Annotated in this window: 401 protein-coding genes and 17 tRNA genes (1 of these 418 only partly in view); 234 read left to right on the top strand and 184 right to left on the bottom strand. The window is 63.9% G+C overall.

Annotated elements, in window-relative coordinates:
• Both O3300_RS14915 and lysA read right to left on the bottom strand, forming a co-directional pair.
• Nucleotides 1-1,272, bottom strand: partial view of a phospholipase D family protein gene (locus O3300_RS14915; RefSeq protein ID WP_305053390.1) — the 5' portion only. The gene continues 294 nt to the left of window position 1, outside the view; 1,272 of the gene's 1,566 nt are visible here — the first part of the coding sequence; the start codon lies at nt 1,270-1,272; the stop codon falls past the left edge of the window.
• A 62-nt stretch (nt 1,273-1,334) separates the two neighbouring features.
• Nucleotides 1,335-2,573 carry a diaminopimelate decarboxylase gene (lysA, locus tag O3300_RS14910; protein ID WP_305053389.1) on the bottom strand — a complete coding sequence of 413 codons (1,239 nt, stop codon included), beginning with the start codon at nt 2,571-2,573 and terminating at the stop codon, nt 1,335-1,337.
• A 101-nt stretch (nt 2,574-2,674) separates the two neighbouring features.
• On the opposite strand from lysA, the gene O3300_RS14905 reads away from it, so the two are divergent.
• The 18 genes from O3300_RS14905 to aqpZ all read left to right on the top strand — a co-directional run bounded on the left by O3300_RS14905 (nt 2,675) and on the right by aqpZ (nt 13,547).
• Nucleotides 2,675-3,586, top strand: a complete 912-nt coding sequence (locus tag O3300_RS14905; protein WP_099668160.1) for a LysR family transcriptional regulator — start codon at nt 2,675-2,677, stop codon at nt 3,584-3,586.
• Nucleotides 3,587-3,656: 70 nt separating this feature from the next.
• On the top strand, nt 3,657-5,063 hold the full coding sequence (gene gltX / locus O3300_RS14900; protein ID WP_305053388.1) for a glutamate--tRNA ligase: 1,407 nt from the start codon (nt 3,657-3,659) through the stop codon (nt 5,061-5,063).
• Nucleotides 5,064-5,187: 124 nt separating this feature from the next.
• A tRNA-Ala gene (locus O3300_RS14895) sits at nt 5,188-5,263 on the top strand.
• Nucleotides 5,264-5,330: 67 nt separating this feature from the next.
• A tRNA-Glu gene (locus O3300_RS14890) sits at nt 5,331-5,406 on the top strand.
• 134 nt (nt 5,407-5,540) lie between these two features.
• Nucleotides 5,541-5,616, top strand: a tRNA-Ala gene (locus O3300_RS14885).
• A 38-nt stretch (nt 5,617-5,654) separates the two neighbouring features.
• Nucleotides 5,655-5,730 (top strand) — tRNA-Glu (locus O3300_RS14880).
• Nucleotides 5,731-5,780: 50 nt separating this feature from the next.
• Nucleotides 5,781-5,856, top strand: a tRNA-Ala gene (locus tag O3300_RS14875).
• 378 nt (nt 5,857-6,234) lie between these two features.
• Complete coding sequence (locus O3300_RS14870; RefSeq protein WP_305053387.1) at nt 6,235-7,272, top strand: DUF5694 domain-containing protein; 1,038 nt, start codon at nt 6,235-6,237, stop codon at nt 7,270-7,272.
• A gap of 241 nt (nt 7,273-7,513) precedes the next feature.
• Nucleotides 7,514-7,589 (top strand) — tRNA-Glu (locus O3300_RS14865).
• Nucleotides 7,590-7,712: 123 nt separating this feature from the next.
• Nucleotides 7,713-7,788 (top strand) — tRNA-Glu (locus O3300_RS14860).
• 57 nt (nt 7,789-7,845) lie between these two features.
• Nucleotides 7,846-7,921 (top strand) — tRNA-Glu (locus O3300_RS14855).
• A 95-nt stretch (nt 7,922-8,016) separates the two neighbouring features.
• Entirely contained in the window at nt 8,017-9,186 is a 1,170-nt protein-coding gene (gene earP, locus O3300_RS14850) for an elongation factor P maturation arginine rhamnosyltransferase EarP (RefSeq protein WP_305053386.1), read from the top strand.
• A gap of 135 nt (nt 9,187-9,321) precedes the next feature.
• Entirely contained in the window at nt 9,322-9,897 is a 576-nt protein-coding gene (locus O3300_RS14845) for an elongation factor P (protein WP_034758247.1), read from the top strand.
• Between the two features lie 207 nt (nt 9,898-10,104).
• Nucleotides 10,105-11,253, top strand: coding sequence for an amidase family protein (locus O3300_RS14840; RefSeq protein WP_305053385.1), 1,149 nt, complete (start codon nt 10,105-10,107; stop codon nt 11,251-11,253).
• A 29-nt stretch (nt 11,254-11,282) separates the two neighbouring features.
• Nucleotides 11,283-11,693 carry a hypothetical protein gene (locus tag O3300_RS14835; RefSeq protein ID WP_143451341.1) on the top strand — a complete coding sequence of 137 codons (411 nt, stop codon included), beginning with the start codon at nt 11,283-11,285 and terminating at the stop codon, nt 11,691-11,693.
• 65 nt (nt 11,694-11,758) lie between these two features.
• Nucleotides 11,759-12,217 (top strand): Ivy family c-type lysozyme inhibitor, encoded by a 459-nt coding sequence (locus tag O3300_RS14830; protein ID WP_180278591.1) that lies wholly within the window; start codon nt 11,759-11,761, stop codon nt 12,215-12,217.
• The gene (locus tag O3300_RS14825; protein ID WP_251351827.1) at nt 12,217-12,627 is read left to right on the top strand and encodes a GNAT family N-acetyltransferase; all 411 of its coding nucleotides are present in this window, start codon (nt 12,217-12,219) and stop codon (nt 12,625-12,627) included. Before O3300_RS14830 ends, O3300_RS14825 begins: the two co-directional genes overlap by 1 nt.
• 224 nt (nt 12,628-12,851) lie before the next feature.
• Complete coding sequence (aqpZ, locus tag O3300_RS14820) at nt 12,852-13,547, top strand: aquaporin Z (RefSeq protein WP_305053384.1); 696 nt, start codon at nt 12,852-12,854, stop codon at nt 13,545-13,547.
• Between the two features lie 38 nt (nt 13,548-13,585).
• On the opposite strand, the gene O3300_RS14815 is transcribed toward aqpZ, so the two are convergent.
• On the bottom strand, nt 13,586-14,416 hold the full coding sequence (locus tag O3300_RS14815) for a helix-turn-helix domain-containing protein (RefSeq protein ID WP_099664735.1): 831 nt from the start codon (nt 14,414-14,416) through the stop codon (nt 13,586-13,588).
• 127 nt (nt 14,417-14,543) lie between these two features.
• Here O3300_RS14815 and O3300_RS14810 point away from each other — a divergent pair, with 127 nt between their 5' ends.
• The 4 genes from O3300_RS14810 to O3300_RS14795 all read left to right on the top strand — a co-directional run bounded on the left by O3300_RS14810 (nt 14,544) and on the right by O3300_RS14795 (nt 18,552).
• Nucleotides 14,544-15,785 (top strand): MFS transporter, encoded by a 1,242-nt coding sequence (locus O3300_RS14810; protein ID WP_369812290.1) that lies wholly within the window; start codon nt 14,544-14,546, stop codon nt 15,783-15,785.
• A gap of 240 nt (nt 15,786-16,025) precedes the next feature.
• Complete coding sequence (gene cysS, locus O3300_RS14805) at nt 16,026-17,402, top strand: cysteine--tRNA ligase (RefSeq protein ID WP_305053383.1); 1,377 nt, start codon at nt 16,026-16,028, stop codon at nt 17,400-17,402.
• 81 nt (nt 17,403-17,483) lie between these two features.
• Nucleotides 17,484-18,017 carry a hypothetical protein gene (locus tag O3300_RS14800; RefSeq protein WP_305053382.1) on the top strand — a complete coding sequence of 178 codons (534 nt, stop codon included), beginning with the start codon at nt 17,484-17,486 and terminating at the stop codon, nt 18,015-18,017.
• A complete protein-coding gene (locus O3300_RS14795) occupies nt 18,010-18,552 on the top strand; it encodes a hypothetical protein (protein ID WP_305053381.1) in 543 nt (180 codons plus the stop codon). The genes O3300_RS14800 and O3300_RS14795 overlap by 8 nt, the downstream gene beginning before the upstream one ends.
• Here O3300_RS14795 and dbpA read toward each other — a convergent pair.
• The 6 genes from dbpA to O3300_RS14765 form a co-directional block, all read right to left on the bottom strand.
• Entirely contained in the window at nt 18,539-19,966 is a 1,428-nt protein-coding gene (dbpA, locus tag O3300_RS14790; RefSeq protein WP_099664730.1) for an ATP-dependent RNA helicase DbpA, read from the bottom strand. The two genes, O3300_RS14795 and dbpA, sit on opposite strands and share 14 nt — an antisense overlap.
• A 111-nt stretch (nt 19,967-20,077) precedes the next feature.
• Nucleotides 20,078-20,314, bottom strand: coding sequence for a hypothetical protein (locus O3300_RS14785; protein ID WP_077402076.1), 237 nt, complete (start codon nt 20,312-20,314; stop codon nt 20,078-20,080).
• A 205-nt stretch (nt 20,315-20,519) separates the two neighbouring features.
• Complete coding sequence (locus O3300_RS14780) at nt 20,520-22,211, bottom strand: acid phosphatase (RefSeq protein WP_257218671.1); 1,692 nt, start codon at nt 22,209-22,211, stop codon at nt 20,520-20,522.
• A gap of 75 nt (nt 22,212-22,286) precedes the next feature.
• Complete coding sequence (locus tag O3300_RS14775; RefSeq protein WP_305053380.1) at nt 22,287-24,782, bottom strand: TonB-dependent receptor; 2,496 nt, start codon at nt 24,780-24,782, stop codon at nt 22,287-22,289.
• Nucleotides 24,783-24,883: 101 nt separating this feature from the next.
• On the bottom strand, nt 24,884-25,891 hold the full coding sequence (locus O3300_RS14770; RefSeq protein WP_305053379.1) for a FecR domain-containing protein: 1,008 nt from the start codon (nt 25,889-25,891) through the stop codon (nt 24,884-24,886).
• A gap of 1 nt (nt 25,892) precedes the next feature.
• Nucleotides 25,893-26,411, bottom strand: a complete 519-nt coding sequence (locus O3300_RS14765) for a sigma-70 family RNA polymerase sigma factor (protein ID WP_305053378.1) — start codon at nt 26,409-26,411, stop codon at nt 25,893-25,895.
• 319 nt (nt 26,412-26,730) lie between these two features.
• On the opposite strand from O3300_RS14765, the gene O3300_RS14760 reads away from it, so the two are divergent.
• On the top strand, nt 26,731-27,297 hold the full coding sequence (locus O3300_RS14760; protein ID WP_305053377.1) for a hypothetical protein: 567 nt from the start codon (nt 26,731-26,733) through the stop codon (nt 27,295-27,297).
• A gap of 64 nt (nt 27,298-27,361) precedes the next feature.
• On the opposite strand, the gene O3300_RS14755 is transcribed toward O3300_RS14760, so the two are convergent.
• The 5 genes from O3300_RS14755 to O3300_RS14735 all read right to left on the bottom strand — a co-directional run bounded on the left by O3300_RS14755 (nt 27,362) and on the right by O3300_RS14735 (nt 30,091).
• Nucleotides 27,362-27,438 (bottom strand) — tRNA-Met (locus O3300_RS14755).
• A 143-nt stretch (nt 27,439-27,581) separates the two neighbouring features.
• Nucleotides 27,582-27,658: transfer RNA gene (locus tag O3300_RS14750), tRNA-Met, on the bottom strand.
• Nucleotides 27,659-27,714: 56 nt separating this feature from the next.
• Nucleotides 27,715-28,893 (bottom strand): class I SAM-dependent methyltransferase, encoded by a 1,179-nt coding sequence (locus O3300_RS14745; protein ID WP_305053376.1) that lies wholly within the window; start codon nt 28,891-28,893, stop codon nt 27,715-27,717.
• Between the two features lie 58 nt (nt 28,894-28,951).
• Entirely contained in the window at nt 28,952-29,821 is an 870-nt protein-coding gene (locus O3300_RS14740; protein WP_305053375.1) for a hypothetical protein, read from the bottom strand.
• Between the two features lie 60 nt (nt 29,822-29,881).
• The gene (locus O3300_RS14735; protein ID WP_034755039.1) at nt 29,882-30,091 is read right to left on the bottom strand and encodes a hypothetical protein; all 210 of its coding nucleotides are present in this window, start codon (nt 30,089-30,091) and stop codon (nt 29,882-29,884) included.
• Nucleotides 30,092-30,269: 178 nt separating this feature from the next.
• On the opposite strand from O3300_RS14735, the gene O3300_RS14730 reads away from it, so the two are divergent.
• Nucleotides 30,270-30,437, top strand: coding sequence for a hypothetical protein (locus O3300_RS14730; protein ID WP_305053374.1), 168 nt, complete (start codon nt 30,270-30,272; stop codon nt 30,435-30,437).
• A gap of 177 nt (nt 30,438-30,614) precedes the next feature.
• Here the strand turns inward: O3300_RS14730 and O3300_RS14725 are convergent, their stop codons facing one another.
• From O3300_RS14725 to O3300_RS14715, 3 genes are all read right to left on the bottom strand, one after another.
• A complete protein-coding gene (locus tag O3300_RS14725) occupies nt 30,615-34,373 on the bottom strand; it encodes an AAA family ATPase (protein WP_305053373.1) in 3,759 nt (1,252 codons plus the stop codon).
• A gap of 16 nt (nt 34,374-34,389) precedes the next feature.
• On the bottom strand, nt 34,390-35,616 hold the full coding sequence (locus O3300_RS14720) for an exonuclease SbcCD subunit D C-terminal domain-containing protein (protein WP_305053372.1): 1,227 nt from the start codon (nt 35,614-35,616) through the stop codon (nt 34,390-34,392).
• Nucleotides 35,617-35,698: 82 nt separating this feature from the next.
• Nucleotides 35,699-38,719 carry a PAS domain-containing protein gene (locus O3300_RS14715; RefSeq protein WP_305053371.1) on the bottom strand — a complete coding sequence of 1,007 codons (3,021 nt, stop codon included), beginning with the start codon at nt 38,717-38,719 and terminating at the stop codon, nt 35,699-35,701.
• Nucleotides 38,720-39,001: 282 nt separating this feature from the next.
• On the opposite strand from O3300_RS14715, the gene O3300_RS14710 reads away from it, so the two are divergent.
• Nucleotides 39,002-39,373: a YajD family HNH nuclease gene (locus O3300_RS14710; protein ID WP_034755042.1), complete on the top strand. Its 372-nt coding sequence runs from the start codon at nt 39,002-39,004 to the stop codon at nt 39,371-39,373.
• Nucleotides 39,374-39,396: 23 nt separating this feature from the next.
• Nucleotides 39,397-40,065, top strand: coding sequence for a response regulator (locus O3300_RS14705; RefSeq protein ID WP_099664720.1), 669 nt, complete (start codon nt 39,397-39,399; stop codon nt 40,063-40,065).
• Nucleotides 40,066-40,126: 61 nt separating this feature from the next.
• On the opposite strand, the gene O3300_RS14700 is transcribed toward O3300_RS14705, so the two are convergent.
• Nucleotides 40,127-42,271, bottom strand: coding sequence for a TonB-dependent receptor domain-containing protein (locus O3300_RS14700; protein ID WP_305053370.1), 2,145 nt, complete (start codon nt 42,269-42,271; stop codon nt 40,127-40,129).
• A 165-nt stretch (nt 42,272-42,436) separates the two neighbouring features.
• Between O3300_RS14700 and O3300_RS14695 the strand changes: the two genes are divergently transcribed.
• The 9 genes from O3300_RS14695 to O3300_RS14655 all read left to right on the top strand — a co-directional run bounded on the left by O3300_RS14695 (nt 42,437) and on the right by O3300_RS14655 (nt 56,900).
• A complete protein-coding gene (locus O3300_RS14695; protein WP_305053369.1) occupies nt 42,437-43,789 on the top strand; it encodes an ATP-binding protein in 1,353 nt (450 codons plus the stop codon).
• Between the two features lie 62 nt (nt 43,790-43,851).
• Nucleotides 43,852-45,135 carry a winged helix-turn-helix domain-containing protein gene (locus O3300_RS14690; protein ID WP_305053368.1) on the top strand — a complete coding sequence of 428 codons (1,284 nt, stop codon included), beginning with the start codon at nt 43,852-43,854 and terminating at the stop codon, nt 45,133-45,135.
• Nucleotides 45,132-46,124, top strand: a complete 993-nt coding sequence (locus tag O3300_RS14685) for a DUF2804 domain-containing protein (protein WP_305053367.1) — start codon at nt 45,132-45,134, stop codon at nt 46,122-46,124. Before O3300_RS14690 ends, O3300_RS14685 begins: the two co-directional genes overlap by 4 nt.
• Nucleotides 46,125-46,242: 118 nt before the next feature.
• Nucleotides 46,243-48,909 (top strand): bifunctional acetate--CoA ligase family protein/GNAT family N-acetyltransferase, encoded by a 2,667-nt coding sequence (locus O3300_RS14680; protein WP_305053366.1) that lies wholly within the window; start codon nt 46,243-46,245, stop codon nt 48,907-48,909.
• Nucleotides 48,910-49,025: 116 nt separating this feature from the next.
• Nucleotides 49,026-49,682 carry a hypothetical protein gene (locus O3300_RS14675; protein ID WP_251351804.1) on the top strand — a complete coding sequence of 219 codons (657 nt, stop codon included), beginning with the start codon at nt 49,026-49,028 and terminating at the stop codon, nt 49,680-49,682.
• Between the two features lie 171 nt (nt 49,683-49,853).
• A complete protein-coding gene (locus O3300_RS14670; protein WP_305053365.1) occupies nt 49,854-52,466 on the top strand; it encodes a DUF349 domain-containing protein in 2,613 nt (870 codons plus the stop codon).
• Nucleotides 52,463-52,936 (top strand): molybdopterin synthase catalytic subunit MoaE, encoded by a 474-nt coding sequence (moaE, locus tag O3300_RS14665; protein WP_251351802.1) that lies wholly within the window; start codon nt 52,463-52,465, stop codon nt 52,934-52,936. Before O3300_RS14670 ends, moaE begins: the two co-directional genes overlap by 4 nt.
• 121 nt (nt 52,937-53,057) lie before the next feature.
• Nucleotides 53,058-55,664 (top strand): ATP-dependent chaperone ClpB, encoded by a 2,607-nt coding sequence (gene clpB, locus O3300_RS14660; protein ID WP_251351801.1) that lies wholly within the window; start codon nt 53,058-53,060, stop codon nt 55,662-55,664.
• 114 nt (nt 55,665-55,778) lie between these two features.
• Nucleotides 55,779-56,900 carry a polyamine ABC transporter substrate-binding protein gene (locus O3300_RS14655; RefSeq protein WP_305053364.1) on the top strand — a complete coding sequence of 374 codons (1,122 nt, stop codon included), beginning with the start codon at nt 55,779-55,781 and terminating at the stop codon, nt 56,898-56,900.
• A 207-nt stretch (nt 56,901-57,107) separates the two neighbouring features.
• Here the strand turns inward: O3300_RS14655 and O3300_RS14650 are convergent, their stop codons facing one another.
• The 3 genes from O3300_RS14650 to ppk1 all read right to left on the bottom strand — a co-directional run bounded on the left by O3300_RS14650 (nt 57,108) and on the right by ppk1 (nt 60,123).
• Entirely contained in the window at nt 57,108-57,233 is a 126-nt protein-coding gene (locus O3300_RS14650; RefSeq protein ID WP_257218666.1) for a hypothetical protein, read from the bottom strand.
• A 312-nt stretch (nt 57,234-57,545) separates the two neighbouring features.
• Nucleotides 57,546-58,004, bottom strand: a complete 459-nt coding sequence (gene sixA, locus O3300_RS14645) for a phosphohistidine phosphatase SixA (protein WP_305053363.1) — start codon at nt 58,002-58,004, stop codon at nt 57,546-57,548.
• Nucleotides 58,005-58,029: 25 nt separating this feature from the next.
• The gene (gene ppk1 / locus O3300_RS14640; RefSeq protein WP_099664711.1) at nt 58,030-60,123 is read right to left on the bottom strand and encodes a polyphosphate kinase 1; all 2,094 of its coding nucleotides are present in this window, start codon (nt 60,121-60,123) and stop codon (nt 58,030-58,032) included.
• A gap of 271 nt (nt 60,124-60,394) precedes the next feature.
• Here ppk1 and pstS point away from each other — a divergent pair, with 271 nt between their 5' ends.
• From pstS to O3300_RS14570, 14 genes are all read left to right on the top strand, one after another.
• The gene (gene pstS / locus O3300_RS14635) at nt 60,395-61,444 is read left to right on the top strand and encodes a phosphate ABC transporter substrate-binding protein PstS (RefSeq protein WP_099664710.1); all 1,050 of its coding nucleotides are present in this window, start codon (nt 60,395-60,397) and stop codon (nt 61,442-61,444) included.
• Between the two features lie 228 nt (nt 61,445-61,672).
• Complete coding sequence (pstC, locus tag O3300_RS14630) at nt 61,673-62,644, top strand: phosphate ABC transporter permease subunit PstC (protein WP_099664709.1); 972 nt, start codon at nt 61,673-61,675, stop codon at nt 62,642-62,644.
• Entirely contained in the window at nt 62,641-63,528 is an 888-nt protein-coding gene (pstA, locus tag O3300_RS14625; protein ID WP_077402151.1) for a phosphate ABC transporter permease PstA, read from the top strand. Before pstC ends, pstA begins: the two co-directional genes overlap by 4 nt.
• A 38-nt stretch (nt 63,529-63,566) precedes the next feature.
• Nucleotides 63,567-64,349, top strand: a complete 783-nt coding sequence (gene pstB, locus O3300_RS14620; protein ID WP_010396817.1) for a phosphate ABC transporter ATP-binding protein PstB — start codon at nt 63,567-63,569, stop codon at nt 64,347-64,349.
• Between the two features lie 42 nt (nt 64,350-64,391).
• Entirely contained in the window at nt 64,392-65,102 is a 711-nt protein-coding gene (gene phoU / locus O3300_RS14615; RefSeq protein ID WP_034778131.1) for a phosphate signaling complex protein PhoU, read from the top strand.
• A gap of 5 nt (nt 65,103-65,107) precedes the next feature.
• Nucleotides 65,108-65,797 (top strand): response regulator, encoded by a 690-nt coding sequence (locus O3300_RS14610; RefSeq protein WP_034755074.1) that lies wholly within the window; start codon nt 65,108-65,110, stop codon nt 65,795-65,797.
• A gap of 11 nt (nt 65,798-65,808) precedes the next feature.
• On the top strand, nt 65,809-67,125 hold the full coding sequence (gene phoR, locus O3300_RS14605; protein WP_034778134.1) for a phosphate regulon sensor histidine kinase PhoR: 1,317 nt from the start codon (nt 65,809-65,811) through the stop codon (nt 67,123-67,125).
• A gap of 71 nt (nt 67,126-67,196) precedes the next feature.
• A complete protein-coding gene (senA, locus tag O3300_RS14600; protein WP_305053362.1) occupies nt 67,197-68,393 on the top strand; it encodes a selenoneine synthase SenA in 1,197 nt (398 codons plus the stop codon).
• Nucleotides 68,394-68,428: 35 nt separating this feature from the next.
• The gene (locus O3300_RS14595) at nt 68,429-70,375 is read left to right on the top strand and encodes a UvrD-helicase domain-containing protein (protein WP_305053361.1); all 1,947 of its coding nucleotides are present in this window, start codon (nt 68,429-68,431) and stop codon (nt 70,373-70,375) included.
• A 94-nt stretch (nt 70,376-70,469) separates the two neighbouring features.
• Nucleotides 70,470-71,384, top strand: coding sequence for an NAD-dependent epimerase/dehydratase family protein (locus O3300_RS14590; protein ID WP_305053360.1), 915 nt, complete (start codon nt 70,470-70,472; stop codon nt 71,382-71,384).
• Between the two features lie 382 nt (nt 71,385-71,766).
• Entirely contained in the window at nt 71,767-72,150 is a 384-nt protein-coding gene (locus tag O3300_RS14585; RefSeq protein WP_099668154.1) for a LiaI-LiaF-like domain-containing protein, read from the top strand.
• A complete protein-coding gene (locus O3300_RS14580; protein ID WP_251351797.1) occupies nt 72,140-72,955 on the top strand; it encodes a LiaI-LiaF-like domain-containing protein in 816 nt (271 codons plus the stop codon). Before O3300_RS14585 ends, O3300_RS14580 begins: the two co-directional genes overlap by 11 nt.
• A 6-nt stretch (nt 72,956-72,961) precedes the next feature.
• Nucleotides 72,962-74,038 carry a sensor histidine kinase gene (locus O3300_RS14575; RefSeq protein WP_305053359.1) on the top strand — a complete coding sequence of 359 codons (1,077 nt, stop codon included), beginning with the start codon at nt 72,962-72,964 and terminating at the stop codon, nt 74,036-74,038.
• Between the two features lie 11 nt (nt 74,039-74,049).
• A complete protein-coding gene (locus O3300_RS14570) occupies nt 74,050-74,778 on the top strand; it encodes a LytTR family DNA-binding domain-containing protein (protein WP_305053592.1) in 729 nt (242 codons plus the stop codon).
• On the opposite strand, the gene O3300_RS14565 is transcribed toward O3300_RS14570, so the two are convergent.
• From O3300_RS14565 to O3300_RS14555, 3 genes are all read right to left on the bottom strand, one after another.
• A complete protein-coding gene (locus tag O3300_RS14565) occupies nt 74,764-77,028 on the bottom strand; it encodes an ATP-dependent DNA helicase (protein WP_305053358.1) in 2,265 nt (754 codons plus the stop codon). The genes O3300_RS14570 and O3300_RS14565 overlap by 15 nt on opposite strands.
• Nucleotides 77,025-78,677, bottom strand: a complete 1,653-nt coding sequence (locus tag O3300_RS14560) for a VRR-NUC domain-containing protein (RefSeq protein ID WP_305053357.1) — start codon at nt 78,675-78,677, stop codon at nt 77,025-77,027. The genes O3300_RS14565 and O3300_RS14560 overlap by 4 nt, the downstream gene beginning before the upstream one ends.
• Nucleotides 78,678-78,762: 85 nt before the next feature.
• On the bottom strand, nt 78,763-79,467 hold the full coding sequence (locus O3300_RS14555) for an SMI1/KNR4 family protein (protein ID WP_305053356.1): 705 nt from the start codon (nt 79,465-79,467) through the stop codon (nt 78,763-78,765).
• A 160-nt stretch (nt 79,468-79,627) separates the two neighbouring features.
• Here O3300_RS14555 and O3300_RS14550 point away from each other — a divergent pair, with 160 nt between their 5' ends.
• On the top strand, nt 79,628-80,845 hold the full coding sequence (locus tag O3300_RS14550) for an MFS transporter (RefSeq protein WP_305053355.1): 1,218 nt from the start codon (nt 79,628-79,630) through the stop codon (nt 80,843-80,845).
• Nucleotides 80,842-81,468 carry a metalloregulator ArsR/SmtB family transcription factor gene (locus tag O3300_RS14545; protein ID WP_305053354.1) on the top strand — a complete coding sequence of 209 codons (627 nt, stop codon included), beginning with the start codon at nt 80,842-80,844 and terminating at the stop codon, nt 81,466-81,468. The genes O3300_RS14550 and O3300_RS14545 overlap by 4 nt, the downstream gene beginning before the upstream one ends.
• Nucleotides 81,469-81,509: 41 nt before the next feature.
• Here O3300_RS14545 and phaP (O3300_RS14540) read toward each other — a convergent pair whose 3' ends face one another.
• The 4 genes from phaP (O3300_RS14540) to O3300_RS14525 form a co-directional block, all read right to left on the bottom strand.
• Nucleotides 81,510-82,121 carry a TIGR01841 family phasin gene (gene phaP / locus O3300_RS14540; protein ID WP_077402186.1) on the bottom strand — a complete coding sequence of 204 codons (612 nt, stop codon included), beginning with the start codon at nt 82,119-82,121 and terminating at the stop codon, nt 81,510-81,512.
• Between the two features lie 107 nt (nt 82,122-82,228).
• A complete protein-coding gene (locus tag O3300_RS14535) occupies nt 82,229-82,423 on the bottom strand; it encodes a hypothetical protein (protein WP_099664698.1) in 195 nt (64 codons plus the stop codon).
• A gap of 47 nt (nt 82,424-82,470) precedes the next feature.
• Nucleotides 82,471-84,711: an ATP-binding protein gene (locus O3300_RS14530; RefSeq protein WP_305053353.1), complete on the bottom strand. Its 2,241-nt coding sequence runs from the start codon at nt 84,709-84,711 to the stop codon at nt 82,471-82,473.
• 102 nt (nt 84,712-84,813) lie between these two features.
• Complete coding sequence (locus O3300_RS14525) at nt 84,814-85,242, bottom strand: helix-turn-helix domain-containing protein (RefSeq protein ID WP_305053352.1); 429 nt, start codon at nt 85,240-85,242, stop codon at nt 84,814-84,816.
• Nucleotides 85,243-85,357: 115 nt separating this feature from the next.
• On the opposite strand from O3300_RS14525, the gene O3300_RS14520 reads away from it, so the two are divergent.
• Nucleotides 85,358-86,209, top strand: a complete 852-nt coding sequence (locus tag O3300_RS14520; protein WP_289906639.1) for an SDR family oxidoreductase — start codon at nt 85,358-85,360, stop codon at nt 86,207-86,209.
• Between the two features lie 98 nt (nt 86,210-86,307).
• Here O3300_RS14520 and O3300_RS14515 read toward each other — a convergent pair.
• From O3300_RS14515 to O3300_RS14500, 4 genes are all read right to left on the bottom strand, one after another.
• Nucleotides 86,308-86,392, bottom strand: a tRNA-Leu gene (locus O3300_RS14515).
• A 67-nt stretch (nt 86,393-86,459) separates the two neighbouring features.
• Nucleotides 86,460-86,544, bottom strand: a tRNA-Leu gene (locus O3300_RS14510).
• 67 nt (nt 86,545-86,611) lie between these two features.
• Nucleotides 86,612-86,696: transfer RNA gene (locus O3300_RS14505), tRNA-Leu, on the bottom strand.
• 331 nt (nt 86,697-87,027) lie between these two features.
• Nucleotides 87,028-87,112: transfer RNA gene (locus O3300_RS14500), tRNA-Leu, on the bottom strand.
• Between the two features lie 409 nt (nt 87,113-87,521).
• Between O3300_RS14500 and rnr the strand changes: the two genes are divergently transcribed.
• From rnr to O3300_RS14480, 4 genes are all read left to right on the top strand, one after another.
• The gene (gene rnr, locus O3300_RS14495) at nt 87,522-90,092 is read left to right on the top strand and encodes a ribonuclease R (protein WP_305053351.1); all 2,571 of its coding nucleotides are present in this window, start codon (nt 87,522-87,524) and stop codon (nt 90,090-90,092) included.
• Between the two features lie 3 nt (nt 90,093-90,095).
• On the top strand, nt 90,096-90,839 hold the full coding sequence (gene rlmB / locus O3300_RS14490; protein WP_034784003.1) for a 23S rRNA (guanosine(2251)-2'-O)-methyltransferase RlmB: 744 nt from the start codon (nt 90,096-90,098) through the stop codon (nt 90,837-90,839).
• Between the two features lie 191 nt (nt 90,840-91,030).
• Nucleotides 91,031-91,780 (top strand): serine O-acetyltransferase, encoded by a 750-nt coding sequence (cysE, locus tag O3300_RS14485; RefSeq protein WP_099664693.1) that lies wholly within the window; start codon nt 91,031-91,033, stop codon nt 91,778-91,780.
• A 10-nt stretch (nt 91,781-91,790) separates the two neighbouring features.
• The gene (locus O3300_RS14480) at nt 91,791-92,489 is read left to right on the top strand and encodes a YceH family protein (protein ID WP_070260269.1); all 699 of its coding nucleotides are present in this window, start codon (nt 91,791-91,793) and stop codon (nt 92,487-92,489) included.
• A gap of 16 nt (nt 92,490-92,505) precedes the next feature.
• Here the strand turns inward: O3300_RS14480 and O3300_RS14475 are convergent, their stop codons facing one another.
• Both O3300_RS14475 and O3300_RS14470 read right to left on the bottom strand, forming a co-directional pair.
• Nucleotides 92,506-92,874: a tetratricopeptide repeat protein gene (locus O3300_RS14475; RefSeq protein ID WP_305053350.1), complete on the bottom strand. Its 369-nt coding sequence runs from the start codon at nt 92,872-92,874 to the stop codon at nt 92,506-92,508.
• Between the two features lie 7 nt (nt 92,875-92,881).
• Entirely contained in the window at nt 92,882-93,331 is a 450-nt protein-coding gene (locus tag O3300_RS14470; protein WP_305053349.1) for a DUF4240 domain-containing protein, read from the bottom strand.
• Between the two features lie 192 nt (nt 93,332-93,523).
• Here O3300_RS14470 and O3300_RS14465 point away from each other — a divergent pair, with 192 nt between their 5' ends.
• Entirely contained in the window at nt 93,524-94,027 is a 504-nt protein-coding gene (locus O3300_RS14465) for a DUF2199 domain-containing protein (protein WP_305053348.1), read from the top strand.
• Nucleotides 94,028-94,086: 59 nt separating this feature from the next.
• Entirely contained in the window at nt 94,087-94,731 is a 645-nt protein-coding gene (gene udk, locus O3300_RS14460) for a uridine kinase (RefSeq protein ID WP_099668153.1), read from the top strand.
• Nucleotides 94,732-94,758: 27 nt separating this feature from the next.
• Here udk and O3300_RS14455 read toward each other — a convergent pair whose 3' ends face one another.
• The 7 genes from O3300_RS14455 to O3300_RS14425 form a co-directional block, all read right to left on the bottom strand.
• A complete protein-coding gene (locus O3300_RS14455; RefSeq protein WP_099664688.1) occupies nt 94,759-95,928 on the bottom strand; it encodes an HlyD family type I secretion periplasmic adaptor subunit in 1,170 nt (389 codons plus the stop codon).
• A complete protein-coding gene (locus O3300_RS14450; RefSeq protein WP_305053347.1) occupies nt 95,925-98,072 on the bottom strand; it encodes an ATP-binding cassette domain-containing protein in 2,148 nt (715 codons plus the stop codon). Before O3300_RS14450 ends, O3300_RS14455 begins: the two co-directional genes overlap by 4 nt.
• A 28-nt stretch (nt 98,073-98,100) precedes the next feature.
• A complete protein-coding gene (locus tag O3300_RS14445; protein WP_305053346.1) occupies nt 98,101-99,369 on the bottom strand; it encodes a TolC family protein in 1,269 nt (422 codons plus the stop codon).
• A gap of 122 nt (nt 99,370-99,491) precedes the next feature.
• Nucleotides 99,492-106,508: a hypothetical protein gene (locus O3300_RS14440; protein ID WP_305053345.1), complete on the bottom strand. Its 7,017-nt coding sequence runs from the start codon at nt 106,506-106,508 to the stop codon at nt 99,492-99,494.
• A gap of 761 nt (nt 106,509-107,269) precedes the next feature.
• Nucleotides 107,270-108,271 carry a hypothetical protein gene (locus tag O3300_RS14435; protein ID WP_251351931.1) on the bottom strand — a complete coding sequence of 334 codons (1,002 nt, stop codon included), beginning with the start codon at nt 108,269-108,271 and terminating at the stop codon, nt 107,270-107,272.
• The gene (locus O3300_RS14430) at nt 108,268-109,140 is read right to left on the bottom strand and encodes an ABC transporter ATP-binding protein (protein WP_289906649.1); all 873 of its coding nucleotides are present in this window, start codon (nt 109,138-109,140) and stop codon (nt 108,268-108,270) included. Before O3300_RS14430 ends, O3300_RS14435 begins: the two co-directional genes overlap by 4 nt.
• Nucleotides 109,137-109,517, bottom strand: coding sequence for a GntR family transcriptional regulator (locus O3300_RS14425; RefSeq protein ID WP_077402228.1), 381 nt, complete (start codon nt 109,515-109,517; stop codon nt 109,137-109,139). Before O3300_RS14425 ends, O3300_RS14430 begins: the two co-directional genes overlap by 4 nt.
• Nucleotides 109,518-109,683: 166 nt before the next feature.
• Between O3300_RS14425 and O3300_RS14420 the strand changes: the two genes are divergently transcribed.
• Entirely contained in the window at nt 109,684-111,999 is a 2,316-nt protein-coding gene (locus O3300_RS14420) for a hypothetical protein (RefSeq protein WP_305053344.1), read from the top strand.
• Here O3300_RS14420 and O3300_RS14415 read toward each other — a convergent pair.
• The 4 genes from O3300_RS14415 to O3300_RS14400 all read right to left on the bottom strand — a co-directional run bounded on the left by O3300_RS14415 (nt 111,996) and on the right by O3300_RS14400 (nt 114,845).
• Nucleotides 111,996-112,739: a DUF72 domain-containing protein gene (locus O3300_RS14415; RefSeq protein WP_305053343.1), complete on the bottom strand. Its 744-nt coding sequence runs from the start codon at nt 112,737-112,739 to the stop codon at nt 111,996-111,998. The genes O3300_RS14420 and O3300_RS14415 overlap by 4 nt on opposite strands.
• A 69-nt stretch (nt 112,740-112,808) precedes the next feature.
• Nucleotides 112,809-113,564: a UDP-2,3-diacylglucosamine diphosphatase gene (locus O3300_RS14410; RefSeq protein WP_077402238.1), complete on the bottom strand. Its 756-nt coding sequence runs from the start codon at nt 113,562-113,564 to the stop codon at nt 112,809-112,811.
• Between the two features lie 86 nt (nt 113,565-113,650).
• On the bottom strand, nt 113,651-114,142 hold the full coding sequence (locus O3300_RS14405; protein WP_070221314.1) for a peptidylprolyl isomerase: 492 nt from the start codon (nt 114,140-114,142) through the stop codon (nt 113,651-113,653).
• Nucleotides 114,143-114,215: 73 nt separating this feature from the next.
• A complete protein-coding gene (locus tag O3300_RS14400) occupies nt 114,216-114,845 on the bottom strand; it encodes a peptidylprolyl isomerase (RefSeq protein ID WP_099664682.1) in 630 nt (209 codons plus the stop codon).
• Between the two features lie 279 nt (nt 114,846-115,124).
• Here O3300_RS14400 and cysS (O3300_RS14395) point away from each other — a divergent pair, with 279 nt between their 5' ends.
• From cysS (O3300_RS14395) to O3300_RS14345, 11 genes are all read left to right on the top strand, one after another.
• A complete protein-coding gene (gene cysS / locus O3300_RS14395) occupies nt 115,125-116,522 on the top strand; it encodes a cysteine--tRNA ligase (RefSeq protein ID WP_305053342.1) in 1,398 nt (465 codons plus the stop codon).
• On the top strand, nt 116,519-117,232 hold the full coding sequence (locus O3300_RS14390) for a DNA-3-methyladenine glycosylase (protein ID WP_369811602.1): 714 nt from the start codon (nt 116,519-116,521) through the stop codon (nt 117,230-117,232). Before cysS (O3300_RS14395) ends, O3300_RS14390 begins: the two co-directional genes overlap by 4 nt.
• Before the next feature lie 54 nt (nt 117,233-117,286).
• Entirely contained in the window at nt 117,287-118,261 is a 975-nt protein-coding gene (locus tag O3300_RS14385; RefSeq protein ID WP_034756951.1) for an acetyl-CoA carboxylase carboxyltransferase subunit alpha, read from the top strand.
• 100 nt (nt 118,262-118,361) lie between these two features.
• Nucleotides 118,362-119,780, top strand: a complete 1,419-nt coding sequence (gene tilS, locus O3300_RS14380) for a tRNA lysidine(34) synthetase TilS (RefSeq protein WP_305053341.1) — start codon at nt 118,362-118,364, stop codon at nt 119,778-119,780.
• Nucleotides 119,781-119,976: 196 nt separating this feature from the next.
• Nucleotides 119,977-121,224 carry an aspartate kinase gene (locus tag O3300_RS14375; protein ID WP_099664679.1) on the top strand — a complete coding sequence of 416 codons (1,248 nt, stop codon included), beginning with the start codon at nt 119,977-119,979 and terminating at the stop codon, nt 121,222-121,224.
• 110 nt (nt 121,225-121,334) lie between these two features.
• Nucleotides 121,335-121,427 (top strand) — tRNA-Ser (locus O3300_RS14370).
• Between the two features lie 340 nt (nt 121,428-121,767).
• Nucleotides 121,768-123,813 (top strand): multicopper oxidase family protein, encoded by a 2,046-nt coding sequence (locus O3300_RS14365; protein ID WP_305053340.1) that lies wholly within the window; start codon nt 121,768-121,770, stop codon nt 123,811-123,813.
• Nucleotides 123,814-123,880: 67 nt separating this feature from the next.
• Nucleotides 123,881-125,584 (top strand): tyrosinase family protein, encoded by a 1,704-nt coding sequence (locus O3300_RS14360; RefSeq protein ID WP_305053339.1) that lies wholly within the window; start codon nt 123,881-123,883, stop codon nt 125,582-125,584.
• The gene (locus tag O3300_RS14355; protein WP_289906656.1) at nt 125,581-125,940 is read left to right on the top strand and encodes a hypothetical protein; all 360 of its coding nucleotides are present in this window, start codon (nt 125,581-125,583) and stop codon (nt 125,938-125,940) included. Before O3300_RS14360 ends, O3300_RS14355 begins: the two co-directional genes overlap by 4 nt.
• A 47-nt stretch (nt 125,941-125,987) precedes the next feature.
• Complete coding sequence (locus tag O3300_RS14350; RefSeq protein ID WP_305053338.1) at nt 125,988-128,150, top strand: LodA/GoxA family CTQ-dependent oxidase; 2,163 nt, start codon at nt 125,988-125,990, stop codon at nt 128,148-128,150.
• Nucleotides 128,150-129,301 carry an FAD-dependent oxidoreductase gene (locus tag O3300_RS14345; RefSeq protein ID WP_305053337.1) on the top strand — a complete coding sequence of 384 codons (1,152 nt, stop codon included), beginning with the start codon at nt 128,150-128,152 and terminating at the stop codon, nt 129,299-129,301. The genes O3300_RS14350 and O3300_RS14345 overlap by 1 nt, the downstream gene beginning before the upstream one ends.
• Here O3300_RS14345 and O3300_RS14340 read toward each other — a convergent pair.
• Genes O3300_RS14340 through tssK form a run of 4 tightly spaced genes read right to left on the bottom strand, consistent with a single transcriptional unit; the run spans nt 129,298 to nt 135,754 of the window.
• Nucleotides 129,298-129,753 (bottom strand): hypothetical protein, encoded by a 456-nt coding sequence (locus tag O3300_RS14340; protein WP_099664668.1) that lies wholly within the window; start codon nt 129,751-129,753, stop codon nt 129,298-129,300. The two genes, O3300_RS14345 and O3300_RS14340, sit on opposite strands and share 4 nt — an antisense overlap.
• Before the next feature lie 41 nt (nt 129,754-129,794).
• Nucleotides 129,795-133,616 (bottom strand): type VI secretion system Vgr family protein, encoded by a 3,822-nt coding sequence (tssI, locus tag O3300_RS14335; RefSeq protein WP_305053336.1) that lies wholly within the window; start codon nt 133,614-133,616, stop codon nt 129,795-129,797.
• Nucleotides 133,616-134,398: a type IVB secretion system protein IcmH/DotU gene (gene icmH / locus O3300_RS14330; RefSeq protein WP_099664666.1), complete on the bottom strand. Its 783-nt coding sequence runs from the start codon at nt 134,396-134,398 to the stop codon at nt 133,616-133,618. Before icmH ends, tssI begins: the two co-directional genes overlap by 1 nt.
• Before the next feature lie 9 nt (nt 134,399-134,407).
• Nucleotides 134,408-135,754: a type VI secretion system baseplate subunit TssK gene (tssK, locus tag O3300_RS14325; RefSeq protein ID WP_305053335.1), complete on the bottom strand. Its 1,347-nt coding sequence runs from the start codon at nt 135,752-135,754 to the stop codon at nt 134,408-134,410.
• 289 nt (nt 135,755-136,043) lie between these two features.
• Here tssK and O3300_RS14320 point away from each other — a divergent pair, with 289 nt between their 5' ends.
• The 8 genes from O3300_RS14320 to tssH all read left to right on the top strand — a co-directional run bounded on the left by O3300_RS14320 (nt 136,044) and on the right by tssH (nt 145,404).
• Entirely contained in the window at nt 136,044-136,616 is a 573-nt protein-coding gene (locus tag O3300_RS14320; RefSeq protein WP_305053334.1) for a hypothetical protein, read from the top strand.
• Between the two features lie 73 nt (nt 136,617-136,689).
• Nucleotides 136,690-137,199, top strand: a complete 510-nt coding sequence (gene tssB / locus O3300_RS14315) for a type VI secretion system contractile sheath small subunit (RefSeq protein WP_077402277.1) — start codon at nt 136,690-136,692, stop codon at nt 137,197-137,199.
• A 1-nt stretch (nt 137,200) separates the two neighbouring features.
• Nucleotides 137,201-138,685 carry a type VI secretion system contractile sheath large subunit gene (gene tssC, locus O3300_RS14310; protein WP_099664664.1) on the top strand — a complete coding sequence of 495 codons (1,485 nt, stop codon included), beginning with the start codon at nt 137,201-137,203 and terminating at the stop codon, nt 138,683-138,685.
• A gap of 33 nt (nt 138,686-138,718) precedes the next feature.
• Nucleotides 138,719-139,210 (top strand): type VI secretion system tube protein Hcp, encoded by a 492-nt coding sequence (locus O3300_RS14305; protein WP_035817450.1) that lies wholly within the window; start codon nt 138,719-138,721, stop codon nt 139,208-139,210.
• 95 nt (nt 139,211-139,305) lie between these two features.
• On the top strand, nt 139,306-139,797 hold the full coding sequence (tssE, locus tag O3300_RS14300) for a type VI secretion system baseplate subunit TssE (protein WP_035817453.1): 492 nt from the start codon (nt 139,306-139,308) through the stop codon (nt 139,795-139,797).
• A gap of 2 nt (nt 139,798-139,799) precedes the next feature.
• Complete coding sequence (gene tssF / locus O3300_RS14295; RefSeq protein ID WP_305053333.1) at nt 139,800-141,644, top strand: type VI secretion system baseplate subunit TssF; 1,845 nt, start codon at nt 139,800-139,802, stop codon at nt 141,642-141,644.
• Entirely contained in the window at nt 141,608-142,693 is a 1,086-nt protein-coding gene (gene tssG / locus O3300_RS14290) for a type VI secretion system baseplate subunit TssG (protein WP_099664661.1), read from the top strand. The genes tssF (O3300_RS14295) and tssG (O3300_RS14290) overlap by 37 nt, the downstream gene beginning before the upstream one ends.
• Before the next feature lie 53 nt (nt 142,694-142,746).
• Nucleotides 142,747-145,404 carry a type VI secretion system ATPase TssH gene (gene tssH / locus O3300_RS14285; protein WP_305053332.1) on the top strand — a complete coding sequence of 886 codons (2,658 nt, stop codon included), beginning with the start codon at nt 142,747-142,749 and terminating at the stop codon, nt 145,402-145,404.
• A 13-nt stretch (nt 145,405-145,417) separates the two neighbouring features.
• Here the strand turns inward: tssH and tssA are convergent, their stop codons facing one another.
• The 7 genes from tssA to O3300_RS14250 are packed head-to-tail and all read right to left on the bottom strand — an operon-like array spanning nt 145,418 to nt 154,708.
• Complete coding sequence (gene tssA / locus O3300_RS14280) at nt 145,418-146,455, bottom strand: type VI secretion system protein TssA (protein ID WP_305053331.1); 1,038 nt, start codon at nt 146,453-146,455, stop codon at nt 145,418-145,420.
• Nucleotides 146,456-146,503: 48 nt separating this feature from the next.
• Entirely contained in the window at nt 146,504-147,316 is an 813-nt protein-coding gene (locus O3300_RS14275; protein WP_305053330.1) for an OmpA family protein, read from the bottom strand.
• A gap of 2 nt (nt 147,317-147,318) precedes the next feature.
• A complete protein-coding gene (tagF, locus tag O3300_RS14270; RefSeq protein WP_305053329.1) occupies nt 147,319-148,302 on the bottom strand; it encodes a type VI secretion system-associated protein TagF in 984 nt (327 codons plus the stop codon).
• On the bottom strand, nt 148,299-152,063 hold the full coding sequence (gene tssM, locus O3300_RS14265) for a type VI secretion system membrane subunit TssM (RefSeq protein ID WP_305053591.1): 3,765 nt from the start codon (nt 152,061-152,063) through the stop codon (nt 148,299-148,301). The genes tagF and tssM overlap by 4 nt, the downstream gene beginning before the upstream one ends.
• Nucleotides 152,064-152,116: 53 nt before the next feature.
• Complete coding sequence (locus tag O3300_RS14260; protein WP_305053328.1) at nt 152,117-153,553, bottom strand: hypothetical protein; 1,437 nt, start codon at nt 153,551-153,553, stop codon at nt 152,117-152,119.
• A gap of 31 nt (nt 153,554-153,584) precedes the next feature.
• Complete coding sequence (locus tag O3300_RS14255) at nt 153,585-153,854, bottom strand: PAAR domain-containing protein (RefSeq protein ID WP_077402302.1); 270 nt, start codon at nt 153,852-153,854, stop codon at nt 153,585-153,587.
• A gap of 11 nt (nt 153,855-153,865) precedes the next feature.
• Nucleotides 153,866-154,708 (bottom strand): M15 family metallopeptidase, encoded by an 843-nt coding sequence (locus tag O3300_RS14250; RefSeq protein ID WP_305053327.1) that lies wholly within the window; start codon nt 154,706-154,708, stop codon nt 153,866-153,868.
• A 220-nt stretch (nt 154,709-154,928) separates the two neighbouring features.
• On the opposite strand from O3300_RS14250, the gene O3300_RS14245 reads away from it, so the two are divergent.
• Genes O3300_RS14245 through O3300_RS14225 form a run of 5 tightly spaced genes read left to right on the top strand, consistent with a single transcriptional unit; the run spans nt 154,929 to nt 161,851 of the window.
• Nucleotides 154,929-155,723, top strand: coding sequence for a hypothetical protein (locus O3300_RS14245; RefSeq protein ID WP_305053326.1), 795 nt, complete (start codon nt 154,929-154,931; stop codon nt 155,721-155,723).
• On the top strand, nt 155,720-158,605 hold the full coding sequence (locus O3300_RS14240) for a type VI secretion system Vgr family protein (protein WP_305053325.1): 2,886 nt from the start codon (nt 155,720-155,722) through the stop codon (nt 158,603-158,605). Before O3300_RS14245 ends, O3300_RS14240 begins: the two co-directional genes overlap by 4 nt.
• A 2-nt stretch (nt 158,606-158,607) precedes the next feature.
• A complete protein-coding gene (locus O3300_RS14235; RefSeq protein ID WP_305053324.1) occupies nt 158,608-159,528 on the top strand; it encodes a DUF4123 domain-containing protein in 921 nt (306 codons plus the stop codon).
• Nucleotides 159,529-159,541: 13 nt separating this feature from the next.
• On the top strand, nt 159,542-160,204 hold the full coding sequence (locus tag O3300_RS14230; RefSeq protein WP_305053323.1) for a hypothetical protein: 663 nt from the start codon (nt 159,542-159,544) through the stop codon (nt 160,202-160,204).
• Between the two features lie 3 nt (nt 160,205-160,207).
• Nucleotides 160,208-161,851, top strand: a complete 1,644-nt coding sequence (locus O3300_RS14225; RefSeq protein WP_305053322.1) for a DUF2235 domain-containing protein — start codon at nt 160,208-160,210, stop codon at nt 161,849-161,851.
• A gap of 18 nt (nt 161,852-161,869) precedes the next feature.
• On the opposite strand, the gene O3300_RS14220 is transcribed toward O3300_RS14225, so the two are convergent.
• The 11 genes from O3300_RS14220 to O3300_RS14170 form a co-directional block, all read right to left on the bottom strand.
• On the bottom strand, nt 161,870-162,973 hold the full coding sequence (locus tag O3300_RS14220; protein WP_305053321.1) for a hypothetical protein: 1,104 nt from the start codon (nt 162,971-162,973) through the stop codon (nt 161,870-161,872).
• Nucleotides 162,970-163,806, bottom strand: coding sequence for a PoNe immunity protein domain-containing protein (locus tag O3300_RS14215; protein WP_305053320.1), 837 nt, complete (start codon nt 163,804-163,806; stop codon nt 162,970-162,972). The genes O3300_RS14220 and O3300_RS14215 overlap by 4 nt, the downstream gene beginning before the upstream one ends.
• A 2-nt stretch (nt 163,807-163,808) precedes the next feature.
• The gene (locus tag O3300_RS14210; RefSeq protein WP_305053319.1) at nt 163,809-164,726 is read right to left on the bottom strand and encodes a PoNe immunity protein domain-containing protein; all 918 of its coding nucleotides are present in this window, start codon (nt 164,724-164,726) and stop codon (nt 163,809-163,811) included.
• Nucleotide 164,727: 1 nt separating this feature from the next.
• Complete coding sequence (locus O3300_RS14205) at nt 164,728-165,609, bottom strand: PoNe immunity protein domain-containing protein (RefSeq protein ID WP_305053318.1); 882 nt, start codon at nt 165,607-165,609, stop codon at nt 164,728-164,730.
• The gene (locus tag O3300_RS14200; RefSeq protein WP_305053317.1) at nt 165,606-166,394 is read right to left on the bottom strand and encodes a type VI immunity family protein; all 789 of its coding nucleotides are present in this window, start codon (nt 166,392-166,394) and stop codon (nt 165,606-165,608) included. Before O3300_RS14200 ends, O3300_RS14205 begins: the two co-directional genes overlap by 4 nt.
• Complete coding sequence (locus O3300_RS14195; RefSeq protein ID WP_305053316.1) at nt 166,324-166,683, bottom strand: hypothetical protein; 360 nt, start codon at nt 166,681-166,683, stop codon at nt 166,324-166,326. The genes O3300_RS14200 and O3300_RS14195 overlap by 71 nt, the downstream gene beginning before the upstream one ends.
• A 233-nt stretch (nt 166,684-166,916) precedes the next feature.
• Nucleotides 166,917-168,023 carry a PoNe immunity protein domain-containing protein gene (locus tag O3300_RS14190; protein WP_305053315.1) on the bottom strand — a complete coding sequence of 369 codons (1,107 nt, stop codon included), beginning with the start codon at nt 168,021-168,023 and terminating at the stop codon, nt 166,917-166,919.
• Nucleotides 168,024-168,050: 27 nt separating this feature from the next.
• Nucleotides 168,051-169,076 (bottom strand): PoNe immunity protein domain-containing protein, encoded by a 1,026-nt coding sequence (locus O3300_RS14185; RefSeq protein WP_305053314.1) that lies wholly within the window; start codon nt 169,074-169,076, stop codon nt 168,051-168,053.
• Between the two features lie 342 nt (nt 169,077-169,418).
• Nucleotides 169,419-170,444 (bottom strand): PoNe immunity protein domain-containing protein, encoded by a 1,026-nt coding sequence (locus O3300_RS14180; protein ID WP_099664642.1) that lies wholly within the window; start codon nt 170,442-170,444, stop codon nt 169,419-169,421.
• A gap of 2 nt (nt 170,445-170,446) precedes the next feature.
• A complete protein-coding gene (locus tag O3300_RS14175; RefSeq protein ID WP_099664641.1) occupies nt 170,447-172,207 on the bottom strand; it encodes a hypothetical protein in 1,761 nt (586 codons plus the stop codon).
• Nucleotides 172,204-175,368, bottom strand: a complete 3,165-nt coding sequence (locus O3300_RS14170) for a type VI secretion system Vgr family protein (RefSeq protein WP_305053313.1) — start codon at nt 175,366-175,368, stop codon at nt 172,204-172,206. Before O3300_RS14170 ends, O3300_RS14175 begins: the two co-directional genes overlap by 4 nt.
• Before the next feature lie 285 nt (nt 175,369-175,653).
• Here O3300_RS14170 and O3300_RS14165 point away from each other — a divergent pair, with 285 nt between their 5' ends.
• The 7 genes from O3300_RS14165 to O3300_RS14135 all read left to right on the top strand — a co-directional run bounded on the left by O3300_RS14165 (nt 175,654) and on the right by O3300_RS14135 (nt 180,889).
• Complete coding sequence (locus tag O3300_RS14165; protein ID WP_305053312.1) at nt 175,654-176,259, top strand: hypothetical protein; 606 nt, start codon at nt 175,654-175,656, stop codon at nt 176,257-176,259.
• A gap of 133 nt (nt 176,260-176,392) precedes the next feature.
• Complete coding sequence (locus O3300_RS14160; protein ID WP_369812299.1) at nt 176,393-177,091, top strand: DUF2325 domain-containing protein; 699 nt, start codon at nt 176,393-176,395, stop codon at nt 177,089-177,091.
• Between the two features lie 59 nt (nt 177,092-177,150).
• The gene (locus tag O3300_RS14155; RefSeq protein WP_305053310.1) at nt 177,151-177,987 is read left to right on the top strand and encodes a TlpA disulfide reductase family protein; all 837 of its coding nucleotides are present in this window, start codon (nt 177,151-177,153) and stop codon (nt 177,985-177,987) included.
• Between the two features lie 121 nt (nt 177,988-178,108).
• Nucleotides 178,109-178,384 carry a metal/formaldehyde-sensitive transcriptional repressor gene (locus tag O3300_RS14150; protein ID WP_099664637.1) on the top strand — a complete coding sequence of 92 codons (276 nt, stop codon included), beginning with the start codon at nt 178,109-178,111 and terminating at the stop codon, nt 178,382-178,384.
• Between the two features lie 10 nt (nt 178,385-178,394).
• On the top strand, nt 178,395-179,360 hold the full coding sequence (gene dmeF / locus O3300_RS14145) for a CDF family Co(II)/Ni(II) efflux transporter DmeF (protein WP_305053309.1): 966 nt from the start codon (nt 178,395-178,397) through the stop codon (nt 179,358-179,360).
• Between the two features lie 91 nt (nt 179,361-179,451).
• On the top strand, nt 179,452-179,793 hold the full coding sequence (locus tag O3300_RS14140; RefSeq protein WP_034784061.1) for a zinc ribbon domain-containing protein YjdM: 342 nt from the start codon (nt 179,452-179,454) through the stop codon (nt 179,791-179,793).
• A 67-nt stretch (nt 179,794-179,860) separates the two neighbouring features.
• Nucleotides 179,861-180,889, top strand: coding sequence for an RNA methyltransferase (locus tag O3300_RS14135; protein WP_305053308.1), 1,029 nt, complete (start codon nt 179,861-179,863; stop codon nt 180,887-180,889).
• Here the strand turns inward: O3300_RS14135 and O3300_RS14130 are convergent.
• Complete coding sequence (locus O3300_RS14130; RefSeq protein WP_305053307.1) at nt 180,886-181,290, bottom strand: hypothetical protein; 405 nt, start codon at nt 181,288-181,290, stop codon at nt 180,886-180,888. The genes O3300_RS14135 and O3300_RS14130 overlap by 4 nt on opposite strands.
• Nucleotides 181,291-181,352: 62 nt before the next feature.
• Nucleotides 181,353-181,580 carry a protein L gene (locus O3300_RS14125; protein ID WP_099664633.1) on the bottom strand — a complete coding sequence of 76 codons (228 nt, stop codon included), beginning with the start codon at nt 181,578-181,580 and terminating at the stop codon, nt 181,353-181,355.
• Between the two features lie 125 nt (nt 181,581-181,705).
• Between O3300_RS14125 and O3300_RS14120 the strand changes: the two genes are divergently transcribed.
• Nucleotides 181,706-182,383 carry a phosphoribosylanthranilate isomerase gene (locus O3300_RS14120; protein ID WP_305053306.1) on the top strand — a complete coding sequence of 226 codons (678 nt, stop codon included), beginning with the start codon at nt 181,706-181,708 and terminating at the stop codon, nt 182,381-182,383.
• Here O3300_RS14120 and O3300_RS14115 read toward each other — a convergent pair.
• The 7 genes from O3300_RS14115 to O3300_RS14085 form a co-directional block, all read right to left on the bottom strand.
• The gene (locus tag O3300_RS14115; RefSeq protein ID WP_305053305.1) at nt 182,380-183,285 is read right to left on the bottom strand and encodes a LysR family transcriptional regulator; all 906 of its coding nucleotides are present in this window, start codon (nt 183,283-183,285) and stop codon (nt 182,380-182,382) included. The two genes, O3300_RS14120 and O3300_RS14115, sit on opposite strands and share 4 nt — an antisense overlap.
• Nucleotides 183,286-183,483: 198 nt before the next feature.
• Nucleotides 183,484-183,999 (bottom strand): 4'-phosphopantetheinyl transferase superfamily protein, encoded by a 516-nt coding sequence (locus tag O3300_RS14110; protein WP_305053304.1) that lies wholly within the window; start codon nt 183,997-183,999, stop codon nt 183,484-183,486.
• A gap of 21 nt (nt 184,000-184,020) precedes the next feature.
• Nucleotides 184,021-188,076 (bottom strand): Pls/PosA family non-ribosomal peptide synthetase, encoded by a 4,056-nt coding sequence (locus O3300_RS14105; protein WP_305053303.1) that lies wholly within the window; start codon nt 188,074-188,076, stop codon nt 184,021-184,023.
• Between the two features lie 148 nt (nt 188,077-188,224).
• Complete coding sequence (locus tag O3300_RS14100) at nt 188,225-188,932, bottom strand: anaerobic ribonucleoside-triphosphate reductase activating protein (protein ID WP_305053302.1); 708 nt, start codon at nt 188,930-188,932, stop codon at nt 188,225-188,227.
• Nucleotides 188,922-189,122 (bottom strand): anaerobic ribonucleoside-triphosphate reductase, encoded by a 201-nt coding sequence (gene nrdD / locus O3300_RS14095; RefSeq protein WP_092712624.1) that lies wholly within the window; start codon nt 189,120-189,122, stop codon nt 188,922-188,924. The genes O3300_RS14100 and nrdD overlap by 11 nt, the downstream gene beginning before the upstream one ends.
• Nucleotides 189,119-190,867 carry a ribonucleoside triphosphate reductase gene (locus tag O3300_RS14090; protein WP_305053301.1) on the bottom strand — a complete coding sequence of 583 codons (1,749 nt, stop codon included), beginning with the start codon at nt 190,865-190,867 and terminating at the stop codon, nt 189,119-189,121. The genes nrdD and O3300_RS14090 overlap by 4 nt, the downstream gene beginning before the upstream one ends.
• 123 nt (nt 190,868-190,990) lie before the next feature.
• The gene (locus O3300_RS14085; protein ID WP_305053300.1) at nt 190,991-191,401 is read right to left on the bottom strand and encodes a hypothetical protein; all 411 of its coding nucleotides are present in this window, start codon (nt 191,399-191,401) and stop codon (nt 190,991-190,993) included.
• Nucleotides 191,402-191,565: 164 nt separating this feature from the next.
• Here O3300_RS14085 and O3300_RS14080 point away from each other — a divergent pair, with 164 nt between their 5' ends.
• The 3 genes from O3300_RS14080 to O3300_RS14070 are packed head-to-tail and all read left to right on the top strand — an operon-like array spanning nt 191,566 to nt 194,066.
• Entirely contained in the window at nt 191,566-192,600 is a 1,035-nt protein-coding gene (locus tag O3300_RS14080) for a peptidase U32 family protein (RefSeq protein ID WP_289906743.1), read from the top strand.
• Between the two features lie 9 nt (nt 192,601-192,609).
• On the top strand, nt 192,610-193,506 hold the full coding sequence (locus tag O3300_RS14075; protein ID WP_034783050.1) for a U32 family peptidase: 897 nt from the start codon (nt 192,610-192,612) through the stop codon (nt 193,504-193,506).
• Nucleotides 193,507-193,526: 20 nt separating this feature from the next.
• Entirely contained in the window at nt 193,527-194,066 is a 540-nt protein-coding gene (locus O3300_RS14070; RefSeq protein WP_289899053.1) for an SCP2 domain-containing protein, read from the top strand.
• A gap of 23 nt (nt 194,067-194,089) precedes the next feature.
• Here the strand turns inward: O3300_RS14070 and O3300_RS14065 are convergent, their stop codons facing one another.
• On the bottom strand, nt 194,090-194,353 hold the full coding sequence (locus tag O3300_RS14065; protein WP_077402408.1) for a heavy-metal-associated domain-containing protein: 264 nt from the start codon (nt 194,351-194,353) through the stop codon (nt 194,090-194,092).
• A gap of 248 nt (nt 194,354-194,601) precedes the next feature.
• Here O3300_RS14065 and O3300_RS14060 point away from each other — a divergent pair, with 248 nt between their 5' ends.
• The 17 genes from O3300_RS14060 to O3300_RS13980 all read left to right on the top strand — a co-directional run bounded on the left by O3300_RS14060 (nt 194,602) and on the right by O3300_RS13980 (nt 214,331).
• Nucleotides 194,602-195,468: an ABC transporter substrate-binding protein gene (locus O3300_RS14060; RefSeq protein WP_305053299.1), complete on the top strand. Its 867-nt coding sequence runs from the start codon at nt 194,602-194,604 to the stop codon at nt 195,466-195,468.
• 261 nt (nt 195,469-195,729) lie between these two features.
• The gene (gene aspT, locus O3300_RS14055; RefSeq protein WP_305053298.1) at nt 195,730-197,412 is read left to right on the top strand and encodes an aspartate-alanine antiporter; all 1,683 of its coding nucleotides are present in this window, start codon (nt 195,730-195,732) and stop codon (nt 197,410-197,412) included.
• A 56-nt stretch (nt 197,413-197,468) separates the two neighbouring features.
• Complete coding sequence (aspT, locus tag O3300_RS14050) at nt 197,469-199,157, top strand: aspartate-alanine antiporter (RefSeq protein WP_305053297.1); 1,689 nt, start codon at nt 197,469-197,471, stop codon at nt 199,155-199,157.
• Nucleotides 199,158-199,233: 76 nt separating this feature from the next.
• Nucleotides 199,234-200,844, top strand: coding sequence for a bifunctional aspartate transaminase/aspartate 4-decarboxylase (locus O3300_RS14045; protein ID WP_099664621.1), 1,611 nt, complete (start codon nt 199,234-199,236; stop codon nt 200,842-200,844).
• Between the two features lie 177 nt (nt 200,845-201,021).
• Nucleotides 201,022-202,446 (top strand): TolC family protein, encoded by a 1,425-nt coding sequence (locus O3300_RS14040; RefSeq protein WP_257218662.1) that lies wholly within the window; start codon nt 201,022-201,024, stop codon nt 202,444-202,446.
• A gap of 2 nt (nt 202,447-202,448) precedes the next feature.
• Nucleotides 202,449-203,423 carry an HlyD family secretion protein gene (locus tag O3300_RS14035; RefSeq protein ID WP_289899049.1) on the top strand — a complete coding sequence of 325 codons (975 nt, stop codon included), beginning with the start codon at nt 202,449-202,451 and terminating at the stop codon, nt 203,421-203,423.
• A gap of 6 nt (nt 203,424-203,429) precedes the next feature.
• Complete coding sequence (locus O3300_RS14030) at nt 203,430-204,611, top strand: ABC transporter permease (RefSeq protein ID WP_305053296.1); 1,182 nt, start codon at nt 203,430-203,432, stop codon at nt 204,609-204,611.
• Nucleotides 204,608-205,756, top strand: a complete 1,149-nt coding sequence (locus tag O3300_RS14025; RefSeq protein WP_305053295.1) for an ABC transporter permease — start codon at nt 204,608-204,610, stop codon at nt 205,754-205,756. The genes O3300_RS14030 and O3300_RS14025 overlap by 4 nt, the downstream gene beginning before the upstream one ends.
• Before the next feature lie 2 nt (nt 205,757-205,758).
• Nucleotides 205,759-206,277: a hypothetical protein gene (locus tag O3300_RS14020; protein WP_305053294.1), complete on the top strand. Its 519-nt coding sequence runs from the start codon at nt 205,759-205,761 to the stop codon at nt 206,275-206,277.
• Between the two features lie 14 nt (nt 206,278-206,291).
• Nucleotides 206,292-206,414 carry a hypothetical protein gene (locus O3300_RS14015; RefSeq protein WP_305053293.1) on the top strand — a complete coding sequence of 41 codons (123 nt, stop codon included), beginning with the start codon at nt 206,292-206,294 and terminating at the stop codon, nt 206,412-206,414.
• Between the two features lie 75 nt (nt 206,415-206,489).
• Nucleotides 206,490-208,070 carry an AAA family ATPase gene (locus tag O3300_RS14010; RefSeq protein WP_305053292.1) on the top strand — a complete coding sequence of 527 codons (1,581 nt, stop codon included), beginning with the start codon at nt 206,490-206,492 and terminating at the stop codon, nt 208,068-208,070.
• The gene (locus O3300_RS14005; protein WP_305053291.1) at nt 208,067-208,552 is read left to right on the top strand and encodes a hypothetical protein; all 486 of its coding nucleotides are present in this window, start codon (nt 208,067-208,069) and stop codon (nt 208,550-208,552) included. The genes O3300_RS14010 and O3300_RS14005 overlap by 4 nt, the downstream gene beginning before the upstream one ends.
• 9 nt (nt 208,553-208,561) lie before the next feature.
• A complete protein-coding gene (locus O3300_RS14000; RefSeq protein WP_305053290.1) occupies nt 208,562-209,539 on the top strand; it encodes a hypothetical protein in 978 nt (325 codons plus the stop codon).
• Nucleotides 209,536-211,320, top strand: a complete 1,785-nt coding sequence (locus O3300_RS13995; protein ID WP_305053289.1) for a VWA domain-containing protein — start codon at nt 209,536-209,538, stop codon at nt 211,318-211,320. Before O3300_RS14000 ends, O3300_RS13995 begins: the two co-directional genes overlap by 4 nt.
• Before the next feature lies 1 nt (nt 211,321).
• The gene (locus O3300_RS13990) at nt 211,322-211,915 is read left to right on the top strand and encodes a hypothetical protein (RefSeq protein ID WP_305053288.1); all 594 of its coding nucleotides are present in this window, start codon (nt 211,322-211,324) and stop codon (nt 211,913-211,915) included.
• Nucleotides 211,912-213,291 (top strand): capsule biosynthesis protein CapK, encoded by a 1,380-nt coding sequence (locus O3300_RS13985; RefSeq protein ID WP_305053287.1) that lies wholly within the window; start codon nt 211,912-211,914, stop codon nt 213,289-213,291. The genes O3300_RS13990 and O3300_RS13985 overlap by 4 nt, the downstream gene beginning before the upstream one ends.
• Complete coding sequence (locus tag O3300_RS13980) at nt 213,288-214,331, top strand: AAA family ATPase (RefSeq protein ID WP_305053286.1); 1,044 nt, start codon at nt 213,288-213,290, stop codon at nt 214,329-214,331. Before O3300_RS13985 ends, O3300_RS13980 begins: the two co-directional genes overlap by 4 nt.
• Here the strand turns inward: O3300_RS13980 and O3300_RS13975 are convergent.
• The gene (locus O3300_RS13975) at nt 214,288-214,866 is read right to left on the bottom strand and encodes a TetR/AcrR family transcriptional regulator (protein WP_305053285.1); all 579 of its coding nucleotides are present in this window, start codon (nt 214,864-214,866) and stop codon (nt 214,288-214,290) included. The two genes, O3300_RS13980 and O3300_RS13975, sit on opposite strands and share 44 nt — an antisense overlap.
• A gap of 179 nt (nt 214,867-215,045) precedes the next feature.
• Between O3300_RS13975 and O3300_RS13970 the strand changes: the two genes are divergently transcribed.
• Nucleotides 215,046-215,849 carry an SDR family oxidoreductase gene (locus O3300_RS13970; RefSeq protein ID WP_289915901.1) on the top strand — a complete coding sequence of 268 codons (804 nt, stop codon included), beginning with the start codon at nt 215,046-215,048 and terminating at the stop codon, nt 215,847-215,849.
• Between the two features lie 18 nt (nt 215,850-215,867).
• Here O3300_RS13970 and O3300_RS13965 read toward each other — a convergent pair whose 3' ends face one another.
• From O3300_RS13965 to O3300_RS13910, 12 genes are all read right to left on the bottom strand, one after another.
• A complete protein-coding gene (locus tag O3300_RS13965) occupies nt 215,868-216,860 on the bottom strand; it encodes a GyrI-like domain-containing protein (protein ID WP_305053284.1) in 993 nt (330 codons plus the stop codon).
• A 49-nt stretch (nt 216,861-216,909) separates the two neighbouring features.
• Nucleotides 216,910-218,196 (bottom strand): O-acetylhomoserine aminocarboxypropyltransferase/cysteine synthase family protein, encoded by a 1,287-nt coding sequence (locus O3300_RS13960; RefSeq protein WP_251351131.1) that lies wholly within the window; start codon nt 218,194-218,196, stop codon nt 216,910-216,912.
• A 94-nt stretch (nt 218,197-218,290) separates the two neighbouring features.
• Entirely contained in the window at nt 218,291-219,202 is a 912-nt protein-coding gene (locus tag O3300_RS13955) for a carbohydrate kinase family protein (RefSeq protein WP_305053283.1), read from the bottom strand.
• Nucleotides 219,199-220,845, bottom strand: a complete 1,647-nt coding sequence (locus tag O3300_RS13950; protein WP_305053282.1) for an alpha-amylase family glycosyl hydrolase — start codon at nt 220,843-220,845, stop codon at nt 219,199-219,201. The genes O3300_RS13955 and O3300_RS13950 overlap by 4 nt, the downstream gene beginning before the upstream one ends.
• Before the next feature lie 2 nt (nt 220,846-220,847).
• On the bottom strand, nt 220,848-221,738 hold the full coding sequence (gene malG, locus O3300_RS13945) for a maltose ABC transporter permease MalG (protein ID WP_077402472.1): 891 nt from the start codon (nt 221,736-221,738) through the stop codon (nt 220,848-220,850).
• Between the two features lie 10 nt (nt 221,739-221,748).
• Nucleotides 221,749-223,260 carry a maltose ABC transporter permease MalF gene (malF, locus tag O3300_RS13940; protein ID WP_289906717.1) on the bottom strand — a complete coding sequence of 504 codons (1,512 nt, stop codon included), beginning with the start codon at nt 223,258-223,260 and terminating at the stop codon, nt 221,749-221,751.
• A gap of 97 nt (nt 223,261-223,357) precedes the next feature.
• Nucleotides 223,358-224,578, bottom strand: a complete 1,221-nt coding sequence (gene malE, locus O3300_RS13935) for a maltose/maltodextrin ABC transporter substrate-binding protein MalE (protein ID WP_305053281.1) — start codon at nt 224,576-224,578, stop codon at nt 223,358-223,360.
• Between the two features lie 97 nt (nt 224,579-224,675).
• Complete coding sequence (locus tag O3300_RS13930; protein WP_251351135.1) at nt 224,676-225,761, bottom strand: ABC transporter ATP-binding protein; 1,086 nt, start codon at nt 225,759-225,761, stop codon at nt 224,676-224,678.
• Between the two features lie 221 nt (nt 225,762-225,982).
• The gene (locus O3300_RS13925) at nt 225,983-227,620 is read right to left on the bottom strand and encodes an alpha-amylase family glycosyl hydrolase (RefSeq protein WP_305053280.1); all 1,638 of its coding nucleotides are present in this window, start codon (nt 227,618-227,620) and stop codon (nt 225,983-225,985) included.
• A gap of 273 nt (nt 227,621-227,893) precedes the next feature.
• A complete protein-coding gene (locus O3300_RS13920; protein ID WP_305053279.1) occupies nt 227,894-228,904 on the bottom strand; it encodes a substrate-binding domain-containing protein in 1,011 nt (336 codons plus the stop codon).
• Nucleotides 228,905-229,213: 309 nt separating this feature from the next.
• Nucleotides 229,214-230,434, bottom strand: coding sequence for a carbohydrate porin (locus O3300_RS13915; protein WP_099664596.1), 1,221 nt, complete (start codon nt 230,432-230,434; stop codon nt 229,214-229,216).
• A gap of 238 nt (nt 230,435-230,672) precedes the next feature.
• Nucleotides 230,673-232,241, bottom strand: a complete 1,569-nt coding sequence (locus O3300_RS13910) for an MFS transporter (RefSeq protein ID WP_305053278.1) — start codon at nt 232,239-232,241, stop codon at nt 230,673-230,675.
• A 115-nt stretch (nt 232,242-232,356) separates the two neighbouring features.
• Here O3300_RS13910 and O3300_RS13905 point away from each other — a divergent pair, with 115 nt between their 5' ends.
• The 3 genes from O3300_RS13905 (at nt 232,357) to O3300_RS13895 (ending at nt 236,445) form a co-directional block, all read left to right on the top strand.
• Nucleotides 232,357-233,283 (top strand): LysR family transcriptional regulator, encoded by a 927-nt coding sequence (locus tag O3300_RS13905; RefSeq protein WP_305053277.1) that lies wholly within the window; start codon nt 232,357-232,359, stop codon nt 233,281-233,283.
• A gap of 313 nt (nt 233,284-233,596) precedes the next feature.
• Nucleotides 233,597-234,718, top strand: a complete 1,122-nt coding sequence (locus O3300_RS13900) for a patatin-like phospholipase family protein (RefSeq protein WP_305053276.1) — start codon at nt 233,597-233,599, stop codon at nt 234,716-234,718.
• Between the two features lie 80 nt (nt 234,719-234,798).
• On the top strand, nt 234,799-236,445 hold the full coding sequence (locus tag O3300_RS13895; protein ID WP_099664592.1) for a methyl-accepting chemotaxis protein: 1,647 nt from the start codon (nt 234,799-234,801) through the stop codon (nt 236,443-236,445).
• A 205-nt stretch (nt 236,446-236,650) separates the two neighbouring features.
• Here the strand turns inward: O3300_RS13895 and O3300_RS13890 are convergent, their stop codons facing one another.
• From O3300_RS13890 to O3300_RS13870, 5 genes are all read right to left on the bottom strand, one after another.
• Nucleotides 236,651-237,286 carry a HEAT repeat domain-containing protein gene (locus O3300_RS13890; protein ID WP_305053275.1) on the bottom strand — a complete coding sequence of 212 codons (636 nt, stop codon included), beginning with the start codon at nt 237,284-237,286 and terminating at the stop codon, nt 236,651-236,653.
• A 133-nt stretch (nt 237,287-237,419) separates the two neighbouring features.
• The gene (locus tag O3300_RS13885) at nt 237,420-238,619 is read right to left on the bottom strand and encodes an alpha/beta hydrolase-fold protein (RefSeq protein ID WP_305053274.1); all 1,200 of its coding nucleotides are present in this window, start codon (nt 238,617-238,619) and stop codon (nt 237,420-237,422) included.
• 350 nt (nt 238,620-238,969) lie between these two features.
• A complete protein-coding gene (locus tag O3300_RS13880) occupies nt 238,970-241,309 on the bottom strand; it encodes an SMP-30/gluconolactonase/LRE family protein (RefSeq protein ID WP_305053273.1) in 2,340 nt (779 codons plus the stop codon).
• Nucleotides 241,310-242,365: 1,056 nt separating this feature from the next.
• Nucleotides 242,366-242,662 (bottom strand): hypothetical protein, encoded by a 297-nt coding sequence (locus O3300_RS13875; protein ID WP_305053272.1) that lies wholly within the window; start codon nt 242,660-242,662, stop codon nt 242,366-242,368.
• Between the two features lie 50 nt (nt 242,663-242,712).
• The gene (locus O3300_RS13870) at nt 242,713-243,132 is read right to left on the bottom strand and encodes a hypothetical protein (RefSeq protein ID WP_305053271.1); all 420 of its coding nucleotides are present in this window, start codon (nt 243,130-243,132) and stop codon (nt 242,713-242,715) included.
• A 369-nt stretch (nt 243,133-243,501) separates the two neighbouring features.
• Between O3300_RS13870 and O3300_RS13865 the strand changes: the two genes are divergently transcribed.
• From O3300_RS13865 to phaP (O3300_RS13840), 6 genes are all read left to right on the top strand, one after another.
• Nucleotides 243,502-243,966 carry an SRPBCC family protein gene (locus tag O3300_RS13865; RefSeq protein WP_251351143.1) on the top strand — a complete coding sequence of 155 codons (465 nt, stop codon included), beginning with the start codon at nt 243,502-243,504 and terminating at the stop codon, nt 243,964-243,966.
• Between the two features lie 276 nt (nt 243,967-244,242).
• Nucleotides 244,243-245,013 (top strand): creatininase family protein, encoded by a 771-nt coding sequence (locus O3300_RS13860; RefSeq protein ID WP_305053270.1) that lies wholly within the window; start codon nt 244,243-244,245, stop codon nt 245,011-245,013.
• A 54-nt stretch (nt 245,014-245,067) separates the two neighbouring features.
• A complete protein-coding gene (locus O3300_RS13855; RefSeq protein WP_251351144.1) occupies nt 245,068-246,339 on the top strand; it encodes a YncE family protein in 1,272 nt (423 codons plus the stop codon).
• A 116-nt stretch (nt 246,340-246,455) separates the two neighbouring features.
• Entirely contained in the window at nt 246,456-246,827 is a 372-nt protein-coding gene (locus tag O3300_RS13850) for a VOC family protein (RefSeq protein WP_305053269.1), read from the top strand.
• A gap of 27 nt (nt 246,828-246,854) precedes the next feature.
• Nucleotides 246,855-247,175 (top strand): hypothetical protein, encoded by a 321-nt coding sequence (locus O3300_RS13845; RefSeq protein WP_289899024.1) that lies wholly within the window; start codon nt 246,855-246,857, stop codon nt 247,173-247,175.
• A 280-nt stretch (nt 247,176-247,455) separates the two neighbouring features.
• Nucleotides 247,456-248,094 (top strand): phasin family protein, encoded by a 639-nt coding sequence (gene phaP / locus O3300_RS13840; protein WP_251351145.1) that lies wholly within the window; start codon nt 247,456-247,458, stop codon nt 248,092-248,094.
• Nucleotides 248,095-248,201: 107 nt separating this feature from the next.
• Here phaP (O3300_RS13840) and O3300_RS13835 read toward each other — a convergent pair whose 3' ends face one another.
• On the bottom strand, nt 248,202-249,218 hold the full coding sequence (locus O3300_RS13835) for an alpha/beta hydrolase (RefSeq protein WP_305053268.1): 1,017 nt from the start codon (nt 249,216-249,218) through the stop codon (nt 248,202-248,204).
• Between the two features lie 105 nt (nt 249,219-249,323).
• Nucleotides 249,324-250,214: a LysR family transcriptional regulator ArgP gene (locus tag O3300_RS13830; protein WP_034785706.1), complete on the bottom strand. Its 891-nt coding sequence runs from the start codon at nt 250,212-250,214 to the stop codon at nt 249,324-249,326.
• 202 nt (nt 250,215-250,416) lie between these two features.
• Here O3300_RS13830 and O3300_RS13825 point away from each other — a divergent pair, with 202 nt between their 5' ends.
• Nucleotides 250,417-251,022: a LysE/ArgO family amino acid transporter gene (locus O3300_RS13825; protein ID WP_034785705.1), complete on the top strand. Its 606-nt coding sequence runs from the start codon at nt 250,417-250,419 to the stop codon at nt 251,020-251,022.
• Here the strand turns inward: O3300_RS13825 and O3300_RS13820 are convergent, their stop codons facing one another.
• Nucleotides 251,023-252,450 (bottom strand): coniferyl aldehyde dehydrogenase, encoded by a 1,428-nt coding sequence (locus tag O3300_RS13820; RefSeq protein ID WP_305053267.1) that lies wholly within the window; start codon nt 252,448-252,450, stop codon nt 251,023-251,025.
• A gap of 159 nt (nt 252,451-252,609) precedes the next feature.
• On the opposite strand from O3300_RS13820, the gene trxC reads away from it, so the two are divergent.
• From trxC to O3300_RS13795, 5 genes are all read left to right on the top strand, one after another.
• On the top strand, nt 252,610-253,062 hold the full coding sequence (gene trxC / locus O3300_RS13815) for a thioredoxin TrxC (protein WP_099664582.1): 453 nt from the start codon (nt 252,610-252,612) through the stop codon (nt 253,060-253,062).
• Nucleotides 253,063-253,132: 70 nt separating this feature from the next.
• A complete protein-coding gene (locus O3300_RS13810) occupies nt 253,133-253,654 on the top strand; it encodes a MarR family winged helix-turn-helix transcriptional regulator (protein WP_305053590.1) in 522 nt (173 codons plus the stop codon).
• Nucleotides 253,651-254,397, top strand: a complete 747-nt coding sequence (locus O3300_RS13805; RefSeq protein ID WP_305053266.1) for a DNA alkylation repair protein — start codon at nt 253,651-253,653, stop codon at nt 254,395-254,397. Before O3300_RS13810 ends, O3300_RS13805 begins: the two co-directional genes overlap by 4 nt.
• 24 nt (nt 254,398-254,421) lie before the next feature.
• The gene (locus tag O3300_RS13800) at nt 254,422-254,757 is read left to right on the top strand and encodes a DUF6616 family protein (RefSeq protein ID WP_305053265.1); all 336 of its coding nucleotides are present in this window, start codon (nt 254,422-254,424) and stop codon (nt 254,755-254,757) included.
• 62 nt (nt 254,758-254,819) lie between these two features.
• A complete protein-coding gene (locus O3300_RS13795; RefSeq protein WP_305053264.1) occupies nt 254,820-255,410 on the top strand; it encodes a DUF1287 domain-containing protein in 591 nt (196 codons plus the stop codon).
• On the opposite strand, the gene O3300_RS13790 is transcribed toward O3300_RS13795, so the two are convergent.
• A complete protein-coding gene (locus O3300_RS13790; protein WP_305053263.1) occupies nt 255,379-256,851 on the bottom strand; it encodes a PLP-dependent aminotransferase family protein in 1,473 nt (490 codons plus the stop codon). The genes O3300_RS13795 and O3300_RS13790 overlap by 32 nt on opposite strands.
• Before the next feature lie 104 nt (nt 256,852-256,955).
• Here O3300_RS13790 and O3300_RS13785 point away from each other — a divergent pair, with 104 nt between their 5' ends.
• Nucleotides 256,956-257,396 (top strand): carboxymuconolactone decarboxylase family protein, encoded by a 441-nt coding sequence (locus tag O3300_RS13785; protein WP_035817618.1) that lies wholly within the window; start codon nt 256,956-256,958, stop codon nt 257,394-257,396.
• Nucleotides 257,397-257,476: 80 nt separating this feature from the next.
• Complete coding sequence (locus O3300_RS13780; RefSeq protein ID WP_305053262.1) at nt 257,477-257,773, top strand: hypothetical protein; 297 nt, start codon at nt 257,477-257,479, stop codon at nt 257,771-257,773.
• Between the two features lie 127 nt (nt 257,774-257,900).
• On the opposite strand, the gene O3300_RS13775 is transcribed toward O3300_RS13780, so the two are convergent.
• On the bottom strand, nt 257,901-259,088 hold the full coding sequence (locus O3300_RS13775) for a multidrug effflux MFS transporter (RefSeq protein ID WP_099664575.1): 1,188 nt from the start codon (nt 259,086-259,088) through the stop codon (nt 257,901-257,903).
• 189 nt (nt 259,089-259,277) lie between these two features.
• Between O3300_RS13775 and epsC the strand changes: the two genes are divergently transcribed.
• Complete coding sequence (gene epsC, locus O3300_RS13770) at nt 259,278-260,216, top strand: serine O-acetyltransferase EpsC (protein ID WP_077402556.1); 939 nt, start codon at nt 259,278-259,280, stop codon at nt 260,214-260,216.
• A 100-nt stretch (nt 260,217-260,316) separates the two neighbouring features.
• Here epsC and O3300_RS13765 read toward each other — a convergent pair whose 3' ends face one another.
• The 9 genes from O3300_RS13765 to O3300_RS13725 form a co-directional block, all read right to left on the bottom strand.
• Nucleotides 260,317-260,796 (bottom strand): META domain-containing protein, encoded by a 480-nt coding sequence (locus O3300_RS13765; RefSeq protein ID WP_305053261.1) that lies wholly within the window; start codon nt 260,794-260,796, stop codon nt 260,317-260,319.
• A gap of 85 nt (nt 260,797-260,881) precedes the next feature.
• Complete coding sequence (bla, locus tag O3300_RS13760) at nt 260,882-261,787, bottom strand: subclass B3 metallo-beta-lactamase (protein WP_305053260.1); 906 nt, start codon at nt 261,785-261,787, stop codon at nt 260,882-260,884.
• Between the two features lie 64 nt (nt 261,788-261,851).
• The gene (locus O3300_RS13755; protein ID WP_305053259.1) at nt 261,852-262,628 is read right to left on the bottom strand and encodes a hypothetical protein; all 777 of its coding nucleotides are present in this window, start codon (nt 262,626-262,628) and stop codon (nt 261,852-261,854) included.
• 76 nt (nt 262,629-262,704) lie between these two features.
• Entirely contained in the window at nt 262,705-263,439 is a 735-nt protein-coding gene (locus tag O3300_RS13750; RefSeq protein ID WP_305053258.1) for an ABC transporter ATP-binding protein, read from the bottom strand.
• Nucleotides 263,440-263,454: 15 nt separating this feature from the next.
• Nucleotides 263,455-264,285 (bottom strand): ABC transporter permease, encoded by an 831-nt coding sequence (locus O3300_RS13745; protein ID WP_305053257.1) that lies wholly within the window; start codon nt 264,283-264,285, stop codon nt 263,455-263,457.
• A gap of 6 nt (nt 264,286-264,291) precedes the next feature.
• Complete coding sequence (locus tag O3300_RS13740) at nt 264,292-265,281, bottom strand: aliphatic sulfonate ABC transporter substrate-binding protein (RefSeq protein ID WP_305053256.1); 990 nt, start codon at nt 265,279-265,281, stop codon at nt 264,292-264,294.
• 28 nt (nt 265,282-265,309) lie between these two features.
• Complete coding sequence (locus tag O3300_RS13735; RefSeq protein ID WP_251351162.1) at nt 265,310-266,701, bottom strand: LLM class flavin-dependent oxidoreductase; 1,392 nt, start codon at nt 266,699-266,701, stop codon at nt 265,310-265,312.
• A gap of 3 nt (nt 266,702-266,704) precedes the next feature.
• Nucleotides 266,705-267,532, bottom strand: a complete 828-nt coding sequence (locus O3300_RS13730; RefSeq protein WP_289911636.1) for a MetQ/NlpA family ABC transporter substrate-binding protein — start codon at nt 267,530-267,532, stop codon at nt 266,705-266,707.
• Nucleotides 267,533-267,553: 21 nt separating this feature from the next.
• Complete coding sequence (locus O3300_RS13725) at nt 267,554-268,768, bottom strand: acyl-CoA dehydrogenase family protein (RefSeq protein ID WP_305053255.1); 1,215 nt, start codon at nt 268,766-268,768, stop codon at nt 267,554-267,556.
• Nucleotides 268,769-269,021: 253 nt separating this feature from the next.
• On the opposite strand from O3300_RS13725, the gene ssuE reads away from it, so the two are divergent.
• From ssuE to O3300_RS13700, 5 genes are read left to right on the top strand one after another with little or no spacing between them, the layout of a single operon-like run.
• Nucleotides 269,022-269,642 carry an NADPH-dependent FMN reductase gene (gene ssuE, locus O3300_RS13720; RefSeq protein ID WP_305053254.1) on the top strand — a complete coding sequence of 207 codons (621 nt, stop codon included), beginning with the start codon at nt 269,022-269,024 and terminating at the stop codon, nt 269,640-269,642.
• Between the two features lie 24 nt (nt 269,643-269,666).
• Nucleotides 269,667-270,683 (top strand): sulfonate ABC transporter substrate-binding protein, encoded by a 1,017-nt coding sequence (locus O3300_RS13715; RefSeq protein WP_305053253.1) that lies wholly within the window; start codon nt 269,667-269,669, stop codon nt 270,681-270,683.
• A 16-nt stretch (nt 270,684-270,699) separates the two neighbouring features.
• Complete coding sequence (gene ssuD, locus O3300_RS13710) at nt 270,700-271,860, top strand: FMNH2-dependent alkanesulfonate monooxygenase (protein ID WP_071078015.1); 1,161 nt, start codon at nt 270,700-270,702, stop codon at nt 271,858-271,860.
• Nucleotide 271,861: 1 nt separating this feature from the next.
• Nucleotides 271,862-272,662 (top strand): aliphatic sulfonate ABC transporter permease SsuC, encoded by an 801-nt coding sequence (ssuC, locus tag O3300_RS13705; RefSeq protein WP_305053252.1) that lies wholly within the window; start codon nt 271,862-271,864, stop codon nt 272,660-272,662.
• A gap of 17 nt (nt 272,663-272,679) precedes the next feature.
• Nucleotides 272,680-273,522, top strand: a complete 843-nt coding sequence (locus O3300_RS13700; protein WP_305053251.1) for an ATP-binding cassette domain-containing protein — start codon at nt 272,680-272,682, stop codon at nt 273,520-273,522.
• Here O3300_RS13700 and O3300_RS13695 read toward each other — a convergent pair.
• Together O3300_RS13695 and O3300_RS13690 are read right to left on the bottom strand one after the other, a co-directional pair.
• Nucleotides 273,467-274,189, bottom strand: coding sequence for an HAD-IA family hydrolase (locus O3300_RS13695; RefSeq protein WP_305053250.1), 723 nt, complete (start codon nt 274,187-274,189; stop codon nt 273,467-273,469). The genes O3300_RS13700 and O3300_RS13695 overlap by 56 nt on opposite strands.
• Nucleotides 274,190-274,244: 55 nt before the next feature.
• Complete coding sequence (locus tag O3300_RS13690; protein ID WP_305053249.1) at nt 274,245-274,700, bottom strand: META domain-containing protein; 456 nt, start codon at nt 274,698-274,700, stop codon at nt 274,245-274,247.
• Nucleotides 274,701-274,850: 150 nt separating this feature from the next.
• On the opposite strand from O3300_RS13690, the gene O3300_RS13685 reads away from it, so the two are divergent.
• The 5 genes from O3300_RS13685 to O3300_RS13665 all read left to right on the top strand — a co-directional run bounded on the left by O3300_RS13685 (nt 274,851) and on the right by O3300_RS13665 (nt 279,996).
• Nucleotides 274,851-275,801: a hypothetical protein gene (locus O3300_RS13685; protein WP_305053248.1), complete on the top strand. Its 951-nt coding sequence runs from the start codon at nt 274,851-274,853 to the stop codon at nt 275,799-275,801.
• Complete coding sequence (locus O3300_RS13680) at nt 275,798-277,273, top strand: PLP-dependent aminotransferase family protein (protein ID WP_305053247.1); 1,476 nt, start codon at nt 275,798-275,800, stop codon at nt 277,271-277,273. The genes O3300_RS13685 and O3300_RS13680 overlap by 4 nt, the downstream gene beginning before the upstream one ends.
• A gap of 177 nt (nt 277,274-277,450) precedes the next feature.
• Nucleotides 277,451-278,587, top strand: coding sequence for a benzoate/H(+) symporter BenE family transporter (locus tag O3300_RS13675; protein ID WP_251351275.1), 1,137 nt, complete (start codon nt 277,451-277,453; stop codon nt 278,585-278,587).
• A gap of 99 nt (nt 278,588-278,686) precedes the next feature.
• The gene (locus O3300_RS13670) at nt 278,687-279,418 is read left to right on the top strand and encodes a CPBP family intramembrane glutamic endopeptidase (protein WP_305053246.1); all 732 of its coding nucleotides are present in this window, start codon (nt 278,687-278,689) and stop codon (nt 279,416-279,418) included.
• Between the two features lie 35 nt (nt 279,419-279,453).
• Nucleotides 279,454-279,996, top strand: a complete 543-nt coding sequence (locus O3300_RS13665; protein WP_305053245.1) for a gamma carbonic anhydrase family protein — start codon at nt 279,454-279,456, stop codon at nt 279,994-279,996.
• A 4-nt stretch (nt 279,997-280,000) separates the two neighbouring features.
• Here the strand turns inward: O3300_RS13665 and O3300_RS13660 are convergent, their stop codons facing one another.
• The 9 genes from O3300_RS13660 to O3300_RS13620 form a co-directional block, all read right to left on the bottom strand.
• Entirely contained in the window at nt 280,001-280,360 is a 360-nt protein-coding gene (locus O3300_RS13660) for a hypothetical protein (RefSeq protein WP_251351174.1), read from the bottom strand.
• Nucleotides 280,342-280,737 (bottom strand): helix-turn-helix domain-containing protein, encoded by a 396-nt coding sequence (locus O3300_RS13655; RefSeq protein WP_289911621.1) that lies wholly within the window; start codon nt 280,735-280,737, stop codon nt 280,342-280,344. The genes O3300_RS13660 and O3300_RS13655 overlap by 19 nt, the downstream gene beginning before the upstream one ends.
• 75 nt (nt 280,738-280,812) lie before the next feature.
• Nucleotides 280,813-281,733 (bottom strand): fatty acid desaturase, encoded by a 921-nt coding sequence (locus O3300_RS13650; RefSeq protein ID WP_305053244.1) that lies wholly within the window; start codon nt 281,731-281,733, stop codon nt 280,813-280,815.
• On the bottom strand, nt 281,733-282,050 hold the full coding sequence (locus tag O3300_RS13645) for a DUF3144 domain-containing protein (protein WP_092712778.1): 318 nt from the start codon (nt 282,048-282,050) through the stop codon (nt 281,733-281,735). Before O3300_RS13645 ends, O3300_RS13650 begins: the two co-directional genes overlap by 1 nt.
• Before the next feature lie 71 nt (nt 282,051-282,121).
• Nucleotides 282,122-282,592: a gluconokinase gene (locus O3300_RS13640; protein WP_305053589.1), complete on the bottom strand. Its 471-nt coding sequence runs from the start codon at nt 282,590-282,592 to the stop codon at nt 282,122-282,124.
• A 38-nt stretch (nt 282,593-282,630) separates the two neighbouring features.
• The gene (locus tag O3300_RS13635; RefSeq protein WP_099664550.1) at nt 282,631-283,134 is read right to left on the bottom strand and encodes an OmpA family protein; all 504 of its coding nucleotides are present in this window, start codon (nt 283,132-283,134) and stop codon (nt 282,631-282,633) included.
• Nucleotides 283,135-283,150: 16 nt separating this feature from the next.
• Nucleotides 283,151-284,410, bottom strand: coding sequence for a diguanylate cyclase domain-containing protein (locus O3300_RS13630; protein WP_289898997.1), 1,260 nt, complete (start codon nt 284,408-284,410; stop codon nt 283,151-283,153).
• A gap of 8 nt (nt 284,411-284,418) precedes the next feature.
• A complete protein-coding gene (locus tag O3300_RS13625) occupies nt 284,419-285,000 on the bottom strand; it encodes a YfiR family protein (protein WP_289898996.1) in 582 nt (193 codons plus the stop codon).
• A 195-nt stretch (nt 285,001-285,195) separates the two neighbouring features.
• Nucleotides 285,196-286,848 carry a Na+/H+ antiporter gene (locus O3300_RS13620; protein ID WP_077402630.1) on the bottom strand — a complete coding sequence of 551 codons (1,653 nt, stop codon included), beginning with the start codon at nt 286,846-286,848 and terminating at the stop codon, nt 285,196-285,198.
• A gap of 194 nt (nt 286,849-287,042) precedes the next feature.
• On the opposite strand from O3300_RS13620, the gene O3300_RS13615 reads away from it, so the two are divergent.
• The 4 genes from O3300_RS13615 (at nt 287,043) to O3300_RS13600 (ending at nt 291,979) form a co-directional block, all read left to right on the top strand.
• On the top strand, nt 287,043-288,341 hold the full coding sequence (locus tag O3300_RS13615; RefSeq protein ID WP_305053243.1) for a cytochrome c: 1,299 nt from the start codon (nt 287,043-287,045) through the stop codon (nt 288,339-288,341).
• 16 nt (nt 288,342-288,357) lie between these two features.
• Entirely contained in the window at nt 288,358-288,825 is a 468-nt protein-coding gene (locus O3300_RS13610) for a (2Fe-2S)-binding protein (protein WP_034782880.1), read from the top strand.
• Nucleotides 288,818-291,136, top strand: coding sequence for a xanthine dehydrogenase family protein molybdopterin-binding subunit (locus O3300_RS13605; RefSeq protein ID WP_305053242.1), 2,319 nt, complete (start codon nt 288,818-288,820; stop codon nt 291,134-291,136). Before O3300_RS13610 ends, O3300_RS13605 begins: the two co-directional genes overlap by 8 nt.
• Before the next feature lie 177 nt (nt 291,137-291,313).
• Entirely contained in the window at nt 291,314-291,979 is a 666-nt protein-coding gene (locus O3300_RS13600) for a dienelactone hydrolase family protein (protein ID WP_077402643.1), read from the top strand.
• Nucleotides 291,980-291,988: 9 nt separating this feature from the next.
• Here O3300_RS13600 and fghA read toward each other — a convergent pair whose 3' ends face one another.
• From fghA to O3300_RS13560, 8 genes are all read right to left on the bottom strand, one after another.
• Entirely contained in the window at nt 291,989-292,855 is an 867-nt protein-coding gene (gene fghA / locus O3300_RS13595) for an S-formylglutathione hydrolase (protein WP_305053241.1), read from the bottom strand.
• A gap of 72 nt (nt 292,856-292,927) precedes the next feature.
• A complete protein-coding gene (locus O3300_RS13590) occupies nt 292,928-293,467 on the bottom strand; it encodes a hypothetical protein (RefSeq protein WP_305053240.1) in 540 nt (179 codons plus the stop codon).
• The gene (locus O3300_RS13585; RefSeq protein WP_305053239.1) at nt 293,467-294,330 is read right to left on the bottom strand and encodes an NAD-dependent protein deacetylase; all 864 of its coding nucleotides are present in this window, start codon (nt 294,328-294,330) and stop codon (nt 293,467-293,469) included. Before O3300_RS13585 ends, O3300_RS13590 begins: the two co-directional genes overlap by 1 nt.
• 48 nt (nt 294,331-294,378) lie before the next feature.
• Nucleotides 294,379-295,050 (bottom strand): signal peptidase I, encoded by a 672-nt coding sequence (gene lepB, locus O3300_RS13580; RefSeq protein WP_305053238.1) that lies wholly within the window; start codon nt 295,048-295,050, stop codon nt 294,379-294,381.
• A gap of 156 nt (nt 295,051-295,206) precedes the next feature.
• Nucleotides 295,207-295,452: a hypothetical protein gene (locus O3300_RS13575; protein ID WP_305053237.1), complete on the bottom strand. Its 246-nt coding sequence runs from the start codon at nt 295,450-295,452 to the stop codon at nt 295,207-295,209.
• Nucleotides 295,449-295,700, bottom strand: coding sequence for a hypothetical protein (locus O3300_RS13570; RefSeq protein ID WP_305053236.1), 252 nt, complete (start codon nt 295,698-295,700; stop codon nt 295,449-295,451). The genes O3300_RS13575 and O3300_RS13570 overlap by 4 nt, the downstream gene beginning before the upstream one ends.
• Nucleotides 295,701-295,826: 126 nt before the next feature.
• On the bottom strand, nt 295,827-297,425 hold the full coding sequence (locus O3300_RS13565; protein ID WP_305053235.1) for an oleate hydratase: 1,599 nt from the start codon (nt 297,423-297,425) through the stop codon (nt 295,827-295,829).
• A 109-nt stretch (nt 297,426-297,534) separates the two neighbouring features.
• The gene (locus tag O3300_RS13560; protein ID WP_305053234.1) at nt 297,535-298,074 is read right to left on the bottom strand and encodes a GNAT family N-acetyltransferase; all 540 of its coding nucleotides are present in this window, start codon (nt 298,072-298,074) and stop codon (nt 297,535-297,537) included.
• A gap of 81 nt (nt 298,075-298,155) precedes the next feature.
• Here O3300_RS13560 and O3300_RS13555 point away from each other — a divergent pair, with 81 nt between their 5' ends.
• A complete protein-coding gene (locus O3300_RS13555; RefSeq protein ID WP_305053233.1) occupies nt 298,156-298,548 on the top strand; it encodes a VOC family protein in 393 nt (130 codons plus the stop codon).
• Between the two features lie 415 nt (nt 298,549-298,963).
• On the top strand, nt 298,964-299,566 hold the full coding sequence (locus O3300_RS13550) for a DUF5710 domain-containing protein (RefSeq protein ID WP_305053232.1): 603 nt from the start codon (nt 298,964-298,966) through the stop codon (nt 299,564-299,566).
• Nucleotides 299,567-299,781: 215 nt separating this feature from the next.
• Here O3300_RS13550 and O3300_RS13545 read toward each other — a convergent pair whose 3' ends face one another.
• Together O3300_RS13545 and O3300_RS13540 are read right to left on the bottom strand one after the other, a co-directional pair.
• The gene (locus O3300_RS13545; RefSeq protein WP_305053231.1) at nt 299,782-300,366 is read right to left on the bottom strand and encodes a DinB family protein; all 585 of its coding nucleotides are present in this window, start codon (nt 300,364-300,366) and stop codon (nt 299,782-299,784) included.
• 3 nt (nt 300,367-300,369) lie between these two features.
• Complete coding sequence (locus tag O3300_RS13540) at nt 300,370-300,570, bottom strand: hypothetical protein (protein WP_305053230.1); 201 nt, start codon at nt 300,568-300,570, stop codon at nt 300,370-300,372.
• Between the two features lie 34 nt (nt 300,571-300,604).
• On the opposite strand from O3300_RS13540, the gene O3300_RS13535 reads away from it, so the two are divergent.
• Both O3300_RS13535 and O3300_RS13530 read left to right on the top strand, forming a co-directional pair.
• Complete coding sequence (locus tag O3300_RS13535; RefSeq protein WP_305053229.1) at nt 300,605-301,534, top strand: HDOD domain-containing protein; 930 nt, start codon at nt 300,605-300,607, stop codon at nt 301,532-301,534.
• A 144-nt stretch (nt 301,535-301,678) separates the two neighbouring features.
• The gene (locus O3300_RS13530) at nt 301,679-303,103 is read left to right on the top strand and encodes an alpha/beta hydrolase (RefSeq protein ID WP_305053228.1); all 1,425 of its coding nucleotides are present in this window, start codon (nt 301,679-301,681) and stop codon (nt 303,101-303,103) included.
• On the opposite strand, the gene O3300_RS13525 is transcribed toward O3300_RS13530, so the two are convergent.
• The 8 genes from O3300_RS13525 to O3300_RS13490 all read right to left on the bottom strand — a co-directional run bounded on the left by O3300_RS13525 (nt 303,100) and on the right by O3300_RS13490 (nt 311,232).
• Nucleotides 303,100-303,801, bottom strand: a complete 702-nt coding sequence (locus O3300_RS13525; protein WP_289898982.1) for an ABC transporter ATP-binding protein — start codon at nt 303,799-303,801, stop codon at nt 303,100-303,102. The genes O3300_RS13530 and O3300_RS13525 overlap by 4 nt on opposite strands.
• Nucleotides 303,794-304,507 (bottom strand): ABC transporter ATP-binding protein, encoded by a 714-nt coding sequence (locus O3300_RS13520; RefSeq protein ID WP_289898981.1) that lies wholly within the window; start codon nt 304,505-304,507, stop codon nt 303,794-303,796. Before O3300_RS13520 ends, O3300_RS13525 begins: the two co-directional genes overlap by 8 nt.
• Nucleotides 304,500-305,462 (bottom strand): branched-chain amino acid ABC transporter permease, encoded by a 963-nt coding sequence (locus O3300_RS13515; protein WP_305053227.1) that lies wholly within the window; start codon nt 305,460-305,462, stop codon nt 304,500-304,502. Before O3300_RS13515 ends, O3300_RS13520 begins: the two co-directional genes overlap by 8 nt.
• A complete protein-coding gene (locus tag O3300_RS13510; RefSeq protein WP_035817692.1) occupies nt 305,459-306,331 on the bottom strand; it encodes a branched-chain amino acid ABC transporter permease in 873 nt (290 codons plus the stop codon). The genes O3300_RS13515 and O3300_RS13510 overlap by 4 nt, the downstream gene beginning before the upstream one ends.
• Nucleotides 306,332-306,436: 105 nt before the next feature.
• Complete coding sequence (locus O3300_RS13505; protein WP_305053226.1) at nt 306,437-307,603, bottom strand: ABC transporter substrate-binding protein; 1,167 nt, start codon at nt 307,601-307,603, stop codon at nt 306,437-306,439.
• A gap of 60 nt (nt 307,604-307,663) precedes the next feature.
• On the bottom strand, nt 307,664-309,202 hold the full coding sequence (locus O3300_RS13500) for a class I adenylate-forming enzyme family protein (RefSeq protein WP_305053225.1): 1,539 nt from the start codon (nt 309,200-309,202) through the stop codon (nt 307,664-307,666).
• An 11-nt stretch (nt 309,203-309,213) separates the two neighbouring features.
• Nucleotides 309,214-310,368 carry an acyl-CoA dehydrogenase family protein gene (locus O3300_RS13495; protein ID WP_305053224.1) on the bottom strand — a complete coding sequence of 385 codons (1,155 nt, stop codon included), beginning with the start codon at nt 310,366-310,368 and terminating at the stop codon, nt 309,214-309,216.
• Nucleotides 310,369-310,407: 39 nt separating this feature from the next.
• Nucleotides 310,408-311,232 carry an IclR family transcriptional regulator gene (locus tag O3300_RS13490; RefSeq protein ID WP_305053223.1) on the bottom strand — a complete coding sequence of 275 codons (825 nt, stop codon included), beginning with the start codon at nt 311,230-311,232 and terminating at the stop codon, nt 310,408-310,410.
• 277 nt (nt 311,233-311,509) lie between these two features.
• Between O3300_RS13490 and O3300_RS13485 the strand changes: the two genes are divergently transcribed.
• Together O3300_RS13485 and O3300_RS13480 are read left to right on the top strand one after the other, a co-directional pair.
• Nucleotides 311,510-313,516 carry a TonB-dependent siderophore receptor gene (locus O3300_RS13485; RefSeq protein ID WP_305053222.1) on the top strand — a complete coding sequence of 669 codons (2,007 nt, stop codon included), beginning with the start codon at nt 311,510-311,512 and terminating at the stop codon, nt 313,514-313,516.
• Nucleotides 313,517-313,546: 30 nt separating this feature from the next.
• A complete protein-coding gene (locus O3300_RS13480; protein WP_305053221.1) occupies nt 313,547-314,083 on the top strand; it encodes a molybdopterin-dependent oxidoreductase in 537 nt (178 codons plus the stop codon).
• 51 nt (nt 314,084-314,134) lie between these two features.
• On the opposite strand, the gene O3300_RS13475 is transcribed toward O3300_RS13480, so the two are convergent.
• The 3 genes from O3300_RS13475 to O3300_RS13465 are packed head-to-tail and all read right to left on the bottom strand — an operon-like array spanning nt 314,135 to nt 317,024.
• Nucleotides 314,135-315,064: an alpha/beta hydrolase gene (locus O3300_RS13475; protein WP_305053220.1), complete on the bottom strand. Its 930-nt coding sequence runs from the start codon at nt 315,062-315,064 to the stop codon at nt 314,135-314,137.
• The gene (locus O3300_RS13470; protein WP_099664527.1) at nt 315,061-315,927 is read right to left on the bottom strand and encodes an alpha/beta fold hydrolase; all 867 of its coding nucleotides are present in this window, start codon (nt 315,925-315,927) and stop codon (nt 315,061-315,063) included. The genes O3300_RS13475 and O3300_RS13470 overlap by 4 nt, the downstream gene beginning before the upstream one ends.
• A gap of 35 nt (nt 315,928-315,962) precedes the next feature.
• Entirely contained in the window at nt 315,963-317,024 is a 1,062-nt protein-coding gene (locus O3300_RS13465; RefSeq protein ID WP_099664526.1) for a sugar phosphate isomerase/epimerase, read from the bottom strand.
• Nucleotides 317,025-317,163: 139 nt separating this feature from the next.
• Here O3300_RS13465 and O3300_RS13460 point away from each other — a divergent pair, with 139 nt between their 5' ends.
• Nucleotides 317,164-317,763, top strand: a complete 600-nt coding sequence (locus O3300_RS13460) for a TetR/AcrR family transcriptional regulator (RefSeq protein ID WP_099668135.1) — start codon at nt 317,164-317,166, stop codon at nt 317,761-317,763.
• Between the two features lie 37 nt (nt 317,764-317,800).
• Here the strand turns inward: O3300_RS13460 and O3300_RS13455 are convergent, their stop codons facing one another.
• A complete protein-coding gene (locus O3300_RS13455; protein WP_099664525.1) occupies nt 317,801-318,172 on the bottom strand; it encodes a flagellar basal body protein in 372 nt (123 codons plus the stop codon).
• A gap of 207 nt (nt 318,173-318,379) precedes the next feature.
• On the opposite strand from O3300_RS13455, the gene O3300_RS13450 reads away from it, so the two are divergent.
• From O3300_RS13450 to O3300_RS13430, 5 genes are all read left to right on the top strand, one after another.
• Nucleotides 318,380-319,528 carry a dienelactone hydrolase family protein gene (locus tag O3300_RS13450; RefSeq protein ID WP_305053219.1) on the top strand — a complete coding sequence of 383 codons (1,149 nt, stop codon included), beginning with the start codon at nt 318,380-318,382 and terminating at the stop codon, nt 319,526-319,528.
• Nucleotides 319,529-319,639: 111 nt separating this feature from the next.
• On the top strand, nt 319,640-321,145 hold the full coding sequence (locus O3300_RS13445) for an NYN domain-containing protein (protein ID WP_305053218.1): 1,506 nt from the start codon (nt 319,640-319,642) through the stop codon (nt 321,143-321,145).
• Nucleotides 321,146-321,281: 136 nt separating this feature from the next.
• Nucleotides 321,282-321,899: a hemolysin III family protein gene (locus O3300_RS13440; protein WP_152282767.1), complete on the top strand. Its 618-nt coding sequence runs from the start codon at nt 321,282-321,284 to the stop codon at nt 321,897-321,899.
• A gap of 91 nt (nt 321,900-321,990) precedes the next feature.
• Nucleotides 321,991-322,872, top strand: a complete 882-nt coding sequence (locus tag O3300_RS13435) for a LysR family transcriptional regulator (RefSeq protein WP_099664521.1) — start codon at nt 321,991-321,993, stop codon at nt 322,870-322,872.
• A 9-nt stretch (nt 322,873-322,881) separates the two neighbouring features.
• The gene (locus O3300_RS13430) at nt 322,882-323,130 is read left to right on the top strand and encodes a hypothetical protein (protein WP_099664520.1); all 249 of its coding nucleotides are present in this window, start codon (nt 322,882-322,884) and stop codon (nt 323,128-323,130) included.
• Here the strand turns inward: O3300_RS13430 and O3300_RS13425 are convergent.
• Together O3300_RS13425 and O3300_RS13420 are read right to left on the bottom strand one after the other, a co-directional pair.
• A complete protein-coding gene (locus O3300_RS13425) occupies nt 323,120-325,999 on the bottom strand; it encodes an EAL domain-containing protein (RefSeq protein WP_305053217.1) in 2,880 nt (959 codons plus the stop codon). The two genes, O3300_RS13430 and O3300_RS13425, sit on opposite strands and share 11 nt — an antisense overlap.
• 154 nt (nt 326,000-326,153) lie before the next feature.
• Complete coding sequence (locus O3300_RS13420; protein WP_289905503.1) at nt 326,154-326,924, bottom strand: transferase spermidine synthase; 771 nt, start codon at nt 326,922-326,924, stop codon at nt 326,154-326,156.
• 154 nt (nt 326,925-327,078) lie between these two features.
• Here O3300_RS13420 and O3300_RS13415 point away from each other — a divergent pair, with 154 nt between their 5' ends.
• Nucleotides 327,079-327,354 (top strand): hypothetical protein, encoded by a 276-nt coding sequence (locus O3300_RS13415; RefSeq protein WP_034757372.1) that lies wholly within the window; start codon nt 327,079-327,081, stop codon nt 327,352-327,354.
• Between the two features lie 37 nt (nt 327,355-327,391).
• Nucleotides 327,392-328,543, top strand: coding sequence for a diguanylate cyclase (locus O3300_RS13410; RefSeq protein WP_305053216.1), 1,152 nt, complete (start codon nt 327,392-327,394; stop codon nt 328,541-328,543).
• A 6-nt stretch (nt 328,544-328,549) separates the two neighbouring features.
• Here O3300_RS13410 and O3300_RS13405 read toward each other — a convergent pair whose 3' ends face one another.
• Nucleotides 328,550-328,879, bottom strand: a complete 330-nt coding sequence (locus O3300_RS13405) for a hypothetical protein (RefSeq protein WP_251351213.1) — start codon at nt 328,877-328,879, stop codon at nt 328,550-328,552.
• A 295-nt stretch (nt 328,880-329,174) separates the two neighbouring features.
• Here O3300_RS13405 and O3300_RS13400 point away from each other — a divergent pair, with 295 nt between their 5' ends.
• From O3300_RS13400 to fdhD, 4 genes are all read left to right on the top strand, one after another.
• Nucleotides 329,175-330,257 (top strand): calcium:proton antiporter, encoded by a 1,083-nt coding sequence (locus O3300_RS13400; RefSeq protein ID WP_099664517.1) that lies wholly within the window; start codon nt 329,175-329,177, stop codon nt 330,255-330,257.
• Between the two features lie 164 nt (nt 330,258-330,421).
• The gene (locus O3300_RS13395; RefSeq protein ID WP_099664516.1) at nt 330,422-331,879 is read left to right on the top strand and encodes a Ppx/GppA phosphatase family protein; all 1,458 of its coding nucleotides are present in this window, start codon (nt 330,422-330,424) and stop codon (nt 331,877-331,879) included.
• Between the two features lie 93 nt (nt 331,880-331,972).
• The gene (locus tag O3300_RS13390) at nt 331,973-332,680 is read left to right on the top strand and encodes a hypothetical protein (RefSeq protein ID WP_305053215.1); all 708 of its coding nucleotides are present in this window, start codon (nt 331,973-331,975) and stop codon (nt 332,678-332,680) included.
• A 67-nt stretch (nt 332,681-332,747) separates the two neighbouring features.
• On the top strand, nt 332,748-333,575 hold the full coding sequence (gene fdhD, locus O3300_RS13385) for a formate dehydrogenase accessory sulfurtransferase FdhD (RefSeq protein WP_289905498.1): 828 nt from the start codon (nt 332,748-332,750) through the stop codon (nt 333,573-333,575).
• Here fdhD and O3300_RS13380 read toward each other — a convergent pair.
• On the bottom strand, nt 333,551-335,875 hold the full coding sequence (locus tag O3300_RS13380) for an FdhF/YdeP family oxidoreductase (RefSeq protein ID WP_305053214.1): 2,325 nt from the start codon (nt 335,873-335,875) through the stop codon (nt 333,551-333,553). The genes fdhD and O3300_RS13380 overlap by 25 nt on opposite strands.
• A gap of 145 nt (nt 335,876-336,020) precedes the next feature.
• Between O3300_RS13380 and O3300_RS13375 the strand changes: the two genes are divergently transcribed.
• Nucleotides 336,021-336,782 carry a GNAT family N-acetyltransferase gene (locus O3300_RS13375; protein ID WP_099664512.1) on the top strand — a complete coding sequence of 254 codons (762 nt, stop codon included), beginning with the start codon at nt 336,021-336,023 and terminating at the stop codon, nt 336,780-336,782.
• Here the strand turns inward: O3300_RS13375 and O3300_RS13370 are convergent.
• From O3300_RS13370 to O3300_RS13360, 3 genes are all read right to left on the bottom strand, one after another.
• On the bottom strand, nt 336,715-342,192 hold the full coding sequence (locus tag O3300_RS13370; protein ID WP_305053213.1) for a CHAT domain-containing protein: 5,478 nt from the start codon (nt 342,190-342,192) through the stop codon (nt 336,715-336,717). The two genes, O3300_RS13375 and O3300_RS13370, sit on opposite strands and share 68 nt — an antisense overlap.
• Nucleotides 342,193-342,453: 261 nt before the next feature.
• A complete protein-coding gene (locus tag O3300_RS13365; RefSeq protein ID WP_034786045.1) occupies nt 342,454-342,741 on the bottom strand; it encodes a hypothetical protein in 288 nt (95 codons plus the stop codon).
• 181 nt (nt 342,742-342,922) lie between these two features.
• Entirely contained in the window at nt 342,923-343,615 is a 693-nt protein-coding gene (locus O3300_RS13360) for an ABC transporter ATP-binding protein (RefSeq protein ID WP_289905495.1), read from the bottom strand.
• 322 nt (nt 343,616-343,937) lie between these two features.
• On the opposite strand from O3300_RS13360, the gene egtD reads away from it, so the two are divergent.
• Nucleotides 343,938-344,930: an L-histidine N(alpha)-methyltransferase gene (egtD, locus tag O3300_RS13355; RefSeq protein ID WP_305053212.1), complete on the top strand. Its 993-nt coding sequence runs from the start codon at nt 343,938-343,940 to the stop codon at nt 344,928-344,930.
• A 9-nt stretch (nt 344,931-344,939) separates the two neighbouring features.
• Complete coding sequence (egtB, locus tag O3300_RS13350; protein WP_305053211.1) at nt 344,940-346,181, top strand: ergothioneine biosynthesis protein EgtB; 1,242 nt, start codon at nt 344,940-344,942, stop codon at nt 346,179-346,181.
• 5 nt (nt 346,182-346,186) lie between these two features.
• Here egtB and O3300_RS13345 read toward each other — a convergent pair whose 3' ends face one another.
• Both O3300_RS13345 and leuA read right to left on the bottom strand, forming a co-directional pair.
• Nucleotides 346,187-347,788 carry a methyl-accepting chemotaxis protein gene (locus O3300_RS13345; RefSeq protein ID WP_305053210.1) on the bottom strand — a complete coding sequence of 534 codons (1,602 nt, stop codon included), beginning with the start codon at nt 347,786-347,788 and terminating at the stop codon, nt 346,187-346,189.
• A 167-nt stretch (nt 347,789-347,955) separates the two neighbouring features.
• Nucleotides 347,956-349,662, bottom strand: coding sequence for a 2-isopropylmalate synthase (leuA, locus tag O3300_RS13340; RefSeq protein WP_099664506.1), 1,707 nt, complete (start codon nt 349,660-349,662; stop codon nt 347,956-347,958).
• A gap of 492 nt (nt 349,663-350,154) precedes the next feature.
• Here leuA and tssF (O3300_RS13335) point away from each other — a divergent pair, with 492 nt between their 5' ends.
• The 4 genes from tssF (O3300_RS13335) to O3300_RS13320 all read left to right on the top strand — a co-directional run bounded on the left by tssF (O3300_RS13335) (nt 350,155) and on the right by O3300_RS13320 (nt 358,072).
• A complete protein-coding gene (gene tssF / locus O3300_RS13335; RefSeq protein WP_305053209.1) occupies nt 350,155-351,987 on the top strand; it encodes a type VI secretion system baseplate subunit TssF in 1,833 nt (610 codons plus the stop codon).
• Nucleotides 351,951-352,976 carry a type VI secretion system baseplate subunit TssG gene (gene tssG / locus O3300_RS13330; RefSeq protein ID WP_305053208.1) on the top strand — a complete coding sequence of 342 codons (1,026 nt, stop codon included), beginning with the start codon at nt 351,951-351,953 and terminating at the stop codon, nt 352,974-352,976. Before tssF (O3300_RS13335) ends, tssG (O3300_RS13330) begins: the two co-directional genes overlap by 37 nt.
• Before the next feature lie 79 nt (nt 352,977-353,055).
• Nucleotides 353,056-355,809, top strand: coding sequence for a type VI secretion system Vgr family protein (locus O3300_RS13325; protein ID WP_305053207.1), 2,754 nt, complete (start codon nt 353,056-353,058; stop codon nt 355,807-355,809).
• Nucleotides 355,810-355,849: 40 nt separating this feature from the next.
• Complete coding sequence (locus tag O3300_RS13320; protein WP_305053206.1) at nt 355,850-358,072, top strand: DUF3274 domain-containing protein; 2,223 nt, start codon at nt 355,850-355,852, stop codon at nt 358,070-358,072.
• Between the two features lie 323 nt (nt 358,073-358,395).
• Here O3300_RS13320 and O3300_RS13315 read toward each other — a convergent pair whose 3' ends face one another.
• Nucleotides 358,396-358,716 carry a hypothetical protein gene (locus tag O3300_RS13315; RefSeq protein WP_305053205.1) on the bottom strand — a complete coding sequence of 107 codons (321 nt, stop codon included), beginning with the start codon at nt 358,714-358,716 and terminating at the stop codon, nt 358,396-358,398.
• Here O3300_RS13315 and O3300_RS13310 point away from each other — a divergent pair.
• The gene (locus O3300_RS13310) at nt 358,696-359,442 is read left to right on the top strand and encodes a hypothetical protein (protein WP_305053204.1); all 747 of its coding nucleotides are present in this window, start codon (nt 358,696-358,698) and stop codon (nt 359,440-359,442) included. The genes O3300_RS13315 and O3300_RS13310 overlap by 21 nt on opposite strands.
• A 15-nt stretch (nt 359,443-359,457) precedes the next feature.
• Here the strand turns inward: O3300_RS13310 and O3300_RS13305 are convergent, their stop codons facing one another.
• From O3300_RS13305 to O3300_RS13295, 3 genes are all read right to left on the bottom strand, one after another.
• Nucleotides 359,458-359,727, bottom strand: a complete 270-nt coding sequence (locus O3300_RS13305; protein WP_305053203.1) for a barstar family protein — start codon at nt 359,725-359,727, stop codon at nt 359,458-359,460.
• Nucleotides 359,728-359,741: 14 nt separating this feature from the next.
• A complete protein-coding gene (locus tag O3300_RS13300) occupies nt 359,742-360,404 on the bottom strand; it encodes a hypothetical protein (protein WP_305053202.1) in 663 nt (220 codons plus the stop codon).
• A 133-nt stretch (nt 360,405-360,537) separates the two neighbouring features.
• Complete coding sequence (locus tag O3300_RS13295; protein WP_289911560.1) at nt 360,538-360,981, bottom strand: hypothetical protein; 444 nt, start codon at nt 360,979-360,981, stop codon at nt 360,538-360,540.
• A 238-nt stretch (nt 360,982-361,219) separates the two neighbouring features.
• Here O3300_RS13295 and O3300_RS13290 point away from each other — a divergent pair, with 238 nt between their 5' ends.
• The 6 genes from O3300_RS13290 (at nt 361,220) to O3300_RS13265 (ending at nt 368,379) form a co-directional block, all read left to right on the top strand.
• Nucleotides 361,220-362,131 carry a patatin-like phospholipase family protein gene (locus O3300_RS13290; protein ID WP_251351223.1) on the top strand — a complete coding sequence of 304 codons (912 nt, stop codon included), beginning with the start codon at nt 361,220-361,222 and terminating at the stop codon, nt 362,129-362,131.
• A gap of 60 nt (nt 362,132-362,191) precedes the next feature.
• Nucleotides 362,192-362,599 carry a heme-binding protein gene (locus O3300_RS13285; RefSeq protein WP_034786036.1) on the top strand — a complete coding sequence of 136 codons (408 nt, stop codon included), beginning with the start codon at nt 362,192-362,194 and terminating at the stop codon, nt 362,597-362,599.
• 295 nt (nt 362,600-362,894) lie between these two features.
• Nucleotides 362,895-364,073, top strand: coding sequence for a glutamine-hydrolyzing carbamoyl-phosphate synthase small subunit (carA, locus tag O3300_RS13280; protein WP_099664495.1), 1,179 nt, complete (start codon nt 362,895-362,897; stop codon nt 364,071-364,073).
• On the top strand, nt 364,066-367,296 hold the full coding sequence (gene carB / locus O3300_RS13275) for a carbamoyl-phosphate synthase large subunit (protein WP_099664494.1): 3,231 nt from the start codon (nt 364,066-364,068) through the stop codon (nt 367,294-367,296). The genes carA and carB overlap by 8 nt, the downstream gene beginning before the upstream one ends.
• Nucleotides 367,297-367,459: 163 nt before the next feature.
• Nucleotides 367,460-367,936 (top strand): transcription elongation factor GreA, encoded by a 477-nt coding sequence (greA, locus tag O3300_RS13270; RefSeq protein WP_034757428.1) that lies wholly within the window; start codon nt 367,460-367,462, stop codon nt 367,934-367,936.
• Complete coding sequence (locus O3300_RS13265; RefSeq protein WP_305053201.1) at nt 367,936-368,379, top strand: DUF4149 domain-containing protein; 444 nt, start codon at nt 367,936-367,938, stop codon at nt 368,377-368,379. Before greA ends, O3300_RS13265 begins: the two co-directional genes overlap by 1 nt.
• 98 nt (nt 368,380-368,477) lie before the next feature.
• On the opposite strand, the gene O3300_RS13260 is transcribed toward O3300_RS13265, so the two are convergent.
• On the bottom strand, nt 368,478-368,948 hold the full coding sequence (locus O3300_RS13260; protein ID WP_010397237.1) for a YhbY family RNA-binding protein: 471 nt from the start codon (nt 368,946-368,948) through the stop codon (nt 368,478-368,480).
• Nucleotides 368,949-368,990: 42 nt separating this feature from the next.
• Between O3300_RS13260 and O3300_RS13255 the strand changes: the two genes are divergently transcribed.
• The 6 genes from O3300_RS13255 (at nt 368,991) to O3300_RS13230 (ending at nt 374,401) form a co-directional block, all read left to right on the top strand.
• Complete coding sequence (locus O3300_RS13255; RefSeq protein WP_034757436.1) at nt 368,991-369,674, top strand: RlmE family RNA methyltransferase; 684 nt, start codon at nt 368,991-368,993, stop codon at nt 369,672-369,674.
• Between the two features lie 202 nt (nt 369,675-369,876).
• Nucleotides 369,877-371,757 carry an ATP-dependent zinc metalloprotease FtsH gene (ftsH, locus tag O3300_RS13250; protein ID WP_035817778.1) on the top strand — a complete coding sequence of 627 codons (1,881 nt, stop codon included), beginning with the start codon at nt 369,877-369,879 and terminating at the stop codon, nt 371,755-371,757.
• A 105-nt stretch (nt 371,758-371,862) separates the two neighbouring features.
• A complete protein-coding gene (gene folP / locus O3300_RS13245; protein WP_289898951.1) occupies nt 371,863-372,696 on the top strand; it encodes a dihydropteroate synthase in 834 nt (277 codons plus the stop codon).
• A 40-nt stretch (nt 372,697-372,736) separates the two neighbouring features.
• Nucleotides 372,737-374,074 carry a phosphoglucosamine mutase gene (glmM, locus tag O3300_RS13240; RefSeq protein WP_305053200.1) on the top strand — a complete coding sequence of 446 codons (1,338 nt, stop codon included), beginning with the start codon at nt 372,737-372,739 and terminating at the stop codon, nt 374,072-374,074.
• Nucleotides 374,075-374,155: 81 nt separating this feature from the next.
• A tRNA-Pro gene (locus O3300_RS13235) sits at nt 374,156-374,232 on the top strand.
• A 94-nt stretch (nt 374,233-374,326) separates the two neighbouring features.
• Nucleotides 374,327-374,401, top strand: a tRNA-Arg gene (locus tag O3300_RS13230).
• 85 nt (nt 374,402-374,486) lie between these two features.
• Here O3300_RS13230 and O3300_RS13225 read toward each other — a convergent pair.
• The 3 genes from O3300_RS13225 to O3300_RS13215 form a co-directional block, all read right to left on the bottom strand.
• A complete protein-coding gene (locus tag O3300_RS13225; protein WP_251351227.1) occupies nt 374,487-374,666 on the bottom strand; it encodes a hypothetical protein in 180 nt (59 codons plus the stop codon).
• Between the two features lie 145 nt (nt 374,667-374,811).
• Entirely contained in the window at nt 374,812-375,378 is a 567-nt protein-coding gene (locus O3300_RS13220; protein ID WP_099664489.1) for a PEP-CTERM sorting domain-containing protein, read from the bottom strand.
• A gap of 286 nt (nt 375,379-375,664) precedes the next feature.
• Entirely contained in the window at nt 375,665-376,216 is a 552-nt protein-coding gene (locus tag O3300_RS13215; RefSeq protein WP_175560510.1) for a GbsR/MarR family transcriptional regulator, read from the bottom strand.
• Nucleotides 376,217-376,354: 138 nt separating this feature from the next.
• Between O3300_RS13215 and cydD the strand changes: the two genes are divergently transcribed.
• The 5 genes from cydD (at nt 376,355) to cydX (ending at nt 382,730) form a co-directional block, all read left to right on the top strand.
• Nucleotides 376,355-378,043 (top strand): thiol reductant ABC exporter subunit CydD, encoded by a 1,689-nt coding sequence (gene cydD, locus O3300_RS13210; protein ID WP_305053199.1) that lies wholly within the window; start codon nt 376,355-376,357, stop codon nt 378,041-378,043.
• Entirely contained in the window at nt 378,040-379,722 is a 1,683-nt protein-coding gene (locus O3300_RS13205) for an amino acid ABC transporter ATP-binding/permease protein (protein ID WP_305053198.1), read from the top strand. Before cydD ends, O3300_RS13205 begins: the two co-directional genes overlap by 4 nt.
• Nucleotides 379,723-379,836: 114 nt before the next feature.
• Complete coding sequence (locus tag O3300_RS13200) at nt 379,837-381,414, top strand: cytochrome ubiquinol oxidase subunit I (RefSeq protein ID WP_305053197.1); 1,578 nt, start codon at nt 379,837-379,839, stop codon at nt 381,412-381,414.
• Nucleotides 381,415-381,427: 13 nt separating this feature from the next.
• Nucleotides 381,428-382,582 carry a cytochrome d ubiquinol oxidase subunit II gene (gene cydB / locus O3300_RS13195; protein ID WP_305053196.1) on the top strand — a complete coding sequence of 385 codons (1,155 nt, stop codon included), beginning with the start codon at nt 381,428-381,430 and terminating at the stop codon, nt 382,580-382,582.
• A gap of 22 nt (nt 382,583-382,604) precedes the next feature.
• Complete coding sequence (gene cydX, locus O3300_RS13190) at nt 382,605-382,730, top strand: cytochrome bd-I oxidase subunit CydX (RefSeq protein ID WP_077402854.1); 126 nt, start codon at nt 382,605-382,607, stop codon at nt 382,728-382,730.
• Nucleotides 382,731-382,793: 63 nt separating this feature from the next.
• Here cydX and O3300_RS13185 read toward each other — a convergent pair whose 3' ends face one another.
• Nucleotides 382,794-383,006 carry a hypothetical protein gene (locus tag O3300_RS13185; protein ID WP_099664484.1) on the bottom strand — a complete coding sequence of 71 codons (213 nt, stop codon included), beginning with the start codon at nt 383,004-383,006 and terminating at the stop codon, nt 382,794-382,796.
• A gap of 124 nt (nt 383,007-383,130) precedes the next feature.
• Nucleotides 383,131-383,310, bottom strand: coding sequence for a hypothetical protein (locus tag O3300_RS13180; RefSeq protein ID WP_251351231.1), 180 nt, complete (start codon nt 383,308-383,310; stop codon nt 383,131-383,133).
• Nucleotides 383,311-383,468: 158 nt separating this feature from the next.
• Here O3300_RS13180 and O3300_RS13175 point away from each other — a divergent pair, with 158 nt between their 5' ends.
• The gene (locus O3300_RS13175; RefSeq protein ID WP_305053195.1) at nt 383,469-384,188 is read left to right on the top strand and encodes a hypothetical protein; all 720 of its coding nucleotides are present in this window, start codon (nt 383,469-383,471) and stop codon (nt 384,186-384,188) included.
• Nucleotides 384,189-384,269: 81 nt separating this feature from the next.
• Here the strand turns inward: O3300_RS13175 and O3300_RS13170 are convergent, their stop codons facing one another.
• The 3 genes from O3300_RS13170 to O3300_RS13160 all read right to left on the bottom strand — a co-directional run bounded on the left by O3300_RS13170 (nt 384,270) and on the right by O3300_RS13160 (nt 385,783).
• On the bottom strand, nt 384,270-384,659 hold the full coding sequence (locus tag O3300_RS13170) for a hypothetical protein (RefSeq protein ID WP_289905478.1): 390 nt from the start codon (nt 384,657-384,659) through the stop codon (nt 384,270-384,272).
• A gap of 124 nt (nt 384,660-384,783) precedes the next feature.
• Nucleotides 384,784-385,158, bottom strand: coding sequence for a DUF1294 domain-containing protein (locus O3300_RS13165; protein WP_305053194.1), 375 nt, complete (start codon nt 385,156-385,158; stop codon nt 384,784-384,786).
• Between the two features lie 58 nt (nt 385,159-385,216).
• A complete protein-coding gene (locus O3300_RS13160; protein ID WP_305053193.1) occupies nt 385,217-385,783 on the bottom strand; it encodes a methylated-DNA--[protein]-cysteine S-methyltransferase in 567 nt (188 codons plus the stop codon).
• A gap of 94 nt (nt 385,784-385,877) precedes the next feature.
• Between O3300_RS13160 and O3300_RS13155 the strand changes: the two genes are divergently transcribed.
• Complete coding sequence (locus O3300_RS13155) at nt 385,878-386,639, top strand: nucleotidyltransferase domain-containing protein (RefSeq protein WP_305053192.1); 762 nt, start codon at nt 385,878-385,880, stop codon at nt 386,637-386,639.
• Between the two features lie 15 nt (nt 386,640-386,654).
• Here the strand turns inward: O3300_RS13155 and O3300_RS13150 are convergent, their stop codons facing one another.
• Complete coding sequence (locus O3300_RS13150; RefSeq protein WP_305053191.1) at nt 386,655-388,889, bottom strand: TonB-dependent siderophore receptor; 2,235 nt, start codon at nt 388,887-388,889, stop codon at nt 386,655-386,657.
• 324 nt (nt 388,890-389,213) lie between these two features.
• On the opposite strand from O3300_RS13150, the gene O3300_RS13145 reads away from it, so the two are divergent.
• Nucleotides 389,214-390,077: a hypothetical protein gene (locus O3300_RS13145; RefSeq protein WP_305053190.1), complete on the top strand. Its 864-nt coding sequence runs from the start codon at nt 389,214-389,216 to the stop codon at nt 390,075-390,077.
• A gap of 3 nt (nt 390,078-390,080) precedes the next feature.
• On the opposite strand, the gene O3300_RS13140 is transcribed toward O3300_RS13145, so the two are convergent.
• The 4 genes from O3300_RS13140 to O3300_RS13125 form a co-directional block, all read right to left on the bottom strand.
• The gene (locus O3300_RS13140; RefSeq protein ID WP_305053189.1) at nt 390,081-390,479 is read right to left on the bottom strand and encodes a bacteriohemerythrin; all 399 of its coding nucleotides are present in this window, start codon (nt 390,477-390,479) and stop codon (nt 390,081-390,083) included.
• A gap of 298 nt (nt 390,480-390,777) precedes the next feature.
• Entirely contained in the window at nt 390,778-390,933 is a 156-nt protein-coding gene (locus tag O3300_RS13135) for a hypothetical protein (protein ID WP_180278567.1), read from the bottom strand.
• Between the two features lie 151 nt (nt 390,934-391,084).
• On the bottom strand, nt 391,085-391,270 hold the full coding sequence (locus O3300_RS13130) for a hypothetical protein (protein ID WP_099402374.1): 186 nt from the start codon (nt 391,268-391,270) through the stop codon (nt 391,085-391,087).
• A gap of 137 nt (nt 391,271-391,407) precedes the next feature.
• Nucleotides 391,408-393,954: a sulfite reductase flavoprotein subunit alpha gene (locus O3300_RS13125; protein ID WP_305053188.1), complete on the bottom strand. Its 2,547-nt coding sequence runs from the start codon at nt 393,952-393,954 to the stop codon at nt 391,408-391,410.
• Nucleotides 393,955-394,216: 262 nt separating this feature from the next.
• On the opposite strand from O3300_RS13125, the gene O3300_RS13120 reads away from it, so the two are divergent.
• The 8 genes from O3300_RS13120 to O3300_RS13085 all read left to right on the top strand — a co-directional run bounded on the left by O3300_RS13120 (nt 394,217) and on the right by O3300_RS13085 (nt 404,960).
• Nucleotides 394,217-394,729 (top strand): sigma-70 family RNA polymerase sigma factor, encoded by a 513-nt coding sequence (locus O3300_RS13120; protein WP_369812298.1) that lies wholly within the window; start codon nt 394,217-394,219, stop codon nt 394,727-394,729.
• A complete protein-coding gene (locus O3300_RS13115) occupies nt 394,716-395,732 on the top strand; it encodes a FecR domain-containing protein (RefSeq protein WP_305053187.1) in 1,017 nt (338 codons plus the stop codon). The genes O3300_RS13120 and O3300_RS13115 overlap by 14 nt, the downstream gene beginning before the upstream one ends.
• Nucleotides 395,733-395,823: 91 nt before the next feature.
• A complete protein-coding gene (locus O3300_RS13110) occupies nt 395,824-398,229 on the top strand; it encodes a TonB-dependent siderophore receptor (protein ID WP_305053186.1) in 2,406 nt (801 codons plus the stop codon).
• A gap of 93 nt (nt 398,230-398,322) precedes the next feature.
• On the top strand, nt 398,323-400,671 hold the full coding sequence (locus O3300_RS13105) for a TonB-dependent siderophore receptor (RefSeq protein WP_305053185.1): 2,349 nt from the start codon (nt 398,323-398,325) through the stop codon (nt 400,669-400,671).
• 133 nt (nt 400,672-400,804) lie between these two features.
• The gene (locus O3300_RS13100) at nt 400,805-401,302 is read left to right on the top strand and encodes a Fur family transcriptional regulator (protein ID WP_180278566.1); all 498 of its coding nucleotides are present in this window, start codon (nt 400,805-400,807) and stop codon (nt 401,300-401,302) included.
• Nucleotides 401,303-401,419: 117 nt separating this feature from the next.
• On the top strand, nt 401,420-402,520 hold the full coding sequence (locus tag O3300_RS13095) for a branched-chain amino acid aminotransferase (RefSeq protein WP_289898931.1): 1,101 nt from the start codon (nt 401,420-401,422) through the stop codon (nt 402,518-402,520).
• A gap of 70 nt (nt 402,521-402,590) precedes the next feature.
• On the top strand, nt 402,591-403,307 hold the full coding sequence (locus O3300_RS13090) for a hypothetical protein (protein ID WP_305053184.1): 717 nt from the start codon (nt 402,591-402,593) through the stop codon (nt 403,305-403,307).
• Nucleotides 403,308-403,544: 237 nt separating this feature from the next.
• Nucleotides 403,545-404,960, top strand: a complete 1,416-nt coding sequence (locus O3300_RS13085; protein WP_305053183.1) for an MFS transporter — start codon at nt 403,545-403,547, stop codon at nt 404,958-404,960.
• Between the two features lie 2 nt (nt 404,961-404,962).
• Here the strand turns inward: O3300_RS13085 and O3300_RS13080 are convergent, their stop codons facing one another.
• Entirely contained in the window at nt 404,963-406,597 is a 1,635-nt protein-coding gene (locus tag O3300_RS13080) for an acyl-CoA synthetase (RefSeq protein WP_099664468.1), read from the bottom strand.
• 113 nt (nt 406,598-406,710) lie between these two features.
• Between O3300_RS13080 and O3300_RS13075 the strand changes: the two genes are divergently transcribed.
• The 12 genes from O3300_RS13075 (at nt 406,711) to bla (O3300_RS13020) (ending at nt 417,929) form a co-directional block, all read left to right on the top strand.
• The gene (locus O3300_RS13075; protein WP_251351247.1) at nt 406,711-407,412 is read left to right on the top strand and encodes a Crp/Fnr family transcriptional regulator; all 702 of its coding nucleotides are present in this window, start codon (nt 406,711-406,713) and stop codon (nt 407,410-407,412) included.
• Between the two features lie 62 nt (nt 407,413-407,474).
• Entirely contained in the window at nt 407,475-408,068 is a 594-nt protein-coding gene (locus O3300_RS13070) for a hypothetical protein (RefSeq protein WP_305053182.1), read from the top strand.
• Nucleotides 408,069-408,125: 57 nt separating this feature from the next.
• A complete protein-coding gene (locus tag O3300_RS13065; protein ID WP_305053181.1) occupies nt 408,126-408,491 on the top strand; it encodes a DUF2946 domain-containing protein in 366 nt (121 codons plus the stop codon).
• 62 nt (nt 408,492-408,553) lie between these two features.
• The gene (locus tag O3300_RS13060) at nt 408,554-409,150 is read left to right on the top strand and encodes an SCO family protein (RefSeq protein WP_251351250.1); all 597 of its coding nucleotides are present in this window, start codon (nt 408,554-408,556) and stop codon (nt 409,148-409,150) included.
• 20 nt (nt 409,151-409,170) lie between these two features.
• Nucleotides 409,171-409,641 (top strand): copper chaperone PCu(A)C, encoded by a 471-nt coding sequence (locus O3300_RS13055; RefSeq protein WP_251351251.1) that lies wholly within the window; start codon nt 409,171-409,173, stop codon nt 409,639-409,641.
• Nucleotides 409,642-409,763: 122 nt separating this feature from the next.
• Complete coding sequence (locus tag O3300_RS13050) at nt 409,764-410,438, top strand: CerR family C-terminal domain-containing protein (RefSeq protein WP_305053180.1); 675 nt, start codon at nt 409,764-409,766, stop codon at nt 410,436-410,438.
• Nucleotides 410,435-411,643 carry a multidrug effflux MFS transporter gene (locus tag O3300_RS13045; RefSeq protein WP_305053179.1) on the top strand — a complete coding sequence of 403 codons (1,209 nt, stop codon included), beginning with the start codon at nt 410,435-410,437 and terminating at the stop codon, nt 411,641-411,643. The genes O3300_RS13050 and O3300_RS13045 overlap by 4 nt, the downstream gene beginning before the upstream one ends.
• A 99-nt stretch (nt 411,644-411,742) precedes the next feature.
• Nucleotides 411,743-413,089 (top strand): DUF3422 family protein, encoded by a 1,347-nt coding sequence (locus tag O3300_RS13040; protein ID WP_099664461.1) that lies wholly within the window; start codon nt 411,743-411,745, stop codon nt 413,087-413,089.
• Between the two features lie 74 nt (nt 413,090-413,163).
• Nucleotides 413,164-414,693, top strand: a complete 1,530-nt coding sequence (locus O3300_RS13035) for a hypothetical protein (RefSeq protein WP_305053178.1) — start codon at nt 413,164-413,166, stop codon at nt 414,691-414,693.
• Nucleotides 414,694-414,756: 63 nt separating this feature from the next.
• Nucleotides 414,757-415,149, top strand: a complete 393-nt coding sequence (locus O3300_RS13030) for a BlaI/MecI/CopY family transcriptional regulator (RefSeq protein ID WP_305053177.1) — start codon at nt 414,757-414,759, stop codon at nt 415,147-415,149.
• On the top strand, nt 415,146-416,909 hold the full coding sequence (locus O3300_RS13025) for a M56 family metallopeptidase (protein ID WP_305053176.1): 1,764 nt from the start codon (nt 415,146-415,148) through the stop codon (nt 416,907-416,909). The genes O3300_RS13030 and O3300_RS13025 overlap by 4 nt, the downstream gene beginning before the upstream one ends.
• Before the next feature lie 57 nt (nt 416,910-416,966).
• Complete coding sequence (gene bla, locus O3300_RS13020) at nt 416,967-417,929, top strand: subclass B3 metallo-beta-lactamase (RefSeq protein WP_289898919.1); 963 nt, start codon at nt 416,967-416,969, stop codon at nt 417,927-417,929.
• A 7-nt stretch (nt 417,930-417,936) separates the two neighbouring features.
• Here bla (O3300_RS13020) and O3300_RS13015 read toward each other — a convergent pair whose 3' ends face one another.
• Nucleotides 417,937-418,257, bottom strand: coding sequence for a tetratricopeptide repeat protein (locus tag O3300_RS13015; protein ID WP_305053175.1), 321 nt, complete (start codon nt 418,255-418,257; stop codon nt 417,937-417,939).
• A gap of 271 nt (nt 418,258-418,528) precedes the next feature.
• Here O3300_RS13015 and O3300_RS13010 point away from each other — a divergent pair, with 271 nt between their 5' ends.
• Together O3300_RS13010 and O3300_RS13005 are read left to right on the top strand one after the other, a co-directional pair.
• On the top strand, nt 418,529-420,631 hold the full coding sequence (locus O3300_RS13010) for a TonB-dependent siderophore receptor (protein WP_305053174.1): 2,103 nt from the start codon (nt 418,529-418,531) through the stop codon (nt 420,629-420,631).
• Between the two features lie 9 nt (nt 420,632-420,640).
• Entirely contained in the window at nt 420,641-421,798 is a 1,158-nt protein-coding gene (locus tag O3300_RS13005; protein WP_305053173.1) for a DUF1624 domain-containing protein, read from the top strand.
• Nucleotides 421,799-421,805: 7 nt separating this feature from the next.
• Here O3300_RS13005 and O3300_RS13000 read toward each other — a convergent pair whose 3' ends face one another.
• The 3 genes from O3300_RS13000 to O3300_RS12990 form a co-directional block, all read right to left on the bottom strand.
• Nucleotides 421,806-423,677, bottom strand: a complete 1,872-nt coding sequence (locus O3300_RS13000) for a hypothetical protein (RefSeq protein WP_305053172.1) — start codon at nt 423,675-423,677, stop codon at nt 421,806-421,808.
• A 107-nt stretch (nt 423,678-423,784) separates the two neighbouring features.
• Entirely contained in the window at nt 423,785-424,315 is a 531-nt protein-coding gene (locus tag O3300_RS12995; RefSeq protein ID WP_289898915.1) for an isochorismatase family protein, read from the bottom strand.
• A gap of 43 nt (nt 424,316-424,358) precedes the next feature.
• Nucleotides 424,359-425,276 carry a LysR family transcriptional regulator gene (locus O3300_RS12990; RefSeq protein WP_251351263.1) on the bottom strand — a complete coding sequence of 306 codons (918 nt, stop codon included), beginning with the start codon at nt 425,274-425,276 and terminating at the stop codon, nt 424,359-424,361.
• 121 nt (nt 425,277-425,397) lie between these two features.
• Here O3300_RS12990 and O3300_RS12985 point away from each other — a divergent pair, with 121 nt between their 5' ends.
• Genes O3300_RS12985 through mmsB form a run of 3 tightly spaced genes read left to right on the top strand, consistent with a single transcriptional unit; the run spans nt 425,398 to nt 429,072 of the window.
• Nucleotides 425,398-426,615, top strand: coding sequence for an ABC transporter substrate-binding protein (locus O3300_RS12985; protein ID WP_305053171.1), 1,218 nt, complete (start codon nt 425,398-425,400; stop codon nt 426,613-426,615).
• A 26-nt stretch (nt 426,616-426,641) separates the two neighbouring features.
• Nucleotides 426,642-428,156, top strand: coding sequence for a CoA-acylating methylmalonate-semialdehyde dehydrogenase (locus tag O3300_RS12980; RefSeq protein WP_305053170.1), 1,515 nt, complete (start codon nt 426,642-426,644; stop codon nt 428,154-428,156).
• A 10-nt stretch (nt 428,157-428,166) separates the two neighbouring features.
• The gene (gene mmsB, locus O3300_RS12975) at nt 428,167-429,072 is read left to right on the top strand and encodes a 3-hydroxyisobutyrate dehydrogenase (protein WP_305053169.1); all 906 of its coding nucleotides are present in this window, start codon (nt 428,167-428,169) and stop codon (nt 429,070-429,072) included.
• Here mmsB and O3300_RS12970 read toward each other — a convergent pair.
• The gene (locus O3300_RS12970; protein ID WP_180278561.1) at nt 429,069-429,458 is read right to left on the bottom strand and encodes a DUF1090 family protein; all 390 of its coding nucleotides are present in this window, start codon (nt 429,456-429,458) and stop codon (nt 429,069-429,071) included. The two genes, mmsB and O3300_RS12970, sit on opposite strands and share 4 nt — an antisense overlap.
• A 134-nt stretch (nt 429,459-429,592) precedes the next feature.
• On the opposite strand from O3300_RS12970, the gene O3300_RS12965 reads away from it, so the two are divergent.
• From O3300_RS12965 to O3300_RS12950, 4 genes are all read left to right on the top strand, one after another.
• Nucleotides 429,593-430,435, top strand: a complete 843-nt coding sequence (locus O3300_RS12965) for a tetratricopeptide repeat protein (RefSeq protein WP_305053168.1) — start codon at nt 429,593-429,595, stop codon at nt 430,433-430,435.
• Entirely contained in the window at nt 430,432-431,418 is a 987-nt protein-coding gene (locus O3300_RS12960; RefSeq protein WP_305053167.1) for a tetratricopeptide repeat protein, read from the top strand. Before O3300_RS12965 ends, O3300_RS12960 begins: the two co-directional genes overlap by 4 nt.
• Nucleotides 431,419-431,486: 68 nt before the next feature.
• Nucleotides 431,487-432,701 (top strand): AGE family epimerase/isomerase, encoded by a 1,215-nt coding sequence (locus tag O3300_RS12955; RefSeq protein WP_305053166.1) that lies wholly within the window; start codon nt 431,487-431,489, stop codon nt 432,699-432,701.
• On the top strand, nt 432,698-433,621 hold the full coding sequence (locus tag O3300_RS12950; RefSeq protein WP_305053165.1) for a carbohydrate kinase: 924 nt from the start codon (nt 432,698-432,700) through the stop codon (nt 433,619-433,621). Before O3300_RS12955 ends, O3300_RS12950 begins: the two co-directional genes overlap by 4 nt.
• Before the next feature lie 28 nt (nt 433,622-433,649).
• Here O3300_RS12950 and O3300_RS12945 read toward each other — a convergent pair whose 3' ends face one another.
• Both O3300_RS12945 and O3300_RS12940 read right to left on the bottom strand, forming a co-directional pair.
• Complete coding sequence (locus O3300_RS12945) at nt 433,650-434,744, bottom strand: LacI family DNA-binding transcriptional regulator (RefSeq protein ID WP_305053164.1); 1,095 nt, start codon at nt 434,742-434,744, stop codon at nt 433,650-433,652.
• A complete protein-coding gene (locus O3300_RS12940; protein ID WP_099380657.1) occupies nt 434,728-436,641 on the bottom strand; it encodes a glucokinase in 1,914 nt (637 codons plus the stop codon). Before O3300_RS12940 ends, O3300_RS12945 begins: the two co-directional genes overlap by 17 nt.
• Nucleotides 436,642-436,987: 346 nt before the next feature.
• Here O3300_RS12940 and O3300_RS12935 point away from each other — a divergent pair, with 346 nt between their 5' ends.
• From O3300_RS12935 to O3300_RS12915, 5 genes are all read left to right on the top strand, one after another.
• Nucleotides 436,988-438,301, top strand: coding sequence for a carbohydrate porin (locus O3300_RS12935; RefSeq protein WP_099664440.1), 1,314 nt, complete (start codon nt 436,988-436,990; stop codon nt 438,299-438,301).
• 357 nt (nt 438,302-438,658) lie between these two features.
• Nucleotides 438,659-439,912 (top strand): ABC transporter substrate-binding protein, encoded by a 1,254-nt coding sequence (locus O3300_RS12930; protein ID WP_099664439.1) that lies wholly within the window; start codon nt 438,659-438,661, stop codon nt 439,910-439,912.
• 115 nt (nt 439,913-440,027) lie between these two features.
• On the top strand, nt 440,028-440,912 hold the full coding sequence (locus tag O3300_RS12925; protein WP_010397323.1) for a carbohydrate ABC transporter permease: 885 nt from the start codon (nt 440,028-440,030) through the stop codon (nt 440,910-440,912).
• Nucleotides 440,909-441,778 (top strand): carbohydrate ABC transporter permease, encoded by an 870-nt coding sequence (locus tag O3300_RS12920; protein WP_034777933.1) that lies wholly within the window; start codon nt 440,909-440,911, stop codon nt 441,776-441,778. The genes O3300_RS12925 and O3300_RS12920 overlap by 4 nt, the downstream gene beginning before the upstream one ends.
• Before the next feature lie 9 nt (nt 441,779-441,787).
• A complete protein-coding gene (locus tag O3300_RS12915) occupies nt 441,788-442,897 on the top strand; it encodes an ABC transporter ATP-binding protein (RefSeq protein ID WP_099380230.1) in 1,110 nt (369 codons plus the stop codon).
• Nucleotides 442,898-442,964: 67 nt separating this feature from the next.
• Here the strand turns inward: O3300_RS12915 and O3300_RS12910 are convergent, their stop codons facing one another.
• The 3 genes from O3300_RS12910 to O3300_RS12900 form a co-directional block, all read right to left on the bottom strand.
• A complete protein-coding gene (locus O3300_RS12910) occupies nt 442,965-444,620 on the bottom strand; it encodes a ParB-like protein (RefSeq protein ID WP_305053163.1) in 1,656 nt (551 codons plus the stop codon).
• A gap of 77 nt (nt 444,621-444,697) precedes the next feature.
• The gene (locus O3300_RS12905; protein WP_305053162.1) at nt 444,698-445,738 is read right to left on the bottom strand and encodes a ParB/Srx family N-terminal domain-containing protein; all 1,041 of its coding nucleotides are present in this window, start codon (nt 445,736-445,738) and stop codon (nt 444,698-444,700) included.
• A gap of 88 nt (nt 445,739-445,826) precedes the next feature.
• Nucleotides 445,827-446,372 (bottom strand): TetR/AcrR family transcriptional regulator, encoded by a 546-nt coding sequence (locus O3300_RS12900; protein WP_305053588.1) that lies wholly within the window; start codon nt 446,370-446,372, stop codon nt 445,827-445,829.
• A 229-nt stretch (nt 446,373-446,601) separates the two neighbouring features.
• Here O3300_RS12900 and O3300_RS12895 point away from each other — a divergent pair, with 229 nt between their 5' ends.
• Nucleotides 446,602-447,981, top strand: a complete 1,380-nt coding sequence (locus O3300_RS12895; protein WP_305053587.1) for an MFS transporter — start codon at nt 446,602-446,604, stop codon at nt 447,979-447,981.
• 3 nt (nt 447,982-447,984) lie between these two features.
• Here O3300_RS12895 and O3300_RS12890 read toward each other — a convergent pair whose 3' ends face one another.
• On the bottom strand, nt 447,985-449,202 hold the full coding sequence (locus O3300_RS12890) for a hypothetical protein (RefSeq protein WP_305053161.1): 1,218 nt from the start codon (nt 449,200-449,202) through the stop codon (nt 447,985-447,987).
• A gap of 240 nt (nt 449,203-449,442) precedes the next feature.
• Here O3300_RS12890 and O3300_RS12885 point away from each other — a divergent pair, with 240 nt between their 5' ends.
• Both O3300_RS12885 and O3300_RS12880 read left to right on the top strand, forming a co-directional pair.
• Nucleotides 449,443-449,817, top strand: coding sequence for a type II toxin-antitoxin system RelE/ParE family toxin (locus tag O3300_RS12885; RefSeq protein WP_289916161.1), 375 nt, complete (start codon nt 449,443-449,445; stop codon nt 449,815-449,817).
• Nucleotides 449,774-450,112 carry a DNA-binding protein gene (locus O3300_RS12880; protein ID WP_099664432.1) on the top strand — a complete coding sequence of 113 codons (339 nt, stop codon included), beginning with the start codon at nt 449,774-449,776 and terminating at the stop codon, nt 450,110-450,112. Before O3300_RS12885 ends, O3300_RS12880 begins: the two co-directional genes overlap by 44 nt.
• A 13-nt stretch (nt 450,113-450,125) precedes the next feature.
• On the opposite strand, the gene O3300_RS12875 is transcribed toward O3300_RS12880, so the two are convergent.
• From O3300_RS12875 to O3300_RS12865, 3 genes are read right to left on the bottom strand one after another with little or no spacing between them, the layout of a single operon-like run.
• Entirely contained in the window at nt 450,126-451,148 is a 1,023-nt protein-coding gene (locus O3300_RS12875; protein ID WP_305053160.1) for a Gfo/Idh/MocA family oxidoreductase, read from the bottom strand.
• A 34-nt stretch (nt 451,149-451,182) separates the two neighbouring features.
• Nucleotides 451,183-452,175, bottom strand: coding sequence for an inositol 2-dehydrogenase (gene iolG, locus O3300_RS12870; RefSeq protein ID WP_305053586.1), 993 nt, complete (start codon nt 452,173-452,175; stop codon nt 451,183-451,185).
• Nucleotides 452,168-453,034 (bottom strand): MurR/RpiR family transcriptional regulator, encoded by an 867-nt coding sequence (locus tag O3300_RS12865; protein WP_034757651.1) that lies wholly within the window; start codon nt 453,032-453,034, stop codon nt 452,168-452,170. Before O3300_RS12865 ends, iolG begins: the two co-directional genes overlap by 8 nt.
• A gap of 251 nt (nt 453,035-453,285) precedes the next feature.
• On the opposite strand from O3300_RS12865, the gene O3300_RS12860 reads away from it, so the two are divergent.
• The 7 genes from O3300_RS12860 to O3300_RS12830 form a co-directional block, all read left to right on the top strand.
• Nucleotides 453,286-454,332 carry a sugar ABC transporter substrate-binding protein gene (locus O3300_RS12860; protein ID WP_251351991.1) on the top strand — a complete coding sequence of 349 codons (1,047 nt, stop codon included), beginning with the start codon at nt 453,286-453,288 and terminating at the stop codon, nt 454,330-454,332.
• A gap of 171 nt (nt 454,333-454,503) precedes the next feature.
• The gene (locus tag O3300_RS12855; protein WP_305053585.1) at nt 454,504-455,625 is read left to right on the top strand and encodes an ABC transporter permease; all 1,122 of its coding nucleotides are present in this window, start codon (nt 454,504-454,506) and stop codon (nt 455,623-455,625) included.
• A 3-nt stretch (nt 455,626-455,628) separates the two neighbouring features.
• Complete coding sequence (locus O3300_RS12850; RefSeq protein WP_251351989.1) at nt 455,629-456,414, top strand: ATP-binding cassette domain-containing protein; 786 nt, start codon at nt 455,629-455,631, stop codon at nt 456,412-456,414.
• 8 nt (nt 456,415-456,422) lie between these two features.
• Complete coding sequence (gene iolC, locus O3300_RS12845; RefSeq protein WP_305053159.1) at nt 456,423-458,369, top strand: 5-dehydro-2-deoxygluconokinase; 1,947 nt, start codon at nt 456,423-456,425, stop codon at nt 458,367-458,369.
• Nucleotides 458,366-460,207 carry a 3D-(3,5/4)-trihydroxycyclohexane-1,2-dione acylhydrolase (decyclizing) gene (gene iolD, locus O3300_RS12840; protein WP_305053158.1) on the top strand — a complete coding sequence of 614 codons (1,842 nt, stop codon included), beginning with the start codon at nt 458,366-458,368 and terminating at the stop codon, nt 460,205-460,207. Before iolC ends, iolD begins: the two co-directional genes overlap by 4 nt.
• Complete coding sequence (gene iolE / locus O3300_RS12835; protein WP_305053157.1) at nt 460,204-461,118, top strand: myo-inosose-2 dehydratase; 915 nt, start codon at nt 460,204-460,206, stop codon at nt 461,116-461,118. Before iolD ends, iolE begins: the two co-directional genes overlap by 4 nt.
• The coding region (locus O3300_RS12830; RefSeq protein WP_305053156.1) for a 5-deoxy-glucuronate isomerase at nt 461,115-461,373 on the top strand (259 nt) is incomplete at its 3' end. The genes iolE and O3300_RS12830, both read left to right, overlap by 4 nt.

Raw genomic sequence — 461,373 nt, 5'->3', positions numbered from 1 at the left:
GTCGTCGACGGCAAAGGTCTTCGCGTGCAGGCTCGATGCGGAGCTGCCGAAGCGGCCCGGCTGTTCGCGCGCATCGCCCCGTTCCCACGAGCGGCGCGACTCGTACAGCAGCACGCCCGCTTGCAGCAGCGGCTTTCTCCACTTCGCATAGCCGGCATGCACGGCCGCCACGTCGGTCGCTTCCAGCGCATTCGTCAGGATGCGCACGCCCACGCCTTTTCCTGCCAGGTCGGCAAAGGCCTGGGTGCCGGCTTTGCCGGGCACGAAATACGGCGACACCAGGTCCACTTCCTTTTCCGGCACGCCCAGCAGGTTTTGCAGGTTGTCCGCCACGCCCGTGCCTGGCCTGGCCTTGTCCAGCACCTTGGCCGGGTCGTCGCTGACCATGCGCGTCCTGGCCCATTCGAAGGGCAGGGTGCGCTCCATCATTTGTCTGACGAAGGGTGAGGTGCGCAGCGCCTGCACGTATTCCTCGGCTGCCTTGGTATCGTCGATGCGGTCCGCTTCGGCGGCGATGGTGGCCGCGTCGCCCTCGACAGGGCTGGTCAGCAGCAGCTTGGCCGGGTAGGCCGAGGCGCTGTTCCAGTAGCGGTCGAAATCGCGCGAAACGTCGTCGACGACGGGGCCGACGGCCAGCACGTCCAGGTCGGCAAACAGCACGTCGCCGGCCGCGCCAAAATATTCGTCGCCCACATTGCGCCCGCCGACGATGGTGGCCTGGTTATCGGCCGTGAACGATTTGTTGTGCATGCGCCGGTTGAGGCGGGAAAAATCCGTGGCAAAGGCCAGCGCGCGCGGCGCGCGGGGCACGAAGGGATTGAACAGGCGGATTTCCAGGTTGTGCTGTTTGCCCAGCATCGCCAGGGTCTGGTCCAGGCCCGCCGTGTTGTTATCGTCGAGCAGCAGGCGCACGCGCACGCCCCGCTCGGCCGCCTGGCGCAGGGCGTCGAACAGCAGGGTGCCCGTGATGTCCTTGTGCCAGATGTAGTACTGCACGTCCAGGCTGCGCTGGGCGGCGGCGGCCAGCAGGGCGCGCGCGGCAAAGGCGTCGCGTCCGTCGGCGAGCGGGTAAATGCCGGAAACGCCGGGATGCTGCGCCACCATGGGCGCAATGGCCGTGGCCAGCTGGGTGTGCTTTGTGTCGGCGATGACGCTGGATGCCACGCGGCCTTCCAGCGAAGGCAACGAGGCGCAGCCGGCGAGGACGGCGGACAGCAGCAGTGGCAGCAGCAGCCGGGTGGCGCTGCGGAAGGGAAGTGCTTGGGCGGGCATGGCGGGCTTTCATCGGGTTGCCCCGATGTTAGCAGATGCGCATGCCCGCACGGGGCGAGGTGTTACAACTGTTCCAGCGCGATCAGTTCGGCCACCGTCTGGCGGCGGCGGATCAGGCGGGATTGTTCTCCGTCGACCAGGTATTCGGCCGCATGGGGACGGCTGTTGTAGTTCGACGACATCGATGCGCCATACGCGCCGGCGCCTTCGAAGACGACGTAATCGCCCACCTGCGCGGCCGGCAGGAGGCGTGTTTCGACCACGCCGCCGTCGCGCTGGGTGAAGACGTCGCCCGATTCGCACAGGGGGCCGCCGACGACGGTAGCGCGCTGCGTGTCCAGTGCGCGGCCGTCATGCGCGATGACCGACATTTCATGGTAGCTGCCGTACATGGCAGGGCGCATCAGTTCATTGAAGCCCGTATCGAGCAAGGTGAAGTGGTTGCCGCCCATTTGCTTGGTGGCGCGCACTTCGGCCACCAGCAAGCCCGCGTCGGCCACGAGGAAGCGGCCCGGTTCGATTTCCAGGTGCACGCGATGGCCCAGGTGCGCCTCGATCTGCTTGCGCGCCGCATCCCATAGCTGGAAGTAGTGGTCCGTGTCGACCGGCTGCTCGCCTTCGCGATAGGGTACGGACAGGCCGCCGCCCGTGGAAATGGCTTCGATGTCGTGGCCCATGTTTTTCACCAGGTCGACCATGGTGCCGCAGACGGTTTCCAGGTGGCTGTAGTCGACGCCCGAGCCGATGTGCATGTGCAGGCCCACCAGGTGCAAGCCATGTGCGCGGATGACGGCCAGTGCCTCCGGCAGCTCTTCGTGCCAGATGCCATGTTTGCTGTTTTCGCCGCCCGTATTGGTCTTGTTGCTGTGGCCATGGCCATAGCCGGGATTGATGCGCAGCCAGACGCGGTGGCCGGGCGACACTGGGCCCAGCTGGCGCAGCATGTCGACGGAGCCGCAATTGACTTCGATCTTTGCCGCCGCCACGCGCGCCAGGGTGGCGCGGTCGAACAGGTCGCAGGTGAAGACCACGCCGGCGGCGCCATTCGTTTGCGCCGGCGCAAAGCCTGCCTGCAGCGCGCGCTCGATCTCGCCCAGCGAGACGGCGTCCACGTGCACGCCCGCTTCGCGCATCAGGGTGAGCAGGTGGATGTTCGAATTGGCCTTTTGCGCGAAGCGCACCGTGTCGAACTGCGCCAGCTGCGCGATGCGCGCGCGGATGGTGGCCGCGTCATACACCCACAGGGGCGTGCCGTGTTCCTGGGCGAGTTGGGCGAGGGTCTGGTCGGTGACGGGCTTCATCGTGTGCTTTCGGTGGAATGAGGAGATAGCGCATGATGGCCGATTGTGCTTTGACTATAAAATATCTATTTGAGGCTACCTTATTCATTTATGATATGGCCATGACTATCTCCCTACGCCATATCGAGGTCTTCCGCGCCATCATGACGACGGGCAGCGTGACGGCCGCCGCCGCCATGCTGCATACGTCGCAGCCCACCGTCAGCCGCGAGCTGGCGCGCCTCGAGCATTTGACGGGCTTGACCCTGTTCGAGCGCGAGCGGGGGCGGCTGCGTCCCACGGCCCAGGCGCTGCAGCTGTTCGAGGAAGTGCAGCGCGCGTATTTCGGCCTGGAGCGCATCGTCAGCACGGCGGCGGCCTTGCGCCAGTTCGACCAGGGGCAGCTGTCGATCGCCTGTCTGCCCGTGTTTTCCCAGTCGCTGCTGCCGCAGGCGTGCAAGCGTTTCGTCGCCGATTTTCCCAAGGTGAGCATCAGCATCACGCCGCAGGAGTCGCCGCTGCTGGAAGAGTGGCTGTCGGCGCAGCGCCACGATATCGGCCTGACGGAAGTGGGCAATGCGCCGCCGGGCACCGCGCTCGATACATTGATGTCCGTCGATGAAGTGTGCGTGCTGCCCGACGGCCATGCGCTCGCCGGCAAGGCCGTGTTGCAGCCGGCGGACTTCGCAGGCCAGCCTTTCATCAGCCTGGCCGCCGTCGACCCCTACCGCCAGCAGATCGACGCCATCTTCGCGCAGGCGGGCGTGGAGCGGCGCATGGCGCTCGACACGCACAGCGCCGCCTCCGTGTGCGCGATGGTGCGCGAAGGCGTGGGCCTGGCCATCGTCAATCCGCTCACGGCGCTGGACTACGCGGGGCAGGGCTTGCAGATCCGCCGCTTCGGCGTTTCCCTGCCGTTCACGGTGAATCTCGTGAAGCCTTTGCACCGGCCCCTGTCGCAACTCGTTGCCCTGTTCGAGCAGGCGCTGCATGCGCAGGCGGCGGAGGTGAAAAGGCGCTTGCTGCAGCTGTGACGGTGCTTGTGGAGCGGCGGCGGTCAACAGAGTAAAATGGCGTTTTACTTATTCAAGCCTGACTACTTCGATGACCACAACCGCTACTCCCGTCCGTACCCGTTTCGCTCCCAGCCCGACCGGCTATCTGCACCTGGGCGGCGCCCGCACCGCTTTGTACAGCTGGGCGTATGCCCGCCACTTCGGCGGCACCTTCGTGCTGCGCATCGAAGACACGGACGTGGAGCGTTCCACGCCGGAAGCCGTGCAAGCCATCATCGAAGGCATGAAGTGGCTGGGCCTGGACCACGACGAAGGCCCGTTCTACCAGATGCAGCGCATGGACCGCTACCGCGAAGTGGTGGCGCAGATGCTGCTTGAGGGCACGGCATATCACTGCTACTCGTCGCCGGAAGAAGTCGAAGCGATGCGCGAGCGCATGCGCGCCGCCGGTGAAAAGCCGCGCTACGACGGCACCTGGCGTCCGGAGCCTGGCAAGACCCTGCCGGCCGTACCGGCCGACCGCAAGCCCGTCGTGCGTTTCAAGAACCCGCTCGACGGCGACGTGACGTGGGACGATGTGGTCAAGGGCACGATCACGATTTCCAACCGCGAGCTGGACGACCTGGTGATCGCCCGCCCGGACGGCACGCCGACATACAACTTCTGCGTGGCCGTCGATGACTGGGACATGCAGATCACGCACGTGATCCGCGGCGACGACCATGTCAACAACACCCCGCGCCAGATCAACATCCTGCGCGCCATCGGCGCACCGCTGCCGCTGTACGGCCACCTGCCGATGATCCTGGGCGCGGACGGCGAAAAGCTGTCGAAGCGCCATGGCGCCGTCAGCGTGATGGATTACCCGGCGCAGGGCTTCCTGCCGGAAGCGATGCTGAACTACCTGGCGCGCCTGGGCTGGAGCCATGGCGACGATGAAGTGTTCTCGACCGAGCAGTTCTGCGAGTGGTTCAACCTGAACCACCTGTCGAAATCGGCGGCCCAGTTCAACAATGAAAAACTGGCTTGGCTGAACAATCACTATATCAAGCAGGCCGACAATACCCGCCTGGCCGGCCTGGCGCGTCCGCAAATGGTCGCCGCAGGCGCCGTCTTCGAAGGCGCGCCGGACCTGGCGCAAGTGCTGGGCATGATGAAAGAGCGCGCCAACACCGTCAATGAGCTGGCTGCCGCCTCGATGCTGTTCTTCCGCGAACCGCAGCCGGAAGCGGAACTGGTCACGCAGCACATCACTGATGCCATCAAGCCCGTGCTGGCGCAGTTTGCCGAGCGTATCGCCACGGTGGAGTGGAGCAAGGAAGCCGTCGCCGCCATGATCAAGGAAGTGCTGGCCGCGAACACCATCAAGATGCCGCTGCTGGCCATGCCCTTGCGTTTGATCTTGACGGGCCAGCTGCAGACGCCTGCCATCGACCAGGTGGTGGTGATGTTCGGCCGCGAGAACGTGCTGGCGCGCCTGGCAAAGTGGCTGTAATCGCCGCGCCGAATTGAGCGTGTAAATACGGTGCGGAAACCTCCCCTATGAAAAGTTGCTCATAGACGAAAAAGGGTATTTGCAGAGTGAAACTTCTTTGCTATACTCTTGTTTCTGCACCAACGGGGGTATAGCTCAGCTGGGAGAGCGCTTGCATGGCATGCAAGAGGTCAGCGGTTCGATCCCGCTTACCTCCACCAGCAGCAAAACCGCAGTCAGGTTTTGTTAGTCGTTGAAGTGGTGCAGATGTTGTTTGGAAGTTCCGCGGTCCCCATCGTCTAGAGGCCTAGGACATCACCCTTTCACGGTGAGTACAGGGGTTCGAATCCCCTTGGGGACGCCAGGTAGTTGTGGTATAGTAGTGGCAGTTGTTTGTACTGATTGTTGTAAGTTCAGGCCCGTAAAAAGCGGAATCTGGATGGAAAGCAAGTAGTGGAACAAAGTCGCCAAGTGCGGCTTTTATTATTTCTGCGCCCGGGGGGTATAGCTCAGCTGGGAGAGCGCTTGCATGGCATGCAAGAGGTCAGCGGTTCGATCCCGCTTACCTCCACCAACAGCGCAGAAGTAAGGTGGTAAAACTGTAGTACCGAGGTCCCCATCGTCTAGAGGCCTAGGACATCACCCTTTCACGGTGAGTACAGGGGTTCGAATCCCCTTGGGGACGCCAGTTCAGTCTGGTGTTGTGGTTGTAAAGAAGTAGCAGTGTTTCTGCGCCCGGGGGGTATAGCTCAGCTGGGAGAGCGCTTGCATGGCATGCAAGAGGTCAGCGGTTCGATCCCGCTTACCTCCACCAACAGCGCAGAAACAGGTGGTAAATGGTAATGAATAAATCAAAGTCGCCTCGAGCGGCTTTTTTTATTTCTGAAGCATTTGTTGTTATGCCTTTCAGGGAAGTATGGTTTAACTGTTGGGATGTTTGTATGGCAGGCAAGAGGCGAGTGTTTGATCCCGCTTGCGTTTGCCAATGGGGTGGAAATGGAAATACATCAAAGTCGCCTCGGGCGGCTTTTTTTGTGCCTATTGGTTGCATGGATATAACTGACAGTGATTTGCGGAGTGGTTACATTTGGCAGGCGGCTTGATTTCATCATGCCCGCGGATAAAAAATGGCCCATTACACTGAGGAGGCAGGATGCACCGCGTATTTGCCAGTTTTTTTCTTGCTGCCGTTATGCACGTTCCCGCGCACGCGGAGGCGCCGCCTGCGGCGAAATTCGATCCTGGTGCGCTGAAGTTGCAAAAGGGGCCGTTCAATGACGTGCTGGTGCTCGGTTCGCCCCATTTGGCGCAATTGCCAACATCGTTTGATCCGTCTCAATTGAGCTTGCTCAACGAGCGCCTGGCGGGCTGGCGGCCGGATGCGATCGCGATCGAGGCGCTTTCCGGCTTGCAATGCGCTTACCTGCGCGCCTATCCGCAGCGCTATGACGATACGGTGAAAACCTATTGCTATGACACTTCCGCCGCGCGGGCCGCCACGGGGCTCGATGTGGTGGCGGCCACGGCGCAGGCCGAACGTTTGCTGGCCGCCTGGCCGGCGGCGCCGTCCGCCGCCCAGCGGCGCGCATTGGCTTCCCTGTTCCTGGCCGGTGGCGAGCGTGCATCGGCGCTGGTGCAATGGCTGCGCTTGCCCGCGGATGAGCGGCGCGCCGGTGACGGCGTGAGCGAGCCCCTGGCCGCGAACCTCAATTCCTTGCTGGGGCAGCGCAACGAGAGTTATCAGATCGCTGCCGTGCTGGCGGCGAAAGGCGGGCACGAGCGGGTGCATGCCATGGATGACCATACGTCCGATATGCCTGTCGACGATGAAAAGGCGTATGCCAAGGCGATCAGGGCGGCCTGGAATAATTCCTCTTCGGCCGAGCGCAAGCGCATCCATGCCGGGTTTGAGGAGCAATGGAATACGCCCGCCGGTGTGCTGGCGATCTACCGCGCGTATAACGGACGCGCAGAGGCGGACCTGGCCTTCCGCGGCGATTTTGGCGCGGCGCTGGAAGAGCCGTCGCCGCAGCGTTATGGCCGCAACTACGTAGCCTCCTGGGAGGTGCGCAACTTGCGCATGGCGTCAAATATCCGCGAAATCATGGCGGCGCGCCCGGGCATGCGCGTGCTGGTCATCGTCGGCGCATCCCACAAGGGCTACCTGGAGGCGTATCTGGGCCAGATGCATGACGTGCGCATCGCCAATGCGGGCGATATCTTGCGTTAAGGAATGCTTTTGCCGCGCCAGACGGTTGGCGCGGTTTTCCCTGCGTGCCTGGCGTGCCGCCGCTTCCATATCTTCCTGCCATCATCCTGTCCCCATAGGGAGCGTTGATACAAATAAGGTGGAAAAAAGAAGGCCGGCAGTTGATTTCGTGAATCGCTTCGTGTTAAACTTCGCGCACGCTTTTTTGAGGGGCTAAGCAAAGCCTTCAACGAAGAGTCCGCTGAGAGTAAAGCCAGCACAGGTCCCCATCGTCTAGAGGCCTAGGACATCACCCTTTCACGGTGAGTACAGGGGTTCGAATCCCCTTGGGGACGCCAGGATTTAGTTGTAAAGTAAGAGTGCAGTGCTGAATGGGCCTGACAAGTCAGGCTTTTTTTGTTTCTGCAATATTGCTGCAGTACCGGGTCAGGATGCAAATAGTGCATTCAGGACAGATTTCTGTCCCCATCGTCTAGAGGCCTAGGACATCACCCTTTCACGGTGAGTACAGGGGTTCGAATCCCCTTGGGGACGCCAGATTCGCAAGCAGTAACAGGTCGGGATGCGGAATAGTGCATTCAGGACAGATTTTCTGTCCCCATCGTCTAGAGGCCTAGGACATCACCCTTTCACGGTGAGTACAGGGGTTCGAATCCCCTTGGGGACGCCAGACCGGCTGAATCAGCCAACAAAAAAGCCGCCTGGTAACAGTGCGGCTTTTTTGTTATGGGCTGCCATGCCACATTTTTCTCTTCCCCTTTGAATATGCCATTAGCTACCGATCGCGCGCCAACCTTGGCCATCTTCTGCAAAGTCGTCGACAACTACGGCGATATCGGCATTTGCTGGCGCCTGGCGCGGCAGTTGAACGGCGAGCATGGCGTGGCCGTGACCCTGTGGGTCGACGATTTGCCGAGTTTCCGGCGCATTTGCCCCGCTATCAATGTGGCGGCGGAGCTGCAGCAGGCGTCCGGCGTCACGGTGCGCCACTGGCGCGACCAGGATGGCGCATTCGCGCCGGCCGACATCGCCGACATCGTCATCGAATTCTTTGCCTGCGACATTCCGCCCGGCTATATCGCCGCCATGGCGCAGTGCGCGCCGCATCCCGTGTGGCTGAACCTGGAAGGCTTGACGGCGGAAGAGTGGGTCGAGGGCTGCCACGCGCTGACGTCGCCGCGCCACGGCATGATCAAGCATTTCTTCTTTCCCGGCTTCACGAGAAAGACGGGCGGCTTGCTGCGCGAAGCGGCGCTGGACGAGAAAAGGCTGGCGTTCCAGGCCGATGCGGGCGCCATGGCGGCATTCCTCGGGCAATTCGGCGTGACGGCGGCGGAAATGTCCGCCTTGAAAATATCGCTGTTCTGCTACCCGTCCGCCCCGGTCGCCGAGCTGTTTGCGGCCTGGCAGGCGGGCAGCGAGCCCGTGACGTGTCTGGTGCCGGAAGGCGTCGCGTTCGATGCCGTTCAGGCGTTTATCGGCGACGATGCGGCGCTGGCCGGTGCGGCGCGCACGCGCGGCGCGCTCACCGTACGGGTGCTGCCGTTCGTGCCGCAAGACGATTACGACCGCCTGCTGTGGGCTTGCGACGTCAATTTCGTACGCGGCGAGGATTCCTTCGTGCGCGCCCAATGGGCTGGCCAGCCGTTTCTCTGGCATATCTATCTGCAGGATGAAAACTTGCATCACGTGAAATTGCGCGCCTTCCTGCAGCGCTATGCGGCCGATGCGGACGGCGCCATCGACAGCCTGGTGCAGGCGGCGTTGGCCTGGAATGGCGCCAGCGCGGATGCCTTGCCATGGGCGCAGCTGTGGCCCGCTCTGCAAGCCGACCTGCCGCGCATCCGGGCGCGCGCGCAGGCCTGGCAGCGGCAGATGCAGGCCAATGGCGATCTGGCAAGTAACCTGCTGGCGTTCGCTGGCGCGACGAGATAGGCGCTTGCCAAAAATTAAGGTAAAATGCCCGGTTATTTCTAACGTATTTTTAACCGATCAAACGCAAGCTTGCGGCGCCGATGGCGCACAGGCGGCAGATGGTCTTCATGCAACCCACTTTTTACGTACATTCCTATGAAACCCGCAAAAGAAATTCGTGTTGGCAATATCATCATGGTCGACAGCAAGCCAATGATCGTGTTGCGTTCTGATGTCAACGGTTCGAGCCGCACGGGCTTCACCTACAAATGGAAGATGAAAAATCTTCTGACGAACACCCCGATGGAAAACGTGTTCCGCGGCGACGACAAGTTTGACGTTGTTGTTCTGGATAAAAAGCCAGTGACGTATTCGTACTTCGCCGATCCGCTGTTCGTGTTCATGGACACCGAGTACAACCAGTATGAAATCGAAGAAGAAAACCTGGGCGAAGCGCTGAACTACCTGAAAGATGGCATGGAATGCGAAGCCATTTTCTACGACGGCAAAGCTATCTCCGTTGAACTGCCTACGACCATCGCCCGTCAAGTGGTGTACTCGGAGCCAGCGGTCAAGGGTAATACTTCGGGCAACGTCCTGAAAGAAGCCAAGATCGAAAACGCCATCGACGCACACCGCCACACCGTGCAAGTGCCGCTGTTCGTGGCACAGGACGACGTCATCGAAATCGACACCCGTACCAACGAATACAAGCGTGTCGTACGCAACTGATAGATTCTTGCACTGCGCTGCGCGCATGGCCCGGCAGATGCCGGTCTGGTTTGCCTCAGTGCTGGATCACCAAGAAACGCTGCCTTCGGGCGGCGTTTTTTTTTGCTTAAAAAATAATTCCCTTCAACAACAATTGTGTTGCAAGGACTGCTATGCTATGGCTACAACATTATTGCGGTAGAAACATTGAAGTTTCCTGGAGATAGCATGCAGCGCAGTCAGATGTTACGCAGTGGCGCGTCCCGGGGCGTGGCGCGTCCCGTATTGGCCCGTGCCACGGCGCCCGCCAGCCCCATGGCCCATCTGCTCGATGCGGGCGTGTTGCCGCAACAGCAGATGATGCAGGCAGGCAAACTCAGTTCCCATGCGCTGACGTCGCAGTACCTGGGACGCATCCGTTCCCTGTGCAGCATCGGCGCGCGCGCCTATCCCGGCATTGAAATCAATCCCGATGCGCTGAAAATCGCCCTGGAAATGGACCGCGAACGGCAGGTGCACAAGGTGCGCGGCCCCTTGCACGGCATTCCCGTCGTCTTGCGCGACAATATCGCCACGGGCGACCGCATGAAGACGCGCACGCAGGCGCCCCTGGCCACGCATGCCAGCTGCGATTCCTTTGTGGCGGCGCGTTTGCGCGCAGCCGGCGCCGTCATCATCGGCAAAAGCAATTTGCGCCAATGGGCTGCCGTCAGCGTGCCGCATGCGAGTGCCAGCTGGGCCGGGCTGACCATCCTCGCCGTCGACAGCGCGGCGGACGGTTCCATCGTCGCGCCGGCTTCAAATTGCGGCCTGGTCGCCATCAAGCCCACGGGCAGGACTGCAGCGGGGCAGGGCGGCGAGCCGGCCACGGCCGGACCGATGGCGCCCAGCGTGCGCGAGGCGGCCTGGCTGCTCGCGGCCTTGAGCGGCGAGCGCCTGGCCGATGGCGTGGTGTTGGATGCCGCCGGCTTGCATGGGCGCCGCATCGGCGTGGCGCGCAGCCTGTTCGGCCTGTGCGCCGGGACCGATGCCGTGATCGGGCAGGCGCTGCTGGCGTTGCGCGAGCAGGGGGCGGAATTGATCGAGATGCCGCCCGCGCCTGGGCCCGGCGGCATCGAAGCGCTGCTGGGCTCGCACAGCCTCGATGCGCTGGTGGGACCCACCTGCCATGGCGTAGCGCAGGCGCCGTCGGCCTTGCCGCATATTACGGTGCCGGCCGGCGTGGCCGGGGGCTTGCCGGTCGGCTTGTCCTTCATCGGCCCTGCGCACGGCGACATGCAACTCATCGCGATGGCGTATGCCTATGAGCAGGCGACTTTGCACCGGCGCACGCCCGCGCTGCCGTCGAGCATTACCCTGGCGTTGCGCCTGCCATGATGATTTTTTTCGTTTTCTTTCGATAAACTATGCTTGCAACCTTGCTGCTGACTGCGGCCGTGACGGCCATTCCGACTCCTTTTGATGCCGCGCAATTGTCTGGCAGCTGGTCCGACAGCGTCAATACGAATAGCGTTTGCGAAGAAGCGCGGCACTTTACGCGCATGCAGCTGTCTGACGATCATCGGCGGCTGGCGATCTTCAGCGACCGGACGTGGAAAAGCAAGCTGGGGGAAACCAACCGCTTTGCCGCGACGGTGGTGGCGGAAACGGAGCACAGCCTGACTTTGCGCTATGACAATGAAACCCGCCTCAATGCCGCTGGCAAGCTGGTGGAGTGGCAGTTGATCATCGTCGCGCCCGGCGTGTACCGCTGGCGCGAGACGGGATGGGCGGAAGGCAAGGTCAACGGGGTCGTCGGTATCCGCTGTTCTCCCTGAGGCGGGCGCGCAAGCATGCCATTCTGCTATGCTGCCCGCATTATTGAATGCTTTTAGGAGATTGCATGTCCGCACGTTTGTTCCTGCCCCTGTTCCTGGGCGCCGCCGTGGCGCTGGCCACCCTGCCGGCGCACGCGCGTACGCCGCAACTGTCGCTGATCGAGCAGGCGCAAAGCTGCGACGGCGGCCACACCTGCCCGTACTTCCCCGACGTCTACAAGGCGGACTACGCCTTTCGCAAGGCCTTCAATATCGGCCTGAAGAAGGCTGGCCTGAAGCGGCAGCGCTGGGTGCCGAATGGTGTGGCGAGCCCGCTCAAGCCCGTCGAGATCGACGGCAAGGCGCGTCTGCTGAGCAGTGTCTGCGAACCGCACAATTGCGGCCACCGCTACTCCATCCTGTACGACCCGGCCGAGCGCAGCATGACGGGCGTGTATATCGGCAGCGATGGCAAGGGCGGCTCGCGCACCGTCTACTTCGGCGAACCCAGCATCGCCGAAGCCGACATGTTGTTCAAGAACTGATGCACGCGCCACTGCGCATTTCCAGCGAACGCGGCGAGCTGGACGTGGCCATGATCCACCGCTACCTGAGCGAGCAGTCGTACTGGAAGCGCGGCGTGGCGCTGGAAACGGTGCGCAAGGGCATCGCCAACGCGCTGTGTTTCGGCGGTTATGTTGATGGCCAGCAAGTGGCGTTCGCCCGGGTCATCACCGATTACACGGATTTTGCCTACCTGCGCGACGTGTTTGTGCTGCCGCAATACCAGGGGCGCGGCTATGGCAAGCAGATCGTGGCCGCCGCGCTCGACGATGCGCGTGTGCGCGATGTCGTCTGGATGCTGGGCACCGATGACGCGCATGGCCTGTATGCAAGCTTTGGTTTTGCGCCACTGGAGGCGCCACACAAGTACATGCGCCGTCCTGCGGCGTGAGAATTATCAAAACAACCTTTAGGTGTCAAGAGAACTATTAACATTATTGTACGCAATAATGTTGCATTGATAATGGCATCATGTCATTATGCGCGCTCTGCAGCTTACGCAGCGGTGCGTTGCTGGTGCTGTGCTTTGCCGTCGCTATCTGGCGGGGCAAAGGTGGTGAGCGGTCCGATTGGTCGTCCCTGGCACGTTTTCTCGTCACTTTAAAGGAATACATCATGAAACAATATGGCGCCGAATTTCTCGGCACGTTCTGGCTGGTCTTCGGCGGTTGCGGCAGCGCCGTGCTGGCCGCCGCCTTTCCCGGCCTTGGCATCGGCTTTGCCGGCGTAGCGCTGGCCTTTGGCCTGACGGTGCTGACCATGGCTTACGCCATCGGCCACATCTCGGGCTGCCACCTGAATCCTGCCGTCTCGATCGGCCTGTGGGCCGGCGGCCGCTTCCCCGCCAATCAACTGTTGCCATACATCATTGCGCAAGTGCTGGGCGCCATCGTGGCCGGCGGCGTGCTGTACGTGATCGCCAGCGGCCAGGCCGGTTTCGATGTCAGCAAGGGCTTTGCCTCGAACGGCTTCGGCGCCCATTCGCCGGGCGGCTATTCGATGCTGTCGGCGCTGGTCATTGAAATCGTGCTGACGATGTTCTTCCTGATCGTCATCCTGGGCGCCACCGACAAGCGCGCGCCGGCCGGCTTCGCCCCGCTGCCGATCGGCCTGGCGCTGACCCTGATCCACCTGATCAGCATTCCCGTCACGAATACCTCCGTCAACCCGGCCCGCAGCACGGGCGTGGCCCTGTACGTGGGCGACTGGGCCACCAGCCAGCTGTGGCTGTTCTGGCTGGCACCCATCCTCGGCGCCTTGCTGGGCGCGCTGGCCTACCGCTTGATTGCCGGCGAAAAAGAATCAGCTTGAACATGTAAAAAAAAGCAGCCCGCGGGCTGCTTTTTCATTTAGTCGGCGGCGCGCCACTCGCTCAGGTAATGCTGCGGCGTGCGGCCCAGGATGCGGCGGAACATGGCGCTGAAGGCGCTGGGGCTGGCGTAGCCCAGCGCATAGGCGATGGCCGCCACGCCTTCGCCCCGGTCCAGGCGGCAGAAGGCCTCGGCCAGGTGGACTTGCTGCAGCCATTGGCGGTAGTGTAAGCCCGTTTCCTTGGGGAATAAGCGGATCAGGGTGCGCGCGCTGGCGCCCGCATCCTGCGCCCAGTCCTCGATGCTGCGCCGGCTGCCGGGCGCGCTCATGATGGCCGAGCAGACGGCCACCAGGCGGCGGTCGCGCGGCCAGGGGATGGCGATGGGCACGGTATCGGCCGCCGTCAGCTCCGACAGGATCAAATGCGCCAGCCAGTCGCCGCGGCCCGCCAGCGCATATTCGATCGGCTCGGCCAGCAAGGCCAGGATCAGCTCGCGCAACAGCCGGCTCACTTCCAGCACCTTGCAATCGGCGCCATACGGGGCGGCCACCTGCGCATCGATGTACACGGTGCGCATGCTCAGTTCGCTCAAGATGTGGACTTCATGCACCACGCCCACGGGGATCAGCAGGGCGCGCCGGGGCGGCAATATCCACACGCCGTGCTCGGTGGAGACGCGCATCACGCCTTCCGTCGCATACAGCAGCTGCGCCCGCACGTGGCTGTGCGGCGCCGTATAGTCGCCCGCCGCATATTGCCTGGACATGGCCGTCACGGGGCGCGGCACGTGCTGGTAGTCGTGTGAGCTGGTGCTGCGGCTGAACGGCACGCCATCGGGATGGGTCTGGGCGGGTTGCTGGGTGTACATGTGGGGTGCGGGCTTGTCTCTTGGTTGTCACTTGGGCGACGATTATTGGAAGTTATCAGTTCAGTGACCATACTATACTGGCTTCTTTGCCGGGCCGCCCGCCGTGCCCGATTATTGCGGATGACACATGCACACAACCACACCTGCCCCAGCATTGGCCACGCCCGTGCCGGCGGCGCCCACACTTCATAGTTCCCAACAACAATCCGGTCTGGCCATGCACATCCTGGGCGCCGTTGCCTTCGTGCATTTGCTCAATGACTTGATCCAGGCATTATTGCCGTCGATTTATCCGATGCTGAAAGCCGAGTTTTCACTCAGCTTTACCCAGGTCGGCCTTATAACCCTGACGTTCCAGTGCACGGCATCGTTGCTGCAGCCCTGGATCGGCTTGTACACGGACCGCCGTCCGCTGCCGTTCCTGTTGCCGGTTGGCATGTGCTTTACCCTGGCCGGCGTGCTGATGCTGTCCATCGTCTCGACCTTCCCGACCCTGTTGATCGCATCGGGCCTGATCGGCGTCGGTTCGTCGACTTTCCACCCGGAAGCGTCGCGCGTGGCCCGCATGGCGTCGGGCGGACGCTATGGCTTTGCCCAGTCGCTGTTCCAGGTGGGCGGCAACGTCGGTTCCGCGCTGGGTCCGCTGCTGGCGGCTGCCGTCATCGTGAATCGCGGGCAGGGCAATATCGCCTGGTTCAGCTTGCTTGCCGTGCTGGCCATCGGCGTGCTGTACAAGGTCAGCCACTGGTATAGCGGCCACCTGGCCAGCTTCAAGCCGAAGGCGGGCGGCCATGGACCGAACTTGTCGCGCAACAAGGTGATGGGTGCCTTGGGCGTGCTGGCCTTGCTGGTGTTCTCGAAATACATCTACATGGCCAGCCTGTCGAGCTATTACACGTTTTATTTGATCGACAAGTTTCACCTGTCGATCGGCGCGGCGCAACTGTACCTGTTCCTCTTCCTCGCCGCTGTGGCGGCCGGCACCTTCATGGGCGGTCCCATCGGCGACCGCATCGGCCGCAAGCGCGTGATCTGGATTTCCATCCTGGGCGCCGCGCCATTTACCCTGCTGCTGCCGTATGTCGACCTGTTCTGGACGGCTGTATTGACGGTGATCATCGGTTTCGTCATTTCTTCCGCGTTTTCCGCCATCGTTGTGTTTGCGCAAGAATTGGTGCCGGGCAAGGTGGGCATGATCGCGGGGATCTTCTTTGGCCTGATGTTCGGCGTGTCCGGCATCGCCGCCGCCGCCATGGGCCACCTGGCCGACGTGTCGGGCATCGCCTATGTGTATAAAATCTGCTCCTACCTGCCGCTGCTGGGCATCCTGACGGTGCTGCTGCCGCATATCGAGCAGGCGAAAAAATAAGCGCGCATTGCGGGAGGGCTTGACGGCCCGCCCGCGTGCATGCGATATTCTCATCATGATTTCCTCCATCTTCCCTCCAGTCCTTGCATACCGCCGCGCCACCGCTGCGCTGTGTCCGTGTACCTGGCTTCGTGAGGATGCGGCCCGGCGCCGTTAAACTTTTACTCCTCATTCCGATGGCCACAGTGTTGAAAAACCTGTGGCCATTTTCTTTTTCCGCAACGCGCATGAAAGCCCCGCATGACACTTCATTTGTACGATACGTATAGCCGCAGCCTGCGCCCCTTCGACCCTCTCGCCCCGGGCCAGGCGGGCCTGTATGCCTGCGGTCCCACCGTCTATGACTACGCGCACATCGGCAACCTGCGCACCTATCTGTTTGTCGACGGCTTGCGCCGTGCGCTCGAATTCAACGGTTTGCAGGTGCGCCACGTGATGAACATCACGGACGTGGGCCATCTGACGTCGGATGCGGACAGCGGCGACGACAAGGTCGAGGCCCGCAGCGCCCGCAGCGGCAAGTCCGCCTGGGATATCGCCGCCGAATTCACCCGCGCGTTCGAGGGGGATCTGCGCCAGCTCAATATCCTGCCGCCCACCGTCTGGTGCCGCGCCACCGACCATATCGCGGAGCAGATCGATTTCATCCGCGACCTGGAAGCGAAGGGCTATACCTATCGCACGGACGACGGCATCTATTTCGATACGACGCGCCAGGACAGCTATGGGAAACTGGCACGCCTGAATCGCGACGGCCTGCAGGCAGGGAAGAGGGTAGACCTGGGCGAGAAGCGCGATATCTGCGACTTCGCCCTGTGGAAGTTCAGCGGCGTGCCGGGCCAGCGGCAGATGGAGTGGGACAGTCCCTGGGGCCTGGGTTTCCCTGGCTGGCATATCGAATGCTCGGCCATGGCGGAAAAACACCTGGGCGCGTATTTCGACATCCATTGCGGCGGCGAAGACCACGTGGCCGTGCACCACAGCAACGAGATCGCGCAAACGGAAGCGCGCCATGGCACGCGCCTGGCCAACTTCTGGCTGCATGGTGCCTTCCTGAAAACGCAGGACGCGAAGATGTCGAAGTCGTCGGGTGACTTTTTACGTTTGCACAGCCTGGTGGAGCAGGGCGTCGATCCGCTGGCCTACCGCTACCTGTGCCTGGGCGCCCATTACCGCAGCAGCCTCAATTTCACGGACGACGCCTTGCGCGCTGCTGCCAGCGGCCTGGCGCGCTTGCGCGTGGCCGTGCATGGCCTGGGTGCTGCGGACGGCGAAGCCGATCCTGCATGGCATGAGCGCTTCATGAGCTGCATCAACGATGACCTGAACTACCCGCGCGCGCTGGCCGTGGCCTGGGAGCTGCTGAAAAGCGGGCTGCCCGACGGCGTGAAAAAGGCCACGATGGCCCGTTTCGATACGGCCCTGGGACTCGACCTGCTGGCCTGGCAGCCGGCGCAGGTGGAAGTGCCGCAGCAGGTGCAGGCGTGGATGGCGGAACGGGCTGCCGCCCGCCTGGAGCGCCAGTGGGTCGAGGCGGACCGCTTGCGCGCACTGGCGCGCGCGGCCGGCTATGAGATCGACGATACGCCGCAGGGGCAACAGGCGCGGCCTTTGTGAAGATGTCCTGCATAATGGCCGCCTGATGAAACTGGAGATGCCGTGAAGCGTCGTTTGCTGCTATTGAGTTGTTGCCTTGCCTTGTCTAACTCCGTCCAGGCGGCCAGCGCCTGCCCCGGTTTTCCCGCGCTGGCTACATCGAGCGAGGCGCTGCTGGCGCAAGTGCGCGCACTGCCGCCCGTCGGCGTCGACCGCGAACGGCAGGCGTGTGCGCCTGCGACCGTCATCGATTTCGCCTACAGCGGCGGAGTGCTGTGCAGTTTTGGTGGTGAGGTCGAGGCGGCGACGGCCGCCGTCACGCGCCTGGCGGACGGCGGCGAACTGGTCGAGTACCTGTATCTGTTCCCGTATGCGCCGGCCTCGCACGCGCGCTTGCTGGCGCTGCTGGCCGCGCGTTTTAATCAAGTCGACAAGGCGGCCTGGCCGGCCTTCCTGCAGGGGGCCAGGCCAGGCAAGGAAACCACGGCCCTGTTCACCTACGGCGGCTTTTATATCTCGTTGGGCAAGCCCACCGAAGGCGATCCGGCCGAATGGTATTCGAATGTGATCTTTGAAAAGGTGGATAAACCTGCGCTGGGCGTGCGCAAAGTGTGCCAGGAGGAGCGCGATGCTTGAAGCAGGCGCCTTTCCGGCGGCATTGGCCGGCACTGTGGCGCAGCTGCTGCCCGCGCTGGGGAGTAGCCAGGCACACCCGCCATTTGCCGTATGCCAGGATGGCGAGACCTTGCTGATCCCGACGCGCACGTATTACGACCGCCAGCGATTGCTGGCCTGTACGCAGCTGCCCGGCGACGCGGGCGTGATCGCCCTGTGCCTGGGCACGCGCCACCACGATGGCCATCTGCGCGAAGCGTGTTTAAAACAGCTGTTGCTGCAGGAGCGGGCGTGGACGGTGCCGTTCGTCGTGCACCTGTGCGGTGAATATGTGCTGGAGATCGTCGAGAGAATCGGGGCGGCGCTGCCGGCCTGGAATGCGCAGGCGCTGGCGCGCTACCTGCGGGAGAACCCCGCGTATGTGGATACGCTGGAGCGGCGCGCCGTCAGTTACTGGAGCTGCTACTACCGCCATCAATATCCCGTGTGGGACGGTTATCCGGGACGCAGGGCCATGGCGGCCCTGCGGGCATTACAGCGGCTTACGCCTCGATAAAGCGCATCTTGAAGCTGCGGCCCTTGATGTTGCCGAAGTCGCGGCCCAGCGTATTGCCCGCGTTCAGGCGCTTGAAGGCCGCTTCGGCCACCTTGCGGTCGAGCGCCACGTAGGTCATGAACTCGAACACGTTGATCTTGCCCACTTGCTCCTTGGTGAGGCCCGCGTCGCCCGTCAGCGCGCCCAGCAGGTCGCCCGGGCGCAGCTTGTCCTTCTTGCCGCCCATGATGCACAGGGTGACCATCGGCGCCGGCAGCGCCTCCATCCCGTCATCTTCCGCCAGTTCCTTCAGGTCGTGCCATTCGGCGGCGCTGTTCTGGTATTGCTCGATCAGCTTGACCCATTTTTTCTCGTTCGGCGCGCACAGCGACAGGGCCAGGCCCTTCTTGCTGCCGCGGCCCGTGCGGCCGATGCGGTGGATGTGCACTTCCGTGTCCTTCGACACGTCGACGTTGATCACGGCGCCCAGGTCGGAAATATCGAGGCCGCGCGCGGCGACGTCGGTGGCGACCAGCACGGAGCAGCTGCGGTTGGCGAACAACACCAGGATTTCATCGCGTTCGCGCTGTTCCAGCTCGCCGTACAGTGCCAGCGCGGAAAAGCCCTGCTGGCGCAGTTCTTCGGCCAGTTCGCGGCAATGCACCTTGGTGTTGCAGAAGGCCAGGGTCGATTCCGGCTTGAAGTGCTTCAACAGCTTGCCGACGGCGCTGTTGCGCTCGTCGAAGCCGATTTCATAGAAGCGTTGCTCGATCTTGTCGTTGTCGTGCTGCGCTTCGACCGTCACTTCCAGCGGATTGACGAGGAAAGAGGCCGTGGCGCGGCGGATGTCTTCCGGATACGTGGCCGAGAACAGCAAGGTCTGGCGGCGCGCCGGGCAGGCGCTGACGATGCCGGCGATTTCCTCGTAAAAGCCCATGTCCGTCATGCGGTCCGCTTCATCGAGCACCAGCGTCTGCACGTGATTCAGGTTGATGGTGCCGCGGCCCAGGTGGTCGCGCAGGCGGCCCGGCGTGCCGACGACGATGTGGGCGCCGTGTTCCAGCGAAGCGATTTGCGGGCGCATCGGCGCGCCGCCCGTCAGGGTCAGGATCTTGATGTTGCCGGCCGCGCGGGCCAGGCGCCGCAATTCATTGGCCACCTGGTCGGCCAGTTCGCGCGTCGGGCACAGCACCAGGCCTTGCACGGCAAACCAGGCTGGATTGAGCTTGTGCAGGATGCCGATGCCGAAGGCGGCCGTCTTGCCGCTGCCCGTTTTCGCCTGGGCGATCAGGTCGCGGCCATCGAGCACCGCCGGCAGGCTTTGCGCCTGGATGGTGGTCATCTCGTGGTAGCCGAGCGAGTCCAGGTTGGCCAAAAAGGCGGGCGTCAGCGGCAGGCTGGAAAAGGAAGTGGTGGTGTCAGTGGTGGTGTTCATAGGGGCGGAGCCGGTAAAAAGCGGGTGGATGGGCACAGTCTACAGGCGTTCTACGCCCTTGTGCGGATGGTGGTGTGGAAGCCGGCGGCAAACGGCCGCCGGCATGGGGTGTTAATTGTCGGGTGCCCAGATGGGCAAGCCGGTCAGATCGAGGCCGGCGTCGCGCGTCCACACGGGCAGGCCCGTGGCATCGGTCGGCTCCAGCAATTCGAGCTGCACCTGCTTCAAGGCCACCTTGCGCGCGCGCGCGCGGCGCTGCGGTTCCGGCGCCGGCTCTGGCGCCTCGGGCGCTGGCGGCGGGCCGAAGCCGGGCAAGTCGATGGTGGCGTTGTCTTTTTTATCTCTCATTTGCTAACCTCTGTCCCTGGCTTGCGATGGCCAGGGGGCGGGCAAGGTGCTGCCCGCCTATGTCTATACGCTTTAACTTCATCCACAAAACAAAAGCCCGGCTACTGGAGTCGGGCTCATTGTTGGGATAACCTGCAGGAAAACTTGTCCTGCGGATTTAAGTGCGGCACGCAGTGTATCACAGGCGTGCCGCACTGTGTGGGGCTTAGCGGAAGCTCAGCGCACCCGTCAGGTCGCCCGGCGGCAGCGCGCCGCGTGACGCGAATGCGTCGTTGCGCACTTTCAGGCCTTCGAGCAGCGGCAAGTCGTGCAGGCGCGTGATCAGGCGCAGGATCGACGTCGTGTCATAAAAACTGTGGTCGACGGCGCCTTTCTTCGCGTACGGCGAGACGACGATGGCGGGAATGCGCGTGCCCGGCCCCCAGCGGTCGCCCTTCGGCGGCGCCACGTGGTCCCACCAGCCGCCGTTTTCATCGAACGTGATCACCACGATCATGTCTTTCCACTGCGGCGATTCCTTCAGATGCTGGATGACGTTGGCCACGTGCTGGTCGCCCGACTCGATGTCCGAATAACCGGCATGCAGGTTCAGATTGCCCTGCGGCTTGTAGAAGGTCACGGCCGGCAGCTTGCCCGCCACGGCCGCGGCGAGGAATTTGTTCGAGATCGGGCTGTCGCCCGTGCCGCCGTCGCGCAGGTGTTCGGCGCGCGCGGCCGTGCCGGGGGCGAACTGCTTGAAGTAGTTCAGCGGCTGGTGGTGGAACTGGAAGTTCGGCTTGCTGCCGCCGCCCTTGTGGTCGAGCGCCGCTTGCCAGCCGCCGCCATACCACGCCCAGCTGACGCCCTTGCGCGACAGCAGGTCGCCGATGGTGTCGTAGGTTTGCGGCGGCAGGGTATTCGCGTCGGCCGGGTCGGCATGCAGCGGGTCGCCGTCGAAGGCCGGGCGGATGTAGCTCGGTTGATATGGCGGCGCCATGGTGTTGACGGCATAGCCGTCCGGCGTGAGGGCGCCGTCGTTCACGTATTTCGGCTTGCCGTCCAGCGCGGAGGCGGGGCAGTCGGGCGAGATCGCCAGGCGCACGCCTTGCGGGCCGTCGGACAGCACGGCGATCTTTTTCTTCGCCGCCGTCTCGGAAGCATTGAAATATTCGTTGGCGCGGCCCGTGACGAGGAACTGGTGGTTCATGTAGGAGCCGCCGAAGGCCGCCATGAAGAAGTTGTCGCACAAGGTGTACTGTTCGGCGATCTGCCACAGGTTCAGGTTTTTCGACGTTTCGCCGTAATGGCCCATCACCAGGCCGCCGCTGTCGGCCCACGCGGCAAAGCCGTCGTTCTTGCCGCCGTTGATCTGCATCTGATTGTTATAGAAACGGTGCACGAGGTCGCGCGTGATGATGCTCTCGGGCAGGGGCTTGCCGGCCGCGTCGCTCAATTTGTAGGGCGCGTTGGGCAGGCCGGAAATCTGGTCTTCCTTGATCAGGTAATCGATGCCGCCAATATTCTGCTGGTTCGGCACCAGGCCGCCCCAGATCTTCGGCAGGGTGGCCAGCGGCTTGCCGTCGCGGTCCAGCTGCTGCGCCTGTTCCGCCGTGACGGCGGACAGGGGCGCGCTGGTGCCGGGGAAGTTGGCGAACAGGTTGTTGAAACTGCGGTTTTCCAGGTAGATCACGACCACGTTCTTGACGTGCGCCTTGAGTTTCGCGTCGAGCGAACCCTTGGCGATGGTCTTCCTGGCTGGCGCGGCATCGGCCAGCGCGGGCAGGCTGGCGGCCAGGCCGACTGCGGAAGCGGCCTGGAAAATGCGCCGGCGCGAGGGATTGGCGGGTTGGTCGGCCGGATCGGCTGGCAGGGCGGGGGCGAGGTCCTTCACACATTCTCCTTGGGTGGCACGGGCCATGGTCTGTGCCCGTGAAGCGGAAAATTGTATCACCGGCCCCTCGATAGTGTGAAATATTCGCCCCCCTTCAGCGCATCAGAACTGGTAGCGCACGGTCAACGCCACCTTGCGCGCCGGACCATGCATGCCCGACAACCACCAGTCCGACACGGAAGCCGTGTACTGCTTGTCGAACAGGTTGGCCACGTTGACGGTGGCCGACAGCTTGTCGCTGACGTCGTAGCGCGCCATCAGGCTGGCCACCGAGTACGCCTTCTGTTCCCAATGCAGGGTGCGCTCGACCTGCCACGCATCGATGTCGGAATACACGCGGCTTTGCCAGTTCATGCCGCCGCCCACCGTCAGGCGCTTGAATTCGCCGGGCAGGCGGTAAGTGGTCCACAGTTTCACCAGGTGGCGCGGGAAGGTGGTCAGGATGCTCTTGCCCGTATTGTCTTCCGTCTGGCTGTACGACCACGAGGCCGAGATGTTCCAGTCCGGCGTCAGGGCGCCCGTCGCTTCCAGATCCACGCCCTGGGTCCTGGCGCCCTTGATGGCGCGGTTGGCGGAAATCTTTGTGCCAGGCACGTAATAACCCGGATCCGATTCGGCCAGGTTGTCCTGGCGGATCTGGTACAGCGCGGCAGCCGTGTTCAGGCGGCCATCGAGCCAGCCGCTCTTGACGCCCGCTTCCAGGGTCTTGCCTTCGCGCGGCGCCAGCAGCTTGCCGTAGCGGTCTTGCGATGCTTGCGGCTGATAGATGGTGGAATAACTGGCGTAGGCGCTGTGCGTGCCGTCGATGTCGAACACCAGGCCGCCATATGGCGTGAAGACGCGGCTCTCCGAGGCTGGCGATGTACTGTAAAACTGGTCGGAAGGCACGCCAAAAATGTAATTCTCGCTGTAGCGCAGCACCTTGGCGCCAGCGATCAGTTTCAGGCGCTCGGAGAGATGGAGGCGCGTGGCGGCATACGCGCTGGCCTGGCGGCGCGTGCTGTCGTAGGGAGTGCTGGTGCTGCCAAACACGGGCGTCGCCGTGCGATTCCAGCGGTACAGGTTGACAGGCGTGCGCTCGATGCCATTGTCGAAACGTGCATCCGTCGTGCTTTGAAATTCGTTGTAGTCCATGCCCAGCACCAGTTCGTGCTGGCGGCCGAATGCGCTGAACAGGCCGCGCACGTTGACGTCCACGCTGTTGACCTGGAGCTGGTAGTCGCGGTAGTCGGCGTTCAGGCGCAGGCCATCGCCCGTGGTCTGGTCGGGCAAGCCGCCGCTGACGTTCAGGTAGACGGAGCGCTCTTCCTGCGACGACTGCACGCGGTTGGCCGAGATTTTCAGCTTCCAGTCGTTCGCCAGCGTGTGTTCCACAGTGGCGAAGACGTCGGTCGAATTGGTGTCGAAGCGATTCGACGTGGCCGCCGGGCTGAAGGAGCGGGGCAGGTTCGTCATGCTGCCATTGCTGTAGAACAGGGGAAAGCCCAGGTAGGACAGGGATCCGTTCGAGCGCTTGCGCTGGTGCGTGACGCCGGCCGTCAGTTTCGTGTCGGCGGACAGGTCCGCCTCGAGCACGCCGTAGACCACTTTCTTGTCGCGGCTGTAGCCGTCGACGATGCTGTCGCCTTCCTCGTACACTGTCACCAGGCGGCCGCGCACCGTGCCCGCGTCGTTGAGCGGGCCGGCAACGTCGGCCATGGCGCGCCGCTCATCGTGGGAACCCAGCTCGCCCTCGACGGAGGCCTGGAATTGCGCCGTCGGCTTCTTGCGCACCATGTTGATGGCGCCCGAGGCATCGCCCGCGCCCGTCATCAGGCCCGAGGCGCCGCGCAGCACTTCGATGCGGTCGTACAGCGCCATGTCGGCCAGGCTTTGCGACGGTATTGCATCGAGGCCCAGGTTTTCCGAATGCGTGCTGACGCCATCGAGCTGGTAATTGGTGATCGAATAGCCGCGCGAAGTAAAGCCCGTGCGTTCGCTGCCCAGCGAATACAGCGTGATGCCCGGCGTTTGCGCCATCACTTGCGCAATCGTGCTCAAGCCCTGGTCCTGCATGCGCTGCTGCGTGATGACGCTGACCGACTGCGGCGTTTCCCGGATCGACAGGCCCAGTGGCGTGGCCGTGGCGATCGGCAGGGTGGAGACATACGCGCCCGAGCCTTCGGTGGCATCCTGCTGCGCCTTGACCGACACTTCCGGCATCATCGACAGCGCTTCGCCACCCGCCGCGGTATCGGTCGGGCGCAGCACATAGCTGCCGTTGGCGCTGCGCTCGGCCTTCAGGCCCGTGCCGCGCAGCACGCCGTTCAGGGCGGCCAGCACGTCGTGGCGGCCGCTCAAGCCGGCCGACGTCTTGCCGCGCGTCTGCTCCGGCGTGAAGCTGAGGATGACCCGCGACTGGCTGGCGACCTGGCGCAGCGCCGTCGCCAGGTCGCCGGCCGGCACCTGGAAGTCGAGGCTGGCCGCTGGCGCTGCTGCGCTTTCCTGCGCCAGGGCTGGCGCCTGGGCGTTCAGCAGCAGGGCCGAACCGATGAAGACGAGTTGGATGGCATACGCCATGCGCTTGATGCGCGGCTTGGAGTGAATGGCAAGAGACATGGTTACCTTGTGGTGTAGTCGTCAAAAAGGACGTTGCCTACACAGGTCACGCGAGAAACGGAAACGGGTACCTTTTTTTGCGTCGGCCTCAAAATAAATGGTCAGCGCTGCTGGCGCGCTTCCACCTGCACCCAGTAGCGCGTGCGCAGGCGCACGTCGACGGGCAGGGAGTCGGGCAGCGACAGCAGCACGGCGTCCAGGTCGGCCAGCGGGAAGACGCCGGAAATGCGCAGGCCGGCGACGGCGTTGTCGCAGCCCAGCAAGCCGTGGCGGTAGCGGCTCAGTTCATGCAGGAAGTCGCGCAGCGGCATGGCGTCGGCCAGCAGCAAGCCCTGGCGCCAGGCCCAGATGTCGGGCGAAACGGCGTGCGCGGGCAAGACCTGCTGCGCCGTCATGCCGCCGCCCTGGCCAGCGCGGAGGAGCAGATTGCCATCGCCCTGGCGCGGCAGCAGCCGGACGGCGCCTTCTTCGACGGCGACCTCGGTGCTGCCGTCCGCCTGGCGCACCGAGTAGCGCGTGCCCAGCGCCTGCGCGCGGCCGTGCGCGGTTTCGACGAGGAAGGGGCGGTAGGGCATGCCCGTTTCGCGGGCGGTGGCGATGAAGACTTCGCCCTGCACCAGCTGCAGCAGGCGCTGCGTGCCCGTGTAGCGGATGTTGACGGCGCTGCCGCTGTTCAGGTGCAAGCGGGTGCCGTCGGGCAGGGTCAGCTCGCGGCGTTCGCCCACGCCGGTGGACAGGTCGGCCAGCGCGGCGCGGGTAAAGTCGGGCGCGTATTCCGAGCGCGCGCCGAACCAGCCCGTGAGGCCGATGGTCGATGCCCACGCCAGCAACCGCAGGCTGCTGCGCCGCGAGACCGGGAGCGCGGCGGGACGTTGCAGCAGCGCCTTGCGGCTGGCCTGCGCATCGAGTTCCCGCAAGCCGCCGCTGACGCTTTCGATGTGCTGCCACGCGCGCTCATGGTCGGGGTGCGCCTGGCGCCACTGCTGCCAGGCCGTTTTTTCCGCCGGCGTGGTGGCACCGCTCATCAGGGTGGCCAGCCATTCGGCCGCCTGCATGGCGATGGCCAGGTCGATGGGCTGGCCCTGGGCGTAGACGGTGGCGCCGCGCATCTCAGGGCGCGACAAAATCGGGCACGGCAAAAAAGCACAGCAGGTTGGCCTTGCTCAGGTATTTTTTGACGGAATGCGTGGTGGTATCCAGTTCGGCGGCGATCTCGGCATAGGTCATGCCGTCCAGGTGGGCCAGCAGGAAGGCGGCCCTGGCCTTGGCGGAAAGCTGGTCCAGCGCGCGGTCGACCAGTTGCAGCGATTCGAGCAGGAGGGACATCGCTTCCGGCGACGGCGTGCAGGCATGCGGCTGGTGCAGCAGGGCGTCGAGGTAGGCCCGTTCGAGCGCTTCGCGCCGGCAGTGGTTGGCCAGCAGGCGTTTGGCGATGGTAGCCAGGAAAGGGCGCGGCTGCGCGATCCCGGCACTGCTGCGCGCAACGAAGATCTTCAGGAAGGTATCCTGCGCCAGGTCGCCCGCCAGCCCCGCATCGTGCAGGCGGCGCTTCAGCCAATGCAGCAGCCAGGAGTGGTGCTCGGCATACAGCGACTGGAAATCGGACGGCGGGGAAGGGGCGGACAGCATGCGTACGGGATGGCTTAATCTAAATGAGAATTGTTCTCATAATAACGTAGCGGCGCCCGTCAGGCAATCGGGAAAACGCGGCGTTGCTGAAATGCGACTGCGCGCCAAGTCGTGTGCGGCGGCGGATTTGCGCCCGCGCACGGCAGATGTAAAAGTTTCCTTGGCGCAAGCTTTCATGTGAGAAAATGCGGGCTGTCGATGTGGTGCGGAGCGAAAAATGATGTGGATGGTTGGCGGTGCCCTGGTTCTCCTGGTCGCCCGATTCTTATGGTTGGCCTTTTTCCACCGGGTCAACGCGATGTCGCGCCAGGCGGAACTGATGAACTGGCTCGACATCGGCCGGGTGTCGAATGCCGATGGCGGCAAGGATATTCTGTTGGCGAGAAATGAGCGCGGCGCCCGGATCGACTGGCGCACGGGCGAGGTCTGGCTGATGAATCCCAAGGTGGCCGAGCCATTTGCCGATTTCCTCGCCGTCGAACGCTGGCTGACCCTGCGCGACATGCCGCCGGCGGACAAGCCGGCCGCGGCCGCGCCTGCGCCAGCGGAGCCGGAACCCGACGCGGCGCCGGACGCCGGCCCCGTGCGCGATACCTTGCCGGCCTTCCAGCAAAAGGTCGATGCGTGCCTGGCCAAGGCGGAAGGCGGCCAGGAATTGCTGGAAACGAAGCAGGCGTTCGAGGCGGGCAGCGAGCCTTACCTCGAAGCGTCGACGGAATTGAGCAAGACCGCGCTGGAACTGGAAGTGTCGCCGGCGATGGTGGCCACGTTTCATATCAGCGCCTTTGCCGCGCTGGCCGAAACGGCGGGAGCCGACAAACTGGAGCGGGTGGCGGCCAGCCTGCATGCGGCGGCCAGGCAGATCAGGGCCAGCGTCGCCGCGTGAGCGGGCCAGGCCTGGAATGAAAAAACCGCTGAATCCCTTGCAGGAGTCAGCGGTTTTTATGTATTGGTTGCGGGGACAGGATTTGAACCTGTGACCTTCGGGTTATGAGCCCGACGAGCTGCCAGACTGCTCCACCCCGCAGGCGAATTATAACCGAGTTTGTTGCATTGCGAAAGAGCGGATCGCAACCGGGGGCATTTGGCTTGCATGAGGGGCATTGGCATACCGCGCCGCCATGGAAAAAGCCGCCGATCCCTTTGCAAGAATCAGCGGCTTTCAAATATTGGTTGCGGGGACAGGATTTGAACCTGTGACCTTCGGGTTATGAGCCCGACGAGCTGCCAGACTGCTCCACCCCGCAGGCGAATTATAGCGGGGTTTGCTGCAATGCGCAATGGCCGGGTTTCAGACCCTCGATTATGCCGCCGCCAGGCGCCACAGCGACGTGACTTCCTTCGAGCGGGCCGCGTGCAGGCTGTCCGTCGCATCCTGCGCGCGCGGGTGCGTGGGTTTCACGTCCAGGCGGTCGACGACTTTCAAGCCCGCTTGCGCTATCCATTCGAGCAATTGCGCGCGCGGGCGCAGGCCCAGGTGCTCGGCCAGGTCGGACAAAATCAGCCAGCCTTCGCCGCTGGGCTCCAGGTGGTCGGCCAGGCCGGCGAGGAAACCGCGCAGCATGCGGCTGTCCGGATCGTAGACGGCGTATTCGATCGGCGAGCTGGGACGGGCCGGCAGCCAGGGCGGATTGCACACGACCAGCGGCGCGCGGCCGGCGGGGAACAGGTCGGCCTGCACGACGTCGACCTTGCCCTGCAAATCGAGGCGGGCCAGGTTCTCGCGCGCGCAGGACAGGGCGCGCGGGTCCTGGTCGGTGGCGACGATGCGTTCGATGCCGCGCTGCGCCAGCACGGCGGCCAGCACGCCCGTGCCCGTGCCGATATCGAAGGCCAGCTTGGCGCGCGCGGGCAGCGGTGCATCGGCCACCAGGCCCACGTACTCGCCGCGGATGGGCGCGAACACGCCGTAATGCGGATGGATGCGCTGGCCCAGGGCCGGCAGTTCCACGCCCGTGCGGCGCCATTCGTGCGCGCCGATCAGGCCCAGCAGCTCGCGCAAGGAGGCGACGAACGGCTCCTCGCCGCGGCCATACGCTTCATTGCAAGCCAGTTTCACGTCCGGCGCGCGGCGCAGCGGAATCGTGTAGTCGGCGTCGAAAGGCAGCAGCAGCATGGCCAGGGTGCGGGCGCGCTGCGACTGGGCCTGGCGGTGCAAATGGAAGGCTTCCGTGGCAGTCGGTTCGGGTTTCGCCAGCTTGGCGGCCTTGGCCTTCTTGCTTGGCTTGTCGTTTTTGTGGTCGGCGCGCCGCGCCAGCGCCTGCAGCAGCTGGCGCGCGTTCTGGAAGTCGCCGCGCCACAGCATGGCCGTGCCTTCGCAGGCCAGGCGGTAAGCCTGGTCGGCCGTCGTGCGGTCGTCGGCGATGACGACGCGCTTGGGCGGCGGCATGCCGCTTTCCGAGCGCCAGCGGGCCGAATGCTCGGCGCCGTTTTCGCTCCAGTGGATCTGCGGGTGGACGGTAGGTGAAGAAGTGTCGGACATGGGATTCAATCGATAGAAGGGGGCGCGCGGCATGGTCGCCTGCGCAGGCCGTCTTCCATTATACGTCGCCGGCCGTGCTGTTTGCCGTGTCCGTGCCATAGGCGAGTGCCAGCGCACGGGCGCGCGCCTGCTCTTCCGGCGTGGTTTCCACGGCTTGCCTGCCGACTTTGGCGGTCTCGGTGGCATGGTCCGGCTGCACCAGCTTGAGCAAACGCAAGCTCAGGCTGCCCGCCAGGTCGCCATCCTTGCCGCTGGCGCCATCGGATGTGCCCTGATGGAGATTGCTTTGCAATTGCTGGCCCAGCAGCTTGAACAGGTCGTGCAGATTGCCGCCGAAGTGCGTGGCGGGCAACTCCCTGGCGGGCAGGCTGGCGTCGTCGGCGGAGCTGGCTTTTTCGTCGGCTTCTTCGTCTGTTTCTTGCGTTTGCTCAAGGACGCCCGCGCTGATGTTCGATTGATATTGCACTTCCACTTCGAAGTCGAAGGTCTGGCCATCGGCCGTCGTGATCTTGCCCTTGCCGATGAAATGCGCGTTTTCATCGAGGCTGAAGGCGGCCGCGCGGCTGCTGCCGTTGGCGCCCGAGACGCTGGCGTTGCCACTGCTGAAGCTGGAACCGGCCTGCAGGTCGACGGAATCGAAGGCAACCGTGGCGCCGTCGCCGAACAGCTGGCGCGTCATGGTGGAGAGAAAATCCTGCGCCACGTCGACGGTGGCGTTGCCCAGCGCATCGGTCCGTTGCGACAATCCCTTGGCCGACAGGTCCAGGCCATTTTTCGACAGCGCCACCACGTCTTGCGCCGTGCGCTGCATCAGGGGCGAAGCGGCCAGGCCGGACGCGCCGGCGCCCGCTTTTGGCGGCGCCTGTCCTGCCAGGGGATTGGCGGCGGGCTGGCGCGAGCCGGAAAGGAGGGCGGGGAGCTGGGACATGGTCGGTTCAAATGGGGAAGATAGGCGAATTAACGGCAATATCGCCCCATTCTTTAACCATTAGTGGTGGTGCGACCAGCTACCGTCTGCCGATTCCAGGTAGGACTTGACGGCATCGGCCTGGCCCGTGGCGTGACGCTTGAGTTCGCCGCATGCGCAAATACCCTGATACGGCTGGATATGCGAGCAGGCGGAGACTTTTTGCAGGTAAACCTGCATGGATTTGTGACATTTTACGCACTTGAAGGTGAGGCTGCGGGCGGCTTTCATGGGGTTCCTTGAACTGTTGCGGGGCGTAGAGTTCGTCTACGCGAAGGCGGCGATTTTAACGCACTCCGGCCACCGTTACACGTTGTTGCATCTGCGCCACGCGTACGTCAACTGAATCCGCGCCGTGACGTTGAACGTATATAGGAGGTCGTCTGACCGCCATTGAAGAGGTAGCACCATGGACAAGCGTGACAAGGAAAAGCCTGTACAGCCCGCCAAGGAGCTGGTGAGAAAATGGTTGAAAGCGGAGCTGGAACAGCGCCGGCCCCCGCCCGACCCCGAGCAGATCCGCCGCGAACTGGGCTGGGATCTGCTCAGGCTGGGACGCGAACCGCTACCTCGATGACGCCTTTGCCACGCCCTTAGAGCCTATCCCGGTAGATGAATACATCCCCTGCTGGCGCCCCTCAGAAGCGGGGACTGCGTTGCTCGTCGTCGCGTGGCTCGCCACGCGTCCTCCTCACGCCTTGTCCGCGCTCCTGATGCGCTGCCAGCAGAAGACGCTCCCTACCGGGATAAGCTCTTAGCGCACCGTCACCACGCTCTTGCCGCCGGACCCAGGCTGCACGAGGATGCGGGTGGCGATGCGCTCCGTCATTTCCTGCACGTGCGAGATGACGCCCACCTTGCGTCCCATCGCTTGCAAGCCGTCGAGCGCATCCATGGCCACGCGCAGGGTTTCCGTGTCCAGGCTGCCGAAGCCCTCGTCGATGAACAGCGATTCCACGCGCACCCGGTTCGAGGATAGCGAGGCCAGGCCCAGCGCCAGGGCCAGCGAAACGAGGAACGATTCGCCGCCCGACAGCGAGTGCACGGAGCGCAGCTCACCGCCCATGTCCTGGTCGCGCACCATCAGGCCCAGCGACGGGTTGTTCGGGTTGTCGATGCGTTCCAGCTGGTAGCGGCGCGCCAGGTGGTTCAGGTGCGCGTTGGCATAGCCGAGCAGCACTTCCAGCGTGAATTGCTGCGCGTAGTTGCGGAATTTCTTGCCGTCGGCCGAGCCGATCAATTCATTCAGGCTGGCCCAGCGCCGTTCGATCACGGCTTGCGCCTCGATCTGCGCCAGCATCGCTTGCGCGCTGTGGCGCCTGGCGTCGTCCTGCGCGATGGCCAGGCGCAGTCGCGTCGCTTCCTGGTTGGCCGCCTGGCGTTCGGCGCCCAGCGCGTCCAGCGCCGCCTGCAGTACGGCCTCGTCCATTTCCAGCGCTTCCGGCGGCTGCTGCACGTGCGCGGCCAGTTGCTGCCGGCGCTCGGCCAGCACGGAAACGGCCGCCGTGTGGCGGTCGGCGATTACTTGCAGGGCGTCGCGCTCGGCGCGCATGGCGTCCATGGAGATGGCCAAGCGCGCGCGCAGCTCGTCGAGCGTGTCGGGCGCGTGGCCGGAGTGACGCTGCCGGAATTGCTGCAGCCAGTCGTGCAGGGCGACGGTGGCGCCGTGCTCCTGTTCGCGCAGGGCGGCCAGGCGCTGCGCCAGCTGCGCGCACGCTTCGTCGAGGCGCGTGCGCTGCGCGCTGGCCGCGTGGGCCGCCGCCTGCTGCTGCGCCAGCTGGTCTTTGGCCTGCGCGATGGCCGCCGCCAGGCTGCGTTCCACCTCGCCCACGCTCTGGCCCTGCCACAGCGCGTTGCGCTCCGTTTGCAGTGCCGTGCGCTGTTTGTCGGCGGCGGCAAAGGCGGCGTGGGATTCCTGCGCCGTTTGCCGTGCCTTGCCGGCGGCCAGCTGCGCCGCTTCCAGCTGCGCGGCCAGGGTCGCCAGCGCGTGGCCGCGCTGGTCCTGGTCCGCCTGCTGTTTCAGCCACTGCCGGCTTTCCGTTTCGCGCGCCGCGCGGAAGGCGGCGGGGCCGGCGCGCCAGCTGTCTTTCCAGCCTTCGGCGCCTTCCACGTCGGCAAACGCGGCATCGAGCTGCGCCAGCAAGCCGTCAAGCGCGCCGCGCGACGTTTCCGCCTTGTCCAGACTGGCCGCCTGCTGTGCCTGCAATTGCGCCAGACGCGTCTGCGTTTCGGCGACGGCGCTTGTGCAGCGCGCATGTTCGGCGCCGGCCAGTTCGTGCGCCGCCTGCGCTTGCTCACGCCGCGCGCCGGCCTGGCGCAGCGCCGCCTCCTGCTGCGCCAGCGCTTGCAGGGCTGCCGCATTGGCCGCCAGCTGCTGCGCGAACCAGTCCGCGCGCTGGTTTGCCGGCGGCAGGTGCAGGGTGTCCGCATGCGGCTGCCATTGCGTGTTCAAGCTATCGATGGCGGGCGGCAGGATGGCCAGTTCCGCATCCGTCTGCGCCTGTTCGCGCGCGGTCGCGGCCAGCGCCGCCTTGTGCGTGGCCAGCTGCTCCAGATTGCTGCGCACCTGCGTGCGGCAGGCCAGCACTTCGTCCTGCAAGCTGGCCAGCATTGCCTGCAAAGCGTCGTCGGCGTGGGTGTACGGGTGTTCCAGCGCGCCGCACACGGGGCAGGGCTGGTCGTCCTGCAAGGTGGCGCGCAGTTGCTCCACGCTGGCCGCGCATGCCGCTTCCGCCCTTTTCAAGGATTTTTCCGCCTGCGCCAGGCCCGCTTCCAGCAGCGCCGTTTGTGCCGCCTGTGCCGCCAGGGCCGTCGTTTCCGTTTGCGCGGCTTGCGCCAGTTGCGCCGCCCTCGCTTGTCCGTGCGCCAGCTCCTGCTGCTTGCGCGCCAGTTCCGTCCACGTCTTTTCCGCCGCATTCAACTGGCGCGCATGGTCTTCCAGCTGGCCGCGCTGTTGCTGCAGCAGCTGACCATCGATGGCTTGCACGGCGCACTGCGCCTCGCGCCGCTGCGCATCGTGTGCGGCGAGCGTGGCGGCGGCCGCCGTCAACGCGGCCTGTGCCTCCTGGCCCGCGACGCCTGCCGCGCGTACCAGCTGCGCTGCGTCGGCCGCCCTGGCGTCGGCCGCATCGGCTTGCGCGGCCGCCTGGCCGGCCTGGGCGAACAGCTGGTCCGACAATTGCCATGACGCGGCCAGCGCTTGCCAGTGCTGGTGCGACGCCAGCCACAGGCGGCCCGTTTCCTGCTCCGCCTGCATGGCGTGCTGGTGCTGCTGCAGCTCGTGTAAGGTGGCGCGCGCCGTCTCGTTGGCCCGGTCGGCCGCCAGCGCACCCTCCCTGGCCTGCTGGTGCGCGGGCAAGTGTGCCGCAATGCCGGCATCGAGCGCCTTGGCTTGATCGAGCCGGGGCGCCGCGTCGCGTTGCGCCGTTTCCCTGGCTTGCAAGGCTGCCGCCGCCAGTTGCACGCTGGCGGTCAGCTGCGTTTCGCTGGTCACGGCTTGCGCCGCCTGCGCGCGCGACGCTTCCAGCGCGGCACCGGTGCCGGCGATGTCGTTCGCCAGGCGCGCCACGTCGTCGATGAGGGGCCGCGCCGGCTGCAGCAATTCCCACTGCGCCAGCGCCGCGCGGCGTCCTTCGGACGCGGTGCGTTCGGTGTCCGCGCTATCGAGCGTCTCTTGCGCCGCCGTTATCTGGCTTTGCAGCTTGTGCGTCTCCTGGTGCCAGCGCTGCTGCAGCTCCAGCACCGCCTTGCGCAAGTCGATGGTTTGCAGGGCGGTGTCGGCCGCGCCGCACAGCGCCTCGGTCTCGGCCCGTTCTTCCGGCGACAGGGGCCGCTGGTCGGCCAGTTTTTCGCCCAGGCGTTCGAGGACCTGCTTTTCCTTTTTTGCCCGCTCGAAGGCGCGCATGGAAATGTCGGTGTAGATGCTGCTGCCCGTCAGGGTTTCCAGCAATTCTCCCCGTTCATTGTCTTCCGTCTTGAGGAAGGTGGAAAACTCGTTCTGCGCCAGCAGCACGGCGCGCGTAAACTGGTCGAACGACAGGCCGATGCGCTTTTCGATCTCTTCCTTGACTTCCGTCTTGGTGCCGCCGATGGGCTGCAGCGCTGGCAGCTGGTGCAAGCTCATGGCGGTCGCCTGCAGCGCCCCTTCGGCCCGGGTGCGCGAGCGGCGCACGCTCCAGCGCGCGCGATAGCTGGCACCGTCGTTGCCGACGAAGTCCACTTGCGCGTAACCGTCCGGCGTGCCACGGCGCAGCAGGGTGCGCGTATCCTGGGCGTTGACGGTTTCCTTGCCCACGTCGGGCAGGGCGCTGCCCCGGCCCAGCACCTTCAGCAGGCGCGGCGTGGCGTCGTACAGGGCCAGGCACAGGGCGTCGAGCAGGGTGCTCTTGCCCGCGCCCGTGGGGCCGCTGATGGCAAACAGGCCGGCGGACGCCAGCGGTTCCTGCTGGAAGTCGACTTCAAATTCGCCGGCCAGCGAGGCCAGGTTCTTGCCGCTGATTTTCAGTATTTTCATGGTTCTTCAGGTACAGTCAGGCGCCGGGCAGCAGCAGTTCGGCCAGGGCCGACAGTTGTTCGGGCGGCGCGGGCCGGCCGTATTTTTGCAGGTACAGGCGGCGGAAGATGTCGTCGGGCTGCAGCTGGCTCAATTGGTCCAGCGTCATGTTCTCGGGCGCGCTGCTGCGCGCGGCGCTCGACGTTTCGATCTTCGCCAGGCGCACGTGCTTGCCGTCGAGCGCCGTTTCGATGCGCGTGCGCAGGCCCGGTTCCGGCGCATCGAGGCGCACGCGCACTTCCAGGAAGGGCTGCGCTTCCGGTGCGGCGGCGGGCACGTCGAGGGCGGCCAGCTGCGCCAGCACCTCGTCTATCGGCGCCGGCGTGGCGGGCACGCGCAAGAGGGGCACGGCGCGCGGCACCTCGATGGTGCGCACGTCCTTCAACTGTTCGCCGTCGATGTCGAGACACAGCACCTGATGGCGATAATTGACTTCGGCGAACGACAGGGGAATCGGGCTGCCGCAATAGCGGATATGCTCCTGGCCGCCCACGGCCTGCGCCTTGTGCAGATGGCCCAGCGCCGCATAGGCGATGGCCGTATCGAAAATCCCCGAGGGCAGCATTTCCGTGCCGCCGATGACGATGCGGCGCTCGGAATCGTTCGACATTTCGCCGCCCACCATGTGGCAATGGCCCATGGCTAGGATGGCTTGCCCGGGCTGGCGGCGCGCCAGCGCCAGGTCTGTCAATTGCCGGTACAGCAGGGCGATGCCGCCCAGGTAGGCGTCCTGGGTATCGCCGGCCGGCAGTTTCGGCACGTCGCCGGGACGCAGGAAGGGCACGGCCAGGCACCAGGCTTGCACTTGCCCATCGGCGCCCGTCAAAGGCAACAGCAGGCGCTCCAGGTCGATCTGGCCATCTTCGTCGCGCAGCAGATGGCCGATCACGTGCGTGCCGTGTGCGGCCAGCAGGGGGCCGGGCGCTTCGAGCCGGCCGGCCGAATCGTGGTTGCCGGCGACGACGACCAGCTGCAGCGCGGGCAGGCGCGCGCGCGCCTGCTGCAGGAAGACGTACAGCTGCTTTTGCGAGGCGGCCGACGGGTTGGCGTTGTCGAACACGTCGCCGGCCACTAGCAGCACGTCGACCTTTTCGGCCACGAGCGTGTCGAGCAGCCAGTCGAGGAAGCGCTGGTGTTCGTAGCCCCGCTCGTAATTGTGCAGGGTCTGGCCCAGATGCCAGTCGGAAGTGTGCAGCAGGCGCATGGTGGGCCAAGGGTAGGGAAGACAGGCGCCAATATAGCAGGAATGATAGGGGTCAGACCCGCGCCATGCGCCAGCGGCTAAATCAAGTCGTCAGCATCCCGGCGCGATAGGTATTCCGGCCATCCTGTTTGGCCTTGTACAGCAGCACGTCGGCCCGCTGCAGCAGCACGGCGGGGGAAATGTCTTCGTCGCGGTAGAAAGCCAGGCCGATGCTGGCGGAAATGCGCACGGTGATGCCATCGAGTTCGAACGGCTGCTGCATGGCGGCGACGATTTTTTCCGCCAGCACGGCCGCGTCCTCGGGCCGGGTGATCTGTTCCATGATGATGGTGAATTCGTCGCCGCCCAGGCGAGCGACGATGTCGGTGACGCGCATGGTCTGCGTCAGGCGCTGGGCGAAGGCGCGCAGCAGCGCGTCGCCGGTGCCATGGCCGTGCGTGTCGTTGACGGGCTTGAAACGGTCGATATCCATGTACATGACGGCCATCAGGTGCTGATGCTGGCGGCTTGCGTGCATGGCGTCGCTGAGTTTTTGCTGGAATCCGGCGCGGTTCGACAAACCCGTCAGCGCATCGACCTGGGCCAGTTTCAGCAGGCGCTGTTTTTCGCGCTTTTGCACGGTGATATCCTGGCGCATCACGTGAAAGCCCACCACCTGCAGCTTGTCTTCGCCGATCTGCGGGATGTAGATCACTTCCAGGCAGCGCTCGATGCCTTCCTTGTCGTCTTCTTCCTCGAAGCTCAGGGTTTCGCCCGCCAGCACTCTTTCGATGTACGGCGCCACCGTGCGGTAGCGCGCCTCGCCCACCGTGTCGCGCACGCTCTTGCCCAGCGCTTGCCGGCCCGTCAGGCCGAATTCGCGTTCATAGGCGATGTTCAGGAAGCGGTAGACCTGGTCGGCGTCGATGTAGGCGATCATGGCCGGCAGGGTGTCGGCGATGGTGCGCAGGCGCGCTTCGCTTTCCAGCAGCGCCACTTCCGATTCGCGCAGGATGGTGATGTCGTCCAGGCTGCCCACGTAGCCTTCGATCCGGCCGTCGATGAGGATGGGGGCAATTTTGACGGAGACCCAGACCAGCCTGCCGTCGCGGTGCAGGCAGCGCAGGGTGGACTGGAATGGCGCATGGCTGCGCGTGAGCTGTTCCAGCGCCACGTGCATCAGCGGATAGTCGTCCGGGTGCAGGGCGCTGGTCCAGCCGGCGCCCAGGGCGGCCGCGCGCGGCAAGCCCGTGATCGATTCGAAGGTGCGGTTGACGTAGGTGCAGCGGCGCTGGCGGTCCAGGCGCACCAGGCCGAGCGGGGAAGCGTCGTTGACGGCGGCCAGTTCGGCCTGTTTCTGGCGCAGTTCCAGTTCCTGCTGGCGGCGCTGCGAGATATCCTCGGCGATGCACAGGATATGTTCGATCTGCTGGCGCTCGTCGAACACGGGCACGGAGACGGCGCGCAGGTAGCGCAGGCTGCCATCGAACAGGCGCAACGGCTTTTCCGTATGGTCGATGACGCCCCGCTCGGCCAGGATGGCGCGGTCGTCCTCGGCGTCGTGCAGGCCGAAGTCGGGCGGGAAGGCCTGGCAATCGGTCTTGCCGATGACGTCGGCGGCCAGGTGGCCGGTGATGTCCTCGGCCGCCTTGTTCCACACTTCCATCTGGCCGAAATTTTCCGGGCGCGCGCTTTTTACGTAGACCAGCACGGGCAAATGGTCGATCAGCGACTGCAGGAAGCTGCGGTTGTCCTGCAGCGCCAGTTCGTCGTGTTTGCGCGCGCTGATGTCGCGCGAGGTGACGGCCACGCCGTCGGCGATCGGCACGACCTGGTGGCGCAGCCAGCGCGTGCCGCCCGAGGCCAGCGGCAGTTCGAATTCATCTTCCAGCGGCTGGCCCGTTTCCATCACCAGCACGAAGCGCTTGAAGAAACGCTCGCCGCGCAGCAGCGGCATCTGCTGCAGCACGCGCTGGCCCAGCAGTTCGGAGCGCGGCTTGCCCAGCATGTCGGCGGCGCGCTCGTTGATGTCGGCAAAGGTGAAGTCTTCCACCGGCTTGCCCGGCGCGGCACGCCAGGCTTTCAGCAGCAGCACGGCATCGAGGCTGCCCTGGTGCGCCGCGCGCAGCAAGGCTTGCGTTTCCGTGGCCTGGCGGATGCTGCGGCGCAGGCGCGCGCTCTGGCGCATCAGCAGGGTTGTAAAGCCGGCAATGAGCACGCTGGCGGCGAGCAGCGCGCCGACATATATCAGGCGGCGGTGTTCGAAGCGCGTCAGGGCGACGGCGCGGCTCACGCCCACCACGGCCAGCAACGGGTAGCGCGGCAGCTCGTGGTAGCTGTAGATGCGGGATGTCGCGTCGACGGGCGGCTCGATCAGCAGTTCTTCGGCGGCGTGCTGCGGCGGTCCCGGCATGCGGAAGTCGATGCGGTCGCTGAGGATCAGTTGTTCGCCGATGCGCCCCGCCGTCAAGCCGCTGTCGCGCGCCACCAGCATCAGCGCGCCCTGTTCATCGAGGTTCAGGCGGTCGTAGTCGTCGACAAAATACGTGGGGTCGACGAGGATGACGATGGCGCCGGCAAAGCGGCCTTGCGCATCGTTCAGGCGGCGCGCCAGGCGGATGGTCCAGTGCTTGCCGCCCGCGTCGAGCATGGGCGTGTCGACCAGGACCGTGTCGGACGCATTCGCGGCCAGCGCCCTGAAAAATGCCTGGCCGGCCAGGTTTTCCGGCAAATAGGCGTTGGCGCTGTCGAGCACATTGCCGTGCGCATCGACGAGGGCGATCGGCAATGCCAGCTTCGACGGCAGCACGCTGTCGAGCAAGCCCTGGCGGCGCGTGAATTCATTCAGGCGCAGGCCGCCGTCCGTTTCCTCGTATTTGAGCTTGAACAATTGCGTGGCGTGATCCGTCTGGCGCAGGGTGAAACTGGTATGGTCGGCCAGGGTGCGCGCCAGCGACTGGCTGACGGCCACGGCGTCGCGCACGGCGCTGGCCCGTTCCTGGCCCACCTGATAAAAGACGGCCGCCCACAGCGCCAGCAGCAGGATGAGCGCGAACAGGGGCACCAGGCTGAGACGGTACAGGCGGCGGGCAAGGCGTTGCAGGGGTCTTGTTATCGCTATCACGGGCGCTTGCAGGCTATATTCATGGAAAAGGGGAGGGGCGGCGTGGCGCGCATGATAGCCGAAATCGGCCGCCTTGCGCGTCAGCGTGTTGCCGCCGCTGCCATCGTCTGTTCGCGGTCTGTCGCTGGCCTTATTTTGCTTTAAATCAAGTAGCCGTGGTGCCGCGCACGCTAAAAAAAGCACGCCGGCGGCGACACGGGCTGGCGCCGTGGCAGAAAAAGTACAATTGCGCCCCCATCCTCATTAAAATGGATGCTTCTTCCTCCCATATCGAAAGTTGTCATGCAGAGTAAAAAGCCCGACGCGGCAAGACTGGACAAGATCGTGGCTGAAGCGCGCCGCGCCGCCGACCAGCGCGAGAGCGGCTACCGCGAGCGTTCGCTGAAGATGTACCCGTGGGTCTGCGGCCGCTGCATGCGCGAATTTACGCGCGCCAACGTGCAGCAGCTGACGGTGCACCACCGCGACCACAACCACGACAACAATCCGCCCGATGGCAGCAACTGGGAACTGTTGTGCCTGTATTGCCACGACAATGAGCACTCGCGCTACCTGGAAGCGGACCGTGGCGCCGGCCTGCTGTCGGCCGAGGTGGCGCCCGCCACGCACAATCCGTTCGCCGCGCTCGCTGGCCTGATCAAGAAAAAGGACTGAGCGGCCCGTCCGCTTCCCACCCCATGCGCATCTTGCTGACCGAAGACGACCCGCAACTGGGCCGCGCCACGCAGATCGGCCTGGAACAGGCCGGCCATGCCGTCGACTGGGTCACGAGCGCCGAACACGCGCACACGGCCGTGCGCCTGCACGACTATGGCTGCATTTTGCTCGACCTGGGCTTGCCGGGACAGGATGGCATGCAGGCGCTGGGCGTGCTGCGCGACAATGGCTACAGCGGCGCCGTGCTGGTCGTCACGGCGCGCGACCAGGTGGGCGAGCGCATCGCCGGGCTCGACGCGGGCGCCGACGACTTCATCGTGAAACCGTTCGACCTCGACGAGCTGGCCGCGCGCATCCGCAGCGCCTGCCGGCGCGCCGCGGGCCGCCTGCGCGAGCACCTCGTGCATGGCGACCTGGTGCTCGATATCGCGGACCGGCAGGTGACGCAAGGGGGATTGCCCGTGATGCTCACGATGAAGGAGTTTCGCATCCTGCAATTGTTGCTGGAACACGGCGGCCGGGTGCTGAGCCGGGAACAGCTGGAGAAAAACCTGTACAGCTGGGGCGATGAAGTGGAAAGCAATGCCGTGCAAGTGCATATCCACCACCTGCGCAAGAAGCTGGGGCGGGACTTGATACGCACCGTGCATGCGATCGGCTATTGCATTGATAAAGCGCAAGCGGCCTGATGAAAAAACGGGCTACCCTGAGGCAGCCCGTTGGCATCGATGATGCGGATGGATTAGCGCATCAGAAATCGACGGTGGCCGACAGCCACAGACGGCGGCCGTCCAGGCTGTTGACATAGCGGTTGGCGTAGGTCAACGTTGGCGCGCGGTAAGGCTGGTAGTCGACGAAGTCCTTGTTGAGCAGGTTGTACACGGCCGCGTTCAGGGTGACGCGCTTGTTCAGCTGGTAGCTGCTGCCCAGGTGCAACATGGTGTAGCCCTTGTAGTCGCCCAGCGCGGCCTTGGCGGCGCGCGTGGAAGCGGAGGTGCCCGGATCGCGGAAGCGCTCGCTGCGGTACTCTGCGCGCAGCCAGCCGTTCCATTCGCGCGAGATATCCCAGCTCAGGCGCGCGTTGACGGCGTGCTTGGGCGTGTCGCTCAGGGGCTTGCCCGCGTTGCTGCCACTCTTCTGTTCGCTTTCCGTGTACGTGTAGTTGGCGCTGGCCGACAAGGTCTTGCCCAGCGGGAAGCGCGTATTCAGCTCGACGCCGCGCGTGACGGCCTCATCCACGTTGACCGACTGGCCAAACGCATCGACGTTGGGCCAGTTGCCGAAGCTGACGCAGCCGGGACGGTTTGGCGACGGACGGTAATCGCAGTTGACGAGGCCCGTGCCCGTCGTGATCTTGTCCTTGAATTGATTGTTGAACAGGGAGCCGCTGGCGGTCCAGCCGGCCAGGTTGTCGAAATACGCGCCGATTTCCGTCGTCGTGCTCGTTTCCGGCTTCAGGTTCGGGCTGCCGACGAGGGGGATCGTGCCCTGGCCGCCGAAACCGTTGATGCCTGGCGACAATTGTTCCACGCGCGGCGTCTTGTAACCCTTGCTGACGCCGCCCTTGACGGTCCAGCTTGGCGTCGCGTTCCACACGGCATACGCGCGGGGGCTGGTCTGGCCGCCGAAGATGCTGTGATCGTCATAACGGGCGCCGAAGGTCAGCGCGATATTCTCCAGCACCTGCCATTCGTCTTCCACGAACAGGGCTTTTTGCGTGAATTCGAATTTCTTTGGCGCCACGCCATCCGTCATTTCCGCTTTCCACCATTGCGCGCCGACGGTGGCCATGTGTTTGCCCAACGGCATGACCAATTTGGTGTCGAACACCTGGCTTTCCACTTCCAGGGTGCGCGCGCTGCCGGCGACGGCGCCTGGCGTGCCTGGCGGAATCGTGCGGCCCAGGGTTTCCGTCTTGTTCACCATGTAGCTGCTGTCCAGGGTGCCGAAGCCGAAGCGGCCCGTATGCGACAGGGTCCACTGGTCGCGGTTGTATTTCTGCTCGGGACCGTAGCCGCCCTGCAAGCCCAAGGTACCCAGTTGTTTCTTCGAATTGTCGTAGGTCTGGCGGCCCGCATCCGCGTCGAGGATGACGGTATGGAAACGGTTGGGCGTGAACGCCAGGCGCGCGCCAAAGTTTTCGATGTCCGCGCGCACGGGGTTGGCGCCCATGTTCGGCACATTTTCCGCACCGGCCGCGTCGTTGTAGCGGATGTGGGCTGCATCGCGGCGTTGCTTGCTGCCGCGCAGGGACAGGCCCAGCAGGTCGGTGGCGATGGGGCCGCTCAGGTAGAAGCGGCCGCTTTTCACGTCGCCGAAATCGGACTCTTCCTGCAAGGTGTAGTCGGCCGAGATGGAACCCATCCACTGCTTGCCCACCTTGCGCGTGATGATGTTGATCACGCCGCCCATGGCGTCCGAGCCGTACAGGGTCGACATGGGGCCGCGGATGATCTCGATGCGCTCGATGGCAGCCAGCGGCGGCATGAAGCTCGTCTGCGTGCCGCCGAAGCCGTTCGGCGTGACATTGCCGGCCGCGTTCTGGCGGCGTCCGTCGATCAGCACCAGGGTGTAGTCGCTGGGCATGCCGCGGATGCTGATGTTCATGCCGCCCGTCTTGTCGCCCGCCGCGCCCACGTCGATGCCTTCCACGCTTTCCAGCGCCTGCGTCAGGTTGCCGAAGCGTTCCTTCGACAGTTCTTCACGCGTCAGCACGGTGATCGAGGCGGGCGCCTGCTTGATATCCTGCTCGAAACCGGAGGCGGAAACCACCACTTCGGGCATGCTGGCAGGCGTGCCCGTCTGGGCGTGGGCCGGCAGGCAGGACAGGGCGGCCAAGGCCAGGGCCAGAGTGGTGGGACGCGGCAGGTGCGCGCGGCGGGGGCTGTTGGACATGCAAACTCCTGAGGGTGAATGAATTATTGGTCTGTATTGTTTAGGTAATGGGAATCATGAAAGCAATAAGAATCATTTACAATTGCAGGCATGGCTTCCCAAAAAATATTTCGCTCCGGATCTTGCGCAGAAGTTCTTAAGAGATTCTTAACGGCTGGCGGCGGCGTGAAAAGCTGGTCGCTGCGGCGCACCCTGCTGGCCGTGCTGCTGGGCCTGACCCTGGCCCTGTGGGTGGGCAGCGCCGCCATCGTGTACGTGGAAGCGCGCCGCGAAAGCCAGGAATTGTTCGACCAGTCGCTGATCGAGACGGGGCATTTGCTGCTGTCGCTGGTGGAAAAGGATGCGCGCGAGCATGGCTTGACGGGGCCCATCGACCTGCCGCTGCGCGGCCATCCGAATCCCCACCAGTATTTGCTGTTCAAGGTGCGCGACGCGCAGCAGCGCGTCCTGTACCGCAACGACGCGGCGTCCGACATCGCCCTGTCGCGCAGCGCGCCGGACGGCCTGTCGTGGACCAGCATCGGCGGCCAGCGCTGGCGTCTGTTTTCGCTGTGGGACCCGCAGCGCAGCCTGCAGCTGCTGGTGGCCGAACCGACCAGCCACCGCGACGACATCAGCCGCGGTTTCTTTTACCGCATCGCGCTGTTCGGCCTGCTGCTCGTGGCGCTGGCCACCATCGCCATCTGGTGGAGCATCCACCGCGTGTTTCGCGTGCTGCAGGCGTCCGCCGACGAAGTGTCGGCACGCACGCCCGATGAACTGACGGACGTGCATGTGCACGGCGCGCCTTCGGAGCTGCATCCGCTGCTGCTGGAAATCAACCGCCTGTTCGGCAGGGTGCGGCACAGCCGCGACAACGAACAGCGCTTCACGGCCGATGCGGCGCACGAGCTGCGCACGCCGCTGGCCGCCATCAAGACCAATCTGCAAGTGCTGCAGCGGGCCCGCTGCGCGGACGAACGCGAGGAATTCATCGCTGCCCTGGGCGCCAGCGTGGAGCGCGCCACGCGCCTCGTCAACCAGTTGCTGGCGCTGGCGCAGCTCGATCCGCAGTCGCAGGCAGAGACGGCGCTGGCGCCGGGCGACCTGGCGCAGCTGCTGGCAGCGCAGGGGGCGCAGTGGCAGGCGCTGGCCGCTCCGTACCCGTTGTCGCTGGCGGTCAACGTGGCGCCGGCGCCTTGCGCGCTGCATGCGGACAGCCTGCAGGTATTGCTGCGTAACCTGGTCGACAATGCGCTGCGCTATACCCCGGCGCCGGGCGCCATCGAGATCAGCTGCGGCGTGGAGGCGGGGCGCAGCTACCTGCGCGTGGCCGATACGGGGCCGGGCATCGCCGAGCAATGGCACGCGCGCGTGTTCGAACGCTTCGTGCGCCTGGGGGGCAGCCAGGTTCCCGGCAGCGGGCTGGGCCTGTCCATCGTGCGCCGCATCGCCGAGCGGCATGGCGCGCAGATCATCCTCGGCGCCGGACTGCAGGGCCGGGGGCTGGCGGTGACGGTCGTGTTTCCCGCAACGTAGCGGGCGCGATCCGATAGCGATAAAACGCACAAGGTGTGTGCAGAATGCGGTATCTTTCTGTTATGCACAGCCCACACCAGCCCATTCTTTTCGATCCCCCCGCTTTATCGCTGGCCGCCGCGCGCGCGCTGCACCTGGCCGCGCAGGGCTTGCTGCAGGCGCGGCGCAAGAAAGCCGTGAAGGCGGACGTGCTGGCCGCCGTGCGGCAGATGGGCGTGCTGCAGATCGACACCATCCACGTGGTGGCGCGCAGCCCCTACCTGGTGCTGTGGAGCCGCCTGGGCGACTATCCGCAGCCGTGGCTGGAGCAGCTGCTGGCCGAGGGCGCGCTGTTCGAGTACTGGGCGCACGAGGCTTGCTTCGTGCCCATCGAAGACTATGGCCTGTACCGCCACCGCATGCTGGATCCGGCCGCCATGGGCTGGAAATATTCCGTCAAATGGATGGCCGAGCAGGGAGAGGCCGTCGCTTCGGTGCTGGAACATATCCGCGCCAACGGCGCCGCGCGTTCGGCCGACTTCGAGCGCACGGATGGCCAGGCGGGCGGCTGGTGGAGCTGGAAGCCGGAAAAGCGCTCGCTCGAAGTCCTGTTTACGTCGGGCGTGCTGATGATCGCCAAACGCCACAATTTCCAGCGCTATTACGACCTGGCCGAACGCGTGCTGCCGGGCTGGCACGACGGCTTGCTGCCGTCCGAGGAGCAGGTGCGCCGCCGGCTGCTGCTGGCCAGCGTGAAGGCGCTGGGGCTGGCGCGGGCCAGCTGGATCAGCGACTACTTCCGCACCAGGCAATCGCGTGTCAGCCTGGCGCGCGATCTGCAGGCGCTGGTGGACGAGGGCGCGCTGCTGCGCTGCACGGTCGATGGCTGGAGTGATGCCGTGTACGTGCATGCCGAGCATGGGGACTTGTTGCGCGACGCGGCGGCCGGCAAGCTGGCGCCCACCCTGACGACGATCCTGTCGCCGTTCGATCCCGTCGTCTGGGACCGGCGCCGCGCCCTGGAATTGTTCGGCTTTGACTACCGGCTCGAATGCTACACGCCGGCCGAAAAGCGCCGCTATGGCTATTTCACCTTGCCGATCTTGCGCCGCGGCGCGCTGGTGGGGCGCCTGGACGCCAAGGCGCACCGCGCGCAGGGGCGCTTCGAGATCAAGTCGCTGGCGCTGGAAGACGGCGTGCGCCTCAGTACCCGCCTGGTGCAGGACGTGGCCGGCGCCGTGCAGCGCCTGGCGCTCTGGCATGCCTGCCCGGATATTGATATTGCGCAGACGCAGCCGGCAGCCTTCGGCGCGCTGCTGGCCCAGGCCCTGCACGACGGCGGCGCTGCCGCAAGGCGGGCCGCATGATGCTGCCGCCGGCTCCTCCCCAGCTGCTCGACGCCGATGGCGTCCCCTGCTTTGGCCGCTACACGGGCCAATTGAACGCCTTCGACTGGGCCGCGCTGGCGCCGCCTCACGCGCGCGGCGCCCTCTGGCGCCTGTTCCACCACAAGCGCTGGCATTACGTGGCCCTGTCCACACCCACGCTGTTCTGCGGCGTGGCCATCGTCGACCTGGGCTGGACCAGCACGGCCTTCGCCTATGCCTTCGACCGCCACAAGGGCAAGATCGTGGCCAGTTTTTCGCAGGATGGCGTGCCGGGCTTGAGCGCCACGGTGGCGCCGCATGCGGGCGCCAGCAGCCGTTTCCGCTTCCTCTCGCAAGTGATCTCCATCGAGGCCCAGCCCCAGCAGCGCTATCGATTGCTGCTCGATTGCGGCCATTTCGGCATCGACGCGGAATTCGGCCCGCCCGTGGCGCCCACCTTGCTGGCCGTGGGACCCGTGGGCGAGGGCGGCAGCGTGCATGCGACGCAAAAGTCGGGCGGCTTGCCCTTGTGGGGCAGCGTGCGCTGCGGCGCCATGGGCTACAGCTTGGACGACGGCGTGGCCAGCTTCGATTATTCGAATGGCTTGCTGGCGCGCGAAACGGAATGGCGCTGGGCCTCGGCGCACAGCCTGGACCTGGGTTTCAACCTGCAGGCCGGCTATTTCGGCGCGCATGAAAACGCGCTGTGGCTCGATGGCCAGCTGTATCCGCTGGGCCGCGCGCATTTCGACTTCAATCCCGACAACCCGCTGGCGCCGTGGCATGTGTGGACGGACGACGATTTGCTGGACCTGCACTTCAAGCCGGAAGGCGCGCGCCGCGAGGATAAGAATCTGTGGATCGCCGCCAGCCGCTACATCCAGCCCATCGGCACCTTCAGCGGCTGGGTGCGTACCAGCGCGGACTCTCCCAAGCGCATCGTGGCGCAGCTGGCCGGGGTGACGGAAAGCCACCGCTCGCGCTGGTAGGGGTGCGCGGATTTTTCGTGAAATGCAGCGCAAGGTCAAATTTTTTTGGCAACGCATCCCTTACACTGGCGCGTAGTCGCTCCGGCAATCCCGCTCCGGCAATCCATGAGGCCAGAACATGAGTATCCGTAATCTCGACAAGCTGTTCAAGCCGGCCTCGGTGGCCCTGATCGGCGCCACGGCGCGCGAACGCAAGCTGGGCGCCATCGCCCTGTACAACCTGCTCGGTGGCGGCTACCAGGGAGACATTTGGCCCGTCAACCCCAAGTACGACGAGCTGATGGGCCTGAAATGCTACCGCAAGCTGGCGCACTTGCCCAAGGCGCCGGACCTGGCCATCATCTGCACGCCGCCCGCCACCATCACGGCCCTGATCCGCGAACTGGGTGCGTTGGGCACGCGCGCGGTCATCGTCATGACGTCCGGCCTCGACCCCGTGCGCGAGCAGTCGCTGCGCCTGGCCATGCTGAAGGCGGCCAAACCGCATCTGCTGCGCATCCTCGGCCCCAACAGCATGGGCTTGCTGGTGCCGAAACTGGGCTTGAACGCCAGCTTCGCCCATGTAGGCGCGACGAGCGGCAAGATCGCCTTCGTGTCGCAGTCGGGCGCGCTGGTGTCGGGCGTGCTCGACTGGGCCAACGCGCATGGCGTGGGCTTTTCCAAGTTCATTTCGCTGGGCGCCAGCTACGATATCGATTTCGGCGACTTGCTCGACTACCTGGCCGGCGACGTCGACACGGCCGCCATCCTGCTGTACATGGAAGACATCCAGGCGGCGCGCAAATTCATGTCGGCGGCGCGGGCGGCCGCGCGCAGCAAGCCCGTCATCGTCCTGAAGGCGGGGCGCGAGGCGGAAGGCGCGGCCATGGCGGCCTGGCACACGGGCGCGCTGGCCGGTTCCGACGCCGTGTACGACGCGGCCATCCGCCGCGCCGGCATGCTGCGCGTGTATTCGGCCGAGGAATTGTTCGACGCCGTGGAAACCCTCACGCATATCCGTTCGCAGCGCGGCGAGCGCCTGGCGATCCTGTGCAACGGCGGCGGCCTGGGCGTGATGGCCACCGACGCCCTGGTGGGCAGCGGCGGCAAGCTGGCCGAGCTGTCGCCGGACACCGTCATCGCGCTGGAAAAGGCGCTGCCACGGGGCTGGTCGCACGACAACCCCGTGGGCTTGCCCGGCGACGCGGCCGTGCAGCGCTATGCCGACGCCATCAAGCCGCTGCTCGACGAGCCGCAGGCGGACGCCTTGTTGCTGCTGCACGCACCCACGGCCATGGTGTCGTCGATCGACATCGCCGAAGCCGTCACGCCGCTGATCAAGGCCACCTCGCGCACGGTGCTGTCGTGCCTGCTGGGCGGCACCACCGTGGCGCCTGCGCGCCAGGTCTTCAACCGGGCCGGCATTCCCACCTACGACACGCCGGAAAAGGCCGTGCATGGCTTCATGCAGATCGTGCAGTACCGGCGCAACCAGGAAACCCTGATGCAGGTGCCGGCGCAGCTGCCCATGTCGGCCACGCCGCGCCGCGCGCGCGTGCGCGAAATCGTCGCCGCCGCGCTGGCGGCCGGCCAGACGGTGCTGGGCGAATGCCGCTCGAAAGAGATTTTGGCCGCCTACGGCATTCCCGTCGCCACCACGCGCATGGCGGCCGACGTGGAAGAGGCGCTGGCCGTGGCGGCCGACATCGGCTATCCCGTCGCGCTGAAAATCCACTCGCCCGACATCGCGCACAAGTCCGACGTGGGCGGCGTGGCGCTCGACCTGGACACGCCCGACATCCTGCGCACGGCCGCCGCCGCCATGCTCAAGCGCGTGCGCCGCATGCGTCCCGACGCGCTGATCGACGGTTTTACCGTGCAGCAGATGGCGCGCCGGCCGCAATCGCATGAATTGATCGTCGGCGTGACGACGGACGCCGCCTTCGGCCCCGTCATCCTCGTGGGGCAGGGCGGCATCGCCGTGGAAGTGACGGCCGATCACGCCATCGGCTTGCCGCCGCTGAACATGGTGCTGGCGCGCGACATGCTGGCGCGCACGCGCGTGTCGAAGCTGCTGGCCGGCTACCGCAACCAGCCGCCGGCCGACATCGACGCCATCTGCTACACCCTGATCCAGGTGGCCGAACTGGTGGCCGACATCGGCGAGCTGGCCGAACTCGACATCAACCCCCTGGTGGCCGATGCGGATGGCGTGATCGCCCTCGACGCGCGCATCCGCCTGCAGCCGGGCCAGAAACGCGACCGCCTGGCCATCCGCCCGTATCCGCAGGAGCTGGAAGAGCAGGTGACGTGGATGGACCAATCCATCCTGCTGCGCCCCATCCGCCCCGAGGACGCGCCGCAGCACATGGACCTGTTCCACGCGCTGGACCCGGACGACGTGCGCCTGCGCTTCTTCACGTCCATGCGCGAGCTGCCCGTGTCGCAGCTGGCGCGCCTGACGCAGATCGATTATGACCGCGCCATGGCCTTCATCGCCACGCACACGGGCCCGGACGGCAAGCCGGAAACCCTGGGCGTGGTGCGCGCCGTGGCCGATCCGGACAATATCCACGCCGATTTCGCCATCGCCGTGCGCTCGGCCCTGAAAGGCAAGGGACTGGGACACATCCTGTTCGAGAAGCTGGTCGACTATTTCCGCAGCCGGGGCACGGAAGCGCTGGTGGGCGAGGCGATGGCGCGCAACAAGGGCATGCAGCGGCTGGTGAAAAGCTTTGGCGGCGAAGTCACGCCGTCGGAAGAGCCGGGCGTCGTCAACCTGCATATCGGCCTGCGCGCGCCGTAAAAGAAAGCGCGGCTGGCCAGCCGCGGGTTTGTGCAGGATCAAACTGGCCCCTGTCGGTAGTCTTTACACTTTCACTTCCAGGATGACATATCCAGCGCGTTTTCGGGAGTGAGTGCATGCTTACTGCAACATATATATTGGTTTCCCTGTCGGTGGAACAGGCCAGCATCCGCATGAGCTTGTTAGCTTTTCAGAAATACATGCAGGTGCAACTGCGCCAGCAAAGCAGGCTCAGTTTGGCGCAACTGCAGTACACGGGCGACTGGCTGAACCGGCTGTACCAGGGGAGCTATTGGCGCAAGGTGGAGATGTACCTGATTCCCGCCATCCGCCAGGCCGCGCCCCATGTGGACGGCTTGCTGGACGAGTTGAACGGCTTGAACCACGCGGCGCTGGAAAGCATCAATGTCGTGCAGCAGCGCGCGGGTGCCGCCATCGACCATTCCGAATTACAAGCCGAGCAGCTGTGCGCCGCCATCGACGCCTTTTGCGCGGCCTTGCTGCAGCGCCTGGAAAAGGAAGAGCGCGAGCTGTTCGCGCTGGCGCGCAAGGTCATCGTCGGCGAAGCGTGGTTTGCCATCGCCTACCAGTTCCTCGCCCACGATGCGCGCGCGCAGGAAGCGCGCCGTGGCAAGGCGCAAGTGCTGCCCTTTGTTTTGCCAGCGCCTTTGCCGGCGCCCTTGCCGGCAAGCAGCGGCAGCGCTGAAACGCTGGCGGATGGCGCCGCATCCGCGCCGCCCGCGCCGGCACAGCCGCTGCGTGCGCAGGCTTGAACGGGTAGCGAGCGCACACCCCGCCAGGCGGTGTCTGCCGGAGGCGTTTTCGCGAGGGCAGCCGACGCGCCGTCATAGGGCAAAAATCCAGGGAAAAGATTCGGGAAAGATTCGCTTTATTCATTTGATAACTTGTTCAGTCCTGTCCGATGCAATACCCCGGGCTTTGTTATGATGGTGGTTTTGATCCACGCGAAACCCGTCATGTTCGAATTTCTCTTCAAGCGTTCTGCCAGCAAGACTGCCGTACCCGACCCTGTCGTGGCAGAACAGGCCGCCGCCTCGGCGCAGAGCGCATCGCGCCGCGCCGAACAGGTGGCGCGTGCCCATGCCGTGGCTGGCGACGAGGCTGCCGCCTTTGAATTCATCGTGTCCAGCGAATTTGCCGATGCCCGTCTGATCGCGGCCGAACACGTCCACGCCTTGCCCCTGCTGGAAAAAGTCCACCACGCCATGCGCAACACGGACCGCCGCGTGGCCAAGCTGATGCAGGGCCGCATCGACCTGATCCGTCATCAGGCTGCCGAGACGCAACGCGCCCAGGCCAGCATCGACACGGCCCAGCGCCTGTTGAACGATGAAAAGCTCAGCCCCAACCAGGTAGCCGAGCTGGACCGCCAATGGCAAGTCATCAAGGCCACGCCTGAACTGGCGACCGCCTTTGCTGCCGCGCGCGCCGCGCTGGCCGCCCGCCTGGAAGCGCAAGTGGTGTTGCAGCGCGCCGTGATCGACGCCGTCGCCGCTGCGCGCGCGCTGGCCAGCAATGGCCAGTCCGCCGGCGAGCTGGCGCAGGCGCTGGCCCGCCTGGATGCGGAACATGCGCAGCATGCGCAATCGCCCGAGCGCGCTTCCTTGCCGAAACACCTGGAAAACGATTTCAGCCAGGCGCGCGAGCAGGCGCAATCCGCCTTGCAAGCCCTGCAGCAACACCAGGCCGTGTTCGACGCGCGCCAGGCCGCGCTGGCCGAATGGCAGGCGCAGGACGCCGCCACGCTCGACGTGGATACCCTGAAGCGCGCATGGCAAGCCCTGCCGCGCCTGCCCGAGTCGCCCTTGTCCGACAGCTTGCAGCAGCAATTTGCGGCCGTGCTGGCCAGCGCGCCGGCGCCCGTGCAGGCGGCAACGCCAGAGGCCGCACCAGCCCATGCGGACCCGGCGCCGCGCAAGCCGCGCGTGGAACACGCACCCGTGTCGAAAGAAGCGACGGAACAGTTCTTCAAGGTGCTCGACGCCATGGAGGCGGCCCTGCAGGATGGCTTGCTGCACGTGGCTTCCGAGCATGACAAGACCTTGCGCGATAGCAAGCACGGCCGTTTGACGCCTGCGCAAGCGGACCGCCTGGCCCATGTGCGGGGAGAATTCAAGCGCCTGGCCGACTGGGCGCGCTGGGGCGGCAACGTGTCGCGCGAGGAATTGGTCAAGGCGGGCGAGGAATTGCCGGCACAGGAACTTCCAATGGCCGAGCTGGCCAAGAAAGTGGGCAGCCTGCGCGAGCGCTGGAAGTCGCTCGATACCTTGTCCGGCCCGGCGCCGAAATCCCTGTGGGAACGTTTCGACGCCGCCTGCAGCCTCGCGTATGCGCCGGCGGCCCAGCATTTCAAGCAATTGGCCGAAGAGCGCCACGGCAACGCGGCCAAGGCCCAGGAACTGATCGCGGAAACGGCGGCCCTGGCGGCCGAAGAAAGCACCGACTGGAAACATGTCGCCTCCGCCTCGCAGCGCCTGCGCCAGGCCTGGACGCGCCTGGGCACCATCGACCGCAAGGAAAAGAAACGCCTGGATACGGAATTCGGTGCCGCGCTGGACGCCCTGTCGAAGCCGCTGGACACGCAGCGCCAGATCGAGACGGCGCGGCGCGAACAATTGATCGTCGAAGTGGGTCTGCTCAAGCCATCGGAGCGCAACACGGTCGACATGCTGAAAGCCTTGCAGGATAAATGGCAGGAACTGGCGAAAGCCCTGCCGCTGGAACGCCGCGCGGAACAGGCGCTGTGGCAGCGTTTCCGCGCCGCCTGCGACGATATCTTTGCCAAGCGCAAGGAAACGGCCCACGCGGCCGACCACGAGCGCCGCGAACACCTGCATGCGCGCGAAGCGCTGTGCGCCACGCTGGAAACGGCCGTCGTGCCCGAGGGCGACGACAAGTCCCGCACGGCCTTCATCCATCACTTGCTGCGCGACACGCGCGCCGCCTGGAACGCCACGGGCCCCGTGCCGCGCGCCAGCGAAGCGAAGATCGAGCAGCGCTACCACGCGGCCGTCGCCGGCGTGCAAGCGCAAGCGGACGCCATCGCCGAGCGCGCCGGTGCGGCCCAGGCCAACGCCTTGCGCGACAAGCTGCGCCTGGTGCAATCGCTGGAAGCGTCGCTGGCCGAGGGCGGCGCCGATGCCGACGCGCCAGCGTGGAGCGAACGCTGGAGCGCCTTGCCGCCGCTCGACACGCAATACGAACGCAGCCTGCAGCAGCGCTTTGCCGCCGCCCAGGCCGCGCTGGGCGAGGGCGCTGACGCCTACGTGCAGCAATTGCAGGCCAACGAGGCCCGCTTGCTCGAGGAAGTCTTGCGCCTGGAAATCGTCGCCGGCGTCGACAGCGGCGCCGAATTCGCCCGCGACCGCCTGAAAATGCAGGTGGAAGTGCTGCAATCGTCGCTGAAATCGGGCCAGAAGCCGCTCACGCAAGTGTCGCAGCTGATGCAGCTGTGCGCGATTCCCGCCGCCACCGATGCGCGCACGGCCAGCCGCATCGAAACCCTGCTGCGCCGTATCGGAGGGCATGCCAAATGAGTACCAGCGTCCGCGTCCAGCAAGCTGATTTTGACTTGAGTCAAGAAATCGCACAATTGCGTGCAGGCAACCCCAAGGTGGGCGCCGTCGTCGGCTTCGTCGGCACGGTGCGCGACATGAACGAGGGGCTGGACGTGGCCGCCATGGAGCTCGAGCATTATCCGGGCATGACGGAAAAGTCCATTGTAGCCATCGTCGAGCAGGCGCGCGCGCGCTGGCCCCTGTCGGGCGCGCTGGTGATCCACCGCGTGGGGCCGCTGTTGCCGCAGGAGCAGATCGTGCTGGTGGCGGTCTCGTCCGCCCACCGGGGCGAGGCGTTCGCCGCTTGCGAGTTCATCATCGACTACCTGAAGACGGAAGCGCCGTTCTGGAAGAAGGAAGATACGCCGGAAGGGGCGCGCTGGGTCGATGCGCGCGACAGCGACGAGACGGCGCTGGACAAATGGGCGACAAAAGCAAGCACCATTTGAATCGTATCTGCCGCGCACGCTAGCATTTGCCCAAATGCAGCGGTTTTCTGCTTTGTGTATGCTTGAAAAGTACTGCCTCACCCCAATTTGGTTAACAACTAATTAACCGGGAGCGCTTTTCATGCGACAAGACAAACTCACTACCAAATTACAGGAAGCCCTGGCCGATGCGCAAAGCTTGGCCGTGGGCAACGACAATCCCTATATCGAACCAGTCCACCTGCTGACGGCCCTGTTGAACCAGGACGACGGCGGCGCCCGTTCGCTCTTGCAGCGGGCCGGCGTCAACGTGGGCGGCCTGTCCAAGGCCCTGGGCGCGTCCATCGAACGCTTGCCGAAGGTGTCGGGCACGGGCGGCGACGTGCAGGTCAGCCGCGAATTCGTGGCCCTCTTGAACCTGGCCGACAAGGAATCGCAAAAGGCTGGCGACCAGTTCGTGTCCAGCGAAATGGTCTTGCTGGCCATGACGGACGACAAATCCGACTGCGGCAAGCTGGCGCGCGAAAACGGCCTGACCCGCAAGGCGCTGGAAGCGGCCATCGAGGCTGTGCGCGGCGGCAACAAGGTCGATTCGCAAGAAGCCGAAGGCCAGCGCGAAGCCTTGAAAAAATACACGCTGGACCTGACGGAGCGGGCACGCAAGGGCAAGCTCGACCCTGTGATCGGCCGCGACGATGAAATCCGCCGCACCATCCAGATCCTGCAGCGCCGCAGCAAGAACAACCCCGTGCTGATAGGCGAACCGGGCGTGGGCAAGACGGCCATCGTCGAAGGCCTGGCGCAGCGCATCGTCAACGGCGAGGTGCCGGAATCGCTGAAAGGCAAGCGCGTACTGTCGCTGGACATGGCCGCCTTGCTGGCTGGCGCGAAATTCCGCGGCGAATTCGAGGAGCGCCTGAAATCCGTGCTGAAGGAACTGGCCATGGATGAAGGGCAAACCATCGTCTTCATCGATGAAATGCACACCATGGTGGGCGCGGGCAAGGCCGAAGGCGCGATGGATGCCGGCAATATGCTGAAACCGGCGCTGGCGCGCGGCGAACTGCACTGCGTGGGCGCGACCACCCTGGACGAGTACCGCAAGTACATCGAGAAGGATGCCGCGCTGGAACGCCGCTTCCAGAAAGTGCTCGTCGACGAACCGACCGTGGAGGCGACGATCGCCATCCTGCGCGGCTTGCAGGATAAATATGCGCTGCACCACAAGGTGGAAATCACGGACGCGGCCATCATCGCTGCCGCCGAGCTGTCGCACCGCTACATCACGGACCGCTTTTTGCCCGACAAGGCCATCGACCTGATCGATGAAGCGGCGGCGAAGATCAAGATCGAGATCGATTCGAAGCCGGAAGTGATGGACAAGCTGGAGCGCCGTTTGATACAGCTCAAGATCGAGCGCGAAGCCGTCAAGAAGGAAAAGGACGAAGCGTCGTTGCGCCGCCTGGCCTTGATCGAGGAAGAGATCGTCAAGCTGCAGCGCGAATACAATGACTTCGAGGAAATCCTGAAGGCGGAAAAGGCCGTGGTGCAGGGCAGCACGCACATCAAGGAAGAGATCGAGCAAGTCAAGCTGCAGATGGAGCAGGCCACGCGCGAGAGCAACTGGCAGAAAGTGTCGGAATTGCAGTATGGCAAGCTGCCGCAGCTGGAAGCCCAGCTCAAGCAGGCTGACAGCGGCATCCCGAAACTCGACCCTGACCAGCCGAAACTGCTGCGCACGGAAGTGGGCGCCGAGGAAATCGCCGAAGTGGTGTCGCGTGCGACGGGCATACCCGTATCGCGCATGATGCAGGGCGAGCGCGACAAGCTGCTGCACATCGAAGAGAAGCTGCACGAGCGCGTCGTGGGCCAGGATGAAGCGATCACGGCCGTGGCTGACGCCATCCGCCGCTCGCGCGCCGGCCTCTCCGACCCGAACCGTCCATATGGTTCCTTCATGTTCCTGGGACCGACGGGCGTCGGCAAGACCGAGCTGAGCAAGGCGCTGGCCACCTTCCTGTTCGATACGGAAGAATCGATGATCCGCATCGACATGAGCGAGTTCATGGAGAAGCATTCCGTGGCCCGCTTGATCGGCGCGCCACCGGGCTACGTGGGCTACGACGAGGGCGGCTACCTGACGGAAGCCGTGCGCCGCAAGCCGTACAGCGTGATCCTGCTCGACGAAGTGGAAAAGGCGCATGCCGACGTCTTCAACGTGCTGCTGCAAGTGCTCGACGATGGACGCATGACGGATGGCCAGGGCCGCACGGTGGACTTCAAGAATACCGTCATCATCATGACCTCGAACCTGGGTTCGCATAAGATCCAGGCCATGGAAAGCGATGATCCCGGTGTCGTGAAGCTGGCAGTGATGGCCGAGGTACGTTCGCACTTCCGTCCCGAGTTCGTCAACCGTATCGACGAAATCGTCGTGTTCCACGGCCTCGACGAGAAAAACATCGGCGCGATCGCGAAGATCCAGCTGAAGATCCTCGAAGAGCGCCTGGCGCGCATGGACATGGCGCTGAGCTTGACGGACGCGGCACTGCAGCAAATCGCCGAAGCGGGCTACGACCCGGTGTATGGCGCCCGTCCGCTGAAGCGGGCGATTCAGCAGCAGATCGAAAATCCGCTGTCGAAGCTGATTCTGGAAGGCAAGTTCGGCCCGAAAGACGAAATCCGCATCGACGCCCAGAACGGCAACCTCGTATTTACGGGGGCGCAAGTGGGGCTGGACAAGGTGTAATGTTGCTTGGGGTTTGACCCCGGCAGTGAAAGCAGGGCGGTATCAGGCTAGACCTGATGCCGCCCTTCTTGTTATGATCGGCACTATTTTCTGACTAATTCCGGAGGCGGTACGATGGCAAACACATGGCAAGCAGGGCGGCGCATTGGAGTGGGATTGGCCTTGGCGGCGGCCGTACTGGCCTTGCCTGGCCAAGCGCAGGCTCAGGAAGAAAAGGTTCTGAACATCTATAACTGGTCGGACTATATCGGTGACGATACGATCAAGAATTTTGAGAAGGAAACGGGCATCAAGGTACGCTACGACGTTTTCGACAATAACGAAATCCTCAATGCGAAACTGGTGGCGGGCAAGTCCGGCTACGACATCGTCGTGCCGACGGCCCAGTGGGCGCGCCTGCAGATCGATGCGGGCCTGTTGCGCAAGCTCGACAAGAGCAAGCTGACGAATTTGGGCAACCTGGACCCGAACCTGCAGGCCAAGCTGTCGAAGATCGACCCGAACAACGATTACCTGGTCGACTGGCTGTGGGGCTACACGACGGTGGGCATCAACGTCAACAAGGTCAAGGCCGCGCTGGGCGGCATGCCCATGCCTGACAACGCCTGGGACCTGATCTTCGACCCGAAATACGCGACGAAGCTGAAATCGTGCGGCGTGTCCTTCCTCGATTCGCCGTCGGAAGTGCTGCCGGCCGCGTTGCAATACCTGGGCAAGCCCGCGTACTCGAAAGCGGCCGCCGATTACCAGGAAGCGGGCAAGGTGCTGCAGGCGATCCGTCCCTACGTGACCCTGTTCAGCTCATCCGGCTACATCAACGACATGGCCAACGGTTCCGTCTGCGTCGCGCTGGGCTGGTCGGGCGACATCAATATCGCGCGCCAGCGCGCCATCGATGCGAAAAACGGCAATGTGATCCAGGTGCTGGTGCCGAAGACGGCCGCCCTGATGTTCGACACCATGGCCATCCCCGCCGACGCGCCCCATCCGACCAATGCCCACCTGTTCATCAACTACATTTTGCGCCCGCAAGTGCATGCCAGCCTGAGTAACAAGGTGTTTTACGCGAATCCGAATCCGGCCAGCATCAAGTATGTACGCAAGGACATCGGTGAAAACAAGGCCATCTTCCTGTCGGACGCCGACAAGCAGCGCATGGCCGCACCGGAAGCGACCACGGCCGACATCCGCCGCTTGATGACGCGTATCTATACGAAGTTCAAGACGGGAGTGTAAAGTACGAGCTCCCTACAAAACTGTAGCGAGCGGAAGGGAGTTGTGATCGAGAAGCGGAACTGTGCTGTGCACGGGGCCGCCGAGGCAGTGAGCATCGCAGATTGCAAATCGCGACGCGCAGTAAGTTTTGTGGGGAGATACAAGGATGGCGCGAGGGACGGGCCTGTAGGCCGTCGCTGGCGCCATGCGATATTGCCGAGGCGAACACTACTCGTGGTAGCGATCCATCAGCTTGTGGTGACTGCCGCGCATTTCTTCGATCAGTTCAAAGGCGACGAAGCCGATGATGGCGGCGAAGATGGCGATGAAGAGAAAAACGACGAAGGTTAACATGGTCTTTCAGCCGCCGTTGGACGGCTGTCCGCTGGGTTGCTCAATGTGCCAGAGCAGCGCTCCAACACGTAGTTGATGCAATTAAACTCTAGCAGATCAGCAGCGCTTTACAAGGCCGCCGAGTTGTAATTCCTGCTAGTATTTGTCCCAGCGCACTTTTTGCGCATTTTCTCTATTTCACCACCCTTATTTCACCACCAGGTCATGCGCCATCACGGCCTTCAGATACACACTGATGGGGGCGCCTGGTGCGCGCTGCGAGAACCTGTCCATCCTTGCGCTGGCCTTGCGCAGTTCCCTGCTCGAGCACCTTTATTTCACTACCAGATCGTGCGCCATCACGGCTTTCAAATAAACACTGATCGGGTCGCCTGGTTCGCGCTGGGAGAACCACCACGCGCTGGCCTTGCGCAGTTCCCATTCCTGCTCTTCTCCCGTCAATAGCAGGGCGGCGGCCTGGCCCAGGGTGGGCTGGTGGCCGACGATGAGCACGGTTTCCTTGCCGGCGGGCCAGTTGGCCGCTTTCAGGATATCCTCCGCCTCGGCGCCGGGCGCCAGTTCCGGCATCAGCTTGAACTTGCGCCCCAGCGCTTCCGCCGTTTGCAGGGTGCGCAGGGCGGGGCTGACGAGGATACGGCAATTTTCCGGTAGTTGCGAGGCCAGCCATTCCCCCATGCGGCGCGCCTGTTTCTGGCCTTTGATGGTCAGGGCGCGTTCGAGGTCGGGGACGCCCGGCTCGGCTTCTGCGTGTCGCCACAAGATGAGATCCATGCTGTGCTCCTCTGTGTAGAATTGCCTATTCGCCGACCTCCGCGCCCGGCGTGCCCAGTGAGTGCATCAAATACTGCTGGGCACTGAACGGCGTTTGCTTGCCGCGTGGCTTGCGGCGTGCGTAATGGCCCGTCGGCTCCAGTTCCCATGCATTGGTATTATCCTTCAAATACGGATTCAGGCCCTCGGCGATCACGCGCCGCTTCAGCGCCCGGTCCAGCACGGGGAAGGCCACTTCCACCCTGCGGAACAGGTTGCGGCTCATCCAGTCGGCGCTGGCCAGGTAGACATCGTGCGCCAGGTCGTTGCGGAAATAATAGATGCGGCTATGTTCGAGGAAGCGGCCGATCACGGAGCGCACCTTGATGTTTTCCGACAGGCCAGGCACGCCCGGCTTCAGGGTGCAGGCGCCGCGCACGATCAGATCGATCTTCACGCCATCGGTCGAGGCCGCATACAGGGCGCGGATCACGGATTCATCCACCAGCGCGTTGACTTTCACGATGATGCGCCCGCGCCGGCCCGAACGGGCGATCTTCGCCTCGTTGCGGATGGCCTTGATGATCTCGCTTTGCAGGCCGAACGGGGCCAGCCACAAATGGTTCAGGTTGTGCGGCTTGGTCAGGCTGGTCAGGTGGATGAAGACTTCATTGACTTCCACGGCCAGGTCCTGGTTGGCCGTCAGCAAGCCGAAGTCCGTGTACAGCTTGGTTGTCGTGGGATGGTAGTTGCCGGTACCCAAGTGGGCGTAGAAGCGCAAGGAGCCTTCTTCGCGGCGGATGACGAGCGCCACCTTGGCATGGGTTTTCAGGCCCACGACGCCGTACACGACTTGCGCGCCGGCTTGCTCGAGCTTGTCGGCCCAGTTGATATTGGCTTCTTCGTCGAAACGCGCCATCAATTCCACGATGACGGTCACTTCCTTGCCCATCTTCGCCGCCGTAATGAGCGACTCCATCAGGTCCGAGTTCATGCCCGTGCGGTAAATCGTCTGCTTGATGGCGACGACGGACGGATCGTAGGCGGCGCTGCGGATGAAGTCGATGACCGTCTGGAACGACTGGTAGGGGTGGTGCAGCAGGATGTCGTGCTTGGTCAGGGCGGCAAAGATGTCGTTGCCGATGGCTTTGTGCGCGAGGCCGGGGAAGAACGGCGGGAAGCGCAGCTCGGGCTGCTTGACGTGGTCGATCATTTCCGACAGGCGCACGAGATTCACGGGGCCGTTGACGCGGTACAAACGGCTTTGATCCAGATTAAACTGGTCGAGCAGGAACTGCGACAATTCTGGCGGGCAATTGCGTGCCACTTCCAGCCGCACGGAGGTGCCGAACTGGCGACCGACCAGCTCGCCTTTCAGGGCCTGGCGCAAATTCTTGACTTCATCCTCGTCCACCCACAGGTCGCTGTCGCGCGTGACCCGGAATTGCGAATAGGCAATCACTTCGCGTCCGGCGAACAAGTCCGAGATATGCGCATGGATGACGGAGGATAATAAACAGAAGGACACGCCGTCGCCGGAAATCTCGTCCGGCAGCTTGATGACGCGTGGCAAGACGCGGGGCGCCTTGACGATGGCGATCGCCGTGCCGCGGCCGAACGCATCCTTGCCGCTCAGCGAGACGATGAAATTGAGACTCTTGTTGACGACCTGCGGGAACGGGTGGGCCGGGTCGAGGCCGATCGGCGTCAGCAGGGGACGCACTTCGCGGTCGAAATATTCCTTGACCCACGCGCGCTGTGCCTCGTTGCGGTCGCTGTCGCGCAGCAAATGCACGCCCGCTTCGCGCAGGGCCGGCAAGACGTCGTTATTTAATATCTCGTACTGGCGTTCCACCAGCGCATGGCATTCCTTGCCGATGCGCTCCAGGTTGGCCGCCAGGGCAGGGTGGCCGGCCAGCGAACCGCCGATGCTGCCGGCCGCCAGCAGGCTGGCCACGCGCACCTCGAAGAACTCATCCATATTACTGCTGACGATGCACAGGTAGCGCAGGCGCTCGAGCAGCGGAATGTTCGGGTCTTCCGCCTGGGCCATCACGCGCCGGTTGAAAGTCAGTTGCGACAGCTCGCGGTCAAGCAGGATGCCCGATTTGGTCACTTCCGTGTGCAGTTCAGGTTTCATATTCTTTTGTCTTTGCAGATAGTTAATTCTAGCCGTATTTCATCATGTATGACGCGCTGTGAGTGTAATCATGAAATATGACGTAAGCGTGACATAAGCTGTCATAAAGCGTCGCCCGCCCTGTCATTTTTCACGTCGAAAACGGGTATTCCCGGGGCGTAGGCAATTATTTCAGGATTTTTTACCCATGTCATAAAGCTGTCATATTCGCTTGCTAGACTGCGCAGCATTCAACCGGGACTTTGAGCCCTAACAACCCTGAGGACTTGATATGCAAATGAAGCAAATGTTCAAATTTATCGTCGTGGGTGCTTCGGCAGCGATGGCATTTTCTTCCGCTTCCGTCATGGCGGCAGATATGACAGGTGCTGGCGCAACCTTCCCGTACCCTATCTACGCCAAATGGGCTGAGACGTACAAAGCCAATACCGGCAACGGCCTGAACTACCAGTCCGTCGGTTCCGGCGCTGGCATCAAGCAAATCAAGGCCAAGACTGTTGAATTCGGCGCCTCGGACATGCCTTTGAAGGCAGAAGAGCTGGAAGAAGCGGGCCTGATGCAGTTCCCGGCCATCATGGGCGGCGTGGTCACCATCGTCAATCTGGACGGCGTAACCCCAGGCCAGCTGAAAATGACGGGTAAAGTCGTTGGCGACATCTACCTGGGCAAGATCACCAAGTGGAGCGCGCCGGAAATCGCCGCACTGAACACGGGCGTCAAGCTGCCGGACACGGAAATTACCGTGGTACACCGCGCCGACGGTTCGGGCACGTCCTTCCTGTTCACCGACTTCCTGTCGAAAACCAACCCGGAATTCAAATCGAAAATCGGTGCTGGCTCGGCTGTGAAATGGGCCGTGGGCGTGGGCGGCAAGGGTAACGAAGGCGTCGCCGCCAACGTGCAGCGTATCAAGGGTTCGATCGGCTACGTCGAGTGGGCTTACGCCAAGAAAAACAAGATGTCGCACACCCAGCTGCAAAACAAGGATGGCAACTACCTGCAACCTGACGACGAAAACTTCAAGGCAGCAGCCGCTTCCGCACCTTGGACGCAAACCCCAGGCTTCGGCGTGGTTCTGACCGACCAGGCTGGCAAGAACAGCTGGCCGATCACCGGCGTGTCGTTCATCCTGATGCACAAAGTCCAGGCTGACGCAGCCAAGGCCAAGGAAGTCCTGAAATTCTTCGACTGGGCCTACAAAAACGGCGGCCCAGCTGCCGTCGAACTGGACTACGTGCCAATGCCGGCATCGGTCGTGAAACTGGTGCAAGAGTCGTGGAAAGCCAACCTGAAAGACGCATCGGGCAAGTCGATCTACTGATCCGATAGTCTGCATGCCTGACTAAGTACCCATCCTTGCCCCCGCCAGCAGCACGGCGGCGGGGCAGGGAGTTAGCCAGGACCGCCCGCAAGCCCTTGCAGACGGTCCTGGCTAAAAAAGCAAGATAAAACAAGAGTTCAAAATAGCGACACCGGCAGTACCACCCACATCTGGCACAATATGAGCGCACAATCTACCTCCTCCACGATCCCCATGCCAGGCGGCACCATGACCGATTCCATCAGTCACGCGCAAATGCTTTCCACCATGCGCAAGCAGCGCATCCAGGATTTTCTGTTCCACAAGGTGACGATGCTGTTCGCCCTGTCGGTGCTGATCGTCCTGGTCGGCATCATCATTTCGCTGATCATGGAATCGATACCGGCCTTCCAGACCTTCGGCCTGCATTTCATCGTGTCCGCGGAATGGGATCCCGTCAATGATCAGTACGGCGCCCTGATCCCCATCATCGGCACCCTGGTGACGTCCGTCATCGCCTTGCTGATCGCCTTCCCCGTCAGCTTCGGCATCGCCCTGTTCCTCACGGAAATTTGCCCGGCCTGGCTGCGCCGCCCGCTGGGCACGGCTGTCGAGCTGCTGGCCGGCGTGCCATCGATCATCTACGGCATCTGGGGCCTGTTCGTCTTCGCCCCCCTGTTCGCCGACCACGTCCAGCCTTTGCTGAAAGCCACCCTGGGCAACGTCCCCGTCATCGGCCAGCTGTTCAGCGGCCCCATGATGGGCATCGGCTTGCTGACGGCCGGCCTGGTGCTGGCCATCATGATCATCCCCTTCATCGCTTCCGTGATGCGCGACGTGTTCGAGATCGTCCCTGCCGTGCTGAAGGAATCCGCCTACGGCCTGGGTTGCACGCGCTGGGAAGTGGTGCGCAAGATTGTCTTGCCTTACACCAAGACCGGCGTCGTCGGCGGCGTCATGCTGGGCCTGGGCCGCGCGCTGGGCGAGACCATGGCCGTGACCTTCGTCATCGGCAACGCGAACAAGCTGTCGTGGTCGCTGTTTGCCGCCGGTAACAGCATCACCTCGCTGCTGGCGAACGAATTCGGCGAAGCGCAATCGGCGCTGCACGTGTCCTCGCTGTTCTCGCTGGCACTGATCCTGTTTGTCATCACCTTTATCGTCTTATCCGCCGCCAAGCTGATGCTGGCTGGCATGTCCCGCAAGGAAGGCACGAAATGAGCCAAGTAAGCACTCTCGACGTTCCGGCCAAGCCGGCCATGAACCCCGTCTACCGCAAGCGCCTGCTGATGCACCGCGTCGGCATCGCCCTGTCGGTGGCCGCCATGGCCCTGGGCCTGGCCGTGCTCGTGTGGATCCTGTTCACCCTGGTGATCAAGGGTTTCGGCGCCTTGTCCGTCGACCTGTTCACGCAAACGACGCCGGCTCCCGGCAGCGAAGGTGGCGGTCTGATCAATGCCATCGTCGGCAGCGCCCTGATGGTGGGCCTGGCAACCGTCGTCAGCACCCCGATCGGCATCCTGGCCGGCATCTACCTGGCCGAATACGGCGAAGAAAACAAGCTGGCGCAAGTGACGCGCTTCGTCACGGACATCATGCTGTCGGCCCCATCGATCGTCATCGGCCTGTTCGTGTATGCGCTGTACGTGGCCCACGTGAAGCACTTCTCCGGTTACGCCGGCGCCATCGCCCTGTCGCTGATCGCCGTGCCGGTGGTGGTGCGCACGACGGACAATATGCTGCGTCTGGTACCGAACAGCCTGCTGGAAGCCGCGTTTGCCCTGGGCGCGCCGCGCTGGAAGGTCGCCACCCTGGTGCGCTTGCGCGCCGTCAAGGCCGGCGTCATCACCGGCGTACTGCTGGCATTGGCCCGCATCGCCGGCGAAACGGCACCGCTGCTGTTCACGGCCCTGAATAACCAGTTCCAAAGCTTCAACATGAATGCGCCGATGGCCAACTTGCCGTCCGTCATCGCATCGTTTGCGATGAGCCCGTACGACAACTGGCGCTCGCTGGCCTGGGGCGGCGCACTGCTGATCACCTTCAGCGTGCTGGCCCTGAATATCCTGTCGCGCACCGTGTTCAGCCAAAAAGTCCCTAATTAAACAGATACCGAGCGAAGCGAACCCATATGAATACGCAAATGAATCCAGCACAAGACCTGGCACCAAAGAAAAAAACCATCGAAATTTCGGGCCTGAACTTTTTTTACGGCAAAACGCAAAGCTTGCATAACGTCAACCTGGACATCCACGAAAAGAAGGTTACCGCTTTCATCGGCCCGTCCGGTTGCGGTAAATCAACCCTGCTGCGCACCCTGAACCGCATGTACGACCTGTACCCGGGTCAGCGCGCGGAAGGCTCGATCCTGTACCGCGGCCGCAACGTGCTCGACGCCGACCAGGACGTCAACATGCTGCGCGCCAAGGTCGGCATGGTGTTCCAGAAGCCGACGCCGTTCCCCATGTCCGTGTACGACAACATCGCTTTCGGCGTGCGCCTGTATGAAGATCTGTCGAAGGGCGAGATGGACGAGCGCGTCGAGTGGGCCCTGAAAAAGGCCGCGCTGTGGGGCGAAGTCAAGGATAAGCTGAGCAAGAGCGGCCTGTCGCTGTCGGGCGGCCAGCAGCAGCGTTTGTGCATCGCGCGCGGCGTGGCCGTGAAGCCGGACGTCTTGCTGCTCGACGAGCCGACCTCGGCGCTGGACCCGATCTCGACCTCGAAAGTGGAAGAGCTGATCAGCGAATTGAAACAGGATTACACGATCGCCATCGTGACGCACAATATGCAGCAGGCGGCGCGCTGCTCCGACTACACGGCCTATATGTACCTGGGCGAGCTGGTGGAATTCGGCGAAACGGACCAGATCTTCATGAATCCGGCCCGCAAGGAAACGCAGGATTACATCACGGGCCGCTTCGGCTGATCCGCCCCGCGCATACACAACAACTGAATACGGAGAGACAGCATGATAGGCGAACATTCATCCAAGCAATACGACAACGAACTCGAAGCGATCCGCTCGAAAGTGCTCCTGATGGGCGGCATCGTTGAAACCCAGTTCCTCGACGCGATGACGTGCTTCCGCATCGGCAATCCGGAACGCGCCGACCGCGTGATGCGCGAAGACGACGTCGTCAACCAGCTGGAAGTGTCGCTGGACGACGCCTGCAGCCATCTGATCGTGCGCCGCCAGCCGGCCGCCAACGACTTGCGCACCATCATGGCCACCATCAAGGTGATTACCGACCTCGAGCGCGTAGGCGACGAGGCGACGAAAATCGCCCGCGTGGCGAAGAATCTGCACAAGCGCGGCAACGGCGTCGTCAACCACTACGAGATGGTGCGCGGCATTGCCAATACGGCCACCGACATGCTGCACGATGCGCTGGACGCATTCGCGCGCAACGATGGCAAGCAGGCCTTACAATTAATTGCACAAGATGCCATCATCGACCATGAGTTTCGGTCTATCATGCGCAACTTGATAACCTTTATGATGGAAGACCCGCGCACGATTTCGGCGGCGCTCGATACCCTGTGGGTGGCCAAAGCCATCGAACGGATCGGCGACCATGCGAAAAACATCGCCGAATACGTGATTTACGTGGTTGAAGGCAAGGACATCCGCCACACCAAGGTGGCTGCTCCCGCCATTTCCGAGGAGCTCCCTGAGTAAGCTTTATGGCATCTGATAAAACCACGGTATTGATTGTTGAAGATGAGCCGGCCATCGTTGAACTGGTGACCTATTCGCTGCGCGAATCCGGCTGGAATTGCTGTTCTGTACAAAACGTCGCCGATGCCTGGGAATTCATCCAGCATCGCACGCCGCACCTGATCCTGCTGGACTGGATGCTGCCGGACCAGACGGGCTTGCGCCTGCTGTCGCGCATCCGCGCCGACCGCAATTTCGCCGCCATCCCCGTCATCATGCTCACCGCCAAGAGCATGGAAGAAGACAAGCTGGCCGGCTTGAACAGCGGGGCCGACGATTACGTCACCAAGCCGTTCTCGCCGCGCGAGCTGTTGGCCCGCGCCAAGGCCTTGCTGCGACGTAAGAGTCCGGAACACGCGCAGGCGCCCATGCGCGCCGGCAACGTGGCCCTGGACCCCGTCAGCTGCACCGTGATGATGGATGAACAGAAGATCGATATCGGCCATGCCGAATACAAGCTGCTGAAATTCCTGCTGGCCCATCCGGAACGCGTGTTTTCGCGCAGCCAGCTGCTCGACAAGGTGTGGGGCGACCATGTGGTGATCGAGGAACGCACGGTCGATGTCCACGTATTGCGCTTGCGCAAAGCCTTGAAAGAGGCGGAAAGCCTGATCAAGACGGTGCGCAGCGTCGGCTACATGTTGTCTGAAAAGTAAAGTTTGACTCTATGAATCCGAAATTGCTGTTCTGGGTACCGGCCGCCCTGCGCATGGTGCTGGCGCTGCTGGGCGTGGCCGTCGTCTGGTATCTGTTTGGCGCCACGTATGCGCTGGGCATCGCCTTCGTGCTGATGGCCATGATGGTGTTCGTGCAGCTGTCGTATCTGTTCCAGCTGAGTAACTGGCTGGATAATCCGCAAAGCGCCAAGCTGCCCGACGGCTGGGGCGCCTGGACCAGCATTTTCGCGCGCCTGTACCGCATGCGCCGCGACGACGAGAAAAACCAGGCAGAGCTGACGGAATGGCTGGCGCGTTTCCGCCAGGCCATGCACCTGCTGCCCGACGGCGTCGTCATCATGGATGACGTGCTGTTCCTCGAATGGTGCAATCCTGCCGCCGAGAAACATTTGGGTCTCACGCACGAGCGCGACAAGGGCATGCGCGTGACGAACCTGATCCGCAGCCCCGAGTTCATGGATTACATCATCCTGGGCCGCTATGACCAGCCGCTGACGATCACCTTCCGCAACCGCAAGCTGATCGTGCAGATCATTCCATTTGAAAACCGCCGCCAGATTCTCGTCACGCACGATGTGACGGAGACGGAACGCATCGAAATGATGCGCCGCGACTTCATCGCCAACGCCTCGCATGAGCTGCGCACGCCGCTGACGGTCATCGTGGGCTTCCTGGAAATCGCTTCTGCCGAGCTGGACCTGGACGCCGCCACGCGCGCCGCTCACCTCAAGCTGATGACGGAGCAGGGCCACCGCATGCAGCATCTGATCGAGGACATGCTGACCCTGTCGCGCCTGGAATCGGTCGACTATCCGCTGCGTCCCGAACCGGTGGATATCAAGAAACTCATGCAGCAAGTCTTGCGCGACGCCAAAGGTTTGTCTGCTGGCAAGCATGAAGTGACCATGGAATGCAACGGTCCCGACGTGCTGGGCAGCTACGACGAGCTGTATAGCGCGTTTGGCAACCTGGCGTCGAACGCCGTGCGCTACACGCCGGCCGGCGGCACCATCACCCTGCGCTGGCAGGATGGCCCGGCCGGTCCGCAATTCATCGCGCAAGATACGGGCATCGGCATCAGCCAGGAGCATATTTCGCGCCTGACGGAACGTTTTTACCGCGTCGACAAGAGCCGTTCGCGCGAAACCCAGGGCACGGGCCTGGGTCTGGCCATCGTCAAGCACGTGCTGCTGCGCCACGGCGGTACCCTGGCCATCCAGTCCGTGGCCGACAAGGGCAGCAGTTTTATTGTCAGCATGCCAAAATCGGTCGTTACGCCGCTGCAGGGCGAGCTGCTGGTCAAGTAGGGCGGGGCATGGCCCCCCCATGTTTCCTGCGCGACTAGTGCAAGGTTGGCATAAGTCGTTACAATCAGGCCATGACTTTAATCAACGCCTCTTTTCGCCACGCCGGCGCGCAGCAACTGGCCCAGTCGCTGCAGGCCGCGCGCCAGGATACGCTTTCCCTGTTCGACTGTTATGTTACTGCCGGCCTGGACGTGGTGGCCGGCATGCCGCGCCATTCGCGGCTCACGCCGCCCTTGTGGCAACTTGCGCAGATCGCCTGGTTTGCCGAGTGGTTCATCCTGCGCGAAGCCGCTACCAGCCATCCGGCCGACGCCATTTATAACTCCCTGCTGACGCGCGGCGACGACTTGTTCGACGCCAACATGGTGGAGCACCGCGCGCGCTGGAAGCTGGAACTGCCCAGTCCGGGCGCCGTGAAGATGTATTGCCGCGAAGTACTCGACCGGGTGCTGGACAAACTCTCGCGCGAAGCCAATGTCGACAGCGCCCTGGCGCCGTACCGGCTGGCTCTGGCGCATGAAGACTTGTGCGGCGAAGAAATGCTGGCAGGTTTGCAATGGCTGGGCCTGGAAGCACCGGAGTCCCTGTCGGCCAGCCCGGCCTTGCCGCCGGGCGCGGGCGAGATCGCGTTTCCTGGGGGCACCATCGAACTGGGCTCGCCGCGCGGGACCGGTTTTGCCTTCGACAATGAATCGCCGCCCTACAGTTGCTACGTGGCGCCGTTTTCCATCGATGCCTGCGCCGTATCCAACGCCCAGTATGCCGATTTTGTCGCGGACGGCGGCTACCAGAACCGCCAGTTCTGGAGCGCTGCCGGCAGCGCCTGGCTGATGCAGCAGGAGCGCTCGTCGCCCCTGTACTGGCTGCGCGAAGCGACACAGTGGCGCACCATGCGTTTCGGCCAGCGCACGACCTTGCCGCCGAACGAAGCCGTGCGCCACATCAACCTGTTTGAAGCGCAGGCGTACTGCGCCTGGGCGGGGCGCCGCCTGGCGACCGAGGCGGAATGGGAGTATGCTGCGTTGTCCGGCCATCCGCGCTTTCACTGGGGCCAGGTGTGGGAGTGGACGGCGACGCCGTTCGAGCCGTATCCGGGCTTTGCGGTGGACGCCTGGCGCGAATATTCCGCGCCGTATTTCATGCAGCACCAGGTGCTGCGCGGCGCCGCCTTCGCCACGCCGCCGCGCCTGCATTCGGCCCGCATGCGCGCCTTCCACGCGCCCGAGCGGGGCGACGTCTTTGCCGGCCTGCGCACCTGCGCCTGGTAAGCACGCAAAGAGTAGTAACCATTTCAGGAATACTTTTGAGTACAGATAACGCCCCGCAGTTCATTCCCAAACGCATCACGCCCACGCCGGAGCAGGTCGCCATCCAGACGGCGCAAAAGAAGGTCGTGCTGATCGACGCCAATGCCGGCGCGGCCAAGACGACGACCCTGGCCCTGCGCCTGGCCGAAGCGCTGCACCGGGGCCGCGCGCCCGAGCGCATGCTGGCCCTCGTATTCACCGAGGCGGCACGCGTGGCCCTGCGCCAGCGCCTGCTGGAAGTGGGCGTGCCGCTGGGCGTCGTCAAGCGCCTGACCATCGACACTTTCGACGCCTTTGCCGCCAAGGTGCTGTTGCAGCTGGAAAACATGCAGGTGGCAGCCATGCGCAGCGATGAAGAGTTGCGCCCGGTTGCCTGGGAAGCACTGGAAGTCGTGTCGGAAAAGTATGCTCACCGTTATCCGCTGGAAATCAATACGACCAACGGGGCGATCGCCGAGTTTTTGAAACTGCAATTGCGCACCAAGGCGCGCCTGGATTTCCAGAATCCCGACTTCGAGAGCAATTCCCTGGATGACAACCTGGAGCTGCTGGGCATGTCGCGCACGCATTATCTGTGGCTGCGCGAATACGAAGGCTTGCGCGGCGCCGACACGGGCGATATCCAGTTCCGCGCCCCGTTCGACGCCACCTACGACCTGGTGCGCATGCTCGACGGCGACGAGCCGCTGCGCCAGCAATTGCCCGCCTTCCAGATCATCGTCGCCGATGAATTGCACGATTTGAACGAAGCGTCGTTCCGGCTGCTGACCATGCTGATACGCCGCGGCAACGCGTTTTTCTGCGGCGCGGGCGACAAGGACCAGGTCATCTACACATGGTCGGGCGCCGACCACCGCTTCCTGCGCCAGCGCTTCGAACAGGAATTCCCCGCCTTGCAGCGCTTGCCGCTGACGGCCTCCTACCGCTACGGCCCGCAGCTGGCGCACGCCGTGGGCGTGCTGAAAAACAAGGCCAGCGTCTCGGCCCTGTCGCGCGCCACCCACATCGAGCTGCTCGAGTACGACCATGCGCAGCCGCAAGCGTGCAGCGCCCAGCTGATCGCCGCGCTCGAGCACGCGCATGCGGGCACGACGGCCATCTTGCTGCGCGACCGCGACCAGGCGATCCGCGTGGAAACGGCGCTGTTCCAGAGCGGCATCGCGTATGGCCTGGTGGACATGAACAGCTATCTGCTGAGCCTGGAGGTGCTGATGCTGCGCGGCATGGTCGCCATCGCCCGCAAGGACTTGCACGCGATCAAGAGCGGCCCCCGCCGCGGCGAAATCCTCGAAGCCCTCGTGGCCTTCGCGGAAATCCCGTTTACGCGCACGGAATTGCAGCAAGCCAAGGCCGACGTGGCCAACTATCCCGACTTGTTGGAAGGTTTCCTGACGAACCAGCTGGCCAAGTCGCAGAACCAGGACAAGGCGGCGCTGACCCTGGCCGCCGTCGACTACCTGCGCGCACTGCCTCCCGACGCCCTGGCGGGCGATGCCTTGCAGCACATTTTTGACTTGATGCAGCTGGAACAGACGGCGCGCCGCATCTATGTCGACCCGGCGCAGGCGCGGGTCGTCGCCCGTTCCCTGCACGGTTTCATTGCCGTGTGCCGCGAAGCGGGCGTGGCGCTGGGCGGCTTTGCCGGCTGGCTGGGCGAGATGGAAGACGCCGTGACGGTTTCGACCGGCAAGGCCAAACTCGTCATCGCCTGCATCGACCAGATCAAGGGTCTCGAATACCACCACGTGATTTTGCCTTACCTGGCCGTCGACGAGTTCCCGCGCAGCAAGACCGACCCGCTGGAAGAGGAAAACCGTTTCTATGTGGCCGCCACCCGCGCGCGCGACAGGCTCACCTTGCTGACGCCGCAAGACCCCGCCTACCAGAGCCGCTACATCGCCGCCCTGCAGCTCAAACAGAATATTGTTGCGCTCAAATCATAGATCTTTTGCTGAATGCCTGCTTTTTGCGAAAGACGAAAGCGGGCATACTGGACTGGTGTGATTGACAGCAATCTAACCAGACAGGGAGCAAGATATGAAAGTGTTTTTGACAGGCGCAGCAGGTTTCATCGGCAGTTCCATCGCGGCGGGCCTCGTGCGCGCCGGCCATCAGGTCACGGGCCTCGTGCGCAAACCGGAACAGGTGGCCGAACTGGCCAAGATCGGCGTGTTGGGCGTGCAGGGCGAGTTGAATGACCGCGCATTGCTCATCGAGCAGGCGAGGGCGGCGGACGCCGTCATCAACGCGGCCAGCAGCGACCACCGGGGCGCCGTCGAGGCGATCCTCGACGCTCTGACTGGCAGCAACAAGCCTTTCCTCCATACCAGCGGTTCGTCCATCGTGGGCGACGCCTCGGGCGGCGAGGGCACGCAGCAGATCTATTATGAAGACAAGTTGCCGGCGCCCACTGCCGACAAGGCGGCCCGCGTCGCCATCGACGACCTGGTGCTGGCCAGCGCAGGCAAGGGCGTGCGCGCCAGTGTGCTGTGCAACACCCTGATCTACGGCCATGGCGCCTTGCCGCGCGACAGCGTGCAACTGCCCCGTCTGCTCAAGCAGGCACGCAAGAGCGGCATCGTGCGCCACGTGGGACCGGGCCGCAACATCTGGTCGAACGTGCATATCGACGACGTCGTCAGCCTGTATTTGCTGGCCTTGGAAAAGTCGCCTGCCGGCACGTTTTACTTTGTCGAATCGGGCGAAGCGGCCTTCCGCGACATGACGGCCGCCATCGCCACGGCACTGGACCTGGGGCCCGCGCAGGATTGGCCGCTGCCCGAGGCGATAGCCGAATGGGGCTACGAGATGGCTTCCTACGGCCTCGGTTCCAACAGCAGCGTGCGCGGCGAGCGGGCGCGCACGCTGCTGGGCTGGCAGCCGCAGGGACCGTCCGTGCTGGCATGGATCAAGAACGACATGCTGCACCCGCCGCATGCCAGCACCGTTTGATGCAGCTCAGCAAAACCTCATCAGTGTGCGCTAGCGAACGGTGCTTTGTGGCGATCGGGAGTATGATGGCTTTGCTTGGTTGAGACGCACTGCCGTGAAGTTGGCGGCATGTTCGATCTTCCAGCAGGTCAGCCGGTCGCCTCAAGGATCGGCACCAGATTTCCGTCGCCGGCGCGCGTGCGCCATGCGGCTGTGCACTGCAACTCCAGGTCGCGGTGTGGACTGCGAACCCCTTCAAGGCCGGCTCTAGCCGGTCTTTTTTTTGCCCGTTGTTTCCATCGCCGCGCCATTCACCGCTGTCTTTCCGCCATTCGCCGAAGCGGTGTTTTCCCATCCCCGAATTGCGCGTATCTTTACGATCAACCAACTTCAAGGGGTGACCGTGAAACCTGAACCAGCTTATTGCCGCCGTACCCAGTTGCTGTGGGGCGTGCTGCTGATCGCCACCGGCGCCATCATCCTGCTGGACCGGCTCGATATGATCTATCTCCACGATTACTATTCACTATGGCATTATTGGCCGGTGATACTGGTCGTTTTCGGCTTGAACAAGCTGCTCACGCCAGTGTCCGCCAAGCAGGTATTGAGCGGCCTGTGGCTGATCTTCTTCGCCGCCTGGTGGTATGTATCGTATGAAGAACTGTGGAACTTGAGTTTTTATAACAGCTGGCCCGCCTTGCTGATCGCCTGGGGCGTGGGTCTCGTGCTGGAGCCGCTGTTGAACAAACATTTTATTGCCTACCGGGAGTCCGAGCATGAAAAATAAACCGCCGCTGCACTCGCCATCGCAGATCGTGCTGGGCGTCATCGTCATCGGCCTGGGACTGCTGTTCCTGCTCGATAACCTCGGTTTCATCGATGTGCGCTACACCTTCCGTTTCTGGCCCACGGCGCTGATCGTGTTTGGCCTGCTGAAACTGTCGCAAAGCCGCAGCGCGAATGGTTATTTATTGGGTGGCATGCTGGTGCTGCTGGGCGTGGCCTGGACCCTCAAGCACATGGGCATCTTCTACATGAACTGGGACTTGCTGTGGCCCCTGCTGATCATCGGCCTGGGCGTGGCCGTGGTGTCGAAGTCCCTGCCCGGCGCGCAGCAGCGCCAGCGCCGCCGGCGCTTTGCCGCGCAACAAGATGGAAGCGCTGCGCCCGACTCGTTCGGCCAGGCCAGGAATGGCGCCGTGTCGCTGGACAAGGATGCCGCCGATGCCACTGCGGCGCCCGGCGCCGGCGGCCAGGCGGACGATGACAGCATCATCGAGGTGACGGCCATCCTTGGCGGCTATGTGCGGCGCGTGTCGTCGCAGCGCTTCAAGGGCGGCGATATCAATGTCATCATGGCCGGCTGCGAAATCGACTTGCGCCAGGCGTCGATCGAAGGCGAAGCCGTGCTCAACGTATTTGCCCTGTGCGGCGGCGTCACCATCAAGATTCCGCCCGACTGGAGCGTCGTGCTGCAGGGCACGCCCATCCTCGGCGGCTTCGAAGAAAAGACCATCGTGCCGCCGAACCAGAACAAGCGTCTGTATGTGACGGGCTACGCCATCATGGGCGGCCTGGAAATCCGCAACTAGGCGCGCATGTCGGGGGCCTTGTCGAAGCGGCGCGGCGCCGTGGTGGTGTTTTTGGTCTGCATCGCGCTGGGCCTGGCCCTGGCCTTTATTCTGGCCAGGGTGGCGCACGCGCCCTGGCTCAATGCCGTCGTGCTGGTGGTGCCTGCCACGCTCGTGTATGCGATCGGTTCGGGGTTTTCCGCGTTTTACCTATGCCGCGCCTATCCCTTGCACGTACGCCATCCGCTCGCCATCGCCGGCGTGGTGGGCGTGGCGGCCCTGTTCGCGGGCTTGCTGTGGGCCACCCTGCTGCAATTTCTGAATAGCGTCAGCCTGTTGCTGGAGCTGCGCTGGCTGGGCGTGAACCTGACGCAATCGCTGCTGGCCCTGTTCTTCGGCCTGGGCGTGCTGCTGTATTGCCTCGCTGCCGCAGTGCATTATCTGTTGCTGGAATTCGTGCGCGCCAGGATGGCCGAGCAGCGGGGGCTGGAAGCGCAGCTGACGGCGCAGGAAGCGCAATTGCGCATGCTGCGCACGCAAATCGATCCGCATTTCCTGTTCAACAGCTTGAACTCCATCAGCGCCTTGACGTCTATCGATGTGGCGGGTGCGCGCCAGATGACGGTGCAACTGGCCAGTTTCTTTCGCCAGAGCCTGAGCCTGGAAGCGCACAAGCACATCACCGTGGAACAGGAACTGGTGCTGATCCGCCATTTTCTTGCCATCGAGCATGTGCGTTTTGGCGAACGCCTGCAAGTGGCGGAAAGCATCGACACTGCCGCGCTGGCGTGTTTGCTGCCGCCCATGCTGATACAGCCGCTGGTGGAAAATGCCGTCAAGCATGGTATCTGCGGCTTGACGGAGGGCGGCCTGATCGCCATCGAGGCCCGGCGCGCAGGCAGCCTGCTGCAGATCGCCGTGCGCAATCCGGTTGATGCAGATCAAGGGCCTGTTCGCGGCAATGGCGTGGGCCTGGAGAATGTGCGCCAGCGCCTGGCCGGCGCGTATGGCCACGAAGCCAGCGTGCACTGGGGCCGGCGCGACGGCCAGTTCGAAGTGATGATTTCCATGCCGGCGCAGACCGGCGACACGGAGGGAGCATGATGCAGGCAAGAATGCGGGTCGCCATCGTTGACGATGAGCTGCTGGCGCGCAGCGTGTTGCGCGAATACCTGGCGCGCCACGACGATATCGACATCGTGGCCGAGTGCGCCAACGGCTTCGAGGCTGTCAAGGCCATCGCGGAGCTGGAACCGGAACTGGTGTTTCTCGACATCCAGATGCCGCGCCTGGACGGTTTTGAAGTGGCGGAACTGATCGGCGCAAAGACGCGCTTGATCTTTGTCACGGCCTACGACCAGTACGCCTTGAAGGCATTCGAATGCCATGCCCTGGATTACCTGCTGAAACCGTTCAGCGAACAGCGCTTCGACCAGGCGCTGGCCCATGCGCGCGCCAGCCGCAGCACGCCCGAGACGGTGCTGACGGTGGCGCGCGAAGCGGCCACGCGCGCAGCGCCACTGGACCGCGTGCTGATACGCGACGGCGCCAAGGTCCATGTCATCGCCAGCGCGCGCATCGATTACATCGAGGCGCAGGATGACTACATCAGCATCCGTTCCGAGGGCAAGTCCTACCTGAAAAGCCAGCGCCTGAGCGAGCTGGAAACCCAGCTCGACCCCGCCAAGTTCCTGCGCGTGCACCGGTCATACCTGCTCAATATCGACGGCATCCGCCGCATCGAGGCGGCAACGAAAGACAGCCACGTGGCCATCCTGCGCGATGACACGAGGATACCCGTGAGCAAGGCGGGGTATCAGAAGCTGAGGTTAATGGTTGGCTAGCTGCACATCCCACCACGTGGGCAGTAGCTGGCGGATTTCCGGGCGGGAAAAGCGGTCGTCGATCAGGTAGACGACGCCCTTGTCCGATTGCGTGCGGATGACCCTGCCTGCCGCCTGCACCACCTTTTGCATGCCCGGATACAGATACGTGTAGTCGTAGCCGGCGCCGAAGATGTCGCCCATGCGCTGGCGAATTTGCTCGTTGACGGGATTGATCTGCGGCAAACCCAGGGTGGCGATGAAGGCGCCGATCAGGCGCGCGCCGGGCAAGTCGATGCCTTCGCCGAACGCGCCGCCGAGCACGGCAAAGCCGATGCCGCGCGTGTCCAGGCCGAAACGGCCCAAAAATTGCGAGCGGGCAGCGTCGTCCATGCGGCGCGGCTGTTGCCAGAGTGGCACGTCCGGGTAATGCTGGGCGAACAAGTGGGCCGTCTTTTCCATGTAGTCGAAGCTGCTGAAGAAGGCCAGGTAGTTGCCCGGCGTTTCTGCGTATTGCTTCGCCATCAGCTGGGCGATGGGCAGCAGCGAGGCGGCGCGGTGCTGGTAGCGCGTGGAAATGCTGTCGGCCACGCGCACGGACAATTGCTCCGCCTGGAAAGGCGATTCCACGTCGACCCAGGCCGTGTCGGCCGGCATGCCCAGAGTGTCGCTGTAGTAATTCCACGGACTCAGGGTGGCGGAAAACAGGGCCGTGCTGTGGCTGGCCGCGAAGCGCTCCTTGAGAAACGGTGCCGGGACGATGTTGCGGAGGCAGACGGTGGAACCGGTATCCGTCTTGCTGACGTCGAACAGCGAATGCTCGCCAAAGCTTTCCGCCAGGCGGTTGATCAGCAGCACGTCAAAGTAAAAGCGCTGCAAGTCCTCGTCCAGCGTGGCGGCATGTTCGGCCAGGTAGTCGCCGATGGCCGTGGCCACCCCTTGCAGGGCGCCAAAGAATTTGTCCGGCAACGCCGCATGCACGTGGTAATCGCCATCCTGTTCTTTCAACAAGGCCGTCCACTGGCGCGAGAGGCGGTCCAGCGGCTTTTTCAAGCCCTCCGGCGCGAACTTGCGCAGCATTTTCAGGTCGATCTGCGCCAGCTCGGCCGAATACATGCTGCGCGCGCGCGACACCATATTGTGCGCTTCGTCGACCAGCACATTGACTTTCCAGTCGTGGGCCAGGGTCATGCTGTACAGCATCGCGCTGAGGTCGAAGTAATAATTGTAGTCGCCGATGACGACGTCGCTCCAGCGGGCCAGCTCCATGCCCAGGTAATACGGGCAAATACCTTGCTGCAAGGCGATGGCGCGCACGGCTTCCTTGTCCAGGATCAAACCGCTGGCCAGCGCCACCTCGCGCGCCAGCGGCAAGCGGTCGTAAAAACCCTTTGCCAGCGGACACGACTGGCCATGACAGGCTTTGTCAGGATGTTCGCAGGCGCTGCTCTTGGCGCTCAGTTCCAGCACGCGCAGGGGCAGCAGGGGCGCGCTCTCCTTGAGGATGGCGCAGGCGTCGAGCGCCATCTGGCGTCCCGGCACCTTGGCGGCGAGGAAAAACAGTTTATCCAGGCCATGCGCGGCCGTCGCCTTCAACATGGGAAACAGGCTGCCCACCGTCTTGCCGATGCCCGTCGGCGCCTGCGCCAGCAAGCCGCAGCCACGGCTGCTGGCCTTGTACATGGCTTCGGCCAGCTGGCGCTGCCCCGGGCGGAAGTCGGCATGGGGAAACGCCATGCTGGTCAGCTGTGCATCGCGGCTGGCGCGGTGCGCCAGTTCCTGTTCGGCCCAGTCGAGGAATAGCGCGCAATGCTGTTCGAAGAAAAGGCGCAGCGCCTCGGCCGTGCATTCCTCGTGCATGACCGTTTCCTTCTGGCTTGCGATATCGAAATACACGAGCGCCACGCGCAGCATGGGCAGGTTCAGCTGCTGGCACAGCAAATGGCCATAGATGCGCGCCTGCGCCCAGTGCAACTGGCGGTGGTTGGCGGGCATCGTGTCCAGTTCGCCCCGGTAAGTCTTGATCTCTTCCAGCTGGCGCCGCGCCGGGTCGTAGCCGTCGGCGCGGCCCCGCACGTGCAGGGGGCCGAAGTCGCCGGACAGGCTGATTTCTCGCTGGTAATCGTCGTCGCGCCGGCCAGTGACGGTGGCGTGCCCGGCCATGCCTTCCTGCGCCGTGGGGGACGGGGTGAAGCGCAAGTCCAGGTCGCCTGCCTTGGCCGTGAATTCGCACAGGGCGCGCACGGCGATCGTGTACCGCTTGACGCTCATGCGGCCGCCTCCCACTGCAGGTAGCAAACGCTGACGGGCATGGCGTGCTCGGCGCAATACGCGATCCAGCGCAGCTGGTTGTCTTGCAGGCGGTCGCCCGGCCCCTTGACTTCGATCATGCGGTAGCGCCGTTCGGCCGGCCAGAACTGGATTAAATCGGGAAAGCCGCTGCGGTTGCTTTTGATGTCGAGCAAGATGCGCTCGAACGCCTTCTTCAGATGAAAGGCCGGGATGCAGGTCAGCGCCAGGTCCAGCAAGCCGTCGTCCAGCACGTCCCAGCTGACGAAGGGCGAGACGATGCCGTGCTTGGCGGCAAGCGTGGCGCGGATGGTGGCCTGGTAACTGCCGTCGTCCAGCTGCGCCAGGCAAGCGGCAAAGTCCAGGCTGCGGCGCAGGTAAAAATCGGCGCTGTGCAAGTCGGCCGGGCCACGGTGAAATGGGTGGAAGAAGGCGCCCGGCATGGCCTTGAAGATGGCGGGCCAGCACAGCAGGCCGAACAGTGAGTTGATCAGGGTGTTTTCCACGTAATACACGGGCGCGTCATCCTGCATCAGGTGTTGCTGCACCACGCCTTCCACGTAGCACGCTTGCTCAGGGCAGGGCAGCCGCAGGTCGATGCGCTCCACGGCTGCTGCTGCGTTGGCCGCCTGCTTCGCATGGCCCAGCTTGCGCCGCAAACGGGGGGCCATGCGCAGCAGCAATTGCTGTTCCGCTTCGCTTTCCGGCGCGGCCAGGGCGATCAGCAGGCGTTCGTAGGCCGCTTGCGGCTGTTCATCTTTTTCCAGCACGCGGATGGCGCGGCCACGCGCGCCCGGATAGCGGCAATCGGCATAGGCGCGGTAGGCGGCCGGCCAGTCCTGGCATTTCTCCAGGTGCTGGGCGATCTGGAAGCGCAGCTTGTCGCGCCGGCTGGCCAGCCAGGTATTGTCCTGCGACAAGGGCAGCGCCGCCAGTTCCTGCAGCACCTCGGCGGCTGGCGCGCTGTCGTTGTAGCGTTCGCGGCACTGGTGCAGCACTTCATAGTGCTCGATATCCTGGCGCGTGCGAAAACCGCGCGAAGCGGGCGAGAATTCCACTTTTTCATACTGGTACACGCCCAGGTCGGACAGCACGAATTCCGACCAATCCTGGTGATAGTTGCCAAAGTAAATCAGGCGCAAACGGTCGCACAGGGCTTGCAGGCCGAGGCGGTACAGCACGTCGCCGGAAGCGGGATACCACGCGGAAAACGCCTTCTCACTCACATGCTGTTCGCGCAAGGTGTCCAATTGTTCCGCTTTGCGCGCCGCCTTCAGGGGCGCGGCGAGGTCGAAGGCCTGGGCGATTTCCGCTTTCAGCAGCAGCTCGAACAGCTCGTCTAGAGAAATGACCGGATCGGCCACCACCCAGCCCGATGCCAGCAAGGGCAGGGCGGCCGCGCGCGTGTCGCCGATTTCCGGATAATTGAGCTTGCTGGCGCGAAACAAGCAACCCTTGCGCATGACGAGGCGCACGAACAGGGCGCGCGACGGCAGCGGCAGTGCGCCGAAGTCGGCGATGAACTGCGTTTCCTCAATACTCAGCAGATCGGCGTAACGCGCGCTGATCCAGCTCAGCACACCCTGGAAATTATCCAGATAGTACAGGGGATTTTCCAGGACTCTCAACATGGGGGCAATAGGGCAAGGTGATCGGTTTTACTGTGTTTATATACAGTTTAAACCTTCAGCCGCCGCTTGCCCAGCGATTTTATGTTCAGCCAGCCGTGCTGTAGGCAAAACAGCTGTCGAACTTTTCGTAGGGAATCAGTTCCGCGCGCAGGCCAGCCAGTTCGATATCGCTCAACAAGCCCCGGTGCGCTTCCTTGCGCCCCTTCGGCAACAGCACGTCGTAATCGATGATGTCCCTGGCCAGCAAGGATTGCAGCACTTCGGCCTGGCGCGCCGTCAGGTAGCGCGCATGCGTGCCCAGGGTGTTTGCCAGTTGTTCCTTGAATTCATCATCGCTGACGTCGTTGTACGTATCCTGGTCGGCCATGCTGTTCAACAACATGTGAAACAGGAAATCCTGCAGGTTCTTTGCCAGATATTGGGCTTCATCCTGGTCATGCCACAGCAGCACGACGGGCATGTCGCCGTCTTGCTGGCCAGACGCGAAAAAGCAGTAGTGATCGCCCGCGCCCGTTTGCGCGAACGGGATGAAGCGGAAGGCGGGATCGATCTGCCGGTAATCGTCGGGATCGGCCAGTTCTTCCATGGCTGCCGCTGCGGCTTTGACGCTCAGCAACTCGAAATCGTCCGCATGCAGCAGCAGGGTGGGCCGCTCTGTCAAGGTGGGATAGACCAGCTTGTACCAGTCGGGGCCGTATTCGCCCACGGCCAGCATGCCGTCGCGGTCCAGCTGCCGGTACAGCGCAGGATAAGTGAAGCCGTGTTGCTGTTCAATTTCTGCCAGTGTCATGTTTGCCCTGTTCAACGTGAGTCATGCTGCAATGATAGCCGAGGCGATGGCGCGCACGGCTGGCCCCACGGCGACAATGATGCGCATAATTAATAAACATTTTAGTTTACTTATATGGCGTGCTCACGTAGTCTGGCCAGACCATCTCCATCGAGCCCGCATGAAAAACATCATCCTGATTTCCGCCGCCTGTTTGCTGGCATTGCTGTCGACCATCGGCGCCTCCCTGCCGTACCCGATCCTGCCGCCCCTGTTCGCGGCCGAGGCGCCGAATGCCTTCAACAATTTCCTCGGCTTGCCATCGAAACTGCTGTTCGGCCTGGCGCTGACCATCAACCCGCTGGGCTTGCTGATCGGCTCGGCCTTGCTGGGGCCGCTGTCGGACCGCTATGGCCGCCGCCCCTTGCTGATGCGCACGGCCGTGGGCGCCGCCATCGGCCACGCCGTCACGGCCTGGGCGCTGGTGATCCAGTCCTATCCCCTGTTCATCGTCGCCCGTTTCATCACCGGTTTGCTGGAGGGGAACGGCGCCGTGGCGCGCGCCATGCTGGCCGACCAGCTGACGGGACCGCTGCGCCTGCGCGCCATGTCCTGGCTGAATGGCGCGTTTTACCTGGGCTGGCTGGTGGGGCCGATCCTGGCGGGCGCCACCCTGCATTGGGGCGTGACGGTGCCGTTCTGGATCGCCGCCGCCGCCCTGATGCTGGTCGCCGTGCTGGTGGCCGTGGGCTTGCCGCGCGAAACGCCGTCCCTGCTGACGACGTCGTGGTGGCAAGTGGCGCGCGACCGCCATTCGCTCAATTTGCTGCGCCATGACGAGCTGCGCACCCTGTTCATCGTGCAACTGGCGCTGACTTGCGGCGTGGCCAGCTTTTACGAGTTCTATCCGCTGTGGCTGGTCGAGACGGCCAATTACCATGCGCAAGAGATTGCCTGGGTGAATGTGGGCCTGTGCGGCACGATGACCATCACTTCACTGCTGGCGGGCGGTCCCAGCCGCCATGCGCCGCTGCTGCGCGCCAGCTGGTATGCGTGCGGCGTGGCGCTGGCCGTGGGAATCTTGGCGCTTGGCAATATCTGGGTGGGCATCGCCGCCATCGTGCTGTTCGGTATTCCGAATGCGCTGTACAACACGGTGATCCAGGGCTGGTGCGCCGAGCGCTTCAGCGCGCACGGCCAGGGCGCCGTGATGGGCTTGCTGGCCACCACCTTTTGCATCGCCAACATCGTCGTCGCCCTCAGCGGCTCCGTGCTGACCCTGATCGATACGCGGCTGATCCTCGTCGCGGGCGCCTGTTCTGCCGCCTGGGCCGCGTGGCGCATGGCCGCCTGGCGCCGCCAGCTGGCCGGTGCAGTCGATGCCGAGGCCGTGGCATGAATACGTCTGAGCAGACGCTGTTCCTGCTGAAGATGCGCGGGCCGCAGACGGCGCAGCAGCTGGCGGCCTTGCTCGATATCACCTCCATGGGCGCGCGGCGCCAGCTGGAAGCGGCGCAGGACAAGGGTCTGGTGGCTTGCGGGGACGTGGCCGACAAGGTGGGGCGCCCGTCGCGGCGCTGGCAGCTGACGCCAGCGGGCCACGCGCGCTTTCCCGACCGCCATGCCGACCTGACCCTGGAATTGATCGCGCAAGTAAAAACCCTGTTCGGCGACGAGGGGCTGGATAGACTGATCGGCGCGCGCGAGCGCAGCAGCGAAGCCGCCTACGGCAAGCTGGTCGACCCGGGGCTTGATCTGGCGCAACGGGTGGATAGCCTGGCGCGGGCGCGCGATGGCGAAGGTTATATGGCCCATGCGGAACCGCAGGACGATGGCAGTGTCTTGCTGGTGGAAAACCATTGCCCGATCTGTGCGGCCGCCAAGGCGTGCCAGAATTTCTGCCGCGCCGAACTGGCCATCTTTCAGCGGGTATTGGGGGACGATTGCACGGTGGAACGCAGCGAATATCTGCTGGAGGGGGGGCGGCGCTGCGTGTACCGGATCATGCCTATCGGGACCTGAGGAATCAGGCCCCGATAGGTGTGTACGGACTTCTTGTCAAATTACTTCTTGGCAGCCTTCGGCTTGGCGGCAGGCGCCGCCTTTTCAGCCGCGGCGGTGGCGCCGCCCGTCGCCTTTTCCGTGGCCTGCGCCACTTGCGCGCTGGCCTTGGCGATCTGCTCTTCCACCGTTTTCACGGCCTGTTTCGTGGCCTTGGTCACTTGTTCGTAGCCGAGGAAGGCGTTGTCGATGGCGGCCTTGACGATGGCGACGGCGTTTTCCGAGCCTGGCGGCACGTTTTTCGTCACGTCGTAGATCAGGGCGCTCAAATTGCTTTTCGCTTCGGCCACATGGGCTTCGGCGGCCGTCGTGAATTCCGTGTGGATTTCCTTGATGATGTCGTCGAGTTGCTGTTTATACGCTTTCGCGCCGGCCACGCCCGGTTGCAGCTGGGCGGCGGCGGCGGCCATGGCGGCCTTCGGATCCTTGGCCTGGCTGATTTCCTTGCTGGCGGCTAGGCCATCCTCGATGCCGGACTTGGCGGTGGCCATGTTCAGCGCCAAGACCTGTTCCACGCCTTGCACGGCCTTGGAGGTGAGGGTGTTGAAGGTCATCAGCTGGAATTCAAACAGGGCCTTGGTGGCCGTTGCGAATTGTTCGGGATTCGTAAACATGTGGTCTCCTCGGTTTGAATAGATACGTTCTTATCGTTCCATACTCTTTCGACGCCGCATTGCCATCGCTTGCTCTCAAGCCGGTGCCCCGTGTGGTCATGGCCCCATTATTTAACAAGCGCCGGTTTTTCGCAACGGCTATCTTTGTACGGTCCCGAGGCCAGTTCCCAGCCAAATCCCAGGGTCGATTGGGCGCACGACAGGGTGCCGTCGATCTTGCTGCGCCATTTGTACCAGGGGGCAGGTCCGGCCATTGCGCCAGCGCAAACTGCCAGCAGGGCAGTGGCGATAAGGTATTTCATGGGTGCTCCGAAAGAAATGCTTGCTGGCATTGTAGCGCGCTTGCCCGTCAGGGGGCGGGCGCTTGCGGCGCGGCGGCGGGCAGCTGCAGGGTGAACGTGGTGCCGCTGCCGTCGCCGGTGCTGCTGGCAACATGGATATGGCCGCCCAGCACGCCCGTGACGATGTTGTGCGCCACATGCAGGCCCAGGCCCGACCCGCCGGAACCGAGCTTGGTCGTGAAGAAGGGGTCGTAGACATGCACGAGGTCATCGGCGGCGATGCCCACGCCCGTGTCGGCGATGGACAGGGTGATCGTCTGCCCGTCGTCGCTGCCGCGCGCGGTGATGGCGATGGTGCCGCCGCTGCGGCCCTCGAAGGCGTGGCGCAGGCAGTTTTCCAGCAGGTTGCTCAGGACCTGGCCCAGCGGACCCGGATAGCTGTCCATGGCCAGGCCTTCGGGCACGTCCTGCGTCAGGCTCAGGCCGGCGGCCTTGAGCGGCGTCGACATGGGCAGCATCAGTTCGGCGATGAACTGGCGCAGCAGGAAGTGGCGGCGCTGCGAGCTGGCGCGGTCGACGGCGATCTGCTTGAAGCTCGACACCAGGTCGGCGGCGCGCTGCAGGTTGCGCAGCATGATGGCGTCCGCCTCGCTGGCCTGGGTCAGGTAGGCGCCCAGTTCGGAGCGGCGCAAGCCGTCGAGGAAGCTGGCCTGGATTTCGCGCGTGCGCTCGGCCATCGTGGTGGCCACCACCAGGCCGTTGCCGATCGGCGTATTGAGTTCGTGCGCGATGCCGGCCACCAGCGCGCCCAGCGCGGCCAGCTTGTCGCGGCGCACCAGTTCTTCTTGCGTGATGGACAGGTTTTCCAGCGCGGCGGCCAATTCGAGGTTCATCTGCTCCGAGTGTTCCTTGGCCTGGGTCAGCGCCGCCGTGCGTTCGGCCACCAGCTCTTCCAGGTGGGCGCGGTGGCGCTGCAGCTCGCGTTCGTGGCGCATGCGGCCAATCGCGATGCCGGCCAGGTCGGTGGCCGTGTCGATCAGCTCCAGGTCGCGCGCGTCGGGCTGGCGCACTTCGCGGTAGTACATGGCGAAGGAACCGAGCACGGTGCCATCCTGGCCGAAGATGGGGCGCGACCAGCAGGCGCGCAAGCCGAATGGCGCCGCCAGCTCGCGGTAGGGCGCCCACAGCGGATCGCGCATGATGTCGGTGACGACCACCGGTTCGCGCAGGAACATGGCCGTGCCGCAGGAGCCCACGCCGGGGCCGATGGCCACGCCTTCGAGCAGGGCCATGTATTCGGCCGGCAGGCTGGGGCCGGCCGCGCTATGCATGTGGATGCCGTCGTCGTCGAGCAGCATGATGGAGCAGAGCACGCCGCGCGACTGGCCTTCGATCAGCAGCAGCAAGTGGTTCAGGGTGGGGATCAGCGGCGCGCCCTTGGCGACCATTTCCAGCAGGGCGCTCTGGCCCGAGCGCATCGCTTCGGCGAGGTTGCGTTCGGTCAAGTCGATGATGCGCGCATGCACCAGCTGGCGGCCGGGCACGGACAGGCGCATCAGGCGGATTTCGCAGGCGATCGGGTGGCTGTCGCGGTGGCAGCAACTGGCGCGGAAGACGACGATCTTGCCTTGCAAGGTATCGCGGATCTTTTCTTCCAGCAGTTGCGGCGAGGCGCGGCCATCGCTCTGGTGCCTGGGGAACAGCGGCTCCATGCCGCCTTGCAGCAGCTCGGCCAGCGGCATGCCGAACAATTCTTCGGCCAGGTGGTTGGCGTCGATCAGCAGGCGGTTGTCGATATCGAACAGCAGCACGGCGTCGGGCGAACCGGCCAGGATGGAGTGGTAATTGACTTCCAGCGTTTGCGGATGCAGGGGGCGCGGCGGCGTGGCAGCGCGCGGCGCGGGCGCCTCGGCCTTGTGCAGCGCCAGTTCCATGAGGATTTTTTCCGCCACGTCGCGCGCATTGAAGGGCATCTTGATGTAGTCGGAAGCGCCGGCGCCCACGCTGCGGCCTTGCTCTTCGGCGCTGGGGGTGGCCGACATCAGCAGCAGGGGTACGCCGTGGCGTCCGCCCGCATTGCGCAAGCGCATGCAGGTGGCGCCGATATTCGTGCCCGCCAGGGCCGCGTCGAGCAGGATCAGGTCCGTGCCGCCGGCCGCCAGTTCCACGCCCTCGTCGATATCGCCCGCCAGTCCCGTGCCCAGGTTATGCCGGTCCAGCACATACAGCAGTTCGCGCACATCGTTCGGCGAATTGCTGACCAGCAGCACATTGGCCCGGTCAGTGATGGAAGAAATCAACTGGTTCATGGTGTCGCGCCCTTACGCGTTTCATGGGCCTAGTATTACATCAAGGCAAGTAGGAGTAAACGATAATTCTTGATGACTAAAAGCAATGCGGATGGCCCTCGTTCACGCGGCGTTTTGCACGGCAGGCGCCGTGGCCAGGTCGGTGCGCGCCCGTTCGATGCGCGGGTAATTATCCTCGATCCAGTCGACCAGCACGGCCAGGCGTTCGGCCGCCTCGCGTCCCAGCGGCGTAAGGCTGTACTCCACCTTGGGCGGGATCACCAGGTACGCCTGGCGCAGCACGAAGCCGTCGCCCGCCAGCGCTTCCAGGGTTTGCGCCAGCATTTTTTCGCTGACGCCGCCCACTTCGCGGCGCAGTTCGCTGAAGCGCCGCGTGCCGCTCAGCAGCAGTACCAGCACCAGCACGGCCCAGCGGCTGGTCAGGTGGCTGAGCACGGCGCGCGACGGGCAGGCGGCCGCCAGCAGGTGCGCGCCCTGGTTTTGGCGGGCGAGGGCGGCGCGCAGGCTGGCGCCGGGAGTGTCTGTGGACATGATAGTTGGCCTCGTTAATGAGATTTTATTTATACTTACCAAAAGGTACGTACTTACAATAAGTAAGTAATAGTCCTATTATAGGGTTTTACCACCCACGTACCAAGGAGAAATCATGATCGTCATCACCGGCGCCACAGGCAACCTGGGCCAGCACGTCATTGCCAGCCTGCTCAAATCCGTCCCTGCAGCCAACATCATCGCCGCCGTGCGCAACCCGGCCAAGGCCGCCAGCCTGGCCGCACTGGGCGTGCAAGTGCGCCAGGCCGATTACAACGATGGCGCCAGCCTCGATGCGGCGTTCAAGGGTGCAACGAAAATCCTGCTGATCTCGTCGAGCGAAGTGGGCCAGCGCGCGCAGCAGCACCAGAACGTCATCGATGCGGCCAAGCGCGCCGGCGTAGCCCTGCTGGCCTATACCAGCGTCTTGCGCGCCGACACGTCGCCGCTGGGCCTGGCCTCCGAGCACGTCGTCACGGAAGCGGCCATCCGCGCATCCGGCCTGCCATACACTTTCCTGCGCAACGGCTGGTACCTGGAAAACCATACGGAACACCTGGCGCCCGTGCTCGAGCATGGCGTCGTGCTGGGCGCGGCGCAAAACGGGCGTTTCTCGTCGGCCGCGCGTCTCGACTACGCGGCGGCCGCCGCTGCCGTGCTGACGGCGACCCAGCCGCAAGCCATCTATGAACTGGCAGGCGACCAGGGCTTTACCCTGGCGGAATATGCGGCCGAAGTGGCGCGCCAGTCGGGCAAGGCGATCGCGTACAAGGATATGCCGCAGGCGGACTTCAAGGCGGCGCTGGTGGGCGTGGGCGTGCCGGAAGGCTTTGCCGACTTGCTGGCCGATTCCGATGCGGGCGCGGCCAAGGGCGGCCTGGAAGACCATGGCAAGCAATTGAGCGCGCTGATTGGCCGTCCGACGACGAGTCTGCATGACGCCGTGAAGGCGGCGCTGGCCAAATAAGGGGAGGGTGCCGCAGGGATGCGGCATTCTGGAATCATTCTGGAATGAAAAAAGCCGCAAACTCGTGAAAGTTTGCGGCTTTTTTGCGAATTAGGTAATGGTGCCCACGAAGGGACTCGAACCCCTACACCCGAAGGCACATGGACCTGAACCATGCGCGTCTACCAATTCCGCCACGTGGGCACTGATGCTGCTACTGCTATATCTCACTACTGTACTGCGGACTACAACGAAAACGACTCGTTGCTGGTGGTGCCCACGAAGGGACTCGAACCCCTACACCCGAAGGCACATGGACCTGAACCATGCGCGTCTACCAATTCCGCCACGTGGGCATTGTGCTGCTTTTACTGCTATCGACTACTTTACTGCGGATCACAACAATGAACAACTTGTTGCTGGTGGTGCCCACGAAGGGACTCGAACCCCTACACCCGAAGGCACATGGACCTGAACCATGCGCGTCTACCAATTCCGCCACGTGGGCATTGTTACTGCTTGCTGCTTGTCGCTGCATGTTCTGCAGCGAGGACAAAATCATAAGGGCTGGCGCGCATTCGGTCAATCAACATTTTGCACTTTTCTGCAAGAAACATGTTTTTTCGCCTGAAAAGGGCTTTTCCCTATGAAAAAAGGCTGAATCTGCCTATTTTTTCAGCGTTTTTGATGACGGATGGCGTTCGCTGGAGTGCGGGGAGTGAATGTCATCGCCTGGCAGGTGCGTGGCGATTGCGGGGAGGGGGAAATGGGTTTTCGTCTCGGAAATGAAAAAAGCCGCAAACTCGTGAAAGTTTGCGGCTTTTTTGCGAATTAGGTAATGGTGCCCACGAAGGGACTCGAACCCCTACACCCGAAGGCACATGGACCTGAACCATGCGCGTCTACCAATTCCGCCACGTGGGCACTGATGCTGCTGTGACTTATTACTTTTACTGCTCGAGTACTTGTTGAAAAATAACTTCACAACAATTCTGCTATTATAGCGACTTGAAGAGTTTTGCGCCAGATGAGCTTTCGCTCCATACTGCACATCAACCCTGTACCGCTTTCCTGCAACTGCATCCCCGTGAAGGTTTGTCGCTGCAAGAGACCGAGATTATAGAGCAATATTTGCCGAAGTCAAATGCATTGCGCAGCTTTTCTCCTTTTTTTCATCGGCGGGGCACTTGTTCGGTTTCCGCTACGCTGTCCGTTAGGCAAACCAAGGCGTCCTCCGGTACACTACCGGACATCACCGTGTCAATATTGACGGTGATGTCATCGGTCTTTGTCTTCCGTTTGATCACTGTCAATAACAACTATAGAAATACTTTTGAGCCAAAATACCCACACCATCCCCAGCCGGGAGGACATTCTCGGCATATTCCGCAGCGTCAGCGCGCCTCTCGACCCGCAGTCTCTCGGGAAAACGCTGCAAGTGCATGCCGATTCCATGGATGTCCTGGTCCGTCGCCTGAAGGCGATGGAGCGCGACGGCCAGCTCAAGTCTGACGCCAGCGGTGTTTTCAGCCTGGCCGACCAGAGCGCGCTTGTCGCCGGTCGCGTCACCAGCCACCGCGACGGCTTCGGCTTTGTCATTCCCGACGACGCCAGCGCCGACCTGTTCCTGCCTGAGAAAGAAATGCAGAAAGTACTGCATGGCGACAAGGTCATGGCCCGCATCGTCGGCACGGACCGCCGCGGCCGTCCGGAAGGAACGATCGTCGAAGTCACCTACCGCGCCAATACCCACGTCATCGGCCGCCTGATCCAGGAAAACGGTACCTGGGTCGTGGCGCCGGAAGACCAGCGCATCGGCCAGGACATTTTGGTCACCGGTTCGGTGGGCAAGGCGAAGGCCGGCCAGATCGTCAGCGTCGAGCTGACGGAGCAACCGATGCGCTTCAAGCAGCCGGTCGGCAAGATCGTCGAAGTGCTCGGTGCGCTCGACGATCCCGGCATGGAAATCGAGATTGCCGTACGTAAATTCAACGTGCCGCACGTCTTTTCCGCCGCCGCCCTCAAACAAGCTGAAAAGCTGCCATTCGAAGTGCGCGCCGCCGACCTGAAAGACCGTGTCGACCTGCGCGACGTGCCATTGGTCACCATTGATGGCGAGGACGCGCGCGATTTCGACGATGCCGTGTATTGCGAACCCGTCAAGATCGGCCGCGCCAACTGCTTCCGCCTGATCGTGGCGATTGCCGACGTCAGCCATTACGTGAAACCGAACGACGCGCTCGATGTCGATGCGCTCGAGCGCAGCACGTCCGTCTACTTCCCGCGCCGCGTCATCCCGATGCTGCCGGAAAAGCTGTCGAATGGCCTGTGCTCGCTGAACCCGGCCGTCGACCGCCTGACCCTCGTCTGCGACGCCGTCGTCAGCGACAAGGGCGAGTTGAAGGCTTACCAGTTCTACCCGGCCGTCATCCATTCGGCCGCGCGCTTGACCTACGACGAAGTCGCTGCCGTGCTGGGCAATACCAAGGGACCCGAAGCGGCGCGCCGCGCGGACATCCTGCCGCACCTGCAGAACCTGGAAGCCGTCTACCGCGCCTTGCTGAAAGCACGCACGGAGCGGGGCGCCATCGATTTCGAGACGACGGAAACGTATATCGTCTGCAATAGCGCCGGCAAGATCGAAAAGATCATCCCCCGCACGCGCAACGAAGCGCACAAGATCATCGAAGAGTGCATGCTGGCGGCCAACGTTTGCGCGGCGGATTTGTTGCTGCGCAACAAGCACCCCGGCACCTACCGCATCCATGCCAGCCCGACCAAGGAAAAGCTCACGCAAGTGCGCACCTTCCTCAAGCAGGTGGGCCTGAACCTGACGGGCGGCGACACGCCATCGGCATCCGATTACCAGACCCTGATGCAGCAGATCAAGGCGCGTCCCGACGCGGCCCTGCTGCAAACGATGCTGCTGCGCTCGATGCAGCAAGCCGTCTACAGCCCGGACAATATCGGCCACTTCGGTCTGGCCTACGAGGCGTATGCCCACTTCACCAGCCCGATCCGCCGCTATCCCGACCTGCTGACGCACCGCGCCATCAAGGCCATTCTGCAAGGCAAGAAATACGAGCCGAAGCTGTCCGAAAAGACCGTGCTGAACACGAACGTGTCGAACGCCACGCGCAAGCAGCAGGCGAAGGACAAGGCCGACGGCAAGCCGAAGAAGACGGATTTGACCATCTGGGACGCGCTGGGCGTGCATTGCTCGGCCAACGAGCGCCGCGCCGACGAAGCGTCGCGCGACGTGGAAGCCTGGCTGAAGTGCTACTTCATGCAAGACAAGCTGGGCGAAGAGTTTACCGGCACCATCACGGGCGTGACCACGTTTGGCGTGTTCGTGCAACTCGATACCCTGTTTGTCGAAGGCCTGGTGCACGTCACCGAGCTGGGCACCGATTACTTCCAGTACGACGACGCGCGCCATGAATTGCGCGGCGAACGCACGGGCAAGCGTTATCAATTGACCGACCGTCTGACGGTGCAAGTGGCGCGTGTCGACCTGGAAACGCGCAAGATCGACCTGCGCCTGGTCACCGATGCGGAACTGGCGGGCGAAGAAGCGCCAGCCAAGCCGAACGGCAGCGGCAAGCGCAAGGGCGAAAAGAAATCGATGGTCAAGCCCGGTCCAGCGACCGAGCAGCGCCATGAGATCAAAACCAGCGTCAACAACGGTGGCAAACCCGGCAATGGTTCCGGCGGCCGTGCCAACGGCGCCAAGGCGCAAGCCAAGCCTGCAGCCAAGGCCGCGCTGAAGGAAACCCCGAAGGCGGCGGCGCCCAAGGCCGCCGCGCCGAAACGCAGCAAGAAACCAGCCGCGGCACCCGCTGCGGCGGCACCACGAGCAGCAAAAACTGTATCTGTATCAAAAACAAGCAAGAAGAAACGATAAATAATGAAGAATAAAATGATTTTCGGCTTCCACGCCGTCACCTCGCGTCTGCGTCATGAAGCGTCGTCCGTGGAAGAAATTTTTGTCGATGCCAGCCGCGTCGACGGCCGCATGAAGGATATGATCGCCGCCGCCAAGGCTGCCAACGTGCGCGTCATGCCTGTCGACTCATCGCGTCTGGACAAGATCGTCGGCACGCGCCGCCACCAGGGCGTGATCGCGTTTGCCTCGCAACTGTCGCTGGCGCGCAATCTCGATGAGTTGCTGGACGCTATCGACGGCCCGCCGCTGCTGTTGATTCTCGACGGCATCACCGACCCGCACAACCTGGGCGCCTGCCTGCGCGTGGCCGACGGCGTTGGCGCACATGCCGTCATCGTGCCGAAGGACCGCGCCGTGGGCCTGAACGCCACGGCCGCCAAGGTCGCCAGCGGCGCCGCCGAAACCGTTCCGTACATCACCGTGACGAATCTGGCGCGTACCATGCGTGAACTCAAGGAACGCGGCATCTGGCTGATCGGTACGTCGGACGACGGCGAAAAAGGCTTGTACGAAGCCGATTTCACGGGCCCGACGGCCCTCGTCATGGGTTCCGAAGGCGAAGGCATGCGCCGTTTGACGCGCGACACCTGCGATATCCTCGTCAGCATCCCGATGTTCGGCTCCGTCGAGAGCTTGAACGTGTCGGTCGCTTCCGGCGTTTGTCTGTACGAAGCCCGCCGCCAGCGGATTGCGAAAGAAGGCTAAAAAACGTCCAGGGCGGCGTTGCATTGCCTCGCCGTACTTGCGTACTGTCTTCGGCAATGCGCCTTGCCCTGAACGTTTTGTAGCGCTTCTTTATATGCCGCCGCCCTTGAGGCGGCGGTTGTTTATCTGCCTCCCCGGCAGCACGCCGCCGAATACGCTACCATTTGCGTTCCACCTTATTCATTGTCATTATGTTCCACCACCTGCGCGAAGATATCAACAGCATCATTGAACGTGACCCCGCCGCCCGCAATGGCTGGGAGGTGCTGACCTGTTATCCGGGCTTGCACGCCATCGTCATGCACGGCTGGGCGCACTGGTGCTGGACGCGGCACATGAAGTGGGTAGGGCGCTTCATTTCGTATATCGGCCGCATCATCACGGGCATCGAGATCCATCCGGGCGCCGTCATCGGCCGGCGCGTCTTCATCGACCATGGTTTCGGCGTGGTGATCGGCGAGACGGCCGTCGTCGGCGACGACTGCACCATCTACCAGGGAGTCACTTTGGGCGGCACCTCGCTGCACAGCGGCAGCAAACGCCATCCGACCCTGGAACGGGGCGTCATCGTCGGTGCCGGCGCGCAAGTGCTGGGCAGCTTCACGGTGGGCGAGTACGCCAAGGTAGGCTCGAACGCCGTGCTGCTGAAACCCGTGCCGTCCGGCGCCACGGCCGTCGGCAACCCCGCGCACATCGTGCAAAAGGATGTCAGCGCCCTGCGCGAGGGCAGCACGGCCCATTTGTTCGCCGCGTATGGCGTCACGCCCAACGGCGACGATCCCCTGTCGAAAGCCCTGCAAGGCTTGATCACGCACGCCGTGGCGCAGGAACAGCGCATCGAGACCATCCTCGCCACCCTGAAGGCGGCAGGCATCTGCTGCCAGGGCGTGCCCGAGTGTGATAAATTTGATTCCGAGCAAATGAACAAGCTGGTTGATTAAGGATACAGGCATGACTACAGACGCAAACGCAGCAGAGAAAAGCAGCGACAATCCGAATCTGCTCGACCCCTTCGAGATCCGCGTGCTGGCCGTGCTGGCCGAAAAGGAAGCGCTGACGCCGGACAGCTATCCGCTGTCGCTGAACGCGCTGACGAACGGCTGCAACCAGCTGTCCAGCCGCGACCCCGTCATGGCCCTGTCCGAAGAAACCGTCTACGACGTGTTGCAGCGTTTGATGCAGCGCAAATTCGTCAACGGCATCACGCAGGCGGGTGCGCGTGTCGCCAAGTACGAACACCGCATGCGCATCAAGTGGTCGCTGGAACAGGACAAGCTGGCCATCCTGACGATCTTGATGCTGCGCGGCTTGCAGACGGCAGGCGAGATCCGCAGCCGCAGCGGCAGGGTGCATGAATTCAAGTCCGTGGCGGAAGTGGAAGCCGGCCTGCAATTCTTGATCGACAAATACCCGCCGCTGGTGGCCAAGCTGGCCGTCGCTCCCGGTGCCAAGGAACCGCGCTACGGCCATCTGCTGGGCGGCGAAGAGGCGCTGGCGCAGATCGAGACGGCGGCCGGTTTTGCTGGCGCCGTCAGCGCGCCGCAGCAGGGCAGCAGGGTCGCCCAGCTGGAACAGGAAGTGCTGCAATTGCGCAGCGATTTCGATGGCCTGGCGGCGCAGTTCGAGGCGTTCCGCAAGCAGTTCGAATAGTTTTCAGGGCACGCGCCTATTGGGCCTGCGGGTCGAAATAGGCGGTCCAGGTCAGGCTGGAAGCGGCAAGACCCTGCGCCTTGCCAAATTGCGCGATGGCCTTGCGCGGCTTTGCCAGTCCCGCCAAGGCCACCCCCAGGTTGTAATGGGTATGGCTGTCCGTCGAGCCCAGCTTGAGCGCTGTTTCCAGTACGTTGACGGCGTCCCTGTACTTGCCCTGGTCGCACAGCACGGCGCCCAGGCAAGTGATCAGGGCCGTGTCTTGCCGAGCCGCTTGCAAGGCGCTGCGCAACACGGCTTCAGCCGCCGCCATGTGCGTCTCCCAGTGCCCGGCATCGCCATCGGCCTGCTGGATATGCGCCCTGCTTGCGGCGATGGCGTCCATTGCCGTCTTAGCCAGGCCAGGCGGCGGAATTGCTTCCGGTTTCATAGGCGACGCTGGCGGTAAAATCCCAGTCATCGGTGTCGCGCCCTGTCTTCTCGGACCAGGCCTCGGGAGCGACGCTCAACAGTTCTTCCAGCCACGCGTCCGTTTGATCGGGCATCAGTGTGGGGTCGGCCAGAACGCTGTCGTACGTGGCCTTGCCCGAGCCGACGACGAAACAGCGCGCATACAGGAAACTGTCATCCGACTTCCCTGAATCACCGGCCTGCTCCGCAAACACCTTGCCATCGAGCTGGTACAGTGCCTGCGCCAGGCACTCCTCGAAGCCCTTGATGTCCTTGACCGGCAACTCGGCGAGGGCTTCGGTCAATGGTTCCACCGCAGCATCGGCGTCGCCGTCTTGCAGGGCTTCACGGTCGATTTGCTCTATCAGCTGCCAAAATTTTTCTTCGTTCATTGTTCATTCCAGGTAAATAGTCGATCGATACTGAAAGAGTCCAGGCATGCAATGCCCGTGGCGCGATGCGTCCCGTCTGTGCATCTTGGGCTTGTTTAGAATATCATCTTGCCCGAATGCCAAGCGCACGGTTTCCCCACGTAACTCTTTGCATGCAACACCACAAACAATTCGACCAAGCGTACCTCCCACATGACTTTTTCCTTCCTGTGCCGCTCCTGCGGCGAGACCCACACGGGCATGCCCAGCTTTGGCGCCGATGCGCCGTGGCTGTACGAGCAGATGGCGCCCGCCGAACGGACCGCGCGCTGCCAGCTCGACAGCGACGCCTGCATCGTCGACGAAGCGCACTGCTTCGTGCGCGCCACCATCGACATTCCCGTGCACGGCGCGGACGAGCCGTTCAGCTGGGGCGTGTGGGTATCGCTGAGCGGCGACAGCTTCGATGCCTGGGACGCCTGCTTCAACGATGCCAAACGGGCGCACATCGGCCCCTTCTTCGGCTGGCTCAGCACGCAGCTTCCCGTGTATCCGGACACCCTGAACCTGAAAACCCGCGTGCACCTGCGCGACGATGGCCTGCGCCCGGCCATCGAGCTGGAACCGACGGATCATCCGCTGGCGGTGGAGCAGCGCGACGGCATCACGGCAGAGCGGGTGGCCGAGCTGTATGCACGACTGATGCATGGCGCGTGACGGGCCCGGCGTTGCAGCCGCTCCCTGTCGGACCGCTCATGTTTCCGGTATCATTCGGCATGAATACTATTTCCTTCCAACCGTTTGTTATTGGTGTCGCTGGCGGAAGCGGCAGTGGCAAGTCCACCGTATCCCAACAAGTGCTGGCGTCGTTCGGCGCCGACATGGTCTCGGTCGTGATGCAGGACGACTACTACTGCGACCAAACCCATCTCTCCCCTGAAGTGCGCCGGCAGCAGAATTACGACCATCCGCAGGCGTTCGAGTGGCCATTGCTGGTGCAGCACATCCAGGCCTTGCGCAATGGCGAATCGATCGAGATGCCCGAGTACGACTTCACGCTGCACAACCGCTCCGACAGGACCATCTTGGTCAAGCCGGCGCCGGTGATCGTCATCGAGGGCCTGTTTGCCCTGTATGACGAAGACTTGCGCAACATGATGTCGCTGAAGATCTTCGTCGACACGGCCTCCGACGTGCGCTTCATCCGCCGCATGCAACGCGATATCACGGAACGTGGCCGTTCGGTGGAAAGCGTCATCGAGCAATACCTGGAAACCGTGCGCCCGATGCACAAGCAATTCATCGAACCGACCAAGCGCAATGCCGACGTCATCTTGCCGCACGGCGCCAATGGCCCCGCGGTCGACATGATCACGGCCAAGGTGGCCAGCGTCATCGGTCGATTGAAACCGGCCGTTTGAAGCCTGCCGGTGACGCAGCCCGCTGCGTCACCGCTCTCCCATCGACTCCGAGAACGTCTTGGTGATCGGTTTCGTCAGGTAGCGCAAGACCGTCTTGCGGCCCGTGTTGATTTCCACGGTGGCCGTCATGCCGGGCTGGATCAGAATCGGCTCGCCATTCTTGCCCATCAGGTTGCGCCCGCTGGTCTTGATCTGCACGCGGTAGTACGGCTGCTCGTTGCCCTTGTTGTCTTCGCTTAAAGTGTCCGCGCTGATGTAGCTGACGGTGCCGCGCAGGCGGCCGTAGATGCCGTAGTCATAGGCGTCCAGTTTCACGGCCGTGGGCAGGCCGGGCTTGATGAAGGCGATGTCGGCCGGTTTGACCTTCGCTTCGATGATCAGGTCATCGTCCGTGGGCACGATCTGCAGGATTTCCTCGCCCGGCTTGGCCACGCCGCCCAGAGTGGTGAGGCGCACGTTGCGCACGATGCCGTCGGTGGGCGCGTAAATGTCCGTCGAACCCAGCTGCTCCTTGCGCTGGGTCACCGTCTGCAGCACGCCGGCCAGGTCTTCCTGGGCTTTCACCAGATCCGTTTGGCTGTCTTGCAGGTATTTGTTGCGGCGGTTGGTGATCTGCGCCTGGATGTCGACCACCTGCCGCCGCAGTTTCAGCACTTCGGCGCGGCTGACGTCACCCGTTTCCAGCAGCGGCAGATTCATTTCCAGCTCTTCCTTGATCAGTTTCATGGCGCTTTCCAGGGAGCTCACTTCCGCCTGCACGGCGCCCTGGCGCTTGCTGAACAGGGCCAGCTGGTTGGCGCGAAATTCCGGAAACGCCTGCAGTTCGGGCGGGAACTTCGGCGCGCCGCCAAACACTTCCGCCTGCAGGCGCGCCACGGCCGCCTTCAGCCCGGCCGCCTTGGCCGTGCTTTCCAGGTAGCTCGTCTCGGCCCGCGTGCGGTCGAAACGGGCCAGCAATTCGCCTTTCTTCACGATGCTGCCTTCATGCACGCGCAGTTCGGCCAGCACGCCCCCATCGGCCACCTGGATGATCTGGTTGCGCGAGCTGGCGATCACCTGGCCGTTGGCGCGCGTGACCTGGTCCAGCTCCGCCCACGAAGCCCAGGCGATGACGCCCGCCAGCGCCGCCGTGCAGCTCCAGATCAGCACCCGGCCCCGTTTCGCTTCTTCCCTCGTTTCGACCTTGGCCAGTTTCATGCGACGGCTCCTTGCGCTGCCGCAGCCTGGACCACCGACGCGGGCGCGGAAGCGGGAACGGCTTGCGGTTTGCCCGACAGCTTGGCCAGCACGGCATCGCGCGGGCCGTCCAGCAGCACCCGTCCCGCCTGCAGCACCACCAGGCGGTCGAGCAGGGGCAGGAGGGCGTTCTTGTGCGTGGTGGCGACCATGGTCACGCCTTCGGCCGCCAGCTCGCCCAATAGCCCGACGATGCGCGCTTCCGTCTTCGCATCCATGGCGCCCGTCGGCTCGTCGAGCAGCCAGATGCGCGGCTTGGCCAGCAGCAGGCGCGTGACGGCGATCAACTGGCGCTGGCCGCCCGACACGCCCCGTCCGCCTTCGGTGATGCCGAGTGCCAGTCCCCGTGGCTGGCCCAGTATCAGCTCGATCAAGCCCGTGCGTTTGGCGGCGGCCAGGATGGCTTCCTCGCCCGGGTCGGCCAGTCCCAATAACAGGTTGTCGCGCAGGGTGCCGCTGAACAGCCGCGTTTCCTGCGGCAGGTAGCCGACCATTTCGCGCACCACGGCCGGCGCCAGCAGGGCCATGTCGACGTCGCCCAGGTAGGCTTTTCCCTCGGCCGGTAGGTACAGGCCCGAGGCCAGTTTCAGCAGGGTGCTCTTGCCCGAGCCGATGGCGCCCACCAGGCCGACGCGCTCGCCGGGGCGGATGGCGAGGTTTTCCACTTCCAGCGCCACCTTTTGCGCGCCGCCATACGTAAAGCGGATGCGTTCGAAGCGCAAGCCCGTGTCGAGGCTGCGCGGCGTCAGCGCGAACTGCGCATTGTCGGCTTCGTTGGGCAGGCTGATGACCTGTTCCAGGCCGTCGATCGAAGCGCGCGCATGCGCCCATTGCACCATCACGGCGGGCAGCTGCACGATGGGCATCAGGGCGCGGTTGCTGATGATGGTGCAGGCCATCAGAGCGCCCATGGTCATCTGGTTTTCGGCCACGAACCAGGCGCCCATGGAGATCAGCGCCACATTGGTCAGCTGCTGGAAGGCGGCCGTGATGTTCTGCGACAGGGCCGCATAGTCGCGGATATTCTGCTCGGCGTGGCTGCTCTCGGCCACCAGTTCGGCCCAGCGCGCCTGCATCATCCATTCGGCGCTGCTGCCCTTGAGCGTTTCGACGCCGTCGACGGCTTCCACCAGCAAGCCGGCCTTGCGGTTGCTGGCGTTGAGGTTCTTGCGCGTATGGCTTTCGATGGCGCGCTGGAACATCAGCCCGCACGCGAGGGCCAGCGGCAGGGCCACCAGCGGCACCACCACCAGCCAGCCGCCGATGATGGTGATCATGGCGAGAAAAATCACGGCGAAGGGCACGTCCGTCAGTACGAACAGGGATGTCGACGTGAGCACGCCGCGCACCATTTCAAAGCCTTTCACCTGCGCCGCCAGGGTACCGACGGACGCGGGGCGCGCCTCCATGCGGATGCCCAGCATGCGCTGGAAAAACCACTCGGACAGTTCATGGTCGACGTCATTGCACGAGTGGTCGACGATGCGGCTGCGCACCTGCTTGAGGATGAATTCCAGGCCGATCGACAGGGCCACGCCCACCACCAGTACCCACAGGGTGCTGAAGCTCTGGTTCGGGATCACGCGGTCGTACACCTGCATGGAAAACAGCGAGGTGGCCATGGTCAGCAGGGTCACCAGCGCCGTGGCCAGCACGGCGTCGACAAATACGCTTTTCTTCAGCCACAGGGCGTTGCGCACCAGGGCCAGGGCGCCGGGCCGGGCGCCGCTTTTTTCGCTGCGGCGCGGCAGGCCCACGCAAGCCAGGCCGGTCAGCGAGGCCAGTTGCAAGGCGCGCCCGTCGATGCCTTCGCCGCGCCAGGCGCCGTCGGCACCGCGCGACTGCAGCAAGCCCCAGCCCGTGCTGGCGCTGTAGACGGCGAACGGCAGCTCGCCCGGCGTCGGCTCGTGCAGCGCGCGCGCCGCGCCTTCCAGCCCGGCCGCCTGCCAGATGGCGGTCAACACCACGCCGGGGGCGCCGTTGTCGTCGACGTCATCGAGCTGGCGCTGCAGGTCGGCCAGGCGGGCGGCGGGCACGTGCTGTCCCGTCAGGCGGGCGGCCCGCTCGATGAGTGTCAGCAAGCCATGTTTGATGGAGGTATCCACGCTGTCTCCTGTTCGTGTTCTGTGGCGGTCAATTGGCGCGCACCGACGCGGCCGGCGCCGTGCGCCCGGCCAGGGTGCCCGTTTGCGCGGCCAGGCGCAGGCTGGCGGCGATCGCCTGCGCGCGCGTGTCTTCCAGCGAAAATTGCGCCTGTGTCGCTTCGCGCACGGCGTTGAGCACGTCGTTCCAGCTCTTGCGGCCGATCACGTACTGGCGCGCATACGATTCGAATACCTGCGTCGAGGTGGTGCTGGCCTCGCCCGCGTTGCCCAGGCGCTGGCGGCTCGCCTCGGCCTCGTTCCAGTCCAGCGTGAAACGCTCGCGCACCTCGCGTTCGGCCACGTCGTGCGCGGCGCGCGCGCCTTCGCGGCGGGCCACGGCGGCATCCACGCCAGCCTTGGCCGACAGGCCGGCGCCCGGCTGCGCCTGCAGCACCAGCATGGCGCGCGTGCGGTTGTCGGCATTGATGCCGCCCGTCGGCTTTTCCATGCGCAGCACGACTTTCGGCATGTAGGCCGAGCGCTGCATGGCGATTTCGGAATCGGCGGCCTGCGCCTCGAAATCGAGGCGATGCAGGGTGGGGGAATAGTCGATGGCCTGGCGCATGACCCGTTCCAGGCTGGCGTCGGGCAGCGGTTCGCCCACGCCGATGCCGGTGGTGCTGACGAGGCGCACGGGCTTGCCCGCCAGTTGCGACAGCTGCGCCAGCGCGTTGTCCAGCGCCTGGCGCGCATTCGACACGTCGTTGGCCGCCTGGTAGGCGCGCGACTCGGCCAGGCGCTGGTCCGTCTGCGAGCTGACCGACTGCACCACGCGGCGCTTGATCATGTCCAGCAGGCGCTGGTGCTCGGCCAGGCCCGCCTCGGCCGAACGCACGCGCGCCGTCTGGCGCAGCGCCTCGGTGTAGGCGGCGATCACGCGCAGGGACAGGGTCAGGCGTTCTTCCTCGATGGCGGCACCGGCCGCGTCGACCCGGCTGCTGGCGGCATCGATGCCGGCGTCGATGCGCCCGCCGCTCCACAGCGGCTGCTCGATGCGCACCACGCCGCCCGTTTCCTGCGAACCGGTGGGGACTTCCGCCGACAGGCTGGGAAAGCGCTGCCATTGCGCGCCATCGAGGTCGGCCCGCGCGGCTGCCTGCGCCGAGCGCCTGCCCTGCACGGCGGGATGGCTTTGCAGCGCCTGCTGCAAGACCTGGTCGAAGCTCCAGGCGGTGGCGCCCTGGGCATGGGCGAAAGACGCCATGGATGCCATGGCCGCGGCCATCAGCAGGGCCGCGATGCGTGGCAGTGAGGACAATGCTGGGGAACCGCTTGATCTCATCCCGTATTTTTCCGGCCCGAGGCCTGACGCATTTCAAGGTGGGGCGGGAGCGCGCCGCTGTGCGCTCCCGCTGCCGTGCCTGGCGTGGGTGCCCTGCTTCAGACGATGAAGTTGGCCGCCGTCAGCTGCGTGATGTTCACCCCGCTCAGCAGCACCAGCGCCGTGTCGATGGCGTTGGCGTTGCTCAGGTCACTCGAGTGGTACACCGTCACGGCGCCGCTGTTCTGCGCATCGGCGATGACGATGTAGCCCTGGCCCGACAGGACGCTGTTGTCGGCCGCGATGGCGCTGGCCGCCGCGCCGATCGACACGGACGTGCCATCGAAGATGAACAGGTTGTCGTTGCCAAAGTCCGTGCTCAGGTTGACGCCCACCGCCACCGCTGCCGTCAGGTGGGCGATGGCCGACATGTCGATCACGTCGCCGCCGGCGGCTGGCAGGCCGGTGCTGAAGTCGCTCACCGTCAGCGGGTTGTGCAGGGCGTTCTGGCTCAGCACGAACAACTGGCTCGCATCCGTCAGGTCGGCGTGGGCCTGGGCTGCCGCTGCCGCTGCGGCTGCGGCATTTGCCGATACTGTCAGCGAGTTTGCATCCGTCAGGTCCGCCTGCGCCTGCGCCTGCAGGGCGGCGGCGGCGGCCGCATCGGCTGCCAGGTGCAGGGCGGTGGCGTCCGTCAGGTTGGCCGTCTGCGCCGCGGCCAGGGCGGCTGCCGCAGCCGCATCGGCGGCCTGGGTGAGCGCCACGGCATCGGTCTGGTCGGCCAGCGCTTGCACGGCGGCGGCGTGGGCGGCGTCCGCCGCCGACACCACGGCCAGGGCGCTGGCGTCCGTTTGCGCGGCCAGGGCGTTCGCTTGCACCAGGGCCGCATCGGCTGCCTGCGCGTCGGCGTTGGCCTGGGCCGCTGCCGCATCGTCCGTGTAGGCCGCATTGGCATTGGCATGCGCCTGGGCCGCTGCTGCCGCCGCGTTGGCGGCGGCGGCATCGTCCGCTTGCGCGGCCTGGAAGGCCAGCAGCGATGCGGCGGCCTGGGCCTGGGCCAGCGGCGCGGCCGCATCGGCGGCATGGGCGGCCAGCGCGGCTGCGGCCGCATTGTTGGCGTTGACGGTGGCCGCTGCCGCTGCCGCATCGTCGGCCTGTGCCTGCTGCGTGATGGCCAGCGAAATGGCGGCCTGGGCTGCTGCGGCTGCCGCGGCGTCATCGTCGTTCTGCGCCGCGGTGGCGGCGGCCAGGGCGGTGGCTGCCGTTGCCGCCGTGCTGATGGCCAGGGCATCGGCGGCGATCGCTGCCGTGTGCGCGGCGGTGGCGGCGGCGGCATTTGCCGCAGCCTGGTTGGCGGCCGTGTCGTCGGCTTGTGCTGCCTGGGCGGCGAGCAGTGCCGCTGCTGCCGCCGCGGCGCTGGCGGTGGCGGCAGTATCGGCGGCGGCTGCGGCAGTCGCTGCTGCTTGTGCGAGGGAGGCGGCGGCTGCGGCGTCCGCTGCGGCCTGGTCGTCGGCGACGGCGGCGTTGTGCGCTGCCTGGGCGTTGGCGGCGTTGGCCGCGGCCAGGGCGGCCGCCGCATCATCGGCCTGTGCCGCTTGTGTGGCTGCCAGGGTAATGGCGGCCGCGACGGCGGCTGCCGCGGCGGCGGCATCGGCATCGTGCGCGTTTTGCGCCGCCAACTGGGCGGCGGCGGCTGCAGCTGCGGTGGCGGCGACGTTGGCGTCAGCGGCGAGGGCCGCGTTCAATGCCAGTTGCGCATTCGCGGCGGCCGTGGCGGCCGCTGCTGCCGTGGCGTCATCCGCCTGGGCATTGAGCGTGGCGGCCAGCGAGATGGCTGCCTGCGCCGCTGCCGCTGCCGCGACGGCATCGGCGTTCTGCGCCGCGACGGCCGCCGCATGCGCGGCTGCCGCATTGTTGGCGGCCGTGACGGCCGCTGCATCGTCGGCCTGGGCCGACGCCAGCGCCGCATGGGCGGCTGCCGCATTCGCGTCGGCCTGGGCTGCTGCATCGGACGCATTTTGCGCGGAGATGAGCAGGTTCAGCTTGAGCGTCTTGTCATTGTCGGCGTCCAGGGCGTTGGTATCGGCCGTTACCGCCGCGTTCAGGTTGGCGATGGCCGCGTTGAGCGCCGCATGGGCGTTGAGAGCGGCCGTGTCGGCCAGTTGCGCCGCCAGCGTGGCGGCTGCCGACAGGGCTGCCGTGTGCGCGGCACTGGCGGCCGCATCGTCGGCGGCCAGCGCGGCGCTGGCCGCGGCCAGTGCATTGTTGGCCGCCGTGGCGAGGGCCGCCAGGCCGGCGTCGGCCTGCAGCGCGGCGTCGGCAATGATCTGCGCGGCCGCTGCGGCGGCTGCCGTGCTTGCCGCCGTGGCGTCGGCGCCCAGGGCGGCATTGGTGGCGGCGAGCGAGGCGCTGGCCGTCAGGATTGCCGCGTTGAGCGCCGTCGTGGCCGCATTCAGGGCCGCTTGCGCATTGTTGGCCGCCGTGGCCGCTGCTGCGGCGACGCTGTCGTCGTTCAGGGCCTGGTTCAGGGCGGCCAGTGCGGCTGCTGCCGCCGCCGCCGTCGTGCCGACGGCCAGGTCGGCCGCCTGCGCGGCCTGTGTGGCGGCCAGCGAGATGGCCGCCGTGAGGGCGGCTGCCGCTGCTGCGGCATCGTCCGCCTGCGCATGCTGCGTGGCAGCGGCCGAGATGGCGGCGACGGCGGCGGCAGCGGCGGCCGCCGTATCGGCGGCGGTAGCGGCCGCAGCGGCGGCCGTGGCGTTGGTGGAGTTGAGGACGGCGGCTGCGGCGGCCGCATCGTCAGCCAGTGCCTGGTTCAGCGCGGCCAATGCATTGGCGGCGATGGTGGCGGCGCTGGCGGCCGCATTGTCGGCCAGTTGTGCCGCTTGCGCGGCCGCTTGCGAGGCATTGGCGACGGTGGCGGCCGTGGCGGCGGCCAGATCGTCGGCGACGGCGGCGGCCGTGGCTGCATTGGCCGTGACGGCAGCCGCGGCGGTAGCTGCCGCATTCGCGTCGGCGGCCAGGGCCGCATTCAGGGCGGCCAGGGCATTGGCTGCCGTCGCTGCCGTCGCGGCGGCGGCGGCATCGGCCGCTTGCGCCGCCTGCGCCGCTGCCAGCGAAGTGGCGGCCACGCCGGCGGCGGTCGCCGCGAGAGTGTCGTCCAGCTGCGCCGCCGTGGCGGCAGCCTGCGAGGTCAGGGCCAGCGTGGCGGCGGCGGTGGCGGCATTGTCGGCGGCAATCGCATTGTTCAGCGTGACCAGCGAGGCGGCAGCCGTGGCGGCCGTCGAGGCGGCAGCCGCATCGTCGGCTTGCGCCGCCAGCGCCGCCGTGTGCGACAGGCCGGCCGTGGTGGCGGCCACGGTGGCGGCCAGCGCGGCCACCAGGTCGAGTGGATGGGCGGCCGAATAGGCGGCAGCCGCAGCGGCGCTGGCGGCATCGTTGTTGGCGATGGTGGTCAGCGCGGCCGCGTCCGTCAGCGCCGCCTTGGTGGCGGCCACGGTGGCGGCCGTGACGTCGAGCGTATGCTGGGTGCCCAGCACGACGGCGTCGGTCAGGCCGGCGACGGTGGCGGCGGTCGCGGCGGCCGTGGCATTCACGGTCGCCACCAGGCCCAGGGCGACGGCGTCCGTCAGGCTGGCCGTCGTTTGCGCGGCGGTGGCGGCGGCGGCATCGACGGTGGCCGTCAGCCCCAGGGCGACGGCATCGGTCAGCGCGGCGGTGGCGGCGGCCGTGCTGGCGGCTGCCGTGGCGGCCGTCGAGACGGTGCCCAGGGCAACGGCGTCCGTCAGGTTGGCCGCCGTGGCAGCCAAGCTGGCGGCCGTGTTGGCGGCCGTCGAGACGAGGCCCAGCGCCACGGCATCGGTGAGGTTGGCCGTCGTTTGCGCCGTGGCGGCGAGTGCCGCGTCGGCCGTGGCGACGAGGCCCAGGGCCGTGGCGTCCGTCAACGAGGCGGTGGCGGCGGCCGTATTGGCGGCCGTGGTGGCGGCGGCCGAGAGCGTGCCCAGTGCCACCGCATCGGTCAGGTTGGCAACATTCGTCGCCGTATTGGCGGCGGCGGCGGCCGCCGCGGCGGCCAGGCTCAGGGCGGCAGCGTCCGTCAAGTTGGCCGTTGTCAGCAGGGTGGCGGCCAAGGTGGCATCGGTGGTCGAGATTACGCCCAGCGCCGTGGCATCCGTCAGCGCCGCCAGGCTGGCGGCCGAGGCGGCAGCCAGGCCATCGGCGTTGGAAATGAGGCTTAGCGCGATGGCGTCCGTCTGGCCCGCCGTCGTGACGGCTGCGGCGGCGGCCGCATCGGCGGTCGACGACGCCACGGCCAGGGCCGCGGCATCGGTCTGGCCGGCCACGAGCTGTGCCGCGGTCAGGGCGTTTTGCGCCAGCGTATTGGCGGCCGTCAGTGTGCTGACGGCGGCCTGGGCGGCAAGTTCGGCGGCGGCATCGGCGGTGGAGACAAGGCCCAGTGCGCCGGCATCGGTCAGCGCGGCGGTGGCCGCTGCTGCCGTGGCGGCAGCTTGGGCCGCCGCCGCGGCGCTGACGGCCGAGATGTCGATCCCGCCCAGCAGGGCAGCCGTTTCCGCCGCCGCAACGGCCGCGGCGGCGGTGTTGGCGAGCGCCACGGCGTCGGTCAGGTTGGCAGTGGTCAGCGCAGTCGCGGCCGCCAGCGCATCGGCGGCGGAGACGCCGGCGAGGAAGAGGGCGTCCGTCAGGCTGGCATCGGCATCGGCGCCATCGGCGTCGAGCTGCAAGGCGTTGACGGTGGCCGTCAGGTCGACGACGCTGGTCTGCCCGGCCGTGACATTGGCGGCCAGGGCGGCGAGGTTGGCCAGGTTGAAGGCATTCAGGGCGACGTTGACATCCAGCAGGCTCGCTTGCGAGTGGGCGGCGGCGGCATCCGCGTCCGCCTGGTCGGCAGCTTGCTGCAGAGCAACCACATCGGTCTGACCGGCCACGGCCTGGGCATTCGCGGCATCGCTGGCCGCCGCCGCATCGGCAGCGGCCAGGGCGGCAGCGTCCGTCTGGTCGGCGGTAGTTTGCGCTGCCAGCGCGGCGGCAGCGTCATTATCGGAGACGATTTGCAGCGCGGCCGCATCGGTCAGCGCCGCTTGCGCGGCGGCGGCGGTCGCGGTGTTGGCGGCGGCATCGGCCGTGATCTGCAGGGCGGCTGCGTCGCTCAGGTTGGCTGTCACCACGGCGTTGGCGGCGGCAGTGGCGGCAGCGGCGGCAGCGATGTCGAGCGCGGCGGCATCCGTGTTGCCGGCCAGAGTGGCCGCTGTCGCCGCTGCGGCGGCATCGGCGCTGGAAATCAGGGCCAGCGCTGCCGCGTCGGTCAGGTCGGCCTGCGCCTGCGCCGCATCTGACGCCAGGGTCGCGGCATCGGCGATCAGCCCCAGGGTGGGCGCGTCCGTCATGTTCGCTTGTGTCTGCGCATTTGCGGCGTTCGTGGCGGCCGCATCGGCGGCGGCCTGCAGGGCCACCGCATCGGTGGCGTTGGCGATCGAGGCATCCCAGGCGGCTGCGCCGGCGGCGGCGTCCGCTGCCATGGTCAGCGTCACGGCGTCGGTGAGTCCTGCTTGCGTGCTGGCCGACGTAGCGGCATTCGCTGCCGCCGTGGCGGCGACGCCCAGTGCCGCGGCGTCGCTGGCATTGGCGTTGATTGCCGCATTCGCTGCCGCGGTAGCGGCCGCATTCGAGGCGGCGGTCAGGGCGACGGCATCGGTGGCGGCGGCCACGCTGGCGGCCGCGGCGGCGGTGGCCGCATCGGCATCGGAGATGACTGTCAGAGCGGCGGCGTCCGTCAGGCTGGCCTGTATGCCGGCCGTGACGGCGGCATTGGCGGCGGCCGTGGCCGCCAGGTCCAGCGCGGCGGCGTCCGTGGCATTGGCCAGCGCCGTGGCGGCGGCAGCGGCGGCGGCATCATTGGCCGAGATGACGCCCAGCGTCGCCGCATCGGTCAGCGCTGCCTGGGTATTGGCGGCGGTGGAGACGACATCGGCCGCATCGGCGATCAATTGCAGTGCGGGGGCGTTGGTCTGGTCCGCTTGCGTCTGTGCCGCATCGGCAGCGGCGTGCGCGGCGGCGGCGTTGGCGGCGGCCGTGACGGCAGCCGCATCGGCATTTTGTGCCGACGTGGTGGCGGCCAGCGAAATGGCGGCGGTCGCGGCCGCGGCCGCGGCCGCGTTGTCGTCGGTCGTGGCAGCCGTGGCAGCGGCTTGCGCACCGGGCACGGCGGCTGCCGTGCTGGCGGCCAGCACATCGTCACTGGTGGCGTTATTGGCTGCGAGCAAGGCTGCTGCCGCTGCAGCTGCAGCGGCAGCAGCCTGCTGGTCGGCGAGCGTGGCCGCATTCGCCGCTGCCAGCGCAGCTGCTGCCGTGGCGGCGGCTGCTGCTGCGGCGGCATCATCGGCCAGGGCATTGCTGGCCGCCGCGACCGCTGCTGCTGCAGCCAGCACGGCCGCGTCGGTAATGGTCGTCGTCGTGGATTGATTTCCCGTGCTACCGCCGGTCGAGCCGCCCGTGCCGCCAGTTCCTCCCGTGCCACCGGTTCCTCCCGTGCCCGTGCCGCCAGTGCCCGTGCCACCGGTGCCAGAACCGCCAGCCGCGGCACCGCCACCGCCACCGCCTGCTGCGGCGGCTACCAAGCCAAGGCCGCCGAGCGCGCCCAGCACGCCAAGTCCGCCCAGGCCGCCTGCAGCGCCGGCGCCGGCGCCTGCACCCGCTCCAGCTGATGCTCCTGCGACATCCACGACGCTGCCGCTGGGGATGCCGGCGGCGCCCGCGCCGGTGCCTGCCGCGCCCGCGGCGCCGCCGTTGTTGTCGCTTTGCGACGTGCCGGGATCGGCACTGCCATTGCCGGCCTGGCCTGCGGCCGCACCGCCGCCACCGGCTGCCAAGGCGGCTGCCGCCACCGCTGCGGCCGTGCCCAGGGCAGCGGCATTGCCACTATCGGCGCTTCCCGTGACTTCCACGACATTTTCAGGCGGCATGGTCGAGCTGGCATCGGCCCCTTTTATCAGCTCGTCTTCGTCATATTGCTTGCGGTCGCCGTTTTTCGGATTGACCGCTTTTTTAGCGGGCGTAGCGACCTTGACGCCAGCGCCTTCGGCATTGACGGGAACTTGTGCTGGATTTTGGGTGGTGGCCATTTGAAAATCTCCGGAAGAAGGTTATATGTTCGTTCAATTTTTTAAGATATTAAAAAATCAATAATGTGTTTCGTTTCCTTGCTTACTCCGGCGTGGCTTGGGCCGTGGTTGAAATTGGGTATTGCCGATGCAGATGGTGAAAGTAAAACATAACTGGCAAAAAAACGCTGGCGTAATGGAACGTCGGCTCTGAAATATTTAAAATGCCATTTTTGCATTTGTTTTGCATGGCGTTATTTTCTTGCATCCTGTTTTTCCGATAACTGGCTTGCCAGCCGATACACCTAGAAAGATAGCGGTATTTGCATGCAGGCCGCACCAGCTCTCACTCTGATGGTAGTTTCAATTTTGAAACTTTCAATTCAATTTTTATCATTTTTCATGACTCTATTCTGTCAAGCTTTGCGCAAGTGAATAATCACGGATTGTCACGGATTGGGACTTTCAGGCTGAATCCGCTATCCGGTTGCAGTGTTTCTGCGCCTTTCATCGAAAAAACCCTATCGCTATCGAATTGCTAGTTGTTGCTTTTTTGTATGGTGATTATCAAATTTGATTGGTAATAAAATACGATAGAAATAATTATTTGTAATTTTTATATCGAACTGATGCTATCGAATGAATAGTCGTTATTCAGGGAGGGAATTTTTTAATAATCACTATCAGAAAGGTAGTTATTATTTTCAGATGTTTTGCCAGCGCAGAAATAGAAAACGCCCCGACGGGCGGGGCGTTTTTGACGGGGAAGAGCTAGTGCGCTGTCAGCCTTCCTCGCGCCAGCTGCGCAGGCGGATGGCGGCGTAAATCAGCGCCGCGCCTGCCGCCGCGCCGAGCCAGACGGCCGGCAAGGCGAGGCTGGACCAGGAATTGCTGAACACATCGATGCGTGTCATGTGTGATCCCCCCTCTGCCAGGGCGTGCATGCGCGGCAGCAGTTCCGGTTCGAACAGATACCAGCTGCCGGGGAGGGTGCCCAGCAGGGCACGTCCGATGACATTCATCTGTATCCAGCTGACATCGCTTTCCGTCTGCGTCAGCTTGCCGGCCCAGACTGTCAGGATGAGCAGCAGCAATGGCACGCCGACGGCCCACAGGAAGACTTTCGACTTGGCCCAGCTCGATACCATCAGCAGCCAGCCGACAGTCGGCAAGGCCCACAGGCAATACACGGGCAGCAAGCCAAACACGCGCAGCGGTCCCAGGTACAGGCCGGAAGAGCCCAGCAGTTCGGCAAACACGTGGATGCCGTTGGCCGCCAGCACGCCGCTGAGGATCAGGATCAGGGCCAGCGACGTCAGGCTGGCGGCAGCGGCCACGATCAGCGGCGCGACCAGCAGGGCGATGGCCGCTTTCGACAGCACCGTCTGCGCATCCGAGATGGGCAGCGATTTCCAGAACAGCACGCTGCGGTCGCGGCGATCGTCATGCAGGGCGCTGAGGCAATAGAAAAATACGAGGAAGCCCAGCGCCAGGAACAGCGGTGCGGCCGCGTACGTATAGTTGTTGGCGACGGCGTCGATGATTTCCGTGCGGCGCGGGCCAAAGGTGCGCGTATTGAAGACGGTGCTCCAGGAAATTTCCTCGCCATTGACGATGAGCGCCGTGTGCATTTTGGTCTTTGCGACGGTCGCGGCCGCCATCAGGGCGCCCAGCACCGTCATGACGACGCCGATCAGGGCAGGCGTCCACACCAGCATGCCCTTGTGTTCCCACAACTCGCGCCGGAGCAGCCATTGCATCTTGTTTACAGGGGAAATGCTCATTGGTACGATCCTTTCATGGTCGCGACAAACAGGTCAGCCAGGCTGGGCGTGCGTACTTCGCCGAGGGCAGCCAGCTGGGTGCGGGCGACGCCATCGAACAGCATCACGGACTTGCCGAACACGCTGCGTTCGCTGATCGGCTGCAGGGCGCGTGCCGGATTGACGTGCTGCGGGCCCACCATCACCTCGATATAGCGCTCGCCCACCTCTTCCATGCTCGAGGCCAGCACGATCTTGCCGTCGCGAATGAACATCAGGTCGCTGAGGATGTGTTCCACTTCCTCGATCTGGTGCGTGGTGATGACGATGGTCTTGTTTTCATCGAAGTAGTCTTCCAGCAAGTTCTGGTAGAACTGCTTGCGGTACAGGATATCCAGGCCCAGGGTCGGCTCGTCGAGCACCAGCAGTTTGGCGTCGATGGCCATCACCAGCGCCAGGTGCAGCTGCACCACCATGCCCTTCGACATGGCCTTGACCTTCATCTTCGGCGACAGCTTGGTGTGGGCCAGGTAGCGTTCGGCCTTGCTGCGGTCGAAGCGTGGATGCACGCCGGCAACGAAATCGATGGCGTCGGCCACGCGCAGCCAGCCCGGCAGGATGGCCACGTCGGCAATGAAGCACACGTCGTCCATCAGCGCGTCGCGCTGCACGCGGGGATCGCGCCCCAGCACGGACAAGTCGCCATCGAAGCCCGTCAGGCCCAGGATGGCTTTCAGGGTGGTGGTCTTGCCGGAACCGTTAGGCCCGATCAAGCCGACGATGCGCCCCGGCGCGATATCGAAGCTGATGTTGTCGATGGCCACCTGCTTGCCATACTGCTTGCGCAGGCCGCGCGCGCTGATGACGCTGTCCTTGTTCAATGCATTCATGCGTTCTCTCCGTGTGCGCCGCCGTCGCGGCTCGCTTGCAGCAGTTGATCGAGATCAAGGCCCAGGCGGGTGATGTGTTCCAGCAAGGCTGGCCATTCTTCGCGCAGGAAGCGTTCGCGTTCGCTGGCCAGCAATTTGTCGCGGGCGCCTTCCAAGACATACATACCGAGTCCTCTGCGTTTTTCCACCAGGGCATCGTCGACCAGTTCCTGGTAGGCGCGCGAGACCGTGATGGGATTCAATTGATAATCGGCCGCCACCTGGCGCACCGACGGCAAGGCGTCGCCGGACTGCAGCACGCCATCGAGCATCATGCCCACCACCCTGGCCTTGAGCTGGCGGTAGATGGGGCTATTGTCGTTCCATTCCGCGCTCATGGGATGCGCTCCGACAAGGGCGGGGCGGCGCGGCGCGTAAAAAGTGCTGTAGGCATCGAAGCTCCGTGGTGTATTGGGTTGGTGTTGTAGTGAACTATAACAGTGAAAATGCAAATGTCAACAGTTCGATGATTTCTAACCATGTGGAAACTATAATGTTGCGTGTTTGAAAAAATTATTTGATAGCTTCTGGCGAATATCGTCGCCACTTACCATGAAAGCAGCAATGATCAATCGATATGACGAGTTGCAAAACCTGTTCAGACGCGCCAGCTGTGGCATCGCCCTGCTGGCCGGACTGAGCGCTTGCGGCGGCGGTTCCAGCGGTGGCACGGCCATGCCCGTAGCACCTGTCGAAACGCCACGATACCTGCTGGGAGGCACGGTCAGCGGCTTGCTGCCAGGCGCCAGCGTCGTGCTGGCAAACGGCGCGGATAAAGTAACCGTTACGGCCAACGGTGCGTTCAGTTTTGCCGGCAAGCTGGCGGCGGGCGCCAGTTATGAAGGCAAGGTCGACAGCGCCTCCGAGGGGCTGGGCTGCAGCATCGCGCAAGGCGCGGCGACCATGGGCAACGCGGATGTCAATACCCTGGCCGTGCGTTGCCTGCCGGTCGTGCTGGCAGGGGTGCAGGAGAAAATCCAAAAGATGGCAGGGATGGTCCGCGATGCCGCTGGTAACTACTATATCGCCGATGCGGGCAATCAGGTCATCCATAAAATGGGAATTGACGGCAGCTTGAGCGTGTATGCGGGCGTGATGGGCAAGCGCGGCGTGGATGACGGCCCGGTGTCGAGCGCCACGTTTTCCTTCATCGAGGGTTCCCGTCTGGCAATTGATCGCCAGGCGAATCTCTATGTGAGTGACTACTGTCACGCCGTGCTGCGCAAGATCACGCCGGCCGGCGTGGTTAGTACGGTTGCTGGCCAGCGGCGCAGCAGTTGTGAGGTTGATGATCTTGAGCCGGCGTCTGCGTATGTAGATGGGCAGAAAGAGCAAGCCCGCTTTGGCTTGCCTGGCAGTCTGGCCATCGATGTGAATGGCGATGTGCTGCTGGTCGATATGCATAAAAACGCCATACGCCGCGTCGCTGCGAACGGCATTGTCAGCACCCTGGCGTGGACATTTGCTCCCATGCCTGAAGTCAGCAGCGACTTTCAACGAGTGGGCCGACTTGCGCTTGATTCCGCTGGCAGCGTTTATTTTGCGGATGCCACGGGTTCTTATCTATTCCGCATCCAGAATGGCATGGCGGTCAAGGTGGCGGGGAACCGCTCGCAGAATTCTTCTGTCGACGGTATCGGTGGCGCTGCCAGCTTTTTCCGCATTCGCGGCATGCAGTTCAACCGCGATGGCGAGTTATTGCTGGCCGACGGCGGCAGCATCCGGAAAGTGCAGGCAGACGGCAAGGTGACGACCTTGCTCGGTGCTGCCATGCCTGATGCGAACGGTCAGGCACCAGGCTTCAAACAGCTCACTGAAATGGTGCTGGAGCCTTCCGGTGCCATGGTCGTGTATGACCTGGGCCGGCATATGCTGCGCAGGCTGGATCAGGATGGAAAGCTGTCGACCCTGCCGGCCTTGCCGGGACATATCGGCCTCGTCGATGGTAGTGGCGCTGCCACCCGCTTGACGTTGGGCTACGCGAGAGCCGTCGTGGCCGATAGCGCGGGGAATGTCTACCTGGCCGATGATGTCAACAAGGTCATCCGTCGCGTGACGCCCGATGGTCAGGTCAGTACCTTTGCGGGTATTGCGGGAAAAGACGGCGGGGTCGATGGCGGGCGTGGCACCGCGACCCTGGAGGGGCCGGTGGCCATGGCGTTCGACAAGGAAGGCAACCTGTATTTTGCTGACCAGTTCCATGGGCAGCCTCGGCTCGTGTTGCGCAAGATTAACAAGCAGGGCGAGGTATCCAGTATTGATTATTTGCCAATTTCGCATGGCACGCGCTTCGCGCTGGCGATCGACCAGCAAAACAATATTTATTGGGTGCACAATGCTGGCAATGGTATCTACCGGCGCCCTCCGGGCGGCGAGTTTGCGCTGTTTATGCCGTACGAGAATGCCATGAAGGCACTGAATGGAAAGACCGGCACGCGCGACTATATTTCAGCCGCCAGTCTGGCCGTCGACCGCCGCGGAGCGCTCTACTTTGAAGATGTCCAGCATCATGTGATCTTCAAGGTGGCCCAGAATGGGGATGTCAGCCATTTTGCCGGCACTTCCTTGCGGAGCGATGGAAAGGATGGTCCGCCGGGAACCGGAAGTCTGATGGCTAGTGACTATTTTCCATTGGCAATAGATGCCAACGACAGTCTGTACACGGGGAGCCAGGACGCGCTACGCAGAATTGACACCGCCGGTGTAATTTCTACGCCGCAACTAGGCTGGGGTTCTCCCGTACTGAGCACTTTCGCCATTGGCAATGGCGTGCTGTATGGTTTTACCGCGCAGGCTGTGATCCAGGCACCCTTGCCCTAGGGAAGCAATTGCGCGGCTGCTGCATCCATCAGCCGCGCCTGCAATTCCAGCGCATTGAACAGGGCGGCTCCGGCCGCCGTGTTGTCGAAGATGCACCAGTTGTCCGCCTGTGTTTGTGCGTGCAATTCAACGGCCAGCGCCGCCAGGTAGTCGGCCGGGTAGTCGGAATAGTATATTTTCGGGCTGCCATGCAGGCGCAGGTAGGCTACTTCCGTCGTCGGCACGTGTGGCCCCGGCTGGCCGGCGGGCGGATCGGCGCGCACGCGCGTGATGCGCTGCGTGGTCAACAGTTCGGTGGCTTCCGCCGCGAACCAGCCTGGGTGGCGCGCCTCGCAAGCGAGCATGCCGCCGAAGCGCTGGCGCAGCGCCTGAAAAAACTGCGCGGCCACGTCCGCCTCGAAATGCAGGCTGGGCGGCAGCTGCACCAGCACGCAGCCCAATTTATTTCCCAGTTGCGTGACTTCTCCCGCAAAGCGATCCAGTTCGGCCGCACAGTTGCGCAAGCGCCGTTCGTGCGTGATGCTGCGCGGCAATTTCACGCTGAAGCGGAAGTGCTCGGGTGTGCTGGCGGCCCAACGCGCGTAAGTGGCGCTCTGGTGCGAGCGGTAGAAAGAGCTGTTGATTTCCGCGCAGGGCAAGACCTGGGCATAGCGCTGCAGGTGGCTGCCATCGAGGGGGAAGTGGCTGGCGGCGGCGCTGGACAGGCTCCAGCCGGCCGTGCCGACGTAATGAGTATGCATGCTGCCATTACAGCAAGGTCGGTCGGGTTCGGCTATCGGACAAACGCCCGTGACGTGGTCGGCGCCAGCCTAGTCGATGATGTCGCCGTTCAAGTCATGGCGCGTGATGTTGCCGCGCGCATCGATGGCGATCCAGCCGCCGCGCGGCTGTTGTGGCGGCGTCACGTCGCATTCCCAGTCGGGCAAGACATAGCGCAAGGTTTCGTCAACTTTATGCAGGGCGGGGCGGTGCGTATGGCCGTGGATCATGACGGTGCTTGCGTGTTCGGCAAATACTTGTGCCACGGCATCGGGCGTGACATCCATGATGTCCATGGATTTTTCGCCATTGTGCTCGCGGCTGCTTTTGCGCAAGCCGTCGATGATCGCCTTGCGCTGCGCCAGCGGCATGGATAAAAACTGTTTTTGCCAGGCAGGCTGGCGCACCATGGCGCGAAACTCCATGTATTGGACGTCTTTCGTGCATTCGGCGTCGCCATGCAGCAAGACGATGCGCCGGCCGGCAAGCGTTGCCACGTGCGGTTCGCTGAGCAGGGTGGCGCCGGCGGCGGCGGCAAAGCCGGAGCCGACGAGAAAGTCGCGGTTGCCGGCGATCCAGTAGACGTGCACGCCCGCATCGCTGACGGCGCGGATGGCGGCCGTCATGCGCGCATTGAACGGGTCTTCCAGGTCATCGTCGCCGGCCCAGTATTCGAACAGGTCGCCTAATAGATACAGCGCTTGCGCATATTGCGCATGGTGTTCCAGGAAAGAAAGAAACGCCGCGCTGGTGCGCGGGTGCGAGCTCTGCAGATGCAGGTCGGAAATAAAGAGTGCGGCAGGCATTGTCATCGTTCAACGCTCCCAAAAAGTGATGTACATGGAGAGGCGCAAACGCTGCAATGCCTGTTAGTCATGGTGCAGTGGCCGAATTAAACTGCTTCGACTTTTTCGATGATGACATCGGTGACTGGCACATCGGCGAACATGCCGGCGCGCGAGGTTTTCACGGCGCGGATGGCGTCGACGACTTCCTTGCCGTCGGTGACTTTACCGAACACGGCGTAGCCCCAGCCGTCCTGGCCCGGGTAGTCGAGGAAGCTGTTGTTCTTGATGTTGATGAAGAACTGGGCCGATGCCGAGTGCGGGTCCGACGTGCGGGCCATGGCCAGGGTGTAGGTATCGTTTTTCAGGCCGTTCTTGGCTTCGTTTTCCACGGTGGTGTCGGCTGGCTTTTGTTTCATGCCTGGCTCGAAACCGCCGCCCTGGATCATGAAGCCGTCGATGACGCGGTGGAAAATCGTGTTGTCGTAGTGGCCGGCTTGCATGTAGGCCAGGAAGTTGGCAACCGTTTTCGGCGCTTTTTCGGCGTCCAGTTCAGCGGTGATCTTGCCCAGATTGGTGGTGATGATGACGGAGGTCATGATGATCCTTAATAAATTGGATGAATAATTGATTCAGCGGCGCCAGGCAGGCGGGCACCGCAAAAACGCTATTTTACAGTTTTGCGGGCGCTGTCTTGAGTAAAGTCGCCGATTCGATCACCACGGGGGTGACGGGCACGTTCTGGTGCGGCCCCTTGTCCGCCACGGGTACGGCCTTGATCTTGTCGACCACGTCCATGCCGCTGACGACTTTGCCGAACACCGTGTAGCCGAAACCGTCGCGGCCAGGGTAGTCGAGCGGGCCGTTGTCGTTGACGTTGATAAAGAATTGCGCGGTGGCCGAATGCGGGTCGCCCGTGCGCGCCATGGCGATGCTGTAGGTCACGTTCTGCAAGCCGTTTTGCGCTTCGTTCTTGATCGGCGCTTTCGTCGGTTTCTGCTTCATGTTCTTGTCGAAGCCGCCGCCCTGTATCATGAAGCCATCGATGACGCGGTGAAATACGGTGCCCTTGTAGTAACCGCTGTTGACGTACTGCAGGAAATTGGCCACGCTTTTCGGTGCTTTTTCCTGGTCCAGTTCCAGCACGATCTCGCCCATGCTGGTTTTCAGGGCCACGTGCGGCGTTGGGTCGACGGCGGTCGCCGGAGCGGCTGCCACGACGGCACTGCCCAGGGTCAGGCCGGCAAACAGGGTGCAAAAGCGGGCCAGGAAAGACAGGCGTTTCGATTTGATTTCTTGCATGAAGGCGTCCTTGATCGTTATTTTTCTTTAAACTTGCTTTAATTGTAAAGAAGTGAAAATTCGGTTGAACATCGTAAAAACCTGATTCATATCGGGCCAGTATGGTTTTTATCAATGTTATACTTGACCGCTAACGCCCTAATTCTAACAAACAAGAACAACAATATAGCGGGTCGTACAGTCTTCGGCGCACACGGCAGTTCTGTGGCGCGGCACCCCCGGTGTCCGCGCCTGTCTGTCGTTTTGCCAGGCTGGCGACCGCTCCACTTGCAAAGCACGATGAGCAATCTAAAGATTTACAACACCCTGGCTCGCGAGAAGCAGGTATTCGTCCCGATGGAAGCGGGCAAGGTTCGCATGTACGTGTGCGGCATGACCATCTACGATTATTGCCATATCGGCCATGCGCGCATGATGATGGCGTTCGACGTCATTTACCGCTGGCTGAAGGCGTCCGGCTTCGACGTCACCTATGTGCGCAACATTACGGACATCGACGACAAGATCATCCGCCGCGCCGTGGAAAACGGCGAGACGATTTCCCAGCTGACGACGCGTTTCACCCAGTACATGGATGAAGACACGGCCGCGCTGGGCATCCTGACGCCCGACCACACGCCGCGCGCCACGGAATACGTGCCGCAGATGCTGCGCCTGATCGAACAGCTGGAAGCCAAAGATTTGGCTTACCAGGGCGCGGATGGCGATGTGAACTATGCCGTGCGCAATTTCCCCCACTACGGCAAGCTGTCGGGCAAGTCGCTCGACGACCTGCGCGCGGGCGAGCGTGTCGACGTCAACACGGGCAAGCGCGATCCGCTCGACTTCGTGCTGTGGAAGTCGTCGAAAGAGTCGGAGCCGGAAGAAGTCAAATGGGATTCGAAGTGGGGCAAGGGCCGCCCGGGCTGGCATATCGAGTGCTCGGCCATGTCGTGCGCCTTGCTCGGTGAACAATTCGACATCCATGGCGGCGGCGCGGACTTGCAATTCCCGCACCACGAAAACGAGATCGCCCAATCCGAAGGCGCGTTCGGCCATACCAGCGTCAATTACTGGATACATAACGGTTTCGTGCGGCTGGACAATGAAAAAATGTCCAAATCGCTGGGCAACTTCTTCACCATTCGCGAAGTGCTGCAAAAGTTCGATGCCGAAGTGATCCGCTTCTTCATCCTGCGCGCGCACTACCGCAGCCCCCTGAATTACTCGGACGTGCACCTCGATGACGCGCGCCTGTCCTTGACCCGGTTGTACACGGCGCTGGCCGACGTGGTGGTGGAAGAGGGCGCCATCGACTGGAGCGAAGCCCATGCCGTGCGCGTGCGCGAAGCGATGGATGACGATTTCAACACGCCGCTGGCCGTGGCCGCCCTGTTCGACCTGGCAACGGAAGTCAACAAGAGCAAGTCGCCCGCCCTGGCCCGTCAATTGAAGGGTCTGGCAAGCGTGTTCGGCCTGCTCGAGCGCACGCCGCAACAATTCCTGCAAGCAACCGTCGGCGCCGCTGACGGTGGCCAGGATGAGGCGGCCGGCATCGAAGCGGCCATCGCGGCGCGCAGCGCGGCGAAAAAGGCGCGCGACTTTGCCCAGTCCGACAAGATCCGCGCCGAATTGTTGGCTGCCGGCATCATTCTTGAAGACAAGCCTGACGGCTCGACCAACTGGCGCCGCGCATGATGCCAACGTCCAGGGAAAACGGGGAAGCCCCGGTGGCGGCGCAGGTGATCCAGGTGCCGCATTACTGGGAAGAGGCGAAGATCGAGCTGATGAAGCGCGACCGCATCATGAAAAAGCTTATCCCGCAATTTGGCGACCTGCACCTGGTCGGCCATAGCGACCCGTTTACCACCCTGGCCCGTTCGCTGGTGGGGCAGCAGATCACGCCCAAGGCGGCGGATGCTGCCTGGAAAAAGCTGCTGCTGGCTTGCCCGAAATGCACGCCTTCGCAAGTATTGAAGGCAGGCGCCGAGCAGTTGTCCGCCTGCGGTTTGTCCAAACGCAAGACCGAATACATTCTCGACCTGGCCGACCATTTCAAGGCCAAGCGCGTGCACGCGAGTCAGTGGGACCAGATGGATGACGAAGCCGTCATCGCCGAACTGGTGCAGATCCGCGGCATCGGCCGCTGGACAGCCGAGATGTTTCTGATATTTAATCTGCTCCGGCCGAATGTCTTGCCGCTCGACGACCCCGGTTTGATCCAGGGCATCAGCGTCAATTATTTCTCCGGCGAACCAGTTTCCCGCAGCGATGCGCGCGAAGTTTCCGCCAATTGGGAACCGTGGCGCACCGTGGCGACGTGGTATTTGTGGCGCAGTCTCGACCCTGCAGCCGCCCCTGCCGCATCCGATACAGCCCCCGGCGCACCAGCCGGTACGGTAAAATAAACATAGATGACGCCGCGCGCCCTGGCGCCGTGGCCGGTAAAACCTGGAGGTACAATGACTAAAACGACTTTCCTCAATTTTGAACAGCCGATCGCGGAACTCGATTCCAAGATCGAAGAGTTGCGCTTCGTGCAAGACGATTCGGCCGTCGACATCTCGGAAGAGATCGACCGCCTGGCCAAGAAGAGCCAGCAACTGACCAAGGATATCTACGCCAAGCTGACCCCTTGGCAAGTGGCGCAGATCGCGCGCCACCCGCAGCGCCCCTACACCATGGATTACGTGAATGAAATCTTTACCGATTTCCACGAATTGCATGGCGACCGCAGCTACGCGGACGACCTGTCCGTCGTCGGCGGCCTGGCCCGCTTCAACGGCCAGCCGTGCATGGTCATCGGCCATCAAAAGGGCCGCGACACGAAAGAGCGCGCCATGCGCAATTTCGGCATGCCGAAGCCGGAAGGCTACCGCAAGGCCATGCGCCTGATGAAAGTGGCTGAAAAGTTCAACTTGCCTATCTTTACCTTCGTCGACACGCCAGGCGCCTTCCCCGGCATCGATGCGGAAGAGCGCGGCCAGTCGGAAGCGATCGGTCACAACCTGTACGTGATGGCGGAACTCAAGGTGCCGCTGATCGCCACCATCATCGGTGAAGGCGGTTCCGGCGGCGCGCTGGCCATCGCCGTGGGCGATGCCGTGCTGATGCTGCAATACTCGACCTATGCCGTGATCTCGCCGGAAGGCTGCGCCTCGATCCTGTGGAAGAGCGCCGAGCGCGCCTCCGACGCGGCCGAAGCGCTGGGTCTGACGGCGCACCGCCTGAAAGCCATGGGCCTGATCGACAAGATCATCAACGAACCGCTGGGCGGCGCCCACCGCGATCCGAAACAGATGGCGACCTTGCTGAAACGCGCACTGGCCGACACCCTGCGCCAGTTCCACGGCATGAAAACCAAGGACTTGCTGGCCGCGCGCCATGAAAAACTGCTGAGCTACGGCAAGTTCAAGGAAACCACGCCGAGCGAGTAAACCATCGCCGGCGCAGGCCGGCAGCAAGAACACCAGGGACAGGCAGCCAAGCGATATCACTCGTTTGGCCACCTGTCCCTCTTTGCATTCCAGGAGTCTTATGAAAAAGCAACAAAACGCCACCGTCGCCGACATCTTCGCCAGCGCGCTGGCAACTTGCGGACCGCAAGCCGGCGAAGCGGTCGGCATCGCCCTCAGCGGCGGCCTCGATTCCTCGGCCCTGCTGCACCTGGCGCATGCCTGGGCGCAAGAGCACGGCGTGGCCCTGCACGCGTTCCACGTGCACCATGGCCTCAGCCCGAACGCGGATGCGTGGTTGGCGCACTGCGCGCAGTTGTGCGCCGGCATGGGCATCGCCTTCGAGGCACGCAAGGTCACGCTGGAAAAGAATGCGAAGACGGGCACGGAAGAGGCGGCCCGAAAGCGCCGTTACGCGGCCCTGGGCGAGCTGTGCGCCGCGCACGGCGTGCGCCTGCTGCTGACGGCGCACCACCAGGATGACCAGGCTGAAACGGTGCTGCTGCAATTGCTGCGCGGCTCCGGCACGGCGGGCTTGTCCGGCATGGATGGCGCCAACAGCGCGCCCGAGCTGCTGGGCAACCCGGACTTGGTGATGGCGCGTCCGCTGCTGCCCGTGTCGCGCCGGCAACTGGAGGCGTACGTGGCGAAACATGCGATCGCGCACATCCACGACGAATCGAACGACGATCCCCGCTTCGCCCGCAATGCATTGCGGCACCAGGTGATGCCCGTGCTGGCGCAGGCGTTTCCCGGTTTCCAGGAGCGCTTCGCCCGCAGCGCCCAGCACGCGCAATCGGCGCAGCGCCTGTTGACGGAACTGGCGACGCAGGATTTGGCGAACTGTCTCGATGGCGAGTGCATCGAACTGGCGAAATTGCGCGCGCTGAGCGTGGACCGCTGCTACAACCTGCTGCGCCACTGGTTCGGCACGCGCGGCTTGCGCATGCCGTCGACGGCGTGGCTGGCGGAAATGCTGGCGCAGCTGCTGGAGGCGCGGCCCGATGCGCAATTGCTGGTCACGCATCCCGAATGCCACGTGCGGCGCCACCGCGACCGTCTGTACCTGACGCCGAAGCTCGATGACCTGGCCGGCATGCGCGAGCGTGACGACGCGGGCATTCCCGGCCTGGAAAAAGCCAGCCAGGAGTTTGCATGGAAAGGCGAGGCCAGCCTGGCCTTTCCCGCGTATGGCGGCGTGCTGCATTTCGATGCGGTGGACGAGGGCGGGCAGGGCATCGATATTGCCTGGTTGCAATCTCAAACCTTGACGATCGATTTCCGCCAGGGTGGCGAGCGCCTGAAGCTGGCCTTGAACCGTCCCACCAAGAGCTTGAAATACCATTACCAGGCGTTTGACGTGCCCGCCTGGGAGCGCGAACGCCTGCCCCTTGTCTGTGCGGCGCAACAATTGTTGTTCGCGGCGGGGATCGGCCTCGATTGCCATTGTCTGAGTCTGCTGGACCGTCCCCGCGTGGCCTTGCGCTGGGTCTCCTGCTGAGCGTAAGGGCAGCCGCCACGGCCACTCCCGGGGTGGCTGCCAAGCGGCTGCTCAAGCCAGCTGGACTGCATGGATTGGTTATTTCCATATACGCAATCGGTATGAGCTAATGCGCTTTTTAGCTTGTTATTTTGCATTGCGGCATGTAGAGTAAAGCCCTCCTTTTTTATTCTTCTTGAGCGGAAACTTCACTCTTATGGCTTTAATCGTCCACAAATATGGCGGTACGTCGATGGGCTCGACTGACCGTATCAAGAATGTCGCCAAGCGCGTTGCCAAGTGGCACGACGCCGGGCATCAAATCGTGGTGGTGCCATCCGCCATGTCGGGCGAAACCAACCGCCTGATTGGACTGGCCAAGGAAATCATGGATCAACCCGATCCCCGTGAACTTGACATGATCGCCTCGACAGGCGAACAAGTGTCCGTCGGCCTATTGTCGATGGCACTGCTGGCGATCGGCAAACAAGCCGTATCCTATGCTGGCTGGCAAGTCGCGATCAAGACCGATTCCGCCTTTACCAAGGCACGCATCCAGTCGATCGATGACGAAAAAGTCAAACGCGACCTCGATGCAGGCAAGATTGTCATCATTACCGGTTTCCAGGGCGTCGACGAACACGACAACATCGCGACCCTGGGCCGCGGCGGTTCGGACACCTCGGCCGTGGCGATCGCCGCCGCCATGCAGGCGGCCGAATGCCTGATCTTCACGGACGTCGACGGCGTCTACACGACCGACCCGCGCGTGGTCTCCGAGGCGCGCCGCCTGAAGACCATCACCTTTGAAGAAATGCTGGAACTGGCTTCGCTGGGTTCCAAAGTGCTGCAGACGCGCTCGGTGGAATTTGCCGGCAACTACCGCGTTCCCACGCGCGTGCTGTCGTCGCTGACCGACCCGATGTTGCCGCTGGAAATAGAAGCCAATTCAGGCACCCTGATTTCGTTTGAGGAAGATACAAACATGGAACAAGCAGTCATCTCCGGCATCGCCTTCAACCGCGATGAAGCCAAAATCACCGTGCTCGGCGTGCCCGACCGCCCAGGCGTGGCGTACCACATCCTGGGACCGGTGGCGGACGCGAACATCGAAGTCGACATGATCATACAGAATCAGTCGGTAGACGGTAAAACGGACTTCACCTTCACCGTCTCGCGCGGCGAATACACGCGCGCGCTGGCCGTGCTGGAAGCGAACCGCGAATCGCTGGGCGCGGCCAGCATCACGGGCGACGCGAAAGTGTCGAAACTGTCCGTCGTCGGCGTGGGCATGCGCAGCCATGTCGGCGTCGCATCGCAAATGTTCCGCACCTTGTCGGAAGAGGGCATCAACATCATGATGATCTCCACTTCCGAGATCAAGATCTCCGTGCTGATCGATGAAAAGTACATGGAACTGGCCGTGCGCGCGCTGCATAAAGCGTTCGAGCTGGAAAAAGCTTAAATATCCAAAAATATTGCCCCACGCCCTTGACCAAAGGGGGGGCAATCGATATTATGACGTTCGTCGCTGCAGCGCAGTTAGCTACAGAGACATAGTTGAGTAATCAGCTAGGAGACGTGGCCGAGTGGCCGAAGGCACATCCCTGCTAAGGATGCATACGGCTTATACCTGTATCGTGGGTTCGAATCCCACCGTCTCCGCCAGAATCAAATAAAAAAGCCTCCCCTGCGGGAGGCTTTTTTATTTGTCTGGACGGAACTGTGGGATTCGGAGAGGGCGGGGCCGTGCCGGCCCAGCCCTCTCCGAATGGCCCAACCACCGCGCTCCGCGCGGGCCGTTGGCCGCGCAGCGGCCAACGCCGTCCCCCCATCTCAGGCTCCAGCAGCCAGCTCGCCCGTCGGCCCCAGTTACCTCAGCAATAAATACAACAAGTGACTTAGTGTGAGTATTGACTCTTTGTCATTATGGATAATGGCAATGTTATTAATAAAAATACGCATGCCCCGCCATGCTTCCATTGTCCAGTCCAATCGAGGAGTTGTCATGTCCCACCGCCTTCCCCGCAGGTATGTGTCGCTGTGCCTGGCCGCCATGCCGTTCGCTTGCAGTGCCGCCTTCGCCGCGGAAAGCACGGTCAATCTGAATGTCGACCTGAACCTGCAGTCCGTGCCCAAACTCGAGCTGCGCCTGCTGCAGGAGCCGCCGAAGCTGAAGGCGCGCGCCAGGCCCGCCACGCGCGCGGCGAGCAAGCGCGACGAGTACGAGAAAGCGTACGACCTGTACATCCGCTATGCCAACGGCAGCATCTATAACCCGACCACGGCCAAGCATGACAAGGTGCGCCTGCGCTCCTACCAGCAGACGGACGGCCTGGCGCTCGATGGACGCGACGAGAATGCGGCCACCTTCATGGCGCCCACCGTGGTGATGGCGCCGGGGCAAACCGTGCGCTTCAAGCTGCATAACCAGTTGCCGGCGCTGCCGGACGAGCAGTGCGCGACGAGCGATATCAATGCAGCGCGTCCCATTGGCTGCTTCAACGATACCAATCTGCACTCGCATGGTCTGTGGGTCTCGCCCTCGGGCAATAGCGACAACGTGTTGATATCGATCAAGCCTGGCGTGGATTTCGAGTACGAATACAATATTCCCATCGACCATCCGGCCGGCACGTTCTGGTATCACCCGCACCAGCATGGCGCGACGGCGATGCAGGTCGCCAGCGGCATGGCCGGCGCGCTGGTGGTCGAAGGCGACCGTTATCCGAGCGCCACGGCGAATGGCGACCTCGATGTGATACTGAAGCCATTCCAGCCCGACGACGGCAGCGGCAGCGCCGGCGAGGTGATGCTGCTGCAGCAAATTCCCTATGACTGCCCCAGCAACAGCCTGACGCCGACGACGCCGTGCGCCACGGACGGGGTAGGCGTGCTGGAGGATTTCGGTCAGGTCAACGATCCGAATGCCTGGCTGAAGTCGGGCCGCTATACCTCCGTCAACGGCAAGGTGCAGCCGGTGCTGAAGATGAAGACGCAGCGCCTGTACCGCTGGCGCATGATCGACACGGGTTTCCAGGCAACCGTGGTGCTGCGCATCCGCCGCGCGAACGATCCGCAAAAGCTGTTCAAGGCGCTCAGCGTGGCCAACCAGGACAAGGACGTGATGGAGCTATGCGATGGCGAGGACGTCACGCAGTTCGAGGTGGCCAGCGACGGCTTGACGCACGACAGGATCATCCCCAAGACCTTGAACTACCTGCAGCCGGGCTACCGCAGCGATATCCTGTTCTCGCTGCCGAAAGCCGGCGCCTATTGCGTATATGCGGAAACCAACGTCAACAACATGACGACGATGCATGACGTCAACAACACGCGCCTGATCGGCGTGATCGCCGCCAAGACCAACACCAAGGCATCCGCACGCGTCAGGTCGGGCGAGTCGCCGCGCGATTTCCTGCTGGCCGAGTTGCGCAATGCCGTCCAGAGCCTGCCCGGCGCCCAGTTGCCCGATAGCGTCAAGAGCACGATCCTTGGCGACCTGGAGAATGGTCTCAAGCTCGGCAAGTTCGTCCCGCATGCGGGCTTCAGCGCGGCGGCAAAGGACGCGATGCGCGGCAAGAAGAAGGAGTATGTGACCTTCAATATCGCCAAGTTGGGCGGCAAGGCCCGCTTCATGGTGGAAGGCAAGCCGGAAGACTCGCCGATACCCGAGCTGAAGTATGTCTATGACCCGCACCGCGTCGACCACATGCTGGTGCTGGGCACCGAGCAGATATGGGAGCTCGCTTCGAAGAATGGCAGCCACCCCTTCCATATCCACGTCAACCCCTTCCAGATCATCGGCATTAGCCGCACCGACGGCGGCGCGGTCGATGCGCAATACAAGGACCTGATCGGCACGTGGAAAGACACCTTGCTGGTGATCGAAAAGCACAAGATCGAGATCGCCACGCGTTACCAGCGCTACATCGGCGAATACGTGCTGCATTGCCACATCCTCGAACATGAAGACCAGGGCATGATGCAAAACGTCAAGGTGGTACTGCCGGATGGCAAGGGCGGCGGCGACGCGGGCGGACACGGACACTGACCGTTCCTGGCGGCAGCGCGTCCGGCGCGCGTCCGCCTTTCCCAACCTGTCTTTGGAGCAACTGCCCATGTTACGCATGAAAACTTCCATCCTTCCCCTCCTGGCCGGCTTGCTGTGCGCGGGTGTCTGCACCGCGGTACAGGCGCAGGCTGGCGTATCTTGCCGCCCGGAATTGCAGGCCCAGGCGGAGCCGGGTGGCGCGCGCGTCGTGCGCTACCGCAAGAATATCGATGAACTGACCCCGGCCGAGCTCGACGCCTTCAAGCATGCGGTGAGCGAGATGAAACGCAAGAGCCAGGAAAACGTGTATGACCGGCGCGGCTTCCTGTGGCAAGCCTGGGTGCATAACTGCACCTCCGTCGACGTCTTCAATGACCGCCAGGCGGCCTTGCCCGGCGACAGGCTGAAGCAGTTGCTGGGCGATCCGACGCGCAACAGCTGCGACATTGCTTATTTCATCGACAAGGTGGCGACCGAGGACAATGCCCACGAGGAATTCCCGGGCGAGTGCGAGCACCAGAAGAACACCTTTTTGCAATGGCACCGGGCGCAGCTGTACTTTTATGAGCAAGCCCTGCAGGCGGCCGACCCGAACGGCGAACGGGGGCCCAGCACGCGCAACGTTGCGCTGCCGTACTGGAACTTCACCCGCAAGCCTTCCGGCGTGCGCTATCCGAAAGCCTTCGAGGATGTCGATTCGCCGCTGTACGATGCCACGCGCAAGAGGGAGGGGCTCGACAGCTCGCTGGCCACGGCTTCCCCCAATTTGCTGGCCTACCAGATCTACTACATGGATTGGGCCGATTTTGGCGGCGACGAATACGGCAGCCTGGGCGGTGGCAACCTGGAGACGAAGATCCACAATCACATGCACGCCACCTACATGGGCGGCAATATGGGCGACAACGTCACGGCCGGCCTCGATCCGTTGTTCTATGCCTTCCATAATTTCCTCGATTACAGTTTCGAGAAGTGGCTGGACGAGCATGGCGACGCCGGCATACGCGGCAGCGGGCGCACGGCGTTCATGCGCAGCGAACAGGACGCCAGCTTGCCACGGCCCATCGGCTGGAGCGCCGGCAGCGGCGATGCCCAGCGCAGCGATTCGGGCGACTATACGGCCAACATGGGCCAGGCGGTGCTGTACTTCGACACCCTCCGGCAAGGCTATGGCTTCCAGCCGCGCTATGGTGGCGAGTTTGCCGGCAAGAAGGATATCCAGGCCTTGATCGACCGGCACCAGCAGGCGGGGTTTGTATTCGGCGACAACCAGAAAAGCCTGTTCGCCGCCTTGCTCAGCGACGATGCGGCCGATGGCGCGGTCGCTAGGCCCGACCTCACCGTCACCGGCGCCTACACGATCCCGGCGCGGCGGGTGGCCGGCGACAAGCGGGCGAACATGGTGCTGGACCGCGCGCATGCGGACGAGGACTACAGTTTTCAGGCCGATATCTACCTGTATCCCGCCAAGGTGACTGCGCGCATCGGCGACAAGGCGTTCCGCGACCGCTACCTGGTCACCAGCACCAGCCACTGGGCCTTGTCCGGCGCCCACCAGCATGATAAATATGTCATCGAAACGGATATCACCGGCATCGTCGACAGCCTGGTTCCCAAGAAGCGCAGGCAGGCCTGGCGCATCACGGCGGCCATCACCACGAATGACAAGGGCCGCGGCCTGATACGGCAAGGCGATTTTTCCACGCCCGTGATCCAGGTCGTCGACCGCCGCAAACCTGCCGAAGCCACGTATGAGGAGAGCAAGCCATGAGCGAACGGACCAGCTTCAAGCGCGATGTGCAGGGCCTGTTTTCCCGCTACGTGGCCGACATGAACAAGATCAAGCTGTCGAACCCCGAGTCGACGGGCGTGCAGCGGCTGTACCTGAATGACTATGCGAGCGTGAAGGCGTTTGCCTGGCAAATCCAGGTGGCCATCCACGGTTACGACTATGACAGCCGCAACGCAAAATGGCGGGTGGATGCCGGGCACCGCCTGCGCGCGCCGGGAGGGCGGGAAGGCGAGTATGTCATGTCCGCGCCGCACCCGATGCCGCCCGACGGCCCGATGCCGCAGGAAGGCATCGATATCTTCGACCAGTGGGTCAGGGACGGCATGCAGCCGTGACTCTCAGGCCAACCGGCACAGACACCCTTGATGATCAGGAGTTCAGCATGGCATACACAGGTTTGAGAATTCACCCGGCCATCGGCATCGCCCGCGTCGGCAACAGCGAAGAATACTATCTGGGCCCGGAAAGCCTGGCCGGCATGCCGCTCGATGGCCAGGATGGCACGGGAGGCTTGCCGATCCGGCCCGGCACGGAAGACACGACCATCGCCAGCACCGAGTTGCGCGACGCCGGCGGAAAGCTCAAGCGGCAGGCGGCCCGCTTCCGGATTTACCAATATGCGTTCGAGGCGGCGGACGGCGTGGAAAGCTACCCGCTGGGCCGGCGGGGCGCGGCGGCCGAAGTGGCCATCGGCAGCATGGTCGATGGCAAGATCGTCAAGGACATCGTCTGGACTGTGCACCTGGCCAACAAGAAAGCCAATAGCTGGGAGGGTGGGGACGGCGTGGCGCCGTTTGAAAACCAGCGCGCGCCAGCCCTGCGCAATCCGGCCTTCGGCACGCCGGCCGACCCGCTGCGCCTGAAGCTGCTGGTCATCGATCCCGGACCGCGCAGCGTGCAGGCTTCGCGCCAGGGCGTGCAGCAGTTCGACACATCGACGCCGCCGTCGTGCGCGGATGCGGCCAGCGGCGCCGTGCGCAGCCTGCCCGACTATCCCGTGTCGTTCCCGCGCGGCGGGCAGCCTGGCGCGCCGGCGCAGGGCCCTGGCGCCATCATCGCGTCGCTGGGCGCCATCACGACGGAAAAGAATGGACGATTGCTGGTGCTGGGCGGCTATGGCAAGGCCTGCGGCTTCGACGCGCAAGGCAATTATTCGGCCGCCGCCGTCCTGCACGACAATGTCAACAACGACAACTGGTTCGATGACGTGGCCGATGGCCCCGTCACGGCCATGCTGCTTTTTGCCGACGGCACGGCGCGCAGCGTCGAGGGCAGCGCCTGGGTGATCTCGAGCGACCCGTCGTACGCGCCGCAAACGGCGAACGTCGTATCGCTGTGGGACGACCTGTATTGCACCTGGCTGGAAAAGATGGCGCTGCGGCCGGCCGTCCATGCGGACGGCAGCTACCAGGCGGGCTACCGGAGCAATTTCAGCACCGATGTCCAGCCCATCCTGCGCGCGGCGTCGCTGCAGCGCTGGACGACCAGCTTGCCGGCCAGGGCGATCAAGGAGCACGACTTGCTGGGCAAGATGAAGGCGGAAGGCCTGACCTACCCGATCATGAATTTCATCCGCCATCCTGACCAGACGGGGGCGCCGTCGCTGAAGCCGCAAATGCCGCTGTCGCTGGGCGATGCGGGCAGCAGCCTGCTGACCCTGACCCGGGCCCAGTATTTTTTCATGGACCAGTGGGCGCATGGCCAGTATGTGGCCGACAGCGGTGATTTCCTGCTGGGCGCGGGCGAAGCGCTCGACCGTACGGTCCTGTTCAACTGCCTGGGCGGCCGCTACAGCCCCGGCATCGAGATGGGTTTTATCGTACGCGACCCCGGCCTGTACCGGCAGGCGTGGCGGCGCCATGATGCCGGCGGCCCGTTCCGCCTCAATGCCCAGCATCTCGATTACGCGGCCGCCGTCAGGGACCAGCCTTTCCTCGGCGCCGGCTACATGCCGCTGCGCGGCGGCGAGGTGCAGCCCGGCGACGTGTCGAAGTTCATGGCCTTGCCGTGGCATACCGATTACAACTCGTGCGCCACGCATTTGCCCGATCCGAATCCCGGCGGCACGGTACTGAATAACCAGCAGGCGATCGATGCGGCCACGGCGCTCAATGGCAATGGCTACAATACCTTGCTGTATTCCTCCTGGCCGGCGCAGCGGCCCGTGGCCGTGTACACGTATGACGACGTCGTCGCCAATGGCGGCGAATTGGCGACGCCGCGCTATTCCGTGCGCGGCAAGGGCACGCGGGCCGGTGGGGTGCCGTCGACCACCCCGGAAAATGCGGAAATCGACCGGCCCGCCATGCATGTGGGCCGCTACCAGGACCGCGCGCAGTTCCTGCTGAACTGGCACCGCATCGGCGTGGTCGTGCAAAGCACGGCGATTGCGCGCAAGGCGGGCGAAAAGGCCATCTGCAAGGATTACTACCTGGAAGTCGAAAGCCTGTTCGACAGCGATGAAAGCAACCTGGTCGAGTATTGGCGTAACACGGCCATCGACAAGGTGTACCGGCCGAAGCCGCAGCCGAAACCGAAGCCCTGATGGCGGCGGTTGCAGACAGTCCCGGCGCGGCAGGGCCGTCGCGGCAGCGCTACCGGGTCGCCATCATCGGCGGCGGCCCGGCGGGCTGCGCCTGCGCGCTGGCGCTGGCGCAGCATGGCGTGCACGACGTGCTCGTGATCGAGGCGGGCGACTACGCTCAATTTCGCATCGGCGAAAGCATTCCGCCCGAAGCCAACCGCCTATTCCACGCGCTGGGCATTGCGCAGGATTTTTTCGCCGAGGCGCACGCGCCTTGCCATGGCAGCTGTTCCTGGTGGGGTAGCGACAAGCGCGGCTACAACGACGCGCTGCTGCATCCGCTGGGCCATGGCTGGCACCTGGAGCGATCCCGTTTCAATGGCTTCCTGGCGCGCCAGGCGCGCTTGCGCGGGGCGGAAGTGCTGCTGCGCGCCAGCCTGGCCGCGTCGGCCCCGGCGCAAGGCGGCGGTTTTACCCTGGAATTGGTGCTGGGCGATCCGGCGCACCCGCGACCGGCCAGCATCCATGCCGATGTGGTGGTCGACGCCAGCGGCACGCGCGCCGTCTTCGCGCGCCAGCGCGGCAGCCGCAAGGTCGAAACGCTGCCGCTGGTCTGCCTGGCCATGCGCTTCGCCGCGCCCGATGGCCCCCGTTCCGGCCTGACGCACCTGGAAGCGGTTGAACATGGCTGGTGGTATGGCGCCCATCTGCCCGACGCCACCATGCTGCTGGCGTTCTACAGCGACGCGGCCACCGTCAAGGCGCGGCGCCTGCAGCATGCCGCGCACTGGCTGGAAGGGCTGGCGGCCGCGCCCAATACGGCTGCGCTGGCCCGCAGCGCGGTGCCGCTGGCAGGCGGCGTGCAGAGTTTTCCTGCGCCGTCCTACTGCCTCGAGCAACTGTATGGCGACGGCTGGCTGGCCATCGGCGACGCCGCCTCGGCCTACGATCCCGTCACCTCGCAAGGCATCGTCAAGGCGCTGGCCAACGGCATGGCGGCCGCTGGCGCCATCGCCGGCCACGCCACCCTGGACGCGGTGGCGCAGACGGTGGCGCAGCGCTACGCCGATTACCTGGCGCAGCGCCAGCAGTACTACGGCTGGGAGCAGCGCTGGCCCGCCGCGCCGTTCTGGCGCCAGCTGCATGCGGGTGCGGGTGCTCTAGCGGATTAACGGCGCTGCGCTTCGCGTTCGAGCGTATCCCTGCCGATGATCTTCAGGCTGGCGCCGCCCTTGAAGGGCAGCGCTTCCTCGCTGCCCGCCGTCTGGATGCCGGCCGAGACGCCGATTTCTGCCGTCACGTCGACGAATTCCGTACGGAACATGCGCAGCTCGGTGTGCTTGATGACGCTTTGCAGCGCAATCGACTGACCCGGCGCGATGGGGGTGAAGGCGCGCTTGAGCGCGTGATTGGCCAGGCCCGTCTTCAATACCTGGCTTTGTTCGCTCGCGTTGTCGATCAGGCGCATATTGGGCCCCCGCGCTTGCATGTACTGGAGCGGATAGCCGACTTCCCCATTGCCGATATTCTTGATGACCACCTCGATGCGCATGTCGCTGCCCGTGAAAATGCAGGCTGGATTATCGATGCAGTGGGCGCTGATGGAGAGGATGTCGTTCGGCATGGCGTTTCCTGGGAGTTGTAGGGACACTGCGAGCAGTGCGATTAGGAGCCGTTCAGGATGATATCGCATTTGATCTGCCGTCCTATTTTCGTCCGTAGCAAGTCCTGCACTTCGATGGCGATCTGCCAGGCATGCCGGTCACGGATGACGATGGAGCCGGCCGAGTTCATGATGTTGGCAGCGGCCGGTTCCGGTTCCTCATCGTCCGAGAGCGAAGGCACGGGCGCATCCCAGCTGCCGTCCGGCTTCTTGTATTTGACGGTCTCGTCGTCTCCTTCCACATACGAGTATTCATCCGGCAAGCCATAGCAGTGACCGAATTCATGGGCGTGTGTCTGACCATCGGTCGAGGCGGACACGTCGATGATGGTACCCGTCACGCTTTCGCGGTCGTAGCGTTTGTGGATCTGCATGACGTAATGCTCGTTGCTCTCCACATAAACGACGCGGTAGATGATGGGCAGGGTGCGCGTGCCGCATTCCGGATCGCTGATTTTCATCTGGAATTTATTGTTCCAGTGGCTTTCCAGCCCCGTGGTGGCGATGCCCTTGACGTACTTGATGACGGCGGCGCGCTGCTTGGCCCGCGTGGCGGCCTGCGGGGTGCCCTTCTCGCGCTCTTCCAGCGCCTGGTCGGCCGGCTCGAGCACCGTGATCACCTTGACGCGCAATTCGGCGATGATGCCGGTATTCGACTTGACGGGCACGTAGATCTTGTAGCGCACGGTGTCGAAATAGTTATGCGGCGCGCCAGTGGCGCCGAAGGTGTTGTTGTAGCGCGGCACGCTGGAGACGCTAATCTCCTTTTCATAGTCGGCGATCCAGCAGGCGGGGCGCTTGATCAGCACTTCCTTGCGCTGCTTGTTGTCGACGGGGCTGGTGCTGGACGTGCCCGTTGCCTTGAATTTCGGTTCGGGGTTGGGCGGCGCCTTGGCCGTCGTGCCGGGCGCGGGCGACTTGGCGCGCGTGTCCGGCCTGGGCGCAGGAGCCGGGTCAGGGCTGTTCTCCGTCTCGGGCAACTGGCCCGGCGACTTGAGCAGTTCGATCACCAGCGCCTCGACGGCGGCAGCGGCCACGATGTGGGTCAGGCCCCTGGCGTCCGTCATGCCCGTTTCGATACTGCCGTCGGCGCGCTTGACGCGATACGGCTGGCGCGCCATCAGTTCGCCCGTGTCGCGGTCTTTCAGCACGAAGCCTTCGTCGAACAGTTTCAAGCGGCTGTCCGGCAACGGCGGCAGGCCGGCCGCGGCGCTGGCGCCGCCATTGAAGACATGCTGCCCGCCCTTGACCGTAAAATGGCCGGGGCAGCGGAAGGTGATGTCGCCGCCTTCGAGCGTGATCGAGGATTGTCCCGCCTGCAGGACGATTTTCTGGTTGGCCTTGATGTCGATGCTGTCGCTCACGGAGATCACCGTGACGGCTTGATCGGCGAGGATTTCCAGCTGGTCGGTATGTGCTTCGAGCGAGACGGGGCCGTTACCAGCGACGGCCTTGATGCCGCCTTCCTGGCTGAACAGCGTGGCCGCGTTGGCCGCCACCGAGGCGACCGTCTGGCCGGCCGTCATGTGCAGGTCGGCCTGCGCCGTCCAGTGCAGCTGCTGGCCCGCGAACAGCACGGTCGACGCGGGCGTGGCCCAGTTGATGCTGCTGGGCGACTCCATCAGCACGAGCGGCTGGGCGTAGCGTTCCACGGGCTGCGCCGTATCGGGCGCGCGCGTGCCGCTGCCCGCCTTGCTGGCTTCCTGGCCGCCGACGCTGGCCTGGTACTTGCCATCCTGCTGCGGGTCGATCTGCTTCGCCATGTCCAGCTGCGCCTGGTTCGCATCCTTGCTGACGATGGCTTTTTGCTGGCTTGCCGACGTCGCCACCGCCTTGCTCAGTTCACAGGCGCCGCGCAGCAGGGCCAGCGCCTCCTTGGTGTCGAGCTGGCTCGACGCCACGCCGGCGCCCTGGCGCGCGCGCGCCGTAGTCGAGAGCAGCACGCCTTCGCCGGCGCGCAACATGGCCCAGGCATCGGTGCGCAACTCAAAGCCGCTGCCGCGGTAGCTGCCCCGTTGCGCCGAAATGGCGCCTTGCTGCACCAGGTAACCCAGATTGAGCTCGGTGGCGGCGCTGCTCGACGCAAGCCGGGTGCGCAGCTGGCCCTGGGTATCGTCCAGCACCCACTGGTTGTAGCCGGCGCCATCGAAATTGTGGCTGTGCATGCCCGACAGGACGCCCGCGTGGTTGACGCCAGAATCCTCTCCGGCCGCATACGGCGGCGTGTCGCTGCCCGTGTAGAGCTGGGCGACGACCAGCGGGCGGTCCATGTCGCCTTCGATGAAGTCGACCAGCACTTCGGTGCCGAGGCGCGGCGTGAATTGCGAGCCCCAGTTCGGGCCGGCCAGCGCTTCGGCCACGCGCACCCAGGCGCCGGACGCCTCGTTGCCGGGCGCGTTGCCCTGCTGGTCGGTGTTGTGCGCCAGGCCGCCGGGATTGGCGGCGCTGCCGCGCTGCCAGGCAAACTGGATGCGCACCTGGTGGTCGCGGCCCGTGGTGGCCACGCTGTCGGCCAGGCCCACCACCAGCGCCGTCTGCGGACCCAGCGCCACGGCCGGTGCACGCGCGGCCGTGGCGCGCGGCACGATGGCCACGCTGGCGCGCACGCAGCCGAAGCGGTTGCGGTAGGTGCCCGGCTCGATCTGGCCGGCGATCCAGTCGGCCACGCCGCCCAGGCCGGCCGTCCTGGCCAGCTTCGACAGCATGTCGCCCAGGCTGGCGCCGGCCGGTCCCGTATTGTTGCGCGCCTGGTGCTCGGCCCACAGCACGGTGAAGGCGTTGGCGCCATCGGCATGCTGTTCGTGCTGCAGCAGGCGCATGGCGTGGCCGGCGGCCAGGCGGCGCACGGCGCCGGCGCCGTCGAACTGCTTGTTGTCCAGCTCCAGGGCTTGCAGCATGCGCTCGCTGTGCGGCCCGGCCGCCGCGCGGTCGGCGTGCAGGCGCTCGCCGGCACCGTCATACACGGCCAGCTGCGGCAATTGCCCGGCCTCCAGGCTGGAGACTTGCTCGGCGGCGGGCGCCGTCACCTGCGCCGGGTCCCAGCTGCTGATGCTGACGGCGTTCGACTGCACCTGGCGGCGCGCGCCGAAGCGGTCGATGGCGTCGTCCGTATCGGTGGCGCGCACGCCGTGAAAGCGCATGTCGGCGCCGCCCGGCGTCTGCGGCGCGGTGGCCTTGCTGTCGAAGATCACCAGTTTGTGCCTGGCCTGCGCCTGGCCATCGCCGCTGTCCTGCGCGCCGCCGGGCTGGTCGTGCTCGAAGCGCCAGCTCAGGCCTTCGGCAGCGAGCAGGCGCGCGAAGAAATCGAAGTCGCTTTCGCGGTACTGGGTACAGATGGCGCGCGTGGCCAGCGCCTGGCTGACGTCGAATGCGAAGCGCAGCTGCGGGTAGTCGGCCAGCAGCTCGGTGACGATGTCGCGCGCATTCTTGTCCTGGAAAATGTAACTGTCGCGGCGCAGCTGCAGCAGGGCCAGGGCCGGCTCGAGGCGCAGCCGGTAGCGCGCCACGCCGCCGTCGGCGCCCAGCCAGGCGCAATCGGTGCAGATGCCGTGCCAGGCGCGCTGGCTGCCGTCGGGCTGCAGCAGGCACAGCGTCATTTCCTCGCCGATGAAGGAGGCCAGGTCCAGGCTGGCCGCGGTGCTCAGGGCGTCGACCTCGAAGCGGAACAGTTCATTGACGGCCTCGCGGCCTTCGAACTGTTCCGCCATCAGCGATTCCGGCTGCCCGGATTGCTGGGCCGTGGCCAGGCTGATGAGCCGTGCATGCTGGCTCAGGCCCGTGCCGAACTGGCCCGTTGCCGCGGGGGTTTGTTGTGCGTCGCCCATCACGGCAGGGTAATGCTCAGGTTAGCCACGCGCGGCGCCAGCTTGACGATGTCGTTATAGGCATTGATCTGCGCTTGCGTCTGTTTGGCCAGCATGGTGCGCAGCCCCAGGTAGCCCAGTGCGCAGATCAGGGCGAACACCGAGCACAGCACCCATGGCGGCACGTTGTTGCGCAGTTTGTGGATGATCTGGTCGGGCCGCTCCGCATGCGGGGCGAAGCCGGTTTTCTTTCCCTTCATCTGGGCGATTTCGTCGCCCAGGCGCGCCGTCAGGTAATTGAGTTTTTCCGGGCCTTCGAGGATGTAGCGGCCCTGGAAACCCAGCAGCAGGCACATGTGGAAGACCTCGAGCGCCTGCAGGTGCGCGCTGCCGCGCGCGCGCAGCGCTTCGAGACGGATGAAGAAGTTTTCGCCGGCCAGCTGGTCGCCGAACAGCACCAGCTGCAACGGCCGCCGCGCCCATTCGTCGCGGATGCTGTAGGGCGAACGCAGGATGATTTCATCGACGGCCGCGCAGAACGCATATTTGGCGGCGTCGATGTCGTCCGCCGACGCACCCTGTTTTTTCGCGCCGCGGCTGAACTCATCGAGGAAGTGCGTCATCTTGCTGATGAAATCGGCATTGTCTTGCGGTCCGCTGCCGTTCTTCAGCATGAACAGGGCGTAAAAACCGTCGTACATCAAGTCCATCAAGGTGTGTTCGGTGCCGGGACCGGCAGCCATGCTGGCGGCATAGGCGGCCTGGCTGCCGGACATCAGGGAAGGGGGAGCGCTGGAGTGCATCGTTGGACCTCAGGAAGTGACGGCGACAAGTTCGAGTTTCAGTTCACGCATGCCGGAAGGGACATACACCAGCAGCGACTGCGCCTGCAGCATGCGTTCGTACATCTGGCCCTTGGCCTCGATGGTGAAGTAAAACATGTCGGGACGTACCGGCACGGCGGCCGGCACCTGCGGGGCATGCTGCAGGCGCACCCCGGGCAGGGCGGACAGGACGAATTTTTCCACGTCGTCCGGCGCGCCCACCTTGAAGCGCAGCGGCACCACGTCGACCAGTTCCACGCCGGCCATGTCGGCGGACACGCCCAGGTAGAACGCCGTCTTGGCATCGATCTTTTCCGAGTCCAGCTTGCCGTGATGGTAGGACGGCTTGGTTTCCGTCAGCGCGATGGCGAAGTATTTCGACGAGATCACGGTGTCGAGCAATTCGCGGATCATGGCGTGCAGCTGGGCGAACGAGGGTCCGGGATCGGCATGCCGGTACGGCGGCAGGTCGGCCAGCGCATGGCTGCGTGAAAAGGTCATCAAGCCGCCGGCCAGGGCCAGCAGCTGTTCGTACAGGCGCTCCGGATGCAGCGCCGGATGATGGAAGTAATGGCTGAGCGAGGCGTAGGCCGCGCTGGCCGTATGCAGCAGCCAGAACGAGGACATGTCGCCGGATCGAAATTCGATCACACTCTTGCTCGGCTCGCGGTGATGGCCATACAGCGCGTTGACCTTGGCCTGCAGCGCGTCGATCAGGCGGCGCAGCTGCAGGAACAGCAGGGGCGCGCTGCGGATGGACAGGCTGGGGGGCACGAAGGCCGGATCCTGCTCGAAGCCGCCCGTCGACAGGCGCCGCAGGCGCAGCAGGGGGAAGCTGACGTAGGAATCGCGCGGTTCGGTATCGGCGACGAGGCGCAGGGTTTTTTTCAGGTAGGTCAGTTCGGCCTGCGCGGCCTGGGTGTACAGGTCCGGCGTGCTGAGATTGGCCTGGGCGTAGCGCGCCGCGTTGTTGGGCTGGCCGCTGGCGGCGAAGTTGCCGCCGAATGGCTTGAAAGCCGGCAAGGCGGCGTGGAAGGTCACCGATTGCAGCGACGACGGCAAGTTGCCCAGGTCGAGCGCGTCGGGCAGGTCATCGCTTCCGGCGGCGTTGTAGATTTCGCCGTCCTGGAAGACCAGCGACAGTTCCAGCAGGCGCAAGCTGTTGTTGGCCAGCGCATCGCGGTCGATCTGCAACTGGTTCACGCCCCACGCGTACGGGTGCAGCGCCTTGACGCTCTCGTGCAGGCGCTGTTCGTGGTACTGGTCTTGCTGCTGGAAATGCTGAGGGCGCAGGAACAGCCCTTCGCCCCATAACAACTTGTTTGCCATGCTCATGGATTGCCCTCTATGCCAGACACAGTGAGGCGCGCGGCAGCGACTGAAAATCATGCTTCGCATCGCGCAACTTGGTGCTTTTTTCGCAACTGCAAGAACCTTAACATTATCTTGAAGAATGGTGCGTACGGTACGTTTTTAGCGTGAGTAGTGTGAGTTTTCGCGTATTTTCTATCGAACGCAGTGAATTTTGAAATCATGCTACGCTCCGAAAAATAAATAATTAGCAACTATAAAAAGCAACTTTTCAATCGCCAAAACCGTCTTCTTTTTTGAAGGAAAGCTCAACATGACACGCCCGGTTTCGCTACGCACGCTTGCAGTTATCGCCTGTGCTTTTACCCTCAGCGCCTGCAGTACGGCGCCGGTGGCCAAGCCGCCGCCCGTCGTGGCGCCGACGCTGGAAGAGCTGATGGCCAAGGCCACGCAGGCGGTGGACACGGGCAACAAGGCGGCGGCGCTGGCGCTGTGGCAGGAGGCGGCCGCCGCGGCGCCCGCCGACAAGCAGCCCTGGGTGCGCATGGCGCAAAGCCGCTACGATGCGGGCCAGTATGGTGAAGCCATCCTCAATGCCCAGGAAGTGCTGGTGCGCGATCCTGCCGACAAGCTGGCCAACAGCGTGATCGCCATCAGCGGACTGCGCCTGTCGACGCGGGCGCTGGCCGACCTGAGCCGCCAGAACAACCTGTCCGGTCCGCTGCGCGCGGAATCGCAGGACCTGGCCAAGCTGCTGCGCGAGAGCCTGGGCGAAACCGTGCTGGTGCCGCCGCCGGACAAGCCGCCCGTGCGCGCGTCGCGCAAGCAGCCAAGCAAGCGCACTGCCGATGAGGGCAGCGCCAATCCATTCAACGCCCTGAAGTAGCCAGCCAGGCACAGGTACGCCGCAGTTCAACAGGCGCATCGCCGATGCCGCCAATATTTGGGAAGGGGATGTCATGTCGAAAAAAGATAGTGTGCAGAAGCGCTTGCAAAAGGTACGCCCGCCACGCGTGCAGATGACCTATGACGTCGAGATCGGCGACGCCATCGAAAACAAGGAGCTGCCCTTCGTGGTGGGCGTGGTGGGCGATTTCGGCGGCAATTCCGAACTCGAGCAGAAGCGCCTGAAGGACCGCAAGTTCGTCGATATCGACCGCGACAATTTCGATGAAGTGATGAAGGGCATCGAGCCGCGCGCCACCTTCCGCGTGCCGAATGAACTGGGCGCCGCTGGCGGCCAGTTCGGCGTCGAGCTGAAATTTCGCGCGATCGCCGATTTCCGCCCGGAAGCGGTGGTCGAGCAGGTCGAGCCGCTGCGCAAGCTGCTCGAGGCGCGCACCAAGCTGGCCGACCTGCGCAACAAGCTGGCCGGCAACGACAAACTGGAAGACATCCTGAATGACGTGCTCAACAGCACGGAAAAACTGGCCCAGCTGGAACAACATTCCCACGTCAGGAAAGATTGATATGTCCGCACAACTGACCCCCGCATTGAGCGCTGCCGGCGCCGCCGAAATCGACTTGCTCGACCAGATCGTCGAGCAGAGCAAGGTGGCCAAGTCCAGCGTCGAACACGCCCGCGCCAAGGATCTGATTTCCGAACTGGTCAGCCAGGTCATGGATGGCACGGTGGTGGTATCGAACAACCTGGCCGCCACCATCGATGCCCGCGTGGCCGAACTGGACCAGCTTATTTCCGCGCAGCTCAGCGCCATCATGCACGCGCCCGAATTCCAGAAGCTGGAAAGCAGCTGGACGGGCCTGCACTACCTGGTGAAGAACACGGCTACCGGCACGAATCTGAAAATCAAGATGATGAACGCGACCAAGCGCGAGCTGGTCAAGGATTTCCAGAGCGCGCTGGAGTTCGACCAGTCGACCATGTTCAAGAAGGTCTACGAAGAGGAATTCGGCACCTTTGGCGGCGCGCCGTTCGGTACCTTGCTGGGCGACTTCGAATTCAGCCGCCAGCCGGAAGACATGTATTTCATCGAGCAGATGTCGCATGTGGCCGCCGCCGCGCACGCACCGTTCATCTCGTCCGCGTCGCCGGAACTGTTTGGCCTGGAAAGCTACAGCGACCTGGGCAAGCCGCGCGACCTGGCCAAGGTCTTCGATACGGTCGAGTATGCGAAGTGGAAATCCTTGCGCGAATCGGAAGATTCGCGCTACGTGGGCCTGACCTTGCCCCGCTTCCTGGGCCGGCTGCCGTTCAATCCGCTCGATGGCGCCACCGTCGACGGCTTCAATTTCGTCGAGGACGTCGACGGCACCGACCATCAGAAATACCTGTGGTGCAACGCCGCCTACGCGTTCGGCACCAAGCTGACGGCCGCCTTCGAGGATTACGGCTGGTGCGCGGCGATCCGCGGTGTGGAGGGGGGCGGCCTGGTGGAAGACTTGCCGACACATACCTTCAAGACGGACGAAGGCGAGGTGGCGCTGAAATGCCCGACCGAGATCGCCATCACGGACCGCCGCGAAAAGGAATTGAGCGACCTGGGCTTCATCTCCCTCGTGCACTGCAAGAACACGGACTATGCCGCGTTTTTCGGCGCCCAGTCGGCGCAGAAGGCGAAAAAATACAATACCGACGCCGCCAACGCGAACGCCGTGCTGTCGGCGCAGCTGCAATACATCTTCGCCGTGTCGCGCATCGCCCACTACATGAAGGCCATGATGCGCGACAAGATCGGCAGCTTTGCCGCCGCTTCCAACGTGGAAGATTTCCTCAACCGCTGGCTGACGCAGTACGTGCTGCTCGACGATAACGCCAGCCAGGAACAGAAGGCCCAGTTTCCGCTGCGCGAAGCCTCGGTGCAGGTGGCGGAAGTGCCGGGCCGGCCAGGCGTGTACCGCGCCGTGTCCTTCCTGCGTCCGCATTTCCAGCTCGACGAATTGTCCGTTTCACTCCGTTTGGTCGCGGAGCTTCCGCAGTCGACCAAATCGTAATGTATTTTTCTTCACACCCTTGAAAGGAATAACATGGCAATCGACGTATACTTGCAAATTGATGGCATCAAAGGCGAATCCACGGATAACAGCCACAAAGATTGGATCGAATGCAAGTCGGTCCAGTGGCAGGTGTTGCAACCCAAATCGGCGACCGCCTCGACGGGCGGCGGCCATACCGCCGAACGTACCGAGCACAAGGATATCGTCATCGCCAAGATGGCCGATCTCGCCAGCCCCCTGCTGCTGCAAACTTGCTCTTCTGGTAAGACTATCCCGAAAGCCAAGCTCGAGTTCCTGCGCGCCGATGGCCAGGGCGAGCGCATCAAGTACTTCGAGATCGAACTGGAGAATGTGATGATCAGCAGCGTGGCGCCATCGGTGGCCGCGGGCGACATTCTCGGCGAAGACCTGGCACTCAAGTATTCGAAGGTCAAGTGGAAGTACACGCAGCAAAAAGTGGGTGGCGGCTCGGGCGGCAACACCTCCGGCGGCTGGGACCTGTCGGCCAATAAGACAGCCTGACCGCATCTGACCGCGTACGCCAGCGGCGCGCTGCCGCCGCTGGCTTTCCTGGCCGCCGGCAGCGGCGTCCACGCCACCCATGAAACGGGAAGCCCATGAAAGGTTTTACGCCGGGCCTGTTCGACCGCCTGATGGATACGCCCGTGCACGGCGCCTCCAGCGGCACCGTCTCGCGCCTCTCGCTCGAGGACTTGAAAGACACCGTGGCGCGCGATCTCGAAGCGCTGCTCAACACGCGCGCCGTGCTGCCCGAGGCGCTGCTCAAACCCTTTCCCGAGTGCGGCAAGTCGATCATCACGTACGGCTTGAACGATTTCGCCGGGCTTAGCCTGTCGAGCACGGACGACCGCGCCTATATCTGCCAGTGCTTGGAAAAGGCCATCGCCCGCCACGAGCCGCGCTTGCGCCAGGTGCGCGCATCGCTGGAAATCGAGGAAGGCTCGATCAACCGCCTCAATTTCGCCATCAGCGCGCTGCTGGTCGTGCATGCGGCGCACGAGCCGGTCAGCTTCGACGCCATCCTGCAGCCTTCCAGCCTGCATTACACGATCAGCAAGGGGCGCCGCGCCGCGTCCACGGGAGCCTGACCTTGGACGAATTGCTGCCCTATTACGAGCGCGAACTGGGTTTCCTGCGCCGTTATTCGCGCGAGTTTTCCGAGCGCTACCCGAAGATCGCCGGCCGCCTGCTGATGGGCGGCGAGGTGTGCGAAGACCCGCACATCGAGCGCATGATCCAGTCGTTCGCGCTGCTCAATTCGCGCATCTCGAAGCGCATCGACGACGATTATCCCGAATTTACCGAAGCGCTGTTCGAAGTGCTGTATCCGCATTACCTGCGGCCGTTTCCCTCGTGCTCGATCGCGCGCATGGATTACGGCGCCGCGGCGGCGCAGCTGACGGCGCCTGCGGAAATCGCCCGCGGCACGGAGCTGACGACGCGCCCCGTGAAAGGCGTGGCCTGCACCTTCCGTACCGCCTATCCCGTGACGGTGGCGCCGCTGGCGCTTACGCATGCGGCTTTTTCCGCCATCATCGAGGCGCCGGAACAGGTGCTGCTGCCGGCGAATGCCACCTCGGGCGTGCGCATCACCATCGAGTCGAGCGCCGCGCAGCTGTCGCTGGGCCAGCTGGGACTGGCGTCGCTGCGCGTGTTCATCGATGGCCAGCCCTCGTTTTGCGCGGCGCTGCGCGACGCCCTGTTCATGCGCACCGTGAAGGCCTACGCCGAGGCGGACGGCAGCGGCAGCTGGGTCGCGCTCGACGGCACTCCCGTGCGCAGCGCCGGTTTTGCCGAGGACGATGCACTGATCCCGTTTTCCGCCCGCTCGCATCCGGCCTACCGGCTGCTGACCGAGTATTTCTGCTTTCCCGAAAAATTCAATTTCTTCGACATCGACCTGGGTGCGCTGTGCGCCGCGCTGCCGTCCGGCAGCCGCCGCATCACCTTGCACCTGGCGCTGAGCGGCTTGCGCACCGATTCGAACACGGCACGCCTGCTGGGGACGATGAACACGCACAACCTGCTGCTGGGCTGTACGCCGGTAGTCAACCTGTTCCGCCAGCGCGGCGAGCCCATCCGCCTCACGCACACGGCCGCCAGCTACCCCGTGCTGGCCGATGCGCGCCGCGCGTATGCGTTCGAGGTGCAGGCCATCGACTCGGTCAAGCTGGTGCGGCAGACGCCGCAGGGCGAATCCGTGGTGGAATTCCGCCCATTCTATTCGCTGCGCCATGGCGAGACGCCGGCCAGGGATGGTCACTACTGGGTCATGCGGCGCGACGAGATCATCGCCAGCAAGAGTCCCGGCTACGAAATGCAGATCTCGATCGTCGACATCGATTTCGATCCGGCCGAGGTGGAAACGGACACGCTCAGCCTGGAGCTGAGCTGCACCAACCGCGACTTGCCGGCGCAGCTGACCTACGGCCTGCACGGCGGCGACCTGTTCCTCGAAGGCGGCTCCAGCGTGCGCAGCATCAGCCTGCTGCGCAAACCCAGCGAGTCGCACCGTTTCGAACGGGGCAGGGGCGCCCACTGGCGGTTGATTTCGCATCTGTCGCTGAATCACCTGTCGCTGGCCGGCAGCGGCCTGGAAGCGTTCCAGGAAATGCTGGCCCTGTACGACTTGCCGCGCTCGGCCACGTCGCAGCGGCAAATCCGAGGCATCACGGCCATCGCCCACCAGGCCGTCAATGCCTGGCTGCCAGGCAATCCCTTCGCCTGCCTGGTGCGCGGCGTCGAAGTGCGGCTGACGATAGATGAAGAGGCCTTCGTCGGCAGCGGCATCCACGCCTTTGCGCATGTGATCGAGTGCTTCCTGGGCTTGTATGTGCATGCGAACAGCTTCACGCAGCTGGTGGTGCTGGCAAAAAAATCAGGAGAGGAGCTGTGGCGATGCAAACCACGCAGCGGCGATTCGAGCCTAGTGTAATCGAGCGCCTGTTTGCCCAGCCTTGCCGCTTCCAGTACTTCCAGGCGGTACGCATGCTGGAGCTTTGGCTCAGGCGCAATGGCTTGCCGCACGACGATGCGGTGGCCAGTTTCCTGCGCTTCCAGAATTCCGTCTCGCTCGACTTCGCCCCCAGCCAGATCGAAACGCTGGCGCCCGAGCCGCGCGAACTGGCCACGGACGTCAACGCCCTGGGCGCTGCGCTGCGCAGCGCCCAGCTGAAATACGTGCGCGTCACGCCGGCCTTCATGGGTTTTCTCGGCGTCGCCGGCGCGCTGCCGCTGCACTATACGGAACGCATCGCCACGCACCAGCTGTATGAAAAGGACGAGGGGCCGCGCGCCTTCCTCGACACGTTCTCGAACCGCGCCCTGGCTTTGTTCTATGAAGCCTGGCGCAAGTACCGGCTGGAGCTCAAGTATCAGCTCGACGGCAAGGACCAGTTCCTGCCGCTGCTGCTGTCGTTGGCAGGGCTGGGCAACGCCTCGCTGCGCCAGCGCCTGGCGGGGGACGGTACGGGCGTGCTCGACGAATCGGTGGGCTACTTTGCCGCCGCCATGCGCCACCGGCCGCCGTCGGCCGTGATGATAGGCCAGGTGCTGTCCGAGTATTTCGGGCAGCGCGTCGCCGTCAGCCAGTTTGTCGGCTGCTGGTACGACGTGCCGCGCGAGCAGCAAAGTACGCTGGGCGGCAGCAACGCCGTGCTGGGCGCCACCGCCATGGTCGGTGCGCGCGTCTGGCAGCGCGACTTGCGCCTGCGGCTGACCATCGGCCCCCTGGCCCGCCGCCACTTCGACGCTTTCCTGCCCGGCGGCGCGGCCGCTCTCGCGCTCGAGAAAATGCTCGCCATGTTCACCGGCCTGTGCCTGGAATACGAAGTGCAGCTGGTGCTGCGCGCCGCCGACGTGCAGGGCACGGCGCTGGCAGTGCCGCGCAGCGGCGGGCGGCTGGGCTGGGACAGTTTCCTGATCACCGGCGGCGAGGCGTGCGACCGCGCCGATGTCCGCTATGAACTGCATGCGCCGGCTTGAGCGCGCCACTCCACCGATTTCGCCAACCATCACCCGACAAGGACCGCCGCCCCATGAGCATCAACCTGAAAACCCTGATCAGCAAGTTGAACGACACCTGCCGCACGGCCGCCACGCGCGCGGCCAGTCTGTGCGTCGGCCTGGGGCAGTATGAAGTCGACCTGGAGCATGTCTTTCTCGCCTTGCTGGAGCAGCCGCGCAGCGATTTCGTGCTGATTGCCCGCAGGAGCGGCGTCAGCGTGAGCATGCTGGAAGCGGATTTGCGCGCCGAAGTGGCGCGCCTGCAGACGGGTAACGCGCGCACGCCCGTGTTTTCCGTGCGCCTGCCGAAACTGTTCGAGCATGCCTGGCTGATCGCTTCGCTCGATTTGCGGGCCGGGCGGCAGGTGAGCATCCGCAGCGGTCACCTGCTGCAGGCGCTGCTGACCGAGCCGGAACTGGCGCAACTGGCCTACCGGGGCTCGGCGCTGTTCCACGAATTCAAGCTCGACGAGATCAAGCACGGGCTCGACAAGCTGACCGAGGGTTCGCAGGAAGCCGGCGAGGCGGCTGCAGGGCAGGAAGAGGCGGGCGACGCCGGCGGCGATCCCGTGGGGGAATTGGCCGGCGCGGCGGCGTCGAAAACGCCGGCGCTGGACCAGTTCACCGTCAACCTGACGGCGCGCGCGCGCGCCGGCAAGGTCGATCCCGTGATCGGGCGCGACATGGAAATCCGCCAGGCGATCGATATCCTGATGCGGCGGCGCCAGAACAACCCCATCCTGACGGGCGAGGCCGGGGTCGGCAAGACGGCCGTGGTGGAGGGCCTGGCGCTACGCATCGTGCAGGGCGACGTGCCCGACATCCTGCAGGGCGTGGAAATCCACACGCTGGACATGGGCCTGCTGCAGGCGGGCGCCAGCGTCAAGGGCGAATTCGAGAACCGCCTGAAAAACGTCATCGCCGAAGTGGGCAAGAGCGCGCACGCCATCATCCTCTTCATCGACGAGGCGCACACGATGATCGGCGCCGGCGGCAGCGCTGGCCAGAACGATGCTGCTAATCTGCTGAAACCGGCACTGGCGCGCGGCGAGCTGCGCACCATCGCCGCCACCACCTGGGGCGAATACAAAAAATATTTTGAAAAGGATGCCGCGCTGGCGCGCCGCTTCCAGGTCGTCAAGATCGAGGAACCGAGCGAAGAGCTGGCGTGCGCCATGTTGCGCGGCATGGCGCCGCTGATGGAACAGCATTTCAAGGTGCGCATCTTCGACGAGGCGATCACCGAAGCCGTGCGCCTGTCGCACCGCTACATCGCGGGCCGCCAGCTGCCGGACAAGGCCATCAGCGTGCTCGATACAGCCTGCGCCAGGGTGGCGCTGGGGCAGAGCGCCACGCCGGCCCTGCTCGACAGCGTGACGCGCCGGCGCGAGCGCATCGATGCGGAAGCCTCGGCCCTGGCACGCGAGGAGAGCGGCGGCGCGCGCCATGGCGCGCGGCTGCAGCAACTCGACGCCGAACGCGGTGCCGCCACGCAGGAACACGCGCAGCTGGCCGCGCGCTGGGATGGCGAAAAGGCGCTGTCGGAACAGATCCAGGCGATCCGCCGGCAGCTCGAGGAGGGCAAGCCGGCCGACGCGGGTCAGGGGCGCGAGTTGCTGGCGCTGCAGGCCGAGCTGGCGTCGCTGCAGGGCGAGACGCCGCTGGTGCCGGTGCAGGTCGACGGCCACGTGGTGGCGGAAATCGTCGCCGGCTGGACCGGCATCCCGCTGGGCAAGATGGTCAAGGATGAACTCAAGACGGTGCTGCGGCTGAAGGATTTGCTGCAGGAGCGCGTGCTGGGCCAGCCCCACGCGATCGAGGCGGTGGCGCAGCGCGTGCGCACGGCGCGCGCCAACCTGGACGACCCGGACAAGCCGAAGGGCGTGTTCCTGTTCGTCGGCCCGTCCGGCATCGGCAAGACGGAAACGGCGCTGGCGCTGGCCGACGTGCTGTACGGCGGCGAACGCAAGCTCATTTCCATCAACATGAGCGAATACCAGGAAGCTCACAGCGTCTCGGGTCTGAAGGGTTCGCCGCCTGGCTATGTCGGCTATGGCGAAGGCGGCGTGCTGACCGAGGCGGTGCGCCGCAATCCCTACAGCGTGCTGCTGCTCGACGAGGTGGAAAAGGCGCATCCCGATGTCATGGAGCTGTTCTTCCAGGTCTTCGACAAGGGCGTGATGGACGATGCCGAGGGACGCGAGATCGATTTCAAGAACACCATCATCATCCTGACCTCGAACGTGGCGTCGGCCGCCATGATGCAGGCGTGCCTGAACCTGCCGCAAGAGCAGTTGCCGACGCCGGAGCAGCTGGAGCTGGCCATCCGTCCGCAGCTGCTGAAGGTTTTCAAGCCCGCGTTCCTGGGGCGCCTGAAGGTGATTCCCTATTATCCGCTCGGCGACGATGTGCTGGCCCGTATCATCGGCCTGAAGCTGGGCCGCATCGCGGCCCGCATCGCCGCCAATCACCAGGCCGAGTTCCTCTACGACGAGGCGCTGGTCGAGGCGGTGCTGGCGCGCTGCACCGAAGTCGATTCGGGCGCGCGCAATGTCGACAATATCCTGAATGGCAGCCTGCTGCCGGAAATCGCCGAAGCCGTGCTGGCGCGCATGGCGGAAGGGCAGGGCATCAGCCGCATCAAGGCCAGCGCCGGCAAGCAGGGGCAGTTCCGGTACACGATCAAATAGGCGTCAAGCCGGCTCAGTGTCCGCTGCCGGGCGCGATGCCCAGCAGCTCCTCGATGTGGGCCAGCGAGGCGCCGTCCTTGACCACGCCGCGCAGCCATTCGTGCAGGTTCTGCTCGCCGGCGTTGGCGGCCTTGTCGGCGAAGTAGGAGACGGGGCTGTGCGGTTCCGTCTGGCGGAAGTACTGCGCCACCTGACGCAGCTGCGCCAGCGCCTGGGCGCGGCTTTGCAGCTCGCCGGGCGCCGCCGGCAGCGGCGCCGGCACGCCGGCCACCGCCGCCTGGCCGCCAGCCGGCATCGGCGCGGCGGCGACGCTGGAGGCAGGAAGGGCCGTGGCGGCGGCAGGCAGGGCGAGCTGTATCGCCTGCAGGGCCTCGCGCGCCATGGAAAAGCCCGGGCTATCCCTGCCCAGGCGGGTGTCGGCCGCCTGTTCCAGCTCGGCCAGCGCGTCCAGGCAGAACTGGGCGTCGGCGGCAAAGGCGGCGCGGAACTGCGCCGACGTGCCGCGCCGCGCCGCCTCCATGTCCACCAGCTTGGTGCCGTTGACGCCGTCCTGGTTGCTGGCGGCCCGCTTGCGCGCCGTCTCGAAGTCGACCGTCGACCAGCCGCCCGACTGCTTGTCCGTCAGCGCCATCGCGCGCACGAGGGACGGTGTGTGCGCCAGGATCCAGCTCAGGTTGCCGATGCGCTGCTCGTGGTCGTCGCCATCGGGCTGCGGGTACAGGCCCAGGTCCCAGTACTGGCGCAGCAGGCCCGCCAGCAGGCGATAGCCTTCGCCCAGGCCGCGCAAATGGTCTTGCCTGGCGCAAGCTTCGGCCAGCCAGGCGGCGAGCCGCAAGTCCTTGCTCTTTTCGCCCAGCAGGGTGGCGCAGCGTTGCAGTACGAAGGCCCAGTCGGCTTCCTTCAGGTCGGTGACCCACTCGCCCTGGTCGAGCGTGGGGTCGTCGAACTTGCGCGCCTGGCCGATGGCGTCGAAGTCGGTGGAGAAGGACAGGTCGACGCCGCATGGCTGTTCGGCGCTGATGGGAAGCAGGAGCTGGTCGGCTGAAATCATGTGTGTTCTCGGCAGTGGGGCGGATAGCTTGCGGGAGGCGTGGCGGTCTTACTGGACCATGCGAAATTCGATGCGGCGGTTGCGCGCGCGGCCATCGGCGCTGTCATTGCTGGCGATGGGACGGTCCGGGCCCTGTCCGGAAGCGCTGAGCAGGTCGCTGTCGATGCCCTTGCCGGCCAGGTAGGTCTTGACCGCCTCGGCGCGTGCCTGGCTCAGGTTCTGGTTGCTGGCGCGCAGTCCCAGGTTGTCGGTGTGGCCGATGATGTCCACCTTGCGGCCCGCCAGCTTGTGCAGCGCCGCGCTCATTTCGTCGAGGATGGCGCGGCCAGACGGCGTCAGCGTGGTCTTGCCGCTCTCGAATTCGATGGTGCGGTTGGCCAGCGTGCCATCGAGGATGTTCTGGTCGGAGGCGGACACGCGCAAGCCGTTGTTGACGGTGTACGTGGGATTGAGGCTGGTGGCGAAGTCGCTGGCGATCTTTTGCCGCTGCGCTTCGTTGGCCACTTCGCCGCGCACGCTGACCACGCTGCCTTCGATCTTCAGCTGGCCGCGGCGGATCTGTTTGAGATCCGCCGTCAGCAGTTTTTGCACATAGGCGTTCCAGTTGGCCGGCTGCGCGACCTGGCCGACGGCGATCTGGTCGACCACCTTGTCGGCGCCATACAATTCGCGCAGGCGCACCAGCACCGCCGCCTTGGCCGCTTCGTCCGGCACCGTGCCGCTGGCCAGGACCTGGCCCGGTTGCGGCGTGGCGGCGGCGGGCGCCGAGACAGCGGCCGCCGGCACGGCGGCGCTTTGCGCGCCGGCGCCGGCCGGGGCGAATACCAGGCTGAGAAGGATGGCAAGGCGGAGGTGGCGCATGATCAGGTCCCGATGAAGGCGGCACGAAACGTGTCGTGCGCCGATTTAAGTGACAGGTTGGGCTGCGCGAGGTAGCTCGAGGCTTTCTTGATGGCGTAGTCGCTGTTGGCGTGTTCCTCGACCCAGGCCAGGTCGTCGAAACCGATGTGGTGTTCCAGCGCCGCCTGCGGTTCCATGATGGCGTGCAGGGTCTGCGCCGAGGCGCCGCAAAAGCCCAGCACCAGCGCATGGCGGCCGCGGATGCGGGTGATGAACAGCGCCAGTTCGAAGTCGGCGCGCGCCAGGAAGGGGGCGATCAGGTGCATCCAGAAGGCCGCCACCAGGTTGCGGTACAGCGGGTCGGCCGGCAGCGGCAGTTCCAGGCTTTTTTCCAGCCGGCTGGAACTGCTGGCCATGACGGGCTGCAGCAGCATGCCCAGGGCCAGCAGCACCTGGCGCACGGAACCGCCAAAACCCGTGGGCGCCAGCAGGGCGTCGAGCGCGCCCACAGTCTGCAAGCCGAGGAAATCGTCGAAGGCGGCATCGTAGGCGCTGCCGCGCAAGTCCAGTTCGATGCTGGCGCCTGCGGCGGCTGCCGGCAGCGCGGCGCCGGCCGCCGCGCCGCACATCTCGGCGCTCAGTGCATCGAGGCGGTTCCACAGGCGCGACAGCACAAGCGGACTGGTCGGCACGAAGCCGGCTGGCTGCGCCACTTCCATGGCGCCCATCATCAGGAAGGGAAAGCGGCGCGACGAGGCATCGCTGCTGGCGGAGATATGCCCGGCGATGGCGCGGCCGCGGCGCGGGCCGATGAAGGCGAAATGCAGCGGCGGCAGCACGTCGTAGGTCAGCTTCCAGCGCGCATCGGCCGTCATCAGTTCCATGGCGTTGGCCAGCCACTCATCGAGCATCTTCAGCAGGGCCGGGTTGTCGCCGTGCTTGATGAAGTCGCCGCGGCTGGGGATCTTGCCGAAATAGCCGATCTGGGTAACGGTAGGGCGGCTCATGGCGTGTTCCCGGCGATGGCGGTGGCCGTTTCCGGCGCGCCGATGACGACCGATTCCGGCAGTTTCAGGCCGCGGAAACCCTGGTTGCCGGCGGAGGTGGCGGCCGGCGCGGTCGCGGCCACGATCTTCAGGTTGGCCATCACGGTGACGCCGCCGTTCTCCCAGCTCAGTTCGAATACGCCGCCCTCCTTGCGCGTGCGCCTGGCCGAGTCGATCATCTTCTTCAGGCCGAAATGACCCGGTTCGTTCAGCAGTACCACGGTGCGCCCTTCCGGCGTGATGGCGCTGATGCGCGAGCCGGGCACGCCCTGCGGGTTGGGCCAGACCATGTGCACCCAGGGCTGCGGCTGGCCGCGCCAGCGCAGCGCCTGGCCATCGATCTCGATCGTATATTCGGTGGCGCCGGGCGCGCTCAAAGCCTGCAGGTCGAAGCGCGTCTGCGCTTCGGCGGCGCCGGCCGCCGTGGCCACACCGTTGGCGCTGAGCGGGGCGACCCAGCCGGGCAGGCTGGCCACCACCGGCGGCGCCAGGGTGATGCCCATCGCGGCCCAGGTCCTGGCGCTGATGGCGTCGCCGCGCCGCACGACCAGCGGGCCGATGGTGGTGTTGAAGAACTTGGCGATGGCGCCTTCCGGGCCGAATACCTGGCCGATGTCGGCATTGCTCGCCTCGATGCGCGAGTCGGGCGCGAACGGATATTTCGGCGCCAGGGTTTTCTGGAACGGTTCGAGCACCTGCGCCAGCCATACCTTGTTGATCTCCGTCTCGGTGGGCTTGACGATGACGGCGAAGGTCTGCATCAGCGGGCGCACCAGCAGCGGGCGGATGGCCTGCTTTTGCGGGTCGCTCATGCCGGTCAGCATCTGCTCGTCCACGTATTTCAGCGCGTCGGCCAGCTCCGAGCCGCTGCCATCGAGCGTCTGCTGCATCAGCTGCTTGGCGCCGGGGCCCGTGTCGCCCTGGTTCTTGATCTGGTTGAAGCGCACGCGCAGCTTCGACAGGGCCGCCAGGTACCCGCGCATGGGCGAGGCTTCCTTGTCGCGCGCCACCACCAGGCGCGCCACGCCGGAAAATTCGCGGCCGACTGGCCCCATCGGCATGGCGCTGCCGGCCTGGCCCGCCGCGGCGGCGGCAGGCTTCTGGCGCAGCACCGTTTCGCGGAACCAGTCCATCGCCCCGCGCTGGGCGCGCTGCAAGCCCTGGCCCAGCAGGGAAGGGTTGTCCCACGAGGTTTCCTGGTACACCGTCTCGATCAGCTTGTTGAGGGGCGAGGCTTGCGGATCGCCGAGGCGGTTCATCGCCTGCGCCGCATTGTCGAAACCGTTCAATTCGCGGATGCTGACGCCCTGGATGAATTTCTGCCACTCCCGCGCGTAATCGGTCTTGTACAGTTCCACCAGCGCTTTCTGGATCTGTTCCGGGCTGCCTTCCAGGGTCAGGTCGTCCTTCGACGCCGTTTTCAATACCCAGTCGGCGCTTTGCAATTCGCGGTTGGCCGCTTCCTGGAACGCCTGCTGGATGTATTTGTCCCACGCGTCGCGCGTGAAGGTGCCGGGGATGGCGTAGCTGCCCAGTACCAGTTCCTTGTCCTGCTCGCCAACGATGCGCGCCACCGTCATCGACGGGAAGCGCGTGGCGGCGCGCGCCTTCACGTCCGCATACACGCGGTCGCGCGCCGGCATGCCGCGCACCACGCGCCGCAGGCTGTCGCGCGACTGGTCGGCCAGGGCCAGCTTGTTCTCGATCTGCGGCCAGGACGGGTCGTCGATCTGCGTCAGATAGAACGAGATCAGGCGTTCGGCGCTGCGGATCATCTGTTCGCGCGGCATGTTGCCCCGGTTGGCGTCGAGCCAGCCGCGCCAGTAGCGGGTCAGCTGGTCGTTCAGGTGGCCGGCCTCGGCGCGCGACTTGTCGCCCAGCATCAAGTAGGTTTTCAGGGCATTGTAGGCATCCTCCACATTCGTCGGCGCGGCATCCTTGAAGGGCTGGCCTGTCGTACCGACCGCCGTAGCGGTTGCCGTGCCGACCGTGGCGGCGGCCGTCGTGCCGGCCGGCGCCGGCGTCAGCGGCTGCAGCCGGTCGGCGCCCGCGTTCACTTCCGCGAGGAAGGACTCCAGCGATTGCGCCACCGGCGCGAGCATGACTTCCTTGAGGCCGGAAAAATACTCCTCGCGCAGTTTGCGCTCCAGCAAATCCCCCTGGTACAGGCCCAGGCTGAGCGCCAGCGGCCGCTTGCTGCGGTACGCTTCCAGCTGCTCGATGCGGTCCTGCATGATTTCCAGGGCCTGGAAGCGCGACTGCAGGTCCAGGCGCTGGTCCTGCACCTTGATGGCTTGCTCCAGGTCGGCCTGCACGTTGGCCGCCAGCTGGCGGTTGGCCAGGTAGGACCAGCTCCAGCCGCCCAGCGCCAGGCCGGCCAGCGCGATGGCGGTGAAAAACGTGGCATAGCGCAAGCGTGTCTTGCGTGGGCTGGCGTATTGCGCCACCAGTTCCCTGTCGGCGAAGATCACCTTGCGAAACAGGTTCAGCAGGAAATAGCCGTGCTGATCCTGGGCCTGGACCGTCTTGTGTTCCTGCTGCTGCGGCTTGAGGTCGAAGCGCTGGGCCACCCGTTCCGACGAGGCGGAGACGGAGGCGCCTTCTTGCAGCGCGCTGGTGAAATAGAAACCGCGGAAGACGGGCTTGAACTGGAAGGGATTTTCTTCGAACAGGGTGGCGATGAAAGCGCGCAGCGATCCCTTCACGGAACTGAATTCCAGCGGGAAGGTGAACACGCCGGGCGGCATGCGCTCGCGTCCCAGCAGCGACATATTGGCCAGGCTGAGGTCCTTCAAGCCATCGTACAGCTCATCGAAGCGCTGGTCGAACTGTTCCAGCACATCCTGTTTCGAGCTGTTGACGCTGTAGGGCAGGGTGGCGCCCCAGACCTTGTCGCGTTCGGCGCGTTCGGCATCCTGGAAAAATTCGCTGAAGCCGGTGATCAGGTCGGCCTTGGTGAAGACCACGTACACGGGCGCATGGACTTCCAGCTTCTCCGTCAGTTCCTGCACGCGCTGGCGCAGGTTCTTGGCCAGTTCGATGGCGAATTCGGGCTTGCTGCCGGTCAGCTCGGCAATACTGACGGCGATGATGATGCCGTTGATCGGCGCGCGCTTGCGGTGCTTTTTCAGCAGGCCGAGAAAGCCGAACCATTCGGCGCGGTCTTCATCGTTGATGGCGTAGCGCCCGGCCGTGTCGAGCAGGATGCCGTCGGTGGTGAAAAACCAGTCGCAGTTGCGGGTACCGCCCATGCCTTGCACGATCTTGCTGTCGACAAAAGGAAACTGCAGGCCGGAATTGGCGATCGCCGTGCTCTTGCCGGCGGCGGGGTTGCCGATGATCATGTACCACGGCAATTCATACAGCGCGGCATCGCCCGACAGCTGGCCCAGCCGCGATGTCTTGATGGTATTGATCGCTTCCAGCATGCGCTTGCGGATGGCTTCGGTTTCCTCGCGCTGCACCGGACCTGCCTTGGGCGCGGCGCCCGCCGCCTGCTGCTCCAGCATGCTGTTGAAGCTGGCGCCCTCGCGCCGGCGCCGGCGGCGGCGCAGCCACCACACGATGGCGCCCAGCAGCGCCGCCGCGGCCAGCAAGGGCAGCAGCCGCATGGCCGGCCAGTCGAAAATGACGGCGCAGGCGAACAGCAGCAGGATGGCGGCCGCGATGCCGAGGATGAGCAGGCTGGTGCGTGAAGTCAGGGAGTGCCAGAATCGTTGCATCATAGTTTTATAGTGTGCAAACCGTTAAGGTGTGTGAATGGGACGTCGCTGTATCAGGTGGTGCCGTGACTGTTTTTCGCGCGCGGACCAATGACGAGGGCGCCGCGCTGCAGTGGATCGAGGTTGCTGAGACATAAAACGTGTGCGCCATCGTCGGCCGCCGCCTGCCGCGCCATGGCCAGTGCGGCCAGCGTCGTGACGGCGCCGCACTGGCCGCATGCGGTGCCGACGCCCAGCACCTGCTCGCCCAGGTCCAGCTGGGGCAAGATGGCGCCGGCGCACTGCATCAGTTCGAGCATGCGGTTGGCGCGCTGGTCGGTATCGGCGCTGACCAGCGCGATGCCGGCCGCCGCATCCTCGCCGGCTGCCGCCAGCGCCTGCCGGCTCAGTTCCGCCAGCATGCTCTTGTCGGCCGGGCCGCGCTGGCTGGCGCCTTGGGGCAGTTCGCCCGTGGCGGCGCGGTGCAGCAGGACAGGCGCCGGCTCGTCCGGTGACGCCGTCGCGCCAGGAATGGCCAGCAGCAGGCCGGCCGCGCCTTCGCCGGGAATCTGTCCGTTCGCCTGGCTGGCGCTGAACAGCTGGCCCTGGCTCGCCAGGACATGCACGCGCAGCTCGCCCAGGTGCGAATCGCAGGCCAGCACGATGGACAGGCCGGGCGGCTGCGGTGGCGCGGCATGGCCGGCAAGCTGGTTCAACAGGGCAAACGGCGCCGGTGGCCGGTTGGCGGATTCGGCGGGCGGCGGCAATGTCTGCGCTGGCCAGCCCTGCTCGCGCGCCAGGTGGCGCAGCCAGGCGTCGCCGGCCTGGCGCTGGGCGGCGCTCCACGAGGCCGGCATCAGCAGGTGCAGCCGCAGCATGGGCGGCGCGCTGGCCGGCGAGGCCCGTGCGCCGGCGGACAGCGCATGCTGCAAGGCTTCGTCCACCAGTTCGGCCAGCACCTCGGCGCCCAGGGCCAGCGCGCGCACGTCTTCCGGATTGAAGGGAAACGGTTCGCTGGCCAGGCCGGCCTGCGGATGCTCGCGCAGCCAGGCGGCCAGCACTTGCTGCTGCTCTTCTTCGTCGATGCCGTCCACCCTGCCGCACAGCAGGGGATAGCCGTCTTCATCGAGCAGCTGGCCGTCGAGCGCGGGTCGCGCCTGGCGGGAGCGCATGGCGGCCAGCAATTCTGACGGCGTGGCGCCGCCCGGCATGCGCAGGGTGGCCGCCACGATATGCAGCGGCAGCGGTGCCACGGGAGGTGTCGCCGCCTCGGCCTCGAGTGGCGCGGCCAGACCCGGCGCCGCCAGGGCTGGCCCGGCCAAGAGCCTGGCCAGCAGTTTTTTACCCAGCCACAGCATCAATAGCAGGGCCAGCGGTAGCGCCAGCATGGCGCCGGCCAGTTCGCCCGGCGTCGGCATGCGCGTGCTGTCGCGCCAATAGGCGATGGCGCCCGTCCAGCTCAGCGCAAAGACGGACACGGTCAGCAGGCCGCGTCGCAACCAGGGGCGCATCAGCGGGCTCCTCCGCGTATGGGCAGGGCCGTCATGCCTGGTCGATGGTGGCTTGCTGGCTGGCGATCAGCAGCGCCCCGCAGCTGGTCTTGTCGCCGTGGCGCGCCACGGGCTTGCCATCGACGATGAAGCTGGAGTCGCCGCTGACGATGGGGCAAACGCCATGGCCGGGCAGGGGACAGGCGACCTTGTCGCCGACCCGCGCCATGCCGATGCCGCCGCTGTCGCTCACCGCCGATGCTTCCAGCACGGTGCCGCCATGCGATGTCTTGTCGCCCAATCTGATTACCGGACCCGCCATACGCGCTCCCCTCAGTGTTTTTTCATTACGCCGGGCAGGCGCAGTTCGGTATGCCCGAAATCCATCATTTTCCAGCGTCCGCCCCAGGTCATGCCGACCGATTCGGCCACTTCGCCATACAGCTGGTAGCCGCGCATGGCCCACGGGTCCTTCTCGGAAATGACCAGCTTGCCATTGCGCAGGAAGGCGCAGTCGGCCGCCAGGCCGTACTGGTGCCAGCTTTGAAAGGCGGCCGCGTTGCTGACGTTGGGACCCATGCCCGCCAACATGTCTTGCCGCTCGGGACTGCGGTAGCCTTCCAGCAGCGCCATCTCGTAGCCATGTTTTTCCTTCATGATCTTGAAGACCAGCAGCAAGCGCTGGGCGTATTCCACATTCAGCAAGGTCCAGTTGCGGCTGGCCGATACCAGCAGCGGGCGCTCCTGGCGCACTTCTTCCGTGGCAAACACGAGCGGCGGCAGGTCGACGGGCGGCACCAGCTGTTCGCCCTGCAGCAGGCTGGCGACCTGCATATTCATTTCCCGCGTCGATACATCGTAGGCGCCCAGCATGGATTTGCTGTCGGCCATCAGGGCCAGCAGGGTCGGCAGGCTGAGCGTAGCCACGCCCGCGAGACACAGCAGGTAATGACGGCGCAGCAGGTCGGCAGTGCGGGTCCACAGCGCGCTGCTGCGCTGTCCCAGGCTGGCCATGCCCGTCTGCCTGCGCCTGGCCACGCGCTGCAGGCAGGCGGCGAGGCGCTGCTCCGCGCCATCGACGGCGTGCAGCACGAAATCGCGCCCGGCCGGGAACAGGATCAGCCAGCTGATCAGGCATGCCAGGATGAAATACAGCGCTACCGCGAGTAGGAACACGCTAACCTCAATCAAGAAATGTTTGGCTGCGGGGAACGGTGCTGTCCATCGGGAAAAACAGGGCTGCGATGGATATTGCCTGGAAGTATATCTTACAAAACTGATAATTAAGGGCGGCTTTTTTCAATTGTGCGGAGGGTGCGCACTGTTGATTTTATGGCACGCGTCATGATTTTGTTGAATAGCGTAAAGTCTTGCAAATATTACAGGAGCGCACATTTTGCGAACTCATGACGATAGCCCCCGGCTCCCGGCCCGGCCCAGCCTGTTGACGCAGGCGCAGCAGGCGGAGGCCGACCGTAACCGCATCCTGAGCACGCTCGAGGGTGGCCACGCCGGCGCGTCTGCGAAGGCCAGGCGCGGCAGCCTGGCCCTGCGCGGAGGCGTGGGCGCGCTGCTGCTGTTATTGGCAGCGGGCGTCTGGCTGGGGCAGCGCGGAGAACGGGTTGGCGACGACGATGCGCCGGCGGCGCCGGTTTCCCCGCCCGTCGCCACCGCCGCCGTGGAAGCGCCGCCGGTCGTCGCCAGCATCCGTGACGAGGCGCCGCCCGGCGCCGCCGCACCGCAGCAGAGCCTGAGCGAGATGCTCGATGCCGGCGCGGCCGCCACAGCCGCCACAGGCGCTGCCCGGAATGCGGGTGCTGCGCACCCCGGCGATGTCCTGAGCAAGGCGCTGGAAACGCCGTCGCCCCCAGCCGCCGCCTCGCAACCCGTCACGAAACAGGTGGCCAAGGCACCCCGTCCGGCAGCCAAAAAACCGCCGGCGAAAGGGCCTGCGGCTACGCCCGCCCGCCGCGCGGAAGACAGCGATATCGCCCTGCTGTCGGCCCTGCTGGCCCACGCGCAGGCCGCGCCGGCGCCGAAGAAAACCGTTCCCAATCTGCGGACCCAGTTGCAGCAATGCGCGGCGCTCAAGCGCGACGCCGCCGCCGCGTGCCGCGCGCGCGCCTGCCAGGGCCATGCCGAGTATGTGCAATGCAAGGCCGGGCAAGTTGCCGTGAAAGGCGAAAAATGAGCGCCGCCAGCGCCGCTCAGGTCAACGCTTCCCTCGCGGGTTTCAGCAGCGTGACGCGATTGTATGAGCTGTCGCTGGACGGCGGCGACGGCGGGACGGCGCAGTGGCTGGTGGAAGCGTTTGTCGCCGACGAGCAGTTGCAGGCCGTGGGCGTGCGCGACGTCATCGTGCTGTCCACGCAGGCGAATGTGGCGCTGGCGCCCCTGCTGGGCAAGCGGGCCGCGCTGCACGTCAGCCTGGCCGACGGCAGCCGTGCTGTCTTCAGCGGCTATGTCAGCGCAGCGGCGATGCTGGGCAGCGACGGCGGACTGGCCCGTTTCCGGCTGCGCCTGACGCCGTGGCTATGGCTGTTGAGCCAGGTACGCAACAGCCGCGTCTGGCAAGACAAGAGCGTCATCGAAATCGTCGACAGCGTGTTTCAGGCTTACGCGCCGCAAGCCGACTGGCGCTGGAGCGGCGACACGGGGCCGTTCATGGCCGAGGCGCAGCCGCGCAGCTATTGCTGCCAGTACCGCGAGTCGGACCTGGCCTTCGTCACGCGTCTGCTGGGCGAAGAAGGCCTGGCCTGGCGTTTCGAAGAACACGAGGGTGGCCATTGCCTGGTACTGTTCGCCGACAGCAGCGCCTTGAGCGCGGTGCCGGAAGACGCCAGCAGCGCGCAAGGCGGCGGCATCCGTTTTCATGGCGCGCGGGCCATGGAGCAGGCCGACGCCATCCAGGCGCTCTGCCGGGCACGCGCCTTGCGCACGGCGGTGGCGACCGTGCTCAGCTATGATTACAAGGCCAAGAAAGCCGTCAGCGCCAGCGTGCCGACGCGGCTGGCGCCGGGCGGGAAAAACGCGCCCGCGCTGGAAAGCTATGACACGCCAGGCCAGTATTTCTATGCCAATGCGGCCCAGGCCGAACGCTATGCCTTGCTGCGGATGCAGGCGCTCGAAGCGCGCGGCGAACGCTGGCAGGCGCGTTCGACCGTGCGCACCTTGCGTGCCGGTACGCGCTTTACCCTGACGCAGGGACCGTTGCAGCAGGACGGCGCCGACGCGCCGGCGCTGGTCGTGTTGCGCGTGTACAGCGTGGGCGTGAATAACTTGCCGGCGCCTGCCAGGCAGGGCCTGGCTGAGCTGTTCGGCCCCATACCCGAATTGCTGCAGGAAGGCCTGGCTGGCCAGGCGCTGGCGCCGCGCGATATCGCGCATGTCCAGCAAGTGATCGCCCAGGCGGTCGAGAGTGGCTATGCCAACCATATTGAGGCGATCGCGGCTGATACGCCATGGCGCCCGGCACCAGAGGGCGGCGATGCGCGCCACCATCCGGCACCGACGGCCCGCGGCAGCCAGAGCGCCATCGTCGTCGGCGCCGACGGCAGCGCCAGCGCCAGCGGCGGCAGCGAGATCCATTGCGACAAGCTGGGCCGGGTGCGCATCCGTTTCCACTGGCAGCAGGAAGGCGGCGCCACCTGCTGGGTACGCGTGGCGCAGCGCTCGGCAGGCGGCGGCATGGGCAGCCAGTTCCTGCCGCGCATCGGCCAGGAAGTGCTGGTGCAATTCCTGGAAAACGATATCGACCGTCCCATCATCGTCGGCGCCCTGTACAACGGGCAGGGCGAGGGCGGCGTCGCGCCCTCGCCGGGCGGCATCACGGACAAGCCCGCGGATGCCAGCGTATTCGAGCCGGCGCGCGACCATGCGCCGTCGGCGCAGGGCAACGTGGCCGGCGGCAACAGCCCGGTCTGGCATGGCGCGGCCGGCGGCAGCGCCGGCCACCGCAACGGCGCGGCGCAATGGGGTATCCGCAGCAAGGAATTCGGCGCCGCCGGCTACAACCAGTTGCTGTTCGACGATACCGACCAGCAGGGGCGCATCCAGCTCAAGAGCAGCCATGCGGCAAGCGAGCTCAATCTTGGCCACCTGATCCATGCGGCCGACAATTACCGGGGCAGCCTGCGCGGCACGGGCGCCGAGCTGCGCACCGACGCTTACGGCGCCGTGCGGGCCGGCGCCGGGCTCCTGATTTCCAGCTACCTCGTCAACCACGACGCGCAGGCGCGCGATCCGGCCGGCGACAATGCACCGGGCATGGTCTTGCTCAAACAGGCGGCCAAGCTGGGTGCAACCTTCAGCGCCGCCGCCGTCACGCACAAGACGGTCGCGTATGCCAGCCACCTGGGGCCGGCCAAGGCGAATGCCAGCGTGCTCGACGAAAAGGCGGCGCCCTTGCCGGCGTTTTTGACCAGCGTCTCCGGCATGCTGAGCCAGGACGATACGGCCGCCGCCAGGCGCGACGCGGCGGGCAAGCCGACCAGCCCCGGCGATGACAAGTTGCCGCACAGCAGCGACGCCATCATCGCCATCGCTGCCCGCGCCGGCCTGGGCGTGCTGGCGGGCCAGGATATCCAGCTGGCAAATGGCGAAACCACCTCCTTGATGAGCGGCCTGGACACCCAGTTCGTCGGCGGCGGCCAGTTGCGCGTGCACAGCGGCCAGGCCATCGGCGCCCTGGCCGGCGTGGTCAAGGCGGGCGAGAACAATATGGGCCTGCAATTGATTGCCGCCAAGCAAGCCATCGACCTGCAGGCGCAGGCCGACGTGCTCAACGTGCAGGCGCGCGAGGAAGTCAACATCGTCAGCGCCGCCGCGCATATCGACTGGGCGGCGGCGAAAAGCATCCGCCTGTCGACGGCGGGCGGGGCGAACATCACGATCGAGGGCGGCAACATCACCGTGCAATGTCCGGGCAAGATCACGGTGCATGCCGGCAAGAAGAGTTTTACGGGGCCATCCCGTGCAAGCTACCCGCTGCCGGTCATGCCTCGCAGTATTTGCAAGGAATGTCTGTTAAATGCGGCCAGGAGCGGCTCGCCCTTTGCCGCGAAGGGGGAGTAAGCATGCGCGACGACGATGGCGGGGCCCCCGCCTGCGGCTTGCAGCTGCTTGCGCTGCTCGATAGCCATCCTGCCGACCAGGGCGTGACCCTGTACAGCTTGATTGATGGCGCCAAGTTTGATGGTTTGGCCCGTATCCGCTTGCCAAGCGATCACAGCGTCGAGTTGTATTCCTTGTTAGGTGAATTGGCCGAGCCAGACGCCTTGTACGCCGGCCCGATATTGTTGCGGCATATTAAGCGGGAGCAATGTCCCTTGCTCGCCCAATTGCTTTGCACTGCCGGCAGCGCCCATTTCATGTCGCTGATTGTTTCTGACCGGCCCCAGCCCCAATTGCTGGAACGGCTGACGTGGCTGACCGAGGTGGAGCACGATGACGGTACGGAGTGGATCATGCGCTACTACGATCCGCTTATCCTGCCGCACTGGCTGGACGTATTGGAAACGGCGCAGCGCAAGGCTGCACTCGCGGAAATCACGGGCTGGTTGTACATGGACGTGCGTGGGGTGCCACAAATTGTACCTGGCGAGAAGGATGAGGAGTCTGTGCCCCTTGGAAGTGAACGAATGCTTTTGACACAACATCAATATGTCGAGCTGATGAATAGAACAGCGCCGTACATGCTGATGAAGCAAATGGAGAGCGATGATCCGCAGGCGCTCGACGGTTTGCCTCCGGATCAGCGCTATGACTTTTTCTTTCAACAGCTGGGCAGGGCGCAGGCATATGGACTCAGTTCGCCCACAGACTTGAAAAGTTACTGCATGTTGTCGCTCATGCTGGGCGCCGATTTTCATCTGTCCCCGCTCGCCGCCATCGCATTGCAGGCGACGGGAACGGCGCAGTCATTCAGCGACCGGATATTGGCCTGGACTCCCCAGCAATGGGCTGCACTCGAAGAAATTTCCGCTTCCAGCATATGAATGCGATCCCGACATGAAAAAACTGACCTCTATCGTATTGTGCCTGTTTATTTTGGCCGCTTGCAATTCCAAGGAAAAGGAAAATCGCTTGCAACAGGAATTAAGCGAGAAAACCTTCACTACCACCTCATATAACTACACGCCGTACGATATTTACTCCATCACCTTCAAGGGTATTTCAATGCCATTCAAGATCGATGAAGCTCCCAGCGGAGGTTCCATTTTTTTTCGCGACGCCAGCGAGGCGGAAATGGACAATGGTGAAAAAGTCCGTTTCAGCAGCGGAAATTGCTGTTTTATCTGGGATAGTCCCGTGGATAAACCGCTGAGAGTGCGCGTGGTCTGGAGCGTGGTGTTCGATACTGCCTATCACAATGGAAAATCGAGTGTTGACTATGACGAACGCACTTCCAGGCAGAGTTCTCCCGGAAGCCGCTGGTGTCAGGCCACTGTGGATATCCTGCCCGCCAAAGGGCCAGATCGTCCAACCACCGTGCTCTTGCACTTTCTTGCCGATGGAACAGTTCAGGCACATCTGGGAACCTTCAAGACGCAGGCGCCACTTGCTGCCGAGCAAGTGAAACTGCATGCCACGCGCCTTCCCCAAGGCCAGTTCTGCAAGCAGGAAATCGAGAATCCTTTTTATGGCATACCTCGCACACCGCATAGGGAATAGACCATGAGTAAACCAACGATACGCCGGCTTAGCGACGTCACGAAGAGTGAAAGACTTGCCCGAGGAATTTATCGCAAGGAATTGGAGAAATGTGCGAAGGAGTCGGATTGCCGAAAGCCCGTCTGGATCAGTTGTTTTTTTGATGGAACTGGAAATAATTTCAAAAAAGATGGAAATGGTTCGCTGGCTTCGTCGAATGTAAAGTACAGCAATATTGCGAAACTGGGAAAGTTTGCGCATACGGCCGAAGATGAAAAAAACAAGACCTACGCGATATATACGCCAGGCGTCGGCACGCCGTTTCCGGAAATTCAAGACAGCGGTGATGGAATCGATGGGGCACTCGGCATGGCATCGGCTGCAAAAGGTCAGGCCCGGATCAGCTGGATGCTGAAGGAGTTGAAGGTGCGGGTGGACAAGCACATGCCGCATGTAAATCAAATCAATGTTGCCGTGTTTGGTTTCAGTCGGGGGGCGGCCCAGGCGCGGGCCTTTGTGCGTCAGTTGGCTGGACAGTGTTATCAGCAGGGAGATGGATTGATCTGGATCAAAAGTGGCGGATTTATTCAGCCGCGTCTGGTGATTTACTTCCTCGGCATTTTTGATACCGTGGCCTCGGTAGGGTTTGGCGGTAGCCGCCTTGAGTCGAATCTCAAATATCACCTGGGACCTGTCTGGGGTGGCGTGATGTATCTGGCAGACGAGGGCGGCCATGCGGAATGGGCCTCCGATCTGCGTATTCCACCGTATGTGCGCTTTTGCGAGCATTATGTCGCAGCGCATGAAGTGCGCGAGAAATTTCCATCAGACTCTATCCGAATCGACCAATCCACTGACTCGAACTGTCGGGAAACCCTTTATCCCGGGGCGCACTCCGACGTGGGCGGCGGTTATGACGACATGAATCAGGAGGGACGGTCAAATGAACTGGCGCGCATTCCGCTGTGCAATATGTATCTGTCGGCATATGCCGCCGGGGTGCCGTTCAAGTCACCCGAAGAGGTTCTTCAGGATTATGGCTCGCTGTTTAACATCAGCAGCGAATTGGAGGCATGCTTCGACGCTTACATGAAGCACGTCAGCGCGGACAAGCGGCTCGAGACGCAAGTCATCAGCCACATGAACAATTACTATCATTGGCGCTGGGGACGCACGGAACGCCAGCGCGCGGCGCGCAAAGAACGCGAAGCCATCATCGCAAAGGGGCAGTCCGTCATGTATGCCACGCCTGATAAGTACATGACCACGACGGACAGCGAATGGGAACGCGACGTTCAGAATATTGCAGAAAAGAAAACAGGATTTTTTCGCAGTGCCACGGAACCGCTGGAGGACGCGATCTACGATGCCTGGAAAGGCAAGCTCCGAAAGTCGATGTCGGTTGCGGAGCGGACTTTATTTGACAAATTCTTCGATCGCTATGTGCATGATTCTGTTGCGGGATTCAAGAACCAGATGAGTGACGCCAGTATCGGCTTTGTTGAAGCCAGTCGCTGGTCCCGAAACCGGCAGTATTTCATGGGAAAACGAGGCAAGAAATATCTGTATTGGCGATATGAGGGGTCAAAACCGGCCTTGGGCGGCGTAAAAGAGGCGATGCTGGTGCCGAAAGAAGCGTCGACAGGTGGCGACACGGCGATAGCCTAGCGGAAACGGGCCTAACCGCTATCTGGCGCGGGCCGCCGCCCTGGCTTGCTTGTCGCACTCGCGCACGGCCGCTTTGCACGCGGAAAACGCTTCCAGATACGTCACGGCGGCCTGCCGCTCTTCGACCAGTTCCGCCACCCGCTGCGTGAGCTGCAACGGTGTGGTCGGCGGCAGTTTTTCCAGTTTCTTGCTGATGTCTTTGAGAGAACGTTGCTGACGCGCCAGTTCCGCGGCCAGCACGGCCTTGCGCTCGGCAGCGGGCAGGGCCGGATACAGCCTGCCGTTGCCGGCCTTGACGCTGCCATCCGCCGTCATCGACTGCGATTCGTGCGGGTCGCGAAATTCCAGTGCCAGCTTGCCATCGGCTTGCACGACGACCAGTAGTTCCTCGGTGATATTGCCGGCAGGCAACGGCAGCGTGCGCGTTTCCGGCTTGCCGTCAGGCAACCAGCGGTACTCGATGGTCAGCTGTACCGGTTTGTGCGGCGTGGCCGGCAGGTAGAAACAGCAATGGGCGGCGCTGCTCATGTAAGGGTTCAGGGGATCGGTATCGACGGCATTGGCCGGATTGCCGGCATCGCTGACGCCGACCTGGATGGGACGGGCGCTGTAGCTCAGGGTGCTGACCGCTATCTTCGCTTCATCGGCCCGGGGCCGGTAATCGTGCTGGCCGCGCTCGCTGCGTTCGGCATGGCCTGCCAGCAGCGGCCGGCGCTGCATGGACTTGATGCCGATGGCAAAGATATGACTCAGGTAGCCGGTATCCGAACGGCCGTCGCGCGAATAGCTGTCGCCGGGCGTGCGGTAGAGGTAGCCGATGTCTGCGATGGCCAGGGTGCGCACCTTGCTGTCCTGCGGAAATAGTGCATCCTCCAGATAGCGGTCCCTGGCGCCCATCACCTTTCCAGAGAGCACGCCAGCCCACGCCCGTTCCCCTGCGAAGCGGGGAAAGACGTTGAATGCGCCGTTGATGAACGGTTCGATTTTCAGCACATCCTGCGTTATGCCCGTGACGGGATCGATGACGGAATAAATCCCCGGAAAGGGCGAGTCTGCGGCGTGCGCCTGCGCGGGCATGGCGAAGATGAGGCAGGCTGCGATCACGGCGGGGTTGTGGCTCATGCCGGCTCCGATCGCATACAGGCTGGCTGACGGTGGAATGCCACCAGGTCGGCGGGATAGAATTTGGCATCGCGGTAGCTGCTGTCGTCGATATCGAGCAGGCAGGTGATGGCCGCCGCTTCCCATGACCAGTAGCCTGAAAAGGAGGTGTCGCGCGCGTGGCTGTCATAGTAGGGTTCGCGGCGGCTGGCGTCATACCATTGCCTCAGGTAATCCTTTATCAGCGCCGGGCGCTGGTTTTTTTCTGCCGCGAATATCTTGAGCGTCTTGATGTAGGGCAGGTGGCGGGTACATTCCGGCCAGGCGGTATCCCTGTTATCGATGGAAAATGCCAGCAGGCGTTCGACCAGCCCATCTTTTTCGTGGTTGTTGAAATCGATGACTGGCGCCAGGCGGGGCAGCAAATTGCCCCAACCCAGGAGAATGCCAAGGCAGATCATGCGGTTGACCTGCTCGTAGCCATCACCGGGCAGGGCGAAGTGGGGAAATCCCTGTTCCGCAGCGCAGGCCTGCACGTCAAAAGCCCTGTCATAGTTGGCAAACTCTTCCCAGTATTCGAGTATCGTGGGGTACAGCGCGCGCAGATCGGCTATCGTATGGCCGGCGCTGTAGGCCAGGCTGAGCAGGTCTATGCCATCCCAGGCCCGCTGGCGCGTGGCCGTCATGAAATTTTCTGGCGGGATATTTTGCAGTACTTCGGCAGGCTGTTGCAAGCCTGCCTCCACCATGTCGAAGCACTCGTCGTGGCTGTCTTTGCTTTCAAGGTAAATCGCGTAGGACAGCAGCGGTTCCCTGCGCCAGGCCAAAAAAGTGTGTTCGTCCAGAGTCTGCATTCTTACTCCCGAAAATCCGTGTCACGGCAGGGCTGTTTGCCTTCGACATGCCCGCCATCGCTTGCCTCGTTCCTCTCTATGCTGGTATAGCGAGCTTCTTTCGATAACTGTCGCGCATAGTCAACGAGGTCTTTGGGATAGACCAAATGGTCTATGTCGCTGTCATCAAGGTCAAAAACAAAAACCATTGCAGCTGCTTCAAATGCCCAATAACCATAATATGGCGCGTAGCCTTCATCGCTGATTCTGAGATGGCCGTTGTACCAGCGTGGATGGTCCTTCATCGCCGGGTACCATTGTTTCAAATATTTCTTGAGTAAATTTCGTGCCGAATTTTCATCATCTTCATACACTGTCTGCAGCAAGACATCGTACGGTTTGCCCAGTAAGCAAGTGTCGATCATGATCGCATCCTCCACATAGGCGCTAATCAGTTCCTCGAACAAGCCATCCTGTCCACGGTGGCTGCTAAGTATGCGTATGATGCGACTGACCGAACGCTGGTCACGCAATAATATGGCGATACTCAGTAATTGCAGAGTATCTTCATAATCGCCAAGGTCGCCAAAATTTGGTGCTGCCCGATATCTATATGGGCCATATTCAGGGTATTTCGATAATATTTCCTTCTGATGAATTTGATCGACTTCATTCCACTCCGCAAACTTGTCCACGATGCCAGACAGGCGTGGTGCGAGGTCCTCCATGGGCATGCCCGCAGTGTAATCGAGTAGCCAAATCCAGAAATTTTCAAGATACAGAAAATTGTAAGCCAGACTGAGATCTGCCGCAGATTCAGCCGATTCCTTATTCTTCTGTTGGACTTGTATCAGGGTAAGCGAATTTTCCAGGGTTTTTTCATACAGTTCCTGGTAAATGAATTGCTGGCGGCGGCGATCATCAAATGGTGGATTTTTCATTCTATTCGCCGGGTTCTTGTTCGGCTGATGGTTTCATCTCCAGGCTGGTGTGGCGGCCTTCTTTCCATAACTGTCGCGCATAATCGACCAGGTCCTTGGGGTAAACGAGATGGTCGATCTGGCTGTCGTCCAGGTCGAGCATAAAGACGGTCGCTCCGGCTTCAAAGGCCCAGTAACCGTAATAGGGAGCGTATCCTTCGTCCCTGATTCTCAGATGCCCGTCGTACCAGCGGGGATGACCTTTCATGGCTGGATACCACTGTTTCAGGTATTTCTGGACCAGTTTGAGTATCTCTCTCTCATTGTTTTCATAGAAAACCTGAAGCAAAGTACCATAGGGCTTTTCGAGAATGCACGAATCAAGATCTTGCTTATCCTCGACATATGCGCCAATCAATTGCTCAAATAATCCATCCTGGCCACGGTGGCTGCGTAACACATGGATGATGCGCAAGACCGAATGTTGATCGCGCAGTAATAGTGCAATACTGAGTAGTTGTAGCGTGTTCTCATAATGTGCAAGCGTGGAAAAGTCTGGTGCTCCCTTGTATTCGTACGGCCCATAATCCGGAAACTCAAGCGCCGCTTCCTGTTGACAGAATTGATCGACCTCATTCCACTCTTCAAACTTATCCACGATGCCGGCGATACGCGGCGCCAGTGCATCGATCGGTTCACCCGCTGTGTAATCCAGCATCCAGATCCAGAACGCTTCCAAATACAGAAACTGATGTACCACAGAGTTTTCCAGCGTTGATTCCACTATTTTTTTATTTGCAAGTCGGACTGCAATTAATGCGAGCAGATTTTCCCGCGTTTTATGATAAAGATCTTCGTAGAGAAATTTCTGCCGGCACCGCATGTCGAACGGGGCGGCTATCATTGTTTGTCCGTCGTTTTTGCTTCTCGCTGGCGCAACTCGGCGCTGGGCCAGTCGCTGTCGGCGTCGAAGCGCCGCATCCAGCGTAGCGAGTCGGCGTCATTGAAGCGTTCGTTAGGGTCGCCGTCCCATTGGCCAAAGCCCAGCAGCGCCATGTGGTCGTTGCGGATCGGCTTGAGTAGTTTGTTGAGCAGCGCCGGCAATTCCGGCACGCCGTCCTCCACCGGGTAGAGGGCCGGTTCCTCGCCCAGTTCGATCCATAGGCCTGCGCCGAGCTCGTCGATCCGGATGTGCGGATGTTGCAGGCTGAGTTTTATCTGGTCGCGGCTGAGATTCAATTTTTCGCGCCACATATCCGACAGCAGGAAGCCCCAGGTTGGCGGGCGAATGCCGTCTGCCAGCGAGCCGCTCATGGAAAAAGGATAATCAATGTCCAAACCAAAAAATCGAGGTGCCAGAGAGCGTTCCCACACGGTCACTGCCGAGCGGGTGCCGAAAGCAATCGGATTGGCCATCGAAAAGCCGCTATAAACCTGATCAGGTTTTAGTTTTTCCATGGTTTCCAGAACAAACCGCCGCCATGCATTCTTGTTATCCTTCCACCATGACCAGCGATAGTAGAATTGAATGAATGAGTAATCCCTGTTTGACGGTTCTGAATTATCGTTCATATGATCCCGCATTTTCCAGAAATATCCAGCAGTGGAAGGCGAGGAGTTATGTTTTTTCTGATCGGTAAAATTGAAAATGAAAATAGTCTTCTTTTTTTGTTTTTCTTGCAAACTCACGCAGATCAGGTAAACGTTTCGATCCGTAAGGGTGCGGTCTCTCAGAACTCGGATGCGTTGCGATAATATATGGATTTTCTGTGATTTTATAAAATTCTTCATGGATATCAATCATGAGATTGGATATGTCAAGATGGCGTTTAGTATCATACAAGAAGTAAAATGTTATGAAAGGAGACACCCCCAGATCTTGATTACCATCGTCACAGGACATGTTTGGCCATTCTTTGAGGTCAGCAACCATTCCCTCTACATCTTCGGCAGTAAAAAAACGTTCCGTTGTGCTCATCTTTTCTCCTCTCACTGCATTGTTTCTTTACGCCTTCATAAAACGCCACACCGTCAAGCCATAGGCAGAATCCAGATTGCTCATGATCTCGCCCTGTTCAAATCGCCGGGTTGACGGAGGAACGTCCAGCGCTTGCCACTGGCCGGCCTGCGGGCAGACCTAGCCGGCTTCAGCGCGCAATTCCAAAGGCCCCTGCACTGGACCAGCCGCTGACTGTGCGAGATGGAATTTGGCTATTGTTCTTCACTCCAATGCCAGATGGTTTCACCGTATGCCGCATCGTCAAAAACAGGCATCACTTGGCCTTGCGCGAAGTGGCTACGGCTGTGTAACCTTGTTGGGGCTTCCCAGAAGCCAGTTTGGGGGCAGGGGTGACCACCCTCAACACGACCGGCCTTATTTATTAAGTCAGTATCCATGCTTGTGTAACGGTGTTCCGCGCGTAACTTGCGGCCATAATTGACCAAGTCTTTAGGGTAGACCAGATGATCGATAGCGCTGTCGTCCAGATCGAGAATAAAGACTGCAGCTCCGGCTTCAAATGCCCAATAGCCATAATAGCCGGCATAGCCCTCTTCGCTGATCCTAAGGTGCTCGTCGTGCCAGCGTGGATGATCCTTCATTGCCGGATACCACTGTTGTAAATATTGCTTGAGCAAGCTGAGTGTGGCAGTCTCATTTTCTTCATAAAAGACACCTAGCAAGGTGTCATAAGGAGCGCCAAGCACGCAGGTATCGCGCTCGACGACGTTGTCGACATAAGCACTGATCAATTGCTCGAACAGGCCATCTTGACCGCGATGGCTACGTAGTACGTGGATGATGCGTTGGACCGAACGCTGATCGCGTAGCAAGATGGCAATGCTCAGCAGTTGCAGTGTGTCTTCATAGTCGGAAAGTGTCGAGAAATCGGGCGCCCCCGAATATTTATATGGACCATATTCAGGCAGCTTCAGTGCACACTCCTGTTGATATTTTTGATCCACTTCGTTCCACTCTTCAAATTTGTCCACGATATCGGCGATTTGAGGCGCCAGTTGATCGAGGGCTATGCCAGCCGTGTAGTCAAGCATCCATATCCAGAGTAATTCCAGATACAGGAAATGATGAACGGAGGAGCTTTCGCCTATCGAATATGCATCCTTTTTGTTTTCTTCTCCTCCGCGGATCAAGGAAAGTTGATTTATCCGTGTTTTTTTATAAAATTCTTCATAAAGAAATTGTTGCCGACGCCGTTCGTGAAAGACGTTATTTTTCATGGTGAAGTACCATTTTTCTTGTTTGGTGCAGATTTCTTCAAGATGTTGTCGGACATTACTTTCAACGTAAATGCCTAACATACTTGGCTGTGTGAGATGAAATATTGACTATTGTCCTTCACTCCAATGCCAGATTGTTTCGCCGTATGCCGCATCGTCAAAAACAGGCATCACCTGGCCTTGCGCGAAGTGGCTGCGGCTGTGTAACCTTGCTGAGGTTTCCCAGAAACCACTTTGGGGACACGGATTTCCCCCTTCAACACGGCGGACATTGTGCTGTTGTTTCGTATACAAACTGGTGTAACGGTTTTCTTCGCGTAATTTTCGCCCGTAGTCTACAAGGTCTTTTGGATAGACCAGGTGATTGATGCCGCTGTCATCGAGATCGAGTAGATAGACTGTTGCGCCTGCTTCGAATGCCCAGTAACCATAATAACCGGAATAACCTTCCTCGTTGATATGCAAGTGTTCGTCATACCAGCGTGGATGATCCTTCATGGCTGGGTACCATAATTTCAAATACTTTTTCACAAGATTGAGCGTCGCACTTTCGTCTTCTTCATAAAATACCTGCAGCAGCGTGTCATAGGGTTTTTCAAGAATGCAACTGTCTAGATTTATTTCTTCTTCGACATATCCTCCAATTAATTGTTCGAATAAGCCATCTTGACCACGGTGACTACGTAGCACATTAATGATGCGCATGACCGATTGCTGGTCGCGCAGTAAAATGGCAATACTAATTAATTGAAGGGTATTTTCGTATTCAAAAAGATTGGAAAATTGCGGGGCGCCGACATATTCGTAGGGGCCAAATTCTGGAAATTCAAGTGCCGCATCCTGTTGAAGCAATTGATATACATCATTCCATTTTTCAAATGCATCGATAATGGCGACAAGGCGCGAGGCAAGTTCATGGATGGGGACGCCTGCGGTGTAGTCCAACATCCAGAGCCAAAATAGTTCAAGATGCAAGAACTGATAAATCGAATTTTCACTTTGCGTTGTACTGGCTACATTTTCATTATCATGTCCTACTTCAATGAGAAGAAGTTGATTTTCCCGTGTTCTATTGTAAAGTTCTTCATGGAGAAATTGCTGTCTGCGTCGGTGATGAAAGGGTAAATCTTCCATGGCTACTTGCTTTTTTCTTGGGTAAATTGTATTCGTGTCAAAGAAGGTACGCGCATGCTGAAACCGCAATGCATGATTGCCTTTTTCAGTCGAGCATCAGCTCGATGGTTTCGAACATCAGTACCGTCGCTGTTTTTTATGCGTTCAGGAAGCGCCACACCGTCAAGCCATAGGCGCAATCCAGATTGCGCATGATCTCGCCTTATTCAAATCGCCGGGTTTGCGGCGGAATGTCCAGCGCTTGCCACTGTCCGGTCTGCGGGCAGGCCTCGGCGGCGTAGGCGTGCAATTCCAAAGCCTCCTGCGCTGGGCCAGTCGCTGGCTGTGCGAGATGGAATTTGGCTATTGTTCTTCACTCCAATACCAGATGGTTTCACCGTATGCCGCATCGTCAAAAACAGGCATTATTTGGCCTTGCGCGAAGTGGCTGCGGCTGTGTAATTTTGCTGGGGTTTCCCAGAAGCCAGTTTGAGGGCAGGGCTGGCCGCCCTCGACGCGTCCCTTGCGCATCAGTGGTTCTGTTTCCTGACTGGTAAAGCGGCCTACTTCCCATAACTGTCGTGCATAATCGACCAGGTCTTTGGGGTAGACCAGATGGTCGATCTGGCTGTCGTCCAGGTCGAGTATAAAGACGGTCGCCCCTGCTTCGAATGCCCAGTAGCCGTAATAGGCGGCATAGCCTTCCTCGTTGATGTTGAGATGCTCATCGTACCAGCGCGGATGATTTCTCATAGCTGGGTACCACTGTTTCAGGTATTTTTGCAGCAGGACTAAGCTAGCTTTTTCATCTTCCTCATAGAATACTTGCAACAGGGTGTCGTAGGGTTTGCTGATAATGCAGGTGTCGAGGTCTTGACTGTCCTCGACATATGCGCCAATTAATTGCTCGAACAGCCCATCGTGGCCACGGTGGCTACGCAGTACGTGGATGATGCGTCGCACCGAACGCTGATCGCGTAGCAGGATGGCGATGCTGAGTAGTTGAAGCGTATCTTCATAATCGGAAAGGATAGAAAACTGTGGCGCTCCCTCGTATTCGTATGGCCCGTATTCTGGAAAGTCAAGCGCCGCTTCCTGTTGATAAAGTTGATCGACTTCATTCCATTCTTCAAATTTATCCACGATGCCTGCAATGCGCGGCGCCAGTGCATCGATCGGCTCACCTGCCGTATAGTCGAGTATCCAGATCCATAGCGCTTCCAAATACAAAAACTGGTAAATGACAGTTTGACTTTGTGTTGATTCGGCCACTTTTTTGTTGGCAAGTTGACCTTTAATTAGTGAAAGTTGATTTTCTCGAGTTTTAGTGTAAAGCTCCTCATAAAGGAATTGTTGGCGACGGCGTTCATGGAATTCTGGGTTCTTCATTGTTATTTTCTCCGCTTTCTCTTTCCTGAAACTGCTTTGCTTGATTTATTCTTGTTCTCTTGCTGTTCTTGTTGATCGACTGGTTTTTTAGACGTTGCTTTTTCGAGGCTTCTACGTCCTTTGTCTATGCGATCAATTTCCATATAGTTGAATGTGTCGCTTATGCCATGAGTTTCTTTGTGTTTGTCATGTATTTTTATATTGTAATGATCACCTGACGCGAGTAATTCCAATGTCGCTGCAAGATGGTCGACAACTCCAGGTGCTGCTGCTAACTTGAGCTTGCCATGCGGGTGTGCCGCCGTCACAAACGGATTAGAGAGTGCGGTGCTTCCCAGTATTAGATATGTCCAGCGATTTTTTAAATTTTCAACGGATTGCATGGCACCGTTTTTGGTGCTGTTGGTAAGCCATTTTTTCCCCATCTGCGTGCCCTTTATACGTTCACCGAGCAAAGTCCATAACATCAGCTCTCTGTCGTTGAGGGATGCCGGGGGGCGTGGGATATTGCCACGTTCCACTTCCTTTTGCAGCCGCTGGAACAGTGTGTAGGCACTGCTACTGAATTTTGCTTCGATGAAATGGAAAGTGTCGCTATTTGTCTGCCAGATGGTATCCACACCATTTTGTAGCATTTTTTTTAAGTCTTCGGGTACAAGCTCTGTCGGGCGTTTGTGTGCGTTATCGGGACCGACAACGCGCGGGTAGTCAAAGCGCCATTTTCCATTGACGTTACCGTGCGGCCAGGCGGTGGCTTTTTTAAGCACGTGTTCCATATGATAATAATCTGCCATATGCTCGCCGATGAGTCCCTTTGGCCCGAATGGCACTTTGGACAGCAATTCGCGAATCGGCCGCGACGTATTCTTCACCGGTGCGGTGCCGCCGTCGCTGCTCTGGCGGTGCGAGTCGTCCACGGGTTTGTGTTCCTTGCCCTTGCCCGGCGAGTCCCGTTCTTTGGTTTTTGCTTTGGCATCCACGCCCTTGGTTTTTTTATCGGTGCTGATCGTGGGCGACTTGAACTGGGCGTTGGCGCTGTGCGGATGTGTGTTGCCGGGCTTGTGATTGTGCCTGGCTGCCGTATTGGCGCCGGTGCCGGCGGCGACGGCGATTTTTTTTGCCGCCCATAACGCGTCTTCGCCCAGCATGTCCTCGATCAAGTCCTGCAACGCCTTGGCGCCTTGCGCAATGCCGGCCTTGAGGGGGCCGCGCACCGCTTCGACTTGCGGCTTCATGTCGCGTGCCAAATGCTGCAAGTCCGACGGCAGCCACCAATGGCTGGTCGACAGGTAGCCGAGCAATTGCACGCAGTTGTCCAGCGCGCTCATGGCCGTGCTGATTGCCAGCTGGGTGTTTTGCGCCCACTGGAAGGTTTTCAGGAATTTGATCGCGGCGCCCTTGCTCTTGCCCAGCATGGCTTCGATCATGACATTGCCGCCAGCGGCCGCCGCGCCAACCTCCTTGCGGTACTTGCGCAAAGGCTTGATGATGGTCTTGAACAGGCTGCCGACTTCTGGAATGCAGCCGAACGCCGCCAGCGCCATGTCGACCCAGTCATCGCGGGTCGCGCGCGACACGCCTTTCCTGCCGACCCGGTAGATCATGCCCGAGACATCGCGCACATCCATCACTTGGTCAACCACGGGGATCAGGGAAATGGCGCCGCCGACGATCATGGCGGCCTTGCCCTGGTCATCCTCGAAGTCGCCCAGGATCAGGTCCTTGAAAAATTCTACAATCTCATCGACAAAGTTCTGGCTCATGGTTGGGGATCCGGTTTACTGCTTTTCCTGGCCGCTTCCAGCAATGCGGAAGCCTGTTTCAGCTGCTGCCTCGCTTGCTGCAGACGGGGTTCCGCTACCAATGGCGGCGCTACCCAGTCGCGCTGGTCCTCGCCATATTCAATGTGATATGCGCCGGGAGGAATGTTTTCGAGGCGGGCATGGCCCTTGTCGTTGAGCAATCCACTGAGTGAAGTACCATTGGCGAACGTGATTTTGTAGGGGGAGTTAATGACAGGTTCGAGATCGCCATAATGCAGGTTCAGTTCGACTGCCCGGCCCAGGTCGGCCGCATTCGGCATCGCCGGCAAGGTGGGCTGGCTGCTCGCCGGCCCCGTCAATTCCTTCATGCTGGCGTTGAAATCGATCTTGCCCGGTCCATGCAGCATGATGTTGCCGCCTTCGAGGCGGATATACGCGCCCTGGGCAGTCATCAGGATGTGCTGCTTGGCCGCCGCCGTGACGCTCTTGGCGGTGCTGCTGACGGTGATGGCCTTGTCGGCCGTCAGCCGTGTCGCATCGGACTGGCTTTGGCTGCTGACCTTGCCGCTGGCCGCATGCAGGCGGATGCCGGTTTCCTGGTTGGGCTTATCCTTGCTGCTGGCCTTGCCATAGGTAAACAGGCTGATGCCCTTGCCCAGCGCGTACAGGCTGTTGCCCTGCGCGGCAAAGTTGAGATCCGCGCCCGCTGTCAGACTGCCATTGCCGCCGGCGACCAGCACGGCGTTGGCCGGTGTGGTGGCGGCGATGCCGGACGGACTGGATAATTGCAGCTGCGGGTCGCCATACGCGCTGGCCTGGCCTTCGCCGCCCGCCGCCTGCTGGCCCTGGCCCGCAGCGGCGGCGCCCTCGGCCGTCGCGCCCAGGACCTCGATGCTGTGCTGCATCTGGGCGAGGGCGGGGAGCTGCGCGGCTGGCGCAGGCGTCTCCGCCTGGTCCGGCGTGGCAGCGGAAGCTGGCGCGGCCGCACCGGCTGTGGCCGGGCTGGGCATTTCGAGCGCGAAATGTTTTTGCGCCTGCTCGGCCAGCGAGGTCTGCAGTTGCAAGCTTTGCCTGAGCTGTTCCAGCGCTTCCTGCGCATCCATCTGGCTGCCGCCGGCATCGCGGCCATGCGCCGACAGCAGCATGCCCGCTCCCGCGCGCAGGGCAGCGCCGTGTTCTGTTTTCAGCTCGGCGCCAAAGCCGGACGGCGCCAGCCGCTGGTTGTCGCTCTGGTGGCGCAAATGGCCCAGGTTCAGTTCGGCCGTTCCCTGGTGAGGGCCGGCGTGGCGCTGCAAGGCGACGCGGCCCTGGCCCGGGCTGTCGTCGAATACCAGCTGGCTGTAGGCGCCGCCGCCGCCCTGGCTGGCTTGCATGGCTTGCGTCTTGATGCCGGACAAGGCCGCCGGGTGGGCGTGGGCGCCGGCCTGGCCGGGAAACCAGGCCGGCGCGTTGCCCGTCGCCGCGCCCGTGCCCTGGCTGACCTGGTTGTTTTGCGCGTCGGCCTGGCCGCGGCCGTTGTACAGCGTGCCGATGACGACGGGGCGGTCGATATTGCCTTCCAGGAAATCGACGAGCACTTCCTGGCCCACGCGGGGCAGGGCGTTGCTGCCCCAGTTGGCGCCGGCGACGGGGGCCAGCGGCGTGGCGACCCTGACCCAGGTGCCGGCGCTATCGTCGCCGGGGGCGCCCGTGTGGCCGTCGGCGGCCGGATGCGCCAGCCGGCTATGGCTTTGCGTCCCCCGCTGCCAGTGGAATTGCACCTTGACGCGGTGGTCGCGGTCCGTATGCAGCTGGACGCCGGCCGGGCCGACGACGATGGCGGTCTGCTGGCCCATGATGCTGGGGCGCGGATGCAGCAGCTGGCCGTGGTCATCGGCATAGCTGCTGCGGTAGGGGATATTGCTGCGGATGGCGTCGATGCGGTTGCGGTAGGGCGGGCGTTCGCCGATGGTGTCGCCGACGGCATGCAGGCTGCCGGCCGCTTCGTCGCCGATCAGCGCGTCGAGCAAGCCCTGGCCGAAGCGCTGCAGCAGTCCGCCGCCGAGTTCCGCATTGAGGTTGTTATGCATCAGGTGCACCGTGCGGGTGACGAGGAAAGTCGCCGCGTCGCCATCGCCCGCCGCGTCCGTTTGCGCCTGGCCGCTCAGGGTGAACGTGGTGCCGGGCGCCAGGGTGCGCACGGTGCCGGCGCCGGTAAACACTTCCCTGGCCGCCGTCAGCGCCTGCAATTGGCGCTCGGCAAGCCGTTGTCCGTGCTCGCGCGACGGGTAGGCATAGGCGCCGGGAGCGTCGCGGCTGAGCAGCGCCATCGTCCCGTCCCTGGCGCCAGCGGCGCTGATGGGGCGCTGGCCCAGCGCGCGGTAATCCCAGCTGGACAGTTCGATGCCGTTGGTTTGCTGGCGCAGCTGCATGCGCCAGCGGTCCATCGTGTCTTGCGGCATGACGGCGCCTGGCTGGCTGTAGGCGATGCTGGCCTGGGCGTTGGGCTTGAAGCTGCCGTTGTGGTCGGCGATGACGAGGGTATGGCTGCCCAGGCTGGCGCTGCCCGCATCGCCCGTGTGTTCCGCATAATAAAACAGCCCTTCCTCGCTCATCAGCCGTTCCGCAAAGGCCCAGTCGCTTTCCTGATACTGGCTGCAGATGCTGCGTTTCGGATAGGCCGCGCGGTCGAGCAGGTCGAAGCGCCAGGCGGGCGCCAGCATGCCCTGGCCCTGGTAGCGGGCGAAGACGACTTCGAGGATGTCCGGTACCGCCAGGTCCTGGAAGACGCGGCTGTCGCGGCCGTGCGCCAGGAAGGCCGTCCACGGCTGCATGGTCAGGTTGTAGCGGGCAAAGCCGCCGTTCGCGCCCGCCAGTTCGACGGCGGTGATGTGGCCGTGGAACGGGCGCCAGTCCTCGGTGCCGGCGGCCGTGCGCAATTCCAGCAGGATGGGCTGGCCGATCAGCGACTTGAGGGGAATGGCTGCGTCGAGCGACAGGGCGGCGATGTTGAAGACATAGCCCAGTCCCAGGCCTTCCTCGCCGCGCACGCATTCGGCCAGCAGCTTGTCCGGGCCCAGGGGCGTGCTCAGCTTCAGCAGGCGCGTGGCCTGGCTGAAGCCGTTGGCGACGGGTGACGTAGCAGGTGACGGCGACGCGCTTGCTTGGACCGGTTCGGACATTGATTGGAACTCCGTGTGGAGAAATGAGCGTACTTGCAATTAATTCAATGACTTGCTTATAAGATTACACCTTAGAAATAGTGATTTAACAAGCGCGATTCAATTGAATCGTGCGGCAGGCCGGGTCGTGCGCGGGCCGTGCGGGCCGTTTTTGCCCCTTCTGCTAGAGTGCGGATCTTGCCAATTCCACCATTGCAAAAAATACTGCGAAATATTGCTTAAAAGCAATAATGTGGCGTGCTGTGCCTGTTTTTCGGCAGCCGTCCCCCGTGAACCGGAGCAAGAATGAATACAATGAAATACGCGGCTGCCGCCGTGCTGTGTGCCAGCCTGTCGCCCCCCATGGCGACGGCATCCCCCGTCGAACCACCGTTTCTCGATGTGCTCGTCCATCAGTACGCCAGTTGCGTCCAACCCGCCTATCACCAGGCCGAGCTGCGGGTACAGGACGGGACGGGGCGCTACCAGATCGACGTCAAGGGCGAGGCTTACACGGTCGAATTGCAGGAGCGCATGGGCTTTTCGCTGCAGGCGGGCATTGACGGTCCCGTGGCAGCCGTCGTCAAGCTGGACCGGCCGCCAACGGGGCAGTTCGGGGAGCAGGCGCGCTGGCGCGAACGCTGGCTGCGCGATGTGGCCGAGCGCAGCGGCGTGGCGCTGGAAGAGCGGGCGCTGGCCGGTGGCGCGCGCCTGCTGATCGTGAACAAGGGCGAGATCAAGGGCAATTATGTGGGCCAGTCCCTGCTGATCGATCCGGCGCGGCTGTTGTTCATCGATGTGGCGTGGCCGAACACGCTGGGGATCTATCGTGGCCCCGACGGCTTGCGGCATGTGCGGCAGGTGCAGGACGACGTATGGCAACGCCTGCTGTCTTGCCCGCCGGCTGCGTGACGCTGGCGGCCGCCGCATACCCCTACTGCGCGCACGCGCATAGACAAATAATAATGATTCTCATTTATAATTAGAATCCATGGGGGTGCGATGGGCTGGCGCCATGGCGCCACGGTCGGTGAAGGAGGGCATGATGGGCAGTGTGTATGGCAACGAAGACATGATCGCGCACGAGCATCGCGTGCTGATGGGGGAATATGGCCGCGCGCAGGCGCGCTGCAGTGCGCAACTGGCTGCGCAGGCGGCCCGCATCGTGCAGCTGGAGTCGGAATTGATGCGCGCGCGGGCGCAGGTCGTGATCCGCGATACCCGGCTGGCGCTGGCGCGCGATGAACTGGCCGAACTGGCGGCCAGCGTGCCGGGCTTGCCGACGCGCGCCCGGCTGGCCCGCCGGGTCGAGTGGCTCGGCGAACGGGTGCAGGACCTGATGCGCGAATTGCTGCGCCTGCAGTGGCTGCCCGCGCCTTCCGCCGTGCCCGTGCCTGCCTTGCAGGCCGACGTGCGCGAAAAAGCCGTGCTATATGTAAGCAACTATTCAAGCCTGGAGCTTGGCCAGGACGCGGGTGGCGCCAACGTGGCGCAGCAAGCCATCGAGCAGGCCGGCGGGCGCTTCCTGCACCATGCCGGTGGCGACGATGGCGCCGACGATGCGGCGGCGCTGGAGGCGGGCCTGGTGGCGGCCGACCTGGTGATTTGCCAGACGGGCTGCGTCAGCCACGACGCCTACTGGCGCGTGCACGACCACTGCAAGCGCACGGGCAAGCAGTGCGTGCTGGTGGACCAGCCGCAAGCCATGCATTTCGTGCGCAAGGAAGCGCTGGCCGCTTCTTAACGCCCGCTTAATCCGCATCGGGCAGAATGGCCGTCCATTCGACGTTATAAAGAGCGCCCATGCTGTCCCTGCAAATCGGCCCCCTGGCCCTGCCTACGGGCCTGGTCCTGCTGATCGTTTCCCTGTGCGTCGCCTACGGCGCGGCGTGGTCGCTACGGCGCTATCGCCAACTGCCGGACGCCGGTCCCCTCGTTTCCGACATGCTGATTGCCGGCCTGCTGGCGGCGCGACTGGCATTCGTCTTGCGCTGGCACGAACAGTATTTCAGCTCCCCCTTGGCGGTGCCCTGGTCCATCCTCAACATCCGCGATGGCGGCTTCATGGCGCCGGCCGGCATCGCCGCCGCGCTGGCCATCGCCGCGTGGCGCTGCCGGCGTCCCGCCATGGCGGCCATGCGCTGGCCTCTCGCCATCAGTGTGGCGTCGGGTGCGCTGGCATGGGGCGTGCTGAGTGCGGGGATATCGCTGGCCTACGACAAGCCGGCGGCCTTGCCGGCCATGGCGCTGCAGGCGCTCGATGGCGCGCCGGTGACCCTGGCGGCGCTGGCCGGCGGCAAGCCGCTGGTGGTCAATCTGTGGGCCAGCTGGTGCCCGCCGTGCCGGCGCGAGATGCCCGTGCTGGCTGCCGCGCAGCAGGCGCGCACCGATATCGTCTTCGTGTATGCGAACCAGCGCGAGAATGCGGCTGCGGCCAGCGCTTTCCTGGACAGGAGCGGCGTGACCCTGCGCAATGTGCTGCTCGACAGCGAGGCGGCGCTGGGCAAGGCGGCCGGTTCCTCGGCCCTGCCCACCACCCTGTTCTATGACGCGCAGGGGCGCCTGGTCGATACGCACCTGGGCGAATTGTCCGACGCTTCGCTGGCCAGCAAGCTGCAAAAGATCGCGCCGGCGCCATAGCGCCCGTTCCTGCCTGAATAAGCCGCCCATCCGCGAGGATGCGCGGCTTTTTTAACGCCTTGCCGCATGCGGCGCGCTTTCTGATAGTATACCCCCCTATAGTATTTATCGGAGTGGAACCATGGGACACACGGCGCACAACAAGACCAAGCTGCTGAACAGGATCAAACGCATCAAGGGGCAGGTGGAAGGGCTGGAACGGGGCCTGGAAGAGGGGCGCGACTGCGGCGAAGTGCTGCAGTTGATCGCGGCCGTGCGCGGCGCCGTGAATGGCCTGATGGCTGAAGTCATCGAAGAACACCTGCGCGAGCACGTGGCCAGTCCCGATATCTCCGGCGACGAGCGGGCCAGGGGCGCCGACGACATCGCGGGCATCCTGCGCACCTACCTCAAATAAGGAGCACGTCATGCAAACGCCATCCATCAAGGAAGACCTGTCCGCCTGGCAGCATGAACACGTGTTTGGCGCCGCCAGCGACAAGGCGGAACGCCGCGCGCGCATCGTCATGTGGATCACCCTGGCCACCATGGTGCTGGAAATCGTCGCCGGCTGGTGGTACAACTCCATGGCCCTGCTGGCCGACGGCTGGCATATGAGTTCGCACGCGCTGGCCATCGGCCTGGCCGCGTTTGCGTATGCGGCCGCGCGCCGCTATGCGCGCGACCCGCGCTTTGCCTTCGGCACGTGGAAGATCGAAGTGCTGGCCGGCTACACGAGCGCCATCCTGCTGCTGGGCGTGGCCGTGCTGATGGTGGCCGCTTCCGTCGAGCGCCTGTTCTCGCCGCAGCCCATCCACTATCCGCAGGCGATGGCGGTGGCGGCTTTCGGCCTGGCTGTCAACCTCGTGTGCGCGCTGATCCTCGGCGGGCACCACGACCATGGCCACGAGCACGGGCATCATGACCATCACGGTCACCATGAGCACCATGGCCACGGCGAAGACTTGAACATGAAGGCCGCGTACATCCACGTGCTGGCCGACGCCGCCACATCCGTCCTGGCCATCCTTGCGCTGGCCGGCGCGTGGGCTTACGGCTGGAGCTGGCTCGATCCCGTGATGGGCATCGCGGGCGCCGCGCTGGTGGCGCTGTGGGCGAAAAAACTGATGCAGGAGACGGGCAAGGTCTTGCTGGACCGAGAAATGGACCATCCGGTGGTGGATGAAATCCGCGAGGCGGTGGAAGTGGAAAGCGCCGGCGACACGCCGCGCATCGTCGACCTGCATGTGTGGCGAGTCGGCAAGCAGCTGTATTCGTGCGCCTTGTCCGTCGTCAGCCGCGACCCCTCGCTGACAGGTGCCGAGCTGCGCGCGCGCATCGGCATCCACGAGGAAATTGTCCACAGCACCATCGAGATTATTCGCCGTCCTTGACAATGATGGCGAAAAAAGCGCGCTGATGCGGGGCGTAGGCACTATACTGTCGGCTTTTACAGCACGCGCTGTTCACCAGACAGAGAATAAAATGAGCACATTACCACCATGCCCGCAATGCAAGTCCGAATTCACGTACGAAGATGGCAGCCAGTTGATCTGCCCTGAATGCGCGCATGAATGGTCGGCCACGGCTGGCGAAGCGGCGGAAGAGGGCGCTCGCGTGTATCGCGATGCGGCCGGCAATATCCTGCAGGACGGCGACACGGTCAGCGTCATCAAGGACTTGAAACTGAAGGGCGGCGGCGGTGTCGTCAAGATGGGCACCAAGGTCAAGAACATCCGCCTGGTCGACAGCGACCACGATATCGACTGCAAGATCGACGGCTTCGGTTCCATGAGCCTGAAAACCGAGTTCGTGAAAAAGGTCTAAGCCTTTTCCTTGCCATTCGCGGCGCGCCTCGCATTCCTGCCGGCGCGCCGTTTTTTATTCAGAATCCATGCAAATCGATCATCTCCGCCAGCGCCTGCGCGCCCTGGGCGCCAAGCCCCTGCACGAACAGCGCGTGCTGCGCGACTGGATACAGGCGCAGCCGCACGATCAGGGCCGGCGCCGCGCCGAGGATTTTTTGCCGCTGCCCGTGCGCGAGGCCTTGCCCGCGCTCGACCTGGAATTGCAGGGCATGCTGAAATTGCTCAGCACCCACCCGGGCGCCGACGGTTCCGCGCGCCTGCTGGTGGGGTTGCACGATGGCCAGACGGTGGAGAGCGTGCTGCTGCCGCGCGATGGCTTGTGCGTGTCCAGCCAGGTCGGTTGCGCCGTCGGCTGCCAGTTCTGCATGACGGGCCGCGACGGCTTGATCCGGCAGGTGACCAGTGGAGAAATTGTCGCGCAGGTGGTGCTGGCGCGTACCTTGCGCCCGGTGAAAAAAGTCGTCTTCATGGGCATGGGCGAACCGGCGCATAACCTGAACAACGTGATGGAAGCGATCGACCTGCTGGGCACCGAGGGCAATATCGGCCACAAGAACCTCGTGTTTTCCACCGTGGGCGACCCGCGCGCCTTCGAGCGCCTGCCGCAAGGTCGCGTCAAGCCGGCGCTGGCCCTGTCCCTGCATACGACGAAGCGAGAGCTGCGCGAACAGCTGCTGCCGCGCGCGCCCAGGCTCACCCCGCAGGAACTGGTGGACTTTGGCGAGTCGTATGCGCGCCTGACGGGCTACCCGGTGCAGTACCAGTGGACCCTGATGGAAGGCGTCAACGATGGCGAAGACGAGATGGATGGCATCGTTGAACTCTTGAAGGGGAAATATGCGGTGCTGAACATGATCCCGTATAACACCATAGCCGACTTGCCGTTCCAGCGCCCCAGCTGGGAAAAGGCACGGGCGATCGCCGCCGCCCTGCACGCGCGCGGCGTACTGACCAAATTGCGCGATTCGGCCGGGCAGGACGTGGAGGGCGGCTGCGGACAGTTGCGGGCGCGCGAAGCGAAGGGCCGGGTCATTCCCATCCGCGCCGGCGTCTAGACACCACCCAGCAAGTCGTTTTCATTCAGGATTGCAAACGCGATTTCGGGATGCGCGGCCAGGCAGCGGCGTACGGCGGCCGGAATGGCGGCGCGCGTCTTGCGGCACAGGCCGGGCCGCTCCAGCAGACGGATCTGGAAACCGCGCACGGTGCGCACTTCGCCGCTGCCCGGTGTAATCTGCAATTCCACGCCCAGGTTGTCGCGCAAGCGCTGCTGCAGATTCCGCAACTGCGCATGGGTGGCGATGCCCTCGATATGCGCCAGCAGGCGCTTTTCTTCCGTCAGGTTCAGGCGCAGGATGGCAAGGTCCGCCTGCGGATCGTCGAGCAGGCGCTCGCGTTCGCAGTCGCACAACTGCGGCGGGCACTCCTTGCGGATTTCAAAGTCGACGATGCGCATACGCGGCTTCCAATGGCGATCCCGGATAAATCAAGTATCGTCCGCCACCTGGCGCCTGTCAATCAGCGCGGGCTGACGATCAGGCGCCAGCGGATCGGCCCCTGCTCGCTGTTGTGCTGATGGTGATTTTGCGGCGGCATGACGTGGCCTTCCGTCGAGACGATTTCGTGCGCGCAGCCGTCGCAGCGGTAGATGCCCGAATACGGCACGGCGTCGCCCGGTGACGTCAGTTCATCGAAACGCGGGTGCATGGAGCGGGCCACATAGCTGGGGTTCTTGTAGTCGGCCATGGATTCCTCGGGAAGTGGGCAGGCCCCATTCTGGCACACAATCGCGCGCGGGCTTGACCGCGTATCTTGGCGCGCGCGCCGCCCTGTGTTGTAATGTTGATCATCCCGATTGAACACGCCAGGCCATGAGAACCCGCATCAAGATTTGCTGTATCGCTTCCATCGACGAAGCGCAACTGGCCATTGCCGCCGGCGCCGACGCGCTGGGCCTGGTGGCGGCCATGCCGTCTGGCCCTGGCCCGATTCCCGATGCGCGCATCGCGCAAATCGCCGCCTGGACGCCGCCGCCCGTGGCCACGTTCCTGCTGACGTCCGAGACGACGGCGCCATCCATCGCCGAGCACGTGCGCGCCACGCAGCCGTCCACCGTGCAGATCGTCGGGCATATCGACCCGGACGAGGTGGCTGAACTGGCGCGCTTGCTGCCGCACGTGCGGCGCGTGCAGGTGATCCACGTGGAGGGGCCCGAGGCTTTGGCGCTGATCCCCGCCTATGCGCCCCACGTCCATGCGTTTTTGCTCGACTCGGGCCGTCCCGGCGCTGCCGTGCCTGAACTGGGCGGCACGGGCCGTACGCACGACTGGAGCATCAGCGCGCGCTTCGTGCGCGCCAGCCCCCGTCCCGTCTTCCTGGCCGGCGGGCTGGACGCCACCAACGTAGCCGATGCGCTGCGCCAGGTACGCCCCTACGGCATCGACCTGTGCTCGCGCGTACGCACGGATGGCAAGCTCGATGTCATGAAGCTGGCCTTGCTGATGGCGGCCGTGCGCGACGCGGATGCGGCGCTGTATGCGGAAGGCTAATCGGCCGGCAGCTTGGCCATCTCGTGCACGAATGCTTCCGTGAACGCGGCCACCATGTCGCCAGCGGCGCGCGGCGAGATCAATCCCACGACGGAATGCGATTCCTCGTCCGGCAAGGGAATAAAACGCACGCCGGGAGGTGCCACCAGGCGCATGCTGTCCGGGACGATGGCGATGCCCATGTTCGCTTCGATCAGGTTCAGCTGCGAAGTCTTGCGCGACAGGGCGCGCGCCGCCTTCGGGAAGAATCCCTGCGCTAGGCACAGGCCCGCCACCAGGTAGCTGAGGCCTCCCCGGTCCTTGTGCGGGATCGAGACGAAGGCTTCGTCGCGCAGGGCGGTGATCGTCGTGCGTTCCAGCGCGGCCAATGGCGACATCGCTGACACGGCCACCACCAGCTTTTCCGCGTACAGTTCGCGTACGACGATGTTGGCATGCTTGCGCAAGGTGGGCAGGCGCACGAGGCCCAGGTCGGCGCGGCCTTCCTCGATGTCTGCCGCCTGGTTTTCCGACGATCCCTTGGAGATATCCAGCGAAACGCCGGGGAACTGCGCCAGCAGGCGGTTCAGTACGGCGCCGATGGCGGGCGTGAGGGTGACGGAACTCGAATGCAGCAGGCGGATGATGCCTTGCGCCCCTTGCCCCACGTGGCGGGTCTGGCGCACGGTTTCGTCGATATCTTCGAGGATGCGTTTGGCCCGCTCATAAAAGACCTGTCCCGCAGGCGTCAGTTCGATATGGCGCGCGTCGCGCGTCAGCAGCAGCGCCTGCACCTCGCCCTCCAGCTCCTTGATCTGCCGGCTCAGGGCCGATTGCGCGATATATAATTTTTCCGCCGCGCGCGAGTAGCTGCCCGCATCGACGACTTCGACAAAATAGCGGAACTGTCTGATGGAAATCAATCGTATGCCTTTTCGAGATCGGTGACTGCCTGATTTGATATTAGCCTGGCCCCGGGGTTCGCGTTACAGTGGCCTGGTCTGCTGTCACTGCAAAGGAATGGCCATGCTGGAATTGATCGGGGTGCTGGGACTGCTCGTCAGTATTATTGTAAAACTGATTTTCGTCCAGATCGGCGCGGCGGCCGAGGGCAAGGAAGACTAGTATGCCAGGGTCGCCACATACGGAGCCGCCAAGCTCAAAGGCTGCAGGCGGCAAGCTGGCGCGGCTCCGTCCCATTCCGCCAGCGGCAAGCCCGCGCACTTGAGCGCCGCCTCGCGCGCCGTCCACGCTTGCGCCAGGGCCAAGGGGCGTTGAGCATCGGGCAATGAAGCCAGCTCCTGTGTCACCTGCGGCCCCAGGTAATCGCGCGCCAGATTGCACCAGTCGGCAATAGCCTGCACCCGCATCACGTCAAGGCCGACAGGGCCGTGCAGATGGACGGCGGCCAGTGAGATGCCCTCGTCATGGGTCAATGACAAACCCGCTGGGCGGCCGGCCAGCAGCAGGCGCGGGGCCTGGCCAGGCGTCGACTCCACCGAAATCGCCTCGATGTCCAGCTTCAGCCACTGGGCTAGCGCCTCGCGCACGGCGGCGCGGATGCGCAAGCGGGCTTCGGCGCGCGGCAGCACGGCGCCGATGCCGATCACCAGCACGCCGTTTCCAGACCAGAGCACCGTACGATTCATCGACTGCGATCAGCTGCGCAGCGGCGCGGCCGGGCAGCCCGCCCAGTTGCTGCCGGCGGGGATGTGCTCGCCCTTCATTACCAGGGTCAACGGTCCCAGGCGCGCATTGTCGCCCACCTTGGCGCTGTACAGCACGGAGCTGCGCGGACCCATGTAGACGCGCTGGCCGATTTCCACGTGGTCGATCTTCATCACGCGGTCTTCGAACAGATGCGTTTGCGGGCAGGTGAGGGCGTTCAATTCGCTGTAGTCGCCGATGTGCACGCAGTCAAATTCCGTGATGTCCGTCGTGTCCATGTAGACGCCGCGGCCGATCTTGCAGCCGAACAGGCGGAAGGCGAGAGGCAGCCACGGCGTGCCGCGCAAGTAGCGCATGAAGTTGGGCACGGCGATGCCTTCGTACAGATTCGTCACGCCTTCCGAAATCCACACGAACGGCGTCCACATGGGCGCCGCGTGCTTGCGGTAGCGTCCCAGCAGCAGCCACTTGAACAGCACCACCACCAAAAAATTGCCGATGCCGTAGGCCAGGCCGGCGATGGCCAGGTCGCCCACCACCTCGCCCCAGCGCCCGGCGCCCGCGATCGGCATCACGTCCAGCACCAGGGTATAGCCGACGGCGATCACCACCGCGTGCGGCGCGACGATGCGGAACGCTTCGATCAGGCTGCGGCCCAGGCGGCGCAACAGCGATGGCTTGAACGTCAGGTGCTCGGCAAAGCCGCTGACCTGTTCGCGCGCGGGCAGGTGCATGGGCGGGGAGCCCAGCCAAGTGTCGCCGCTATGCATCTGCTCATTGCGCGGCGCATGCGTGTGCACGCCGATCAGCACGTGTTCGGGCAGCGTGGTGCCGTCCGGGATGTAGCTGCCGTTGCCGACAAAGCTGCGGTGCGAGATGACGGTGGGACGCATGGTCATCCAGCCGCCGTCGATCTGTTCGTCGCCCAGCATGACGGCGTCGGCGATGAAGGTGTCGTCGCCCAGGGTCAGCATGTCGGGCACCACGCCCAGCGCCGTGGAAATCTCGGCGCCCTTGCCCACCTTGGCGCCCAGCAGGCGGTACCAGTAGGGCGCGTAGACGGTGGCGTAAATCCCGTGCAGGACGTTCAGGCTCGATTCCTGGATATGGCTGACCAGCCACTTGGCGCAATAGATATTGCTGTGCACGGGCGAACTGCCCGGCTTCAAGCGGGGCAGCGCGCCCCAGCGGATGGCGGCCGACAGCAGTGCCGTCAGCACGATCAGCACGGCGCTGGCGGGGAAGGCCAGCAGGAAGTAGCGGGCCAGCTGGGTCGTCACGTCGCGTCCCTGCAGCCACGGCATCATTTCGCGCTCGTCGAACCAGTCGATCAGCACGAAGCTGGGGAAGACGGGCATGAAGAACAGCACGGCGATGAGGACCATGCCAAAGCAGAAGAACAGGGTTTCGCCCGTCAGGCGCAGGCGCGAGACGGCGGGGCGCGGCGGCTGGCTAGCCACGTCAAACGGGCCGATATCGCGCGCGGGCGAGCCAGTCCAGACTCTGCCGGCCGGCACCGAGGCGCCATCGGCGAGCGCCGATTGTCCCTCCAGGTGGCCAAACGCGCCCACGCTGGTATTGCCTTCCAGGATAGCGTAAGAGCTGATGCAGGCATCGTCGCCGATGCGGATCTGGCCCAGCAACAGGCGGCCCCGCTCGACCCTGGCGTTTTCAAAGTTGACGGCATTACCCACGCTGACGTTGTCGCCGATGGCCAGCAGGTCAGGCGCGCGCAGGGTCATCGAGCCGATGACGACTTCCTTGCCCACCTTGGCGCCCAGCGCACGCAGCCACCAGCTGTTCAGGGACGAGCCGCTGAGCAGGTAGGCGGGCGCCGATTCGACCAGGCGGTCTGCCAGCCACCAGCGGTAGTAGGTGACGCCCCACAGCGGATAGCTGCCCGGCTTCAGGCGCCCGGCGATCAGCCACTTGCCGGCAATCGCAATGGCAAATTCGGCCAGCGTCGCCAGCAGGAATACGCCGATCGAGGCAGCGATGGCGCGCGGCACCGTATCGCCCGTGTCGCCCGTGAAGAAGTGGTAAGTGAAGAAGGGCGCCATCCACTGCGCCATGCGCAGGGTGACGAGGCCAGGCACGGCCGCCGCCTGCGCGGCGCCGCACAGCCAGCGCTTCCAGGTCGATGGCGGCGTCCATTCCGCTTCCGGGGTGGCCAGCGCAGGCGCTTCACCCAGCACGGCGGCGATCTTGCCGATCTGCCGGTTCTGGTAAATGTCGCGCACCGTCATGTGGGCGTAGGCCGGATCGGCGCGCAGGGCGGATGCGAGGCGCGCAGCCAGGAAGGAATGGCCACCGAGGTCGCTGAAAAAATCCAGCTGGCGCAAGATCGCCTGGCCAGGAAACAGCTTGGCCAGCGCCGCGAACAGGGCCGCTTCGGCCGGCGTTTCCGGCACGTCCGATTCGCCCGCCTCGCCTGCGGGCGGCGTGGCCAATGGCATGGCCTTTAATGCTTTCCGGTCGATCTTGCCGGAAGTGAGGCGCGGCATCAGCGGCAGCAATTCAAAGCGGCCCGGCACCATATACGGCGGCAAATGCAGGTTCAGGGCAGTGCGCAGGGTTTTCGCCGCCAGGGCGTCCTCGGGCGCCTCGTCGCTGCCGACGATATACGCCACCAGCTGGTCGATGCCGTCGTCCTTGCGCAGCAATACTGCCACCGTGCCCACGCCCGCCTGCTGCGCCAGCACGGCTTCGATCTCGCCCAGCTCCACGCGGAAGCCGCGAATTTTCACCTGGTCGTCGGCGCGGCCCAGGCACAGCACCTGGCCGTCCGCATCGATGCGCGCCAGGTCACCCGTGCGGTACAGGCGCGCGTCATCGTCGCTGGTCGCCCAGGGATTGGGCAGGAATTTTTCCACCGTCAGGTCGGGCCGGCCCAGGTAACCCTCGGCCAGGCCGGGGCCGATGATGCACAATTCTCCCGTCTCGCCGCGAGGCAGCAGGGCCAGGGGACGGTTTTCTCCCGCTTCGGCCACCTGCAGCACCAGCAAGCCATAGTTGGGCAGCGGCGTGCCGATGGTGACCGGTTCGCCGGGCCGCAGGCGCGCCAGGCTGCACGAGACGGTGGCCTCCGTAGGGCCATAGGTGTTGAACATGGCGCGGCCCGGACGCGACCAGCGTTCGACCAGCGACTCCGGGCACATCTCGCCGCCCAGGTTGATCAGGCGCAGGCTCGGTACTTCCTCGGCGAACAGGGCCAGCAGGGTCGGCACCGCGTGCAGAACGGTGACCTTGTTCTCTGTCAGGGCGCGCGGCAAGGCTTCCGGGTCGCCCGAGATATCCTTGGGGCCCAGCCACAGGGTGGCGCCCACCAGGTAGGCGATCCAGATTTCCTCGAACGACATGTCGAAGGCGACGGAAAAGCCCTGGTAGACGGTATCGTCCTGCGTCACTTCCAGCACGGCGTTTTCGCTGCGCAGGAAGTGGCAGATGCTGCGTTGATTGATCAGGATACCCTTCGGTTTTCCCGTGGAGCCGGACGTATAGATGACGTACGCCGGGTGTTCGGGCAGCACGGCGCCGCGCGCGGGCAGCACTTCGCCCGGCGCGGCGGGCGCCAGCAGGCTTTCCGCCGTCCACACGGGGCGGCCCACGCTGGCCTCCGCCAGGCGTGGCGCGAAATGCGCGCAGCTGACGACGCCGGCGCCATTGGCGTCATCGAGGCACACTTGCAGGCGCTCGACGGGCGTGTCTTCATCGACGGGCAGCCAGGCGGCACCCGCCTTGGCGATGGCCGCCTGCATCAGCAGCAAATGGGCGCCGCGCGGCAGCCACAGGCCCACGATGTCGCCCGGCTTCACGCCGGCCGCCACCAGGCGCGACGCGGCCAGGCCCGCCTGGGCATCGAGTTGCGCATACGTGATGCGGCGCGCGCCATCGATCAGGGCGATTTGCTGCGGGCAGCGGCGGGCCGTCGCTTCCAGCAGGTCGGCCAGCACTTCCTCGCGCAGCAAATCCGGTCGCGGCGGGCCGTACAGGATGTCGGCATGGGTGGAAGGGGTGCCTGGGCTGGCTGCGGTGAAATCGTTCATGGATGACGCTTATCTGTAATGCGGTGTGAGGAATCTGACGGGCTGCGCGTGGTGCGCAGCACAGTTGATACATTACAGCACGCAAGACATTTCAGCGTTGCAGAACGGGGAATTTTGCGGGGCTTTCCGAAATAATCTGCTTGTCGGCTCAACTGCCATGGTTACGGAATGTAAAACGGGGAAACATGGCGCCGATTTGCGCCACCGTGCGCGCCGCCGGATAGCCGTGCAGGGGGCGCCCGGACAGTGCCGCATCCGCGCAGCCTTCGGCGCGGAATTGCTGCAGCACGTAGTTATCGACGCCTTTGGCGGCCAGAGTGGAGGCCAGGGCCAGCAGCTGGTCGTCCGGCAGCAGGTCCGGATGGGTGGTGGTGCGGCATTCGTAGGCCACGCCGCTGGCGAGGATGGCGTCCAGGCAGGCGCGCGCCGGGTCGCCGCTGCCGGCCACGCGGGTCACATGTCGATAGTCGGCAAACGGCGCCTTGATGTCGAAGCCCACCCAGTCGACCAGGGGCAGCACTTCCTGCAGGCGCTGCGGATAGATGCAGGCCGTGTGCAGGCCGATGCCGAAACCCAGTTCCCTGACGTCCTGCATGGCGCGGCCCAGCGCCGGATCCATGCACGCTTCGCCGCCGCTGAAGACGACGGCGTCGACCAGGCCCGTTCTGCGGCGCAGCCAGGTCAGGACGTCCTGCCACGGCATGGCGCCTTCCGGCGTGCGCGCCTGCAGGTGCGGATTGTGGCAATAGCCGCAACGCCAGGGGCAGCCCTGCACGAACACCACCGCCGCCAGTTTTCCTGGATAGTCGGTGGCGGAAAAGGGCGTCAGGCCGCCCACCTTCAATTCAGCCGCCATGGCAGGCGGGCTGGCCAACCCGGGCGCTCGCTTCCGTAAAATACTGGCGCTCGTGGAATTCGCCCTGCTTGCCGATGTTGAACGAGGCGACGGGGCGGTGGTAGCCCATCACGCGCGTCCAGATTTCGCAGCGCTGGCGTTCCGTATCGAGCAGGGTGATGGCGGGAGTGAAGTCGGGACGTGCATTCATGGCGTTTCCTCAAGTGATGGAGCAGGTTGGGCTTGCTTGCGGGCAATGAGCTCCGCATCGCAGGTGGGACAGAATTCATGCTTGCCGGCCAGGTAGCCGTGGCGCGGGCAGATGGAAAACGTGGGCGTGACCGTGATGTAGGGCAGCGAAAAGCGGCTCAGCGCGCGTTTCACCAGTTCGCGGCAGGCGTTCGCGTCGGACAGTGCTTCCGTCATGTACAGGTGCAGCACCGTGCCGCCCGTGTATTTGCGCTGCAGCACATCCTGTAATTCCAGCGCCTCGAACGGGTCGTCCGTGTGGCCCACGGGCAGTTGGGACGAATTCGTGTAGTACGGGTTGTCGACGGTGCCCGCCTGCAGGATGGCGGGATAGCGCTTGCGGTCTTCGCGGGCGAAACGGTAGGTCGTGCCTTCGGCCGGCGTCGCTTCCAGGTTGTACATATGGCCCGTCTCTTCCTGGAAGGCCACCATGCGGGCGCGCACGTGGTCGAGCAGGCGCACGGCCAGCGCGTGGCCTTCTGGCGTCGTGATGTCCCAGGCGTCGCCGCTGAAATTGCGGATCATCTCGTTGATGCCGTTCACGCCCAGGGTGGAAAAGTGGTTGCGCAGGGTGCCCAGATAGCGTTTCGTGTACGGGAACAGGCCTTGCTGCATCAATTCCTCGATGGTGCGGCGCTTGATTTCCAGGCTGGTCTTGCCCAGTTCCAGCAGGCGGTCCAGGTCGGCCATCAAGGCTGGCTCGTCGCCGCGCCACAGGTGGCCCAGGCGCGCGCAGTTGATCGTCACCACGCCCAGGGAACCCGTCTGCTCGGCGGAACCGAACAGGCCATTGCCCCGTTTCAGCAGTTCGCGCAAGTCCAGCTGCAAGCGGCAGCACATGGAGCGGATCATGTTCGGCTTGAGTTCCGAATTGATGAAATTCTGGAAGTAGGGCAGGCCGTAGCGGGCCGTCATTTCGAACAGGCGTTCGGCGTTTTCGCTATGCCAGTCGAAATCCTCGGTGATGTTGTAGGTGGGGATGGGGAAGGTAAACACGCGTCCCTTGGCGTCGCCCGCCATCATGATCTCGATGTAGGCGCGGTTGATCATGTCCATTTCCGCCTGCAGTTCGCCATAGCTGAAGTCCATCTCCTGGCCGGCGATGACGGGAATCTGCTCGCGCAGGTCGTCCGGGCAGACCCAGTCGAAGGTGAGGTTGGTGAACGGCGTCTGCGTGCCCCAGCGCGATGGCACGTTGAGGTTGAAGATCAGTTCCTGCATGTACTGGCGCACGTCTTCGTAGCGCAGGCTGTCCTTGCGGATGTAGGGCGCCATATAGGTGTCGAAGGAGCTGAACGCCTGCGCGCCGGCCCACTCGTTTTGCAGCGTGCCGAGAAAATTGACGATCTGGCCGATGGCGCTCGACATATGTTTCGGCGGACCGGACTCGATCTTGCCCGGCACGCCATTCAAGCCTTCATGCAGCAGGGTGCGCAGCGACCAGCCGGCGCAATAGCCGGCCAGCATGTCGAGGTCGTGGATGTGCAGCGCCGCTTCGCGGTGCGCCGCGCCCACTTCCGGCGGATAGACCTGGTCCAGCCAGTAGTTGGCGATGACCTTGCCCGACACGTTGAGTATCAGGCCGCCCAGCGAGTAACCCTGGTTGGCGTTGGCGTTGACACGCCAGTCGCGCCGGTCCAGGTATTCATTGATGGACGCGGCGACATCGACCTGGCCGCGTGTGGGGGAAACTGCATTTGTCGTCATGAAACCTCCAATAAACACAACATGTGGTGTTTTTATGGAGATTAATCACTAAATATAGTGGCGTCAAAGGGCGCGTGCAGTGGCATGACGAATCCTTGATGCAGGTGAAAAAAGCGCCCCCGTTTACTTTTTCAGGCGGCCCTGGCGCAGGATGAAGGCGCTCGCGGCGAAGTAGGCGGCGCCGCAGACGGCGATGCTGAGGATGGAGGCGGGCAGCACGTGCGCCCAGATTTCCCGCGCCGAGAAGGTGCTCCAGCTGGCCACGCGCGCGTCGAACGTGACGTAATTGGCCAGCAGCCAGTAGAGGGCCAGCAGTCCCGTGCAGATGGCGGCCTGGCGCGTCACGGGCATGGCGCGGCGCGCGAAGACGGCTTGCAGGAACAGCAGCAGCACGCCCGGATACGCGCCCAGTACTTCGGGCGACAGCACGGAGAGCGCCTCGGCGTCGTAGCCTTCCGTGGGGGAGGCCCACTGCACCTGCAGCACGGTGAGGAACAGGGTGAGCAGAAAGATCAGCAGCGGTTTGCGGGGCATGGCGGGCAATCGAAGAGGGAGAAAAGGGGGCATTTTACAGCCAGGTCAAGCAAGTTGAACGCGCACCAGCCATGCATGCATTCCTTCACCTGCGTCAAGGACTGGGCAGCCTGGGCGGGGCTATAGTCTGCACCCTGAGCCGATACAGGACTGTGAACACCATGATGCTTGAATCAACCACCGCCACCCGCGTGGCCGGACCGCTGGAACTGGTCTGCCCCGCCGGCAGCCTGCCTGCCTTGAAAGCGGCCATCGACAATGGCGCCGACACCGTTTACCTGGGTTTTCGCGACGCCACCAATGCGCGCAATTTCGCCGGCCTCAATTTCGACGAGAAGGCCATCGCCGAGGGCGTGCGCTACGCCCACCAATATGGGCGCAAGGTGCTGCTGGCGCTGAACACCTATCCGCAGCCGCACAACTGGGCCGTGTGGCGCAGCGCCATCGACCGCGCCGCCGATGCCGGCATCGACGCCATGATCGTGGCCGATCCGGGCTTGATGGCGTATGCGGCCCAGCACCACCCGCAGCTGCGCCTGCACTTGTCCGTGCAAGGTTCGGCCACCAACTACGAAGCCATCAATTTTTACCATGAACACTTCGGCATCGCCCGCGCCGTGCTGCCGCGCGTGCTGTCGATGGCGCAGGTGGAGCAACTGATCGCCAAGACGGAAGTCGAGATCGAAGTGTTCGGCTTCGGCAGCCTGTGCGTGATGGTCGAAGGACGCTGCGCGCTGTCGTCGTATGCGACGGGCGAGGCGCCGAACACCCACGGCGTGTGCTCGCCGGCGAAATCCGTGCGCTGGCTGGAAACGCCGAACGGCCTCGAGTCGCGCCTGAACGGCGTGCTGATCGACCGCTATGCGCCCGGCGAAAACGCCAGCTATCCCACCCTGTGCAAGGGGCGTTTCGAAGTCAATGACGAAGAGTATTACGCCATCGAGGAACCGGCCAGCCTGAATACCCTGGCGCTGCTGCCGCAGCTGATCGCCATGGGCGTGCGCGCCGTGAAGATCGAAGGGCGCCAGCGCAGCCCCGCGTACGTGGCGCAGGTCACGCGCGTGTGGCGCGAAGCGATCGACGCCTGCCGCGAAGGCAATGCGCGCTATGCCGTCAAGCCGGGCTGGATGGCGGCCATGGACAAGCTGGCCGAAGGCCAGCAGCACACCTTGGGCGCTTACCACAGATCTTGGAAATAGAGGATGAACATGCTGAAGCTTTCACTGGGCCCTTTGCTGTACTACTGGCCGCGCGCCACCGTCTTCGAGTTTTACCAGCAGATCGCCGGTACCGCCGTCGATATCGTCTACCTGGGCGAAACCGTCTGCTCGCGCCGGCATGAGGTGCGCCTGGCCGACTGGCTCGATATCGCGGACATGCTGGCCGCCGCCGGCAAGGAAGTGGTGCTGTCGACGCAGGCGCTGATCGAGGCGGGCGCCGAACTGGCGACCCTGCGCCGCATCACGGGCAATGGCCGCTACGGCGTCGAGGCCAACGACATGGGCGCCGTGCACTGCATGGAAAAGGGCACGTCCTTCGTCGCCGGTCCCCATCTGAACCTGTTCAATGGCCCCAGCCTGCAATTGCTGGCGCGCCTGGGCGCGCGGCGCTGGGTGATGCCGCTGGAAATGGGGCAGACGGCGCTGGCCGAGATGCAGCGCCAGAAGCCGGAAGGGCTGGAGACGGAAGTCTTCGCCTACGGGCGCATGCCGCTGGCGTTTTCCGCGCGCTGCTTCACGGCGCGCAACCGCAACCTGCCGAAGGACGATTGCGGCTACAGCTGCCTGGAAGAGCCGGACGGCCTGCTGCTGCGCACGCGCGACGAAGTGCCCTTCCTCGTACTGAATGGCACGCAGACGCAGTCGGCGCTCGTCTACAACCTGGTGCGCGAACTCGACGCCATGCGCGACATGGGCGTGGCGGTGGCGCGCATCAGCCCGCAGGCCATGCATACGGAACAGGTCATCGCCATCTTCGACCGCGCCCGCCGCGGCCAGGTCAGCGGCATCGGCGCCCAGGCTCAGCTGGCGGCCTGCCAGCCGGCCGGCGCCTGCGACGGCTACTGGCACGGCCAGCCCGGCATGGAACAGCACGCCGCCCATTGAACGCCTCGAAAGGAAGCACCATGCAAGATCAACTGGAAAGATTGCCCGTCCCGGCGCCGGTCCCCGCCCGTCCCGGCATGAGCAAGCCCGCAGTGTCGTACCGGCTGCCGGAACCGCTGGCCGAATTGCTGTCCAAACTGCCCCCGTATCCCGCCTCCTGGCTGTTCGTGCAGGGCTTGAACCGCCTGCTGGCGCCGCAATTGCCCGACGACGTGCGGCGCAGCCTGGAAGGGCGCAGCTTGCGCTTGCGGCTGCTGGACGCGGGCATCGCCTTCGACTTCGAGTGGCAGGGCACGGTGTTCGTGGCGGAGCGCTATGCGGACGTGCCGGACCTGTGCATCGCCGCCAGCGTGCATGATTTGATGCTGCTGGCGCGGCGCCAGGAAGATCCGGACACGCTGTTCTTCAGCCGCCGTTTGAGCCTGGAAGGCGACACGGAACTGGGCTTGCTGTTCAAGAATACGCTCGATGCCATCGAGTTGCCGCCATTCGACCTGCAGGCGCTGGGGCCGCGCCGCGTGCTGGCGCATCTGCGCGACCGGGGCGCGCGCGAAGGCTGAGCGGAAAAAGGGAGGGCGGGCGCTCAGTGGCGGCAGTGGCCGCAGGCGCCGCTGCACGAGGCCAGCTGTTCTTCATCCGTCGCCTCGCCCATGAAGCCGGCGTCATTGACGGCGGCCAGCAGGCGTTCCTGCGTGGCCAGCCGTTCGTCGAACTGCACCGTGGCGCCGTGGCGCGCCAGCGAGACGCACACGGTGGCCACGCCCGTGACGGCTTCGAGCGCGCCCGTCAGCCTGTCGGCGCAGCCTTCATGATCCATTCCGATAATATTCAAGCGTGCTGTCTGCATGGGTTCCTCTTGTTTTTCAGATAAAAAAACAGCGTAGGCGAGCCATGCGCATGCCGTCCAGAGCAGCACGCAAGATTTATTTTGTATTTGCGGTTTTATTGATCTGGATTAATCCCCAGCCCTGCGGGTCACCTTGAAAGTGCTGTTGTTTTGTACACAGTTGCCGTATTCCAGTCGACAAGCGTGCCCTGCTGCGCGATACTGTCATTCTGATAAGAACGCTATGACAGCGCTGGAAAGGAGGGGCCATGCAGCGCCGCCCCCTGCTCAAGCTTGCCGCCCTGTGGCCGTTGGGTGCGGCCGCCGGCGCGGTGCCGCCGCTGCCGCTCGTGTATCCGCGCCACCAGGCGCTCGATGATCCGCAGCAAGGTTATGTGACGGCCTTGCTGCAACAGGCGCTGGCCAGGTCGGGTCAGGCGTATGCCTTGCGCCGCTCCGAACTGCGCATGGTGCAGACGCGCGCGATGCAGGAAATCGCCACTGCGTCGGGCGGTGTCGACGTCGTCTGGGCCATGACGAGCCGCGCGCGCGAAACGCAATTGTTGCCGGTGCGCATCCCCATCGACCGCGGCCTGATCGGCTGGCGCGTGGCCCTGATCCAGGCCCGCCAGCCGCAACTGCTGCGCGGCGTGCGCAGCATCGCCGCCCTGGCGCGGCTGTCGGCCGGCCAGATGCGCGACTGGCCCGACTCCGCCATCCTGCAGGCGAATGGCTTGCGCCTCGATACCTCGAGTACCTACGAAGGCCTGTTCCAGCAACTGGCGGCAGGGCGCATCGATTACTTTCCCCGTTCCGTAATCGAGGCGCAAAGCGAACTGGCCAGCCATGCGCACTTGCCGCTGGCGCTCGACGCCCACCTGGTCATCCGCTACCCGGCCGCGCTGTACTTCTTTGTCGGCAAGCACAGGCCGGAACTGGCACGCCACATTGCAAGGGGATTGGAAAGCATGCTCGCCGATGGCAGTTTCGCGCAGCTGTTCCAGCGCCATTTCGGCCGCCTCGCGGACGGCCTGCAGCTGTCCCGGCGCCACGTGCTGGAGCTGGCCAATCCCGACTTGCCGGAGGAGACGCCGCTGGCGCGCAAGGCACTTTGGTATCGTCCAAAACATTACTAATAGTTTTGTTGATCAGTGTCAAACAGTGGCTTCAATCGTGCGCCCGATGTTTGATGAAACGCAAGGCGAGTTCAACAGAACACCTGTTGACACTTGTAAAATTTTCACCGAACATAATTCCTCGTAACAACATTTCTCCGGCGCAAGCGTTTATCGCAGGTGCCGTGCAGGAGTCGTGCGCCCGTTCCACAGCCAGCTGCCGCCAGCCGCCGAACGCGCTGTCCCCTTGTCACCATCCGTTATCTTTTCGAAGGTTCGTCCATGCTCGATTCGATCACGTCCGTATTGCACCAGGTGCCGGAACTGGCCCTGTTCCTGGCGCTGGCGCTCGGCTACGCGGCAGGGCAGATACGCTTCGGCCCCATCCAGCTGGGCGGCGTGTGCGGCACCCTGGTCGCCGCGCTGCTGATCGGCCAGCTGGGCATCACCCTGGACGCCAGCGTCAAGAATGTCTTCTTCATGCTGTTCATCTTTGCCCTCGGCTATGCGGGCGGTCCCCAGTTCTTTGCCAACCTGAATGCCAAGGGCTTGCGCCTGGGCCTGCTGTGCCTGATCGAAGTGGTGGTGGTGCTGGCGCTGGTGCTGCTGGCCACGCGCTTCCTGGGCCTGGACCAGGGCACGGCGGCCGGCATGATGGCGGGCGCGGCGACGGAGTCGGCCGTCGTCGGCACGGCCACGGACGCCATTTCGAAGCTGGCGCTGCCGGCCGCCCGCATCGCCGAGCTGCAGGCCAACGTCGTCACCGCGTATTCCATCACGTACATTTTCGGCCTGATCGCCATCGTCATCGTCACCAGCCAGATTTTTCCGCTGTTGCTGCGTGTCAACCTGCGCGAGGAAGCCGATAAGTTGTGGGAAAAGATGGGCGGCGCGCAGACCGACGGCGACGGCGTGCAGGCCACGCCGGAGATGGTGGGGCGCGCCTACCGCATCAGCCGCGGCGCGGGACGCCGCCTCGACGCCTTGCAGCATATCTTTGCGGGCCGCGCCAGCATCACGCGCGTGCGCCGGTATGGCAAGGTCTTGCCCTTGGAACCGGCATTGCGCCTGCGCAATAACGACGAAGTGCTGGTGATCGGCCACCGTCCCGCGCTGGTGGCGGCCGAAGCCATCCTGGGCGAGGAATTTGCCGATACGACGGGCTTGAACATGGCCGTCTCCGCCGTCGAAGTGGTGCTGCAGCAAGCCGCGCTGGTGGGCCAGCCCTTGCGCCAGTTGGCCTTGCCCTCCGGCGTGCACGTGGCGGCCGTCGTGCGTGGCGAGCACAGCATGCCGCCCTTGCCCGACCTGGCCCTGCAGCGCGACGACGTGCTGCGCCTGTACGGCACGACGGAAGGGCGCGAGCTGAACACGGCGCTGGCCGCCATCGGCAAGCGCGTGCCCACGGGCGACCGCAGCAATATCGTCTACGCCAGCATCGGCATCGTGCTGGGCGTGTATATCGGCGGCTTTTCCGCCAAGCTGGGCGGCATCCCGTTTTCGCTGGGCACGGGCGGCGGCGCCTTGCTGACGGGCCTCGTGTTCGGCTGGTACCAGGCGCGCAAGCCGGGCATGCAGGGCATCCCCTCCAGCGCGCTCGACATGATGAAGGATATCGGCCTGGCCACCTTCATCGCCTGCGTGGGCCTGGCGTCGGGGCCGCAGGCGATCGATCTGATCCGCCAGTACGGCCTGTCCTTGCCGCTGATGGGGGTATTGATCGCCGTCATCCCCGCCTCGCTGTCGCTGCTGGTGGGACACTTTTTCCTCAAGCTGGAAGCGCCCGTGCTGCTGGGCGCCATCGCCGGCCAGCAGTGCAGCACGCCGGCCCTGTCGGCCGTGCAGAATGCGGCCGGCAATTCCACGCCCTTGCTGGGCTACACGATCACCTATGCCATCTCGAACGTGGTGCTGCCCCTGCTGGGGCCGCTGATCGTGGCCCTGGCAGGGTCGGTGCACGCATGAGCAGCCAGCAAGGGCAAACGCAGTAAAGAATTCCTTCAACACGAAAGGCGGTCCGCATGGAATGGTTGCATGAGTTATTCAAGAAGTCGCCTGAAATTGCCTTGTTTCTCTCCCTGGCAGTGGGTTACTACATCGGCAAGATCAAGTTCGGCTCGTTTCAGTTGGGCGGGGTCGCCGGTTCACTCCTGGTGGCGGTGCTCGTCAGCCAAGTGGGCGTCGCCATCGATCCCGGCGTGAAATCGGTGCTGTTCGCGCTGTTCATCTACGCCGTCGGCTATGAAAGCGGGCCGCAATTCTTCAATTCCCTGGGCCGCCAGTCGGTGCGCGAAATCATCCTGGCCGTCGTGCTGGCCGTGACGGCGCTGCTGACGGTGGTCATCCTGGCCAGGGTCTTTGGCCTGGACAAGGGCTTGGCGGCCGGCGTGGCGGCGGGCGGCTTGACGCAGTCGGCCATCATCGGCACGGCCGGCGACGCGATCACCAAGCTGGGTCTGGCGGCCGACGAAGTGGCGCGCCTGCAGGGCAACGTGGCCGTCGGCTATGCCGTGACGTATGTGTTCGGCTCGTTTGGCGCCATCATTGTCTGCGTCAATATCTTGCCCAAGCTCATGGGACGCACCATCCGCGAAGATGCGATCAAGGCGGAAACGGCGCTGCAGGCGGGCGTGCAAGTGCTGGGGCCGGGCCAGACGCCGGCCGCGCCCGACCTCATCGGCCGCATCTACGACGTGGGTCCGGGCGCCGGGCGCTCCGTGGCGGACATCGAAAGCGCCCATCCGAGCACGGCCATCACCATCGAACGCGTGAAACGCAATGGCCAGATCATCGACGTCAGCCCGGACCTGGTGCTGGCGGCCGACGATAGCGTGCTGCTGGTGGGCCGCCGCGAAGCCATGCTCAGCGTGTCTTCCCAGCTGGGCAAGGAATTGCTGGCAGTCGAAGGCATGGAACTGGTGATGCAGCGCCGCGACATGGTGCTGACCAACAAGGCTTACCACAACAAGACGGTGGGCGAAATCCGCAGCGCGACGGCGCCGGGCGTGCGCCACGGCATCTTTGTCGTGCAACTGAGCCGCATGGGCAAGATTCTGCCCATGCAAGCGGAAACCGTCGTGCAGACGGGCGATGTGGTGACCATCTATGGCGCCGAGCAGGACGTCAAGCGCGTGGCGGCCGAAGTGGGCTACATGATCGTGCCGAGCGCCAAGACGGACTTCGTCTACATGGGCGCCGGCCTCGTCGTCGGGCTGCTCGTGGGCTTGCTGGTGGCGCGCATCGGCTCGATTCCGCTGACCCTGGGCAGCGGCGGCGGCGTGCTGCTGTCGGGCCTGGTATTCGGCTGGTTCCGCGCGAAGCGCCAGACGTTTGGCTACATGCCCAGCGGCGCCGTGCAAATCCTGAAAGACCTGGGCCTGGCCGGCTTCGTTGCCGTCGTCGGCCTCACGTCCGGCCTGCAAGCCGTGCAAACCGTGCGCGAACATGGCCTGACCCTGTTCGGCGTGGGCGTGGTGGTGACCATCTTGCCGATGATCTTGACTATGCTGATCGGCCGCTACATCTTGCGTTATGACAACGTCGCCATCTTCGCGGGCGCCTTGTCCGGCTCGCGCAGCGCCAATCCCGCGTTCGGCGAAGTGCTGAACGCGGCGCAAAACTCGATTCCCACCGTACCGTTTGCCATCACGTATGCCCTGGCCAACGTTTTCCTGACCTTGCTGGGGCCGCTGATTGTGGCCTTTGTCTGAGTCGGGCGTATTTGCAGGACCTAAGCCGCCTGTGCGGGGCTTTTCTCATATTGTCAGTTGATAAGGAGTCGTTGAAATGGATTTCAGTAACCCAAGCAAACTCGCGCTGTTGAGCCCCTTCGAATTGAAGGATGCGCTGATCCAGACGGCCAAGCAAAGCAACCGTCTGATGCTCAATGCGGGCCGCGGCAACCCGAATTTCCTGGCCACCACGCCGCGCCACGGCTTCTTCCAGTTCGGCCAGTTCGCCATGACGGAAGCGGAACGTTCCTATGTGTACATGGATGACGTGGGCGGCTTCCCCACGCGCGACGGCATCGAGGCGCGCTTCGAAATCTTCGTGCGCAAGCATGAAGGCAACCCCGGCGTGCATTTCATCGAGGCAGCCATGTCGTATGTGCGCGACCAGCTGGGCCTGGATGCGGGCGACTTCATCTATGAGATGTGCGAAGCCATTCTCGGCTGCAACTATCCCGTGCCGGACCGCATGCTGCGCCTGTCCGAGAAAATCGTCGGCCAGTATATCCACCGCGAAATGATCGGTGACCATCCGTTCGTCGGCAACTTCGACATGTACGCCGTTGAAGGCGGCACGGCGGCCATGACGTATCTGTTCGCCAGCCTGAAATCGAACCACATCATCCAGGAAGGCGACACGATTGCTCTGGGCATGCCGATCTTCACGCCGTACATCGAGATTCCCCAGCTCAATGATTACAAGCTGAACACCGTGCATATTGATGCGCCGCAATCGAACAATTGGCAATTCACAAAGAAAGAGCTGGACAAGCTGCTGGACCCGAAAGTCAAGGCATTCTTCCTCGTCAACCCCAGCAATCCGCCATCCGTCAAGATCGACGATGACACCCTGGAATACATCGCCAAGATCATCAAGAAGCGCCCGGACCTGATCATCCTGACCGATGACGTGTACGGCACGTTTGCCGACAATTTCGTTTCGCTGTTCGCCATGTGCCCGTACAACACCATCCTCGTGTATTCGTTCTCGAAATACTTCGGCGCGACGGGCTGGCGCATGGGCGTGGTGGCCACGCATGAAAAAAATGTACTCGACGACAAGATTGCCAAGTTGCCGGAAACCATCAAGAAGCAGCTGGACGCGCGCTATCACTCGATCACGACGGAGCCGCGCGAGCTGAAATTCATCGACCGCCTGGTGGCCGACAGCCGCACGGTGGCGTTGAACCATACGGCCGGCCTGTCCACGCCCGTGCAGGCGCAGATGACCTTGTTCTCCCTGTTCTCGCTGATGGATGAAGAGCAAAAGTACAAGCAGTCGATGAAGCGTATCGTGCTGCGCCGCAAGGAAGCGCTGTACCGAGAACTGGGCTTGCCGATGGTGCACGACGCCAATTCCGTGCGCTACTACCACCTGCTGGACATGGAATCGCTGGCCGCGCAGATGCACGGCGTGGAGTTTTCGCAGTGGCTGCTGAAAAAGCTCAAACCGAACGAAGCGCTGTTCCGCCTGGCCGAGGAAACGGGCGTCATCCTGTTGCCTGGCCGCGGCTTCGGCACCACGCACCCGTCGGGCCGCGTGTCGCTGGCCAACCTGAACGAATACGACTACGCCAACATCGGCCGCGCCATCCGCAACATGGCGTCCGAGTTCTTTGCCGTGTTTGAAAAGGAAAAGGAGAAGGGCGGCAAGAAGGCGAAGAAGTAATTCGCCGGGTAGCTGCTTGAGCTCAACGGGCGTCCCGCAAGAGGCGCCCGTTTTTGCGTATCCGCCGCAGTAGGCAATAGTGCAGGCCGGAATAGACATCCGTAGATATAATTGCTATTGTGAAAGTATAAACATGGCAACCCCGTGCTTTCCCCTCATTCATTGACTGGACGCTACATGGGCAGATTGCAAGGACACTTATCATTATTGCTGGCGGGCGCGCTGGGCGCGGCCATGCCCGCCCTGGCGCAGTTGCCGGCCGGCGCGCCGCTGACATTCAACGAAGCGCTGCAGCAAGCGGCCAAGGCTTCAGGCGCCGTGCAGGGCGCCGCGCTCGACGTGCGCGCGAAAACACTGAAGGCGGAAGCCTTGTCGAATATCGATGGCCCTTCCGTGGACTTGACGGCGTTTCGCGGCCGTTTGTCGACGGATTTGAGCATCGACACGAGCGGCTTGTCCGGCGTGGTGGGCGGCATCGAATCCGTGCTGCCGCCCATTCCCGGCTTGCCCACGCCGCACATTCCCAATTCCCTTAACCGCGAAGTGGTGACGGATCTGACCTCGTTCGGCTTGCTGGGCATGTGGCCCATCTACACGGGCGGGCGCCTGGACGCCGTCAAGGGGCTCGCATCGAGCCTGACCCTGGCCGCGCAGGCCGAGCGCACGGAAGCGGAAGAGCAACTGGCCACCCTGGTGGCGCAGCGCTATTTTCAGTTGCTGCTGGCCAAGAGAGTGGTGGCCGTGCGGGCCGAAGTGACGGCCGGCGTGACGCAGCACCAGCGCGATGCGGCCAAGCTGGAAAAGGGCGGCCTGATTTCGCGCGCGGAACGCTTGCGCGCCGACGTGGCCCTGGACAGCGCCCGCAGCGACGAAGCGCAGGCGCGCAGCGACGAGGAAATCGCCCAGGTGGCGCTTGATCGTTTGCTCGCCGTCAATACGCAAGTGCGCCCCAGCACGCCGCTGTTCGTCAATAGCTTGCCGGTTGGCACCTTGCAATCGTTCATCAGCACGGGCATGCGCGAAAATGCGAACTGGAAAAAGATCGACAGCAAGCGCGTGCAGGCCGAGCAAGCCTTGAAGCTGCATGGCAAGGAATATGCGCCCACCGTGTTTGCCATCGGTAACTACAATTTGAACCGCGGCAACGAAAAGCTCGTGCGCTCGAACTGGGCCGTCGGCCTGGTCGTGTCCGTGCCCCTCGTGCACCGCATCAATACGGGCAAGATGATTGCCGCCGCCAAGCTGGACCAGGAGCGGGTGGAAGTGGTGGCGCGCCAGGCCGAGCGCGACATTCCCACCCTGATCGAAAAGAATTGGCGCGCGCTGGAAAACGCCCGTATCCAGTACCTGTCCACGGCCTCGTCGGTGGAGCTGGCCCGAGAAAATATCCGCCTGCAAACCGTGGCTTTCCAGCAAGGGCAAGTGACGTCGCTGGAAGTGGTCGACGCGCGGCTGAACCTGGCGAAGGTGGAAACCCAGCGCGCGCAGACGGCCTATAACTATGTGATGGGGCTGGCGCAATTGCTGGAAGCGACGGGCGAGACCCAGCGCCTGGGCAGCCTGGCCGCCGCGGCCGATATCCAATTACCTGTGGACAAATAATAATGAGCACCTCCAAAAAACCCTTGGCCATAGTCGCCGCCGTCATTGTCCTGGCCTTCGTGGGCTGGGGCTTGTACCAGGCCTTCCAGCCGCAACGCCTGCCCTTGCAAGGACAGATGGATGCGCAGGAAGTCAATGTCTCGTCGAAAGTGCCGGGCCGGGTAGGCGAGCTGTACGTCAAGCTGGGCCAGACGGTGCCGAAAGGTGAGCTGCTGTTCCAGCTGACGAGTCCGGAAGTGGATGCGAAGATCGCGCAAGCGACGGCCGCCACGCAAGCGGCCGAAGCCGTGGCGCACAAGGCGCAAGCGGGAGCGCGTCCGGAAGAAATTGCGGCTGCGAAAGCGAACTGGGAGCGGGCGCAAACGGGGGCCAGCATCGCCAAGACCACGTATACCCGCGTCAACAATATGTTCGAGCAAGGCGTGATTGCCCAGCAGAAACGTGATGAGGCGCAAGCGCAATGGCGCGCGGCCGACCAGCTGGCCCAAGCGGCCCGCGCCCAGTTTGACATGGCGCAAAAGGGCGCCCGTCCCGAAGACAAGACGGCCGCCGCCGCCCAGGCGCGCCAGGTGGGCGCCGTGCTGACGGAAGCGCAGATCGCGCTGGCCGAGACGAAGATCGCCGCGCCGGTGGCCGGTCAGGTCAGCAAGATCCAGATCCAGCCTGGCGAACTGGCGCCGCAAGGTTTCCCCGTGATTACCCTGGTGAACCTCGATGACGCCTGGGCCGTGCTGCAAGTGCGCGAAGATGAAATGGCGGCGTTTTCCATGGGCAGCACGCACACGGCGAACGTGCCGGCCTTGAAACAGCAACTGAGCTTCAAGGTCAGCTCGGTCGCCGTGCTGCCGGACTTCGCCACGTGGCGCGCGGCCCGTCCGGGCGGCACGGATTTGCGCACGTTTGAAATCCGTTTGCGTCCCGCCATCAAGGTCGAAGGCTTGCGTCCGGGCATGTCGGTCGTGTTCCCGCCGCTCTGATAGCCGATGAGCGAGATTGACAAAGAGCAGCCGGCGGCGCTGGCACGCGAGTGGCGGCGGCTGCGCGGCGACTTCTGGGACTTCGGCATGCTCAGCTGGATTCCTGTCGTGCTGTGCGGCATGCTGTGGCTGGTGTTTTCCGCCGGCATCGCGCGCGACTTGCCCATCGTCGTCATCGATAACGACAATTCCACCCTGTCGCGCCAGCTCACGCGCTGGCTCGACGCTTCGCCCGGCATCCAGGTGGCGGCGAAAGTGGCGTCCAGCGACGAAGCCCTGCATCGCTTGCGCGAGCGCACGGCGTTCGGCTATCTGCTGATCCCGAACGATTTCGAGCAGAAACTGCTGGGCGGCCGGCAAGCCACCGTGCAATGGCTGTACAACGCGCAGTTTTCCTCGCACGCGGGCGCCTTGCTGCGCGACGTGCGCACGGTCAGCACGACCTTGTCGGCCGGCATCGAGATGACGGCGCGGGTGAAAAAGGGTATGTCGGGCGTGCAGGCGGCGGCCCAGTTCGAACCGATACGCACGACCCTGAACAGTTTGTATAACGAAAACATCAGCTATGAAGCATTTTTAACGTTGGCCCTGATCCCGGCCATGCTGCAGATTTTCATCGTCGTCGCCGTCGTCACCAGTATTGGACGCGAGTTGCGCGACGGCACGGTGCCGCAATGGCTGGCCTCGGCCCATGGCAGCTGGCTGCGCGCCGTGGGCGCCAAGCTGCTGTTTCCCCTCGTCGCCTATTGCGCGCTGGCGCTGCTGTACTTGCTGTTCTTCAGCCTGGCGCGGGATTGGGCCGTGGCGGGCAGCTTGCCGGCATTACTGCTGAGCATGCTGTTGCTGGTGCTCGCGTATTGCGGCCTGGCCACCTTGCTGATCGCCGCCACCCTGTCCCTGCGCCTGGCGCTGTCGGGCGCGGCCTTCATCACGGCGCCCGCGTTCGCGTTTGCGGGCCAGGCTTTTCCCTTGATGGCCATGCCGGCGCCAGCGCGCGCCTGGGCGGAAGCCTTGCCGCTTACGCATTATCTGCAGCTGCAAACGAAATACTGGCTGGCCGGCGCGCCATGGCGCTATGGCGTGCAGGAAATGCTGATACTGGCCGGTATTGCCATCGGCTGCGGCGCCGTGGGCGTGTTCCTGCTGGCGCGCCGCGCGAATGCGCCTGCCGCCTGGGGGCGCACATGATCTGGCCGGCCTTTGTCGCCACCTGGCGCGCCATGCTGACGGACAAGGGCGCGCTGACCTTGCTGTTTATCGGCGGTATCATCTATTCATTCTTCTATCCGCTGCCGTATTCGACGGAAATCGTCCAGCGCGTGCCCGTGGCCGTCGTCGACCAGGACCGTAGCGCCATGTCGCGCCAGCTGACGCGCTTCGCCATGGCCCACCCGTCGCTGGACGTGGTCGCCGTCACGCCGGACCTGCCCGTCGCACAGGATTTATTATGGCGCGACCAGATCATGGGCGTATTGATCATTCCCGATGGTTTGCAGACGGACGTGCTGGCCGGCCGCACCGCCCACGCGCAAGTGGCGGGCAATGGCTTGTATTTGATGCTGAACAAGGTGGCCCTGAACGGGCTGGCCGAAGTGGTGGGCACGGTGTCGGCCGGTATTGAGCTCAAGCGTTTGGGCGCGGGCACGCCGTCCACCATCCAGGCCAGCCAGCAGCGCTCGCCCATTGCCTTCGACGCCGTGCCCCTGTTTAACGTCAAGGAAGGCTATGGCGCCTATGTCGTGCCGGGAGTGGCTACTCTCATTGTGCAGCAGACTTTGCTGATCGGCATGACCATGCTGTTCGGCACCTGGTACCAGCGCAAGGCCTTCCCCGTGGCGGGCAGGCGCACGGCGGGTGGGTATATGGGCATGCTGCTGGCGTTTGCCTGCGTGGCGTTTTTGAACTGCTGCTATTTCTTCGGCTTTGTCTTCTGGTTCCAGGATTACCCCCGTGGCGGCAACTTTGGCGGCATGCTCTTGCTGCTGGTGCTGTTCTCGCTGTGTGAGGCGGCCTTCGGCATGCTGCTGGGCATGCTGTTCCGCACGCGCGAGCGGGGCACGCAGCTGATGATCGCCACCTCGATGCCGGTGCTGTTCCTCGCGGGCCTGACCTGGCCCGTGTCGTCCATGCCCGTCGTGCTGCAATGGCTGCGCTGGCTGCTGCCGTCCACGGCCGGTATTCAGGGCTTTGTTGCGCTTAATCAAATGGGCGCCTCGCTGTATGAAATCCGCCATGAAGTGGCCGGGCTGCTGGCCTTGCTGCTGGCCTGCGTGGCGCTGGGCTGGTGGCGCTGGCGCGCCGAGGCGCCGGCACCCGTCATCAAACAAGGATGAGCATGAAATCAGAGCAAGCGCTGGAGCCCCCACTGGCTGTGGCGGAAGAAAGGTATGCCACGATTTTGGCATCGATACTGGCTTATACGCAGTTCTGTGACACACATGGCGACGACGACAACGCCGAATACGACAGACTCGCGGATCAATTGCAGGCACTAAGCGGAAAAGATATTTCCCGCTTCAATTTGCGCGAGTGGTGGGAAGAGGAGGGGGCGGAAGTGCTGGCGTTCAGGATCGCCTTGCCCGATCCCGTGAAACTCGACGGCGTCAGCAGGATGGACATCGCGCACATCGTTGCCAGGTTAGGCACCTTCGAGTTGCCCGAAAAAGACGCCAGCGAACCACGCTTCCAGCAGATATTCAGCGCTTTTCTTGATGACTACTACCACGCCTGGCTGAAGCTGCACTGCAAGACCTACAACTACCAGAAAATATTCGGTGTGCACAAGGATAAGGACGGAAAGCGCTGGTGGCTGAGCGACGACGAGAAGGTTGACCTGCTCTGGCCGCATCGCTAGCGACGGGATCCATCATGCGTTTTGCTCAGCAGATGGTGCCCGACGTGATGGCGGCCAGCGATTATCTGGCCGTGGCCGCGCTGACGGCGCTGGCCGAGCGGCAGCCGGTGTTTTTGGCCACACCGATGGCGTGCTGAGCTGCTTTTCATCCGAACCGGTGCTTGCAGGTGGCTTGTGCAATAATTTCATTTCCTTAATGGAAGAATATTGCCATGCCGTCTTTTAATCTGTTCCAGCGCCTGTCCCAGGCCCCCACCAAACCCAAGGCGGCGCCTGCCGCGCGGCAGTTCGACGTGGCGGACCTGTACCAGGGCCCCATCGCACTGGGAGCGGAAGGCGAGGCGCAAGCCCGGCCTTTCGATGAAAAGCTGCGCCAGGCATACTTTTGGATCGTCAACCACGCCATCATCAGTCCCCATTACGACATCGAGTACAACGACGGCCCGTCGCAGACGTATGCCGTGGGCGACAGCCGCCGCACCCTGAATTTGCCGTCGGCGCAAAGCTATTCCAGCTTCATTTTGCTGCCCCTGCTGACGTTCGCCACGCGCCGCAAATGCCTGTTCGTCGGCGGGCCGGGGCGTGGCAAGACGGCCAGCGCCCTGTTGATGGGCGTGCTGGCCGGTTCCACCGTCAAGGAAGTCAAGCGCGCCATGCAGCATGGCCACCCGCAGATGACGGTGGCCGACTTGCTGGGCAATCCGCTGCCGGCGGACCTGGTGAACGCGCAAAGCATGGACGACATCCGCATCGCCTGGCGCGCCTGGCTGGGCATGCGCGTGAAGATCGTCGATGAATACAACCGCATTCCCACGCGCACGCAAAGCGCGCTGCTCACCGTCATGGGCGACAATTACGCGGAAGTGCTGAACCATATTTACGAATGTCCGGAAGCGGCCTGGTATCTGACGGCCAACGATGACCAGGGCGGCGGTACCTACCAGGTGATCGAAGCGCTGCGCGACCGGGTGGACGTGACGGTGCAGGCGCTGGCCTTCAATCCGCGCTTCCTGAATGAGCTGCTGCTGCGTGTGGAAGAAAACGTGCGGCCAGAAGAACTGGTGCCGCCCGATATCATCTTCACGGAAGCGGAGGTCGATCAAATTGGCGAATCCATCCGCCAGGTGGGCGTGCCCGAAGCCGTGCGGCGCCGCCTGGAATTCTTCGCCAGCCAGTTCGAGCTGTTCGAGACGGCGGGCGGCCAGTTCGAATACATGACCAAGGATACGGCCCGCCTGGCCGGCGCCGACCGGGGCGCCGCGCAGGCGGCCGACAATGGGCGCGACCGTTTGAAGGATCTCGGTTGCCAGACCTTGAATGGCATTTCCGTGCGTACCCTGATGGCGCTGTTGATCTATGCCAAGGCCATGGCGTATTTCCGCGGCAATGGCGAGGTGGAGCTGGAAGACTTGCGCCAGGTGCTGCCATTCGTCCTGCATAACAAGCTGCAGCCGGACCCGGATGCGCCATTTTTCGCGCTGCCGGAAAACGCCGCCTACCGCAGCGACAGGCTGGGCTGGCTGCGCCGCCTGTTCGATTTGTCGAACGATGAATTCAACCGCTTGGACCTGGACCGCGACGACCCTGTCGGCGTGCTGTCGGCCGAATTTGACCTGGGCCTCGATGGCGTGAGCGAGCGCGAGACCCTGGCGCGGTTGAACCGCATCGAAAAGCTGATCGGCGAGCGTACAAAAGGGAGAAAACTGTACGGCCCCCTGTATGATGACCTGCTGAAGCTCAAATATCTGCACCAGCGCTATACGAATTACCGCAGCTGGCTGCGTTCGCAATGAATGACGCACTGAATATCGACCATTGCCGCGGTTTTCTCGACGCGCTGGCCATGTTGAACAGCGAGGCCAGCGACCTGTGCGCAAGCTACGAGCTGCAGCGCCTGCCCGACGCGCCGGATCTGCTCACGGCGCTGGGCTTGCGGGTGGAGGACTACGCCCTGAATGTGAGCGCCCCGGCGCGCGCGCTGCCGGCGCCGTTGTGGCAGATCACAATGGCGCCGTGCGGGCGCGCGCACCTGGAGCAGGTGTGCCAGCGCTGGTTCTTTTCGTCGGACCACATGCGGATGGCGCCGCCGGACCGTTTCCGCGCCTGCCTCGTCAACGCCTTCCTCGAAGCGCTGGACATGTCGCTGGCCGGATTCACTGTGCATATCGTGACGATGACGCCGCCGCCTGGTGTCTGGTACGCGATCCACTGGGACGAGATCGCGTTCGAATCGGGGAGCGAACGCTATCTGCTGCATTTTTCGCATAGTGATTGAGGAGGAACAATGATTTCTCCTGCCTTCGCAACTATCCTTGCCAGTGGCCGCGCCCAGTTCAACGGCCGCGCGGCGGAAGCGCGCCGGCGCTTTCCCGCGCTCGACATGGCCGCCTTTGGCGCCTTCTTGCACGATGGCGTCGATCCGCTGGTGGTGGCCGTGGCCGCCGCAGCACCCGAGCGGGCGGGCGGCGCGACCCTGGCCGCCTACGACATGGCCCTGGAGCTGGTGGGCCATGGCCTGGCCGGTCCGGCCGCGAAAAATCCCTTCCTCAATACCGTCTGGCGCGAACTGGCGCCATCGTTTGCGCCGCTGCTGGCGATGGCCCCCGTCGACGTGCTGGGCATGCTGAGCAACGCCGCCATCCACATTTCCTCCGTGGCGGGCGCGCGGCCCGCGCAATGGCAGGCCGGGATGGCTGCCGTCGCGCCGCAAGTCGGCAGCGTCGCACAGCTGCGCGCCGTGGGCCAGGTGCTGGCCTGGCGCGCCGGCGTCGCGCATTTCCGCCAGGGCGCGCTGGCCGCCGCCGACACCTTGCCGCATGCGCTGGCGTTGGCCGCCTTTGGCGAACCGGGCGCGCACTGGCCGCAGGTGCATGCGCAGCTCATGGCCAATCCGTGGCGCGGCAATGCCGAAGGCAGGGAGTTCGGCAGCTTCAGTGGCCTGGGTGGCGATTTCGCCACGCCGCCGCAAGTGCGCGCCACGCCGGACGGCTTTGGCTTCGCTGTGCGCAGCGCGGAGCGCCATTATTTGCTGGTGGCCGATGCCTATGGCGCCGTGCTGCACAGCGCCACGGCGCAGGAGTTTGAGTTGGCGCAAACCGCCGTGCCGGCGTCCGTGCGCCTCGATGGGGCCACCGTTCACGTCGGCGCGCGCAGCATCGCGCTCGACCTGCCGGCAGGTGACATCGCGCTTGCCGCGAATGCGCACACGCTGGCCATCACGTCGCCGTGGACGCACGCGATCCGTTTGCTGCCGCTCGCATGAAGAACGATGCCGACTTGATCGACCGCTGGCGCGCCGCCTGGCCCGAGGCCCTGGCCGCGTGGAGCAAATTTACGCGCCTGCGCGACCCGAACCTGTGCGCCAGCCGCGTCGAGGCCAGCAGGCAGGGCTTGTCCGGCAGCTTCGCCATGATCCGCTTGCTGGACCAGAGCGTGGTGGTGGACTTGCCGCTGGTGACGGAGCTGGGCCTGGACGACTATGCGCTGGAAGTGCTTGCCCATGAAATCGGCCACCACATTCTCGCGCCGGGCAGCGCCAGCGACCAGTTCCGCCTGCTGGCGCGCATGCGCCGCGCCTTGCCGACCCTGGAGCAGCATGCGCCCATGGTGGCCAACCTGTACACGGACCTGTTCATCAACGACCGTTTGCAGCGCCAGGCGAATTTGCGCATGGCCGATATCTACCGCAAACTGCAGCATGGGCGCTCTGCGGAGGCGAATGCCAAAGGCAGCGGCGGCGTGTGGACCCTGTACATGCGCATCTATGAAAATCTGTGGCAGTTGCAAAAGGGCGAACTCGGAGGCGGTAGTGCAGACGAACGCCTGGACACGGATGCCTGGCTTGGCGCGCGCCTGATCCGTGTTTACGCGAACGACTGGATGCTGGCGGCGGGCCGCTTCGCCACCTTGCTGCTGCCCTACCTGGTGGAAGATACGGATGCCCTGGGTGACATTGACCCCAGCCGCTATCTGCAGGACACGCGCGACGCGGCACGCGGCTGCCAGACGTATGGCGCGCAGCAGATCGAGGATGACGAAGAGGACGGCGCCATCCATCCCGTGCACGACAAGCGCATCTCGGGCCTCGATGGCGAGGAACCTGCCGCCGAACCTGCGGCCGAGGCGCCAGTCAGGTCGGGCGGCGGCCAGCTGCGCGAACCGTTCGAGCTGGGCGACATTCTGAAGGCGTCGGGCGTGGACTTGAGCGACCATGAAATCGCCATCCGCTACTACCGCGAGCGGGCTTTGCCGCACCTGGTGGCGTTTCCCAGCCGCCCGGCGCCCGAATCGCAGGAGCCGCAGATGGAAGGGCTGGAGCCATGGGAAATTGGCGACCCGCTGGAAGACATCGACTGGCTGCAGTCCGTGATGCAGTCGCCGCGCCCCGTGCCGGGCGTGACCACCGTGCGCCGCGTGTATGGCCGCGAACCGGCGCGCGCCACCGACGCCGTGCCCGTCGACCTGGACATGTACGTGGACAGTTCCGGCTCCATGCCGAACCCGCAGGCGCATACCTCGTTCCTGACCCTGGCCGGCGCCGTCATCGCCTTGTCCGCCCTGCGCGCGGGCGCGAAAGTGCAGGTGACCCTGTGGAGCGGCAAGAACGAAGTGATGCTAACGCCAGGTTTCGTGCGCGATGAAGACATGATCCTCGGCGTGCTGACGGAATTTTTTGGCGGCGGCACCTGTTTCCCCATTCACCGCCTGCGTCAGACCTATGCGGCCAAGCGCGAACGGCCCGCGCACATCTTGATGATTTCCGACGATGGCATCACCACCATGTTCGACCAGGATGAACTGGGCAACAGCGGCTGGGATATTTCGGCGAAAGCACTGGCCCAGGGCGGTGCGGGCGGCACCATGGCCCTGAACCTGGCGCGCGACTGGGATGGCGCGGCCAGCCACCAGTGGCTGCAGCAGACCTATGACGACTTGAAACGCGCGCGCCGCGAGCAGGGCTGGGATATTCACGCCGTTGAGCGCTACGAGGACTTGCTGGACTTTGCGCGGGCGTTCAGCCAGCGCCACTATATACAATCATGACATGCAGATTCCCGGACCCCACCTCGAAAGATTAACCCACCGCCTGGCCGACACGCCCGTCGAATTCCTCGCCGAGCCCCGCATCGCCGGCGTCGCCAATGCGCAGGCAGTGGCGGTGGCGGCGCTGGTCAACGACGTTTTGCTGCTGCATGGCGCGCGCGCGCCGGCCGCGTCCCTGCAGGGGTTCATCGGCGCGCAAGTGAAGGCGGACCGCAACCGGCTGGCGCTGGCCATGATCCTGTGCTGGCTGCTGGCCGACGAGTGGTTCACCGCGCAGAAGTTGCCGCAGCCAGCCTTGCTGCAGGTACTGGGCGAGGCGGCGCGCGAACTGGCCGCCGCCACGCCGGCCCACCAGTTCACGCAAGACCCCGAGCGGCGCGAGGAACTTGCGCGCATCGTGCTGGCGCGCCTGGATTTTCGGCCCCTCGACGAAAGCGTGGCGCAGGCCACGGACAGATTGTCCGCCATCAGCGGCACGGAGCGGCGCCGCCTGCTTGAAGCGAGCCGCCTGGCCGAACAGCGCGCGCGGGAGATCCGCGAGGCGCTGGCGAAGAAGGCGGCCGAGGAATCGGCCGACAAGTGGTCGCGCGAATGACGCTCGCTGGCAAAGCTGATGTCAATCTGCCTGGCGGCGCCTGGGAATCGGATCGCGACTACTGTCCCACCCTGACGCAGGAGGGCGCGCGCATGCTGGAAAAACTGCGCAGCCACCCGGCGGCGCCCCGCTACCGCAACCGCAGCGGCAACAAGCTGCTGGCCGGGGAGGTCGAAGCGCTGCGCGCCTACGAGCAGGAAGTCATGCAGGCGGAGATCAGCTGGAGCAAAGACGCGCCGCCGCCCTGGCTGGCGGATTTCCTCAGGACGGCCTACGCCACGGTACCGCATTACCGCGCCTGCGGCTCGCCGCCCGCGCGCCTGGCGGACGTGGCACCCATCAGCCGCGCCGAGCTGGCGCATGACATTGCCGCCTTCGTGCCCGACGATGCGGACCTGGCGCGCATGATCAACTTCCAGACGACGGGCACCACGGGCCACCCGCTGCTGATCGCTTCGCACCCGCTGGTGGCGGGGCGCTATCTGGCCTACCACAAGCGCGCGCTGCGCCGCTTCGGCGTGACCCTGCGCCATGGCGCAGGGCAGGTGGGCGTGATGCTGCTGGGGCACCAGCGCCGCTGCTTCACCTATGTCTCCGTCACGCCGACGATGAACGAGTCCGGCCTGGCGAAGATCAACCTGCACCCGGACGATTGGCACCACCCGGACGACCGCGCGCGCTACCTGGACGCCATGGCGCCCGAGCTGATCGCGGGCGACCCCATCTCGTTTGCCGAACTCCTGACCTTGCCCATGGCGCACAAGCCGGCCGCGCTGATGTCTGTCTCGATGATGCTGTTGCCCGGCATGCGCGCGCGCCTGGAAGCGCGTTTCGGCTGTCCCGTGCTGGACATCTATTCGCTCAATGAAGTGGGGCCGGTTGCCGTCTACGACGAACGGGCGGGCGGCCACGTGCTGCTGCAGCACCGGCTGTACGTGGAAATCCTCGATAGTGCGGGCCAGCCCGTGCCGGATGGCGCGCGCGGCGAAATCACGGTGACGGGCGGCTTCAATTTCTGCCTGCCGCTCGTGCGCTACCGCACGGGCGATTACGCCTCGCTGGCGCATGGCCCGCATGGCCCCGTGCTGGTGGGGCTGGCCGGCCGCAGCCCCCTGCGCTACAGGACGATGACGGGCGAGTGGATCAATAATATCGACATCACGCACGCTTTGAAACCGCTGGCCATCGCCTTGTTCGGCGTGCACCAGCATGGCGACGGCGCCATCGCGCTGCGCCTGGCGCCGAGCGCCATGCCGCAGGCTGACCGGGCGCGCGCCTTGCTCGCGCCTTTTTTCGGCGTTATCACGGTCGAGACCCTGCTGGCGGAAGACAAGATCATTCAATACACCTCGGATTTGCAGGAAGCAGTGGCATGAACCTTTATAAACGCGGCCTCGTGGTCGGCAAATTTTGCCCACTGCACCAGGGCCACGAACTGTTGATCAAGCGTGCGCAAGACGCCTGCGAAGAACTGCTGGTGGTCAGCTACACCAGGCCCGAATTTCCCGGCTATGAGCCGGCGCGCCGGGAACGGTGGCTGCGGGCGCAATTCCCGCAAGCGCACATCGTGGTGCTGGACGATGCGCGCCTGGCGGCCCTGTGCACCGCGCGCGGCGTGCCTGCCCGCCATCTGCCGCACAACGACGACGATGGCGAGCTGCATCGCCACTTCATGGGCTGGCTGTGCTGGACGGTGCTGGCGCTGCCCGTCGATGCCGTGTTCACCAGCGAAGACTATGGCCCCGGCTTTGCCCAGGTGCTGGAACGGCATTATGCCGGCCGGCCGGTGGCGCACGTGAGCGTGGACCAGGCGAGGACCCTGGTGCCCGTGTCCGGCACCAGGGTGCGGCAAGACCCGCATGCGCACAGCGCCTTCCTGTCACCGATTGTGCGCGCCGATTTTATCACGCGCGTGTGCGTGCTCGGCGGCGAATCGAGCGGCAAGACCACCTTGGCGCAGGCGCTGGCGGCGCATTTCGAGACGGCCTGGGTGGCCGAATATGGCCGCGAATTGTGGGAAAGCCAGGATGGCATATTGAACTATGACGATTTGCTGAAAATCGGCCGGGAACAGCTGCACCGCGAAGCGCAGGCGCGCCTGGCTGCGCGGCGCTGGCTGTTTTGCGATACCTCGCCCATGACGACGTATTTCTACTGCGTCGAGATGTTCGGCAAGGCCGAGCAGGAACTGGCGTTGCTGGCCGAGCACGGCTACGACCTGGTGCTGCTGTGCGCCCCTGATTTTCCCTTCATCCAGGACGGCACGCGCCGCGACGAGGATTTCCGCGCGCGCCAGCATGCGTGGTATCAGGCCGAACTGGCGCGGCGGGGGATCGCCTTTGTCGATGTAGCAGGTTCGGTGGACGACAGGGTCAGGCAGGTGGCGCAAGTGCTGGCGGCGCGCATGCCGTGCTGACCGCCGCCAGTATCTCGTCCGAAAACGCGGCATCGTCGACGGCGCGCGCCAGCGCCACGGCGCCCACCATGGCCGACAGCATGACGATGGCTTCCTGCCGGGGGTTGCGTTTTTTCTGCCACGGAAAATGCGTGGTCAGCTTGCCGATGATGGATTTCAGGTGGAAGGTGAAGGCGGGCAGCACTGCCGGCTGCTTGCGCGCGTCGCCGGCCAGCGCCGCCAGCAAGCACCCGTTGCCCGGCGCATCGCGGTGGGCCGCACTCACATAATCGCGCACATACTGGCGCATGGCTTCCGGACTGATGGTTGCCGCATCGAGCGCCGCGCGCGAGTGCTCCGAGCCGTGCAGCGTGCTTTCCGCCATCAGCGCTTCCTTCGAGGCAAAGTGGTTGTAGAAGGGGCCATGCGTGAGTCCTGTCGCCTTCATGATCTGTCCCACGCTGACGCCGTCAAAGCCCTGTTCACGGAACAGCCGCGCCGCTTCCTGCAGGATGCGCTGGTGTTTTTCTGCCGTCTCGGCCGCTGGGTATCGCATGGTGTTCTCCCGATCATCAAATAATTTCTGTTGACATCATACATTACGTACGTCATGCTTGCGACACTAAGCATGATGATCATCATGTTTGGCGTCGCATTAAAACATGATGGCTGTCATGTTTGATCCGTCCTGCTGAAAGCCATTCATTCGAATTTACCAATTGCAAAGGAATCATCATGAGTACAGTCAATACACCGGGCACGGCCCTCGTCACCGGCGCGTCGTCGGGCCTGGGCGCCGTGTATGCGGATCGCCTGGCCAGCCGCGGCTTCGATCTGATCCTGGTGGCGCGCCGGGTTGAACGCCTGGATGTGCTGGCCAGGTCGCTGGCGGAAAAGTATGGCGTGTCCGTGCGCGCCATGGCGGCGGACTTGTCCGCACCGGCCGACCTGCAGCGCGTGGCCGATGAACTGGCCAGCAATCCGGCCATCACCATGCTGGTCAATAATGCGGGCGCGTCGACCCTGGCGCCCGTCGTCGATACGCCGAAAGCGGGCATCGCCACCATGGACAAGGTCAACGTGACGGCCGTGGCGGAGCTGAGCTACGCCGTGCTGCCGCAGTTCAAGCAGCGCAACAGCGGCACCATCATCAATATCGGCTCCGTGCTGTCCTTCCACATCTTGCCCGTCAGCACGATCTACAGCGCCACCAAGGGCTATGTGATGAATTTCACGCGCGGCTTGCAGCAGGAGCTGGCCGGCACGGGCATCGTGGTGCAGCTGGTGCTGCCCGCATCGACGGCGACGGAAATCTGGGAATTGAGCGGCGTGCCGCTGGCGCAGCTGGACCAGGCCACCATCATGCGCGCCGAAGACTGTGTCGACGCTGCCCTGGCTGGCCTGGACCAGGGCGAACTGGTGACCTTGCCTTCCGTCGAAGACCAGGCCTTGTGGGAGCAGTTTGACTCTGCCCGCCTGGCCCTGTTCGCAGGCGCGATGCGCGGCAAGCCGGCATCGCGCTATGGTATCGCGGGCTGATACACGCGAAAGAGGAAGCTACAGCGGCCGTACGGGGATGCAGATGTCGCAAGAGAATTCGCCGGTGGCCGGGTCCAGCGCCGTGGCCGCGGAAAAGCGCTCGAAGCACGGGCGCTCATCCCACTGCAGGCCGCTGGCCGGCAGCCATTCGCGCGTCATGCGCGTCCACGTTTCGGCAATGGCGCTGGACGGCCCCTTGAATTGCGCCACCGCATAGCGCCCGCCCGGCAGGGTGGTGATGCTGGCCCGGCCGCCCGACTGGAATGCATCGGGCACGGCGACGCAGGCGTCGTAGCGGCATTTGTCTGGCGGCGTGATGCTGGGATCGTCATGGCCGATGCCGTAGCACGTCGCGTCGTCCAGGCCGTGCGATTGCATCCATGGCGCGACAGTGTCGCGCCAGAAGGCGCCGATGGCGGGGCCGTAAGGGCCGATATGGCGTTGGCACGCCACGGTGGCGGGCGGCAGGTCGAGGATGGTGACTTGCATGGGACTCTCTCTATGAAGTGGATTGGAGTGCCCATGGTGCTGGAAATTCGGCCCGTTTTCCTGACCGGGATTGCGCATGGCCTGATCCGGATTGCTATCTTGCCGGCGCAGGCGCATGGCTGCGAGCATGGCAGCGTTTTTTGCGGCGACGCCGGCGCGCCAGGCCGTCGGCGTGCAGCCGAATTTCAGCTTGAAGGCGCGCGCGAACGCTTCGCCGGAGCCGAAGCCCGTCGCCAGCGCGATGTCCAGTATCGCTTCGCCGGGGCGGCAGGCCAGCCGCAGGGCGGCCGTTTCCAGGCGCCGGCGGCGCGCATAGTCGCCCAGCGTCTCGCCCATCCAGGCGGCGAACACGCGGTGAAAGTGGAAGCGTGAAAAATGCGCGACGTCGGCCAGCTGCGCCAGCTCCAGCGGCGTGTCGAGGTGGCGGTCGATATGGTCAAGCACGGCATTCATGCGCCGCGCGTATTCGGCGCGGAAATGGCCGGATGTCGGTTGCTCAGGGGGAGTAGGAGGGGAAGACATGCCGCCGATTATGGCATGAAGTCCCCTCCGGGCGGCGTGGAAAAGAGGCTTACGCCGCGTTCAATGCCTGCTCCAGGTCTTCGCGCAAGTCGTCGATATGCTCGATGCCCACGGACAGGCGCAGCATGTCTTCGGACACGCCCGCCTTGGCCAGTTCTTCGGGATTGAGCTGGCGATGCGTGGTGGAGGCCGGGTGGGTGGCCAGCGACTTGGCGTCGCCGATGTTGACCAGGCGCGTGAACAGTTGCAGGGCGTCGAGCACGCGGGCGCCGGCCGCGCGCGGGTCTTCGCCTGCGGCCAGCTTCAGGCCGAAGGACAGGATGCCCGAGGCGCGGCCGTGCATGTATTTTTTCACCAGCGCGTGGTCCGGGTGGTCTTCCAGGCCCGCGTAATTGACCCACGCGACTTTCGGATGGTTTTTCAAGTGTTTGGCCAGGGCCAGCGTGTTGTCGCAGATGCGGTCCATGCGCAGGGCCAGGGTCTCGATGCCCTGGATCAGCTGGAAGGCGCTCAAGGGCGAGATGGCCGCGCCCATGTTGCGCAGCGGGACGACGCGCGCGCGGCCGATGAAGGCGGCGGGGCCGAACGCTTCCGTGTAGACGACGCCGTGATACGACACGTCCGGTTCGTTCAGGCGCTTGAAGCGCTCCTTGTGTTCGGCCCATGGAAATTTGCCGCTGTCGACGATGGCGCCGCCCACGGTGGTGCCGTGGCCGCCCAGGTATTTGGTCAGCGAGTGCACGACGATGTCGGCGCCATGCTCGATGGGGCGGAACAGGTAGGGGCTGGGTACCGTGTTATCGACGATCAGCGGGATGCCGTGAGCGTGCGCGATTTCGGCCAGCTTGGCCACGTCCGTCACATTGCCCAGCGGGTTGCCGATCGATTCGCAGAAGATGGCCTTGGTGCGCGCATCGATCAGCGCGGCGAAGGTCTCGGGCTGGCGCGCGTCGGCGAAGCGCACTTCGATGCCGATTTGCGGCAGGGTGTGGGCAAACAGGTTGTAGGTGCCGCCATACAGCTGGCTGGCGGAGATGAAATTGTCGCCCGCTTCCGCGATGGTCTGGATCGCGTAGGTGATGGCCGCCATGCCCGACGCCACGGCCAGCGCGGCCACGCCGCCTTCCAGCGCCGCGACCCGCTTTTCCAGCACGTCCTGCGTGGGGTTCATGATGCGCGTGTAGATATTCCCGGCGACCTTCAGGTCGAACAGGTCGGCACCATGCTGGGCATTGTCGAAGGCGTAGGCCACCGTCTGGTAGATGGGGACGGCGGCAGCCTTGGTGGTCGGGTCGGGGGTGTAGCCGGCGTGCACGGCCAGGGTTTCAATTCTCATGTGATCTCCGGTTCGAATGGTCTGCAATGGTGAAATCCGCAGCCATTGTGCCATGCGCCCGTTACCAAGTTATCACGCTTGATAGAATTTTAAGTCATAAGCTAGTGCTGTCTTGATATAAGTCATTCAGCTCTGCCTTGCCGATAAACCGTTCATGCGTGCCATGCTGGGCGCAGGCAAACGCGCCGCCGATGGCGCCGCGGCGCATGGCGTCGTCCAGGCCCGCGCCGCCCAGCCAGGCGTGCAGGAAGGCGGCCACGAACGAGTCGCCTGCGCCATTCGTGTCCACCACGGGCAGCTTCAAGCCAGCCGCCGGAGTGTGGCGCACGGTCTCGCTGCCCCGTTCCAGCAGGTAGGCGCCGTGCGCGCCCGCCATGGCGATCACGGCCTGCGCGCGGCCTTCCGCGACAATCGCGCGCATGACGGACTCCGTGCGCTCGCCCAGCGCCGCCGTGCTGAGGAAGACCAGGTCGGCGCGCAGCGCAAAGACCTTGTGGTGCGGATTGACGCCATCCCAGTCGTGCAAATCGGTCGACACGGTGGTGCCGCACGTTTGCGCATCGTCAAACAGCGCGGCCACCCAGCCCATGATGGAAAAGTGCGCGTGGCGCGCCGGGCCCAGGTAGGGCAGATAGAAGGCGGCGGGCATGCGCACTTCTTCCGGGTGGCGGCCGTCGTACAGCGACATCCTGCGCCCTTGCGGGTCGACCAGGTTGACGCTGCGCCGCGTGCCCGACGGTTCGACGATGTGCGAGAAATCGAGTCTGGCATCCTTATAGCGCTGCAGGATGGCCGCGCCTTGCGCATCGTCGCCGATGAAGTCGATGAACTTGCAGCGCAGTCCCAGCGCGTGGCAACCGAGCGCCACGCCATTGCCCGTGTGCGCCACGTAGTCGCGGATGGGCGGCACGTGCAGCGAATCGGTGACGGGCAATTGCAGGTCGGGGACGCGCACGATGGTGTCGATGCCGGCGCCGCCGACTACTAAGATGTCATAGCTACTCATGGTGCTGCCTTTTCTAACAGGACGGTGCCGGCCGCATTCACGGCGACGGCGCCGTCTTTGACGGTGTAAGTGTGATTGGTGTAGGCGTCGCGCAGCGGGGTGCCATCGGCGAAGACGCCGTGTACCTTCAGTTCGAGTGCGCCTTGCGCTTCGGGCACGGCGATGATGGCGTCGCCATCCATCACGCGGGCAAACGCGTACGGCTTGTCGTCGATGAATCGGTGTTCGCCGCGCGCCAGGGCAGGGTGGCGCAGGCGGAACTGGCCCAACTTGCGCGCATGCGCGAGGGTGACCGCATCCATCGAGCTCCAGTTCATGTCGGAGCGGGTGGCCTGCTGTTCGTCGCCGACGGGCGCCGCGCCAGGCTGGCGCGCGCTTTCATCGCCATAGAACAGCTGCACGCCACCGGGCGCCAGCAGCAGGGCGGACAAGCCATGCCGCAATTGCCCGCGCGGGAACAGGCTGGTGTCGTGCGAGGAGATGTACGACAGGATGTCGTAGCGGGGTGCATTGCCGATGCGCTTGCCCAGCAACGTCGCGTACTGGCGGTACACGCCATCGATGCTTTTCCAGTCGCCGCCCGCGCGATTCTGGAAATCGAAATTGATCATCGAGTCGAAGCCCGCGTCATGCCAGCTGCTGCGCTCGGGGCCATGGCCCCACGCTTCGCCCGTCATCCAGAACGGTGCGTCGTCGATCTTTTGCTGCGGGTGGCGGGTTTTCCAATCCTTGAGGGCATCGGTGGCTGCCGCGCGCAGGGCCAGCCAGCTGGCCGGCTCCACGTGCTTGACGGTGTCGGCCCTGAAACCGTCGACGCCGAATTCGCGCACCCAGTCGGCCAGCCAGTGGACAAGGTAAGTGCGGACAGTCGCATCGGGCAGGGCCACGGCGCGCGTATCGCTTTTACGCTGCAGGATGGGCGGCAAGCCCACGGCCTTGCTGCTTTCCGTGCGGAAGTCGGGCAGATAGGCCAGCTGCATGGTGAAATCGTCCTTGCCGCCGTCGGGATAGCCTGGCAGGCCGGCGCGCACCCAGTCCGGACCCCACCATTGTGCGAAATCAAAGTTGTTGTAGTCAATGTAGCTATGATAGTCGCGCAGGGTGGCTTTTTCATGGCTGGGCCACAGCACGGGCACCTTATATTCGGACAGGGTGCGCAAGTCCGCGTAACCCGGGTGGTTCAGCACCACGTCGAACAGCACGCGGATGCCTTGCGCGTGGGCAATATCGATCATCTCGCGCAACTCCTCGCGCGTGCCCATGTTGGCGTCCATGGTCGTGTAGTCGAGCGCCCAGTAGCCGTGGTAGGCGTAATGCTGGAATTGCTGCTTGCCGCCCACCACCCAGCCGTGGATCTGCTCGTACGGCGCCGTGATCCACAGGGCGTTGACGCCCAGTTCCTTGAAGTAGCCAGCTTTGAGCTGCTGCGTGAGGCCGGCGATGTCGCCGCCGTGAAAGCTGCCGACGTCGCCGCCTTGCGGGTCGGCGGCGCGGCCATAACTGTGGTCGTTGCCGGGATTGCCGTTGGCGAAACGGTCCGTCACGGCGAAGTAGACGATGGGGTTGTCAGCGAAGCTGACGCTCCCTGCCTGCGCCGAAGCGCTGAGTAACAGGGCGGCCAGCGCAGTCAGGGAGCGTCGCATGGTCAGCCTTTCACGCCGCCAGCCGTCAGGCCGGAGATCATCCATTTTTGTGCCAGCAGGAACACGGCCGTGATGGGCAAGCCGGACAAAATGGCGGCCGCGGCGAAGTCGCCCCACAGGTATTTTTGTTCGTACAGGAACAGTTTCGAGCCGACGGCCAGGGTCAGGTTGTTCTGTTCATGCAGCAGCACGGAAGCGATCGGGTATTCGATGATGGCGCCGATGAACGACAACAGGAACACCACCATCAGGATGGGCACCGTCATCGGCAGCAGCACGTAGACAAACGCTTGCCACTGCGTAGCGCCGTCGACCTTGGCCGCTTCCTCGATTTCGATGGGGATGGTTTGATAGTAGCCCTTGATGGTCCAGATATGCAGGGCGATGCCGCCCGTATAGGCCAGCACCAGGCTGCCGTGGTGGTCGATGCCCAGCCACGGCACGTAGCTGCCCAGCACATCGAAGATGGCGTAGATGGCCACCAGGGCCAGCACGGCGGGGAACATCTGCAGCAGCATCAGCGCGGACAGGGTTTGCGACTTGAAGCGGAACTGCATGCGCGCGAATGCGTACGCGCAGGTGGTCGACAGCAGCACGGTGACGGTGGCGCTCATGCTGGCCACCTTGATGGAATTCCATAGCCACAGCAGTACGGGGAAGTCCGGCTCGACCAGGGTGCCGTTGGGCGCCTGGTAAGACATGCCCAGCGCCAGGCGCCAGTGTTCGAAGCTGATCTCGGGCGGTATCAAACTGCCCGAGGCGAAATTGCCAGGGCGCAAAGAGATCGACAAGATCATCAGGAAGGGAAACATCACCAGCGCGATCAGCGCGATCACGGCGACGTGGGCCGCCAGGATGCGCCAGCGGTTGGAACGGTCGACAACGATAGCCATGGTCGGTCCTTTATGCTTTGTTCATGCGCGTCAGGCGCATGTTGACCAGCGAAATCGCGGCCACGAGGAAGAAGATCAGCGTCGAGATGGCGGCGGCCAGGCCAAAGTTCTGGCCGGAATCCTCGAACGCGATGCGGTAGGTGTAGGACACGAGCAAGTCCGTCGTGCCGGCCGGTAACGTCGTATCGAGGAAATCGGGACGTCCGCCCGTCAGCAAGCTGATCAGCACGAAATTGTTGAAATTGAAACCCAGGCTGGCCACCATCAGTGGCGTCAGTGGTTTGATGATCAGGGGTAACGTTATTTTGAAGAAATTCGTCAGCGGTCCCGCGCCGGCCAGGGCCGACGCTTCGTACAGGTCCGACGGGATCGCCTTGATCAAGCCCATGCACACCACCATCATGTAGGGGTAGCCGAGCCAGGTGTTGACGATCAAAATCATGGCCTTGGCCAGGGTGGTGTCGGAGAACCAGGCGGGCTTGATACCGAACAAGGCGTCGAGCACGAGGTTGATTTCGCCGAAGTTATTGTTAAACAAACCTTTGAAGACCAGGATGGAAATGAAGCCCGGTACGGCGTATGGCAGGAACAGCAGGGTACGGTACAGGCCGCGGAAGCGCAGCGCATCCCAGTTCAAGAGCACGGCCAGCACCATGCCCAGGCCCGTCGTGGTGGCCACGCTGATCAGGGCAAAAACGATGGTCCACACGAAAATGCGCAGGAAGGGGCCGCGGAACGCTTCGTCGGAGAAGATCTTCACGAAATTGGCGAAACCGACGTTGACCTTGAAGCCCGGTTCCAGCTTCGTGCCGTCCGGCATTTCATAAAAGCCCGTCTTGAAGTTCGGCTTGACCAGTTCGCCCGTGGCGATTTTCTTGAGCGTTTTGTCCGGCAACTGCTTGTAGACGTGCGCGACGGGGCCGAATTCGCGCAAGCCCACCATGCGCAGCTCGATCCTGTTCGGCAAGATCAAGGTGAGCAACTTCAGATCCTTTTGCAGGGCGATGATGTCCTTGATGGGCAGCGGCGGGGCCAGCACGGGCGTCTGCACGGGGTCGAGCGGCGTCACTTCCACGTTCAGGGGCACGGCGCGCTTGAGGGCCAGCGGCTGCGTCAGCAGCACTTCGCCCGTGTCCGGGCTTTCCAGGCGCAAGCGGTATTCCTTGTTGTCGGCATGCACGGTCATGGCATAGCCGGCGCTTTCCACGCGCTGCGTCTCGTCCAGCAGGTATTGCGTGGCGCGCTCATAGGTGAGCAGGTTGCGCGAACTGAAATTGGTAAAGCCGATCGACACCGTGTACACCATCGGCAGCAGCACGAAGACGATCACCGCCGTAATGCCGGGAAACAGATAGCGGTAGGCATAGGCGCGCGGCGACGTGAAGACAAACGTCGTCAGGGTCAGCAAGCCGAGGAAAACGGCGGCCAGCATGGTCTGGCCGGAAATGTACAACATGAAGAGCAGATACAGACCCAGCGCCATGCTGATGGTCAATACCGTAGGGCCGATAAACTTGCGCACGATGGGATACCTGTGAAGATGGAATGATACGAGATGGCGCAGGTCGGATCAGGCCCGAAGGCCCGTGATCCGGCCTGCGCCAGGCAGTACGATATGCTTAATTCGCCGTCGTAATCCGCTTCGCCGCCGTATCCAGGCCATCCTTGGTCGTCTGGCGGCCTTGCGTGATGTTTTCCAGCGCCGATTGCATCGACGACCAGAAGCGGCCCATTTCCGGGTTGTTCGGCATCGGACGGCCCGCTTGCGCGCTTTCCATCGTTGCCTGGATGTTCGGATTGGCTTTCAATTCCGCGAACAGCACCTTGTTGGCTGGCGTGCCCAGCGGGACGTCGGCGTTGATGGTTTTCAGTCCATTGATCTGCAGCATCTGGTTTTCCAGGAATTCCGTGGCCAGGTCCTTGTTCGGGCTGGCTTTCGAAATCATCGCGCCCAGCACGCCCACGAATGGGGTGGCCGTCTTGCCGGCGACGGTAGGGATCGTTGCCACGCCGAAATTGATCTTCGACTTGCGCGCATTGTCCCACGACCATGGGCCGTTGATCATCATGGCGATCTTGCCCTGGTTGAAACCGGCTTCCATCTCGGCATAGCCCGCGCCCTTCGGCATGGCGCCGCTGTTGATCAGGGTCATCAGCGCATTCACGCCAGCTTGCGAACCGGCATTGTTCACGCCCGTTTTCGCTGCATCGTAGCGGCCGTCGGACTTGACTTCAAACGGGAAGCCGCCGCCCGCGCCCAGCAAAGGCCACGTGAAATAGGTATTCGTGTAATCCCACAGGATGGCTTTCTTGCCTTGCGCGGACAATTTCTTGTCCAGTGCGGCGATTTCTTCGAAGGTTTTCGGCGGGGTCGGCACCAGGTCCTTGTTGTAGACGAGGGCGACGGCTTCGATGGAGATCGGGTAGCCCCAGGTCTTGCCGCCCACGGTAAAGGCGTTCCAGGCCAGCGGCAGGATGGCGGCGCGCGCTTCCTTGCTTGGCGTCAATGGTTGCAGCAAGCCGGCGTCGATCCAGGTGCCGATGCGGTCATGCGGCCAGATCCAGATGTCCGGGCCCTTGCCGGCGGCGGCCGCTTGCTGGAATTTGTTCGGCGCATCTTCCGGGTGCTCGACGACGACCTTGATGCCCGTCTTCTTGGTGAATTCCTCGCCGACCTTGGCCAGGCCCTTGTAGCCTTTGTCGCCGTTGATCCAGATCAAGAGGGTGCCTGCTTCGGCCGCGTTCGCCATGCTGACGGCGGCCAGGTTGCCGATGCCGGCCAGGGCGGCGGCGATCAGGGTGGTTTTGATGAAGCTGCGTTTCGGGTGCGTGAAGGACATGTCAATCTCCAGTGTCTTTTTTTATGTGAAGTATCAAGGCTGAAACGATGCAACCAGGCCAGGCGGCGCCTGTAGCGCCTGGCCCTTAAATCCGAAATCAGGTACGCGTCTGTCCATGCTCGTCGAACACATGGACGCGGGCGGGCGCCACCTGCAGCGCCACGGATTGGCCAATGGCCCAGTCCGTTTCCGCATCGGCGCGCACCACCAGCGGCTCGTCGCCGCCCGGTACCTGCACATACAGATAGCTGATGTCGCCCAGTTTTTCCACTGCTTGCACGGTGGCCGTGAGGGCGGCAGTGGCGCCGGGTGCGCACGCCTGCACGTGTTCGGGACGCGCGCCGACGGTGACGGGGGTGCCGCTGGCCAGCGGCTGCGTCAACACGGCTTGCAGCATGCCGCCCGCGTTGGTGGCGATGGTGGCCACGCCGTCCGCGTAGCTGTGGATCTTGCCTTTGAGGAAATTCATGCGGGGCGAACCGAGGAAGCCGGCCACGAACAGGTTGGCGGGGTGGTGGTACAGCTCCAGCGGGGCGCCCACTTGCTCGATGCGGCCCGCGTTGAGCACGACGATGCGGTCGGCCAGGGTCATCGCCTCGACCTGGTCATGCGTGACGTAAATCATGGTCGAGCGCAATTCGCGGTGCAGATTCGCCAGTTCGATGCGCATCTGCACGCGCAGCGAGGCGTCCAGGTTGGACAGCGGTTCGTCGAACAGGAAGACGTCGGGCTTGCGCACGATGGCGCGGCCGATGGCCACGCGCTGGCGCTGGCCGCCCGACAAGTCTTTTGGTTTGCGTTCCAGCAAAGGTTCGATGCGCAGGATTTGCGCGGCGCGCTGCACGGCGTCGGCGATCTGCACCTTGTTCATGCCGGCCAGTTTCAGGCCGAAGGCCATGTTTTGCGCCACGCTCATGTGCGGGTACAGGGCGTAGCTCTGGAATACCATGGCGATGCCGCGCTTGGCGGGCGGCACGTCGTTCATGCGGGTCTTGCCAATATACAAGTCGCCGCCGCTGATTTCTTCCAGGCCGCAGATGCTGCGCAGCAAGGTGGATTTGCCGCAACCCGACGGGCCCACGAAGACCATGAATTCGCCGTCGGCGATCTCCAGGTCGATGCCGTGCAGGGTTTGCACGTCGCCATATGCCTTTTTCAGGCCTGTTAACTTCAGTCCAGCCATGTCTGTCGTCCTCAATCTCACTGAATGTGCCTGGCCAAATCTACTGCGCGTCGAACTTGCGGCTGGCGATGCTCACTGTGCATTCGCACAGCTGCGCTTCTCAGCCACAACTTTCATCCGCTCGCTACGATTTTGCCAAGCACTGATACTCTGTTGTTCGGCCCCGCTGATGCGCGGGGCTCGTTATTGTAATTGGCGGCATGGCCGCCAAAGCCTGCGATTTACGCCAGGGTGCCGAACCAGCCGCCATGCGGGGGCAGGGTGAGCTGTTGGCCATCCTTGCTGCCTGGCAAGCCATGACCGGCCAGGTCGGCCGCCGGCGCCGCGTCAGGCCAGGCAAACGTGACGGCTTGCGTGCCCAGGTTGAAGGCGGCCAGCACGGGCGCTTGGCCTGGCAAGTCGCGGCGCAGGGCCAGCACGGGTTCCGGCGCATCGAAGAAGACTATGTCGCCGCGCAACAATTGCGGCAGGGTGCGGCGCCAGGCGAGGATGTTTTGCGCAAACTGCAATGGTGAAGCGGCATCGTTTTCTTCGACATCAACGGCGCGCGCCAGGTGTTCAGGCGGTACGGGCAGCCAGGGTTTTGCCGTGCTGAAACCGCCGTGCGGCGCCTTGGCCACCCAAGGCATCGGCGTGCGGCAGCCGTCGCGGCCCTTGAACTGGGGCCAGAACGGGATGCCGTACGGGTCTTGCAGCGCTTCGAAAGGAATATCCGCTTCCGTCAGGGCCAGCTCGTCGCCCTGGTACAGGCACGGCGTGCCTTTCAGCGCCGCCTGCACGGCCAGCACCACCTTGGCCAGCGATGGTGACGGGTTTTCGCCGCCCCAGCGCGTCATGACGCGCACGCTGTCGTGGTTGCCCACGGACCAGGACGCCCAGCCGTCGGCCACTTGCGCCTCGAATTCTTCCACTTGGGTGCGGATGTGCGCGGCCGAAAACTCCGCCGTCAGCAAATTGAAGCTGTAAGCCATGTGCAGCTTGTCGGCGCCCGTGTAGGCAGCCATGGTGGCCAGCGCATTGTCGTCGCCCACTTCGCCGATGGAAATGGCTTGATATTCGTCAAGTATGGCGCGCACGCGCTGCAAATAAGCGATGTTTTCCGGCTGCGTCTTGTCGTACACGTGCGCCTGCATGCCGTACGGGTTGATGGCCGACACGCTGCTCGCATCGCGCTGGGCGGCGGGCGGATTGTCGCGCAGCAATTGGTCGTGATACGGGAAGTTGCAGGAATCGAAGCGGAAGCCATCGACGCCGCGTTCCAGCCAGAAACGCAGGTTGTCCAGCTGCGCCTGCTGCACGGCCGGGTTATGGAAGTTCAGGTCGGGCTGGCTGGCGAGGAAATCGTGCAGGTAATACTGGCCGCGGCGCGGCTCCCATTGCCAGGCGGAACCGCCGAACACGGACAGCCAGTTATTCGGCGCCGTGCCATCCGGTTTCTGGTCGGCCCACACATACCAGTCGGCCTTGGCATTGTCGCGGCTGGAGCGGCTTTCCACGAACCACGGGTGGTTGTCGGACGAGTGCGACAACACCTGGTCGATCATCACTTTCAAGCCCAGCTCATGGGCACGCGCCACCAGACGGTCGAAGTCGGCCAGGGTGCCAAACATGGGGTCGACGTCGCAGAAGTCGGCCACGTCGTAGCCGAAGTCCTTCATCGGCGACGTGAAGAAGGGGGAAATCCACACGATGTCGGCGCCCAGGGCGGCGATGTAATCGAGCTTGGAGGTGATGCCAGGCAAGTCGCCGATGCCGTCGCCATTGCTGTCGAGGAAGCTGCGTGGATAAACCTGGTAGATGACGGCGCTGCGCCACCAGTCGGCGGGCAGATGGGCGAGATTGTTCTGGATGGTCGGCATGAATGATTTCTTAAAAGTTGCCTGTAGCCTTGGCTATCAGGGCGGCGCTGCTGGTTGGTAGGCGAACGTCTTATTTTAAAATTCAAAGCGCTTTGGGTATGAAATGAGTATAGTTCAAAGCGCTTTGAAAAGTAAAGCGATACACGCGCCAGACATACGATTTTTTTATGAGGGTGATTCAGGAGGGCGAGGCGCGAGCGCCGGCCAGGCGGCCGGCGGCATGGGGACAGCGGAAAACGTCTAAGTAATCCTCAGGAAATTATTGTGAATTACTTAGTGCGGCACGGGGCCGGCGGACTCGCCCGGCAACAGTTCGCACGGCCACAGTTCCTGCAAGTCGGTGACGGGCGTGCCATCCATCAGGGCCAGCAGCATGTGGATCATCTTCGCGCCGGCGCCGCGCGGGTCGGGCTGGACGACGGTGGTGACGTTGTGGCCGGCCAGGGAATCCTCCATCACGCCCCAGACGATCAGCGACATGTCGCGGCCGATGGCGATGCCCGCGTCGAGCAGGGCGCGCACGGCGCCCACGCCCGACATGTGGTTGTCGACGATGACGGCCGTGGGGCGGGGCGAGCGGGCCAGCAGGCGCTGCATGGCCTGGTAGCCGGCGCGGCGGTCGTGCGCGTTGTCGACCAGGTTGTCCGGGTCGACGGGCAGGCCGCCCGCCTGCATGGCGTGCTGGAAACTCTCGACGCGCTGGCGCACGAAGTTCAGGTCCGGCGTGGCGCTGATCAGGCCGATGCGCTGGTGGCCCAGCTGCGCCAGGCGCTCGACGGCCAGGCGCATGCCGGCCTCGTTGTCGTAGTCGAACCACGCGTGCGGCTGGTTCAGCTGGGTGCGGCCATGCGCGACGAACGGCATGCCCTGCTGCGCCAGGTAGGCGATGCGCTCGTCGAACGGTTTCGTGCGGCCGACGATCAGGCCATCGATGCGGCGGCCCTTGACCATGCGTTCATAGGTGTGGAATTCGTTGGTGGCCGAGGCGGGCGCGATCATCATGTCCATCTGCTGCGCTTCCAGCGCTTCCGACATGCCGCCCACGATGTCGATGAACATGGGGTCGGCCAGGTCGTTCGGCATCAGCGGGTAGATGATGCCGACGATATTCGTGCGTCCCACGGCCAGGCTGCGCGCCATGGGATTGGGACGGTAGCCGGCCGCCTGCGCGGCGGCCAGCACCCGCTCGCGCGTGCGTTCGCTCACTTCCGGATAGCCATTCAAGGCGCGGCTGACGGTGGTTTCGGATATTCCTAGCGTTTTGGCGAGATTTTTGAGGTTCATGGATGCTGCGGTTGGGGTCTATCCAGGGTGGGTCGGGAACGGTGCCGTGCGATGACGGGTAGTTTATCTGATAAATGCCGGATTGATCAGGGTCATGACAAGCGGCGGCGCCCAAAAAAATACGCGGGCAAACCCAGGGGCGCCCGCGCTAAAAGAGGATACTGCTGAATCACTACATTGAAGCTGCCGGCCATCGCGTGCAGCGGCGAAATGGTGGGTCCGGGTACTGCTTGCCCCTGGATGAGCGGGCGGTGTTGCTGCCACCGGCAAGCGTCCGGGGACGCTTGCCAACGTTCTAGCGGCCTGCGATTACCACCAGCTTTCCACTTGGAAACCGACGGAGCTGCCGTTGGTCTTGCCACCGAACACGCCCGTCGACGACAGCGCCGATTCCGCGGCGGCGGCCGACTGGGCTGCCTTGTTCCATTTGGCGTAGGTGTAGAAAGCGCGCAGCACGGGACGGGACCAGAAGCTGTTGCCGGCCGACAGTTGCGGCGCGAAGGTCAGCTTGGTCAGGTTGCGGCTTTCGCCGCCTTCCGGCTTGACGATGTCGTGGCCCAGTTCCACGGCCAGGCTGTAGTTGTCCGTGAAGTGGTAGACGGGACGCGCGCCGATCGACGTCCACTTGCTGCTCACGCCTGCCGATTCCTTGTCTTCGTAGACGAAGGTGCCCATGCCCGACCAGGCGCCTTTGGGCTGGATCATGATCTGTTCCGTCAGGCGCACGACCTTGTCATCCTTGTTGGCGCCCAGGCTGAAGCCGCCCGTGTTGGCGGCGCTGCCCTTGCCGTACTGCAATGCCACCTTGTTGAAGCCGCCCAGCAGATTGCCCTGCGTATGCATGATGGTCAGCAAGTGGCCGCTGGCGATGGGGGCCGCGCCTTGCGCATTGCGTTTCTGGTTGAATTGCAGGCCCAGGGTCAGTTCGCCATCCGGGTTGACCTTGATGCCGGAGAAACGCAAGTCGTGGGACAGGCCCATGCGCTTGCTGTCGCCGTCGTCGGCCGTGCGCACGACGGCGTAGGCCAGCTTGGCGGCGCCCAGGTCGATGTTTTCCAGGCCGGCGCCCGGGCCGCTGTTATTCCAGAAGTAGTAATCGGTGATGTGCACGTCCTGGCGGTCGTAGTAGCGCTTGCCGACCCAGGCGCGCGCTTCGGCGAAGGCGCCCGTGCCGATCTTGTCGGCGACGACGTTCATTTCGCGCCACGACGGGTCCGATTGCTCCCAGTCCTGGTTCTGGTTGACGGAGAACGCCACCAGGGTATTGATGCGGAAGGTGGTGCCGTTGGCTGCCTTGAAGGCTTCGCCGCCGAATTTCAGCTCGCCGTAGGTTTCGCACTCATTGCCCAGACGATACTTGGACGAGGCGCCGGCCAGGCCGAAACACGCTTCCTTGCCGCCTTCGCTGCTGGTGCCGAAGCCCGAGCGGATGTAGCCGCCGAAATCGATCGGCAGGGCGGCCTGGGCGGCCGAAGCGCTCAAGGCCAACGCCACGGCGGCAGGCAAAGTTTTCAAGAAATGTTTGTTCATTGCGTCTCCAGTGTTTTTATAGGTGTGGGATCGGTGCGCATAACTTCGCACAACCAAAGCGCTTTAGTTATGTTTCAAAGCGCTTTGAGTATAGTTCAAAGCGCTTTGATGAGTAAACTAGTTTTATCTTTGAAAACTTTTGAGGTGTTGCGGAGAAGCATCAAAGGCGGGCGGCGGCGCGTGGGCGCCGCCGGGTATGGCGGGGAGGGGGATGGTTGTCGTGCGAAAGCCGGGCCGCTTAGTTTGGCGTCTTGCAGGCGGGCAGGGCGGCCGTGTCCCGTGCGGCGTCGGCTGCATTCGCCGGATGGCGCAGGAAGGCGAGGATCAGCAGGGCCGACGCCGTGGTGATGCTGGCCAGAACATACAGCAAGTGGCGGAAGGCGGCGCCATAGGCTTGCGCCAGTTCGGCGGCGCCGGCCTGGGGCAACAACGCGTCCGCATGGCGCAGCTCGCCCAGCGCCAGGAAGGGCGCCGCCAGCGCCGCCTGCTCCGCACCGATGCCGGCAAGGCCGGCGCCGCCCAGCGCCGCCATGGTGAAGGTGCCCAGCAGCGCGCTGACGATGGCCAGCGCCAGCCCTTCGCCCGCCACGCGCGTCGTATTGAAGATGCCGGCCGCCATGCCGGCCCGTTCGACGGGCACGACGCTGATGGCCAGGCCATCCATCAAGCCCCAGGGCAGGCTGATGCCGCAGCCGATCAGCAGTAGCGGCCCCAGCAAGGTGGCGGGCGCCTGGCCCGGCGCGCAGGTGGAGAGCCACAGCAAGCCACCCGCCGCCAGCAGTAATCCGCTGGCGCAGATGTGCGCGGCGGCGAGGCGCTGCGCCGCCATGCCGGCCAGGATCGGCAGCACCAGCATGGGCGCCGACAGGGCGATCATCATGCGTCCCGCTTCCAGCGCGCTGTAGCCTTCGATGCCGATGAAGCGGGCCGGCAGCAGCACCAGCAGCACGACGAAGGAAAACGCGGGCGCGGCCGCCAGCAGTTGCACACCGGCAAAGGCGGGCAGGCGGAACAGGGATAAATCCAGCATGGGCCGCGCCGCGCGCCGTTCCACGCGGATGAAGATAGCCAGCAGCAAGGCCGCGGCACCGAACAAACCCAGGCTGGCGGCGCTGTTCCAGCCACTGTCGGGCGCCTGCAGCAAACCATACGTAAACAGGGACAAGGCGCCCGTAAACGTCAGGGCGCCGGGCCAATCGACGCCCTGCGCCTGCGGGTCGCGCGATTCGCGCATGGCGCGCGCGGCGGCCAGCAGGGCGGCCAGGCCGGCCGCGGCCGTGGCGACAAAAATGGCGCGCCAGCCCGTGTGCGTGATCAAGGTACCGGCCAGGAAGGGACCGAAGGCGAGGCCCACGCCGAAGGCCGTGCCGATCAGGCTGAAGGCGCGCGCGCGGGCGGAACCGTCGAATTCCTGCGCCAGGGCCGCCAGTCCGCTCGACAGGGCCATGGCGCAGCCCAGGCCCTGCACGGCGCGCAGCACGTCGAGCCACAGGATGCCGGGCGCGGCCGACAGGGCCAGCGCGGCGGCGGAAAACACGCCCATGCCCAGCACGAACACGCGCTTGCGGCCATAGCGGTCGGCCAGCGCGCCGGCCACCATCAGGCAGCCGCCAAAGCTGAGCATGAAGGCATTCGTGATCCACGCCAGCGCGAGCGGCGTGCCGTGCAGGTCGGCGGCGATGGCGGGAATGGCGATGGCCGGCCCCGTAAAACTGAGCGGCATGCATAGCGCGGCCAGGCAGACGGCCGCCAGCACGAAGGCGCGCCGGGCCGGGGAGGCCGGCTTCATACGTTGATTGGTATCCATGGGAATGATTCCAGAAAGAGGGAATCCGATGATAATATGGACGTAATCAATGAAAAAGTGGTTGAAAATCCACTCATAACGGACAAATATTCCCCAATCAACATGGCGAGATGACATGGATAATCTGAACGGCATTGCCGCCTTCGTGCGCGCGGCGGAAACGTCCAGTTATGTGGCGGCCGGGCGGCTGCTCGGGGTGTCGGCCTCGGCCGTGGGCAAGAGCGTGGCGCGGCTGGAAGAAAAGCTGGGCGTGCGCCTGCTCAACCGCAGCACGCGGCGCATCAGCCTGAGCAACGAGGGGGCGCTGTTTTACGAGCGCTGCCAGCGCATCCTGGCCGATCTCGGTGATGCCGAGGCGGAACTGTCGCACCTGGCCGAGGCGCCGCGCGGCAAGCTCAAGGTCAGCCTGCCCGTGATCGGCTACCGCATCATCCTGCCCCTGCTGGCCGACTTTACGCGCCAGTATCCGGAAATCGAGCTCGACCTCGATTTCAACGACCGCCTCGTCGACGTGGTGGCCGAAGGCGTCGACGTGGCCGTGCGCAGCGGCACCTTGACGGATTCGCGGCTGATGGCGCGCGAGCTGGGGCCGTTTGCCTTCGCCATCGTCGGCTCGCCCGCGTATTTCGCCCGCCATGGCGTGCCGGCCACGCCGCGCGCGCTGGAAGGGCACGCTTGCGTGCGCTATAAATTCCCCACTACGGGAAAACTGCAGGAATGGGCGCTGCAGCGGGCCGGGGGCGACAGCGGCGGCGAGTTGCGCTTGCCGACGGCCTTGACCTGCAACAATATCGAAGCCTTGATCGGCGCCGCCACGCAGGGCGTGGGCCTCGCTTACCTGCCTGACTTTATCGTGCGCGACGCCATCGCGCGCGGCGAATTGCAAGCCGTGCTGGCCGGCTACCTGCTGCACTCAAGCAAGTTCTGGGTGCTGTGGCCATCGAGCCGCCACCTGTCGCCCAAAATTCGCGTCTTTGTTGACCATTTGTGTACCCACCTGCATTTTTCCGCGCCCCCTGCCGACCCTGCATCCTTCCTGTGATGCCCCTGGCCGCCGCACCGGCGGCTGGTTGGGGAATATTCCTACCCCAAAGAGATTATTCCTAACACCGCTGAATTTATATTTGCTGCACCGCATCAGGCAATGCCGCACGGCATCAGCTTATACCCTTCCTGAATACCCGTCATTCGTTATGGAAATTGCCATAAGGAATTTATTTATGTTAATTTCATATCTGTTTCTGCAACATTGCATCGGCTGGTCGCTTGCGGGAACATGTGCAGGATTAGGCGCCATAAGCGTGTAGTAACCAACAATTAAGGGATGGTAACCCCGTTCCGTTCAGGGAGTGTGCATGAAGACAGTCACTACGACACCGCCGGATCTGGCGCCATCCGCGCCAGCGAAACCGGCCCGTAAAACGGGTCTGCTGCTTGGTGGCGGCGCACCAAATTCCACCTTGATCGCCGGCGCCCTGGCCGCTTTCCTCGACGAAGGCATCGAGTTCGACGTCATTTCCGCCTCGGGCGCCGGTGTGTTGATGGGTTTGCTTTACACGACGCCGCACGAGGCGACGCCGCGCCAGGCCTTGCAAAGCTGGGCCGACACGGGCGTGGCCGACAGCATCTACAAGATGATCCCGATCAACTACAAGGTGTTCCAGAAGCCGGGCATGCACGCGAGCACTTTCCGCGACGCCTTCCAGCCGCCGGCCAACAATCCTTTTTTTCAGGCGTTCCAGCAAACGTTTGCGGGCGTGCCCACGGCCTGGTCGGACTGGGGCAAGCTGATGGTGTCGTCGCTGTCGCCGTCGGACCTGTCGGCGAAAAGCCTCGGCCTGTGCGCGCACTTGCCCTTCCTGGAAAAGGCCGTGGATTTCTCGGGCGTGGCCCGCATGCGTCCCGATTTCTACATCAATGCCTACAATCTCAGCGAACACCGCATGCAAATCTGGGGCAAGCACGAAATCGAAGCCATCCACGTGCGCGCCGCGTTGTCGTTCCCGTTTCTGTATGCGCCCACGACCATCGCGGGCGACGATTACATCGAAGGCGCGGCGCTCGACACGCTCAATTTCGACCCGTTCATCGAAGGCAAGGGGGAACATGCTGACGCCGACACCCTGGTCATCCTCGATATCCTCGGTGACGAGCGCTTGCTGCGCAAACCGCGCAACCTGTACGACGCCTGGGTGCGCTCCATCATCACGCCGCTGGTGAAGATTTCCAAGAGCGAGCTGCGCCTGTTCGAGCTCGAGCACAACACGGACGCGCGCACGGGCCAGCCCAAGCGGCGCTTGCTCAAGCTCGACCTGATGGGCGGCATCCCGGAGCAGCACTGGCCCGACACCCTGGACTGGTCCAGTTCGAACATGCAACTGCTGTTCGACGTGGGCCACAAGGCGGGTCTGGCGTTTTGCCGCCAGCATGGCGACTTGCTGCGCCGCACGCCGGACGCTTCCCCGCTGGCGGCCTAGCCACCGATCCCCGGCCACCTGATCGGCAGCTATTTATCCTGCCTGGCCTTGCCAGGCCACTCTTTTTACTGTGAAACACCATGAATATCACCAAGCAATTAATTCTGACTCTCACCATCGCCTTGCTGGCCCTGCTATTGCTGGGCGCCGGCGGCGCCATCCAGCTGCAGCGCGCCCAGGAGCGTTTTGACACGGTGCAAAACCGCATCATTCCCAGCATCCAGGGCTTGAATGCGGCCAAGGGTTTCCTGGCCGATTCGCGTCTGGCCGGCTACCGCCTGTCCGTGTTCTCGAATTTGGCCGACAAGACGGCGCTGGACAAGGCCGTGGCCGATGCCAACACGAATTTCGACAAGGTCATCACCACCTACCGCGCCGAGCGCCTGTACGACGCGACGGACAGCAAGATGCTCGATGCCGACCAGGCCGCCATGGAAGCCTACCGCCGCGCGCTGGTGCCATTCTTTGCCGCCGCCTACGCAGGCGACATGGATGGCGTGCGTGCCACCTTGCTGGCCGGCACGCCGCTGGCCATCACTGCCGCGGCCGCCAAGAAAAGCATGGATGACCATATCGCCTACAACAACAAGCTGGTCGATGATGTGAAGGCGGAAAGCCTGGCAGCCTACGATACGGCGTTCAACACCATGCTGGCCGTGCTGGGCGTGGCCGTGCTGCTGACGGGCGCGCTGGCCTGGCATATCTACCGCACCATCAGCGGCGGCCTGGGCGATATCGAACACACGCTGGAGCGTGTCAGCGCTTCGCTGGACCTGTCCGCCGCCATGCCCGTCGAGCGCATGGATGAAGTGGGCCGCACGGCCACCGCCTTCAACAAATTCCTCGAGCGCATCGTCGGTGTGATCGCCACCGTGCGTACGTCGGCCGATACGGTCAGCGTGGCGGCCGCGCAGATTTCCGCCGGCAACGCGGACTTGTCCGTGCGCACGGAGCAGCAGGCGTCTTCCCTGGAAGAAACTGCATCCAGCCTGGAAGAGCTGACCTCGGCCGTGCGCCAGAATACGGACAATGCACGCCAGGCGAACTCGCTGGCCGTGTCCGCTTCGGACGTGGCCCGCAAGGGTGGCGCCGTGGTGGCGCAAGTGGTGGGCACGATGGGCTCGATCAACGAATCGGCGAAGAAGATCGCCGACATTATCGGCGTGATCGACGGCATTGCCTTCCAAACCAACATTTTGGCGTTGAATGCGGCCGTCGAAGCGGCCCGCGCGGGCGAACAAGGCCGCGGCTTCGCCGTGGTGGCCACGGAAGTGCGCAACCTGGCGCAGCGCTCGGCGGCTGCCGCCAAGGAAATCAAGGGCTTGATCGAGGATTCCGTCGACAAGGTCAACACGGGCAGCGCGCTGGTCGACCAGGCGGGTGCGACGATGGAAGAAATCGTCGCCAGCATCCGCCGCGTTACGGACATCATGGGCGACATCGCCAACGCCAGCCACGAGCAAAGCGCCGGCATCGAGCAAGTGAACCAGGCCATCTCGCAAATGGACCAGGTCACCCAGCAGAACGCGGCCCTGGTGGAAGAGGCTGCCGCCGCCGCCTCCTCGCTGCAAGACCGCGCCGTCGAGCTGGTCGACGTGGTGGCCGTGTTCCGCCTGCGTGGCGACGCCCAGGCAAAACCGTTGAAAGTGGCAGGCGGCTTGCCGGCCCCGGCTTCCGCCTCAGCCAGCCGGCGCCTGGCGCTGCCAGGCCGCAGCGCCCGCGCTTAAGCTTGGAAATTACCCCGGTACGCCGGGGTTTTTCTTAGGTGACGGTGCTGTTCCATGGGGGAATGTTGATGTTGGGATGGCAAGGGCAGGGCGCCGCCTGGTTCCGCGGCAGTCTGGGAGTATGCTTGCCTTTTACGAGTGTGAGTCTGCTTTCGCCCCATTGCGGTCGTTCAGCTTGAAGCAAAACCAACGGGCTAGGTATGCATTAGGACGCAACAGTACCTTGGGCGATCTCGGCGGCGTTACTGACAACATAATTTCGGCCATCTTCCTTTGCGTAAGAAAGATATCTTGCCAATTTGGGTGACTTGATATCCTTGAGCACCCAAAGTGCCATGATTCTTTGATACTCATGGCCGGATTCCCAAGCACGCTCGCATAGGTCTTCCGCATGGCTGGATCCAATCTGACCCAACGCCCGTAGAGCCATGCGGCTGACGTATTCCTTATCGTCCTCGACAAACTTCATCAAAGCTGACTCAGCGTCAATAAATTCGAAATTGCCGTTACCCAACTGTTTCGCAAACTGCCACCTAACGTCAGCGTCGTCAGACAACAGCGCATGGGGAAGCAAGAACATAAACCATTCGCTGCGGTTGGCCAGTTCCTCGACTAGTTCTTCCATCTCATTATCGCGACCGATTGCATACAGAATGTCTAAGATGTCTGTAGCGCCCGACGTTTGTGGTGGGCAAGAGTCCAGATGAGTCGTAAAAGACTGGTTCAGTTGTTGCCAATGGGCATAGTTACATTCCCATTCACCGGATCGCCCTTCGATAGGATGATAATTGGCGGCCCATGCCTTAAATCGAGCGACCTCTTCATGTAGTGAACTACCCATCAGTATCTCTCGGAAGTATTCAGAAACGTCTGTAAGACTATGCTTTTAAAGGACGTCCGGTTTTGGCCGAAGTCGGCCGCGTTACTCTGCCAACCCCAGGTCAACGTTGTTGGGGTCATGCCGCCTCAAACGATTATTTCCCGCTCAGCAGCGCGCCGAGCTTGTCCCGAGTTTCCTTCATGTCACCCAGGCTCAGCCCTTTCCTGAAGCTTTCGACGGCTTTTGGCTTGTCGCCCATGGCGGAATATAGATCGCCCAGGCAGTCATAGGTATTGGGATCATTCGGATAGTATTGCTCCAGCTGTTGGAAAAAGTAGGCGGCTCGCTCATATTGTTTGCGATTCAAGAAAGCATATCCGTTCTTGACCAGCTCAGCACTGTCCGGTTGGATGCGATAGCCCATCTTTTTCGCCAGCGCCTGATAATGGGCGGTGTGGCGCTGTACCACGTCAAAGCCAGGATTGTCTACCTGGCTTCTATAGAATTTCAAGCGGTAGTTGTCAAAAGTGAATCGCAAGGCATCATACTGCGCCTGTAGCGTCAGGGAACTGTGTGAATCGTCCGGATAATACTGTTGCCCCAGGCGCAAAGCCGTACCTTTGTGTTTGGCAAAATCATCGATCAGTTCGAGATTGGCCCGAATCAGCTCGGTGTCGCTGCTTTTATCCTTGCGCACCTGCTGGAGACTGGGTTTGGTTTCCAGATGATTGGCCATGGCAATGAACAGGGTCTTGCCTTCGTAGGACGGCTGGCCCAGCACGTTTTTTGCCTCTTTAACAACATGATGTTTGTTCCACCAGAGCGCGCCTTCCAGCGAGATATAGCTGTTAAACAGCTGCGGACGATGCACCAGAGTATGCACCACAGTCAAACCGCCCACGGAGTGCCCGACAAATGTGCGATACGGTGCACTACGGAACTTCGCGTCAATATGGGGGATCAGCTCTTTCTCTATATAGTCGAGAAATTGCTCCCCCTTGCCTTCGGAGTCCGGAAATTCCATATCCTTGCCGAAAGTAAGCTCCGCCAGCCTGTCGTCCTGCAGGATGCCAACGACAATCATCTTGGGCATCAGGTTTTCGCCACTCAGGTGTTCGATCACCGCTACCAGTGCTTGAAATTGATCCTTCCCATCCAGCACATAAATCACCGGATAACGTTCGGCGCCATCGGCCTTGTAGCCTTCAGGTAGATGAACCCATATCGTGCGCTCGGCCTTCAGGATGGCGGAGGGAATCGTTTGGGTAAAACCGATCGTCAAAGGACGAGGTTCTTGTGTGTTGCCGGTACAGGAAAAGAACAGTAGTGCAATGGACAGCAGTATTTTCTTCATCAGGTTCCACGGGATTGGATAGAAGGAACGTTCGCGCGGCAACCAATTGAAGCAAATAAACATGAAGCGCAAAGATTTACTAAGGTTGCCTTATTTGCACTAGTCTTGCAATGTGTCTTGCACTCGCCAATGTCGGCTTTTGGCCGAACTCGGTCGACAGCGCTCAGCATAGCAGCTTGTCCAACTGCAAAAATCACAGACTCTCACTCTCGCCTGAAGCCGCCCAAAAGCCGCCTGTCGCGTATCCTTCGAAGCTGACACTGTCCCGCGTGTCAAAATGATCGCAACGCCACCTTTTAAGGCCGAACCTGACGCCGCCAATGCACAAGGGCGGCGGCCCTATAACTTCCTTAAAGTGGCAGCTTGAAGACGCCATTCGCTGATGTCACCAGCAAGGCACCGTTGGCGTCGAATGCCAGCCCCATCGGCCGATTCAGGGCACCAGCGAAGGTGCCGAGCGTGTTGCCGGTCAATCCACGCGTGCCAGCCACCGTGGTGACCTCGCCGCTGGTACTAATTCTCCGTACAAGGTTGTTCTTCGTATCGGCGACATATACATTGCCAGCCTTATCAAGTGCGATGCCATGCGGCCCGTTGAAGCTTGCAGCGCTGCCTCTGCCGTCCGCGTCGCCGGCGACGCCAGTTGTTCCGGCCAGCGTGGTCACGACACCGGCTGGCGTGATCTTGCGCACATTGTGATTGAGCGAATCCGTCAGGTACAAATTGCCGCTGGCGTCAAAGGCTATCGCCCTCAGGTAGCCGAAGCGCGCCTGTGCCAAGCTGCCGTCGGCAGTGCCTCCGCTCCCGCTCCCCAGAGTGCCTGTCAGCGTAGTGACGTTGCCGTTGGCATCGACCTTGCGGACGGATTGATAGTCTGCGACGTATAAAGTAGCGTTGCCATCAATCGCAATCCCGTTGGTGCTGGAGAATCCTGCTTTGGCGCCCTGGCCATCAGTGGGCCGGCTCCTGTTTTCGTAACTACCGGCCAAAGTGGTCACGACTCCGTCATTGCCGACCCTGCGGATGGTGTTACGAATGGCGTCGGCTATGTAGGCGACGCCATCACTGCCTACAACGATACCGGCGGGCTGTGCAAATGTCGCCTGCGCGCCGGTGCCATCGCCCGAACTCAGGAAGGAGCCATGGCCCGGGTTGCCTGCCAAGGTGCTAGTGACCCCGACAGCGCTGACCCTGCGTATCAACTGATTGCCGGTATCAGCGACAAAGAGGGTGCCGTCGCTGTGCAAAGCGATCGCTTGTGGCCCGGCGAAGCGGGCCTCGCTGGCCAAGCCGTCTGTGACTCCAATGCCAGCATTGCTGCCGGTGATGGTGGTGACTTCCCCCGCTGGGGTAATCTTACGCACGCCATTGAGCTGCAGGCCGGGATTGGAATCTGACACGTATACATTGCCAGCGCCGTCCACGGCCAGCCCGTATGGCAAGTTGAATCGCGCAGCCGCACCGATGCCATCAGCCACGGCAGGACGCAGTTGTGAGGCGGTGCCTGCCAGCGTCGATACGACGCCTGCCGGGGTAATTTTTCGGATCGTATGATTTCCCTCGTCAGCGACAAACAGATTGCCCTGCTTATCGATGGTTAAGCCGTTCAGGGAGCTGAAGGTGGCCACCGCACCCGCGCCGTCGGCGAAGCCGTAGGCGCTGCCGCCAGCCAGCGTAGATACGATCCCGGCAGGGGTCAACTTGCGGATCCGGCTGCCAACGATGCCATTGATATTGCTGCCGGCATCGGCGACATAAATCGCTCCGGCGGTATCCACCGCGATGCCACTGATGCCGCCGAAACGCGCGGACTTGGCATCGCCGTCGGACGTACCATATGTCCGCGAGATGCCAGCCAAGGTGGTGACAGTGCCGTCAGGAGTGATTTTGCGGATGGAGGTCCCTCCGCCCACATAGACACTGCCGCTGGCATCCACAGTAATCGCCAGCATGGAGTCAAAGCTGGCGGCTGTTCCTTTGCCATCTGCCGCGCCGCAGCTGGAACTGCCGGCCAGCGTAGTCAACAGACCTGCGGGGCTGATCTTGTGTATCGCGCAGCCTTGGTCGGTCGCGTAAAAGTTTCCCATGGCATCACGTGTCAGCGAGACCACCCGCGACAGCTGCGCAGTGGCATCACCGGCGGCGGCTGTCAATGTCAGCATGTGTGACACGCCTTGTTGTGTCACCACCCGCAAATGACTGTCGTCTGCTCGGTCGGATAAGTAGATGGCACCATTGTCATCCACAGCGATACCTTTGATCTCGACGTGGTCATTGAAGCTGTTACCTGCTATGGCGCCCGCCAGCAATGACTTGCTTGCCACGGTCAGTTTGGCGGCGGAGCTGGTGATGCTTCCCGCGCTGTTTCGCACGATAACCGTCCACAGGGTGCCATTATCACTCACCTGCACTTGCAGCATGTATTGCGCGGAGGTGGCGCCAACCACGTTGCTACCGTTACGCTGCCATTGGTAACTAAGGGGCGCTGTGCCGGTGGCAGTCACGGAAAAAGTAACACTGCCGCCCTCAGGGGCAGAAATGCTCAATGGCTGGGCAGAAATAGATGGCGCGTTTGACGCCGCGGGGGTATTGGTGGGAGCGGAACCACCGCCGCCGCAGCTGGCAACGGCGGCCAAAAGCAGGAGGCTTATCAACTTGATGCAGGCCATAGGCAAATTTATTTTTCGCATTTCTGTCTTGAATGTTGGATTGAAGCGGATTGAGACATCTAGTGGGCCTACTACCAACTTCTTGTAGCTTGCCCCAACGTCAAAAAGCCAGCTACGAATAGCCCAGTCACAAGCGTATGAGTGTATTTCTCCATCACGTAACGTCTGGTATTGGCCGATTCCACACCTACGATTTCATCGCCGTTCCGTTGAGCTGGACCATCAATGCATCGAGCTTACGCTCAAGCTTCAAATTAGACGCCCCAATGAAATACCAGATGCAAGCGAAGTTCACGATTGGAATCAACGATAGAACTGTCCAAAGCACTGCGTTCCGTCCTTTATCCTTTGCTAGAAGATAAGCAGAAACTGCCATCATTAGCGACATGAATACTAGCGGAAGAAATGAGACAAGCACGTTTGGGGCGTTGTTTTCCATGAGTTTTATCTAGGTTGGATGGTTTAAATACGTTGGGAAGTCGACTTAGCGATACGTCCGAGCAACCTACTTTAATGCTCCTGAACGGTTGCTTCTGGATGATAGCGGCACCAGAGCATAGCGGATTGCTAAGCAGAAAGACTCACAAATTGTCACGCTGCCGTGAATGACCGCTTGTGGCCGATTGCGGACGAGCGCCTAAGCCGTGAACAGCCGATATGCGAGGAATACAATGACTGCGACGATGAGGCCGATTCCACAGTAGGTTGAGTACATCATGAACTTGCCCTCAGCGCTCCCTTCCTTGCTGAGCTTCGAATAATATGCCCAGGCATCGCCTGGTTCATATGCCTTTTTCTTTCGATGCTTGTAGTCGATGATTTGGTTCGGTATTCCAAAAACGATAGCAAACAACAACACAGCAATTTTAAAAAATATCATACTTTCCCGAGAGTAGTCTCGCCTGTCCAATTGATGTCAAGCTAACCTGCTGACGAGATGAATGAACGGTGGTGATCGCCAACAGCAGTCCAATAGAATAATAAATTACCAAGTGGAAAAAATCACGCATTGTCACCGCAACGTGAATGGCCGCTTTTGGCCGGTTACTGACTGAATCACCCGAAGGCGGCATAGTTCTAAGCATCAGTTGTCTTTACAGCATTCGCCAAGTGGCTTCGTTTATGTTTTTTTGAGAGCGACACACCCACAATCCAGGATATGGAAAATGCCGCTAAAAGCCTTCCAAAGGCCTGAGGGTTATTTGCCAATGCTGGCAGAGCGGCAATGGCTAGCGATAGCCAGTTGTAGACAGAGGCGCCGTTTACAGCGTTTCTTCCCAAGTGCTTGTTTAGCACTTCTCCCAAGCCATGGAAGGCCCATGCAACAAACGGTGTCAGAAACATTAATAAGGTGGTGGCAGCTTTTTGTTCCATGTGTTTTTCGTATTCAATTTTGAGAGGCTGCTCTTGGCCTAACTCGGTTGTTAATCAAAGATAATTCGCTGCCCCACTTCGAATTCATTCTCGTGGCAGTAAAACAGGATAAGCGGCGTGTCCTTCGAATAAACCATTGCGTCGTCACGTGAAGGGACAAAAATATCCGACCAATTCTCGACCAGGAACACACTGCTGCACAAGAAACATTCGTCCTCTCCAAACACGACGATGAGCTGCTGGTTTCCCGGCACACGGGCACGTAACCATTGGCTTGCGATGGCAGCATCCTCTCCGGATGCGAATCGCTCGATCGAATCAACGGTGTTAGCGTTCAGGCCGAGATGCGTCTTCGAGTCGTGAAGGCCTGCTATCTCATAGGCGCGGCGGGCATCCTCGGCATTCAGCCAGGCGATATCCGCTGAGTGATGCTGTAGTTCTTGAACCCGCCAATGTGCTGTGTTCATCATTTCTCAAAGTTTCATATGCTCGTGGTTATGGCGAGCAGCGCGGTCGAATCCGGTGCATCGCTTGATCCTGGCGCCAAACAAGGCTGTCATCATGGCCCGGCTTTATCTGCGACCAGTATAACCAGAATCTAATTCTATTGGCATGATAAAAAAACAGTGTATCCTTCAATTCCAGCAGATATATTTTTTGTCGAGGCAAAGAAAAAGCTGCGGCATTTGTTCCTGCTGGCGGAGTATCTTTGAATTGGCGCAATGGCATGGCGATATTGCGTGATGAATGCTATGCCGCAGGCCAATATGCAGACACAGCGCGGCGCCGGATAGCAGACCCAGTTACTTTCACCACAATGATAGGGAGATTCCCAATTGATGCAAATCAAAGAAAGCATCCACATTGCAGTCCCGCCCAAGGTCGTCGACCAGATTTGGAGCGAGGTCGACCGATGGCACCTGTGGGATCCGGATACAAAGCAAGCCCGGCTCAATGGGCCGTTCGCGGTGGGGACGCATGGCAGGATCGTTCCCAGCAAGGGCATGGGCATTCCGCTGCTGGTCACGGAGCGCACTGCCGGCCGCTCGTTCACCGTCGAGGGCCACATCCCCCTGTTCCGCATCCACTTCGAGCACACGGTTGCCGCCGTCAATGGCGGGTCGGAAGTCGTTCACCGCGTGTGGTTTACGGGAGCGCTTGCCTTTCTGTTCGGCCCAGGCGTTGCCAGGCAAGTCAGGGACGGGCTTCCCAGGACGATGCTTTCGCTGAAGGCCTATGCCGAGAAGCGCAACGAAACGCTCCATGATGGCGAGGCGGGCAGGGCGGACGCGACTACAGCCTGATAGATAGTTTCCCCTCGTCAATTCCTTGCAAAGCACTGCAGCAAATTAACGTGCCGTTCCCGTCATGATGGAATACAATTCTTGCGTGGCAGCCAGCTTGCCTGGCAAGGCCGGGCACGGCACCACGCTTTGACCTCGGAAAGATGTTGGCTTATGACTCTGCAGTTCCCCCAGCGAACGGCGCCTTGCGCGCCATCCACGCTCCGCCTTTCACGCAAGCCCCTCGTTTCCCTGTTCGTCCTGACGTTTTCATGCCTGCTGCTCACGGCGCCCGTCATGGCGGCCACGCCAGCCAGCGGCAGCGTCATGCTGGAAGAACTGACCAGCACGGAGTTGCGCAGCCGTATCGACCATGGCGCCACCACCGTGCTGGTGCCGATTGGCGGCGTCGAGCAGAGCGGGCCGTACATCGCGCTGGGCAAGCACAATGTGCGCGCCGGGCTGCTGGCGCGGCAGATTGCGCAAAAGCTGGGCAATACCATCGTCGCGCCCGTCGTTTCCTACGTGCCGGAAGGCAGTATTACCCCGCCGGCCGGCCACATGCGCTTTGCCGGCACGATCTCGATACCGCCAGCGGCCTTCGAAGCCGTGCTGGAAGGGGCGGCCGCCAGCCTGCGCCAGCATGGTTTCCGCGACATCATTTTTCTCGGCGACCATGGCGGCTATCAAAAGAACGAGCAGAACGTGGCGAATAAGCTCAACCGCGCCTGGGGCAAGGCTTCCGCCGGCAAGGAAGCGCGCGCTTACGCCTTGCTCGATTACTATGACATCACGCAATCGGCCTATATTGCCGAACTGCAGAAGCGCGGCCACAGCAGCGCCGAGATCGGCCTGCATGCCGGTTTGGCGGACGCGGCGCTGATGCTGGCGACGGACCCGTCGCTCGTGCGCAGCGAGGCCATGGCCCACGGACCCAAGCCTGGCGTGGCGGACGGCGTGCGCGGCGACGCGACCCGTGCCACGGCTGAACTGGGTCAGATCGGCATCAAGCTGCAGGTGGACACCTCGGTGGCCGCCATCAGGCAGCTGCTGCAACGACCTAAATAATTCCGCTGGAAGTGCTGAACTTCCGGCTTTTGCAACGAAACGACGCGAAATCACATGAAAAAATCTCAACGACGCACCATCGTCACCTTGTCCGCCCTGGCTGCCGCACTGGCCGGCCTGGGCGTGGCCAGCCAGGTCATCGGCGCCAGTACGCCGGCCCCGGCCGCTGCAGCACCGGCCGCAACCTATTCGCCGCTGCCGGGCATGCCGCCGCTGGTGGACCCGAAAAACGTGTATGGCAGCATCGCCAGCAGCAATATGAGTCCCGTCGTCAAGGATCACTTGCGCCGGGTGTACGTGCCCAACCTGCGCTCGAACGACGTGTATGTGATCGACCAGGACAGCCTGAAAGTGGTCGACAAGTTCAAGGTCGGCAGCGGCCCGCAGCACGTGGTGCCGTCGTGGGACTTGCGCACCCTGTGGGTGGCGAACAATGCCGAGCGCACGGACAAGGGCAGCTTGACGCCGATCGATCCCTTGACGGGCAAGCCGGGCAAGGAAGTGCCCGTCGATGATCCCTACAATATGTATTACACGCCGGACGGCAAGTCGGCCATCGTCGTGGCCGAAGCGCGCCACCGCCTCGATTTCCGCGATCCGAAGACCATGGCCGTGCAGTATTCGATCGACACGCCCCAGTGCGGCGGCATCAACCATGCCGATTTTTCCAATGACGGCCGCTACGCCATGTTCACCTGCGAATTCGACGGCACCATCGCCAAGATCGACCTGGTGGGCCGCAAGGTCGATGGTTATTTGAAACTGCAGATGCCGGCCAAGCGCTTTGCCGAGTCCGGCCCCGTGGGCGGCCCGGCGAATGAAATCTGCAGCGTCAAGAAGGGCATGCCGCAAGACATACGCATCTCGCCGGACGGCAAGAAATTCTTTATCGCCGACATGGACGCCGACGGCGTACACATCGTCGATGGCGCTACCCTGAAGGAAATCGGCTTCATCCAGACGGGCGTGGGCGCGCACGGCCTGTACCCCAGCCGTGATGGTAAAAAGTTGTACGTGGCCAACCGCGGCACGCACCGCATCCATGGCAAGCCGAAGGGCAAGGGCAGCGTCAGCGTGATCGACTTCGCCACGGAAAAAGTCGTGTCGAACTGGCCGATCCCCGGCGGCGGCAGCCCCGACATGGGCAATGTGAGTGCCGATGGTAAATATCTGTGGCTGTCCGGCCGTTTCGACGACGTGGTGTACCGTATCGATACGAACAGTGGCGACGTTTCCAAAGTGAAAGTCGGCCAGGAGCCGCACGGCCTGACCGTGTGGCCGCAGCCGGGCCGCTATTCGCTGGGGCATACGGGCAACCTGCGCTAGGCGAGGCGCGTGGCGCTCCCTGGAACCGCAGTGCCGGGTCTGCAGTTATGCTTGCCTAAAAGGCAATGTTGGCGCATACTGTATTCCCCATTCCACTACCTTCAGGGAGCACCAGCATGATTCTTGATCACATCGGTTTGAATGTCAGCGATGCACAGGCCAGCAAGGCCTTCTTTTCGGCCGCCCTGGCGCCCTTGGGCGTATCGGTGGTGATGGAAGTGCAGGGCTGGGTTGGCCTGGGCAAGGATGGCAAGCCCGATTTCTGGTTCGGCGTGGGTGGCGCGCCGCATGCCGGCATGCATCTCGCCTTCGCGGCGGCTAACCGCGCCCAGGTGGATGCTTTTTACCAGGCCGCACTGAAAGCGGGCGGCAAGGATAACGGCGCCCCCGGTATCCGCGAAATCTATCACCCGAATTACTACGGCGCCTTCGTGCTGGGCCCCGACGGTCACAATGTCGAAGCCGTCTGCCACCATCCCGAACCTTGACGCCGGTCATTACCTGAAGAGAGCAGCATGAAGCACAGCGCCACCCTGTTTGCCGACGATGCCGGCCGCTATGCCTATGTGAAAGCGGGCTTTTCCTGGCCGGCCCTTTTGCTGGGCTCGTTCTGGGCCGTCGCCAAGCGCCGCTGGTGGTTGTTGCTGCTCATGCTGGCCATGGATGCCTGCCTGTGGTTTGGCAGCCACCTGGCCACCGAACTACGCATCGGCCCGATGATGCTGCTGATGGCCGCCGCGGAGCTCAGTTACCTGCTGGCGCGCGGCTGGTATGGCAACCGCTGGCTGGAAGCCTCGCTGCGCAGCCGTGGCTACAAGCCCGTCTTGCCAGGCTGAGCGTGCCTGGCACAGATTTCCCGTCACGTCACTGACGTTTGCCAAAGGCAAGCCGTCCAGCCAAAACTTTCTGCGCAGCCTAGCGCACCTTTGATCCAGATCATCCCTCAACTGCGGTGCTCACGTAGCCTTGGGACTCGCGTTGCAAAGCATCGTCCCACCAATCGGATATGTTTTTTCGCGTTTCGTGGCGTAGCCCGGCCGTCTTCCTCACCGTTCGACAGCCGGTGGTGTCGCCATCTGTTTATGTCCACCCAACCGCTATTTAATGAGGAACTCCATGTATCCATATTCCCGTAGTGTTACCCCCGCCGCCAAAAACCACCTGGAAGCGCAACTGGCTTTTTTCAATGGGCTGTCGAAGTCGCTGTTCCAGTCGGTGCAGCACTTCAGCGACCTGAACATGCAACTGGCGCAAGGCTTGCTGGAAGAAACCGCAGTCACCAGCCAGAACCTGCTGACGGCCGAGCGCGCTGAAGATGTGTTCCAGGTGGCTGCCGCGGCGGGCCAGCCAGCCGCCGAGCAACTGCGCAAGTACCAGCAACAGGTGTCGCGCCTGGCAGCCGATACGCAGGTCGAACTGGCCAACGTGGCAGAGCGTCATGTGAATGAAACGAGCCGTACTGCCAAGGCGCTGGCCGAAGAAGTGGCCCGCACGGCGTCGGAAGAAACGGAGAAAAACGTGCGCAAGCAGCAGGAAGCCATGCAACGCATCGCTGAACCGTTCCAGGCCTATCAGCAAAACGGCGCCAGCCGCGACCAGCAACGGGGCGCGCAAAGCCGTGACGGCCAAAGCCTGCAAAGCGGCAGCCACCAGGGCAGCCAGCAGTCGGCCGGCAGCGAAGGCTCGGCCAGCGGCAGCGTATCGCAAGCGGGTTCCGCACAAAGCAAGAGCAGCAGCGCCAGCCGTAAAGAGTAAGCACGAGACTGCTTGCGGCTGAGCCGCTTCGCGAGGGCCGAGCCTTGAGCTGCGGCCAGCCGGCACGCAGCATCGTGCCTCCTGGTTTTGGGCAGAGCGCCCGCCCTTCACGGGGCGGGCGTTTTGTCGTATGCGTGCAGTTCAGAGGCCGGCGTGGCCGCGCCAGGTGAGCGGGTGGGCACGGTGATGCTTGCCGGCACGGCTGTCTTCGGCGAGACGGCGGACAAGACCGCGTCACCGCTCCCGCTTCCGCTGTTGGCGTCGATGAAGGCGCTGACGGCGTCCAGGGTGGGCGCCAGCCTGCGCAAGGGCGCGGCCAGCGTGGCGACCAGGGTGGCGTGGCCCACGTGGTCGAAATATGTTTCCGTCACGGGCCTGGCAAGCGTCCGCAAGGCCTTGGCCAGGCCGCCCGTGTTGCGTCGCGGATCGACCAGTTTATCCTGTCCGGGCAGGGGGGCGATCAGCAGGGCGGGCGGGGCTGCGGCCGTCACGTGGTGGATGGGTTGCGACGCGGCGGGCGTGTCCGGGTAAAAGAAGACGGGCCGGGTGGTGGTGTTTTCGATCGGCAAGAAATCATAGGGGCCGGCCAGGCCTATCCAGCCCCGCAAGTCGTGCGGGTGCATGCCGTGGCGCGCCAGCAGGCTGGCGTCGAGCGCCACCATCGCCGCATTGTAGGCGCCGGCGCTATGGCCCATGACGAACAGGCGCGTCGGGTCGCCGCCATGGCGGCTCGACTCCATCGCGGCCCAGGCCACGGCGCGGGCCGCATCCTGCAGGATTTCGGGATAGTGCACGTCCGGATACAGCCGGTAGTCGGCGATCACGGCCAGATAGCCGCGCGCCGCCAGCGCATGGCCCACGAAGGCATAGTCGGCGCGCTCGCCCGTCGTCCAGTTGCCGCCATAAAAGAACACCACCACGGGCACGGGCCCCGTGCGGGTCTTGGGGGCGTACACGTCGAGCTTTTGCCGTGGCAGGGGGCCGTAAGCCAGGCCGCGTGTCACGTGCGAGGCGCTGCCGGACGAAAAGGCATTGATGGCCATCAAGGGCGAGCAGGCGGCCAGGCCGGCAGCCAGCGGGATGGCCGCCAGCAAACCGAGCAGGGTGGTGCGCAGGATCGTCATGCCAGCTCCTGATGGTGAGGGTTGATGCTTGCAGTGTAGGCCAGGCAGGGCAGGGCGCACACGGGGAAGTTGCTGTATAGCATAGATAAATGTGGCATGCGTCAATCAATCCTGCAACAGCCATTTGCGCGCCGTGGCGATGACGGCGTCCGACAGGGTGCGCGTGAGCGGGGTCTGGATATCCCAGGCATGCCAGGTCAGGGGCACGTCGAGCGCCTGCCCGGCCGCCACGTCGACCAGCCTGCCGGCAGCCAGCGCCGTTTCCGCCTGCAGCAAAGGCACCATGCCGTAAGCATAGCCCGCTTCGATGAAGCGCACGAAGTCGCGCGCCGAACCGAGCACGTGGTGCGGATAGCGGCCCGTGTAGCCGAGGCGGTGCTGCAGGTAGCGCTCGTGCAGCGCATCCTTGCTGCCGAACGTGATGGCGGGCGCCTGGCTGACGGCTTCCACCGTAAAACCGTGGGGAAACCATTGCTGCGCGAACGCGGGCGAGGCCACGCACAGGTAGCGCATGCCGCCCAGCGGCGTGGCCGTGGTGCCGGCCACCAGGTCGTTGGCGCTGGTGACGCAGGCAAATACGCGCCCTTCGCGCAACTGGCTCAGGGTGTGGTCCTGGTCGTCGAGGCGGATATCGAGCAGGCAGGACGGCGGCGACAGCAGCGGTCCCAGCGCTTCCGGGATCCAGGTGGCGGCGCTGTCGGCGTTGACGGCGATGGCCAGTTCCGGCAAATGCGTGGTGGGGCCGGGCTGGGCGTCGAGCGCCGCTTCGAGCAGCTTGACTTGCCGGTAATGGGCGATCAGGCGCTGGCCCGCTTCCGTGGGCAGGGGCGGGTGGCTGCGGATGATCAATAAAGTGCCTTCCAGGTTTTCCAGGGTGCGGATGCGCTGCGACACGGCCGGCTGGCTGATCGCCAGCGCCTGCGCGGCCTTTTCAAAGCTGCCCAGGCCGATCACGGCGTCGAGGGCGGCCAATCCACGGTAATCGACGACGCGCATAAGTTTCTCTTATATATGGTTAGAATCATTCATTATACTTATATTTACTTTTTCTTTACACTGTTGAAATAGGGTAACAACTCCACTCTCCCGCGCGGTCCTGCTGGTACCGCTACACCCTCCACCTACCTTTGATGACTTTGCCGTTGCCGGCAGAGCGTGGGCGGCCGTGCGCGTGATGGAAAGCAATAAAGGAATCGATATGGACAGCGCAATCTTCTTGAAAGGCATGGGGCTCGGGGCGAGCCTGATCGTTGCCATCGGCACGCAAAACGCCTTCTTGCTCAAGCAGGGCTTGAAGCGTCACTACGTGCTCACCTGCATCCTGGTCTGCCTGGTGTGCGATGCGATCTTGATCACGGCCGGCGTGGCCGGCATGGGCACCTTCATTGCAGACAACCCCAATTTCCTGCTGTGGGCCAAGGCCGGCGGCGCCACCTTCCTGATCGCGTATGGCTTGCGCGCCGCCAAGTCCGCCTGGCGCCCAACGGCACTGACGGTGTCGGCTGCCAAGTCGCCGGAAGGCTACTGGGCCGTGATCGGCGCGGCGCTGGCGTTCAGCCTGCTGAACCCGCACGCCTTCCTCGATACGGTCATCCTGCTCGGTTCGATCGGCGGCCAGCATGAAGGCGTGGGACGCTTCTACTTTGCCGGCGGCGCCATCATGGCTTCGGCCCTGTGGTTCTTCCTGCTGGGCTTTGGCGCCCGCTACCTGGCGCCCGTGTTTGCCAAGCCCATGGCTTGGCGCGTGCTCGACGGCATCATTGCGCTCGTCATGTGGGCCATCGCCGCCTCGCTGTTCCTGTAATCAGCGGGTCAGGAAGGCCAGCACGCGGCTGGCGAGCTTGCCATACGGCGGCCACAGCAGTTTCAACGCACTGTAGCGGGCCTGGTAAAACACGGGCCGCAGCTTGCTGAAGGTGTGAAAGCCTTCGACGCCGTGGTAGTGGCCCATGCCCGATTCGCCCACGCCGCCGAAGGGCAGGTCGTGCTGGCCCACGTGATACAGGGCGTCGTTGACGGACACGCCGCCCGACATCACGCGGTCGATCAGCAGCTGCACCGTGTCTGTTTTGTTGCTGAACGGATAGATGGCCAGCGGCCGTGGTCCCGCATTGATGCTGTCGATCACGGTGTCCAGCCTGGCATAGCCGCGCAGCGGCAGGATGGGGCCGAAGATTTCCCGCGTCAGCAGCAGGCTGTCTTCGGGGGCGTCGAGCACGATGTGCGGCGCGATCTTGCGCGTGGCGCGGTCGTAGGCGGGCCCCGGCAACAGCGAAATCACTTGCGCGCCCCGTGCGCGTGCGTCGTCGAGCGCCTGCAGCAGGCGCTCAAAGGCGGCCTCGTCGATGATGGAAGTGTAGTCGGGCGTGTCCAGCCGCGGGTAGCGCGTGGGCACGATGGCGCGTGCGTGTTCGACGAAGGCAGGAATGCTGGCCTCGGGCAGCCAGGCGTGGTCGACGCACGTGCAGATTTGCCCCGCGTTCAGGAACTTGACGAACAGGATGCGCTCGGCTGCCGTGCGCACGTCGAAATCGGCGCAGACGATGGCCGGCGCCTTGCCGCCCAGCTCCAGCGTGACGGGGCACAGATTGCGCGCGGCGGCCGCCATGACGGCGCGGCCCGTCTGGCCGGAACCCGTAAACAGCAGGTGGTCGAACGGCAGTTGCGAAAATTCCATGCCCACGCCGCCCGTTTCGTCAAAGAACTGCAGCTTTTCCGGCGGAAAGTAGGCGGGCATGGTGTCGATCAGCAGCCGCGCCAGGTGGCGCGAGTTTTCGCTCATCTTGACCATGGCGCGGTTGCCGGCGGCGAAGATGTAGGTCAAGGGCACCAGGCTCAGGTTCACGGGAAAATTCCACGGCACGATGACGCCCACCACGCCCAGCGGCTGCGGCATCACGCGGTTGCGGGCGCCAGGAAAGCTGCGCCAGTCCACGCCGCGGCGCTGCGGCCGCATCCATTTTTTCAAGTGTTTTAATACATGGGCGATGCCATCGATGGCGGGAAAGATCTCCGCCAGCAAGGTTTCGTGCCGGGAACGGTTGCCGTAGTCGGCGCTGATCGCCGTGCACAGCGCTTCCTTGTGGTCGCGGATGAAGCGCTGCAAGGTGTGCAGGTCGCGTTTGCGCTCGGCCAGGGTCGGCACGGGGTGGGCCAGGCAGGCGGCGCGCTGCAAGCGCAGGGCGGCAGCGAGTTCGGTGCTCAATTCCATGTTTTCTGCGACATCAGGCATTGTTTTCCTTGGCCGGCCCGGCAATGTGCGCGCCGTTTCATCACACGTTTCAGCACACTATAGTGGACTCTGCGGACAAGTGCCGCCAGCGTGCCGACGGCGCTGCACGATACGCCGTAAAATGTCCGGCAACTGTACGCTACTCTTTCCAGGAATGCCATGACCTCGACCACGCCAGACTCCCTGCACATCGTGTGCCCCCATTGCGACGCCGTCAACCGCTTGCCGGCGGCGCGCCTGATCGAACAGCCCACGTGCGGCAAGTGCCAGAAGGATTTATTTACGGGCCAGCCCGTGGACCTGGCCAGCGCCCGCTTCCTCAAGCATATCGAACGCAGCGACATTCCCGTGCTGGTCGATTTCTGGGCGCCGTGGTGCGGTCCGTGCCGCAGCATGGCGCCATTCTATGTGCAAGCCGCCAAGACCCTGGAACCCGCATTTCGCGTCGTCAAGGTGAATACGGAAGCGTCGCCGGACCTGGGCAGCCGTTTCAATATCCGCAGCATTCCCACGCTGGCCCTGTTCCGCAGGGGCGTGGAAGTGGCGCGCCAGCCGGGCGCCATCGATGCGCAAGCCATCATCGCCTGGGCGAGGGACAAGGCGCGTTTCTAAACGCACAGGAAAACCATCACATTTTTCCATTTGACAATTGATATGGTGCCATATTATATTGCGCCATATGATAAAGCTCGAACAGAAATACACGGCCTTGCTGGGCGACGTGCAGCGCCGCGCCAGCGGTCTCGACATGGCGCAGTCGACGGCGCGCTTGCGCCTGTGCTTTGAAGTGCTGGGCCTGGCCTCCGCCATCGATGGCGATTGCGCTGCGCGCCTGGGCCGGCATGGCTTGTCGGAAGGAAAATTTGTGCTGTTGTCCCTGCTGCGCGACGTGCCAGGCGGACTGTCGCCGCACGAGCTGGCCGAGCGGGCCGGCGTGACGCGCGGCACCATCACGGGCTTGCTCGACGGCCTGGAACGCGGTGGTTTCCTGGCGCGCCACGCGGACCAGGCTGACCGGCGCAAGCTGCTGGTGCGCCTGAGCGCCAAGGGGGACATGGCCGCCGCGACCCTGGTCGATGAACACGCGCAGTGGATCGCCAGCCTGTTTGCCGATTTCACGCCGGAAGAAATGCAGTTGCTGAGTGCGCTGCTGGAAAAAGCCTGGCGCAAGACGGATAGAGGTGAAATGCAGGGCGCGCCATGAGCCGCGGCATCGCCGACATCGCGCCCGCGCGCCTGGCCCTGCTGAACGAGGGAAGTGTGGCCAGTACCACCCTGACGGAAGGGCTGGCCATCGATTTCAGCGTGCTGCTGGCTGCGGCCGTGCCCGCTATTGGCGCCGCTCGGCTGGATCAGATGCATGAGCATGCCGCAGCCGGTATCACCCGGCGCATGGCGCTGGCGGCGCAGTTGCTGCTGGAAGCCAACGCCGACCTGGCGCTGCTGCAAGCCCATGCCTCCGACACGGTACGGGGCTGGGTCTGCTTTGCCATCGCCGCCCAAACCGGCTTGACCTTGCCGCAACGGCTGGCGGCCATGCGGCCGCTGGCCGACGATGGGCACTTCGGCGTGCGCGAATGGGCCTGGCTGGCCCTGCGGCCCCATCTGGCGGCGCATCTTGACGACGCCATTCGCTTGCTGGCGCCGTGGACGGCTGACCCGTCGGAACACCTGCGCCGTTTCGCTTGCGAAGCGCTGCGTCCGCGCGGCGTGTGGTGCGCGCATATTGCCCGGTTAAAAGAACAGCCGCAGCTGGCCTTGCCCGTGTTGCACGCCTTGCGCGCCGATCCGGCCGTCTACGTACAGGATTCCGTGGCCAACTGGCTCAACGATGCGGCCAAGAGCCAGCCGGACTGGGTGCGCAGCCTGTGCGCGCAATGGCTGCTGGAAAGTGCCAATGCCGCCACGCAACGCATCTGCAAGCGGGCCCAGCGCTCGCTGGCCTGACGATTGATCACTGAAGGAGAAACCATGCATTATCTGTTGGAACTGTACAGCCCGAAACCGGCCTGGCTGGCCCTCGACGCCGCCGCGCGCCAGGCGTATTTCGGCACGGTGGGCGCCGGCATGGCGGCCTTGTCCGGCACGGGCGCGGAAGCGCTGGCCATGGGCGCCATCGATGGCGGCAAGCTGCATGGGGCTGCCCAGCAATTTTATGCCGTCTGGCGCTTCCCGGACGAGGCGGCACTGGACGCCTTGCTGGCCGGCATCGCCGCCACGGGCTGGCACGATTACTTCGACACCGTCAATGCGGCGGGACCGGCCGTGGATTTTCCTGCCCATCTGGCGCAACTGGCGGGCGTCTAAGCGTCCGCCGTTTTCCTTGCCGCTGCGGTAAAGTTGGCATTTCCATCCGACCATTGACGTTGATGCCAATCAAACTGCTCTCCATCCTGATGCTTGCCCTGGCGCCCATGCTGGCCTCGGCCATTCCTGCCACCCCGCAAGCCCTCGTCATCGCCGCCCGCAAGCAGGTGGGCGTGACCCTGCAGTACGACCCGCGCTATGAACGCCTTGCCTATCCGGGCGGCGACGTACCGCTGGAACGGGGCGTGTGCACGGACGTGGTGGTGCGCGCCTACCGCCAGCTGGGGCAGGATTTGCAGGTGCTGGTGCACGAAGACATGCGCAAGGCGTGGCAGGTGTACCAGCAGCAGGGGCGCTGGCAGATGAAGGGGCCGGACCGCAATATCGATCATCGGCGCGTGCCGAACCTGGGCACCTACTTTGCCCGCCATGGCACTAGCTTGCCGCCAAGCAAGGAAGCCAACGCTTACCGCGCGGGCGACATCGTCACCTGGCGCCTGCCGCGCAACCTCACGCACATCGGCATCGTCAGCGACAAGCAGTCGTGGAGCGGCGTGCCGCTCATCATCCACAACATCGGCGAGGGCGCGCGCGAGGAAAATATTCTGTTCAGCTATCCCATCACGGGACACTATCGTTGGCAACCCCGCTGAGGGGCAGGGGAGCGATTTCTTGCAGGATCGCCAGCACCTGGGCCAGCGCCGTGTCGATATCGAGCTTGTCGATGGCGCCATAACCGAGGAACAGGCCTGCGTGGCGTGCCACGCCATGGTAAAAACCCGATAACGCATACAGGCTGATGTCGGCCAGGCGCGCGCGGCGCAGCAATTCGGCGATGTCGAGCGGCGCCTGGGCCAGGGCCGCCACGTGGAAGCCGGCGCTGGCGGGCACCAGGCGGAACCACGGCGACAGCGGGCCGTTGAACCAGTGCTGCAGCCGCTCGCGCCGCCCCGCATAGATATCGTGGCAGCGGCGGATATGGCGCAGCAGATGGCCGTCGCCGATGAACTTGGCCAGCGCATGCTGGCCCAGGCTGGCCGTGTGGCAATCGCTCAGGTATTTCACCGTTTCCACGGCGGCCACGATAGCTTGCGGCAGCACAACATAGCCGAGCCGCAATTCTGGCAGCATGATCTTGGAAAAGCTGCCCACATGCGCGACGACGCCGTAGCGGTCCATGCTTTGCAGGGAATCTTCGGGCCGGCCTTCGTAACGGAAGGCGCTGTCGTAGTCGTCCTCGATGATGATGGCGCCCAGCTGCTGCGCCCGCTCCAGCAAGGCATGGCGGCGCGCCATGCTCATCGGCATGCTCAGCGGAAATTGATGCGCGGGCGTGACATAGATCAGCCGCGTGCCGTCCGGGATTTGTCCGACGATGAGGCCATCCTCGTCCACGTCGATGCCCACCACGCGGGCGCCCTGGCTGGCGAACACGGCGCGCGCCACCGGGTAGCCGGGTTCTTCCACGGCAACCGTGTCGCCTGCTTCCAGCAAGGTCAGCGCCAGCAGGTGCAAGGCTTGCTGCGCGCCGCTGGTGACGAGCACTTGTTCCTCGGTGCAATGGATGCCTCGGCTGAAAGCGGCATGGCCGGCGATCGCCGCGCGCAAGGCCGGCAAGCCGGCGACAGGGCCATAGCGGCCGCGCGCCTGGCCGCCCTGGCGCAGCGCGTGCAGCATGCAGGCGCGCCATTCATCCTGCGGGAAGTGCGCGGGTGTGGCGCGCCCCCCGATGAAGGCGTAGCGCGCCGGCTCTTCCTGGCTGGCGCGGCGCAAGGGCGTGGGCGTCGCTTCCCAGCGGGCGATGCGCTGCGCGCTGGCCAGCGGCGTGCTGGCGTGGCGGCGCTGCGGCGACGCGTGCGGCGTCTGCACGAAGCTGCCCACGCCCACTTTGCCGACCAGCAGCTTTTCATAACCGAGCTTGTCATACACGTCGGACACCGTCTTGCGCGACAGGCCCAGCTGGCTGGCCAGCAGGCGCGAGGGGGGCAATTGCTGTCCATCCGTCAGCCGGCCCGAGCGGATGGCCTCGCTGAGCTGGCGGTACAGCTGGCCGCCCAGGTCGCGCGTGCCGTCGATCAGGATATGTAATTCCATGGAGTATCTGCTGGTGGTCTGCTGTTTTTCGGGGGGATTGGCCTGCCGCGTGCTGTTCCTGGGCTACTACAATGGTGCATCTCTACTCCCTCAAGGAATGCATCATGACACAGCAACGACTCGATTTTACACAAGCTTCGCCGGACGCCGTCAAGGCCATGTACGCGCTGGAAGCAGCGATTGCCAGGCTGGGCGTGGAACACTCGCTGCTCGAGCTGATCCGCCTGCGCGCCTCGCAAATCAATGGCTGCGCCTTTTGCGTGGACATGCACACGAGCGACGCGCGCAAGGCGGGCGAAACGGAGCGCCGCCTGTATGCCGTGTCCGTCTGGCGCGAAACGCCGTTCTTCACGCCGCGCGAGCGGGCCGTGCTGGCCTGGACGGAAGCGCTGACCCTGCTGCCGCAAAGCCAGGCGCCCGATGACGTGTATGCGGCGCTGGCGGAACAATTGACGCCGGCGGAAATGGTCAACGTGACCCTGGCCATCGGCTCCATCAATACCTGGAACCGCCTGGCCGTGGGTTTCCGCAAGATGCCCGAATAAATCCTGTGTTCGTTCGCGAACAGACGCCTGGCTGATCCCTGCGTAGTCTGGCAAGACAACTTGTCAGCGAGGGAACGGCCATGGAAGTCAATATCAGCGAAACAATTGAAAAGACACCGGAACAGCTGGAAGAGGCGCGCCGCGAATTCATCGCGGAACTGTGGCGGCGCTTTGAAACCTTGCAGGAATGGGCCGTCAGCCATTGGCCCGACCAGGAACACCCGCTCAGTTCCGCCGACTTCGTCGAGGCGCGCAAGGAAATCTTGAGCTTGCGTTCGCCGGCCGGTTCCCTGAACCAGCCAATTACGCGCGATGGGGCTGAGCCGGAGCAGGGCGGGGCGCAGTATATTGACGTGACGCCCGCCCCCTGGCCTTGAGGAGCGCCTGAGAAAACGTCCATGACTGCGTTGCCGCGCCTGGCCGTACTAGCGTACTGCCTGCGGCACGGCGCCTTGTCCTGAACGTTTTTCAGGTGCTTCCGTCCTGAAAAATCCGCTGTACAAGTTACTGCTTGACCACTTCCGCTTTCTTGCCCTGCGCAAACACCCAGCACAGCAAACTCACCAGCAACCCCGCCATCACGCCATACGCCAGGTTCAGGGCGCTGTCGAACAGCAGTGGCGCCACCAGGCCCGAGACCAGCGCGAACAGCAGCATCTGGATGAACGACTGCATCGACGACGCCAGGCCGCTGTTGTTGGGGAAGTGGTTCAGGGCCATCAGGGTCATCGGCGGCATGGCGATCGACAGGGCGAACGAGTAGAAGAACAATGGCAGCACGGCCCACGGCACTTCGGCGGCAAAGAAGTAGTTGTAGCCGATGTTGACCAGCGCGGCGATGAGCATCAGGATGAAGCCGGTCCAGATCATCTGGCGCTGGCTGTAGCGGTGGGCGATTTTCGCCGACAGGGCCGAACCGAACACCATGCCGCTAATTAATGGAATGAACAGCCAGGCGAACGCCGTTTCCGGCAGGTGCAGGATGTTGATGATGAAGTAGGCGGCCGAACCGATGTACAGGGCGAAGCCGCCAAAGGCGGCGCCGATGGCCGTCGACAGCAGCAGGAACTGGCGGTGGCACAGCACTTTCCAGTAATTGATGGCGATGTCGCCCAGGTGGAAGGCGTGGCGCTGTTCCTTCGGCAGGCTTTCCGGCAGCGCGCGCCAGACGACGACGAACATCAGCACGCCAAAGGCCGTCAGGAACCAGAATATCCAGCGCCAGCCCAGGCCCACCTGCAGCCAGCCGCCCAGCACGGGGGCGATGGCCGGCGCCAGCGCGAACACCATCATGATGTGCGAGAGGATTTTCTGCGCGGCGGCACCCGAGTAGCGGTCTTGCACGATGGCGCGGCCGATGACGGAGCCGGCGCCCGCCGACAGGCCCTGCAGCACGCGCCAGGCCAGCAGCCAGCCCAGCGACGGCGCCAGTGCGGCACCCACGGAAGCGATCACATACAGCACCAGTGAGACGAGAATGACGGGACGGCGGCCGAACGAGTCGGACAGGGTGCCGTAAAACAGCATCATGAAGGCGAACGTGAACAGGAAAAAGCTCAGGGTTTGCTGCACCAGCAGGGGGCTGGCATTGAAATCATGCGCGATGGCGGGGAAAGACGGCAGATAGGTGTCAATTGCAAGCGGTCCGACCATCGCCAGGCCCGCCAAAATCCATGTTAATAATTTAGTCATGTTGAACAGTGTTTTTGTTAGTCCGTCATTTTACGCTAGTGACCGGAATCAGGTTTGGCGCCGGCCTTTTTGCCATCCATATGCGTTTTTCGCATATGGAATCTTGAAATTCTTCGTTTGCATCGCTTGTCACCACCGCTAAGCTGGGGCGACCCGGCCTGTTTGCCATTTTTCTGGAAGTGATACGCCATGCACAGCATTTATCCCGCGGCGCCCGCCGACGACACGGCCCAGTGGAACCTGGGGCCCGTGATTCAGGCCTTGCGCAGCTCGCGCGAAGACAAGCACAAGATCCGCCATAACGGCAGGGTGCGCGAACTGCCGTCGCGCGAAGCCCTTACCACCATCGTCAACGGCCTGTCGGCAGCCTTGTTTCCCACGCATTACGGGCGGCCCAACCTGACGGACGAAAGCATCGACTATTTTGTCGGCGACACCCTCAACACCACCCTGAACCGCCTCAGCGAACAGGTGCGGCGCGGCTTGCTCTTTTCCGTGCCGGCCGGCGATGAAGGCGATGGCGCCAGCGACGACGCGGCCCTGGCGCAGCAGGCGCGCGACATCACGCGCGCCTTTGCCGCCAGCCTGCCCGATATCCGCGCCCTGCTGGTGTCGGACGTGCAGGCCGCGTATGCGGGAGACCCGGCCGCCACCTCGGTGGCGGAGATCATGCTGTGCTATCCAGGCACCATCGCCATCCTGTACCACCGCCTCGCGCACCGCCTGCATGCGCTCGGCGCGCCCTTCCTGGCGCGCCTGATCGCCGACATCGCGCACACGTTGACGGGCATCGACATCCACCCGGGCGCCCACATCGGCGCCTCCTTCTTCATCGATCACGGCACGGGCGTCGTGATCGGCGAGACGGCCATCATCGGCCAGCGCGTGCGCCTGTACCAGGCCGTCACCCTGGGCGCCAAGCGCTTCCCCGCAGACGCTTCCGGCGCGCTGATCAAGGGCACGCCGCGCCACCCCATCGTCGAGGACGACGTGGTGATTTACGCGGGCGCGACCGTACTGGGGCGCATCACCATCGGCGCGGGATCGACCATCGGGGGGAATGTGTGGCTGACGCAGAGCGTGCCGCCAGAAAGCAATGTATCGCAGGCGCAGATGCGCAACGATTGAATAGTGGCCGAGAAAACGTCCATGGCGGCGTTGCGCCTTGCCCTGAACGTTTTTCGGGCACTCTTTGCGCCAGGAGAGGGTTCGTGGCTTTGTGATGACCTTACTTTACCGTCAGCGCTTCATAGCGCGCCACGGGCACGCCATCCTTCAGCAACAGCAATTCCTGGTCGGCGTAGCGGTAGCCATTGACTTCGCCCAGGGTGGTCAGCAGCAGGCGTTCCAGGTCCATGTCCTGCGGCTGGCACATCATCATGGTGCCGGCCAGCTGTCCAAAGTTCAGGGTGCTGACGCCATCGCTGGTGTAGCCGCCCATCATCTGGTTGCAGCCGCTGTTGCCGCTGGCGCGGCCTTCAGCCAGCAGCAGGGTCACTTCGCGCTGCTCGGGCGCCTTGCGCACCACTTGTTTGCCCTTCAATTCCTTCAGCTTCCACTGCGTGCCCGTCAGCTTGGGCGCCGGCTTGGCTGGCGAGGTGGCGCTTGGCGCGGCGGCGGCAGCGTCGCTGCGCACCGGTGTTTGCGCGCAGCCGGCGGTGATGGCGACGATGGCGGCGAGGGGAATCAGGCTGGCGAGTTTGAACATGGCGGTTCCTTCTTTAAATGAATGGCGCCAGCGTAGCAGATCGGCGCTGCGCCAGCGTGCACGGTTGACAAGCTCATTGGCAAGTTCACTGCTGCTTTTCCTGTTCCAGCCGGGAGTCGAGCACGGTGCGCGCCGCCGCCACATAGGCGCGGCAGGCTTGCGGGTCGACAAAGGCGTCGCTGCCGGCCGTGGCGCTCGCCTCCAGCCGCTCCCACAACTGTGCAGCCTCCGGATGCGCGGAAATGAGCACGTCGCAAGGCAGTTTTTCCAGGGTCTCGAAGCTGCGGCGCAAGTCCGCCACCGCGTTCGGATACTCGCTGCTGGCGCTGAACTTGAAGCCGGGACGCGAGACGGCGTTGAGGCTGTCCGCGTAGACCATGTTCAGGCAGCGGGGGCCGTCGCACGATTGCCACGTCCAGCTCAAGCCTCCGGGCGTGTGGCCAGGCGTGGCGTGCGCCGTCAGGTTGACGGGACCGACATTGAACTGGCCGCCGTCGCGCGCCAGGCGCATGTCCTTCACGGGCGGGTATTTGGGCAGCGCGTGGTATTGCGGGTCGTCCGGCCCCACTTCGCCCGACGCCAGGTCCAGCGCCGCCGACGGGCTGGCTGCCACCAGCGCATTGCTGCGCCGCTGCAGTTCGGCCAGGCCGCCCGCATGGTCGATATGGCCGTGCGAATTGAGGATCAGCTTGACGTCCTCGATGCGAAAACCCAGCGTGCCGATATTGGCGATGATCTTGGGCGCCGATTCCGGCAAGCCGCCGTCGATCAGCACGTGGCCCTGCGGCGACGTCACCAGCACGGAACTGAGGCCTTTTACGCCCACATAATAGGTATTGCCGAAGATGCGGAACGGCGCCTGGTCTGCATTCCAGGTGGCGCAGACTTCGCAGCCAGGCGTCGGCGGCGTGACTGGCGCCTGCGCCGATGCCAGGGAGCCATGGCCTGCCAGCAGCGCCAGTGCCAGCGCGCGCGTAAGAGTGGGGGGCATTGCGATCCTTATCCGTGGTGCCAGGGTGGCATATGCTGACATGGAACGGGGCTGGACGCAAACCCTAAGGGGCGGCGGACGGCGTACCGGCGGTATCCTGCTGGTAGACCAGTTCGATCAGGGTATCGTCCGCATAGCGGGTGTCGCCGATGGGCGACAGGAAGGAGCGGCCTTCCTTTTCCACCTTCAGGGCGATGCGGCGCTCGCCATCGAGCAGGGTGGCGCTGGCGAGAGGCACATCGCTGCGGGTGCCCAACTTGAGCTGCTCGGCGGAGCACCAGTCGGTGGTGCGCAGCAGGGTGCCGACCAGGGTGCGTACCCAGAACGGTATCTCTTTCTTGGCGATGGCAATCGTCACCTGGCATTGCAGGCGCAGGTCGCCCAGGCGGCGCATGCCGGCCGGCACGCCGTCGCTGTGAATGGACGGCTGCCAGCGGTAATTGCCCTTTTTCTTGTTGGTGACCAGGTCCGCATCCTCGCTGTCCGCTTGCGCGCTGCGCGGCAGCGTGAAACTGCCGTCGGCGGCCAGGGGCAGCGCAATCGAGGTTTCGTTGCCGGCGATGCGCAAGGCCAGGTCCTGCATGGCGTCCGCCGGCGCGCGGCTGCCCGTGACCAGTTTGAAGCGCACTTCGCGCGCCCCGGGCGCCAGCGCATGGTATTCATCGAAGGCATCGAGGCCGGCCGCCATCACGCGGTACGATTTCAATTCCGGATTGCGGATGCTGTTGATGTGGATGGACTGGCCGGTTTCCGCCGGCGCCGCGTCAGCCTGCGTGCCGGCGTGCGCAGCGAGGTGGCCGAGGGCCAGGATGGCGAGGATGGGAAGGGAAGGAAGGTGCACGTCGCCGCCTGTATGTCTTCAACATGGCAAGCTAACATGAATGACAAGACTTGTCACTGGCGCCGCCGCGCAAGCCTCAGATCGCGTGCGCGGCGTGTAGTTCGCCGAGGATGGCCTCTTTTAATTGCGCCTGCGCCGCTGGTGCGCGCAGGCGGGGCCGGGGCGCGGCCACGTCGTATTGGGCGCGTGGCGGTCCGGCGCGCGTGTCGAGCATGACGATGCGGTCGCTCAGGTACAGCGCTTCATCGATATCGTGCGTCACCAGCAGCACGCTCAGGCCATGGCGCGCGGCGACGGCGGCCAGCAAGTCTTGCAGCTTCATGCGCGTAAAAGCATCGACGGCGGAAAATGGTTCGTCCAGCAGCAGGATGCGGGGCTGGCCAAACAGGCCGCGGGCAATCGCCGCGCGTTGCGCCTGGCCGCCCGACAGCTGCTTGGGCAGGCTGTCCGCATGGCCCTGCAAGCCTACTTCCTCCAGCAATTGCGCGACCCTGGGATCGTCTTCGCCTTTGGGACCGAGGCCGAAGGCGATGTTTTGCGCCACTGTCAGCCAGGGAAACAGGCGCGGTTCCTGGAAGATCAGGCCGATGTCAGCATGCACTCCCGCCAGCAGCTTGCCGTCGAGGCGCACGGTGCCGCGAAAGTCCGTATCGAGACCGGCCACGATGGACAGCAGGCTGCTCTTGCCGCAGCCGCTGGCGCCGATCAGGCTGACGATCTCGCCCTGGCGCAGCTGCAATTGCAGGTTATGCAGCACGCGCCGCAGGCCATAGGCTTTGTCATGGATGGCAATGTCGAGCAGGGCAGTCATGCGTGGGGGCTTTCGTCAGGAAGTGGCATAGCTGTCGCGCCAGGCGAGCAAGCGGGTTTCCAGGCGCTGCATCAGGCTGTCGCTGGCCTTGCCCAGCACGGCCAGCAGCACGATGGCCGCGAGCACGATGTCGGCGCGGCTCGTTTCGCGCCCGTCGCTGAGCAGGTAGCCGAGGCCCTGGCTGGCGGCGATCAGTTCTGCCGCCACCATGAACATCCAGGCCAGGCTCAAACCGTTGCGCAAACCCGTGAAAATGGCCGGCAGCGCGGCCGGCAGCAGCACGCGCCGCGCCAGCGCGGGGGGGCTCAAACGGTATAAACGGGCCGCGTCGATCAGCTTGCGGTCCACGTCGCGGATGCCCGACGCCACGCCCATGTACACGGGGAAGAAGGCGCCGATGCCGATCAGGACCAGTTTAGGCGCTTCATCGATGCCTAGCCACAGCAGCAGCAAGGGCACCCAGGCCAGCGAGGGAATGGCGCGCAGGGCCTGGAACGTGGGGTCGAGCAGCGCCTCCGCCGTGCGGTTCAAGCCCACCGCCGCACCGAGCACGATGGCCAGCAGCGCGCCGCCCGCAAAGCCGGTGGCCACGCGCGCGGTGCTGGCCAGCACATGGCCGGCCAGGCCCTGGCGCGCCAGTTCGGCGATGGTGGCGCCGATGTCGCTGGGCGCCGGCAGCAGGTTGGCGGGGATGGTGCCCGTGCGCACGCCCAACTCCGCCGCCAGCAGCGCCAGTACGGGCAGCAGCAGGCCCAGCGCCGCGCGTGGCAAGGGCGGGCGAAAGAGTTTGGGCCGGACGCCCGTGTCGTGGGCCGGTGCCGGCGCGGTGAGCGTGTCTCTGGCCATGAGCGCCTACGCCTTGCTGATGAAGGGCGCGGCGAAGCGCGTGTCGACCAGGTCCGCGATGGCGCGGTTCACGTCGGCGCCGGGTTTGACCAGCGCTTCCTCGGCGAGGATGGGCGCGGCCACCAGCAGGGCCTTCACATGCTCGTTCGACGGCTGCGGATTGCTGAAGTCACTGCGCAGTTTCACCTGCAGCAGCGCCACCGGCAGGCTGACCTTGGCTTCTTCCGACAGGATTTTCGCCGCCTCTGCCGGATTTGCGCGTATCCAGGCGCGCGCCCGTTCGTAGGCTTGTATCACCTTGCCCACTTCGGCGGGGCGGCTGGCCAGGAAGTCCTCGCGCACGTTCAGGAAGCCGTAGGTGTTGAAGGCCACGTTGCGGTAGATCAGGCGCGACCCCGCTTCCAGTTCGCTGGCGGCCATGTGGGGATCGATCCCGGCCCAGGCATCGACCTTGCCCTGCTCCAGCGCCGCGCGGCCATCGGCATGCTGCAGGCTGACGTGTTCGATGTCGCCGCGCTTGAGGCCCGCCGTCTTCAATGCGCGCAGCAAGAACAGATACGGGTCGGTGCCCTTGGTGGCGGCCACCTTCTTGCCCTTCAAGTCGGCGAGACTGCGGATGGGGCTATCCTTGCGCACCACCAGCGCCGTCCATTCGGGACGCGAAAAAATATACGGCGCGCGGATAGGGTTGCCATTGGCGCGCGCCAGCAGGGCGGCCAGGCCCGCGCTCGAACCGATGTCGATGCTGTTGGCGTTCAGGTATTCGAGTGCGCGGTTGCTGCCCGCGCTGAGCACCCACTTGATGCTGGTGCCGTCCGGCTTGAACGCGTCTTCCAGCCAGCCGAAGCGGCGCAGCACCAGGCTGGTGGGCGAATAATAGGCGTAGTCGAGGCGCAGCTCCTTCAGGGGCGCTTGCGTGGCTGCGCGGGCGAGGCCGGGCAAGGCGGCGATGGTGGCGCCGCTGGCGGCCAGTTGCAAGATGGTTCTGCGTTTCATGGTGTCCTTGAGTGGGAAATCTGATGCGTCAGGCCGCTGCCAGGGCGGCGTCGGCGGGGGCGATGCTGACCTGGCGGCCCGCGTGATCGGCGGGCAGGCGCGGGCCCTGGCCGAAGACCTTGTGGCGCAAGCTGCCTTCCTCGTAATGGGTGCGGTAGCGGCCGCGCCGCTGCAGTTCCGGCACGATGTATTGCACCACGTCGGCCATGCTGTCGTGGGCCACGGCGAAGGCCAGATTGAAACCGTCGATGCCCGTTTCATCGAGCCAGCTTTCCAGCTGGTCTGCCACCTGGCGCGCGTCGCCGACCATGACTGGGCCGCGTCCGCCCAGGCCGATGTATTCGGCCGCTTCGCGCACCGTCCAGCGGCGGTCCGGGTCGGCTTGGCTGAACGAGGCCAGCGCCGAGCGGCCGGCCGGTGAATCGATGTACTCGATGGTGGCGTCAAGCGGGTAGCGGCTGAAATCGACGCCCGTCCAGCCGGACAGCAGCACGAGGGCCGCCTCGATATTCACGTGGCGCAGGTAATCGGCATGCTTGGCGCGCGCTTCTTCTTCCGTGGCGCCCGTGATGACCAGCGCTTGCGCGTAGATCAGCAATGCGTCGCCATCGCGCCCGCTTTGTCGCACGGCGGCGCGCAAGTCGTCCGCGTAACGCTTGACGACTGTCTTGCTGGGGCCACTGACAAAGGTAGCTTCCGCATGGCGCGCCGCGAAGCGCGTGCCGCGCGGCGAGGTGCCCGCCTGGTACAGCAGCGGCGTGCGCTGCGGCGACGGCTCGCACAAATGGATGCCGGGCACCTGGTAGTGGCGCCCGGCATGGTTGATCGGATGCACGCGGGCCGGATCTGCATAGATGCCGCGCGCCTTGTCGTTGACGACGGCGTCGTCGTCCCAGCTTTTTTCCCACAGTTTGTAGACGACGTCCAGGTATTCGTCGGCCAGGTCGTAGCGTTCGTCGTGGCCCAGCTGCTGGCTCAAGCCCAGGTTGCGCGCCGCGCTATCGAGATAGCCGGTGACGATATTCCAGCCGATGCGCCCTTTCGTCAGGTGATCGAGGGTGGAGATGCGGCGCGCGAACGTGTACGGGTGCTCGTAGGTGAGGGCGCAGGTGACGCCGAAACCCAGGTGCGTGGTGGCCTGCGCCATGATGGGCACGAGCGCCAGCGGGTCGTTCAGCGGCACCTGCACGCCGTGTTCCAGGGCCGCATCGAGGCTGCCCCGGTACACGTCATACACGCCCAGCACGTCGGCGAGGAAAACTGCGTCGAACAGGCCCGCTTCCAGCAGTTGCGCCAGTTCCGTCCAGTGTTCGGGATCGGTATAGCGGTGGCTGCGGTCGCGCGCATGCGTCCACAGGCCCGGCGACTGGTGGCCGACGGTATTCATCTGGAAGGCGTTGAAGCGTATCGACTTGGCCATGGCTTATTTGGCCGCCGTCTGCAAGGCTTGCTGGTAATCGGGTTTCGAGTAGCCGGCAAAGTGCTTGTTCGTGATGTCGAGGAATTCGCGTGAGCGGTAGGCGGCCGCCAGGTCTTTCGCGAACTGCTTGTCCTTGTCCGCCGTGCGGATGGCCACCAGGTTGATGTAGTTGGGCGAGATTTTCTCGGCCACCAGCGCATCCGTCAGCTTCAGCCCGGACGCCAGCGCGTAATTGCCGTTGATGAAGGAGTAATCGGTGTCGCCCAGCGAGCGTGGCAGTTGCGCCGCTTCCAGCGGCAGCAGCTTGATTTTCTTGGTGTTGACGGCGATATCCTTTTCCGACGCGCGCACGGGGTCGAAGCTGGCGCGCAGCTTGATCCACCCCAGCTGGTCGAGCAGCACCAGCGCGCGCGCCTGGTTGGTCGGATCGTTCGGCAAGCCCACCGTCGTGCCCTCCTTCACGTCGTCCAGGGTCTTGTGCTTCTTGCTGTAGATGGCGATCGGCGCCGTGGGGATCGTGATCAGGTCCGTCAGGGCCAGCTTGTGCTCCAGCGCGAATTTCTTCAGGTAGACGATGTGCTGGAAGACGTTGGCGTCCAGCGAACCTTCGGCCAGTGCGAAGTTCGGCTGGATGTAGTCGTTGAATTCCACCAGCTTGACCTTGTAGCCCTGCTTTTCCAGGATGGGCTTGATGCCCAGCTTGATCTGGTCCGCGTACGGCCCGGCGCTGGTGCCGATGGTGATGTCCTTCGGGTCCTTGGCGTGGGCGAAGGTGGCCGTCAAGGCCAGGGTCAGGGCGCTGAGGAGGATGCTGCGGCGGGCGATGGTCATGGAGGCTCCTTGGTGGGTGAATCAGGAATACGCGGTTGGTTCGGGCACCGTGCCGGTCAAGGCAAAGCGTCCCAGGTCGCGCAGCTTGTAGTCGATGGGGTCGTGCAGGGTATGCACGCGCACGTTGCGCCAGTAGCGGTCGAAGCCGTATTGGGCCGAAGTGGAGCGGGCGCCCGTCAGTTCGAACATCTGGCTGCTGATCTCCAGTCCCGCCTGGTGCGCCAGGCACTTGGCTTCGGCCACGGCGACGGCCAGCAAGCCCCGTTCGCGCGCCGTTACCAGCGCGCCCTTGCGGAATACTTTTTCCAGTTCCTGCGCCGCCGCGTCGGCCAGCACTTGCGCGGGGCGCAGCAAGAGCCACAGCTGGCCATAGCGGTGCTGTACCAGAGGGTCGTCCGTTGCCTTGGCCACGCCCGAGGCAAACCAGGCTTTCGCCTGTTCGTCCGTGTAGCGGCGCGCAGCCTCGAATGCGCCTTCGGCGATGCCAAGGTACAGGTTGGCCATGATCAGCTGGGCGATCTGCGAGCGCACGGTGGCTTGCGGCGTGGCGGCCTGCGCGGGCGCCTGCAGCACCAGCTCGCGCGGCAGGGCCACCGCCTGGAAATGCACATTGCCGCTGTCCGTCTGGCGTTGGCCGAAGGCGTCCCAATCCGCCTGCACGGTCACGCCATCCTGGCGCGTGGGCAGGGCGGCGATCAGCGCCGTCTGTGTGGGCGCGTGCCAGGCCGAGACGGTCAGCCAGTCGGAACCGACCGAACCGGAAGAAAAGCTCTTGATGCCGTCGAGGGTGAAACCGTCGTCGCTGTCGGCCGCGGTGACCCGTTTGTCGAGGGGATTCAAGGCATTGCCCCAGAACAGGCGCTCGTCGACGGTCAAGGTGAGCAGGCGGCGCTGCTGCTGCGCGCTGCCATACAGCTGCAGGCCGGCCAGCTGCAAATGGTGGAAGCCGAAGACATGCGCCAGCGCGCTGTCGGCCCGCGCCAGGATGCGGATTACCTGGTACACGAGGGGCCAGGACGCGCCTTGGCCGCCGAATTCCACGGGAATCGACAAGGTCAGCAGACCCGACTCGCGCAGCCATTCGCGTTCCTGCGCCGCGTGCCCGCCGGCCTGGTCGCGGGCATTGGCCGTTTCGGCCAGGCGCGCGGCCAGCTTTGTTGCGATGCGGATGGCGTCCTGCAGGGGTTCCGGCACAGGCGGCTGGGGACGGGCGGCATGGAGAAAAACGCTAGACATGGGTGACATTCCAGAAAGACGATGACGCCGATATTGCACCGCCAGGCGTGCGCCGTACACGAAGAAAACCGCGCATGCATATGCGAAAAAAGCCGCGCGGAAGCCGGCGCATCCGCTTGCGGGGCGTCAGGCCCGGATAGTCGAAAAACGCATATCGAAGCGCGAAAGCATTCGTTTTGCCGGACTGCTGATGGCGATAGGCTGCAAGCATCCGAGCAACTCCAATCCGACAACCTACAGGGACGGGCATCACATGAGCATCTTGTTATTGGGCGGTAGCCCGCAACTCCCCTCGAGTTCCAGCCGCCTGCTGCTGCATATCGGCGAACAGCTGGCGCTGCAGGGCCACAGCTACGCCAAGCTGCATGTGCGCGACCTGCCGGCGCGCGCCTTGCTGCTGGCCGACTACGACGATGAGGCGATTGCCCGCGCCGTGCGCGCCGTGGCCGACGCCGACGCCATCGTGATCGCCACGCCCATCTACAAGGCTTCATATACAGGGTTGCTGAAAGCCTTCCTCGACCTGCTGCCGCAAGATGGCCTGGCCGGCAAGCTGGTGCTGCCGCTGGCCACGGGCGGCGGCCATGCCCACACCCTGGCGCTCGACTACGCGCTGCGCCCCGTGCTGCATGCGCTGGGCGCCAAGCAAGTCTTCACCAGCATCTACGCGAATGCGCAGCAACTGGCGTGGCACGAAGAACGGGGCCTGAGCCTGGATGCGCCGATTGCCGAACGCGTGCAGGCGGGCATCGAGGAACTCTCCACCGGCCTGTTCGTGCTGCAGGGGCAGCGCCCGCCCGCGCCCGCCGATATTTCTGTCCCCGTGCGTTCGCTGCAAGACCAGCCTTACGCGCCGCAGTATCAAGCCGCCTGATTATTCACCGACCAAGGAACTGCCATGACACACCGCCACGCACAACGACTTTCGCGCCGCACCACCCTGGGTTTGCTGTTTTCTGCCGTCGCCGGCGTGATGGCGGCCGGCATGCCGGTCGCGGCGCAGGCGCAAGCCAAGGGGGAAGTGCAAGCCAAGGGCGAGGTGCGCATCGGCTACCAGAAATACGGCACATTGACCTTGCTCAAGGGGCGCGGCAACCTGGAAAAACGCCTGGCCGAGCAGGGCGTGGGCGTGAAGTGGACGGAGTTCCCGGCCGGTCCCGTGCTGCTGGAAGGCCTGAACGTGGGCAGCATCGACTTCGGCACGGTGGGCGAGGCGCCGCCGATCTTTGCCCAGGCGGCCGGCGCCAACCTGGTGTACGTCGGTAATGAGCCGGCGTCGCCCGCCAGCGAAGCCATCGTCGTGCCCAAGGGTTCCGGCTTGCGTACCCTGGCTGACTTGAAGGGCAAGAAAATCGCCCTGAACAAGGGCTCGAACGTGCATTACCTGTTATTGAAGGCGCTGGAAAAGGCCGGCGTCGCCTACGCCGACATTCAGCCCGTATTCCTGCCGCCGGCCGATGCGCGCGCCGCCTTCGAGCGGGGCAGCGTGGATGCCTGGGCCATCTGGGATCCGTTCCTGGCGGCCGCCGAAAAGCAGCTGGGCGCCCGCGTGCTGGCCGATGGCAAGGGCTTGGTGGCGAATTACCAGTTCTATCTCGCCTCGCGCACGTATGCCGAGAAAAACCCGGAAATCCTGCGCATCGTGCTCGATGAAGTGGCCAAGGTCGATGACTGGGGCCGCAACAACCCGGACGAAGTGGCGACGATTCTCGCCGCGCAGACGGGCTTGGGCAAGGATGTCGTGGCGCTTGCCGCCTCGCGCTATGCGTATGGCGTCAAACCCGTGTCGGTCGACGTCATCGCGTCGCAGCAAAGGGTGGCCGATGCGTTTTCCAGTCTGAAGCTGATCCCGAAACCGATCGTCGTCAAGGACGCGCTGCTGCCGGCGCGCCAGCTGGCCACCAGCACCAAATAATCAAGGAATACACACCATGTCATTGAATGTCTTCTGGTTCATCCCTACCCACGGCGACAGCCGCTACCTGGGCACGTCGCAGGGCGCGCGTCCCGTCGATGCCGATTATCTGCGCCAGGTGGCCGTGGCCGCCGACACGCTCGGCTACGACGGCGTGCTGCTGCCCACGGGCCGCTCCTGCGAAGATGCCTGGGTGGTGGCGTCGTCGCTGATCAGCGTGACGCAAAAGCTCAAATTTTTAGTGGCCGTGCGGCCCGGCCTGTCCACGCCCGGCCTGGCCGTGCGCATGGCGTCCACCTTTGACCGCCTGTCGAACGGGCGCCTGCTGATCAACGTCGTCACGGGCGGCGACCAGGGCGAGCTGGAAGCGGACGGCCTGTTTGCCGACCACGCCAAGCGCTATGAAATCTCCGATGAATTCATCAAGGTGTGGCGCGCCACCCTGGCGGGCGAGGGCGGCGCGGCCGGCTATGATTTCGAGGGCAAGCATATCCAGGTGAAGGGCGCGAAAACCTTGTATCCGCCCGTGCAGAAACCGTATCCGCCGCTGTACTTCGGCGGCTCGTCGGAGCCCGCGCATGAACTGGCGGCCGAGCAGATGGACGTGTACCTGACGTGGGGCGAGCCGCCCGCCGCGGTTGCCGAGAAAATCGCGGACATCCGCGCGCGCGCCGCGAAAAAAGGCCGCACGGTGCGCTTCGGCATCCGCCTGCACGTGATCGTGCGCGAAACCAACGAGGCGGCCTGGCGCGCGGCCGATGAACTGATCAGCCACCTGGACGACGACATCATCGCCAAGGCGCAGGCGGCGTTCGGCAAGATGGATTCCGTGGGCCAGCAACGGATGGCGGCCCTGCATGGCGGGCGGCGCGACAAGCTCGAAGTGTCGCCCAACCTGTGGGCCGGCGTGGGCCTGGTGCGCGGCGGCGCGGGCACGGCCCTCGTGGGCGATGGCCCGACCGTGGTGGCGCGCATGCAGGAATACGCGGACCTGGGCATCGACACCTTCATTTTCTCCGGCTACCCGCACCTGGAAGAGTCGTACCGCTTCGCCGAACTGGTATTCCCGTTGCTGGGCAAGGGCAAGGCCGTGGGTGAGCAGTCACTGACGGGGCCCTTCGGCGAAGTCATGGCCAGCAATATCGTGCCGGCCGCGCCGCAGAAAAAGGCGGCCTGAGATGGGCGCCGGCCCCACTTTCACCACCAAGCGTCTGCCCGGCACGCCATGGCGCAATGCGCTGGCGCCGTGGGCCTTGCCCGTGGCGCTGCTGCTGGCCTGGCAGCTGGCGGCGCAGTGGGGCTGGCTGTCGAGCCGCATCCTGCCCGAGCCGTGGGCCGTGGCGAAAGCCTTCTGGCACCTGGCCGCGTCGGGCGAATTGTGGCTGCACCTGAAAACGAGCTTGTGGCGCGCCACGGTCGGTTTCACCGTCGGCGCGGGACTGGGCCTGCTGCTGGGACTCTTGACGGGCAGTTTCCGCCACGCGGAAACCCTGCTCGACACGACCCTGCAAATGGTGCGCAACATCCCGGCCCTGGCCCTGATCCCGCTGGTGATCCTGTGGTTCGGCATCGACGAGACGGCGAAACTGTTCCTGCTGGCCGTCGGCGTCTTCTTTCCCGTCTACCTGAACACCTTCCACGGCATCCGCTCGGCGGACCAGGGGCTGATCGAAATGGCGAAAAGCTATGGCCTGTCGGGCTGGCCCCTGTACCGCGACGTGATCCTGCCGGCCGCCATGCCCTCCATTCTGGTGGGCGTGCGCTTCTCGCTGGGTCTCGTGTGGGTGCTGCTGATCGTCGCCGAGACCATCTCGGCGCAGGCCGGCATCGGCTACATGACCATGAATGCGCGCGAATTCCTGCAAACGGACGTGGTGCTGGTGGGGATTTTGCTGTACGCCTTGCTGGGCAAGCTGGCCGATTTGTTCTCGCGGGGGCTGGAACGCCATTGCCTGCGCTGGAATCCCGCCTACCGATAATGATTGAAGAGGACACCATGCTGCTCGCCCCCATCCAGATCGAAACGGACTTCTTGTCCTATTTCGTGCAATACGATCCCGCCGGCGCGCCGCCGCAGGCGAAGACGGCGCCCGCCGTTCCCTTGCAGCGCCGCGGCGTGCCGCTGGCCTTGACGAAGCTGAGCAAGTCCTACACCAGCCGCCCCGTGCTGAAAGACGTCGACCTGCAGCTGGAGGCGGGCGAGTTCGTCGCCATCGTGGGGCGCAGCGGCTGCGGCAAGAGCACCTTGCTGCGCTCGATCGCGGGCCTGGAAAGCATCGACGGCGGCAAGATCGCCATCGGCAGCGGCGTGGGCGCGCCCGATATCCGCATCATGTTCCAGGAATCGCGGCTGCTGCCGTGGAAGACGGTGCTCGACAACGTGGCCCTGGGCTTGCCCCGTTCCGTCGGCGCGGCGGCCGCCTCGTTGTGGACGGTGGGCCTGGCCGAGCGGGCGGACGATTGGCCGTCAGCGCTGTCGGGCGGGCAGAAACAGCGCGTGGCGCTGGCGCGCGCGCTCGTGCACGAGCCGCAACTGCTGCTGCTCGACGAACCCCTGGGCGCGCTCGACGCCCTGACGCGCATCGAGATGCAGCAGCTGATCGAGTCCCTGTGGCTGGCGCGCGGTTTCACGGCCGTGCTGGTGACGCATGATGTGGCCGAAGCCGTGGCCCTGGCCGACCGGGTGCTGCTGATCGAGGATGGACAGGTCACCATGGACGTGCCGGTGGACTTGCCGCGCCCGCGCCAGCGCGGCCATGCGGCCTTCGCCGCGCTGGAGCAGGCTATCTTGTCGCGCGTGCTGCAACCGCAGGGTCAGATAACTGCGCCAGCACGATGAATCCGTCAGCATCGACCGTCGCCACGATGGCTTCATAATTGTCGATGGCCGGGTGGCGCGTGGCCAGCGGATGCGCATGCGTGGCGGTGACGACGATGACCTTTGCGCCAGCCGCTTCGCCCGCCTCGATGCCGACGGAGGCATCCTCGAACACCAGGCAATCGGAGGGCGCCACGCCCAGTTTTTCCGCCGCCAGCAAATAGCAATCGGGCCGGGGTTTGCCCGCCTTGACGTCTTCCGCCGTCACCATGATGGCGGGTATCGGCATGCCGGCCGCCTTCAGGCGGGCCGTGGCCAGCGCGCGCGGCGCCGAGGTGACGATGGCCCATTGCGCGGGCGGCAGCGATTGCAAAAAGCGCAGCGCGCCCGCGATTTCAATAATTCCTTCCACATCGATGATTTCGGCATCCGTGATGCCCTGCGATTCGCGCTGCGCGTCGACGCCGGGCAAGCGCAGTTTGGCGATGGTGTCGACCGAGCGCGCGCCGTGGATGGTGGGCAGGAAGGCTGCCACGTCGAGGCCCTGACGCTGCGCCCAGGTGCCCCAGATGCGTTCGGCGGCGGCGATGGAATTGATGACGGTGCCGTCCATGTCAAAAAGAAAAGCCAGGTAGCGGCCGGCGGCCGATGGTGTCGGGGATGAAGACGGCGAGGGCAGTGCGGACATGGCTTCCTTCCGGATGATGGGCTGGAAGCCATTGTAACGGCAGTCGATTTTTATTTCACAGGTAGACCGATTCAAACCGGGCCACGGGCGCGCCATCCTTGAGCAGGATCAGGTACTCGCCTTCGAAACGGTAGCCCGTCACGCTGTTCAAGTTGGCCAGCACGGCGCTTTCCAGCTGCATCAGGGGCGGCGGGCAGGCCATGCGCGTGCCGGCCAGCTGCGTGAAGCGCAGGGCCGTGCCGGCCAGCGTGTAGCCGCCCATAACCTGGTTGCAGCCCGTGAAACCATGGACCTTGCCATCGTCGGTGAGGGTGATGCGCACTTCGCGTTCCTGCTGCGGCGCCATCGTCACCGGGGCGCCATCGAGTTCCGTCAGCTTCCAGTAGGTATTCGTCAGGCTGTAGCTGGGCGTCAGGCCGGTGTCCGGCTTGGCGCTGTCGGGCGTGGCGGCGCAGCCGCCGGCCATGGCGATGGCTGCGGCGAGGGACAGGTATGTGAGGCGATGCAGCATGGGGCGCTCCAGTATCAAGGTGTATAGCCGCAAGATTAGCAGTTTTCCCGTATCTGCTGGCGTACCGCAGCGGCGAATGTTTCCATTTTGCCAGTACTGGCATTACACTCATGCTTTCTGCTGTTTCAACCTTGATCGGGAGCCGGGCCGATGCTGCAAGCGCAAGCGCTGGATAATCGACTGGTCGCCACCAGTGCCGACGACGTGCTGGTCGACCGCATCGTGCCCGGCGCGCCGCTGGTGATCGCCTTTGGCTTTGTCTCGTGGACAACGCGTCCCGCCTTCGATTTTTACGGGCGCCTGCGCAAGCTGGAACAGGCCAGCGGCCAGCACCTGAACAAGATCCTCGTGCGCGATTCGGGCAACGCCTGGTACCACCGGCGCATCGCTGGGCTGGGCAATCACGTGGATGAAACGGCGCAAGCCCTGCGCGAGCTGGTGCGCCGCATCGCGCCCGGCCAGGTCAGCACCGTCGGCCAGTCCATGGGCGCGTACGCAGCCGTCATGTATGGCTTGCTGCTCGAGGCGCAGCAGATCGTCGCCTTCGGACCCTTGTCTTTTCTTGACGTGCAGCAGGCGCGCCTGTACCACGAGCTGCGCTGGCTGCCCGTGATGGAGTCGCTGGCGCAAGACCCGCCGCCGTCTGGCTACTACGACCTGGCGGCCCTGTGCCGCGCCAGGGCGACGGACGATACGCAGCTGCACCTGGTGTTCGGCACGCGGCCTGACGTGGCCCGGCCCGACGTCGCCAATGCGGGCGCCAGTGCCAGCGAATCGGTGAACCTCGACGCCATGCACGCGCAGCGCCTGGCCGCATTCGGCCGTTGCACCCTGCACCCGTATCCCCAGTCGGGCCATGCGGTGGTGCAGCACCTGATCGACACGAAGCGCATCAACGGTTTGCTGGCCAGCTGCATACTCGGTCTCACGCTGGAAGAAGAACCCATGCCGGAGATCGGCGCTGCCTGGCATGACTGGGTGGCGGAAAACCTGCGTTTGGGCTGCGCCGGCGAGCAGCTGGTGGCGGTGCTGCAGCAGCATGGCTTTTCGCTGGCCAGCAGCATGGCCGCCGTGGATGCGGCCCGCGTCAAGGCCCTATGACGCCGCAGTTCGAACTCGACACCCTGAAAATCCGCATCGCCGCGCCTGAACTGGCGGCGCTCGACTTGCGCGTGCGGGTGCAGCGCGCGCTGCGCCAGTTGATACTCGACGGCGTACTGGCGCCCGGCCTGCGCCTGCCGGCCACGCGCGCGCTGGCGCAGTCGCTGGGCGTGTCGCGCGAGACGGTGGAAATGGCGTATGCGCAGCTGCGCCTCGATGGTTATGTGCGGCGGCAGGCGGGATCGGGAAGTTTTGTCTCGCCGACGATAGGCGCGAGCTTGCTGGGCAAGCCTGCGACTGCGTTGCCGCCCTTGTCCGCGCAGCCGGTGGCCCTCAGCGCGCGCGGCGCGCAGATTCTCGCCAGCGGCGGCGTGGCCGACCAGCAGAGCGTGAAGGCCTTCGCCACGGGCTTGCCGGAAACGCGGGCCTTTCCGCTCGACGTGTGGGAGCGCTTGCGGCGCCAGGCCGCCGGCGAACACCAGGCCGGCGTGCTGCTGCACGGCGACCCGCAAGGCGCGGAACCGCTGCGCCAGGCCATCGCCGACTATGTGAACCTGGAGCGGGGCGCGCGGGCCACGGCGGACCAGGTGCTGGTGCTGAGCAGCACGCGCCAGGCCCTGTACCTGTGCGGGCAAGTGCTGGCCGACGCGCACGGCCCCATCCTGATGGAAGACCCCGGCTATTTCGGCGCGCGCAAGGCGTTCGAGATGGCGCAATTGCAGGTCGTTCCAGTACCCGTCGATGCGCATGGCTTGTCCATCGAGCACCTGCGCGCGGACCGCAGCGGGGCCAACACGGTGTACGTCACGCCCTCGCATCAATACCCGACGGGCGCCACCCTGGCGCTTGAGCGCCGCCTGGCCCTGACTGCCTGGGCCGCCGAGCGCCAGGGCTGGATCGTCGAGGACGATTACGACAGCCAGTTTCATTACGCGGGCTTGCCGACAGCTTGCGTGCAGGGGCTCGACACGCAGCAGCGCACGATTTACCTGGGCACCTTTGCCAAGTCGCTGTATCCGGGGCTGCGCCTCGGCTACATGGTGCTGCCGCCCGCGCTGGTGAAACCGATGACGTATGCGCGCAGCATCCTCGATGGCCACACGCCGCAGCTGGACCAGCTGACGCTGGCCCGTTTCATCGCCGATGGCCATTTCGCGGCCCATGTGCGCGCCATGCGCAAGGTCTACGCCGTGCGCCGCGATGCGATGGCGCAGGCCGTGCAGCGGCATTTGCCGCACGTGGTCGCGGCGCAGCTGCCGCCGGGCGGCTTGCAGATGCCGTGTCTGCTGCACGGGGGCAGGGACGAGCTGGAAACGATACGCCTGGCGGCGCAGGCGGGCATCGTGCTGCCGGGCCTGAGCCGGCTGTACGCGAGGCCGCCGGCGCGGGGCGGCTGGCTGCTGGGCTTTGCCGCGCTCACGCCGCACGAGATCGACAGCGGCATCGTCCGCCTGGCCCGCGCGCTGGGGTGAACGCTCAAGTGGTCTGTTATGTATGCGAAAAGTGGCCTGCCTGAGCAGTCCATGCGGCCGTTAAGATGCCCCTTTTGAACCTCAGGCAAGGGCACACGCATGCAGACCAGTTCCACATCATCGGCGTCGATCGACAACACGACACGGGCGCGCTGGCGCGACCTGGCGTCCCCCACCATGGCGGCCTTCATCTCCGTCCTCGTCAACTATGGCGGCACCTTCGTGCTGGTATTCCAGGCGGCCCAGCTGGCCCAGCTGAGCGCAGCGCAGACGGCGTCCTGGGTCTGGTCGCTGAGCATCGGCGTGGGCGTGACGGGCATCTGGCTCAGCTACCGCTACCGCGCACCCATCATCACGGCCTGGTCCACGCCCGGCGTGGCCTTCCTGGCCACCGTCATGCCGCATACGCCATATGCCGAGGTGATCGGCGCCTATATCGTGTCTGCCATCGCCTTCATCTTGCTGGGCATGTCCGGCGCCTTCGAGCGCCTGGTGCGCCTGATACCGGGCGGCATCGCCGCCGGCTTGCTGGCCGGAATCCTGCTGCAATTCGGCGTGAACGCCTTCGGCGGCGCCAGCGCCGATCCGCTGCTGGTGGCGGTATTGCTGCTGTCGTACGCCGTGCTGCGCCGTTTCACGGCGCGCTTTGCCGTGGTCGGCATCATGCTGACCGGCCTGGCCCTGCTGCTGGCGCAGGGGCGCATCGATACGCAAGGCATCGCACTGGCCCTGGCCGCGCCCGTGTTCGAGATGCCGCGCTTTTCCGTGGCGTCGCTGCTGGGCGTGGCGCTGCCCCTGTTCCTGATCACCCTGACGGGGCAATACATGCCCGGCATGCTGGTGTTGCGCAATGACGGTTACCAGGTCAGCGCCAATCCCATTTTGACGGTGACGGGACTCGGTTCGCTGCTCATGGCGCCATTCGGCGCGCACGCCTTCAACGTGGCCGCCATCACGGCCGCCATCTGCACGGGCAAGGATGCGCATGCGGACCCGTCGAAGCGCTATGTCGCGGGCCTGGCGTGCGGCGTGCTGTACATCCTGGTGGGCATCTTCGGCGTCACCCTGGCCAGCCTGTTCATGGTCTTGCCGCGCCCCTTCATCACGGCGCTGGCGGGCCTGGCCTTGCTGGGCGCCATCGGCAACAGCCTGGCGCAGGCGATGGCGGACGTGCGCATGCGCGAAACGGCGCTGATCACCTTCCTGGCCACGGCCGCGAACGTGACCCTGCTGGGCGTGGGCGGTGCCCTGTGGGGACTGGCGGCCGGGCTGGCGGCGCATGGGCTGATGCATGGCTGGCGCAAGGCGGCATGACGGCGGCATTGCCGGACAGCTTGCCCATGTTGCCGGCAGCCGCATACAATTGCTGCGCCCGTGCCCGTTGGCACTATCGAACGATTGAACGATTGAACGATGCCCGAGATCACTTCCCTGGCGCAGTATCTGCTGGCGATCACGCCCGCCTTCCTCGTCTGCGCCGCCTTGCTGCTGGCCGTTCCCCGGACGGTGCCGCTGCTGCGCGTGCTCGTGCACATGCTGTTTTTCGTGCTGGCGCGCGACGCGATGACGGCGCATGGCTATTGGCAAGTGGCGGCGGGCGGCTTGCGTTTCACGGCGCCGCCGCCGGTCTTGCTGGCGCTGGGGGCCATGTCGCTGGCCCTGGTGGCGAGTACTTGCTGGCTGGAAAGCGAGGCGCGCCGCCAGATCCGCTGGCTGGGCACGCGGCCGGCCCTGTCCGTGCTGCTGGGCGTGGCGGGCGCGTGCGTGATCATCGCCCTGGCGACGGGCTTGAAAGCCCTGTCCGGCTTGCCGTCCCTGGCGCCCGTTGCGCCATCCGCGCTGCCCTTGCTGCTGGGCTTTGCGCTGGCGGCCAACTGTTATGAGGAATTGCTGTTTCGCGGCTTGCTGCAGCAGCAATTGCGCGCCTGGCTGCCGGCCTGGCGCGCGGCGCTGGTGTCGGGCCTGCTGTTTGGCCTGTGCCACGCCTTTCTCGCCACCACCGTCACGCAGGTGGGCGCGCCCATCCTCGTGTTCACCGTGATCGAAGGCGTGGTGGCGGGGCTGGTATATTGCCGTGCCGGCTTGCTGGGCGCATCCCTCGCGCATGGGCTGGCGATTTTTTCGCTGGCCGCCGGCTGGGTGTGAAACCTGTTGTTTAATGTTAAAGAAACGAGAAGACAATGCCTATAAGCTCTTACCTGAATACCCTTCCCGTGCTGGGCGAGCGCGTCTACCTGCATGACACGGCGCAAGTGATTGGCGACGTGCAGATCGGCGACGACTGTTCCATCTGGTGCAACAGCGTGCTGCGCGGCGACGTCAACCGCATCGTCATCGGCGAAGGCAGCAATATCCAGGACTTTTCCATGGGCCACGTGTCGCACAGGAATGCGGCCAAGCCCGACGGTTCACCGTTGACCATCGGCAAGTACGTCACCATCGGCCATTCCGTGATCTTGCACGGCTGCACCATCGGCGACGAGTGCCTGATCGGCATGGGCAGCATCGTCATGGATGACGTGGTGGTGGAAAAACACGTGATGCTGGGCGCGGGCAGCCTGGTGTCGCCGGGCAAGGTGCTGGAAAGCGGCCACCTGTACGTGGGCCGTCCCGCCGCCAAGGTGCGCGCGCTGACCGAGGCCGAGATCGCCTACTTGCGCTATTCGGCCGAGCACTACGTGCGCGTGAAGAACAATTACCTGGCGGGCGGCGAGCCGGGCTGATGCGTCAGGCTGGCGCCGTGGCCAGCGCATTGATGCGCGCCGCCATGGCGCGCGCGTCAGGCACGCCGAGTACCAGGCGCGCCCACTTTTCGCCCTGCAATTCGATGACCAGCGGCTGCGTGCCGCGCGTCATGAAGACAAACTGGCGGTCGCCCCCCTTGTGGTAGGTGCCCGCCGAAATGACGCCAGGCAGGTTGGTGCCCGGGGCGCGCAAGCCCAGGGCCGTGCCGCGAAAGCCGTCATCGTCGGTGGCGCCCCGCACATGCTGCAGGGGAATACGCAGGTTGCCGTGAAAGGAGGCCAGCTTCTCCCACAGGGCCAGGCTGATGGTCAGTGCATCGTCGTTCAATTCGAGGACAGGCATGGTGTCTCCTTTGGTGGTTGATCCAGATGGCTTAACAGGCGTTCGCCCAGCAGGCGGGCCGTCCCGGCGCCCGTGTCCTGCACGGCGGCGCGGCACAGCGCCGTGATGGCGGCGTCGGAGGGCGCCAGTTCCTTCAAGGCGATGATCAGCAAGTCGACCGCTTCTTCCCGCGCCGGCCAGCCAGGCTGCAGCGCCTGCGCCAGCACGCGCTCGAATAGATGGCGCTTGGAGCCGAATGCCTTGTACAGGCTGCCGCGCAGCAAACCGGTCGCCTTGACCAGGTCATCGATCGATGCGGCGTTGTAGCCCAGGCTGCCAAAGACGGCGGCAGCCTGGCTGATGACGGTCGTTTCGTCGAAGTTGCGCGGTCTGGCCATGGTACGTAAGCAATGCGTGCGGCGGGGCGGGATGTCCCGTATTTGCTTACACTATAGGCATTGGTGAACGATTGGTCAATAACTATCGGCGGGCAACCGTTGGCGCAATTCCGGCCGCGGCGCCAGGTCATGCGGCAGGCGCAGGCCGGAGACGAGGCCCAGGCGCCGCAACAGCAGCAGCATCCACCAGCCCGGGTCCCATTCGCCCGGCAGCAGGCCCAGCCTGGCTGAACCCGGATACGCGTGATGGTTGTTGTGCCAGCATTCGCCCATGGTCAGCAGCGACGTCAGGCGGATATTCCGACCTTGCACGGCGGCGCCGTCGACATGAAAGTGCATTTGCCCATGGTTGTGGGCGAAGTAGCCGATCAGCCAGTGGCCCAGCACACCGGCGCTGACCCGCGCGCAGACGCCCCAGCAGACGTAGCCCCAGCCGCCCCAGGCATAGAACAGCATGGCCCACGGCAATTGCTGCAGCATCCAGGTTTTTTCCAGGAAACGATAAAAACGGTCGTGCGCGATGCGCGGCTCGATGGCGATGTGGGGCGGGCGGTCGAGGTCCAGGCGGCAGTGGAGTTGCCACCAGGCATCGCGCCAGAAGCCGGCGCCGTGGCGCAGATAGGGGTGGCAATCGGGCAGGCGCTGGGCATAGTCGCGCAGCTCGTGCTGGCGCAGCAGGCCCAGCGGGCCGCTGAGGCCCACCAGCACGCCCAGGTACACGAGTACATATTCCAGCCATTGCGGGCATGCGAAGCTGTCGTGGATCAGTTTGCGGTGGCTGCCCAGCGAGTGGCCGAACAGCAGGACGATGGCCGTGCTGACGATAAACAGCGCCACGCCCGTCCAGCTGAAGAAGAGCAGGGCGCCAGTCACGGCGCCGGCCAGCATGGCCGTCAGCCACAGCGATGGCAACGGCGCGCAGCGCACCACGCCGTCCAGCACTTCGCCAGCGTGGCTGGCGCGGACGCGGTGACTGTCCAGGCTGGCCGTTGGCATCAGCCCTTGGGGGCCGACGACGGTTGCGTGTACTTGTCGAAGTTGGTGATGTAATCGTTGAAGTTGTCGGTCAGCATGCGCTTGTACTGTTCCGTGAAGAAGGCCACGGCGCCTTCCTTCTCTGCCTGCATCTTGGCCACGTCGTTGCTCTTGCTGGCGACGAGGAAGGCGTTGAAGCGGGCGGCCGCGTACAGCAGCGAGGTGGCCACTTCATTGCCGCCGCTGTGCATGCATTGCTCATTGGCCAGGGCGATGACCTGGTCGGCGCGTTCCCAGAATTCCGGGCCCGGTGCTGGTTTTGTCGTTGGTGTGCTCATAGAAATCCCTCATGAAAGTGCGCGCCAGTCTACACAGGGGGCCGCAGGCTGTCCAGCCGCACGGCTGCCAGTCAGGGCGTTTGCAGGATCCGTTCGAGCAGCACGGCCAGCGGCTGGCGGATATCGAGCACGATGCCGGCCTCGTCCGCCTGCAGCGGTTGCAGGGTGGCCAGCTGGCTGTCGAGCAGGCTGGCGGGCATGAAGTGGCCCGGGCGCTGCAAGCGGCTTTCCAGCACGGCGCGCGGGCCGTCCAGGTGGACAAAGCGCAGGGCCGGGTCGCCTGCGCGCAGCACGTCGCGGTAGGCGCGCTTCAGGGCCGAGCAAGAGACGACGAGGCCGCTGCCTTGCGCGCGCGCCGCAGCGATGCGTTCGCGCAGGGCGGCCAGCCAGCCGGCCCGGTCGGCATCGTCGAGCGGGATGCCGGCCGCCATCTTGGCCACGTTTTGCGGGGAATGCACGTCGTCGCCTTCCACGTAGGGCACGTGCAGGGCCTCGGCCAGCAGACTGCCGACGGCGCTCTTGCCGCAGCCGGACACGCCCATCACGACCCAGCGCACGGCTGGCACGTCCAGGTGCAAGGTCAAGGCGCCGAGACGATGACGGTGACGCGGCGGTTTTCCGCCTTGCCCGTCTTGCTGGCGTTCGAGGCGACCGGTTTGCTCATGCCCAGGCCCTTGACGGTGATGTTGTCGCGCGGAATGCCCGATGCGCTCATGGCGTCGGCCACCACGTTGGCGCGCGCCAGCGACAGCTTGTTGTTGTACGCTTCCGTGCCTTCGTTATCCGTATGGCCTTCCACGCGCATGTGGGTAATGCCCACTTTCAGCAGGGCGGCGCTGATTTTCTGGATGGCGTTGCGGCTCGGTGCCGTCAGCTTGGCGGCGTCGAATTCGAACAGCAGCTTGTCCGTAAAGCTCAGTTCCCAGCCTTCGTCGGTCTGGTTGAAGCCTTGCTCCTTCAAGGTGGCGACTTGCTCGGCGTTGAACAGCGGTTTGATTTCTGGCGTGCTCTGGCAGGCGGCCAGCAGGCCCAGCATGAACAGACCGAGGACGCCGCGGCGTAATTGTTTGTAGAGAAATTGCATGGTGTTGCTCCTTGGTTCAGGGGTGAATATGGGGTTGCGGCAGGCGCGCCACCTGGCGCGTGCCGCGCTGGGCCTGCTTGGCGCGGTACATGGCTTCATCCGCCGCGCCCACCAGCGAGACGGCGTCGATGGCGTGGTCGGGGAAGACGGCCACGCCGATGGTCAGCGAGCTGACGATACTGTTGCCAGTGGGCAGTTCAATGGCTTGCGCCATGGCGGCGATGATGTTGTCGGCGATGTGCATGGCGTCGCTGCTGTTGCGCAGCGGCTTGAGCAGGATGGCGAATTCGTCGCCGCCCAGGCGCGCCACCAGGTCGCCCTCGCGCAATTGCTGCTTGATGCGCGCGGCGATCGTCACCAGCACCCGGTCGCCCGAGGCATGGCCGAAGGTGTCGTTGATGTATTTGAAGCGGTCGCTGTCGAGGAACAGCACGGCCACCTTGCCATTGCCGACCCGCGCTTCGAGGATGGCGCGTTCCAGCTCCGCTTCCATGAAGGCGCGGTTCGACAGACCCGTCAGGCTGTCGTGGTTGGCGCGGTGCGACAGCGAGGCGTTTTCCTTTTGCAGATGGCTTTGCCATGCTTCCAGTTCGTCGAGCAGGGCGTTGAAGTCGTCATTGATCTGGTTCAACTCGGCAATATTGGCTGGCGGTACGCGCAGTTCGAACGAGCGGTCGCGCCGCACGCGGTGGGCCGTTTCCGCCAAGTGGCGCAGGGGCGACGTGATTTCCGTTTCCATGCGGCGCGACAGGCGCACGGCGACGGCCAGGCTGAGCACCAGGCAGGCGAGCAGGCAGGCCAGGCCGCTGAGCAGGAAGGGCAGCAGGCTGCGGCTGTGCGGCACCAGGGTGATGTTGCCGATGGCTTGTTCATTGCGCGTGATGGGGAAAGTCAGCGAATCGGGCAGCATCCAGCCCGTCAGCGCGCGTTCGATGTAGTAGCGCGTGCCATGTTGCCCACGTTCCCAGCGGGCCAGCACCTTGCCGGCCGTGTCGCTCACCTGCGCCTGGTCAATATCTTCATTGACGCCGATCAAGGCCAGCGCTTCCCTGGCGGCCTGGGAGTCGCCAAAGACGACGGCCCCTTCCACCGTGTAGCTCATCGAGCGGGCCACCAGGCGCAGGTTCTGGTCCGAATACACGCGCAGGGCCAGCAGCGCCACGGCCGTCAGGGTCAGGCCGGCCGCCAGCACGGCGATCAGCGACACGCTCAGGTGGGCGCGCCGCAGCACGCTGTCGAGCGTGGGGCGGGGCGTGCGGGCAGGCTTGGTGCTCATGCGGGCGCTCATGGCGGCGGTCCCTTGCGACGTGCAATTTGCAAGGCGTTCGGATGCACGCGCAGGCCGCTGCGGGCGATGGCGTCGAGGTTGACGTCAAAGCCGATCTGCGCCTCGTTCAGGCGCAGGCAGAACATGGTGCCCACGGTGCACGACGTGCCGGGTTCGGCGACCGATAAAATCGGCTTGCCGATGAGCTGCGCCAGCAAGTGCTCGCGTTCGCCCTCGGGCAGGCTGCCCAGGTAGACGACGTCGCATTCGCTGGCCGCGCTTGCCAGCGCCGGGATTTTCACGCGGATGCGCTGGCCCAGGCTGGAGGCGGGCGTGTCGACGATGGCCGCGCCGTAACGGGGCGCACCGACCATGCAGACGCGCACTTCCTGGCGCGCCACGGGCCAGCGCACATAGCTGACGATGCCAAACAGGACCTGGGCCACCTCGGCGGGACGCCTGGCGTCGGCCGCCGCGCCCGCTTGCGCCCATGCCGCGCACGGCGCCAGCGCGGTGCCGGCGAGCAGCGAAGCCAGCAGCACGACAGCAAACAGGGCTGGCGGCGCGGAGCGCTGCCGGTGGCGGGGGGAAGAGGGCACGGCGTCGGTGTCTTTATTCGGGTCGGGTGGCTACTTATACTGTTACTCAGCAACACAGACTCTACGGAAGTCCCGGTTGAAAGTAAATCACGGCGCTACGCCATACAACCTTGCATTATAAACACGAATGTGAAAACTTGCATTCTTTGCCATGAGAATTACTTGTCAACACTGCCGTGGCACGCCAGAGTGTTGCTATTCTTCCAGTGTCGCTTCCAGCAAGTCGATTTCGCGCAGCAGGCGCAAATGGATGGTGTCGTCCAGTTCGCCCGAAATGCGGCGGCGGAACAGTTCATCGCGCTCCGCATTCAGCGCTTCCAGGCGCAGCGCGCGCTCGGCCTTGGCCAGTTCCTGCAAGCGCATCGCCTCGTCGTTGCTGCTTTCGCCATACGCGAGGCGGCGCCGGTAGGCTTCGATCAGGCGGTTGGCCGCTTCCGTGACGACTTGCTGCTTGTCATTCTTGTCGATGCCTTCGCACACTTTTTCCAGCCGCGCGATGGCCGCTTCGGCGGCTGCGGCGCGGGCATTGCGCTCTTCCGTCGAACGGCGCGCGGGCGGCGCGAACACCAGGCCCTTGGTCAGCAGGGGCAGGGTGACGCTGGCCAGCAGCAGCGACAGCAGGATCACGCCCATGGCCAGGAAGATGACGAGGTCGCGCGCCGGGAAACGATTGCCATCGGGCAAGAACAGGGGCAGGGTCAGGATGCCGGCCAGGGTCAGCGCGCCGCGCACGCCCGCGAACGACGCCACCAGCAGCAGGCGCAGGCTGGGGCGCGCCAGCAGCGCCGCATCCTTCGGTTCGCCCGCGATTTTCTTGTGGTGCTTGAACAGGGTCAGTTTCATGGAAATGAAGACCCAGAGGAAGCGCATGAAGGTCAGCCCCACCGTGATGGCGATGACGAACAGGGGCAGCTTCCAGGCGCTGCCGGCGCCGATTTCGGCGGAGGCGGCCGGCAAGCCGGCGACGGTGGCGGGCAGCTGCGCGCCCAGCATGACGAAGATCACGCCATTCAAGACCAGTTGCACGGTATCCCACACGGCCTTGCGCTGGGTGCGCGTGGCGGCCAGCGGGCGGCCGATCAGGTCGGCGTAATGCATGGACACGCCCGCCGTGGCGGCGGCCAGGATGCCGGAACCGTGGATTTGCTCGGCGCCCAGGTAGGCGGCGAACGGGATCAGTATGCTGATGAGGATTTGCAGGCCCGGTTCTTCGCCCACCTTGCTCACCAGCCATTTATTCGCCAGGCCCACGCCCCACGAGATGGCCAGGCCGATGACGATGCCGCCGCCCGCTTCCTGCAGGAAACTCAGCGAGGCGGCGCCGATGGAAAAGCCGCCCGTCATCATGGCGCCCACGGCAAACGTGAAGCAGACGAGGCCCGAAGCGTCGTTGAGCAAGGATTCGCCTTCGAGGATGTGCATCAGGCGCGGCGGGATCGGGTTGCCGGCGGCGATCGCCGAGACGGCCACGGGGTCCGTCGGCGACAGGATGGCGCCCAGCGCGAAGGCGACGGCCAGCGGCACGCTGGGGATCAGCCAGTCGATGAAAAAGCCCATGCCCAGCACGGTAAACAGCACCAGGCCGATGGCCAGCATCAGGATCGAGCGCGCGTCGGAAAAGAAGGCGCCCTTGGGGATGCGCCAGCCGTCGAGAAACAGCAGCGGCGGGATGAAGAGCAGGAAGAAAATGTCGGGGTCGAGCGGCACTTGCACGCCAAACAAGGCCAATCCCGTGCCGCCGGCGATCTGGATCAGGGGCAGCGGCAGCCTGACCCAGCGCGAGCGGGCGAGAAAGCCGCACAGGACGACGGTCAGGACGAGGATGAGGATGATGGTAACGGTATGCATGAAGGAGCGGCGGCGTGCTGAAACGCTGATTATAAGGCGCAGCCCGCCTGCGGCGTTGCCTGCGTGTCATTGCGTACATACAACAAGTCACAATCGCGGTAAGATTATCACTGTGGCCCTGTTGCCGCCGCCGTTGGCCGGCGGCCCGTGCGCCTTGCTTACACCCTGGCCTTTACTTTTCACTGGTTCCTGTTTTGCTCAAGAAAATCTTCACCGGCCTGTTGTTGTCGCTGGCATTGCTCATCGTGGCGGCCCTGGCCGCGTATCTGTATTACTGGCGCCCCGCGCTGGCGCCCATCGATCCGCCTGCCGCCACGGCATTTTCCCCGCAAGTGGTGGAGCGGGGCCGCATCCTGGCGGGCATGGGCAATTGCGCCGCCTGCCATACGGCCAGGGACGGCACCGATTACGCGGGCGGCCACGGCCTGGCCACGCCGTTCGGCACGATCTATGCGACGAATATCACGCCCGACCGGCAAACGGGCATCGGCCGCTGGTCGCTGGCCGCCTTCCAGCGGGCCATGCGTGAAGGCGTGGGCCGCGATGGCGCCCATTTGTATCCCGTCTTTCCGTACACCCATTTCAACCTCGTCTCGGAGGCTGACCTGACGGCCTTGTACGCGTATTTCATGACGCGCCCGCCCGTGTATGCGGTGGCGCCCGCCAATACCGTGCCGTTTCCCCTGAACTTGCGGCCGCTACAGGCGGGATGGAAGTTGCTGTTTTTCAAGCCAGCGCCTTTTCAGCTTGATCCTGCGCAAGGACTGGACTGGAACCGGGGCCGTTACCTGGCCGAAGGCCTGGCCCATTGCGCCGCCTGCCACACGCCGCGCAATGCGCTGGGCGCCGAACTGGCCGGTTCGTCCTACCTGGGCGCGGCCATCGACCACTGGTATGCGCCGGCCTTGACCAGCGCCAACACGGCCCCCTTGCCATGGACGCAGGACGAGCTGTACGCCTTCCTGCGCACGGGCGCGACGGCCCTGCACGGCGTGGCGGCAGGGCCCATGTCGGCCGTCGTGCACGAAGGCATGGGCGCCTCGCCCGATAGCGATATCCGCGCGCTGTCCGTATATTTTGCCGGCGTGGCCGGCGCTGAACAACGCCAGGTCGATACGGATGCCGTGGTCAAGGCCGGCATCGCCCGCTCGCAGAGGGTCAGCCTGGTCGACAACGACCGTGGCGCCAGCCTGTATGTGGCCGCCTGCGCGTCGTGCCACTCGAACAGCGATGGCCGGCCCGTGGCCCTGCGCCCGGAACTGAGCCTGAACAGCGCCGTCAGCGCGCCCGACCCCGCCAACCTGATCCAGGTGATATTGCACGGCATCAGCAAGGATGCGGCCATGCCCGGCGTACTGATGCCCGGCTTTGCCGCCTCGCTGACGGACAATGACGTGGCCCAGCTGGCCGCCTATCTGCGCCGCAGCCGCAGCCACCAGCCGGCCTGGACGAACCTGGAAGCGGCCGTGGCGCGCACGCGCGCCGGCAAGTAACTCTTGAAAGTTTCTTATGTATAACATTACCGTGAATGGCCAGCCCTTCGGCACCGAGACCGACGCCGAGACGCCCCTGCTGTGGGTGCTGCGCGATGAAGTCAACTTGAAGGGTACGAAGTTTGGCTGCGGCATCGGCATGTGCGGCGCCTGCACCGTGCACGTGGATGGCCGCGCCATGCGCTCGTGCATCACGCCGATTGCCGCCGTGGCCGGCTGTGCCATCACCACCATCGAAGGCCTCTCGCCCGATGGCACGCATCCTTTGCAGCGGGCGTGGCTGGCCACGCAGGCGCCCCAGTGCGGCTATTGCCAGTCGGGCCAGATCATGCAGGCGGCCACCTTGTTGAAAGATTATCCGCAACCGACGGATGCGAATATCGATGCCGTCATGAGCGGCAACCTGTGTCGCTGCATGGCGTATGTGCGCATCCGCAAGGCCATCAAGCTGGCGGCCGGCATGCAGGAGGCGCCCGGTGTTTAAGTTGCCGAAAGAAAATTCTGCTGCCCGTCCCAGCTCGTTGGGCCGGCGCGGTTTCCTGATCGCCGCCGCCGGCACGGGGTTTACTTTGGCCTTCCTGCGCGCCGACAGCTCCCTGGCCGACAGCAAGGTGGCACGCGTGCCGCCCGCCAAGCCGGCCGCGCCCGTGTTCGACCCCAGTATCTGGTTCCAGATCGGCCGCGATGGCATGATCACTGTCAATATCTCCAAGGCGGAAATGGGCCAGCATATCGGTACGGCCCTGGCGCGCATCGTTGCCGAAGAGCTGGAAGCGGACTGGAGCAAGATACGCCTGCATTACGTGGACACGGACCCGAAATGGGGTTTGATGGTGACGGGCGGCAGCTGGTCCGTCTGGCAGAATTTCGACCCGCTCAGCCGTGCTGGCGCAGCCGGGCGCCTGGCGCTGGTCGAGGAGGGCGCGCGCCTGCTGCGCGTGCCCGTGTCCGCCTGCCACGCCAGGCTGGGCGTCGTGCACGGCCGGGGACGGTCGATCAGCTATGGCGACATCGTGCGCCGTGGCAAGCTGGCGCGCCAGTACACGCCGGAGCAATTGAAAGCCATCGTGCTGAAAACGCCGCAGCAGCGCAGCCTGATCGGCCAGCACGTGCAGGCGCTGGACATTCCCGCGAAAATCAATGGCGCGGCCGTGTATGGCATCGATGCGCACGTCGAGGGCATGCTGTATGCGCGCCCGAAGATTCCGCCCACGCGCTACGGCGCGAAAGTGGTGTCCATCGACGATACGGCCGCGAAAAAGGTCAAGGGCTATCTGCGTTCGTTCGCCTTGCAAGACCCCAGCGGCACGGTGCCCGGCTGGGTCATGGTGGTGGCCGACACGTATGCGGCCGCCATGCGCGCGGCTGACCTGGTGCAGGTGAAATGGCGGGCCGGCGCGGCGGCCCACGTGGCGGAGCAGGATATCCTCAACTACGCCACCAAACAGCTGGCCGATGCCAGCCTGGGCGCGCGCGTGGTCGATGATGATGGCGTGGAGCAAGCGTTCAAGGATGCCAGCCTGCAACTGGAGCGCCACTACACGACCAGCACCGTGCTGCATTTCCAGCTGGAACCCGTGAATGCCCTGGCGCAGGAAATCGACGGCGTCTGGCACATTCATGCGGGCAACCAGTGGCAATCGTTGATCCTGCCCGTGCTGGCGCAGGCGCTGAAGGTGCCGGAGAGCAAGGTCATGCTGCACACCTATCTGCTGGGCGGCGGTTTCGGGCGGCGTTTGAATGGCGATTATTGCGTGCCGGCCGCCCTGGCGGCGCAAGCCGTGGGGCGCCCCGTCAAGATGATTTGCACGCGGGCCGACGATGCCCGCTTCGATTCGCCCCGTTCGCCGTCCGTGCAGCATGTGCGCATGGCGTTCGACGATGCGGGTAAGGTGTCGGCAATGGTGCACGAGGCCAGCGCCGGCTGGCCCACGCAAGCCATGATCCCCGCCTTCCTGGCCAAGGATAAGCAGGGCCATCCGTATGACCCGTTCGCCATCGCCGGCGCCGACCACTGGTATGCGGTGGGCGCGCAGCGCGTGCGGGCCGTGTCGAACGACCTGGCCAACAGCAGTTTCCGTCCCGGCTGGCTGCGCTCCGTGGGCCCCGGCTGGACGAATTGGGCTGTGGAAAGTTTCATGGACGAGGCGGCGCAGGCGGCCAAGGTCGATCCGCTGGCGTTCCGCCTGTCCTTGCTGCAGGCGTCGGGCCGCAATGGGGGCAGCGCGCCGAACGCCGTCGGCGGCGCCGCGCGCCTGGCCCACGTGCTGCAGCGCGTGGCGGACAAGGCGGGCTGGGGCAAGGCCATGCCGCCCGACACGGGCCTGGGCATCGCCGCCACGTTCGGCCAGGAACGCGACATGCCCACCTGGACGGCGTGCGTCGCCCGGGTCAAGGTGGACCGCAGCACTTGCATGGTGAAAGTCGAAAAATTGTTCATGGTGATCGATGCGGGCAGCATCGTCGACCCCGATGGCGCGCTGGCGCAGGCGGAAGGGGGCGCCCTGTGGGGCGTGAGCATGGCCTTGCATGAAGGCACGGCTTTCCTGAACGGCGAAGTGAAGGATACCAACCTGAATACCTACACGCCCCTGCGCATGGCCGACGTGCCCGAGCTCGACATCGAATTCGTTGCCAGCACGCATACGGCGACGGGCATGGGCGAACCGCCCACGACGGCCGTGGCGCCGGCTATCGGTAACGCCATCTTCGCCGCCGTGGCGTCGCGCGTGCGGCATTTGCCGATCCGCCCGGAAGCCGTGCTGAAGGGGCTGGACCGGCACGGCGCCGTATAGTCCTGCCTTGCCGGTGACGATGCGCGAACGGCTGCGCAGGAATGGCCGCGGGCTGCTACACTGAAGTTGGCCGCCCGGGGCACGCAGGCTGTCCCCGGCCCGGCAAGATCAGCGTAAAATCAGCGTACAGCTTGACTTCAGCTTTAGCTTGATCCCAGTTCGATTGCGGAGGCAACCATGCAAGAACAATTTGTCAGCATTACGGCCGATGAACTTCAAATGGATGGCGTGCTTGAAATGCCCGAACGGCCGGTGGGCATCGTCCTGTTTGCCCACGGTGCAGGCGCCGACAGCGACTACCTGGGCGCTTCCAGTCACGCCACTTCCCAGGATTTTTTGCGGGCGGGCATCGCCACCCTGCGCTTCGACCAGGGCGGCGTCGAGCCTGGCGGCGGCAGCAATGGCCACGCGTATTTCGTGCGCAGCGATATCGTGCTGCTGGCGCGCCAGCTGGAAAAAGCCCTGGGCTGGCTGCAGCTCGACCCGTCCACGCGGCGCTTGCCCTGCGGCCTGTATGGCTATGGCACCAGCGCGGCCGTCGTGATGCAGCTGGCGGCCTGGCGCAGCGCGGAAATCGCCGCGCTGGCCGTGTGCGATGGCCAGGTGGAAATGGCCGGCAAGGCGGCGCTGGAAAACGTGCGCGTGCCGTCCCTGCTGATCGTGGGCGGGCGCGACCCCGACGTGGCTGGCCTGAACCGCATGGCGTTCGCCACCTTGCGCTGCGACAAACAATTGGAACAGATCGCCGCCCCTGGCGGCCCCGACACGCGCCACCAGGCCGCCTTGCTGGCGACGGACTGGTACACGCGCCATTTCAACGGGCATACCAGCACGGCGCAGTAGCACAGCGGCTCAGGCGGCGCGCAAGTTCTTCGCATGGAAGCGCAGGTGCTCTTCCATGAAGCTGGCGATGAAGTAATAGCCATGGTCGTAGCCGGCATGGCGGCGCAGCTGCAGGGGCTGGCCAGCGTCGCGGCATGCCGCTTCGAAGACGTCGGGGAACAGTTGCTCGGGCAGGAACTTGTCGGCCAGGCCCTGGTCGATCAAGATGCCTTCGGGGAACAGCGGCGGCTGGCCCTGCAGGCCGCGCATCAGCGCGCTGGCGTCGTATTGCTGCCAGCTGGCCTCGTCGCTGCCCAGGTAGCCCGTGAACGCTTTCTTGCCCCACGGACATTGGCTCGGTGCGGCGATGGGGGCGAAGGCGGAAACGGAGCGGAACAGTGCCGGATTGCGCAAGGCCAGCACCAGCGCGCCATGGCCGCCCATCGAGTGGCCGAAAATGCCCGTGCGCTGCGCGTCGATCGCCAGTTCCTGCTCCAGCAAGGCACGCAATTCCAGGATGTAGCTGTACATGCGGTAGTGGCTGCTCCACGGCGCCTCGGTGGCGTCCACGTAAAAGCCGGCGCCCACGCCGAAATCCCAGGAGTCGCTCTCGCCCGCGATGTTCGCGCCGCGGGGGCTGGTGTCGGGGGTGATCAGGATCAAGCCTTCTTCCGCGGCCACGCGCTGCGCGCCGCCCTTGATCATGAACGTTTCTTCCGTGCAAGTCAGACCCGCCAGGTAAAACAGGGCGGGGCGCTTGGTGCTGACTGCGGCGCCTGGCGCCATGTCGGGAATGAAGGCCGAGAAACGCATGGGCAAGCCGATGGCTTGCGCGTCGTGGCGATAAAAGCGTTGTACGCCGCCAAAACAGGCGTGTTCACTCAACAGTTCCAGCATGAATTCTCCTCGTTAATCTCACAGTATAGCCAGAGTGGGGGAGCGCTGTCATGGGCGGGCGCCGGAGGCGCGTCACCACTTGCAGCCGCTGTCGCCCGTCGCGCCTTTCAGCAGGAAGGGCAGCTTGGCCAGGCCGGTGAATTCCACATTGCCCAGCCGTGGCTTGTAATCGTTGTCGCACCTGGGCCGCGCGGCGCTGGTGATGGCTTGCGCCGTCTTGTTGCTGGTTGTCAATGCTGGCCCGGCGAGGGATGGCCCCTCCTGGCGCGCCGCTTCCCTGGCCTGGCGTTTCAAGGCGTCAAGATCGAGCGCAGCGGGCGGCGGCAATGCTGCGGCGTCGGCAGTGGGCGCGGGCATTGCTGGTGGCGCTGGCGTGATGGCCACGGCATGCCGGGGTCGCGCCTGGCTTTTTGAGACGGCTGGCGGCAGGGGGCGCGCGGGCCGCGCTACGGGGGCCAAAAACAGCATTTGCATGCTGCGCTGCGGCAGCAAAGGGGGGACCGGCAGCTTGTTTGAACGCAGTACTTGCCATAGCAGCACATGCAGCAGCACGGCGATGCCGGCACCGGCCAGCATGCGTGCCGATTCCCGTGGCGGCGGCAGGGACCGCATCAATCCAGCATGGCCGCGATGAGCGGCAGGGTATCTTGCGCCGGCGCTTCCGTCTTGAAGGCCAGCAAATGGTCGGCGCGCGTCTTGCCCAGGTTGATGGCGGCCACGGGCTTGCCCGTTTCGGCTGCCATGCGGCACAGGCGAAAGCTGGAATACACCATGACGGACGAGCCCACCACTAGCAGGGCGCCAGCTTCCATCATTTTGCGCTCGGCTTCGGCCGCACAGGCGGCGGGTACGCCATCGCCGAAAAACACCACGTCCGGCTGCAGGGTGCTGCCGCAGCGGGGACAGACGGGCAGGTGGAAGGTGGCCAGCTGCGACGGCTCCAGCAAGGCGTCGCCGTCAGGCGCCGGCGTGGCCGTGGCGCCCAGCAGCTGCGGATTGTCGTGTTCGAGCTGATCCTGGATCAGGCGGCGCGTGTGGCGGGTATGGCAATCGAGGCAGACCACGCCATGTATGCTGCCGTGCAACTCCGTGACGGCGGTACTGCCCGCTTGCTGATGCAGTCCATCCACGTTTTGCGTGACCAGGCCGCCTATTCTCCCGCGCCGGGCCAGTTGCGCGATGGCCAGGTGACCGGGATTCGGCGTAGCGCGCGCCAGGGTTGGCCAGCCCACCATGCTGCGCGCCCAGTAGCGGCGGCGCACGGCTTCCTGGCGGCGAAAATCGGGGCCTTGCACTGGCGCATTGCCACGCCGCACGCCTTGCGTGTCGCGGTAATCGGGTATGCCGGACGCCGTGCTGATGCCGGCGCCCGTCAGCAGCAGCACGTCGGGATGGCGCCGCAGGAACTGCGCCAGTTGCTCGAGGGCAAGATCGTCGCTGGCGGACCGCAGGCTGGCTGAGGAAAAATTTTGCATGATGCGCCATGCTAACCGAAAAGCATGGCGCCGTTGCAGGAGGGATGTTTATTCCAGCTTCATGCCGAAGCGCTGCAGCCGCGGCTGCCAATGCTCCTGGATATTGGCCGACACGAGGATGCGCTCGGCCTTGCCGATCAGCAACGCGCGCGGCACGAAGCCGAAGTAGCGCGAATCGGCGCTGTTGTCGCGGTTATCGCCCAGCATGAGGAAATGGTCGGTTGGCACCGTCACGGGGGCAAAGCTGCGCGCTGCGCCCGCGATTTGCGGCAAGACCTGGATGCGGTGCTGCTCGGTCTGGTTGCGTTCGCGGATGCGTTGCGCCGTCAGCTGGCCCACGTGGGCGATGGTTTCAGGGGCCGTGTCGAGCGCCGTGTACTGGGCGGGCTGGCCATTGATGACCAGCTGCTCATCGCGCATTTCCACCGTGTCGCCGGGCAGGGCGACGATGCGCTTGATCAGGCGCGTGCCGTCTTTCGGCGAAGAAAAGGTGACGATGTCACCCCGCTGCGGTTCGCCCAGGCGCTGCAGCACGATATCGGTGAGCGGCACTTTCAGGTTGAAGGCGAGGCGGTTGACGAAGACCACGTCGCCTTCGAGCAGGTTGGGGCGCATGGACGCCGACGGGATGGGATTCCAGTCCGCCACGGCCGTGCGGAACACGCCGAACAGCAGGAGGAACATCAAAAAACCTTTGTTGGCGCGCATCCATGTGCTCATGTCGGCTCTTTCGCTGGGCAGTGCCCGTGAGGGTGAAGGGAAACGCCATTGCTGCTGACGCCATATCACGATGCACGGCAAGGCTGAAGCCAGTCTTAAATCAACGCAGGCGCGACCGATGGCGTGAGTATTGTTGCGTGCACGCATCACCCTGTCTCAGGGATGCCGGCACGGCGCATGCGCATCGTCGTCGCCGTTGCGCCGGCGCTTGCCATGCATCTCGTCCCACAGTTCGCCGAGCGCCACCAGCAAGCCGCCGGCCACGAAGGGGATCGCCACCAGCCAGGGAATACTGTCGAGCCATGGACCCAGCAGGATGGCCGAGGCCACGGCGATGACGATGGCGCTGTACCAGAAGCGGCGCGGATGCCGGAGCGTGAACAGGTAGTGAAGGTCGTTCATAAATCCTCCTTGGTGAGCAGGCGGAACAGCCGGGCGGCCAGAATGCTGCTGACGGCAATGACGATGCAGCCATCCAGGAAAAACAGCACCTTGCCTACCAGGTGCATGCCCTGCACGAGGTAGACGGGCAATTCCTGCGCTTCCGCCCACTGCGTCATGCGTGCCAGCACGATGGCGGCGGCAAAGATGGCGACGGCCAATGCCAGCACCAGCAGCACATGTTCGAACAGGCATAGCCGCACTTTCATGTTGGACTTTGCAAGATAGATAAGATTCCCGAACCTTGACGTTATCAGTCCATTATCACGGTGCCTTGCGCTGCCACAAAGTCGCGGCCGATAGCCTGAAAACGGCGTTGAGCCCGCAAAATACGGCTATTTGAACGCCTTGATGACGGCGTCCAGCTTGACCTTCAGCGACTTGTCGTGCGCGTGGATGGCCGGCACTTCCCGCTGCACGTCCAGCAGCTGGTAGACGGCCGTCTGCGCCGCGCGCACCGAGTATTCCACGGTGAAGACGACATCGTCGGCGATTTCCACGAACTGGCTGACGAAGGCCAGGTTGACGGAGCTGGCCGGCACGGGCAGGGGACGGTCGCTCTTCGCGCGGGGCATGAACATGCTGGTGATGTACGGCATGCGGCAGGGAATGCAGTTCGCCGTGGCCATGAGCTCGAGGTCGAAGTTCAGGTGGCCGCACAGCTCGCGCAGGATATCCTCGCCGCTGCAGTCGGACATGGGCTTGGCGACGAAGTTGCCGATGCGGTCAGGGTGCAGCGCATAGCCCCAGAATACTTGCACGCCTGCGGGCTGGCCGGCGAAATGGGGCTGGTGCGCCAGCACGATGGACATGAGCCAGTTGCTGTCCTTGAAGGTGACGAGGCCGCCTGTGCCCGCGCTGTTGCCCGTGAAGCGTTCCATCCTGTCAAAGAAGGCGCCGTCCTTCAGGGTGACCGTGTACGAGGCCCAGTACGATTCGGCGATGCTGCTGTTGAAAGCGGCGGGACGGCCCAGTTGCGGGCGTCCCTCGGCCAGCTTTTCCCACAGGCGCCAGCCTTGGCTGTCGTGCTTCGTGCGCCTGGCGGGCGGGCGGTGCATGCTGCCATAGCTGGACGCATCCGTCATCGAGGCATTCTGGAAAAACACCAGGTCGTCCGCGGCGACGGGGACCACGTCGGCCAGGCCGCGGCGCTGGCAGGCAATGGCGGTGGCGCTCAGGCGGCCATCGGATTCTTGCACCTCGATATCGGTCACCGTGCAATCCATGATGAGGTTCACGCCTTGCGCCTGCAGCCAGGCGACCAGCGGGCGCACCAGCGAATCGTACTGGTTGTAGACGGTGCGCTTGACGCCGGCCAGGGTTTCGATGCGCGAAAACTCCAGCATGAAGCGGTGCAGGTAGCGCTTGAACTCGACGGCGCTGTGCCAGGGCTGGAAGGCGAACGTGGTGGCCCACATGGTCCAGAACCGGGTGTCGAAGAATGCGGGCGAGAGCCAGTCCGTGATGGCGCCGCTGCCCAGCGTGTCTTCGTCCGCTTCCGTCAGCTTCAGCAATTCCAGCCTGTCCTGCATGGAAAAGCCCATGCTGCTGACGTCGACCTTGAAACGGTTGCGGTCGACCAGGCGCGCGCGCGAGTGGGGAAGGTGCAGTTCGTTGAAGGCGACGGTTTCGTCGTAGACGCTCTGGCCCGCATGCTCGAGCGAGGGGATGCTCTTGAACAAGTCCCAGGTGCACTCGTAATTGTCGGTGGTCAGCATGCGCCCGCCGCGCAGGGTATAGCCATCTTCGGCATTGCCGCCGCCGTCGAGGCTGCCCCCGGTCACGGGCGACGCTTCGAAAATGGTGATGTTGCTGCCTTGCATGCCGCCGTCGCGTATCATGAAGGCGGCCGCGGCCAGCGAGCCGATGCCGCCGCCGACGAGGTAGGCTTTCTTGTCTGTATTGCGCATGTTGTTCCCTGAGTGTGAGTGCATCCGCGTGTGCGAAAGGCTGGCAAGCGACATGGCCGACGTCGCGCCACATTTGCCTATTTTACAACATCAGGTAAGGGCCGCCTGTTTTAGAGAGCAGTTGCTCGGTTTTTCAGGCGCCCGCGTGTTCCTTGCGCCGTTCAAAGTACAGCAAGTCCGACCAGGCATCCTGGAAGCGCATGGCTTTTTCCGAACGGCCATACTGGTGAAAGCCGTTGCGCTGCATGACGGCGACCGAGCCCAGGTTTTGCGGCCGCGCCGTCGCTTCCACGCGCCACAGGTCCAGCGTGCCGAAAGCCTCTTCCAGCAGCAGGGCCACCACGCGCGTGGCGTAGCCGCGTCCGCCGAACCGTTCGCCGATGCGGTAGCCGAGCGTCGCCTTGTTGAAATAGGGGCGCGTGACGGCCGTCAAGTTGACCCGGCCGATGATTTGCCCGTCCAGCTTGGCCAGATACTGGTAGGCGAGATCCTGCTGGCGTTCGCGCTGCGCCTGCTCGATGGCGGCGGCGATGGCTTCCTGGTGGTAATAGGATGGCGCGCGCGCCGTGACCCAGCTTTCAAAGTACGCGCGGTTTTCCAGTTCGAAGGCCAGCAAGGCGGAAAGGTCGGCGCTGGAGGGGGCGAACAACTGAAGGAGGTCGAGGTCTGGCATGGGATCGTGTGGGAATGCGATGCGCCATTATAATCAGCTCGCGCATCTCGCCGCACATGCATGAATTCATGAAGGAGCAGCATGCTGTCCCATATCTGTCTCGGCACCAACGACTTTTCCCGCGCTTACGCGTTCTACACTGCCCTGCTGGGAGAGCTGGGCTTGATCGAAAAATTCCATGACCGGGACAAGCCCTGGGCGGGCTGGATGGCGCAGGATGCGCCGCGGCCCTTGTTCGTGCTGACGGCGCCGCACGACGGCTTGCCGGCGGCTCCCGGCAATGGCCAGATGACGGCCTTGCTGGCGGCCAGCCGCGCGCAGGTGGACCGCTGCCACCGGGCCGCGCTGGCGCTGGGCGCCGTGTGCGAAGGGCCGCCCGGCCTGCGGCCCCATTACCACGCCCATTACTATGGCGCCTACTTCCGCGACCTCGATGGTAACAAGCTGTGCGTGTGCTGCCACGCCGGGGAATAATTCCGGCCGCTAGTAAACCATCAGATGAAGCTTCTACATTCGTCAAACAAAAGCATACTTCGTCCTCAAATACATTTCCTCATTAGAAAAGTTAGACTTGGTTTGGTCATCAAACTACAGCTAATTTGCATTTGAAAAATTATTGTTTGGGATGATGAATTTTAAAAATAAGAAGATTTTGCATCTGCGATAAGCAGCCTCCGGAATCCGAGTTTCTTATCCATTGGTTTTTTGAGGTCGAGAATATTGTCGCGGTTAATTGATGCATTTAAAAAGCAAGAATTGTTCGGAAGCGGAATTTACCTGGCACTGGCTCGTTATATAATTCAAGGATATTCGGTTGTGCAAAGTCAGTGTTGTGGTGACGCCAATCAATTTTATTATTGACGACTAATAAAAGGTGAGGAGGAACCGTATGGCACGTATTAATCTCAACGTACCGTTTTCTGAGAAAGACGAAGCCAAGCAACTTGGAGCTCGATGGGATGCTACCCTGAAGGTTTGGTTTGTGCCTGACGGTGTGGACTCCAGTGCTTTTGGTCGTTGGCTGCCGACGGTACCGGACGTTAATATTCGATCACAGCGTTATGGTATCGCTCAAACAGAGACAGTTTGCTGGAAGTGCGACGAGTTGACGCGAGTATATGGATTTGTTTTGCCACCAGGGCATCAGACGGTAGAACAGGACGAGGACGGTGTCGATGAATGGTATGAGCACGATAGTTCGGCGATGGCTCTTTACGTTACTGATCTTCCACCTACCGTTATCGCTCGTCTTAAACTGATAACACGTCACTATTACGTGGACTTCAGCAAAACTACCAACAGCTCATATTGGATGAACCACTGTGAAAACTGCGGTATGAAACACGGCGATTTCGCGATATATTGTGAGCCTGGGGGCGCTTTCTTTCCGATGGACGAGTATGCCAATTCAAAGATTTCACTTCAATCTGTGCATGAGCCATTTTGCTGTAATGGAGATGCTGCGTATGGCGGACTATTCGAAGACAACTGACGATTCGTGGCTGGTATCCGCGCTAAAGTAGGTCATATTTCGCTGCAACTCAACAGTGAAGTTTCCCGCGACAATGGTATCGAGGATTGCATACGTAGAGCATTGTTCAATACTTGTAGTCGGTATTCCGATCAACAACTTGCTGCTCTAGCACTATCGTTAGCTGCGATTTCTCTTATTTCAATTGCATCTAAGAAGTTTTCTCATGTTTGCATTCAGCGTGGCCCCCACACGTCGTCTTCCGTCCAGCCCAGTTCCAGGAAGTCCTGCGCCCGCTCTCCCGCTTCGCCGGCGCAATAGAATTCGTCGAGCTGGGGCGGCGCGATGCGCGTGCCGGCCAGCATGGCGTGCACTTGCCCCCGGTGGTGGATCTGGTGCTGGAACAAGTGCGCGAGCATGCGCTGGCGCGTATCGACTTGCGGCGTGTCGCGCAGGATCGTCACGGGCCGCGCCAGGTCGGCGTCGCACAGGCTGCGGCAGTGGGCGATCAGGCGCGCGTCGGATGCATGCTGGGCCGCCTGCAGCGTGGCGCAGTCGGCAAATGGCTCGTCCTGTTCAAAGAAGGCATAGCAGTCGGCATGCGGCGCCTCGCCGCGCAGCTCGCGCTCCAGCGCGTCGAGATAAAACCAGTCGCATGTGAGGATGTGATTCAGGGTGAACTGGATGGTGGGGAAAAAACTGACGCGCGTCGCCTGGAATTCGGCCAGATTTAGCTCGCCGCAGGCTTTCAGCAGGCGGTGGTTGCTCCAGGCGTTGTTGTACGCCTGGGTGGTGACGTAGCGGGCCAGCATATTGCTCATGATTTACCTTGCAAGGAGGGGAAACTGCGAGAGCGCCACTGTAGCACTTTGCGGCAGGTGGACCAAGGCGGCCACGCCCATCGCACCGGCACGGCTGTCATCAAGTAAAATCGCGCAGCGGATGTCGCGATAGTGATGCATATAGGGCTGGAAAAGCAAAATGGGTTGGATAGGAAAATTACTGAACGGCGGCGAAAAAAGCAAGCTTGCGCCAGTCACGGCAGCGGCGGCGCCCGAGATGACACGGCAGCCAGCCACCATCACCGAAATCGATGCCATCTACTACCGCTGGCTGGCGGCCGCGGGTTCGGCGCAGGCGACAGCGCAGGCTGAACAGCAGATTCTGGACGAATTGACGCGCCTGGCCAGTGAACCGATCGCTGGCGCGGCGCTGGTGCCGCGCATTCCCGCCATCATTCCGCAGTTGATGCGTACCTTGCAAAATGAAAACATGAGCGCGGCCGAGCTGTCGCGCCAGCTGGCCCAGGACGTGCCGCTGGTCGCCGAGGTCTACCGCGAAGCGAACCGGCCCCGCTACCATTCGCGCTACAACGCCAGCCCGTCGATCAACAATATGGAAGGCGCCATCATGCTGCTCGGGCAAAACGGCATGCGCATGCTGCTCGCCCGCGTCGCCTTCCGCCCCATCGTCAGCATGCAGAGTGGCGGGTTGACCATACGCACGGCGCCGCTGATCTGGCGCCAGTCCGAGAAATGTGCGCTGGCGGCCAACCTGGTCGCGCCCGCAATGCAGGCCAACGCCTTCGACGCCTATCTGGCGGGGCTGATGGCCAATGTGGGCCTGGTGGTGGCGTTCCGCCTGATCGACCAGATGCACGCGCCCGATGCCTTCCCGCAATCGGACGCTTTCATTGCCCAGGTGTTTGCGCAAGCGCGCATCTTGTCGGTACGGATCGCCGAATTATGGGAGTTTCCCGAGTCCGTGACCCGCGCGATCGGGCAGGCCGGCACCGATGACCACGCCGATCCGCAGGCGCAAGCGCTGGCGCTGGGCGATCGCTTGAGCAAGCTGCGCATGCTGGTCGATACTGGCCGCTTTCCTGCCGATGATCCCTTCGTGATGACCGGGCTGAGCAAGGCCGAGCTGCAGGTGTTTGACAAGCTGGCCGACGACGACGACGACGACGACGACGAGGACGACGAGTGACGGCCGCAGGCCGGTCGAACTGCACCCCGGCCCGGTAGCAGATTCTTGCGGTCAGGGCCGCGATTGCGTGGTAATCTGGCAACTAAATGAGTGGCCAATGTACCACTCCATCCTGTCGTATGCCCATGCTGCCGAGGAGGTTCCTTGCTTCCATTTCGCCTTTCCATGCTTGCCGCCGCGTGTTTGGTAACAGCGGCGCAGCCCTGCGCCGCCGCGCCGGACACACTGCCCGTCAAACCGGCCTTCGCAGCGTCCGCCTGTGCGGTGCCGGTGCTGCCCGGCGAAAAGATAGAGTGCGGCGTGCTGACCGTCCCCGAGCATCGGGGCAAGGCCGACAGCCGCGCCATCGCCTTGCCGGTCATGATTTTCCGTAGCGGCGCGGCCACGCCCGCCGCCGATCCCGTCGTGTATCTCCCGGGCGGGCCGGGCTTGAGCAGCATCGACGGGCGCAGCAGCGGCAAAGGCAATCCCTTCCTGCTGGAACGCGACCAGATATTGCTGGAAGGACGCGGCAACAAGCATGCGGAGCCTTCGCTCGCCTGTCCTGAGCTGAACGCGCTGCGGGCGGCGGAGGCCACGTCGGCCGCGCAGACCGAAGCCGTTGTGCGCTGCCGCGCCGGGCTGGTGGCGGCCGGCATCGACCTCGATGGCTACACCTCGGCGGAATCGGCGGACGACCTCGACGATCTGCGCCGCCTGCTCGGCATCGCGCAGTGGAACCTGATCGGCTACTCCTACGGCACCCGCCTGGCGCAGACGGTGCTGGCGCGCCATCCCGAGGGCGTGCGCAGCGTGGTGCTCGACTCCGTGCTGCCGGTTGACATCAACTATGACGAAATGGCCGCCGCGCCGCTGCGGCGCGCCATCGACCTGGTCCTCGACGGCTGCGCGACGGAACCTGCGTGCGACGTGCGCTATCCGGACTTGCGCGGACGCTTGGACGCGCTGCTTGCGCGCGCGGACCGCGACGGCATCGCGGCGCCCGGGCGCGTGCTGCGCCGGCGCGATATCGTCAATGCCCTGGCCGAGGGCTTGCAGCAGCCCGCGCTGATCCCCGCCTTGCCTCGCCTGATCAGCGAAGCGGGGCAGGGACGCCCGCAAGGCTTGCTGCCATTGCTGCGCAGCAAGCCTTCCAGTTTCAACTGGGGACTGCGCCTGTCGATCTGGTGCGGCGAGGAGATGCCGTTCGAGCAGCCCGACCGCATGGCTGCGCAAGTGGCGCCGGCCCTGGGGCTGGGCGGCGTGGATAACCGCACGGCGACGCCCGGGATGTGCGGCGCCTGGCGCGTTGCAGCGGCTGCGGCGCAGGCAAACGATGCCGTGAAAAGCGACGTGCCGGTACTGATCCTGGCCGGCGAATTCGATCCCGTGACGCCGCCAGCCTGGGGCCGGCGCCTGCTGCGCAGCATGCCCAACGCGCGCTTCGTGCAGATACCGGGCCAGGCGCATGGCGCCATGTTCAACCGCTGTGGCGGACAGCTGACGCTGGCCTTCCTGCGCGACCCGCGCGCGCCCCTGAACCTCGACTGCGTGGCGAAGATGCCGGGGCTGGTGTTTTCCGGCGACTAGCGCGCAAAGTAGAGCGCATGCAGGTGCTCGAGGTCGACCTCTGAGGCCGCCTGCGACAGCGCCACCTTGCCGCTTTGCATCAGGTAGACGTGGTCGGCCACGCCCACGGCGCGCGCCGTGTTCTGCTCCACTAAAATGATGGTGCGCTTGCCATCGTTCAGGCGCGCCAGGATCTCGAACAGTTCGTTGACCACCAGCGGGGCCAGTCCCAGCGACGGCTCGTCGATGATCAGCAGCGACGGGTCCGACATCAGGCCCCGCGCCATCGCCAGCATCTGCGCCTCGCCGCCGGACAGGGACCCTGCCAGCTGCCTGCGGCGCTCGTGCAGGCGCGGGAACATGGCGTAGGCTTCCGCCAGGCGCGCAGGCATGTGGCTGCGGTGCTCCTTCGGAAAGGCGCCCATGATCAGGTTTTCTTCCACGCTCATGTCGCGGAACGTCATGCGCCCCTCGGGTATCATCGTGACCCTCGCGTCGCTCATCTTCCACGTCGGCGTGCCGTTGATGGGCGTGCCATCGAGCGCGATGCTGCCCGCGCCCACGGGCAGCAAGCCCATGATGGCGCGCAGCAGGGTGGTCTTGCCGGCCCCGTTCGGGCCGATGATGGTGGTCAGCTTGCCCTTCTGGATGGACAGCGACACATCCCACAGCACATTGATGGCGCCATAGCCGGCGCGCAGATTCTCTATGTTAAGCATGCGCGGCTCCCGTATAGCTTTCGATGACAGCCGGGTCGCGGAAGACCGCATCGGGCGTGCCGTCGGCGATCAGCTGGCCGAAATTGAGCACGGCCACGCGCTGGCACAGATTGCTGATGGTTTCGATATCGTGCTCGATCATGACGATGCCCACGCCAAAGGCGGCATGCAAATCCTTCAGCATGCCCATGAAACGGCGCTTGCCATTCGTTTCCAGTCCCGCCAGCACTTCGTCGAGCAGCAGCAGTTTCGGGTTCGTCGCCAGCGCCTTGGCCACTTCCAGCGCCTTCAATTCCGTCAGCGCCAGTTCGCTGGCCGCGTCGCGCTGCGCCTTGTCCGCGAGGCTCGTGAAGTCGAGGATTTCATCGATCTTGCGCATGTCCACTTTGCCGGTGCCGAAGCGCTGCGCCACGACGAGGTTTTCGCGCACCGTCAATTCATGCATGGGCTGCGGAATCTGGAAGGTGCGGCCCAGCCCCAGGCGCGCGCGCTGGTACATGGGCGTGGCCATGATGTCGCGCCCCTCGAAGCTGATGCCGCCGCTGGTGGGGCGCACCAGGCCGGAAATGGCGTTGAACAGGGTGGTCTTGCCGGCGCCGTTCGCGCCCACCAGGCCGATCACGTCGTGGCTGCCCACCTTCAGGGTGACGGAATCGACGGCCGTCAGGCCGCCGAAGCGCACGGACACATTATCGAGTTCAAGCATGTGCTTTTTCCTTCGCATTGACGAGTTTGCGCAGCAGCGGCAGCAAGCCGTTCGGACTGAAGACGATCATCGCCACCAGCAGCATGCCCAGCACCAGCTGGTGGCCCGTGGGGATCAGCGATTTGAAAATCAGCTGGTCGACCAGGTAGACCACCACGGCGCCCAGCACGGGGCCGAGTATCGTGCGGTAGCCGCCGAAGATGGCCGCCACGATGGGCAAGGTCACCCACAGGCTGTTGAAGGCGTAATCCGGTTCCAGGAAATTGATGTAGTGGGCGTTGAAGGCGCCGAACAGGCCCGCCATGAAGGCCGATACGAGCAGCATGGCGCCTTTCAGCAGGGTGCTGTTGACGCCGACGACGCGCGTGGCGTCTTCGCTGTCGTGCATGGCGCGCAGGGCGATGCCGTAGTGGCTGGCGCGGATGCGGCTGTAGGCAAACGCGCACGCCACCACCAGGGTCAGTACCACCAGGTAGGCGCCTGTCTTGCTGGCCAGGTCGAAGCCGAAGACGGTAGGCAAGGCCGGGATATTGTTGATGCCGCCGGCGCCGCCCGTCACGGAACTCCATTCCGTGGCCAGGATGCGGAAGATGTGGGCGTAGGCGAGGATGGCCAGCGCAAAATACGGCCCGCGCAGGCGCAGCACGGGCAGCATGATGACGGCGGCGACGGCCGCGCCCGCGCCACCGAGCAGCATGGCGGCAAACACGGGCAGGCCCAGTTTTACGGTGGCCAGCGCGGAGACATACGCGCCTACGCCGAAGAAGGCTGCGTGGCCGAAGCTGACCATGCCGCCCAGGTTGCCCAGCAGGGCCCAGGACATGGCTACGCCGCCGATGATCAGGGCCGCCACCACCATGCTCATCACATACTGGTTGGCGCCCAGGGCCAGCGGCACGGCGACATAGGCGGCCAGCAGCAGGCCCGTCATGGATATCAGTGTCGAGCGCTTCATCCGCGCCTCCGTTGTGCGCCGAACAAGCCGTTCGGCATGATGAACAGCACCAGCAGGAACAGCACCATGCCGGACAATTCCTGCAGCGCGGAGCTGGCCAGGGTGACGGTCAGCGCTTCGGCCACGCCCAGCAGCACGGCGGCGAGCAGCACGCCGGGGATGGAGCCGATGCCGGCCAATACCGTGATGATGAAGGCTTTCACCGTCAGCGCGCCGCCGTAGGCCGGCTGGATCACGCCATAGCTGAACAGGGCGACGCCCGCGAAGGCGGCCAGGATGCCGGCGACCAGGAAGGACACCAGTTCCGTGCGGCCCGGGTCGATGCCCATCAGCTTGGCCGCGTCGCGGTTGCTGGAGACGGCGCGCACGGCGCGGCCATACCAGCTGGTGGACAGCCAGCGCCACAGCGCCGCCATCAGCACCAGGCTGACGCCAAAGAAAATCACTTCGCTGCGCATGCTGAAAAACGGGCCGATTTCAAACCCTTCCTGCAGCCAGCTCGACGACGTCGAGCGGATGTCGGCCTTCCACACGAGCAGGATGAAATTGGTGAGGATGACGCCGATGCCGTAGGTGAGGATCAGCGAATTGATTTCGCGGTCTTTCTTGATGCGGCTGACGATCAGGTAGACGCCCACGGACGTCAGGCTGACGATCACCAGCGCGATGGGAATGGCGAACATGGGACCGAGGCCCAGGCCCGATTCGACGCTGTAGGCGATGTAGGCGGCCAGCAGCACCAGTTCGCCGTGCGCCAGGTTGATCACTTTCATGGTGCCGAAGACCAGCGCCAGTCCTAGTGCGATCAGGGCGTAGGAGCCGCCCTGCAGCAAGCCCGAATACAGGGCTTGCAAGATTAATTCTGTCATGTCGTCATCCCGTCAGGCAGCCCAAGGGCATCGCGAAGATGCGCCTGGGCTGCCGTTCATCGGTGCGCGCCCGGGCGGACGCGCGCGTGCGCAGCGGGAGGCTGCCTACCAGGGCAGGGCTGGATAGGCCAGCTTGCCCGTCGCGTGTTCCTTCGGCCAGACGATCACCACTTTCTTGTCCTGGTGCTGCGCCATGCGGTGCACGAAGTTCTGGTTGTCGCCGTTGGCGGCGAACTGCACCCGGCCGATCAGGGTTTCGCGGTCCGTCTTGCGCATTTCCTCGGCCACGCCGCCTTTCTTGATGGTGCCCTTGTCGGCCGCGCGCGCGATCGCTTCGAACAGCAGCATCGACTGCACATAGCCGAACTGGCCCAGGTAGTCCGGTTCCTTCTTGTACAGCTGCTTGTAGGCGTCGCTGAACGCCTTGCCGTCGGCCGTCTTGAATTCGGTAGGGAAGGGCAGCAGGGCTGTGCCGAAGACGTTCGGCATCAGGTCGGGGAAGTCGGCCGCCATTTTTGGCGTGGCCAGCGACCACACGCCCACCATGGCCTTGATCTTCGGCTTCAGGACGCGGGCGGCGCGGATGATGCCCACATAGTCGTTTTCATAGCCGACCATGGCCACCACTTCCGATTTGTCCTGCAGCTTGATCTTGTTGATGATGGGCTTGAAGTCCGTAATCGCCGGGTCGAACGAGTGCGTCGTCACTTTCACGCCCTTGGCTGCCAGGGCTTTTTCCACGTCCTTCGCCAGGCCCGTGGTGGCATCCTTGGTCGAATACACGATGGAGACGGACTTGGCGCCCACGTCGGCAAGCAGTCCCAGCATGGCTTTTTCGTAGCCGGCCGTGTTATTGATGCGGAAAAAATTCTTGCGCCCGCTGGACACCAGGCTGTCGTCCACGCCGCCCGAGGTGATGTAGACGAGGCCCAGTTTGTTCGCCGTGTCCGAGGCGGGCGAGATATTGTTCGAGCCATAGCCGCCCGTGATGGCCACCACGCCCTGGCTGGCCAGCTTTTCCACGGCGGCGATGGCCTTGGCGGGCGCCGATTCGTCGTCGACGGTGATGATCTTGATGGTGTGCTTGCCGTTGGTCTTGTTGAAGACTTCGGCCGCGACCATGATGCCTTCCTGCATGCCGGCGCCGACACGCGCCAGGTTGCCCGTCAGCGGGATTTCCGCGCCGACCAGGAATTCGTCGGCGCTGGCCTGCGTCATCCAGGCGCTGGCAACCAGTGCTGCCATGGCGATGCGTGTGTAGGTGCGTTTCATCGTGTCTCCTCCGGTGATGTGGCTTGGTTTTATTGTCGGTTCTGGTATTACATGGTCAACTTATCGTGCATTCTGCGCCATTTGCCGCAGCTGCCCCTTTAAAATCTTGCCCGTGGCGGCGGCCGGCAGCGCGTCCATGACGATGATGGCGGACGGGCATTTGTACGGCGACAGGGTCTGCGCCAGCCAGGCCTGCAATTGTGCCACGCTGGCGGGCTGGCGCGGGTCCAGCTCCACGTAGGCGATGACGTCCTCGTTGCCATCGGCCACGGTGCGGCCCACCACGGCCGACTGCACCACGGACGGGTGGGCGTTCAGGGCCGTTTCCACTTCCAGCGGATACACATTGAAGCCGGAACGGATGATCAGCTCCTTGGTGCGGCCCACGATGAAGAGGGCGCCGTCGGGATCCTGGCGCGCCATGTCGCCCGTATTGAGCCAGCCGCCATCGCGCATGGTGGCCGCCGTCATGGCCGGTTCGCGGTAATAGCCGGCCATGATGTTCGGCCCGCGTATCCACAGTTCGCCCGGCTCACCCGGCGCCACGTCAAGGCCGTCGACGCTCACTACGCGCACTTCCACGCCGGGAATCGGCGTGCCGACGGAATCGTCGCGGCGCGGCGTTTCCAGGCGCGTCTGGCTGATGGTGGGCGCGCTTTCCGTCATGCCGTAGCCATTGTGCAGCGCGGTACCCAGCAGCTTTTCCACCTCGTGCTTGAGCGACGGCGCCAGCGGCGAGCCGCCTGCATACGCGAAGCGCAGCTTCGTCGGCAGCGGGGTATCGGCGCCGCCCAGGGTTTGCAACAGTTTCGCGTACATGGCGGGCACGCCCTGCACGATGGTCAAGCCGTCGTCCTTCAGGGCCGAGAGCAGGCCATCGACGGAAAAGCGCGGCACCAGGTACAGGGCGGCGCCCGCATACAGGGTGCCGAGGGCCACCGAGGCCAGGCCATATACGTGCGAAATCGGCAGCACGCCGTAGGCGCGGTCGGTGCTGCTCAATCCCCGCAATGTGCTGGACACGGCGGCGATGAAGAGCAGGTTGCGGTGCGTGAGCATCACGCCTTTCGACTGCCCCGTCGTGCCCGTCGTGTAGATCAGCGCGGCCACCTGTTCGTTGCCGGGGACCGTGTCTTCGACGATAGTTGCCTCGTTCAAGTCGCCGACCAGCAGCTCGCCCATGCCGTCGACCGTGGCGCTGGCCGCGCCCAGACGTGCAGCATGCGCGGCAGCTTCCGGCGAGGCGCCGGCCAGGAACAGCACGCGCCGCGCGGAACTGTGCGTGGCGATGGTATCGATTTCGCGCGCCGACAGCCGCGCGTTGACGTTGACGATCCACGCGTCGATGCTGGCGCAAGCGAAGATCAGCGCCACCTGCAGCGCGCTGTTCTCGCCCACCACCATCAGGCGGTCGCCGGCGCGCACGTCCAGCTGGCGCAGCAGCTGCGCGGCGCTTTCCACACTGTGCTGCAGCTGCGCATAGGTCCAGCTGCGGCCAGCTTCATGCAGCGCGGGCGCGTCCGGCGCGCGCGCCGCCCAGTGGGCCGGGATGGCCGACAGGCGCGCCGGCAAGCCGGCCAGCAGGGTGGGAATGTCCATGGCGGCCTCCTTCACTTTTGCGCTGCCTTGATCATGTTGCGGGCGATGACGATCTGCTGGATCTGCGTCGTGCCTTCATAGATGCGGAACAGGCGCACGTCGCGGTAGAAGCGTTCGGCCGCGTATTCGCTGATATAGCCGGCGCCGCCGTGGATCTGCACGGAGCGGTCGGCCACGCGGCCGCACATTTCGGAGGCGAACAGCTTGCAGCACGACGCTTCCGTCGAAATGTCTTCCTTGTTGTCGCGCCGGCGCGCCGCGTCGAGCACCATGCTGCGCGCCGCGTAGATTTCCACCTTGCTATCGGCCAGCATGGCCTGGATCAGCTGGAATTCGGCGATGGGCTGTCCGAACTGCTGGCGCTCCATCGCATACGCCAGGGCGTCGGCCAGCATGCGTTCGGCCGCGCCCACGCAGACGGCGGCGATGTGCAGCCGGCCCTTGTCGAGCACTTTCATGGCCGTCTTGAAGCCCACGCCTTCCTTGCCGCCGATGATATTTGCGGCAGGGACGCGGCAGTTCTCGAAGATCACGTCGCAGGTATGCGCGCCTTGCTGGCCCATCTTTTTATCGATCTTGCCCAGCGAGAGGCCGGGCGTATCCTTTTCCACGATGAAGGCGGAAATGGCCGAGGCGCCCCGCTTGACGGGGTCCGTGCGGGCCATGACGGTAAAGATGCTCGCTTCGGGCGCGTTGGTGATATAGCGCTTGCTGCCGTTGAGGATATAGAAGTCGCCATCGCGCACGGCCGTCGTGCGCAGGGATGCCGCATCCGACCCCGATCCCGCTTCCGTCAGGGCGAACGAGCCGATGATCTCGCCGGCCGCCAGCTTGGGCAGATAGTATTGTTTTTGCGCTTCCGTGCCGTCGATAACGATGCCTTGTGAGCCGATGCCGTTGTTCGTGCCGATCAGCGAGCGGAAGGCGGGCGAGGTGCGGGCGATCTCGAAGGCCACGCGTACTTCCTCTTCCATGCTCAGTTCCAGGCCGCCGTAGGCTTCCGGGATCGACAGGCCGAACAGGCCCAGTTCGCGCATCTGCGCCACGATGGCGGGCGGGATCGTGTCCGTTTCGGCCACCAGCGCCTCGTTCGGCACCAGCACTTCGCGCACGAAACGGGCGATGCTGTCGAGCAGGATGTTCAGGGTTTCTTCGTCGCGTATCATCGGGGTCCTCGGTACTGTAATTAAGAGGGGGCGCGCAGTCTAACCGCGGCCCAGGTTTTTTTCCACTGTCTTGACCAGGGCGACCAGGCGCGGTCCCAGGTCGGATTCGAGTTTTTCACGCGACAGCAAAAAGGCGGGGCCGCCGCAATTGAAGGCCATCACCTGCTCGCCGTCGGCACCCAGCATGGGCACGCCCACGGCATGCACGTCGTTCTGCCATTCGCCGGCCGAGATGCAAAAGCCCCGGTCCTGGTAATCCTTGAAGCCTTGTTCGATGCCGGCCTTGATGCGCGGCCAGCGTTCCGTCTCGTGCACCCTGGCGTGATCCATCAGGTAGTCGCGTTCGGCCTGCGGCAGGATGCACAGCAGGGCCTTGCCCATGGCCGTCGTCATCAGGGGGATGCGCGAACCGACGTCGAGGCGCAGGGTGACGTTGGCGCTGCTGCGGCACGTTTCCACGTACACCATGCTGAGGCGGTCGCGCGTGCCCAGCGAGACGGACGCTTGCGCATGTTCGGCCAGTTCTTCCATCAGCGGGCGCGCCATCTTGCGCACGTCGAGGTTCGACAGCATGCGGTAACCGAGGGCCAGCACGCCGGCGCCCAGCTGGTACTTGCCCAGGCTGTCCGAGTAATTCAGGTAGCCCAGTTTGGTGAGGGTATAGGTGAGGCGTGAAATCGTCGGTTTCGGGATGCCCGTGCGCTTGGCCATCTCGGCGTTCGACAGGAACACTTCGCCGGGACGGAAGCAGCGCAGCACTTCCAGCCCGCGCGCCAGCGCGTTGACGAACTGGCGGTCCTTGCCTTCCTCGTCATCGCTGAAGACGATGAGTTCCGGATCTGCTGCGGTCTGAATATTTGTCATATTTGCATTCATTTTCAGGCTCCCTGGAAATCAGTTTGCCTAGCCGAATCTGGCATGTCAACCGTTTTGTGAAACATTCGTTCGCACAGCGAAATGCTGCGGTGCATGAAAAAAGCGTGAAAAATTGACCTGCGCGCGTGCTTTTGGTCTTGTCGCTTGAGCATCGCTATATACGTCTGTATATTGCGCTGTTGGGTGACGGCCACCGCATGCGTGGCCGCTTTTTTGAGTATCGCTATATAAGACGATATATAACGAGAGTGGAAAGATCGAAACGATGTTGAAACAGGTAATGGCAGGCGCCGTGATGCTGGCGCTGGCGCAGATGGCACAGATGGCGCAGGCGCAGCAAACGGCGGGCAACGATGGCGTGGATGCGGCGGCGCCGTTCGTGCTGGGCACGGTGACGGTGATCGGCCAGCGCGAGCAGGCAGGCCAAATGGAACAGCAGGTGGGCGCGCAAGTGAGCCGCGCCGAGATGCGCCGCTTTAACCGCGACAATGTGGGTGACGCATTGAATCTGCTGTCCGGCGTGTCGCTGTCGACCAATTCGCGCAATGAAAAAACCGTCGCCATCCGCGGCTTCGATGCGCGCCAGGTGCCACTGTACATCGACGGCATTCCCGTCTACGTGCCGTACGACGGCTATGTCGATTTCAACCGCTTCACCACCAGCGACCTGGCCGCCATCCAGGTGGCCAAGGGCTACAGTTCCGTGGCGTATGGTGCCAATACCCTGGGCGGCGCTATCAACCTGGTGTCGCGCAAGCCGTCCGCGCGGATGGAAGGCGATACGTCCATCGGTTTCGGCTCGGGCAGCGAGCGCCAGGTGTCGGCCAACGTGGGCACCAACCAGGGCCTGTGGTATCTTCAGGCGGGCGTGTCGTATATCGACAGCGACGGTTTTCCCATGTCGTCGGACTTCCGCCCCACGGCCACGGAAGACGGCGGCATGCGCAACAATTCCTACCGCAAGGATCATAAACTGTCGTTCAAGGTGGGCTACACGCCCGATGGCGCGCAGGCGGGCGACGAGTATGCATTGAGCTACTACAAGCAGCATGGTGAAAAGGGCCAGCCGCCATCGACCAATCCCGTGGGCGCGCGCTACTGGCAATGGCCGTACTGGAACAAGGAAAGCGTGTACTTCGTCTCGCAGACGCGCCTGGGCGAAGCCGAACGTCTGAAACTGCGCCTGTACCACGACAGCTACGACAATGAAATCACCTCCTACACGAACGGCAGCTACACGACCCTGAAAACCAGCGGCCAGGGTAGCGTCAGCGGCGGGCGCAGCATCTATAACGACCGTACGAATGGCGGCGCGGTGGAACTCGAATCGTTCCGCCTGGCCGCGCACAGCCTGCGTTTTGTGGCCAGCTACAAGGCCGACGAACACCAGGAACTCGATGCAAAAGGCGTGCGCACCACCTGGTACAAGGATGCCTTGTGGACCCTGGGCGCGGAAGACAGCATCGCCCTCGATGCGGCGACGGAACTGTCGCTGGGCGTCTCGCGCAATGAGCTGCGCCCGGACACTGTCTACAGCGCCGGCAATGCCTACACCTTGCCAGCCAATCAATCGGCCACGGACCTGCAGGCGGGACTGTTCCGCAAGGTCGGCGCCGATGCGCGCGTGTACGCCACCGTGGCGCGCAAGTCGCGCCTGCCGACCCTGAAGGACCGCTACTCGCAGCGCCTGGGCACGTATATCGAAAACCCGGCCCTGCGCGCGGAAGAGGCGATGAATTATGAGCTGGGGTATCAAGGAAACGTGCAGGGCGCCAAGGTGGAAGCGGCGCTGTTCTACAGCGACGTGAAGGACAAGATCCAGAGCGTGGCGAATGTCTCGGGCGTGCGCTCGCAGATGCGCAACGCGGGCAGGGCGCACATCAGCGGCGTGGAACTTGGCTTGCGCGGCAGCGCCGGCGCCTGGCTGGATTTCGGCGGCAATTACACCTACACGGACATGAAGAACGTCAGCGACCGCGCCACGCGCCTGACGGACGTGCCACGCCACAAGCTGACGGCGCACGCCGTGCTGCATGCGGCGCGCCAGGTCGATGTGGTGGCCATCGCCGAATCGAACAGCGGGCGCTGGGTCTCGAACACCCTGGAACTCGGCGGCTTTACGACCGTGAACCTGAAGGCTGTGTACCGTCCCTTGCCGGCCTTGACCCTGGAAGCGGGCGTGGCGAACCTGGGCGACCGCAATTACGCGCTGGCCGACGGTTTTCCCAGCGCGGGACGCACCTGGCTGGTCAATGCGCAGTACCAATTCTGATTTTTTGACTGTTCAATGAAAGGACACAGCATGTTGAAGACAATACTGACAAGCTTCGTTTCGGCGGCGCTGCTGGCGGCGGCGCCCGCGTGGGCAGACCCGGCGCCGGCGCGCGACAATATGAGCCACGCGCTGACCGTGACGGGCATGGTGGAAAGGCCCTTGACCCTGAAAGTGGCCGACCTGCGCCAGCTGCCGCCGGCCAACGGTGGGAAAATCGCCGTCACGCGCCATAACGGAGACAAGGCCGAAACCATCACCAGCTACAAGGGCGTGCTCCTGCGCGATATTCTGGACAAGGCGGTGCTCGATGCGCCGGGCCACAACGATGTCAAGAAGCTCGCCATCATCGCCACGGCCACCGACGGCTATGCGGTGGTGTTTTCCTGGGGCGAGCTGTATAACGCGCCGGCCGGCGAGGGCGTGATCGTCTACTACGAAAAAAACGGCAAGGCGCTCGACGACAACGATGGCGAAATCGCCCTCATTTCGGCAAAAGACATCCGCACGGGACCGCGCCACGTGAAGTGGCTGAACGGCATCGAGGTGCGAAAGCTGGTGGAGTGACGATAAGCTGATGGAAAAAACGCGCCGTGGAGCCATCCCCGGCGCGTTTTTTTATGCCGCCAGCGCTTGCCGCATGGCCTGGCCCGCCACGTCGAACAGGCCGCGCGCCGCTGGCGTCAAGCCCAGCATGTGGATCGACGCATGGATCATGCCGTCGAGCTGCATGCATTGCGCCGCCACGCCGTCGTCGCGTAAATACCGCGCATAGGCCTCGCCTTCGTCATGCAGCGGGTCGTACTCGCACACCAGCACGGTCGCCGGCGGCAAGTCCTTCAGCGACGTTGCCCGCAGGGGCGCCGCATAGGGCTGCGCGCCTTCAGCCGGCTCGTTCAGATAGGCCGACCAGCAAAAGCGCATGGCTTCCCGCGTCAGCGAATGGCCTTCCGCATAGCGCTGGTAGGACGGCGTGTCGAAGGCGAAATCGAGCGCCGGGTACAGCAGCAGCTGGTGCGCCAGCGCAGGACCAGCCTGGTCGCGCGCCATCAGGGCCGCGGCCGCCGCCAGGTTGCCGCCCGCGCTGTCGCCGCCCACGGCCAGCCGCTTCGCATCGATGCCGAGCGCCTCGGCATGGTCCGCCACCCAGCAGACTGCCCGGTAAAAGTCGTTCAGCGGCACGGGGAACTTGTGCTCGGGAGCCAGCCGGTAGTCGACGGAAAAGATCACGCAGCCGGTGGCGTTGGCCAGTGCGCGGCACGGATTGTCGTACAGGTCCAGCGAGCACAGGCACCAGCCGCCCCCATGCGCAAAGACGATGGCCGGCAGGGGCTTGCTTGTGTCCGCGCCGGCGGGCACGTAGGCGCGCACGGTCAGCGCGTGCTCGCCAGGCAGCACGTAATCCTTGATCGAGGCGACGTCTGCCAGCGGCCCGTGCAGCAGTCGCAGCCCCGTTTCCGTGGCGGCCCGCAAGTCCGCCAGCGAGGCGGGCGGCGGCGCATCCCTTGTCTGTTCCAGCCAGGCGGCGATCAGCGGATCGAGGCTCATGCGGCTTCTCCGGCCAGGAACGGCAGCAGGTGGGCGATGAACGCTTCCGGCTGTTCTTCCATGATGAAGTGGCCGCATTCGGCGACGATGGCGCCTTTCAAGATGTCCGCCTTGCCCTGCATGGTCAGCAATGGCGCGTCATTCGTCGCATGGTCGGCGCCGATGGCCAGCACGGGCATGGCCAGGCTCTTTTTCGCCCGCTCCAGGTTCTGCCGGATGGTTTCCGGAATGGCGCGGTAGTAGGCGAAGCCGGCGCGCAGGGCGCCCGGCGTGGCATAGGCGTCCGCATACACGTCGACGGCCACCTTGTCGCGGCGGTACGACCAGCGGTCCAGGATGAAGCGGATGTATTCGCGCTCCTTGCCGGCCGTGAGCATCTCGGGCAAGTCCAGCACCTGGTTGAACATGAAGTGCCACAGGAAGATATTGTCGGACGGCGCGACAAAAATCGGCGGCGCGGGCGCCAGGCCGGGAATGACGGCTTCCGTCAGCGCCAGTTTCGTCACGGCCTGCGGGAAGTCGCTGGCCAGCGCATAGCCGACCCACATGCCGATGTCGTGGCCGACGACATCGTACTGCGCATGGCCCAGGGCCAGCATGGCGCGGTGCAGGGTGGCGGCAACGGCGCCCGTGTCGTAGCCGCCGGCCGGACGTTCCGAGTGGCCGCTGCCGGGCGGATCGATGGCGATCGCCTGGTAGCCCTGGGCGGCCAGGGCCGCCATCACATGGCGCCAGGCGTACCAGGTTTGCGGCCAGCCGGGGATCAGCAGCACGGGTTTGCCTTCGCCGGCGATGACGCAATGCAGACGCTGGCCGTCAATGCGCACATAGTCGTGGGTGTAGCTGTCTTTATTCTGATGCATGGCAAGTCCTTGTATTGATTCAGTTAATTAGTTGATTAGTTGTGCGTGATGCCGAGCAGGGTATTGATCTGCTGCGCGCTGACGGGGGCGCCGGCGAAGTCGTCGAAGATCTTGTCGGTCACGGGAATGATGTGGGCATTGATGAAGGCCACGCCTTCACGCGCACCCACTTCCTGGTCCTTCAGGCAGCATTCCCATTCCAGCGTGGCCCAGCCCGCGTAGTCGTTCTGCGCCATCTTCGAGAAGATCGCCTTGAAATCGACCTGGCCGTCGCCCAGCGAGCGGAAACGTCCGGCGCGGTTTTCCCACGACTGGTAGCCGCCGTAGATGCCTTGCCGTCCCGTCGGATTGAATTCCGCGTCCTTCACATGGAACATGCGGATATGGTCCTTGTAGATGTCGATGAATTCCAGGTAGTTCAATTGCTGCAGCACGAAGTGGCTCGGATCGAACAGCATCTTGCAGCGCGGGTGGCGGCCCACGCGCTCGTAGAACATCTCGAAGCTGATGCCGTCATGCAGGTCTTCGCTCGGGTGGATTTCGTAGCACAGGTTGATGCCCTGTTCTTCGCACACGTCGAGGATGGGCAGCCAGCGGCGCGCCAGTTCGTCGAAGGCCGCCTCGATCAGGCCGGGTGGGCGCTGCGGGAACGGGAACAGGTAGGGCCAGGCGAACGAGCCGGAGAACGTGCCCATGTCGGTCAGGCCCAGGCGCTTCGAGGCCATGGCCGCCAGTTTCACTTGCTCGATGGCCCACTCGGTGCGCGCCGCCGGCTGGCCGTGCAGGTGTGCCGGCGCAAAGCTGTCGCACAGCGCGTCGTAGGCCGGGTGCACGGCGACCAGCTGGCCGAGGATGTGTGTCGTCAGTTCGCTGATGACCAGGCCATGGCTGGCCAGCATGGCGACGAGGTCATCGCAGTATTGCTGGCTGTGGGCCGCTTGCGCCACGTCGAACAGGCGTGCATCCCAAGCGGGAATCTGCAGGGCCTTGAAGCCCATGCCGGCCGCCCACTCGGCGATGGCGGGCAGGGTGTTGAAGGGCGCCGTATCGGCGGCGAATTGTGCCAGGTGCAGGCTTGGTCCTTGGATGGTTTTCATATCGGCTCCTATTGTTTGTCGATCGACAAAGAATAAGCGAAATTTTCTGCGCGGTCAAGGCCGTGATGCAAAATAAATGCGGAATCGGTGTGGCTTGCAAGCGTTATACTGGCCGCCAGTTTGCAAGCAGAGGATGAAAATGGCAGGAAGACCGAGGGAATTTGACCGCGCGCTGGCGCTGGCAAAAGCGCGCGACGCGTTCTGGACGCGCGGCTATGAAGGCGTATCGATGGCCGACCTGGTGGCGGCGCTGGGCATCGCCTCGGCGCGCATCTATGCGGCGTTCGGCTCGAAGGAGCAGCTGTTCCGCGAAGCCGTGGAACTGTATGAAACGGGCGAGGGCGCGTTTGCCGTGCATGCGCTGGCGGCCAGCCTGAATGTGCGCGACGCCGTGGCGCGCATGCTGGAAGAAGCCGTGCTGCTGTATACGCGCAGCGGCCAGCCGCAGGGCTGCATGGTGGTCACGGCCGCCACGAATACGAGCGCGGACAACGCGGGCATCGCCGACTGGCTGGCGCAGCACCGCCGCGCACGCACGCAGGCCGTCATCGAGCGCCTGCGCGCGGCGCAGTTGGCGGGAGAATTGAAAGAGGAAGCGGACGTGCAGGCGCTGGGCGACTATTATGCGGCGCTGCTGCATGGCTTGTCGGTGCAGGCGCGCGACGGCATTCCCGCCGAACGGCTGCTGGCGCTGATTCAACCGGCGATGGCGCCCTTGGCGCTGGAAATGAAAAATTAGACTATCTTGCCGATAGTCGCCGTGGATGTTTGCTGCCTCAGGTCTTGACGTCGATCAGGCTGCCCAGGGCCTGGTCGGCCGCCTTGACGACATTCGCCGACAAATTAAAACCGGCCTTGTAGACGAGGTTATCCGTCAGTTCTGACGCCAGGCCGACGCCGTTCGGCCGGCTTTCGGCCGCCTTGGCCGCATTCGCATTGGCGCCGCTGACGCTTTCGCCGGCGGCCAGCTTGCGTCCTTCGACGGAGAGGGTGACGCCCGTGCCGGCCGGGCTGGCTTCCTGGAACTCGGCTTGTTGCGGCTGGAAGCCCTGGGTATTCGCATTGGCGATATTGTTGGCGGCCACATCCAGCGCGCGCTGGTTGGCGGTCAGCCCCGAGGTACCGGTGGTGAGGGCGGATATGGACATGGCAACTCCTTCAGAAGGCTCCTAGTTTACTCCCATGCAGGCGCTATGTGGTTGGTGCAAGGCAACATTTTTCCGCGCCGTCGATGACTGCAAAAAAAGTTACCCATCCATAATGTTTTAATATTGTCCTGCGCCCTTTCACTGCCTAGACTGGCTGGGAAATCTCGCATGGAGCCTGCCATTTCTCCCCTCGTACGCCGCCTTTGCTTGGCTTTGCTGCTCAGCTGGCCTTGCCTGACCCTGCAAGCTCAGCCTGCTTCTGCCTCACTGCCGCTCGATGCGCGCTTGAACGAGCAGGTCATCATGGTGCCGGCCGGCGACGGCTTGCGCGAGACATTGGAGACGACGGTGTTCCGTCCCGCCGGCCCCGGCCCGTTTCCCCTGTTGCTGATGAATCACGGCAAGCAGGCCGGGCCGGCGAAACTGCAGGCGCGCGAGCGCTTCATCTATATGGCCGCCGAATTCGTGCGCCGCGGCTATGCGGTGATGCTGCCCATGCGCGCCGGTTTTGCGCGCTCCACGGGTGCCTACCGCGATTTCGGCTGCGACATGCTGGGCAACGCCCAGGGCCAGGCGCGCGACGTGCTGGCCGCGCTCGCGTATGCGCGGCGCCAGAGCTGGGTCGACCAGGAACGCATCGTCGTCGCGGGCCAGTCGTATGGCGGCATGGCGGCGCTGGCGCTGGCCACCCGGGTGCTGCCCGGCGTGCGGGGCGTGCTCAATTTTTCCGGCGGCCTGCGCGTCGACATGCCCGGCTGCGACTGGCAAGGGGCGCTGGCCAAGTCCTTCGCCACCCTGGGCGCCTACAACCACATCCCCAGCCTGTGGCTGTATGGCGCGAATGACTCGTATTTTTCGCCGGCGCTGGTGCGGCGGCTGTTCAATTCCTTTACCGGTTCGGGCGGCCGGGCGCAATTGCTCGCCTATGGCCCGTTCAAGCGCGACGCGCACCTGACCCTGGGCAGCCGCGACGGCGTGGCCGTGTGGCTGCCCGCCACCGAGCGCTTCCTGCAGAAAGTCGGCATGCCGGTGCGGCAGGTCTACCGCGTGGCCGAGGCGCCGTCGCCGCCCGCCACGCATTTCGCGCTGCAGGACGATATCGCCGCCGTGCCCTACCTGGAAGAGCAGGGGCGCGCCGCCTACCGCGTCTTCCTGGAGAAAACCGCGCCGCGCGCCTTTGCCCTGTCGGCCAGCGGCGCCTGGGGCTGGGCCGAGGAGGGCGAAAGTCCCGATGTGCGCGCGCTGGCCTCGTGCCAGCGGCGCAGCAGCCTGCCGTGCCAGCTGTATTCGGTCGATGAAAGCGTCGTTTGGCCGCTCGCCGGCGCCAGCGCAAGCGCCGCCGGCGGCGCGCAATAGGCCGCCGCGCACGATAGTTGTCGCCGAAACGGGGGATGGGCGAATATACTAGGCGAAAAGGGAGGCGTTGCGCTTCCCGTCCGCCCTTATCATCAGCGAGAATTCACCCTTATGGCGTCATCCCCAGAAAACCTCAGCATGGCCGTGTTTTGCGACTTCGAGAACGTCGCGCTCGGCGTGCGAGATGCAAATTACGAAAAATTCGATATCAAGCCCATCCTTGAACGCTTGCTGCTGAAGGGCAGCATCGTTGTCAAGAAGGCATATTGCGACTGGGACCGTTATAAAAGTTTCAAGGGCACCATGCATGAGGCGAACTTCGAGCTGATCGAAATTCCCCATGTGCGCCAGTCCGGCAAGAATTCGGCCGACATCCGCCTGGTGGTCGATGCGCTGGACCTGTGCTACACCAAGGCCCACGTGAATACCTTCGTCATCATCAGCGGCGATTCCGACTTTTCGCCGCTCGTGTCGAAACTGCGCGAAAACGCCAAGCAGGTGATCGGCGTGGGCGTCAAGCAGTCGACTTCCGACCTGCTGGTGGCCAACTGCGACGAATTCATTTTCTACGATGACCTGGTGCGCGAAAGCCGCCGCACGGCCGCCAAGCGCGACGCGCGCGAAACCCCGGCCGCCAAGCGTTCGCCCGACGAAGAAGTGCGCCGCAAGGAAAAGTACGAATCGCGCAAGACGGAAGCGATCGAAATGGCCGTCGAGACCTTCGACGCGCTGGTGTCCGAGCGTGGCGACAGCGGCAAGATCTGGGCCTCGATGCTGAAGGAAGCGATCAAGCGCCGCAAGCCCGATTTCAGCGAGTCGTATTACGGCTTCCGCACCTTCGGCAACTTGCTGGAAGAAGCGCAGACGCGCGGCTTGCTGGAATTTGGCCGCGATGAAAAATCGGGCGCCTATGTCTACCGCAGCAGCGGCCTGGTGGCCGTGCCGGCCGCCGTGAACGCGGATACAGCCAACGAGGCCGGCGGCGAGACCGGCGTGACGGCGGAAGAGGGCAATCACCGCGAAGGCGGCAGCCGCCGCGATTCGCGCCGCAATGGCCGTGGCGGCCGCAAGCAGAACGAGCAACGCCGCGGCGAGTCCGCGCCACAGGCCTTCGTGCCGGTGGCCGACGCCGAAGCCGTCGTCATCGAGCAGTATGCGCCGGCGCCGCAGCCGGAAGTGCAGCACGAAGTGGCCGAAGCCGCCGCCGAAGCGGTGGCCGAGGTGGTTGCAGAAGAGGGCAACGCCAAGCGCGGTTCGCGCCGCAATGGCCGTGGTGGCCGCAAGAATGGCGATGGCGCCCGCGAAGCGCGCGCCGAAGTCGTCGCCGTCGACGTGGCGCCGGTGGTGGAAGCCGTGCCTGCGCCTGAGCCGGTAGCCGAAGTACCGGTGGAAGCCGCCGCCGAAGCCAAGCCAAAGGCCAAGCCGCGCACGCCGGCCCGCAAGGCGGCTGCGGCGAAGAAACCGGCCAAGAAGGCGGCAGAAGCTGTGGTGGAAGCTGCGCCTGTCGTTGCAGCGGCGCCGGTGGAAGTGGCTGTCGTGGCGGAAGACAAGCCAGCCAAGGCGCCGCGCAAGGCGCCGGCGCGCCGTCCTGCGCGCAAGAAGGCGGAAGCTGCCTGATAGCCTGAGCGGCAACAAGCGGGGCGGCAATCGCATGCGCCCCCGCTTTTCCGGTCCCTGCCTTGCGCAAACCGCGCACCCCGATCTCCCCAAGCGTGTACGATGAGCCTGTTTTTAACGCGGCGGGCGGTCAAGCATGTACCACGGTGAACGGTTCAACAGCATTTCCCATACGGTGGGCGCCGCGCTGGCGGCCATCGGCGGCGTCATCCTGATCGTCGCGGCGGCCCGCACGGGCGATCCCTGGAAAATCGTCAGCTGCAGCGTGTATGCGGCCATGCTGCTCACGCTCTACCTCACTTCCACCCTGTACCACAGCGTGCGCGGCAAGGCCAAGGCCGTGCTGCAGCGGCTCGACCACTGCGCCATCTACCTGCTCATCGCGGGCACCTACACGCCCTTCATGCTGGTGACCCTGCGCGGGCCGTGGGGCTGGTCGCTGTTCGGCGTCGTCTGGGGCCTGGCCTTGCTGGGCATCGTGCAGGAATACGTGTACGCGAAAGGCGCGCGCATCCTGTCGCTGGTGATTTACGTGGCCATGGGCTGGCTGATCGTCATCGGCATCAAGCCGCTGCTGGCGGCGCTCGAGTGGAACGGCTTCCTGTGGCTGGTAGCAGGCGGGCTGTGCTACACGGGCGGCATCGCTTTCTATGCCACCGACCACAAGCTGCGCCATGGCCACGGCATCTGGCACCTGTTCGTGCTGGCCGGCAGTAGCTGTCATTTTATCGCCATTTTGTTCTACGTTGCCTGACGTTATCCCTTGCCATCACTGTTGCCATGATTCCATTATAATGGCGCGATATGTGAAAATAGCGCAACAATGCGGCAATAATAAGGCAACAATGGATATCAATTCGGACGACCTGAAAATCTTCGTCACCGTCATCGACAGCGGCACCCTGAGCGCGGCCGCCGTGCACCTGGGACAAACCACCTCGGGCGTCAGCCGCGCCCTGTCGCGCCTGGAAGACAAGCTGGCCACCTCGCTGCTGACGCGCACCACGCGCCGCATGGAGCTGACGGAAGAGGGACAGCTGTTCCTGGACAAGGCGCGCGCCATCCTCGCGTCGATGGAAGACGTGGAGGAATCGATCCGCATCCGCCGCCAGAAGCCGGCCGGGCGGCTGTCCGTCGATGCCGCCTCGCCCTTCATGCTCCATTGCGTTGTGCCCCACGTGGCGGAATTTCGCGCCATGTACCCGGACATCCGCCTGGAGCTGACCAGCAACGACCAGATCGCCGACCTGCTCGAGCACCGCACCGATATCGCCATCCGCATCGGCGCCCTGGTCGATTCGACCCTGCATGCGCGCCCGCTCAGCGCCAGCCCGCTGCACGTGCTGGCCACGCCCGCCTACCTGGCGCGTCACGGCGAACCCGCCACGCCGGAAGCGCTGTCCGGCCATGCGCTGCTGGGTTTTGCGCAATATGAGCTGGGGAATAACTGGCCGCTGCGCCACGAAGCGGGCAACAGCCTGCAGATCGTGCCGGCGCTGGCCGCGTCCAGCGGCGAAACCCTGCGCCAGCTGGCGTTGCACGACCAGGGCATCGTCTGCCTGTCCGACTTCATGACGAAGGACGACATCGCTGCCGGCCGGCTGGTGCGGGTGCTGCAGCCGTTTTACACGGGCTACCGCCAGCAGATCCACGCCGTCTACTACCGCAACACGCAGCTGGCGCAGCGCATCAGCTGCTTCCTCGAATTCCTGCAACAGAAACTGTAAGGCCCGGACATGAGCGCACATGGCATGCAATGCCCCACCTGCGACGAATATGGCGACCTGGTGCACGCCACGGTCCGCAAGACGGGCCAGCAGGTGATCGTCTGCACGGAATGCGATTTCGTGTGGCCGCATCCGGAGCAGGACATTGATCCGGCGCATGCCACGGATGTGGCTTCCCTGCTGGCGCAATCCGGCCTGGACGACGACTGGGACGAGCTCGAACTCGGGGCAAGGGTGCCGCCGTCGCCTACAGCATGACGTGCGATTCTTCCGCCCGCAGCAGGGCTTCCACCTCATGGGCGGGCAGCGGCCGGCTGAAATAATAGCCCTGTGCCTCGTCGCAGCCATGGCGGCGCAGGTAATCGAGCTGCTCCGCCGTTTCCACGCCTTCGGCCACCACGCGCAGCTTCAAATTGTGCGCCAGGGCGATGATGGAGACGACGATGGCCGCGTCGTCCGCGTCGCGCGCCACGTCGCCGACGAAACTGCGGTCGATCTTCAGCACGTCGATGGGGAAGGTGCGCAGGTAGGCGAAGCTGGAATAGCCGGTGCCGAAGTCGTCGATCGACAGCTGCACCCCCAGCGCCTTCATGTCGTGCAGCTGGCTGACGGCCAGCGCCACGTCGTGCATGAACAGGCTTTCCGTCAGTTCCAGTTCCAGGCAGGCGGGCGGCAAGCCTGTTTCCAGCAGCACGTCGGCGATCGACGCGACCAGGTTCGGCTCGTTGAACTGGCGCGCCGACAGGTTCACGGCCAGGCGCAAGGTGTCCAGTCCCGCCGCATGCCAGCGTTTCACCTGCGCGCACGCTTCGCGCATGACCCAGGCGCCGATCGGCACGATCAGGCCCGTATCCTCGGCCAGCGCGATGAAGCGCTGCGGCGCCACCATGCCCAGGTCCGGATGCTGCCAGCGCAGCAGCGCTTCCACGCCGACGATGCGCCCGCTGGCCAGGTCCACCTGCGGCTGGTAATGCAGCACGAACTGCTCGCGTTCCAGGGCGTTGCGCAGCGCCGTCTCGATGCGCAGGCGCTCCAGGGTGGCCTGGTTCATGGCCGTCGTGTAGAACTTGATATTGTTGCGGCCCTGTTTCTTGGCGCAGTACATGGCGATGTCGGCCTGCTCGATCAGGTTCTGCGTCTCGCCATTCAGGGTAACGTCGCCGGGCGCGTCGTAGCGCGACATGTCGTAGACGGCCACGCCGATGCTGCAGGTGACGAAAAATTCCTTGCCATCCAATAGCACAGGCTGCGCCACGGCATCCATCACGCGCTGCACGATGGCGCCGCTGAGCACTTCGTCGGCCTGCTCGCACAGGATGGCGACGAATTCATCGCCGGACAGGCGCGCCACCGTGTCGCTTTCGCGCAGACTGGACTGCAAGCGCGTGGCGATGGTTTTCAGCAGCAGGTCGCCCGCCTTGTGACCGAGGCTGTCATTGACGAACTTGAACCGGTCCAGGTCGATCAACAGCACCCATAATGCGCGGTTCTTGCGGCGCGACAGGGCCATCGCTTGCGCCAGGCGGTCGCGCAGCAGGGCGCGGTTGGGCAAGCCCGTCAGCACGTCGTGGTGGGCGATGTGCTGGATTTGCTGCTCGGCCAGCTTGCGTTCCGTGATTTCGGACCCCGTGCCCCGGTAGCCGCGAAAGTCGCCCAGTTCGTTGAACAGCGGCTCGCCATTGATGCTGAACCAGCGCAGCTGGCCATCGCGGTCATGCATCGCATATTCGAGGTTGGAAAAGGGCAGGTGGGCTTCCAGGTTGGCGATATGCTGCTTGCCCCAGCGCGAATTGCGCATTTCCGGGTTGTTGTCCCAGCGCGTCATGCCGATGAAGCGTTCCAGCGGCATGTTCGACTTGTCCGTGAAACCGCTGGTGATGTGGGTGAAGCAGAAGTTGGCGTCCTGTTCCCAGTACCAGTCCGAAGACAGGGCCAGCAGACGGCGGAAGCGCTTTTCGCTTTCCTGCAAGGCGCGCTCCGTGCGCTGGCGCGCCCGCACGTCGGCGCTGAGCAGCTCATTGCTGCGTTTCAGGTCGGCCGTGCGCTGCTCCACCAGCAATTGCACGCGGCGCGAGCGCTGCGTCAGCGATTGCACGAAGGCGGCCGTCAGTACGCTGAACAGCAAACCCGTGATCAGGGTGAACAGGGAGCCCAGATGGTCGGCCAGGAAGGGGCGCGGATGGGCCACCACGCGCACATGCCAGGGCCGGCCGGCGGAAACGAAGGCCCGGTCGTAATGGCTGTGGTAGGCAAAGTGCAGCCAGCGGGGCAGCGACTCCCAGGCACCGCCAGGTTCGTCGGCAGGCGCCTGGCCATGCCGGAAGATCAATTGGTGCGGGTCGGCGCCGGCGTCCGCGTAGACGCTGAGTTCAAGCTGCGAGTCGCCCAGCAGGTCGGCGCCGGCGAGGATTTTCTGCACCAGTTCCCCGGCGCGCACGATGACGGCCGTATCGCCGATCAGCGCCGCGCGCCGCTGCTGTATCGTTTGCAGGGGCACGCCGTGGCGGTACACGGGGCGCACGATGACGAAGCCCCGTTGCGGCCCTTGCGCCAGGGCCAGCAGGCCGGTGGCGGTGGTCTGGCCGCTGACGATCGCCTGTTCCAGCGCGCGCGCCAGCACGCCGCTCGGGCTGACGTTCAGGCCGAAGGCGGGGCGGTTGCCCTGCAGGGGTTCGAGGTAGTCGACCACCAGGTAGCTGGCGCGCGTCGTCGCGGGCACGACGACGCCGGCGCGCATTTCCGTCATGGCGTAGTCGGGCACGATGCGGCGCAACTCGGCCTCGAATGCGGCGCGCTGCGCATGCGGCACGATGCGGTGGAAATTGAAGGCCTGGATGAACGGATGGCGTTGCAGCAGCGGCGTGGTGAAGTCGTGGAACTGTTCCCGGGTGACGGGCACGACGGCGGCAAACAGCTGGTTCGTTGTCGTCAGCACCTCGACCGCGTCGTCGAGTCCCTGCTCGATGGCGGCCACCCTGGCGCCGGCGCGCTGCTGCAGGCTCAGGCCCATCTTGTCGTATTCGAGCTGGCTGATGGCGGCAAACAGCACGGCCGTCACGCTGACGCCGCAGGCAAAGGTCAGCGCGGCCGCGGCGGAAATCGACAATGGCAGGCGGCCACGCAGCATGGTTTTTCCTATCTCACTTCATGGACACTTGGGTTCGGCGGCGCCTGCCGGCCCCACGCAGGCGGTAGTTTGTCATAAACCACATCCATCATGCGGATTTTGCACCAAATTACTGCTAATAAGCAACAATATCTATGACCGGGGAAGACGACTTTCAGTCGCTGCCCGCGCCTGACCGGCGGCGCAAGCGCCACAACTGCCATGCCGGCAGCCAGCGGTTCAGGAACGCCAGGCCGCATACCCGGCGCCAGCGCACCAGGCGCACCACGCGCACGGCGCGGCCGTCGGCGCCTTGCCCGGGCCTGGCGGCGAAGACGATGCGGTTATTGCCGGCGATGCCGTCGAAGTGGCACACGGCGCCGCGGAAGGTGAGCATCAGGCGCGCCAGCATGGCGGGGTAGTGTTCGTCATAACTGAACAGGTTGGCCACCAGCACGCCGCCGGGCAGCAGGGCGCGTAGGCAGTCCGCATAGAAGCGCGCGCTGCCCAGTGCCGGCGGCAAACCCGTTTCGTCATAGCCGTCGAGCAGCAGCACGTCGGCGCAGCCCGGATGCTGGCGGATATAGCTGACGGCGTCCGTCTCGATGATGCGCAGGCGCGCGTCGTCGGGCGGCAGCATGAATTGCTCGCGCAGGGCGATCACGTCGGCGCGCAGTTCCAGCACCGTGATGCGGGTGTCGGGCAGGTGGCGGTGGCAGAATTTCAGCAGCGAACCGCCGCCCAGTCCCACCATCAGGATGTGGCGGGGACGGGGCACGAACAGTGTAAAGCACATCATGGCGCGCGCATAGCGCAGCAGCAGATGGTCGGGGCGCGACAGCAGCATTTCGCTCTGGATCATGCCGGGCTGGAATTCCAGGCGGCGCCGGTCGCCACAGGTATGCACCTGCGGGGCAAGCGGGGTAGTGCTTCTGTTTTCCGGCATGGGACGACTTCGCTGAGTGGACTGGGGGAGATGCTTTGTTGCATTCAGAGAAATCTGATAAGCTCCCGTGAGCATACCCGATTAATCCGCGCCGAGCATGCGTATATCGGCGCGCGGCGGCACGGCCGCGCAGTCGGGCACCATGGAGACAAGCATGTTTTTGGATCACCCCATCATTACGGCGACGAACAGTTTTACGGAGCCCGACCGCATCGAGCGCTTGACGCGCGTGTACGGCTACGCGGCGGCGCTGGCCGACCAGGCCGCCAACGTCGGCTTCATTGAAAAAGTGGCGCAAATCCACGACCACAAGGGCACCCTCATCGTCTTCTGGCACGAGGCGCCCAGCGAGGTGGAAAAACAGTATTTCGTGCAGGCGTGGGCCAGCAAGATCGGCGACGGCAGCACCAATGTCGAACACGAAATCTGACCTGGCCTGCCGCGCCTGCGCGGTGACGGCGTAGCCCATGGATATCAAGACCCTGGTACTGGCCCTGGCGCTCGGCAACCTGAGCCTGTGCGCGGCCCTGTTCTTCTTCGAGTATGAGCGCAAGAAGTCGCTCAGCATGTCCACCTGGGCGGTGGCCAAGCAATGCCAGGCCGTGGCCTGGTGCCTGCTGTATTTCCGCGGCGTGCTGCCCGATTTTCTCTCCATCTTGCTGGGCAACAGCCTGCTGTTTGCCGGCATGGCGCTCGATGCGGGCGCACTGTGGCAGGCGGCCGGGCGCAGCGGCTGGCGCCGCACCGTGCTGCCGGCGCTGGGGCTGTCGGTGACGTTGTTCGCCGCCTGCTATCTGTTCGACGTGGCGCCGCTGCTGCGCAGCGCCGGCGGTTCGCTGATCGTGGCCGGCTTTTTCCTCGCCGGCGTGGCGGCCTTGTGCCTGAAATGGCGCGAGGCGAGCATGCTGCGCCGCTTCCTCGTCGTCAGCATGGGCATTTTGTCGCTGCTGATCGCCGCGCGCGGCGTGCTGGCCGCCGCCGTGCCCGGTTTCGACGCGGAATTGATGCAGCTGGCCGGCTTCGGCGCGCTGTACTTGATGATGCTGACGAACGCTTTCGGCTATCTGCTGCTGTCGCGTGAAAAGCTGGGCGGCGAACTGGCGCGCCTGGAAGTGCTCGACGCGGCCACGGGCGTGCCGAACCGGCGCGGCTTTTACCAGGCGCTGGCGCCGTGGATGGCGCTGGCGCGCCGGCCCGGCTTGCCGACGGCGCTGGTGGTGCTCAATATCGACCACTTTAAAAGAGTCAACGACAGCTACGGTCATCCGGTGGGCGACGCGGTGCTGAAAACCATCGTCGACACCTGCCGCCAGCAGCTGCGCGACAGCGACCTGATGGGCCGCCTGGGCGGCGCCGAATTCGCCATCCAGCTGCCGCGCACGACCCTGGCCGATGCGCTGATGGTGGCCGAGCGCATCCGCGCCGCCGTCGAAGTGCTGCCCGTCAAGACGGAGCGCGCCGTGCTGCAACTGACGGCCAGCCTGGGCGTAACCACCATCCGTGCCGAAGACAGCGCCGTCAGCCTGTTCAAGCGGGCCGACGAGGCGCTGCAGGCGGCCAAGCAGGCGGGCCGCAATCGCGTCGTCGAGGCGCAAGGCGCCAGTACGCTGGACGTGTAAGCCCGCTTACTTCTTGCGCGAGCCGAGCCAGCTGGGTTCCTTGCCGCATTCCTTGGGCAAGAACAAGGCATCGAGGCCGGGATCGCAGCGATGGTCAGGCGCCTTCATCGGTTCGACGGTCAGCCATTCGCTCTTGGGCAGGATCTTTTCTTCGCGTGGTTCCACTGGCGGCGCGGGCGGCAGGCTGTCTTGCCACCTTGGTTCTGCGGCCGGCGCGGGCGCGGTGGCCCAGTTCGCGTCGACCTGCGCTGGCGGTGTGTCCGCGTGTGCGGCGGCGCTCAGCAAGCTGCCCGCGAGGATGAACGCACGCATGGCGGCGCTGTTTACGGAAATCATGGTCTGTCCTTGGTCGGTGCCGCGAGGGCGGACCTGGCATTATGATGCCAGCCGGAAGCAAAAACACAAGAAAATTGCAACGGCATGTTACCAAAGGGACTATAGTTACTGGTAGCAAGCAGGTGCATCACAGCAAGGCGCTCGAACGGTGAGCAAGGCGCGGGGCGCCGCTGCCCGAACGCGTGCATTCCCTAACTTTCATTTAAGCTAAGCAAGTTATGCTATCGAGCGCACGCCAGGCTGCCCTGTGCCGTCCGCACCGCAGTTCCTCTTTCTTACTCTTGCCAGGCCCATAATGAAAATGCTCAAATCCCTGCCTGTATGGCCGCTTGCCGCCCCCGTTGCCGGCTGGCTGTTCCTGTTCGGTTCCACCTTCAATGTCGGCGGCGCCTACCAGATCCTGCTGGTGGCTGGCCTGATCGGCAGCGTGCTGGCCGCCGTGTACCACGCGGAAGTGGTGGCGCACCGCATCGGCGAGCCGTATGGCACCTTGGTGCTGGCGCTGGCCGTGACCCTGATCGAGGTGGCGCTGATCGTCTCGCTGATGCTGGCCGGCGGACCGGAAACGACGGGCCTGGCGCGCGATACCGTGTTTGCCGCCATCATGATCATCCTGAACGGAATCGTCGGCATCTGCCTGCTGCTGGGCGCCGGGCGCCACCGCGAGCAGAGCTTCGGCCTGCTGGGCGTGAGCGCTTCGCTGGCCACCCTGGCGGCCATCGCCGTTCTGACCCTGGTGCTGCCGAACTACACCTCGAGCGCCGCCGGCCCCTTCTACAATTCCAGCCAGCTGATCTTCATCGCCGTCATTTCCCTGGTCCTGTACGGCACCTTCGTGCTGGTGCAGACGGTGCGCCACCGCGATTACTTCCTGCCCAAGGAAGCCGTCGGCGATGAAGAGGTGCATGCGGCGCCGCCCACGCCCACCGTCGCCTGGGTCAGCGCCGGCGCGCTGCTGGTGTGCCTGGGCGCCGTGGTGCTGCTGGCCAAGTCGCTGGCGCCCGCGCTGGAGACGGCGATTGCCGCCATGGGCGCGCCGAAAACCCTGGTCGGCATCGTCATCGCCGCCATCGTGCTGCTGCCCGAAGGCCTGGCCGCCGTACGTGCGGCGCGCGCGAATCGCCTGCAAACGAGCTTGAACCTGGCGCTCGGCTCCGCGCTGGCCAGCATCGGCCTGACTATTCCGGCTGTGGTGGTGGTGTCGCTGGCCACGGGCCTGACGATTACCCTGGGTCTCGATATCAAGTCGACGGTGCTGCTGCTGCTGTCGCTGATGGTGGCCACCCTGTCGCTGGGCACGGGCCGCACCACGGTCATGCAGGGTACGGTGCACCTGGTGATTTTCGCCGTTTATTTATTTACCACCATCGTGCCGTAAGCGCCACGGCTGGCCGCCGTTTTGTCACAATCCTGTCACGCCGCTGTCATACGATGAGGGTAGTGTGGTAGGATTTTTAAATCGTTTAAATGATTTATATAGTTTAGTAACTGATTTTGCCAACTTTTTCAGTTGGCACAGTAATGACAAGACAAGAGGCCAGTATGTATGCAGCGGTGGACCTGGGGTCCAACAGTTTTCGTTTACACGTCGGCAAGCATGATGGCGACACGATCCGCGTGGTCAAGAGCGTGCGCGACCCGATACGCCTGGCTGCCGGCCTGGATGCCAATGGCGACCTGACCGAGGCGGCCATGCAGGGCGCGCTGGCCTGTTTGCAGCGCTTTCGCGCCATTCTCGCCGGCTTCGAGCTCGATGCCGTGCGCGTGGTGGCCACGTCGGCCATGCGCGTGGCGCGCAACGGCGCCGTCTTCCTGCCGCTGGCCGAGCAAGCCATCGGCCATCCGATCGAGATCATCTCGGGCGAGGAAGAGGGACGCTTGATCTACATGGGCGTGGCCAATGCACTGGCCATTCCCGGCGAACGCCGGCTGGTGATGGATATCGGCGGCGGCTCGACCGAACTGATACTGGGGCGCGGCAACGATATCGAGCGCGTCGAGTCCTTCAGCCTGGGCACCGTCAAGCAAAGCCTGTCGTTCTTCATCGGCGGGCGCATCGATGCGCCGTCGTTCGAGGCGGCCATCCTGTCGGCGCGCAGCCATTTCGAGGATGCCGCGCCGCCGTACCGCCCGCAGCACTGGAAGACGGCTTACGGCTCTTCCGGCACCATCCGCACCATCGCCGACATCATCGCCCGCAACAAGCTGGGCGACGGCCTGCTGACGAGCGCCAGCCTCGACGCACTGGCGCGCCGCTTCATCGAGCTCGGTCACACCAGCCGCATCGACATGCCCGGCTTGCGCCCCGACCGCGCCAGCACCATCGTCGGCGGCCTGGCCATCTTGATCGGCCTGTTCCGCGAACTGGCCATTCCCGTCATGACGCCGATCGAGGCGGGTCTGCGCATGGGCGTGATGTGGGATTTGTACCTGCGCTCGACCAAGCGCGACCGCCGCGAACAGTCGGTGCAGGGCTGCATGGAGAAATTCCATATCGACCAGCAGCGCGCCGGCCGGGTGGCCGAGCAGGCGCTGGCCATGTATGCGCAGCTCAAGCCCACGTCCGACGCCCTGGTGAAATCCCTGCGCTGGAGCAGCCTGCTGCACGAAGTGGGCCTGGTCGTGTCGCAGACGGGCTACCACAAGCATGCATCGTATATCGTGGAGAACGCGGACTTGCCCGGTTTTACCACGCGCGAACAGAAGACCATGAGCCGGCTGATCCTGGCGCAGAAGGGCAACTTGCGCAAGATCGGCGAAGTGCTGTCCGATCCCGATTTCGCCAAGGCCGTGCTGGCGCTGCGCCTGTCGATCCTGCTCATGCATGCGCGCATCGAAGCCGATTTCAGCGAACTGCGCCTGCGCATGAAGAGCCGCATCGAACTCGATATCAAGCGCGGCTGGGTGGCGCACCATCCCACCGTGTCGTTCTGGATCGAGAAGGAGCAGGAATTCTGGGATGAGGTCGGGGTCGATTTCACCATCCGCGCCAGCGCCTAGGAGGTCATGTCGTGCACATGACTTGATGTGCAGCAAGCAAGATTTCAAAAAACAGTATATATTGTTTATATTAATTAATAGATTGGAAAATCCATGACCAAAACCGTCCCAGCGAAAAAAGCCGACAGCGCGCCCGTATCGATGTTCCCTACCAGCGCTTCGATCAATGCGGCAGCGGCCAAGGCCGCCCCGGCTGCCAAGCCCGCCGCTAAACCAGCTGCGAAACCAGCCGCCAAGCCTGTGGCAAAAGCCGCCGTCAAGCCGGCAGTCGCCAAGCCAGCGGCAGCCAAACCAGCGGCGGCCAAACCAGCGGCGGCCAAGCCAGCCGCGGCGAAGGCGCCAGCCGCCAAGCCGGTAGCGAAGGCCGCCGTTGCCAAGCCTGCAGCCAAAGCCGTCGTCAAAGCCGCCGTCAAGCCGGCAACCAAGCCAGCCGTGAAAGCTGTCGCCAAGCCTGCGGTGAAGACCGTCGCCAAGCCGGCCGCGAAAGCCGCCGCCAAACCGGTAGCCAAGGCGGCCGCCAAGCCTGCGCCAGCGAAAAAGGCGCCGGTTGCCAAGGTCGCCGCCGTCAAGGAAAAAGCCCGCAAGCCGAAACTGGTGCGCGACAGCTTCACCATGCCGGAAGCGGAATACGAAGTCCTGGGCCAGGTCAAGAAAGCCTGCTTGAAGGCCGGTTTCGAGATCAAGAAAAGCGAATTGCTGCGCATCGGCGTGGCGCTGATCAGCCAGATCGACCTGGCGACCCTGCAAAACGTGCTGGCTGGCCTGCCGCAGCTGAAAACGGGCCGCCCGAAGAAGGATTGATGGCGCGGGCAGGGGCCGCCCCTGCCTGTCCATTCTGGTTTACCATGGGGCCTGTGATAGTTCCCCCATGGTTGCCATGTCAGAAGATACAGATATCGAACGCGCCGGCTTCGTCGAGCGCGCCATCGTCCGCCACCAGGCGGGCGTCTCTACCCCAGCCATCGACCGTGTCGCCGAGGAAGTCCCCGTCGCGCTGGTCTTCAATGGTATTTCCCACGTCGTCATGATGGCCACCCCGCGCGACCTGGAAGCGTTTGCCTATGGCTTCGCGCTGACGGAAGGCGTGGTCGCTTCCGCCGGCGCCATCTTCGATTGCGAAGTGTTCCTGCGTCCCGACTCCGCCGAAGTGGCTTTGAGCATCGCCCAGGAGGATTTCGTGCGCCTGAAGGACCGGCGCCGCCAGCTGACGGGCCGCACGGGCTGCGGCGTGTGCGGCATCGACAGCATCGAGATGCTGGACTTGCAGCCGCAGGCGCTGCCGCCGGCCCTGATCCATGTCGACCTGCCGGCCGCCCTGGCGCGTGCCTCCGCCGGCTTGCGCGCGCACCAGGCGTTGATGCGCGAAACGGGCGGCGTGCATGCGGCTGCGTGGTGCACACCCGACGGCGATATCGTGCACGTCTTCGAGGATGTCGGCCGCCACAATGGCCTGGATAAACTGATCGGCCATTTGGCACTGAGCGGGGCGGACATGCGGCGCGGCTTCGTCTTCCTGTCCAGCCGCGGCAGCTACGAGCTGGCGCGCAAGGCGGCGCGCATGCAGATTCCGCTGCTGGCGACGATTTCCGCCCCCAGTTCGCTGGCCATTTCCATCGCCACGCAGGCGGGCATGAAGCTGGTGGGTTTCTGCCGCCAGGATGCGTACGTCGATTACACGCCCGGCATCACCTTGTAGCTTCCGCTGCGCTCCAGCAAAACTGGCACGGACTTCGACGTGGGCGTGCCGGCGCCGTCCGCCGTGCTGGCCAGCGGCACCAGCGCATTCGTTTCCGGATAATACGCGCCCAGGCAGCCGCGCGGGATGTCGTAGGCGACGAGACGGAAGCCGTCGGCGCGGCGCGCCACGCCATCGTCCCAGGCGCCGATCAGGTCCACCAGCTCGCCATCGGCAAAGCCCAGCATGGCGATATCTTCCTTGCTGGCGAAGACCACCTTGCGCGTGCCGTACACGCCGCGGTAGCGGTCATCCATGCCGTAGATGGTGGTGTTGTACTGGTCGTGCGAGCGGGTGCTCATCAACACCATCAGGCGCTCGCCATGGCGCTGTTTCGCGCGGTGCAGCGGCGTATCGAGGTCCAGCGGGGCGACGAGGAAGCTGGCCTTGCCGCTGGCCGTCTTCCACACGCGCTCGCGCGACGCCACCGTCAGGTGAAAGCCACCCGGCTGCGCCACCCTGGCGTTGTAGTCGTAAAAATCGTCGAATACCTTTTCGATATCGTCGCGGATGCGCGCATAGTCGGCCGCATAGGTGCGCCAGTCCACCAGGGCGCTGCCCAGCGTCGCTTCGGCCATGCCGGCCACGATGGCCACTTCCGAGCGCAGCTGCGGCGAAGCGGGCGCATTGCGGCCGTACGAGATATGCACCATGCTCATCGAGTCTTCCACCGTCACGCCCTGCGCCACGCCGTGCTGCAAGTCGATTTCCGTGCGCCCCAGGGTGGGCAGCAGCAGCGCTTCCTTGCCGATGACGAGGTGGCTGCGATTGAGCTTGGTGGCCACCTGCACCGTCAGCGCGCACTGGCGCAGGGCGGCAAAGGTCAGCGGCGTGTCCGGCGTGGCGGCGGCGAAATTGCCGCCCAGCGCGATGAATACCTTGACGTCGCCGCGCTGCATGGCTTCGATGGTGGCCACCACGTCGTGGCCATGCGCGCGCGGCGGCTCGAATCCATACACCTGGCCCAGGCGGTCGAGGAAGGCCCTGGTCGGCTTTTCCTCGATGCCCACCGTGCGGTCGCCCTGCACGTTCGAGTGGCCGCGCACGGGGCACAGGCCGGCGCCCGGCTTGCCGATCTGCCCGCGCAACATCATCAGGTTCGACAGCATGCGGATGGCCGCGACACTGTGCTTGTGCTGCGTCAAGCCCATGCCCCAGGTGGCGATGATGCGCTGGCCCTTGACGAAGATGTCCGTCAATGCCTCGATCTGCACGCGCGCCACGCCGGACTCCCGCAGCAGCAGTTCCCAGCTTTCCATGCGCAAGTCGTCGCGGAAGGCGTCGAAGCCGCTGCAATGTTCAGCGATGAAGGCGTGGTCGATGACGGCGGGCTTGCCGGCCGCCAGCGCCGCATCGTCATGTTCGACGACGCGCTTGGCGACGGCCTTGATCAGGGCGAAGTCGCCGCCCAGGGTCGGCTGGACGAACAGGCCGGCCAGGCGCGTGCTGCCCAGGGTTGCCATTTCCAGCGCGCTTTGCGGGTCCATGAAGCGCTGCAAACCCCGCTCGCGCAGGGGATTGATGGAAACGATGCTGCCGCCGCGGCGCGCGCAGTCGCGCAATTCGCCCAGCATGCGCGGGTGGTTGGTGGCGGGATTCTGGCCGAAGATGAGGATGGTGTCGGCCAGTTCGAAGTCGGCCAGGGTCACCGTGCCCTTGCCGATGCCCACGGTGGCCGGCAAGCCGCGGCTGGTCGCCTCGTGGCACATGTTGGAGCAGTCGGGGAAGTTGTTGGTGCCGTACAGGCGCGCCATCAGCTGGTACAGGAAGGCCGCTTCGTTGCTGGCGCGGCCCGACGTATAGAACGCGGCCTGGTTCGGGTTGGCCAGGGCGCGCAGGTGGCGGCCCACGAGGGCGCAGGCGTCATCCCAGGAGATCGGCACGTAGCGGTCGCTGGCGGCGTCGTACACCATCGGCTCCGTCAGGCGGCCATGCTGTTCTAGCGCGTAGTCCGACTGTGCCAGCAGCTGCGTGACGGTATGGCTGGCGAACAGTTCAGGTCCGGCGCGGCGGCTGGTCGCTTCGGCGGCGACGGCCTTGGCGCCGTTTTCGCAAAAGGCAAACGTGGAAGCGTGGTCGCGGTCGGGCCAGGCGCAGCCGGGGCAATCGAAGCCGTCCGGCTGGTTTTGCGCCAGCAGCGCCTTCAGGTTGCCGGGCGCGACGCGCTCCTGGCGCAGGCTGATGGCCACGTGTTTCAAGGCGTCCCAGCCGGCGGCCGGCCTGGTGTAGGGCGTGATGTGCGGTGCGTCCTGGTCTTTCATGGGCTCTTTCGGCTGGGCGAGTGTGGTAATTATGCACGATCCCCGGATGACATTGACTTGCGTCATGGAAATGACATTCGGCTGTCATTTTCCTGACATATTAGACAAGTACGCTGGAGTCGTCTTGATCACAGGGGATGAAACCATGCAGAACATAGTCGCATCAAACGAAGCCAAGGCCCGGCCGGTCCAACTGGTGCTGAGCCAGGCCACGACCGCGGCGGAATTGCGCGAAGTCCAGCGTTTGCGTTACAAGGTGTTTATCGAGACCATGGGCTTGACGTCGCTGGCCAACGCCGATGGCCTCGACAGCGACGAATTCGACGCGCACTGCGATCATCTGATCGTGCGCGACGCCGATACCCTGAAAGTGGTGGGCACCTACCGCGTGCTGAGCGCGGCAAAGGCAGCCAAGATCGGCCGCCTGTATTCGGAAAACGAGTTCGACCTGAGCCGCCTGAAGAACCTGCGCGGACGCATGGTCGAAGCGGGCCGCGCCTGCATTCACCCGAAATACCGGGGCGGCAGCGTGATCATGCTGCTGTGGTCCGGCCTGGCCGAGTACATGCGCCGCGAGCGCTGCGACTACCTGGTCGGCTGCGCCAGCATCAGCCTGGCCGATGGCGGCCATAACGCCGTCGCCGTGTACCAGGCGCTGGCCGAAAAGCACATGGCCCCAAGCGAATACCGCGTCACGCCGCACCTGCCTTTCCCCATCCACCAGGTGGAAGCGGCGCACAAGCCGCAGGTGCCGCCGCTGATCAAGGGCTATCTGCGTTCGGGCGCCTGGATTTGCGGCGAACCGGCGTGGGACCCTGATTTCGAAAGCGCCGACATGTTCATGATGATGCCGCTGGCGAATCTGGACGAGCGCTATGCGCGCCACTATGGCGTGGTGCCTGGTTAAGGCTATTGAAGTGAATGCCGGGCAGTGAGGCCTGCAGCTGGCTGGCCAGCGCCTGCACGGCGCTGCGCAAGCCGCTCTCCGCGCCGTCGGGTGGCAGCAGTTCGAGCAGGAAGCGCAGCGGCGCCGTGATCGCCTCGGGTTCGCCGATGCTGCCGTGGCGCCGCACGGCGTCGTGGTACAGGGCCAGGAATGCGGTGCGCGCGGAGGCGTCGAAAGGCTGGCCGTCCGGCGCCTGCCACAGGGCCGCCAGCAGGGCGGCGCGCACGGGGGCGCCGGCGTCGATGGCGCGGTGTTCGTCCGCGTGGCGCTGGCGCGCATAGGCGATGGCGTCGTGCAGCAGGTCGCCCAGCTGCGGATCGAGCGCGCGCCAGGCGCCGCTGTCGCCATGGGCTTTCAACAGCAGGGCGCCCGCCAGCACCTGGAAAATCAGGTCGCAGTCGGCCACGCCGCTGCGCCGCCGCGCTTCTTCCAGCGCGGCCAGGCAGGCATCCGTCATGGCGCGCAGGGCCGGCGCGCCGGAGCTTCCAGCGCGGCAGGCCAGGCGCGCCTGCAAGGCCCAGTAGCGGCCCAGCAGGGCCAGGCGCTGCGCCGTGGGCGCCAGCGCCACCAGCAGGTCGATATGCTGTTTTCCATCCTGTAGCAACTGCCGTCCCTGCGCCAGATCGGGCACGGCCGGCACCTCGATGCCGGCGCCCGCATCGAGGCCGCACAGGGCCGCGCCCTGGCGTATTTCCAGTTCCGCCCAGTGCGCCAGCGCGCGCAAGCCCACCTTGCCGTCGGCCGCGCTGTGCGCCGCCCGGTAGTGTTCGATGGCGCGCAGGGTGTTCTCCAGGCCGCCGAGGCCGGCCCGCGTGGCGGCCATGTTTTCGCGGATGTCGGCGCAGCCGAAGAAGCGGGCGCGCACGGCTTCCTCGATGCTGCCCAGCTTTTCCTCGATGGCCGCGCGGCGCGCCGCATCGGCGCCCGCCAGGCGCGCGTGCAGGGTTTCCAGGTCGGCCAGCAGGTGGCCGTGGTAGTGGTAGTCGGGCGCTTGCCAGGGCCGGCTCTGTGTGTTCGGAAAGCGGTAGCGGTCGTCGCCATACGCCTGGTAGGCGCCCCAGGTGTTTGAGGCCGGGAACTGCAGGTACGCCGCCTCGCGCGCCAGGCGCACGGCGTCGCCGAAATATTCGCCGCTCAGCATGGCGTGATAAAAGCTGTGCGCGAAGATGCTGGCCGCCTGGTCGTCGATGCGCCAGCCGGCCGCGATCACCGCCTGCGAGCCCATTTCGATGAAGGCCGTGGCCAGGCTGGCGGCCAGCTTCGACCACGGCGCGATGGCGTCCGGGCGCATGTCGCCCAGGTGGCAGCAATTGATGAAGACGAATTGCGGCACGCGCTTCAATTTGCCCACCTGCGCCGCCGTCAGCCGCGTCTTCGGCCCCAGCACCAGGCCCGTATGGGCGATGCCGGGGCCGGCCACTTCGCCATGGCCGGCCAGGTGGATGGCGAAATAGCGCTCGTCGAACAGATGCACCAGCACGCGCTGCGCCTGCGGGCGCAGCAGCTCGCGCACCTGGTAGCCGTACGCGCCGAACATGCGCGCCACGTCCTGCGCCTCGGCCTGCGCGGCGGGCAGCTCGGGCAGGCCGGAATCGGTGTCGCCGATCACCAGCACGCTGTTGCTGGGCGGGCTGACGGCCGATGGCTGCTCGCGCAGGCTGGCCAGCTGGCGCACCATGCCGATGCGCGTCGACAGCGGGCTTTCCTCGCTGCCCGCCTCGTCGCGCATCAGCTCCCACGGATAGATGGCGGCGCTCTGGTCGACGGCCAGGATCAGGCCGCGCATCTCGGGGATGGCCGCCTTCAGGCCATTGGGCAGCATCAGTTCATACAGCGCGCGCGACAGGCCCGGCTGGTCGGTGGTGTTGTCGGTGGCGTCCATGATCAGGCCATCGACGGCTTGCCGCTGGTTCGGCTCTTCGTCGACGCTGTTGTGGGCGCGGTCCGTCAGCACGGTGAAGCGCAGGGCGCCGGAGAGGTCGGCGGCGACGATCTGTACGCGGCGCCAGCCATTGTCGCCGCTCAGGCTGGGCAAGATGCGCCGGTAGCCGCCGGGGCTGTGGCGGATGCGCTGCTCGAACGTGAAGCTGCCCTGGTAGCGCGCCTCGGCCATGATCTGTTCGATGGCCATGGCGGCCGCGATGGCGCGTGCCTCCGACTGTTCGTAGATGGCGATATGGCCGATGCGGCAAGCCATGCCCGCGTCTTCCAGGCGCCGGTTGGCGCTGCGCGCGCCGTCGAGCAGGGCCCGCGCGCACAGGGCGATGCTCAAGCCGCCATAGCCGGAGCCGGACAGCAGGCTGGCCACGCGCAAGCCGTGCTCGCCCATCGGCGGCGCGGCCGCATGGCCGGCGGCGCGCACCTGCAGGCAGACGCACGCGTATTCGAGCAGGCCGCCGGCAAAGGCGCGCGCCAGTTCGCCCGGCGTCAGCTCGCCCAGCGCGCCCAGGCCGATGACGATGGCGCCGCCGGGCCGGCGCGCCGCATCGGGCTGCAGCACCACCAGGGCGGAGTCGGGGCGCTGCGGAAAGCGTCCCAGCGCGTGGATTTCCTGCAGCTTGCCCGCCAGCAGGCGGTCGAGAAAACTCATGCTGCCGCGCAGCGATTCGGCGGCGTAGCAGCCGCTCATGACGGGTGCGTCGGCCGAGGCCATGCTGCCGTGGATGATGGATAGGCTCAGCTGCGGCGCGCGGCGCTCCGGCGCGATGGCGGGGCCGGCGGCGCCGAGGGCGGCGTCGAGCAGTTCCTGCGGCTGCGGGTACAGCGGCGTGGCGTCGGGGGCGTACGGATGGAAGCGGGGCGGGGCACCGCCAGGCGCGTGCGGCGGGTGCCGCGGCAGGCCCGTGCCTTGGCCGCTGTCGAGCAGTTGCGCGATGGCCGGGTAGTACTCCTTTTGCAGCAGCAGGTCGCCGTGCGCCACCGGCAGGTAGCAGGCCGCCACGCCGTCCGGCACCGCGCCTTGCCAGGCCGTGCGGCCATCGCCGTCCGGCGACCAGGCTGTCTCGATGCCGCCGTCGCGCAGGCGCAGCGCCACCGGCGTGTCGGCGCAGCCGGCCAGGTAGCTGCAATGGCGGGCGTCGGGCGGGGCCGCTTCCAGCAGGGCCACGGTGGCGCGCGCCGCGGCCAGCGCCTGTGCCTCGGGCGCCTGCCAGCCGCCGGGCAGGCCCGCCTGCGCGTCGCCGGCGGCCAGCTGCGCCCACGCGCCGGCGTCGAAATAATCGATGCCGCCCGGCTGCGGCCACGGCAGCATGTCCAGCACGCCGGGAAAGGCGCGCACGAAGCCGAGAAACTGGCGCCGCGTGTGCTTCCAGCCTATCCAGCACGCCAGCATCTGCACCAGCCGGTCGCGCCCCAGCAGCACTTGCACCATCGCCTGCGTGCCGCGGTTGGCCGTGCCCACCTGCAGCAGGCGGCTGCCGGGCAGGGCGCCGAAGCGCTGCCAGCGGTCTTTCAGGGCCAGGCGCGCCACCAGCCCGCCCATGCCGTGGGCAACGATGCGCAGCGGCTGGCCGCGCTGTTCGGCGTCGCGCATGGCCTCGTCGAGCACGGGCAGGAAGGCGTTGCCGGAGTGCTGCAGCGACAAGCGCCAGTCATAGGCAAAGGGCCGCACTTCCTGGCTTTGCGCGAGAAAGCGGGCAAACGGTTCATAGCAGGATTCGACCCAGCCGGCGCTGACGATGTGCGGCTGGCCCACGGCCAGGCGTTCGATGCGCCCTTCGACCAGGTTGACGGGGTCGAACCAGATGCGGTTGCTGCCCACTTGCAGGTGGCTGCCCATGATGTCGGGCAGCAGCAGCACGATGGGCGCGTGCGCGCGCCGCTTCGGCACTTCGCCGCCGCGCGCCAGCGGGCCGTGCTCGATGCCGGGCAGCGGCAGGTAGGCGGTCTCGTCGCCGGTGAGCGCCTGCACGGCGGCCAGGCCGGACGGCGCGCGCTCGAAATAGTTGAGGTGGTGCGCGTGCGGCCCGCGCAGCAGCAGTTGCCGCACGGGGGTGCTGCGCGTGGCGCCGCCGGCCATCGAGGCGCAATTGACCACCAGGTCGTTCTGCCCGCCATACAGCTGGTCGTCGAGGCAGTCGCCCAGCCAGCCCAGCAGGCCATCGCCGCTGCACGCGCCGGCCAGCACATGCAGCGGACTGGCCACGCGCACGTCGGGCGCATTGAGCAGCGCCACCAGGGGCGAGTCGGGCATCATCGCTTCCAGGCCCGGCAGGATGCGCGCGTCGCAGCGCTGCTGCACCACGGCCAGCAGGAAGGCCATGGCGCCGTCGGGCAGGCCGCCGTGGAGCAGCAGGTTGAACATCGCGCTGGCCCAGCGGTCGAGGCGGCCCGACATCAAGGTGGTGCCGCGCGCCGGGCAAGCCACGCGCACGAAGCGGGCGATGCGGATGGCGCGCGTCTTCAGCTCCATGCTCAAGTCGCGCAGGCGCGCCGCATCCCCGTCGTAGCCGCCGCGTCCGCCCAGCCGCGCCTGCGCCGTGAAGTGGTCGATATCGTGGCTGTTGAACGCTTCGCCGCCCACCGTGTTTTCGCTCAGCCGCTCCAGGCCGTCGCCTGCCAGGTCGACGGCGCCGCGGCTGTCGATGCGCTGCGCCCGCGCCAGCAATTCGCCCACCAGGCCGCCGCGCGAATGGCTCAGCAGGTGCAGCACGGCGCCGTGCGGCAACTGGCGCACGAGGGCCAGCGCGTTCTCGATGGGGCTGTCGCTGAGGCTGCGGTGCTCATAGCCATAGATGCGGTTGCCGTACTGCGCCGCCAGTTGCGGCGCCAGGCCGTTGCGCCACAGGCCGGCAAAGCTGCGCTGAGTCGACGAAGCCGTGCCGTGCAACAGCAGCAGCAGCGGTTCCGGCCCGGCGGTCAGGCTGGCGACGGCCGTCATGCTGCCCGCCTCGATGCCGCAGCGGTACAGGCCCAGGCGTTGTTCCAGCTGGCGGTCCTGGAAGGCGCCCGCCGCCGCCAGCGCCGTCATGGCGGCGCCGCCGCAGCGGTACACGCGCACGGCCCGAAGCATCCACGCGCCCAGGCCGTCGCGGCTGGCGCCCGGCGGCGGGCGCGCCGCCTGCGGGCGCAAGGCCAGTCCCACTTCGATGCTGGCGGGCGCGCCGTCGCGCGCCAGCGTGGCCGGCCCCAGGTAGCGTGGCAGGTCCAGGCTGCCGGCGAGCAGCGAACTGCCGTCGCACAGCAGCAGTTGCACGACGTCGTCCGGGCCGATATCGAGGGCGATGCGGCAACTGCCGATGCCGCGCGCGCCGGACAGCACGTGGGTCTGGCTATGCCAGCCGGGTGCGGCGGGGCAATCGCCGGCGCTGGCGAGGGGATCGCGCGTGAGCGTCAGGCGCAGCACGGGCGGCGCAAGGGGATCGCTGGACATGCGGTTGGGATCGCTGGTTAAAAGCTGACCTTGATGCCTGCGCGGACCATGCGTGTTGTGTCAGATCAAGTTTGAGTGGAAATGCAGGGGAGAAGCGGGGAGGGCGCTGGAAGGCAGAGAAACGGTCAGCATGGTTTGGGCTGGGTCTCTTCGCTATCGTGTCCGGATGCGGTGCGGTGAACGAACTACGCGAATTGTATGGCAAAAGTTCATGGCGCCGGGAACCTGGGTGCCTGGCATGGCATTACAACAGCGGGTAACTCAATGGACTGGCGTGGCGGACAGTTCCTTCAGTTCGCGGATGGTGATGTCCGATTTTTCATGCATGCGCAATAAAATCGTTGCACCGACCGACAGTTTGCCGTGACGAATCTTGCTGATGATGGGAGGCTGCACTTCCAGTACACGGCACAGTTCCGCATCATTTTTCAGGTTCATCTTCTCGATCAGGGTGTCGAGCAGCTTGTTGGGCACAAAACTCGATGGTTCGAGCGCACGCGCCCGGTTCATCGCTTCAATCATTTCCAGCTTCTTTTGCCGAACGTTCATTTACTCCTCCTTCAGGTTATGCAAGGGACGAGACCACTTTGGGTGGTCCCGGCTATAGTTCGTCATTGCAGTACGGCTGTCTGGGTGACGTAGTACAACATTCGCGTTAAAACATTGATAACCAGGCAAGTGTTTTCAATAATACTACGATAACAAAACTTGTGACAGATGGTCAGTTAAATTAACTGATTGTTTGATCAATTTGGTTGACGATTGTTGTATTTTGTAGTCCGCTTTTGGTCAATATCATGGTTCTGTCCGCCATTTCGGCGGCGGCCAGCGAATGCGTGACCATGATCGCGCAACTGCCGTTGGCCTTGATTTCGGCGCGCAGCAATTGCAGGATGCCGTGTGCCGTGTCCGGGTCGAGGTTGCCGGTAGGCTCGTCGGCCAGCACCAGCGCCGGCTTGTGCACGAGCGCGCGGGCAATGGCCACGCGCTGCATTTCACCGCCGGACAATTGCTGCGGAAAGTCGCCGCCGCGTCCGCCCAGGCCGACCGCCTCGAGCATGCTGGCGGCACGCTCCTGGGGCAGTCCGTTGAGCAGCAGCGGCAGGGCCACGTTTTGCAGCAGGGTCAGGTGCGGCAAGACGTGAAAAGCCTGGAAAATAAAGCCCATGCGGGCGCGACGCAGCCGGGTGGCGGCGGCGTCATCGAGGCTGGACATGGCAATGCCGTCCACCAGGATAGGGTGCGCTTCGGCACCCGCGTCGGGCGTATCGAGGCCGGCGATCAGGTTCAGCAAGGTCGACTTGCCCACGCCCGAGTCGCCCATGATGGCGATGAATTCTCCCGCCTTGAAACGGCAGGAAATGTTGGCCAGCACGGGACGGGCATTGGCATAGGACTTCGACAGATGGCGCAATTCGAGCATGGTGTTAACGGCTATCGTAAAGGGAGGCACGCGGGGGAGAGGGGGGCCTGGGAACTGCAAAGGGGCGCGGATTGTTTGGCCGGCAATGTGTAGTATACGACAGGCTTATGCTTTTTGCTTGGCAATACCACTTTTGCGTGCACGCCGCCGATATGGACCCTAAGTTACCTGCCGCACGGCTGGCTTGCGCGGATTCCGTTATGATGGAAAAAAGTCATCGGCAAGGCGCCCGCCAAGCACTACGGCAGGGGCGGCGCGCCCGGTGGCCGACCGTGCAAGCCTTTCGTGAAACTAGTGAACCTAACATTGACGACGCCAGCCCATGACCATGCCACTTGCGCAACAGCAGTCCGATTTCCGCCCCGCCAGCCACGCCGCGGCGGCCAGCGCCACTCCTGCCACGATAGCCGAGATCAGCAGCGGCCTGCTGGCGCGCCAGGCCTGGACCTCGCCCAAGTACCTGTACGATGCGCTCGGTTCGAAACTGTTCGAAGCCATCTGCGCCTTGCCCGAGTACTATCCGACGCGCACGGAGGCGGCCATCTTTGCCCGCCACGGCGCCGAGATCGCGCATGCCGTGGGGCCGGGCAGCACCCTCATCGACCTGGGCGCGGGCAATTGCGCCAAGGCCGCCAGCCTGTTCCCGCTGCTGCACCCGGCCCAGTACGTGGCCGTGGATATTTCCTACGATTTCCTCAGTGAATCGGTGAGCCGGCTGCAGCAGCGCTTTCCGCACATCGAGATGACGGGCCTGGGCCTGGATTTCTCCAGCCGCCTGGACTTGCCCGACAGCGTGCGCGAGGCGCGGCGCCTGTTCTTCTATCCTGGCTCGTCGATCGGCAATTTTGCTCCAGAGCAAGCGACCGCCTTCCTGCGCCGCCTGCGCGCGAATGCGGATGGCGATGGCGGCCTGCTGATCGGCGTCGACCTGATCAAGGGCGACGCCATCCTCGACGCCGCCTATGACGACGCGCTGGGCGTCACGGCCGCCTTCAACCTGAACATGCTGCGCCACGTGAACGGGCTGATCGGCGCCGATTTCGACGTGCGCGCGTGGCAGCACCACGGCTTTTTCAATGCCGACGAGCGCCGCGTCGAAATGCACCTGGAAGCGCGCAGCGAACAAGTTGTCCATTGGAAAGGTGGCCAGCGGCGCTTCGCGAAAGGCGAGCGCATCCATACGGAAGACAGCTACAAGTACACGCGCGCCACTTTCGTCGGCTTGCTGGAGCAGGCAGGATTTTCCACCGTGCAAGTCTGGACGGACCCGCAGCAGTGGTTTGCCGTCATTTACGCACGCGTGATTCGCGACTAAAAGGCGACGATGCTGATCGATCATTACCATCAAGTGCGCCAGCATTCTCTGCGGCTGGCCGCCCCCCTGTCCGACGAGGATTGCGGCGCGCAATCGATGCCGGACGCCAGTCCCGTGAAATGGCACCTCGCGCATACCACCTGGTTTTTTGAAACGTTTATCCTGGAAAGCATGGAAGCGGCGTTCGCGCCTTTCCACCCGGCCTTCCGCGTGCTGTTCAATTCGTATTACAACGGCGTGGGCGAGAAGCACCCGCGCGCCCAGCGGGGCTTGCTGACGCGCCCCGGTATGGATGTCGTGCGCGCCTACCGGGCCAATGTCGATGCGCGCATCGCGCGCCTGCTGGCGGGCGAACTGGCGCGCGACGAGCGCGAACGGCTGACCATGCTGCTGGCGCTGGGGCTCGAGCACGAGCAGCAGCACCAGGAGTTGCTGTTGACGGATGTCAAGCACCTGCTGGCGCAGAGCGCCCTGTTTCCCGCCTACCTGGAGCGCGGGGGCAGCGGGCTTGCGCCAGCGCAAGAACACGCGCAGCCCACGGCCTGGCTCGCCTTCGACGGCGGTCTGGCACAGATCGGCCATGCGGGAGACGGTTTTTGCTTCGACAATGAATTGCCGCGCCATCCGCAATACGTGGCGCCCTTCGAACTGGCCAGCGCGCTAGTGACGAATGGCGACTATCTCGCCTTCATCGAGGCGGGCGGCTACCGCACGGCGCACCTGTGGCTGGCTGAAGGCTGGGACTGGGTGCGCAGCCAGCAACTGGCGTGTCCACTGTACTGGCAGCGCGATGACGCTGGCCGCTGGCAGGAATTCACCTTGTTCGGCTTGCGGCCGTTCGATCTCCAGGCGCCGGTCACGCATGTGTCGCTGTTCGAGGCGGACGCCTATGCGCACTGGGCCGGCGCACGCCTGCCGACGGAAGCGGAGTGGGAAGTGGCGGCGCAAGGCGTCGCCGTGGAAACGGGCCAGCTGCACCCGGCCGCCGGTGCGCCGGGCGCAGGCTTGCGGCAAATGTTCGGCCACTGCTGGCAGTGGACCAGCAGCAGCTACGCGCCATATCCGGGCTACCGCACGGCGCCCGGGGCGCTCGGCGAATACAACGGCAAGTTCATGCTGAATCAATATGTGTTGCGCGGCTCGTCGTGCGCCACGCCGGCCGGCCATGCGCGCGCCAGCTACCGCAATTTCTTCCCGGCCGGTGCGCGCTGGCAATTTTCCGGCATCCGCCTGGCGCGCCAGGTGGAATAAGCGGCTTAGTGCAGGCGCGGAACGGACGGGGCAGGGCGGCCTGGCGCCTGGCCTCCAGCGCTCTGTTCCAGCTTGAACTGGCTGACGAGGGTTTCCAGGTCGCCCGCCTGTTCATGCATGGCCGCCGCCGCCGCGGCCGCTTCCTCGACGAGGGCCGCGTTTTGCTGCGTCGTCTGATCCATCTGCATGATGGCGGCATTGATTTGCTCGATGCCTTCGCTTTGCTCGTGGTTGGCGACGCTGATTTCACCGACGATGGCGCTGACCCGGCCCACGCTGGCCACCACTTCATCCATCGTGGCGCCCGCCTGGCTGACCAGCTGCGCGCCCTGGTCGACCCGGCTGACGGAGTCGGCAATGAGTTCCTTGATTTCCTTGGCGGCCGCCGCCGAGCGCTGCGCCAGGTTGCGCACTTCGGAAGCCACGACGGCGAAGCCCCGTCCCTGTTCGCCGGCCCGTGCCGCCTCGACGGCCGCGTTCAGGGCCAGGATATTCGTCTGGAAGGCGATGCCGTCGATGACGGCGATGATGTCGACGATCTTGCGCGACGAGGCATTGATGGCGTCCATGGTGCCGATCACTTCCGCCATGGCCGAGCCGCCGCGCTGCGCGATGGCCGATGCCGAGCGTGCCAGGCTGTCGGCCTGGCGCGCATTGTCGCTGTTGCTGCGCACGGTACCCGTCAGTTCGATCATCGACGAGGCCGTCTCTTCCAGCGCGCTCGCTTGCGCTTCCGTACGGGCCGACAGGTCGGCATTGCCGCTGGCAATCTGGCTCGACGCCACGGCGATCGTGCCCGTGCCGCCGCGCACCTGGCCCACGAGGGTGGCCAGGTTGGTGTTCATGTCGCGCAGCGCCTGCAGCAGCTGGCCCGCTTCATCCTTGCCGTCGGCCACGATTTTACTGCTCAGGTCGCCTCCGGCCACGGCTTGCGCCACACGCAAGGCATACGCGATCGGCGTGGTGATCGAGCGCGTGACCCACCAGGCAAAGAGCACGCCCAGCAGCAGGGCGGCCGTGCCCAGGCTGGCCATCAGCACATTGGCGGCGGAAATATTCTGCTTGATTTGCTGGCCGCCATGCACGACCACGCCGCGCTGGATTTCATTCAGGCGGTTGACCGTCTTTTGCAACTGGTTCAGGGCGGGCAGGGTATCGTCGCGCACGTGCACGGCCGCTTCCGCGCGCTGTCCCGCCACCAGCAGCTTGTCGGCCTGGCTGAACGACACGACATAGGCCTTGCGCTGCTGCTTCAGGGTGGCCAACAGTTCCTTGCCTTCAGGCAGCACGATCAGGCGGTCGAGCACGACCAGCGCATCGGTGATGGTGGCCTTGTTGGCGTCGATTTCGCCGTGGATGGCGTTGGCGCGGGCCGGATCTTCATGGATGAACAGTTCCAGCACCAGGGCCGCGTTCGAACGCGTGGTACTGCGGATGGTGGCGATGGCGTCGGCCTTGGCCCAGTCTTTCTCGATGATGGCTTCGCTGAGCGCACCGATCTTATCCAGGCGCAGCAGGCCCGTGCCCACCAGCACTGCCATCAGCAGCAGCACCACGCCGAAACCGGCACCCAGGCGCACGCCTATCTTCATATCCGTTAATTTCATACTGATTCCCTCGGTAGCTAATGATCTGTCTCCGGTGGTCTTGTTATGAAACAATTATACGGCGGGTGATACCTGATTTGCACTACTAATTGCCCCATAGAAATGAAAAAGCGGCACGGCGATCAAGCCGTACCGCTTTTTCTCCCTCTGGAGCGCGCCGAAATTGCTTAGGCGGCGCTGGCAGCCACGTCGGCCGCTGTTGTTTTTTCGGCTTCCGTTTGCCCGATGCGGCGGTTCACGGCGGACAGCACGGCCTTGAACGAGGCGGTGACGATATTGCTGTCGATGGCGGCGCCGAACAGGGTCGGGCCGTTGTCGAGGCGCAATTCCACGTAGCAAGCCGCTTGCGCATTGGCGCCGGAGCCGATCGAATGCTCATGGTAATCCATCAGCTTGATGTCGAGACCGAGCGCATTGACGAAGGCATCGATGGGGCCGTTGCCGCCGCCTTGCAGGGCCAGCGGCGTCTGGCGGTGCGACAGGCTGATGTCGATCTGCACGGATTCGTCGCTGCTCGTGTCTTCCACCATGCGGTGCGAAGCGTAGGCGTACGGCGCCGTCTGTTCCAGGTATTCTCGCTGGAAGATGTCGTGGATATCCTGCGCGGCGATTTCGCGGCCCGTGGCGTCGGCCACGGCTTGCACGGCGCGCGAGAATTCGATCTGCAGGCGGCGCGGCAAGACCAGGCCGTATTCCTGTTCCAGTAAGTACGCCATGCCGCCCTTGCCGGACTGGCTGTTGACGCGGATCACGGCGTCGTAGCTGCGGCCCAGGTCGGCCGGGTCGATCGGCAAGTACGGCACTTCCCAGATGGCGCCGGCTTCTTGCTTGGCGAAACCTTTCTTGATCGCATCCTGGTGCGAACCGGAGAAGGCCGTGAACACGAGGTCGCCCGCATACGGGTGGCGCGGGTGGACGGGCAACTGGTTGCACTCTTCCACGCACTTGCGCACGGTATCGATGTCGGAAAAATCCAGGCCCGGATGCACGCCTTGCGTGTACAGATTCATCGCCAGGGTGACGAGGTCGACGTTGCCGGTGCGCTCGCCATTGCCGAACAAACAGCCTTCCACGCGGTCGGCGCCCGCCATCACGGCCAGCTCGGCCGATGCGACGGCCGTGCCGCGGTCGTTATGCGGGTGCACGCTGATGATGATGGAATCGCGGCGCGCCAGCTTGCGCGACATCCATTCGATCTGGTCCGCATACACGTTGGGCGTGCTGCATTCCACGGTCGAGGGCAGGTTGATGATCATCTTGTTGGCCGGCGTCGGCTTCCAGATGGCGCTGACGGCGTCGCAGATATGCTTGGAGAAATCGAGTTCCGTGGTGGAAAACGATTCCGGCGTGTATTCAAAACCCCATTCCGTTTCCGGATGCTGCGCCACCAATTGTTTCACGAGCGTGGTGCCGGTGGTGGCGATATTCGTGATTTCTTCGCGCGACATGCCGAACACGACTTTGCGGAACACGGGCGCCACGGAGTTGTACAGGTGGACGATGGCGCGCTTGGCGCCGACGACGGATTCCACCGTGCGGCGGATCAGCTCTTCGCGCGACTGGGTCAGCACGATGATGGTGACGTCGTCCGGGATGCGGCCTTCATCGACGAGCTTGCGGACGAAATCGAAATCCGTCTGCGATGCCGATGGGAAACCCACTTCGATTTCCTTCAGGCCGATGGCGATCAGCATGTCGAAGAACCGCAGCTTCTTTTCCGCGCTCATCGGCTCGATCAGCGACTGGTTGCCGTCGCGCAAGTCGGTGCTCATCCAGATAGGCGGTTTGCTGATGATCTGGTTCGGCCATTGACGGTCGGTCAATTTGACGGGAGGAAAGGCGCGGTATTTGGAAGCTGGGTTTTGCAACATCATGATCGGGTACTCCTGAAGATAGGGGGAAATCAATGGTTGTGGCGCAAGCTTGCCGGGCGGCCACGCAACACTAGGCCAGGCAAGCGATCGGTAGCGATAGCAGTGCAGCGACGATGCCAGCGGGGGCGGTCGCAGTGGGGATTACGTGTACGAATGGGGATGGTGCAAACATCATCAAACCTTCCAGGGTTTTTGAAACACGCCGGCGTGTGGCCAGGCGAAGCAATGCGGCAAACTTATGCGCGTGCTAGTAGTAGTCGCGATAGCGACAGCAGGGAAGGGGAGGAATGTTTGAAGGAGGACATGCACTTAATGTACGGGAAATTGGGCGGGGCTGTCAAGCATATTTCAGCAGGGAACGATGCTGCCGCCACGCCGCAGGTCGACTTATTGTTCTTGCGCAATTTATTTTTTTATCATTATTGAATAATGCAGTTTCCGTCTGGCGATGTGTGTCGCCCGTCCTGCCTTGGAGCCGCCGGCATGGAATCTTTGCTGAAATACTATGAACTCGAACTGGGCATGCTGCGTACGCATCAGCAGGAATTTGCCGCGCGCTATCCTGGTGTCGCTGCCGCACTGGGCATCGTGGGCAGCAATTGCCAGGACCCTCACATTGAACGCCTGATCGAGGCATATGCCCTGTGCAATGCCCGCACGGCCAAGAAGATCGATGACGCACGCCGTGTCTTCACCGAGTCCATGCTGGAAGTGAATTTTCCACACTACCTGAGGCCGTTTCCAGCGTGTTCGATTGCCCATGTGGACGCCAGTGGGGCGGCGGGCCAGGCGCGTGACGGCATCGATACGTTGCCGCGCGGAACCTTGATGCATGCAGCCCAATATCAGGGTGTCGTCTGCAAGTTTCGCACCGCCTATGATGTGGTGCTGGCACCGCTCAGCCTTGCCGGTGCGCGTTTCATTCCCATCATTGATGTGACTGCGGCGATGCATTTGCCCGCCGACATCGCGACCGCGATCGCCATCGAGATCGTCTCCACGTCGGCCACCGGCACGCTGGAGCAATGCACGCTGCCTGCCGTGCGCGTCTTCATCGACGGCACGCCATCGCTCGCCGCCACGTTGCGCGATGCCCTGTTTCTGCATGCCGCGCACGCGTGGGTCGAGGCGGGAGGCGTACAGTTGCCACTGCCGCAAGTGCCGCTGCGTGCCGTCGGTTTCTTGCCGGATGAAGCGCTGCTGCCGCGCAAGCCGGGCTCGCATCGAGCCTATTGCCTGCTGACCGAATACTTTGCCTTCCCTGAGAAATTCCAGTTTTTTGATATCGACCTTGGCTTGATTACGCCACGCTTGCCGCCCGGATGCGAGCGCTGGACCTTGCACCTGGGCTTGCGGGACATCGCTGCCGGCAGCGCTGGCGCACGTTTGCTGCGCTCTGTATCGGCAAGCAATCTGCTGCTTGGCTGCACGCCGGTCATTAACTTGTTCCAGCAGGCGGCAGCACCGATCAGGCTGACGCAAACGCACAGCGAGTATCCCTTGCTCGCCGAACATAAATATGCGCATGCGTATGACATCCATAGTGTCGACGCCGTGCGCCTGGTGCGGCAGGGGGCCAATGCCGGCACGGTCACGCAATGCCAGCCGTTTTATGCCATGCACCATGGGCAGCCTGCCGGGGCGAAGAGCCCTTGCTGGGTGCTGCGGCGCGATGAGGCGCGGGCGCTCGCCCATCCCGGTTACGAAAGCAGCCTGGCGTTTGTCGACAGCGACGAGGACGATACGCATGGGGGCATGGCGACGGTATCGGTCGACCTGACGTGCAGCAATCGCGATTTGCCGGGCGCATTGCCATTCGGTTCGCCCGGCGGCGATCTGCGGCACGAGGGGGCGGCTGGCGCGCTGCCGGTGCGCCTGTTGCGTCAACCGAGTCCGGCGTACCGCTTTAAAGCCGACTTGCCTGCGCAAGCCCGGTTGCTGGCATTGCTGTCATTGAATCATCAATCCTTGCTGGACGATGGCGTGGCGTTGTTTCAGGAAATGCTGACGCTGCATGATTTGCCGGCTTCCCTGATGTCGCAACGGCAAATTCAGGGCATCAAGGCATTGACGCACCGCGCCAGCAGCACCTGGATGCCCGACGCCAGTGGCGGCGTACTGGTGTTTGGCATTGACGTCTTGCTGACAGTGGAGGAAGAAGCCTATATCGGCAGTGGCCTGCATGTCTTTGCGCAAGTGATCGACCATGTGCTGGGCATGTATGTGCATGTGAACAGCTATTGCCGTTTGTTCGTGATTTCGCACAAAAGCGGGAAGGAGTTGCTGCGATGCCTGCCCCGCAATGGCCAGCAAACGCTGGCGTAGTCGCGCTGCTGTCACAGGCGCCGTACCGTTTCGGTTTCTTCCAGACCGTACGCCTGCTCGAACGCTGGCTATGCCGGCAGGGAGCGTGCGCGGAGTCGGCCTTGCACGATGGATTGCGTTTCCATCATAGCGTTGCCCTGGTCTTTCCTGCCTGCGAGATAGAGGCAGTATGGCATGACAGCGAGCATGGCCGCCTGCACCTGCGGCCCAGTTTCATGGGTTTGCTGGGTGTGAACGGCACCTTGCCCCTGCACTATACGGAGCGGCTGGTGCGCCAGGAGCGGGCAACGGGGAATGCCGGCGCGCGTGCTTTTCTCGACGCCCTGTCGCAACGCGCTCCCGTGCTGTTGTATCAGGCCTGGGCCGGCAGCCGGATCGAGTGCCAGGTCGACGCCAGCGGCCGCCCCGGCTTCCTGTCATTGCAGCTGGCGCTGGCTGGCGCCTGGCCTTCGCGCCTGGCAATCACCGGCGCATTGCCACCGGAAGCGCTCGCTTACTACGCGGCGGCGCTGCGGCAGCGGCCCGTCAGCGCCGCATGGATGGCGGACGTGCTGGCCGATTATTTCAACGTGCCCTTGCGCATCGAATCGTTCGTCAGCACCTGGCACGTGCGCCCAAGCGATGAGCATTCCCTGCTCAATCGCAGCAATGCGAGCCTGGGGCAGGGGGCCATGCTGGGCGCCCGTTGCCGGCGCAGGGATTTGCGCGTGCGCCTGTGCCTGGGCCCTCTGACGCGGGTACGGTTCGACGATTTTCTTCCTGGAAATTCGGGCGCACTGGCCTTGAAAAGCATGTTGAGCCTGTTTGGCCTGCCTTGCGTGCAATACGACATCCGTCTGATCCTGCGCGCTGCCGATGTGCACGGCAGCACCCTGGCGGCTCGGCAGGGTGCTGCCTGCCTCGGGCAAGCTGCGCGTTTGCTGGCGGGAGCGGCAGGCAGCGACTGCGACGCCATGCACTATGACGTCCGATTTCCCGGTTCCGCTTGACGCGCCGCAATTGGCCGCCGGTAAATAGATGAATACTGATGAGCTTGGGACGATGCGTGTCGGCATGCAGGGAGGTGGAATGGATAGCGCGGAAGAATTCATGCAATTCATGCTGGGGGCGAAGGAGTTGAACTCCAGTAACCGGCCATTGCGCCTGCGGCTGGCGTATGCGGACGGCGTGAACGATGATGTGCTGTTGCCGCAGCAGGTGCATGGCCGTGAAGCCATTTGCGGCAACCTGGAGTACGACATACGTTGCGTTTCGCTCGATGCGCATCTGCCGCTCAAGCAGTTCATCGGCGTGCCGGCGGAGTTGCAGATCGTGACCGACGCAGGGCAGTTGCGCAGCGTGTGCGGCATCGTCGGGCAGGCATCCGCGGGACTGAGCGATGGCGGCCTCGCCACCTACCAGCTGGTGCTGCACGATACGCTGACGTTGATGGAGAAACGCCGCAATACGCGTGTTTTCCGTGGCAAGACGGAGCTGGAGATCGTCGAATTGCTGATTGCCGAATGGCGGCTGGGCAGCACCATCATCGGCGCCACGTTTGCCTGCAAAATCGATCAGGCCTTGGCCGACCGTCGATTCCCGGCCCGTGAATTGACCATGCAGCACAATGAATCCGATGCCGCATTCATCCGGCGCCTGCTGCGGCGGCGCGGCATTTCCTGGGTCATCCAGCCTGGCGCCGCACTGAGCGGGGCATCCGACGCCGTGCCCTCGCACGTCCTGTTGCTGTTCGACGATGCCAGCCGCCTGCCCGAGAATGCGGCGCCGGTGATCCGCTACCACCGCGCGGACGCCACGGAAGAGAGCGATACCATCACGGCCTGGGGCGCCGTGCGCACCTTGCAAGCCGGCAGTGCCGGCTTTCACAGCTGGGACTATGCGGCGCCGCGTAACCGCCAGTTCATGCAGGTGGACGCTGGCGGGATGGCGGATCAGGGAAGCAGCGGCAATAGTTTTGCCGCCAGCCTCGACGATTATCTGGTGGCGACGCCGCACCTGGGCAATGACGCCGAGGATTTTCGACGGCTGGGCTTGCTGGCGATGGCACGCCATGACGTGGAAACCAAGTGCTTTCATGGCGAAGGCGTGGTGCGCACGCTGTGCGCGGGGCAGCAGTTCAGTCTGGCGGGACATCCGGAAATCGACCAGCACCGGCCGGAGGGTCGGCGTTTCCTGGTGACGGCATTGGAGGTGCATGCCAGCAACAATCTGCCGCAAGCGCTGGATGCGCGCATCGCGCGCCTGTTCGCCTCGAATGGCTGGCAGGGGCAAGGAGCGGCCTGGGGAGCGGGCGAGACGGGGCCAGGAACGCCGCGTTATCGCATGCGCTTTCGCTGCGTGCGTTCCAGCGTGGCCCTGGTGCCCGCCTTCGATCCGCAGCGCGATGTGCCCCAGCCGCAACTGCAAAGCGCCATCGTCGTCGGACCCGGCGGCGAAGAAGTGCATTGCGACGAACAAGGGCGCATCAAGGTGCGTTTCCCCGCTACCCGTGCTGCCGATCATGCGCACGCGCAAGGTTCCGGTGCTTCGGATACGGAGCGCGACACGGCCTGGCTGCGCGTCGTCAGCAACTGGGCTGGCGATGGACAGGGCAGCGCGCACCAGTGCGGCACGCTGGCATTGCCGCGCGTCGGCTCGGAAGTGCTGATCGGATTTCTGGCGGGCGATCCCGACCGGCCGATTGTCCTGGGGCAATTGTTCAATACGGTGGCGCCGCCACCGGCGCTCAGCAAGCGGGGCGCGCTGCCGGGCAACCGCTACCTGGCGGGCATGCGCAGCCGCGAAGTGCGGGGCCAGGGCGGCAATCAGCTGCGTTTCGACGATACGCCCCGGCAGATCAGCGCCCAGCTGGCCAGCGATCACGCCGCCACCGAGCTCAACCTGGGATTTCTCGTCGAGCCGCGCGCGGGCGGCGCGGGCCGCCAGCGCGGCGACGGATTCGAGTTGCGCAGCGATCATGGCGGCGCCGTGCGCAGCGGCAAGGCATTGCTGCTGTCGGCCTGGCGCCGGCTCGACGCCGCAGGCGGCCAGCTATCGGCCGAGGAACATGTGGCCCTGATGCAGGAGTGCTTGAACTTGTTCAAATCGCTGGGCGAGTATGCTGGCGCGCACCAGGCGCTGCCGGTCGACGTGGCACCCGCCGCCGCCTTGAAAGAAGCGGTGGCTGGTGCCGAGGCGCCTGCGGCCAGCCTGACGGCGCCTGCGGGGCTGGCGCTGAGCAGTCCCAAGACCATCGTCAGCTATGCCGGCGTGAATGTCGACACGGTGGCGCAGCAGCATGTGCACGTGATCGCCGGCCAGCGCTGCAGCGTACAGGCCGGCGATGGCGTTTCCGTGTTTGCTCACAAGGGCGGCATCGCCCAGATCGCGCACCATGGCAAATTTCTCATGCAGAGCCAGTTTGACGACATGCAGCTCAACGCCGCCAAGGCCCTGCAATTGACGGCGAATACCCGCCTGATCGGCATGGCGCAGGATGAAATCACATTCATGACGGCCGGGGGCGCCTATCTGAAACTGGCGGGCGGCAGCGTGGAACTGGGCGGCCCCGGTGCGCTGACCATCAAGACTGACGGCCATCACTGGAATGGGCCGGCCAGCAGCAAGGCTGAACTGCCGAGCTTTGACGAAGGCGACCTGGGCCGCATGCCCCAGGTGCTTTCCGGCCTCGACGGCAGTCCCGTCAGCGGCGTCAAGATCGTCGTCGAGCGCGAGGATGGCTCGCAGCACGTGGTCGATGCCGATGGCGAAGGCAAGGGCGCGGCCATCGTGGGCGACAGCCTGGAAAAACTCAAGGTGCGTATTTTCAGGCCGCGCGACTGAGCATGGATCGTGCATTGTCCACCATTCACGGGAGTCAAGCATGAGTGTACATAAGCCCAAGGCCGGTTCTTTGCCCTTCGATGAAAGCAAATACCTGCAGATAGGCGAAAAGGACGGCCTGCTGCGCTTCGACCATGACACCTTGCCGATTACCACGCGCTTGCCCTTGCCGGGGATCATGATTTTCGTGCATGGCGTCAACTCTGATGGCGAGTGGTATGACGAGGCGGAAGCCGGTTTGTGCGAGGGATTGAATGTCCGCCTGCACCGGCGCGTACACGATGCCGGGCGGGGCGCCCAGGAAGGCATCGCCATGACGCCGGCCCGCTATCTGAAGCAGCTGACGCGCGACGGTTTCATCAATCCCCTGATGAAACCCAGAACCTTCATGGAGGGCGACGGCTATTCGCCCGTGATCCGTTTTCGCTGGGGTTACGCAGCCAATGATATCGAGTTGCAGACGTATGGCGACGGCATCTTCCTGAATGAACAGAATTATTGGGGCGGCGGGCCCTTTGCCAATGGCTGCACTTCGCTGCCGGACTTGTGGGGCGAGGGCCTGTCGGACCAGCTATTCCTGTGGATGCAGATCCAGCACATGAATCCCACCAATGACCGGCAAGTGTACGCTTGCCCGCCACGGCCGTATTTCGTGCTGGCCGCCTACCGCCTGGCGCGGTTGATCGAGGCCATCCGGCAAAAGCAGGCCGATGTGCCGATCACCATCGTGTGCCATAGCCAGGGCAATATGGTCAGCATGGCGGCAGCCTTCCTCGGCGAGCGCCTGCCCAAGGTGGCGGACTCCCAAGGCAGGCTATGGCCTTGCATTGCCGATAATTATGTCCTGTGTAATCCACCCTACAGCGTGGTGGAAGACAACATGGCGGAGAACTGGACGTCGTCCAACCTGAAGGCGGCGGACGGCAGCACGGGCCGCCAGACGGCCGCGGCGCGCATCGACACGCTGGCGGCCTTTTTCGCCCTCATCGGCGAGCGGCGCGCCGCACAATGGCCGGCCGGGAAGATCGATCAGGCCATGAGCAGTGCGCACCACCCGTTCAAGGCGCAGCAGGATATCGATGCCTATGGCGTGCGGGGCGCGACCGTGGGCCGCGTGACCCTGTATTGCAATCCGCACGACCAGGTGATTTCGTCCTTGACGGTGCAAGGCATCGGCTGGCGCGGCTTGGCCGGCCCGGTGCTGAACAAGGACGGCCTGCCCAGGAGAGACCGCCAGGGCAAGGTCGACCCTGGCGAAATCGCCAGGGCAGGTGGCGAGGGAATATTTACCCAGCGCGTGTTTGCCGAGGGTTTTCCCGTCGGCGTAAAGGGCGCGTACGACTACTGGGGCGATCATCGTCCTGCCATTGATTTCGGCAGCGACCATTTCTGGAACCCGCCGTCCATGATTTCCACGTATAGCGTGGAAAAGGGGCTGGAGGCGCAAGAAAACTGGCTGTTCCAGATACTCACCGTGGCGTTTGCGCCCATCGCCATCGTGGCCACCACCTTGATGCGCAAGCGTATCAATGCCTCGCCCGACAAGTACTGGAAAATCCCGCTGGAAGCGCCCGACTTGCCGGAAAAGTTCTTCCCGCAGGCAAAGTTGTTTGGCGCGATCTGCCCCAGCTTTGACATGGGCCTGCATCCTCACGGCTGGGAACGCAACAAGGATGCCGCCCATCCGCAGGGCGACCCTTTCCATGGCGAGCGCGAGTTGCCGATACCGCGCGGCGGCCTGCATGGCGAAAAACAGCGCACGGACGCGGCGCGCGGCGATGAAGGCAGCGAAGCCGCCCTGCAATACGAATACCACGCCTCCCTGCGCATGATGGCCAAGCGCGAAGGCAAGGTCCAGAAAGACAAACATGTCACCGAAGAAGACCATCCCGAAACGGCAAGCGCCGAATACACCGCTTGGCGCCACCGGAAAATCCAGGCGGGCCTGGCTGGCAACGTCGGCACCTATGCCGCCGATCACTCCACCATCCTGACCAACAGCGAGCACTCCAGAAAGGCGCTGGCGTATGACGTGGCCGTGGGCTGTTGTCATCTGCTGGAAACGGAGCTGCGGGAATTGAGGACGATGGCGGATTGGCGGTTTCTTAATGATTTTGAGGGAAGCAAGGATATGCTCGTATTTAAGGAGTATCTAAAAAAAGGGAGATTAAAACGGCAGACTGCCTCGGAGTGGATAAAAGAATCCACAGGAGGAGCAATGCCGGAAAAAATTATAGATTCACGCGAAGATGCCAGTAATTAAAATTAGAGGGATTAATAATGGCTAAAAAATTCAGATTTACCTCCATGGTCGCGCTCATGGCCACAATAGGACTATCTTCCTGCGCTGTGCATTCGGGAACTACTACTAATGACGACATGCTAAAAGCAATCGAAGCAGAGAAGCCATTCGTTGCTCAAGTGGTCGGTGTGCAATGGTTAAATCCGCTGCAGCGTCAGGATTACCCAACCGAATGGCAACTGCTATGGACGCTCGGGAAAGTAAAGCCAAATAAAAAAGACGATATGTTAGAACAATATCCTGCTATATTTTCCGAAGTAAGATCTGTTTCGGGGATAGCTTCGTCAAATAATGGAAAGGGCACTTTTTTTAATTTTCATGGTAAATATTTGTTTGAAATGATAGGTAATTTCCACGGTGTGTATTTTTCCAACTCCACCTATTTTTATAACGCCCACGACTTCAAACATAAAAAAGGCTGGAATGAATTGGCGGGCATTCATGTCGAATATGCCGTGCCCGCAGAGCGTTTTGATCCTCTCTTGGCCGGCGCCGCCCTGCGCGAAGAAATCATCGATACTTTTTCCATCGGCAACCCAAGTTTCCCCAACTCCTGGACCAAGTCCACCCCGCCTGACGTGCGTGTGACGGCCGGTGGCGCGCATGCCGGATTTGTTTCCCTGTCCGCCGCGCTCGATTACCTGCAGGCGCATCCGAAGGAAACAGTGTGGGTGATGAGCTGGGATGCGCCCAGTTTTCCGAAAGATGAGCAGATCAATGAAAACATGGTGTTGCTGGTCCTGGCCGGTCCCCATTACAAGACGGAGCGCGATGCGCTGGCGTGGATAGGCTACCCGGCCACGCAGCAGGTCAGCGCCTTTGCTGCGCAGAAGGGCTTGCCGCCGCCGACAGTGCAGGCGTGGCAGGCGACGCTGGCGCAGGCGGCCGCGAATGGACGCAAGACCGATGCCGATATCGGCTATGTGATCCACGATGCGCACAACGCGCATCCGGCTTCATCGGACCGCATCGCCTACCTGGCGCAAACCTTGACGATGGAATTGCCGGCCTTCGATTTTCTCCAGCAGACCTTCAATACGCCAGCCTTGCTGGGCGAGATGGGCGCCGCCACGGCCTTGACGAACGTGGCGCTGGGCATCGCGCAGGCGAATCACTTCGGCCAGAACGTGCTGGTGGCGGGCACCAGCGACGCGGGCCAGACGAGGGGCGTGTTGATCTTGCCCCCGGCCAAGGTGCGGCCCATCGACCCCGTGAAACCGTGGTTCCGCGCGCGCGGCGGCGGCAATGCCTATCTGATGTGGTGGGGCATCCGCCATGCCTGGGCGACGCTGGATGCGGGGCAATTCAATGAGCAGGGTTACTCGAAGTAAAAAGGTGCTGACATGTCAGGCATAGCGTAGCTGCGCCGCCCCGTCCGGCACATCTTGCGCCATGCGCGCCAGGATGCGCTGCAGGATGGCCGCTTCGTCGGGCAGGCGCGCGGCGAAGGCTGGCCAGCCGCGCAGCTCCAGCTGTTGCGGCATGTCCACCAGGCCCGTGATGGCATCGTGGAAAGCATCCCAGTTCATGCCATAGAAGGAAGGAAAACCCAGTGCGGCGGCCAGCGCCGCGTGCAGCTGGCGTGGTGAGTTGATATCGCTCAAGTCGATTGACACAAGGGTTGGTCTCTTCACACTATTCCCTTGAGCAAGTTCTGCAGGTTTGCACGCATGCCGGCGACCACCGTTTCGTGCCGTTCCAGGATAGCGGGCGCATCCTGGAATGGCGCCGGGTCAAGATACAGGCGTGGCAAGTCGGCCACGGCCACGCCGCGCGGGCCGCCGCGCAGGATGTCGTCCGCATGCTGCTGGATCGAGTTGACGGCCGCCTGGATGCGCGGCGTCGCGGAGGCGGCCAGGCAGGCGGCCAGCGCGGCGTCGAGTTCGGCGCGCGTAGGTGCCTGCGGCAGCACGGGGGCGGCGATCTGTTCCAGCGGCGACATGTTGACGGCCGGCTTGCGGTAGGCGAGCAAGGTGTCGAGCGCCATCAGCCGGTGCGGGCCGCCGCGCTGCAGCCAGTCCAGGATGCGTGGCCACGGCGTGTCCAGCAGCGCCGCCGCCACGCCCCATTGTCCCGCCACGGGCGAGCCCACATTGGCGTCGATCCAGGCGAGGGCGTCCGGATTGCCCGTGTAGGCCAGCAAGGTGGCGTTCGACGAGCGCAGCGCGGGCGCCTGCGTGACGAGGATGGCGGTCAGCCAGGCGAGGGCGCCGTCGGGCGGCTGCTGCGATAGCTGTTGGGTAAACGGGTCGCTCAAGGCGCGGCTGTCGGAAAATTGATATTCGTCGGACATGTTCTGTGATTCGGCGAGTGAGAAGAGTTTATAGGTTGACTGCCTGCCAGGCCAGGGGCAGGGTTGAGCAAGCAGGGTTGAGCAAGCAGGGTTGAGCAATACATCGGACGCTGCGACGCCGGAGGGTTGGCGGCTACTGCGCCGATTTTTGGCAGCGCGCGGAAAAGTGCATGGTGGCGCTGTTTTCAAACGGGGAATTGATCTCGCCCTTTACTTCCTTCAATTTGCCGCTAAAGCGCATGGTCAGCGGGCCGCTGGCCGGTCCCGCGTCATATGTGCACGCCAGGTTGTCGCCGCTTTGCCGGCAGTCGTAGAAGTTGCTCGCCTTGCCGCGCTCGTCAACCATGAGGGTGCCTTGCGCCCCGTGCTGGTCGGGGGCGTCAAAGCTGAGCGCTATCGTGTGCTCCCCCGGATCCATGGGCATCTGCAAGTTCCCCGTACAGGTAAAGCCCGCCATTTTCTCCGCGATGTTATTGGCGCCCTGTGTCGCCGCGACGGCGTTGGCGCCGGCCGCACCCAGCAGGGCGGCAGCGAGCAGGCATGGATGGGCGATGAGGCGTAACAGGTCTGTTTTCATAAGCCGATCAATATAGGTTGGCTTGCGGCGCCAGGCTGGTGCGCGCAATTGATTATATTAAAAACAACATTAATGATGCGGTAAGCCAGGCGCCAGTCTAGCAGCCGCAGTGGCGCGCACGATTCGGAATCTTGTTATTTATTAACATTTAAGGCGGCCTTCAGTGCGGGCGGCCCCGCTTGCGCTACAATCGGCTCTCCTTTGTTGCCACTGCCGCGCGCGGTTCTCATTCTCCACCATGTTCCCTAAACGCCTGACCCTGCTTGCCCTGGCCGCCTTTGCGCTGGCCGGCTGCGAAACCACCGCCCCGAAACCCGTCCAGGTATTGACGCCACCCGAGCCCATCGTCGTCACGCCGCGCAAGATCAAGATCGGCCTGGCCCTGGGCGGCGGCGCGGCGCGCGGTTTCGCGCACATCGGCGTGATCAAGGCGCTCGAATCGCAGGGCATCAACGCTGACATCGTCACGGGCACCAGCGCCGGCAGCGTGGTGGGCGCCATGTATGCGGCGGGCAACTCCGGCTTCGCCCTGCAAAAGATGGCGTTCGACATGGACGAGGCAGCCATTTCCGACTGGGCCTTGCCCCTGTTCGGCAAGTCGTCCGGCGTGCTGAAAGGCGAAGCGCTGCAAAGCTATGTCAACAAGGCCGTGGGCGGCGTGCCGCTGGAAAAACTGAAAATTCCGTTTGGCGTGGTGGCGACCGACCTGAAAAATGGCCAGCCGATCCTGTTCCAGCGCGGTAACACCGGCATGGCCGTGCGCGCCTCGTCGGCCGTGCCGGGCGTGTTCCAGCCCGTGACGATTGCCGGTCACACCTATGTCGATGGCGGCCTCGTCGCTCCCGTGCCCGTGCGCTTCGCACGCGACATGGGCGCCGATTTCATCATCGCCGTGAATATTTCGTCGCAAACGGATACGCAAAAGGCCATCAGCTCGATGGAAGTGCTGATGCAGACCTTCGCCATCATGGGCCAGCGCATCAACCAGTTCGAGCTCAAGGATGCGGACGTGGTGATCCAGCCCAGCCTGGGCACCATGAAGGGCAACGATTTCAACAGCCGCAACCAGGCGATCCTGGCGGGCGAGCAGGCGACGTTTGCCGTGATGGCGCAGCTCAAGCAAAAGCTGAAAGCCAAGCGCGAGCAGTAAGTCGTTATTCTGGCCCCGCATTTCGTATACAATTTTGATTCAACATAACAAGGATGCACCATGCAATCGAAACCGATTTTGACCCTGGACGACGTAAAGAAAATCGCTGCCGCCGCCGAAGCGGAAGCGGTCAAGAATAATTGGGCGGTCACGATCGCCATCGTCGACGACGGCGGCCACCTGCTGTGGCTGCAGCGCATGGATGGCGTGGCGCCGATCTCGTCGCACATCGCCCCATCGAAAGCCAAGACGGCCGCGCTGGGCCGCCGCGAATCGCGCATCTATGAAGAGATGATCAACGGCGGTCGCGTTTCGTTCCTGAGCGCGCCGGAAATCGACGGCTTGCTGGAAGGCGGCGTGCCCATCGTGTTCGACGGCCACTACGTGGGCGCCGTCGGCGTTTCGGGCGTCAAGTCCGCCGAGGACGCGCAAATCGCGAAAGCGGGCATTGCGGCCCTGACGGCCTAAGTAGTAGCCGCAATTGCAGAATGAGCCGCCCCGCGCAAGCCGGGCGGCTTTTTTCATGGGGCGGGGGATTTATGCTGCTGCGCAAAAAAATGCCGCCGATTCCGAGTTTTCTTCCTTGTGGAAAAGCTTCCTTTTGGTTATAATTCAAAGGTTTAGCCAATCACACATATACCGTAGCGACTACCCATCCCCTCATTCAAAATGACCGTTGAAACACCCTGAGTGCATCTGGCTCGGGTATCTAGGCGGTCGGTCTGACGTGGCGCAGCTACGGTAACTTTATCAGGAGTTGCCCTTGCCGCCATTTTTTTCTGGCCCTGCCGTTCCAGCCATATTAGCGCTTGCTGATGGAACGATCTTTAAAGGTTTTTCGATCGGTGCCGCCGGTCATACCACGGGCGAGGTTGTTTTCAACACCTCGATGACCGGGTATCAGGAAATCCTTACCGACCCAAGCTATTGCCGCCAGATGGTCACCCTGACCTATCCGCATATCGGCAATACGGGCGTCAATCCGGAAGACGTCGAATCTTCCAAGGTTCACGCCGCTGGCCTCATCATCCGCGATCTGCCATTGCTGGCATCCAGTTTCCGTTCCACCCTCTCCCTGTCCGATTACCTGAAAGCTGAAAATATCGTCGCCATCGCCGGCATCGATACTCGCAAGCTCACGCGCATCCTGCGTGAAAAAGGTGCGCAGGGCGGCGCCATCCTCGTCGGTACGCAAGGCAACGAGCCATCCGCCGCGCAAGCGCTGGAACTGGCCCGTTCCTTCCCCGGCCTGGCCGGCATGGACCTGGCCAAGGTCGTGTCCAGTAAGGATGCCTACGAGTACCGCGAAACGGAATGGACGCTGGGCGAAGGCTACGGCCAGCTGGCCGACGCGGATGCGAAATACCACGTGGTCGCCTTCGACTACGGCGTCAAGCGCAATATCCTGCGCATGCTGACGGCGCGCGGCTGCAAGGTCACCGTATTGCCTGCGCAAGCGACGGCTGCCGACGCCCTGGCGCTCAATCCGGACGGCATCTTCCTGTCGAACGGCCCCGGCGATCCGGAACCGTGCGACTACGCGATTGCGGCGACCAAGGAATTGATTGAGAAGGGCATCCCGACCTTCGGCATCTGCCTCGGCCACCAGATCATGGCTTTGGCTTCCGGTGCGAAAACCCTGAAGATGAAGTTCGGCCACCACGGCGCCAACCACCCGGTGCAAGACCTGGAAACGAAACAGGTCTTGATTACCTCGCAAAACCACGGTTTCGCAGTCGACGCGGCAACCTTGCCCGCGAACTGCCGCGTGACCCATGAATCGCTGTTCGACGGCTCCCTGCAGGGCTTTGCCCGCACGGACAAGCCGGCCTTCTGCTTCCAGGGCCACCCTGAAGCGTCGCCGGGCCCGATGGATGTTGCTTACCTGTTTGACCGCTTCATCAACTTGATGGCTGCGGAGGAGAAAAAGAAAAATGCCTAAACGTTTAGATATCAAAAGTATTCTGATTATTGGCGCTGGCCCGATCGTGATCGGCCAGGCCTGCGAATTCGATTATTCCGGCGCGCAAGCGTGCAAGGCCCTGCGCGAAGAGGGCTACAAAGTCATCCTGGTCAACAGCAATCCTGCGACCATCATGACGGATCCGGAAATGGCCGACGTGACCTATATCGAACCGATCACCTGGTCGGTCGTTGAACGCATCATCGCCAAGGAGCGTCCTGACGCCATCCTGCCGACGATGGGCGGCCAGACGGCGCTGAACTGCGCGCTGGACCTGTTCAACAATGGCGTGCTGGCAAAATACAACGTCGAGCTGATCGGCGCGTCGCCGGAAGCCATCGACAAGGCCGAAGACCGTTCCAAGTTCAAGGACGCGATGACCAAGATCGGCCTCGGTTCGGCACGCTCCGGCGTGGCGCACTCGATGGAAGAATCGTGGGCCGTGCAGCGCACCCTGGGCTTCCCGACCATCATCCGTCCATCGTTCACCATGGGCGGCTCCGGCGGCGGCATCGCCTACAACGAAGAAGAATTCGAAACCATCTGCAAGCGCGGCCTGGAAGCCTCGCCGACGAAAGAGTTGCTGATCGAAGAATCGTTGCTGGGCTGGAAAGAGTACGAGATGGAAGTGGTGCGCGACAAGGCGGACAACTGCATCATCATTTGCTCGATCGAAAACCTCGACCCGATGGGCGTGCACACGGGCGACTCCATCACGGTTGCGCCTGCGCAAACCCTGACGGACAAGGAATACCAGATCATGCGCAATGCCAGTCTGGCAGTGCTGCGCGAGATCGGCGTTGACACGGGTGGCTCGAACGTGCAATTCTCGATCAACCCCGTCGATGGCCGCATGATCGTCATCGAGATGAACCCGCGCGTATCGCGTTCGTCGGCCCTGGCATCGAAAGCGACGGGTTTCCCGATCGCCAAGATCGCCGCCAAGCTGGCCGTCGGTTTCACCCTGGACGAGCTGCGCAATGAAATCACGGGCGGCGCCACGCCGGCATCGTTCGAACCGTCGATCGATTACGTCGTCACGAAGATTCCCCGTTTCACGTTCGAGAAATTCCCGACCGCCGACCACCACCTGACGACGCAGATGAAATCCGTCGGCGAAGTGATGGCCATCGGCCGTACCTTCCAGGAATCGTTCCAGAAAGCCTTGCGCGGCCTGGAAGTGGGCGTGGACGGCATGAATGAAAAGACCAAGGACCGCGAAAAGATCGAAGAAGAACTGGGCGAGCCTGGTCCTGAGCGCATCTGGTACGTGGGCGATGCGTTTGCCCAGGGTTTCACTTTGGAAGAAGTGCACAACCTGACCAAGATCGACCCATGGTTCTTGATCCAGATCAAGGAAATCGTCGACCTGGAACTGTGGCTGGACACGCAAAAGCTGGAAAACCTGGACAAGAACACCCTGTACAAGTTGAAACAGAAGGGCTTCTCGGACCGCCGCCTGGGCTTCCTGCTGCAGACGACCGACACGGCCGTGCGCCAGCAGCGCCATGCGCTGAACATCCGTCCCGTCTACAAGCGCGTCGACACGTGCGCGGCCGAGTTCTCGACCGACACGGCGTACATGTACTCCACGTACGACGAAGAGTGCGAATCGAATCCGACCGACAAGAAAAAGATCATGGTGCTGGGCGGTGGCCCGAACCGTATCGGCCAGGGTATCGAGTTTGACTATTGCTGCGTCCACGCGGCCCTCGCCATGCGCGAAGACGGCTACGAAACCATCATGGTCAATTGCAACCCAGAAACGGTTTCGACCGACTACGATACCTCGGACCGTCTGTATTTCGAATCGCTGACGCTGGAAGACGTGCTGGAAATCGTCGCCATCGAAAAACCGGTGGGCGTGATCGTGCAGTACGGCGGCCAGACGCCTTTGAAGCTGGCGCTGGACCTGGAAGCGAATGGCGTACCCATCATCGGCACCTCGCCCGACATGATCGATGCGGCCGAAGACCGCGAGCGTTTCCAGCAAATGCTGCACAAGCTGGAACTGCGCCAGCCGCCTAACCGCACCGCGCGCACGGAAGCCGACGCTTTGGCGCTGGCGCAGGAAATCGGTTACCCGCTGGTCGTGCGTCCATCGTACGTGCTGGGCGGCCGCGCCATGGAAATCGTCCACGAGCAACGCGACCTCGAGCGCTACATGCGCGAAGCCGTCAAGGTGTCGCACGATTCGCCGGTACTGCTGGACCGCTTCCTGAACGACGCCATCGAGTGCGACGTCGATTGCATCTCCGACGGCGAAACGACGTTCATCGGCGGCGTGATGGAACACATCGAACAGGCTGGCGTCCACTCGGGCGACTCGGCTTGCTCGCTGCCACCATACTCGTTGGCACCGGAAACCATTGAAGAACTGAAACGCCAGACGGCGCTGATGGCCAAGGGCTTGAACGTGGTCGGCCTGATGAACGTGCAGTTCGCGATCCAGAAACAAGAGATCGATGGCCAGCTGAAAGACGTCGTCTTCGTGCTGGAAGTCAATCCACGCGCCTCGCGCACCGTGCCTTTCGTCTCGAAAGCCACCGGCTTGCAACTGGCGAAGATCGCCGCGCGCTGCATGGTTGGCCAGTCGCTGGCGTCGCAAGGCATCACGCAGGAAGTCGTGCCGCCATACTTCAGCGTCAAGGAAGCCGTGTTCCCGTTCGTCAAGTTCCCTGGCGTGGACACCATCCTGGGCCCTGAAATGAAATCGACGGGCGAAGTCATGGGCGTGGGCCTGACGTTCGGCGAAGCGTTTGTGAAATCGCAACTGGGTGCCGGCGTGAACCTGCCAAAATCGGGCAAGGTCTTCATCAGCGTGAAAGCGTCGGACAAGCCGCGCGCCGTGCAAGTGGCGCGTGACCTGGTCGAGTCCGGCTTCACCGTGGTCGCCACCAAGGGTACCGCCGCCGTGATCGCTGCTGCCGGCATCGCCGTCACGCCAGTGAACAAGGTGATCGAAGGCCGTCCGCACGTGGTCGACATGATCAAGAACCATGAAATCGTGCTGGTGATCAACACCGTGGAAGAAAAACGCAGCGCCATCGTCGATTCGCGGGCCATCCGCACGTCGGCCCTGGCGTCGCGCGTGACGACCTACACCACCATCGCCGGCGCGGAAGCGGCCGTCGAAGGCATCCGCCACCTGGATGAGCTGCGTGTGTACGATTTGCAAGGTCTGCACAAGACCTTGAACTAAGTGCGTTTGCAGTGGCCGCCGTTAGGCGGTACACTGCATGCTTATCAACCACAGAGTTCCGTGCAGAGCAGCGCGCGGCCTCTGTGGTTTTCACTTGGTAAGTCCGTTAACCGTGGCAAAACACGGACAGCGGCGCCGATAACTAGCAGATAGTAGAGATAACATGACCTCAGTCCCATTGACCAAATACGGCGCAGAACTCTTGAAGGAAGAGCTGCATCATTTGAAGACCAAGGAACGCCGCATCGTCATCGATGCGATCGCCGAAGCGCGTTCGCACGGAGATTTGTCGGAAAACGCCGAGTACGATGCCGCCAAGGAACGCCAGGCCTTCGTCGAAGGCCGCATCGCCGAGCTCGAAGGCAAGCTGGGCGCAGCGCAAATCATCGACCCGACCGCGCTGGACGCGGAAGGCCGCGTGGTGTTTGCCTCGACCGTGAACCTGGAAGACCTGGAATCGGGCCAGAAAGTCACGTATCAGATCGTCGGCCTCGATGAAGCCGACTTGAAAATGAACAAGGTTTCCGTGACGTCCCCGATCGCCCGCGCGCTGATCGGCAAGTACGCCGGCGACGTGGTGGAAGTGCAGGCGCCGTCCGGCCCGCGCGAGTACGAAATCCTGGAAGTGCTGTACATCTGATGCTGACGCGCGTGCGCCTCCTCGTTGCCACCCTGTGGGCCGGCAGCCTGTGGACCATCGGCTTCATCGTGGCGCCCACCCTGTTCGGTACCCTCAGCGACCGCGTGCTGGCGGGCAATATCGCCGGCAGCATGTTCCGCGCCGAGGCCTGGCTGTCCATCGCCTGTGCGCTGGTGCTGCTGGCCCTGTTGCAATGGGGCGCGGGCGCGCTGGAGTTGAAGCGCCGCCGTTTGCTGGCCGCATTGGTACTATCGATGCTGGTGTGCGCGCTGCTCAGCCATTTCGGCATCTCGCCCCTGATGGCCGAACTCAAGGCGCAAGCGCCGTCGGGCCTCATGGACGAGGCCATGCGCAGCCGCTTCGGCATGCTGCATGGCGTGTCGACCCTGATCTTTGCCGTGCAGAGCCTGCTGGCGGGCGTGCTGATCTGGAAACAGCAGTAATCTTGATTCAGCAGCAATAAAAAAGCGGAGCAGGGAATATCCCGTGCTCCGCTTCTTGTTTCAAGCCCGGCCGCCTTGCGGTGGCCGGGTGAACAGGCTTACTTGCTGCCCAGTGCGCTTTTCTTGGCGCTTTTCTGACGTGGCTTGGCACGCTTGATGGAACCGCCTTCGGTAACGCGCTCATTGCCCTTGATCATGACTTTCGTCACGCTCGGGCGCTTGGTGCCGCTGGCGCTGGCCTTGACGATGGTCACTTCGCGCATGCCTTTGCCGGCGCTGACCTTCTCCTTAACCACTTCTTTTTTCGGACGGTAGATTACCAGCAGTTTGCCAATATGTTGTACCGGGGCGGCGCCGAGATTGCCGCAAATCGTATCGTACATTCCGACGCGGGCTTCGCGGTCGTCGCCGAACACGCGGACTTTAATCAGACCGTGCGAATCCAGGCCAAGGTCGATCTCTTTGAGGACAGCAGGTGTCAAGCCCGCTTCGCCAATAATGACGATAGGCTTCAGCGCGTGTGCTTCGGCGCGCAGTGCGCTGCGCTCTACGGGTGTAAGTTTTAGCATAATAATATTTAGTAATTCCCTTAAAAGCAGTATTCTACGCGAATGGCAAAGAAGAAATTAAACAAAAACTGGTTGCACGACCACATAAATGATCCATATGTGAAGTTGGCGCAAAAAGAGGGCTACCGCGCCCGGGCAGCATACAAGCTGAAAGAAATCGATGAAGACGAGAAACTGATCAAACCTGGCCAGGTGATCGTCGACCTGGGTTGCACTCCTGGCAGCTGGGCCCAGTACACGCGGCGCAAGCTGGCCGGCAAGGACGGCGGCGGGGTCAATGGTACCCTGATTGGCCTGGACATGCTGGAAATGGAGCCGATCGCCGATTTCCACTTCATCCAGGGCGACTTCCGCGAAGCGCGCGTGCTGCGCCAGCTGGAAGTGGTGTTGCAGGGCCGCAAGGTTGACCTGGTCCTGTCGGACATGGCGCCCAACCTGTCGGGCATCGCCACGGCGGATGCCGCGCGCATGGAACACTTGATCGACCTGGCCATCGAATTCTCGCAATTGCACCTGAAGCCGTCTGGCGTGCTGCTGGTGAAATGCTTCAAGGACATGGGTTTCAGCCAGATCGTGGAGAAATTCCGCGCCGAATTCAAGGTCGTCGTGCAGAAAAAGCCCAAAGCCAGCCGCGATAAATCGTCGGAAATCTTCCTGATGGGCCGTGGAATCAAGAATCCGCTGAAAAATGCCGTGGAAGAAGATGATTCCGCCCTTGATATTTAAGAGGGAATCCGCACATGGGAACGAGAAGTGCAGTAGCGTCTGATGGCATAAAAGCCTAAATTGTTTATACTGCATTTTTTTGCGTGAACGCGATTTTTTCGCGCGCACGGATCGGCGGGCTTTGGCACGGCCCGCTTATTGCGAGTAAAATCGTGTTTCTAGCTATAGGTAAAGAGATGCGCACTGCATCCAAGGAGTCTTCGTGAATAACATGTTTTCCAAATCTGCCATCTGGGTAGTCGTATTGCTGCTGTTGTTCATGCTGTTCAAGCAATTCGACAGTCATGGCGCCACAGGCGGCAGCAAGGCCATCGCTTATTCCGATTTGCTGGATGAAGTCAAAGCCAAGCGCGTCAAGGATGTCGTGATCGAAGGTTCGTCGATCACCGCCAAGCTGATGGACGACACCAAGGTGCGTACCACCGCCACCAGCCTCGACAAGGGCTTGATCGGCGACTTGCGCGACAATGGCGTGCATTTCGATGTGCGTCCGCCCGAGGAAGCGTCTTTCCTGCAAACTATTTTTGTTTCCTGGTTCCCCATGCTGCTGTTGATCGGCGTCTGGGTCTTCTTCATGCGTCAGATGCAAGGCGGCGGCAAGGGCGGGGCATTCTCGTTCGGCAAGTCGAAGGCGCGCATGATGGATGAAGCCAGCAACACCGTCACCTTCGCCGATGTCGCCGGTTGCGACGAAGCGAAAGAAGAAGTCAACGAAGTGGTCGACTTCCTCAAGGATCCGAGCAAATTCCAGAAACTGGGCGGCCGCATTCCCCGCGGCGTGCTGATGGTCGGTCCTCCGGGCACGGGTAAAACCCTGCTGGCGCGCGCCATCGCCGGCGAAGCCAAGGTGCCGTTCTTCTCGATTTCCGGTTCCGACTTCGTGGAAATGTTCGTCGGCGTCGGCGCCAGCCGCGTGCGCGACATGTTCGAAAACGCGAAAAAGCATTCGCCATGCATCATCTTCATCGATGAGATCGACGCTGTCGGCCGTCACCGCGGCGCCGGCATGGGCGGCGGCAATGACGAACGCGAACAGACCCTGAACCAGTTGCTGGTCGAGATGGACGGTTTTGAAGCGAACTCCGGCGTGATCGTCGTGGCCGCCACCAACCGCGCCGACGTACTCGACAAAGCGCTGCTGCGTCCGGGCCGTTTCGACCGCCAGGTGTCCGTCGGCTTGCCCGATATCCGCGGCCGCGAGCAGATCTTGAATGTGCACATGCGCAAAGTGCCTATCGGTACCGACGTGAAAGCCGATATCCTGGCCCGCGGCACCCCCGGTTTCTCGGGCGCGGACCTGGCCAACCTGGTCAACGAGGCAGCCCTGTTCGCCGCGCGCCGCAGCAAGCGTCTGGTGGAAATGGCGGACTTCGAAGATGCGAAAGACAAGATCTACATGGGTCCCGAGCGTAAATCGATGATCATCCGCGAGGAAGAGCGTCGCAATACGGCTTACCATGAGTCCGGTCACGCCGTCGTCGCCAAGCTGCTGCCGAAGGCCGATCCCGTGCACAAGGTAACGATCATGCCGCGCGGCTGGGCCCTGGGCCTGACGTGGCAGTTGCCGGAACACGACAATCTGTCCGCCTACAAGGACAAGATGCTGGAAGAAATTTCCATCCTGTTCGGTGGCCGTATCGCCGAAGAGATTTTCGTGGGCCAAATGTCCACGGGCGCGTCGAACGACTTTTCGCGCGCCACCAAGCTGGCCCGTTCCATGGTGACCCGCTTCGGCATGTCCGACAGCATGGGCGTGATGGTCTACGAAGACAGCGAAAACGAAGGTTTCTTCGGTGGCGCCACGAAGACGATCTCGGAAGCGACGCAGCAAAAGGTCGATGCTGAAATCCGCAACATTCTCGACAAGCAATATGCTTTGGCGCGCACCTTGCTGGAAGGCAACCGCGACAAGGTCGAAATGATGACCAAAGCCTTGCTGGAATGGGAAACCATTGATGCAGAGCAAATTAATGACATCATGGCCGGCCTGGAGCCGCGTCCACCGAAAGTCATCCCGCCACGCCGCAATGCGGGCGACAGCGGCACGGGCGGCATCTCGCCTAACGTGACGGCGCCAGCCTGATAGCGACCACTGCCTGATTAGCGGCATGCAAGAGAAGGGTAAGGAGCAATCCTTGCCCTTTTTCGTTGCCGCCGCAGTTTTTTCCTGACGACTACAAAGAATCACATGCGACACTATTTGCAATTCGGCCGTTTCGGCTTCAACCTGCAGGGCACGCAGGCGCTGGTGATGGGCATCCTGAACATCACGCCCGACTCGTTTTCCGATGCGGGCCAGTACCAGCACCTGGAATTTGCCATTTCCCGCGCCGAGCAGATGATCATCGACGGTGTCGACATCATCGACATCGGCGGCGAATCGAGCCGCCCCGGCGCGCCGCCGCTGCCGCTGCACGATGAGCTGCAGCGCGTCATGCCGGTGCTGTACGCCTTGCGCGACTGCGGCAAGCCCCTGTCCGTCGACACCTACAAGCCGGAAGTGATGCGCGAAGCCATCCTGGCGGGCGCCGACATGATCAACGATATCAACGGTTTCCGCGCGCCGGGCGCCATCGACGCCGTGCGCGACAGCGATTGCGCGCTGTGCATCATGCACATGCAAAACGTGCCGGAAACTATGCAAGCCCAGCCGCAGTACGAAGACGTGGTGCGCGAAGTCATCGACTTCCTGCGCGAGCGCATCGACACGATGACGGCGGCCGGCATCGCCCGCGAGCGCCTGTGCGTCGATCCCGGCTTTGGCTTCGGCAAGACGGTGGAGCAGAACTATGCCTTATTGCGCGCCACGCGCCAGTTGCGCAGCGAACTGGGCCTGCCTGTGCTGGCCGGGCTGTCGCGCAAGTCGATGATCGGCGCCGTCACGGGACGTCCCGTCGAGCAGCGCCTGGCCGGCAGTGTCGCCGGTGCACTTGCTGCGGTAGCGCAAGGTGCGGAAATTATCCGTGTGCATGATGTAGCTGAAACCGTCGATGCACTGAAGGTCTGGCGCATGGCACACTGAGCCTGTAAGATTTATCATAAACAACAAAAAGAGAAATACTATGACGCGTAAATATTTTGGCACGGATGGCATCCGCGGCCTGGTGGGCACGGCTCCGATCACCCCCGACTTCGTCATGCGCCTCGGCTATGCTGCCGGCAAGGTGCTGGCCAAGTCGCAGGGCGGCAAGACGCGACCGACGGTGCTGATCGGCAAGGACACGCGCATTTCCGGCTACATGCTGGAAGCGGCGCTGGAAGCGGGCCTGTCGGCCGCCGGCGTGGACGTGATGCTGGCCGGCCCCATGCCGACCCCGGCAATCGCCTACCTGACGCGGGCGCTGCGCCTGTCGGCCGGCGTGGTCATTTCCGCTTCGCACAACCCGTACCACGACAATGGCATCAAGTTCTTTTCCGGCCAGGGCACCAAGCTGCCCGACAGCGTGGAGCTGGAAATCGAAGCGGCGCTCGACGAGCCCATGGCTTGCGTGCCCTCGGACAAGCTGGGCCGCGCCAAGCGCCTGGACGATGCCCAGGGCCGCTACATCGAATTTTGCAAGGGCACCTTCCCGAACGAGCTGGACTTGCGCGGCCTGAAGATCGTCGTCGATTGCGCGCATGGCGCCGCCTACCATATCGCGCCGCACGTGTTCCATGAGCTGGGCGCGGAAGTCATCGCCATCGGCAACAAGCCCGACGGTTTCAACATCAATGCGGGCTTCGGCGCCACGGCAACCAAGGCCATGGCCGAAGCCGTCGTCGAGCACGGCGCCGACCTGGGCATCGCCCTCGATGGCGACGCCGACCGCCTGATCATGTGCGATGCCACGGGCCGCCTGTATAACGGTGACGAGTTGTTGTACGTCATGGTCAAGGACCGCCTGGCGACAGGCCCCGTGGCCGGCGCCGTCGGCACCCTGATGACGAATATGGCGCTGGAAGTGCTGTTCAAGCAGCAGGGCATCGGCTTTGCGCGCGCCAAGGTGGGCGACCGCTACGTGCTGGAAGTCATGAAGGAAAAGGGCTGGATACTGGGTGGCGAAGGTTCCGGCCATCTGCTGTGCCTGGACAAGCACACGACGGGCGACGGCATCGTTTCCGCGCTGCAAGTATTGTCCGCCCTCAAGCGCAGCGGCCAGAGCCTGCAGCAATGCCTGGCCGAACTGGTGCTGTTCCCGCAAACCCTGATCAACCTGCGCGTGGCGCCCGGTTTCGACTGGAAAAAAAATGCCGCCATGGTGGCCGAGAAAGAACTGGTCGAGGCCGAGCTGGGCGACACGGGCCGCGTGCTGATCCGCGCTTCCGGCACCGAGCCGCTGATCCGCGTGATGGTGGAGGCGAAAGATAAGGAAAAGGCCGAGTCGATGGCGCGCCGCATTGCGGATAAAGTGGCTGTGTAAAGGCAGGCGCCGATAGTTATTTCCATCTAATTCGTCTATGGCAATTGACGAAATTGGGTGGGGGCGTTATTATCTTGTCTTCGGAGTGTGGCGCAGCCCGGTAGCGCACCTGGTTTGGGACCAGGGGGTCCAAGGTTCGAATCCTTGTACTCCGACCAAAGTCATAAACGGGCTGTCAGAAATGACAGCCCGTTTTCTATTCCGCGCTGGCATTTCATTGCTGGCGCGCATGGATTAAAATACTGCACCTCTCCGCCCATCGTTCAACGGATAGGACAACGGTCTTCTAAACCGTGAATGGGGGTTCGATTCCCTCTGGGCGGACCAGTTTCATACTGGCCACGATTATGCGGCGCCAAGCTGCCGCAACGCACTCCATCTTTCCTCCTACATCCGGTTTTCGCGCAGCGGTTCAGGGCTGCGCGCCCAGCACTAAGCTCAGCAAATACAGCAGCGGCGCCGCGCACAGCAGCGCGGAACACAGCGACAGCACTTTCTTGCTGGCCAGGCGTGCCAGGCGCAGCCGTTCGCGCACGGGCAAGTGCTGGCGCAGCGCATGGCGCGCGCGCGGCTGGAATGGGGATTCATGCATGTGGGCTCCCTCGCAACGATGACTGAAGATGCCGGTCAGCATAGCGGGAGAGGCATAAAGACGGTGTAAAGAGTGGGCGGCGCGGCGCAAGCGCGCTGTAAACATGGGTGCGCCGGCGCCGTGTTGCGGGTCTTGCCCGATGCTCTTATTTTGCCTGGCGGCGGCGCGCCAAGACGCCGAGCAGGCCCAGGCCGGCGAGCAGCATGGCATAGGTTTCCGGTTCAGGGACGGCGGAAACGTAGGCGCGGTAATTGCTCAGGTCCTTGGGCAAGCCTGCCACCGTGAAGGTCGTGCCGGCTGCGACGGGCGCTGCCCATTGGAAGACCAGTTCGCCCTGGCCGAAATGGATGGCCAGGTAATCATAGGCCGCCGCACTCGTGAAGGAATTCACCCCGCCGCTGGCGCCTGCCGTGGTGCCGGCGGTGCAGCCTGAGGTGGCATTGTCGCAAAACGAGACGGCCGCACCCAGGCTGGTGCCGAAAACGCCGTTGATATAGCCCTGGATGTCGGTGGGACTCTGCGGCACGAGATTGTCGTTATAGTATTTCACCATGAGGGCAGGTGACGGCGAGTAAGTGACGGTGCTGCCTTCGATGCTGAAACCGCTGGCCGGTCCCACATCGACCCATGTAGCAGCCTGTGCCACGCCCATGCAGGCCGTCAGGGCGGCCAGCATGGATGCCCGTATGGCAATGCTTGTTATGCTTTTCATGAAAATCCCCTTTTATTTTATTGCAGACATTTCACTGCTTCAGGGTGCGCGCCGTCCGGTCAGGGAGGTCGACTTGTCGCCCGGTCGCCTTTGCGTGAGTACGCATATGCAAGCTTAGTCTTGATGTAAATTAATACAATTTAAATAATGCTATTGGCATGCTTGACAACATCGCATACGGCTATGTATGGCTGTGCTGGCGAAAGCCTGTACGGCGAGCGGAAATGGCGTGACAAGGCATGCCAGCCTGTGCTAGCAATGCCTTGATTAGGGAGGGGGGCGGGTTTCAGTCGTTGTTATTGCTGACGCCGAACAGGCGATCCTTGGCATTGAGCAGCTTTTGCACCTTGGCGCCCATTTTCATCAGCTGCGCCATCGATTCGGGCGACAGGCGCTGCAAGTCGTCGAACCAGGTGTTGGCCAGGTCGACCAGTTCATACATTTCGCGCATGCGCTCCTGCGCATACTGGTCGACGGGTTCCGTGGCCGGCGCCAGCAGCGATTCGCGCAGCACCGTCAAGGTCGGCGCCACTTCGCGGCGGCGGCGCTCGGCGGCCACCACGCGGAAGATTTGCCACACATCACCCAGCGAGGAAAAATACTCGCGCCGGTCGCCGGGGATGCGCGACTGGCGGATCAAGCCCCAGCCCTGCAATTCCTTCAAGCCGATGCTCACGTTCGAGCGTGAAAAACTCAGGTGTTCCGCGATTTCATCCGCGTGTAAAGGATGCTCTGCGACAAACAACAAGGCGTACACTTGCCCCACTGTCCGGTTAAAGCCCCAGCGGCTGCCCATCTCGCCGAAATGGCTGACGAAGGTCAGGATCAGCGGCGTCATTTGGATATGTTGAGTTTTCATAATTATCTGAATTTTTTCACGCCACACCCGCAGGGTCAATTGATATATGTCATGTTTCGCAGTATTATACAAAATATCGAATTTACAGAAAATTCTGAAAACTCAAAAAGTATAGATATGCCGACCACGCCGCTGTCCTTGCCCCGCTTTATCCTTCCCCGCGCCGCCAGCCTGGCGCAGGGCGGCGCCGCCTTGCTGTGGCTGCCGCAAGCGGCCTTGCTGGCCTGGGCCGTGCAAGCCATGCTGGCCGGCGCACCGTGGCGCGCGGCCCTGTTGCCGGCCGCCGGCGTGCTGCTGCTGGGCGTGCTGCGCGCCGGCGGCGAAGCGTGGGGCGCGCGGCGCATGTATGCGGCGGCGCGCGACCACCTGTCCACCTTGCGTGCGCAAGTGGCGCAAGCGCTGGCGCACCGTTCGCCGCTGGACCGCCAGCGCGCCCAGTCGGGCCAGGCGGCCAGCGTCATCGCCGAACAGGCCGAAGCCATCGTGCCCTACCTGGTGCGCTACAAGCCCGCGCGCTGGAAAGTCATGCTCGTGCCGCTCGTGATCCTCGCCGTGGTGACGCCCCTGTCGTGGATCGCCGCCCTGATCCTGCTCATCGCCGCGCCCCTGATTCCCGTCTTCATGGCCCTGGTGGGCATGGGCGCGCAAGCGGCCAGCCGCGCGCAGATGGTGGAAATGGGCAGCATGAACGCGTTTCTGCTGGACCGCCTGCGCGGCCTGGCTACCCTGCGCGCGCTCGACGCCGTCGACGCCACGGCCGAACGCCTGGATGCCTCGTCGCAATCCGTGCGCCGGCGCACGATGGTGGTGCTGCGCATCGCCTTCCTGTCGTCCGCTGTGCTGGAACTGTTTTCCGCGCTCGGTGTCGCCATGGTGGCCGCCTACATCGGCTTCTCGCTGCTGGGCAGCATCAATTTCGGCACCTGGGGCCGCGAACTGAGCCTGGGGCAGGGCTTGTTCATCCTGCTGCTGGCGCCCGCGTTTTTCGAACCCTTGCGCGAACTGGCCGCCGTCTGGCACGACAAGGCGGCCGGCGAAGCGGGCCTGGCCGGCCTGCACGACTTGGCGGTCGAGGGCGTGCCCCTGCCCGGCGCCGGCGTGGCAGCCGCTGCCGTCTCCGCCGCCGCCATGGCCGTGGCGCCGCCGCCTGCTATCGAAATCCATCAACTGCGCTTTGCCCACCCTGGCGAGGCGCCCGTCTTCGACGGCTTCGACCTGACCGTGCGCGCCGGCGAACACGTCGCCCTGCTGGGCGCCAGCGGCGCCGGCAAGACCACCTTGCTGTCCTTGCTGGCCGGCTTGCTGCCCGCCAGCGGCGGCGAGATCCGCATCGGCGGCGTGCGCCTGAACGATGGCACCGTGAATACCTTGCGCCAGCGCATGGCGTGGATGGGCCAGCGTCCCCACGTGTTTGCCGCCTCCGTCAGCCAGAACGTGACCCTGGGCCGCGTCGGCGCGCATGCCGCGCAAGTGACGCAGGCGCTGCACCTGGCCGACCTGGCTGCCGTGGCGCAGGCGCAGCCGGCCGTCATGCTCAGCGATGGCGGGCAGGGCTTGTCCGGTGGCGAAGCCGTGCGCCTGGCCTTGGCCCGCGTGGCCCTGCATCCGCATGCGGACTTGCTGCTGGTCGATGAACCGACGGCCCACCTGGACAGCGAAACGGCGGCGCGCGTGACGGACGCCTTGCTGGAATTGGCGAAAGGCAAGACGATGATCGTCGCCACGCACGACCCCGTGCTGGCCGGCCGCCTGCAGCGCACGGTGCAGGTCGATGCCCGGGCGCAGGCACAGGAGTTGCGCGCATGAACACCACACTGATCTCGCATCCCGTCCTGCGGCAATTGCTGCTGGCCCAACCAGGCAAGCTGATCGGGGGCGCCTTGCTGGCGGCCCTGACGGCAGTGTCCGGCATGGCCTTATTGGGCTTGTCCGGCTGGTTCATCACGGCCACCTCGATTGCCGGCCTGCACGCGTCGACGGCCATCCTGTTCGACGTGTTCGGCCCGTCGGCCGGCATCCGCCTGCTGGCCATCGGCCGCACGGGCTCGCGCTATGCGGAACGCCTCGTCACGCACGACGCCACGTTCGCCGCGCTGGCCAGCATCCGCGTGCAACTGTTTCGCGGCTGGTCGCGCCCGGAAGCGGCCAGCCGCCTGCTGCGCCAGCCCGCCAAGCTGCTGTTCCGCCTGACGGCCGATATCGATGCGCTCGAATCGCTGTACCTGCGCCTGCTGGTGCCCGCCTTCACGGCCCTGTGCGCGGCCTTGCTCGCGGGCGTGGCGCTGGGCGTGATGCAGTGGCAGCTGGGCCTGGGACTGGCCGCGTGGCTGCTGGCCGCCGGCGGCGGCATCAGCTGGAGCGTGGCGCGCCGCGCCCGCCGCCCGGCCATCCTGCGCTCGCGCGCCATCGAAAAACTGCGTTCCGGCGCCATCGACCTGGTGGCCGGCCAGACGGACCTGGTGATGGCGGGCCGCATCGACGCCCAGTGCGCGGCGCTGGCGCGGATCGACCGCTCGCTGGCGCAAGCCGATTTCGCCCTGCTGCGCCTGGAAACGGCGGCGGGCGCCGCGTATGGCGTGGCCGGCAGCGCGACCCTGGCCGGGGTGCTGCTGGCCGTCGCCGCGCTGGTGCAGCAGCAGGCGCTGAGCGTGCCGGCCGCGGCGCTGGCCCTGCTGATCGCCCTGACGGCCGTGGAACCGTTTGCGGGATTGCGCCGCGGCGCGCTGGAGGCGGGGCGCATGCTGCTGGCGATGCGCCGCCTGGCGCCGCGCCTGGAGCAGCAGGAGGGCGCCACGCTGCCCATGGATGCCGCGCCGGGCTTGCGCCTGGAACACGTCAGCGCCGCGCATGCGGGCAGCCATGTGGCCATCCTGCATGACGTATCGCTGCACATCGCCGCCGGCGAGCGCGTGGCCTTGATCGGCCCCAGCGGCGCGGGCAAGTCCACCTTGCTGGCCCTGGCCGCGCGCGAACTGGCGCCATTGTCGGGCAAGGTGAGCGCGCCGCGCGCCTGTCTGTTCACGCAGAAGACGGAATTGTTCCAGGACAGCTTGCGCGACAACCTGCGCCTGGCCGACCCCGCCGCCAGCGATGCGCAGCTGTGGGCGGCGCTGCAGGCGGCCGGCTTGGACGACGAGGTGCGCGCCCTGGCGGGAGGCCTCGACACCATGCTGGGCGAGGGCGGCCTGGGCTTGTCGGGCGGGCAGGCGCGCCGTTTGGCGCTGGCGCGGCTGTTCCTGCACGAATCGACCTTGTGGCTGCTCGACGAAGCGACGGAAGCGCTGAATGCGGGGACGGCAAGCGACGTTTTGCAGCGCTTGCGCGCGCGCTGCGAAGGGCGCAGCTTGCTGATCGCAACTCACTTGCGGCGCGAAGCGGCGCTGGCGGATCGGCTGCTGCGCATCCGCGACGGCCGCATCGTCGAAGAGCTGCGGCGCGGCACGGATGGCTTCGAAGCGGCCCTGGCGGGCTTGCGGGGGGATTGACAAGAACGGAGACAGGCGGTGCCGCACGCCAGCCCGAAGGCGGCGGAACCAATCGAATCGCATCAGATAGATACCAAGTTTACAATTACAGTAGGGAAACACCAAGGAAATCATATGGACTTCGATATTGTCGCTTTATCCAGACTGCAGTTTGCGCTGACAGCCCTGTACCACTTTATATTCGTTCCGCTGACGATAGGCCTGTCAGTGATCCTCGCCATCATGGAGACGGTTTACGTGATGACGAACCGCCCCATCTGGCGCGACATGACCAAGTTCTGGGGTGTCTTGTTCGGCATCAACTTCGCCATGGGCGTGGCGACGGGCATCGTCATGGAATTCCAGTTCGGCATGAACTGGAGCTACTACAGCCATTACGTGGGCGACATTTTCGGCGCGCCGCTGGCCATCGAGGGCTTGATGGCCTTCTTCCTGGAAGCGACCTTCGTCGGCCTGTTCTTCTTCGGCTGGGACAAGCTGTCGAAGCGGGGCCACCTGGTCACGACCTGGCTGGTGGCCATCGGTTCGAACTTCTCGGCCCTGTGGATCCTGATCGCCAACGGCTGGATGCAAAATCCCGTCGGCGCGGCCTTCAATCCGCAGACCATGCGCATGGAAGTGACGGATTTCGGCGCAGTGCTGACGAATCCTGTTGCTCAGGCGAAATTCGTGCACACGGTGTCGGCCGGCTATACGGCCGCAGCCGTGTTCGTGCTGGGTATTTCCGCCTGGTATCTGCTGAAGGGCCGCCACGTGCAGCTGGCCAAGCGCTCGATGACGGTCGCCGCCTCGTTCGGCCTGGCTGCCTCGCTGTCGGTGGTGGTACTGGGTGATGAAAGCGGCTACCTGTCGTCGGAACACCAAAAGATGAAGCTGGCCGCGATCGAGGCCATGTGGACCACGGAGCCGGCCCCGGCCGCCTTCACGGCCTTCGGCTTCCCCGACGCGAAAGCGCGCGAGACGCATTACGCCGTGCACATCCCGATGGTGATGGGCTTGATCGGCACGCGTTCGCTGACGACGGAAATCCCCGGCATCGAGCAATTGGTCGACCGCGGCGAACTGCTGATCAAGGATGGCATCAAGGCGTATGACGCGCTGCAAACCATCCGCAGCGTGGCGCCGGGCAGCCCCGTGCCGCAGGATGCGAAGGACATGTTCGAGTCGAAAGGCCAGTCCATGGGTTATGCCTTGCTGCTGAAACGCTATGTCGACGACCCGCGCCAGGCCACGCCCGAGCAAATTCGCAAGGCCGCGCTCGATACCGTGCCGCCCGTGGCGCCCCTGTTCTGGTCCTTCCGCGTGATGGTGGGCCTGGGCATGTTCTTTATCTTGTTGACCGGCACGTTCTTCCTGCTGTCGACGCGCCGCACCCTGGACAAGCACCGCTGGCTGCTGAAGCTGGCCGTATTCGCCATCCCGCTGCCGTGGGTGGCCATTGAAGCGGGCTGGATCGTGGCCGAAGTGGGCCGCCAGCCATGGGTGATCGAAGGCGTGCTGCCGACGGCCGTGGCCGTCTCGAACCTGGGCGCTTCGACCCTCCTGATCACGATTGCCGGCTTTGCCGCCATCTACACCGTGCTGTTGATGATTGAAATGAAGCTCATGCTCAAGGCCATCCGCAAGGGGCCGGAAGAGAAGGCGCCGGCCCCCGTGCCAGCCCCCGCAGCCATTCATACTCAACGCGCCTAAGGAGGGCCAGACCATGATTTTGCATGAAATGATTTCTTACGAAACACTGCGCCTGATCTGGTGGCTGCTGATCGGCATCTTGCTGGTGGGCTTTGCCATCACGGACGGCTTCGACCTGGGCACGGGCATCCTGCTGCCCTTCGTCGGCAAGACGGACCTCGAGCGCAGGGTCGTCATCAACAGTATCGGTCCCGTGTGGGAAGGCAACCAGGTGTGGCTGATCCTTGGCGGCGGCGCCATCTTTGCCGCCTGGCCGCAGCTGTACGCCGTGTCGTTTTCGGGCTTTTACCTGGCCATGTTCGTCATCCTCGTGGCGCTGATCGTGCGCCCCGTGGCCTTCAAGTTCCGCAGCAAGCGCGAAGACCCGCGCTGGCGCGCCCGCTGGGATGCGGCCCTGTTCGTGGGCGGCTTCGTGCCGGCCCTGATTTGCGGCGTGGCCATCGGCAACGTGCTGCAAGGCGTGCCGTTCCGTTTCTCGCCAGACATGCACATCTTCTATGACGGCAGCTTCTTTGCGCTGCTTAACCCGTTTGCGCTGCTGTGCGGCCTCGTCTCGGTGGCCATGCTGGTGATGCACGGCGCCACCTGGCTGCAGCTGAAAACGGACGGTGCCGTGGCCGAACGGGCGCGCCGCTACGGCAGCGTGGCGGCGCTTGCCACCGTCGTGCTGTATGCGCTGGCCGGCGTGGCCCTGTGGCTGTGGGTCGATGGCTACCGCATCAGCAGCACGGTGGTGGTCGACGGTCCGTCGAACCCGATGCTGAAAACGGCGGAAGTGCACGTGGGCGCCTGGTTCCTCAACTTTGCCGCCCATCCCTGGACCTGGATCGCCCCTGCGCTGGGCCTGCTTTGCCCGCTGCTGGCCTTTGCCTTCCAGCGCGCGCGCCGCGAAGTGCCCGCCTTGCTGGCCAGCGCGGCTGGAATCGCCGGCATCATCCTCGGCGTGGGCGCGGCCATGTTCCCGTTCATCCTGCCATCGTCGATCGACCCGCGCGCCAGCCTGACGGTGTGGGATTCCTCGTCCAGCCACATGACCCTGTTCATCATGCTGGTCGTCACGGCCGTCTTCATTCCCCTCATCGTGGCGTACACGACGTGGGTGTATAAAGTGCTGTGGGGCAAGGTTGATGCAAAAGCAATCAAGGACGACAGCGGTCACGCCTACTAAGAATCAACGAAAGGATATAACTATGTGGTATTTCGCCTGGATACTGGGTCTTCCGCTGGCGGCGACCTTCGCCGTGCTCAATGCGATGTGGTATGAAGTCGCCGATGGCGACACGACGCCCGAGCAGTACCGCGACACGTCCGATTAAGTCCGTGCCGGTTTGACTGGCCCCGCCCCGCGCGCATGCACCGGGCGGGGCTTTTGTTTTGGATCAAAGCAGGATGAATTCGCCGCGGATGCGCAGCTTCATGCCGCGCGGCGCGTCGGCGCCCGCCGCCACGGCCCAGGCCGTGATCCATTGCGCGCAGCGTTCGCGCTCGGCCGCATCGTGCAAGCGTTGCAAGCGCGCATCGGCCCGGTCGATGCGCTGGGCCAGGTACAGGCGCTGGTCCAGGGGATCCGTCTTTTTGCTGTAATGCTGCATGGCGTTTCCTTTCCGCGTAGTAACTTCGTTCGGTCGTGGCATAGCCATCTACGCGGGGGCGGGGCGTCCGGATTCAGTTCAGGCAAAAAAAAGCCACCGCAACGGTGGCTGGCGGGGCGTGCCGTCAGGACGGCGTCTTGCCGGCTGGTTTTGGCGTGGCAATGGCGATCGGGTCGCTGGCCGGGAAGCTTTCCTTCAGCGCTTCATCGAGCGCTTCCTCGGCATGGCTTTCGCTGGCCGGCGTGGGCGAATCGCGTTCCGGTGGCGGGGCAGGTGCGGTGGCGGCGTTGGTGCTCGAATGCATGGTGATCCCCTCGCGGTGGTGCGCCAGGCGGCCGGAATGGGCATGGCGCGTGCTGATGCTTTCAGCCTAGCACATCGCGCAGCGTCCCGCTGCGCCTGCCGAAGGGGATGATGGCGAGGTCTGCTACACTGCGCTCCACTTTTATCGATGGAACCGCCATGACTGCCATATCCCTGCCATACCGCGCCACCGCCCTTGACGCCTGTGCCTGGCTGGCTGAACAGACGGGCACGCCGTGGACCCTGGCGCGCTTGCTGGAGCAGGGCGGCTTGCCCTACGTCTGGCTCGATTACAGCGACGCATGGGCCGAGCTGTTCCATGACGGCGTGACGCGCTATGCGGCGCCCGTCGTGTTTATCGGGGACAAGCAGCACCTGGCCTCGGGCGCGGACGACGTGTGGCTGCGTTTTACGCGCGACTCGGGCAATATCGCCATCGAACTGAAGGCGCCGGGATTGCGCGCGCCGCTGGACGGCTTGCACTTCCAGGAGCGCGATCTGTTGCGTTTGCTCAAGGAGTTGCAGCATCCGCAGCCGGATGTCGCGGAGGCGGACAAGGGCCCCGTGGTCTTGCCCAGCGCCTTGAAGGGCCTGGCCCGCGAGCAGATTTTGATCGCCTTTGCCGGCGTGGGCAAGGTCGACCTGGACAAGGGGCTGGCCAGCGGCGTGGGCATCTTCGGCGACGATGGCGCGCGCGTGCGCAAGAATTCGCGCGGCGGCAAGAACAGCCATCTGTGGCATCCGGTGACGTTGGCGTTCGGCTTGCACGACGTGCACCGCGTGCCGATGGCGCACCTGAAGAAGGCGTTCGCCACGCAACCGTTGCTGCGCGAATGGAAGGCGGACTGGCTGGAATCGCTGCGCCTGCTGGGCGAGTAAGCAGATGCCTGCCGCGCGTCGTTCATCGCGCCTTGCGCTCGGCACACGGCATCCTGTACGACGGCATCAGGCTGTCCGCGTTTATTCGCTTTCCTCGATCCTGCCGCCGCATTGCGTATAGCAGCTTCGGTAATCCGCCTCGCATTGCCACGTTGCAGAGTTGTTTGAGGAGCAATATTGGCGTTTCTTCGAGCACAGTTCCCGGTCCGCATCTGTTTTCGCCACGGCCAGGCAGAGGGAAACGGTACTGACGTTGCGCATCTCGCAAGCTTGCGCCTGGGCCGCGGCAACTTGTTCCTTGCCGGCTATGCATATTTGCCGATTGGTCCCGCAACTCGTCACGCATTGACGCCCCGCATCGGAGTCCGGGGGAATAAAGCGATAGCTTGTGCAGCCCGCCAAGGTGATGGCGAAACAAATCGCGGCGGCAAGGCGGAACAGGAAGGAATTGTGGAATTGCAAGGTGCGCATGGTCGAAAAGGGCTTTCCCGTGTAAATGAATTGGCTTGAATATCGTGAATATTGATATTCTGACAGGCGATCATTTCAAGAACAACGGGCTGCAATAATTGTTACATCTTGGCGGTAGGCAGTTTTACAGTTCGATGGGCGCCACCTCGGTGCCGATATCGGGCGCCGCGTAATGCATGCTGAAATACACGAAGGCGCCGATATTGAGGGCGACCGTGATCCAGAACAGGATGCGGAACGAGCGCTTGCTGGACTTGTGGCGCAGCCATTGCTGGGCCAGCACGGCGCCCGGCCAGCCGCACAGCAGCCCCAGCAGCAGCAGGGTGCGTTCCGAGGTGCGCCAGCGGCCCCCTTTGGCGGCCGATTTGTCGATCGCATAGGCAACGAAACAGCTCAGGCTCAGCACGCCATACACGAGGGCGACCAGGGCGGGGATGTGGAAAAAGAACGTGGCCAGCAAATACAGAAGGACAAAAAACAGGATGACAAGGTAGGGCATATGGTGTGTTTGCTTGAACGGAGGGCGTGAGTATCCCACAAGGGGAGCGATGCCGCGCCTAAAACAAACAGCCTTGCGCCGTATCGATGGGCACGGCGCGGCGGCGGGCGTGGCCCGTTTTCAGCGCTTCGCGGTCGCTGGACAGGGCGATGCCTTCCAGCGCCAGCAGGGTTTCCTTGGCATGCAGGCCGCCGGCAAAGCCCGTCAACTCGCCCGTGGCGCCGATGACCCTGTGGCAGGGGGCGATGATGGAAATAGGATTCTTGCCGTTGGCGGCGCCCACGGCGCGCACGGCGGCGGGACGGCCGATCTGGCGCGCGATCTCGCCATAGCTGCGCGTCTGGCCATACGGTATCGTCAGCAGTGCGCGCCACACTTCCTGCTGGAAAGGCGTGCCGGCGAAATCGAGCGGCACGTCAAAACACTGGCGCGTGCCGGCGAAATATTCCACCAGCTGGCGCGCCGTTTCCTGCAGCACGGCGCAACCGTCATCGACGCGCATCGCGCCCAGGCGCACGCGGTTGGGCTTGTCGTTTTCCCACAGGATGGCGGCCAGGGCCGTCCCGCGCGCCACCAGCGTCAGCTCGCCCACGGGCGAGGGCACCACGATGCAATCGTATTCCATGTTGGTTCCTTGATCAGAGAGCGCCAGTGTAGCAGGATGGCGGCAGGCCGCGTATCGCGTGTAGGATAGTGCTTTTCGGCAAGGAGCACTGGCTGTGACAGACATTTCCACCTATGACGCTATCCGCGCGATCGCCTTGCGGCTGGTGCGTGAACGCTATCCCACGGCCGTGGCGGCCATCATCGGCGGTTCGTTCGCCACGGGCCGGCAGACGCCCACTTCCGACATCGACTTGCTGCTGCTGTTCGACCACGTCGATTGCGCCTGGCGCGACACGCTCGTGGCCGAAGGGCGCACGGTGGAACTGTTCGCGCACGACATGGCCACGTTCACGTATTTTTGCAAGGAAATCGATGCGCCGGGCGGCAAGGCGCCGCTGGTGATGATGGTGGTGGAAGGGGAAAACATTCTCGCGCCCGGAGCGCAGCACGCGCAGCTGCTGGCGTTGGCGCAAGCCATCGCCGCAGCCGGGCCGCCCATGCTCGACGTGGAAAGCCTGCAGCGGCGCCGCTACGCCATCACCACGGCGCTGGAAGACCTGGTCGACAGCGCGCACCCGGGCGAGGCGCTGGCCGTGGCTTGCCAGCTGTACGAAGCGCTGGCCGACCTGCACTTGCGCGCGGCGGGCGTATGGAGCGGCGGCGGCAAGCATCTGTTCCGCCGCCTGCAGGCGTTCGACGCCGCCGTCGCCGGGCAGCTGGACGGCGCGCTGCGCCTGGTCGCCAGCGACTTGCCGGCCGGCCAGCATGCGTTCGGGCAGGTGGCCGCCGCCGTGCTGGCGCCCGTGGGCGGTCCCTTGCTCGAAGGCTTCACTTTGCCCGCGCCCGCGCACTGGCGCAGCGCGCCGGCAGCCTGAGGCACTGCACCCCGCTTAAAACGCCGTGCGCACGGCCAGGCTGACGTTGCGCGGTTCGCCCCAGAACACGCCGTCGAAGAAGCCCACGTTGCGGTAGTACTTTTTGTCGAGCAAGTTATTCACGTTCAGCTGCACGCTGGCATGGCGGTTGATGGCATAGCTGGCCATGGCGTTGACCAGCGCATAACCGGCTTGCGGGATGTTCGTCATCTCGCTTGGCGGCGGACGGCCGTACCACGATTCGCTGTAGGTGGCGCTTTGCGCCGTCAGGCTGGCGCCCGCTTTCAGCCCTGCCAGGCGGCCGTCGAAGCGGTAGCTGGTGGCCAGGCGCAGCAAATGGCGCGGCTGCGTGGTGGCGGCGCGGCGGCCATCGGCCTCGGCCGCGTGCAGATAGGTATAGCCGCCGCTCGCTTCCCAGGCGGGCGTTAACTGGCCGGAAACGTCGAATTCGACGCCCTTGGCCGTCACGCCGGCGCCGTTGGCCACCATGGCCTGGCCGCCGTCGGGCAGCAAAAAGCCGGGCGGCACGGAACGGTCGAGTTCCGCCAGGTTCTTTTTCTTCGTGTGGAACAGGGCGGCCGACGCATTCAGCTTGCCTTCATAGAATTCCCCCTTGACGCCCAGTTCCGCATTGTCGCCCGTTTCCGGCGCCAGGAACTGGTTGTTGCGGTCCTTGCTCGTTTGCGGGTTGAACAGCTGCGTGAAGCTGGCGTAGGCGGAATATTGCTTGTTGATATCGAACACGGCGCCCACGTACGGCGTGACTTCATTGCGCGTTTCCACGAAGTCGCTGCTGCCCGTGTACACGCCTTGCGTGTTGTAGCTGCGCGTGTCCGTGCGATAGGTGCTGCTGCGCGCGCCGATGATCACGTGCAGCGGGTCGGCCAGGCTCAAACGCGTGGCCACATAGCCGCCCGCCAGGCGCATGACGCTTTCCGTGTGCGAGCCATCCGGGGTGAACACGGGGCGGGGGACGTTGCCCGTCCAGCTGCGGTAATCGGGGATGAATTTCGAGTAATCGATTTTTTCCTTGCCGCCGATGGAGCGATCCTGGCTGTTGTCGCCATTCCAGCCGATGATGGCCGTGTGCTTGCGTCCCAGCAAGGTAAACGGCCCGCTGGCGTAGACATCGAAATTGTCGCTGTAATTTTTGCCCGCGCCCCAGGCGCCCGTCCACAGTTCCATGCCTTTGCCCGTGGCGGGATCGGGATAACCTTTGCCCGCATACAGCACGGTGGTGCGGTTCGTGCTTTCCGTGCGCGCATAGCCGAGGTGCAGATTCCAGTTGCCCGGCAGGCGCTGGTCCACCGAGGTAAACACCGTGTGCTGTTTTTTGGCCCAGGTGCTCCATGGAGCCGTCCAGCTGGTGTTGCGCGGCAAATTGGCCAGGCTGCCGTCCGCGTTCCAGTAGGGCACGGCGCCCCAGGTGGCGCCCGTGGGCTCGTTGTCCTGGAAGTCGACGCCGGCCGTGAGCAGGGTGCCGGGACGCAGGTCCGCCTCGACGATGAGCATGCCGACCGTCTTGCGTTCGTGATACATGTCCAGGTAGGAATCGCGTTTTTGCCAGGCCAGGGCCGTGCGCGCACGCACGCTGCCCTGCGCGTTCAGCGGCGTGGACAGGTCGGCCTCGACGCGCTGGTCATCCCAGCGGCCCATGATGAGGCCGGCGCTGGCCTGGAATTCCTTCGTCGGGCGCTTGCGTATCATGTTGATGGTGGCCGACGGGTCGCCCTTGCCGCCCATCAAGCCGGTGGCGCCGCGCACGACCTCGATGCGGTCGTACAAAATCGTGTCTTGCAGCGGCGCTTGGCCGCCGCGCGCCATGCCGTCGATCTGGATATTGTTGATGCCGAAGCCGCGCGCATAAAAGGTCGTGCGCTCCGTGTCATTCTGGCCAACCTGGATGCCCGTCGTCTGCGCCAGCGCCTGGTCCAGCCGCACGGCGCCCAGGTCGTCGAGCAGTTGGCGCGTGATGACGCTGACCGATTGCGGCGTTTCGCGCAGGGACAGGTCCATGCGCGTGGCGCTGCGCGCTTCGCCTGTCGTGTACGACTGCGTGCCTTCCGTGCCGGCCATCGACTGGCCCAGCACGGTGACGGCCGGCATGGTGACGTCGGCCGCGGCGGCGTCGGCGGCCTGGGCCGGCAAGACGGTGCCGGCGGCTAGGCTCAGCAGGGCGACATGTAACAGGCGGGGGAGGGGGCGCAAGGCGGGCTGGCGCGAAGGAGGGAAGACTGTCGTCGATTGCATCATTTTCCTGGCATATTGTAGTTGTGTGTTGTCCTATCTCGTCTGGCGAGGTGCGCAGTAGCTGGGGGATGGCGTGACGCTGGCCCGTGGTCTGGCTTGGATAGCAGTTCCACCGCAAGGCCCGGCGCGTGCGGGCAGTGGAAAAGAAGGGCGCGCGATTCCCTTTACTTGTGTGAATAAGAATCATTATCAATATAAGTGGTATTTGTTAAATAATCAAGCGTGCGCACCAAAAGAGTGCGGATAGGCCAAGGACCGCGCATGCGCTGGCCTTCTGCGATAATGCAGGCGCTGATAAAATATTTTCCTCATTGAAAGAAATGCATGCGTACATGGATCGCTTGTGCCGGATGGTTGTGTGTCGTGTCGCTGGGCCAGGCCCAGGAGCACGCGCCGCCGGCTATCCCCGCGCCGCTGCAGAGCGCCAGCGTGCCGCCCGCCGCCGTCGCGCCACCGCCGCTCGTGCCGCCACTCCCTGCGCCAGCCACGCCCGTGGCGCCAGCGGCGCCGGCGGGCGCGGAGGAAACCTTGCCATCGCAAACGGTGACGGTCACCGCCAGCAGCGACGCCAAGGCGCCGCGCGTGCGCTTCACGGCTTACCGCGACAGTTATCTGACGGCCAGGAAAGTGTGGCAAGTGTCGAGCGGCAGCGTGGTCATGGCCCTGCGTCTGATTCCGGCCAAGCTGAGCGCCACCATCGACGACGTGCGCGTGGCCTTGCAAGGCAATGGCGCGCCCATGCCGATCAAGGTGTCCGACGGCGGCGTGTTCGTCGTGCCGCTCAACGAAGATATCGCCGCGCAGGACGGTACTTTCCTGGTGAATAAGAACAGGGGCGAGTTGACGGCGAATATCGTGCTTCAGCCGTCCGTGGCGCGCGATGCCTGGAACGTCAAGCGCGTGGGGCAGGTCTTGCAGGACGCCCGGCGCGCCGTGCGGGCCATCACGCCGTGGTACAAGCGGCCGTTCGCCAGCGACGTGCAATCGCTGGCGTTTTGCGCTGCCGAGCGGGGCAGCGCGCTGCAACTGGTCGAAGGCGAGCAGCTGATCGCTACCCTGCCCATGAACGAGGCCGCCGTCAACGACATCAACCAGCCCGTGTTTTGCAAGATTTTCGATGGCGAAGACAAATACCCGGGACACTACCGCGTCGTCTTGCCCGAGCAAGCCACGGTGCTGCTGCTGTAGAAGCTAGCTAGGCTGGCGCTGCACCATTTCCAGCGCCGCCGCCAGGGCCAGGTCCATCGTGGCCTGGTGAAAGATCAGCCATTGCGGCAACAGCGACAGCGCGTGGCGCCCCTGTTCCAGGTCGCCTTCATCGACGGCGGCCCAGGCATGGTGCAGGCCGCTGAGCACGCGCGCATGCTGTTCGCGGTGGTTGGCCAGCGAGGGAAAGGCGATCTGCTCCATCAAATCCTCTTCCTCGCGGAAATCGCGTTCGACAGCCGCGATCAGCTCGCGAAACGCCATGCTGAAATGCTGGTCGCCCAACTGCTGCAGCCGCGCCAGTTCCTGAAACAGCGCCTCATGCGCCTCGTCGATGACGGGAACGCCCAGCGCCATCTCATCCTTCCAATCCGATTTACCCATGCTGATGCTCCAGGTTAAGTCCGTCACGGTGCGAAGCGGACTGTTCCAGTTTGGGCGCAGCAAAGGTGGAAATCCATGATCTGGATCAAAAGTACGGCGAAGAGGGGGAGCAAATCAAGGCAAAAATAAATGGGAGGAGAGAACAAATCCCCATCCGCAAAACAAAGCGGTTTTAACGATGCAATCCACTACCGAGCGCCGCTGAAAAACGCCGCTGGCAAGGCGCCGCGCCGAAGGCAGTACGAATGTACGACGAGGCACGGCAACGCAGTCAGCGGTGTTTTCTCAGCCGCGCGTCTTATTGCTTAGGCCAGTGGGCCCACATGCCTTGCGCATCGACATTCGGCACCTGCAACTGCTGCCCGGCGGACGTCTGCATCGCGTCGCGCAGCACGAGGGGTACGAGCAGCAAGGCCGACAGGGCAAGGCAAGCCAGCACTTTGAGCGTCAACATGGTCGTCTCCCGGTGTCCCGGCGGCGGCGCGGGGATGCGGCGCCTGCCGGTCACTTCCTTATGTACTACCATGCTTGCAGTTTAGTTCATCTGATTGAAACTTCAATTTATTGCTGTGATGCACCGCACCAGTTCGCCCGTTGCCAGGGGCTTATTTCGCCTTGCGGCTGCGCCGCGGCTTGCCTGTTGGCGGCAGGAAGGAATCGAACCACACTTGCGTTAATTGCCGCGTATTTTTCGCCGCTTCGCGCTTGACGGCGGCCGTCGCATGGCCGCGCGCCGTGTTGGCGATGCGGTTGGCGGCGCTCAGGTACATGCTCATCCAGGGGTTTTTCATGGGAAGCCTCGCAGACAGTGGGTGGGGCGGCGCGGGTTTATCGCCCGGCCGCCATGCCCCCACTGTAGTCCGATGGCTGGCGCCGACCGTGCGCCGGCCCACATAGCCGGGCGGCGTCGGCGATGGCTTGAGCCAGGTCAATACACGTCGCGGCGGTAGCGTCCGGCCGCCAGCAGGGCGTCGAGTCCTTCCTGGCCCAGCATTTCTTGCAGTACAGCATCGATTCCTGCCGCCATGCCTTGCAGGCTGCCGCACACGTAGACGATGGCCCCTTGCGCCAGCCAGTCGCGCAGCGTCCCGGCGTTGGCGCGCAGGCGGTCTTGCACGTATTCACGCTTGCCGGCATCGGCGCCATCGCGCGAAAAGACGCGGTCCAGACGTGCCAGGTGGCCAGCGTCCAGCCAGCCTTGCAACTCTGCGCCGCAGATACTGTCAAAAGCTTGCTGGCGTTCGCCGAACAGCAGCCAGTTGCGGGCCAGTCCCGCCCGCTGGCGCGCGCGCAAGTGCGAGCGCAGGCCGGCCAGGCCGGAACCGTTGCCGATATAAATGCAGGGCACGTCGACCAGGGCAGGGGCGAAGGCCGGATTGGCTTGCAGGCGCAGGCGGACGGCGGCGTCCAGCGGGGCGAAGCGCGTCAGCCAGCCGGAGCCGAGGCCATGGCCTTGATTCTCCTCGCCCGCATGGCGTTCCTGGCGCACCAGCAACTGCAGTTCGCCATCGGACGGCAGCGAGGCGATCGAGTAGCTGCGCGGCGCGTGATGGGCATTGCTGGCATCGCCATCGCTGCCGTCCGCATTGCAGGGAATGATTTCCGCCAGCGCGCCCGCTTCCCAGCTGGCGCCGGCCGGGCCCGTCAAGGTGATTTCATGCAGTTCGCCGCCCTGGCTGCCAGGGTTGAGCAGCACGCGGCGCGCCAGGCGCCACTCGGCATATGACGCTTCTTCCTGCACGCCGATGGCGTCGATGGCGCTGCCGCTGCGGCGGGCCAGCGCTGTGGACCAGTCGGCCAGGGCGGCGGGGTCGTGCTTGTCCACTTCGATCAGGGGGAACAGGGGCGTGGCGCCCAGCGTTTGCAATTGTTGCGCCAGCGCATGGCCAAAGCCGCAGAAGGCGCTGTAATGGCGGTCGCCCAGGGCCAGCATGCCGAAATCCAGGCCCGCCAGCGGCGTGCCGGAGGTGGCTTGCAGCAGGCGCGCGAAGCGGCGCGTGCCGTCCGGCGCCTCGCCTTCGCCAAAGGTGCTGGCGACGATCAGGGCCCGTTCGTACTGGCGCAATTGCGCGGGATCGAACTGGTCCAGCGATTGCACGTCGACGGCCACGCCCGCCTGCTGCAGGGCGCGCGCGCTTTCCAGCGCCAGGCGCTCGGCCTGGCCCGACTGGCTGGCGTAGGCCACCAGGGTGGGCAAGCCCGTGTTCGCCTGGCCCGGCGCGCCGGCGCCCAGCATGGCGCGCTGCGCCTGCACGGCGCGTTTCGCCTTGCGGCGGCCCAGGTACAGCATCCAGCCCGTGATGGCGAACAGGGGCAGGCCCAGGCTGGCCAGGGTGACGATGATGCGGCCCGGCAAACCAAAATACGTGCCCATGTGCAGCGGATAAATAATGTTGACGAGGCGCGCACCCAGCGCCTGCTGGCTGTACGGTTCGTTTTCCGTTACCGCGCCGTCGGCCGCTGCAATGCTCATGCGGCTGCGCGCCCGCTCGTGCGGCGCGTCGCTGGCCAGCCACGTGAATTGCACGGCTTCGCCGGCGCGTGTCGGCAGGCGTACGCTGGCCAGTGTCCAGCCGGCCGCGTGCTGCTGGAAGCTGCTCCAGGCCAGGCTGATGTCGACGGCCGGCGCTTCTTTCTTTTCCCTGGACTGGCCTTGCTTGCCGGGCGCCTGCGCCACCCTTGGCGGCTTGCCGGCCCAGGCGTCGATATTGTCGCGCACCACGTCATAGCTCCAGTAAATGCCCGTCAGGGTCAGCGCCACGTAGGCCACCAGGCACCAGGTGCCGGCCACGGCGTGCAGGTTCCACAGGAAGGAGCGGCCCTTCAGGGCAGGGTCGAAGGTCAGCCAGGTGCGCCAGTCCAGCGGACGGCGGGGCCAGCGCAGATACAGGCCGGACAGGGCCAGTCCCAGCAGGCACAGGGCCAGCGCGCCCGCCACTTGCCGGCCCGGATCGCGGGGCAGCAGCAGCCAGCGGTGCAGCGATTCCGTCCACTCGAAAAAGCCCGCGCCCGCCAGCGCCGGCTGGGTCGCGCCCGTGTAGGGGTGGACATAAATGGACTCGCCGCGCCGCTGGCCATTCTTCGGCGCGAAGAAGACGCGTGGCGCCGCGCCCGCTTCGGCATACATGGTGATGGAAGCGACGCGCTGGCCGTGTTCGGCAGCGGCAATGTTGCTCAGCTGGCCAGGCGTCAGCGGCGCGCGCGTTTCCACGGCCACATGGCGCACGCCGGGATTCATGACATCGAGCAATTCATCCTTGAATGCCAGGGTGGCGCCGCTCAGGCCGATGATCACCAGCACCGTGCCGGCCGTGATGCCGATAAACCAGTGCAATTGAAACCACACCTGTTTCCAGCTCCAGTGCCAGCGCCGTTGCGGCGGGTTGGCGGCAGGCTGGCGTTGCTGTTGGCGGGTCTCCGGCGCCTCGTCGGCGCTGGCGCGCAACTGGGGTTGTGGAAGGGAGGAGGTCGTCATGGCGGCTTTCGATGGCGCCGCCATGCAGAGGCGTCAGGCATGGCGGGGAAGAAGGAAGGCTGACATTTTAACGCAAACGAGAATCATTCGCAAATGATGGCGCACTGGCACTGTTGCGCAAAATGTCCGCGCCAGGCCGGGATGATGCTTTTGATAATTTACATCGTCGTGAAATTGTGTGAAAATGAAAATCATTCTCATTCGTGATGCAGTGCTGACCCACTTGACCGGCAAGTATGGCAGCCCCTTTGTTTGTTTGCCCGTGTCCACCATTTCTCCCTCCCTCGATACCTTTAGCGACCTGTACGCCAGCCACCATGGCTGGCTGTATAACTGGCTGTGGCGCAAGCTCGGTTGCCGCGACGGTGCGGCCGACCTGGCGCAGGACACCTTCGTGCGCATGCTGGCGACGCAATCGGCGGACAGCCTGCGCGAACCGCGCGCCTACCTGAGCACGGTGGCCAATGGCTTGCTGGTCAACCACTGGCGCCGCCTGACCCTGGAACGCACGTTCCTGGCGGCCCTGGCTAGCCATCCCGAAATGACGGCGCCGTCGCCGGAAGAGCGGGCCCTCGTGGTCGAAGCCCTGTGCCGCATCGACGCCATGCTCGATACCCTGTCGCCGCGCGCGCGCCAGGCTTTCCTGCTGGCGCAGCTGGACGGCCTGACGTATGCGCAGATCGCCGGCCAGCTGGACGTATCCGAACGCATGGTGAAAAAATACATGGCGCAAGCCATGCTGCAATGCATGCTGTGCATGGATGATGCCGCCTAAGCCAGGCGCCGCCATGCCGCCGGCCGACTACGCCATCCTGCAGGAAGCGGCCGAATGGTTCGCCGTGCTGCGCGGGGACGATGCCGGCCCTGCCGACCAGCAAGCCTGGGAGCGCTGGCATGCCAGTTCGCCCGCCCACCGCGCCGCCTGGCGCAGGGTGGAAGCCGTCAGCGCCGAATTTCGCCAGGTGCCGGCGGAACCGGCGCGCCAGGCGCTCGACGCCGCAGGCCCGCGCCAGAGCGACGCCGCGCGCCGCAGCCTGGTCAAGGGCTTGCTGGCGCTGTGCCTGACGGCCGGCACGGGTGGCGCCGCGCTGCTGCGGCGCGATACGCGCAGCTGGGTTGCCAGCCTGCATGCGGGCGAAAAAACGCCGGTCGGCACCATCCGCCAGCTGGCGCTGGCCGACGGTTCGCAACTGTGGCTGAACACGGCAACGTCCCTCGACATCGATTACAGCGACACGCTGCGCCGCATCGCCCTGCATGGCGGCGAAATCTATCTCGCCTCCGCGCGCGACAGCCGCCAGCCGGCGCGCCCGCTCGTGGTCGACACCGTGCACGGCCGCCTGCGCGCGCTGGGCACGCGTTTCAGCGTGCAGCCGCAGGGCGATGCCACCTTGCTGGCCGTCTACGAGGGCAGCGTCGAGGTGGCGCCCCGCGATGGCGGCGTGCAGCGCATCGTGCCGGCCGGCCAGCAAGTGCGCTTCGGCGACGGTTTCATCGGCGAGCCATACGCCGCCGATCCGAACGGGGCCGCATGGATCGAGTACCGCCTGCAGCCGGAACAGATGCGGCTCGATGATTTCCTCGCGCAACTGTCGCGCTACCGGCGCGGCCATCTGGGCTGCGCGCCCGAAGTGGCCCACCTGCGCCTGGTGGGCAGCTACCCGCTGGCCGATACGGACCGCATCCTGGCGGCGCTGGAAGCGACCTTGCCCGTGAAAATACATCGCCTGCATGACTGGTGGGTGACGGTGGAAGCCCAGCTGCCGCAGTCAAAATAGTAAATGAGAATATTTCTCAAAAAGTAGTTCCCTTTTTGAAAAGTTGTTTGGCAAGGTAGAAGTAAGCTGCTCAACATCAATAAGGAATGCCGTGCCGCCGTACCCTGTCTCCCTGCCGTTTGCCCGCCGTCTGCTGCCGCTGTCCCTGGCCGCGGCGTTGCTGGCCGTGCCTGTCATGCATGCGATGGCAGCGGCGGCGGAAGAGACCGTGCACAGCTTCCGCATCGCCGCCGCGCCCCTGGGCCAGGCCCTGCGCCAGTTCGCGGGCCAGGCGGGAATCTTGCTGTCGGCCGAGGGCGGCTTGACGCAGGGCAAACGCAGCGCCGGCTTGAACGCCACCGTGGCCACGGGCCAGGGCTTGCAGCAATTGCTGGCAGGAACGGGCCTCGTGGCCGTGCAGTTGCCGGACGGAAGTTACATCGTGCGCCTGGCGCCCACGCCCCTGCGCGCGGACCTGGACGGGGAGGGCGCCGGCTTGCAAGTGCTGGCGCCCGTCACCGTGCAGGGCAGCGGCGACGATGGCTACCGCCGTACCAGCTCTTCCGCCGCCAGCCGCAACGACACGGCCCTGCATGACACGCCGCAGGCCGTCAGCGTGGTGAGCCGTGAATTGATACGCGACCAGGACATGCGCACCCTGGCCGACGCCATGCGCTACATGCCAGGCGTGGGCACGGCCGCAGGCGAGGGCAACCGCGATACGGCCGTGCTGCGCGGCAACAGCTCGACCTCGGATTTCTATCTGGACGGCATGCGCGACGACGTGCAGTACTACCGCGATTTCTACAATATCGAAGCGGTCGAGGCCATCAAGGGGCCGAACGCCCTGGTCTTCGGCCATGGCGGCGGCGGTGGCGTGATCAACCGGGCCACCAAGCAGCCGCAGTGGGTCGATGGCGGCGAAGCAACGCTGAGCCTGGGCGCCTGGCGCAACGGGCGCGCCGCCGTCGATCTGCAACAGGTCGTGAAAGGCGACGTGGCCGTGCGCGTCAACGCCATGGCGGAAAACAGCGGCTCGTTTCGCCAGGGCGTCAAGGTGCGCCGCAGCGCCGTCAACCCCGTCGTGGCATGGCGTTTGTCGCCGCGCACCACCGTGCAAGCCAGCTATGAACATTTTCGCGACGACCGCGTGACGGACCGGGGCGTGCCGTCGTACCGGGGCCGGCCGTTCGACACGGACCCGTCCACGTTTTTCGGCATCGCCGGCAGCAGCCCGTCGTGGGCTTACATCGACGCGCTGGGCGTGACCGTCGAGCATGCGTTCGCCGGCGGCGCGGTCTTGCGCAACCGCACGCGCCTGGCCGATTACGACAAGCTGTACCAGAATGCCTTTCCCGGCCCCGTCAGCGCGGATGGGGCCAGCGTGACGGTGCTGGCGTACAACAGCGCCACCTTGCGGCGCAACCTGTTCAACCAGACGGACGTGGAGTGGACGGTCAGCAGCGGCGCCGTGCGGCACCGCCTGACGGCGGGCGGGGAACTGGGCCGCCAGACGACGGACAATCTGCGCAACACCGGCTATTTCACGACCCTGGGCGAGGGCGTCACGCACATCAGCCTGCCCACTTCGCACCCCGTGACGGACTTGCCCGTGACCTTCCGTCCCAGCGCCACGGATGCCGACAACCACGGCGTGGCCGACACGGCTGCCCTGTACCTGCAGGACCAGGTCCGCTTCAGCCCGCAATGGCAGGCGATTGCCGGCCTGCGCTACGAGCGCTTCGCCGTCGATTTCGTCAACCGCCGCAATGGCGCGCGCATCGCCCGCACGGATGCGCCGTGGTCGCCGCGCGCAGCCCTGATCTATCAGCCCATGCCGGCGCTGTCGCTGTATGCCAGCGTCAGCCAATCGTTCTTGCCGCGCGCGGGCGAACAGCTGGCGTCATTGACGCCCAGTAACGCCGTGTTTGAACCTGAACGTTTTCGCAACGTGGAAGCGGGCGTGAAATGGGAAGCCACGCCGGACCTGTCGGCCAGCGCGGCCCTGTACCGTTTGACGCGCAGCAAGGTCGCCGTCACCGACCCGAATGACGCCACGCGGGCCATGCTGGTCGATGGCCAGCGCAGCGAGGGGCTGGAACTGGAAGTGAAGGGCAAGGTCCAACCCGGGTGGAGCATCGCGGGCGGCTATGCCTGGCAGCGGGCCGTGCTGACGGCCACGCAATCGGCCACGGCATTCGAGGGGGCCACGGTGGCCCATGTGCCCCGGCACAGCCTGTCGCTGTGGAACCGCTACGATTTTTCGCCTGCCTGGGGCGCGGCGCTGGGCATCATTGCCCGCAGCGCCGTGTATGCGTCCGTGTCGAATACGGTGGCGCTGCCGGGATTTGCCCGCGTCGACGGCGCCGTCTACTTCAAGCCGCAAGGAAATTTTCAGCTGCAGCTGAATGTGGAAAACCTGTTCAACAGAAAATATTTTGCCTCCGCCCACAGCAACGACAACATCGCGCCCGGCTCGCCCCGGGCGTTGCGCATGACGGCGCTGTGGCGGTTCTAGTTTTGTCGTACCCAAGCAATCAACGAGCCAGCCAGGCGCCACGGCGCAGTAGCCAGCCATAATTTAATCCATCCGATAGAGTGAAAGATAGCGATGACATTGAAAGACCAAGCGGGCGCCGCCAAGCCGGCAGCCCTCATCCGCAGCCGCAAGCACCACACCACTTCCGCGCCACGCATGCATGGCACGGCCCTGGCCGCGTTTGCCACCCTGGCCATGCCGCTGGCGCTGCACGCGCAAACGGTGGACAAGCCGCAGCAGTTGCAGGAAGTCAAGGTCGTGGGCACGGCTGACCGCCTGATCCAGGCGCCCGTCAAATCGGCCAACGACAAGCTGACGGCGCCGCTGCTGGACACGCCGAAATCCGTCACCGTGATTCCTGCCGAAATCATTTCGCAAACGGGCGCCGTCTCGCTGACGGATGCGCTGCGCACCGTGCCGGGCATCACCATCGGCGCCGGCGAAGGCGGCAACCCTGTGGGCGACAACCTGTTCATCCGCGGCTACAACGCGCAAACGGATACGTATATCGACGGCATCCGCGACACGGGTTCCCAATCGCGTGAAATCTTTGCGCTGGAACAAATCGAAGTCGTCAAGGGCCCGAACTCGGCCTACGGTGGACGTTCGTCCGCGGGCGGCGGCGTCAACCTGATCAGCAAGACGCCGAAAGTCGACAATTTCACCAACGCCACCGTGGGCCTGGGCAGCGCCAAGTACCGCCGCGCCACGGCCGACGTGAACCGCGTCATCAGCGACGACGTGGCCGTGCGCCTGAACGTGATGGCGCATGACGCCCACGTGGCCGGCCGCGACTACATCAATGGCGACCGCTGGGGCATCGCGCCATCGATCACCTTCGGCCTGAAATCGGCCACGCAGGCGACCCTCAGCTACTACCACATGCAGTCGAGCGAATTGCCGGACACCGGCTTGCCGTTCAACAACCCGTTCTCGTCGGGCGCGAATGTATCGAAAAACGGCAACGGCACCCCCGTCAACGTGCCGCGCGAGACCTTCTATGGCCTGGTCAACCGCGATTTCCGCGACACGCAAAGCGATATCGGCACCATCGACGTGCGCCACGACTTCGGCAACAAGTTGATTTTGCGCAACGTGACCCGTTACGGCAAGACCAGCAATGACTACGTGTGGACCCAGCCCGACGATTCCAAGGGCAACACCATGCTGTACGGCACCGTCTGGCGTCGCGCCAACACGCGCACGACCGATACGGACGCGCTGGCCAATGCGACCAGCCTGGGCGGCGAATTCCTGGCCGGCGGCGTGAAACACACCTACACGGTGGGCCTGGAAATCGGCCGCGAAGAAACGGATCGCAGCTCCTATATGTTCAGCCCGGGGGCGAACAACCCGCTGGAAAAAGTCGGTTCCAACTGCCCGACCTATGGCGCAGCCACCCTGTACAACTGCGCACCGTTGCTCAACCCGAACGCCAACGACCCATGGGTCTACACGCGCACGGTGTCGCCGGCACGCACGAATATCGTCACCAACACGCGTTCCGTGTACGGCTTCGACACCATCGAGTTCACGCCGCAATGGCTGCTCAACGTGGGCATCCGCTGGGATGACTACAAGAGTTCGCTGAACACGCCGCAATACACGCTCGACGGCAAGACCACCGCCGCAACCAGCGCCAAGGTGCACGCCACGTTCGCCAGCTACCAGGCCGGTCTGGTGTACAAGCCATCGACCAACAGCAGCGTGTATGTTTCCTACGGCACCTCGTCCACGCCACCGGGCAATGACGGCGGCGACGGCATCGACGGCTTGACGGTCGCTATCCAGAACCTGAAGCCGCAGGAAAGCAAGAGCTTCGAGCTGGGCACGAAATGGGAAGTGCTGCCGGGTGGCCGCCTGTCCGTGAGCGGCGCCTATTTCCAGAGCGACATGAGCAATGCGCGCGTGACGGCACCGGACGGCAGCACGCAAAACGTGGGCGACAAGCAAGTCAAGGGTATCGAGCTGGGCGTGAGCGGCAATATCACCAAGGAATGGTCGGTGTTCGGCGGCTACACGCACCTGAACGCCATCGTGGAAAACAATGGCTACGTCAATACGGGCACGACGGCGGTACCCGTGTATGCACCGTCGCCATACAACGGCAACCAGTTCCCGACGACGCCGAAAAACAGCGCCTCGTTGTGGACGTCCTACCTGGTCACGCCCGCCATCACAGTGGGCGGCGGCGTGAACTACGTCGACAAGGTCTACGCGAACGTGGCCAACAACAAGTTTGCCCCGGCCTACACGCGTTTCGACGCCATGGCCAGCTATGTGGTCAACCGCAACGTGACCTTGCAGCTGAATATCCAGAACCTGACGAACAAGCTGTACTTCGACAAGGTTTCCTCGCCGCATTACGCTGGCGTGGCACCGGGCCGCTCGGCAACCCTGACGGCCAACATGAAGTTCTGATGTTTGCCGGTTTGAGGTAGCGCAAGGCGCCGTTCCAGTAGTCGGGAACGGCGCTTTTTTTCATTTCCCGGTTCCCTTTTGCGCTTCTCGCTTGGCAATGTCAGTAGAGCAGAACGCACAAGCGGAGAATCCCATGCAAGACATTCAATACCAGGGCGATGGCCGCGTGTTCGAGCGCTTGCGCGCCGTGCGCCTGCGCCCGACCAGCGCGCGCATCTGCATCTTGCAAGTGCTGGCCGGCACGCAGCGGCAAGCGATGAATGCGGAAAGCATTTATCAGCAACTGCTGCACATCGGCATTGCCGTCAGCCTGGGCACGATTTACCGCGTGCTCAAGGAAATGGAGCTGGCCGGCTTGCTGCTGCGCGAGCGCGAGGCTAGCGCCAGCGGCAACAAGGCGCGCTACTTGATCAAGCCCGACCAGGTGGAAACGGACAGTTGCTACCTCGTGTGCCGCGTGTGCGAACGCAGCGTGCTGGTGCAGGATGCGCCGCTGGTGGAGCAGCTGCGCCAGGCGGCGCTGGCGCACGGCATGGACATCGGCGCCAACGTGATTTCCGTGCAGATGCGCTGCAGCCAGTGCGCCGGGGAAGCGCAAGCGGGGCGGGGCAAGCCCCTGCGAGCCGCCTGACGGCGCCGCCTTTTGATGCGGCGCAACATTGCTGCAAGGCCATCCGCCGCGTCGCCGCGCGCATTAGGCGCTACAATAGGGAATCTCTTTATTCTCCCTGACTCGTCTTCTGCTGCCATGACCACTTCCACACCGAATCTCGTCGTCACCCCATCCGCCCACCCCCTGTCCGACGCCGAACGCGCCGCGCGCATGGTCAATCCCGCCTTCGGCCGCATCTTCACCGACCACATGGTGGTGATTCCTTACCGCGACGGCAAATGGCAGCAGGGCGAACTGAAGGCTTACGGCCCGCTGATGCTCGACCCGTCCGCCTCGTCGCTGCACTACGGCCAGGCCATCTTCGAAGGCTATAAGGCGTTCGCGCAGCCCGATGGCAGCATCAAGACTTTCCGTCCAGAACAAAACGCGGAGCGCTTCAACCGCAGCGCCGCGCGCCTGGCCATGCCGGCCATTCCTGTCGAGCTGTTCCTGGAAGCGGGCGACGCGCTGATTGCGCAAGACCGCAACTGGGTGCCGAAGAACACGGGCGAGAGCCTGTACATGCGTCCGCTGATGATCGCCACCGACCCTTACCTGGGCGTGCGTCCATCGGAAGAATACCTGTTCGTGCTGTTCGCCTCGCCAGCCGGCGCCTATTTCCCGAAAGGCGTGAAACCCGTCACCGTGTGGATCAGCGAAGACTTCGTGCGCGCCGCGCCGGGCGGCACGGGTGAAGCCAAGTGCGCGGGCAACTACGCGGCCAGCCTGATGGCCCAGTCGCAAGCGCAAGAGAAGGGCTGCGACCAGGTCGTCTGGCTGGACGCCGTGCACCGCGAGTTCATCGAAGAAATGGGCGGCATGAACCTCTTCTTCGTGTATAAAGATGGCGAGAAAGTCACCGTCGTGACGCCGGAATTGACGGGCACCCTGCTGCCAGGCATCACCCGCCGCAGCCTGCTGGAAATGGCGAAAGACCTCGGCTATGCGACGGAAGAGCGTAAATTGTCCGTCCAGCAATGGCGCGACGATATCGCCTCGGGCCGCATGACCGAAGTGTTCGCCTGCGGCACGGCCGCCGTCATCACCCCGGTGGGCGTGGCCAAGGCCAACGGCTTTGAAATGACCATCAACAACAATGAAAACGGCGCCGTCACGCTGGCCCTGCGCGAAGCGCTGCTGGGCTTGCAGCATGGCACGGCGGCTGATACGCACGGCTGGATGCATAAAGTTTGCTAAGTTGATGGTGTAATTTCCATACCGCGCCGGCACTCAGTTGCCGGCGTTTTTATATCTTGAAGGAAACTCGATGAAAATCTGCCCTGTCTTGCCCGCGCTGGCCGCCGTGTTCCTCAGCCTGTCTGCCGGCGCCGTCCACGCGGCCGACGCCAGCTGCGCCATTCCCCGCAACGTCAGCTACTACGATTACGACGTCAAGCCGTCGGACGAGAAAAACACGTGCTACAAGCAAAGCACGAACGTGCCCACCGATTACTTCATGCTGGCGCTGTCGTGGTCGCCAGGCTTTTGCGACAGCCAGCGCCGCCGCGGCGCCGTGTCGAAGAAGGCTGCCTTCCAGTGCGCCGATAGCAACCACTTCGGCTGGATCGTGCATGGCTTGTGGGCGCAGTCGAACAACCCGGCCAGCTGCGACGACATTTCCGTGACGCCGCCACGCAAGACGGAGTTGCATCCGCGTTACTGCAAAGGCAATTTGCCGAAGCTGGCGCCGTCCGAGATCCTGCCCTACATGTGCATGCAGCCGGGCGAAGCCTTGCTGCAGGGTGAATGGGAAAAGCATGGCGCCTGCGATTTCGATACGGCCAAGCAGTATTTCGAGAAGGAGCGCGAGCTGTTCCAGGCCTTGAAGTTGCCGGACTCCAGCATGCCCAAGAATGAGTTGTTCCAGTGGATGAAGCAGCATAATCCGCAATTGAAGGGCCGCTGGCTCGGCTATGAAAAGCACTCGGGCGAGTTGCGCATCTGCTATTCGAAAGATTTCAAGGTCATCGATTGCCAGAAGTAAGCTGGCCTGTCCTGCAGGTTTCTTACATACATGCCAAGTAACCCCCAATAAATTATTGTGATTTCTGACTTCCATAACCGGCGCTCTGCGGCGTTGCCCGCTGCTAGCAGTGCTCGCACTGCGTCGCAGCGTGCGCCTTGCATAGCATCCAGTTCTGTTCGTCATAAATTCACAATAATTTCCTGAGGATTACTTAGTGTATTACCCGGATCAACAAGATGAACAGGTAGTGTATTTATGCAGCATTCTATGCAGCAGCAAACGCAAGCCGTGATGGTGGGCGAGGACGGCTTGCCGCCCGGCGCCCGTGTATGGGCCATGCTGGCGCTGGCCATCGGCGTGGGCATGGCCTCGCTCGATACGGCGATCGCCAACACGGCCTTGCCGGCCATCGCCAGCGAGCTGCGCACGACGCCGGCCGCCTCCGTCTGGATCGTCAACGTCTACCAGTTGGCCATGGTGGCGACCCTGCTGCCGTTTTCCGCCCTCGGTGAAATCGCCGGTTACCGGCGCGTCTTCATCTCCGGCATGTTTTTATTTACCCTCGCGTCGCTCGCCTGCGCACTGGCCTGGTCCTTGCCCTCGCTGGTGGTGGCACGCCTGTTCCAGGGCGTCGGCGCCAGCGCCATGATGAGCGTCAACACGGCGCTGCTGCGCGCCCTGTACCCCAAACACTTGCTGGGACGCGCGTTCGGCAACAATGCGCTGGTGGTGGCTGTCGCGTTTGCCATCGGCCCCACGGCCGCCTCGCTGATCCTGGCGACGGCCTCGTGGCCGTGGCTGTTCGCCATCAATGTACCCCTGGGCGTGGCCGGCTTCTTCCTCGCCAGCCGCATGCTGCCGGCCACGAAACTTTCCGGCCACACGCTCGATGCGCGCACGGCGCTGTACAACGTGGGCGCCTTCGGCTTGCTGATCCTGCTGTTTGGCGATGCGGCCCACCACGCGTCGATTTCCACCTTGCTGCCGGAACTGGTGGCCGTGGTGGTGTTCTTTGTCTTGCTGCTGCGGCGCCAGGCGGGCCACGCGGCGCCGATGCTGCCGATCGACCTGTTCCGCCGTCCCCTGTTCCTGCTGTCGTCGCTGACGGCCATCTGCACGTTTGCCGCGCAGGGCCTGGCCTTCGTTTCGCTGCCATTCTATTTTGAAGTCACCCTGGGCCGTTCGCCCGTCGAGACGGGCTTCCTGATGACGCCATGGGCCGTGCTGGTGGCCGTCATGGCGCCCGTGGCCGGGCGCCTGAGCGACCGCTATTCGCCGGGCGTGCTGGGCGGCATCGGCCTGGCGGCGCTGGCGGGCGGCTTGCTGACACTCGTGTGGATACCGGCCCACCCCAGCGTGTTCGACATCGGCTGGCGCATGGCCCTGTGCGGCATCGGTTTCGGTTTCTTCCAGGCGCCCAATCTGAAAGCCATCATGGGCAGCGCGCCGCCCGAGCGGGCTGGCGGCGCCAGCGGCGTGGTGGCCACGTCGCGCCTGATCGGGCAAGCGACGGGCGCGGCGCTGGTCGCGTATTGCTTCACGGTTTCCGCCAGCCGGGGCACGACGTATGCGCTGTGCCTGGCGGCAGGCTTCGCCGCCGTGGCCAGCATCGCCAGCTTCTCGCGCCTGGTGGTGGCGCAGCCGGCGTGGCTGACAGGCAAAGGCGGCTAAACCTAGACGTCGATGGCCTTGTCCGACTGCATGCGCTTGCGCAATTCGAACTTCTGGATCTTGCCCGTCGACGTGCGGGGCAGGGGGCCGAAGTAAATGGCTTTCGGCACCTTGAAACCGGCCAGGTTGTTCTTGCAAAAGGCGATCAATTCCGCTTCCGTCACCGTGCCGCCTTCGCGCAGCTCGACAAACGCGCACGGCGTCTCGCCCCATTTTTCGTCCGGCTGGGCGATGACGGCGGCGGCCAGCACTTGCGGGTGGTGGTACAGCGCGTCTTCCACTTCCACGCTGGAAATGTTTTCTCCGCCGGAAATGATGATGTCCTTGCTGCGGTCCTTCAGCTTGATGTAGCCGTCCGGATACATGACGCCCAGGTCGCCCGTGTGGAACCAGCCGCCCGCAAACGCTTCCTGCGTCGCCTTTTCATTCTTTAAATAACCCTTCATGCAGATGTTGCCGCGGAACATGATCTCGCCGATCTGTTCGCCGTCGGCCGCTACGTGCTGCATGGTTTCCGGATCGATCACGGCCACGGCGCTTTGCAAGTGGTAGCGCACGCCCTGGCGCGATTTGAGTACGGCGCGTTCTTCCTGCGACAGGGCCGCCCACTCGTCCTGCTCGGCGCAGATGGCGGCCGGGCCGTACACTTCCGTCAAGCCATACGAGTGGATCAGGTCGAAACCCATGGCTTCGATCTTCGCCACCATGGCCGCCGGCGGCGGCGCGCCGGCCACCATGCCGCGCACGGTCCAGGCTATGCCGTCGCGCCAGTTGGCGGGCGCGTTGGCCAGCGCCGCGTGCACGATGGGCGCGGCGCAATAGTGGGTGATGCGCAATTCGCGCATCAGGTCGAACACGAGCTTCGGCTCGAACTTGCGCAGGCACACGTTGACGCCGGCGCGCGCGGCCACCGTCCACGGGAAGCACCAGCCGTTGCAGTGGAACATCGGTAATGTCCATAAATACACGGCATGCTTGGGCATGTCCCACTCTAATATGTTCGACAGGGCGTTCAGGGCCGCGCCCCGGTGGTGGTAGACGACGCCTTTCGGGTCGCCCGTGGTGCCGGACGTGTAGTTCAGGGCGATGGCGTCCCACTCGTCGGCGGGCGGCTGCCAGTCGTAGTCGGGGTCGCCGCTGGCCAGCACGCTTTCGTAGTCGAGGTCGGAAAAGGCGTCCACTTCCGGTCCCAGCACGTCGTTGACCTGGATCACGCGCAAGCCGGGAATCTGCGCCGCCATCTGGCGCGCCAGCTCGGCAAATTCCGTGTCGGCCAGCAAGACCTTCGCCTGCCCATGGCGCAGCATGAAGGTCAGCGAGGCCAGGTCGAGGCGGATGTTCAGGGCGTTGAGGACGGCGCCGGCCATCGGGACGCCGAAGCTCGCTTCCACCATGGCGGGCGTGTTCGGCAACATCACGGCGACGGTATCGCCCGTGCCCACGCCCAGTTTGATGAGACCGGATGCCAGGCGGCGCGTGCGCGCATACGTTTCACGCCACGTCTGGCGCACGGCGCCATGTGCAATTGCCAGGCGATTGCCATATACTGCCGCTGCCCTGGCGATATAGTCGAGCGGGGTGAGGGCGGCGTAGTTGGCGCTGTTTTTGCCGAGGCCGGTATTGAAATCAGGTGTCATGCTTGTCTCCTGGTAAATAAAATTCTATAGCTCCCTGTTTCGGGATTGATACCGGTTAGCATAGCACCGGTGCTGGAAAATCACTGTCATCTTAGTGACAACTGAAGGGTGGAATGGATAGCAATGATAGTGTAGGCCTTGCCGTGCCAGAACTCGACAGCCATGACTGGTTCACGGCCCTCGACGCGCGGCATCAGACCCTGTTGCGCGCCGACAGCGTGCTGCGGCATTACGAGGCGGGCGCCTTCATCACGCGGCGCGGCGAACCGTCGGCGCACTGGATCGGCGTGCACACGGGCTTGATCAAGCTGGCCGTCTACAACGCCGATGGGCGCGGCGCCACGTTTTCCGGCGTGCCGGCCGGCGGCTGGTGCGGCGAGGGCAGCGTGCTCAAGCGCGAACTGCGCCGCTACGACGTGGTGGCCGTGCGCGCATCGAGCATCCTCCTCGTGCCGGTGGACTTGTTTCACCTGCTGCTGGCCGAGAGCCTCTCCTTCAATGCCTTCGTCATCCGCCAACTGAACGAGCGCATGGGCCAATTCATCGCCACCATCCAGAACCAGCGCCTGCTGGCCGTCGACGCGCAAGTGGCGCAAGCCATCGCGCAACTGTTCCACCCCATGTTATATCCGCGCACGTCCAGCGTGCTTGAGCTGTCGCAGGAAGAAATCGGCTTGCTGACGGGCATTTCGCGCCAGCGCGTGAACCAGGCGCTGGGCCATCTGGCCGAGCTGAACTTGATCAGCATCGCCTACCAATCCATCCGCGTCGTCGACCTCGACGGCTTGCGCCGCTACGGCGTGGCGTCGCTGTGATGACAGACCCGGCGCGCGATGTGTGGCATGCTGGCGGCTCGTTCACCACCTTGACCTGACGCATGGCCCTCGTTTCCGATCACCCCTTGCACTTGCTGGGCTTGCGCTTTCCGCTCCGGCTGCGCGTTACCGTGCGCCAGGGTTTTGTGACTTTGCACAATGAAATCGCCACCAAGAAACTGGCCAGCGGCGACAGTTTCGTCGTGCCCGCCTTCTTGCGCTTCGCCTGCGACGTGATGCCGGGGCGGGGCAAGCCGGCCGTGTTCACCCTGGCGCTGGAAGGCGAGGAGGCGGAGGGCGGCCACGGCGGCGGCAAGCGCTGGAGCCAGGCGCTGGCGCAGCACATCTTTGATACGCCGCAAGGCAAGTGGACGGCGGCCCGCCTGGCGGCCCTGTGGCAAGTGACGCCGCACAAGGCCAGGGCGCGCCTGTTTGCCGAGGGCGAGGCACTGCTCAGTCTGGTGCGCGAACAGCGCCTGGCGCACGCGCTGCACACGGCGGCGCAAGCGGATGCCGACGACGAAGACGGCGAACGCGACCTGGCGCAAGTGGCGGCCGGTTCCGGCTTTGCCTCGATCCCCGCGTTTTGCGACGCCTGCGTGGACGTGGCGGGCGTGCGTCCCAGCCTGTTCCTGCGCGGCCAGGCGCCCGGATAGCCAGACTCCGTTATAATCGGGGCCATGGGATCATTATTGAAGCGCAAACAGTGGCATATGTGGTTCGCCTGCCTGGCGATACTGCTCAATGCGCTGTCGCCATCCCTGTCGTATGCGTTTGCCTCGCTGCACGCCAACGCGAACAATGCCGCCGTCGAAATCTGCTCGGCCAGCGGCGCCGTCTACACGCAAGCGGACCTGGCGCCGGCCGCCAAGTCCGCCACCGATTCCGTGCTGCACCACATCGAGCATTGCCCGTTCTGCATGAGCCATGCGGGCAGCGTGGGCTTGCCGCCGCCGTCGTCATCGACGCTGCCCGTCATCACGGGCCACGACCTGTATCCGCCCCTGTTTTACCAGGCGCCGCGGGCCCCGTTCGCGTGGCTGGCCGCCAGCCCGCGCGGCCCCCCTGCGGCTGCCTGAACGCAGCAGTCACGCTTTCCACGTCTTAACTGTATCCACTACGCCCATCGGGCCAGAATGCCATGAAACGTCGTCTTTTCCTTCTCGCCGGCACGGCGGGATTGCTCACGCTTGCCGCTTGCGAACAAGCGCCCAAACCCCATTACAACGGCCTCGACTTGACGGGAGGCGATTACAAGCCCGACTTCAAATTGAGCGGCCCCGACGGCAAGGTCTACACCCTGGCCGACTTCAAGGGCAAGTATGTGATGGTCTTCTTTGGCTTTACGCAATGTCCGGACGTTTGCCCGACGGCCCTGTCGCGCGCGCTGGAAATCCGCCAGAAGCTGGGCGCCGATGCCGACAAGCTGCAAGTGATCTTCATCAGCATCGACCCCGAGCGCGATACGCCCGAGTTGCTGGGCGAATACATGCGCGCCTTCGACCCCAGCTTCCTCGGTTTGCGCACGGACCCGCAGGCGACGGCGCAGACTGCCTTCAATTACAAGGTCTTCTACCGCCGCGTGCCCAGCGGCAGCTCGTACACGATGGACCACACGGCCATCAGCTATGTGCTCGATAACGAGGGGCGCATGCGCCTGGGCTTGAAGCACCAGTTGACGGGCGACGAGTGCGTGCAGGACATCAAGACCTTGATGAAATCGAAATACACCTTGTAACTATCACGAAAGGAATAATCATGACCCATGTCAAAACCCTGCTGGCCGCGGCCCTGACCGTGCTGTCCTTCTCCGCCATTGCCCAGACGTCCGTGCAAATCACCGACCCGTGGGTGCGCGCCACCGTGCCGCAGCAAAAAGCCACGGGCGCCTTCATGCAGATCACGGCGCCGAAAGCCATGCGCCTGCTGGAAGTGCGCTCGCCCGTGGCGGGCGTGGCGGAAATCCACGAAATGAGCATGACGGACAATATGATGCGCATGCGCCAGGTCAAGGAAATCGCTTTGCCAGCCGGCAAAGCCGTCGAACTGAAGCCGGGCGGCTACCACGTCATGCTGCTGGAACTCAAAGGACAGGTGAAGGCGGGCGACAAGATTCCGCTGACCCTCGTCGTCGAAGGCGAGGACAAGCGCCGCGAAACCATCGAAGTCAATGCCGTGGCCCGTCCGCTGGGCGCCGCCTCGGCCCCGATGCCGGCCATGAAGCATTAAGCTGCCGATACACCCTTGAAAAGCCCGGTTCGCCGGGCTTTTTTGCGACCGCCTGAAAGTTAAACGGCTGTTTGATATAATGCCATCCAATATTAAACAGCTGTTTAAATGATGGGAATGGCATGACGGAAGAAAAGAGAAGCGAGCAGGAAACGGAACCGGCCCGCGCGCGCATCCTGCAAGCGGCGGTCCAGCTGTTTGCCGACGAAGGCTACCGGCTCGCGTCCGTGCGCCGGATTTGCGAAGCCGCCCACGTGAACGTGGCGATGGTCAATTATTACTTTCATGGCAAGGAAGAGCTGTACCTGGCCGCCTTCGACCATGCGCGCGCGCTGGCGCGTGCCTCGGCCGCTGCCGCGCCGGACGCCGGCACTGCGGCAGCCGTGGTGCCCGTGGAACAGTTGCGCCTGGCGATACAGTCGATGGTATTCGACATGCTGCGTCCGGGACCGGCTTCGCTGTTCAGCCGCCTGGTGGCGCGCGAACTGATCGAGCCGACGGCCGCCATCCACATGCTGGCAGACCGCGATGTACGCGCGCACCATGCGCTGTTTACGGGCTTGATCCGTGGCGTGGTGGGGCAGGCCATGCCGGCCGACGTGGTGCAGAAATGCGTGTTCAGCGTGATCGGCCAGGCCGTGTTCTACGCCCGTTCGCGCATCGTGCATGAACTGGTGGCGCCGGAAATCACCTATGACGAGGCGGGCACCGCCAGCATCGCGCAGCATGTCGCCGCGTTTTCGCTGGCGGCCCTCGATGGCTTGCGCCGTCAGCATGCCGCGCAGGCGGCCGCATGAAGGCGCGCAACCTGACCCTGGTGCTGGCGGGGCTGGCCATGCTGGGCCCGTTCGCCACGGATACCTTCCTGCCGTCGTTTCCCGCGATCGGCACGCATTTCGACGTCAGCAGCGTGCTGGTGCAGCAGACCCTGAGCGTCTACCTGGCCGGGTATGCCTTCATGACCTTGTTCTACGGCACCTTGTCCGACTCCTTCGGCCGCCGTCCCGTGATCCTCGCCTCGCTGCTGATCTTTGCCGTCGGCTCCATCGGCGCCGCCTTCGCGCCCAGCTTTGGCTGGCTGTTGTTCTTCCGCGGCATGCAGGGCGCTTCGGCGGGGGCGGGCAGGGTGATCGGGCAAGCCATCGTGCGCGACAGCTTGTCGGGCGCGGCCGCGCAAAAGATGCTGGCCAATATCATGATGGTGTTCGGCATCGCGCCCGCCATCGCCCCCATCATCGGCGGCTGGCTGCACGTGGCGTATGGCTGGCAATCGACGTTCGTCTTCACGTTTTCCGTCACCGTGCTGCTGGCGCTCGCCTGCCTGAAAGGCTTGCCGGAAAGTCTAGCCGTCGAGCAACGCCAATCCTTCCACCCAGGCAACATCGCGCGCAATTACTGGCTGGCCTTGCGCCACCGCGCTTTCCTGCTGCGTTCGCTGGCCGTGGCCTTCGCCTTTGGCGGCTTCGCCCTGTACATCGCGTCCGCGCCGCATTTCATCCTGGAATTGCTGCGCTTGCCGGAAACGGCGTTCGGCTGGATGTTCATCCCCATGGTGGCGGGCCTGGTGGGCGGCTCGGCGCTGTCGGGCAAGCTCGCCCATGCGGTGAAAAGCACCGTGCTGGTGCGCTGGGGCTTGCTGGCCATGGCCGCCACGGGCGCGCTCAACATAGCCTACAACCACTGGTTCGCGGCCGGCATCCCGTTCGCCGTCGTGCCCGTGATGCTGTACGCGTTCGGCATGTCGCTGGCCTTGCCGGGCATGACCATGTCGACGCTCGACATCTTCCCGCAGATGCGGGGCCTTGCCGCCTCGTTGCAAAACTTCGTGCAAATGCTGGTGTTTGCGCTGGTGTCCGGTTTTGTCGCACCGCTGCTGTTCGACAGCGCATTGAAATTGGCGCTGGGACAGGCGTCGGCCGTGGTGCTGGCCGCGTTTTTCTGGTGGATGGGCACGCGCCAGGACGCGGCGCAGGGCGCGCTGGGAGTTGTTAAAACGGCATGAGTGGAGTTTGAAAAGGATGGCATGCTTTCTGCTTTGTTACACTGTGACAATCAGACCCGCGCGGGTCTAAGCAGTTTTGCAACTTTACCTTTGGCTATCATGCACTTGATTAACTCCAGTTTGAACCACGCCTTGCGCGTGCCGCTGGCCGCGGAAATCCACTCGCGGCCATTCTTGCAGCTCGACGCCCCCGAGCTGATCACCCATCTGGCCGTGTATAAAGATGACAGCGCGGCGCCCGGTGCGTCGAATATGGCGGCCCAGCACGCCACCCTGGCGGCCCTGTGCACGCATTTCGGCGTCACGCCGCCAAGCACCGAAGCCAAGTATTTTTACTACGACTTCGGCCGCTTCCGCCTGAAATGGGAATGCCACACGGAATTTGCCACCTTCACCTTCGCCGAGCATCCTGGTACCGCCGTGCCCCTGGAGCAGGCGTTCGAGCGCATGCCGCTGGCGCAATTGCCGCAGCAATGGCTGGCGGGCTTGAAGGGCAAGCTGATGGTGGCGGCGCACGTGGTGCTGGAGCAAGCGACCGAGCCGGCCGAGATCTTCATGCAAGGCTTGTCGCGCGTGTTCGAAGGCAATACCCTGGCCGGCAGCAAGGTATTGCAGGGCGGCGAATTGTGGACGGATTTCACCATCCAGTCCGACGGTTTCAGCCGTTTCGTCATCCGCGACGCGGGCATGCGTTCGCAGCAGTCGGGCCGCTTGGTGCAGCGCGTGCTGGAAATCGAAACCTACCGCATGATGGCCTTGTTGGGCCTGCCTTACGCCATGCAGGCGGCGCCATCCTTGAATGCCATCGAGAATGAACTGGCGACCCTGGCGGCCGCCATGGTCGATACGGACGACGCGCCGGGTCTGGTCAAGGCCGACGAAGGCGTGGCCGAACAAACCTTGCTCGACCGCATCACGCGTTTGGCGGCCCGCATTGAAAAGCTGTCGCTCGACAATAGCTACCGTTTTTCCGCCTCGAAAGCCTACATGGGCCTCGTCAAGGCGCGCATCGACGAGTTGCGCGAAGTGCGCATCGAAGGCATCCCCACGGTCGAGGAATTCATGGACCGCCGTTTGACGCCCGCCATGAATACGTGCGCAGCGATGGCCAGCCGCCAGGAAGCGATGGCCCAGCGCATCGCCAACACGAATGACTTGCTGCGCACGCGCGTGGGCATCGTGCAGGAGTTGCAGAACCGGCAAATCCTGCAATCGATGAACGCCCGCGCCGCGCAGCAGCTGCGCCTGCAGCAAGCGGTGGAAGGCTTGTCGGTGGCCGCCATTTCGTATTACGTGATCGGCCTGTTCAGCTACACGGGCAAGGCGGCCAAGGTGCTGGGCTTGCCCGTGAACCCGGAAATCCTCGTCGGCGCCCTGGTGCCGTTCGTGGCGGCCGCCGTGTGGCTGGGACTGCGCCGCATGCACCACAAGCTGCACGCGGACTGAACAGGACGACATCGCGCTGTCATTTTTGCTATCTTTCAACATTCGACCGTCAGGTGTTTTGAAAAGGAAGTTGCGTGCTAGCGAATGTTGGAGATGTTTACAGTGTGTTTTCGCCCGAGCTGCAGCAGTATGTGGCTTGCCAGGTCACCCGCATCAAGGATGCGTCTTCGTCCAGGCCGGTAGCTGCCGTGCTGGAGCTGGACTGGACCGGCGACGCCTTGCCCGATGCGGCGGCCGTGCAAGCCATGCGGCCGCTGCTGTGCGATTATTTCTTTTGGAACAATCGCCACGATCACTGCTATGCCACGGCGAACGTGCCGCCTGGCTATACGCTCGTTGGCAATATCGCGCCGCTGGTGGATGTGGAAGTCAACAGCTACCGCAGCGCCTGGTACGTGGGCGACAGCGTGCTGCGCCAGCGCAACTGGGAGCGCATCGATCCGCTGCGGCGCCAGCAGTTCAAGGCCGCGTCGGACAAGCGTGAAGTGACCTTGGGTGGCCAGGTCTTCCGCCAGGACGCGACGAAAATCAATGACAGCGTCCTGCAGGCGCTGGGCGACGTGTCCGAGCTGGAGCAACTGCCTTGCCTGATGTCGATCGAGACGGGCAACGGCACGCAAGCCTTGATGGAGTTTATCCAGGGCAATCCCTTCATCAATGAGCTGGACTGGCAATCATCGACGGTGCATGCGCTCGATTTCAGCGGCAGCGGCCTGGAACGCCTGATCCTGCAGCCCGATGGCGTCACCAGCCTCGTCTTGAACGAAGGCTTGAACCTTCTCGCGCTGGACAGCGCGCCATCGCCGGCGCTGCGCATCGAAGATGGCGCCGATGGCCGCCACCTGACACTGCAGTGCAAGCACGCGCTGCCGCCGTTCCACGGCCTCGGCCAGCTGGGCGGCCTGTCGCTGATCGGCATGAAGGAAGTTGATCTGGCGCAAGTGGCGCGGCGTTTTCCCCATCTGACCTCCTTGCGCATCTGGGGTAAACCGGGAATGGCGTCGCAGATGGCCAGCCTTGCGCAGCTGACCCAGCTGCGGACGTTCACCGCCTATGACTTGTTCGGATTCACGGCGGAGGAGTTTCCATCGGCCGCGCAATTGCCGCAGCTGTCGGCCTTGTGGCTGACCAGCTTGCCAGCGGATGTCGCCAAGGCCATCAAGGCCGGCTACAAGAAAGCGGCGGCGCAGGGGCTGGACTTGTCGGTCACCAAGGCGCGCAAGCCGGAATGGCTGGCTGAAAACCTGCTCAACCCGTTCCGCGACTGGGATGGCCGCGAGCAAATTCCCCCTGCGTATGCGAAAAAGGCGGCGCTGGCCTACAAGAACATGCTGGCCGTGACGCGCAGCCTCGATGCGGCCATGGAGGCGACGGCGGCCGCCGCCGCGCTGGAAGCGATGGTCGCCGCCTATGTGGAGGCATTCAACAAGATCGAGCGGCGCGCCAGCATCATCGAGACGGTCGAGCGCGAGGAAATCTACACGGTGCTGGCGGAATTGCTTGCCCAGCTGCGGCAGCAATTGCAGCAAGCGGGCGGGCAGGGGGCCGCGCTCGTCGACGAGGCGGCCTTGCTGGAGCTGTTCGACCGCTTGCGCGAATTCTAGGCTTGCCGGTAATCTAGAAAAAAAGTTCTAGACAAGGCGTTCTAGACTGGGTATTCTAGCGTCATGCTAAAAAATACCTCCACTCCCCATCCCACGGCCGCCGAACTGGACCTGCTGCGCGTCCTGTGGCAGCGCGGTCCGTCCGACGCCCGCGCCGTGTACGACGCCCTGGCCGCGGAGCGTGCCGACGCCAGTTACGCCACCGTGCTGCGCCAGTTGCAATTGATGCATGGCAAGGGCTTGCTGAGCCGCGACGAAAGCCAGCGGCCGCAGCTGTATGCCGCCGTCGAAGCGCAGGAAAAGCTGCAGACCAGCTTGCTCAAGGACTTGATCGGCAAGGTGTTTTCCGGTTCCGGCAAGGCGCTCGTGCTGACGGCGCTGCGCGAGCACGTGAGCGACGCGGAACGCCTGGAAATTGAAAAAATTCTGAGCAGCAAGGATGGCAAGGCGCCATGAACCTGGACATGCACCTCGGCATCGATGTGGGCAACCTTGTCCCCGCGCTGGGCTGGGTCTTGCTGTATTTCGTCTGGCAGGGCTTGATCGTCGGCGCCGTATCTGCCGTATTGCTTTGGCTGCTGCGCCACGCCAGCGCGCGCTGGCGCTATGCCGTCTGCGCGCTGGCGTTGCTGCTGTGCCTGTGTATTCCCTTTGTGCACCTGCTGTCTCTGCTGTCGGGCGTCTCGCCGGCCCGGCTGCCGGTGGATGCGCCGCCCGCCTGGCGCGCGGCGCTGCAAGCCTGGATGCCGGCCCTGGTGCTGGCCTGGAGCGCGGGCGTTGGCCTGATGAGCTTGCGCCTGTGCCTGGGCTTGGCCTGGGTCGGCAAGCTGCGCCGCCAGGCGGTGGCTGCGCCGGCCATCTGGCAGGGCCGCCTCGATGCGCTGGCGCAGCGCATGGGCTTGCGCCGCAGTGGCCAGATTCCGCTGAAGCTGCACGCGGGCCTGGCCAGCCCCGTCACCGTGGGCTTCTGGCGCCCCATCATCCTGCTGCCGGCCGCCTTGCTGAGCGGCATGCCCGTCGCCTTGCTGGAAGCGCTGCTGGCGCATGAACTGGCCCACGTGCGGCGCTGGGATTACCTGGTCAATCTGTTGCAAAGCGTGGCCGAGGCACTGCTGTTTTTTCACCCCGTCGTCTGGTGGCTGTCGGCGCGCATGCGGGCCGAACGGGAACAGGTGGCCGACGCCCTGGCGGCGCAAGCGCTGCAAGACCCGCAACAGCTTGCCACGGCGCTGCATGCGCTATCCCTGCACGCTGCCGTGCCGCAGCATTCCGGCTTGCTGATGTCGGCACGGGGCGGAGCTTTGCTGACGCGCATAGAACGCCTGATGGCGCCCGGTCCCGACACGGCCGGCTGGAAACTGGCCGTGCCCGCCTTGTTGCTGGCTTGCGCCACCCTGCTGCTGCAGGTGCAGGGCAAGCCCGCCGTCAACGGGGCGACCCTGGCCGAGGCCGCCGCCGGCATGCTGGCCTTGCCCGTCAGCGCGAAACACATGCTGGTGTTCGATGATGCCAGCGGCAAGGTGCTGATGGCGAAGGATGCGGACACTGTCGTGCCCATCGCCTCGATCACCAAGCTGATGACGGCCATGGTGGTGCTCGATGCGGGCCTCGACCCGGAGGAACAGTTGCGCATCGTGCGCGCCGATGGCGACGCTTCCATGCAGCGCCACAGCCTGCTGGCCGAGGGCGTGGCCGTGTCGCGCGGCGCGCTGTTGCAACTGGCGCTGCTGCCATCCGAAAACCGCGCCGCCGCCGCGCTGGCGCGCACCTATCCGGGCGGCAGCGCGGCGTTTCACCTCGCCTTGCAAGCGAAGATACGCCAGCTGGGTTTGCGCCGCACCACCTTGACGGACCCGGTCGGCAGTTCGCCCGCGAATACGTCCACGGCCAGCGAAGTGGCGAAGATCGTCGCGGCGGCCGCGCGCTATCCGGACATCGCGCGCATCACCAGCCACCCGCAGGCGAGCGTGGCCGTCAATGGCAGGACGCGCACCTTGCACAACACGAATCCGCTGGTGGGCGGCAAGGGCTGGGACATCTTGCTGTCCAAGACGGGCAGCAGCAACGCGGCGGGCAGCTGCCTGACGATGCGCATGCGCAGCGGCGGCAAGCACGTCACCGTGGTGCTGCTGGACGCCGCCGGCGCGCAGCGGCGCTCGCTCGACGCCGGACACATCCGCGACACCCTGGCCGACAGGACCGGCCGCATGCATTGATACCCCCCCGGGCGCGCCGGTGCGGGCGCCCTTCTTTTTGACACTCTGGAGATGAAGATGACACTATTGGCGAAGTTGATGCTGGCTACGGTTGCGACCATGGCGGCTGGCGCGGTGCAGGCGAAGACGCCCGCACCGGTGCAGGACAAACCTGTTAATTGTGATAGTTGCAAGGAATGGAACGCGCCCGTCAAGCCGTTCAATGTCTTTGGCAATACCTGGTACGTGGGCACGGCCGGCCTGTCCGCCGTGCTGGTGACGAGTCCGCAGGGCCATATCCTGCTCGACGGCGCGCTGCCGCAATCGGCGCCCCTGATCATCGCGAATATCCAGGCGCTGGGTTTTCGCATCGAGGACGTGAAAGTCATCCTCAATTCGCATGCCCATTGGGACCATGCGGGCGGCATTGCCGCGTTGCAAAGGGCCAGCGGCGCCACCGTGATGGCCAGCGCCTCGGGCGCCCTTGGCCTGCAAAGCGGCACGAATGGCAAGGACGATCCGCAGTACCAGGCCAATCCCGTCGTGCACGTCGCCAAGGTGCGCAAGGTCAGCCTGGTGGGCGAGGGCGATACCGTCAAGGTCGGACCGTTGACCTTGACTGCCCACATGACGCCGGGCCACACGCCAGGCGGCACGACGTGGACGTGGACCTCGTGCGAAGGCGACCGCTGCCTGGACGTCGTGTATGCGGACAGCCTGAACCCGTATGCGAGCGGCGATTTCCGCTATACAGGCAAGGGCGCGGGCAAGGGTGGCACGCCTGACATCTCAGCCTCGTTCGAAGCGAGCATCGCCAAGGTGGCGGCCTTGCCATGCGACATCATCATCCCCGTGCATCCGGGCACGACGGACGTGCTGGGCAAGGCCTCCAGGCGCAGCGGCACGGACAATCCCCTGATCGACGCCAGCGCCTGCCGCGCCTATGCGGCCGAAGCGGGCGGCTTGCTGGCCAAGCGCCTGGCGAAGGAGCGGGGTGAAACGCTGCCTGCCGAGGCCAAGGGCGCGGCGCACGCGCACTAAGCCGTTTTTACTGTGCCGCCTGCTGTTTTTGCAGGCGTTTCAGGAATACCGTCATTTCCTTGACGGCTTGCAAGTCGCCTTGCTGTTGGGCCACCGTCATACCGGTGGTCCAGGCGGCTTGCGCGTCATCCAGCCGGCCCAGCTGGTGCAAAGCCTTGCCCAGCAGCTTCCAGGCGGCGGAATAGCCCGGTTGCTGCACGGTGGCTTGCGCCAGATGCAGGGCCGCTTGTTGCGCGTCATGCTCTTTCAGGTAAGCATCTCCCAAGCCAAAGCGCAGCAGGGCGTTGTCGCGCCCCTGCGCCAGCAGTTTTTCCAGTTTTTCACGCATGCCCGGCCTCATTAATATGCAAGTGTATACTTGCATATTAACGCTTCCACCTGCTAGTAACAAGCCGGTGTTCAGCCGGCCATATCCACCACCAGCTTGCCGCGCGCTGCCAGACACCGTTACGCCGATGTGAACGGTCGTCAAGCCCACGGCCAAGGTGCCAGTGTCCGTGGAGTTCTTGGCGCAGATTTTCCATGAAATCTTTAATGAGAATTGATTATCAATTATAATGCAAGCCTATTGCATTGAATTGCCCATTGTCAGGAATCCCATGTCCGTGTTTTACCGCCGCCCCGTGGCGCTTTTGCTTGCCGCCGCCTCTCCCCTGGTGCTGGCGGCTGACCCTGCCGCCGACAAGCCCGCTGGGCTGGATGTCGTCGCCGTCAAGGCCGAGCGCCAGCACTACCGCAGCCTGTCGGCCACCGGCGCCACCAAGACGGATGCCTTGCTGATGGACTTGCCGCAAAGCGTGCGCGTGCTCACCGGCGACTTGCTGCGCGACGCGGGCGTGACGACCCTGGCCGGCGCGCTGGACCTGGCCAGCGGCATTGCGAAGCAAAGTCCGCTGGGCGGCCTGTGGGACAGCTATGCCATGCGCGGCTTCACGGGCGACCCGAATTTCGGTTCCGACTACATGGTCAACGGTTTCAGTTCCAGCCGCGGCTACAACGGCATGCGCGACGGCGGCAATACGCAGGCGGTGGAAGTGCTGAAAGGCCCCGCTTCGGCCCTGTACGGCCGGGGCGAGCCGGGCGGCACGGTGAACATCACGACGAAAAAGCCGAAATTCACGCCCGAATATGGCGCGGATTTTTCACTGGGCAGTTTCCAGACGCGCCGCGCCGCCGCCGACTTGACGGGGCCGTTGAGCGGCACTATCGCCTACCGCCTCAACGCGGCGCATGAAGAGGGGCACAGCTTCCGCGATACCTTGAAGGTCGAACGCAGCCTGTTTTCGCCTTCCTTCCTCTGGCTGCTGGGCGAACACACGACCGTGTCGTATGAAATCGAAGCGGTGCGGCAGCGCGCGCCGTTCGACCGGGGCGTGGTGGCCGTCAATGGCCAGCTGGGTCTTGTCCCCGTCTCGCGCTTCCTGGGCGAACCGGGCGACGGTCCCATGACGGTCAAGTCGCTGGGGCAGCAGCTGTTCCTCCACCACGCGCTGTCCGACGACTGGACGGTGCAGGCGGGCGTCTCTTACCGCGACAGCGAATTGACCGGCTATTCGACCGAGGCGAACAAGCTGCTGGCCGATGGCCGCACCCTGAACCGCCAGCGCCGCCACCGCGATTTTTCGGCCACCGACGCGTCGGCCCGCGTCGAGTTGCTGGGCAAGTTCAGGACGGGGGTCCTGGCGCACGAGGTGCTGGCCGGTGTCGACGCCTATCATTTCGACGACCACCGGGTGCAGCTGCGGCGCAATCCGTCCGCCGCCAACGCCTATGCCATCGATATCTTCAATCCTGAGTATGGCGGTAGGGCCGATCCGCTGGCCCTGTCCATCGATACGCAGGAGGGGCAACGGGCGCGCGGCCTGTATGCGCAGGATCAGGTCGACCTGGGCGCGCGATGGAAGGCGCTGGTCGGTGTGCGCCACGATACGTACACGCAGGACGTGAGGAATAATCGCCTGGACGTGAGCAACCGCCAGTCGCTGTCGGCCACCAGCCCCCGCGCGGGCCTCGTCTACCAGCCGTCGAAGGCATGGTCGCTGTACGCGAGCGCGGCGAAGGGCTTCCGGCCCAACAGCGGCATCAGCATCGCCAACCAGGCTTTTCCGGCCGAGCGCAGCCGCTCGTATGAGCTGGGCGCGAAGCTGGAAACGGGCAAGCTGACGGGCACCGTGGCCGTGTACGACATCCGCAAGCGCAATGTACTGACGACGAATCCCGCCAACACGGACTTCGCCATCGCGGCGGGCGAAGTGGGCAGCCGTGGCGTGGAGCTCGACGTGTCGGGCGAAGTGGCGCGCGGCTTGCGCGTCTCGGGCGCCTATGCGTACACGGACGCCAGCGTCACGCGCGGCGACAATACGATCGTGACGGGCAGCCGCTTCGCCAACGTGCCGCGCCACAGCGCCAATGTCCTCGCCACGCAGCGGTTCGCGCTGGGTACGGGCACGGCCAGCGTGGGCGGCGGCGTGCAGTACGTGGGCGAGCGCCTGGGCGACGTGGCCGTCAGCAGCAGTTTTACCCTGCCGGCCTACACGACGGCCAAATTGTTGGCCTCGTATTCGCCCACCGCCAAACTGCGCCTGGCGGTGAATGTGGAAAACCTGTTCAACCGCAGCTACTATGCGAGTTCCTATAGTCAGCTGTGGGTGGCGCCGGGGGCCGAGCGCACGCTGACCCTGAATGCGCATTACCGTTTTTAAGCTATCGCCATGACCTTGACTTCTACTACCACCTTGCGCGCCCGCATCGCCGTCATCGACGTCATGCGCGGCCTCGTCATGCTGATCATGCTGTTCGACCATGTGCGCGAAACGGTCTTCCTGCACCACCAGGTGAGCGACCCGATGGAGGCGGCCAGCGTCGATCCAGCCCTGTTCTTTACCCGCCTGGCGGCCCACGTGTGCGCACCCATGTTCGTCTTCCTGACGGGTCTGTCCGCCTGGCTGTACGCGCATCCGGCGGCCGGGCCCCGCAGCGCCAGCGGTTTTCTGTTCAAGCGGGGCTTGCTGCTGGTGCTGCTGGAACTGGTGTTCGTCAACTTCGCCTGGAGCGGGGCGTTTCCGCCGGCCGTGCTGTATTTGCAGGTGATCTGGGTCATCGGCCTGGCCATGATGGCGCTGGCCGTGCTGCACCGGCTGCCATTGAAAGTGCTGGCGCTGCTGGGCGTGGCGATCATCGCGGGACAGCATCTGTTGACCGGCTTGCGCGCGGAAGAGGGCAGCTTTGCCTATTACGCGCTGACGGTGCTGCTGCAACGGGGTTACCTAGTGGCGGACGGCGCCATGAAGATCAAGGTCAGCTATCCGCTGCTGCCATGGATAGGCGTGATCGTGCTCGGCTATGCGGCCGGCCCCCTGTATGCGCGCGGCCGCTCTGTCGAAGGACGGCGCCGCCTGTTGCTGGCGCTGGGCGGCGGCAGTTTGCTGCTGCTGGCCGTGCTGCGCGGTTTGAATATGTATGGCGAAACCTTGCCGTGGGTGGCGGGCGACACGGCCTTGCGCACGGTCATGAGCGTACTGAACTTCACCAAGTATCCGCCGTCGCTGGATTTCCTGCTGTTCACTCTGGGCCTGGGCTTGCTGGGCCTGGCCTGGCTGGAAAGCGTCGACAACTGGTTCACGCGGGCGTGCGCCACCTTTGGCGGCGCGCCCATGTTTTACTATCTGCTGCATTTATACCTGCTGCTGGCCATCGGCCTCGCCTTGACGGTCGTGCTGGGCGCCAACCACGGTGCCCGGTATGGCGTCGAGCATGTCTGGCAAGTGTGGCTGATCGCGCTGGCCCTGATGCCCGTGCTGTACTTTCCCTGCCGCGCGTTCGCCAACTACAAGCGCACTTCGCAACGGGCGTGGGTGCGCTATTTCTGAAGCATGCCTACTTGCAGTACAGCCTGTCGATGCTGTGGCTGGACGCCAGGTAATGCCGCGTCTGCCACGAAATCGCCACGCGGTAGGCGCACGGCGGATCGAGCGCCACGTTGACGGGGAAGCCGCCATTGTTGCCCGATAAATGCGGTCCGCCCGCGCCGCCGCGGAACAGATAGTTGCTCGGTGGCGGCGGTGGGGTAAAGCTGGCGGCCGGCAGCGGTGGCGGCGGATGCTGGATGCCGTTGTTGTTGGAAATCGTGATATTGAAAAAGCGCAAATGCGGATGGTCGATCGTGTACAGGATATGCACGAGGCCGCCCGCGATGGGGTTGCAGGCATTGCTGCGCAGCTCTTCCAGGTCCAGCGCCACGATGACGGGCGAATTGTCGAAGACGATGGAGTCGAGTCCGTCCGTGGCCACCTGCGCCAGGCTGATGCCGTCGCGCACCTCGAAGCCCAGGCGGTAGCGGCGTATCGGTTCGCTCTCGGCCGCCGTCAGGCTGCGGCCCGCGTCGAGGATGGGCAAGCCGCCCGGCAACTTGGCCGGATGCAGGCTGGTGATGGCCGGCGTATTCACCGTCAGTAAATCAAACGTGCGCAGGAAGATGTTGGGCGCCACGTTGACGACGGCCGTCGTGCCATCGCGCATGTCCACCGTGACGGGCTTGCCGTCCACCCGTATCCAGCCGCCCGCTTGCAGATCGCCCGCGTCGATGATGACGGGCGCCGAATCGGCGAGGCCCAGTCCATTCGTATAAAACACATAACCGACATGCGTGCCCAGCACTTGCGTCAACGGCGCCAGGCTGGCCGGCGCCACCGTGGGCAGCGCCGTGGGATCGTCCGTGCCGCCGGGCCAGGACCATTCGCCGATCAGGAAGCGGTATTCGAGCGGGTTGGCGGGGATGGCGCTGTTGCGCAGCGGGCAATTACCCTTCAGGGTGACGCCGCCGGCGAAGACATACGAGGCGCCCGCGCCGCCCGCATAGCCTTGCGGGGAAAAGCCCGCCAGCGAGGGAAACGGGTGGATGTCGAAGATTTCCACCTGTTGCCAATGGGGCACGCCTTCCACGTCGGGCGGCAAGACTTCTTTCGAGCACAATTCCACGCAGAAACAGTGCCCCACGTTTTCCCGGCCCGGCTGGCGCCCGTTGGCCTGCGTTTCCGACAGGATGGTGACGCTGCCCAGTTGCGCCGTGAAATACACATCGGGCCCGCTGGCGAACTCCACGTTGATGAAGGGCGAGAAGGGCGTCAAGGTGAAGTCGGACGTCAGGTAATCGATGCGGAAGCGTCCGCCGGCATCGGTGATCGCCTGGCCCAGCGCGTCGTCCTGCAGCCAGTCCGCGTCGAACGCCCGCACGGTGGCGCCGGAGATCGGCGCATGCGGCGCATCGCAGGTGCGCAGCCGGCCGCAGATGGTCCAGGCGCCGAAGCGGGCGCGCACCAGGCACCAGAAGCGTTGCGGCAGGCAATAGTCCCAGACGGCGAGGAAATCATTGTCGGCCTGGCGCCAGCGCGGCTGGAGCGTGGTGATGGAAAACTGCAGCGGCACGGGGTCTTTCGGCCCCGGTTTCAGATGCGGCACGGTAGGGCACAGGATGTCGACTTCAACGGCCTCGCCCTGGTAATCGCCTGCCAGGGTAAAACTGTAGTTGCCATCGTCATCCGTGCGCGTTTCGGCCAGCAGGAAGGGGGCTTTGGCCTGCACTTCTTCATCGGTGAGGATGGCGAAGGTTTCCTTGGCGCTGGCCACGGCCAGGGCCGTGACGTTTTGCGACGCGCGCGGCCGGTACAGGCGCACGATGACGTGGGATAAGGCTTCAGGACACTCGGCGCAGATCAAGCCGCACAGCTTGCCTCGCAGGATATAGGCCATGATGGTTCCCTTGCTGAGATGGACGGCGCGCCGCTCGCAATGGCGGCGCTGTTACCAAGCTAGCAAATGGGCCGCCGAAGGGCTTGATCTGGCTTAAACCTCGCGTATTATTTAATCAGCGCCAGCACTTCGCGGAAACGCGGATGCTTGCAGTCGCGCAACCATTCGAAGGCCAGCATCTCGACAGTCACCAGGTGGGCGCCCAGCTTGTCCAGGCGGGCCAGTGCCGCGTCGCGGCTGGCGGCCTGGCGCGAACCGACGGCGTCGATGGCGATGCTCACGTCATAGCCGCGTTCCAGCAGGCCGATGGCCGTCTGCAGCATGCACACATGCGCTTCGCAACCGGTGACGACGATCTGTCTGCGCCCGGCGGGTAGCATGTCCTGCAAGCCATCAGAACAGGCGCCGAAATGCGTCTTGTGCAAGGTCTGTTCGCACAGGGCGGCGATCTCTTCCACGTTCGGTCCCAGCCCCTGGCGATTTTGCTCCGTGCCCAGCACGGGCACGTCGAGCAGGCGGGCGATCTTGGCCAGGCGCAAGTTTTGCGCCAGCACCAGGCCTGCGTCGTGGATGGCCGGCATCAAGCGGCCTTGCAGGTCGACAATGACCAAAACGGCCTGGTTTGCATCCATCAGCATGGCGTTCTCCCTTATTCATTTGTGGCGACAGTGTAGCGCGCAGTCAGCTTGGCCAACTGGGCGTGGCCGTTTCGCCCATCAGGTAGGCGTGATTGAGGTCGATGGCGGTGCGCAGGTAGTTCCACAGGGCGCTGACCCGGGCGATATTGCGCCGCTCGCTCGGCGAGATCATCCAGAAGGCGCGCAGCAGGTCGATCTCGCCGTCGAGCACGGGCACCAGTTCGTTCGATTGCTGCGCCACGAAGCAGGGCAGGATCGCCAGCGCCTGGCCCGCGCGCGCCGCGTGGTACTGGGCGATGACGCTGGTGCTGCGAAACGCGCGCAGGGAATCGGGCGCCACGTTATCCATGTAGCGCAGCTCCGCGCTGAAAACCAGGTCGTCCACGTAGCCGATGATGGGGTGCTGCGCCAGCTGCGCCACGCTGGCGATCGGCGCGTGGCGCGCCAGGTAGCCTGGCGTGGCGTACAGTTTCAGGCGGTAGTCGGACAGCTTGGTCACGACATACGGGCCGGACAGGGGGCGCTCGATGGAGATGGCGACGTCCGCTTCGCGCTTGGACAGGCTGACGAAACGGGGCACGGCGATCAGGTCCACGCTGATGTGCGGGTACCTGCCGCAAAACTGCGCCAGGTGGGGCGCCAGCACGATGGCGCCGAAGCCCTCGGTAGCGCCCAGGCGCACCTGGCCCGACAGCAGGCGGTTGTGTTCGCCCAGCTCCTCGGTGGCGGCAAACACCGTGCTTTCCATGGTTTCCGCGTATTCCATCAGGCGGTGGCCCTCGGGCGTCAGCTGGTAGCCCACGTAGTTGCGGTCGAACAGCTGCGTGCCCACCTGTTCCTCGAACTTGCGCATGCGCCGCGATACGGTGGAATGGTCGATGCCCAGCTTTTTCGCCGCATCGACGAGGCCGGCGCTGCGCGTCAGTTCCAGGAAGACCCGTACATTGTCCCAATCGAGCATGGCAAACCCTCTCTGTGCATTTTTGCAAAGGAATTATGCATTAATTTCACTTGAGCGCATATTTTTACACATGCAGAATGCATCTATACATATAAGAAAACCCATCCACCTGGAGACACGCATGAAAAAAACCGTTCTGGCCATGGGCGCGCTGGCGCTTTCCCTGTCGTTCACCGGCGCGCACGCGCAAATTTCCGATGGCGTCGTCAAGGTGGGCATCCTGACCGACATGTCCGGGCCGTATTCGGCCATGGGCGGGCGCGGCTCCGTCGTCGCCAGCCAGATGGCCGTCGAGGATTGCCTGAAGGCCGAATGCAAGGGCATGAAGATCGAGATCCTCTCGGCCGACCACTTGAACAAGGCCGACATCGCCGCCTCCAAGGCGCGCGAATGGATAGACCGCGACAAGGTCGACGCCATCGCCGATCTGACCAATTCCTCGGTGGCCCTGTCCGTGCAAAAGCTCATGAAAGAAAAGGGCGGCATCGCCATGTTCAGTGGCCCTGCCACGGGGCGTCTGACGAACGAAGATTGCTCGCCGAACGGCTTTCACTGGATGTTCGACACCTATTCGCAGGCGGCCGGCACGGCGGCGGCGCTGACAAAACTGGGGCAGAAATCGTGGTACTTCGTCACCGTCGATTACGCGTTCGGCCATTCGCTGGAAAAGGATGCCAGCGAGGTCGTCAAGCGCAACGGCGGCACGGTGCTGGGCGCCGTGCGCCATCCGCTGAACGCGTCCGACTTTTCGTCCTTCCTGGTGCAGGCGCAAGGGTCAAAAGCGCAGGTGATCGGCCTGGCCAACGGCGGCGCCGACACGGTATCGGCCATCAAGCAGGCGCGCGAATTCCGCATCGGCAGCGGCAAGGACCAGCGCCTGGCCGCCTTGCTGGTTTTTCTCTCGGACGTGCACGCGCTGGGGCTGGAAACGGCCCAGGGTCTCGTCTACGCGGACGGCTTTTACTGGGATTACGATGACCGCAGCCGCGCGTTTGCGAAACGCTTTGAAGCGCTCAACAAGGGCGCCAAGCCGACCATGGTGCAGGCGGGCGTGTATTCCAGCGTCTACCACTACCTGAAATCGGTGGCGGCCGCCAAGAGCGACGACTCGAAGGTCGTCGCCCAGAAGATGCGCGAGCTGCCCATCAAGGATGCCGTCATGAACAACGCTTCCATCCGCCCCGACGGCCGCGTGATCCACGACATGTATCTGGTGCAGGTCAAAACCCCGGCCGAATCCAAAGGCGCGTGGGATTACCTGAAGGTGCTGTCGACCATCCCCGCCGACCAGGCCTTCAAGCCGATGGATGCGGCGGCGTGCAACCTGGTCAAGAAATAACCATCGAATACCTTACGGAGCCTCACATGAACCAAGCCCTCACCCAAGTCCCGACTGTCCCCCTGCACATCGGCGGCAAGCACCACGCCTCGACCAGCAGCGAATGGCGCGACGTCGTCAACCCGGCGACGCAGGAAATCGTCGCCAAGGTGCCGTTTTCCACGCCCGACGAAGTCAATCTGGCCGTCGCCACGGCCAAGGAAGCCTTTAAAACCTGGCGCAATACCCCGCTGGCGGCGCGCATGCGCATCATGCTCAAGTACCAGCACCTGATCCGCGAAAACATCGGCGCCCTGGCCGAACTGATCACGCGCGAACACGGCAAGACCTTGCCTGACGCGGAAGGGGAGGTCATGCGCGGCCTGGAAGTGGTGGAGCACGCGTGTTCGATCGCCACCCTGCAGCTGGGCGAAATCGCGGAAAACGCGGCCACCGGTGTCGATGTCTACAATATCTACCAGCCGCTGGGCGTGGGCGCCGGCATCACGGCCTTCAACTTCCCCGTCATGCTGCCGTGCTTCATGTTCCCGATTGCCATCGCCTGCGGCAATACGTTTGTCTTGAAACCGTCGGAACAGGACCCGTCCTCGACCATGTACCTGGTCGAACTGATGTACCAGGCGGGCTTGCCGGCCGGTGTGCTGAACGTCGTGCATGGCGGCGCCGACGTCGTCAACATGCTGTGCGACCATCCCGACATCAAGGCCGTCTCCTTCATCGGTTCCACCCACGTGGGCACGCATGTGTACCGCCGCGCCAGCGAATCGGGCAAGCGCGCGCAATCGATGATGGGCGCGAAAAACCATTGCGTGGTGCTGGCCGACGCCAACAAGGAACAGGCGATCAATAACCTGATCGGCGCCGCCTTCGGCGCGGCCGGCCAGCGCTGCATGGCCAATTCTGTCGTCGTGCTGGTGGGCGAGGCCCGTTCCTGGCTGCCGGAAATCGTCGCCCGCTCGCAGGCCCTGAAAGTGGGGCCGGGCAGCGACCGCGATGCCGACCTGGGGCCGATGGTGTCGAAAGCAGCCATGCAGCGCGCGGAAAAGCTGATCCAGGCGGGCGTGGACGAAGGCGCGCAATTGCTGCTCGACGGCCGCGGCCACAAGGTGGCCGGCTACGAAGGCGGCAATTTCATGGGACCGACGATTTTCTCGAAGGTGGCAGCGTCGAATTCCGTCTACACGCAGGAAATCTTCGGCCCCGCCATGTGCGTGGTGGAGACGGACACCCTGGACCAGGCCATCGCCTTCATCAACGCCAACCCGAACGGCAACGGCACCTCGATCTTCACCTCGTCCGGCTGGGCGGGGCGCAAATTCCAGAACGAGATCGACGTGGGGCAGGTGGGCATCAACGTGGCCATTCCCGTACCCGTCGCGTATTTCAGTTTTACGGGGTCGCGCGCGTCGAAGCTGGGAGACCTGGGCCCGAACGGCAAACAGGCCCTGTACTTCTGGACGCAGACCAAGACCGTCACGGCGCGCTGGTTCGCCCCGGACGATGGCGGCAGCGGCGTCAATACCACCATCTCGATGAAATAAGGGGAAGGCCATGGGCACCAATATCGTTTTCATCGGCCTGGGCAACATGGGTTTGCCCATGGCGCAGAACCTCGTGCGGGCCGGCCATGCGGTGACGGGTTTCGACTTGCTGCCGGCCAGCGTGCGGCAATTCGCCGACGGCGGCGGCCTGGTCTCCGATGACCAGGCGGCGGCGATAGGCCAGGCCGACATCGTCATCACGATGCTGCCGGCCAGCCGCCACGTACTGGGTGCTTATTTGGGTAACCCTTTGGGGGACTCTGGCATCCTGGCGCAGGCGCGGCCCGGCACCCTGCTGATCGACTGTTCGACGATTTCCACCGAAGCGGCGCGCCAGGTGGGCCGCGCGGCGCAGGACAAGGGCATGCCGATGCTGGACGCGCCCGTGTCGGGCGGCACGGCGGGCGCCGCCAACGGCACGCTGACCTTCATGGTGGGCGGTGAAGAAGCCGCGCTGGCGGCGGCGCGGCCCTACCTGGACGTCATGGGCAAGGCGATTTTTCACGCGGGCGGCTCGGGTTGCGGCCAGACGGTCAAGATATGTAACAACATGCTGCTGGGGATACTCATGATCGGCACCAGCGAAGCGATACGCCTGGGCGTGGCCAATGGGCTGGACCCGAAGGTGGTGTCGGACGTGATGGCGAAAAGCTCGGGCCGCAACTGGACCCTGGAGGTCTACAACCCGTGCCCGGGCGTGGCCGAAAACGTGCCCGCGTCGCGCGGCTACACGGGGGGCTTTGGCGTCGATTTGATGCTGAAAGACCTGGGGCTGGCCGTGGAAAGCGCGCTGGCTAGCGGAGCGAGCGTGCCGCTGGGCGCCTTGTCGCGCAACCTATATAGTTTGCACAGCAAGGCAGGGGCGGGCGCGCTGGATTTTTCCAGCATTTATCAACTGCTGGGCGAGAAGGCTTAAGGCTGTTGCGCCTGCAGGGCCGCCAACTCGGCCCTGGCCTTTTCCAGCTTGCCTTCCAGCTTGGCGATCTTCTTCGGCTCCTTGTTCGCTTCCTGGGCCAGGCGCAGCGAACGCTCCGTCTGGTTCACCTTGGCTTGCGCCTTGACGATTTTCTTGTTGTGGCGCTCGATCAGGGTACTGTCGCGGCAGTGGGCGTTGACTTCGTCGAGCGCGCGCGTCAGGCCCGCGACCTTGTCGGACAGGCCCTGTTCCTGCGCCTGGTGCAATTCGCTGCGGATGCTTTCGCGCTTGGCGGCGCAGCCGGCCAGCTGGGTGTCGGCGGCGCTGGCGCCCACGGAGGCTGCGGCCAGCAGCAGGGTCAAGGCGGTTGTGGCGAGGCGGTTCATGGCATTCCTGTGTAAGTGGTGGGCTCGTGCAATGTAAGCCTGCCGGCTTGCCCTGTCAAACTTCTTGTGCAGTGCGCGCCTGTCTGGCATGGCATCGGCTACCATGCGTGTTTTCTTCTTCCCGACACCTTCGCATGCCCAAGAAACTCCTCTTGCTGATTCCTTTCCTGCTGCCGTTGCCGCTCCTGGCCCAGACCCCGCCCACCTTGCTCGACCTGCAGCTGCTCGCCATCAAGGTCAGGGCGGATGCGGCTAGTCATAGCCCGGAAAGCATCGCCGAATTTGAGCAGGCACGGCGCGTGGCGGAAACGGGCGACGTGGAGGCGCAGCTGGACCTGGCGCGCATGCTGCAGCTGGGCGTCGGCACGCCGCAGGATACGGCACAGTCGATGGCCTGGATACGCAAGTCGGCCGAAGGCGGCTATGCGCCGGCGCAGGCGGCCATGGGGGTGGCCTACACCTTGGGCGGCAAGGTGCCCATCGACCGCGTGCAGGGCGAATACTGGCTGCGCCGGGGCGTGGCGCAGGGCGATGCAGAGGCGCAAACCATCCTGGCGATGGAATACATCGATGGCGACAGCAGTGCCGAAGAGCAGGCGCTGGCCATCACCTGGCTGAAGGCGGCGGCGAACGAGCAGCACTTTGTGCCCGCCTACAATGCGCTGGGCGAGCACCTGATGCGCGCAGCCGTCGATGAACAAGATCGCGGCGAGGCTTTCCACTGGTATTACAGATCGGCGCGTGAAAAGGAGCCGGCCGGCATGCGCAACCTGGCCCGCGCACATGAACTGGGCTTGGGCGTGGCGCAGTCGGACAAGTGGGCCCTGGTCTGGTACGAGCGGGCCGGATGGAGCGGCGACGTGCCCGCCATGCGGCGCATGATCGAGGTATATGTCAAAGGCGAACTGGGAGAACAGGCGAATGCCGAAGACGCGGCCGAATGGCGCGGTAAGCTGGCAGAGAAGGAAAACAAATGAAGACCATCCTGTTGGTATTGAGCTTGGCCCTGGCGCAGCCAGCGTCCACCAACGCACCGCGCCAGCATCCGGCGCTGGTCGAATTCGATATGTCCGGCCTCGATGACATGCGCGCAAGGGTGCGGGCCGTGGTCGACCGTCCTGCCGACCTGTCGCCGGACAAGGTCGCCGCCTTCGGGAAGGCGCGCCTGGCCGCGGAAGGGGGGAATGCGGCTGCCCAGCTGGAGCTGGCGCAGATGCTGCACGGCGGCGAAGGCACGCCGCGCGACGTCGACGCCGGCCTGGCGTGGATGCGGAAATCGGCCGCAGGCGGCTATGGCCCGGCGCAGGCTTTCCTGGGTGTGGCCTACACGCTGGGGCAGGGCATGGCCATCGACCGCAAGCTGGGCGAATACTGGTCGCGCAAGGGCGCCGCGCAAGGCGTGGAGCTGGCCAACTTCACGCTGGCCATGCACTATGAAAATATCCGCAGCAGCCCGGAAGAACAGGCGCACGCGCTGCACTGGCTGAAGTTCTATGCGGAAAACGGCTTCATCCCCGCCTACAATGAAATCGGCTACCGCCTGATGATGACGGCGCAGGACGAGGCGCAGCGCAAGCAGGCATTCACCTGGTACATGCGGGCGGCCAAGGCGCTCGATCCCTCCGGTTTGAACAATGTGGCGTACTCGTATGAAGTGGGGCAGGGCGCGCCGCAGAGCGACGAGGCGGCCCTGGGCTGGTATGAAATGGCCGCCATCGCCAAAAGTCCGCCCGGCCAGACGGGTTTCGCGCGGCTGCTGGAGCAGGGCCGGGGCGGCCCGACCCGGCAAGGGCCGGCGCCCAAGCCCTTCGCGCTGTACCTGCTGGCGGCGAAGCAGGGCGACCTGGAAGCCATCGAACGGCTGGTCAAGGTGTACGATAGGGGCGAGCTGGAACAGGCGGCCGACCCCGCGCAAGCGGCCCTGTGGCGCGAAAAACTCAGGCTGGCCAAGACTCCCTGAGCGGGCATGACGGCGCGGGGACGGCATGCTATCATCATTGTTATCGATAACAATATCATGAGAGACCCATGAATCCCGATTTCCGCTCCAGGGACATGCTCGAAAAGCATATCCAGCACACGATGCACTTTTATCACCCGCGCGCGTTTGACCCGAGCGGCGGCTTCTATCACTTCTTCCTCGATGACGGCACGGTGTATGACGCCAGCACGCGCCATCTGGTCAGCAGCACGCGCTTCATCTTCAATTACGCCATGGCGTACCGCCACTTCGGCGGCGACGATTACCAGGCTGCCCTGCGCCACGGTGTGGCCTTCCTGCGCGACGTGCATCGCGACCCGGCCACGGGCGGCTATGCCTGGCAACTGTCGTGGAAAGACGGTGTCAAGACGGTGGAAGACGGCGCCAATCACTGCTACGGCCTGGCTTTCGTGCTGCTGGCCTATGCGCACGCCTTGCAGGCGGGCGTGACGGAAGCGCGCGCGTATCTGGACGAGACCTTCGAATTGATGGAACAGCGCTTCTGGCTGCCCGAACACGGCCTGTATGCAGACGTGGCCAGCGCCGACTGGTCCATCCTGGACGGCTACCGGGGCCAGAACGCCAATATGCACGCCTGCGAAGCCATGCTGGCAGCGTTCGAGGCGACGGGCGAAGCGAGATATCTGCACCGCGCCGAAACCCTGGCGCACAACATCACGGTGCGTCAGGCGGGCCTGGCGAACGGCATGATCTGGGAGCACTACAAGCCCGACTGGTCTATCGACTGGGACTACAACCTGCACGACAAGAGCAATATCTTCCGTCCGTGGGGCTACCAGCCCGGCCATTTCACGGAATGGGCCAAGCTGCTGCTGATCATGGAGCGCCACAGCCGGTTCATGGCCGGCCCATCGGACTGGCTGCTGCCGCGTGCGCGCGCCCTGTACGACACGGCGCTGGCCAAGGCCTGGGATGGCGAACATGGCGGCATCCACTACGGTTTCGGCCCGCAGGACGAGATCTGCGACGGCGACAAATACTTCTGGGTGCAGGCGGAAAGCTTCGCGGCGGCCGCCGTGCTGGCCGTGCGCACGGGCGACGAGGCTTACTGGCATAGCTACGACAAGATCTGGGACTACAGCTGGACGCACTTCGTCGACCATGAACACGGCGCCTGGTACCGCATCCTGACGCCTGAAAATCAAAAAATCAGCAACGAGAAAAGCCCGGCCGGCAAGACCGATTACCACACCATGGGCGCCTGCTATGAAGTGCTGAACGTGATCGGCGGTGCCGCATGAGCGCCGCCAATTTCCCACGCTTTGTGTCGGCCGGAGAAGCGCTGACGGACATGCTGCGCACGGGCGCGGACTCCTGGAACAGCCAGGTGGGCGGTTCGACCTGGAACGTGGCGCGCGTGATGGCGCGCCTGGGCGTGCCCAGCGCCTTTGCGGGCGGCGTCAGCCTGGACGTCTTCGGCGACGCTCTGGCGCAGGCGACCGACGTGGCGGGCCTGGACATGCGCTTCCTGCAGCGCCATGCGAAGTCGCCGTTGCTGGCCATCGTGCATGAACTGCATCCGCCTACGTATTACTTCATCGGCGACGACAGCGCCGACCTGCATTTCGACGCGTCGCTCTTGCCGGCCGGCTGGATGCAGGGGGCGCAATGGGTGCATTTCGGCGGCATCAGCCTGGCGCGCGAACCGCTGGCGGGCAAGTTGGTGGCGCTGGCGCAGGAACTGAAGGCGGCTGGCGTGAAGATCAGCTACGACCCGAATTTCCGCATCATGATGGATGAACGCTACGACGCCACCTTGCGCCGCATGACGCAGCTGGCCGACGTGATCAAAGTGTCGGACGAAGACCTGGCGGGCCTGTTCCGCCATGACGACATCGATGGCGCGTTTGCCATGCTGCGCAGCTGGAATCTGCAAGCTACGTATTTGTATACGCGCGGCGCGCAAGGCGCGGCGCTGTATCGGGGCGAGCAGACATGGCAGGCGGCGCCGCCCGTCATCGAGGTGGTCGATTCGGTGGGGGCGGGCGACGCCAGCATCGGTGGCTTGCTGTACAGCCTGATGTACCGGCCCGAGGCCGATGGCGGCCAGCATTTGCGCTTTGCCGTCGCGGCGGGCGCGGGCGCCTGCCTGGCGGCCGGTGGCGCGCCCCCTTCGGTGGAACTGGTGGAGTCGCTGGTGCAGCGCACTGTGGTGCGCTAAGTGGCGCTCGACGGGTTGGTGGGGGCAGTCACTTCGCGCCCGGAATGTGCCCGACCGGAGCACATTCCCCCGTCGACGCCCGCGCCATCAAGGTGAACGCCATCAAATGATGCGTGGCGGGCGCCGTTTCTCCGGCGCGGCGTTGGCGGATTTCGTCGATGACGAGATTGACGGCGGCGCGCGCCATGTCGGCGATGGGCTGGTGGATGGTGCTCAGCTCGGGCCAGACCGTGGTGGCGACGGGCGTGTCGTCGAAGCCGCACACGCTCAATTCCGTCGGTACCTGCAAGCCCATGCCGTGCGCCACGGCCAGGGTGGCGGCGGCCATGTCGTCGTTGCTGGCGAAGATGGCGCTGGGATGCGGCGCTTGCGCCAGCAGCTGGCGCGCCGCGTCGAGACCCGAACGATACGTAAAGTAACCTTGCGCCACCCTGTGCGGCGCTACCCGCAAACCCGCTTCCCGCATGGCGTCCTCGAAAGCCTGGCGGCGCAGCAGGGCGGGCGTGTGCGCCGGATCGCCCTCGATGAAGCCGATGTCGCGGTGGCCCAGCGCGAGCAAATGGCGCGTCATGGCCAGCGCGCCCTCGTAATCGTCGATGCGTACGGCCGAAACGCCGGGCGAGGGGCGCGCCGTGGCCACGGCGATGGCCGGGATGCCCATCCGGTTCAATTGCGCCAGCACTTCCGGCGAATCGCAGAGGGGCGGCGGCACGAGGATGCCGTCCACGCCGGCCGCCACCAGGCAATCGATGCCGGCGCGCTGGCTGTCCAGGTCTTCGCAGCGTTCCAGCAGCAACTGGCCGCCGCCCTGGCGGCATTGATCCATGGCGCCAACTAAAAATTCGCTGAGGAAGGCCGCACTCGGATTGCTGTACAACAGGCCGATGCGCAGGGTGCCCGTGCGCGCCGCCCTGGCCGCAAGGTTGGGCTGGTAGTGCAGGCTGGCGATCGCCGCCTCGACCTTGTCGCGCGTGGCCGCGCTGACGCTGGCGCGCCCGTTGATCACGCGCGACACCGTCATGGCCGACACGCCGGCCACGCGCGCCACGTCGTGCACGGTGGCGCCGCTGGCGGCGTCGGAGGAGGTGGGGGCGGCGTGCGCCGCCTTATTCGAGGTGGCCACCGAATTTCAGCTTGCCGCTGATGCGCATGCCATGCAATTGCCCCTCTTCCAGTTCGGCGGCGCTGGTGCGCTGCGCCGTGTCGCGCCGCGCCAATCCCACGGACAGGATATCGAGCATCATCAGCTGCAGCAGGCGCACGATCATGGGCACGAAATTGAGGTTGCCTTCCGGGTGGTTCAAGGTCAGCAGCACGTCGGCCAGCTTGGCCAGCGGAGAGCCGCTGGCCGTGATCGCCAGCACGCGCGCGCCGCAGCCCTGCGCCACCTTGACGGTGCGCAGCAGGTCGGGCAGGGCGCCGGAACGGGAAATGACCAGCGCCACGTCGCCTGGTTTCAGCATGGCGGCGCTCATTTCCTGCGCCTGCGGGTCGGCAAAGAAGCTGCTGACGATGCCCAGGTTGAGCAATTTGTGCTGCATGTCGTCGGCCACCACGCGGGCGCTGCCCACTGCCAGCAATTCCACGCGCTGCGCGCCGCGCAGCAGTTCGATGGCGGCCGTCAGCGCTTTGACGTCGAGCATGTCGCGCAGGGCCAGCGCGGCCGAGGCGTTATTGCCCAGCACCTTGCGCGCCAGTTCGGCGTCGGAATCCGAGATCTCCACGTGGCAGTGGGCCACCGTGATGGCGCCGCCCGTCAGGCCGGACGCCAGCTTCAATTTGAAGTCGGCCAGGCCCTGTACGCCGATCGAGCGGCAAAAGCGCATCACGGTCGGCTGGCTCACGCCGACGCGCTGGGCGATTTCGGCAATCGGCAGGGTCAGCATGGCGTTCGGCTCCTTCAAGACCCAGTCGGCCACCTTGCACTCCGAGGGGCTCATCCTGCCGCGCGCCTGGCGCACGGATTCGAGCACGGGCGCGCCGGAGTGGGCGCGCTTGAGCTTTTGCGCGAGGATGGCGGCGATGCCGAGGAAAGTCGGCAGTTCGGCCGTGATCAGAAAGGTGGGAATCTGCGCGAGGTATTCGTTCAGGCGGCCCTTTTGCTCGAAGCGGGCGCGGAACTGCGACTGTTCAAACAGGGGCCCCAGGCGCGGCACGATGCCCCCGCCTATATAGATGCCGCCCAGCGCGCCCAGGGTCATGGCCACATTGCCGGCGATGGAGCCGAGGATGGCGCAGAAGCAGTCCACCGCTTCGAGGCACACGTCGCATTCATTGTTCAGGGCGCGGCTGGTGATTTCGGCGGCCAGCAGCGGCAGCGCATCGGGCTTGCCGGCGCGCTCGGACAGGGCGCGGTAGATCAGTTCCAGGCCGCGCCCGGAAGCGAGGCGTTCGGCCGAGACGTGCGACAGTTCGCGCCAGGCGAAGGACAGCACGTCCATCTCGCGCTGGTCGCAGGGCGCGAAGCTGACGTGGCCCCCTTCGCTGCCCAGCGCGATCCAGCGGTCTTCGGCGGGGATCATGCCCGACACGCCCAGGCCCGTGCCCGAACCGAGCAGGCCGATGACGCTGTCGGCACGCGCCATGCCGCCGCCGATCTGCAGGCGCTGGTCGGGCCGCAGATAGGGCAGGGCCATGGCCAGCGCCGTGAAGTCATTCACCACCAGCAGGGTGTCGAGGCCCAGCGTAGCGCGCATGGCCTCGATCGAGAAGAACCAGTGATGGTTCATCATGCGGATATTGTCGTCGTCGATGGGATTTGCGATGGCGATGGCCGCATGGCGCACGCGCGCCGAGCCGGCGGCGCGCGCCTCGCTGCTATCCATATAGGCGGTGATGGCGTCGAGCAGCGAAGCGTAGTCGTCGCAGGGCAGCACGGCGACCGCTTCCAGGTGGCCCTGGCGCGTTTCGAGCACGAAGCGGGCGTTGGTGCCGCCGATGTCGGCCAGCAAGCGTGGCCCCTCACTGAAACGCTCCGCCGGATCGCTGCCTGCTACTTCCATTTTTTCATCTATTTTCATGGCGGTGCCTAGTCTCGTCTGCGTGCGCTGTCTTGGCGGCGCACTGTCGTTATGGCAAAAACCAAGGATTTTAATTCGTATACGTGTCGCGTGCCGAAAAATGCGGGACGCCTGCATAAATGCTTGTCCGCAGTGCCGGAAACGGGCGGCGCCGGCAGAAAAAACAGGGCAGTCAACGCGCCTGTCGGTACGCAAATAAAGTGTCGCAGAGTAGTCGTAGGATTACAACATAATATGTTGATATTTGTTCGTAGTATAGTTACTATGTCCCTGCTGGAAAGAATTCTGGCCAGTACATTCGGCCACGAATGACTAGATAAAAAATAAATTACTGAGGAGACTTACCATGCTGCATCGCACCATGTTGAAGGCCGTGTTGAAAACGCTGCCAGCTGCCATCGTCTTAGCCATCGCCAGCGGTTCCGCTGCCGCCGACCCGATGTACCCATCCGACTCCGAAGGCTTCCACGGCTACCTGCGCGCCGGCGCCGGCAGCAATACGTCGGGCGACGGCGGTTCGCAAGGCTGCTTCGGCCTGGGTGGCAATACCATGAAATACCGTCTGGGCAATGAGTGCGACGCCTACACGGAATTCGGCTACACCAAGTCCATCGCCAAGTCCGGCGGCGTGAACTACCTGGCCACCATCTGGGTCAATGCTTATGCGCCAAACTCGGATTTCGGCGACAACAAGCTGGGCATCGTCAAGGCCTACGTCGAAGCGCAGGGACTCGATTTCCTGAACGGCGGCACGGCCTGGATCGGTAAACGCTTCTACTACCGTCCTGACATCCACATGTTGGACTTGCAATACATCAATATGAACGGCACGGGCGCCGGCCTGGACCGCATTCCTGCTGGCCCGGGTAAATTCTCGTATGCCTTCTTCAAGGACAACGATTTCAACAAGTTCGATGACAGCCTAGGTACGATCAGCGGCAAGCCGGGCGCCTTGCTCGGCACCCGTTCGGCCGTACGCCAGAACTTCATCTACGGCGAGATTCCCGTCAATGAAAACGGCACGCTGGACCTGGCCGCGACCTACATCATCGGTGAAGGCAAGGACAACGACTTGTACGGCAAGAAACACAATGGCTGGCAGCTGTCGGCCTTCCACCGTCAAGGTAAAGTGTTTGGCGGCGGCAACACCTTCGGCGTGCAGTACGGCGTCGGTCCCGGCACGGGCAAGGGCGCGCAGTTCGGCGCTTCGGGCGACACCAGTTTCGGTTCGGACGTCAAGCGCACGCGTATCTTCAATGACATGGCGATCCAGCCGATGGCCAACTTCGGCATGGAATTCGTCGCCCTGTGGCAAAAAGACGAGTCGAACGCCAACGGTTCGTCGACCTGGACCTCGGTTGGCGTGCGCCCTGTGTACGCGTTCACCGACAACTTCAAGCTGGTGGGCGAACTGGGCACGGACCGCGTGACGCAAGCGGGCGGCCTGCCGGCCAAGCGCCTGACCAAGCTGACCATCGCGCCGACGATCTCGGCCGGTCCTGGCCTGTGGTCGCGTCCTGAACTGCGCGCTTTCGTGACCTACGGCAAATGGAACGATGCGGCCACCGCCTCGGTCAATGCGTCGAACAACGGTGGCCCGATCTACAACAACAATACCAGCGGCACCTCGTATGGTTTCCAGGTAGAAACTTGGTTCTAAACACCGAACCAAACCTGCTGCGCGGCGCGCTTTGCGGCCTGCGATGCTCACCGTGCTCTAGCACGGTTGCGCTTCTTAGCCACAAATCACTGCCGCTCGCGACGGTTTTGTTCAGTGTTTATGTTTGTAATGCAGATCAACCTGGCGCATCCTTCGCGGATGCGTTTTTGGCGCCGTCCCGTGATATAAATGCAATGTAGTCGTTTCATGGATCACGGCGCCGTCTTTTCACTGAAGATGATGCCCGTTTGCAAGCGGGTCTGAGCACAAGAGCGCCGGTACAGGCGCAGATTTCACCTTTTTCGGCCCCCGTATGCCGAAGCCCCCTAAAAGCTTGATCAAAAAAGGAATGTGGAGATGAAACTGAAATTCAAGATTACCCAACTGGCCGCGTTGACCACCTTGGCATTTGCCGGCAGCGCCTTTGCGACCGACGTGGAAGTGTTGCACTACTGGACCTCCGGCGGCGAAGCGAAATCCGTGGGCCAGTTGCAGCAAATCGTGAAGGAAAGCGGCTTCGGCTGGAAAGACTTCGCCGTGGCCGGTGGCGCTGGCGAAAACGCCGCGACCGCGCTGAAAACCCGTGTCATTTCCGGCAACCCGCCAACGGCCGCGCAGATCAAGGGCCCGTCGATCCAGGAGTGGGGCGCGGAAGGCGTGCTGGCCAATATCGATGATGCCGCCATTCCAGGCAAATGGGATGCCGTGCTGCCGAAAGTCGTCGCCGACATCATGAAATACAAGGGCCACTACGTTGCCGCTCCCGTCAACGTCCACCGCGTCAACTGGATGTGGGTCAACCCGGAAGTGCTGAAAAAAGCCGGCGTGGCCACCACCCCGACCACCTGGGATGCATTCTTCGACGCGGCCGAGAAAATCAAGAAATCGGGCGGCATCGCAATCGCCCACGGCGGCCAGCCATGGCAGGACGCCACCGTGTTTGAATCCGTCGCGCTGGGCGTGGGCGGCACGGAATTCTACAAGAAGGCCATCCTCAAGCTGGACCAGAAGGAATTGACCGGCCCGACCATGCTCAAGGTGTTCGACACCCTGGGCAAGGTGAAGACCTACATCGACAAGGATGCGGCAGGCCGCGACTGGAACCTGGCCACCGCCATGGTCATCAACAACAAGGCCGGCTTCCAGTTCATGGGCGACTGGGCCAAGGGCGAGTTCACGGCAGCCGGCAAGGTGCCGGGCAAGGACTACCTGTGCGTGGCCGCTCCTGGCACGGACAAGGCCTACACCTTCAACATCGATTCGTTTGCCATGTTCACGCAAAAGGATGCGAATGCGAAGAAAGGGCAGATCGCCCTGGCCAACGCCATCATGAATCCGAAGTTCCAGTCGATCTTCAACCTGAACAAGGGTTCCATCCCCGTGCGTTCCGGCGTTTCCAAGGACAAGTTTGACGCTTGCGCCCTGAAATCGATGGAAGACATGGACGCCACCAACAAGAACGGCGGCCTGGTGCCATCGTTCGCCCACGGCATGGCGCTGGCTTCGGCCACGCAAGGCGCCGTGACCGACGTCATCGCCAAGTTCATGAACACCAACATGAGCTCGAAAGACGCGGTTGCTGCATTGGCCAAAGCGGCAAAAGTGAAGTAATCACGACGGCGCCGGCACTCCCGCCGGCACCCTCTGCATCGCATGCATCGCAGGCGTCCGCCCTGGCATTCGTCCAGGCCGGCGCCACACGCAGTTCTACTTCTACGGCTGTCCTATGTCCATACGCAAGCAATTCGACCGATGGATACCGCAGATGGTGCTGGGCCCCACGCTCATCGCCAGCTTGGTATTCGTCTATGGTTTTATCTTTTTGACCGGTTGGCTGTCGCTGACCGAATCGCGGCTGATGCCGAACTACGAGTTCGCCGGCCTGGTGCAATACGTCGAGCTGTTCGACAACGAGCGCTGGTGGACCTCGCTCAAGAACCTCGGCATCTTCGGTGTCCTGTTCATCGGTTGCAGCATCGCCATCGGCCTGTTCCTGGCCATCCTGCTGGACCAGAAAATCCGCGCCGAAGGTGCGCTGCGCGCCATCTACCTGTATCCGATGGCGCTGTCCTTCATCGTCACCGGCACGGCGTGGAAATGGATGCTCAATCCCAGCCTGGGCCTGGAAAAGGTCATGCACGACTGGGGCTGGACCTCGTTTACCTTCGACTGGCTGGTCAATTCCGACATGGCCATCTACACGGTGGTGATCGCCGGCGTGTGGCAATCGTCGGGCTTCGTCATGGCCCTGTTCCTGGCCGGCCTGCGCGGCATCGATGATGAAATCATCAAGGCGGCGCAAGTCGATGGCGCATCCCTGCCGACGATCTACTGGCGCATCGTGATTCCCGCCATGCGTCCCGTGTTCTTCAGCGTGCTGCTGATCCTCGCGCATATCGCCATCAAGAGCTTCGATCTGGTCATCGCACTGACGGCTGGCGGACCTGGCAATTCGTCGTCCGTGCCGGCCATCTTCATGTACCAGTTTTCCTTCACCCGCGGCCAGCTGGGCCTGGGCTCGGCATCGGCAATGATGATGCTGGCCACCATCGTGGCCGTGCTCGTGCCGCTGATGTACCTGGAAACGCGCAGCGCAAAGGCGATGAGATGACACCTACACGCAATAATCGCCTCACCCTCGGACGGGTGGTTGTATATCTGCTGCTGATCCTGTTTGCGGTGTACTACATCGTGCCCCTGTACGTGACCCTGTCGACGTCGTTCAAGTCGCTCGACGAGATCCGCAGCGGCAACCTGCTGGCACTGCCGCACGTGTGGCAGTTCGACTCCTGGTCCAAGGCCTGGTCCTCGGCCTGCACGGGCGTCACCTGCGACGGCATGCAGCCGTTCTTCTGGAACTCGATCAAGATGGTGATTCCCGCCGTGCTGATCTCGACCTTCCTGGGCGCCTTCAACGGCTACGTGTTCGCGCACTGGCGCTTCCGCGGTTCGGAAATCCTGTTTGCCGCCTTGCTGGTGGGCTGCTTCATTCCGTTCCAGGTGGTGATCCTGCCGATGGCGCGCCTGCTGGGCGAATTCGGCCTGGCCAACACCACTACCGGCCTGGTCTTCGTCCACGTGGTGTATGGCACGGCGTTCACGACCCTGTTCTTCCGTAACTACTATATCGGCGTGCCGGAAGAATTGATCAAGGCGGCCCGCATCGACGGCGCCGGCTTCTTCTTGATCTTCCGCAAGATCGTGCTGCCGATTTCGGGTCCGATTTTCGTCGTCTGCATCATCTGGCAATTCACGCAGATCTGGAACGACTTCCTGTTCGGTATCGTCTTCGCCAGCGGCGATTCGCAACCGATCACGGTGGGCTTGAACAACCTGGTCAACACGTCCACGGGCGTGAAGGAATACAACGTCAACATGGCGGCCGCGGTGATTGCCGCGCTGCCGACCCTGCTGGTCTATCTGGTCGCAGGCCGTTATTTTGTGCGCGGTCTGACCGCAGGCGCAGTCAAAGGTTAAGGAAAGAATATGTCCAGTTTATCGATACGCAGCATCCGCAAGGTGTACACGAATGGCGTCGAAGTCCTCAAGGGCATCGACATCGAGATCAAGGATGGCCAGTTCCTGATCCTCGTCGGCGGCTCCGGCTCCGGCAAGTCGACCTTGCTCAATATGGTGGCCGGCCTGGAAAGCGTCACTTCCGGCGAAATCCTCATCGACGGCAAGGTGGTCAACGACCTGCCGCCGAAGGACCGCGACATCGCCATGGTGTTCCAGTCCTACGCGCTGTACCCGTCGATGACGGTGCGCGAAAACATCGCGTTCGGCTTGAACGTGAAAAAAGTGCCGAAGGCGGAGCAGGAGGAAATCGTCGCCCGCGTCGCCGAAACCCTGCAGATCACGCATTTGCTGGACCGCCGCCCTGCGCAGCTGTCGGGCGGCCAGCGTCAGCGGGTCGCCATGGGCCGCGCCATTTCGCGCAAGCCGTCGCTGTTCCTGTTCGATGAACCGCTGTCGAACCTGGACGCCAAGCTGCGCGTGGAAATGCGCGCCGAGATCAAGCTGCTGCACCAGCGCCTGAAGGCCACCATCGTCTACGTCACGCATGACCAGATCGAGGCGATGACCATGGGCGATTTGATCGCCGTCATGAAGGATGGAGTGGTGCAGCAACTGGGCACGCCGCAGGAAATCTACGACAATCCGGCGAATCTGTTCGTGGCCGGCTTCATCGGCTCGCCATCGATGAACTTCATCACCGTCAAGCCTGTCATCGAAGGCAATGAGGTGTTTGTCGCCATCGAGAACGCAGGCAAGAGCATGCGCCTGGCCCTGCCGTTCGCCACCGACAAGCTGCGCAGCTATGCGGGCCGCGACGTGATCCTGGGCGTGCGCCCGGAGCAGATCACGGACATGAGCAGCGCGCACGGCGACGTGGGCCAGGAACTGGGTTGCCTGATTGACCTGGTCGAGCCGACCGGCCCGGATACCCTGCTGACGACGCGCCTGAACGGCGCCGCCGTGACTTGCCGCACGCATCCGCGCGAAGCCGTGCTGCCAGGACAGACGATGCAGCTGTCGTTCAACCTGTCGAAAGCGGCCCTGTTCGATCCGGAAAATGGTGAACGCATCGCGTAAGCGACGTTGCCCATGAAAACGGCCCGCCTGTCAGCTGACAGGCGGGCCGTTGTCGTTTGCGCCGCGCTTACTTGGCCAGCGATTTTTTATACGCGACGGCATAGCTCAGCTTGCCCGTCGGCGTGACCAGGTCATCCAGCGCCGTCTGACTGAAGACGCCTGTCCAGCCCAGGGTTTGCGCCGTCACGCCGCGGCTGACGATATCGTTCGCCTTCAGGCCCGCCATCGCCGTCGATGCGCTCTTGATGGTGGCCATGTAGCTGGCAACGTCGCGCGTGTCCGTCTTGGCCAGGTCGATGCCGGGTTGCGTGCGCAGCCAGTCGGCCCAGTAGAATTCGAGGAATTCCGTGGCCGTCGACGGCACCACGTAGCCGGCGTCGCGGGTGAAGTAGACGAGCGAGCGGTACGGGTCGTTGCCCAGCGACTTCAAACCGATGGACGCGGGCAGCTGGCTGGTGGCGATGGCCTTGTTGCCGCCATCCTTCAGCCAGACCTTGTTGACCTTCTTCATCTGCGCCCAGAAATCGTATTCACTGAGCTTGCTGAAATTGTCCGTCACCTTGACCCAGACTTTCAACTGCAGGTTCTGGCCATTGTCGGCATCCCGGAAGGCGCTGAACGTGTGGTGGCCGTCCGTCAGGTACAGGGTGCCGTTCGGACCGATGACGACCGTCTTCATGTCGCCCGGCTTGGTGCCCACGGCGGACTTGCACTGGAACGTGGCCGGTGGATTGCTCAGGGTGGCGCCGGCCACGTTGGCCGTCTTGCTCACCACGTCGTCCTGGCCGTTGGCTTCGCACAGTTCGGCGAATTTCTTCGGCTTGTTGGTCTTGGCCATGACCAGGTCTTCCGCGCCGTAGCGGCCCAGCTTGTAATAGATCTGGTCGTAGCCGACGGCTGGCTGCGTGGGATGCAGTTCGTCGAGCGACACTTGCAGGAAGACGGGCGCCGCATCGGTGCCGGGGGCCGTGGCGGCCAGCACTTGCTGGCGCGCGCCGAGCACGGGCGGCGTTTCCAGCACGCTCTTGCCGGTGGCCATAGGCGCGCCGCCATCGATGATCTGCGCGACGATGCTGCCGCTGGCATTGACGATGTCGATATCCGTGCCGCTCTGTTTCACCTGCAGGTTGTCGAGCAGGACGTCGGCCGGGTCCTTGCTGTTCGGCGTCAGGGCGCCATTGACGAAGTCGTAGTTGGCCGCCATGCCCAGGGTTTGCAGGGGCGCCGCCAGGGCCGTGCCCAGCTGCGTCTGCGCCGTTTGCAGCCTGGCCGCATCGATGGCGGCCAGGCTGGCGGGAGACGCGCTCGAGGGGATGCTGCCCAGCAGCTGCATGGCGATGACGGAGGTGAGCGGCGTCAGGTTGACGGCGCTTTCCTTCAGCGACAGCGCGTACAGGGTGGTGCCGCCTGCCGGCGTGACGGAGACGAGGAAGGGCGCCTTCGCCGCGGCAGCCAGGGTGATGGCCACTTTGCCTGTCGCGTCCGTGGTGCCGCTGCCGACGACATTCTTGCCGGCGTCGAGCACGGAGACGGAAGCATTCGCCACGGCCTTGCCGGTGGCCGCTACCACGTTCAGGGTGCGTGCCGGGGTGACGGGGTCCACCGGGGCGACGGGCGCCGTGGTGTCGCGATAGTCTGTGCCGCCACAGGCGGCCAGGCTGGCGCCCAGTGCGAGGGCGATGGCAATCGATAAGGTGCTGCGGCGGATGCTGTGCTTGTACATGGTGTCCCGTGATGTCGGCCTGAAAAGTGCCGACATGCTAGCGGGCGCAGATGTCAGGATGATGACACGCCTGGATGTTACCGACGCAGCAGCGACTTGCGGTAGTCGATGGCGTAGCCCAGCTTGCCCTTGTCTTCGGTCAGTTCGTCGAACGCTGCATGGTCGACTTCGCGCAGCGCGCCAAGGTCCGCCGCGCGCTTGCCGCCGCTGACGGGCTCCGCCGGTTGCAGCGCCACCATCGCCTGCGCCGCCAGCAGGATGGTGCTGGCATACACGGCGGGATCAAGCAGGTCGACACGCGCCAGGTCCAGCGCCGGTTTGCGGCGCAGCCAGTCGGCCCAGTAGAATTCGAGAAATTCCGTGGCCTGGTCGGGCGGCTGGTAGCCGATCCCGCGCGTAAAGTAGACGAGCGAGCGGTAGGGATCGTCGCCCAGGGATGCGAGGCCGATGGCGGACGGCAACTGCTGCGGCGTGATGGCCTGGTTCCGGCCGTTTTTCAGCCATACCTTGTTTTCCGCGTGCATGCGGGCCCAGAAGGCCGTTTCGCCCAGCGCGCTGAAATTATCGCTGACCTTGACCCACACCTTGAGTTGGTGGTTGCGCCCGCCATCGGCATCCCAGAAAGTTGAAAACGTGTGGTGGCCATCGGTCAGGTACAAGGTGCCGCGCGGGCCGATGACGACAGTCTTCATGTCGTCGGGACGGCTGCCCACGGCCGCCTTGCAGCGGTAGCCGGGCGGTGGCGTAGCCAGGGTGGCGCCGGCGACATTGGCCGTGCCGGGCAAGACGTCGCCCTGGCCATTGGCTTCGCACAGGTCGGCGAATTTCTTTGGCTTGGCGATGTCGGCGATATGTTTTTCTTCGGCCGCATAGCGTCCCAGCTTGTAGTACACCTGGTCGTAGCCGATGGCCGGCTGGGTCGGATGCAGTTCATCGAGGCGCACCTGCAGGATGCGCGGATGGGCGGCGCTGCCCGTGACGGTCGCCATCAGCGCCTGCTGGCGCGCGCTGAGGGCGGGCGCGACGGCGGCATCGCGGGCCAGTGCCGGCGGCAGGAAGGCTGCAAGGCAGGCCAGGGCCAGCAGCAGGGCGGGGATGCGGAAAAGAATCCGGTTCATTGCCTGTGTCTCCAATCGATACAGTATGGATGACGCCAGGCGCCGTGGCTTGATGCCGCGCAGGAGTGGTTCACATCGCTGCGCGCCGTCAGCGGCCCAGCATGCGCAGGCAGGCGTCGGCCACGTCGGCGGCGAAGGCGCTGCTGTCCTGTAACTGTGCGGCGATGGCGTCGTCCGTCACGCCATGCACGGCCGAGTAAATCATCAGGGCCGCCAGGCGTGGCTGCGGCAAAGGCCAGGTGCCGGCCGCCGCGCCGCCCGCCAGGATGGCGCCCAACTGGGCCAGGATGGCATTCTTGTCGGGATTGTCCGCGGAATCGATGCCGATGCTGCGCCGGTGGCTCGTGTAGACGATGTCGTGCAATTGCCAGGTGTGCAGGTAAGTGGCCACATTCGCCTGCACCCACGCGCGCAGCCGGCCTTCCCAGTCGCCGGGCATGCACAGGTCGACGGCCGTTTCCAGGCTGGCCAGGAAGTGCTGCGTATAGCGTCCGGCCAGCGCCGCCAGCATCTCGTGCTTGGACGGAAAATAGTGATAGAACGTGCCTTTCGCCACGCCGGCCAGGGTGGTGATGTCGCTGACGGTGGTCGCTTCCACACCCTTGTCGAGAAACAGGCGCTCGGCGGCGGCCATCAATTCATCGAGGCGCACTTCGGCAGGCTTGGTGCGCGGGCGAACGGGGGCCGGCGCGGCGGCGGCATCGGGCAGGGCGAGGTTGGCGTGTCGTGTCGTGGTCATGCACCCAGTATAAGTGAAGCGCGGGCGTCGCCCAAGCACCCGCCATGCAAGGCTATAGTTTTTAATTGACTGACGGTCAGTCGATGATTATGATGAAGGCGAACTCATGAATTGGAGACACGCCATGCAGCGCTATCGCCGCGCGGCCCTGGTGGCCGCCGTCTACCTGGGCACCTTTCTCGCCTCGCTCGACATCAGCATCGTCAACGTGGCTTTGCCCACCCTGCAAACGGCGCTGGCGACGGATATGGCGGGTTTGCAGTGGGTGGTCAACGCCTATGCGCTGTGCCTGTCGGCCTGCATGCTGTCGGCCGGTCCGCTGGGCGACCGGCATGGGCACAAGCGCATCTGGCTGCTGGGCGTGGCCCTGTTTACGGCCGGTTCGCTGCTGTGCGCGCTGGCCGCCGGCCTGCCGCTGCTGCTGGCGGGGCGGGCCGTGCAGGGCGTCGCGGGCGCCTTGCTGATTCCGGGCGCCATGCCGATACTGAGCCACGCGTTTCCCGACCCGCGCGAACGGGCGCACGTGATCGGCGGCTGGTCGGCCTTCAGCGCGCTGGCGCTGACCCTGGGGCCCCTGCTGGGCGGCATGCTGCTGGAGGCCACGGGCTGGCAAAGCATCTTCCTGATCAACCTGCCGCTGGGAGTGCTGGCCATGCTGCTGGGCGCCTGGGGCATGACGGAACGCCATTACCGGGAACAGGCGGCGCTGGACCAGACGGGACAGGTGCTCAGCATCGTCTGGCTCGGTGCGCTCACCTACGGCTTGATCGCGCTGGGCGAGGTGAACGGACCGGGCGGCATGGCTGCCTGGTCATCGCTGGGCGTGGCGCTGCTGGCCTTCGTCGCCTTCCTGGCTGTCGAAGCGCGCGCGCCACGTCCCCTGTTGCCGTTGCGGCTGTTTTGCGACCGGACCTTTGCGTTGATCAACCTGGCGTCGCTGGTGCTGGGGTTTGCCTGCTACAGCAGCCTGTTCTTTTTCTCGCTGTACCTGCAGCAAATCCAGGGTTGGCCGGCGGGCGCCAGCGGCTGGCGCATGTTGCCGCAGTTCGCGGCCATGGGCGTCGTTTCCCTCTGCTTCGGCCGCCTCAGCCGCCACTTGTCGCTGCGGCGAATGATGCTGGGCGGCTATGTGCTGGCGGGCCTGGTGCTGCTGGCGACGGCGACCTTGGCGCCGCGGACGCCCTACGCCATCGTCGGCAGCCTGTTCGGCCTGCTGGGCCTGGCGATGGGCCTGGCCGTGCCGGCCACCGGTTTGCTGGTGATGGCATCCGTGCGCGGCGAGCAAGCCGCCATGGCTTCGGCCATCATGAATGCCTTGCGCCAGGCGGGCATGACCTTGGGCGTGGCCGTGTTGGGCAGCGTGATGAGCTTGCGCGCCGCCGCTTTGCTGGAGCGGGCGGGGCAGGTTGCCGCCCTGGCAGCCGGTTTTCAGCTGGCCATGCTGCTGGCGGGGCTGGCGTGCCTGGCCGTGGCCTTGCCGCTGTACTGGCTGCCGCCGAAGTAAGGCTTATGCCTGCAAATGGCTGGGCACGCGCGGCGACGACATCAGGTCGCAGAAGGCGGCCCAGTGCTCGGCGCGCGTCGCGCCCTGGCGCTCGACATAGGCTTTCGCCATGTCCTGGCCCAGGTTGTAATTAATCACATAGGCACCCATGGCGTCGTAGAACTGCAGGCGCTGCGCGGATTTTTCGGCCGGGTACAGGCGCACGTTGACCAGCCATTCCAGCGCTTCTTCGCGGGTCAGGCTGCCTTCGAGGTACTGGCGCGCAATGTCGTTGTCGGCGTAGCCTAGCTTGGCCAGCAACTGGTTCAGCTGTGCGTAGCGGGGCGCCAGCGCAGGATCGAGGCCGGCCAGCGGGTACAGCACCTGCTGTTCGAATGCCAGCCGTTCTGCATCGGTAAAACTCAGTTCGATGCCGTAATTGGCCGTGCCTTCGGCGATCAACGATTGCGGCGAGTACAGCGGATAGATGCAGTATTCCATCCAGCCCTTGCCGCGCACCAGGTCGCGCTCGAGCAGCACGTTGTAGACGTGGTGACCGGGATACGCTTCGTGGCAGCCGAGATCAACCGCGCGGTCGATATACACGGGCAAGTCGGTATTGATCTGGATCACGCTCTGGTAGTTGCCCTTGTACCAGTTGTAGCCGCTCCACGGTTTGTCGGTGACGAATTCCAGCACGAAATCCTCGCCTTCGGGCAGGGCGATGTACTGCAAGGTGCGTTCGCGGCCCGCTCGGATGGCCGCGTCCATGACGGCGCGCAGCTTGTCGGCGGGAATGACGAGTTGCGCGCGCAAGGCGTTGACCCGGTCGCTGACCGTGCCGTCGCCAGGCAGCAGGGCGTCGATCTGCGCCACCAGCTCTGCGTAATATGCGCGGCTGTGGTGGGGCGAAACGGCGTCGTACAGGCGCGCGCTTTCCGTGTCGAAATCCAGGCGTGTCCCTTGCAGCATGTCCGCCTTGGCCAGCACGGCTTGCAACTGCTTGCGCAGGTTGAGGGCGCGCAGGCAAGAGGCGTCTGCCAGCAGGGCCAGCGCCGCGTTTGCGCCATCCTTGATATCGCTCAAACTCTGCAGCTGTTTGACCGCTGCGGCCTGCCACGCGGGCGGGCCGTAATACGCGTCGACATACGAGGCATCGTGCTGGCCCATGGCCAAGACCAGCTTGACGTAGCGTTCGGCCACGTCGGCGAGGGAAGGGGAGTTGCTGTCGTTGTTGGTCATGGAGGCAGGGTTCTTCACGGTTGGACAGCGCTTATTGTATAGCGCAATCAGCCAGACGTGAGGCACGGTCGGGCGACATAATTTCCCTATAACAATGAGCGAAAGGCATCTTGATGTAGCTCAGTGAACCTGGCATTCGTGGCCTGTGTGAGCGGGTTTGGTAGCAAGATGGCGTGGTCTTCTTTTTTACATGTACACGTGATTTTCTCCTTGATCTTTCTTCGTTTATGGACGAATATGATGTATGAGATCCGGCACTACCTGACGTCATCGGGCAGGGATTTATATACGGAATGGCTGAAGCGCCAGCGCGACAACACGGCCAGGGTGGCCATCGTGCGCCGCGTGCTGCGTATGATTCCTGGCAATTTTGGCGACCACAAGTTTTGCCACGACGGCGTGTGGGAGTTGCGCATCGATGTGGGGGCCGGCTACCGTATCTACTATGCCATTGCCGGCGAACAGATCATTTTATTGCTGTGCGGTGGCGACAAGCGCACGCAACCGAAAGATATCGAGTACGCCTGTGCCTGCTGGCACGACTGGAAGGAGAGGGGACATGAGAGAGAACATGAACGAGGACATCCGCAAACCACCAAGAGACCGCTCGCATGACGAAGCGATGGCTGAGCTGTACCGCGACGATCCCGCCTTCGCCCTGGAATTGATCAACAATATCCTCGTCGATGGCGACCATGGCGAACTGCTGGCCGTGCTGCGCCAGCTGACGCGCGCCTTTGGCGGCGTGCCGGCCGTGGCACAGGCGGCCAAGCTCAACCCTACCCAGCTGTACCGCACCCTGTCGCCCGAAGGCAATCCCTCACTGAGCACCTTGACGGCCATCCTCGATGCCATGGGCTTGCGGCTGGCCGTGGAACCCAAGCAACCGTTTCCTGCGCCGGCTGCCTGAGTCCACTGGCAGCTTAAAACTCGACGGGCCGCGCTTCGCGCATCGCTTGCGTCATGGCCAGGCCGATGCGCGTCGCTTCCGTCGCGTCGTGCAAGGTCAAGGACAAGGTGCGCCGGCCCAGCGCCGCATCCGTAAACTCCTGCGCCTCGATCAAAAAGGCGTCGGCGAAGCGGGCATAGAAGTCCGGCGTGCATTCATTGCGCACGCCATGCGCATCCGAAATTTCCACCCTGTTCAGGCGCGGATTGCTGCCCACGGCCAGGCGGCCGCCCGTACCGAACACTTCCGTCAGGGTTTCATGGCCATGCGCCATGGTGCGCGACGCCATGAAGCTGGCCATGCTGCCATCGCTAAACTCCACCGTTGCCAGGCCATTGTCGACGTCGCCGAACGCTTGCAAGCCCGTGTGGATGGCGTTGGTGCCGCTGGCGTAAACGCGTTTGGGCACGGGATTGCCCAGCAGCCAGCGCGCCAGGTCGATATCGTGCACGCTGCAGTCGAGGAAGATGCCACCGCTGGTGGGGGCGAAGCGCATGAAGGCGCCGCTGGGATCGTTCTGGTCGCAGGTTTGCGAACGCACCAGATAGGGCTTGCCGATCAGGCCTTGCGTGATCTTTTGCTGCGCGTCATGGTAGCTGGCGTCGAAACGGCGCACGAAGCCGATCATGACGGTCAGCTGCGGGTGGCGCGCCGCTTCCGCTTCCACCTTCAGGCAGTCGGCCAGGTCCAGCGACAGCGGTTTCTCGCAAAATACGTGCTTGCCGGCACGCAGGGCGGCGATGATCTGGTCCGCATGCAGCGACGTGGGCGTGACGAGGAAGACGGCGTCCAGGCCAGGGTGGGCCAGCAGGGCGTCGTAGTCGGCATAGCCGGTGGCGATGCCGAGCGTGCTGGCGGCCCAGTCCAGTTCCGCTTGCACGGGACTGCAGGCGGCCACGACTTCGGCATTCGGCACGCGCTGCGCCAGGTTGATGGCGTGGCGCTGGCCCAGCCGGCCCAGGCCGACGATGCCGACTTTTAATGTTGGGGATGACATGGTGTCTCCAGATTTTTTATTGTTGTTTATAAAGTTACGACGCCAGGGTCACGACACGACCCTCGCGCCACGACAAGGTGGCCGCCTCGGCCAGTTCCAGTGCCTTCAAGCCATCGTGCACGGTGGTGCGCAGCGGCGTGCCGTGGGTGAGGGCGTCAAAGAAGTGCGCCATTTCCTGCGCGTAGGCCACGCGATAACGTTCCAGGAAGAAATCTTCCGGCTTGTCCACGCTGACGTTCACGGAACCATAGGCCGTCACTTCCGTCGGCTTGTGGTTGCCTGCCTGCAGCATACCAGCGCTGCCCAGCACTTCGAAGCGCTGGTCGTAGCCGTAGGCGGCGCGGCGCGAAGCATTGATCTGGCACAAACGTCCCTTGGCCGTGCGGATGGTGACGACGGCCGTGTCCAGGTCGCCTGCCTCGCCGATGGCGGGGTCGACCAGGCAGCTGCCCGTGGCGTGCACGCTGACGGCTTCATCGTCGAGTATCCAGCGGAAAATGTCGAAATCGTGGATCAGCATATCCTTGAAGATGCCGCCCGAGACCTTGATGTAGCTCACGGGCGGCGGGCCGGGATCGCGGCTGGTGACGACCAGCAATTCGGGCGTGCCGATCTCGCCCGCTTCGATGCGCGTCTTGACGGCGTTGAAGGTCGGGTCGTAGCGGCGCTGGAAACCCAGCATGCACAGCACTTTCGCTTCCTTGACGGCGGCGGCGCAGGCGCGCGCGCGGTCGATGGTCAGGTCGACGGGTTTTTCGCAAAAGATGGCCTTGCCGGCGGCGGCCGAGTGCAGGATCAGGTCCGCGTGCGTATCCGTGCTGGAAGCGATGACGACGGCCTTGATGGCCGGGTCGGCCAGCGCCGCTTCCACAGTTGCGCTGCTGCCGCCGTGCAAGCCGGCAAGGGCGGCGGCCGCTTCCTGGTTGACGTCGACCACGTACTTGAACTGCACGCCGGGTTGGGCAGCCAGGTTGGCCGCGTGGATTTTGCCGATGCGTCCGGCGCCGAACAACGCTACTTCAATCATCATGTTCTCCTGGGGTGTGGATTTCTTCGATGTCGAGCTCTAATTTGTATGCCAGCGCGATGAACAGCGCCTGGCACAGGCAGATGGTGCTGGTCAGCGAGCGGAAGGCGAAGGCGCTGCCCTCGGTGACGGTGAGCAGCGCGTCGGCGGCCCGCGCGAGCGGGGCCAGCTTGCTGTCGGTAATCACGAGGACCTTGGCGCCCTTGTCTTGCGCCGCCTTGATGCACTGCTGGGTTTCCTTGCCGTAAGGCGAGAAACTGATGGCGATCGCCACATCGCGTTCGCGCACGCTGCGCATCTGTTCGCGGTGCATGCCGCCCAGTCCGCTAATCAGGTGCACGCGCTTGTCCGTGTGTTCCAGCGCGTAGGCGATGTAGGAGGCGATCGGAAAGGACCGGCGCACGCCGATCACATAGATGTTTTCTGCTTTTAACAGCAGGTTGACGGCTGCTTCCAGCTGCGCGTCGTCGAGGCCGGCCGCCAGGTCGTCGAGGCCGGCGCGGCTGGCGCCGACGAATTCGCGCGTCAGGTCGCCTGCGCTGAGGGCGGCGTCGCGCGTGGAAATGAGCTTGCGGATGCGCTGCTGGTAGTCGGGCGTGGCGCCGGCCTGGTCCGTGTACGCCTGGCGGAACACGTCCTGCATTTCCGAAAAGCCCGTATAGCCGAAGCGCTGCGCGAAGCGCACGATGGCGGACGGCTGCACGTCGCAGGCGGCCGCGATGTCGCTGATGCGTTCGAGCATCAGGCTGGCCCGGTGTTTTTCAATGTATTGCGCGATGACTTTCAGCTGGCGCGACAGGTTGTCGTACTCGGCGGCAATGTGCTGCATCAGCTGTTCGATGGGGGCGGTGGCTGCCATGGTGTTTTCCTCGGTTGCTTGCTGGGCCGCGCAACATGATTGCGGCGGCTGGTTCTGGCGAGAATTATAGGAGTGAATCCGGAAAATAGAAATGATTTTCTATTTAAATTTATTTTGAAAATTTTATTGCATTTGTCTTTTTTGTGGCCTAAGCTGTGCGCAGTGCATCGGGTCTTGCCGGTTTTCCGGCTCCCCGCTGACACGCGACAAAAGCTGGCAACTATAAAAATTAATCCTTCAAGGAGACATTCATGCAAAGCAATAAGCGTAAGGGATTTCTGAAGCACCTGGCCGTGCTGGGCCTTGGCCTGGGACTGGGTCTGGGCATGAGCGCCAGCCACGCGGCAGGCGAGAAATTCGTGCTGATCAGCCATGCGCCCGATTCCGATTCCTGGTGGAATACGATTAAAAATTCCGTCAAGCAAGCAGGCGAAGACTTCAATGTCACCGTCGACTACCGCAATCCACCGAACGGCGACCTGGCCGACATGGCGCGCCTGGTCGAGCAATCGGCTGCCCGCAACTACGACGGCGTGATCGTCAGCATCGCCGACTTCAGCGTGCTGCAAAAACCGCTGGGCCTTGTTGCTGCCAAGAAGATTCCGTTTGTCACGATCAATTCGGGCACCCTGACGCAAAGCGAGCAGCTGGGCGCCGTGATGCACGTGGGCCAGCCTGAATACGAGGCAGGCAAGGGCGCCGGCGAAAAAGCCAAGGCGGCCGGCATCAAGTCCTTCGTTTGCGTCAACCACTACGCGACGAATCCGTCGTCATTCGAGCGCTGCCGCGGCTTTGCCGAAGCCATCGGCGTCGATTTCAAGGCTGCCACCCTGGATGCGGGCGAAGATCCGACCACCATCGAAAGCAAGTTGAGCGCCTACCTGCGCAACAACCCGAAAACCCAGGCCGTGCTGGCGCTGGGCCCCACCTCGGCCCACGCTTCGCTGAAGGCCCTGGAAAAAATGGGTTTGAAGGGCAAGATGTGGTTCGCTACGTTCGACCTGTCCGATGAAATCTCGAAGGGCATCAAGGATGGCAGCATCCAGTTCGCCATCGACCAGCAACCTTACCTGCAAGGCTATATCCCCGTTGCCGTGCTGGCCATCATGAAGCAGGACAAGACCACGGACCTGGCCAAGGTGCGCGAAAAGCTGATCAATAACGCCAAATTCAAGGCGCGCCTGGCCGAGTACGGCCTGGCACCATCGTATGGCCCGCGCCATATCGGTTCCGGTCCTGGTTATGTCACCAAGGACAATATCGGCAAGGTAGAGAAGTACGCCGGCCAGTTCCGTTAAGCACCCGCTTTTCAGTTCAATCAAGACCTTAGTCGTTGTCCCCGCGCGCAGGCCATGCTTGCCGGCGCGCGGGTCCTGCCGCCCTGGAATTGCTGTCGAGGCTGGTAGGTTGCTATAAAACAAGGGAGACATAGCATGAGTACCGTGAAATTAAGCGTGGAGCAGGGTGGCATGGCCACCTCGGGCACGCCACCGCAAAAGCAGGGCGTTGATGAGCGCGTGGGGCAGGTCAGCTGGCTCAAGCGGCTGTTCAGCCGCCCGGAATTCGCCTCGATCTCGGGCGCCATCCTGGTGTTCGCCTTCTTTATCCTGACGGCCGGCGACTCCGGCATGTTCAACCTCGACGGCGTGATCAACTGGGCGCAAGTGGCCGCCTACCTGGGTATCATCGCCATCGGTGCCTGCGTATTGATGATCGCCGGCGAATTCGACCTGTCGATCGGCTCCATGATCGGCTTTGCCGGCATGATGATCGCCATCCCTTCCGTCTATTTCCACTGGCCCGTGTGGGCCGCCATCCTGTTCGCCTTTGCCGGTTCGATGGCGCTGGGCTGGCTCAACGGCTACCTGGTCATCAAGACGCGCTTGCCTTCGTTTATCGTCACCCTGGCCTTCCTGTTCATCCTGCGCGGCCTGACTCTGGCCCTGTCCATCATGTTTGCCAACCGCACCATCGTCAGCGGCATCGGCGCGCTGGCCGCCGACGACTGGCTGGCCATGACCCTGTTCCATGGCGAAGTGGGCACGTCGCTGTTCGCCTGGATGGCCAAGGCGGGCTGGATCACGGCGCTCGACAATGGCGCGCCGCTGGTCAAGGGCATCCCCAAGGTCATCGTCTGGTGGGCCGGCCTGGCGCTGGTGTCCGGCTTCGTCCTGGCCCGCACCCGCATCGGCAACTGGATCTTCGCTGTCGGCGGCGACGCCAACGCGGCCAAGAACGTGGGCGTGCCCGTGAAAACCATCAAGGTATCGCTGTTTGTCTTCACGGCGTTCTGCGCCTGCCTGTTTGCCACGCTGCAAGTATTTGACGTGGGTTCGGCTGCCGCCGACCGCGGCATGCAAAAGGAATTCGAAGCCATCATCGCGGCCGTCATCGGCGGCGCCTTGCTGACGGGCGGCTACGGTTCCGTCGTCGGCGCCTGCTTCGGCGCGCTGATCTTCGGCGTGGTACAGATCGGCATTACTTATACCAATATCAATTCGGACTGGTTCCGTGTCTTCCTCGGCGTCATGCTGCTGATCGCGGTACTGTTCAACAACTTTGTCCGTGCCCGTGTCACGGAAGCGAGATAAGCCATGAGCGAATACATCCTTGCGCTGGAAAACATCAGCAAACGTTTCGGCTCCGTCATCGCCCTGCAAAACGTTACCCTGCGCCTGAAACCGGGTGAAGTGCATTGCTTGCTTGGTGATAACGGCGCCGGCAAGTCGACCCTGATCAAGACCTTGGCCGGCGTGCACCGGCCCACCAGCGGCGAGTATCTGGTTGACGGCAAGCCCGTCAGCTTCAATTCGCCGAAGGAAGCGCTCGACCTGGGCGTGGCCACCGTCTACCAGGACCTGGCGCTGGTGCCATTGCTGTCCGTGGCGCGCAATTTCTTCATGGGCCGCGAACCGATCCGGAAAATGTTCGGCGTGCTGCCCGTGATGGATATGGAATATGCGGCCACCACGGCGCGCGACAAGCTGGCCGAAATGGGCATCATGGTGCGCGACCCGCACCAGGCCGTGGGCACCATGTCGGGCGGCGAGCGGCAATGCCTGGCCATTGCCCGCGCCATCCACTTCGGCGCGCGCGTGCTGATCCTCGATGAGCCGACGGCGGCCTTGGGCGTGAAACAGTCGTTCAATGTGTTGAAACTGATCTACAAGGCGCGCGAACGGGGCTTGTCCGTGATCTTTATTACCCACAATGTGCACCATGCCTACCCAGTGGGCGACTCGTTCACCCTCTTGAACCGGGGCAAATCGCTGGGCACTTACACCAAGGAAACTGTTTCCAAGGATGAAGTACTCGACATGATGGCGGGCGGTGCGGAAATGCAAACGCTGATGAGTGAACTCGACGGTGTCACGATTTAAGGATAACCATGAATAACCCGACACAATTTGCCCAGGGCCGCGCGCTGGACGTGATCTGCCTGGGTCGCCTGGCGGTGGACCTGTATGCGCAGCAGATCGGCAGCACCCTGGAAGATGCGACCAGTTTCGCCAAGTACCTGGGCGGCTCGTCGGCGAATATCGCCTTCGGCACGGCCCGCCTGGGCTTGAAGTCCGCCATGCTGTCGAAGGTGGGCGACGACCACATGGGCCGTTTCTTGACGGACACGTTATCGAAAGAGGGTTGCGACGTCAGCCATGTCGGCATCGACGGCGACCGTTTGACGGCGTTGGTGATGCTGGGCATCAAGGATAAAAACACCTTTCCGCTGATTTTCTACCGTGAAAACTGCGCCGACATGGCCATCGAGCCATCCGCCGTCGACGCCGCCTTCATCGCTTCCAGCAAGGCGCTGTTGATCACCGGCACGCATTTTTCGACGGCTGCCATGCACGCCGTCAGCACGCAGGCCTTGAAATTGGCGCGCGCCAACAACGTGCGCACCGTGCTCGACATCGATTACCGGCCCGTGCTGTGGGGACTTTCCGGCAAGGCGGACGGCGAAACGCGTTTCGTTTCCAACGATGGTGTCACGCGCCACTTGCAGGCGATCCTGCCGCAATTTGATTTGATCGTCGGCACGGAAGAGGAATTCATGATCGCCGGCGGCGGTGCCGACATCATGGCCAGTTTGCGCGCCGTGCGGGCCGTTACCCTGGCCACCCTGGTCGTCAAGCGGGGCCCGCTGGGCAGCGCCGTCATCGACAGCGTGGTGCCGCACAGCCTGGACGACGCCTATAACTACCGCGGCGTGCGCGTGGAAGTGCTGAATGTGCTGGGCGCGGGCGACGCATTTCTCTCGGGCTTTTTGAAAGGCTGGCTGCGCGGCGAGGATTACGAGGCGTGCTGCCGTTACGCGAACGGTTGCGGCGCCCTCGTCGTGTCGCGCCATGGTTGCGCACCGGCCATGCCGTCGCCTGTGGAGCTCGACTATTTCCTCGCCAATGCGGCCAAACTGGCCCGTCCTGACCAGGACGCCACCTTGTCGCGCCTGCATCGCACGACGGTGGCGCGCAAGGAGTGGAATGAACTGTGCGTGTTTGCCTTCGACCACCGCACGCAATTCTTTGAGCTGGCGCAACAGACGGGCGCGCCTGAATCGGCTATTTGCGCCCTGAAGCAACTGATGGTGCAAGCCGTGGCGCAGACGGAAACGGCCTTGCAACTGGCCGGCAAGACGGGCGTGCTGATCGATGGACGCTATGGCGTCGACGCGCTCAACGATGCGACGGGGCGCGGTTGGTGGATCGGCCGTCCCGTGGAATTGCCCGGTTCCAATCCGCTGCAATTCGACTGGGGCCGCTCCATCGGTTCGCACCTGCTCAGCTGGCCGAAGGAACACGTGATCAAGTGCCTGGTGCAGTTGCACCCGGACGATACCGTGGAAAACCGATTGGAACAGGAAGCGCAGATCAAGGCCCTGTATGACGCGGCGCAAGTGAGCGGTCACGAACTGTTGTTGGAAGTCATACCGTCGGAATCCTTGCCGCACGGCGACGACACGGTCTTGCGCGCCGTCAAACGCTTGTACAACCTGGGCATTTACCCGGAATGGTGGAAGCTGGAAAGCATGTCAGCCCAGCAATGGCAAGCCATCGATGTCCTCGTGCACGAGCGCGATCCGTATTGCCGTGGCGTCGTCCTGCTGGGCTTGAACGCGCCGATTGCCGCCCTGGCCGCCAGTTTTGAACAAGCCAGTGCCAGCACGACGTGCCGCGGCTTCATGGTGGGCCGCACCATCTTCCAGGAACCGAGCCGCCGCTGGCTGGCGGGCGAACTCGACGATGCGGGCCTGATTGCAGCAGTGCGCGCCAACTTCGAGCAGCTCATCGCCCTGTGGCAGCGTACGCGCAACCGCCTGGAGCGTGCAGCATGAGCGCCACAATCAGATTGACCATGGCCCAGGCTTTAGTCCGCTATCTGGCCGCCCTGCGCACTGAAGAGGGCGATGGTTCCTTGACCCCCCTGTTCGGCGGCGCCTTCGCCATCTTTGGCCACGGCAACGTGGCGGGCCTGGGCGAAGCGCTGTACCAGTACCGCGACAGTTTCCCCACGTTTCGGGCGCACAACGAACAGGCGATGGCGCACTCGGCCATTGCGTATGCGAAAGCCCACATGCGCCGGCGCATGCTGGCCGTCACCAGTTCCATCGGCCCCGGCGCCACCAATTTGCTGACGGCCGCCGCCCTGGCCCACGTGAATCGCTTGCCGGTCTTGCTGTTGCCCGGCGACGTGTTCGTCTCGCGCGCGCCGGACCCCGTATTGCAGCAGCTGGAAGACGCCGGCGACGGCAGCGTGTCGGTGAATGACGCCTTTAAACCTTTATCGCGCTATTTCGACCGCATCGTGTATCCGGAGCAATTGCTGACGGCCTTGCCGCGCGCCATTGCCGCCTTGACGGACCCGGCCGCCTGCGGTCCCGTCACGTTATCTTTGCCGCAAGACGTGCAGACGATGGCGTATGACTATCCGGCCGACTTTTTCGAGCCGCGCACCGTGCGTTTCCGCGCCATGCCGCCCGTGGAGCAGGAGCTGGAAGAAGCGGTCGCCTTGCTGAAACATGCGAAACAGCCGCTGATCGTGGCCGGCGGCGGCGTGCTGTACGGCCAGGCCAGCGCCGCCTTGCAGGCGTTTGCCGAACGCCACGGCATTCCCGTGGCGGAAACCCAGGCCGGCAAGAGCGCCTTGCCGTGGGATCATCCGCTGCAGCTGGGCGCCATCGGCGTCACCGGCTCGCCCGCCGCGAACGCGCTGGCAGCGGAGGCGGACGTGGTGCTGGCCGTGGGCACGCGCTTGCAGGATTTTACGACGGGCTCGAATTCCCTGTTTGCGCAAGCGCAACTGGTCAGCCTGAACGTCAACGCTTTCGATGCGCTGAAACGCCGTGGCCTGGGCGTGCAGGCGGACGCGACACTTGGCTTGCAGGGCTTGTCGCGGTACTTGCCTAACTGGAATAGCGCGGGCCAGTGGCTGGACCGCGCACAGCAGGCTGGGAACGCATGGCGCGATACCGTCCTGGCCATTACTGGCCAGCGCGAGGTGGCCGGCTTGCCGTATGACGGCGAAGTCATCGGCGCCGTGCAGCGCTCTTCACCGGACTCGACCACCCGCGACATCGTCGTCTGCGCGGCGGGCACCTTGCCGGCCGAGTTGCACAAACTGTGGCGCACCAGCACGCCGGGCGGCTACCACATGGAATACGGCTATTCGTGCATGGGCTATGAAATCGCCGGCGGCCTGGGCGTCAAGATGGCCAAGCCCGAGCGCGAAGTCATCGTCATGGTGGGCGACGGCAGTTATTTGATGATGAATTCGGAAATCGCCACCTCCGTGATGCTGGATAAAAAACTCATCATCGTCGTGCTCGACAACCGGGGCTACGGCTGCATCAACCGCCTGCAGCAGGCGTGCGGCAACGCGTCATTCAACAACATGTTGCCCGACAGCGCACCGCGCATCGATTTCGCCCTGCATGCGCAATCCCTGGGCGCGCTGTCCGAGCACGTGGCCAACATTGCCGAGCTGGAACAGGCGATGCTGCGTGCCCGCGCCGCATCGCGCACCTACTTGATCTGCATCAATACGGACGCCACGCGCACGACCGAGGAGGGCGGTTGCTGGTGGGAAGTGGCCGTGCCCGAAGTCTCGACGCAAGCCGGCGTGCAAGCGGCGCGCGCCCGTTATGAACTTGACCGCCAAGGACAACAAAAATGACTACATGGAATGTGAAGATCGGCATCAACCCGATCTCGTGGATGAACGACGATTTACCCAGCCTGGGCGGTGAAACGCCGCTGGAAACAGCCCTCAAGGAAGGCGCCGAGATCGGCTATGTGGGCTTTGAACTGGGCAACAAGTTTCCCAAGGATGCCCCGGCCCTGAACGCCGTGCTGGGCAAATATAATCTCGCCTGCGTGTCCGGCTGGTATTCGGGACGGCTGGCGCACCGGTCCGTGGAAGAGGAAATTGCCGCCGTCGGGCCGCATCTGCGCTTGCTGGCCGACAGCGGCGCCACCGTCATGGTCTACGGCGAAGTGGCGGACGCCATCCAGGGCGAAGCCCGCCCGTTGTATAAACGTCCGCGTTTCCAGTCGCCGCAGCAATGGCAGGCGTACGCCGACAAATTGACGGCGTTTGCGAAACACTTGCTCGACCACGGCGTGCGCCTGGCCTACCACCACCACATGGGCGCCTACGTGGAAACGCCGGCCGACGTGGACCAGTTGATGGCCTTGACGGGGCCGCAAGTCGGCTTGCTGTTCGACACGGGCCACATCACCTTTGCCGGCGGCGATGCGCTGGCGGTGCTGAATAAACATATTGAACGCATTTGCCACGTGCATTGCAAGGATGTGCGCCCCAATGTGGTGAAACTGGCGAGAAATGGCCACTGGAGTTTCCTGCAGGCCGTCATCAATGGCGCCTTCAGCGTCCCCGGTGATGGCAGCATCGATTTTCCCGCCATCCTCACGCGTTTATATTTGCATGGCTACGAGGGCTGGCTGGTGGTGGAGGCGGAGCAGGATCCGGCCGTGGCCCCCAGCTATCAGTATGCCAAGATGGGCCACGATTACCTGGCACGCCTGGTCGACGCCATCCCGCGATTGAAACGGGAGGCGGCATGAGCCCGCTGCTGGTCAAGGCCAGGGCCGGTTCGGCCATCGTCGAAGTGACGCCAGAGTCGGCCGGCTGGACGCACGTGGGCTTTGCCGCGCACCGGCTGGCGGCAGGCGAACAGCTGACGTTGGAGACGGGTAGCCGCGAACTGTGCCTCGTCGTGCTGACGGGCACGGTGACGGTGCAGGCGGGCGGGCAGACCTGGGAAGCCATCGGCAATCGCCAGAGCGTGTTTGAAGACGTCTCGCCCTACGCCGTGTATG

It is taken from the genome of Janthinobacterium sp. SUN206 (assembly GCF_030587305.1).
GTDB classification, from domain to species: Bacteria; Pseudomonadota; Gammaproteobacteria; order Burkholderiales; family Burkholderiaceae_D; genus Janthinobacterium; species Janthinobacterium kumbetense.
Note: the sequence above shows the minus strand (reverse complement) of the source record. Positions and strands in the feature narration are given on the sequence as shown.

Coding starts and splice junctions, on each gene's coding strand:
- O3300_RS13520 (WP_289898981.1), bottom strand. CDS start 304,507: ATGCTTGAACTCGATAATGTGTCCGTGCGCTTCGGCGGCCTGACGGCC.
- O3300_RS13920 (WP_305053279.1), bottom strand. CDS start 228,904: ATGAACCTCAAAAATCTCGCCAAAACGCTAGGAATATCCGAAACCACC.
- O3300_RS14340 (WP_099664668.1), bottom strand. CDS start 129,753: ATGCCGAACGACATCCTCTCCATCAGCGCCCACTGCATCGATAATCCA.
- O3300_RS13565 (WP_305053235.1), bottom strand. CDS start 297,425: ATGCACTCACACTCAGGGAACAACATGCGCAATACAGACAAGAAAGCC.
- O3300_RS14650 (WP_257218666.1), bottom strand. CDS start 57,233: ATGTTAACCTTCGTCGTTTTTCTCTTCATCGCCATCTTCGCCGCCATC.
- O3300_RS12910 (WP_305053163.1), bottom strand. CDS start 444,620: ATGTACAAGCACAGCATCCGCCGCAGCACCTTATCGATTGCCATCGCC.
- O3300_RS12855 (WP_305053585.1), top strand. CDS start 454,504: ATGGCCACCTCGGGCACGCCACCGCAAAAGCAGGGCGTTGATGAGCGC.
- O3300_RS13090 (WP_305053184.1), top strand. CDS start 402,591: ATGAAAATCTGCCCTGTCTTGCCCGCGCTGGCCGCCGTGTTCCTCAGC.
- O3300_RS13550 (WP_305053232.1), top strand. CDS start 298,964: ATGGCACGTATTAATCTCAACGTACCGTTTTCTGAGAAAGACGAAGCC.
- O3300_RS14520 (WP_289906639.1), top strand. CDS start 85,358: ATGATCGTCATCACCGGCGCCACAGGCAACCTGGGCCAGCACGTCATT.
- O3300_RS14000 (WP_305053290.1), top strand. CDS start 208,562: ATGATTTCTCCTGCCTTCGCAACTATCCTTGCCAGTGGCCGCGCCCAG.
- O3300_RS12995 (WP_289898915.1), bottom strand. CDS start 424,315: ATGCTGATGGATGCAAACCAGGCCGTTTTGGTCATTGTCGACCTGCAA.
- O3300_RS13630 (WP_289898997.1), bottom strand. CDS start 284,410: ATGAGCACCAAGCCTGCCCGCACGCCCCGCCCCACGCTCGACAGCGTG.
- O3300_RS14170 (WP_305053313.1), bottom strand. CDS start 175,368: ATGTCCGAACCGGTCCAAGCAAGCGCGTCGCCGTCACCTGCTACGTCA.
- O3300_RS14375 (WP_099664679.1), top strand. CDS start 119,977: ATGGCTTTAATCGTCCACAAATATGGCGGTACGTCGATGGGCTCGACT.
- O3300_RS13555 (WP_305053233.1), top strand. CDS start 298,156: ATGCTGTCCCATATCTGTCTCGGCACCAACGACTTTTCCCGCGCTTAC.
- O3300_RS14785 (WP_077402076.1), bottom strand. CDS start 20,314: ATGAGAGATAAAAAAGACAACGCCACCATCGACTTGCCCGGCTTCGGC.
- O3300_RS13900 (WP_305053276.1), top strand. CDS start 233,597: ATGAAGACAGTCACTACGACACCGCCGGATCTGGCGCCATCCGCGCCA.
- O3300_RS14255 (WP_077402302.1), bottom strand. CDS start 153,854: ATGGCGGGTCCGGTAATCAGATTGGGCGACAAGACATCGCATGGCGGC.
- O3300_RS14305 (WP_035817450.1), top strand. CDS start 138,719: ATGGCAATCGACGTATACTTGCAAATTGATGGCATCAAAGGCGAATCC.
- O3300_RS13160 (WP_305053193.1), bottom strand. CDS start 385,783: ATGGAATACGATTGCATCGTGGTGCCCTCGCCCGTGGGCGAGCTGACG.
- O3300_RS13700 (WP_305053251.1), top strand. CDS start 272,680: ATGCTGCTCGCCCCCATCCAGATCGAAACGGACTTCTTGTCCTATTTC.
- O3300_RS13200 (WP_305053197.1), top strand. CDS start 379,837: ATGGACTTCGATATTGTCGCTTTATCCAGACTGCAGTTTGCGCTGACA.
- O3300_RS13925 (WP_305053280.1), bottom strand. CDS start 227,620: ATGCCGACCATCCAGAACAATCTCGCCCATCTGCCCGCCGACTGGTGG.
- O3300_RS13135 (WP_180278567.1), bottom strand. CDS start 390,933: ATGTTGACGCTCAAAGTGCTGGCTTGCCTTGCCCTGTCGGCCTTGCTG.
- phoU (WP_034778131.1), top strand. CDS start 64,392: ATGATAGGCGAACATTCATCCAAGCAATACGACAACGAACTCGAAGCG.
- O3300_RS12875 (WP_305053160.1), bottom strand. CDS start 451,148: ATGTCATCCCCAACATTAAAAGTCGGCATCGTCGGCCTGGGCCGGCTG.
- O3300_RS14215 (WP_305053320.1), bottom strand. CDS start 163,806: ATGCAGACTCTGGACGAACACACTTTTTTGGCCTGGCGCAGGGAACCG.
- O3300_RS14400 (WP_099664682.1), bottom strand. CDS start 114,845: ATGCAAGAAATCAAATCGAAACGCCTGTCTTTCCTGGCCCGCTTTTGC.
- O3300_RS13225 (WP_251351227.1), bottom strand. CDS start 374,666: ATGCATGAATCCCCATTCCAGCCGCGCGCGCGCCATGCGCTGCGCCAG.
- O3300_RS13365 (WP_034786045.1), bottom strand. CDS start 342,741: ATGAACGTTCGGCAAAAGAAGCTGGAAATGATTGAAGCGATGAACCGG.
- O3300_RS13785 (WP_035817618.1), top strand. CDS start 256,956: ATGACACAGCAACGACTCGATTTTACACAAGCTTCGCCGGACGCCGTC.
- O3300_RS14745 (WP_305053376.1), bottom strand. CDS start 28,893: ATGTCCGACACTTCTTCACCTACCGTCCACCCGCAGATCCACTGGAGC.
- O3300_RS13765 (WP_305053261.1), bottom strand. CDS start 260,796: ATGTTCAAACTCGCCAGCCTGATTCCCCTCGCCGCCATCGTCGCCATC.
- O3300_RS13955 (WP_305053283.1), bottom strand. CDS start 219,202: ATGAGTAGCTATGACATCTTAGTAGTCGGCGGCGCCGGCATCGACACC.
- pstB (WP_010396817.1), top strand. CDS start 63,567: ATGAATCCAGCACAAGACCTGGCACCAAAGAAAAAAACCATCGAAATT.
- O3300_RS14830 (WP_180278591.1), top strand. CDS start 11,759: ATGTCCGCACGTTTGTTCCTGCCCCTGTTCCTGGGCGCCGCCGTGGCG.
- O3300_RS13430 (WP_099664520.1), top strand. CDS start 322,882: ATGAGCGCACATGGCATGCAATGCCCCACCTGCGACGAATATGGCGAC.
- O3300_RS13740 (WP_305053256.1), bottom strand. CDS start 265,281: ATGAAACGCAGAACCATCTTGCAACTGGCCGCCAGCGGCGCCACCATC.
- O3300_RS14835 (WP_143451341.1), top strand. CDS start 11,283: ATGCTTGCAACCTTGCTGCTGACTGCGGCCGTGACGGCCATTCCGACT.
- O3300_RS13980 (WP_305053286.1), top strand. CDS start 213,288: ATGAACCTTTATAAACGCGGCCTCGTGGTCGGCAAATTTTGCCCACTG.
- O3300_RS14180 (WP_099664642.1), bottom strand. CDS start 170,444: ATGAAGAACCCAGAATTCCATGAACGCCGTCGCCAACAATTCCTTTAT.
- O3300_RS13345 (WP_305053210.1), bottom strand. CDS start 347,788: ATGAAATTAACGGATATGAAGATAGGCGTGCGCCTGGGTGCCGGTTTC.
- fghA (WP_305053241.1), bottom strand. CDS start 292,855: ATGCTGGAACTGTTGAGTGAACACGCCTGTTTTGGCGGCGTACAACGC.
- tssI (WP_305053336.1), bottom strand. CDS start 133,616: ATGGGCGACGCACAACAAACCCCCGCGGCAACGGGCCAGTTCGGCACG.
- O3300_RS13265 (WP_305053201.1), top strand. CDS start 367,936: ATGCTGACGCGCGTGCGCCTCCTCGTTGCCACCCTGTGGGCCGGCAGC.
- ssuD (WP_071078015.1), top strand. CDS start 270,700: ATGTCATTGAATGTCTTCTGGTTCATCCCTACCCACGGCGACAGCCGC.
- O3300_RS13010 (WP_305053174.1), top strand. CDS start 418,529: ATGTCCGTGTTTTACCGCCGCCCCGTGGCGCTTTTGCTTGCCGCCGCC.
- O3300_RS12955 (WP_305053166.1), top strand. CDS start 431,487: ATGAATCCCGATTTCCGCTCCAGGGACATGCTCGAAAAGCATATCCAG.
- O3300_RS13455 (WP_099664525.1), bottom strand. CDS start 318,172: ATGTCCATATCCGCCCTCACCACCGGTACCTCGGGGCTGACCGCCAAC.
- O3300_RS12980 (WP_305053170.1), top strand. CDS start 426,642: ATGAACCAAGCCCTCACCCAAGTCCCGACTGTCCCCCTGCACATCGGC.
- cysS (WP_305053383.1), top strand. CDS start 16,026: ATGACACTTCATTTGTACGATACGTATAGCCGCAGCCTGCGCCCCTTC.
- O3300_RS13080 (WP_099664468.1), bottom strand. CDS start 406,597: ATGACACCTGATTTCAATACCGGCCTCGGCAAAAACAGCGCCAACTAC.
- O3300_RS13490 (WP_305053223.1), bottom strand. CDS start 311,232: ATGACAAATATTCAGACCGCAGCAGATCCGGAACTCATCGTCTTCAGC.
- cysS (WP_305053342.1), top strand. CDS start 115,125: ATGAGCAATCTAAAGATTTACAACACCCTGGCTCGCGAGAAGCAGGTA.
- O3300_RS13890 (WP_305053275.1), bottom strand. CDS start 237,286: ATGGGTAGTTCACTACATGAAGAGGTCGCTCGATTTAAGGCATGGGCC.
- dmeF (WP_305053309.1), top strand. CDS start 178,395: ATGCAAACGCCATCCATCAAGGAAGACCTGTCCGCCTGGCAGCATGAA.
- O3300_RS13515 (WP_305053227.1), bottom strand. CDS start 305,462: ATGAAGCGCTCGACACTGATATCCATGACGGGCCTGCTGCTGGCCGCC.
- O3300_RS14100 (WP_305053302.1), bottom strand. CDS start 188,932: ATGGCGGCTGAATTGAAGGTGGGCGGCCTGACGCCCTTTTCCGCCACC.
- O3300_RS13045 (WP_305053179.1), top strand. CDS start 410,435: ATGAAGGCGCGCAACCTGACCCTGGTGCTGGCGGGGCTGGCCATGCTG.
- O3300_RS13560 (WP_305053234.1), bottom strand. CDS start 298,074: ATGCCAGACCTCGACCTCCTTCAGTTGTTCGCCCCCTCCAGCGCCGAC.
- O3300_RS13470 (WP_099664527.1), bottom strand. CDS start 315,927: ATGCATCAGAATAAAGACAGCTACACCCACGACTATGTGCGCATTGAC.
- O3300_RS14230 (WP_305053323.1), top strand. CDS start 159,542: ATGAAAAAACTGACCTCTATCGTATTGTGCCTGTTTATTTTGGCCGCT.
- O3300_RS14365 (WP_305053340.1), top strand. CDS start 121,768: ATGTCCCACCGCCTTCCCCGCAGGTATGTGTCGCTGTGCCTGGCCGCC.
- O3300_RS14225 (WP_305053322.1), top strand. CDS start 160,208: ATGAGTAAACCAACGATACGCCGGCTTAGCGACGTCACGAAGAGTGAA.
- tssM (WP_305053591.1), bottom strand. CDS start 152,063: ATGCAACGATTCTGGCACTCCCTGACTTCACGCACCAGCCTGCTCATC.
- O3300_RS14275 (WP_305053330.1), bottom strand. CDS start 147,316: ATGCGCCACCTCCGCCTTGCCATCCTTCTCAGCCTGGTATTCGCCCCG.
- O3300_RS12860 (WP_251351991.1), top strand. CDS start 453,286: ATGCAAAGCAATAAGCGTAAGGGATTTCTGAAGCACCTGGCCGTGCTG.
- O3300_RS14060 (WP_305053299.1), top strand. CDS start 194,602: ATGCAGCGCCGCCCCCTGCTCAAGCTTGCCGCCCTGTGGCCGTTGGGT.
- O3300_RS14045 (WP_099664621.1), top strand. CDS start 199,234: ATGGATTTCAGTAACCCAAGCAAACTCGCGCTGTTGAGCCCCTTCGAA.
- O3300_RS14825 (WP_251351827.1), top strand. CDS start 12,217: ATGCACGCGCCACTGCGCATTTCCAGCGAACGCGGCGAGCTGGACGTG.
- O3300_RS13745 (WP_305053257.1), bottom strand. CDS start 264,285: ATGGCCAGAGACACGCTCACCGCGCCGGCACCGGCCCACGACACGGGC.
- O3300_RS13895 (WP_099664592.1), top strand. CDS start 234,799: ATGAATATCACCAAGCAATTAATTCTGACTCTCACCATCGCCTTGCTG.
- O3300_RS13375 (WP_099664512.1), top strand. CDS start 336,021: ATGCAGAACATAGTCGCATCAAACGAAGCCAAGGCCCGGCCGGTCCAA.
- O3300_RS13140 (WP_305053189.1), bottom strand. CDS start 390,479: ATGGGTAAATCGGATTGGAAGGATGAGATGGCGCTGGGCGTTCCCGTC.
- O3300_RS12850 (WP_251351989.1), top strand. CDS start 455,629: ATGAGCGAATACATCCTTGCGCTGGAAAACATCAGCAAACGTTTCGGC.
- ssuC (WP_305053252.1), top strand. CDS start 271,862: ATGGGCGCCGGCCCCACTTTCACCACCAAGCGTCTGCCCGGCACGCCA.
- O3300_RS13905 (WP_305053277.1), top strand. CDS start 232,357: ATGGATAATCTGAACGGCATTGCCGCCTTCGTGCGCGCGGCGGAAACG.
- O3300_RS14480 (WP_070260269.1), top strand. CDS start 91,791: ATGACTACAGACGCAAACGCAGCAGAGAAAAGCAGCGACAATCCGAAT.
- O3300_RS14190 (WP_305053315.1), bottom strand. CDS start 168,023: ATGTTAGGCATTTACGTTGAAAGTAATGTCCGACAACATCTTGAAGAA.
- O3300_RS13165 (WP_305053194.1), bottom strand. CDS start 385,158: ATGCCCTACCTTGTCATCCTGTTTTTTGTCCTTCTGTATTTGCTGGCC.
- O3300_RS13675 (WP_251351275.1), top strand. CDS start 277,451: ATGGCGGCCTTCATCTCCGTCCTCGTCAACTATGGCGGCACCTTCGTG.
- O3300_RS13500 (WP_305053225.1), bottom strand. CDS start 309,202: ATGGACATTCCCACCCTGCTGGCCGGCTTGCCGGCGCGCCTGTCGGCC.
- O3300_RS14355 (WP_289906656.1), top strand. CDS start 125,581: ATGAGCGAACGGACCAGCTTCAAGCGCGATGTGCAGGGCCTGTTTTCC.
- O3300_RS13180 (WP_251351231.1), bottom strand. CDS start 383,310: ATGCATTCGAGCACCAACGCCGCCACCGCACCTGCCCCGCCACCGGAA.
- O3300_RS13645 (WP_092712778.1), bottom strand. CDS start 282,050: ATGAGCACACCAACGACAAAACCAGCACCGGGCCCGGAATTCTGGGAA.
- O3300_RS13125 (WP_305053188.1), bottom strand. CDS start 393,954: ATGACGACCTCCTCCCTTCCACAACCCCAGTTGCGCGCCAGCGCCGAC.
- O3300_RS13680 (WP_305053247.1), top strand. CDS start 275,798: ATGACGCCGCAGTTCGAACTCGACACCCTGAAAATCCGCATCGCCGCG.
- O3300_RS13865 (WP_251351143.1), top strand. CDS start 243,502: ATGCAAATCAAAGAAAGCATCCACATTGCAGTCCCGCCCAAGGTCGTC.
- O3300_RS13105 (WP_305053185.1), top strand. CDS start 398,323: ATGACATTGAAAGACCAAGCGGGCGCCGCCAAGCCGGCAGCCCTCATC.
- O3300_RS14205 (WP_305053318.1), bottom strand. CDS start 165,609: ATGATAGCCGCCCCGTTCGACATGCGGTGCCGGCAGAAATTTCTCTAC.
- iolE (WP_305053157.1), top strand. CDS start 460,204: ATGACTACATGGAATGTGAAGATCGGCATCAACCCGATCTCGTGGATG.
- O3300_RS13795 (WP_305053264.1), top strand. CDS start 254,820: ATGCCAATCAAACTGCTCTCCATCCTGATGCTTGCCCTGGCGCCCATG.
- O3300_RS14670 (WP_305053365.1), top strand. CDS start 49,854: ATGATGGTGGTTTTGATCCACGCGAAACCCGTCATGTTCGAATTTCTC.
- tagF (WP_305053329.1), bottom strand. CDS start 148,302: ATGAGCCGCCCTACCGTTACCCAGATCGGCTATTTCGGCAAGATCCCC.
- icmH (WP_099664666.1), bottom strand. CDS start 134,398: ATGCACTCCAGCGCTCCCCCTTCCCTGATGTCCGGCAGCCAGGCCGCC.
- phoR (WP_034778134.1), top strand. CDS start 65,809: ATGAATCCGAAATTGCTGTTCTGGGTACCGGCCGCCCTGCGCATGGTG.
- O3300_RS13485 (WP_305053222.1), top strand. CDS start 311,510: ATGTTGAAACAGGTAATGGCAGGCGCCGTGATGCTGGCGCTGGCGCAG.
- O3300_RS13855 (WP_251351144.1), top strand. CDS start 245,068: ATGAAAAAATCTCAACGACGCACCATCGTCACCTTGTCCGCCCTGGCT.
- tssE (WP_035817453.1), top strand. CDS start 139,306: ATGAAAGGTTTTACGCCGGGCCTGTTCGACCGCCTGATGGATACGCCC.
- O3300_RS13620 (WP_077402630.1), bottom strand. CDS start 286,848: ATGCATACCGTTACCATCATCCTCATCCTCGTCCTGACCGTCGTCCTG.
- O3300_RS14430 (WP_289906649.1), bottom strand. CDS start 109,140: ATGAATGCATTGAACAAGGACAGCGTCATCAGCGCGCGCGGCCTGCGC.
- egtD (WP_305053212.1), top strand. CDS start 343,938: ATGACCATGCCACTTGCGCAACAGCAGTCCGATTTCCGCCCCGCCAGC.
- O3300_RS13835 (WP_305053268.1), bottom strand. CDS start 249,218: ATGACGATCCTGCGCACCACCCTGCTCGGTTTGCTGGCGGCCATCCCG.
- O3300_RS14530 (WP_305053353.1), bottom strand. CDS start 84,711: ATGAACCAGTTGATTTCTTCCATCACTGACCGGGCCAATGTGCTGCTG.
- O3300_RS14905 (WP_099668160.1), top strand. CDS start 2,675: ATGACTATCTCCCTACGCCATATCGAGGTCTTCCGCGCCATCATGACG.
- O3300_RS14840 (WP_305053385.1), top strand. CDS start 10,105: ATGCAGCGCAGTCAGATGTTACGCAGTGGCGCGTCCCGGGGCGTGGCG.
- O3300_RS14465 (WP_305053348.1), top strand. CDS start 93,524: ATGACTTTTTCCTTCCTGTGCCGCTCCTGCGGCGAGACCCACACGGGC.
- O3300_RS13205 (WP_305053198.1), top strand. CDS start 378,040: ATGAACACCACACTGATCTCGCATCCCGTCCTGCGGCAATTGCTGCTG.
- O3300_RS14065 (WP_077402408.1), bottom strand. CDS start 194,353: ATGCAGACAGCACGCTTGAATATTATCGGAATGGATCATGAAGGCTGC.
- folP (WP_289898951.1), top strand. CDS start 371,863: ATGCGACACTATTTGCAATTCGGCCGTTTCGGCTTCAACCTGCAGGGC.
- tssG (WP_305053208.1), top strand. CDS start 351,951: ATGCCTGCCCCGCAATGGCCAGCAAACGCTGGCGTAGTCGCGCTGCTG.
- O3300_RS12935 (WP_099664440.1), top strand. CDS start 436,988: ATGCTGCATCGCACCATGTTGAAGGCCGTGTTGAAAACGCTGCCAGCT.
- O3300_RS14560 (WP_305053357.1), bottom strand. CDS start 78,677: ATGTTGAGAGTCCTGGAAAATCCCCTGTACTATCTGGATAATTTCCAG.
- aspT (WP_305053297.1), top strand. CDS start 197,469: ATGGAATGGTTGCATGAGTTATTCAAGAAGTCGCCTGAAATTGCCTTG.
- O3300_RS12905 (WP_305053162.1), bottom strand. CDS start 445,738: ATGAACCGGATTCTTTTCCGCATCCCCGCCCTGCTGCTGGCCCTGGCC.
- O3300_RS14385 (WP_034756951.1), top strand. CDS start 117,287: ATGACTAAAACGACTTTCCTCAATTTTGAACAGCCGATCGCGGAACTC.
- O3300_RS13215 (WP_175560510.1), bottom strand. CDS start 376,216: ATGACGCCGCTGATCCTGACCTTCGTCAGCCATTTCGGCGAGATGGGC.
- dbpA (WP_099664730.1), bottom strand. CDS start 19,966: ATGAACACCACCACTGACACCACCACTTCCTTTTCCAGCCTGCCGCTG.
- O3300_RS13075 (WP_251351247.1), top strand. CDS start 406,711: ATGGATAGCAATGATAGTGTAGGCCTTGCCGTGCCAGAACTCGACAGC.
- O3300_RS12930 (WP_099664439.1), top strand. CDS start 438,659: ATGAAACTGAAATTCAAGATTACCCAACTGGCCGCGTTGACCACCTTG.
- O3300_RS13915 (WP_099664596.1), bottom strand. CDS start 230,434: ATGAACAAACATTTCTTGAAAACTTTGCCTGCCGCCGTGGCGTTGGCC.
- O3300_RS13185 (WP_099664484.1), bottom strand. CDS start 383,006: ATGCAGCATTACAGCAAAAAGACGGATCCCCTGGACCAGCGCCTGTAC.
- O3300_RS13005 (WP_305053173.1), top strand. CDS start 420,641: ATGACCTTGACTTCTACTACCACCTTGCGCGCCCGCATCGCCGTCATC.
- cydX (WP_077402854.1), top strand. CDS start 382,605: ATGTGGTATTTCGCCTGGATACTGGGTCTTCCGCTGGCGGCGACCTTC.
- O3300_RS13775 (WP_099664575.1), bottom strand. CDS start 259,088: ATGACTAAATTATTAACATGGATTTTGGCGGGCCTGGCGATGGTCGGA.
- O3300_RS14135 (WP_305053308.1), top strand. CDS start 179,861: ATGCAAATCGATCATCTCCGCCAGCGCCTGCGCGCCCTGGGCGCCAAG.
- O3300_RS13830 (WP_034785706.1), bottom strand. CDS start 250,214: ATGCGCGTCGTCGATTACCGTGGATTGGCCGCCCTCGACGCCGTGATC.
- O3300_RS14470 (WP_305053349.1), bottom strand. CDS start 93,331: ATGAACGAAGAAAAATTTTGGCAGCTGATAGAGCAAATCGACCGTGAA.
- O3300_RS14440 (WP_305053345.1), bottom strand. CDS start 106,508: ATGGCCACCACCCAAAATCCAGCACAAGTTCCCGTCAATGCCGAAGGC.
- O3300_RS13990 (WP_305053288.1), top strand. CDS start 211,322: ATGCAGATTCCCGGACCCCACCTCGAAAGATTAACCCACCGCCTGGCC.
- O3300_RS13870 (WP_305053271.1), bottom strand. CDS start 243,132: ATGATGAACACAGCACATTGGCGGGTTCAAGAACTACAGCATCACTCA.
- O3300_RS13965 (WP_305053284.1), bottom strand. CDS start 216,860: ATGTCTTCCCCTCCTACTCCCCCTGAGCAACCGACATCCGGCCATTTC.
- O3300_RS13545 (WP_305053231.1), bottom strand. CDS start 300,366: ATGAGCAATATGCTGGCCCGCTACGTCACCACCCAGGCGTACAACAAC.
- lepB (WP_305053238.1), bottom strand. CDS start 295,050: ATGAGCACATGGATGCGCGCCAACAAAGGTTTTTTGATGTTCCTCCTG.
- O3300_RS14260 (WP_305053328.1), bottom strand. CDS start 153,553: ATGCGCCCCTGGTTGCGACGCGGCCTGCTGACCGTGTCCGTCTTTGCG.
- O3300_RS13635 (WP_099664550.1), bottom strand. CDS start 283,134: ATGCAATTTCTCTACAAACAATTACGCCGCGGCGTCCTCGGTCTGTTC.
- O3300_RS14590 (WP_305053360.1), top strand. CDS start 70,470: ATGAAAGTGTTTTTGACAGGCGCAGCAGGTTTCATCGGCAGTTCCATC.
- O3300_RS12925 (WP_010397323.1), top strand. CDS start 440,028: ATGTCCATACGCAAGCAATTCGACCGATGGATACCGCAGATGGTGCTG.
- O3300_RS13750 (WP_305053258.1), bottom strand. CDS start 263,439: ATGACTGCCCTGCTCGACATTGCCATCCATGACAAAGCCTATGGCCTG.
- O3300_RS13695 (WP_305053250.1), bottom strand. CDS start 274,189: ATGTCCGCACTGCCCTCGCCGTCTTCATCCCCGACACCATCGGCCGCC.
- aspT (WP_305053298.1), top strand. CDS start 195,730: ATGCTCGATTCGATCACGTCCGTATTGCACCAGGTGCCGGAACTGGCC.
- O3300_RS14235 (WP_305053324.1), top strand. CDS start 158,608: ATGCGCGACGACGATGGCGGGGCCCCCGCCTGCGGCTTGCAGCTGCTT.
- O3300_RS13065 (WP_305053181.1), top strand. CDS start 408,126: ATGTGGTTCGCCTGCCTGGCGATACTGCTCAATGCGCTGTCGCCATCC.
- iolD (WP_305053158.1), top strand. CDS start 458,366: ATGAGCGCCACAATCAGATTGACCATGGCCCAGGCTTTAGTCCGCTAT.
- O3300_RS13260 (WP_010397237.1), bottom strand. CDS start 368,948: ATGCTAAAACTTACACCCGTAGAGCGCAGCGCACTGCGCGCCGAAGCA.
- O3300_RS13095 (WP_289898931.1), top strand. CDS start 401,420: ATGACCACTTCCACACCGAATCTCGTCGTCACCCCATCCGCCCACCCC.
- O3300_RS13960 (WP_251351131.1), bottom strand. CDS start 218,196: ATGAGAATTGAAACCCTGGCCGTGCACGCCGGCTACACCCCCGACCCG.
- O3300_RS13410 (WP_305053216.1), top strand. CDS start 327,392: ATGGATATCAAGACCCTGGTACTGGCCCTGGCGCTCGGCAACCTGAGC.
- O3300_RS13805 (WP_305053266.1), top strand. CDS start 253,651: ATGAGCCGCGGCATCGCCGACATCGCGCCCGCGCGCCTGGCCCTGCTG.
- O3300_RS14810 (WP_369812290.1), top strand. CDS start 14,544: ATGCACACAACCACACCTGCCCCAGCATTGGCCACGCCCGTGCCGGCG.
- O3300_RS13575 (WP_305053237.1), bottom strand. CDS start 295,452: ATGAACGACCTTCACTACCTGTTCACGCTCCGGCATCCGCGCCGCTTC.
- O3300_RS13460 (WP_099668135.1), top strand. CDS start 317,164: ATGGCAGGAAGACCGAGGGAATTTGACCGCGCGCTGGCGCTGGCAAAA.
- sixA (WP_305053363.1), bottom strand. CDS start 58,004: ATGGATCTCATCTTGTGGCGACACGCAGAAGCCGAGCCGGGCGTCCCC.
- O3300_RS14655 (WP_305053364.1), top strand. CDS start 55,779: ATGGCAAACACATGGCAAGCAGGGCGGCGCATTGGAGTGGGATTGGCC.
- O3300_RS14350 (WP_305053338.1), top strand. CDS start 125,988: ATGGCATACACAGGTTTGAGAATTCACCCGGCCATCGGCATCGCCCGC.
- O3300_RS13015 (WP_305053175.1), bottom strand. CDS start 418,257: ATGCGTGAAAAACTGGAAAAACTGCTGGCGCAGGGGCGCGACAACGCC.
- phaP (WP_251351145.1), top strand. CDS start 247,456: ATGTATCCATATTCCCGTAGTGTTACCCCCGCCGCCAAAAACCACCTG.
- O3300_RS13030 (WP_305053177.1), top strand. CDS start 414,757: ATGCTAAAAAATACCTCCACTCCCCATCCCACGGCCGCCGAACTGGAC.
- O3300_RS12865 (WP_034757651.1), bottom strand. CDS start 453,034: ATGGCAGCCACCGCCCCCATCGAACAGCTGATGCAGCACATTGCCGCC.
- O3300_RS14005 (WP_305053291.1), top strand. CDS start 208,067: ATGAATGACGCACTGAATATCGACCATTGCCGCGGTTTTCTCGACGCG.
- O3300_RS12985 (WP_305053171.1), top strand. CDS start 425,398: ATGAAAAAAACCGTTCTGGCCATGGGCGCGCTGGCGCTTTCCCTGTCG.
- O3300_RS14360 (WP_305053339.1), top strand. CDS start 123,881: ATGTTACGCATGAAAACTTCCATCCTTCCCCTCCTGGCCGGCTTGCTG.
- O3300_RS13050 (WP_305053180.1), top strand. CDS start 409,764: ATGACGGAAGAAAAGAGAAGCGAGCAGGAAACGGAACCGGCCCGCGCG.
- cydB (WP_305053196.1), top strand. CDS start 381,428: ATGATTTTGCATGAAATGATTTCTTACGAAACACTGCGCCTGATCTGG.
- O3300_RS14240 (WP_305053325.1), top strand. CDS start 155,720: ATGAGCGCCGCCAGCGCCGCTCAGGTCAACGCTTCCCTCGCGGGTTTC.
- O3300_RS14195 (WP_305053316.1), bottom strand. CDS start 166,683: ATGAGCACAACGGAACGTTTTTTTACTGCCGAAGATGTAGAGGGAATG.
- O3300_RS14035 (WP_289899049.1), top strand. CDS start 202,449: ATGAGCACCTCCAAAAAACCCTTGGCCATAGTCGCCGCCGTCATTGTC.
- O3300_RS13975 (WP_305053285.1), bottom strand. CDS start 214,866: ATGCGATACCCAGCGGCCGAGACGGCAGAAAAACACCAGCGCATCCTG.
- O3300_RS13850 (WP_305053269.1), top strand. CDS start 246,456: ATGATTCTTGATCACATCGGTTTGAATGTCAGCGATGCACAGGCCAGC.
- O3300_RS14535 (WP_099664698.1), bottom strand. CDS start 82,423: ATGAAATACCTTATCGCCACTGCCCTGCTGGCAGTTTGCGCTGGCGCA.
- O3300_RS14705 (WP_099664720.1), top strand. CDS start 39,397: ATGCGCATCTTGCTGACCGAAGACGACCCGCAACTGGGCCGCGCCACG.
- O3300_RS13255 (WP_034757436.1), top strand. CDS start 368,991: ATGGCAAAGAAGAAATTAAACAAAAACTGGTTGCACGACCACATAAAT.
- O3300_RS14020 (WP_305053294.1), top strand. CDS start 205,759: ATGAAATCAGAGCAAGCGCTGGAGCCCCCACTGGCTGTGGCGGAAGAA.
- O3300_RS13325 (WP_305053207.1), top strand. CDS start 353,056: ATGGATAGCGCGGAAGAATTCATGCAATTCATGCTGGGGGCGAAGGAG.
- O3300_RS14125 (WP_099664633.1), bottom strand. CDS start 181,580: ATGGCCGACTACAAGAACCCCAGCTATGTGGCCCGCTCCATGCACCCG.
- O3300_RS12885 (WP_289916161.1), top strand. CDS start 449,443: ATGTATGAGATCCGGCACTACCTGACGTCATCGGGCAGGGATTTATAT.
- O3300_RS13845 (WP_289899024.1), top strand. CDS start 246,855: ATGAAGCACAGCGCCACCCTGTTTGCCGACGATGCCGGCCGCTATGCC.
- O3300_RS14815 (WP_099664735.1), bottom strand. CDS start 14,416: ATGTACACCCAGCAACCCGCCCAGACCCATCCCGATGGCGTGCCGTTC.
- O3300_RS14565 (WP_305053358.1), bottom strand. CDS start 77,028: ATGAGCGTCAAGCGGTACACGATCGCCGTGCGCGCCCTGTGCGAATTC.
- O3300_RS12970 (WP_180278561.1), bottom strand. CDS start 429,458: ATGAACCGCCTCGCCACAACCGCCTTGACCCTGCTGCTGGCCGCAGCC.
- leuA (WP_099664506.1), bottom strand. CDS start 349,662: ATGATGTTGCAAAACCCAGCTTCCAAATACCGCGCCTTTCCTCCCGTC.
- fdhD (WP_289905498.1), top strand. CDS start 332,748: ATGGTTGCCATGTCAGAAGATACAGATATCGAACGCGCCGGCTTCGTC.
- cydD (WP_305053199.1), top strand. CDS start 376,355: ATGCCGACCACGCCGCTGTCCTTGCCCCGCTTTATCCTTCCCCGCGCC.
- O3300_RS14730 (WP_305053374.1), top strand. CDS start 30,270: ATGGACAAGCGTGACAAGGAAAAGCCTGTACAGCCCGCCAAGGAGCTG.
- O3300_RS13000 (WP_305053172.1), bottom strand. CDS start 423,677: ATGGCCTATATCCTGCGAGGCAAGCTGTGCGGCTTGATCTGCGCCGAG.
- O3300_RS14105 (WP_305053303.1), bottom strand. CDS start 188,076: ATGAACGATTTCACCGCAGCCAGCCCAGGCACCCCTTCCACCCATGCC.
- O3300_RS14435 (WP_251351931.1), bottom strand. CDS start 108,271: ATGAGCATTTCCCCTGTAAACAAGATGCAATGGCTGCTCCGGCGCGAG.
- O3300_RS13320 (WP_305053206.1), top strand. CDS start 355,850: ATGAGTGTACATAAGCCCAAGGCCGGTTCTTTGCCCTTCGATGAAAGC.
- O3300_RS13055 (WP_251351251.1), top strand. CDS start 409,171: ATGACCCATGTCAAAACCCTGCTGGCCGCGGCCCTGACCGTGCTGTCC.
- O3300_RS13655 (WP_289911621.1), bottom strand. CDS start 280,737: ATGGCCAGACCGCGCAACTTCGACGAAACGACCGTCATCAGCCAGGCT.
- earP (WP_305053386.1), top strand. CDS start 8,017: ATGCCATTAGCTACCGATCGCGCGCCAACCTTGGCCATCTTCTGCAAA.
- O3300_RS13910 (WP_305053278.1), bottom strand. CDS start 232,241: ATGGATACCAATCAACGTATGAAGCCGGCCTCCCCGGCCCGGCGCGCC.
- O3300_RS14150 (WP_099664637.1), top strand. CDS start 178,109: ATGGGACACACGGCGCACAACAAGACCAAGCTGCTGAACAGGATCAAA.
- O3300_RS14680 (WP_305053366.1), top strand. CDS start 46,243: ATGAGTATCCGTAATCTCGACAAGCTGTTCAAGCCGGCCTCGGTGGCC.
- O3300_RS13730 (WP_289911636.1), bottom strand. CDS start 267,532: ATGACCATCGCCCGCCGCAGCATCCTCCTCAGCGCCCTGACCCTGGCC.
- O3300_RS14700 (WP_305053370.1), bottom strand. CDS start 42,271: ATGTCCAACAGCCCCCGCCGCGCGCACCTGCCGCGTCCCACCACTCTG.
- aqpZ (WP_305053384.1), top strand. CDS start 12,852: ATGAAACAATATGGCGCCGAATTTCTCGGCACGTTCTGGCTGGTCTTC.
- O3300_RS13100 (WP_180278566.1), top strand. CDS start 400,805: ATGCAAGACATTCAATACCAGGGCGATGGCCGCGTGTTCGAGCGCTTG.
- O3300_RS14610 (WP_034755074.1), top strand. CDS start 65,108: ATGGCATCTGATAAAACCACGGTATTGATTGTTGAAGATGAGCCGGCC.
- O3300_RS13130 (WP_099402374.1), bottom strand. CDS start 391,270: ATGAAAAACCCCTGGATGAGCATGTACCTGAGCGCCGCCAACCGCATC.
- O3300_RS12950 (WP_305053165.1), top strand. CDS start 432,698: ATGAGCGCCGCCAATTTCCCACGCTTTGTGTCGGCCGGAGAAGCGCTG.
- O3300_RS12990 (WP_251351263.1), bottom strand. CDS start 425,276: ATGCTCGATTGGGACAATGTACGGGTCTTCCTGGAACTGACGCGCAGC.
- O3300_RS13510 (WP_035817692.1), bottom strand. CDS start 306,331: ATGACAGAATTAATCTTGCAAGCCCTGTATTCGGGCTTGCTGCAGGGC.
- pstC (WP_099664709.1), top strand. CDS start 61,673: ATGACCGATTCCATCAGTCACGCGCAAATGCTTTCCACCATGCGCAAG.
- O3300_RS13445 (WP_305053218.1), top strand. CDS start 319,640: ATGGCGTCATCCCCAGAAAACCTCAGCATGGCCGTGTTTTGCGACTTC.
- O3300_RS14675 (WP_251351804.1), top strand. CDS start 49,026: ATGCTTACTGCAACATATATATTGGTTTCCCTGTCGGTGGAACAGGCC.
- O3300_RS14720 (WP_305053372.1), bottom strand. CDS start 35,616: ATGCGCCTGCTGCACACTTCCGACTGGCATCTGGGCCAGACCCTGCAC.
- O3300_RS13685 (WP_305053248.1), top strand. CDS start 274,851: ATGCTGCAAGCGCAAGCGCTGGATAATCGACTGGTCGCCACCAGTGCC.
- O3300_RS13435 (WP_099664521.1), top strand. CDS start 321,991: ATGGATATCAATTCGGACGACCTGAAAATCTTCGTCACCGTCATCGAC.
- O3300_RS14210 (WP_305053319.1), bottom strand. CDS start 164,726: ATGAAAAATCCACCATTTGATGATCGCCGCCGCCAGCAATTCATTTAC.
- O3300_RS13585 (WP_305053239.1), bottom strand. CDS start 294,330: ATGCAAAATTTTTCCTCAGCCAGCCTGCGGTCCGCCAGCGACGATCTT.
- O3300_RS13660 (WP_251351174.1), bottom strand. CDS start 280,360: ATGCCTGTCCTCGAATTGAACGACGATGCACTGACCATCAGCCTGGCC.
- O3300_RS13395 (WP_099664516.1), top strand. CDS start 330,422: ATGTATGCAGCGGTGGACCTGGGGTCCAACAGTTTTCGTTTACACGTC.
- O3300_RS13380 (WP_305053214.1), bottom strand. CDS start 335,875: ATGAAAGACCAGGACGCACCGCACATCACGCCCTACACCAGGCCGGCC.
- O3300_RS13665 (WP_305053245.1), top strand. CDS start 279,454: ATGCCTATAAGCTCTTACCTGAATACCCTTCCCGTGCTGGGCGAGCGC.
- O3300_RS13800 (WP_305053265.1), top strand. CDS start 254,422: ATGCATTATCTGTTGGAACTGTACAGCCCGAAACCGGCCTGGCTGGCC.
- O3300_RS14845 (WP_034758247.1), top strand. CDS start 9,322: ATGAAACCCGCAAAAGAAATTCGTGTTGGCAATATCATCATGGTCGAC.
- O3300_RS14475 (WP_305053350.1), bottom strand. CDS start 92,874: ATGGACGCCATCGCCGCAAGCAGGGCGCATATCCAGCAGGCCGATGGC.
- O3300_RS13425 (WP_305053217.1), bottom strand. CDS start 325,999: ATGCTGCGTGGCCGCCTGCCATTGTCGATTTCCGCCGCGGCCGCGCTG.
- O3300_RS14010 (WP_305053292.1), top strand. CDS start 206,490: ATGCCGTCTTTTAATCTGTTCCAGCGCCTGTCCCAGGCCCCCACCAAA.
- O3300_RS13070 (WP_305053182.1), top strand. CDS start 407,475: ATGGCCCTCGTTTCCGATCACCCCTTGCACTTGCTGGGCTTGCGCTTT.
- O3300_RS14795 (WP_305053381.1), top strand. CDS start 18,010: ATGCTTGAAGCAGGCGCCTTTCCGGCGGCATTGGCCGGCACTGTGGCG.
- O3300_RS14580 (WP_251351797.1), top strand. CDS start 72,140: ATGAAAAATAAACCGCCGCTGCACTCGCCATCGCAGATCGTGCTGGGC.
- O3300_RS13360 (WP_289905495.1), bottom strand. CDS start 343,615: ATGCTCGAATTGCGCCATCTGTCGAAGTCCTATGCCAATGCCCGTCCC.
- O3300_RS13465 (WP_099664526.1), bottom strand. CDS start 317,024: ATGAAAACCATCCAAGGACCAAGCCTGCACCTGGCACAATTCGCCGCC.
- O3300_RS13860 (WP_305053270.1), top strand. CDS start 244,243: ATGGCGGCCACGCCAGCCAGCGGCAGCGTCATGCTGGAAGAACTGACC.
- O3300_RS13145 (WP_305053190.1), top strand. CDS start 389,214: ATGCGTACATGGATCGCTTGTGCCGGATGGTTGTGTGTCGTGTCGCTG.
- udk (WP_099668153.1), top strand. CDS start 94,087: ATGAATACTATTTCCTTCCAACCGTTTGTTATTGGTGTCGCTGGCGGA.
- O3300_RS13590 (WP_305053240.1), bottom strand. CDS start 293,467: ATGCGGTCCCTGCCGCCGCCACGGGAATCGGCACGCATGCTGGCCGGT.
- O3300_RS13495 (WP_305053224.1), bottom strand. CDS start 310,368: ATGATACGCGACGAAGAAACCCTGAACATCCTGCTCGACAGCATCGCC.
- O3300_RS14175 (WP_099664641.1), bottom strand. CDS start 172,207: ATGAGCCAGAACTTTGTCGATGAGATTGTAGAATTTTTCAAGGACCTG.
- O3300_RS13670 (WP_305053246.1), top strand. CDS start 278,687: ATGCCCGAGATCACTTCCCTGGCGCAGTATCTGCTGGCGATCACGCCC.
- O3300_RS12895 (WP_305053587.1), top strand. CDS start 446,602: ATGCAGCGCTATCGCCGCGCGGCCCTGGTGGCCGCCGTCTACCTGGGC.
- O3300_RS14735 (WP_034755039.1), bottom strand. CDS start 30,091: ATGAAAGCCGCCCGCAGCCTCACCTTCAAGTGCGTAAAATGTCACAAA.
- O3300_RS14090 (WP_305053301.1), bottom strand. CDS start 190,867: ATGACGACAAATGCAGTTTCCCCCACACGCGGCCAGGTCGATGTCGCC.
- egtB (WP_305053211.1), top strand. CDS start 344,940: ATGCTGATCGATCATTACCATCAAGTGCGCCAGCATTCTCTGCGGCTG.
- O3300_RS13885 (WP_305053274.1), bottom strand. CDS start 238,619: ATGAAGAAAATACTGCTGTCCATTGCACTACTGTTCTTTTCCTGTACC.
- malG (WP_077402472.1), bottom strand. CDS start 221,738: ATGGCTATCGTTGTCGACCGTTCCAACCGCTGGCGCATCCTGGCGGCC.
- O3300_RS14870 (WP_305053387.1), top strand. CDS start 6,235: ATGCACGTTCCCGCGCACGCGGAGGCGCCGCCTGCGGCGAAATTCGAT.
- O3300_RS13170 (WP_289905478.1), bottom strand. CDS start 384,659: ATGCGCACCTTGCAATTCCACAATTCCTTCCTGTTCCGCCTTGCCGCC.
- ssuE (WP_305053254.1), top strand. CDS start 269,022: ATGAGCATCTTGTTATTGGGCGGTAGCCCGCAACTCCCCTCGAGTTCC.
- O3300_RS14165 (WP_305053312.1), top strand. CDS start 175,654: ATGAATACAATGAAATACGCGGCTGCCGCCGTGCTGTGTGCCAGCCTG.
- O3300_RS12890 (WP_305053161.1), bottom strand. CDS start 449,202: ATGACCAACAACGACAGCAACTCCCCTTCCCTCGCCGACGTGGCCGAA.
- O3300_RS14040 (WP_257218662.1), top strand. CDS start 201,022: ATGGGCAGATTGCAAGGACACTTATCATTATTGCTGGCGGGCGCGCTG.
- tilS (WP_305053341.1), top strand. CDS start 118,362: ATGAAAAAGCAACAAAACGCCACCGTCGCCGACATCTTCGCCAGCGCG.
- O3300_RS14780 (WP_257218671.1), bottom strand. CDS start 22,211: ATGGCCCGTGCCACCCAAGGAGAATGTGTGAAGGACCTCGCCCCCGCC.
- tssK (WP_305053335.1), bottom strand. CDS start 135,754: ATGAGCATGGCAAACAAGTTGTTATGGGGCGAAGGGCTGTTCCTGCGC.
- iolG (WP_305053586.1), bottom strand. CDS start 452,175: ATGATTGAAGTAGCGTTGTTCGGCGCCGGACGCATCGGCAAAATCCAC.
- nrdD (WP_092712624.1), bottom strand. CDS start 189,122: ATGAATGCACGTCCCGACTTCACTCCCGCCATCACCCTGCTCGATACG.
- O3300_RS14555 (WP_305053356.1), bottom strand. CDS start 79,467: ATGACACTGGCAGAAATTGAACAGCAACACGGCTTCACTTATCCTGCG.
- pstS (WP_099664710.1), top strand. CDS start 60,395: ATGCAAATGAAGCAAATGTTCAAATTTATCGTCGTGGGTGCTTCGGCA.
- O3300_RS13115 (WP_305053187.1), top strand. CDS start 394,716: ATGATGCCGCCTAAGCCAGGCGCCGCCATGCCGCCGGCCGACTACGCC.
- O3300_RS14415 (WP_305053343.1), bottom strand. CDS start 112,739: ATGCATACTCATTACGTCGGCACGGCCGGCTGGAGCCTGTCCAGCGCC.
- O3300_RS13505 (WP_305053226.1), bottom strand. CDS start 307,603: ATGAAACGCACCTACACACGCATCGCCATGGCAGCACTGGTTGCCAGC.
- O3300_RS13995 (WP_305053289.1), top strand. CDS start 209,536: ATGAAGAACGATGCCGACTTGATCGACCGCTGGCGCGCCGCCTGGCCC.
- tssA (WP_305053331.1), bottom strand. CDS start 146,455: ATGATTTCAGCCGACCAGCTCCTGCTTCCCATCAGCGCCGAACAGCCA.
- O3300_RS13400 (WP_099664517.1), top strand. CDS start 329,175: ATGAAAATGCTCAAATCCCTGCCTGTATGGCCGCTTGCCGCCCCCGTT.
- O3300_RS14185 (WP_305053314.1), bottom strand. CDS start 169,076: ATGGAAGATTTACCCTTTCATCACCGACGCAGACAGCAATTTCTCCAT.
- gltX (WP_305053388.1), top strand. CDS start 3,657: ATGACCACAACCGCTACTCCCGTCCGTACCCGTTTCGCTCCCAGCCCG.
- O3300_RS13610 (WP_034782880.1), top strand. CDS start 288,358: ATGTATAACATTACCGTGAATGGCCAGCCCTTCGGCACCGAGACCGAC.
- O3300_RS13085 (WP_305053183.1), top strand. CDS start 403,545: ATGCAGCATTCTATGCAGCAGCAAACGCAAGCCGTGATGGTGGGCGAG.
- rlmB (WP_034784003.1), top strand. CDS start 90,096: ATGAAGAATAAAATGATTTTCGGCTTCCACGCCGTCACCTCGCGTCTG.
- O3300_RS14220 (WP_305053321.1), bottom strand. CDS start 162,973: ATGAGCCACAACCCCGCCGTGATCGCAGCCTGCCTCATCTTCGCCATG.
- O3300_RS13480 (WP_305053221.1), top strand. CDS start 313,547: ATGTTGAAGACAATACTGACAAGCTTCGTTTCGGCGGCGCTGCTGGCG.
- O3300_RS12960 (WP_305053167.1), top strand. CDS start 430,432: ATGAAGACCATCCTGTTGGTATTGAGCTTGGCCCTGGCGCAGCCAGCG.
- phaP (WP_077402186.1), bottom strand. CDS start 82,121: ATGTTTACGAATCCCGAACAATTCGCAACGGCCACCAAGGCCCTGTTT.
- malE (WP_305053281.1), bottom strand. CDS start 224,578: ATGTCCTTCACGCACCCGAAACGCAGCTTCATCAAAACCACCCTGATC.
- O3300_RS13820 (WP_305053267.1), bottom strand. CDS start 252,450: ATGCCTGATGTCGCAGAAAACATGGAATTGAGCACCGAACTCGCTGCC.
- O3300_RS14160 (WP_369812299.1), top strand. CDS start 176,393: ATGGGCAGTGTGTATGGCAACGAAGACATGATCGCGCACGAGCATCGC.
- O3300_RS12940 (WP_099380657.1), bottom strand. CDS start 436,641: ATGAAAATAGATGAAAAAATGGAAGTAGCAGGCAGCGATCCGGCGGAG.
- O3300_RS13390 (WP_305053215.1), top strand. CDS start 331,973: ATGACCAAAACCGTCCCAGCGAAAAAAGCCGACAGCGCGCCCGTATCG.
- O3300_RS14320 (WP_305053334.1), top strand. CDS start 136,044: ATGACACGCCCGGTTTCGCTACGCACGCTTGCAGTTATCGCCTGTGCT.
- O3300_RS13025 (WP_305053176.1), top strand. CDS start 415,146: ATGAACCTGGACATGCACCTCGGCATCGATGTGGGCAACCTTGTCCCC.
- O3300_RS13220 (WP_099664489.1), bottom strand. CDS start 375,378: ATGAAAAGCATAACAAGCATTGCCATACGGGCATCCATGCTGGCCGCC.
- O3300_RS14345 (WP_305053337.1), top strand. CDS start 128,150: ATGGCGGCGGTTGCAGACAGTCCCGGCGCGGCAGGGCCGTCGCGGCAG.
- O3300_RS14070 (WP_289899053.1), top strand. CDS start 193,527: ATGCAAGATCAACTGGAAAGATTGCCCGTCCCGGCGCCGGTCCCCGCC.
- bla (WP_305053260.1), bottom strand. CDS start 261,787: ATGCCCCCCACTCTTACGCGCGCGCTGGCACTGGCGCTGCTGGCAGGC.
- senA (WP_305053362.1), top strand. CDS start 67,197: ATGACTTTAATCAACGCCTCTTTTCGCCACGCCGGCGCGCAGCAACTG.
- tssH (WP_305053332.1), top strand. CDS start 142,747: ATGAGCATCAACCTGAAAACCCTGATCAGCAAGTTGAACGACACCTGC.
- O3300_RS13880 (WP_305053273.1), bottom strand. CDS start 241,309: ATGCGAAAAATAAATTTGCCTATGGCCTGCATCAAGTTGATAAGCCTC.
- O3300_RS13780 (WP_305053262.1), top strand. CDS start 257,477: ATGGAAGTCAATATCAGCGAAACAATTGAAAAGACACCGGAACAGCTG.
- O3300_RS14725 (WP_305053373.1), bottom strand. CDS start 34,373: ATGAAAATACTGAAAATCAGCGGCAAGAACCTGGCCTCGCTGGCCGGC.
- O3300_RS13725 (WP_305053255.1), bottom strand. CDS start 268,768: ATGTCTAGCGTTTTTCTCCATGCCGCCCGTCCCCAGCCGCCTGTGCCG.
- O3300_RS13290 (WP_251351223.1), top strand. CDS start 361,220: ATGTTCCCTAAACGCCTGACCCTGCTTGCCCTGGCCGCCTTTGCGCTG.
- greA (WP_034757428.1), top strand. CDS start 367,460: ATGACCTCAGTCCCATTGACCAAATACGGCGCAGAACTCTTGAAGGAA.
- O3300_RS14130 (WP_305053307.1), bottom strand. CDS start 181,290: ATGCGCATCGTCGACTTTGAAATCCGCAAGGAGTGCCCGCCGCAGTTG.
- pstA (WP_077402151.1), top strand. CDS start 62,641: ATGAGCCAAGTAAGCACTCTCGACGTTCCGGCCAAGCCGGCCATGAAC.
- O3300_RS13875 (WP_305053272.1), bottom strand. CDS start 242,662: ATGGAACAAAAAGCTGCCACCACCTTATTAATGTTTCTGACACCGTTT.
- O3300_RS12920 (WP_034777933.1), top strand. CDS start 440,909: ATGACACCTACACGCAATAATCGCCTCACCCTCGGACGGGTGGTTGTA.
- O3300_RS12965 (WP_305053168.1), top strand. CDS start 429,593: ATGCCCAAGAAACTCCTCTTGCTGATTCCTTTCCTGCTGCCGTTGCCG.
- carB (WP_099664494.1), top strand. CDS start 364,066: ATGCCTAAACGTTTAGATATCAAAAGTATTCTGATTATTGGCGCTGGC.
- O3300_RS14685 (WP_305053367.1), top strand. CDS start 45,132: ATGATGCTGCCGCCGGCTCCTCCCCAGCTGCTCGACGCCGATGGCGTC.
- O3300_RS14405 (WP_070221314.1), bottom strand. CDS start 114,142: ATGACCTCCGTCATCATCACCACCAATCTGGGCAAGATCACCGCTGAA.
- O3300_RS13715 (WP_305053253.1), top strand. CDS start 269,667: ATGACACACCGCCACGCACAACGACTTTCGCGCCGCACCACCCTGGGT.
- O3300_RS14080 (WP_289906743.1), top strand. CDS start 191,566: ATGCTTGAATCAACCACCGCCACCCGCGTGGCCGGACCGCTGGAACTG.
- O3300_RS13060 (WP_251351250.1), top strand. CDS start 408,554: ATGAAACGTCGTCTTTTCCTTCTCGCCGGCACGGCGGGATTGCTCACG.
- O3300_RS13285 (WP_034786036.1), top strand. CDS start 362,192: ATGCAATCGAAACCGATTTTGACCCTGGACGACGTAAAGAAAATCGCT.
- O3300_RS14740 (WP_305053375.1), bottom strand. CDS start 29,821: ATGTCCCAGCTCCCCGCCCTCCTTTCCGGCTCGCGCCAGCCCGCCGCC.
- O3300_RS14575 (WP_305053359.1), top strand. CDS start 72,962: ATGTCGGGGGCCTTGTCGAAGCGGCGCGGCGCCGTGGTGGTGTTTTTG.
- O3300_RS13295 (WP_289911560.1), bottom strand. CDS start 360,981: ATGAAAACAGACCTGTTACGCCTCATCGCCCATCCATGCCTGCTCGCT.
- O3300_RS14550 (WP_305053355.1), top strand. CDS start 79,628: ATGAAAAACATCATCCTGATTTCCGCCGCCTGTTTGCTGGCATTGCTG.
- O3300_RS13570 (WP_305053236.1), bottom strand. CDS start 295,700: ATGAAAGTGCGGCTATGCCTGTTCGAACATGTGCTGCTGGTGCTGGCA.
- O3300_RS13950 (WP_305053282.1), bottom strand. CDS start 220,845: ATGCGACGCTCCCTGACTGCGCTGGCCGCCCTGTTACTCAGCGCTTCG.
- O3300_RS13175 (WP_305053195.1), top strand. CDS start 383,469: ATGACTGCCATATCCCTGCCATACCGCGCCACCGCCCTTGACGCCTGT.
- O3300_RS13440 (WP_152282767.1), top strand. CDS start 321,282: ATGTACCACGGTGAACGGTTCAACAGCATTTCCCATACGGTGGGCGCC.
- O3300_RS14410 (WP_077402238.1), bottom strand. CDS start 113,564: ATGCCTGCCGCACTCTTTATTTCCGACCTGCATCTGCAGAGCTCGCAC.
- O3300_RS14770 (WP_305053379.1), bottom strand. CDS start 25,891: ATGCGCGGCGCCACCGTCTACGCCCAGGGCCAGCCCATCGACCTGGCC.
- O3300_RS14690 (WP_305053368.1), top strand. CDS start 43,852: ATGCACAGCCCACACCAGCCCATTCTTTTCGATCCCCCCGCTTTATCG.
- O3300_RS13405 (WP_251351213.1), bottom strand. CDS start 328,879: ATGATTTCCGTAAACAGCGCCGCCATGCGTGCGTTCATCCTCGCGGGC.
- O3300_RS12880 (WP_099664432.1), top strand. CDS start 449,774: ATGAACGAGGACATCCGCAAACCACCAAGAGACCGCTCGCATGACGAA.
- glmM (WP_305053200.1), top strand. CDS start 372,737: ATGACGCGTAAATATTTTGGCACGGATGGCATCCGCGGCCTGGTGGGC.
- bla (WP_289898919.1), top strand. CDS start 416,967: ATGACACTATTGGCGAAGTTGATGCTGGCTACGGTTGCGACCATGGCG.
- O3300_RS14085 (WP_305053300.1), bottom strand. CDS start 191,401: ATGCCCCGCAAACCGCTGCTGATCTTTCTGCTCACCCTGTTCCTCACC.
- tssC (WP_099664664.1), top strand. CDS start 137,201: ATGTCCGCACAACTGACCCCCGCATTGAGCGCTGCCGGCGCCGCCGAA.
- iolC (WP_305053159.1), top strand. CDS start 456,423: ATGAATAACCCGACACAATTTGCCCAGGGCCGCGCGCTGGACGTGATC.
- ppk1 (WP_099664711.1), bottom strand. CDS start 60,123: ATGAAACCTGAACTGCACACGGAAGTGACCAAATCGGGCATCCTGCTT.
- O3300_RS13415 (WP_034757372.1), top strand. CDS start 327,079: ATGTTTTTGGATCACCCCATCATTACGGCGACGAACAGTTTTACGGAG.
- O3300_RS13970 (WP_289915901.1), top strand. CDS start 215,046: ATGAGTACAGTCAATACACCGGGCACGGCCCTCGTCACCGGCGCGTCG.
- O3300_RS13525 (WP_289898982.1), bottom strand. CDS start 303,801: ATGCTTAACATAGAGAATCTGCGCGCCGGCTATGGCGCCATCAATGTG.
- mmsB (WP_305053169.1), top strand. CDS start 428,167: ATGGGCACCAATATCGTTTTCATCGGCCTGGGCAACATGGGTTTGCCC.
- cysE (WP_099664693.1), top strand. CDS start 91,031: ATGTTCCACCACCTGCGCGAAGATATCAACAGCATCATTGAACGTGAC.
- trxC (WP_099664582.1), top strand. CDS start 252,610: ATGACCTCGACCACGCCAGACTCCCTGCACATCGTGTGCCCCCATTGC.
- O3300_RS12915 (WP_099380230.1), top strand. CDS start 441,788: ATGTCCAGTTTATCGATACGCAGCATCCGCAAGGTGTACACGAATGGC.
- clpB (WP_251351801.1), top strand. CDS start 53,058: ATGCGACAAGACAAACTCACTACCAAATTACAGGAAGCCCTGGCCGAT.
- O3300_RS13930 (WP_251351135.1), bottom strand. CDS start 225,761: ATGGCTGGACTGAAGTTAACAGGCCTGAAAAAGGCATATGGCGACGTG.
- moaE (WP_251351802.1), top strand. CDS start 52,463: ATGAGTACCAGCGTCCGCGTCCAGCAAGCTGATTTTGACTTGAGTCAA.
- O3300_RS13535 (WP_305053229.1), top strand. CDS start 300,605: ATGACACGGCAGCCAGCCACCATCACCGAAATCGATGCCATCTACTAC.
- tssG (WP_099664661.1), top strand. CDS start 141,608: ATGCAAACCACGCAGCGGCGATTCGAGCCTAGTGTAATCGAGCGCCTG.
- O3300_RS13150 (WP_305053191.1), bottom strand. CDS start 388,889: ATGCAATCGACGACAGTCTTCCCTCCTTCGCGCCAGCCCGCCTTGCGC.
- O3300_RS14015 (WP_305053293.1), top strand. CDS start 206,292: ATGCGTTTTGCTCAGCAGATGGTGCCCGACGTGATGGCGGCCAGCGAT.
- O3300_RS14425 (WP_077402228.1), bottom strand. CDS start 109,517: ATGAGCGCGGAATGGAACGACAATAGCCCCATCTACCGCCAGCTCAAG.
- O3300_RS14390 (WP_369811602.1), top strand. CDS start 116,519: ATGATGCCAACGTCCAGGGAAAACGGGGAAGCCCCGGTGGCGGCGCAG.
- O3300_RS14765 (WP_305053378.1), bottom strand. CDS start 26,411: ATGCTGTCCGCCCCTTCCCCGCCGTCCGATTTCCAGTCGCTGTATGCC.
- O3300_RS14030 (WP_305053296.1), top strand. CDS start 203,430: ATGAGCGAGATTGACAAAGAGCAGCCGGCGGCGCTGGCACGCGAGTGG.
- O3300_RS13420 (WP_289905503.1), bottom strand. CDS start 326,924: ATGCCGGAAAACAGAAGCACTACCCCGCTTGCCCCGCAGGTGCATACC.
- O3300_RS13690 (WP_305053249.1), bottom strand. CDS start 274,700: ATGCTGCATCGCCTCACATACCTGTCCCTCGCCGCAGCCATCGCCATG.
- O3300_RS14025 (WP_305053295.1), top strand. CDS start 204,608: ATGATCTGGCCGGCCTTTGTCGCCACCTGGCGCGCCATGCTGACGGAC.
- O3300_RS14775 (WP_305053380.1), bottom strand. CDS start 24,782: ATGTCTCTTGCCATTCACTCCAAGCCGCGCATCAAGCGCATGGCGTAT.
- O3300_RS14710 (WP_034755042.1), top strand. CDS start 39,002: ATGCAGAGTAAAAAGCCCGACGCGGCAAGACTGGACAAGATCGTGGCT.
- O3300_RS13600 (WP_077402643.1), top strand. CDS start 291,314: ATGCAAGAACAATTTGTCAGCATTACGGCCGATGAACTTCAAATGGAT.
- O3300_RS14545 (WP_305053354.1), top strand. CDS start 80,842: ATGAATACGTCTGAGCAGACGCTGTTCCTGCTGAAGATGCGCGGGCCG.
- O3300_RS13315 (WP_305053205.1), bottom strand. CDS start 358,716: ATGCGCGCCACCGGCCGTCACACGCACGTCAGGCGGGGTGGACTTGGT.
- O3300_RS13735 (WP_251351162.1), bottom strand. CDS start 266,701: ATGGCCAAGTCGATACGCTTCAACGCCTTCCAGATGAATACCGTCGGC.
- tssB (WP_077402277.1), top strand. CDS start 136,690: ATGTCGAAAAAAGATAGTGTGCAGAAGCGCTTGCAAAAGGTACGCCCG.
- O3300_RS13790 (WP_305053263.1), bottom strand. CDS start 256,851: ATGGAATTACATATCCTGATCGACGGCACGCGCGACCTGGGCGGCCAG.
- O3300_RS13300 (WP_305053202.1), bottom strand. CDS start 360,404: ATGTCCGACGAATATCAATTTTCCGACAGCCGCGCCTTGAGCGACCCG.
- O3300_RS13650 (WP_305053244.1), bottom strand. CDS start 281,733: ATGCCAACGGCCAGCCTGGACAGTCACCGCGTCCGCGCCAGCCACGCT.
- lysA (WP_305053389.1), bottom strand. CDS start 2,573: ATGAAGCCCGTCACCGACCAGACCCTCGCCCAACTCGCCCAGGAACAC.
- O3300_RS14155 (WP_305053310.1), top strand. CDS start 177,151: ATGCTGTCCCTGCAAATCGGCCCCCTGGCCCTGCCTACGGGCCTGGTC.
- O3300_RS13825 (WP_034785705.1), top strand. CDS start 250,417: ATGGACAGCGCAATCTTCTTGAAAGGCATGGGGCTCGGGGCGAGCCTG.
- O3300_RS12900 (WP_305053588.1), bottom strand. CDS start 446,372: ATGGCCGCCGCCGAGCGCCTGTTTCTCGACAAGGGTGTGGAAGCGACC.
- O3300_RS14140 (WP_034784061.1), top strand. CDS start 179,452: ATGAGCACATTACCACCATGCCCGCAATGCAAGTCCGAATTCACGTAC.
- O3300_RS14075 (WP_034783050.1), top strand. CDS start 192,610: ATGCTGAAGCTTTCACTGGGCCCTTTGCTGTACTACTGGCCGCGCGCC.
- O3300_RS13640 (WP_305053589.1), bottom strand. CDS start 282,592: ATGGGCGTGTCCGGCTGCGGCAAGAGCGCCGTCGGCAGTCTGCTGGCC.
- O3300_RS14120 (WP_305053306.1), top strand. CDS start 181,706: ATGAGAACCCGCATCAAGATTTGCTGTATCGCTTCCATCGACGAAGCG.
- O3300_RS14525 (WP_305053352.1), bottom strand. CDS start 85,242: ATGTCCACAGACACTCCCGGCGCCAGCCTGCGCGCCGCCCTCGCCCGC.
- O3300_RS13370 (WP_305053213.1), bottom strand. CDS start 342,192: ATGTCCAGCGATCCCCTTGCGCCGCCCGTGCTGCGCCTGACGCTCACG.
- O3300_RS14570 (WP_305053592.1), top strand. CDS start 74,050: ATGCGGGTCGCCATCGTTGACGATGAGCTGCTGGCGCGCAGCGTGTTG.
- O3300_RS13040 (WP_099664461.1), top strand. CDS start 411,743: ATGCACTTGATTAACTCCAGTTTGAACCACGCCTTGCGCGTGCCGCTG.
- O3300_RS14760 (WP_305053377.1), top strand. CDS start 26,731: ATGAACTGGCTCGACATCGGCCGGGTGTCGAATGCCGATGGCGGCAAG.
- epsC (WP_077402556.1), top strand. CDS start 259,278: ATGCACAGCATTTATCCCGCGGCGCCCGCCGACGACACGGCCCAGTGG.
- O3300_RS14455 (WP_099664688.1), bottom strand. CDS start 95,928: ATGAAACTGGCCAAGGTCGAAACGAGGGAAGAAGCGAAACGGGGCCGG.
- O3300_RS13985 (WP_305053287.1), top strand. CDS start 211,912: ATGACGCTCGCTGGCAAAGCTGATGTCAATCTGCCTGGCGGCGCCTGG.
- O3300_RS13475 (WP_305053220.1), bottom strand. CDS start 315,064: ATGAGCCTCGATCCGCTGATCGCCGCCTGGCTGGAACAGACAAGGGAT.